The 326,172-nt window shown below is 66.9% G+C and carries 284 protein-coding genes, 9 tRNA genes and 2 pseudogenes; 121 read left to right on the top strand and 174 right to left on the bottom strand.

What is annotated here, in order from left to right; genetic code table 11:
- Positions 1–191: 191 nt before the first annotated feature.
- The 3 genes from AC5P7I_RS13525 to AC5P7I_RS13515 all read right to left on the bottom strand — a co-directional run bounded on the left by AC5P7I_RS13525 (position 192) and on the right by AC5P7I_RS13515 (position 7,215).
- On the bottom strand, positions 192–1,136 hold the full coding sequence (locus AC5P7I_RS13525; RefSeq protein ID WP_005410242.1) for a 5'-nucleotidase: 945 nt from the start codon (positions 1,134–1,136) through the stop codon (positions 192–194).
- Positions 1,137–1,183: 47 nt separating this feature from the next.
- Positions 1,184–1,957, bottom strand: coding sequence for an NAD kinase (locus tag AC5P7I_RS13520; protein ID WP_032962058.1), 774 nt, complete (start codon positions 1,955–1,957; stop codon positions 1,184–1,186).
- A gap of 281 nt (positions 1,958–2,238) precedes the next feature.
- A complete protein-coding gene (locus AC5P7I_RS13515; RefSeq protein ID WP_046431556.1) occupies positions 2,239–7,215 on the bottom strand; it encodes an NAD-glutamate dehydrogenase in 4,977 nt (1,658 codons plus the stop codon).
- A gap of 250 nt (positions 7,216–7,465) precedes the next feature.
- On the opposite strand from AC5P7I_RS13515, the gene AC5P7I_RS13510 reads away from it, so the two are divergent.
- Genes AC5P7I_RS13510 through AC5P7I_RS13500 form a run of 3 tightly spaced genes read left to right on the top strand, consistent with a single transcriptional unit; the run spans position 7,466 to position 12,564 of the window.
- The gene (locus AC5P7I_RS13510) at positions 7,466–8,122 is read left to right on the top strand and encodes a TetR/AcrR family transcriptional regulator (protein WP_046431559.1); all 657 of its coding nucleotides are present in this window, start codon (positions 7,466–7,468) and stop codon (positions 8,120–8,122) included.
- A complete protein-coding gene (locus AC5P7I_RS13505) occupies positions 8,122–9,375 on the top strand; it encodes an efflux RND transporter periplasmic adaptor subunit (protein WP_262087101.1) in 1,254 nt (417 codons plus the stop codon). The genes AC5P7I_RS13510 and AC5P7I_RS13505 overlap by 1 nt, the downstream gene beginning before the upstream one ends.
- A gap of 15 nt (positions 9,376–9,390) precedes the next feature.
- Complete coding sequence (locus AC5P7I_RS13500) at positions 9,391–12,564, top strand: multidrug efflux RND transporter permease subunit (protein ID WP_262087103.1); 3,174 nt, start codon at positions 9,391–9,393, stop codon at positions 12,562–12,564.
- Between the two features lie 151 nt (positions 12,565–12,715).
- Here AC5P7I_RS13500 and AC5P7I_RS13495 read toward each other — a convergent pair whose 3' ends face one another.
- Together AC5P7I_RS13495 and AC5P7I_RS13490 are read right to left on the bottom strand one after the other, a co-directional pair.
- A complete protein-coding gene (locus AC5P7I_RS13495; RefSeq protein WP_262087107.1) occupies positions 12,716–13,003 on the bottom strand; it encodes a hypothetical protein in 288 nt (95 codons plus the stop codon).
- A 130-nt stretch (positions 13,004–13,133) separates the two neighbouring features.
- Positions 13,134–14,282 (bottom strand): acyl-CoA dehydrogenase family protein, encoded by a 1,149-nt coding sequence (locus tag AC5P7I_RS13490; protein WP_014647680.1) that lies wholly within the window; start codon positions 14,280–14,282, stop codon positions 13,134–13,136.
- A gap of 153 nt (positions 14,283–14,435) precedes the next feature.
- Here AC5P7I_RS13490 and AC5P7I_RS13485 point away from each other — a divergent pair, with 153 nt between their 5' ends.
- The 4 genes from AC5P7I_RS13485 (at position 14,436) to AC5P7I_RS13470 (ending at position 20,483) form a co-directional block, all read left to right on the top strand.
- Positions 14,436–15,365: an ArsR/SmtB family transcription factor gene (locus AC5P7I_RS13485; RefSeq protein ID WP_014037755.1), complete on the top strand. Its 930-nt coding sequence runs from the start codon at positions 14,436–14,438 to the stop codon at positions 15,363–15,365.
- Between the two features lie 13 nt (positions 15,366–15,378).
- On the top strand, positions 15,379–16,470 hold the full coding sequence (locus AC5P7I_RS13480; protein ID WP_262087111.1) for a homocysteine S-methyltransferase family protein: 1,092 nt from the start codon (positions 15,379–15,381) through the stop codon (positions 16,468–16,470).
- A gap of 57 nt (positions 16,471–16,527) precedes the next feature.
- Entirely contained in the window at positions 16,528–19,212 is a 2,685-nt protein-coding gene (gene metH, locus AC5P7I_RS13475) for a methionine synthase (protein ID WP_262087113.1), read from the top strand.
- Between the two features lie 86 nt (positions 19,213–19,298).
- Complete coding sequence (locus AC5P7I_RS13470) at positions 19,299–20,483, top strand: MFS transporter (protein ID WP_262087115.1); 1,185 nt, start codon at positions 19,299–19,301, stop codon at positions 20,481–20,483.
- Positions 20,484–20,495: 12 nt separating this feature from the next.
- Here the strand turns inward: AC5P7I_RS13470 and AC5P7I_RS13465 are convergent, their stop codons facing one another.
- The 6 genes from AC5P7I_RS13465 to AC5P7I_RS13440 all read right to left on the bottom strand — a co-directional run bounded on the left by AC5P7I_RS13465 (position 20,496) and on the right by AC5P7I_RS13440 (position 26,577).
- The gene (locus AC5P7I_RS13465) at positions 20,496–22,568 is read right to left on the bottom strand and encodes an acyltransferase family protein (protein ID WP_262087117.1); all 2,073 of its coding nucleotides are present in this window, start codon (positions 22,566–22,568) and stop codon (positions 20,496–20,498) included.
- A gap of 48 nt (positions 22,569–22,616) precedes the next feature.
- Positions 22,617–23,297 (bottom strand): DUF2058 domain-containing protein, encoded by a 681-nt coding sequence (locus AC5P7I_RS13460; protein WP_049408561.1) that lies wholly within the window; start codon positions 23,295–23,297, stop codon positions 22,617–22,619.
- A 10-nt stretch (positions 23,298–23,307) separates the two neighbouring features.
- Entirely contained in the window at positions 23,308–23,550 is a 243-nt protein-coding gene (locus AC5P7I_RS13455) for a SlyX family protein (protein WP_005410256.1), read from the bottom strand.
- Positions 23,543–24,892, bottom strand: coding sequence for a UDP-glucose dehydrogenase family protein (locus tag AC5P7I_RS13450; RefSeq protein WP_032962083.1), 1,350 nt, complete (start codon positions 24,890–24,892; stop codon positions 23,543–23,545). Before AC5P7I_RS13450 ends, AC5P7I_RS13455 begins: the two co-directional genes overlap by 8 nt.
- Positions 24,893–24,915: 23 nt before the next feature.
- The gene (locus AC5P7I_RS13445) at positions 24,916–25,893 is read right to left on the bottom strand and encodes an FKBP-type peptidyl-prolyl cis-trans isomerase (RefSeq protein WP_032962085.1); all 978 of its coding nucleotides are present in this window, start codon (positions 25,891–25,893) and stop codon (positions 24,916–24,918) included.
- A 96-nt stretch (positions 25,894–25,989) separates the two neighbouring features.
- Entirely contained in the window at positions 25,990–26,577 is a 588-nt protein-coding gene (locus AC5P7I_RS13440) for a glutathione peroxidase (protein WP_014647689.1), read from the bottom strand.
- Positions 26,578–26,942: 365 nt separating this feature from the next.
- On the opposite strand from AC5P7I_RS13440, the gene AC5P7I_RS13435 reads away from it, so the two are divergent.
- The 7 genes from AC5P7I_RS13435 to AC5P7I_RS13405 all read left to right on the top strand — a co-directional run bounded on the left by AC5P7I_RS13435 (position 26,943) and on the right by AC5P7I_RS13405 (position 31,522).
- Positions 26,943–27,179 (top strand): hypothetical protein, encoded by a 237-nt coding sequence (locus AC5P7I_RS13435; protein ID WP_049408559.1) that lies wholly within the window; start codon positions 26,943–26,945, stop codon positions 27,177–27,179.
- A gap of 2 nt (positions 27,180–27,181) precedes the next feature.
- Entirely contained in the window at positions 27,182–27,541 is a 360-nt protein-coding gene (locus tag AC5P7I_RS13430) for a GntR family transcriptional regulator (RefSeq protein ID WP_005410261.1), read from the top strand.
- Positions 27,541–28,416 carry an ABC transporter ATP-binding protein gene (locus AC5P7I_RS13425; protein ID WP_014647691.1) on the top strand — a complete coding sequence of 292 codons (876 nt, stop codon included), beginning with the start codon at positions 27,541–27,543 and terminating at the stop codon, positions 28,414–28,416. Before AC5P7I_RS13430 ends, AC5P7I_RS13425 begins: the two co-directional genes overlap by 1 nt.
- Positions 28,413–29,441 (top strand): ABC-2 transporter permease, encoded by a 1,029-nt coding sequence (locus AC5P7I_RS13420; protein ID WP_046431579.1) that lies wholly within the window; start codon positions 28,413–28,415, stop codon positions 29,439–29,441. Before AC5P7I_RS13425 ends, AC5P7I_RS13420 begins: the two co-directional genes overlap by 4 nt.
- Positions 29,442–29,466: 25 nt before the next feature.
- On the top strand, positions 29,467–30,354 hold the full coding sequence (locus AC5P7I_RS13415) for a GIN domain-containing protein (protein WP_014647693.1): 888 nt from the start codon (positions 29,467–29,469) through the stop codon (positions 30,352–30,354).
- Positions 30,355–30,384: 30 nt separating this feature from the next.
- Positions 30,385–30,990, top strand: a complete 606-nt coding sequence (locus tag AC5P7I_RS13410; protein WP_049442450.1) for a YggN family protein — start codon at positions 30,385–30,387, stop codon at positions 30,988–30,990.
- A 106-nt stretch (positions 30,991–31,096) separates the two neighbouring features.
- Entirely contained in the window at positions 31,097–31,522 is a 426-nt protein-coding gene (locus AC5P7I_RS13405; protein WP_014647695.1) for a hypothetical protein, read from the top strand.
- Between the two features lie 104 nt (positions 31,523–31,626).
- On the opposite strand, the gene AC5P7I_RS13400 is transcribed toward AC5P7I_RS13405, so the two are convergent.
- On the bottom strand, positions 31,627–33,054 hold the full coding sequence (locus AC5P7I_RS13400) for a class II fumarate hydratase (protein WP_032962093.1): 1,428 nt from the start codon (positions 33,052–33,054) through the stop codon (positions 31,627–31,629).
- A 292-nt stretch (positions 33,055–33,346) separates the two neighbouring features.
- Between AC5P7I_RS13400 and purB the strand changes: the two genes are divergently transcribed.
- From purB to lpdA, 6 genes are all read left to right on the top strand, one after another.
- Positions 33,347–34,714, top strand: coding sequence for an adenylosuccinate lyase (gene purB / locus AC5P7I_RS13395; protein ID WP_262087122.1), 1,368 nt, complete (start codon positions 33,347–33,349; stop codon positions 34,712–34,714).
- A gap of 752 nt (positions 34,715–35,466) precedes the next feature.
- A complete protein-coding gene (locus tag AC5P7I_RS13390; protein WP_262087975.1) occupies positions 35,467–36,879 on the top strand; it encodes a ribosomal protein uL16 3-hydroxylase in 1,413 nt (470 codons plus the stop codon).
- 9 nt (positions 36,880–36,888) lie between these two features.
- Positions 36,889–37,785, top strand: coding sequence for a GNAT family N-acetyltransferase (locus tag AC5P7I_RS13385; protein ID WP_262087976.1), 897 nt, complete (start codon positions 36,889–36,891; stop codon positions 37,783–37,785).
- Between the two features lie 186 nt (positions 37,786–37,971).
- Positions 37,972–40,803: a 2-oxoglutarate dehydrogenase E1 component gene (locus AC5P7I_RS13380; protein ID WP_014647701.1), complete on the top strand. Its 2,832-nt coding sequence runs from the start codon at positions 37,972–37,974 to the stop codon at positions 40,801–40,803.
- Between the two features lie 40 nt (positions 40,804–40,843).
- Positions 40,844–42,046, top strand: coding sequence for a dihydrolipoyllysine-residue succinyltransferase (gene sucB / locus AC5P7I_RS13375; protein ID WP_014647702.1), 1,203 nt, complete (start codon positions 40,844–40,846; stop codon positions 42,044–42,046).
- A 63-nt stretch (positions 42,047–42,109) separates the two neighbouring features.
- Positions 42,110–43,546: a dihydrolipoyl dehydrogenase gene (lpdA, locus tag AC5P7I_RS13370; protein WP_014647703.1), complete on the top strand. Its 1,437-nt coding sequence runs from the start codon at positions 42,110–42,112 to the stop codon at positions 43,544–43,546.
- A 148-nt stretch (positions 43,547–43,694) separates the two neighbouring features.
- On the opposite strand, the gene AC5P7I_RS13365 is transcribed toward lpdA, so the two are convergent.
- The 11 genes from AC5P7I_RS13365 to AC5P7I_RS13315 all read right to left on the bottom strand — a co-directional run bounded on the left by AC5P7I_RS13365 (position 43,695) and on the right by AC5P7I_RS13315 (position 57,418).
- On the bottom strand, positions 43,695–43,943 hold the full coding sequence (locus tag AC5P7I_RS13365) for a hypothetical protein (protein WP_053495588.1): 249 nt from the start codon (positions 43,941–43,943) through the stop codon (positions 43,695–43,697).
- On the bottom strand, positions 43,940–44,152 hold the full coding sequence (locus AC5P7I_RS13360; protein WP_032958903.1) for a hypothetical protein: 213 nt from the start codon (positions 44,150–44,152) through the stop codon (positions 43,940–43,942). The genes AC5P7I_RS13365 and AC5P7I_RS13360 overlap by 4 nt, the downstream gene beginning before the upstream one ends.
- 210 nt (positions 44,153–44,362) lie before the next feature.
- Positions 44,363–45,955 (bottom strand): alkaline phosphatase D family protein, encoded by a 1,593-nt coding sequence (locus AC5P7I_RS13355; protein ID WP_262087977.1) that lies wholly within the window; start codon positions 45,953–45,955, stop codon positions 44,363–44,365.
- The gene (locus AC5P7I_RS13350) at positions 45,955–48,198 is read right to left on the bottom strand and encodes a TonB-dependent receptor family protein (RefSeq protein ID WP_262087978.1); all 2,244 of its coding nucleotides are present in this window, start codon (positions 48,196–48,198) and stop codon (positions 45,955–45,957) included. Before AC5P7I_RS13350 ends, AC5P7I_RS13355 begins: the two co-directional genes overlap by 1 nt.
- Positions 48,199–48,371: 173 nt before the next feature.
- Positions 48,372–49,802 carry a replicative DNA helicase gene (locus AC5P7I_RS13345; protein WP_014647708.1) on the bottom strand — a complete coding sequence of 477 codons (1,431 nt, stop codon included), beginning with the start codon at positions 49,800–49,802 and terminating at the stop codon, positions 48,372–48,374.
- A gap of 298 nt (positions 49,803–50,100) precedes the next feature.
- Positions 50,101–50,661 (bottom strand): NADPH-dependent FMN reductase, encoded by a 561-nt coding sequence (locus AC5P7I_RS13340; RefSeq protein WP_014647710.1) that lies wholly within the window; start codon positions 50,659–50,661, stop codon positions 50,101–50,103.
- Positions 50,662–50,727: 66 nt separating this feature from the next.
- Positions 50,728–52,671: an asparagine synthase (glutamine-hydrolyzing) gene (gene asnB, locus AC5P7I_RS13335; RefSeq protein ID WP_197557531.1), complete on the bottom strand. Its 1,944-nt coding sequence runs from the start codon at positions 52,669–52,671 to the stop codon at positions 50,728–50,730.
- A gap of 3 nt (positions 52,672–52,674) precedes the next feature.
- Positions 52,675–54,954 carry a thiamine pyrophosphate-dependent enzyme gene (locus tag AC5P7I_RS13330; protein WP_046431612.1) on the bottom strand — a complete coding sequence of 760 codons (2,280 nt, stop codon included), beginning with the start codon at positions 54,952–54,954 and terminating at the stop codon, positions 52,675–52,677.
- 78 nt (positions 54,955–55,032) lie between these two features.
- Positions 55,033–55,689, bottom strand: coding sequence for a glutathione S-transferase family protein (locus tag AC5P7I_RS13325; protein ID WP_262087979.1), 657 nt, complete (start codon positions 55,687–55,689; stop codon positions 55,033–55,035).
- Positions 55,690–55,903: 214 nt separating this feature from the next.
- Positions 55,904–56,446 carry a GNAT family N-acetyltransferase gene (locus AC5P7I_RS13320; protein WP_014647714.1) on the bottom strand — a complete coding sequence of 181 codons (543 nt, stop codon included), beginning with the start codon at positions 56,444–56,446 and terminating at the stop codon, positions 55,904–55,906.
- 126 nt (positions 56,447–56,572) lie between these two features.
- Positions 56,573–57,418 (bottom strand): glycine zipper 2TM domain-containing protein, encoded by an 846-nt coding sequence (locus AC5P7I_RS13315; RefSeq protein WP_197557623.1) that lies wholly within the window; start codon positions 57,416–57,418, stop codon positions 56,573–56,575.
- Positions 57,419–57,581: 163 nt separating this feature from the next.
- Between AC5P7I_RS13315 and AC5P7I_RS13310 the strand changes: the two genes are divergently transcribed.
- Both AC5P7I_RS13310 and AC5P7I_RS13305 read left to right on the top strand, forming a co-directional pair.
- Entirely contained in the window at positions 57,582–57,797 is a 216-nt protein-coding gene (locus AC5P7I_RS13310) for a DUF6116 family protein (RefSeq protein WP_014647716.1), read from the top strand.
- The gene (locus tag AC5P7I_RS13305; protein WP_032958897.1) at positions 57,794–58,567 is read left to right on the top strand and encodes a TatD family hydrolase; all 774 of its coding nucleotides are present in this window, start codon (positions 57,794–57,796) and stop codon (positions 58,565–58,567) included. Before AC5P7I_RS13310 ends, AC5P7I_RS13305 begins: the two co-directional genes overlap by 4 nt.
- 34 nt (positions 58,568–58,601) lie before the next feature.
- On the opposite strand, the gene AC5P7I_RS13300 is transcribed toward AC5P7I_RS13305, so the two are convergent.
- A complete protein-coding gene (locus tag AC5P7I_RS13300) occupies positions 58,602–59,426 on the bottom strand; it encodes a tRNA threonylcarbamoyladenosine dehydratase (protein ID WP_032958896.1) in 825 nt (274 codons plus the stop codon).
- Positions 59,427–59,505: 79 nt separating this feature from the next.
- Here AC5P7I_RS13300 and AC5P7I_RS13295 point away from each other — a divergent pair, with 79 nt between their 5' ends.
- Positions 59,506–59,940 (top strand): hypothetical protein, encoded by a 435-nt coding sequence (locus AC5P7I_RS13295; RefSeq protein ID WP_262087980.1) that lies wholly within the window; start codon positions 59,506–59,508, stop codon positions 59,938–59,940.
- A 136-nt stretch (positions 59,941–60,076) separates the two neighbouring features.
- Positions 60,077–60,571 (top strand): glycine zipper 2TM domain-containing protein, encoded by a 495-nt coding sequence (locus AC5P7I_RS13290; RefSeq protein WP_005417545.1) that lies wholly within the window; start codon positions 60,077–60,079, stop codon positions 60,569–60,571.
- 72 nt (positions 60,572–60,643) lie between these two features.
- Here AC5P7I_RS13290 and AC5P7I_RS13285 read toward each other — a convergent pair whose 3' ends face one another.
- Positions 60,644–60,853: a cold-shock protein gene (locus AC5P7I_RS13285; protein ID WP_014647720.1), complete on the bottom strand. Its 210-nt coding sequence runs from the start codon at positions 60,851–60,853 to the stop codon at positions 60,644–60,646.
- Positions 60,854–61,088: 235 nt separating this feature from the next.
- Between AC5P7I_RS13285 and AC5P7I_RS13280 the strand changes: the two genes are divergently transcribed.
- The 3 genes from AC5P7I_RS13280 to arsC all read left to right on the top strand — a co-directional run bounded on the left by AC5P7I_RS13280 (position 61,089) and on the right by arsC (position 63,188).
- Positions 61,089–61,574 (top strand): DUF456 domain-containing protein, encoded by a 486-nt coding sequence (locus AC5P7I_RS13280; protein WP_075076676.1) that lies wholly within the window; start codon positions 61,089–61,091, stop codon positions 61,572–61,574.
- 118 nt (positions 61,575–61,692) lie between these two features.
- Positions 61,693–62,847: a phospholipase A gene (locus tag AC5P7I_RS13275; protein WP_032958894.1), complete on the top strand. Its 1,155-nt coding sequence runs from the start codon at positions 61,693–61,695 to the stop codon at positions 62,845–62,847.
- Positions 62,847–63,188 (top strand): arsenate reductase (glutaredoxin), encoded by a 342-nt coding sequence (gene arsC / locus AC5P7I_RS13270; protein ID WP_014647723.1) that lies wholly within the window; start codon positions 62,847–62,849, stop codon positions 63,186–63,188. Before AC5P7I_RS13275 ends, arsC begins: the two co-directional genes overlap by 1 nt.
- Before the next feature lie 71 nt (positions 63,189–63,259).
- Here the strand turns inward: arsC and AC5P7I_RS13265 are convergent, their stop codons facing one another.
- From AC5P7I_RS13265 to AC5P7I_RS13255, 3 genes are all read right to left on the bottom strand, one after another.
- Positions 63,260–63,895: a glutathione S-transferase family protein gene (locus tag AC5P7I_RS13265; RefSeq protein ID WP_014647724.1), complete on the bottom strand. Its 636-nt coding sequence runs from the start codon at positions 63,893–63,895 to the stop codon at positions 63,260–63,262.
- A gap of 57 nt (positions 63,896–63,952) precedes the next feature.
- Positions 63,953–64,291 carry a hypothetical protein gene (locus tag AC5P7I_RS13260; RefSeq protein WP_014647725.1) on the bottom strand — a complete coding sequence of 113 codons (339 nt, stop codon included), beginning with the start codon at positions 64,289–64,291 and terminating at the stop codon, positions 63,953–63,955.
- A 125-nt stretch (positions 64,292–64,416) separates the two neighbouring features.
- The gene (locus AC5P7I_RS13255) at positions 64,417–65,934 is read right to left on the bottom strand and encodes a fumarate hydratase (protein WP_014647726.1); all 1,518 of its coding nucleotides are present in this window, start codon (positions 65,932–65,934) and stop codon (positions 64,417–64,419) included.
- Between the two features lie 147 nt (positions 65,935–66,081).
- Here AC5P7I_RS13255 and AC5P7I_RS13250 point away from each other — a divergent pair, with 147 nt between their 5' ends.
- The 4 genes from AC5P7I_RS13250 (at position 66,082) to AC5P7I_RS13235 (ending at position 70,410) form a co-directional block, all read left to right on the top strand.
- Positions 66,082–66,978, top strand: a complete 897-nt coding sequence (locus AC5P7I_RS13250) for an RNA polymerase sigma-70 factor (protein WP_262087982.1) — start codon at positions 66,082–66,084, stop codon at positions 66,976–66,978.
- A gap of 36 nt (positions 66,979–67,014) precedes the next feature.
- A complete protein-coding gene (locus AC5P7I_RS13245; RefSeq protein WP_049398766.1) occupies positions 67,015–67,464 on the top strand; it encodes a carboxymuconolactone decarboxylase family protein in 450 nt (149 codons plus the stop codon).
- A 215-nt stretch (positions 67,465–67,679) separates the two neighbouring features.
- Positions 67,680–69,551 carry an ABC transporter ATP-binding protein gene (locus AC5P7I_RS13240; RefSeq protein WP_262087983.1) on the top strand — a complete coding sequence of 624 codons (1,872 nt, stop codon included), beginning with the start codon at positions 67,680–67,682 and terminating at the stop codon, positions 69,549–69,551.
- A gap of 79 nt (positions 69,552–69,630) precedes the next feature.
- Positions 69,631–70,410, top strand: coding sequence for a ferredoxin--NADP reductase (locus AC5P7I_RS13235; protein ID WP_014647730.1), 780 nt, complete (start codon positions 69,631–69,633; stop codon positions 70,408–70,410).
- 75 nt (positions 70,411–70,485) lie between these two features.
- Here AC5P7I_RS13235 and AC5P7I_RS13230 read toward each other — a convergent pair whose 3' ends face one another.
- Positions 70,486–70,965, bottom strand: coding sequence for a glutathione peroxidase (locus AC5P7I_RS13230; RefSeq protein WP_032958888.1), 480 nt, complete (start codon positions 70,963–70,965; stop codon positions 70,486–70,488).
- A gap of 130 nt (positions 70,966–71,095) precedes the next feature.
- Between AC5P7I_RS13230 and AC5P7I_RS13225 the strand changes: the two genes are divergently transcribed.
- A complete protein-coding gene (locus tag AC5P7I_RS13225) occupies positions 71,096–73,264 on the top strand; it encodes a M3 family metallopeptidase (protein WP_014647732.1) in 2,169 nt (722 codons plus the stop codon).
- A gap of 128 nt (positions 73,265–73,392) precedes the next feature.
- Here AC5P7I_RS13225 and cfa read toward each other — a convergent pair whose 3' ends face one another.
- The 3 genes from cfa to AC5P7I_RS13210 are packed head-to-tail and all read right to left on the bottom strand — an operon-like array spanning position 73,393 to position 75,749.
- A complete protein-coding gene (cfa, locus tag AC5P7I_RS13220) occupies positions 73,393–74,508 on the bottom strand; it encodes a cyclopropane fatty acyl phospholipid synthase (protein WP_049405890.1) in 1,116 nt (371 codons plus the stop codon).
- A gap of 19 nt (positions 74,509–74,527) precedes the next feature.
- Positions 74,528–75,409: a DUF3298 and DUF4163 domain-containing protein gene (locus tag AC5P7I_RS13215; RefSeq protein WP_134809088.1), complete on the bottom strand. Its 882-nt coding sequence runs from the start codon at positions 75,407–75,409 to the stop codon at positions 74,528–74,530.
- 37 nt (positions 75,410–75,446) lie between these two features.
- Positions 75,447–75,749: a GNAT family N-acetyltransferase gene (locus AC5P7I_RS13210; RefSeq protein WP_006455911.1), complete on the bottom strand. Its 303-nt coding sequence runs from the start codon at positions 75,747–75,749 to the stop codon at positions 75,447–75,449.
- A 208-nt stretch (positions 75,750–75,957) separates the two neighbouring features.
- Between AC5P7I_RS13210 and AC5P7I_RS13205 the strand changes: the two genes are divergently transcribed.
- Positions 75,958–76,119 carry a hypothetical protein gene (locus AC5P7I_RS13205; RefSeq protein ID WP_014037806.1) on the top strand — a complete coding sequence of 54 codons (162 nt, stop codon included), beginning with the start codon at positions 75,958–75,960 and terminating at the stop codon, positions 76,117–76,119.
- A gap of 43 nt (positions 76,120–76,162) precedes the next feature.
- On the opposite strand, the gene AC5P7I_RS13200 is transcribed toward AC5P7I_RS13205, so the two are convergent.
- Positions 76,163–76,789: a rhomboid family intramembrane serine protease gene (locus tag AC5P7I_RS13200; RefSeq protein WP_014647735.1), complete on the bottom strand. Its 627-nt coding sequence runs from the start codon at positions 76,787–76,789 to the stop codon at positions 76,163–76,165.
- 7 nt (positions 76,790–76,796) lie between these two features.
- Positions 76,797–78,362 (bottom strand): POT-type proton-dependent oligopeptide transporter, encoded by a 1,566-nt coding sequence (locus AC5P7I_RS13195; protein ID WP_262087984.1) that lies wholly within the window; start codon positions 78,360–78,362, stop codon positions 76,797–76,799.
- A gap of 162 nt (positions 78,363–78,524) precedes the next feature.
- On the opposite strand from AC5P7I_RS13195, the gene AC5P7I_RS13190 reads away from it, so the two are divergent.
- Positions 78,525–79,373 (top strand): endonuclease/exonuclease/phosphatase family protein, encoded by an 849-nt coding sequence (locus tag AC5P7I_RS13190; RefSeq protein WP_262087985.1) that lies wholly within the window; start codon positions 78,525–78,527, stop codon positions 79,371–79,373.
- A gap of 131 nt (positions 79,374–79,504) precedes the next feature.
- On the opposite strand, the gene AC5P7I_RS13185 is transcribed toward AC5P7I_RS13190, so the two are convergent.
- On the bottom strand, positions 79,505–80,116 hold the full coding sequence (locus AC5P7I_RS13185; protein WP_005410310.1) for a superoxide dismutase: 612 nt from the start codon (positions 80,114–80,116) through the stop codon (positions 79,505–79,507).
- 219 nt (positions 80,117–80,335) lie between these two features.
- Here AC5P7I_RS13185 and AC5P7I_RS13180 point away from each other — a divergent pair, with 219 nt between their 5' ends.
- Both AC5P7I_RS13180 and AC5P7I_RS13175 read left to right on the top strand, forming a co-directional pair.
- A complete protein-coding gene (locus AC5P7I_RS13180) occupies positions 80,336–80,788 on the top strand; it encodes a guanyl-specific ribonuclease (protein WP_049405900.1) in 453 nt (150 codons plus the stop codon).
- Complete coding sequence (locus AC5P7I_RS13175) at positions 80,788–81,201, top strand: barstar family protein (protein WP_262087986.1); 414 nt, start codon at positions 80,788–80,790, stop codon at positions 81,199–81,201. Before AC5P7I_RS13180 ends, AC5P7I_RS13175 begins: the two co-directional genes overlap by 1 nt.
- Positions 81,202–81,329: 128 nt before the next feature.
- On the opposite strand, the gene AC5P7I_RS13170 is transcribed toward AC5P7I_RS13175, so the two are convergent.
- Both AC5P7I_RS13170 and AC5P7I_RS13165 read right to left on the bottom strand, forming a co-directional pair.
- Positions 81,330–83,090, bottom strand: coding sequence for a hypothetical protein (locus AC5P7I_RS13170; protein WP_262087987.1), 1,761 nt, complete (start codon positions 83,088–83,090; stop codon positions 81,330–81,332).
- Positions 83,091–83,100: 10 nt separating this feature from the next.
- Complete coding sequence (locus AC5P7I_RS13165) at positions 83,101–83,700, bottom strand: NfuA family Fe-S biogenesis protein (RefSeq protein WP_014037813.1); 600 nt, start codon at positions 83,698–83,700, stop codon at positions 83,101–83,103.
- 90 nt (positions 83,701–83,790) lie between these two features.
- Here AC5P7I_RS13165 and AC5P7I_RS13160 point away from each other — a divergent pair, with 90 nt between their 5' ends.
- The 3 genes from AC5P7I_RS13160 to zupT all read left to right on the top strand — a co-directional run bounded on the left by AC5P7I_RS13160 (position 83,791) and on the right by zupT (position 85,462).
- Complete coding sequence (locus AC5P7I_RS13160; protein ID WP_014647741.1) at positions 83,791–84,141, top strand: 4a-hydroxytetrahydrobiopterin dehydratase; 351 nt, start codon at positions 83,791–83,793, stop codon at positions 84,139–84,141.
- Positions 84,138–84,554 (top strand): energy transducer TonB, encoded by a 417-nt coding sequence (locus AC5P7I_RS13155; protein WP_014647742.1) that lies wholly within the window; start codon positions 84,138–84,140, stop codon positions 84,552–84,554. Before AC5P7I_RS13160 ends, AC5P7I_RS13155 begins: the two co-directional genes overlap by 4 nt.
- A gap of 98 nt (positions 84,555–84,652) precedes the next feature.
- Complete coding sequence (gene zupT, locus AC5P7I_RS13150; RefSeq protein WP_014647743.1) at positions 84,653–85,462, top strand: zinc transporter ZupT; 810 nt, start codon at positions 84,653–84,655, stop codon at positions 85,460–85,462.
- Positions 85,463–85,564: 102 nt separating this feature from the next.
- On the opposite strand, the gene AC5P7I_RS13145 is transcribed toward zupT, so the two are convergent.
- A complete protein-coding gene (locus AC5P7I_RS13145; RefSeq protein ID WP_049403782.1) occupies positions 85,565–86,539 on the bottom strand; it encodes an RluA family pseudouridine synthase in 975 nt (324 codons plus the stop codon).
- Between the two features lie 407 nt (positions 86,540–86,946).
- Between AC5P7I_RS13145 and rne the strand changes: the two genes are divergently transcribed.
- Positions 86,947–90,204: a ribonuclease E gene (gene rne, locus AC5P7I_RS13140; protein WP_262219422.1), complete on the top strand. Its 3,258-nt coding sequence runs from the start codon at positions 86,947–86,949 to the stop codon at positions 90,202–90,204.
- Positions 90,205–90,373: 169 nt separating this feature from the next.
- Here rne and AC5P7I_RS13135 read toward each other — a convergent pair whose 3' ends face one another.
- From AC5P7I_RS13135 to AC5P7I_RS13090, 10 genes are all read right to left on the bottom strand, one after another.
- Entirely contained in the window at positions 90,374–91,261 is an 888-nt protein-coding gene (locus AC5P7I_RS13135; RefSeq protein ID WP_197557121.1) for an endonuclease/exonuclease/phosphatase family protein, read from the bottom strand.
- Between the two features lie 2 nt (positions 91,262–91,263).
- Positions 91,264–94,431 carry a discoidin domain-containing protein gene (locus AC5P7I_RS13130; RefSeq protein WP_053496314.1) on the bottom strand — a complete coding sequence of 1,056 codons (3,168 nt, stop codon included), beginning with the start codon at positions 94,429–94,431 and terminating at the stop codon, positions 91,264–91,266.
- Positions 94,428–95,264 (bottom strand): carbohydrate ABC transporter permease, encoded by an 837-nt coding sequence (locus tag AC5P7I_RS13125; RefSeq protein WP_006456347.1) that lies wholly within the window; start codon positions 95,262–95,264, stop codon positions 94,428–94,430. The genes AC5P7I_RS13130 and AC5P7I_RS13125 overlap by 4 nt, the downstream gene beginning before the upstream one ends.
- Positions 95,261–96,142 (bottom strand): carbohydrate ABC transporter permease, encoded by an 882-nt coding sequence (locus AC5P7I_RS13120; RefSeq protein WP_005410323.1) that lies wholly within the window; start codon positions 96,140–96,142, stop codon positions 95,261–95,263. Before AC5P7I_RS13120 ends, AC5P7I_RS13125 begins: the two co-directional genes overlap by 4 nt.
- Positions 96,139–97,479, bottom strand: a complete 1,341-nt coding sequence (locus AC5P7I_RS13115) for a sugar ABC transporter substrate-binding protein (protein WP_014647749.1) — start codon at positions 97,477–97,479, stop codon at positions 96,139–96,141. Before AC5P7I_RS13115 ends, AC5P7I_RS13120 begins: the two co-directional genes overlap by 4 nt.
- Positions 97,480–97,483: 4 nt before the next feature.
- The gene (locus AC5P7I_RS13110; protein WP_014647750.1) at positions 97,484–99,088 is read right to left on the bottom strand and encodes a glucoamylase family protein; all 1,605 of its coding nucleotides are present in this window, start codon (positions 99,086–99,088) and stop codon (positions 97,484–97,486) included.
- Between the two features lie 243 nt (positions 99,089–99,331).
- Positions 99,332–102,412, bottom strand: coding sequence for a TonB-dependent receptor (locus AC5P7I_RS13105; RefSeq protein ID WP_046431674.1), 3,081 nt, complete (start codon positions 102,410–102,412; stop codon positions 99,332–99,334).
- Between the two features lie 78 nt (positions 102,413–102,490).
- On the bottom strand, positions 102,491–103,528 hold the full coding sequence (locus AC5P7I_RS13100) for a LacI family DNA-binding transcriptional regulator (RefSeq protein WP_262087990.1): 1,038 nt from the start codon (positions 103,526–103,528) through the stop codon (positions 102,491–102,493).
- A 148-nt stretch (positions 103,529–103,676) separates the two neighbouring features.
- Positions 103,677–103,952 carry a BolA family protein gene (locus AC5P7I_RS13095; RefSeq protein ID WP_014647753.1) on the bottom strand — a complete coding sequence of 92 codons (276 nt, stop codon included), beginning with the start codon at positions 103,950–103,952 and terminating at the stop codon, positions 103,677–103,679.
- Positions 103,949–104,248, bottom strand: coding sequence for a YciI family protein (locus tag AC5P7I_RS13090; protein WP_014037825.1), 300 nt, complete (start codon positions 104,246–104,248; stop codon positions 103,949–103,951). Before AC5P7I_RS13090 ends, AC5P7I_RS13095 begins: the two co-directional genes overlap by 4 nt.
- 375 nt (positions 104,249–104,623) lie before the next feature.
- Here AC5P7I_RS13090 and AC5P7I_RS13085 point away from each other — a divergent pair, with 375 nt between their 5' ends.
- The 3 genes from AC5P7I_RS13085 to AC5P7I_RS13075 are packed head-to-tail and all read left to right on the top strand — an operon-like array spanning position 104,624 to position 108,027.
- The gene (locus AC5P7I_RS13085; RefSeq protein WP_014647754.1) at positions 104,624–105,532 is read left to right on the top strand and encodes a segregation and condensation protein A; all 909 of its coding nucleotides are present in this window, start codon (positions 104,624–104,626) and stop codon (positions 105,530–105,532) included.
- A gap of 13 nt (positions 105,533–105,545) precedes the next feature.
- Positions 105,546–106,421 carry an SMC-Scp complex subunit ScpB gene (gene scpB / locus AC5P7I_RS13080; RefSeq protein ID WP_014647755.1) on the top strand — a complete coding sequence of 292 codons (876 nt, stop codon included), beginning with the start codon at positions 105,546–105,548 and terminating at the stop codon, positions 106,419–106,421.
- Entirely contained in the window at positions 106,414–108,027 is a 1,614-nt protein-coding gene (locus tag AC5P7I_RS13075) for a pseudouridine synthase (protein ID WP_262087991.1), read from the top strand. Before scpB ends, AC5P7I_RS13075 begins: the two co-directional genes overlap by 8 nt.
- 115 nt (positions 108,028–108,142) lie before the next feature.
- On the opposite strand, the gene AC5P7I_RS13070 is transcribed toward AC5P7I_RS13075, so the two are convergent.
- Entirely contained in the window at positions 108,143–108,931 is a 789-nt protein-coding gene (locus AC5P7I_RS13070; RefSeq protein WP_241887532.1) for an AraC family transcriptional regulator, read from the bottom strand.
- Between the two features lie 90 nt (positions 108,932–109,021).
- On the opposite strand from AC5P7I_RS13070, the gene AC5P7I_RS13065 reads away from it, so the two are divergent.
- Positions 109,022–110,152 carry an MFS transporter gene (locus tag AC5P7I_RS13065; RefSeq protein ID WP_262087992.1) on the top strand — a complete coding sequence of 377 codons (1,131 nt, stop codon included), beginning with the start codon at positions 109,022–109,024 and terminating at the stop codon, positions 110,150–110,152.
- Here the strand turns inward: AC5P7I_RS13065 and AC5P7I_RS13060 are convergent.
- From AC5P7I_RS13060 to AC5P7I_RS13050, 3 genes are all read right to left on the bottom strand, one after another.
- Entirely contained in the window at positions 110,139–110,573 is a 435-nt protein-coding gene (locus tag AC5P7I_RS13060) for a hypothetical protein (RefSeq protein ID WP_014037831.1), read from the bottom strand. The two genes, AC5P7I_RS13065 and AC5P7I_RS13060, sit on opposite strands and share 14 nt — an antisense overlap.
- 111 nt (positions 110,574–110,684) lie before the next feature.
- Complete coding sequence (locus AC5P7I_RS13055; protein WP_262087993.1) at positions 110,685–111,491, bottom strand: amidohydrolase; 807 nt, start codon at positions 111,489–111,491, stop codon at positions 110,685–110,687.
- A gap of 14 nt (positions 111,492–111,505) precedes the next feature.
- The gene (locus tag AC5P7I_RS13050; RefSeq protein WP_262087994.1) at positions 111,506–112,654 is read right to left on the bottom strand and encodes a pyridoxal phosphate-dependent aminotransferase; all 1,149 of its coding nucleotides are present in this window, start codon (positions 112,652–112,654) and stop codon (positions 111,506–111,508) included.
- A gap of 179 nt (positions 112,655–112,833) precedes the next feature.
- Here AC5P7I_RS13050 and ccmA point away from each other — a divergent pair, with 179 nt between their 5' ends.
- The 11 genes from ccmA (at position 112,834) to AC5P7I_RS12995 (ending at position 121,233) form a co-directional block, all read left to right on the top strand.
- Positions 112,834–113,463, top strand: a complete 630-nt coding sequence (gene ccmA / locus AC5P7I_RS13045; protein ID WP_014037834.1) for a heme ABC exporter ATP-binding protein CcmA — start codon at positions 112,834–112,836, stop codon at positions 113,461–113,463.
- The gene (gene ccmB, locus AC5P7I_RS13040) at positions 113,460–114,155 is read left to right on the top strand and encodes a heme exporter protein CcmB (RefSeq protein WP_014647762.1); all 696 of its coding nucleotides are present in this window, start codon (positions 113,460–113,462) and stop codon (positions 114,153–114,155) included. Before ccmA ends, ccmB begins: the two co-directional genes overlap by 4 nt.
- 43 nt (positions 114,156–114,198) lie before the next feature.
- A complete protein-coding gene (ccmC, locus tag AC5P7I_RS13035; RefSeq protein ID WP_032960090.1) occupies positions 114,199–114,969 on the top strand; it encodes a heme ABC transporter permease CcmC in 771 nt (256 codons plus the stop codon).
- Complete coding sequence (gene ccmD, locus AC5P7I_RS13030; protein WP_005410342.1) at positions 114,966–115,154, top strand: heme exporter protein CcmD; 189 nt, start codon at positions 114,966–114,968, stop codon at positions 115,152–115,154. Before ccmC ends, ccmD begins: the two co-directional genes overlap by 4 nt.
- Entirely contained in the window at positions 115,151–115,612 is a 462-nt protein-coding gene (gene ccmE, locus AC5P7I_RS13025; RefSeq protein ID WP_262087995.1) for a cytochrome c maturation protein CcmE, read from the top strand. The genes ccmD and ccmE overlap by 4 nt, the downstream gene beginning before the upstream one ends.
- Positions 115,613–117,532 carry a heme lyase CcmF/NrfE family subunit gene (locus AC5P7I_RS13020; protein ID WP_262087996.1) on the top strand — a complete coding sequence of 640 codons (1,920 nt, stop codon included), beginning with the start codon at positions 115,613–115,615 and terminating at the stop codon, positions 117,530–117,532.
- Between the two features lie 8 nt (positions 117,533–117,540).
- Positions 117,541–118,158, top strand: a complete 618-nt coding sequence (locus tag AC5P7I_RS13015) for a DsbE family thiol:disulfide interchange protein (protein WP_014647766.1) — start codon at positions 117,541–117,543, stop codon at positions 118,156–118,158.
- A gap of 4 nt (positions 118,159–118,162) precedes the next feature.
- Entirely contained in the window at positions 118,163–118,612 is a 450-nt protein-coding gene (locus AC5P7I_RS13010; protein WP_180834974.1) for a cytochrome c-type biogenesis protein, read from the top strand.
- A complete protein-coding gene (locus AC5P7I_RS13005; protein ID WP_169410942.1) occupies positions 118,606–119,595 on the top strand; it encodes a tetratricopeptide repeat protein in 990 nt (329 codons plus the stop codon). Before AC5P7I_RS13010 ends, AC5P7I_RS13005 begins: the two co-directional genes overlap by 7 nt.
- 180 nt (positions 119,596–119,775) lie before the next feature.
- Complete coding sequence (gene metX, locus AC5P7I_RS13000; RefSeq protein ID WP_032958152.1) at positions 119,776–120,888, top strand: homoserine O-acetyltransferase MetX; 1,113 nt, start codon at positions 119,776–119,778, stop codon at positions 120,886–120,888.
- Entirely contained in the window at positions 120,889–121,233 is a 345-nt protein-coding gene (locus tag AC5P7I_RS12995) for a DUF1294 domain-containing protein (protein WP_180834973.1), read from the top strand.
- A gap of 112 nt (positions 121,234–121,345) precedes the next feature.
- Here AC5P7I_RS12995 and cydC read toward each other — a convergent pair whose 3' ends face one another.
- Together cydC and cydD are read right to left on the bottom strand one after the other, a co-directional pair.
- Entirely contained in the window at positions 121,346–123,025 is a 1,680-nt protein-coding gene (cydC, locus tag AC5P7I_RS12990) for a thiol reductant ABC exporter subunit CydC (protein ID WP_169410946.1), read from the bottom strand.
- The gene (cydD, locus tag AC5P7I_RS12985; RefSeq protein WP_262087997.1) at positions 123,022–124,767 is read right to left on the bottom strand and encodes a thiol reductant ABC exporter subunit CydD; all 1,746 of its coding nucleotides are present in this window, start codon (positions 124,765–124,767) and stop codon (positions 123,022–123,024) included. The genes cydC and cydD overlap by 4 nt, the downstream gene beginning before the upstream one ends.
- 228 nt (positions 124,768–124,995) lie before the next feature.
- Between cydD and AC5P7I_RS12980 the strand changes: the two genes are divergently transcribed.
- The 10 genes from AC5P7I_RS12980 to pgaD all read left to right on the top strand — a co-directional run bounded on the left by AC5P7I_RS12980 (position 124,996) and on the right by pgaD (position 135,686).
- Positions 124,996–126,585: a cytochrome ubiquinol oxidase subunit I gene (locus AC5P7I_RS12980; RefSeq protein WP_005410352.1), complete on the top strand. Its 1,590-nt coding sequence runs from the start codon at positions 124,996–124,998 to the stop codon at positions 126,583–126,585.
- A 15-nt stretch (positions 126,586–126,600) separates the two neighbouring features.
- Entirely contained in the window at positions 126,601–127,752 is a 1,152-nt protein-coding gene (gene cydB, locus AC5P7I_RS12975) for a cytochrome d ubiquinol oxidase subunit II (RefSeq protein WP_014647773.1), read from the top strand.
- Between the two features lie 58 nt (positions 127,753–127,810).
- Positions 127,811–127,927: a cytochrome bd-I oxidase subunit CydX gene (gene cydX, locus AC5P7I_RS12970; protein WP_005410354.1), complete on the top strand. Its 117-nt coding sequence runs from the start codon at positions 127,811–127,813 to the stop codon at positions 127,925–127,927.
- 55 nt (positions 127,928–127,982) lie between these two features.
- Positions 127,983–128,059: transfer RNA gene (locus tag AC5P7I_RS12965), tRNA-Pro, on the top strand.
- A 140-nt stretch (positions 128,060–128,199) separates the two neighbouring features.
- Positions 128,200–128,276, top strand: a tRNA-Pro gene (locus AC5P7I_RS12960).
- Positions 128,277–128,497: 221 nt separating this feature from the next.
- Positions 128,498–129,703 (top strand): CynX/NimT family MFS transporter, encoded by a 1,206-nt coding sequence (locus tag AC5P7I_RS12955; RefSeq protein ID WP_049406960.1) that lies wholly within the window; start codon positions 128,498–128,500, stop codon positions 129,701–129,703.
- Between the two features lie 342 nt (positions 129,704–130,045).
- A complete protein-coding gene (gene pgaA / locus AC5P7I_RS12950) occupies positions 130,046–132,073 on the top strand; it encodes a poly-beta-1,6 N-acetyl-D-glucosamine export porin PgaA (protein WP_164077496.1) in 2,028 nt (675 codons plus the stop codon).
- A gap of 1 nt (position 132,074) precedes the next feature.
- Positions 132,075–133,961, top strand: coding sequence for a poly-beta-1,6-N-acetyl-D-glucosamine N-deacetylase PgaB (gene pgaB / locus AC5P7I_RS12945; protein WP_262087998.1), 1,887 nt, complete (start codon positions 132,075–132,077; stop codon positions 133,959–133,961).
- 7 nt (positions 133,962–133,968) lie between these two features.
- The gene (gene pgaC, locus AC5P7I_RS12940; protein WP_172412062.1) at positions 133,969–135,219 is read left to right on the top strand and encodes a poly-beta-1,6-N-acetyl-D-glucosamine synthase; all 1,251 of its coding nucleotides are present in this window, start codon (positions 133,969–133,971) and stop codon (positions 135,217–135,219) included.
- Positions 135,216–135,686, top strand: a complete 471-nt coding sequence (gene pgaD / locus AC5P7I_RS12935; protein ID WP_014647778.1) for a poly-beta-1,6-N-acetyl-D-glucosamine biosynthesis protein PgaD — start codon at positions 135,216–135,218, stop codon at positions 135,684–135,686. The genes pgaC and pgaD overlap by 4 nt, the downstream gene beginning before the upstream one ends.
- Positions 135,687–135,798: 112 nt before the next feature.
- Here pgaD and AC5P7I_RS12930 read toward each other — a convergent pair whose 3' ends face one another.
- The 11 genes from AC5P7I_RS12930 to AC5P7I_RS12880 form a co-directional block, all read right to left on the bottom strand.
- Positions 135,799–137,070 carry a glutamate-5-semialdehyde dehydrogenase gene (locus AC5P7I_RS12930; RefSeq protein ID WP_046431726.1) on the bottom strand — a complete coding sequence of 424 codons (1,272 nt, stop codon included), beginning with the start codon at positions 137,068–137,070 and terminating at the stop codon, positions 135,799–135,801.
- Positions 137,067–138,224 carry a glutamate 5-kinase gene (gene proB / locus AC5P7I_RS12925; protein WP_014647780.1) on the bottom strand — a complete coding sequence of 386 codons (1,158 nt, stop codon included), beginning with the start codon at positions 138,222–138,224 and terminating at the stop codon, positions 137,067–137,069. Before proB ends, AC5P7I_RS12930 begins: the two co-directional genes overlap by 4 nt.
- A gap of 11 nt (positions 138,225–138,235) precedes the next feature.
- Entirely contained in the window at positions 138,236–138,499 is a 264-nt protein-coding gene (locus AC5P7I_RS12920) for a YciI family protein (RefSeq protein ID WP_014647781.1), read from the bottom strand.
- A complete protein-coding gene (argH, locus tag AC5P7I_RS12915) occupies positions 138,499–139,794 on the bottom strand; it encodes an argininosuccinate lyase (protein WP_014647782.1) in 1,296 nt (431 codons plus the stop codon). The genes AC5P7I_RS12920 and argH overlap by 1 nt, the downstream gene beginning before the upstream one ends.
- 20 nt (positions 139,795–139,814) lie before the next feature.
- Positions 139,815–140,768: an N-acetyl-gamma-glutamyl-phosphate reductase gene (gene argC / locus AC5P7I_RS12910; protein WP_014647783.1), complete on the bottom strand. Its 954-nt coding sequence runs from the start codon at positions 140,766–140,768 to the stop codon at positions 139,815–139,817.
- Complete coding sequence (locus tag AC5P7I_RS12905) at positions 140,765–141,364, bottom strand: GNAT family N-acetyltransferase (RefSeq protein WP_014647784.1); 600 nt, start codon at positions 141,362–141,364, stop codon at positions 140,765–140,767. Before AC5P7I_RS12905 ends, argC begins: the two co-directional genes overlap by 4 nt.
- 4 nt (positions 141,365–141,368) lie before the next feature.
- Entirely contained in the window at positions 141,369–142,697 is a 1,329-nt protein-coding gene (locus tag AC5P7I_RS12900; protein WP_046431735.1) for an acetylglutamate kinase, read from the bottom strand.
- A gap of 75 nt (positions 142,698–142,772) precedes the next feature.
- A complete protein-coding gene (locus AC5P7I_RS12895) occupies positions 142,773–143,861 on the bottom strand; it encodes an acetylornithine deacetylase (RefSeq protein ID WP_262087999.1) in 1,089 nt (362 codons plus the stop codon).
- 151 nt (positions 143,862–144,012) lie between these two features.
- A complete protein-coding gene (locus AC5P7I_RS12890) occupies positions 144,013–145,209 on the bottom strand; it encodes an argininosuccinate synthase (RefSeq protein ID WP_262088000.1) in 1,197 nt (398 codons plus the stop codon).
- 119 nt (positions 145,210–145,328) lie between these two features.
- Complete coding sequence (locus tag AC5P7I_RS12885) at positions 145,329–146,339, bottom strand: N-acetylornithine carbamoyltransferase (protein ID WP_014647788.1); 1,011 nt, start codon at positions 146,337–146,339, stop codon at positions 145,329–145,331.
- Positions 146,340–146,670: 331 nt separating this feature from the next.
- Positions 146,671–147,234, bottom strand: a complete 564-nt coding sequence (locus tag AC5P7I_RS12880) for a glycine zipper 2TM domain-containing protein (RefSeq protein ID WP_014647790.1) — start codon at positions 147,232–147,234, stop codon at positions 146,671–146,673.
- A 188-nt stretch (positions 147,235–147,422) separates the two neighbouring features.
- On the opposite strand from AC5P7I_RS12880, the pseudogene cysS reads away from it, so the two are divergent.
- The 3 genes and pseudogenes from cysS to AC5P7I_RS12865 form a co-directional block, all read left to right on the top strand.
- Positions 147,423–148,895: pseudogene (cysS, locus tag AC5P7I_RS12875) on the top strand (cysteine--tRNA ligase); the annotation flags it as partial.
- A gap of 168 nt (positions 148,896–149,063) precedes the next feature.
- Complete coding sequence (locus tag AC5P7I_RS12870) at positions 149,064–149,516, top strand: SufE family protein (protein WP_032956126.1); 453 nt, start codon at positions 149,064–149,066, stop codon at positions 149,514–149,516.
- A complete protein-coding gene (locus tag AC5P7I_RS12865) occupies positions 149,513–150,760 on the top strand; it encodes an MFS transporter (protein WP_032956128.1) in 1,248 nt (415 codons plus the stop codon). The genes AC5P7I_RS12870 and AC5P7I_RS12865 overlap by 4 nt, the downstream gene beginning before the upstream one ends.
- A 597-nt stretch (positions 150,761–151,357) precedes the next feature.
- On the opposite strand, the gene dksA is transcribed toward AC5P7I_RS12865, so the two are convergent.
- A complete protein-coding gene (gene dksA / locus AC5P7I_RS12860; RefSeq protein ID WP_075076325.1) occupies positions 151,358–152,584 on the bottom strand; it encodes an RNA polymerase-binding protein DksA in 1,227 nt (408 codons plus the stop codon).
- 271 nt (positions 152,585–152,855) lie between these two features.
- Here dksA and yidD point away from each other — a divergent pair, with 271 nt between their 5' ends.
- The 3 genes from yidD to AC5P7I_RS12845 are packed head-to-tail and all read left to right on the top strand — an operon-like array spanning position 152,856 to position 155,309.
- Complete coding sequence (gene yidD / locus AC5P7I_RS12855; RefSeq protein ID WP_014037867.1) at positions 152,856–153,110, top strand: membrane protein insertion efficiency factor YidD; 255 nt, start codon at positions 152,856–152,858, stop codon at positions 153,108–153,110.
- A gap of 1 nt (position 153,111) precedes the next feature.
- Complete coding sequence (locus AC5P7I_RS12850; RefSeq protein ID WP_164077498.1) at positions 153,112–154,458, top strand: dihydroorotase; 1,347 nt, start codon at positions 153,112–153,114, stop codon at positions 154,456–154,458.
- On the top strand, positions 154,458–155,309 hold the full coding sequence (locus tag AC5P7I_RS12845; RefSeq protein WP_262088001.1) for a M23 family metallopeptidase: 852 nt from the start codon (positions 154,458–154,460) through the stop codon (positions 155,307–155,309). Before AC5P7I_RS12850 ends, AC5P7I_RS12845 begins: the two co-directional genes overlap by 1 nt.
- An 89-nt stretch (positions 155,310–155,398) precedes the next feature.
- Here AC5P7I_RS12845 and AC5P7I_RS12840 read toward each other — a convergent pair whose 3' ends face one another.
- From AC5P7I_RS12840 to efp, 5 genes are all read right to left on the bottom strand, one after another.
- Positions 155,399–156,103 (bottom strand): squalene/phytoene synthase family protein, encoded by a 705-nt coding sequence (locus tag AC5P7I_RS12840; protein WP_014647798.1) that lies wholly within the window; start codon positions 156,101–156,103, stop codon positions 155,399–155,401.
- 11 nt (positions 156,104–156,114) lie between these two features.
- Positions 156,115–156,810, bottom strand: a complete 696-nt coding sequence (locus AC5P7I_RS12835; RefSeq protein ID WP_014647799.1) for a phosphoglycolate phosphatase — start codon at positions 156,808–156,810, stop codon at positions 156,115–156,117.
- A complete protein-coding gene (ubiG, locus tag AC5P7I_RS12830) occupies positions 156,807–157,523 on the bottom strand; it encodes a bifunctional 2-polyprenyl-6-hydroxyphenol methylase/3-demethylubiquinol 3-O-methyltransferase UbiG (protein ID WP_014647800.1) in 717 nt (238 codons plus the stop codon). Before ubiG ends, AC5P7I_RS12835 begins: the two co-directional genes overlap by 4 nt.
- A gap of 26 nt (positions 157,524–157,549) precedes the next feature.
- Positions 157,550–158,893, bottom strand: a complete 1,344-nt coding sequence (locus tag AC5P7I_RS12825) for a TRZ/ATZ family hydrolase (protein WP_014647801.1) — start codon at positions 158,891–158,893, stop codon at positions 157,550–157,552.
- A 206-nt stretch (positions 158,894–159,099) separates the two neighbouring features.
- On the bottom strand, positions 159,100–159,666 hold the full coding sequence (efp, locus tag AC5P7I_RS12820; RefSeq protein WP_005410381.1) for an elongation factor P: 567 nt from the start codon (positions 159,664–159,666) through the stop codon (positions 159,100–159,102).
- A 96-nt stretch (positions 159,667–159,762) separates the two neighbouring features.
- Here efp and epmB point away from each other — a divergent pair, with 96 nt between their 5' ends.
- A complete protein-coding gene (gene epmB / locus AC5P7I_RS12815; protein ID WP_180834965.1) occupies positions 159,763–160,803 on the top strand; it encodes an EF-P beta-lysylation protein EpmB in 1,041 nt (346 codons plus the stop codon).
- Between the two features lie 66 nt (positions 160,804–160,869).
- Here the strand turns inward: epmB and AC5P7I_RS12810 are convergent, their stop codons facing one another.
- From AC5P7I_RS12810 to AC5P7I_RS12800, 3 genes are all read right to left on the bottom strand, one after another.
- Positions 160,870–162,996, bottom strand: a complete 2,127-nt coding sequence (locus tag AC5P7I_RS12810) for a putative bifunctional diguanylate cyclase/phosphodiesterase (protein WP_495222161.1) — start codon at positions 162,994–162,996, stop codon at positions 160,870–160,872.
- Entirely contained in the window at positions 162,993–163,868 is an 876-nt protein-coding gene (locus AC5P7I_RS12805; RefSeq protein ID WP_227864238.1) for a phosphate/phosphite/phosphonate ABC transporter substrate-binding protein, read from the bottom strand. Before AC5P7I_RS12805 ends, AC5P7I_RS12810 begins: the two co-directional genes overlap by 4 nt.
- Before the next feature lie 104 nt (positions 163,869–163,972).
- On the bottom strand, positions 163,973–164,743 hold the full coding sequence (locus AC5P7I_RS12800; protein WP_164077501.1) for a TrmJ/YjtD family RNA methyltransferase: 771 nt from the start codon (positions 164,741–164,743) through the stop codon (positions 163,973–163,975).
- A 120-nt stretch (positions 164,744–164,863) separates the two neighbouring features.
- Here AC5P7I_RS12800 and AC5P7I_RS12795 point away from each other — a divergent pair, with 120 nt between their 5' ends.
- Positions 164,864–165,691: an inositol monophosphatase family protein gene (locus tag AC5P7I_RS12795; protein ID WP_005417749.1), complete on the top strand. Its 828-nt coding sequence runs from the start codon at positions 164,864–164,866 to the stop codon at positions 165,689–165,691.
- Positions 165,692–166,362: 671 nt separating this feature from the next.
- On the opposite strand, the gene htpX is transcribed toward AC5P7I_RS12795, so the two are convergent.
- Positions 166,363–167,229: a protease HtpX gene (gene htpX, locus AC5P7I_RS12790; RefSeq protein ID WP_014647806.1), complete on the bottom strand. Its 867-nt coding sequence runs from the start codon at positions 167,227–167,229 to the stop codon at positions 166,363–166,365.
- 93 nt (positions 167,230–167,322) lie between these two features.
- Between htpX and gluQRS the strand changes: the two genes are divergently transcribed.
- The 3 genes from gluQRS (at position 167,323) to phaR (ending at position 169,718) form a co-directional block, all read left to right on the top strand.
- Entirely contained in the window at positions 167,323–168,243 is a 921-nt protein-coding gene (gluQRS, locus tag AC5P7I_RS12785; protein WP_134809106.1) for a tRNA glutamyl-Q(34) synthetase GluQRS, read from the top strand.
- Between the two features lie 17 nt (positions 168,244–168,260).
- Entirely contained in the window at positions 168,261–169,001 is a 741-nt protein-coding gene (locus tag AC5P7I_RS12780; RefSeq protein WP_014647808.1) for a beta-ketoacyl-ACP reductase, read from the top strand.
- Positions 169,002–169,184: 183 nt separating this feature from the next.
- Entirely contained in the window at positions 169,185–169,718 is a 534-nt protein-coding gene (gene phaR, locus AC5P7I_RS12775; protein ID WP_041864232.1) for a polyhydroxyalkanoate synthesis repressor PhaR, read from the top strand.
- Between the two features lie 74 nt (positions 169,719–169,792).
- On the opposite strand, the gene AC5P7I_RS12770 is transcribed toward phaR, so the two are convergent.
- From AC5P7I_RS12770 to AC5P7I_RS12745, 6 genes are all read right to left on the bottom strand, one after another.
- Entirely contained in the window at positions 169,793–170,755 is a 963-nt protein-coding gene (locus tag AC5P7I_RS12770; RefSeq protein WP_049405938.1) for a TraB/GumN family protein, read from the bottom strand.
- Positions 170,756–170,757: 2 nt separating this feature from the next.
- Positions 170,758–171,687: a DUF1684 domain-containing protein gene (locus tag AC5P7I_RS12765; protein ID WP_014647811.1), complete on the bottom strand. Its 930-nt coding sequence runs from the start codon at positions 171,685–171,687 to the stop codon at positions 170,758–170,760.
- Positions 171,688–171,698: 11 nt separating this feature from the next.
- Complete coding sequence (gene mutL / locus AC5P7I_RS12760) at positions 171,699–173,603, bottom strand: DNA mismatch repair endonuclease MutL (protein ID WP_046431747.1); 1,905 nt, start codon at positions 173,601–173,603, stop codon at positions 171,699–171,701.
- Positions 173,604–173,749: 146 nt separating this feature from the next.
- Entirely contained in the window at positions 173,750–175,318 is a 1,569-nt protein-coding gene (locus AC5P7I_RS12755; protein ID WP_262088002.1) for an N-acetylmuramoyl-L-alanine amidase, read from the bottom strand.
- A gap of 82 nt (positions 175,319–175,400) precedes the next feature.
- The gene (gene tsaE / locus AC5P7I_RS12750) at positions 175,401–175,883 is read right to left on the bottom strand and encodes a tRNA (adenosine(37)-N6)-threonylcarbamoyltransferase complex ATPase subunit type 1 TsaE (protein WP_014647814.1); all 483 of its coding nucleotides are present in this window, start codon (positions 175,881–175,883) and stop codon (positions 175,401–175,403) included.
- A complete protein-coding gene (locus tag AC5P7I_RS12745; RefSeq protein ID WP_262088003.1) occupies positions 175,880–177,364 on the bottom strand; it encodes an NAD(P)H-hydrate dehydratase in 1,485 nt (494 codons plus the stop codon). The genes tsaE and AC5P7I_RS12745 overlap by 4 nt, the downstream gene beginning before the upstream one ends.
- Before the next feature lie 23 nt (positions 177,365–177,387).
- Between AC5P7I_RS12745 and queG the strand changes: the two genes are divergently transcribed.
- The gene (gene queG / locus AC5P7I_RS12740; protein WP_032956157.1) at positions 177,388–178,458 is read left to right on the top strand and encodes a tRNA epoxyqueuosine(34) reductase QueG; all 1,071 of its coding nucleotides are present in this window, start codon (positions 177,388–177,390) and stop codon (positions 178,456–178,458) included.
- Between the two features lie 44 nt (positions 178,459–178,502).
- A complete protein-coding gene (gene xseA, locus AC5P7I_RS12735) occupies positions 178,503–179,834 on the top strand; it encodes an exodeoxyribonuclease VII large subunit (RefSeq protein WP_262088004.1) in 1,332 nt (443 codons plus the stop codon).
- A 650-nt stretch (positions 179,835–180,484) separates the two neighbouring features.
- Here xseA and AC5P7I_RS12730 read toward each other — a convergent pair.
- Both AC5P7I_RS12730 and AC5P7I_RS12725 read right to left on the bottom strand, forming a co-directional pair.
- Positions 180,485–181,381, bottom strand: a complete 897-nt coding sequence (locus AC5P7I_RS12730; RefSeq protein WP_005417787.1) for a M48 family metallopeptidase — start codon at positions 181,379–181,381, stop codon at positions 180,485–180,487.
- An 84-nt stretch (positions 181,382–181,465) separates the two neighbouring features.
- Positions 181,466–183,352 (bottom strand): SUMF1/EgtB/PvdO family nonheme iron enzyme, encoded by a 1,887-nt coding sequence (locus AC5P7I_RS12725; RefSeq protein ID WP_164077952.1) that lies wholly within the window; start codon positions 183,350–183,352, stop codon positions 181,466–181,468.
- An 84-nt stretch (positions 183,353–183,436) separates the two neighbouring features.
- Here AC5P7I_RS12725 and rnd point away from each other — a divergent pair, with 84 nt between their 5' ends.
- Positions 183,437–184,516: a ribonuclease D gene (gene rnd, locus AC5P7I_RS12720; protein WP_046431761.1), complete on the top strand. Its 1,080-nt coding sequence runs from the start codon at positions 183,437–183,439 to the stop codon at positions 184,514–184,516.
- Positions 184,517–184,647: 131 nt separating this feature from the next.
- Here rnd and AC5P7I_RS12715 read toward each other — a convergent pair whose 3' ends face one another.
- The gene (locus AC5P7I_RS12715) at positions 184,648–186,978 is read right to left on the bottom strand and encodes a TonB-dependent receptor (protein ID WP_046431763.1); all 2,331 of its coding nucleotides are present in this window, start codon (positions 186,976–186,978) and stop codon (positions 184,648–184,650) included.
- Positions 186,979–187,209: 231 nt separating this feature from the next.
- Here AC5P7I_RS12715 and AC5P7I_RS12710 point away from each other — a divergent pair.
- Positions 187,210–187,285 (top strand) — tRNA-Ala (locus AC5P7I_RS12710).
- 61 nt (positions 187,286–187,346) lie between these two features.
- On the opposite strand, the gene AC5P7I_RS12705 is transcribed toward AC5P7I_RS12710, so the two are convergent.
- On the bottom strand, positions 187,347–187,520 hold the full coding sequence (locus tag AC5P7I_RS12705; RefSeq protein ID WP_180834959.1) for a hypothetical protein: 174 nt from the start codon (positions 187,518–187,520) through the stop codon (positions 187,347–187,349).
- 158 nt (positions 187,521–187,678) lie between these two features.
- On the opposite strand from AC5P7I_RS12705, the gene AC5P7I_RS12700 reads away from it, so the two are divergent.
- Positions 187,679–188,164: a hypothetical protein gene (locus AC5P7I_RS12700; RefSeq protein ID WP_262088156.1), complete on the top strand. Its 486-nt coding sequence runs from the start codon at positions 187,679–187,681 to the stop codon at positions 188,162–188,164.
- A gap of 6 nt (positions 188,165–188,170) precedes the next feature.
- On the opposite strand, the gene AC5P7I_RS12695 is transcribed toward AC5P7I_RS12700, so the two are convergent.
- Positions 188,171–188,932 carry an SDR family oxidoreductase gene (locus tag AC5P7I_RS12695; protein WP_014647822.1) on the bottom strand — a complete coding sequence of 254 codons (762 nt, stop codon included), beginning with the start codon at positions 188,930–188,932 and terminating at the stop codon, positions 188,171–188,173.
- 132 nt (positions 188,933–189,064) lie between these two features.
- Here AC5P7I_RS12695 and AC5P7I_RS12690 point away from each other — a divergent pair, with 132 nt between their 5' ends.
- A complete protein-coding gene (locus AC5P7I_RS12690; protein ID WP_049408320.1) occupies positions 189,065–189,907 on the top strand; it encodes a bifunctional transcriptional activator/DNA repair enzyme AdaA in 843 nt (280 codons plus the stop codon).
- A 46-nt stretch (positions 189,908–189,953) separates the two neighbouring features.
- On the opposite strand, the gene curA is transcribed toward AC5P7I_RS12690, so the two are convergent.
- Entirely contained in the window at positions 189,954–190,979 is a 1,026-nt protein-coding gene (curA, locus tag AC5P7I_RS12685) for an NADPH-dependent curcumin/dihydrocurcumin reductase (protein WP_262088005.1), read from the bottom strand.
- Between the two features lie 334 nt (positions 190,980–191,313).
- Here curA and AC5P7I_RS12680 point away from each other — a divergent pair.
- The 7 genes from AC5P7I_RS12680 to dxs all read left to right on the top strand — a co-directional run bounded on the left by AC5P7I_RS12680 (position 191,314) and on the right by dxs (position 197,823).
- A tRNA-Phe gene (locus AC5P7I_RS12680) sits at positions 191,314–191,389 on the top strand.
- A 72-nt stretch (positions 191,390–191,461) separates the two neighbouring features.
- Positions 191,462–191,537: transfer RNA gene (locus AC5P7I_RS12675), tRNA-Phe, on the top strand.
- 141 nt (positions 191,538–191,678) lie between these two features.
- Positions 191,679–192,230: a lipocalin family protein gene (locus AC5P7I_RS12670; protein ID WP_049405026.1), complete on the top strand. Its 552-nt coding sequence runs from the start codon at positions 191,679–191,681 to the stop codon at positions 192,228–192,230.
- Positions 192,231–192,395: 165 nt separating this feature from the next.
- Entirely contained in the window at positions 192,396–192,872 is a 477-nt protein-coding gene (locus AC5P7I_RS12665) for an LEA/WHy family protein (protein WP_014647826.1), read from the top strand.
- A gap of 64 nt (positions 192,873–192,936) precedes the next feature.
- Complete coding sequence (locus AC5P7I_RS12660) at positions 192,937–194,727, top strand: acyl-CoA dehydrogenase C-terminal domain-containing protein (protein WP_262088006.1); 1,791 nt, start codon at positions 192,937–192,939, stop codon at positions 194,725–194,727.
- Between the two features lie 417 nt (positions 194,728–195,144).
- Positions 195,145–195,810 (top strand): HNH endonuclease, encoded by a 666-nt coding sequence (locus AC5P7I_RS12655; RefSeq protein ID WP_032956174.1) that lies wholly within the window; start codon positions 195,145–195,147, stop codon positions 195,808–195,810.
- A gap of 105 nt (positions 195,811–195,915) precedes the next feature.
- Positions 195,916–197,823, top strand: coding sequence for a 1-deoxy-D-xylulose-5-phosphate synthase (gene dxs, locus AC5P7I_RS12650; protein ID WP_032956193.1), 1,908 nt, complete (start codon positions 195,916–195,918; stop codon positions 197,821–197,823).
- Between the two features lie 139 nt (positions 197,824–197,962).
- On the opposite strand, the gene AC5P7I_RS12645 is transcribed toward dxs, so the two are convergent.
- From AC5P7I_RS12645 to AC5P7I_RS12635, 3 genes are all read right to left on the bottom strand, one after another.
- Positions 197,963–198,166: a hypothetical protein gene (locus AC5P7I_RS12645; RefSeq protein ID WP_005417823.1), complete on the bottom strand. Its 204-nt coding sequence runs from the start codon at positions 198,164–198,166 to the stop codon at positions 197,963–197,965.
- A gap of 174 nt (positions 198,167–198,340) precedes the next feature.
- Positions 198,341–198,904, bottom strand: coding sequence for a DUF3011 domain-containing protein (locus AC5P7I_RS12640; RefSeq protein ID WP_014647830.1), 564 nt, complete (start codon positions 198,902–198,904; stop codon positions 198,341–198,343).
- A gap of 131 nt (positions 198,905–199,035) precedes the next feature.
- On the bottom strand, positions 199,036–199,242 hold the full coding sequence (locus AC5P7I_RS12635) for a hypothetical protein (protein ID WP_032956178.1): 207 nt from the start codon (positions 199,240–199,242) through the stop codon (positions 199,036–199,038).
- A gap of 402 nt (positions 199,243–199,644) precedes the next feature.
- On the opposite strand from AC5P7I_RS12635, the gene AC5P7I_RS12630 reads away from it, so the two are divergent.
- The 4 genes from AC5P7I_RS12630 (at position 199,645) to AC5P7I_RS12615 (ending at position 201,182) form a co-directional block, all read left to right on the top strand.
- A complete protein-coding gene (locus tag AC5P7I_RS12630) occupies positions 199,645–199,926 on the top strand; it encodes a hypothetical protein (protein ID WP_014647838.1) in 282 nt (93 codons plus the stop codon).
- Positions 199,927–199,938: 12 nt separating this feature from the next.
- Complete coding sequence (locus tag AC5P7I_RS12625; protein ID WP_014647839.1) at positions 199,939–200,172, top strand: DUF1653 domain-containing protein; 234 nt, start codon at positions 199,939–199,941, stop codon at positions 200,170–200,172.
- Between the two features lie 91 nt (positions 200,173–200,263).
- On the top strand, positions 200,264–200,836 hold the full coding sequence (locus AC5P7I_RS12620) for a TetR/AcrR family transcriptional regulator (protein ID WP_262088007.1): 573 nt from the start codon (positions 200,264–200,266) through the stop codon (positions 200,834–200,836).
- A gap of 13 nt (positions 200,837–200,849) precedes the next feature.
- Entirely contained in the window at positions 200,850–201,182 is a 333-nt protein-coding gene (locus tag AC5P7I_RS12615) for an SMR family transporter (protein WP_262088008.1), read from the top strand.
- 22 nt (positions 201,183–201,204) lie between these two features.
- Here AC5P7I_RS12615 and AC5P7I_RS12610 read toward each other — a convergent pair whose 3' ends face one another.
- Together AC5P7I_RS12610 and AC5P7I_RS12605 are read right to left on the bottom strand one after the other, a co-directional pair.
- The gene (locus AC5P7I_RS12610; protein WP_005417836.1) at positions 201,205–201,378 is read right to left on the bottom strand and encodes a DUF1328 domain-containing protein; all 174 of its coding nucleotides are present in this window, start codon (positions 201,376–201,378) and stop codon (positions 201,205–201,207) included.
- 94 nt (positions 201,379–201,472) lie between these two features.
- Positions 201,473–202,114 carry a LysE family translocator gene (locus AC5P7I_RS12605; protein ID WP_014647842.1) on the bottom strand — a complete coding sequence of 214 codons (642 nt, stop codon included), beginning with the start codon at positions 202,112–202,114 and terminating at the stop codon, positions 201,473–201,475.
- A 162-nt stretch (positions 202,115–202,276) separates the two neighbouring features.
- Between AC5P7I_RS12605 and AC5P7I_RS12600 the strand changes: the two genes are divergently transcribed.
- Positions 202,277–202,969 (top strand): aspartate/glutamate racemase family protein, encoded by a 693-nt coding sequence (locus AC5P7I_RS12600; protein ID WP_262088009.1) that lies wholly within the window; start codon positions 202,277–202,279, stop codon positions 202,967–202,969.
- 12 nt (positions 202,970–202,981) lie between these two features.
- On the opposite strand, the gene AC5P7I_RS12595 is transcribed toward AC5P7I_RS12600, so the two are convergent.
- Positions 202,982–203,377 carry a hypothetical protein gene (locus tag AC5P7I_RS12595; RefSeq protein ID WP_032956187.1) on the bottom strand — a complete coding sequence of 132 codons (396 nt, stop codon included), beginning with the start codon at positions 203,375–203,377 and terminating at the stop codon, positions 202,982–202,984.
- Positions 203,378–203,618: 241 nt separating this feature from the next.
- Here AC5P7I_RS12595 and AC5P7I_RS12590 point away from each other — a divergent pair, with 241 nt between their 5' ends.
- Complete coding sequence (locus tag AC5P7I_RS12590) at positions 203,619–204,140, top strand: DUF3011 domain-containing protein (RefSeq protein ID WP_014647845.1); 522 nt, start codon at positions 203,619–203,621, stop codon at positions 204,138–204,140.
- An 86-nt stretch (positions 204,141–204,226) separates the two neighbouring features.
- Entirely contained in the window at positions 204,227–204,676 is a 450-nt protein-coding gene (locus tag AC5P7I_RS12585) for a GNAT family N-acetyltransferase (protein WP_032957620.1), read from the top strand.
- On the opposite strand, the gene AC5P7I_RS12580 is transcribed toward AC5P7I_RS12585, so the two are convergent.
- From AC5P7I_RS12580 to thrS, 11 genes are all read right to left on the bottom strand, one after another.
- Positions 204,655–204,996, bottom strand: a complete 342-nt coding sequence (locus tag AC5P7I_RS12580; RefSeq protein WP_049405016.1) for a low molecular weight protein tyrosine phosphatase family protein — start codon at positions 204,994–204,996, stop codon at positions 204,655–204,657. The two genes, AC5P7I_RS12585 and AC5P7I_RS12580, sit on opposite strands and share 22 nt — an antisense overlap.
- Positions 204,993–205,193, bottom strand: coding sequence for a hypothetical protein (locus AC5P7I_RS12575; RefSeq protein WP_014647847.1), 201 nt, complete (start codon positions 205,191–205,193; stop codon positions 204,993–204,995). Before AC5P7I_RS12575 ends, AC5P7I_RS12580 begins: the two co-directional genes overlap by 4 nt.
- A gap of 117 nt (positions 205,194–205,310) precedes the next feature.
- Positions 205,311–205,387: transfer RNA gene (locus tag AC5P7I_RS12570), tRNA-Pro, on the bottom strand.
- Between the two features lie 68 nt (positions 205,388–205,455).
- Complete coding sequence (locus tag AC5P7I_RS12565; RefSeq protein WP_005410431.1) at positions 205,456–205,812, bottom strand: MerR family transcriptional regulator; 357 nt, start codon at positions 205,810–205,812, stop codon at positions 205,456–205,458.
- On the bottom strand, positions 205,793–206,092 hold the full coding sequence (locus AC5P7I_RS12560; protein WP_005410432.1) for an integration host factor subunit alpha: 300 nt from the start codon (positions 206,090–206,092) through the stop codon (positions 205,793–205,795). Before AC5P7I_RS12560 ends, AC5P7I_RS12565 begins: the two co-directional genes overlap by 20 nt.
- 27 nt (positions 206,093–206,119) lie before the next feature.
- Positions 206,120–208,501, bottom strand: coding sequence for a phenylalanine--tRNA ligase subunit beta (gene pheT / locus AC5P7I_RS12555; protein WP_262088010.1), 2,382 nt, complete (start codon positions 208,499–208,501; stop codon positions 206,120–206,122).
- Positions 208,502–208,588: 87 nt separating this feature from the next.
- Positions 208,589–209,584, bottom strand: a complete 996-nt coding sequence (locus AC5P7I_RS12550) for a phenylalanine--tRNA ligase subunit alpha (protein ID WP_005417865.1) — start codon at positions 209,582–209,584, stop codon at positions 208,589–208,591.
- A 193-nt stretch (positions 209,585–209,777) separates the two neighbouring features.
- Complete coding sequence (gene rplT, locus AC5P7I_RS12545) at positions 209,778–210,137, bottom strand: 50S ribosomal protein L20 (RefSeq protein WP_005410435.1); 360 nt, start codon at positions 210,135–210,137, stop codon at positions 209,778–209,780.
- An 11-nt stretch (positions 210,138–210,148) separates the two neighbouring features.
- Entirely contained in the window at positions 210,149–210,346 is a 198-nt protein-coding gene (gene rpmI / locus AC5P7I_RS12540) for a 50S ribosomal protein L35 (RefSeq protein WP_005410436.1), read from the bottom strand.
- 266 nt (positions 210,347–210,612) lie between these two features.
- On the bottom strand, positions 210,613–211,155 hold the full coding sequence (gene infC / locus AC5P7I_RS12535) for a translation initiation factor IF-3 (protein WP_079222586.1): 543 nt from the start codon (positions 211,153–211,155) through the stop codon (positions 210,613–210,615).
- Between the two features lie 48 nt (positions 211,156–211,203).
- A complete protein-coding gene (gene thrS, locus AC5P7I_RS12530; protein WP_032957627.1) occupies positions 211,204–213,105 on the bottom strand; it encodes a threonine--tRNA ligase in 1,902 nt (633 codons plus the stop codon).
- Positions 213,106–213,534: 429 nt separating this feature from the next.
- Here thrS and AC5P7I_RS12525 point away from each other — a divergent pair, with 429 nt between their 5' ends.
- Genes AC5P7I_RS12525 through AC5P7I_RS12515 form a run of 3 tightly spaced genes read left to right on the top strand, consistent with a single transcriptional unit; the run spans position 213,535 to position 215,664 of the window.
- Entirely contained in the window at positions 213,535–213,831 is a 297-nt protein-coding gene (locus tag AC5P7I_RS12525; RefSeq protein WP_005410439.1) for a hypothetical protein, read from the top strand.
- On the top strand, positions 213,831–214,094 hold the full coding sequence (locus tag AC5P7I_RS12520; RefSeq protein WP_032957460.1) for a hypothetical protein: 264 nt from the start codon (positions 213,831–213,833) through the stop codon (positions 214,092–214,094). Before AC5P7I_RS12525 ends, AC5P7I_RS12520 begins: the two co-directional genes overlap by 1 nt.
- 10 nt (positions 214,095–214,104) lie before the next feature.
- The gene (locus tag AC5P7I_RS12515; RefSeq protein ID WP_069116130.1) at positions 214,105–215,664 is read left to right on the top strand and encodes a PepSY-associated TM helix domain-containing protein; all 1,560 of its coding nucleotides are present in this window, start codon (positions 214,105–214,107) and stop codon (positions 215,662–215,664) included.
- 24 nt (positions 215,665–215,688) lie between these two features.
- Here the strand turns inward: AC5P7I_RS12515 and AC5P7I_RS12510 are convergent, their stop codons facing one another.
- From AC5P7I_RS12510 to AC5P7I_RS12370, 29 genes are all read right to left on the bottom strand, one after another.
- The gene (locus tag AC5P7I_RS12510; protein WP_197556718.1) at positions 215,689–216,093 is read right to left on the bottom strand and encodes a VOC family protein; all 405 of its coding nucleotides are present in this window, start codon (positions 216,091–216,093) and stop codon (positions 215,689–215,691) included.
- Positions 216,094–216,190: 97 nt separating this feature from the next.
- Positions 216,191–217,381 carry a glycoside hydrolase family 18 protein gene (locus tag AC5P7I_RS12505; RefSeq protein WP_262088011.1) on the bottom strand — a complete coding sequence of 397 codons (1,191 nt, stop codon included), beginning with the start codon at positions 217,379–217,381 and terminating at the stop codon, positions 216,191–216,193.
- Positions 217,382–217,661: 280 nt separating this feature from the next.
- A complete protein-coding gene (pnp, locus tag AC5P7I_RS12500; RefSeq protein ID WP_046431803.1) occupies positions 217,662–219,770 on the bottom strand; it encodes a polyribonucleotide nucleotidyltransferase in 2,109 nt (702 codons plus the stop codon).
- Between the two features lie 151 nt (positions 219,771–219,921).
- Entirely contained in the window at positions 219,922–220,182 is a 261-nt protein-coding gene (gene rpsO, locus AC5P7I_RS12495; RefSeq protein WP_005417886.1) for a 30S ribosomal protein S15, read from the bottom strand.
- A 173-nt stretch (positions 220,183–220,355) separates the two neighbouring features.
- Positions 220,356–221,264, bottom strand: a complete 909-nt coding sequence (truB, locus tag AC5P7I_RS12490) for a tRNA pseudouridine(55) synthase TruB (protein ID WP_014647857.1) — start codon at positions 221,262–221,264, stop codon at positions 220,356–220,358.
- 107 nt (positions 221,265–221,371) lie between these two features.
- Positions 221,372–221,755: a 30S ribosome-binding factor RbfA gene (rbfA, locus tag AC5P7I_RS12485; RefSeq protein ID WP_005410447.1), complete on the bottom strand. Its 384-nt coding sequence runs from the start codon at positions 221,753–221,755 to the stop codon at positions 221,372–221,374.
- Between the two features lie 132 nt (positions 221,756–221,887).
- A complete protein-coding gene (gene infB / locus AC5P7I_RS12480; protein ID WP_014647858.1) occupies positions 221,888–224,533 on the bottom strand; it encodes a translation initiation factor IF-2 in 2,646 nt (881 codons plus the stop codon).
- Positions 224,534–224,625: 92 nt separating this feature from the next.
- Entirely contained in the window at positions 224,626–226,137 is a 1,512-nt protein-coding gene (gene nusA, locus AC5P7I_RS12475; RefSeq protein ID WP_014647859.1) for a transcription termination factor NusA, read from the bottom strand.
- 4 nt (positions 226,138–226,141) lie between these two features.
- A complete protein-coding gene (gene rimP / locus AC5P7I_RS12470; RefSeq protein ID WP_014647860.1) occupies positions 226,142–226,732 on the bottom strand; it encodes a ribosome maturation factor RimP in 591 nt (196 codons plus the stop codon).
- 366 nt (positions 226,733–227,098) lie between these two features.
- A tRNA-Met gene (locus AC5P7I_RS12465) sits at positions 227,099–227,175 on the bottom strand.
- Positions 227,176–227,257: 82 nt separating this feature from the next.
- Positions 227,258–227,334, bottom strand: a tRNA-Met gene (locus AC5P7I_RS12460).
- Positions 227,335–227,461: 127 nt separating this feature from the next.
- On the bottom strand, positions 227,462–228,922 hold the full coding sequence (gene nuoN, locus AC5P7I_RS12455) for an NADH-quinone oxidoreductase subunit NuoN (RefSeq protein WP_032957446.1): 1,461 nt from the start codon (positions 228,920–228,922) through the stop codon (positions 227,462–227,464).
- Positions 228,923–228,937: 15 nt separating this feature from the next.
- The gene (locus tag AC5P7I_RS12450; RefSeq protein WP_019660580.1) at positions 228,938–230,446 is read right to left on the bottom strand and encodes an NADH-quinone oxidoreductase subunit M; all 1,509 of its coding nucleotides are present in this window, start codon (positions 230,444–230,446) and stop codon (positions 228,938–228,940) included.
- 23 nt (positions 230,447–230,469) lie between these two features.
- Entirely contained in the window at positions 230,470–232,644 is a 2,175-nt protein-coding gene (nuoL, locus tag AC5P7I_RS12445) for an NADH-quinone oxidoreductase subunit L (RefSeq protein ID WP_046431809.1), read from the bottom strand.
- A 7-nt stretch (positions 232,645–232,651) separates the two neighbouring features.
- A complete protein-coding gene (gene nuoK / locus AC5P7I_RS12440) occupies positions 232,652–232,957 on the bottom strand; it encodes an NADH-quinone oxidoreductase subunit NuoK (protein WP_005417921.1) in 306 nt (101 codons plus the stop codon).
- Entirely contained in the window at positions 232,954–233,610 is a 657-nt protein-coding gene (locus AC5P7I_RS12435; protein ID WP_014647864.1) for an NADH-quinone oxidoreductase subunit J, read from the bottom strand. Before AC5P7I_RS12435 ends, nuoK begins: the two co-directional genes overlap by 4 nt.
- 9 nt (positions 233,611–233,619) lie before the next feature.
- Positions 233,620–234,108, bottom strand: coding sequence for an NADH-quinone oxidoreductase subunit NuoI (gene nuoI, locus AC5P7I_RS12430; protein ID WP_005410456.1), 489 nt, complete (start codon positions 234,106–234,108; stop codon positions 233,620–233,622).
- A gap of 4 nt (positions 234,109–234,112) precedes the next feature.
- Positions 234,113–235,207 carry an NADH-quinone oxidoreductase subunit NuoH gene (nuoH, locus tag AC5P7I_RS12425; protein ID WP_014037948.1) on the bottom strand — a complete coding sequence of 365 codons (1,095 nt, stop codon included), beginning with the start codon at positions 235,205–235,207 and terminating at the stop codon, positions 234,113–234,115.
- Entirely contained in the window at positions 235,204–237,438 is a 2,235-nt protein-coding gene (gene nuoG / locus AC5P7I_RS12420) for an NADH-quinone oxidoreductase subunit NuoG (protein ID WP_262088012.1), read from the bottom strand. The genes nuoH and nuoG overlap by 4 nt, the downstream gene beginning before the upstream one ends.
- On the bottom strand, positions 237,435–238,775 hold the full coding sequence (gene nuoF, locus AC5P7I_RS12415) for an NADH-quinone oxidoreductase subunit NuoF (RefSeq protein ID WP_014647866.1): 1,341 nt from the start codon (positions 238,773–238,775) through the stop codon (positions 237,435–237,437). Before nuoF ends, nuoG begins: the two co-directional genes overlap by 4 nt.
- Positions 238,776–238,779: 4 nt before the next feature.
- On the bottom strand, positions 238,780–239,307 hold the full coding sequence (nuoE, locus tag AC5P7I_RS12410) for an NADH-quinone oxidoreductase subunit NuoE (RefSeq protein WP_014647867.1): 528 nt from the start codon (positions 239,305–239,307) through the stop codon (positions 238,780–238,782).
- 97 nt (positions 239,308–239,404) lie between these two features.
- Complete coding sequence (locus AC5P7I_RS12405; protein WP_014647868.1) at positions 239,405–240,712, bottom strand: NADH-quinone oxidoreductase subunit D; 1,308 nt, start codon at positions 240,710–240,712, stop codon at positions 239,405–239,407.
- Positions 240,709–241,458: an NADH-quinone oxidoreductase subunit C gene (locus AC5P7I_RS12400; RefSeq protein ID WP_014647869.1), complete on the bottom strand. Its 750-nt coding sequence runs from the start codon at positions 241,456–241,458 to the stop codon at positions 240,709–240,711. The genes AC5P7I_RS12405 and AC5P7I_RS12400 overlap by 4 nt, the downstream gene beginning before the upstream one ends.
- A gap of 33 nt (positions 241,459–241,491) precedes the next feature.
- Positions 241,492–242,046: a NuoB/complex I 20 kDa subunit family protein gene (locus AC5P7I_RS12395; RefSeq protein WP_005417936.1), complete on the bottom strand. Its 555-nt coding sequence runs from the start codon at positions 242,044–242,046 to the stop codon at positions 241,492–241,494.
- Positions 242,037–242,393, bottom strand: coding sequence for an NADH-quinone oxidoreductase subunit A (locus tag AC5P7I_RS12390; protein ID WP_008265012.1), 357 nt, complete (start codon positions 242,391–242,393; stop codon positions 242,037–242,039). The genes AC5P7I_RS12395 and AC5P7I_RS12390 overlap by 10 nt, the downstream gene beginning before the upstream one ends.
- A 111-nt stretch (positions 242,394–242,504) precedes the next feature.
- Positions 242,505–242,589: transfer RNA gene (locus AC5P7I_RS12385), tRNA-Leu, on the bottom strand.
- 51 nt (positions 242,590–242,640) lie between these two features.
- Complete coding sequence (gene secG / locus AC5P7I_RS12380; RefSeq protein WP_014647871.1) at positions 242,641–243,078, bottom strand: preprotein translocase subunit SecG; 438 nt, start codon at positions 243,076–243,078, stop codon at positions 242,641–242,643.
- 31 nt (positions 243,079–243,109) lie between these two features.
- On the bottom strand, positions 243,110–243,865 hold the full coding sequence (gene tpiA / locus AC5P7I_RS12375; protein ID WP_053495921.1) for a triose-phosphate isomerase: 756 nt from the start codon (positions 243,863–243,865) through the stop codon (positions 243,110–243,112).
- A gap of 669 nt (positions 243,866–244,534) precedes the next feature.
- The gene (locus AC5P7I_RS12370; RefSeq protein ID WP_014647873.1) at positions 244,535–245,470 is read right to left on the bottom strand and encodes an isopenicillin N synthase family dioxygenase; all 936 of its coding nucleotides are present in this window, start codon (positions 245,468–245,470) and stop codon (positions 244,535–244,537) included.
- A gap of 194 nt (positions 245,471–245,664) precedes the next feature.
- Between AC5P7I_RS12370 and AC5P7I_RS12365 the strand changes: the two genes are divergently transcribed.
- The 3 genes from AC5P7I_RS12365 to AC5P7I_RS12355 are packed head-to-tail and all read left to right on the top strand — an operon-like array spanning position 245,665 to position 249,558.
- Positions 245,665–247,542 carry a DUF3413 domain-containing protein gene (locus tag AC5P7I_RS12365; RefSeq protein ID WP_075076295.1) on the top strand — a complete coding sequence of 626 codons (1,878 nt, stop codon included), beginning with the start codon at positions 245,665–245,667 and terminating at the stop codon, positions 247,540–247,542.
- 20 nt (positions 247,543–247,562) lie between these two features.
- Positions 247,563–248,708: a glycosyltransferase family 4 protein gene (locus AC5P7I_RS12360; RefSeq protein WP_075076294.1), complete on the top strand. Its 1,146-nt coding sequence runs from the start codon at positions 247,563–247,565 to the stop codon at positions 248,706–248,708.
- Positions 248,701–249,558, top strand: coding sequence for a polysaccharide deacetylase family protein (locus AC5P7I_RS12355; protein ID WP_049407821.1), 858 nt, complete (start codon positions 248,701–248,703; stop codon positions 249,556–249,558). Before AC5P7I_RS12360 ends, AC5P7I_RS12355 begins: the two co-directional genes overlap by 8 nt.
- 78 nt (positions 249,559–249,636) lie before the next feature.
- On the opposite strand, the gene glmM is transcribed toward AC5P7I_RS12355, so the two are convergent.
- From glmM to trpB, 5 genes are all read right to left on the bottom strand, one after another.
- Positions 249,637–250,998: a phosphoglucosamine mutase gene (gene glmM / locus AC5P7I_RS12350; protein ID WP_053495739.1), complete on the bottom strand. Its 1,362-nt coding sequence runs from the start codon at positions 250,996–250,998 to the stop codon at positions 249,637–249,639.
- Entirely contained in the window at positions 250,998–251,873 is an 876-nt protein-coding gene (gene accD / locus AC5P7I_RS12345; protein WP_005410473.1) for an acetyl-CoA carboxylase, carboxyltransferase subunit beta, read from the bottom strand. Before accD ends, glmM begins: the two co-directional genes overlap by 1 nt.
- Before the next feature lie 306 nt (positions 251,874–252,179).
- On the bottom strand, positions 252,180–252,989 hold the full coding sequence (trpA, locus tag AC5P7I_RS12340; protein WP_014647878.1) for a tryptophan synthase subunit alpha: 810 nt from the start codon (positions 252,987–252,989) through the stop codon (positions 252,180–252,182).
- A gap of 1 nt (position 252,990) precedes the next feature.
- Positions 252,991–253,671 (bottom strand): hypothetical protein, encoded by a 681-nt coding sequence (locus AC5P7I_RS12335; RefSeq protein WP_262088015.1) that lies wholly within the window; start codon positions 253,669–253,671, stop codon positions 252,991–252,993.
- Positions 253,668–254,885, bottom strand: coding sequence for a tryptophan synthase subunit beta (gene trpB, locus AC5P7I_RS12330; protein WP_032957499.1), 1,218 nt, complete (start codon positions 254,883–254,885; stop codon positions 253,668–253,670). Before trpB ends, AC5P7I_RS12335 begins: the two co-directional genes overlap by 4 nt.
- A gap of 97 nt (positions 254,886–254,982) precedes the next feature.
- Here trpB and AC5P7I_RS12325 point away from each other — a divergent pair, with 97 nt between their 5' ends.
- Entirely contained in the window at positions 254,983–255,870 is an 888-nt protein-coding gene (locus tag AC5P7I_RS12325; RefSeq protein ID WP_032957497.1) for a LysR family transcriptional regulator, read from the top strand.
- 71 nt (positions 255,871–255,941) lie between these two features.
- Here the strand turns inward: AC5P7I_RS12325 and AC5P7I_RS12320 are convergent, their stop codons facing one another.
- The 13 genes from AC5P7I_RS12320 to prmB all read right to left on the bottom strand — a co-directional run bounded on the left by AC5P7I_RS12320 (position 255,942) and on the right by prmB (position 274,312).
- A complete protein-coding gene (locus tag AC5P7I_RS12320; protein ID WP_262088016.1) occupies positions 255,942–257,051 on the bottom strand; it encodes a toxic anion resistance protein in 1,110 nt (369 codons plus the stop codon).
- A gap of 44 nt (positions 257,052–257,095) precedes the next feature.
- Positions 257,096–257,797, bottom strand: a complete 702-nt coding sequence (locus tag AC5P7I_RS12315) for a hypothetical protein (protein WP_014647883.1) — start codon at positions 257,795–257,797, stop codon at positions 257,096–257,098.
- A gap of 2 nt (positions 257,798–257,799) precedes the next feature.
- Positions 257,800–263,187 carry a DNA repair ATPase gene (locus tag AC5P7I_RS12310; protein WP_262088018.1) on the bottom strand — a complete coding sequence of 1,796 codons (5,388 nt, stop codon included), beginning with the start codon at positions 263,185–263,187 and terminating at the stop codon, positions 257,800–257,802.
- 85 nt (positions 263,188–263,272) lie between these two features.
- The gene (locus tag AC5P7I_RS12305) at positions 263,273–265,291 is read right to left on the bottom strand and encodes a hypothetical protein (RefSeq protein WP_014647885.1); all 2,019 of its coding nucleotides are present in this window, start codon (positions 265,289–265,291) and stop codon (positions 263,273–263,275) included.
- Positions 265,288–265,962, bottom strand: coding sequence for a DUF1449 family protein (locus AC5P7I_RS12300; RefSeq protein WP_164077423.1), 675 nt, complete (start codon positions 265,960–265,962; stop codon positions 265,288–265,290). The genes AC5P7I_RS12305 and AC5P7I_RS12300 overlap by 4 nt, the downstream gene beginning before the upstream one ends.
- A gap of 168 nt (positions 265,963–266,130) precedes the next feature.
- Positions 266,131–266,787 carry a phosphoribosylanthranilate isomerase gene (locus AC5P7I_RS12295; RefSeq protein WP_014647887.1) on the bottom strand — a complete coding sequence of 219 codons (657 nt, stop codon included), beginning with the start codon at positions 266,785–266,787 and terminating at the stop codon, positions 266,131–266,133.
- A complete protein-coding gene (truA, locus tag AC5P7I_RS12290; RefSeq protein ID WP_014647888.1) occupies positions 266,784–267,554 on the bottom strand; it encodes a tRNA pseudouridine(38-40) synthase TruA in 771 nt (256 codons plus the stop codon). Before truA ends, AC5P7I_RS12295 begins: the two co-directional genes overlap by 4 nt.
- Positions 267,555–267,586: 32 nt before the next feature.
- Positions 267,587–267,949, bottom strand: coding sequence for a VOC family protein (locus tag AC5P7I_RS12285; RefSeq protein ID WP_014647889.1), 363 nt, complete (start codon positions 267,947–267,949; stop codon positions 267,587–267,589).
- A 26-nt stretch (positions 267,950–267,975) separates the two neighbouring features.
- The gene (locus AC5P7I_RS12280) at positions 267,976–269,988 is read right to left on the bottom strand and encodes a FimV/HubP family polar landmark protein (protein ID WP_164077424.1); all 2,013 of its coding nucleotides are present in this window, start codon (positions 269,986–269,988) and stop codon (positions 267,976–267,978) included.
- 145 nt (positions 269,989–270,133) lie between these two features.
- Entirely contained in the window at positions 270,134–271,162 is a 1,029-nt protein-coding gene (locus AC5P7I_RS12275; protein WP_014647891.1) for an aspartate-semialdehyde dehydrogenase, read from the bottom strand.
- A 90-nt stretch (positions 271,163–271,252) separates the two neighbouring features.
- Complete coding sequence (locus AC5P7I_RS12270; RefSeq protein WP_262088019.1) at positions 271,253–272,290, bottom strand: 2-hydroxyacid dehydrogenase; 1,038 nt, start codon at positions 272,288–272,290, stop codon at positions 271,253–271,255.
- Positions 272,283–273,386: a chorismate synthase gene (gene aroC, locus AC5P7I_RS12265; protein WP_014647893.1), complete on the bottom strand. Its 1,104-nt coding sequence runs from the start codon at positions 273,384–273,386 to the stop codon at positions 272,283–272,285. The genes AC5P7I_RS12270 and aroC overlap by 8 nt, the downstream gene beginning before the upstream one ends.
- A complete protein-coding gene (gene prmB / locus AC5P7I_RS12260) occupies positions 273,383–274,312 on the bottom strand; it encodes a 50S ribosomal protein L3 N(5)-glutamine methyltransferase (RefSeq protein ID WP_014647894.1) in 930 nt (309 codons plus the stop codon). The genes aroC and prmB overlap by 4 nt, the downstream gene beginning before the upstream one ends.
- Positions 274,313–274,435: 123 nt before the next feature.
- On the opposite strand from prmB, the gene AC5P7I_RS12255 reads away from it, so the two are divergent.
- Positions 274,436–275,086: an SCO family protein gene (locus AC5P7I_RS12255; protein ID WP_014647895.1), complete on the top strand. Its 651-nt coding sequence runs from the start codon at positions 274,436–274,438 to the stop codon at positions 275,084–275,086.
- Positions 275,083–275,925 (top strand): archaetidylserine decarboxylase, encoded by an 843-nt coding sequence (gene asd, locus AC5P7I_RS12250; RefSeq protein ID WP_075076287.1) that lies wholly within the window; start codon positions 275,083–275,085, stop codon positions 275,923–275,925. Before AC5P7I_RS12255 ends, asd begins: the two co-directional genes overlap by 4 nt.
- Positions 275,926–276,036: 111 nt before the next feature.
- Here the strand turns inward: asd and AC5P7I_RS12245 are convergent, their stop codons facing one another.
- Together AC5P7I_RS12245 and AC5P7I_RS12240 are read right to left on the bottom strand one after the other, a co-directional pair.
- On the bottom strand, positions 276,037–276,384 hold the full coding sequence (locus tag AC5P7I_RS12245) for a ribonuclease E inhibitor RraB (protein WP_046431838.1): 348 nt from the start codon (positions 276,382–276,384) through the stop codon (positions 276,037–276,039).
- A 23-nt stretch (positions 276,385–276,407) separates the two neighbouring features.
- Positions 276,408–278,018, bottom strand: coding sequence for a transglycosylase SLT domain-containing protein (locus tag AC5P7I_RS12240; RefSeq protein ID WP_014647898.1), 1,611 nt, complete (start codon positions 278,016–278,018; stop codon positions 276,408–276,410).
- Positions 278,019–278,140: 122 nt separating this feature from the next.
- Between AC5P7I_RS12240 and AC5P7I_RS12235 the strand changes: the two genes are divergently transcribed.
- Positions 278,141–279,646: a helicase HerA-like domain-containing protein gene (locus AC5P7I_RS12235; RefSeq protein ID WP_046431840.1), complete on the top strand. Its 1,506-nt coding sequence runs from the start codon at positions 278,141–278,143 to the stop codon at positions 279,644–279,646.
- Between the two features lie 126 nt (positions 279,647–279,772).
- The gene (gene greB / locus AC5P7I_RS12230; protein ID WP_014647900.1) at positions 279,773–280,279 is read left to right on the top strand and encodes a transcription elongation factor GreB; all 507 of its coding nucleotides are present in this window, start codon (positions 279,773–279,775) and stop codon (positions 280,277–280,279) included.
- A gap of 87 nt (positions 280,280–280,366) precedes the next feature.
- Here greB and AC5P7I_RS12225 read toward each other — a convergent pair whose 3' ends face one another.
- The 11 genes from AC5P7I_RS12225 to AC5P7I_RS12175 all read right to left on the bottom strand — a co-directional run bounded on the left by AC5P7I_RS12225 (position 280,367) and on the right by AC5P7I_RS12175 (position 296,046).
- Positions 280,367–281,191, bottom strand: a complete 825-nt coding sequence (locus AC5P7I_RS12225) for a DUF3025 domain-containing protein (RefSeq protein WP_164077426.1) — start codon at positions 281,189–281,191, stop codon at positions 280,367–280,369.
- Positions 281,188–282,549, bottom strand: coding sequence for a 30S ribosomal protein S12 methylthiotransferase RimO (gene rimO, locus AC5P7I_RS12220; protein WP_049442367.1), 1,362 nt, complete (start codon positions 282,547–282,549; stop codon positions 281,188–281,190). The genes AC5P7I_RS12225 and rimO overlap by 4 nt, the downstream gene beginning before the upstream one ends.
- 188 nt (positions 282,550–282,737) lie before the next feature.
- Positions 282,738–282,953: a hypothetical protein gene (locus tag AC5P7I_RS12215; protein WP_069116148.1), complete on the bottom strand. Its 216-nt coding sequence runs from the start codon at positions 282,951–282,953 to the stop codon at positions 282,738–282,740.
- Between the two features lie 87 nt (positions 282,954–283,040).
- Positions 283,041–291,317 carry a host specificity factor TipJ family phage tail protein gene (locus tag AC5P7I_RS12210; RefSeq protein WP_262088020.1) on the bottom strand — a complete coding sequence of 2,759 codons (8,277 nt, stop codon included), beginning with the start codon at positions 291,315–291,317 and terminating at the stop codon, positions 283,041–283,043.
- A complete protein-coding gene (locus AC5P7I_RS12205; protein WP_014647904.1) occupies positions 291,308–291,703 on the bottom strand; it encodes a hypothetical protein in 396 nt (131 codons plus the stop codon). Before AC5P7I_RS12205 ends, AC5P7I_RS12210 begins: the two co-directional genes overlap by 10 nt.
- Positions 291,703–292,164, bottom strand: a complete 462-nt coding sequence (locus AC5P7I_RS12200; RefSeq protein WP_014647905.1) for a DUF1833 family protein — start codon at positions 292,162–292,164, stop codon at positions 291,703–291,705. Before AC5P7I_RS12200 ends, AC5P7I_RS12205 begins: the two co-directional genes overlap by 1 nt.
- Positions 292,161–292,514 carry a hypothetical protein gene (locus tag AC5P7I_RS12195; protein ID WP_014647906.1) on the bottom strand — a complete coding sequence of 118 codons (354 nt, stop codon included), beginning with the start codon at positions 292,512–292,514 and terminating at the stop codon, positions 292,161–292,163. Before AC5P7I_RS12195 ends, AC5P7I_RS12200 begins: the two co-directional genes overlap by 4 nt.
- On the bottom strand, positions 292,511–294,826 hold the full coding sequence (locus tag AC5P7I_RS12190) for a phage tail tape measure protein (RefSeq protein ID WP_329767653.1): 2,316 nt from the start codon (positions 294,824–294,826) through the stop codon (positions 292,511–292,513). The genes AC5P7I_RS12195 and AC5P7I_RS12190 overlap by 4 nt, the downstream gene beginning before the upstream one ends.
- Before the next feature lie 94 nt (positions 294,827–294,920).
- Positions 294,921–295,163: a phage tail assembly protein T gene (locus AC5P7I_RS12185; protein ID WP_227864145.1), complete on the bottom strand. Its 243-nt coding sequence runs from the start codon at positions 295,161–295,163 to the stop codon at positions 294,921–294,923.
- Between the two features lie 80 nt (positions 295,164–295,243).
- Positions 295,244–295,588, bottom strand: coding sequence for a hypothetical protein (locus AC5P7I_RS12180; protein WP_014647908.1), 345 nt, complete (start codon positions 295,586–295,588; stop codon positions 295,244–295,246).
- Positions 295,588–296,046 carry a hypothetical protein gene (locus tag AC5P7I_RS12175; RefSeq protein WP_014037992.1) on the bottom strand — a complete coding sequence of 153 codons (459 nt, stop codon included), beginning with the start codon at positions 296,044–296,046 and terminating at the stop codon, positions 295,588–295,590. Before AC5P7I_RS12175 ends, AC5P7I_RS12180 begins: the two co-directional genes overlap by 1 nt.
- 365 nt (positions 296,047–296,411) lie before the next feature.
- Here AC5P7I_RS12175 and AC5P7I_RS12170 point away from each other — a divergent pair, with 365 nt between their 5' ends.
- From AC5P7I_RS12170 to AC5P7I_RS12160, 3 genes are read left to right on the top strand one after another with little or no spacing between them, the layout of a single operon-like run.
- Positions 296,412–297,083, top strand: coding sequence for a dienelactone hydrolase family protein (locus AC5P7I_RS12170; protein ID WP_014647909.1), 672 nt, complete (start codon positions 296,412–296,414; stop codon positions 297,081–297,083).
- The gene (locus AC5P7I_RS12165) at positions 297,080–297,502 is read left to right on the top strand and encodes an HIT domain-containing protein (RefSeq protein WP_014647910.1); all 423 of its coding nucleotides are present in this window, start codon (positions 297,080–297,082) and stop codon (positions 297,500–297,502) included. The genes AC5P7I_RS12170 and AC5P7I_RS12165 overlap by 4 nt, the downstream gene beginning before the upstream one ends.
- 15 nt (positions 297,503–297,517) lie before the next feature.
- Positions 297,518–297,685: a LiaI-LiaF-like domain-containing protein gene (locus tag AC5P7I_RS12160; RefSeq protein ID WP_005418011.1), complete on the top strand. Its 168-nt coding sequence runs from the start codon at positions 297,518–297,520 to the stop codon at positions 297,683–297,685.
- A gap of 106 nt (positions 297,686–297,791) precedes the next feature.
- On the opposite strand, the gene dcd is transcribed toward AC5P7I_RS12160, so the two are convergent.
- Together dcd and apbC are read right to left on the bottom strand one after the other, a co-directional pair.
- Complete coding sequence (gene dcd / locus AC5P7I_RS12155; RefSeq protein WP_014037995.1) at positions 297,792–298,364, bottom strand: dCTP deaminase; 573 nt, start codon at positions 298,362–298,364, stop codon at positions 297,792–297,794.
- Positions 298,365–298,442: 78 nt separating this feature from the next.
- The gene (gene apbC, locus AC5P7I_RS12150; protein ID WP_014647911.1) at positions 298,443–299,297 is read right to left on the bottom strand and encodes an iron-sulfur cluster carrier protein ApbC; all 855 of its coding nucleotides are present in this window, start codon (positions 299,295–299,297) and stop codon (positions 298,443–298,445) included.
- Positions 299,298–299,510: 213 nt separating this feature from the next.
- On the opposite strand from apbC, the gene AC5P7I_RS12145 reads away from it, so the two are divergent.
- From AC5P7I_RS12145 to AC5P7I_RS12115, 7 genes are all read left to right on the top strand, one after another.
- On the top strand, positions 299,511–302,300 hold the full coding sequence (locus AC5P7I_RS12145; protein ID WP_014647912.1) for a TonB-dependent receptor plug domain-containing protein: 2,790 nt from the start codon (positions 299,511–299,513) through the stop codon (positions 302,298–302,300).
- A 389-nt stretch (positions 302,301–302,689) separates the two neighbouring features.
- Positions 302,690–305,668: a TonB-dependent receptor plug domain-containing protein gene (locus AC5P7I_RS12140; protein WP_014647913.1), complete on the top strand. Its 2,979-nt coding sequence runs from the start codon at positions 302,690–302,692 to the stop codon at positions 305,666–305,668.
- A gap of 94 nt (positions 305,669–305,762) precedes the next feature.
- Positions 305,763–307,790 carry an alpha/beta hydrolase family protein gene (locus AC5P7I_RS12135; RefSeq protein ID WP_262088022.1) on the top strand — a complete coding sequence of 676 codons (2,028 nt, stop codon included), beginning with the start codon at positions 305,763–305,765 and terminating at the stop codon, positions 307,788–307,790.
- Between the two features lie 172 nt (positions 307,791–307,962).
- Entirely contained in the window at positions 307,963–310,065 is a 2,103-nt protein-coding gene (locus AC5P7I_RS12130) for a M13 family metallopeptidase (RefSeq protein ID WP_262088023.1), read from the top strand.
- 215 nt (positions 310,066–310,280) lie between these two features.
- Positions 310,281–312,287, top strand: a complete 2,007-nt coding sequence (locus tag AC5P7I_RS12125) for a M13 family metallopeptidase (RefSeq protein ID WP_069116157.1) — start codon at positions 310,281–310,283, stop codon at positions 312,285–312,287.
- A 123-nt stretch (positions 312,288–312,410) separates the two neighbouring features.
- Entirely contained in the window at positions 312,411–312,905 is a 495-nt protein-coding gene (locus AC5P7I_RS12120) for a VOC family protein (RefSeq protein WP_014647917.1), read from the top strand.
- A gap of 76 nt (positions 312,906–312,981) precedes the next feature.
- The gene (locus AC5P7I_RS12115) at positions 312,982–314,565 is read left to right on the top strand and encodes a phytoene desaturase family protein (protein ID WP_014647918.1); all 1,584 of its coding nucleotides are present in this window, start codon (positions 312,982–312,984) and stop codon (positions 314,563–314,565) included.
- A 140-nt stretch (positions 314,566–314,705) separates the two neighbouring features.
- On the opposite strand, the gene AC5P7I_RS12110 is transcribed toward AC5P7I_RS12115, so the two are convergent.
- The 7 genes and pseudogenes from AC5P7I_RS12110 to AC5P7I_RS12080 form a co-directional block, all read right to left on the bottom strand.
- A complete protein-coding gene (locus AC5P7I_RS12110) occupies positions 314,706–315,377 on the bottom strand; it encodes a rhomboid family intramembrane serine protease (RefSeq protein ID WP_014647919.1) in 672 nt (223 codons plus the stop codon).
- A gap of 93 nt (positions 315,378–315,470) precedes the next feature.
- Positions 315,471–315,899 (bottom strand): MGMT family protein, encoded by a 429-nt coding sequence (locus tag AC5P7I_RS12105; RefSeq protein ID WP_401730001.1) that lies wholly within the window; start codon positions 315,897–315,899, stop codon positions 315,471–315,473.
- Positions 315,806–316,726, bottom strand: a complete 921-nt coding sequence (locus AC5P7I_RS12100) for a DMT family transporter (RefSeq protein WP_019660628.1) — start codon at positions 316,724–316,726, stop codon at positions 315,806–315,808. The genes AC5P7I_RS12105 and AC5P7I_RS12100 overlap by 94 nt, the downstream gene beginning before the upstream one ends.
- A 160-nt stretch (positions 316,727–316,886) precedes the next feature.
- Positions 316,887–318,245 carry a glutathione-disulfide reductase gene (gorA, locus tag AC5P7I_RS12095; protein ID WP_049442360.1) on the bottom strand — a complete coding sequence of 453 codons (1,359 nt, stop codon included), beginning with the start codon at positions 318,243–318,245 and terminating at the stop codon, positions 316,887–316,889.
- Positions 318,242–318,403: pseudogene (locus AC5P7I_RS12090) on the bottom strand (amino acid dehydrogenase); the annotation flags it as partial. The pseudogene AC5P7I_RS12090 and the gene gorA, both read right to left, overlap by 4 nt.
- A 26-nt stretch (positions 318,404–318,429) precedes the next feature.
- Entirely contained in the window at positions 318,430–319,674 is a 1,245-nt protein-coding gene (locus tag AC5P7I_RS12085) for a DUF418 domain-containing protein (RefSeq protein ID WP_041863671.1), read from the bottom strand.
- Between the two features lie 99 nt (positions 319,675–319,773).
- Positions 319,774–320,256: an FKBP-type peptidyl-prolyl cis-trans isomerase gene (locus AC5P7I_RS12080; RefSeq protein ID WP_014647924.1), complete on the bottom strand. Its 483-nt coding sequence runs from the start codon at positions 320,254–320,256 to the stop codon at positions 319,774–319,776.
- A 111-nt stretch (positions 320,257–320,367) separates the two neighbouring features.
- Between AC5P7I_RS12080 and AC5P7I_RS12075 the strand changes: the two genes are divergently transcribed.
- Together AC5P7I_RS12075 and AC5P7I_RS12070 are read left to right on the top strand one after the other, a co-directional pair.
- A complete protein-coding gene (locus AC5P7I_RS12075; protein ID WP_026347086.1) occupies positions 320,368–320,907 on the top strand; it encodes a C40 family peptidase in 540 nt (179 codons plus the stop codon).
- Positions 320,908–321,038: 131 nt separating this feature from the next.
- Positions 321,039–321,812, top strand: coding sequence for a C40 family peptidase (locus AC5P7I_RS12070; RefSeq protein ID WP_005414115.1), 774 nt, complete (start codon positions 321,039–321,041; stop codon positions 321,810–321,812).
- A 213-nt stretch (positions 321,813–322,025) separates the two neighbouring features.
- Here AC5P7I_RS12070 and AC5P7I_RS12065 read toward each other — a convergent pair whose 3' ends face one another.
- Positions 322,026–323,360: a dicarboxylate/amino acid:cation symporter gene (locus AC5P7I_RS12065; protein ID WP_262088024.1), complete on the bottom strand. Its 1,335-nt coding sequence runs from the start codon at positions 323,358–323,360 to the stop codon at positions 322,026–322,028.
- Between the two features lie 154 nt (positions 323,361–323,514).
- Between AC5P7I_RS12065 and AC5P7I_RS12060 the strand changes: the two genes are divergently transcribed.
- Together AC5P7I_RS12060 and AC5P7I_RS12055 are read left to right on the top strand one after the other, a co-directional pair.
- Positions 323,515–325,221: an alkaline phosphatase gene (locus AC5P7I_RS12060; RefSeq protein WP_046431863.1), complete on the top strand. Its 1,707-nt coding sequence runs from the start codon at positions 323,515–323,517 to the stop codon at positions 325,219–325,221.
- Complete coding sequence (locus tag AC5P7I_RS12055; RefSeq protein ID WP_032960809.1) at positions 325,218–325,757, top strand: WG repeat-containing protein; 540 nt, start codon at positions 325,218–325,220, stop codon at positions 325,755–325,757. Before AC5P7I_RS12060 ends, AC5P7I_RS12055 begins: the two co-directional genes overlap by 4 nt.
- The last annotated feature ends 415 nt before the right edge of the window (positions 325,758–326,172 follow it).

Below are 326,172 nucleotides of genomic sequence, written 5' to 3'. Positions count from 1 at the left end.
GTGGGCATGTGGCTCTGGTAGATGCCCACCTTGGTGGGCATGTGGCTCTGGTAGATGCCCACCTTGGTGGGCATGTGGCTCTGGTAGATGCCCACCTTGGTGGGCATGTGGCTCTGGTAGATGCCCACCTTGGTGGGCATGGGTCCTAGGCAGTGCCAACCAACGGTTGGCACCTACCGGTCGAGTCCGCCCTACCCCTCGTTGGCGACGCCGTGCGGCACGTGGCCGGCGGCCACATGCTCGCGGGCGCTGTCGATGTTGTGCTGCGAATCGTCGAAGAAGATGTCGGCACCGAAGGCCTGCAGGAACGGGCCCTTGTGACGGCCGCCCAGGAACAGTGCCTCGTCCAGGCGCACGCCCCACTCGCGCAGGGTGCGGATCACCCGCTCATGCGCCGGTGCCGAACGCGCGGTGACGAGCGCGGTACGGATCGGCGCGCTCTCGCCGGCCGGGAACACTTCCTGCAGCGTATGCAGGGCCGACAGGAAGCCACGGAAGGGACCGCCACTGAGCGGCTCGCGGGCGCGCTCGCGCTCGTGGCGGCCAAACGCTTCCACGCCCTGCTCGCGCGAGATGCGCTCGCTCTCGTCACCGAAGATCACCGCGTCACCATCGAAGGCGATGCGCAGCTGGCCGGCCGGGCGACCAGTATCGATCTGGTCGGCGGCTGCCGCAGCGGTCTCGCCCGGCGGCTTGGGCAGGATGGTTGCCGCCGCGATGCCATGACGCAGCGCGCTGCGCACCGATTCGGGGTTGGCCGACAGGAACAGGTCGGTACCGAACGGCTTCACGTACGGCCAGGTCGGCTCGCCGGCGGTGAAGGTCGCGCGGATGATGCCCAGCCCATAGTGCTGGATCGAATTGAAGATGCGCAGGCCGGTATCGGCCGAGTTGCGCGACAGCAGGATCACCTCGACCCGCGGGTTCTCCGGGCTGGCGCCCTGGTTCAGCGCCAGCAGCTTGCGCACCACCGGGAAGGCCACGCCGGGGCCGAGGATATCGTCCTCGTGCTGGCGCTGGAATTCGGCGTAGGCCGCCACGCCATCACTTTCGAACAGCGCATGGCTTTCCTCGAGGTCGAACAGCGCGCGCGAGGTCACCGCGACGGTCAGCAAGCGGGGGGAGTTGTCGCCCATCGGTGGGGGTCCTTCAAGCGGTCGGCGGGGCCGGCCGCCCATTGTCCTCAAAAAACGAACTGTTCGCTCAGGATCCTGTCTTCCAGGTTGTGCTCCGGGTCGAACAGCAGGGTCACGCGGCGGTCCTTCGACTCGCGGATGGTCACCTCGACCACGTCGCGGGTCTCGTGCGAATCCGCCGTGACGCTGACCGGGCGCTTGTACGGATCGAGCACGCGGAAGCGCACCTCGGTATCGGCCTTGAGGATCGCCCCGCGCCAGCGACGCGGCCGGTACGGGGCCAACGGCGTCAGCGCGATGGTGTGCGAGCCCAGCGGCAATACCGGGCCATGCGCGGAATAGTTGTAGGCGGTGCTGCCCGCCGGGGTGGCCACCAGCACGCCGTCACCGATCAGCTCGGCCACGCGTTCCTGGCCGTTGAGGTCGATGCCGATATGCGCGGCCTGCCGGGTCTGGCGCAGCAGCGAGACATCGTTGTAGGCCAGCGAACCGGTACTGGTGCCCGACTCGGTCAGCGCCACCATTTCCAGCGGGCGCAGGTTGGCCGGTTCGGCACGCGCAATGCGGGCCTGCACGTCGTCGTCGCCGCGGTACTGGTTCATCAGGAAGCCGACGGTGCCCAGCTTCATGCCGAACACCGGCTTGCCCAGGTGCCCATGCCGATGCAGGGTCTGCAGCATGAAGCCGTCGCCCCCCAGCGGACACAGCACGTCGGCCTGCTCCGGCGCGTGATCGCCATAACGCGAGACCATCGCGGCGCGGGCCATCTGTGCAGGTTCGGTGGCGCTGGCCAGGAAAGCGATGCGGGGGGTGTCGCTCATCGGTGGATCCGGGTGGGTGTGCCAGCAAGAGCATACCCGGTAGTGCCGGCCGCTGGCCGGCAGCTGCACCCGATTGTGGTCCATGCGGTTGCCGGCCAGCGGCCGGCACTACCCGGCAATGCAGAACGGCCCCGCTTTCGCGGGGCCGTTCCTCCAACTGCTGCAGATCAGGAGCCCCCCTGAGTCAGGGGGGCGCGCCAACGGCGCGGGGGTCTGGGAGCATGGTTGGCATGGGGCCCACGGTTTGCAGAGCAAACCGTGGGGCGTCAGCGCGAATGCGCTTACGCACCATGCGCGGCCAGCTGACCCAGGCGCTGCACCGCGACCGAAACGGTCGGGTAGTCCAGGGTCTTCTGCTCGGCCAGTTCGGCCAGCATCGCCAGGGTGAAGCGCAGGCTGCTGTCGTCGCGACCCATCCAGGCCGCCACCTTTGCTTCGGCACTGCTGCCCTTGGTACCCAGCACCTGGCCCGCCAGATTGCGGTGGTTGGCGGCCAGCTCGTCACGCAGCACGCCACGTGCCACCGCGTGCCAACGGCCATTGACCTCCAGCGCATCGACCTGCTCGAACAGCCACGGCAGCTGCAGGGCATCGCCCAGGCGGAAGTGGACCTTGGACACGTCCACCGGCTTCAGCTTGCGGGTACGGGCCAGTTCGATGATGTCGAACGCCGGCTCCAGGAAGTGCAGTTCGGCCAGCTGCTGCGCCAGCGCGGACGGCAGGCCCTTTTCCTTCCACTCGGCCACCAGGGCTTCGTAGGTCGGACGCTGCGAATCCGGCAGCACACCCGAGGCAACGCGGATGTCGTTGAACGGGCCCTGGTAGCGGTTGACCGCTTCGGTGATGCCGGGCATCGCGCCGGGGCGCGACAGCAGCCAGCGCACGAACGAGCGCTGCAGCTTCCAGATCACTTCCAGGGCGTCGATCTGCACCGACTCCGGCACCTTGCCGTCGAGGGCATCGATCTGCGCCCACAGCGCGCGTGCATCCAGCGTTTCACGGCTGATGGTGTAGGCCTTGGCGACCTCGGCGATGGAACGGCCGGTGTCTTCCTGCATGCGCATCAGGAAGGTGGCGCCCATGCGGTTGATGGTCTGGTTGGTCACGGCCGTGGCGATGATTTCGCGCTTCAGGCGGTGACGCTCCATTGCGTCGGCATACTTCTTCTGCAGCGGGGTCGGGAAGTAGCGCTGCAGTTCCTTGGACAGGTACGGATCTTCCGGGATGTCCGAATCCAGCAGCTGGGCGAACGCCACCAGCTTGGAGTAGGACAGCAGCACCGACAGCTCCGGACGGGTCAGGCCCTGGCCGCGCGCCTTGCGCTGCGAGAGCTCGGCATCGGACGGCAGGAACTCGATCTGGCGATCAAGCAGGCCCTGCTGTTCCAGGGTACGGATGAAGTGCTGCTTGGAACCCAGGCGCTTGACCGCCATCCGCTCCATCAGGCTCAGCGCCTGGTTCTGGCGGTAGTTGTCGTTGAGCACCAGCTCGGCGACTTCATCGGTCATCGAGGCCAGCAGCTTGTTGCGCTGCTCGACGGTCAGCTTCTTGGCCCGCACCACATCGTTGAGCAGGATCTTGATGTTGACTTCATGGTCGGAGGTGTCGACACCGGCCGAGTTGTCGATGAAGTCGGTGTTGAGCAGCACGCCGGCCTGCGCGGCTTCGATGCGGCCCAGCTGGGTCATGCCCAGGTTGCCGCCCTCGCCCACCACCTTGCAGCGCAGCTCGCCACCGTTCACGCGCAGCGCGTTGTTGGCACGGTCGCCGACATCGCTGTGCTGCTCGCTGGCGGCCTTGACGTAGGTACCGATGCCGCCGTTCCACAGCAGGTCGACCGGTGCCTTCAGGATCGCGCTCATCAGCTCGTTCGGCGACAGCGCCTTGACGTTCTCGTCCAGGCCCAGCGCTTCACGCACCTGCGGGGTGATCTCGATCGACTTCAGGCTGCGCGGGTACACGCCGCCGCCCTTGCTGATCAGCTTGGCATCGTAGTCCGCCCAGCTCGAACGCGGCACGGTGAACAGGCGCTCACGTTCGACGAACGTGGTGGCCGCGTCCGGGTTCGGGTCCAGGAAGATGTGGCGGTGATCGAACGCAGCCACCAGGCGGATGTGGCGCGACAGCAGCATGCCGTTGCCGAACACGTCGCCGGACATGTCGCCGACGCCGACCGCGGTGAAGTCCTGGCTCTGGCTGTCACGGCCCAGCGCACGGAAGTGGCGCTTGACCGACTCCCACGCACCGCGTGCGGTGATGCCCATGCCCTTGTGGTCGTAACCGACCGAACCACCGGAGGCGAACGCATCCCCCATCCAGAAGCCGTGCGCGATGGCCAGGCCGTTGGCGATGTCGGAGAACGTCGCAGTGCCCTTGTCGGCGGCCACCACCAGGTACGGATCGTCCATGTCGTGGCGCACGACATCCACCGGCGGCACGATCTTGTTGTTGACGATGTTGTCGGTGATGTCCAGCAGGCCCTGGATGAACAGCTTGTAGCAGGCCACGCCGTTGGCGAAGATCGCATCACGGTCGCCGTTCACCGGCGGGGTCTTGGCGAAGAAGCCGCCCTTCGCGCCGACCGGCACGATGACGGTGTTCTTGACCATCTGTGCCTTGACCAGGCCCAGCACTTCGGTACGGAAGTCTTCGCGACGGTCCGACCAGCGCAGGCCACCACGGGCGACCGCGCCGAAGCGCAGGTGGGTACCTTCCACGCGCGGGCCGTAGACGAAGATCTCGCGGTACGGGCGCGGCTTCGGCAGGTCCGGCACCAGCGCCGAATCGAACTTGAAGCTGATGACATGGCCGTGCTGGCCGTTGGCATCGGTCTGGTAGTAGCTGGTACGCAGGGTCGCGTCGATCACGCCCATGAACGAGCGCAGGATGCGGTCCTCGTCCAGGCTGGACACGCGGTCCATCAGCTTCAGCAGCGCATCGCGCGCGGCCTGCATCTGCGCGTCGCGGTCACCCTTGCGGGCGTCGACCACGGTCTTGAGCACCTTCAGGGTGGCATCGTCACCGGCAGCCAGCACGTCGAAGTGGGCCTTCAGCTGGGCCTGGCCGGCGGCGATGTCGTCCTTGCTCTCGTGGCCGGTGGCCGGATCGAAGCGGGCTTCGAACAGCTCGACCAGCAGGCGGGCCAGCAGCGGGTAGCGCGCGAAGGTGCCTTCCACGTAGGCCTGGGAGAACGGCACGCCGGTCTGCAGCAGGTACTTGCAGTAGCCGCGCAGCATGGCGACCTGGCGCCAGTGCAGGCCGGCAGCCAGCACCAGGCGGTTGAAGCCGTCGTTCTCGGCATCGCCGTGCCAGACGCGGGCGAAGGTCTCGCCGAAGGCTTCATCGACACTGGCGGCATCGATCGCGCCGGCGGTCGACTCGACCTCGAAGTCCTGCACGTACACCGGGGCGTTGTCGACCGACAGGCGGTACGGACGCTCGGCGATCACGCGCAGGCCCATGTTTTCCATCATCGGCAGCGCGTCCGACAGCGGAATGTCGTCCAGCTGGCGATACAGCTTCAGGCGCAGGCCATCACCGCTTTCGCGCGGCACGGCCTGCAGGCTCAGGCGCAGGTCGTCCGGGCCGGTCAGGGCGTCGAGCTGGCTGACATCGTTGGCGGCAACCGCGGTGCTGTTGTCTTCGATGTAGCCGGCCGGCAGCGCCTTGCCGATACGGGCGGCGATGCGCAGGCCTTCGGTCTCGCCGTGGCGGGCCACCAGCGCTTCGCGCAGGTCGTCCTGCCAGTTGCGCAGCACCTGGGCCAGCTTCTGCTCCAGTTCGGCGGTATCGACGTCGAGCATCTCACCCGGCTTCGGGCGCACGATCAGGTGCACCTGGGCCAGCGGCGATTCGCCCAGCACCACCGAGCTGTCGACGTACTCGCCGTGCAGCGCGTCCTTCAGCATCGCTTCGATGCGCAGGCGCACGTCGGTGTTGAAGCGCTCACGCGGCAGGTAGACCAGCGCGGAGATGAAACGGCTGTACTTGTCGCGGCGCAGGAACAGGCGGCTGCGCACGCGCTCCTGCAGGCCCAGCACGCCCATCGCGGTGCGGAACAGTTCGTCCTCGCTGGACTGGAACAGTTCTTCGCGCGGCAGGGTTTCCAGGATGTGGCGCAGGGCCTTGCCACTGTGGCTGGCCGGGGCCAGGCCCGACTGCTTCATCACGTGCTCGTGGCGCTGGCGCACCAGCGGGATTTCCCACGGGCGGCGGTTGTAGGCGCTGGAGGTGAACAGGCCGAGGAAGCGCTGCTCGCCGATGATCTTGCCTTTGGCGTCGAATTCCAGCACGCCGATGTAATCCATGTAGCCAGCGCGATGCACGCGCGAACGGGCATTGGTCTTGGTCAGGATCAGCGCATCCTTCAGACCGGACGTGGTGTTCAGGCCCTGCGCCGCCAGGGTCTTGACCGGACGGGCGGCGGACTTGTCCTTGCCGCGCATCAGGCCCAGGCCGGTGTCGTTCAGCGGCGCCAGCACCTCTTCCTTGCCCTGCTTCTCGACGCGGTATTCGCGGTAGCCGAAGAAGGTGAAGTGGTTGTCGGCGGCCCAGCGCAGGAACTCCTGTGCTTCCTTGCGCGATGCGTCGTCGACCGGCAGCTGGCGGCTGCCGAGGTCGTCGGCCAGCGCCAGTGCCTTGTCCTTCATCGGCTGCCAGTCGCGCACGATCGCACGCACTTCGTCCAGCGCCTTGTTGATGGCCTGTTCGATGGCAGCCATGGCGTCGGCCGGCTGGCGGTCGATCTCCAGCAGCATCACCGACTCGGCATCGCCCTCGCCGACCTTGACCAGCTTGCCGGCCTTGTCGCGGGTGAAGCGCAGCACCGGGTGGCCCAGCACGTGGACACCCACGCCCTGCTCAGCCAGCGACATGGTGACGGTATCCACCAGGAACGGCATGTCGTCGTTGACGATCTGCAGCACGGTGTGCGGCGATTCCCAACCGTTGGCCTTCGCAGTCGGATTGAACACGCGGACGTTGGCCTTGCCGGCCTTGCGGGCACGGGCGAATTCCAGCGTCTCAGCCGCGAGCGCGGCCCACTCTTCAGCGCTGTGGTGCGGGAACTCGTCCGATTCCATGCGCTTGTAGAAGTCAGTGGCGAAGGCCACCGCTTCGGCCTGTGCGGCCGCGGGGTAGCGCTTGCGCAAGGCCGTGTACACCGGCTCCAGGGAGAAACCAGCGGTCACTGCGACCTCCGACTCTGCTGGTTTCGTCTTGTTTTTCACGGTCTTGGCTGCGGTTTTTTGCGGTTTCATGGCAGAGCGATGCGCTTGCTCAGTTGGGAAAATGAAATTGTAGCCCTACCGCACGAAAAGGCCTTGCTGCAGGACGGAATAAGCAGATTCGGGTTTGCTGCGGTTTAGACGCCTATTCAGTTCGCTCCGGTATGGAGCTGGCGCCTGCTTCAGCACTGCCGACAGGATCGGCAAAGCGTGTTACCGGAAGACACACGCGGCGACGCCGAATCGATTCCACAATCCTGAACTGGACGGTATAGTCCACCGCGTGAACCCGGCCTACCTCCCCGTTGCCCTCGACGCGCGCGATGAGCGCGTGTTCGATGCCGTGCGCAGACTGCTGGCCGAGCAGGGCATGCAGATGAGCATGGACGCAGTGGCCCAGCATGCCGGCTGCTCCAAGCAGACCCTGTACTCGCGCTACGGCAGCAAGCAGGAACTGCTGCGCCGGGTGATGCAGCGCCACGTCGGCCACGCCACCGGGGCCATGCTGCGTGCACTCCGCGGTGACGACCTGCGTGCCAGCCTTCTCCAGTTCGCCACCGACTTCCTGGAGCATTTCAACCAACCGCACGTAGGACAGGCCTGCCGGCTGATTGCAGCCGAGGCAGCCCAGTTTCCCGAAGAGGCGCGTACGCTGTACCGGCACGGTGCCGGCGCGCTGACGCTTCATCTTGCTGAATGGATTGAAACCGTTTGCATGCAAGGCCAGCTCCGGCATGACGACCCGCACTTCATGGCCGAACTGCTGCTGAGCATGATCGCCGGTCAGGATTTCGACAAACAGCGCTTCCATACCCCCCATCGTGATGACGCGCTCCTGCGTCGGCGCTGGGCAGAGTTCTCCGTCGACAGCTTCCTGCGCGCGTTCGCGCCACAGCCGTCGCCGGCCCCGTCTACAAACCAACCCCGGAGTTCCTCCTGATGACCGCCCCACTCCGCACCCTTGCCTTGACGTGCGCCGTTGCTGTCGCGCTGGCTGCCTGCAAGAAGCCGGAACAGCAGACGCCCCCGCCGCCGGAGGTGGGCGTGATCGACGCCAAGCCGCAGACTCTGCCGCTGCAGCGCGAGCTGGTCGGCCGCCTGTCGCCGTTCCGCAGCGCCGACGTCCGCGCACGCGTACCCGGCGTGCTGCTCAAGCGCGTTTACCAGGAAGGTTCGCAGGTCAAGCAGGGCCAGACCCTGTTCCTGATCGACCCGGCGCCGTTGCGTGCCTCGCTCAACGCCTCCGAGGCCCAGCTGGCTTCGGCCCGCGCCACCTACGCCAATGCCAAGGTCGCCGCCGATCGCGCGCGCTCGCTGGCGCCGCAGCAGTTCGTCTCCAAGTCCGACCTGGACAACGCCGAATCGGCCGAGCGCACCGCCCTGGCCGCCGTCAAGCAGGCCGAAGCGGCAGTGACCTCTTCGCGGATCAACCTGGGCTACGCCGAAGTGACCGCGCCGATCAGTGGCGTGGCCAACAAGCAGCAGGTCACCGAGGGCGCGCTGGTCGGCCAGGGCGATGTGACCCTGCTGACCACCGTTGACCAGCTCGACCCGCTGTATGTGAACTTCTCGCTGAGCGTGGATGAGCTGACCCAGCTTCGCGCGCAGCAGGCCAAGGGCTCGCTGGCGCTGTCCGGCGACGGCAAGGCCACGGTCAACGTCAAGCTGGCCGACGGCAGCACCTATGGTGAGCCGGGCACGCTGGACTTCTCCTCGACCACGGTCGACCCGGCCACCGGTGCGGTGTCGCTGCGTGCGCTGCTGCCGAACCCCCAGCAGATCCTGCTGCCGGGCGCCTTCGTCAGCTTCCAGGCCAACCTGGGCGAGCGCAACAATGCCTACCTGGTGCCGCAGCAGGCGCTGCTGCGTGACACCACCGGCGGCTACGTGATGGTGGTCGGTGCCGACGGAAAGGTGGTGCGCAAGAACGTGAAGACCGATGGCGCGCAGAACGGCAACTGGCTGGTCAGCGACGGTCTGGCCGCCGGTGACAAGGTGATCGTGGCCGGCGTGCAGAAGGTCAAGGAAGGTGCACCGGCGGTGGCCAAGCCGTGGACCCCGGGGCAGGACGCCAACGGCAAGCCTGCCGCAGGCGGCGCCGCTCCGGCGGCAGGCAAGGCACCGGCCGACGCGGCCAAGCCGGAACAGGCCGATGCGGCCAAGCCGGCCGCCACCGATTCGAACAAGCAGTAACGGGAACCTTCCGTCATGCCTAAATTTTTCATCGAACATCCAGTCTTCGCCTGGGTGGTTGCGATCCTGATCTCGCTCAGCGGCGTGATCGCGATCCTCAACCTGGGCGTGGAGTCCTATCCCAACATCGCCCCGCCGCAGGTCACCGTCTCGGCGACCTACCCGGGCGCCAGCGCGGACACCACCGAGAAATCGGTCACCCAGGTGATCGAGCAGCAGCTGACCGGTATCGATCACCTGCTGTACTTCAGCTCCTCGTCGGCCTCCAACGGCCGCGCGCAGATCACCCTGACCTTCGAGACCGGTACCGATCCGGACATCGCCCAGGTGCAGGTGCAGAACAAGGTGTCGCTGGCCACGCCACGACTGCCTTCGGAAGTGACCCAGCAGGGCGTGGTGGTGGCCAAGGCCAATGCCGGCTTCCTGATGGTGGTGGCGCTGCAGTCCGATACCCCGACCATCAACCGTGACGCCCTGAACGACATCGTCGGCTCGCGCGTGCTCGACCAGGTCTCGCGTATCCCCGGCGTCGGCAGCACCCAGCAGTTCGGTTCCGAGTACGCCATGAACATCTGGCTGAACCCGGAGAAGATGCAGGGCTATGGCCTGTCGGCCAGCCAGGTACTGGCCGCGGTACGTGCGCAGAACGTGCAGTTCGCCGCCGGTGCGCTGGGTTCGGACCCGTCGCCGGAAGGCCAGCACTTCACCGCCACGGTCTCGGCCGAAGGCCGCTTCAGCTCGCCGCAGGAATTCGAGAACATCATCCTGCGCGCCAACGCCGATGGCTCGCGCGTGCTGCTCAAGGACATCGCCCGCGTCGCCTTCGGTGCCAACAACTACGGCTTCGACACCCAGTACAACGGCAAGCCGACCGGCGCCTTCGCCATCCAGCTGCTGCCGGGCGCCAACGCCCTGAACGTGGCCGAAGCGGTGCGCGCCAAGATGGACGAGCTGCAGCCCAGTTTCCCGTCCGGGGTGACCTGGTTCTCGCCGTACGACAGCACCACCTTCGTCAAGATCTCGATCCAGGAAGTGGTCAAGACCCTGTTCGAAGCAGTGTTCCTGGTGTTCCTGGTGATGCTGATCTTCCTGCAGAACTTCCGCGCCACACTGATCCCGACCCTGGTCATCCCGGTGGCGCTGCTCGGCACCTTCCTGGGCATGTGGATGATCGGCTTCACGATCAACCAGCTGACCCTGTTCGCGATGGTGCTGGCGATCGGCATCGTGGTCGACGATGCGATCGTGGTGATCGAGAACGTCGAACGCATCATGACCGAGGAAGGCCTGGCGCCGAAGCCGGCCACGCAGAAGGCGATGACCCAGATCACCGGCGCGGTGGTGGCGATCACCGTCGTGCTGGCGGCGGTGTTCATCCCGTCCGCCCTGCAGGGCGGCGCCGCCGGTGAGATCTACAAGCAGTTCGCCCTGACCATCGCCATCTCGATGGCGTTTTCGGCGTTCCTGGCACTGGGCTTCACCCCGGCGCTGTGCGCGACCTTCCTCAAGCCGACGCACAACGACAACCCGAACATCGTCTACCGCACCTTCAACAAGTACTACGACAAGATCAGCCACACCTACGTGGGCCACATCACCTCGGCGGTGCGCCATGCGCCGCGCTGGATGATCCTGTTCGTGGTGCTGACCGCGCTGTGCGGCTTCCTGTTCACCCGCATGCCGGGCAGCTTCCTGCCGGAAGAAGACCAGGGCTATGCGCTGGCGATCGTGCAGCTGCCGCCGGGCTCGACCAAGGGCCAGACCAACGAAGTGTTCGCGCAGATGCGTGGCATCCTGGAAAAGCAGGATGGCTATGAAGGCATGCTGCAGGTGGCCGGCTTCAGCTTCGTCGGTTCCGGCGAGAACGTGGGCATGGGCTTCATCCGCCTGAAGTCGTGGGAGGAACGCAAGTTCACCGCGCCCGAGTTCATCCAGAACATGAACGGCGCGTTCTACGGCATCAAGGAAGCGCAGATCTTCGTGGTCAACCTGCCCACCGTGCAGGGCCTCGGCCAGTTCGGCGGCTTCGACATGTGGCTGCAGGACCGCAGTGGTGCCGGCTACGAACAGCTGACCCAGGCGCGCAACATCCTGCTGGGCAAGGCCGCGCAGAAGCCCGAAGCCCTGGTCGGCGTGCGTCCGAACGGGCTGGAGAACGCCCCGCAGCTGCAGCTGCACGTGGACCGCGTGCAGGCGCAGTCGATGGGCATGTCGGTGTCGGACGTGTACAGCACCATCCAGCTGATGCTGGCCCCGGTCTATGTCAACGACTTCTTCTACGAAGGCCGCATCAAGCGCGTGACCATGCAGGCCGATGGCCCGTACCGCACCGGCCAGGAGTCGCTGAAGAGCTTCTACAGCCCCTCCACCCTGACCCAGAACGCCGATGGCACCAACGCGATGATCCCGCTCAACACGGTGGTCAAGTCCGAATGGGTGTCGGCACCGCCGTCGCTGAGCCGCTACAACGGCTACTCGGCGATCAACATCGTCGGCTCGCAGGCCCCGGGCACCAGCTCGGGCGAAGCGATGCAGACCATGGAGAGCATCGTCAACGACGACCTGCCGGCCGGCTTCGGCTACGACTGGTCCGGCATGTCCTACCAGGAAATCCTGGCCGGCAATGCCGCCACGCTGCTGCTGGTGCTGTCCATCGTGGTGGTGTTCCTGTGCCTGGCCGCCCTGTATGAAAGCTGGTCGATCCCGGTGGCGGTGCTGCTGGTGGTGCCGCTGGGCGTGCTGGGCGCACTGGGCCTGTCGATGCTGCGCGGCCTGCCCAACGATCTGTTCTTCAAGATCGGCCTGATCACCGTGATCGGCCTGGCCGCGAAGAACGCGATCCTGATCGTGGAGTTCGCGGTGGAGCAGCGCGCAGCCGGCAAGAACCTGCGCGATGCCACCATCGAAGCGGCCCGCCTGCGCTTCCGCCCGATCCTGATGACCTCGTTCGCGTTCATCATGGGCGTGATCCCGATGGCGATCTCCACCGGCGCCGGCGCCAATTCCCGCCACGCCATCGGTACCGGCGTGATCGGCGGCATGCTGTTCGCCACCCTGCTCGGCCTGCTGATGATCCCGGTGTTCTTCGTGGTCGTGCGCCGCATGCTGGGCGACAAGCTGGATGAACCGTCCAAGGAGTTCATGGAACGCCAGCGCGACGCGGATGCTGCACACCGCCCGGATCGTTGATCCGGCAGTGCGCTGAAACGAAAAGGCCCCGGAGCGATCCGGGGCCTTTTTCTTGCCGCCTTTGAATTCATGCCAACCAAGGTTGGCATCTACCAGGGCAACGGCATGCCCGGTAGCCGCCAACCTTGGTGGGCGCCGTTCGAGTCACGTTTCAGCGCAACAGCGCGACCACCACGCACACTGCCACGATTGCCAGTGCAGCCCACTGCATCGGCACAAAGAAGAAATGATGGGGCGCCACTTCGCCCTTCTGCCGGGGTGCCCGGTTGAGCCACAGGCCCAGCAGCACATTCACCGCCGCGCCAATGCTGGCACCCAGCAACACCTGCGAGAGCGGGATGTTGCCCTTGGGGCCTTCGTGCGGGAAGAAATACGCCAGCAGCAGGATCGCTGCGATCGGCGTGATCAGTGTCAGGATTCCCCAACCACGATAGATCATCTGTGCAGACCGTATGGAAACGGCCTGCATTGGAACAGATCCGGCATCGTTCGGCCAAGAGCACAGCGCATCCACGCGTGGCGTGGATCGACCGGCCGCGCCGCCCTTGCAGCGGCGCGGCCGTTGCGTCTCAGCGCAGCCCGGTTTCGTTGCGGGCGATCACCAGGCGCTGGATTTCCGAGGTGCCTTCATAGATCTCGGTGATCTTGGCATCACGGAAGTAACGCTCCAGCGGCATCTCCTTCGAATACCCCATGCCGCCGTGGATCTGCACCGCCTGGTGGGTGATCCACATCGCCGCTTCCGAGGCGGTGAGCTTGGCGATGGCGGCTTCGTTGCTGAAGCGCTTGCCCTGGCCCTTCACCCAAGCCGCGCGCAACGTCAGCAGCAGCGCTGCATCCAGCTTGCACTTCATGTCGGCAATCTTGGCCTGGGTCATCTGGAAGGTGCCGATGGCGGCACCGAAGGCCTTGCGCTCCTTCACGTACTCCAGGGTCGCTTCATAGGCGGCACGGGCGATGCCGATGGCCTGCGAGGCGATACCGATGCGGCCGGCATCGAGCACGCTCATGGCGATCTTGAAGCCCTCGCCCTCCTGGCCCAGCACGTCCTCGGCCTGCGCCACGTAATCGTTGAACTCGATCTCGCAGGTGGCCGAGGCGCGGATGCCCAGCTTGGGCTCGGTCTTGCCACGACCGAAACCGGCCTTGTCGGTATCGATGATGAAGGCGGTGATGCCGCGCGCGCCCTTGTCCGGCTCGCTCATCGCGAACAGCACGATGTACTTGGCCACCGGGCCGGAGGTGATCCAGCTCTTCTTGCCATTGATGACGAAGGTGCCGTCGGCCTGTTTCACCGCGCGGCAGCGCATGGCAGTGGCATCGGAACCGGACTGCGGCTCGGTCAGCGCGAACGCGCCGATGGCGGTGCCTTCGGCGATGGCACGCACGTAGGTCTGCTTCTGCTGCTCGGTACCGTGGGTGAGGATGCCGTTGCAGAACAGCGAGTTGTTGACCGACATGATGGTCGAGTGAGCGGCGTCGGCGGCGGCGACCTCCACCATCGCCAGCACGTACGCAACCGGGTCCATGCCCGCACCGCCGTACTCGGTCGGCACTTCGATGCCCATCAGGCCGTTCTCGCCCAGCAGGCGGATGTTGTCCAGCGGGAACTCGCCGGTGCGGTCATGGTGCTCCGCGCTGGGGGCGATCTTTTCCTGCGCGATGCGCCGCGCCACGTCCTGCAGCATCAACTGCTCTTCGGTAAAGCTGAAATCCACAACACCCTCCCGGGTACATGAAGTTATGGGCCGCATACGGCGCGCCCAGGTGCTCCGATTGTACCGGGGGCCGGCTGTTTCCGTACGCTGGCGACTTGACCGCGGCAGGTCTTCTCGGCGAATATATCTCTATATCGCGATAGGTAGATATTTATGGATCTGGAAGACTGGTCGACCCGCCTGAAGGTGTTCGCCGATGCCACCCGCGTGCGCCTGCTGGCGCTGCTGGAGCAGGAGGAACTGACCGTGGCCGAACTGTCGGCAATCACCCGGCTGGCGCAGCCGCGCGTGTCCACCCACCTGGCGCGCCTGAAGGAAGCCGGCCTGGTCCGCGACCGCCGTGCCGGCGTGTCGGCCTACTACCGTTTCGACGAAGCCCAGCTGGACCCGGCGCAGCGTGCATTGTGGCATGCCTTGAGCAACGGAAGCGACGACCCGTTGCTGCGCCAGGATGCCGAGCGCGTGGCTGCAGTGCTGGCCCACCGCGCCTCTGACCAGAACTGGGCCGACAGCGTGGCCGGCGACATGGAGCGCCACTACTCTCCGGGCCGTACCTGGGAGGCGCTGGCGCGCACCGCCTTGCCGTTGCTGGAGACCGGCGACGTGCTGGACATCGCCTCCGGTGACGGCGTGCTGGCCGAACTGGTCGCCCCCCACGCCAAGCGCTACATCTGCATCGATACCAGCGCGCGCGTGGTCGCCGCTGCCAGCGAGCGCCTGCGCCGGCTGCCCAATGTGGAAGTCCGCGAGGGTGACATGCATGCCCTGCCGTTCAAGGACGGCAGCTTCGACCTGGTGGTGCTGATGCACGCGCTGACCTACGCCAGCAAGCCGGCGCAGGCCGTAACCGAAGCCGCACGCGTGCTGCGCCCGGGCGGCCGCCTGCTGCTGTGCAGCCTGGCCCGTCACGAGCACAAGGCGGCGGTGGAGGCCTATGGCCACGTCAACCTCGGCTTCAGCGACAAGGAGCTGCGCAAGTTCGTCGACAAGGCCGGCCTGCAGGTGTCCAGCCTGGAAACGGTCACCCGCGAGAAGCGTCCGCCGCACTTCGAAGTGATTTCGCTGATCGCCAACAAGCCCTGAGCCCGAGACCACCATGCCCGCCCTGCCCTGGTTGCATCCTGACCGTGCCAACGCCCTGCTCGACGCCCTGCGCGAGCGGATCCTGATCATCGACGGCGCGATGGGCACGATGATCCAGCGCCATGGTCTGCAGGAAGACGACTACCGCGGCGAGCGATTCGCCGGTGGCTATGACCATGCGCACGGTCGCGGCTGCGACCACGGCACGCCTGAAGGCCATGACCTGAAGGGCAACAACGACCTGCTGCTGCTGACCCGGCCGCAGGTCATCGCCGACATCCATACCGCATACCTGGACGCCGGGGCGGATCTGGTCGAGACCAACACCTTCAACGCCACTTCGGTCAGCCAGGCCGACTACCACCTCGAACACCTGGTGTACGAGCTGAACAAGGCCGGCGCCGCCGTTGCACGCGCCTGCTGCGATGCGGTGGCTGCGGCCACGCCGGGCAAGCCGCGCTTCGTGATCGGGGTGATCGGTCCCACCAGCCGCACCGCTTCGATCAGTCCCGACGTCAACGATCCGGGCTTCCGCAACACCAGCTTCGACGAGTTGCGCGACACCTATCGCGAAGCCATCGAGGGCCTGATCGATGGCGGCGCCGACACCCTGATGGTCGAGACCATCTTCGACACGCTCAATGCCAAGGCCGCGCTGTATGCGCTGGAGGAGGCCTTCGACGCGCGTGGTGCACGCCTGCCGGTGATGATCTCCGGCACCATCACCGACGCCTCCGGGCGCACCCTGTCCGGGCAGACCGCCGAGGCCTTCCATGCGTCACTGGCGCATGCGCGCCCGCTGTCGATCGGCTTGAACTGCGCGCTGGGCGCCGAGGCGATGCGCCCGCACGTGGAAACCCTCTCGCAGGTCGCCGACTGTTACGTCAGCGCACATCCCAACGCCGGCCTGCCCAACGCCTTCGGCGAGTACGACGAAACGCCTGAAGAGATGGCCACCACCCTGCGCGGCTTCGCCGAGGATGGCCTGTTGAACCTGGTCGGCGGCTGCTGCGGCTCCACCCCCGACCACATCCGTGCGATCGCCCGCGCCGTGGCCGGGCTGCCGCCGCGCGCCCTGCCCGGTGTCCAGGAGCAGGCCGCATGAATGTCGCCGCCACCGTTCCACACTTCCCGCCCTCCTGCTGTTGAGCCGACGCCTGCCATGACGCCTGTCCGCCCTACCCGCCTGTCCGGCCTGGAACCCCTGGTCATCACTCCGGACCTGCTGTTCATCAACGTCGGCGAACGCACCAACGTCACCGGCAGTGCGCAGTTCCGCAAGCTCATCAAGGAAGGCCGCTACGAAGAAGCGGTGGACGTGGCCCGCCAGCAGGTCGCCAGCGGCGCGCAGATCCTCGACGTCAACATGGACGAGGGCCTGATCGATTCGGAAGCGGCGATGACCCGCTACCTCAACCTGATCATGTCCGAGCCGGACATCGCCCGCATCCCGGTCATGGTCGACTCCTCCAAGTGGAGCGTGATCGAGGCCGGGCTGAAGTGCCTGCAGGGCAAGAGCGTGGTCAATTCGATCTCGCTGAAGGAAGGCGAGGCGCTGTTCCGCGAACACGCGCGCAAGGTCCTGCGCTATGGCGCCGCCGCGGTGGTCATGGCCTTCGATGAAAGCGGGCAGGCCGATACCTGCGCGCGCAAGGTCGAGATCTGCACCCGCGCCTACCGCATCCTGGTCGACGAGATCGGCTTCCCGCCGCAGGACATCATCTTCGACCCGAACATCTTCGCCGTCGCCACCGGCATCGAAGAGCACGACAACTATGCGGTGGACTTCATCGAAGCCACCCGCATCATCAAGCAGACCCTGCCGCACTGCCACGTCTCCGGCGGCGTCTCCAACGTCTCGTTCTCGTTCCGCGGCAACGAAACGGTGCGCCAGGCCATCCACTCGGTGTTCCTCTACCACGCCATCGCCGCCGGCATGGACATGGGCATCGTCAACGTCGGCGCCATGCCGATCTACGACGAGCTGGAGCCTGAGCTGCGCGAGCGCGTCGAGGACGTGATCCTCAACCGCCGCAGCGATGCCACCGAGCGCCTGCTGGAGATCGCCGAGCGCTACAAGGGCAGCAAGGGCGCGGCGAAGACCGAGGACCTGGCCTGGCGCGGGAAGCCGGTGGCGCAGCGCCTGGCACATGCGCTGGTGCACGGCCTGGATGCCTTTGTCGAGGAAGACACCGAGCTGGCCCGGCAGGCCTCCAGCCGCCCGCTGGACGTGATCGAGGGCCCGCTGATGGACGGCATGAACATCGTGGGCGACCTGTTCGGTGCCGGCAAGATGTTCCTGCCGCAGGTGGTGAAATCCGCACGCGTGATGAAGAAGGCGGTGGCCTACCTGCTGCCGTACATCGAGGCGGAGAAGGCGCGCAGCGGTGATACCGCCAAGAGCAATGGCAAGATCATCATGGCCACGGTGAAGGGCGATGTGCATGACATCGGCAAGAACATCGTCGGCGTGGTCCTGGCCTGCAACAACTTCGAGGTGGTCGACCTGGGCGTGATGGTGCCAGCGCAGAAGATCCTCGATGCCGCCCGCGAGCACAACGCCGACCTGGTCGGCCTGTCCGGACTGATCACCCCGTCGCTGGAGGAGATGAGCCACGTCGCCCGCGAGATGGAGCGCCAGGGCTTCGACCTGCCACTGCTGATCGGCGGCGCCACCACCTCGCGCGCGCACACCGCGCTGAAGATCGACCCGCACTACAAAGCGCCTACGGTGTGGGTGAAGGACGCCTCGCGCGCGGTGGGCGTGGCCCAGTCGCTGATCTCACGCGACCTGCGCGAAGCCTTCGTCGCGGCCAACGAGGCCGACTATGCCGAGATCCGCGCCCGCCACCGCAACCGTGGCGACGCCAAGCGCCTGGTGACGCTGGAACATGCGCGCGCGCAGAAATTCCAGGGCGGCTGGGACAGCTACACGCCACCGGCACCGGAACAACCCGGCCTGCACGTGTTCGATGACTACCCGCTGGACGAACTGGTCGACTACATCGACTGGACACCGTTCTTCCAGGCCTGGGAGCTGGCCGGCAAGTTCCCGGCCATCCTCACCGACGAGATCGTCGGCACCCAGGCCAGCGAGCTGTACCGCGATGCGCGCGCGATGCTCGAGCGCATCGTCGGCGAGAAGTGGCTGACGGCCAAGGCCGTGTTCGGCCTGTGGCCGGCCAACAGCATCGGCGACGACGTCCGCGTGCAGCACCCGCAGGGCGAAACCACCCTGCACTTCCTGCGCCAGCAGGTAGACAAGCCTGCCGAGCGCCCGGACTTCTGCCTGGCCGATTTCATCGCGCCCCTCGACAGTGGCAAGCAGGACTGGATCGGCGCGTTCGCAGTCACTGCCGGTATCGGCATCGACGCGCACGTCGCGCGCTTCGAGGCCGAGCATGACGACTACAACGCGATCCTGCTGAAAGCACTGGCCGACCGCCTCGCCGAGGCGCTGGCCGAGCGCCTGCACCAGCGCGTGCGTACCGAATTCTGGGGCCATGAGCGCGCCGAGGCGCTGGACAACGACGCCCTGATCGACGAGCAGTACCGCGGCATCCGGCCGGCGCCTGGCTATCCGGCCTGCCCGGAACACAGCGAGAAACGGCGCCTGTTCGACCTGCTGCAGGCCGAAGCAAACGCCGGCATGGAATTGACCGAGAGCTTCGCGATGCTGCCCACGGCCGCTGTCTCGGGCTACTACTTCAGCCATCCGCAGAGCCAGTACTTCGTGGTCGGCCGGCTCAGCCGCGAACAGGTCAGCGACTACGCCCGCCGCAAGGGCGTGGACCGCGCCCAGGCCGAACGCTGGCTGGCCTCCAACCTCGACTACGACCCCGAATGACACAAAAAGGGGACGGAGGGGATTAAGTCGTTTATGCATTCGCGACTTAATTCCCTCCGTCCCCTTTTTTGCCTCATCATTCCGCGATGACCGTTCCCGTTGCACGCCTCTCCAGCTTCTACCTGTTCTACTACGCGGCGCTGGGCGCGTTCACTCCGTACTGGAGCCTATTCCTGAGCGCGCGCGGCATGAGCGTGACGGCCATCAGCGTGATGATGGGCCTGTGGTACGCCACCCGCGTGATCGCGCCCAGCACCTGGACCTCGCTGGCGGCCGCATCGCCACGACCGATCCGCCTGCTGCGCGCGGGCTGCGTGCTGACCCTGCTCAGCTTCGCGGTATTCCTGCTGCCGCTGCCACAGCCGTGGATGTACCCGGCGATGGTGGTGTTCTGCTTCTTCTACAACGCGGTGATGCCGCAGTTCGAGTCGATCACCCTCACCCATCTGGGCAACGACAGCCATCGCTACGGGTTGATCCGGGTCTGGGGCTCGCTCGGCTTCATCGCCGTCGTGACCCTGTTCGGCTGGCTGATCGAAGAAGACGGCACGGCCAGCCACGCCGGGCTGCTGCCGTGGATGATGCTGCCACTGTTCGCGCTGCTGGTCGCCTCGGCCTTCAGCAACCACTACGCGCGCGGCGTCGGCAAGACCGGCGGCGACGCCAGCGGCTTCTGGCAGATCGTGCGCCGACCGCCGGTGCTGGCGTTCTTCCTGGCCGCCTTCATGGAGCAACTGTCTTTCGGCCCGTACTACACGTTCTTTTCGGTCTACATGGACCATCACGGCTACCGCACCTCCACCCTGGGCCTGTTTTGGACCATCGGTGTGGTCTTCGAAGTGGGCGTGTTCTTCACCATCGGCCGCTTCTTCCGCCGCTATGACGCCAGCTGGATGCTGTTGATCGCGCTGGTCAGTTCCTGCCTGCGCTGGGCCGTGACCGCACTGTTCCCGGAAAACCTGCCGGTGATGCTGCTGGCGCAGAGCGCGCACGCGCTGGGCTTTGCGGCGTTCTTCGCAGCAGCGATGCAGATGCTGGCGACCTACTTCCCCGGTCGCCTCAATGGGCATGGCCAGGGGCTGCTGTACGGATTCTCGTCCGGTGTCGGCGGTGTGCTCGGCGCACTCATTGCCGGCCAACTGTGGAAGATCGACGATGGTCGCACCGCGTTCCTGGCCGGCAGCGGCTTCGCCCTGATTGGTGCCCTGCTCTGTTTCTTCGCACTGAGCCTGCCGCTCATACGTGCGCGACGGAACAGCCACGCGCGCTGACCCCTGCCCGGCTCAGCGCTGCAACAGAACCTGTTGCAGCGAGGGCAGCAGCACCCGATTGCCATGCGCACTGAGATGATCGCCATCGAAGAACAGCGGCCGCCCATCGCGCTGGGCTGGACATAACGCGTCGTCGCACAGCACCGGCATCGGGTCCCACAGCACGCCACCTGGCAGTCCATCGACCACCTGCTGCAGGCTGCCCAGCATGGGTGCCCGCAACGTTTCCATCGCGACGCGCGTGCTGTCCAGGCCGTTGCGGCAGACCTCGTTGCGGGCATTGAAGCGGTCCGAGCAGCGATAAGGAGGCGCTGGCAGCACTGGCTTGGGCGCCTCCAGCACGATGCGCACGCCACGCTCGGCCAGGGGTCTCCACTGCGCGACCGCCTCGGCCACTTCGGCGTCGCGTCCTGCCGCGGCCTCTGCCGTCAGTTCGCCCGCCAGCTGCGCCTGCGCGTCGAACAGCACGAACTGATCGGAAAGGCGTGGCACGCGCAACGACACCAGCACCACGGCATCCCCCGGCTGCGCACGCCGCGCGATATCGGCGAACACCGCGGCGTCGAAATCAGCGCAACCGGCACCGGCACCGCGCCACTTCTGCAGGCTCACCTGCGGGCATCCGCCGCGGCCATAGAGGGAGACCGCCGAGCCGGTTTCCAGGGCCAGTCGCTGCAGCAGCTCGATGTAGGCCATCGCATGCGAATCACCAGCAACGAACACCCGCTTCGGCGCGCCAACCGGTAGCGGGCGGTCGCAGTCTCCACGCGCAAAGGTGCGCGCACTACCGCCTTCGAAACGATGCTTGGCGACCACCAGTGCGCACTCGGGATAGTCACCGGCCACGCTCTTGCCATTGGGGTACCAATCGGCCGGATGCCGGCTGACCGTACTCAACGACAGCCGCGGCGCCTGCAGGTAGAGCACTGTCTGGATGCCGGCGGCGCACAGCAGTACGACCGCGCCGGCCAGCACCCAACGCCCGGGACGCAGGCGCTGCGCCAACGTGCCGCGGAACGGCTGTTCCACCCAGCGCCACGACAGCCATGACAGCAGCAGCACCAACGCCATCGCGGCGGTCATCTGCAAGGGTGTCTGCAGGCCCACGGTCCAGCGCATCAGCACGAACACCGGCCAGTGCCACAGGTACAGCGAGTACGACAGCTGGCCGATACGGCGCATCGGGGCGCTGGCCAACAGGCGCGCCACCCATGCCTGCGGATGATGATGCAGCGCCCACAGCAGGCCCGCGGTGGCGAAGGCCGGCAGCACGCCGTCAGGCCACGGTGACCGCCCGGCACGCGCGGACCACAACGCCCACCCCAGCAGGCCCAGCGCCACCATGGCCAGCAGGGAGAACACCGGCGCGGCGCGCTTCAGTGTCTGGCCGGTTGCCGGGTCCAGCGATTCGCGCACATGCAGCAGCTGGAACAGCAGCACGCCCACCCCCAGTTGCCAGAGGCGGGTGCTGGTGGCATAGAACGCCCACGATGGCGGCGCCTCGCGCAGACCCAGCACCGCCGCATGCAGCAGCGACGCCATGCTGACCAGGGCGAACAGGCCCAGGCTGATCCAGCGCCCGCGTGCACCGCGCGCCCAAGCCAGGAACAGCAGCGGGAACAGCAGGTAGAACTGCTCTTCCACGCCCAGCGACCAGGTATGGGTGTAGGGATTGAATTCGGCCCTGGGTGCGAAATAGTCGTTGCCGATCGCTGCCAGCACCCAGTTGCTGAAGCCGAAGAACGCCATCAGTCCGGTCCTGTCACTGGCTTCGCTGAGCCAGGACTCGGGAATGAACAGCACGCTTGCCACGGCAGTCAGCAACAGGCAAGTCAACAGCGCCGGCGCGATGCGACGGATGCGGCGCGCATAGAAGCGCAGCATCGACTGCCCCAGCGACAGCGGCGGCAGCCGGTGTACCGACGCGCTGACCACGAAACCGGAGATGACGAAGAACACATCCACGCCGGTGAACCCGCCTGGCAACCAGGCCGGGTCCAGGTGAAACACGATGACGGCCAGCACAGCGATCGCGCGCAGGCCGTCAATGTGCGGCACGTAGCCACGGCTTGGATCAGCGGTCATCCCTTCCCCCACGGCCGCGACGGCAGCGCGCCCGCGGCGGTCACGCGTTTACCAGACCAGGTCGTCCGGCACCTGGTACTGCGGGTCCGCGTACGGATCTTCCTCGGCCGGCGCATTCGGATCGACCTTCAGCGCCACCGATGCGGCGAACACCGCCTCGCACTGCGCCAGCACCTCGGCGGTCACCAGCAGGTAGCGGCCATTGAGCTGGACCACACCCAGCTCACCGGCGTTGAGCGCGGTCAGCTGTTCGGCGGTTACATAGATGCGCTTGATCTTGCCGCCGTAGGGGAAGTGGCGGGCAATGTCCGCCGCTTCGGCATTCAGGCCCTTGTCCTTCAGCAGTTCTTCCAGCTTGGCCTTGGCCTCGCGGCGCACACGCGCCTCTTCCTGCTTCAGGCGCTCGGTTTCGATGCGCTCTTCCTTTTCCTTCTGCGCGCGGATGGCGTAGGCCTTGGCCAGGTCCATCTCTTCTGCGCTGCGCGGCTTGCGCGGGCCCTGCTGGCCCGGGCCACGCGACTGGCCGGGCTTGCCCGGGCCGCCATGGCCAGGACCACGACGCTGGCCGGGCTTGTGCTCGCCCTTGCCAGCGCCCTGCGGCTTTCCATTGCCGTTGCCACCCTTGCCCTGCGGGCGGCCGTCACGGCGGGGGCCATCATTCTTGCGCTCTGGCTTGGGCGCAGGCTTGAAGCCCAGGCCCATCAGCTGGTCGCGGAGGGTATCGCTCATAGGATTCGGATCAGTAGTGCGGCGGCGGCGGTTCGCTCGCCGGATCGGAAGAATTCAGCGCGTTGCGGACCTTGCCCAGATCTTCCAGCAGCACACGCAGCACGTCGGCGTTGCGCATGCCCTGCATGCGGGCATCGGCCAGCGCATCGCTCAGTTCGGCCAGCGCCTGTTCCTGGAAGGACACGCGCATTTCCAGTTCGACCAGGCGCGCTTCCAGCGCCTGCTCGCGTTCGGTTGGCAGCAGATCAGACATGCAGCGAGCGCCCCCGGCCAATGCCGTAATACGCCAGGCCCGCTGCTTCCACGTCCGCCGGCTCGTACAGGTTGCGGCCGTCGAACACCACCGCGTCCTTCAACTGCTCGCGCAGCGTCTGGAAATCGGGGCTGCGGAACTGCTTCCACTCGGTCACCACGACCAGTGCATCGGCGCCCTGCAGCGCCTCGTTGGCATTGCTGCAGAACACCAGGTCATCGCGTTCACCGAAGATGCGCTGCGCCTCATGCATCGCTTCCGGATCGTAGGCACGCACCGTCGCACCGCCTTCCCACAGTTGCGCCAGCAGGCGTCGGCTGGAGGCTTCGCGCATGTCGTCGGTGTTTGGCTTGAACGCCAGGCCCCAGACGGCAAAGGTCTTGCCACGCACGCCTTCGTCCTCGCCCTTGTCGTAATGGCGCTGGACCAGGGCGAACAGATGGCCCTTCTGCGCATCGTTGACCGCTTCCACGGCGTTCAGCAGTTTAGGCTCCAGGCCGGCCTGCTGCGCGGTGCGGGCCAGCGCCTGCACATCCTTGGGGAAGCACGAGCCACCATAGCCGGCGCCCGGGTAGATGAAATGCCAGCCGATGCGCGGATCCGAGCCGATGCCCTGGCGGACCTGCTCCACATCGGCGCCGACACGTTCGGCGATGTTGGCGATTTCGTTCATGAACGAGATCTTGGTCGCCAGCATCGCGTTGGCGGCGTACTTGGTCAGCTCGGCCGAGCGCACGTCCATTTCCACCACGCGGTCGTGGTTGCGGTTGAACGGTGCATACAGGCGCCGCATCACCGCCACCGACTCGGCGCTGGTCGCACCGATGATGATGCGATCCGGACGCATGCAGTCGGCAACGGCGTCGCCTTCCTTCAGGAATTCCGGGTTGGACACCACGTCGAAGGCGATGTCGGCGCCACGTGCCGCCAGCTCTGCGGCAATGGCGGCACGGACCTTGTCGGCGGTGCCCACCGGCACCGTCGACTTGTTGACCACCACGGTCGGCACGCTCATGTGCTGGCCGATGGTGCGGGCCACGGCCAGCACGTACTGCAGATCAGCGCTGCCATCCTCGTCCGGCGGCGTGCCGACAGCGATGAACACGACCTGGCCGTGGCCGATCGCGGCTGCGGCATCGGTGGTGAACGTCAGCCGCGACGCGGCGTGATTGGCCTTCACCATCGGTTCCAGGCCCGGCTCATAGATCGGGATGATGCCCTGGTTGAGGCCATCGACCTTGGCCTGGTCGATATCGACGCAGACCACCTGGTGGCCGACATCGGCCAGGCAGGTACCGGTCACCAGCCCTACGTAACCGGTACCGAAAATCGCAACGCGCATGTCCGTGCTGGCTCCGTGGTCGCTTACGGCAGGACGCCCAGCAGCTCGACGTCGAACGTCAGAGTCGCGTTCGGGCCGATCGGGCCACCCGGGGTGCCGTTCTCACCGTAGGCGAGCTCGCCCGGGATCCAGAAGCGGTACTTCGAACCGACCGGCATCAGCGCGACGCCTTCGGTCCAGCCCTTGATCACCTGGTCCAGGCCGAACTCGGCCGGCTGACGACCATAGGAGCTGTCGAACACGGTGCCGTTGAGCAGCTTGCCTTCGTAGTTCACGCGCACCTTGCTGCTCGGCAGCGGACGCTCGCCGCTGCCCGGGCGGATGACCTGGTACTGCAGGCCCGACGGGGTGGTTACCACGCCCGGCTGGGTCTTGTTCTTGGCCAGGAACGCATTGCCTTCCTCGCGGTTGGTCTGCGCGGCAGCGGCGGCCTTGGCCTGCATTTCGGCCTGCTTGCTGCCCATGAACGCCTGGATGGTGGCGGTCGCGTCAGCTTCCGTCATCTTCGGCTGACCCTTGCTCAGGCCGGTGCTGATCGCGTCAAACAGCGAGGCGACATCGATGTCGTCCTTCAGCTGTGCCAGCGACGGGCCGACCGAGTAGGAACCGATCATCTGCGACACCTTGACGCGGTCGACCTTCGGCGGCTGCGAACCCGGCGCCATGCCCGGCACCTGCTGCCCGCTGCGGGCCATCACGACCTGGCGCAGTGCGGCATCGGTGGCCTTGGCCTGTTCCTGGGTGATCTGCGGCTGCAGGCCTTCGAACGAACGTTCCACGGCGGTGCGCAGCGCGGCCACATCGATCTCATCGGCGATCGGGGTGAACGACTTGGCGACGTCCAGGCCGATGGCGTAGCCGAGCTTCTGCTTGGGGGAATTCAAGGTTGCGGTCTCCTTGGCGGCTGCGGGGGCAGCCGGTTGTTGCGACAGAGCGACACCCGAAGTGCCCATCGCCAGAATCAGAACCGACGCCGCGGCGCCGCGCATTCCCATCTTCATTCGCTGCATTCCTGGAAGTGTCTGGGCGCCGACGTCGGCGCGAAAAGAAGCATTGTCGCACGCATGCCGTCGATGTCGAGGCATCCGTGCCGGATATCAATGCGTAGGAGCGACGGCCAGCGCCTTGTCGATGGCGGCGGTCAGCTGTGGATCGTCCGGCGTCACCTTGCTGGCGAACTGGGCGATGACCTTGCCATCGCGGCCGACCAGATATTTGTGGAAGTTCCAGCCCGGCGCCACGCCGGTGGCTGCGGTCAACCGCTGGTACAGCGGCGTGGCCTCCGCACCGACGACGTGCACCTTCTCGAACATCGGGAACTTGACGCCATAGGTAAGCGTGCAGAAATCCTGGATCTGCTTCTCGTCACCCGGTTCCTGGCCCTTGAAATCGTTGGACGGGAAACCCAGCACGGCAAAGCCGCGGCCGGCATAACGCTTCTGCAGCGCCTCCAGGCCTTCGTACTGGGGGGTATAGCCGCACTTGCTTGCGGTATTGACCACCAGCAGCACCTGCCCGTGGTAGCGCTGCTGCAGGTTGACCTGCTGCTTGCTGGCCAGCGGGCGATAGTCCAGGTCCAGCAGATCGGCCGCCAGCACATGGGCGGAACCGGCCAGGCCGGCCACCAGCAGGGTCAACAGGGACAGGCCGCGCAGTCGGCGCGGGACAACGGTCGGCAGGGGCATCGAGAGCAGTCCGCGGTAGCCATTCACAGGGCCGGCCGATAGCGGCCGGGAATCGGCCGAACTATAGCACCGGGCTCCGTTGCCCCTTGTTGCGGCGGGTGCCGGCGGCTTTGCGTGGCGTGGCCTTTCCCGGGAGGACCCACCCTCAACGGCGCAGGGATGACATAGCATGGACAACGCTGAATGGAAGGCAGGGCGTGATCGCCCCGCGCGACAATTCCATTTCCCTTTTCAATCAAGGGGATAAGGGGATATTTCAGCGGCTTGACCACCCCTGCCATCAGTTGGGCACGGCAAGGGGTTGCACGTAGGCGTGCCGGTGTTATAGTTGCATACAACACCAGTCACCTGAGACAGGGGGAGCCATGAACGCCCGGATCCGTCGCAACCTCACCGCACCCGCGGCCGCTGCCGTTTCGACCCTGATCGTGCTGGCCTGGCTGGCCATGCCAACCGCCCCCGCCTCCGCCGACAGTGCGCAGGATGCATCCGTTTCGCCGGCCGGGAACGCCGATTCCTCCCCCCCTCCCCCGCGTCGGCTGCACAGCTCCCTGTCCATGCCGTATTTCTCGTTCGCACAGCCGCTGACCCCACGGAGCTGAATATGAGCGACATCCAGTGGAGCGACGGCGCTCCCATCTACCGTCAGTTGAAGGAGCGCGTGATCGCCATGATGCTCGACGGAATCCTCAAGCCGGGCGATGCCCTGCCTTCGGTGCGCCAGGTGGCCGCCGACTACCAGCTCAACCCCATCACCGTTTCGCGCGCTTACCAGGAACTGGCCGATGAAGGCCTGGTCGAGAAGCGCCGCGGCCTGGGCATGTTCATGACCGAGCAGGCGGCCACGCAGCTGCGCAGCAGCGAGCGCGAGCGCTTTCTCAATGAAGAATGGCCGGCGGTGCTGGAGCGCATCCAGCGCCTGGGCCTGAGCCTCGACGAATTGCTGCCCCAGGGGAAAGTCTGATGAATAGCACTGCAAGTGAACCGGTCATCACCGCCCGAGGCCTGCGCAAGGCCTACAAGACCACCGTGGCCCTCGACAATGCCAGCTTCAGCATTCCGAGCGGGCGCATCGTCGGCCTGATCGGGCCCAACGGCGCCGGCAAGACCACCGCGCTGAAGGCCATCCTCGGCCTGACCTCGGTGGAAGGTGAGTTGAGCGTGCTCGGCCGCGACCCGCGGCAGCACCGCGACGCGCTGATGAACGACATCTGCTTCATTGCCGACGTCGCCGTGCTGCCGCGCTGGCTGAAGGTCCGTGAAGCGATCGATTTCGTCGCCGGTGTCCATCCGCGCTTCGACCGTGCCCGCTGCGAGCGTTTCCTGGCCAACACCAAGCTGCAGCCGAAGCAGCGCGTGCGCGAACTGTCCAAGGGCATGATCGTGCAGCTGCACCTGGCGCTGGTGATGGCCATCGATGCGCGCATCCTGGTGCTGGACGAGCCCACCCTGGGCCTGGACATCCTGTACCGCAAGGAGTTCTACCAGCGCCTGCTGGAAGATTATTTCGACGAACAGAAGACCATCATCGTCACCACCCACCAGGTGGAGGAGATCGAGCACATCCTCAGCGACGTCATGTTCATCCGTGATGGTCGCATCGTGCTCGATGCAGAAATGGACGATGTCGGCCAGCGCTACACCGAGCTTCTGGTCAACGCCGACCAGCTGGAGACCGCGCGTGCGCTGAAGCCGATCGACGAGCGCAGCCTGACGTTCGGCAAGACCGTAATGCTGTTCGACGGTGTGCCGCGCACCCAGCTCTCCACCCTTGGCGAGACCCGCAGCCCGGGCCTGGCCGATCTGTTCGTCGCCATCATGAAGGGGACCTACGCATGACTGCCGTCAACCACCCCGTCAGCCCGATGGGCACCCTGCGCTGGCTGCTCAAGCGCGAGTACTGGGAGAACCGTGGCGGTTTCCTGTATGCGCCGCTGATCGCCGGCCTGATCTCGCTGGTGATGAGCACCGTCGGCATCGCCTTCGGCCTGTTTGCACTGAACCGTGCAGCACGCAACGGCGCACTGCATGTCGACGGCGAGAGCGTGAACATCAACGGCCTGGACCTGGCCCTGCTGACCCGCGACATCAGCGCCAAGGACCTGGCCGACCTCGGCAACGGCCTCGACCTGACCCTGGTGCTCAGCTCGGCCTGGCCGTTCCTGGTGCTGGCCTTCGTGGTGTTCTTCTACTGCCTGGGCGCCCTGTACGACGACCGTCGCGACCGCAGCATCCTGTTCTGGAAGTCGCTGCCGCTGTCGGACACCCAGACCGTGCTGTCCAAGGTGATCAGCGCACTGGTCGTGGCCCCGCTGATCGCGGTGATCGCCGGCATCATCACCATGTTCGGCTTCATGCTGGTGATCAGCATCGTCGCGCTGATGCACGGTGGCAGCCCGATGACCCTGATCTGGGGCCCGGCCAGCCCGTTGACCCTGGCCGCCGGTCACCTGGCCTGGATTCCGGTCTACGCCCTGTGGGCCCTGCCCACCGCCGGCTGGCTGCTGCTGTGCTCGGCCTGGGCCCGCACCAAACCGTTCCTGTGGGCGGTGATGCTGCCGCTGTTCGCCGGCGTCATTGTCAGCACCACCAAGGTGATGCCGTTGATCGGCCTGACCACCGGCTGGTTCTGGCAGAACATCGTTGGCCGCCTGCTGCTGGGTGGCGTGCCGGGCACCGACCTGGTGTATCGCCTCAGCGCCGAGGAAGGCACGCGTCGCGATCTCGAATCGGTGGTCAGCCTGATGTCCCCGGCCTCGCAGCTGAAGTCGCTGGCGATGCCGGAACTATGGATCGGTGCCGCCGTCGGTGTCGTGTTCATCGTCCTCGCCATCCGCCTGCGCAAGCGCGCCGGCGAGATCTGATTCCATCCACCCGGAGGCACCACCCATGCGTTCCCTGCTCGCCTGTTCTGCGTTGTTGCTGTTGCCTCTGTCGGCGCTGGCCGCCGATGCTCCGAACTGCAAGTTCACCGCCGCCCGCACGCTGAAGCTGGATGTGGCCGGCGCCAAGGCGGTGGTGCTGGAGGTGAACCAGCATGACCTGAAGGTCGTCGCCAGCAAGGGCGGTGGCCAGCTCGATGGCCGCGCCTGCGCCTCCAGCCAGGAATGGCTGGACCAGCTGGTACTGGAGCAGCGCAGGGAAGGCGACAAGCTGGTCGTCAGCCTGCGCCGCGACGGCCGCCACAGCGGCATCAGCCTGGGCAACAGCTATGCCTGGCTGGACATCCGCGGCAGCGTGCCCGACAACCTGCCCCTGCAGCTCAAGGTCGGCTCCGGCGATGCCAGCGTGGACAACGCCCAATCGCTGAGCGTGGACGTCGGCTCGGGCGACGCGATCGTTCGCGGCACCCGCGGCAGCATCCACGCAGCGGTGGGTTCGGGTGACCTGGACATCGACGGTGGCGGCTCGCTGAACCTGCTGTCGCTCGGCTCCGGCGACGTCAAGGCGCGCAACATCGGCGGCGATGCGGTCACCGGCACCGTCGGCTCCGGTGACCTGAAGATCAGCGATGTCCGCGGCAACGCCCGGCTGGACACGGTCGGTTCCGGCGACATCGGGTTCAAGCGCGTGCAAGGCAACGTCGAGGTCGGCGTGGTCGGCTCGGGCGATGTCGACCTGTCCGACATCGGCGGCAACGTGCACGTGCGCAGCCATGGTTCGGGTGACATCCAGGTCGACGGCGTGCGCGGCAGCCTGACCGTCGACCACAGCGGCAGCGGCGATGTCGGCCACCGCAACGTCGGCGGCACGGTCACCCTGCCCCGCAACAAGTAACCGCCACCGGACCAATTCGAGGGAGTTGCCATGAACCTGCTGCGCCTGCTGCCTGCCACCCTGCTGTGCCTGCCGCTGATCGCCTGCGGCGGCACTTCTTCCACGCCCGACAAGACCGTCGGCAAAAGCGTCGCCGAAGCCACCAGCGGCGTCGGCCAGACGGTCAAGGAGGCCATGGTTGATGCCCGGAAGGACATTACCCAGGGCAACATCAACATCTCCGCCGACAAGCAGCCGCGTGCGGAGATCACGCCGGATGGCCACCTGCTGATCGACGGCAAGGACGTGCCGGCCAACGAGGCCCAGCGCCAGCGGTTGCTGGAGTACCGCGGCCACGTCGTCGCCATTGCGATGGACGGCATGGATGTCGGCTTGGCCGGCGCCAAGCTCGGCGCCAGCGCTGCCGGGGAGGCACTGAAGGGCATCTTCAGCGGCGACAGCGAAGGCATCGAGAAGCGGATCAATGCCGAGGCGGAGAAGATCGAAGCCCAGGCCAAGCGCATCTGCAACCGCTTGCCGGCGATGCTGGCCAGCCAGCAGGCACTGGCGCGCGAGCTGCCGGCGTTCAAGCCCTACGCAACGATGGACCAGAGTGACGTCGACGACTGCGGTAAGGACACCGTGGTCCAACGCTAGGCCTGTGACAGATCAGCGCACCCGGCCGGCAGCGGCGCCCCGCTGCCGGCCGTCGTGCGCCGGCCGGCTTACAATGGCGGCCCCGGAGGCCCCCGAACCGAATGCCATGAAGAAGTTGTTCCTGCTGCTGGCCGCCCTGCTCTGCCTGGGCCTGGTCGGCTGTGACAAGGATTACCGCAACCACCGTGCCGAGCGCGGCAAGCCAAAGATCTCCGTCAGCGAAGGCATGGTCACTGTGCGTCGCCCGCCGGCGCCGAACATCATCATCCTCGGCGATGGTTCGATGAAGGTGGACGAGATCCAGATTCCGCTGGACGAGGCACAGAAGCAGATGCTGCAGACCATGTTCGGCAAGCTGCAGGTGCTGCGCCAGAACACCCTGGTCGCCGCCCCGGCCGATCCCAACATGCAGCCGGTGAAGATCCAGCCGCCGGAAGGCATGGAAGTGATCCCGGCCGACCTGGTCCAGCGCATCCCCGAGTTCAAGGACTACACCGACACCTTCGGCAACATCGTCGCCGACCGTCGCTGAAAAAACGCCGCCCCTGGGCGGCGTTTCCTCTTGTAGAACCGAGCCCATGCTCGGCCCAGGTCCAGGAAGCAGCCGAGCATGGGCTCGGCCCTACGACCGGCAGATCAACCGCCGCCGCCACCGCCCCCCGCGTGGATGCCACCGGCAGTCAGTGCGGCCGGGTCCAGCAGGCGGCGCAGCTCGGCTTCATCCAGGCCGCTGTCCTCCAGCGCGACATCCAGCACCGGACGCTGCTCCTTGTAGGCACGCTTGGCAATCGCCGCCGCCTTCTCGTAGCCGATGATCGGGTTCAGCGCGGTGACCAGGATCGGGTTGCGCGCCAATGCTTCGGCAACGCGATCCTCACGCACCTTCAGCCCGGCAATCGCGCTGTCGGCCAGCAGGCGAGACACATTGGCCAGCAGGCCAATGCCATCCAGCAGGTTCACCGCGATCAGCGGCAGGGTGACATTGAGCTGGAAGTTGCCGGTCTGCCCGGCCACGGTGATCGCGGTGTGGTGGCCGATCACCTGCGCGCAGGCCATCACCGTCGCTTCCGGAATCACCGGGTTGACCTTGCCCGGCATGATCGAGCTGCCCGGCTGCAGCGCCGGCAGTTCGATCTCGCCCAGCCCGGCCAGCGGACCGGCGTTCATCCAGCGAAGATCGTTGGCGATCTTGATCAGCGCCACCGCCAGTGCATTGAGCTGGCCCGACAGTTCCACCGCGTCATCCTGCGCGGCCAGGCCCTCGAACTTGTTCTCGGCGCTGTCGAACTTGAACCCGGTCTGCTGCTTCAACGCCTTGGCCACCTGCGCGCCGAAGCGCGGGTCGGCATTGATGCCGGTACCGATGGCGGTGCCGCCCAGCGGCAGCCGGCGCACACGCTTGAGGCTGTCTTCGATGCGTTCCTGTGCCGAGGCCAGCTGTGCCGACCATGCGCCGAACTCCTGCTCGAAGGTCAGCGGCATCGCATCCATCAGGTGCGTGCGGCCGGTCTTGACCACCTTGCGCAGGCTGCGGCCCTTCTTGTCGAGGGTCTTGCGCAGGTGCACCAGCGCCGGCAGCAGCTGCTCATGTGCCGCCAGTACCGCCGATACGCGCAACGCGGTCGGGATCACGTCATTGGAGCTCTGCCCCTGGTTGACGTGGTCATTGGGGTGCACCGCGGTCTTGCCCGCCTTGCCGGCACGGTTGGCCAGGGTGGCGATGACCTCGTTGGCATTCATGTTCGAGGACGTGCCAGAACCGGTCTGGTAGACGTCGATCGGGAACTGCGCGTCCCAGGTGCCGGCGGCCACTTCGGCGGCAGCGGTCTGGATGGCCTTGGCCACGTTCTTGGGCAGATGGCCCAGCTCGGCGTTGACGCCAGCGGCAGCGCCCTTGACCAGGCCCAGGGCACGGATGAAACCGCGCGGCATGCGCTGGCCCGACACCGGGAAATTCTGCACGGCACGCTGGGTCTGCGCGCCCCACAGGGCGTCGGCAGGCACCTGCAGTTCGCCCATGCTGTCGTGTTCGATTCTGAAACCCTTGCTTGCAGCTCTGCTCATTGCATCAACTCCGCACTACTTCAGTTGGGGAAAGGGAAGCGGCGGCTGGCAGGGTGTCGCTTCCCGGGCTGGCGGCTGCGCCAACGATACTCCCTTGCCCGCAGCGTGGGATGACGAGGACGGGCCAGATCGTTCCGTCCGCAGGGCCGTGTTGTAGAGCCGAGCCCATGCTCGGCTGCCCGCGGGGCGCCGGATTTTCCGAAGCAGCCGAGCGTGGGCTCGGCTCTACAGGGCACGCCCCGCCGGCACGTCGTAGAATATCGGCCCCGCCGCTCGTCCCAGCCCTGCCGACATGTCCGATTCCGCCCTGCTCGCCCTGTCCCCGCTCGATGGCCGCTATGCCGGCAAGGTCGACGCCCTGCGCCCGATCTTCTCCGAGTACGGCCTGATCAAGGCCCGCATCACGGTCGAGGTGGAATGGCTGCTGGCCCTGGCCGCCGAGCCGGGCATCGTCGAACTGGCCCCGTTCTCCGACGCTGCCATCGCCCGCCTGCGCGGGCTGGCCGCCAGCTTCAGCCCGGCCCAGGCCGCGCGCGTGAAGGAGATCGAGCGCACCACCAACCATGACGTCAAGGCGGTGGAGTACTTCATCAAGGAACAGCTGAAGGACGACGCCGAGCTGGCGCCGGCGCTGGAATTCGTGCATTTCGCCTGCACCAGCGAAGACATCAACAACCTCAGCTACGGCCTGATGCTGGAACAGGCGCGCCGCGAGGTGCTGTTGCCGACCCTGGACGGCATCGCCAGCACCCTGCGCACCCTGGCCCACGCCGAGGCTGGCCAGCCGATGCTGTCGCGCACCCACGGCCAGACCGCCTCGCCGACCACCCTGGGCAAGGAACTGGCCAACGTGGTCGCGCGCCTGGAGCGCCAGCGCCGGCAGATTGCCGCGGTCGAACTGACCGGCAAGATCAACGGCGCGGTGGGCAACTACAACGCCCACATCGCCAGCTACCCGGACGTGGACTGGCCAGCCTTCGCCGAGCGCTTCGTGACCGGCCTGGGCCTGGTGTTCAACCCGTACACCACGCAGATCGAGCCGCACGACAACATCGCCGAGATCGGTGATGCCGCACGCCGCGCCAACATCATCCTGATCGACCTGGCCCGTGACATCTGGGGCTACGTTTCGCTGGGCTACTTCAAGCAGCGCCTGAAGGAAGGCGAAGTTGGTTCGTCGACGATGCCGCACAAGGTCAACCCGATCGATTTCGAGAATGCGGAAGGCAACTTCGGCATCGCCAACGCGCTGTTCGAGCACTTCAGCGCGAAGCTGCCGATCAGCCGCTGGCAGCGTGACCTGACCGATTCCACCGTGCTGCGTGCGCTGGGCACCGCGTTCGGCCACAGCCAGGTGGCACTGGATTCGCTGGCCAAGGGCCTGGGCAAGCTGGAAGTGAACCCGCAGCGCCTGGATGCCGATCTGGACGCAGCCTGGGAAGTGCTGGCCGAGGCCGTGCAGACGGTGATGCGCCGCCACGGCCTGCCGAACCCGTACGAGCAGCTGAAGGCGCTGACCCGCGGCCAGGGCATCACCGCCGAGTCGATGCGTGCGTTCGTGCAGGGGCTGGAGCTGCCGACGGATGCGAAGCAGCGCCTGCTGGAGATGACCCCGGGCAGCTACACCGGCCTGGCTGAGTCGCTGGCGAAGAAGATTTAAGGGGATTCCTTTGCGGCGGCGGCCGCGGGCGCTGCCTGCGGCAGGCAACGGCAACGGCAACGGCAATAGCAACGTCAAGAGCGGCTCTGGATTGCTGCTAGCTGGGTGGGGCGGGAGGGGCCAGCGGGACACGCCGTGAACCCATCCATGGGGGCTCGATGGCGCCATCCATGGCGCCAACGGTCCCGCTGGCCCCTCCCGCCCCACCTCTGGCAGATTCCCGGTGACGGATCGAAGAGCATTGGGTTGTCGGGACGGAATTTGAAAGAGGGACGCGGCTTCGCCGCGTCCGTCTTTGTTTGAGGGTCTTTTGTAGAGCCGAGCCCGTGCTCGGCTGCTTTTGGGCGTGGGCAACAGCAAGCCGAGCGTGGGCTCGGCTCTACAAGGGCATGAGCAAGCGCAGCGCGCGACCCGCTGTTGCCTTTGATCTTCTTCTTCCATTCCGTGGCGGGCCGCGCAGGAAACTGTCAGGGGCCGGGCGGGTGGGCTGCGCGGGGGTGTCCGCCGCATGGATGCGGCGGCCAAGCTTACAGGGACGTACTTGCAGCGTCCCCCGCGCAGCCCACCCGCCCGGCCAAACCCGGCTTTTGCTTTCAGCGACCAACCCAGACCCCGCCACGAGGGGCTCCGCCGTTGGCCGGACACCCCGCGACAAACCACCGCACGTGCGCAATCCCGACGAACGGCGGACAATGGAACCCTTGGCGGCTCGCCACGCCGCCCCTCCCGCTTTCCGCTGCAAGGATTCCCCCATGGCCGCCCGCAAGTCCTCCGCCCCCCTGATCGAAGTCACCGCCCACCCTGGCCAGCCGCTCGGCATGGCGCCGGCCACCTTCCTGCGCGACTTCTGGCAGAAGCGCCCGCTGCTGATCCGCAATGCCTTCCCGGATTTCCAGACCCCGGTACAGCCGGAAGACCTGGCCGGGCTGGCCTGCGAGGAAGGTGTGCTGGCGCGCCTGATCGAGCACGACAAGGCCCAGGACGGCTGGCGCGTGCGCACCGGCCCGTTCCAGGAAGACGTGTTCCCCGCCCTGCCCGACCACGACTGGACCCTGCTGGTGCAGGACGTGGACAAGTGGGACCCGGACGTGCGCGCCCTGATCCAACACTTCAGCTTCCTGCCGCGCTGGCGCATGGATGACGTGATGATCAGCTTCGCCGCCACCGGCGGCTCGGTCGGCGCCCATGTCGATCAGTACGACGTGTTCCTGCTGCAGGCCCACGGCCACCGTCGCTGGCAGATCGATGCGAGCGAATCGATCAAGGGCAGGCAGCCGCCGCTGGGCTTCCGCCCGGACGTGGAGCTGAAGCTGCTGAAGGTGTTCAAGCCCACCCACGACTGGGTGCTGGCGCCGGGCGACATGCTGTACCTGCCGCCGAACGTGCCGCACCACGGCGTCGCCGAAGACCCCTGCCTGACCTTCTCGTTCGGCATGCGTGCGCCGTCTTCTGCCGAGCTGATCAGCGACTATCTGGACACCCTGATCGCCGATGCCGATGAGAACATCCGCTACCAGGATGCCGACCTGAAGGTGCCGGCCGACCCGAACGAAATCGACACGGTGGCGATGGCGCGGGTGATCACCGCCCTCAACGCCATCCGCATGAACGACCCGGACAAGCTGGGCGACTGGTTCGGCCGTTTCATCACCACCTACCGTGCAGCGGGCGAAGTGATGGCCCACCAGGCCGCGCCGGCCCCGGAGGAAGTGGTCCAGGCCCTGGCCTCGGGCATGCTGCTGCAGCGCCACCCGTGGGCCCGCCTGGCCTGGCGCCGGGCCAAGCGTGGCGCCAGCCTGTATGTCAGCGGCCAGGACTTCGCGCTGCCGGTGAAGGACGCGCAGCGCCTGACCGGCGCCGAGCAGCTCGCCGCCGCCGCCTATCGCGGCCTGTCCGACAAGGGCCGTGCCGTGGTCCAGCAGCTGCTGGTCGGTGGTGTGTTCCAGCTGATCGACCCGAATGAGGTGTACGAGGCCGAAGACGAGGAAGACAGCGAGGATGCCGTGGTGCTCGGCGAGGTCGTCGAAGGCCGCGACCGCGTCGAGGCGATCGACGCCGACGCGGTGTCCGACGATGTCCACTCCGTGACCGTGCACGACGACGGTATCGAGGTCATCGTCAACTTCGAGGACGACGACGAAGACGACAGCACCGGCCGAGCCTGAGCCATCGTCATGATCCGGGTCCAGCAGGTCAGCCACGCCGACGCCCACGTTGCCATCCACGACGTGCGCCAACGCGTGTTCGTGCAGGAACAGGGCATCGCCGCCGAGCTGGAACGCGATGCGCTGGACCCGGTCAGTGCCCATGTGCTGGCACTGGACAGTGACGACCAGCCGGTCGGCACCGGCAGGCTGGCTCCGGACGGCCGCATCGGCCGCATGGCCGTGCTGGCCACCCATCGCAGCAACGGGGTCGGCGAGGCCCTGCTGGAGGCACTGGTCGAAGCCGGGCGCCGGCTCGGCCTGGCCGAACTGCACCTGCACGCCCAGCTGCCCGCGCGCGATTTCTATGCACGCCAGGGCTTCCTGCCCGAGGGCGAGGTGTTCGAGGAAGCCGGCATCGGACACCAGCAGATGCGCCGCCGGCTGGGCGTGGCCAGCGCCATCGACAGCCGCGCCGAGGCGGTGGCGATCACCACGGCCATCATCCACCGCGCCCGTCGCCAGCTGTGGCTGCACAGCCGCCAACTGGACCCGGGGCTGCTCGACGCGCCCCCGGTACAGTCCGCCCTGCGCCGCTTCGTCACCGCCCGCCACGACAAGCAGCTGCGGGTGATCGTGCACGACGCCGCCGCGATCGCGTCTGCCGGGTCGCCGCTGCTGGCGCTGGCCCAGCGCCTGCCCAGCGTGATCCAGTTCCGCGAGGTCAGCGATCCGGTCGACCGCGCGCTGGCCTCGGCCTGCCTGCTCAACGATGCGGGCGACTTCTACTTTCGTCTGATCGGCCATCGCCTCGACGGCGAGGCCGGCATCGCGCTGCCAGCACGTTCGCAGCCGTTCGAGCAGCAATTGCAGCGTGTCTGGGACCGTTCGCGCGTCTGCAGCGAACTGCGTGCGCTCGGCATCTGAGTCGGCACAGCCGACCGAACCTGTCTGGAACCGGCATCGGCGGACGCGGGATACCTGTGGTGGTGCCCCTTCGTGTCCGGTTGGGGGTACAATTTGGCTGTTTGAACGCGCCCGCGCAGGGCTATTCATCTTCCTGCCGGGTCCTTCTGAAGCCATACCCCACAAAGCGAATCAACACCCTCCATCGTGGACAATCAACTGAAGCAGTTTGCGCAATCTTCGCAACTCGCCGGCGGCAACGCCTCCTATGTCGAGGACCTGTACGAGCAGTACCTGGTCTCCCCGGATAGTGTCGATCCCAAATGGAAAACCTACTTCGACGGCTTCAAGGGCCGCGAAGCAGGTGACATTCCGCACTCGGCCGTCATCTCCCACATTGCGGACGCGGCCAAGGATGCGCTGAAGGCCGGTACCGGTAACGGTGCAGGCGACGAGCGCGAGCGCAATGTCGGTCGTCTGATCACCGCCTACCGTTCGCGCGGCCACCTGGACGCCCGCCTCGATCCGCTGGGCCTGGCCGCACCGGTCAACACCCCGGATCTGGGCCTGCCGTTCCACAGCCTGTCCGATGCCGACCTCAACAGCGAGTTCAGCACTGGCGGCGTCGGCGGCCAGCCGCGCATGAAGCTGCGCGACCTGCTGGCACGCCTGAAGGCGACCTACACCGGCTCGATCGGTGCGGAGTTCATGCACATCTCCGAGGTCGAGCAGCGCCAGTGGATCTACAAGAAGCTGGAAGCGGCCGGTGGCAACTACCAGCTGGACGCTGACACCCAGCGCCGCACCCTGGAGCGCCTGACTGCGGCCGAAGGCCTGGAGCGCTACCTGCACACCAAGTACGTCGGCCAGAAGCGGTTCTCGCTGGAAGGCGGCGATTCGCTGATCCCGATGATGGACACCATCATCCGCAACGCCGGCAAGGATGGCGTCAAGGATGTGGTGATCGGCATGGCCCACCGTGGCCGCCTGAACGTGCTGGTCAACACCCTGGGCAAGAACCCGCGCAAGCTGTTCGACGAGTTCGAAGGCAAGTTCGAGCACGACGAGCACGCCTCGGCCGGCGACGTGAAGTACCACATGGGCTTCTCCGCCGACGTCGCCACCGATGGCGGCCCGGTGCACCTGGCGCTGGCGTTCAACCCGTCGCACCTGGAAATCGCCGACCCGGTCGTGGCCGGTTCCGTGCGTTCGCGCCAGGAGCGCCGCAAGGACACCGCGCGCAAGCAGGTCATGCCGATCCTGATCCACGGCGACGCGGCCTTCTCCGGCCAGGGCGTGGTCATGGAACTGTTCCAGATGTCACAGGCCCGCGGCTTCGCCGTCGGCGGCACCGTGCACATCGTGGTCAACAACCAGGTCGGCTTCACCACCTCCAACCCGCTGGATACGCGTTCCACGCGCTATGCCACCGACGTGGCGAAGATGATCGCCGCGCCGGTGCTGCACGTGAACGGCGATGACCCGGAAGCAGTGGTGTTCGCCGCACAGCTGGCCTTCGAATTCCGCCAGACGTTCGCCAAGGACGTGGTCATCGACCTGATGTGCTACCGCCGCTGGGGCCACAACGAGGCCGACGAACCGGCGATCACCCAGCCGCTGATGTACCAGGTGATCCGCAAGCACCCGACCACCCGCGAGATGTACGCCGAGCAGCTGGAAAAGGCGGGCGTGATCGCCGCCGGCGCCGGCAAGGCGATGGTCGATGCCTACCGCGAGAAGCTGGACGCCGGTGAAGTGACCACCGAGCTGGCCAAGGTCGAGAAGACCCCGCCGAGCAGCCCGCTGTTCGTCGATTGGCCGAAGCTGCTGGAAGGCAAGCTGTCCGACCCGGTCTCGACCAAGGTCGAGAAGAACAAGCTGGTCGAGCTGGCCAAGCTGATCAACACCATTCCCGATGAAGTGCAGCTGCACTCGCGCGTGGCCAAGGTCTATGACGACCGCCGCAAGATGGCCGCCGGCGAGATCCCGGGCGACTGGGGCTTTGCCGAGAACCTGGCCTACGCCACCCTGCTCGACGAAGGCCATGCACTGCGCCTGGTCGGCCAGGACGTGGGCCGCGGTACGTTCACGCATCGCCACGCGATCCTGCACGACCAGAAGACCGACAACTACTACATGCCGCTGCGGCAGCTGGTGGATTCGCCGGAGAAGGCCACCGTCATCGATTCGCTGCTGAGCGAAGAAGCGGTGATGGCCTACGAGTACGGCTTCTCCACCACCGATCCGAACACGCTGTGCATCTGGGAAGGCCAGTTCGGCGACTTCGCCAACGGTGCCCAGGTGGTGATCGACCAGTTCATCGCCGCCGGTGAAGCCAAGTGGGGCCGCATTTCCGGCCTGACCCTGCTGCTGCCGCATGGCTATGAAGGGCAAGGCCCGGAACACAGCTCGGCGCGCCTGGAGCGCTTCCTGCAGCTGTGCGCGCTGGAGAACATGCTGGTGGTCGTGCCGTCGACCCCGGCCCAGGCCTTCCACATGCTGCGTCGCCAGCTGCACATGACCACCCGCAAGCCGCTGGTGGTGATGTCGCCGAAGTCGCTGCTGCGCCACAAGCTGGCCGTGTCGACCCTGGACGAGCTGGCCAACGGCGAGTTCCAGCACCTGATCGGCGACGCCAACGCAGACGCCAAGAAGGTCAAGCGCGTGGTGCTGTGCTCGGGCAAGGTCTATTACGACCTGCTGGAGGACCAGATCAAGCGTGGCCAGGACGACGTGGCGATCATCCGCGTGGAGCAGCTGTATCCGTTCCCGCGTGCGCTGCTGGCGGCCGAACTGAAGAAGTACGGCAAGGCCACCGACGTGGTGTGGACGCAGGAAGAACCGCAGAACCAGGGCGCGTGGTACCAGATCCGCCACCATCTGCAGTTCTGCCTGGCCGATGGCCAGAACCTGCACTACGCCGGTCGCGCACGTTCGGCCTCGCCGGCTGCCGGTCACATGGCTGACCACGTCCGCGAGCAGCAGCAGCTGATCGCCGACGCACTGGTCAACCCGTTCAACGACACGTTCGCTGAATAATCCTCCCCCTATTTAGAAGACAAACCAGGAAGCTCCCGCAATGGCCACCGAAGTCAAAGCCCCGGTACTGCCCGAATCCGTCGCCGACGGCACCATCGCCACCTGGCACAAGAAGGTGGGCGACGCTGTCAAGCGCGACGAAAACCTGCTTGACCTGGAAACCGACAAGGTCGTCCTGGAAGTGCCGTCGCCGGTCGACGGCGTGCTGAAGGAAATCAAGTTCGCCGAAGGCTCGACCGTGACCTCCAGCCAGGTCGTGGCGATCATCGAGGAAGGCGCCGTTGCAGCTGCTCCGGCACCGACCGCCGAGGCCGCTCCGGCCGCTGCTCCGGCCGCCGCCGCTCCGGCTCCGGCCGCTGCCGCTGCGCCGGCCCCGGCCGCCAAGTCGGCCGCCGATGCGCTGCCGCCGGGCGCCCGCTTCACCGCCATCACTGAAGGCGTGAACCCGGCCGATGTCGACGGCACCGGCCGTCGCGGCGCGGTCACCAAGGAAGACATCGTCAACTTCGCCCGCAACGGCGGCGCCGGCAAGGCCGGTGGCGCACGCCCGGAAGAGCGCGTGCCGATGACCCGCATCCGCAAGCGCATCGCCGAGCGCCTGATGGAGTCGAAGAACTCCACCGCGATGCTGACCACCTTCAACGAAGTCGACCTGTCCAAGGTGTCGGCGGCGCGCAAGGAACTGCAGGACGAGTTCGTCAAGGCACACGGCATCAAGCTGGGCTTCATGAGCTTCTTCGTGAAGGCCGCCGCCAACGCGCTGCAGCGCTTCCCGCTGGTCAACGCTTCGATCGACGGCGACGACATCATCTATCACGGCTACTCGGACATCTCGATCGCCGTCTCGACCGAGAAGGGCCTGGTCACGCCGGTGCTGCGCAACGTCGAGCGCATGTCGTTCGCCGACATCGAGAAGACCATCGCCGACTACGCCAAGAAGGCCCGTGACGGCAAGCTGGGCCTGGAAGAGCTGCAGGGCGGCACCTTCACCGTGACCAACGGCGGCACCTTCGGTTCGCTGCTGTCGACCCCGATCATCAACCCGCCGCAGAGCGCCATCCTGGGCATGCACGCCATCAAGGAGCGTCCGATCGCCCAGAACGGCCAGGTCGTGATCGCGCCGATGATGTACCTGGCGCTGTCGTACGACCACCGCATCATCGACGGCAAGGACTCGGTGCAGTTCCTGGTGGACATCAAGAACCAGCTGGAAAACCCGGGCCGCATGCTGTTCGGCCTGTAAGACACCTCCCGCCCCTCCGCGCCTGCGCGGAGGGGTTCTGGTAATGCATCAAGGAATAATTCAATGGCTGAACAATTCGACGTCGTCGTCATCGGTGCCGGCCCGGCCGGTTACCACGCTGCCATCCGCGCGGCCCAGCTGGGCCTGAAGACCGCCTGCATCGATGCAGCGCTGGGCAAGGACGGCAAGCCGGCCCTCGGCGGCACCTGCCTGCGCGTGGGCTGCATCCCGTCCAAGGCGCTGCTGGATTCCTCGCGCCAGTTCTGGAACATGGGCCACATCTTTGGCGACCACGGCATCAGCTTCAAGGATGCCAAGATCGACGTCGAGGCGATGGTTGGCCGCAAGGACAAGATCGTCAAGCAGTTCACCGGCGGCATCGGCATGCTGTTCAAGGCCAACAAGGTCGCCGCCTACTACGGCTTCGGTGAACTGCAGCCGGGCAACGTGGTCAAGGTCACCCAGCATGACGGTTCCATCGTCGAGCTGAAGGGCACCAACGTCATCATCGCGGCCGGTTCGGATTCGATCGAACTGCCGTTCGCCAAGTTCGACGGCGAGACCATCGTCGACAACGTTGGCGGCCTGGACTTCACCGAAGTGCCGAACCGCCTGGCCGTGATCGGCGCCGGCGTGATCGGCCTGGAACTGGGCAGCGTGTGGAAGCGCCTGGGCGCTGAAGTCACCATCCTGGAAGCCATGCCGGAGTTCCTGGCGGCTGCCGATGCCGAAGTGGCCAAGGCGGCTGCCAAGGAATTCAAGAAGCAGGGCCTGGACATCAAGCTCAATGCCAAGGTCTCCAAGACCGAGATCACCGGCAAGGGCAAGAAGAAGGAAGTCATCGTCACCTACACCGACGCGGAAGGCGAAAAGACCCTGACCGTGGACAAGCTGCTGGTGGCCGTTGGCCGTCGCGCCGCCACCAAGGGCCTGCTGGCCGAAGGCACCGGCGTCAAGATCAACGAGCGCGGCCAGATCGAAGTCGATGCGCACTGCCACACCGGCGTCAACGGTGTGTGGGCAGTCGGCGACTGCGTGCGCGGCCCGATGCTGGCGCACAAGGGCTTCGAGGAAGGCATCGCGGTGGCTGAGCTGATCGCCGGCCTGCCGGGCCACGTCAACTTCGACACCATCCCGTGGGTCATCTACACCGAACCGGAACTGGCCTGGGTCGGCAAGACCGAAGCGCAGCTGAAGGCCGAAGGCATTCCGTACAAGGCCGGCAGCTTCCCGTTCGCCGCCAACGGCCGTGCCGTGGCGATGATCGAGCCGGCAGGCTTCGTGAAGATCCTGGCCCATGCCGAAACCGATCGCATCCTCGGCATGCACCTGGTCGGCGCCAACGTCTCCGAGCTGGTGCACGAAGGCGTGCTGACCATGGAGTTCAGCGGTTCGGCCGATGACCTGGCCCGCATCTGCCACGCCCACCCGTCGCTGTCGGAAGTGGTCCACGACGCGGCGATGGCGGTCAGCAAGCGCGCCATCCACAAGGCGAACTGATCGGCATCATGGTAGGTGCCGACCGTTGGTCGGCACTCACCTGCAGACGAAAAACCCCGCCCCGGCGGGGTTTTTTGTTGCCCGTTTCCCTGTAGCGCCGAGCCCACGCTCGGCTGCCCTGCAAAGGCCGCCGAGCATGGGCTCGGCGCTACACCTTTCCAGCCGGCTTCTTCGGTGGATCCTCACAGACCCTGTGCTGTACCACCGTATCGCCGGCCTTCCATTGCTTGACCACCCGGCAGCGCGCCTCGGCTTTCGGCGCAGGGACCGCCGCTGCATTGGCTTCGTCAGCCGCAGCGCTCTGCTCGCGCTCCAGCCACGCCGACGGGGGTACCGGGGGTGCGGCCAGCACCGGGCCTGGCAACAGGACCAGACCGGCCAGCAGCACCCTCCTCATGCGGGAACCGCCCGGCCGCCAAGCAACCGCGCCGGCAGCATGAACAGCGCGCGCAGGAAGGCGAACAACGCCGAGAAGGTGATGCCGACCAGGCGGAACGGCAGGCTCAGCAGCCACACGAGCGGCCAGGCGATCAGGGCGAGGATCGCCAGCGGCCAGCACAGCACGAACAGCAGGCACCACACACCGAGCGCGAACAGGGTCTTCATCACGGTCTCCTTGGGGCGGCACCCTGCCGCCTGCGGACACCTTGGCGCCCTGCCCTCGCCGCCGGCAAACGGTTTGCGACGAAACCCGGGCTGGGGGCGATGAAATCCGGTGCAGGGCCGTCGTTGTAGAGCCGAGCCCGCGCTCGGCTGCTCTTCGTTGCGATCACAGAAAACCCGCGCTGCGCGCGACAGCCGAGCGTGGGCTCGGCTCTACAGGAGCTGCACCGCGCCCGGGCGGCCATGGGTCACCTGGAATCGCGCCGCGGTACGCACTGCGGCATCCGGGCGCAGCACGCTGTCGGCGAAGCGGAGCTCGGCGTCCACGGTCTGCCGGTTCAGCTGCAGCTCCCACCAGCCGCGGCGGTCGCCGTCGAAATAGCGGATATGCGGGTTCTGCGGAATCGTTGGCCCGTAGTACGGCCCGTACGGCGTGTCGTCGCCGCCACTGCTGATCGCCGGGGCGATGAATTCGGTGGCCACGACCGGCGCGCTGGCCGCGTCGAAATCCAGCTTCAGGTCGTTGACGAAGGTGGAATGCCAGTCGCCGCCCAGCACGATGGCATTGCCCTGCCCGCCCGCCTGCATCGCCTGCAGCAGACGCCTGCGTGCGGCGGGATAGCCATCCCAGGCGTCGTTCCAGAAGCGCTCGCGTGGCGTGCCGCCGTCCAGCCGCAGCTGCGACATCAGCAGCTGCTGCACCACCACGTTCCAGCGCGTGCCCTGCGCGGCGGCCATCGACTGCGTGAACCACGCTTCCTGCCCCGTGCCGAGCATGCTCATGCGCGGATCCAGCGCCGCTTCGCAGCGCGGTGACTCGCCCACACCGCAGGGATTGGCCGGGCGGAACTGGCGGCAGTCGAGCAGGGTCAGCTGTGCCAGATCGCCGTAACGCAGGCGCCGGTGCACGCGCAGGCCGCCATTGCCCGCAGGCGTGCTGCGCATCGGCAGGTGTTCGTAGAACGCGCGGTAGGCCACCGCGCGGCGAACGATGAAGTCCTCGATCGACACGCCGGGCTTCTCCGGATGGATGCCCGAGTAGTCGTTCTGCACCTCGTGATCGTCCCAGATCACCGCGAAGGCGTGTGCGGCATGGGCCGCCTGCAGATCCGGGTCGAGCTTGTACAGCGCGTACTGGTCACGGTAGCGCTCCAGGCTCACCGTCTCGCCACTGAAACGCGCCGCGTCCAGCATGGTGCCACGCACGTTCTGCAGCGGGCTGTATTCATACAGGTAGTCGCCGGCATGCAGCACGAGGTCGACATCGCTCCGTGCGATATCGCGCAGCACCGGATAGTAGCCACTGTTCCAGGCCTGGCAGGTGCACAGGGCCAGCCGCAGCTGCTGCAGCTGCGTGTCCGGTAGCGACGCGGTGCGAAAGTGGCCGACCGCGCTTTCCTCATCGCCATCGCAGGCGAAGCGGTAGTAGTAGTCGCGGCCCGGGCGCAGGCCATTGACCTCCACGTGCACCGAATGGGCCAGCTCCGGCACCGCGGCTGCAGTACCCCGCTGTACCAGCCGGCGCATGCCGGCGTCTTCGGCCACGAACCAGCGCACCGGCACCGCCCGCGACGGCATGCCGCCGCCGTTGAGCGGGTCCGGCGCCAGCCGCGTCCACAACACGGCCCCCTGTGGATCCGGATCACCGGCGGCGACACCAAGGGTGAACGGATCACGCCCCAGCCGCGGCCGTGGGCCGGCCGTGGCCAGCCCCGGCATCGCCGCCAGCGCGATCGCCGCCCCCGTGCCCTGCCACGCCATGCGCAGCAGGCGACGACGGCGTTCCGGATCCACAGGCCCGCGCATCAGAAGCGCACGGTGGCGGTGGCCATCACCTGGCGCGGCGCGCCGACCTGCATGGTCGCCAGGCTGCGGGTCGGGTCGGCGGCGTAGGTGCCGTTGGTGTTGATCGAAGACAGGTAGCGCTTGTCGGTCAGGTTGGTCAGGTTCAGCGCCATGGTCAGGTTCTGCGCCGGGCCCAGCGCGCCGAAGTCATAGGCCACGGAGGCATTGACCAGCCAGTAGCTCGGCACCGACTCGTCGTTGGTATAGGTCACGTAGCGCTTGCCGACGTGGTTGGCCGACAGGCGCATGTCCCAGGGGCCCGGGGTCCAGGCCAGGGTGCTGGCGAACATCCATTCGGGGGTGTCGACGGTCTTCTTGCCGCGGGTCGGCACCACGCCATTGTTCACGTAGTCGTTGTCGTAGGTGCTGTCATTCCAGGACAGCGCGTTGGACCAGGCCAGGTCCTGCATCGGCTTCAGCTGCAGTGTCGCCTCGGCGCCGCGGCTGGTCACCGAACCGACGTTGGAGAACAGCGCCGGGCAGCCGAGGATGCCCACGCACTGGGCGATCGCCAGCAGGCGGTTGTCGAACTTGACGTCGTACACCGCAACCGAGGCTTCATAGCCCTTCCCGTAGCCGCGCCAGCCCAGTTCCAGGGTGCGTGACTGTTCCGGCTTCAGGTCCTGCGCGCTGGCATCGAACGCCGCCTGCGGCACGTTGAACGGGCTGCCCACGCCCAACGCGTAGGCGGCGATGTTCCTGGCGAACGAACCGAAGATCTCGTTGCCTTCGTTGAGCTTGAAGTTGAATCCCGCCTGAGGCAGCAGGCCCTTCTTCGAAGTCAGGCTGCTGTTGTTGGCATAGCTGCCCAGTGGCGTGCGCACGCGGGTGCGGGTGTGCGGCGACTTCACACCGATGTCGATGGTCAGCCGGTCATCGAACAGGCGGAAGCGGTCCTGCACGTAGAACTGGCGGGTAATGGTGGTGTAGCGCTGGTGCCACACGCGCTGGTCCGGGTTGCGCAGGAAGAAGTCGTCGGTGACCGGGCCGTCGATGTAGTAGAAGTTGCGCTGCACGCTGTGGCCGTTGTCCTCGTACCAGAGGCCGGCTTCCAGGTCGTGGCCGCCGACGTTCCAGGTGAACGCCGAGGTCACGCCGGTACGGTCGATCGCGTACTCGGTGGTGCGGATCGAGATCGGAATCTCGCGACCGGTGCCCGGGTTGGACGGATTGGACGGGCTGAACCAGTGGCCCTGGCCACGGTTGCTGTGGTTGTAGACGTTGACCTTCAGCCGCATCGACTCGTTCAGGCCGAAATCGCCGGCGATGCTGGACAGGTCATCGTTGCGCAGGCCGTGGCCGGAGTAGTACGCATCCCAGGGGCTGTTGACGCCGCCCGTGAACCTGCCGCGCGCGGCGGCGACGGCACGATCCCAGTCCGGCGCGTAGTTGTCCCAGTCCCAGCCAAGGCGATCGATCATCTCCAGCGACAGGTCCTGGTAGTCCGCCTCGACGCGGCGCGAGGCGTTGAACAGCGCGGTGATCCTGCTGTCCGTTCCGAAATTGTAGGTGGCCTTGCCGTTGAACTGTTTCAGCTCCTGCGAGCCCTTGCCCTTCCACTTGTCGCCTTCGGAGTACACGCCGGACAGATAGGCCGCAAAGCCCTGGTGCTCACCGGTCTCCAGGCGCGCATAGCTGCGCCGCGCGCTGTCGCTGCCGAAGCCCTGCGCCAGCACCACGCCGTACTCGGTGGACGGATCGATCGAATAGAACTGGAACACGCCACCGAGGTTGCTGGTGGACGGCGTACCCAGCGCGCCGATGCCGGTGGACACTTCGGCTCCGCCCAGGTTCTCGCTGATCACGGCACGGCTGATGTGCAGGCCGTTGCTGTTGCCATAGGCCATGTTGCCCAGCGGGATGCCATCGAGCGTGTAGCCCAGGCGGCTCTGGTTGAAGCCACGCAGGCTGATGGTGGTGGACCATTCGTAGGCGCCGGTGGCATCGGCCGACTCGAAGTGAACGCCCGGCTTGCTGGCCAGCAGCTTCAGGGGGTTCGCACCGGGCGGCAGGATCTTCATGTCCTCGGCGGTCACGCGCTGCACCTGGCGGGCTTCGCCGCGGCCGATCACCGAGATCGAATCGAGGGTGGTCGCCGACGGCGCGTCGGGGGCGGGGGCGGGTTCAGCGGCAGCGAGCGACGGCAGCGAAGCACAGACCAGCAGGGCCAGCAGATTGCGGCGATGCGAAGCGTGGGACGACATGGAGGTGGATTCCTTGGGCACGCTGGACGCCGAAGGGCGGCGTCGAAGGGCAGCAGCGGCGGAATCGTAGAAGCGGCGCGTTACATGTCATTTACACGCCACATGCGGAATCCTTGCGTTCCGAATGGTTTACCGTCCGGAAGGCGATTGCCGGCCAGCGGCCGGCATGGCCGTTATTCGAACGAGCCGACCGAATCGTGGGCCAGGTTGTCGAAGCGGGTGTACTCGCCGAAGAACTTCAGCTTGCACGAGCCGGTCGGACCACCACGGTGCTTGCCGATGATGATCTCGGCCAGGCCCTTGTCCGGCGAGTTTTCCTTGTTGTAGTAGTCGTCGCGGTAGATGAACACGATCATGTCCGCGTCCTGCTCGATTGCGCCCGACTCGCGAAGGTCGGCCATCACCGGGCGCTTGTCGGTACGCGTTTCCAGCGAGCGGTTGAGCTGTGACAGCGCGATCACCGGCACATTCAATTCCTTGGCCAGGCCCTTCAACGAACGCGAGATCTCCGAGATTTCGGTCGCGCGGTTTTCGCTGTTGCCGGGCACGCTCATCAGCTGCAGGTAGTCGATCACGATCAGGCCGAGGTCATGCTCGCGCTTGAGGCGGCGGCACTTGGAGCGCAGCACTTCCGGCGACACGCCCGGCGTATCGTCGATGAAGATCTTGGTTTCCTTCAGCATCTTGATCGCGCTGGTGACGCGGCTCCAGTCCTCGTCTTCCAGCTGGCCGGTACGCAGGCGCTGCGCGTTGATGCGGCCATTGGAGGAAATCAGGCGCATCGCCAGCTGCGATGCCGACATTTCCATCGAGAACACCGCCACGCCCTTCTTCGACTTGATCGCCGCGTACTCGGCGATGTTCAGCGCGAAGGTGGTTTTGCCCATGGCCGGGCGCGCCGCGAGGATGATCAGATCGGTCGGCTGCAGGCCGGCGGTCATCGCATCGAAATCGGTGTACCCGGTCGGCAGGCCGGTGATGTTGCCGCCGTTCTCGAAGCGGTTGCGCAGCTCCTCGAATGCATCCTTCAGCGCACCGGGCATGGCCACGAAATCGGTGCGACCACGTGCGCCCTGTTCGGCAATGGCGAACACGCTCTTTTCCGCCGAGGCCAGCAGCTCGCTGCTGTCGCGGCCTTCGGGCTGGAAACCGTCGTTGACGATGTCGGTGCCCACCTGGATCAGCTGGCGCAACACTGCCTTGTCACGCACGATCTCGGCGTAGGCCACGATGTTGGCAGCCGACGGCGTGGTACTGGCCAGTTCGATCAGATAGGCACCATCGCCCACCAGTTCCATCTTGCCCTGCGACTCGAACCACTCGCCCAGGGTCACCGCATCGAACGGACGCTCGCGCTCGGACAGCTCGCGGATCGCCCGATAGATCATCTGGTGGTCGCGACGGTAGAAGTCGCCTTCGGTCAGCTGGTCATTGACCCGGTCATACGCTTCGGGCGCCAGCATCAGCCCCCCCAGCACCGCCTGCTCGGCTTCCACCGAATGCGGCGGTACCCGCAACTGGTCGATGCGCGACTCGTCGCGATCGCGATCGAAGCCATCACCGCGCTCTCTGCGGTTGGAACGGAAGCCGGGACGAGCGGACATGCTGCGGTGTTTCCTGCAAAAGTGGGCCAGACGAGTGTAGGCATGCGCCGACCCCGGCGACCATGGACAAGCCTGTGGATAAGCCGTGGAGAAACGGGGGATATCCGCCGGCGCCTGGCCAGACTGGCGTGGGGGCGTCGCACTGCCTGCGACAGGCGCCATTGCGGCACCCGAGCGGAGCATTATCGCAGATCAGGCGCCACGGGTCGGAGCCCGTCGCTGCGCGTCAGGATCCGACCCCGGGGCGTGGTTGGGGTCGGATCCCTCTGCGACGCAGGGAACTCCGACCCCGCAGGCGTCAATCGCCCTTGACGTGCACCGCGATCAGCGCCAGGAACCGGTCCACGTAGCCCTGCAGGAACTTCTGCGTGCCCTCGTTGTGGATCGTGCCGTCGGCATCGATCAGGCCCTCCTTGAAGTGGATGAACGCCTCGGGCTGCCCAAGCACATGCATGTCCAGGAAGGCCAGGGTGTTGCGCAGGTGCTGCTGGGCCACGGCGGTACCGATCTGCCCGATGGAGGCGCCGATCACCGCCGCCGGCTTGCCGGCAAACGCGCTGTCACCGTAGGGACGCGAGCCGATATCGATGGCGTTCTTGAGCACGCCCGGCACCGACCGGTTGTATTCGGGGGTGACGAACAGCACCGCGTCGGCGGCGCGCACCTGGTCCTTCAGCCGGGTACCCTGCGCCGGGTACTGCGCGTCGAAGTCCTGGTCATACAACGGCAGGTCGCCGATCTGCACGTACTGGAAGCGTGCGCGATCACCGGCGATCTTCTCCAGCGCATGGGCCAGCTTGCGGTTGCACGAGTCCTTGCGCAGGCTGCCGACGAACACGGCGATGGTGGGGACGGACATCGGGACATACTCCTCATGGTGCGGGAGGCCCAGCCTAGTCGCCGGGCCCGTGCAGGCCGGTGAAGATCAGCCGCCCACAATGCCTGCGCGCACCTGCCGCCAATGCGCCTGCCAGGCCTGGAACATCAGCACGTTCCACAGATGGGTATGCCACTTGCGCTGCCCTCCCAGGAACTGCTGCCACAGCGGCTGCACCGCCGCCGCCGACAGCACGCCCTCACGCTCCAGCCGCGCCGGCTGCAGCAGGTCCTCGGCCCAGGGCCGCAGGTCGCCTTTCAGCCAGTCACTGACCGGCGCGCCGAAACCGCGCTTGGGACGGTGCACCATCGAATGCGGCACGTAACGGCCCAGCACGCGCTTGAGCAGCACCTTGCTGGTGGTCTCGCTGCGCTTGAAGCCCAACGGCAGCGACCAGGCGAACTCGGCCACCCGCCAGTCCAGCAGCGGTGCGCGCGCCTCCAGGCTGACCGCCATCGAGGTGCGGTCGACCTTGCACAACAGATCGTCCGGCAGGTAGGTCACGAAATCGGCCAGCATCATCGCGTCGGCCGGCGTACCCGCGCCGTGCAGCGGATCGGCCAGGTCGTAGAAGCTGCCGGCGGCCCGCGCGCCGGTCACCGCCGCGGCCGGGTCGCGCCAGCGCGAGATGCGGTTGCGGTAGACGTCGCCGATGCCACGCGCACCGGTCTCGGCCAGTAGCGCGGCCAGGCCGCCGGTGCGCGAGGCTTCGCCCTGCTGCTGCGCACGCGCGCCCATCCAGCGCCGCAGCGGCCCCGGCACGCGGCCGAGCATCTGCCAGTTGCGCAGCGCGCGTACATACCGGGTATAGCCGAAGAACAGCTCATCGCCACCGTCACCAGACAGCGCCACGGTCACGCCCTGCCGCGCCAGCCGGGCGACCAGCGCGGTCGGCACCTGCGATGCGTCGGCAAAAGGCTCATCGAACATCGCCGGCAACTGCGGCACCACCGCCAGCGCGTCGGCGCCGCTGACGTACAACTCGGTGTGATCACAGCCCAGGTGGGCCGCCAGCTCCCGGGCCAGCGGCGCCTCGTCATGTCCCGAATCGGTGAAGCCGATGCTGAAGCTGTGCACCGGCTGCCCGCTCTGGGCCTGCATCAGCGACGCCACCAGTGAGGAATCGGTGCCACCAGACAGGAATACGCCGACCGGCACGTCGGCCACCATGCGTAGCGCCACCGCGTCGCGCAGCAGCGTGTCCAGCTGTTCCTCGGCGTCCTCGATGCGGCCCTGGAAGGGTGCGGCCAGCGCCGCCTGCATGCGCGCGCGCGCATCCCAGTACAGCCGCTGTGCCTGTTCCGGACGATGCGCGGATGCGCCGGCAGCGACGGCCGCCGCGTCCAGGCGCAACACCCGGCCCGGCATCAGCTTGTAGCAGCGCTGGTGGATGCTGTGCGGCGCCGGGATGTAATCCAGCCGCAGCAGCAAGGTGAGCGCATCGCGGTCGATGTCGTTGTCGAACGCCGGGTGCTGCCAGAGCGCCTTCAGTTCCGAACCGAACACCAGCGTGTCGCCGGCCCAGCCGTAGTACAGCGGCTTCTTGCCGACGCGATCGCGGGCCAGCCACAGGCAGCGCTCCTGGCGGTCCCACAGCGCGATGGCGAACATGCCGTTGCAGCGCTGCAGGGTGTCTTCCACGCCCCATTGCAGGATCGCCGCCAGCAGTACTTCGGTGTCGGAATGGCCGCGGAAGGCATGCCCCAGCGGCTCCAGTTCCTCGCGCAGGGCCGCGAAGTTGTAGACCTCGCCGTTGTAGGCCATCACGTAGCGGCCGTCGGCCGAGGCCATCGGCTGGTGGCCCAGCGGGGACAGGTCGAGGATGCTCAGGCGGCGATGCGCCAGCGCGATGCCCGCCTCGGCATCGACCCAGCTGCCGCCATCATCGGGCCCGCGGTGGTGCAGCGCCTGGCCCATGGCCAGGGCCTGCGCCTGCAGCGCCTCGGCCGACGCCAGCGGCGCCGGCAACAACATTCCCGCCAATCCACACATGCATCAGGGTTCCTGCGCCAGGTCGAGGGCGGCGCCAATCACCGCATTGTCGCTTGGAAGCCCGAACATTGCTGCCCCCGCCAGTGGCGTGTAGGTGTCGGCACCACAGACCCGGCGCAACGGCAGATGGCCGAACCCGGCCTCGACCAGCGCGGTGACCACGCCCTCGCCCACCCCGCCGCTGTGGCGGCCTTCATCCAGCACCAGCACCCGCCGTGCGCTGGCGGCCTGGGCAGCGATGAAACCGGCGTCCAGCGGTACCAGCCAGCGCAGGTCGACCACCCGCACCTGCCAGCCCAGCTGCTGCTCGATCGCCCGCGATGCGCGCAATGCCATCGGCACGCCGTTGCCATAGGTATAGATCACCAGATCGCCGGCCTCCGGCGCATAGACCCGGCCCTCCCCCGGCACCAGCGACTGGCCCTGTGCGGGGAAGTCGAACAGCCACTGGCCATCGCCGGCTTCGTGCAGGTCCTTGCTCATGTACAACGCGATCGGCTCCAGGAACACCGCCACGCGCCCATCCACCCGCGCCAGTGCGGCCAGCGTGCGCAGCATCATCACCGCATCGTCGCCACGCGACGGGCAGCCCACCACCAGCCCCGGGATATCGCGCAACGCGGTGATCGAGTTGTCGTTGTGGAAGTGGCCACCGAAGCCCTTCTGGTACCCCAGCCCGGCCACCCGCACCAGCATCGGGTTGCGGTACTGGTCGTTGGAGAAGAACTGCAGCGAACACGCTTCGCCGCGCACCTGGTCGATGGCGTTGTGCAGATAGGCCAGGTACTGGATCTCCGGAATCGGCAGCATGCCCAGGTTGGCCAGGCCCTGAGCCATGCCCAGGATCATGGTCTCGTCCAGCAAGGTGTTGAACACCCGGCGTGGGCCGAAGCGGCGCAGCAGATCCTTGGTGACGGTGTAGACACCGCCCTTCTGTGCGACGTCCTCACCGAACAGCAGGCTCTGCGGATACTTCGCCAGAAGTTCCTGCAGGGCATGGTTGATCTGGATCGCGAGGTGGCGTGGCGCCTGCCGTTCGGGCAACGCCTCCGCACCGCCATACAGGGCTTCACGCGTTCCGGCGGGCACCTCGCGCCGTGCTTCGGCCTGCACCGCAGCCGGCGTATAGGGCGCAAGCGGCTCCATCACTTCCCGCAGCGACTGCAGCTTCGGCCGTCCTTCGGCATCGGCGGCGGCGGCCATGCAGCGCGCGCGCATCGTCTCGTAGGCCACCTCGATGGCGGCCGCATCCATCCAGCCCGATTCCATCGCGATCTGTGCCGAGCGCAGCAGCGGATCCTGCGCCTCGGCCGCGCACAGCTCGGGCAACGCGCGCCATTCCACCTCGAAGTCGGTGCCGGCGTGCCCCATCAGGCGCGTGGTGCGCAGATGCAGGAAGGTCGGCCGCCGCGTACGCCGGCAGTGCTCCACCGCCGCCTGCACCTGCGCATGGCCGGTGGCCAGGTCGAGGCCATCGGCGTAGAAATAGTCCAGCCCGGGCTGACCGCTGAAGCGTTCGGCGATCCAGCCTTCAGGCGTTTTCACCGAGATGCCCAGGCCATTGTCCTCGCAGACGAACAGGACCGGTGCCGGCAGCTTCTGGTAGGCCGACCACATCGCGGTGTTGAACGCGGTCTGCGCGGTGGCATGGTTGGCCGAGGCGTCGCCGAACGAGCACAGTACGATGCTGTCGGCCGGAATGGGCAGTTCGTGGCCCAGCCGCTTGCCGCTTTCGAGGGCCAGCGCGGTGCCCAGCGCTTTCGGAAGATGCGAGGCGATGGTCGAGGTCTGCGGCAGCACCCACAAAGGTTTGCTGCCCCACACCTTGTGCCGCCCCCCGCTGGCCGGGTCATCGGCGCTGGCAGCAAAGGACAGCGCGGCATCGCGCAGCGGGTCGATCCCCGGCACCTGGCGTGAGCGCTCGGCCATGAAGGCACCGGAGCGATAGTGCAGGAATGCAGGATCCGTATGCCGGCAGGCCCGCGCCAGCAGCGCGTTGCCTTCGTGGCCGGATGAACCGATGGTGTAGAAGACCTTGTTCTGCACGCGCAGCACGCGCGCCATCAGGTCCAGCTGGCGGCTGGCCAGCTGCGAATCGAACAGCTCGCCAAACGCGGCGGCGGTAAGCGTGCTGCCCGGCAGGATCGGCGCATCCGGCGCCGGGCGCGGGCGCGGGGTACCGCGCCAGCCACGCACCGCGTCGAGGAAATTGGCGTCGCACACGTCGGCGCGGTTGAGCACGCGCATGCGTGCGGGAATCGGATCTGGAACCACAGCGAACATCGAACACCCTCCGTGTCGTTGTTGCATTCCGCCCGGGGTTGGCCAGGCGCTACCCTGTGGGGATCACCTTGGTGAGAGTCATGCGGCCTCGAAGCGGGCGCGCACCTCGGCGGTCACCGTCGGCATCGGCAGGAAGCGCGGCTGCCCGCGCACGCGCTGCAACCAGGCGCGAACTTCCGGGAACGGCTGCAGGCTGATTCCACCCTCGCCTGCGACGTCGGTGTAGGCGAACAGCGCGATGTCGGCGATGCCGTACCCACTGCCGGTGAACCATTGCGCATCACGCAGGTGCTGCTCCATCACCGCCAGTGCAGCGGCGGCGCGCTCGTGCAGGCGTGGCAGTTCGGCGCGGCGCGGCGACCCAGGCGGGGTCCAGCCGCGGATGAAGCGCGCGACCGCTACGCACGGCTCGTGCGTGTACTGCTCGAAGAACATCCAGCTCAGTGCCTGCGCGCGCTCCCATCCATCGCTGGGCAGGTACGGCGTGCCTTCGGCCAGCCAGAACAGGATCGCATTGGACTCGGTCAACACACGTCCATCGTCGCGGACGATCAGCGGCACCTTGGCATTGGGATTGAGCGCGAGGAACTCGGGGGTGTGGGTCTGGCCGTGGGCACTGTCCACTTCCACCCAGCGGTAGCGGCTGCCGAGCTGCTCCAGCAGCAGGCGGACCTTGTGGCAATTGCCTGACACCGACATGCCGTGCACCGTCAACGGGACGCGCTCTTCCACCATTGCCTGCTCCCTCGGATCCGGCCGGCGGCCGGCTGCGTGCAGTCTGGCAAGCACGCCAGTGAATGCCAAGCGCGGGTGCAGCATGACTACACGGTAGTGCCGGCCGCTGGCCGGCATCCTCGATGCAGCTGGTAGTGCCGGCCGCTGGCCGGCATCCTCGATGCAGCTGGATCCAAGCGATTGCCGGCCAGCGGCCGGCACTACCAAGCCACGCTCAGCGCGCGCGTTGCCGCCACTGTTCGCGCGACTGGCCCCAGATCTGCATGGGCTTGCCGTTATATGGCGCCGGCAACTCCCCCATGCGCAGCAGGGTGCTTCCCAGCTTGCGTGCCACGGCCCGCGAGTTGTCGTTGTCCTCGGCGATGGTATGGATCACCTCAGCCCAGCCCAGCGTATCGAACGCCCAGTCGATCGCCGCGACCGCCGCCTCCGGCGCATAGCCCCGGCCCCAGCTGGCATGGCGGATGCCCCAACCAACCTCGGTACCCGGCCAGTCCTGCGGCTGCCACGGTCCCATCCGCCCGATCCAGTCGCCGCTGGATTTCTCGATCACGCTGAACATTGAGAAGCCGAACAGCTGCCAGGCGCCAGCCAGGCTGCAGAAACCGCGCCAGGCTACCGAGGGTGGCTGCACGCCGCCCAGGGTACGCATCGTGGCCTCGTCGGCGCAGAACGCCAGGTACGGCTCGTAGTCCTCGCGAAGCAGCGGGCGCAGGATCAGCCGCTCGGTTTCGATGCGCAGGTCGAAGATGCTCATGCCGGCTCCATGTCGAAGGGAGCACCCATGATGGAGGATGGCTTCCCTGCGCGGATGAATATCGCCGGTCGCAATGAAACGGGCCGGCATGAGCCGGCCCGTCAGGTACTGCATGCTGCGCCGGGATTACTGGCGCGTCGCTGCGGCGGTGGCACCGGCTGCGGCGGTCTGCGTGACCAGCTGACCATCGACCACCGGCAGGCGATCGCTGGCCGGCTTGTTGTCCATGCGCACGGTCTTCTCGGCGCCGTCGTAGCGATAGGTCACGTTGTAGCCCTTCACCACATCATTGGTGCCCATGGCGATGCGGCTGCCCGGCTTGCTGGCCATGCGCATGGTGCCGGTGGTGCCGTCCTCGTTGCGATAGGTCACGTTGTAACCGGTGACACGGCTCGACTCGGAGGTTGCGGTCTCGGTGTGGCACTGGCGCTCGGTGCGATTGACCACGCGGCCGCCCACGTGGCGCTTGTCGATCTGGTTGCCGATGAAGCCACCGGCCACCGCACCGGCTGCGGTCGCGGCCTTCTTGCCGTTGCCGCCACCGACCTGGTTGCCGAGCAGGCCACCGACCACCGCGCCGACCACGGTGCCGCCGACGTTGCCATCACGTTCCGGCAGGCGTTCCTGCACCGTCACGTCCTGGCAGACTTCATGAGGAGTCTGGGTCGTGGACGTTTCGCGCACCGCATCGGTGCCGATCACGGTGGCGTAGGCCTTCTGTTTCTCGGTGATCGGGTCAACCTTCAGCACATCGGCATATTCAAGCCCGCGCGGCGCGGACGGGTCCAGCTTGTCACCACGTGCGCCGTCGTCAGAAGCGTTACCTTCAACGAGGCGCGATTCACCATTGGGGGTTCCGGCGCTGATGGAATCGGGCGACTTGTCACCACTCTTCATGAAGGCGGCGGTGGCGATGCCACCGACCAGCAGCGCGCCCGCTGCGACCAGGACAGTTGTAGTTGTGCTTTTCATGACCTGCTCCTTGCGGACCATCCGCAACGTTCTCGGGGCAGATTGCAGCATGCGCTGCCTGAACGGAATCTCCACATTTCCTGCTCATTCCGATAACCCATTCAGCATCGGGAAATGCTGGGCCCGTGGTAGCGTTTGCATATTCCCCACGAGGCTCCCCGCCATGGCCAACCCGATGCTGCTGCCGGTACTGCAATGGGCCCGCCGGCTGCGCTACCCCACCCTGTTCAAGCTCACCGCCGGCCTGTTCGTGCTGACCTTGTTCATCCCGGACCCGATCCCGTTCGTCGATGAGCTGGTGCTGGGCTTCGGCACGCTGCTGCTGGCCAACTGGAAGAGCCGCAACGCCGCAACACCTCCGCCGCTGGAACAGCGTTGAGCATCCTGGTTGACAGCCACTGCCATCTGGATGCCAGCGGGTTCGACCGTGACCGCGCTGCGGTGATCGAGCGTGCGCAGGCCGCGGGGGTGCGCCAGCAGGTGGTACCGGCGGTGACCGCGGCCAGCTGGCCGAAGCTGCGTGAGGTCTGCCAGCAGGCGCCGGGGCTGTACCCGGCCTACGGCCTGCATCCGATGTTCCTGGCCGATCACCAGCCCGGGCACCTGCCACTGCTGCGCGAGTGGATCGAGCGCGAACGCCCCTGCGCGATCGGCGAATGCGGCCTGGACTTCTTTGTCGAAGGGCTGGACGCCGACGCCCAGCAGGCGTATTTCATCGGCCAGCTGGAACTGGCCCGCGAATTCGAGTTGCCGGTGATCGTGCACGCGCGACGCGCGGTGGATGCGGTGATCGCCGCCATCCGCCGCGTCGGCGGCCTGCGCGGCGTGGTGCACAGCTTTTCCGGCAGCCCGGAACAGGCCGCGCAACTGCACAGGCAGGGCTTCCTGCTCGGCCTCGGTGGCCCACTGACCTACGATCGCGCGCAACGGCTGCAGCGGCTGGTGCGCGAGATGCCGCTGGAACAGTTGCTGCTGGAAACCGACGCGCCCGACCAGCCCGACGCCGGCATCCGCGGCCAGCGCAACGAGCCAGCGCGGCTGGCGACCATTGCCCGGCACGTGGCCGCACTGCGCGGGATGGAGCTGGATGCCGTGGCACAGGCCACGACGGAGAATGCGCGGCGATTGTTCGCGCTGCCGGCAATGTAACGGGCAGGTGCCGGCCGCTGGCCGGCACGATCCATCACACCTCGCTGGCCTCGACCGCTTCCACCTTCACCTTCTTCGGCTCCAGCAGCATCTCCAGCGCCTTGCCAACCGCCGCGAAGGCGAACGCGCCGGTAATGTGGGTTGCCGCGCCCAGGCCGGCGCCACAGTCCAGCTTCAACGCCGCATCGGCGCCCAGGTTCGGACGGATGCCGCAGACGCTGCCATCGGCCTGCGGGTACTTCACATTCTCCAGCGAATACACCGCCGGTACGCCGAAATAGCGCTTGGCGTTCTTCGGGAAGTTGAATTCGCTGCGCAGCTTCTTGCGGATCAGCGCCAGCATGGCGTCGTGCTCGGTGCGAGAGACATCGCGGATGCGCACCAGGGTCGGGTCGGTACGGCCACCGGCGGCACCGACGGTCAGCAACGGCAGCTTGCGGCGGCGGCACCATGCGATCGTCTCGACCTTGACCCGGAAGCTGTCGCAGGCATCGATCACCAGATCGAACCCCCGGTCCAGCAGCTCGGCCATGTTGGACACGGTCAGGAATGCCTGCACCGCGTCGACCCCGATGTCCGGATTGATCGCACGGCAACGCTCGGCCATAGCCTCGGCCTTGTTGCGGCCGTAGTTGCCTTCCATCGCCGGCAGCTGCCGGTTGGTGTTGGACACGCAGATATCGTCGGCATCGATCAGGGTCAGATGGCCGACGGCCGAACGGGCCAGCGCCTCCACCACCCACGAGCCGACGCCGCCCATGCCGACCACCGCCACGCGGCTGCCCTGCAGGCGCTCGAGTGCACCCACGCCGTACAGCCGTTCGATGCCGGCGAAGCGTTGTTTGACCTGTTCGTTCATCGGGCTATTTTAACGTGCAGGTGCTGGCGCCCGCAGTACGCCGGCGTCGAACCCACCGTTGCACGCCCGGAGTGCCCGCATGAATGCCAGCCCGCCCCGCCGCCTGTCCAGCGCCCATCGCTACCTGTTCGTGCTCTGCCTGGGCCTGCTGATCGGCCTGATCGCCACGGTAATGGTCGGCCGCGCCCTGCAGGCGCGTCGCGATCCGTTCCCGGGCAGCCTGATGCAGGTGATGCAGCGGCAGTCACAGCTGCTGCAGCAGGCCCAGCTGCAGAACCGCTGCAGCCTGGCTGACAGCGTGCCGCGGCTGCAGGCGCTGCGCCTGCTGTCCAATGACCTGGACCAGGCGTTTCCCGGGCTGAAGGACAGTGCGCAGTTCCAGCAGCACGCCAGCCAGCTGCGCGGCAACCTCAACACGGCACTGGCCTCACCGCCGGGCGACTGCAGGGCCCTCGCCCAGCTGGTGGAAACACTGCAGGCGGACTGCCGCGCCTGCCACCAGGATTTCCGCTGAGCCGCATTCATCCTGCAGCCGGGCAGCACGCACACGGTTGGCGCGTTGTTCACGTTCGAAAGGAGAGGATTCGTCCACCCTGCTGCACGACGCAGTACCACCCAACCCACCCGCCTTCACGGCCAGGAGACGCCCCATGAAGATCCAGCTCATCGCCGCCAGCGCCATCGCTACCCTCGCGCTGGCTGGCTGTGCCACCTCGCCCGGTTACAGCGGCGGTGGTTACAACAACGGCTACAACAACGGCGGCTACGGCAACAATGGCGGCTACAACCAGGGCCGTTGCGCTGACTGTGGCATCGTCACCCGCATCAACACCGTGCCCTCGGGCCGCACCGCGCCCAGCGCGACCGGCGCGATCCTCGGCGGCATCGTCGGCGCCGTGGCCGGCCATGAAATCTCCGACCACACCGGTGGTAGCCGTGGCAACAAGAACATCGCCGCCGCCGCAGGCGCGGTCGGTGGTGCCCTGGCCGGCAACCAGATCCAGAAGAACGTCACCAGCGATACCTATGACATCAGCGTGCGCATGGATGATGGCCGCACCATCGTGGTCAACCAGCGCGATCTCGGCGGCATCCGCGAGAACACCTACGTGCGCGTCGTCAATGGCAAGGTCATCCTGCGCTGACCTGCACCGGGCCAACGGCAAAGAAAAAGGCCCGCTTGCGCGGGCCTTTTTCATGCCGACGGGCGGCGGGTATTACACCGGCTGCACCTTGTCAGCCTGCAGGCCCTTCTGGCCCTGCACGACTTCGAAGCTCACAGTCTGGCCTTCCTTGAGGCTCTTGAAGCCCTGGGTCTCGATGGCGCGGAAGTGCACGAACACGTCCTCGCCATTCTGCCGGCTGATGAAGCCGAAGCCCTTCGCATCATTGAACCACTTTACGGTACCGGTCTCGCGCTCAGCCATCTCACTAACTCCCTTTGACTCTCTCTTGTTGTTGGAAACGCCCGGTGGGCGGCTGACAAGCAAGGGGGAAGCGAGGTGCATCGATGCAGCGGATCGGAAAGATCTTGCTTCATCAGGCCACGATCCACGGTGACCTTGCCAAGCTCAGCGACTGCAACTTAACCCGCCCAAAACGAAAAAGCAACTGGCAAAATCTTTCACTGTCAACCCCAAAACGGCCACCATACGGGACAGCATGGGACTCTCATTCATCTTATATCTGCTAGCGGTCATTTTTGTCCTGATCGGCATCGCTGGCATCATCCTGCCGGCCCTCCCGGGCATCCCGCTGGTGTTCATCGGGCTGCTGCTGGCGGCCTGGGCCGACGGCTTCGCCCACGTCGGCTGGCCCACCCTGGTCGCGCTGGGCGTGCTGACCCTGCTTTCACTGTTGGTGGACGTGCTCGCCACCGTAGTTGGCGCGCAGCGCGTCGGCGCCAGCCGCAAGGCCCTGTGGGGCACCTTCGTCGGCAGCATCGTCGGCCTGTTCTTCATGCCCATCGGCCTGTTTGCCGGACCGCTGATCGGCGCCCTGCTCGGCGAGTACTGGCACACCCGCGAACTCGGCCGCTCGACCAAGGTGGGCCTGGCGACCTGGCTCGGCATCCTGCTCGGCCTGGCACTGAAACTGGCGGTGGTGATCGCGATGCTGGGCCTGTTCGCGTTCGCCTGGTTCTTCTGAGCCACCTAGCCTTCACGCCACGCGCACGCCGTGGCCGTGCATAAACGGTGGGGCTGGCCGCGATCCGGTGCAGCCGCCACACTGTGCGATTCCCGTATCCATCGAAGGGCCTGCTGCAATGACCCTCCCCACGCTGCTTCCCCGTCTGGCGCCGCTGGCGCTTGCCTTGGCCAGTGCACCGTTGGCTGCGCAGGAGTTCGCGCCCAGCGCCGACACCTCGCCGGCCGCCTGCGCGGCGATCACCACCGACGCGGCCCGCCTGGCCTGCTATGACCGCCTCTTCGGGCATACCCCGGAGGCCACCGCCGCCGCCGATGCCGCCGCCGAATCGGCTGCGCAGGCGCGCCGCGAGGAACGACAGACCGCGCGCGTGAGCCAGGGCGAGGAAAAGCTGCGCGAGCGGGTCAGCGACCTGTTCCGTCCGGCGGCACCGGACAGCGCGCTGGCCAATGCTGGCCGCGGTTCGCTGCTGGATAGCCGCTGGGAGCTGGCCGAGGACTCCAAGCTGGGGCCCTTCCAGCTGCGTGCCTACAAGCCGGTGTACCTGCTGCCGGCGTTCTGGACCAGCGACCGCAACACCACGCCGCATTCGCCGAACCCGGCCAACAGCGTGACGACCCCGCAGGTACTCGACAGTACCGAGCTGAAGTTCCAGATCAGCTTCAAGACCAAGATCGCCGAGAACCTGTTCGGCGACAACGGCGACATCTGGGCTGGCTACACCCAGAGTTCGCGTTGGCAGGCCTACAACAGCGAGGATTCGCGCCCGTTCCGCGAAACCAACTACGAACCCGAAGTGATGATGGTGTTCCGCAACGGCTACTCGATCGGTGGCTGGCGCGGGCGCATGACCGGTATCAGCCTCAACCACCAGTCCAACGGACGGGCCGATCCGCTCTCGCGCAGCTGGAACCGGGTCATGCTCAACATCGGCCTGGATCGCGAGAACTGGGCGCTGGTGCTGCGCCCGTGGTACCGCATCCCGGAAAGCCGCAGCGAAGACAATAATCCGGACATCGAGGATTACATGGGCCGGGGTGACGCGACCCTGATCTGGAACCGCAACGGGCATGAAGTCGCGCTGATGGCGCGTCATTCGCTGCGCACCGGCAGCCGCTCCCACGGTGCACTGCAGCTGGATTACGGCTTTCCGATCAGCAATCTGCTGCGTGGCCATGTGCAGGTCTTCGACGGCTATGGCGAGAGCATGATCGACTACAACCACAAGGCCACCTATGTGGGCGTGGGCGTGTCGCTGCTGGAGTGGTTCTGATGGACGTGACGATCTGGCACAACCCGGCCTGCAGCAACTCGCGCGGCGCACTGAAGCTGATCCGCGATGCGGGCTTCGACCCGGTGGTGATCGAGTACCTGGGCACCCCACCCGACGCGGCCACGCTGCGCCAGGTGCTGGCCGAGTCGGCCCTGAGCGCGCGCGACCTGGTGCGCAGCAAGGAGACCCAGTTCGCCGAACTCGGGCTGGAAGATGCCGACGATGCCACCCTGCTGGCTGCGATGGCCGAACACCCGCGCCTGATCAACCGCCCCGTGGTGCGCACGCCCAAGGGCACACGGCTGTGCCGCCCGCCGGAAACGGTGCTGGAGATCCTGTAACGGAAAAGGGGACGGAGGGGATTAAGTCGTTTGTGCACAAACGACTTAATCCCCTCCGTCCCCTTTTCTGGTTACCGCCAGTCGGTGATGCCTTCGCGGCGGTAGGCCTCGGCGAACGCCGGGCGCGCCTTCATCGAGGTGGCATGTGCCTTGAGCGACGGCCAGGTGTCACTGGGCCTGGGCATGTTGCGCGACCAGCGCATCAGCATCACCAGCATGTAGTCGACCACGCAGGGCGTGGCGCCCAGCAGGTAGGGCCCATGCGCCAGCAGGTGCGTGGCCACATGCTGCCAGGCCGCTTCCAGGCGCTGTCGCGCCATCTCGCGACTGGCCTCCACGTTTGCCTCGCCCGCCACCTCGTGCGGATAGAACCAAGCGCGATAGGCCGGCTGCAACGTATTGGCACACCAGAACATCCAGCGGTAGGCATCGGCGCGCTGCGGCGTGCCCAGTGCCGGCAACAAACCGGCGTCCGGATGGCGGTCGGCCAGGTACAGGGCGATCGCCGCCGCTTCAGTCAGTACCAGGCCATCGATCAGCAGCGTCGGCACCACGCCGGCCGGATTCAGTGCCAGGTACTCCGCCGACTTGTGCTCGCGCGCGTCGAAATCCAGCAGCACCAACTCGTGCTCGATGCCGAGCTCGATCAGCAGCCAGTGCACCACCAGCGCGGCGGTGCTTGTCGAACCATACAGCGTGGTGCTCATGCGGCGGATCCTGTGCAGGTGGGCCGGCCGATTATGCGCCCGTGCGGGAGCCGTCGCTCAGCCGCAGCTGCTCATGCAGGTATCGCGGCGCTCGCCACAGGACATCATCGGCGCGCGCAGCGTGCAGTCATGCGTCTTCAGTTCGCAGGCACGGCGCAGGTCCGGGTTGTCCACGTCCTTGCAGCGCTTGTCCGGCGCCGGCACCATCCGCTGCTCGCAATTGCTCTGGCGGCTGCCGAGAGAGTCATTCTGCGCCATGCAGCTGCGGTAGCTGGCCTGGCACTGCATGCGGCATTGCGCCGATGCAGGGAAATCCGCGCCTTCGTACGACGCCGGGGTGCTGCAGCCGGCCAGGGCCAGCAGCACGCCGGCCACGATGAAGCGATGCAGGGCCATGGACACGTCCTGTGCGAGGGTGTGCCAACCGTAGCAGAGCCAGGGCTACAGGCGCGTTAATCCTGCCTCCAGATACAGCAACGGCGCCACACGGGCGCCGTTGTCTGGACCGAAGCGTGCGGGAATTACTCCACCACCACCGGAATCTTGCCGATGCGGGCCTGCCACTCGCGCGGGCCGGTCTTGTGCACCGATTCGCCGGCGGAGTCGACGGCCACGGTCACTGGCATGTCCTGCACGGTGAACTCGTAGATCGCCTCCATGCCCAGGTCAGCGAAACCGACCACCTTGGCCGCCTTGATCGCCTTGGACACCAGGTAGGCCGAGCCACCGACGGCCATCAGGTAGGCCGACTTGTGCTTCTTGATCGCCTCGATCGCGGCCGGGCCGCGCTCGGCCTTGCCGACCATGCCCAGCAGGCCGGTCTGCGCCAGCACCTGCTCGGTGAACTTGTCCATGCGGGTCGCCGTGGTCGGGCCGGCCGGGCCCACCACTTCGTCACGCACCGGATCGACCGGGCCGACGTAGTAGATGAAGCGGCCCTTCAGATCGACCGGCAGCTGCTCGCCCTTGTTGAGCATGTCGACCATGCGCTTGTGCGCGGCGTCGCGGCCGGTGAGCAGCTTGCCGTTGAGCAGCAGGGTCTGGCCCGGCTTCCAGCTGGCCACGTCTTCCGGGGTGATCGTATCCAGGTCCACCCGGGTGCCCTTGGATGCGTCGTAGGTCAGCTTCGGCCAGTCTTCCAGCGACGGCGGGTCCAGCATCACCGGGCCGCTGCCATCCAGGGTGAAGTGCGCATGGCGGGTGGCCGCGCAGTTCGGGATCATCGCCACCGGCAGGTTGGCCGCGTGGGTCGGGTAGTCGTTGATCTTGATGTCGAGCACGGTGGTCAGGCCACCCAGGCCCTGCGCACCGATGCCCAGCGCGTTGACCTTCTCGTACAGCTCCAGGCGCAGCTCCTCGATGCGGTTGGACGCACCACGGGCCTGCAGCTCGGTGATGTCGATCGGCTCCATCAGCGCTTCCTTGGCCAGCAGCATCGCCTTCTCGGCGGTGCCACCGATGCCGATGCCCAGCATGCCCGGCGGGCACCAGCCGGCGCCCATGGTCGGCACGGTCTTCAGCACCCAGTCGACAATCGAGTCGGACGGATTGAGCATGGCGAACTTGGTCTTCGCTTCCGAACCACCGCCCTTGGCGGCGACGATCACGTCGACTTTGTTGCCCGGCACCACCTTGACGTTGACCACGCCCGGGGTGTTGTCCCTGGTGTTGATGCGCTTGCCTGCCGGATCGGCCAGCACCGAGGCGCGCAGCTTGTTGTCCGGGTGCATGTAGGCGCGGCGCACGCCTTCATTGGCCATGTCTTCCACGCCCATGGTGGCGTCATCCCAACGCACGTCCATGCCGATTTCCAGGAACACGGTGACGATGCCGGTGTCCTGGCAGATCGGGCGGTGGCCCTCGGCGCACATGCGCGAATTGATCAGGATCTGCGCCATCGCTTCCTTCGCGGCCGGCGACTCCTCGCGCTCGTAGGCGGCGGCAAGGTTCTTGATGTAGTCGACCGGGTGGTAGTACGAGATGTACTGCAGCGCGTCGGCGATGGACTGGATGAGGTCTTCCTGCTTGATCGATGTCACGTCTTGCTCGCTTGCTCGAGGCTGGCGGGGGTAATCCACCCATTTTACCCCCTCCCCCCGGCCCCAGGGTGGTAGTGCCGGCCGCTGGCCGGCAAGATTCCCCCGACGCTCTGTCACGCCACGCGCCACTGCGGCGTCCTTGCCCACATGAACGCCGAAACCGCTTTCCAGACCCTCCGCCCGCGCCTGATGGCGCTGGCCTACCGCCTGCTCGGCAGCCGCACCGACGCCGAAGACGTGGTCCAGGACGCCTGGCTGCGATGGTCCGGCGCCGATCCTGCGGCCGTCCGCGATGCCGAGGCCTGGCTGGTCACCACCACCACCCGGCTCGGCCTGGACCGGCTGCGTGCGGCCAAGCGCGAGCGCGTCCACTACGTCGGCCCATGGCTGGCCGAACCGCTGGCGGTCACCCTGGAGCCGGACCCGGCGCCCGGTCCGGCCCAGCTGCATGCGCTGGCCGACGACGTCTCGGTCGCTTTCCTGACCCTGCTCGAACAGCTCGGCCCCGAGGAACGCGCCGCCTTCCTGCTGAAGGAGGCGTTCGACCACGACTACCGTCAGATCGCCGAGCTGATCGGCCACAGCGAGGCCAACTGCCGGCAGCTGGTGCACCGTGCCCGGCAACGCCTGCAGGCCGGACGACCGCGCTTCAATGCCGATGCCAGCCAGCACCGGCAGCTGCTGGCGCGCTTCATGGAGGCCTCGCAGCGCGGCGACAGCGACGCGATCCAGGCCCTGCTGCACGCCAACGCGGTGCTGGTTTCCGACGGCGGTGGCGTGGTCACTGCGGCGGTGCGGCCGCTGCTGGGCGCCGAACGCATCGGCCGCCTGTTCTGGGCCATCGCCCGCCGCGGCGCGGTGCATCCCGCCCAGCTGGGCTACGTCAACGGCGAGCCGGCGATCCTGCGCTTCCAGGGTGAGCGCCTGCATTCGGTCACCACCATCGAAGTGGTCGATGGCCGCATCGCCAACGTGTACAGCGTGTTGAATCCGGAAAAGCTGCCGGGTGTTGTCACGCGCGATGACGGTACGGCGTCCTGGTAGTGAAAGGCGGCCACCGTGGCCGCCGTGGAGCCGAAAATGTCCGATCACGCCTCTCCCCGCGTCCCCTACACCCGCCTGGCCGCCGAGGCCTTCAAGGGCCTGCTGGCCACCAGCCAGGCCGTGCATGACAGCTCGATCGATCCGACCCTGATGGAACTGGTGTTCCTGCGCGTGTCGCAGCTCAACGGCTGCGGCTACTGCATGGACATGCACGGCACCGCGCTGCGCAAGGGCGGCATCGAGCCGCGCAAGCTGGACACGCTGCCGGCATGGCACGAAAGCCGCTTCTTCGATGCCCGCGAGCGCGCGGCACTGGGCTGGGCCGAGGCGCTGACCCGGCTGACCGACGGCGCGCCGTCGCAGGCCGCGTTCGATGCACTGGCACCGCACTTCGATGAGAAGGGCATCAGTGACCTGAGCATGGGCATCGCGGTGATCAATGCCTGGAACCGCCTCGGTGCGGGGTTGCTGCCGCCGCTGCCGTAAAGGGGGGCTGGCCGGGCTGCCGCCCGGCACCCGCAGAGGCAACAACCAGAGCAACATCAAAAACCGGCACTACTGTGAGTTGGCGGGGTGGGTCCACGCAATGCGTGGATGCAGGAGGGTCAGATCCCTTCGCTTCGCGAAGGGATCTGACCCCGGTGCCGGCAACACGGCTGCACTGACTCCCCCTGCACGTATCACGCGCGCACAATACGCGCATGCCTGCCATCCCCCCCGTTGGCGCTGCCGCCGCGAAGAAACCCAGCCTGCGCCAGCGCTTCAAGGCGATGCGCAACCTGCCGCCGTTCCTGCGCATGGTCTGGCAGACCAGCCCCGCGCTGACCCTGGCCAGCCTGGGGCTGCGCCTGATCCGTGCGCTGCTGCCGGTGGCGATGCTGTACGTCGGCAAGCTGATCATCGACAGCGCCCTGCACCTGAGCCAGCACGACGCCGGTTTCCCGCCGCTGGGCGAGGCGCTGTCCAGCGGCATGCTCAATCCGCTGCTGGGCCTGCTGGCGCTGGAATTCGGCCTGGCCATCGCCTCGGACCTGCTCGGCCGGCTGGTCAGCTACGCCGATGCCCTGCTCTCCGAGCTGTTCGCCAACGTCACCAGCATCCGGCTGATGGAACACGCGGCGACGCTGGATCTGGAGGACTTCGAGGACCCGGACCTGCAGGACAAGCTGGACCGTGCGCGGCGCCAGACCATGGGCCGGATGAACCTGATGAGCCAGCTGTTCGGCCAGGTGCAGGACGCGATCACCGTGGCCAGCCTCGCCGTCGGCCTGCTGGTCTACGCGCCGTGGCTGATCCTGCTGCTGGCGCTGGCACTGGTGCCGGCCTTCATCGGCGAATCGCACTTCAACGCGGCCGGCTACAGCCTCAACTTCCAGTGGACGCCCGAGCGCCGCCAGCTCGACTACCTGCGCCAGCTCGGTGCCAGCGTGGAAACGGCCAAGGAAGTGAAGATCTACAACCTGCACCGCTTCCTGGTCGAGCGCTATCGGCGCCTGTCGGTGGCGCTGTTCCAGGCCAACCGTGCCCTGGCACGGCGCCGCGCGTTCTGGGGCACGCTGCTGGCTGCGCTGGGCACGCTGGGGTATTACACCGCCTACGCCTACATTGCCTGGCGCACGGTGCGCGGCGACTTCTCGATCGGCGACCTGACCTTCCTCGCCGGCAGCTTCCTGCGCCTGCGCCAGCTGCTGGAAGGCCTGCTGATCGGCTTCTCGCAGGTGGCCAGCCAGGCGCTGTACCTGGATGACCTGTTCTCGTTCTTCCAGATCGAACCGGAAATCCACTCGCGCGAAGGCGCCGTACGCGTGCCGCAGCCGATCCGCCAGGGCTTCGTGTTCGAGAACGTCGGTTTCCGCTATCCCGATGCCGAACAGTGGGCGGTGCGCCACCTCGATTTCCAGCTGCAGGCCGGCGAAGTGCTGGCCCTGGTCGGCGAGAACGGCGCGGGCAAGACCACCCTGGTGAAACTGCTGGCACGCCTGTACGAACCGGACGAGGGCCGCATCCTGCTCGATGGCCGCGACCTGCGCGACTACGACCTGGACGACCTGCGCGCCAACCTCGGGGTGATCTTCCAGGACTTCGTGCGCTACAACCTCAGCGCCGGCGAGAACATCGGCGTCGGCCAGGTCGAGGCGATGGACGACCAGGCACGCATCGCCGATGCCGCGCGCCGCGGCATGGCCGAGGAAGTGATCGAGGAGCTGCCCGGTGGCTACGACCAGCTGATCGGCCGCCGTTTCAAGCAGGGCGTGGACCTGTCCGGTGGCCAGTGGCAGAAGATCGCCATTGCCCGCGCGTGGATGCGCAATGCGCAGGTGATGATCCTGGATGAGCCAACGGCAGCGCTGGATGCGCGCAGTGAGTTCGAAGTGTTCCAGCGGTTCAGGGAACTGGCGGATAATCGCACCGCCGTATTGATCTCCCACCGTTTTTCCTCGGTCCGCATGGCCGATCGCATCCTGGTGCTGGCCGATGGCCGGATCGAGGCCAGTGGCACCCACGCCCAGCTGATGGCACAGGGCGGCCGCTATGCCGAGCTGTTCGAGCTGCAGGCGGCGGGTTACCGCTGAGAACGCCTCTCGTTCCGCCCAATGAGAACCCGTCTCATTTGAGATAGAATTCCCCCGACGACTTTTGACAGATACGCCCATGTCCTCCGCTTTTGGCGCCGAAACGGTGCTTGAGGTCCGTCACTGGACCGACGCCTACTTCAGTTTCACCACCACCCGCGACAGCGGCTTCCGCTTCGAGAACGGCCAGTTCGTGATGATCGGCCTGGAAACCGAGGCACGGCCGCTGCTGCGTGCGTACTCCATCGCCAGCGCCAACTGGGAAGAGCATCTGGAGTTCTTCAGCATCAAGGTGCAGGACGGCCCGCTGACCTCGCGCCTGCAGCACATCAAGCCAGGCGACAAGGTGCTGGTCGGCAAGAAGCCCACCGGCACCCTGCTGATCAGCGACCTGCACCCGGGCAAGAACCTGTACCTGCTGGGCACGGGCACCGGCATGGCGCCGTGGCTGTCGGTCATCAAGGACCCGGAGACCTACGAGCGCTTCGAGAAGGTGATCCTCTGCCACGGCGTGCGCTACGAAAAGGATCTGGCCTACCGCGATTACTTCGAGAGGGAGCTGCGTGAGCACGAGTTCCTGGGCGAGATGATCGGCGACAAGCTGCTGTACTACCCGGCCGTCACCCGCGAGCCGTTCGCCAACCAGGGCCGCCTGACCTCGCTGATGGAAAGCGGCCAGATGCAGCGCACCCTCGGCCTGCCGGAGCTGAGCCCGGAAAACGACCGCGCGATGATCTGCGGCAGCCCGCAGATGCTGGCCGACCTGCGTGCTGTGCTCGATGCCCGTGGTTTCCAGGTTTCGCCGCGCATCGGCCAGCCGGGCCACTACGTGTTCGAGCGCGCGTTCGTCGAGAAATGATGCCGCAACGGTAGTGCCGGCCGCTGGCCGGCTCTTCCTGGCCCACGGGGTTGCCGGCCAGCGGCCGGCACGACCTCACAGCAGCGCTTCGATCTCGCCGCGCAGCTGCTCCGGCCGGGTGGTGGGCGCATGCCGCGACACCACCCGGCCCTGGCGATCGACCAGGAACTTGCTGAAATTCCACTTGATGCGGGCACTGCCGAGCACGCCGCGCTTCTCCCGCGCGAGCCACCTCCAGAGCGGGTCGGCCCCCTCGCCGTTGACCTCGATCTTTTCCGACAGCGGGAAGCTGACCGGATAGTCCAGCGAACAGAATTGGCGGATCTGCGCGGCATCACCGGGCTCCTGCGCGCCAAACTGGTTGCACGGGAAGCCGATCACCACCAGGCCGCGTTCGCGGTACGCCTGCCACAGCTGCTCCAGCCCGGTGTACTGAGGCGTGAAGCCACAACGGCTGGCGACATTGACCAGCAGCAACGGATGGCCCTGGTACCGGGCCAGCGCCTGCAGCTGGCCATCGAGGTCGCGGAAGCTGAAATCGTAGGCGGTCGTCATGGCAGTGGGCCGTGGGCGGTGAATGCATGGTACCCGCGCCCGGCCCCGGCAACATGCCTTTTGACACAAGTGCAGTCGCCGCCGGCCGGGTTACCCTCGGGCCCTTGTTTGCCTTACCGGAGCTTCTACCTTGACCACTCGACTTGCCCTTGCCGTGGCCATGTCCCTCGGCCTTGCCCTGCCCGCCTTCTCGGCCGGCGCCGCCACCCCGGCTGCCAGCACCAATGCCCAGCAGGCCAACCCGTTCTTCGCCGAAAGCCCGCTGCCGCTGCACTTCCCGCAGTTCGACAAGATCAAGGACAGCGACTTCGCCCCGGCCTTCGACGCCGGCATGGCGCAGCAGCTGAAGGAAGTGGAGGCGATCGCCAACAACAAGGCCAAGCCGACCTTCGACAACACCATCATCGCGCTGGAAAAGAGCGGTGACATCCTCGACCGTGCGACCACCGTGTTCTTCAGCCTGGTCGGCGCCGATACCAACGACACCCGCAAGAAGCTGCAGGCCGACTACTCGGCGAAGTTCGCCGCGCACAGCGATGCGATCGCGCTGAACGGCAAGCTGTTCGCCCGCATCCAGGCGCTGTACGACACCCGCAGCCAGCTGGGCCTGGACGCCGAAGGCGTGCGCCTGGTCGAGAAGTACTACGACAACTACGTGCGCGCCGGCGCCAAGCTGTCCGAGGCCGACAAGGCCACGCTGAAGGACATGAATGCCGAACTGGCCAATCTGGGCACCAAGTTCAGCCAGAACGTGCAGTCGGAAGTGAACGCTTCGGCAATCACTGTCGACGACGTCAAGGAGCTGGCTGGCCTGTCCAAGGAGCAGATCGCCGCCGCCGCCGAAGCCGCCAAGGCCCGTGGCCTGGAAGGCAAGTACGTGATCACCCTGCTCAACACCACCGGCCAGCCGCCGCTGACCAACCTGGCCAACCGCGCCCTGCGCCAGAAGATCTACGAAGCCTCGACCACCCGCGGCAGCCGCGGCGGTGAGTTCGACAACACCGCGCTGGTCTCGCGCATCATGCAGCTGCGTGCCGACAAGGCCAAGCTGATGGGCTTCCCGAACTTCGCCGCCTACAACCTGACCAACCAGACCGCCAAGACCCCCGAAGCGGTCAACGCGATGCTCGGCAAGCTGGCTCCGGCCGCGGTGGCCAATGCCAAGCGCGAAGCCGCCGACCTGCAGGCGATGATCGACAAGGAGCAGAAGGCCGCGCGCAAGCCGACCTTCCAGCTGGAACCGTGGGACTGGGCCTTCTACAGCGAGAAGGTGCGCCAGGCCAAGTACAACTTCGACGAGTCGCAGCTGAAGCCGTACTTCGAACTGAAGAACGTGCTGGAGAACGGCGTCTTCTACGCCGCCGGCCAGGAATTCGGCCTGACCTTCAAGCAGCGCACCGACCTGCCGGTCTACCACGATGACGTCACCGTCTACGACGTGTTCGACGCCGATGGCAGCCAGCTGGCGATCTTCATCTTCGATCCGTATGCGCGCGCCTCCAAGCGCGGCGGTGCGTGGATGAACTCCTACGTCTCGCAGTCCAAGCTGACCGGCTTCAAGCCGGTGGTCGCCAATCACCTGAACATCCCGAAGCCGCCGGCCGGCCAGCCGACCCTGCTGACCTGGGATGAGGTGAACACCACCTTCCACGAGTTCGGCCACGCCCTGCACGGCATGTTCTCCAACGTGAAGTACCCCTACTTCTCGGGCACCTCGGTGCCGCGCGACTTCGTCGAGTTCCCCTCGCAGGTCAACGAGATGTGGGCCGACAACCCGGTCATCCTGAAGAACTACGCCAAGCACTACCAGAATGGTTCGGCGATGCCGCAGGCCCTGCTGGACAAGGTGATTGCCGCATCGAAGTTCAACCAGGGCTTTGCCACCACCGAATACCTGGGGGCGGCGATGCTGGACCAGAACTGGCACCAGATCGGCCCGGACCAGGTGCCGGCGGCCAAGGACGTGATGGCCTTCGAGCGCGCCGCGCTGGAGAAGGACGGCATCTACTACGCGCCGGTTCCGCCGCGCTACAAGACCCCGTACTTCAGCCACATCATGGGCGGCTACTCGGCCGGCTACTACGCCTACATCTGGTCGGAAGTGCTCGACGCCAACACCCAGAAGTGGTTCAAGGACAACGGCGGCCTGAGCCGCAAGAACGGCGACCACTTCCGCGCCACCCTGCTGTCCAAGGGCGGCAGCGTCGACGCGATGCAGCTGTTCCGCGATTTCGCCGGCCACGAGCCGCAGATCGAACCGCTGCTGGAAAAGCGTGGCCTGACCGGCGCCGGCAACTGATCGCCCGCGTACCGGCCTGAAACGGAAACCGCCCGGGAGACCGGGCGGTTTTTTTTGTTGTGATTGGGGTCAGAGCCCTTTTCTGCGAAAAGGGCTCTGACCCCGGGGTCTCCGACCCCGCGCTGGCTTCATCGCGGCGCCACGTACCCACCCGGCACGCCTTCCGGCGACAGCACCAGCTGCCACAGCTGCGCGTGCCGGCAGCGGAAGGTGGCCATCGACCCGGCCAGGTAGAAGCGCCACATGCGCCGGAAGTGCTCGTCGTAGTGCGCATCCAGCCGCGGCCACGCTGCTTCCACGTTGCGCCGCCATGCCTGCAGGGTCAGGTCGTAGTCGGTGCCGAAGTTGTGCCAGTCCTCCAGCACGAAACGGCCTTCGAACGCCTTGGTGATCTGCACCGCCGACGGCAGCATCGAGTTGGGGAAGATGTAGCGTGCAATCCATGGATCGGTGCGATGCCGTGAGACATTGGTGCCGATGGTATGCAACAGCAGCAACCCGCGCGGCGACAGGCAGCGCTTGGCCACTTCGAAGAAACTGGCGTAGTTCTTGTCACCGACGTGCTCGAACATGCCGATCGAGAAGATCGCATCGAATGGTTCGTCCAGTTCACGGTAATCCTGCAGGCGGATCTCGATCGGCAGGCCAGCGCACAACTGCCGCGCGAACTCGGCCTGCTCCTGCGATATGGTCACGCCGACGCCGCTGACACCGTAGCGCTCGGCGGCGAACTTCAGGGCTTCGCCCCAACCGCAGCCAATGTCCAGCACGCGCTGACCCGGGCGCAGGCCCAGCTTGCGGCAGACCAGGTCGAGCTTGGCCTCCTGCGCTGCATCAAGGTCATCGGCGTTGCGCCAATAGCCACAGCTGTAGACCAGGCGCTGGCCGAGCATCGCCTGGTAGAGATCATTGCCGAGGTCGTAATGGCGGCGGCCGACTTCGTAGCTGCCCTGCCCCGCCTGCAGGTTGAACAGGCGGGCCTTCAGCGCGTCTGCCACTTCGCGCCAGCCGTGCACCCGTTCATCCAGGTGCGCCTGCATCAGGTGGACGAGGAATTCATCCAGGACGTTGGCATCCCACCACCCCTCCATGTAGCTCTCGCCCAGGCCGAGCGAGCCGTGGCCCATGACCCGCGCGAAAAAGCGCGGGTCATGTACCTGGATGTCCTGTGGCTGGGTGCCGCCGATGCGGACCCCGGCTTCGTGGAGCAGGCCGGCGACCCGCTCCTGCAACCCTGTATCCACGCCGCCTCCTCGACTGCGGTCAACCGCGTGCGAACAGCTCCACGTAGTCCTTGGCCACGTGCGGCAACAGCACCGCTGCCGGTACATCGGCGGTCTGGGTGCCGTCCGAGTATGGACCCACCTGGTACGGCGGGAAAACAAAGCGCAGCGCGGTGATCTGCCCCTTGTCGTCGGTCAGTGGCTGGAACTGGCTGAAATTGTCGGCCTGCGGGCCGGTTCCGTCGGCGATCATGCGCGATGCGTTGCGCAGCGATTCCTGCAGCTGGGCCGGGTCCATGTCCTCGCCACTGAGGCGGGTGGCCACGCGTTCGCGCAACTGGTCGGCGACGAAATCGCTGATCGCCTTCCAGCCCTTGGCATCGGCCACAAGCTTTTCGGCGCTGAGCATCTGCTGCTGCTGCGGCAGCCACACGAAGCGCGCCACCAGCGGTTCGCCGTGGGCGCCACCCGTGTAGCGGCTGCCGTCGGCACTGACCACCACCAGCTGCGGGGTTTCAAGCAGCTTCTCGAAGCTCAGCGACAGCTCGTAGGGCATGGTCGGCTTGTCGTTGCCCAGCCCGTCCAGCGCCTGCTGCAGGTCGCTGCGCGCACTCGTGGCATAGCTCTGCAGCGCGCGGGCCAGGCCCGGATAACGGTCGATACCGGCCGGGTAGCTGATGCCCACCACTTCGCGCTCGTTGTTCTCGATCACGTCGCGCAGATCCAGCGGCGCTTCCGTGGCCGGCGTTTCGCCCGCGGCCGTCGCCTCGGCGGCGGGCGCCGCGTCGGTCGCCGGTGCCGGCTCGCTTTCACGCTGGCAACCGGCCAGCAACAGCACGCCCACCACGCCGGCCAACACGCTGCCGTGCAATGGCCGGTTGTTTCCAATCTTCATCGGGATCCCCTGTTCATGTTTGTACATCATCGCCTGCCATGGCTGAAGCGTGACCCGCTGGCGTTCAGCCAACGAGCAGGTCGTGGTACTCCTCGTGGCGCTGCAGGAAGGCTTCGGCGTAGGAACATGCCGGCACCACCTTGTATTTCTGCTCGCGCGCGAAACGCAGTGCCACGCGGGTCAGCTCACCGGCGATGCCACGGCCGGCGATCGGCTCGGGCACCTCGGTATGGGTGATGACCATGCGCCTGCGCTTGATCTGGTAATCGAGCACCGCCAGCTGTCCGCGCACACGTGCGGTGAAGCGGTGGTTGGCCAGGTCGTGCTCGACCTCATAGGCCAGACCGGGGGGCGTGACCGAAGCCATGGAACTGTCTCCTGCGGCGACTGCGTGGATGGTGCGCAGCCGGGCGCCATGATCGCGTGAAGCCTGAACAAGGGCAAGTCCAGTCCATTCACGTCAGTTTTCGCCCTCAAGCTGGAGGCGGGCCGGCCGCTATCGCCTATGGAGGGGTACGGCCAGGCTGGCACGACCCTTGCGACCGTTGACCATGCGCACCACCGTGGAGGCTCCCATGCACGCCAGCAATTCCCATTCCGATACCGACCGCGCCCTGCTGGAGGGCCTGCTGCAACTGGCGGTGGAAGGGCAGACCGAGGATCAGGATTTCCAGCGCATCGGCGAGGAAGTGTTCGCCCGCCTGCTGGATACCTACGGCCAGCAGACCGCAGCCTGACCCGGCCGGGGCGGATCGGACCCGATCCGCCCCGCTACCCGCATCAACCGCCGCCGAGGCGGAAGGTCGGGTTGGAGAGTTCGCGCAGGAAGTGGGTGAAGATGCTCGGCTGCATGGCCAGCATGAAGATCACGCCAAACGCCGCACCTGCCAGGTGCGCGCTGTGGTTGATGCGGTCGCCACCGCGCCTGTCCATCCAGATGCTGTAGCCGACGTAGAACGCGGCATAGATGATCGCCGGTGCCGGGATGAAGAACACCAGGATGATCGACCACGGCTTGATCAGGATGAAGGCGAACAGCACCGCCGATACCGCCCCAGACGCCCCGAGGCTGAGGTAGTTCGGGTTCTTCTGGTTCTTCAGGTAGCTGGGCAGGATCGAGACCAGCAGCGCGCCGATGTAGAACGCCGGGTAGGTCAGGTAGCTGCCGGTCAGCTGCACCATCACGCTCTCGATGAATCCCCCGAAGAAGAACAGGGTGATCATGTTGAAGATCAGGTGCGACCAGTCGGCGTGGATGAAGCCATAGGTCACCAGCCGGTCGTACTGGCGGTGACGGTCGATGGCCGGCGGCCACAGGATCAGGCGGTCGGCCAGCTTGCGGTTGTTGAACGCCATCCACGACAGGATGGCGGTGATGGCGATCAACAGCAGATTGACGGGGGTCATGTCAGGCTCAGGCGGTACGGTAGTTGTCGACCATACGATAGCGTTTCGCGTACCAACCGAAGGCCAACGCCGCGACGAAGGCGAAGCCGGCGAAGAAGAACATCAGGAACGCCGCCTCGCTCAGGCCCGTGCCCGCGATCTGGTGGGTGACCGTGTCGTTGCGCACCGCCGCGTTGGACAGCAGCACCCACAGGTTGCCGATGGTGGTGGTCAGGTTCCAGAAGCTCATCACCACGCCCTTCATCGCCTGCGGTGCCTGGCTGTAGGCGAACTCCAGGCCGGTGGCCGAGACCAGCACCTCACCGAAGGTCAGCAGCGCGTACGGCAGCATCTGCCAGAAGATCGACATGGCGTTGCCGCCGTCCATCACCACCTGGATGCCACCCACCACGATCCAGGCCAGGCCACTGAAGGCGATGCCGGCGGTCATGCGGCGCAGCGCGGTCGGTTCGAAGCCGAAGCGGCGCAGGGCCGGATACAGCACCAGGTTGTTGAACGGAATCAGGATCATCACCAGCAGCGGGTTCAGCGCCTGCATCTGCGAGGCGGTGAACCAGCTTGGCATCTGCATCTGCTGGCCCTGCAGGACCCAGGTCGAGGCCTTCTGGTCGAACAGCGAGAAGAACGGCGTGGTCAGCGCGAAGATCACCAGCACGCGCAGTACCGAGCGCACGCCTTCCACGGCTTCGGCCGGATGCTGGCCACGGGCGCGGTCCAGCTGCAGCCAGGTGCCGCCACCGATGCCGGCAAGGATGGCCACCAGCGCCAGGCACAGGCAGATCACGATGCCCAGCGAACCGACCAGGCCGAACGAGGCCACCGCCAGCGCCAGGCCAAGCACGGCGATCACCAGGCCCGGACGGCCCTGGCCAGCCACGCGCGTGGTCAGCGCGGTACGCACCACGTTGGCGAACGAATGCGGGTCCTTCGGCGGCAGCGGCACCAGCACGTAGCGCCTGCGGCCCAGCCAGAACACGAAGGTAGCGATGAACATCAGGATGCCCGGGATGCCGAACGCCCACTGCGGGCCCCAGTTCTTCAGCACCAGCGGGATCAGCAGCGAGGCGAACAGCGAGCCGAAGTTGATGATCCAGTAGAAGGCGTCGAAGACGATCTTGGCCAGGTGCTTGTTGCTCTGGTCGAACTGGTCGCCCATGAACGAGGCCACCAGCGGCTTGATGCCGCCGGCACCGAGCGCGATCAGGCCCAGGCCGAGGAAGAAGCCCTCACGGCTGTTCTCGAACAGCGCCAGGCACAGGTGGCCGGCGCAGTAGACCAGGCTGAACCAGAGGATGGTGTGGTACTTGCCGAAGAACCTGTCGGCCAGCCAGCCACCGAGCAGCGGGAAGAAATACACGCCGATCATGAAGCTGTGCATGATGTCCTTGGCTTCACTGGCACGGCCTTCGGCAGTGATTTCCTGCAGCAGCAGCGAGGTGATCAGGAACTGCACCAGGATGTTGCGCATCCCGTAGAAACTGAACCGCTCGCAGGCCTCATTGCCGATGATGTACGGAATCTGGCGCGGCATCTTTCCCTGGCCGGCGATGGGGGCGACTGCGTCGTGGCTCATCCTGTAAGGCATTCCTGCAAAGCGAAAGGCGCAAGGTTACCGGAACCGGGGCTTGCGAAGCACGCTGCAGGGCTGCATGACAACGGTGCCAATCCATGGCAGGCAGTGCAGGCCCTGCCGGAAGTCACGGCACCTGCACGACAAAAGCGTAAACTTATCGTTATGCGCCCCCTCGCCCACGCCCGCCTCCTGCTCAGCTGCCTTGCGCTGTTGCTGGCGTTGCAGGCGCAGGCACGACCACAGGCGCCGGCCGTCGTTGCCAGCGAGAGCGACCCCAGGCAGCTGACGGTCGCCGCGCTGGAGCTGCCCAGCCGCGATGACGCGCAATGGAAGCAGCGCCGCGAGCAGGTCGCACAGTTGCTGACCGAGCTGCAGCCGGACGTGATCTCGGTGCAGCAGGTGCTGCAGCAGCAGGGCCGCAACCCGGCCTGCTGGCTGGCCAGCCGGCTGCGCTACAGCTGCGACTTCGTTACCGCCGATCCGCCCAGCCAGCCGCTGCGGCATGGCAACGCCATGCTGACCCGGCTGCCGGTCAGCGAGGACGGCGTGACCCTGCTGCATCCTCCCGGCACCTTCAGCGCGGCCGGCATGATGCGGCTGAGGCTGGGCGAGGCGCTGGTCAACATCTATGTGGCGCGGCTGCGCCCGGACCCGGACGAGGCCAGCGCCCGCCAGCACCAGACCAGCGACCTGATGACCTGGATCGGCGCCACCGCCGAAGGCATGCCGAGCCTGATTGCCGGCGATTTCTCGGCCAGCACGGTGGAACTGGTGCGCAGCACGCCGGGGTTCCAGCCGGCCCGGCGCAATCCCGGCGGCCGTGCCGAGGCGCCGGCGGCCAGTGGGGGCGGCAGCAGCGGCCACGGCCTGGATGTGCTGTTCCAGGTCAAGCATTTCGGCGGCATCCGCCAGCAGCCGATCCTGCTGCCGGCCGACGGCGACCTGCCCGGCCTGCGTCTGGGTGTGATGGCGACCCTGCGCTTGCAGGGCGATACGGCCACTGCGGAATAGGTAGTGCCGGCCGCTGGCCGGCTCCCCCGGTACTGCACGGTTGCCGGCCTGCGGCCGGCACTATCGAACGACTGCTGCAACAGAAAAGGCCGGGGTCTCCCCCGGCCTTCTCATGTCATCCCGTCACGCGATCAGGCGATCGCTTCCTGGTAACGGCGCTCGACTTCGTTCCAGTCGATGACGTTGAAGAACGCGCCGATGTATTCCGGGCGGCGGTTCTGGTACTTCAGGTAGTACGCGTGTTCCCACACGTCCAGGCCGAGGATGGGGGTGTTGCCTTCCATCAGCGGGCTGTCCTGGTTGCCGGTGCTCTCGACCACGACCTTCTTGTCCGGGGTCACGCTCAGCCACGCCCAGCCACTGCCGAAACGGGTCAGCGCGGCCTTGGTGAAGGCATCCTTGAACTTGTCGAAACCGCCCAGGTCCTTGTCGATGGCCTTGGCCACGTCGCCCACCGGGTTGCCGCCGGCATTGGGGGCCATCACGGTCCAGAACAGCGAGTGGTTGGCATGGCCACCACCGTTGTTGCGCACCGGGCCCTGCAGGTTCTCCGGCAGCGACTTGAGCTTCTTCACCAGCTCTTCGACCGGCAGGTCAGCGTACTCGGTGCCTTCCAGCGCCGCGTTGACGTTGTTGATGTAGGTCTGGTGATGCTTGGTGTGATGGATTTCCATCGTCGCCGCATCGATATGCGGTTCCAGCGCGTCGTAGGCGTAGGACAGCTTGGGCAGGGTGTAGGCCATGATGCATCTCCTGATTGCGAGGGCACCCGACGATGTCGGGCGGTGCGCGGTGAATGATGGGGACAGACCGCCAGATTACCAAGGGGGATGTAAAGGAAATTGCGTCCTGCCAGTGAGCACGACGGCAATTGTTACGCAGCAGTGACGCAGCGCGCTCCTCATGCACCGTGCAGCGCACAGGCGCTACAGTGCGTGTACTACCCTCGCCCGCCCCTGCCCATGCGCAACCCCCGGCTGCTGATCACCGCCATCGCCCTGCTGCTGCTCGGCCTGGTCGCCAACCATTTCCTGCAAAGGCCGCCAGCGCCGCAGTTCGCGCCCGACCTGCAGGGCACGCCTGTCGCGCGCGCGCCGGCCACCGCCTCGCCCGGCAAGGACAGCGGACTTCCCGCGTTCCTGCCCGCCGAAGCGCGCGCGACCATCGCCCTGATCCAGCGTGGCGGTCCATTCCCGCACCGCCAGGACGGCAGTACCTTCGGCAACCGCGAGCAGCAACTGCCGCAGCGCGCGCGCGGCTACTACCGCGAATACACCGTCGACACCCCTGGCGCGCCTACGCGTGGCACGCGTCGCATCGTCACCGGCGGCGATCCGCCGGAAGCGTGGTACTACACCGACGACCATTACGCGTCATTCCGCAGCTTCACCGTACCGGCCCAGGGAGCGCAGTGATGAGCCACGATGATTTCGGCCTTGGCCTGCATGACATCAACAACGCCGGCGTCTACGCCATCGACAGCGACGACATCGGCGCACTGGCCGCGGCGATGCGCGATGCCGGCCTGAAAGTGATCCGCATCGATCTGGAGGGCGTCGCGGACAAGCGCACCCTGCTCGCCCGTTTGGCCGCACAGCTGGATTTCCCGGCCGGTTTCGGCGGCAACTGGGATGCGCTGTCGGACAACCTGCGCGACCTGCAATGGCTGCCGGCCAATGGCTACGCGCTGTTCCTGGCCGACGTGGACGCGCTGCGCGCCGGTCCGCAGAAGGACTTCGACACCCTGCTGGACGTGATGGACGAGGCCAGCCGTGACTGGGTCGGCCGCGACGTACCGTTCTGGGTGTTCCTGTCGCAGAGCGCGTAAGGTCACTGCCTTGGCCGGCATGCACTGACGCCTTGGCAGAGGCCGATCTTGGTCGGCGCTTCTGTGCCAACCAAGGTCGGCATCTACCAAAGCGCGGGCCGGCCAGCGCATCGGGCGCGGCCGAAGCTTTAGCGGCTCCCGTTGTCTTCCTGCAGTTCCTTCTTGAACGGGATGTCCGGCGGCGGTCGTGCCACGGCCGGCTGGTCCTGCATGTTGGGGTTGGTCAGGCCACAGCCGCCACCGGCCTGCAGGATCGAAATGACGCAGGAGATCCTTGTGTTGGTGCCCGGCAATGGAATCTCCATCGCCTTGACGCCCTTGCGCACCCATTCGGCCAGCAGCGATTCCTGCGGCACCCAGTACTTGTCGAACGAGGTCGGCGTGTAGTCGTACGGCGGGCGCTTCAGCCAGGTGCCGGACTGCGCAATGCGCTCCTTGCTCCAGCCGTCGTTGGCACCGCCGGGCGCACCGCGCGCGGCATGGCCATCGCCCTCCTGGCCAGGCACGCGCACGCTGCCATCGGCATTGAACAGGCCGCTGCCCTTGCCGGCGGTACTGGCCTGGCGGGTACCGTTGCTGCTGCCGTCGCGGTTGCGGCTGGAAGACCCCCAGTCATCGCCCTTGGCAGGCGTCGCCCAGTTGCCTGGATCAGGCGCCGGGCGCGCTCCCGCGTTTGCGGGTGTGCTGCTGGATGCTGACGGACGCGCGCTGCTGCTCGCCTGCGTCGCGCTGCCCTGGGCCGCAGTCGCGGGCGTCGCCGTGGCACTGCCACTGGAGGATGCCGGCGCTGCCACCGGTGCCGAGGCCACTTCACGTTCCCGCACCTGCACGTCGCGGCCAGTGGGCGCGCGTACGGCGGGCTCACGCCCGGCCACCGCCGCCATCCGCACCTGCGGATCGGCCACGGCCTGCACTTCACGTTCGCGCACCTGCACGTCCTGCTGCGGCACGCGCACCTGCACTTCCGCGCTGCGCAGCGGTTGGGGAGAGACCGGCGCGTCGACCGTACTGACTTCGCGTTCGCGCACCTGGATGTCACGCACCTGCGGCGTGCGCACGGCCAGTTCCGGGGTACGCACCGGGCTTGGTGTCGGCGGCGCCTGCACCGGCTGCACGCTGCGCTCGCGCACGGCGGGCGTGCTGTCACGCGGTACGACGCTGACTTCGGTGCGCGGCACACTGACCGGCGGCACCACGAAATCCGTGCTGGCCTGCGCCACTTCGGTGGCCTGGACGGGCGAAGGCGGCGGCGCGGCCGCCGGCGCCGGCTCGGCGTCGGCCGGCGGTGGTGGAACGCTGGCGGTCGGCGCGGATGCCGGGGATGAGGCGGTGGTTTCGGCAGCCACCGGACGTGGCGCAGGGGCCGAGGCAGCGCCCGCCTCCTGGCCCGGCGCAACCCGACCTGCCGCCGCAGCCGCAGCCGCTTCGGCGCCCGGCTGATCGCCACCGCCCTCCTGCGATGCGCGGCCGACGAACTCCACCTGCACGCGCTCGCCCTCGGTGCCCTCTTCGTCCGGCGCGCTGGTACGGATCACCGCCACCCACAGCAACAGCACGAAGAACAGCAGGTGCAGCAGTGCACTGACCAGTGCCGAGGTCCAGCGCATCCAGCGCTGGTCGCGCGGCGCGGCGTCCCAGTCCTGCCAGAACAGTCGGCGCAGTGCCTGCCACGGCGACAGCCGCGGCGACTGGCCTGGCGGGCCCGGCAGCGGGCGCGGCAGGAAAACTGCGATCACCTCGCGGGCATGGAACGGCCGCGGCAGTGGCCCCAGCGAGCGCAGCCACAGCGCCCAGCCATAGGGCAGGCGCGTGGACTTCTCGAGGACGGCGCGGGGCTGCTGGCGCGCCAGCAGCAGATCAATGAGTTGCTCGGCCCGGGTCAGAGGCACGCGTCAGCGATCAGGCGACGTTGCCGCGCGGAATGTAAGGCGCGTGGCCGCTGTCATGATCGGTCGCGTCACGCACGGCGGTCACGCCCGGCACGCGGCCCATCAGGGTTTTTTCGATGCCCTGCTTGAGCGTCACATCGGCCATGCCGCAGCCCTGGCAGCCACCACCGAAGCGCAGCAGCACCACGCCGTCGGACGAGACTTCCTGAACGGCCACCTTGCCGCCATGCGAGGCCAGCTGCGGATTGACTTCGTTCTCCACCACCCAGTGCACGCGTTCGACCAGCGAGGCCGCATCACCCGGCGCTTCGCCCTTGATGCGCGGCGCCTTGATGGTCAGCTGCTGGGCACCGGCGGTGCCGGCGACGATGTCGATCTCGGCGCCATCGAGCCAGCCAACGCTGCCGGCGTCGACATAGAGGGTGAAACCATCGCAGTCCACCGCCCACTCGTCACCGAGCAGGTCGGTCGGTTCGGCGAATTCCAGCCGGGCGTCGGCGCGCGGCGTACCGGGGTCGACCGCGCTCAGGCGCACGCCCATGCCGGGCACGCCCTCGCGTTCGATCAACTTGCGGAAATGGGTCTGGGCAGTGTCGGAGATCTGGATCATCAGGCTATTCTAGCCAAGTAAGCGTCAGCCGCTCATTCGGTTTATACACCGTCCGGCGCATTGTTCAGTCAACACGAGGTGGAGATTCCCATGGCCGACCTGATTCCACTGGCCCAGGCCCGTTGCGTGCCGCGCAAAGGCAGCGACCACAAGCTCGGCGAGGCCCGCCTGGCCGAACTGCTGCCGCAGGTTCCCGGCTGGGAGCTGAGCGAGGGTGACCAGGCCCTGTCGCGTACCTTCCGCTTCAAGGATTACTACGCCACCATGGCCTTCGTGAACGCACTGGCCTGGATCGCCCACCGCGAGGACCACCACCCGGACCTGGGCGTGCACTACGACCGCGCGGTCGTGCGCTTCTCCACCCACGATGTGGGCGGGCTGAGCGAGAACGACTTCATCTGCGCGGCCAAGACTTCGGCCCTGACGGAGCAACTGCCATGAACGTACGTTTGCTGAGCCTGTCCCTGATCGCTGCGACCGGCCTGGCCGGCTGTGGCGCGTCCGAACCGCCGTCACCGCCACCGCCGCCGCCGACCGAAGTGGCCGCGGTGAAGACGCCGCCGCCGCAGTACCCGCTGGAACTGGCCTGCATGGGCGTGGGTGGCACCAGCACCTTCAAGGTGACCATCGGCACCGACGGCAAGCCGAGCGAGGTTGCGCTGTTGACCGGGGCCGGCAACCCGCAGCTGGACGAACTGGCCAAGACCGCCGTGCAGGGCTGGCAGTTCAAGGCCGCCACCCGTAACGGCCAACCGGTGCCGGCCACCATCCAGGTTCCTGTCAGCTTCAACCCGCCACAGCCGAAGCCGGACCAGTGCTTCGCCATCGAAGAACGCCTGCGCCGCGGCGGCTGATCGCGCGCACCCCGACGGGGCCTGCCGACGCCCGCCTCGCCCTCGCCGCCCCGGCCCTGCCCGGGGCGGCTGTCTGTTGACCAGGATCGCGTGGGTTGATGCTGCAGATTCCCCCTGAAAACATCTGGATCGCACTGGCGGTCACGCTTGCCGCAGGCCTGGCCACCGCGATCGGCAGCCTGCTGGTGCTGTTCTCGCGCCGCCCCAGCCCGCGCCTGCTGGCGTTCGGCCTGGCCTTTGCCGGTGGCGCGATGGTCTATGTGTCGCTGTCGGAGATCCTCAACAAGTCCATTGCGTCGTTTGCACTGGCGTATGGCGAGCGCACCGGCTTCACCTACGGCACCCTGGCCTTCCTGCTGGGCGTGATCGTGATCGTACTGATCGACCACTTCATTCCCAATCCGCATGACAGCCTGGACAAACAGGACCCTGCGTTCCGCGAGAACAGCCGCGAGTACCTGAAGCGGGTCGCGCTGCTGACCTCGGTTGCGATCACCGCACACAATTTCCCGGAAGGGCTGGCGACCTTCTTTGCCACGCTGGAAAGCCCATCGGTGGGCATGCCACTGGCCTTCGCCATCGCCATCCACAACATTCCCGAGGGCATCGCGATCGCGGTGCCGGTGTACTTCGCCACCCAGAACAAGTTCTACGCGTTCAGTGCCAGCCTGCTGTCCGGCCTGGCCGAGCCCGTGGGCGCGGCGCTTGGCTACTGGCTGCTGTCAGGATCGCTGTCGCACGCCACGTTCGGCTGGGTGTTCGGCCTGATCGCCGGCGTGATGGTGTTCCTGGCGCTGGATGAGCTGCTGCCGGCGGCCAAGCGCTATGCCAAGGGCCACGAGACGGTTTATGGACTGGTGGCCGGCATGGGCACGCTGGCGATCAGCCTGGTGCTGTTCAAGTGGTGAGGGGTTCCCGGCTCGCCCTGTAGAGTCCAGCCATGCTCGACTGGCTTTCCGCGCGGCCCGACCGAGGCGCAGTCGAGCGTGACTCGACGCTACAGGAGATCCTTACTTCAGCCGGTCCAGCGCCTCGACCAGCTCATCCGCCAGCGGCGCGTTCAATACGTATGGGCTCTTGCCGTCATCCAGCGCGAACTCCAGCGAGGCCGCATGCAGGAACAAGCGCTTCAGCCCGATCTGCTCACGAAGCCGCTTGTTGACCGCTGGATCGCCGTATTTGTCGTCACCGGCCACCGGATGCCCTAGATGCTGGGCGTGCACGCGGATCTGGTGGGTACGGCCGGTCTCGATGCGGACTTCGCAGTACGAATGGCCACCGCGGCGTTCCAGCACCCGGAAGTGGCTGATCGATTCCTTGCCGATCGCATTGACCTGCACATGGCGCTCGCCGCCCTGGCGCAGGCCCACGTGCAGCGGTGCGTCGACCGTCATCACGCCGTCGGGCATGCGCCCGGCCAGCAGGGTCAGGTAGCGCTTGCGGATGCCGGCGCCGTGGTCTTCACGCAGCAAGGCCTGCAGTTCGCTCAGCGCCGAACGCTTCTTGGCCACGATCAGCAGGCCCGAGGTGTCGCGATCCAACCGGTGGACCAGCTCCAGGGTCTGCCCCGGGCGCAGCGCGCGCAGGGTCTCGATGGCGCCGAAGCTGATGCCGCTGCCGCCGTGGCTGGCCACGCCGGTCGGCTTGTTCAGGGCCAGCAGGCGGGCGTCCTCGAAGACGATGGCCTGCTCCAGGCGGCGCATGAACGCCTCCGGCGGACCGGCCTTGTCTCCTTCCTCAGTGAGACGGACCGGCGGCACGCGCACCTCGTCACCGGCCTCGAGCTTGCGTTCGGCCTTGGCGCGGCCACCGTTCACCCGAACCTGGCCACTGCGCACCAGCTTGTAGACCAGGCTGCGCGGGGCGCCCTTCAGCTGGCCGAGCAGGAAGTTGTCCAGGCGCTGGCCGGCGCGGTCGGCGGGAACGGTGATCATGCGCACGGAAGGCTTGTCGCCAGCGGGTTTGGTGGGGTCTTGGGCGGTCATCAGGCTGTTTATTCTGTTACACTCGGGGGGCGAGATAAGGGATTGATTTCGTTGGAAGTTACTCAGGGCCAGAAGCCCAGCTTCCGACGAATCCGGCACAGTGCGCGACCACCGCCCGCGGGGCGGCCATGTTAGCGGCTCACCGGCCTTCCCGGCCATCGCCGGATGCCTGACACGCAACCGTGCTGAACATGTCCCGCGTGGCGCTCCAGCCTGGCTGACAGCTGCCTGCGGCCTGTAACACCCCAAAACCCATAAGAGTGAAGCGCTCCCGCGGCCTGCCGTGGTGTCGTAGCGCTGGAAACCCAAGCCGCCCTCCCCGCGCTTGCGCGAATGGGCGGCGAACCGTGTCCAGAGGCGAAACCCCATGGCGTTCCGCGCGGTAGCCGCTTGCGAGGAACGCAACAATGAAGCGAATGCTGATCAACGCCACGCAGGCTGAAGAGCTGCGTGTTGCCATCGTGGATGGCCAGTCGTTGTATGACATCGACATCGAACAGCCGTCGAAGGAACAGAAGAAGTCCAACATCTACAAGGGCCGGATCTTCCGCATCGAGCCCTCGCTGGAAGCCGCCTTCGTCGAGTACGGCGGTGGCCGCCATGGCTTCCTGCCGCTGAAGGAAATCTCCCGCGACTACTTCCAGGCCGGTGTCGACCACAACAAGGCCGGCATCCGCGAGCTGCTGAAGGAAGGACAGGAGATCGTCGTCCAGGTCGACAAGGAAGAGCGTGGCAACAAGGGCGCCGCCCTGACCACGTTCATCTCGCTGGCCGGCCGCTACATGGTGCTGATGCCGAACTCGCCCAGCGCCGGCGGCGTTTCCCGACGCATCGAGGGCGAAGACCGGGCCGCGCTGAAGGACGCCCTGGACAAGCTGAACATTCCCGACGACATGGGCGTGATCATCCGTACCGCCGGCGTCGGCCGCGATGCGGAAGAGCTGCAGTGGGACCTGGACTACCTGCTCAATGTCTGGCGCGCCATCGCCGAAGCCGCACTGAGCAAGCCGGCTCCGTTCCTGATCTACCAGGAATCGCGCCTGATCGTGCGCGCCCTGCGTGACTACCTGCGCGCCGACATCGGCGAGATCCTGGTGGACACCGAGGAGATGTACGAGCACGCCCGCGAGTTCATGCAGCAGGTGATGCCGCAGACCCTGCGCAAGCTCAAGCATTACAAGGACGACATCCCGCTGTTCAACCGCTTCCAGATCGAGTCGCAGATCGAGGGCGCCTACGAGCGCAACGTGCGCCTGCCGTCGGGCGGCTCGATCGTGGTCGACCAGACCGAAGCGCTGACCGCGGTCGACGTCAATTCCTCGCGCGCCACCAAGGGCAGCGACATCGAGGACACCGCGTTCCAGACCAACCTGGAAGCGGCCGAGGAAGTGGCCCGCCAGCTGCGCCTGCGCGACCTGGGCGGCCTGGTGGTGATCGACTTCATCGACATGGCCTCCAACAAGCACCAGCGCGAGGTCGAGAACCGCCTGGCCAACGCGCTGAAGTACGACCGTGCGCGCGTCCAGGTTGGCCGCATCTCGCGCTTCGGCCTGCTGGAAATGAGCCGCCAGCGCCTGCGCCCGAGCCTGGGTGAATCCAGCCAGATCGTCTGCCCGCGTTGCGACGGCCACGGCCGCATGCGCAGCGTCGAGTCGCTGTCGCTGTCGATCATCCGCGTTGCCGAAGAGCATGCGATGAAGGAAAACACCGGGCAGGTGCTGGTCCAGGCGCCGGTGGAGATCGCCAATTACCTGCTGAACGAAAAGCGCAGTGCCCTGCGCGAGATCGAGCAGCGCCACGAGGCGCCGATCGTGATCGTCGCCGACGAGCAGCTGCACACCCCGCACTACACCGTCACCCGCCTGCGCGAGAACGAGCTGGGTGAAGAGAGCAACAAGCCCAGTTACCAGCGCGGCACCCCGCGCAAGCTGCCGGTGCATGCCCTGACCAAGGGCCAGCTGAACATCCCGCCGCCGGCGGTGACCCAGGTCAAGCACACCTCCCCCGCCCCGGTGCGCGAGGAAGTGGAGCCGGCCGCAGCGACACCGGCCCCGGTCGTGGCAGCGCCGGTTGCAGCGGCCCCGAGCGGCGGCGTGATCGGTTGGCTCAAGCGCGTGTTCGGTGGCGAACCGGCGCCGGCGCCGGCACCGGCGGCTCCTGTTGCCCGCCAGCAGCAGGACGGCGGCCGCAAGGACCGCAACAAGGATCGCAACAAGGACCGCAAGGATCGCCGCGACGACAACCGTGGCAACGGCAACGCTCAGCAGCAGAAGGATGGCGGCAACCGCAAGGAGCGCGGTGAGCAGCGCAAGGACGGCCGCAACGGCAACAACGGCAATGCCCAGCAGCAGCCGCAGCAGGGCAGGCAGAAGGAGCCTCAGCAGAAGGACGGCCAGCAGCCGCATCAGCAGAACAAGCCGCGCAACGAGCAGCAGGGCCAGAACCAGAACCAGAACCAGCAGCAGCCGAAGCTGAAGCAGCCCAAGCAGCCGCGCCAGCCGCAGGACGGTGACAAGCCGGCCGAGAAGCCGCAGCGCAGCACCGCCGAGGCACCGGTCGAGGCCGTGACCGCGGCTGCCGCCGTGGCCGCCACGGCGGTCGCCGCCAATGGGGTGACCGCTCAGGAAGCCACTGCGCCGGTGGCGCCGGTTGCGCCGGCCGCCTCCGCTCCGGCGGAAGCCACTGCACCGGCCGACACCACTGCCAACGCCGGCAACGAGGCCGAGGCGATTGCCGTGACCGGTGAAGAGGCTGCTGTCGACGCCAACGGCGAGCAGGCCGGTGAAGGCGCGACCCGCCGCCGCCGTGGCCGTCGTGGTGGCCGTCGCCGCCGTCGTGGTGGCGCCGAGAACGCTGCCGGCAGCGATGGCCTGGGCGATGATCAGGACGACGCGGACGACAGTGATGACACCGATGCCGCTGATGTCGCCGAGCAGAGCAACGACAGCGTCGCCGGGACCACTCCGGTCGCCGCTGCGCAGCCGGCCCGTTCGCAACCGGAATTCGATTTCGATGACGAAGTCGAACCGACCGCTGCCGAATCCGAAAAGCCGGTCCGTGCCGCCGCCGCTGTTGTCGCCGCGCCGGTCGCGGTGGTGAGCAGCGCCGTGGTCGATGCCGCTGCACCGGTGGTGGCCGAAGTACAGGCGCCGATCGATACCGTGGCCAAGGCCGAACCGGCATCTTCGCCGGTGCAGACCAGCATGCTCGATGCCATCGACGCGGCGACCCCGGCCCAGCCGGTGGTGGCTGCAGCACCGGCGGTCGAAGCCAAGCCGGTCGTGGTCGAGGCTGCCCCGGCCGTTGAAGCCACTCCGGTGGTCGAAGTGAAGCCGGTCGTGGAATCGAAGCCAGAGATCGCTGAAGCCGCTCCGGCGGTCGAAGCCAAGCCGCTGGCCGTTGAGGCCGCCCCGGTGGTGGAGGCCGCTCCCGCGGTTGAAGCCAAGCCGGTTGTCGAGACCGCACCGGTCGCCGAACAGCCGGTCACTCCGGTGGCGGTTGAAGCCGCACCGGTGGAAGCTGCGGCCCCGGTCGCCGATGCGGTGGTGACGCCGTCGATCGATCCGGTCGCCGATGGTCACGCCGATGCCGCCGCCCAGGCGGCCGAAGCCAAGGCCGACGAAGAAGATGAAGACGCCGCCAAGCGCACGCCGCCGGCGAACTGATCGCGATCTGGTCGCGTGAAAAAGAACGGCGGGGATCGATGATCCCCGCCGTTTCTGTTTGTGCGTCGGGCGCGTGCAGCGCTCTGGTAGAGGCCAACCTTGGTTGGCGCCGTTGTTCGAGCGAACGCGGACACGTCCGTGCCAACCAAGGTTGGCACCTACCAGGACATCAGCGCGTCGGCGCGAACTGCAACCGGGTCCACACGCCGTAGTGGTCCGAGGCCCAGCGACCGCTGTCATCGGGCTGGTCGAACAGGAGCTTCGCTTCGCGCGCGACCATCCGGTCCTGCTGGAAGAAGATGTGGTCGATACGCGAAGGTGCCTGGTAATAGTGCCGGTTCAAGGTGCTGACCCCGGCCAGGTCGGTGTTGACGTGCACGCTGCCATAGCTGTCGCCGTAATGGCTGCGCAGCTCGCTCAGGTCACCTGCGTCCACCAGCGCATTGAAGTCGCCCGCGATCACCACCGGCGCGCCGGCCGAGGTAGCGGTGATGAAGCGCAGCAGGTCCTCGACCTGGGTACGACGGATGCGCTGACCACTCTCGTCGTTGCGCTCGTTGAGATGCGTGGCGTAGACGTTCACCGGTGTGCCGTCGACGTCGATGCGCAGGTGGGCCACCGTGCGGTAGTCGTCCAATGGCAGCAGCAGATGATCCCCCTGGGCGAGGATCGGCCGCCGGGTCAGCAACGCATTGCCGTAACGCTTCGGCGCGCCCACCGGATCGGTGGACACGAATACGTACTTGTAGCCGAGTTGGCTGGCCAGCCACTGCGCCTGGTTGCGCACGTTGCGGCGCTGGATCACCTCCTGCAGCGCGATGGCATCGGGCTGCAGGCGCTTGAGTTCGGCCAGGATGGTACGGCGGCGGCTTGGCCAGTCTTCGCGGTCATGATGGAGGTTGAAGGTGACCATGCTCATGCCTGGCGCGCTGGCGATGTCCACCGCTGGCGATGCGACCTGCGGCACCGCTGCCAGCGTCAGCCCTGGCAATGCCAATGCAATGGCCAGCCCCAGGGCGCGCACCGTCGCGCGCACTCCCTCCCCTTGTTGCTTCATCGTTACTGCCCCTTGCGCTCGGCGCGGCGCACCGCGCCCGGTACATCGATCTCGACCCGTGCCGGCAGCTGGTGCACGTGCAGTTCCTTGTTGATCCATTCGGCCGCTTCGCCGTTGATGGTCGCCTCGCCCGGATCACCGGCGTACGGCCAAGGCAACACCACGCCACCGACCGGTGGCACCAGGCCCGGCTGCACCTCCAGCACCAGCTGCTTGTCGCTGCGCTGCAGGCGGTAATTGAGCTGGCCCTGCGGCGTGCGAAGGCCCTGCACGGCGATGCCCTCGCCCTGCAGCCAGGCCGTCGGGATGCCGGCGGCCAACACCAGCGCATCGTCCATGTCACGACTGTAGGCGAACATGTCCAGGGCCGAGCGCACGAAGTCCGAGGCGACCCAGGCATGCGGCAGGTCACCGACGAAGAACGGCTTGCGCGGCGTGCGCGAGACCACTTCGGCCCACTGGTTCCAGGCCTGCGGCGCACGGTCCTTGAAGAAGAACTCGGTCGCCTGCCAGGCGCGATCGCGCCAGCCCAGGCGAACGAAGGCGGCCACGTTGCGCCATTCGTACGGCGTGTAGTCCTTCCACTCGCGCTTGCCATCGCGGCGGGCCACGAATTCCTTCCAGTAGCGCTCGAAGGTCGCCTCCAACGCCTGCTGCGGCAGCCGGCCCTGCTCGCCGCCCGGCGCCAGCGCGATGGTGGTCGAGGTCGCGTCGAAATCGCCCAGCTCGGCCGAGCCCGGCAGGTAGTCGATGTTGTGCTGCTGCATCGCCGACAGCAGTGACGCCTGCAGGTCATCACGGAACTGGTCACGCGACTCGGCGATCTGCATCGCTTCGACCTTGCCCAGCTGGGCCGCCAGCGATGCCGCGTCCTTGTAGCCGCGCAACGCCCAGAAATTATCCCAGTACGAATGCATCGGCTTGGCCGAATAGCCTTCGTGGCTGATCGAGGCCGGCATCATCCCGTAGAACGCCGGATTGCGCGCACGGTTCTCTTCGGTACGCTCGCTGGCACGCAGCTGCTCCATGTAGCTGTAGGCGCCCTGCACGTGCGGCCACATCAGCTCGGCGAAGGTGCTGTCGCCGGTATAGCGCCCATATTCGGCGATGCTGTAGATCAGCTCACCGTGGCTGTCGTTCTCCGGCACCGGGTCGCTGCCGCGCGCATCGACACAGCACGGTACCTTGCCGTTCTCGAACTGGTAAGGCGCATACCAGTTGATGTAGTCACGCACGGCATCGCTGCGCCCCATGCGCAGCAGGCCTTCGGAAATCATCGCGCCGTCGCGGATCCAGCTGCGCGCGTACGAGCGCGTGCCCGGCTGCAGGCGCGGGCCGACCCGCGAGATCAGCATGTGCGCCACGGCGGTGCGCAGGGTGTCGACCAGGGCCTGGCCTGCCGCCGGCACCTGCAGCGAGACCACGCCCAGCGCGTGCCGCCACTGTTCGGCCACCTGCGCCTGCGCCTTGGCCACGTCCAGCGCCTGCGGCGCCCAGCTCCCGGTCTGCGGCAGCACCACTGCCACTTCGCGGCTCTGCCCGGGTTCCAGCTTGATCGTATACAGCAGCGCACCGGACGCCATGCCGGTACTGTCCTTCACTGCCGTAGTGGCCGGATACTTTCCGGACGCAAGATGCATCGCATCGAGCTTGCCATCGAACGTGCTGGCGAAACGGGCATCGGGCACCTGCAGTGGATAGATGCGCGGCTCGCCGTTGATGCGTACCAGCTGTTCGCCCACGTCCAGCGCATCGATGCGGCTGAAGCCGCCGACGGTGTTGAGGAACTGGGTCGGCGGGTTGACCTGCCAGGGGCGGATCGCCAGCGCCAGGGTGTACTCGTGCGCCACCTTGTCCGGATTGCTCAGCCGATAGCGGCCGATCAACTGCGCGCGCTCCGGCGTGCCCTGCACGAAGCTGGTCACCGCCAGGCCGGCCTTCTCGTGCACCCAGTCGACGTTGGCGATCGGAAGATAGTGGTCCTGCAGCGACTGGGTAGTGGCCACCTTCGACCAGTCCAGCAGCTTGCCGTCGAGGCGGATGAACGGCTCGATGCTGAAGCTGCCCTTGGCCGGCTCCAGCGCACCGTCCTCGCTGATCAGCGCCTGTTCCTGGCCGCCATCGAGGCCGAGCAGGGTCCAGTACGGCTGTTCGCCCACATACGCACGCGGCAGCGAACCGCGCGGCAGGTCGGCCGCCACCGAGGACAGGAAGGCGTTCGGCGTGGCGGCGAACGCCAGCGGCTTGAGCGTGATGTCACGGATGCCATAGCGCCAGTTCGGGCCATCGAGCAGATCGAAACGCACGTAGCGTGCGTCGGTGTCCGGCAGCGCCAGCCAGTCGCGGCCACCCGCACCGCCGGTCACCTCGCGCACAGTGCGCCAGTCCCGGCCATCTTCGGACGTCCGCACGGTGTAACGATTGGCTTCCAGGTTCGGCAGCCAGTCGATCACCGCACCGCCGATCTCGCGGCTCTTGTGCAGGTCCAGGCTGATGGTCTGCTGCTTGACCCCGCCGCTGATCCAGAACGTATCGCCCTTGCCATCGATCATGCGGTCCTGCAGCGCGGTGGCGGTATCGGCGATGACCGATGGCACCAGTGCCGAATCATCCTGCGGTGGCAGGCCCTGCAGGGTCAGCTTGTCGAAGCACACCGTGCCGCGGCCACCGACCTTGCTGTAGATCGTGAACTCGACCGCGGCGCTGCGCGCCATCTCCTTCTCGGGCGACGGCCCCCACGCCTTGTCGATCTGGCGACGCCGGTATTCGACCGGTGTCCACGCCTTGGGGAAGCTGTAGCCCGGGCGGTTGACCCACCAGACGTTGTCGCCGCTGGCATCGATCAGCTTGAACTGCAGGTCGTTGGCCGGCGAATCACCACGCAGCTGGAAGCCGAAACGGTAGTTGACCGGGTAGTCGATGTTCAGCGCGCGGCGGATGCCGACGTAGCCGGAGACCTTGTGGAAATCATAGTCCAGGCACAGGGCACGGCCGCCGCCGGCGCCGCTGACCGGCCGCAGCGAACCACTGACCTGGTCGGACAGCACCAGTTTCCAGGCGCCGATATCGTCGAAGTCGTCCAGCACCTTCGGCGCCGGCAGTGCCGGTGGTGCGGCGATCGCCAGGGAGGTCCACAACAGTCCCAGTCCAACGGCGATCGCTCGCTTCATCCCTTGACGCTCCCCAGCAACAGACCTTGGATGTAGTACCGCTGCAGCACCAGGAACAGCGCCAGCACCGGAACCACGGTGACCACCGCGCCAGCCATCATCATTTCCACGTCCATGATGTGTTCGCGCGAGAGGGTGGCCAGCGCCACCGGCAAAGTGTAGTGCTCCTGGTCGGTCAACACGATCAGCGGCCACATGAAATCGTTCCATGCGCCCATGAAGGTGAAGATCGCCAGGGTCACCAGCACCGGCTTGAGCATCGGCAGCACGATCTGGAAGAAGATGCGCAGCTCCCCTGCCCCGTCGATGCGCGCCGCTTCCAGCAGTTCGTCCGGGATCGAACGTGCGTACTGGCGTACCAGGAAGATGCCGAACACGCTGGCCAGCGCCGGCACGATCACGCCGCCGAAGCTGTTGACCAGCCCCAGCTGCTTCATCAGCAGGAACAGTGGCAGCATCGCCACCTGCGCTGGAATCACCAGCGCCGCCATCAGTACCTGGAACAGGCGCTCGCGGCCGACGAAGTTGAGCTTGGCGAAAGCGTAACCGGCCATGGTGTTGAGCAGCAGCGAGCCGATCGTGATGCCCAGCGACACCAGCAGGCTGTTGGCGAAGTTGCCGCCCATGCCGGTGCGCGCGAACAGTTCATGGTAGTTGTGCGTGGTGATGCTCGAAGGCAGCAGCGGCGGCGGGAAATGGCTGGCCTCGCCCTGCGGCATGAACGAGACCGAGACCATCCACAGCAGCGGTGCCAGGCTGACCAGGGCCAGCACCAGCAACGCACCATTGATCATCCACGGGTACCAGCGCGACTGGCCGATTTCACGACTCATACCAACTGCCTCTTGCGGCCGAAACGCAGCATCACGGTGGTCACCGCCAGGATGATCAGGAACAGCAGGAACGCCACGGCGGAGGCGCGTCCCAGGTTCCACCACTTGAAGCCTTCCTCGAACATGAAATACAGCACGCTGACGGTGCTCTGCAGTGGGTCGCCGCGGGTCATCACGTAGGGTTCGGCGAACAGCTGGAAGTAGCCGGACACGGTAATCACCCCGACCACCAGCAGCACCGGGCCGAGCATCGGCAGGGTGATGTGCAGGAACTGCTTCCAGCGCGAGGCACCATCGATGCGCGCCGCTTCGTACAGGTCATGCGGGATCGCCTGCAGGCCGGCCAGGAAGATCACCATGTTGTAGCCGAAGTTCTTCCACACCGCGAACAGCATGATGGTCGGCATCGCCCAGTTGGGATCACCCAGCCAGTCGATCGGGCTGATGCCCAGATGGCCCAGGCCGTAGTTCACCAGGCCATAGCTGGTATGGAACAGGTAGCGCCAGATCACCGCCACCGCCACCAGCGTGGTCACCACCGGCGCGAACAGGGCCGTGCGGAACAGGGCCTTGAAGCGCGCGGCCGGTGCATTGAGCAGCATCGCCGCGCCCAGCGACACGCCGATCGACAACGGCACGCCGATCAGCACGAAGTAGGTGGTGTTCCACAGCGACTTCCAGAACATCGGCGTCTGCAGCAGGTCGATGTAGTTGCCCAGGCCGACGAAGCGCAGGTTGCTGCTATCGGCCAGTGCATAGAGGTCGAAGTCGGTCACGCTCAGTGCAAGCGCCGAGGCGACCGGCAGGCCGAAGAACACGCCCAGCACGATCAGCGAGGGGCCGGCGAAGATCCAGCCGGCCAGCGAAGTACGTTTCATTGCGCGCTCCCGGCGGCCACGGCGCTGCTCGATTGCGGCGACGGCGCGCGCTCCTGCAGGCGTTGTTGTTCATGCATCCAGCGGCGCTTGGCCAGCACCTTGTCCACGCGCTGGTCCAGCTCTTCCACGGCCTTGTCCTGCGGCAGGCCACCGCGCACCACCTTCTCGGTGACGATGCGCATTTCCTGCACGATGCGCTCCCATTCGAGCACCTTCGGCGTCGGCCTGACCCGCTCCAGCTGATCGCGGAACGCGGCCGCCAGCGGGTCATTGGCCAGCGACGGCGTGTTCCACGCACTGCGGCGCGGCGGCAGGTCGCCAATGATCGAATGGAAGCGTGCCTGGATTTCCGGCCGCGACAGGAATTCGATCAGCTTCCAGGACGCCTCCTTCTGCTGCGACTTGCGGAAGATCACCAGGCTGGTACCACCGGCGATGCCCGCGCCCGGACCGTCCGGCCCCGGCAGCGCGGCGGTGCCCCACTGCCCTTCCAGTTCCTTCGGCTGCAGCTTCTTGAACTCGCGGATGTTCCAGGGGCCGGAGATGTAGAACACGTTGAAGCCGCGGAAGAATTCGTCCCAGACATTGGAGATCTGCGTCTCGGACATCTTCGGCGCCCAGCCCTGCTCGAACATGTTGGCGTAGAAGCCCAGCGTGCGGCGGAACCCCGGGCTGGAGAAATTGCCCCGGGTGTCGTCGTCACGCAGCAGCGGGTCGGGCTGCTGCAAGGCCAGCGACAGCTGCTGCTCGAACTCGTTGATCGGCATCAGCACCGCGTAGCGGCTCGGGCCCTGCATGCGCTTGATCGCCGCCATCTGCTCTTCCCATTCCTGCCACGTACGCGGCGGGTGGTCGTAACCGGCCTTGGCCAGCAGGTCCTTGCGGTAGTAGATCAGGCGCGTATCGACGTACCACGGCACGCCGACCAGCCCGCCGTGGATCACGTTGGTATCCCAGATGCCCTGGAAGTAGTCCTTCGGGTCGACCACGGTGGAGCGCTGCACGAACGGCTGCAGCGGGGTCAGCGCGTCGAGTTCGGCGAACTCCGGCACCCAGGTGTTGCCAAGCTGGCACACGTCCGGCAGGCCGTCGGCGGCGAACGCGGTCAGCAGCTTCTCATGCGCGGCGGTCCACGGGATGTTCTGCACATCCACCTTGATGCCGGGGTTTTCGGCCTCGAATTCGTGGATCAGCTCGCTGACCACCTCGGCTTCGCGGCCCATCGCCCAGAAGCGCACGGTGGTGGTGCCCGGTTCGGTACGGGCGCAGCCGGCCACGGCCAACGCGGCCAGGGCAGGCAGCGCCCAGCGGCGCAGGCGGTCGATCCAGTTCGGCATCGGGCTACTTGCCCTGGCCTGTGGTGCGGTTGGCATTGTTCTTCTGTTCCTGCGCGGCAGCCGCGCGTGATTCGGCGATACCCACCGCGCGTGCTGCCGCGGCCTTTTCGTCTTTCTGCAGTTCCAGCGGCTGGAACGAGCCTTCCGGCGCCAGCCAGCCACCGCTGAACCCGGCCCGCTCCAGGCCCTTGCGGATGTACGGGTTCTTCTTCATCACTTCCCAGACGAAGTCATCGCGGTAGTTGGCGATCATGGTCAGGATCGGGCCCTGGTCGATGGCGATGTAGTCGCTGGCGACCCAGCCGCGATCGGGAACCAGGCGACCGGTCTTGATCGGGATGTCGTAGTTGAAGCTGGGGTTGAACGAATCCAGGAAGCCGTAGCTGGAATAGATGTAGTCGCCAAAGCGCTTGTGCATCTCCAGCGTGGCCGGGATCACCTGCTCGGGGGCGAACACCACCGAGGCGATCGCAGCGGTCGGGGCGATGGTGCCGTCATCGAAGTTCTCGCGCAGGCCGGCGCCGCGCGAGGAGTAGTGGCGGAACTGGCGCTGCTCGCCGCGGTACTCCTGCGTGGTGTTCTGCGGACCATCGCTGGCGGTCAGGCCCCACACGTTCTCGCCATACTCCTTCCACTGCATCGGGTTGGCGATGGCATATTCGCGCTGGGCCAGCGCGGCCGACCGGCTGTTGAGGAAATAGGTGCTGCCGCGCTCGCGCATGTAAGCGTCCTGGATGTCGCGGAAGTCGATCCAGACGTGGCTGTACTGGTGGCCGAACAGCGGGCCGAAGGACAGGTATTCCTGGCCCTGGTAGACGCCCCAGTCGTTGTCGTAGGTACGCGTCCACACCGTCCACGCGTCCGGGCTGACCGGGTGCGTCGGCGAGCCCAGGGCGAGGATGTACACCATCATCGCCTCGTTGTAGCCCATCCAGTCGTGGTCGATGAAACCGCTCTCCGGGAACCAGCCCATCGAGATCAGCGGTGCACGCTGCTGCAGCCACGGCCAGTCGACCTTCTTGTACAACGTATCGGCGATCTGGCGGATTTCCTTCTCGCGCGGATCATCACCGTCGTAGTACGACTGCGCGAACAGCACGCCCATCATCAGCAGCGCGGTATCCACCGATGACAGCTCGACCCAGCTGTCGTAGCGACGGCCTTCCTGCATGTCCAGGAAGTGGTAGTAGAAGCCCTTGTAACCGGCCTTGCCGGTGCGCTGCGGGCCCATCGGCACGTCGCGGAAGAACTTCAGCGTGGTCAGCGTGCGGTCGATCGCCTGGTTGCGGCTGACCCAGCCGTTCTCGATGCCGATCGGATAGGCGGTCAGCGCGAAGCCGACCGAGGCGATGCTGGCGAACGGCCGCGACGGGTAGCGGTCCGGGGTCAGCCCGTTGACCTCGTTGGTGGTATCCCAGAAGAACTGGAAGGTGCGGCGCTCGATGTCATCGAACAGCGGCGGCAGCTCAGGCTTCATGGGCCGAGGCGGTGCATCGGCCTCGATCAGGATCACCGGCGGGCGCGGTTTGGCAGGTTCCTGCTGGGCCGGCTGGCAGGCGGCCACGGCCAGGCTCAGCGCTGCGGCGGACAACAGATGGCGTGCCTGCATGGCGCGGTTCCTCCGGTGGTCTGATCGATGGGAAAGCATACCGTCCAATGATCTGAAATCGTTTACAAGGTGTGTGCTTAAAAAACCACGAAAAACGTGGCCTGACACCGCGATCATTGCCCACGCCGCTGCCCCCTGGCCGGCAGCGGCGTGGGCAATGGACCGGCACGGGGCCGGCCATTGCCGTTTTCACCGATGCCGCCAGCGAGCCGGCGGCATCGGGTCATGCATCACCGCCCGGGCTTAGAAGCGGAAGCCCACTTCGGCCTTGACCTGGCGCGGCGTACCGACGATGTCGCCGGTCTCGTTGTAGCTCACCAGCAGCTTGCCGTCGCTCTTCACGTAGTTCAGGTTGGAGAAGTTGTCGAAGTTGAGCACGTTGATGATGTCGATACGCGCATACAACTCGGTATCGCCGGCCAGCTTGAAGGTCTTGGTCGCCTGCAGGTCAAGCGACCGGTAGCCGAAGATCTTGCCGCCGAGCAGGAAGCGGCCGTTGCCCCCCGGGTAGCCGGCGGCCGGGGTCGGCAGGCAGTTCGGGTTGCCGGCCTGTGCCACGCAGGACCAGTCGTTGCCCGCCACCGGGGTGGCCAAGGTCAGCTTGCCACCGAAGGTGATGCCCCAGAAGCCATCGTAGGAGCCCGTGACCACCAGACGGTGGCGCGGCGCGCCGTTGGACTTGATGTATGGGTATTCGCCGATGGTGCCGCGATCGAACGAGTAGTGCTCGTCGATGTTGCGGTTGTGGCGCGCAGTGGTCCAGGTATAGGCGATCGAGGTACCCCAGCCACTTTCCTTGGTGTACGGCTTCTGCGCAGACAGGAGGATCTGGGTAGCGCGGGTCTTGATGCCCTGCTGGCCAATGATCAGGCTGCCGAAGCCGGGGATGTTGCAACCCCACGGTTGGCCGTAGGTTGGCTTTTCGGCACCACACAGCATCTGGTTGTCGAAGAAGTTGCCGTTGCGGAAGCGATTGCCCAAGGTGTAGGCGAAGCCATCATAGGTCAGCGTGCGCGAGATGGTGGCGTCGGTCAGCCACTCCCCGATCTGGTTGCTCATGCCCAGGCTGAACTGGTCCGCGTAGGGCACCTTCAAGTTGTTGTTGAGCAGGTCCACTTCCAGGCCTTCGTTGCTGGTACTGCCCAGCAGGGCCTGCACGTTGCCGATGCCATTGAGCAGGTTCGGGTTCCAATCGAAGCACGGGTTCTGCCCGTACAGGCAGGCTCCGCTGCGCGGGTCGCGGAAGTACACGGTCGGCTGCGGCAGGGCCAGCTTGGTGGTTTCCAACGCCAGGTAGTCGAAAAGATCACGGTCGTAGGAACGACCGGCGCCACCATGGATCACATGCTGCTCGTCGGCATTGATGTCATACGAGAAGCCCAGCCGCGGCTGCCAGGCATCCTTGAATGCCTTGCGGTTGTGGCCGTTGCTGATGTAGTCGTTGATGTTCAGGCCGCTCAACGCGAGCGTCTGCGCGTAGCTCTGCCCGGCCGGGCCATGCGGATCCTGCGCATTGAGCGCGCTGACCACTTCCGGCGGGGTCACGAAGTCCAGGTAGGTCGGGTTCTTCTCGTAGTCCCAACGCAGGCCAAGGTTCAACTGCAGGTGGTCGTTGACCTGCCAATCGTCCTGAATGAACAAGCCAATCTGCGTGGTCTTCGAGCGTACTTCCGGCAACACGCCACTGACACCAGTAATCGGCTTGGTGAACTGCGCCTTGTACGGCGTATCAATGCCAAATTCCGGGTTGCCCACGGTGTAGTAGAACTGCGGGTTGATCTGCTGCGCGTCGGAGGCGTACAGATTGATCTTCTTGTACTTGGCGCCCATCTTGATGGTGTGGTCGCCAGCCCACTCCAAGCCGTCCAGGGTCAGGTTGTCTTCGATCGACCAGCCCTTCTGGCCCTTCACCTGCGAGGCGAAGGCGCTGGCACCACCGATTTCCACAATGGTGCGTTCCTGCGGGGTGTTGCCGTCGATGTCACGGCCGTCCGGCGCGGTGTACACGTAGCCGTTGCCCAGGGTCAGCGGCAGCGGGTTGTTGAACGACTTCTCGTGGGTGACCATCAGCTCGTTGTAGAAGCGCTCACCGCTGTGATTCCAGCGCAGCGCGAAACGACGGTCTGTGTTGTCAGTGACCTTGCCATGCTCCTTGGAGGTCTGGTCACTGAACTGCTGCTGATTCTCGTCACGATCCTGGACTGTGAACTCGATGCGGTCGTTGTCGGTCGGCTCGACGTCGATCTTGGCGAAGATCAGGTCCTGCTTGAACGGCTGGCTGGCCGGGCCCAGGCCGGCGGCGGCCGCCGCCGGCAGCTGCGAGGCAGCACTGGTTACCGCGCCATTCGGGGCAATGGTCACTGGCAGATCGAAACGCTTGGCTTCGTAGGTCACGAAGAAGTGGGCCTTGTCCTTGATGATCGGACCGCCCAGCGCGAAGCCGTATTCCTTCTCCGCCGATTCTTCCTTGCTCTTTCCCGGCTGGCGTTCGGCCGGGGTCATCGCACGCATACTGTCGTTGGTGTAACGATAGAAGGTCTCGCCCTTGAACTCGTTTGTACCCGACTTGGTCGCAGCGGTGATCGCGGCGCTGGACACCTGGCCGTACTCGGCCTTGTAGTTGCCGCTGATGACCTTGTATTCACCGATGGCGAGCTGCGGGAACGGGTTGCCTGCGCTGCCGGACTGGCCGGCCACGCCGCCGCCCTTGACGTAGCTCTTCTGGCCCACACCGTCAATGTACACGTTGGTGCCGTCGGCGTTGGTCGCACCGCCGCGCAGCGAGGTGTTGCCCTTGGCGTCACGGGTGAAGATCATGCCCGGCACCGCGTCGGCGAACTCCAGGAAGTTGCGCGACACCTGCGGGGTGGTCTGGATCTGCTGCAGGCTGACGGTCTTGCCGACTTCGGAGGTGCGCACTTCCTGCAGCAGGGTCGGCGCGACGACGTTGACGGTGTCCAGGTTGGTGGCCGCGGTCGAACCGGGGGTGCTGCTGGCGGCACCGGCAAAGTTCAGCGTCGCGGTCGAGGCCACGGTGACGGTGACCTTCTGGGTCTGGCCGTTGGCGACCACGTCATAGGTACCCGGGTCCAGGCCCATCAGCGAGTAGCTGCCGTCGGCGCGGATGGTGCCACGGCGGACGGTACCGGTGGCCACGTTGGTGGCGGTCACTTCGGTACCTGCCTGGGCGCCGGCAACCTGGCCGCGCAGGCTGGCGTTGGCCGACTGCGCCATGACGTTGGGGGCGGCGGCCAGCATCAGGCAGCTGACCAGTGCGGTGCTCAGCAGCCGGCGCGCCGGCATGCGGAAGGTGGTATGCATCATCAACTCAATCTCCGGGTGGCGGTAACCGCTTGCGCGGTCCCTGCGATCAGTCAAAAAAAAGAAGGAACGCCTCTGGCTTCAATGGCCGGATGGCGGAGTGGTGGAATCGCGAACTATCAAGCGGGGAACCAGGGTCTGCTTGTCCCCTGTCCCATCCGTGGAGGTGCCGTCCATCAACTGCATCAGACGCGTCATGGCCCGGTCGCCGAGCTCGGCGATGCTGACCTGCATGGTGGTCAGCGACGGGTGGACGAAACGCGCCAGTGGAATGTCATCGAAACCTGCCAGGGCAACATCGGCCGGCACATGGACACCAGCCTGCGTGAACGCATACAGGCAGCCCAGGGCCATCATGTCGTTGGCGGCGAACACGGCATCGGGCAGCGCTCCGGCTGCCAGCAACTCCTGACCGGCGCGATGGCCGGAAGCTTCGTCGAAATCACCGGGCAGCTCGATGCCCTCGGCGCCACTGCCAAACGCTACCAGCGCGTCACGGAAGCCGCGCAGGCGCTCGCGCGCGTCGAAGTTGAGGTCCGGGCCAGAAATGAAGGCAATGCGGCGGTGGCCGGCGTCCAGCAGGTGGCGGGTCATCGCCATCGCACCGGCGTGGTCGTCGATGCTGAGCACCGGATGGTCCTGCCCGGGCAGATAGGTGTTGATCAACACCGTCGGCAGCGACTGCGGCAGGTTGTCGGTCAGGAAGCCCGGGCTCTCGGCATAGGGCGAGAGCACCAGCAGGCCGTCGACGCGGCCGCGCATGGCACGCAGGGCGGCGCCCTGCTGTTCCTGGTCGCCGTGGTAGCTGGACACCAGCAGGTGCTGGCGGCGGTTGCGGGCCACGCCGTCGATGCCGCGCATCAGTTCGGAGAAGAATTCGCCGTACAGGTCAGGCAGCACCACGCCCACCGTATTGGTGCGGCGGCTGCTCAGGCTGCGAGCGGCGGCATGCGGGGTGTAACGCAGCCGTGCGGCCACCTCCAGCACAAGCTGGCGGACCGGTTCGGCGACATTTTCATGCCCGTTGAGCGCGCGGGAAACCGTGGCCACGGAGACCCGGGCTTCGCGTGCGACGTCTTTGATTGTGATAGCTGCCTTGTTCACGAAGCCGCCCTCCACGGCTTGGACCTACCAGCATTGGCGCGGAATGTAAGCGTTTCCATCTGGGCTTGTAAACAGTCCGTTAGGCGAATGTCCCGAAATGGACATGAAAACCTGTCCGTGGCCAGGCCCTTGCGGACCCGCCAGGACAGTGCGGGACAAGGGCTCAGCCCTGTTCTGACGGGGTATGTGCGCGGATGGACAGCGCGTGGATATCGGTGTCCATCATCGACCCCAGCGCGGCATAGACCGCGCGATGCCGGGCCAACGGAGCCAGTCCGGCGAAGCGTTCACTCACCACATGGACGTTGAAATGGCCGCGCCCGTCGCGCGCGCCGGCATGGCCAGCATGGCGATGGCTGTCATCCTCGATCTCGAGCACGCTGGGTGCCAGCGCCTGCTGCAGCGCATCACGGATCCGCTCGATCCGTTCCGCGTTCACGGCAGGACCTTGCGGAACGGGCGTACCTGCACGCGGGTGTAGACGCCGGCAGCCACGTACGGGTCGGCATCGGCCCAGGCCTGGGCCTGCGGCAACGACTCGAACTGCGCGATCACCACCGAGCCGCTGAAACCGGCCGGGCCCGGGTCTTCACTGTCCACCGCCGGGCACGGGCCGGCCAGCAGCAGGCGTCCCTCGTCGCGCAGCGCGTGCAGCCGCGCCAGGTGTTCCGGCCGCGCCTGCAGCCGCTGCGCCAGCACATCCTGGCCGTCATACCCTTCGATCACATACCACACCGGCATTTCCTCGCTTGCGTTGTCGGGTCCGCAGATTCTAGCCAATGCAGCCCCCGCCCCGGTCCGGCTGGACACTGGCGCGGCAAAGGCTTACTCTAGACTCCATTGCACGTGGCTGGATGCAGCGGCCCGTCGGTTTTTGCGGCCAACGCAGCCCCCGACGACCGTCCCGCTGCTTCAAACCGGACCACCCGGCCGGGCCACGTAGACGACCTCCCCGTAGTTCTGTCGCTGCCGTTTACCGCGGCGCGTCCCGCTGTTTGATATGTGTGGAATCGCGCCGATCCCGGCGTGTCTGGCGCCTTGGGGCTCCGTGGCGTTGGCCCGGCGAACCCGGTGCCGCGACTGGTCCGTTGCAATCCTGATCTCCATTAGATGACTTCCGAACTCGCGCTCGACGCGAACCCGCCAACCCGGCCGCCCGCCCCCCAGCAGCAGGAAATGCCGCTGGCCGTGGTGCATGGGCAACCGGTCCTGCAGATTCCGCAGGACCTGTACATCCCGCCGGACGCGCTGGAAGTCATCCTGGATGCCTTTGAAGGCCCGCTGGACCTGCTGCTGTACCTGATCCGCCGCCAGAACCTGGATGTACTGGACATTCCCGTTGCCGAGATCACCCGGCAGTACGTGGAGTACATCACCGTGATGCGCGAGCTGCGCTTCGAGCTGGCGGCCGAATACCTGGTGATGGCCGCGATCCTGGCCGAGGTGAAGTCGCGGATGCTGCTGCCGCGCCCGGTCAGCGAGGAAGGCGATGAAGCCGACCCGCGCGCCGAACTGGTGCGCCGGCTGCAGGAGTACGAACGCTTCAAGCAGGCCGCCGAGAACATCGACGCCCTGCCCCGCCAGGACCGCGATACCACCGTGGCACATGCCTTCATGCCCGAACGTGCCACGGTGAAGCTGCCGCCGCCGGTGGACCTGAAGGAAATGCTGCTGGCCCTGCACGACGTGCTCAAGCGTGCCGAGCTGTTCAGCGGCCACGCCATCAAGCGTGAGGCACTGAGCGTGCGGCAACGCATGGGCGAAGTGCTGGGACGCCTGGAAGATGGCAAGTTCTATCGTTTTGAAGGGCTGTTCACCGCCGAAGAAGGCAAGCTGGGCGTGCTGGTCACGTTCCTGGCGGTGCTGGAGCTGGCCAAGGAACAGCTGCTGGACATCGTCCAGGAAGAACCGCTGGCGCCGATCTACGTGAAGTCGCTGGCGGCTGGCAACACCAATGCCCCGCTGCAGTTCAGCAGCGAGTTCGACGACAACGACGACGACGCCAATGCAGACGAGTGAGCGCTGACTGCCGATGGATCAATCGCTGATCAACCGCATTGTCGAGGGTGCCCTGCTGGCTTCCAGCCAGCCGCTCACCCTGGCCCAGCTGAAGGACCTGTTCCCGGAAGAGGAACCGGCACCGCCGGGCAGCATCGAACGTGCGCTGGAACGCCTGCGCGAGGCCTGCGAAGGCCGCGGCGTGGAACTGGTCGAGGTCGCCTCCGGCTTCCGCTACCAGGTCACCGGCGAAGTGCATGGCTGGATCAGCCGGCTGTGGACCGAACGCAAGACCCGCTACACCCGTGCCACCCTGGAAACCCTGGCGCTGATCGCCTACCGGCAGCCGATCACCCGCGGCGAGATCGAACAGGTGCGCGGCGTGGCGGTCAGCAGCAACATCATCCAGGCGCTGGAAGAACGCGAGTGGATCCGCGTGGTCGGCCACCGCGACGTGCCCGGCAAACCGGCGCTGTTCGGCACCACCAAGGGCTTCCTGGACTACTTCGGGCTGAAGCGGCTGGACGAACTGCCGCCGCTGTCGGAGCTGAAGGACCTGGGCGAGCTGGAACCGCAGCTTGCCCTGGACCGCGATGCGCCGGCCGTCGCCGGTGCCGAGGGTCCGGACATCTCGGCCGGCGCCGATGGCGCTGCCGCGAACGATGATGCCAGCCTGGCCGGCAGTGACACCCCCGATTCCGCCGATGCAGCCCCTGCGTCGGCCACCGATGAGCAAGCACCTTCGCCCCTCGATGATGGGCACCCCGATTCCGCGCCGGGCGAGCGCGCGGTGCCCCTGAACGAACGCGAAGACAACGCCGTCGCGATGACGACCGTGGCTGTTGACCAAGCCGATTCCGAACCAGAGGCCGACCTCGAAACCGTCGGCCGGAGCAAAACTGATGAGTGACACCCCCCGTAACAAGCTCTCGCTGAAGCGCGAAGCCACCTCCGAACAGTTCAAGCTGGAAGAACGCCTGCACAAGGTGCTCGCCCAGGCCGGCCTCGGCTCGCGCCGCGCGCTGGAACAGCGCATCGCCGAAGGCCTGGTCAAGGTCAACGGCGAAGTCGCGCAGACCGGCATGTCGGTCAAGAGCGGCGACAAGATCGAACTGGATGGCCGCGGCTTCGTCGCCACCGCCCTGGCCGAGCCGTCGCGCGTGCTGGTCTACAACAAGCCGGAAGGCGAAGTGACCACCCGCGATGATCCGGAAGGCCGCCCGACCGTGTTCGAGTCGCTGCCGCCGCTGAAGGGCGCGCGCTGGATCGCCATCGGCCGCCTGGACATCAACACCACCGGCCTGCTGCTGGCCACCACCGACGGTGAGCTGGCCAACGCCATGATGCACCCGTCGTTCGAGGTCGAGCGCGAGTACGTGGTGCGCGTGCGTGCGCCGGAAGGCGAGGAAAAGGTCTCTGACGCCATCGTCGACCGCCTCACCCGTGGCGTCGCGCTGGAAGACGGCCCGGCCAAGTTCGATGAGATCGAACGCATCGGCGGCACCGATTCGCACGACTGGTTCCGCGTCGTGGTAAAGGAAGGCCGCAACCGCGAAGTGCGCCGGCTGTGGGAGTCGCAGGGCTGCCAGGTCAGCCGCCTGAAGCGCACCCGCTATGGCAAGGTGAGCCTGCCGCGCGAACTGGCCCGTGGCCATTCGGTGGAACTGGGCACCACGCAGGTTGAAGCCCTGCGCGCCCAGCTGAAGCTGGAAGAAGGCGCACCGTCGGCACTGACGCTGCAGCCGGTGATCGGCCAGCGCCGCGCGGCCAAGACCACCGTGCGCGTGCGCGAAGGTGGCCGTGGCAACGCCTACGTCAACGGCCACAACACCGCCGACGAAGGCCGCGAGCTGCGTCGTTTCGACAACGTCCGCGAAGACCGCGGCCGTGGTCGCGGCGGCAAGGGTGGCGGCTTCAAGGGCGGCCTGACGGTCAGCGGTGAAGCGGCAGCCAAGCAGTCGCAGAAGCCGTTCAAGCAGCGCGCCCAGAAGAATGATCGTTCGCTGCCGGAAGGCAATCCGGCCGCGTTCCGCACCTGGTACGTGCCGGATGGCGTGAGCACCGGCCCGAGCGGCCATCGCAACGCCGGCCCGGGCGCACGCGGCCCCGGTGCCCGTGGTCCGGGTGCAGGCGGCCAGGGCCGTCCGTACGGCAAGCCGAAGGGCCCGGGCGCAGGCGCCGGTGGCGGCCAGGGCCGTGGCGGCGCAGGCGGCCAGGGTCGTCCGGCCGGTGCGGGCAACCGCTCGCAGGGCCAGGGCAACAAGCACCCGTACGGTCATCCGGGCAACGCGCCGAGCTTCCCGTCCGACCACGCCACGCCGGGCTTCAACCCGTATGGCAGCCCGAAGCCGGCACAGGGCGCACGTTCGGGCGGTCGCGGTCCGGGCGGTGGCAACCACCGTGGCCCGGGTGGTAACCGTGGCCCCGGTGGTCCGGGTGGCAACCGAGGCCCGGGCGGCCCCGGTGGCAACCGCGGTCCCGGCGGCCCGCGCCGCAGCGGCCCGCGCGGCGGCTGATCGGCAGCCACGTTGAAATGCAGAACCCCGGCTCCGGCCGGGGTTTTTCTTTGAAAAGGGGACGGAGGGGATTAAGTCGTTTTCGCCACGCTGTGCGTCGAAGGGCGAAAGCGACTTAATCCCCTCCGTCCCCTTTTGCGTGGCGCTGGAAAGCGGCGGGCGTGGTACCGGTCATGCTGCGGAAAAAGGCGATGAACGGACTCTCGGCGGAAAAACCAGTGTCCTGCGCAACGTGCCCGATGCGATGGCCAAGCAGCAGCAGCTCCATGGCGCGCATCAGGCGCCATTGCTGGCGCCAGGCCTGGTAGCCCATGCCGGTGTCGCGTTGCATCAACCGGCCGACCGTGCGCACGCTCAGGCCCGCACGCGCAGCGAGCTCACCCAGTTCAGGCGGCAACTGCTCGGCCAGCGGCAGGCAGCGCGCGATGCGTGGATCGCGTGGCAGCGGCAGGTCCATCGGCGCCACCGGTGCGGCGGCGATCTCCAGCACGCACAACGCCAATTGATGGTGCGCGCGCGGCGCCCGCCAGTCACGGTCGAACGGCGCCTGCGCGATCGGTTCCAGCAATGCCTGCAGCAGGGGACCGACGCCGATGATCGCCGGCTGCTGCGGCAGCCGTGCCGACAACGTGGCATCGAAATACAGCGAGCGGTAGTCCACGGCCTGGCGCATCTGTGCGCGATGGCGCAGGCCGCCGGGAATCCATGCCGCGCGCGAGGGCGGCAGCAGGCTGATGCGGTCGCCGAAGGTCAGCCGCGTGCAGCCCTGCCGGGTGTACAGCAACTGCGCGCGCGCGTGCTGGTGCCAACCCGAATCATGATCGGCCAGCGACGACGCGATGCCCAGCACCGGTGCGCTCCAGGCATCCGCATCGAAGTGCGCATCCGGTTGCAGCCACGCCATGTCCGATTTCATCCATTTCCTGGCCGGACCGACAGAGTGCGCCACTACGCCGGCCACCACAATACGCGGCCCTGTTTGCGGAGCACCCGCATGTCGCGTCGCCTGTTGTTGCTCACCATCGCGCTGCTGATGTTCCCCCAGTTGGCGCAGACCCTGTACAGCCCGGCCCTGGCCGACCTCGCCGGGCGCTTCGCACTGCCCCCCGGCGCCGCCAGCCAGGCCATGAGCCTGTACCTGTTCGGTTTTGCCGCCGGTGTCCTGCTATGGGGGCGGCTGGCCGACCATGTCGGTCGTCGCCCTGCCCTGCTCTGCGGCCTGGCCGTGTTCGTACTGGCCGCCTGCGGCGGCCTGCTGGCCAGCACGTTCGGCCAGGTCCTGCTGGCGCAGGCACTGGCCGCACTGGGTGCGGCGGCGGCCTCGGTGGTAACCCAGACCGTACTGCGCGATCACCTGAAGGGTCCGGCGTTGGCGCAGGCGTTCTCGTGGATCGGCATGGCGCTGGCCTTGAGCCCGGCGATCGGGCTGGCACTGGGTGTGCTGCTGGTGGACAGCCATGGCTATGCCGGCGTGCAGGCCGGCCTGCTGCTGATGGTCAGCCTGCTGATGCTCGGATGCGCAACGGGCCTGCGCGAGAGCCGCCCTGCGGAAGTCGCGCACACCCCCATGCTTCCACTGTTGTGGCAACTGCTGCGTGATCGCTGGATCTGGTCACAGGCGCTGCTGGTGATGGCGTTCAACGTGGCGATGTACAGCTGGTACGCGCTGGGCCCGTTCGTATTCGAACGCCTGCACTGGCCGCTGGCCTGGTTCGGTGCCAGCGGCGCGCTGCTGGCGCTCGGCTCGGCGCTGGGTGCATGGGGCAATGCTCGCCTGCTGCGCGCAGGCGTTGCCTCCGCCACGCGCATCCGGCTCGCCGCAGGGCTGGTGCTGGCCGGTGGGCTGTTGGCTGCCTTGCTGCACAATCAGCCGGCACTGGTCGCGACGATGGTACCGGTGGTGGCCGGGTTCGGCCTGGCCATTCCCAATGTGCTGGGCCAGGCCCTCCGCGGATACCCGCACTGCCTGGGCAGCGCCGGCGCCCTGTTCGGCCTGCTCTACTACCTGTTGATCGGCGTGGCGATGGCCGTGGTCGGCGCACTGCAACTGCTGGCGCCGACACTCATCGTGTGCGGCGTGCTTGCCCTGTGGCTGCAGCGGCCGGCACGGCTCAGCGCCGGCTGATGGTGAAGGCGGCGCCGTCCACGCCCAGATCCCAGCCCTTGCCGGTGCCGGACAGGGCCAGCGAGATGTCGCCCTTGGTCATCACCTGCGCGTTGCTGGACTTCACGGCACCCGCATGCGCGCCAACCGAGGCGTAGGTGCCCAGCAGCTCGTTGACGCTGACGGCGCCGGTGAAGCTGCCACGGCCATTGGTGATCTTCGACTTGCCCACGGTCAGGCCGCCGCCCTTCACTTCGATACGCACCGGCAGGCTGGTGCCGTTGCTGCAGCTGACCGTGCCGTTGCCGGAAGCGGTCTTGTAGATCAGTGACCAGCCGGACAGGTTGTAGCGCAGCTGGCAATCGAGGTTGCCGGCGGCGTGCGCGGCCGGGGCCAGCGTAGCAGCGGACAGGGCCAGCAGCAGGGCGAAGGGCTTGTTCATGGCAGGACTTCCAGTTCGGTCGGACTGCCGGCGAATCTAGCAGCGCGCGCGTGCACGCTGGATGCAGGCGCGCGCGCTGCGTGGCAGGCATTCAGCCGCCGTCGTGCTGTTTCAGGCCTGCTCGTCCAGGTGGAAGGCATCAGCATCGAGCATCGCCGGGAAACGCGCGCGATGTGCAGCCAGTGCTTCGGCCGAAATGGTGGTGGTCACCACCTGTTCGCGTTCGCGGATCTCCACCTGCGGCTGGCCGAGGAAGTCGATCACCGCGCTGTCGCCGGCGTAGTGCAGCTGGTTGCCGTCCACGCCGACGCGGTTCACCGCCGCCACGAAGCACAGGTTCTCGATCGCCCGCGCACGCAGCAGAGTCTTCCATGCATAGGCGCGCGCCGACGGCCAGTTGGCGACGAAGATCTGCAGGTCGAAATCCAGCTGCTGCGGACGCTCCACATTGAAGCGGTTGCGGCAGAACACCGGGAAACGCAGGTCGTAGCAGACCTGCGGATTGATCCGCCAGCCCTTCCATTCGACGCTCAGGCGCTCACGGCCGGCGGCATAGCGCTCGTGCTCGCCGCCGTAGCGGAACAGGTGGCGCTTGTCGTAGTACTGCAGGCCGCCCTCTGGCGTTGCGAACAGCAGGCGGTTGTAGACGCCGTCGCCCGCGCGCAGCTGCACGCTGCCGATCACTGCCGCGTTCAAGACCCTGGCCTGTTCGCGCACCCAGGCCACGGTCGGCCCGTCCATGCCTTCGGCCTGGGCGATGGCGTCGTTGGAGAAGCCACTGGTGAAGGTCTCCGGCAGGATCACCAGGTCGGTACTGCCGGCCAGCGGTGCCAGCAACGCACCGTAGTAGGCGCGGTTGCCGGCCGGGTCATGCCAGCGGGTGTCGCCCTGGACGAGGGAAATGCGCAGGTCCTGCATGTCCGTGTCTCCGCTCACAGCAGGCGCAGGCGTTCGATCGCCGCGTCCATGGTCGCTTCGTTCTTGGCAAAGCACAGGCGCACCAGGCGCTGGCCGGCCGGCGGAGTCTCATAGAACGGCGACAGCGGAATGGCGGTGACGCCCTTCTCGATGGTCAGCCACTTCACGAACTCATGGTCCGGCAGGTCGCTGATCGCCGAATAGTCGACCAGCTGGAAGTAGCCGCCCGGCACCGGCAGCGCCTTCAGGCGGGTACCGGCCAGCTGCTCGCGGAAGCGGTCGCGCTTGGCCTGATAGAACGCGCCCAGTTCCAGGTGGTGTTCGGGTTCGTCGCGGATCATCGCGGCGAAGCCATGCTGCGCCGGGCCGAAGCTGGTGAAGGTGTTGTACTGGTGCACCTTGCGGAACTCGGCGGTCAGCGCCGGCGGGGCGATCGCATAGCCGATCTTCCAGCCGGTGCAGTGGTAGGTCTTGCCGAAGCTGGAGATGACGAGCGCGCGCTCGCGCAGTTCCGGGTAGCGCAGCGCCGATTCATGGCGACGGCCGTCGTAGATGATGTGTTCGTACACCTCATCGGAGATCAGGTAGATCTGCGTGCCGCGCAGCAGTTCGGCCAGCGCCTGCATGTCCTGCGCCGACAGCATCGCGCCGGACGGATTGTGCGGGGTGTTGACGATCAGCATGCGGGTGCGCGGGGTGATCGCTGCGCGCACGCGGTCCCAATCGACCGCGAACGTCTGCGGATCCAGCGACACATGTACGGCCCTGGCACCGGCCAGGTCGATCGCCGGTTCGTAGCAGTCATACGCCGGGTCCAGCACGATCACTTCCTCGCCGGCACGCACCACGGCGTGGATGGCGTTGAAGATGGCCTCGGTGCCACCGCTGGTGACGGTGATCTCGCTGTCCGCATCGACCTGCGCGCCGTAGCAGTCCAGCACCTTCTGTGCGATGGCCTGGCGCAGCGGCGCCACGCCGGTCATCGGCGGGTACTGGTTCAGCCCGGCGGCCATCGCCTTGGCGGTCTCGTCGATCAGGCGCTGCGGCGCCGAAAAGTCCGGGAAACCCTGGCCCAGGTTGACCGCGCCGTGTTCGGCGGCGAGCTGGGACATCACGGTGAAGATCGTGGTACCGACCTTGGGCAGCTTGGTGGTGGGTTGCATCGGCCTGGGCTGTGGGGGAACAAGGGATCCGAGTTTACGCAATCCGCGCGTCGGTAGCGCCGGCCGCCGGCCGGCAACCTCGGCTGGCAGGTGGCGAAATTGCCGGCCAGCGGCCGGCACTACCCTGTGAATTCACCGCTACAATTGCCGCCGCACTCCGGCATGAAGACCTTTGCCCCTTGAACACCCCTGCATTGCTGGCTGCCAGCGGCCTGAGCTTCTCCCGCAATGACGAGCCGGTGTTCGGCCCGCTGGACTTCCATGTGGACGCCGGCGAAGCCCTGCTGGTGCAGGGCGGCAATGGCGCCGGCAAGACCACCCTGCTGCGCGTGCTGGCCGGCCTGGCCCGGCCCGGTGCCGGCCAGGTGCGGATCGACGGCAAGCCGGCCAGCAATGCCGAGCGCGCGCGCTATGTCGCCTACCTCAGCCACCTGCCAGCGCTGAAACCGGACCTCGGCACGCTGGAAAACCTGCATTTCCTGTGCGGCCTGCACGGACGGCGTGCGCGGCAGATGCCCGGCAACGCGCTGGCCATCGTCGGCCTGGCCGGTTATGAGGACACCCTAGTACGGCATCTGTCGGCCGGACAGAAGCGGCGGCTGGCACTGGCGCGCATCTGGCTGTCGCCGGCGCCGTTGTGGCTGCTGGACGAACCCTATGCCAACCTCGACCTGGAGGGCATCACCCTGGTCAACCGGATGATCTCGGCGCACCTGCGCGCCGGTGGCGCTGCGCTGGTCACCACCCACGGTGCCTATGCCGCACCGCCGGTGCGCACCCGCCAGCTCGACCTCGGCGGTGCCGCGTGATCGCGCCGGGCACCGAACCGGGCCTGTGGCAGACCGCAGGCGCCCTGCTCAGGCGCGACCTGCGCCTGCTCTGGCGCCGCCGCGGCGATGCGCTGCAACCGCTGCTGTTCGCGGTGCTGGTGGTGGTGCTGTTCGCCCTGGCCCAGGGCCGCGAACCTCAACTGCTGGCCGCCACTGCCGGCGCCGTGCTGTGGCTGGCCGTGCTGCTGGCCGGACAGCTGTCGCTGGATTCGCTGTTCCGCTCCGACGCCGAGGATGGCTCGCTGGAACAATGGCTGCTGGCGCCGGTACCGCTGGCCTGGCTGGTGCTGGTGCGCGTGCTGCTGCATTGGGCCACCACTGCGCTGCCGCTGATCGTGGTCAGCCCGCTGCTGGCCGAAATGCTGCATCTGCCGCATGACCAGCTGCCGATGTTGCTGGCATCGTTGCTGCTGGGCACGCCGTTGCTGAGCCTGATCGGTGGCGTGGTCGCCGCGCTGACCGTAGGCATCCGACGCTCTGGTATTCTCGTGGCGCTGCTGTCGTTGCCGCTGTACGTGCCGGTGCTGGTGTTCGGTGCAGGCAGCCTGGCGGCAGCCGGACGCGGACAGGATCCGGTCGGTGCGCTGCTGATGCTGGGCGCCGGCCTGCTGGTCGCGCTGGTGCTGGCGCCGCTGGCCACTGCCGCTGCAATACGTATTTCTCTGAGTTGACCGAGCTGAGAGCCAATCCACCCCTGCTGGATAGCCGCCACGCATGAATCCGATTGTCCGCTGGTTCCACCAACTCGGTTCGCCCCCCACGTTCGACCGTTTCGCTGCCCGCTGGTCGCGGGTGTTCTACCTCGCGGCGGTGCCGGTGCTGCTGGTCGGCATGTGGCAGGCGCTGCTGGTGGTGCCACCGGAAGCCAAGCAGCTGGATAGCTTCCGCATCCTCTACATCCACGTACCCAGTGCCTGGATGAGCCTGTTCGTCTTCGCGCTGATGGCGTTGTATGCGGCCATCGCACTGGTCTGGCGGATCAAGGTCTGCGAGATCCTGGCCATGGCCTGCGCGCCGATGGGTGCCGGCTTCACCCTGATCACCCTGTTGACCGGCAGCATCTGGGGCAAGGGCACCTGGGGCACCTGGTGGGACTGGGACCCGCGCATGACCAGCGAGCTGGTGCTGCTGTTCCTGTACCTGGGCGTGATCGGCCTGTACCACGCCATCGAGGACCGCCGCAGCGCCGCACGTGCGGCCGGCCTGCTGGCCATCGTCGGTGTCAGCCTGCTGCCGGTGATCCGCTACTCGGTGGACTGGTGGGGCGGCCTGCACCAGCGCCAGTCGATCAACGTATTCGGTGAATCGGCGATCAGCAGCGCGATGATCGCGCCGCTGTGGTGGATGGTGATCGGCACCAAGTTCTGGTTCGCCGGTTCGGTGCTGGCCAAGGCCCGCGCCGACAATCTCGACCGCGAGGCCGGCAAGGCCTGGGTCGGCGGCCGCGTCGATGCCGGACGCCCGGCCCGGGAGGCCCAGCCATGACCCACCTGCCCTATGTGATCGGTGCCTACGCGGTGTTCGTGCTGGTGCTCGGCGCCGATGCCATCGGTTCGTGGCTGCGCCTGCGCGTGGCGCGCCGGCTGGCACTGGCCCGCCAGCAGCGCCAGCAGACCCGCGCCGGCAGGCAGGACGCAGCGGCGCCGTTGTCGACGGAGCTGGAACGATGACCCCGGTACAGCGCCGCCGCCTGGTGTGGGTGCTGCTGGCCCTGCTCGCCTCCGGCCTGGCCACCGCACTGGTGGCGATGGCACTGGAGCGCAACATCGCCTACCTGTACACGCCGTCGGAAGTGCTGCGCGGCGATGTCGATGCACAGTCGCGCTTCCGCCTCGGTGGCATGGTGGTGAAAGGTTCCTTCAACCGACCGGTCGGCTCGCTGGAGGCGCGCTTCGAGGTGACCGACGGCGACGCGCAGCTGGCGGTGACCACGTCGCGGATCCTGCCGGACATGTTCGCCGAAGGCACGGCGGTGGTCGCCAGCGGCCGCCTGCAGGACGGCACCTTCGTCGCCGACGAGGTGCTGGCCAAGCACGATGAGAAGTACGTGCCGAAGGAAGTGGCCGACAAGATGGGCGACGCCCATCGCAAGCACGACGTGCCGGTGTCGGCACCCGAGGTGCGCTGAGTGCTGCCCGAACTGGGTCAGATCCTGCTGCTGTGCGCGTTGCTGGCCTCGCTGCTGCAGGTTGGCCTGCCGCTGGTGGGTGCGCAGCGCAACAATACGGCGTGGATGGCGGTGGCACGACCTGCCGCGTTCGCGCAGCTGCTGCTGGTCGCCGGCGCGTTCGCGGTACTGACCGCCGCGTTCGTGCAGCAGGACTTCTCGGTGCGCTACGTGGCCGAGAACTCCAATTCGCTGCTGCCGATGGTCTACCGCTACTCGGCGGTCTGGGGCGCGCACGAGGGCTCGCTGCTGATGTGGGCGCTGGTGCTGGCGCTGTGGACCGGCGCGGTGGCGCTGTTCTCGCGGCACTTGCCCGCACCGGTGCAGGCGCGCGTGCTGGCGGTGATGGGCGTGGTCAGCGTCGGCTTCCTCGCCTTCCTGATCTTCACCTCCAACCCGTTCCTGCGCCTGAACCCGGCACCGCTGGAAGGCCGCGACCTCAATCCGCTGCTGCAGGACCCGGGGCTGATCATCCATCCGCCCATGCTGTACCTGGGCTATGTCGGCTTCGCGGTGCCGTTCGCCTTCGCGGTTGCCGCACTGCTGGAAGGCCGCGTCGACGCACGCTGGCTGCGCTGGACGCGGCCGTGGACCAACGTCGCCTGGGGCTTCCTGACCCTTGGCATCGCGCTGGGCAGCTGGTGGGCCTATTACGAGCTGGGCTGGGGCGGCTGGTGGTTCTGGGACCCGGTGGAGAACGCCAGCTTCATGCCGTGGCTGGTCGGTGCGGCATTGATCCATTCGCAGGCCGTCACTGAAAAGCGCGGCACCTTCGGCAGCTGGACCCTGCTGCTGGCGATCGCCGCCTTCGCGCTGTCGCTGCTGGGCACGTTCCTGGTGCGCTCCGGCGTGCTGACCAGCGTGCATTCGTTCGCCGCCGATCCCTCGCGCGGCTTGTTCATCCTGGTGTTCCTGTCGGTGCTGGTCGGTGGCAGCCTGCTGCTGTACGCGCTGCGTGCCAGCCAGCTGAGCGTGGACGCCGAGGACCCACGCCGTGGCTTCACCGCCACCTCGCGCGAGACCCTGCTGCTGGCCAACAACCTGCTGCTGGCCACCGCCTGTGCGATGGTACTGCTCGGCACGCTGTACCCGCTGCTGGCCGATGCGCTGTCGCTGGGCAAGATCTCGGTCGGCCCGCCCTACTTCGGCAGCCTGTTCCTGCTGCTGATGGCGCCGATGATCCTGCTGCTGCCGTTCGGCCCGCTGGTGAAATGGCAGCGTGACCAGCCCTCGCGCGCCTTCGCGCTGCTGGCACCGTGGCTGGGCCTGGCGCTGCTGCTGGGCGCGCTGGCCTGGTGGCAGGCGCCGCAGAACGGGTGGAAGGCCGGCATCGGCGTGGCCGCTGCGGCCTGGATCGCGCTCGGCACCGCACGCTTCGTCTGGCAGCGCCTGCGCGGCAATGGCCGCTTCACCGCCGAAATGCTCGGCATGATCGTCGCCCACGCCGGCATTGCCGTGTTCCTGGCCGGCGCGCTGCTGGTGGAGGCGCTGAACGTGCAGCGCGAAGTGGCGCTGGCACCGGGCCAGCAGCTGGTGGTCGGTCGCCACGAAGTGCGCTTCGAAGGCGTGGACCATCGCGAAGGCCCCAACTTCATCGCCGACCGCGGCCACCTGCGCGTGTTCCGCGACGGCCGCGAGCTGGCCCTGCTGCACCCGGAGAAGCGCCAGTACGCCAGCGGCGGCCAGGTGATGACCGAGGCCGGCATCGATGCACGCTTCAATGGTGATGTCTACGTGGCATTGGGCGAGCCGCTGGGCAACAATGCATGGGCGGTCCGGGTGCACATCAAGCCGTACGTGCGCTGGATCTGGCTGGGCGCGCTGTTGATGGCCCTGGGCGGATTCATCACCGCCGCCGATCGCCGTTTCCGTCGTCCGTAGGAGTTCCCATGTCCGAGTCCCCCACCCCGCGTCCCTCCCGCCCGCTGCCGCCGGTAGCCATCGTGATCGGCGTGCTGTTCTTCTTCGGCCTGCTCGGGCTGATGATCTACGGGGTGATGAAATCAGGCGATCCGCAGCGCGACGTACTGCCGTCGGCACTGATCGACAAACCGGCGCCGGCATTCGCGCTGCCGGTGCTGCACGACCCGGAAATGATCGTGCACAGCGACGACCTGCGCGGCGCGCCCTACCTGCTGAACGTGTGGGGCAGCTGGTGCGCGGCCTGCCGCGAGGAACACCCGGTGCTGACCCGCTTCGCGGAAAGCAAGCGTGTGCGCGTGATCGGCTACAACTGGAAGGACGACCCGACCGACGCGCTGCACTGGCTGGAACAGCTGGGCAACCCGTTCATGGTCGTGCTCAGCGATGTCGAGGGCCGCACCGCGATCGACTGGGGCGTGACCGCCGCACCGGAAACCTTCCTGGTCGATGGCAGCGGCATCGTGCGCTGGAAGTACAGCGGTGCGATGACCCAGCGCGTGGTCGACGAGAAGCTGATCCCGGCGCTGCAGAAGATCGAGAAGGCCCAGGGCAGTGCCGGCAACACCCTGCATACGGCGCCCTGAGCCCATGCGCTGGGTGCTGGCGTTGCTGCTTCTGACGCTGCCGCTGGCCGCGCTGGCCCAGCAGCCGCTGCACGATCCGCAGCCGCTGCAGTTCCGCGATGACGCCGAGGAACGCCGCTTCCATGACCTGGCCGCGCAGCTGCGCTGCGTGCAGTGCCAGAACCAGTCGCTGGCCGATTCGAACGCGCAGATCGCCCAGGACCTGCGCCGCGAGGTGCTGCAGCTGATGCAGCAGGGGCACGACGACGCACAGATCAAGCAGTTCCTGGTCGCGCGCTACGGTGAGTTCGTGCTCTATCAACCACCGTTGCAGCCGGGCACCTGGCTGCTGTGGGGTGGCCCCCTGCTGGTGCTCGGCGCCGGTGCACTGGTAGTGCTGGGCATCGTCCGCCGACGTGGACGCACCGTCGGCGCGGCGCCGGCCGGCAAGGCCGATGAAGGAGACGAATGGTGAACCATTGGCTGCCGATGCTGGCCGGGCTGGTCGCCGCGCTGATGGCAGCGCTGGTGTTGTGGCCACTGCGCCAGCGCGGTCGGCGCGGTTTCGTGGTCGGCGTGCTCGCGCTGGGCGTGGCCGGTGCCTGCCTGTATCTGCTGGTCGGTGACCCAAGGGCGGCACAGGTACAACCGACCCCGTCGGCAGCCACCCTGCGCGATGGCGTGCAGGCACTGCAGGACGCACTGGAGCGCGACCCGCAGCGTGCCGACGGCTGGGCATTGCTCGGCCGTTCGCAGGCCGAACTGGGCAACGCCGCAGCCGCGGCGGATGCCTTCGCGAGGGCCGCCGCATTGGCACCGGAAGATCCGGGCGTGCTGGTGGAAGCCGCGCAGGCGCGCGCGCAGGCTGATGCCGGCAAGCAGTTCGATGACACCGCAATGGCCTGGTTGCAGCAGGCGCGCGCACAGGCTCCCGATGCCGAGCGCGCCAGCTGGCTGCTGGGCATCGCCCTGCGCCAGCGCGGAAAGAACGCCGAGGCCGCGGATGTGTGGAGCGGCCTGCTGCCACGACTGGAGCCGGGCGCCGCGCAGGCGCTGCAGGCACAGATCGCCCTCGCGCGCGAGGCCGCTGGCCAGGCGCCCGATGCTGGCGCTGCGGCGCCACCGGCGCTGCTGCAGGTGCGCGTGCAGCTGCCGGCACTGAAGAACGCCGAGTGGCCAGCCAGCACCCAGGTGTTCGTGCTGGCCCGTGCCGTCGGCGGCCCGCCGATGCCGGTGGCCGCTCGCAAGCTGCCGCTGAGCGGATTCCCGGACACGGTCGGGCTGGGCGACGGTGACAGCCCGATGCCGACCGCACCGCTGTCGGCCCATCGCGAAGTGGAAGTGGTGGCACGCATCTCGCGCAGCGGCAGCGCCAACCGCAGCGAGGACGACCTGCAGAGCGTTCCGGTGAAGGTAAGCCTGCCCCACGACGGTGTTGTGGAGCTGCGCTTCCCTTGACCTGTAGAGCCGAGCCCATGCTCGGCTGCCCGGCGCCGGCAACTCAACCGCAGCCGAGCATGGGCTCGGCTCTACAGTAGATCCACGCCATGCGTGGATGCGACGGTCCGGTCCGCGTCCATCCATCCATGGAAACCAGCGTGTCGCCAGCTCCACATGCAGCCCCGCTAGAATGACTGCATGACCGAATTCATCCCGCCCGGCACCCGCTTCCACGCCCTGCCATCGCCGTTCCCGTTCAAGCGCGGTGGCGCCCTGCATGGCGCACGGGTGGCTTACGAGACCTGGGGAACGCTGGCCGCTGACGCCGGCAATGCGATCCTGATCGTGACCGGCCTGTCGCCGGATGCGCATGCGGCGGCCAACGAGGCCAATCCTGCGCCGGGCTGGTGGGAAGCGATGGTTGGCCCCGGCAAACCCATCGATACCCGCCGCTGGTTCGTGGTCTGCGTGAATTCGCTGGGCAGCTGCAAGGGATCGACCGGCCCCGCCTCGATCAACCCGGCCAGCGCTGAGCCCTACCGCCTGGACTTCCCCGAGCTGTCGATCGAAGACGGCGCTCGCGCCGCGATCGAAGTCGTGCGTGCGCTGGGCATCGCGCAGCTGGCCTGCGTGGTCGGCAATTCCATGGGCGGGATGACCGCGCTGGCCGTGCTGATGCTGCACCCGGGCATCGCGCGCAGCCACGTCAACATTTCCGGCAGTGCGCAGGCGCTGCCGTTCTCGATCGCGATCCGCTCGCTGCAGCGCGAGGCCATCCGTCTCGACCCGCGCTGGAATGGCGGCCACTACGACGATGCCGAGTACCCCGAGTCCGGCATGCGCATGGCGCGCAAGCTGGGCGTGATCACCTACCGCTCGGCACTGGAATGGGATGGCCGCTTCGGCCGCGTGCGGCTGGATTCGGACCAGGCCGACGACGATCCGTTCGGGCTGGAATTCCAGGTGGAAAGCTATCTGGAAGGCCACGCACGGCGCTTCGTGCGTTTCTTCGATCCCAACTGCTATCTGTACCTGAGCCGTTCGATGGACTGGTTCGACCTGGCCGAGTACGCCGACGGCGACGTGCTGGCCGGGCTGGCGAAGATCCGGGTGGAGAAGGCACTGGCGATCGGCGCCAACACCGACATCCTGTTCCCGGTGCAGCAGCAGCAACAGGTCGCCGACGGCCTGCGTGCCGGCGGTGCCGATGCGCGCTTCATCGGCCTGGAATCGCCACAGGGCCATGATGCCTTCCTCGTCGATTTCGAGCGTTTCGGCCCGGCCGTGCGCGGCTTCCTCGACGCGCTGTAAGTGGCGTGGCGGCGTAACCTCGCGCTGGCCGCCTTCGGCGCGCTGACCGCCTTGATGATCAGCGGTGTGCTGCCGTTGTGGCTGGGTGGCTGGTGCCTGCTGGCCAGTGCGGTGTCGTTCGGCCTCTATGGCCATGACAAGCGCGCGGCGCAGCGAAAGCGATGGCGCATTCCCGAGCGCACCCTGCAGCTGCTGGCCTTCGCCGGAGGCTGGCCCGGCGCGCTGCTGGGCCAGGCGCTGTTCCGCCACAAGCATCGCAAAGCCGCATTCCAGTGGATGTTCTGGCTGTGCGTGCTGGCCAACGTGGCCTCGATCGCGGTGATGCTGCGCGAGTTCTCCCATTGACCGGCCTGTAGAGCCGAGCCCATGCTCGGCTGGCTTGCTTCCGGAGCCGAGCATGGGCTCGGCTCTACAGTAGATCCACGCCATGCGTGGATGTGCCGACCAAGGTCGGCATCTACCGAAGCACTTCGCGCTCCAACACCCCATCGCGCAACCGGTACTGCGCATCGACCACGCCTTCGGGCAGGTCGTCGTGGGTGATCATCAGCAGGCTGCGCCCGTCCAGCAACCCGGAAAGGTCCTGCAACAGCGCACGTGCGGTATCCACGTCCAGGCCTTCGGTGGGTTCGTCCAGCAGCAGGATCGGCGCATTGCGCAGCAGCGCGCGCGCCAGCGCCAGGCGTCGTGCCTGGCCCGCCGACATCGTCGCGCCGTTCTCGCCCACCCAGGCCTGCAGGCCACCGTTGCGCTCGGCCCAGTCGCCCAGGCGCACGCGACGCAGGACCGCCCACAACGCGGCATCACGGGCGTCGGGATCCCCCAGCCGCAGGTTCTCGGCCACGGTACCGGCAAACACCGGTGCGTTCTGCGGAAGCCAGGCCAGCTGGCGGTGCCACTCGGCCTGGGCGACGTCGCGCAGGTCGCGTCCGCCATAGGTGATTCGCCCCTGTTGCGGATCCCACAACCGCAGCAGCAGGCTGGACAGCGTGGTCTTGCCACTGCCGCTGTCGCCACGGATCGCGATGCGTTCTCCCGGCGCCAGGGTCAGCTGCAGGCCGGACAACACCGGCCGCGCGGCACCTGGCCACTGGAAGTGCACGTCATCCCAATGCACGCGCGCCGCCTGGGGTACCGGCTGCGGCGTCTGCGGATCCTCCACCGTCGGCGGTTGTTCGACGATGGCCTGCAGGCGGTCAGCAGCAATGCGCCCGGACTGCAGCGACTGCCAGGCCAGGCCCATGCCGGCCCAAAGTTCGATCAGCGCCACGGTCAGGAAGACGAGGCCCGCGGCCATTTCCGGCGCGATGTGCTGCTGTTCGGCGGCGTGCAGGGCCAACGCCAGCATCGCCACCAGGCCCAGCCCCGCCACCAGGCCGTGCAGGGTCGAGGCCGCGATCAGGCGCCAACGCCGACGACGATCACGCGAGGCCAGCTGCTTGGCGGCCACGCGTACCTTCAGCTGCCAAGCCGCATCGGCATGCAGCGCGGCCAGGTCACCGGCCCCCTCCAGACCTTCGAATGCAGCGGTGCGCAACGCCGCGCGGTGCGCGGCACGATCGGCCTCTTCGTCGTCATGGCCACGCACGCCCAGCCACGGCACGCCGAAGGCGATCAGCAGCGCCAGCACCGCCAGCAGTACCGCCGCCGAGGGCAGGATCAGCGCTGCCGAGGCAACCGCCACCAGCGACAGCGCGCCCAGCGCCACCAGCGGCCCGATCGCACGCACCAGCAGCCCATCCACTTCGCCGATGTCCCCCAGCAGCCGCGCCAGCAGCTCGCCGGTGCGCGTGGCGCCCAATCGTGCCGGCGCCAGTGGCAGCGCGCGGCGGAAGAACCACACGCGCAGGTCGCGGGCAATGCGCAGCGTGGCATCGTGGCCGACCAGCTTTTCGAAGTAGCGCGACACGATGCGCGCCATGGTCAGGCCACGGATGCCGGCCGAGGGTGAGAAGAAATTGAAGCCCTGGCCGAGGCCGGCCGCACCGGCCAGCGCGGCCGCCGTGAGGAAACCACCGGACAGGCCCAGCAGCGCCGTGCCGGCCAGCATCGTGGTCCACAGCAGCAGCAGGGTCAGCAACAGGCGCGGCCGGTGCCGCAGGAACACGGCGCGCAGCGAATCGGGCGAACGGCTCACGCGCGCACCGCCTGTGCCGGTTCCACCAGCCGGCCTTCCGGCAACAGCAGGCAACGGTCGGCCCACGCGATCACGGCCGGGCTGTGGGTGGCGACAACCACGCTGCGGCCACGTGCATAGGCGGCCAGGCTGCGCAGCAACGCCGCTTCGGTATCGGCATCGAGGAACGCGGTCGGTTCATCCAGCAGCAGCACCTGCGGGTCGCGCAGCAGCAGGCGGGCCAGGCCAATGCGGCGGGCTTCACCACCGGACAGGCCGAAGCCGCGTTCGCCGATCACCGTGTCCAGCCCCTGCGGCAGGCGCTGGGCAAACTGCAGGACCTGCGAAGCCTCGGCCACCGCGCGCAACCGCGCGTCGCTGGCTGCGGGATCGGCCAGGCGCAGATTGTCGGCGATGCTGCCATGGAACAGGTACGGTCGCTGGCTGGCATAGGCCACCTGCACGCCGGGGCGCAGCTGCAGCTTGCCGGCACGCGGCGGCAACCAACCGGCCAGCGCCTCCAGCAGCGTGCTTTTGCCGGACCCGCTGGGACCGACCAGGGCCAGGCGCTGGCCCGGCTCCAGCAGCAGGTCCAGATCCCGCAGCACATCCTGCGGCGCCCCCAACGGGCGCAGTACCAGTCCTTGCGCCTGCAGTGGCGGCAAGGCGGCCTCGGCCGGCTCCACCGCCAGCGGCGCAACCTCGTTCTCGATCAGGCCCTGCTCGTCCGGCAGCGACTGCAGCAGGCGCTCCACTTCGGCGGCGGCGGCCAGTGCATTGGCGCGATCATGGTAGTGCGCAGCCAGCCGTCGCAGCGGCGCATAGAACTCCGGCGCCAGCAGCAGGCAGAACAGGCCCGCACCCAGCGTCGGCACCGCTGCATGCAGCGACATCATGCCCAGATAGCTCAGGCCCAGGTACAGCGCCACGATCGCCACGCTCACCGAGGCGAAGAATTCCAGCACGGTGGACGACAGGAAGGCGATGCGCAGCACCTTCAGGGTGCGCACGCGCACGCCTTCGGCGGCGGCCTCGATGCCGGCCAGTTCGGCTTCGCCACGGCCATACAGGCGCAGCAGGCCCAGGCCCTTGATGCGGTCGGCGAAATGGCCGCTCATGCGCGCCAGTTCGCCCAGCTGCGCGCGCCCGGCGGCTTCAGCGCCCCAGCCCACCAGCATCATGAAGAACGGCACCAGCGGCGCGGTGAACAGCAGGATCAGCGCCACCACCCAGTCCACCCAGGCGACAGCGGCCAGGATCAGCAGCGGCACCACCACCACTTCGGTGCGCACCGGCAGGAAGCCGCTGTAATAGCTCTCGATCGCATCACCGTGATGCAGCATCAGTTCGCCCAGTTCACCGGTGCGGCGCTGCCGCAGCCAGAGCGGGCCCTGGCCCAGCAGGCGCGCGAACACGCGTTCGCGCAGTGCCAGCCGGGCGGCGTCGGCCACGTCACCGGCGGCGGCCTGGGTGGCGCTGCCCAGCAGGGTGCGCAGTACCAGGATCACCGCCAATCCCGCCAGCACCGGCAGGCCAGAGGCCAGCGGCACGCGCTCCACCAGCACCTGCTGCACCAGCCAGGCGATGGCGGCAGCCTGCCCGATCAACAGCGCGCCGGACAGGCTGATGCACAGCGCGGCCAGGCGCTGGCGGCCCCGGGCGGAGCGTGCCAGGTCGGCCAGCCAGGCCGTGCGCACACGCCGCTGGCGGGCGGTTTCAGCTTCCGGGGACAGGCCGTCAGGGGTCGTTTCGGCAGCGCTCAAGAGGTCTTCACGGGCAGCGGGGGAGACACGGCATTGTAGGCGCAGGCAATAGCCCGCCCCTGCGGCCGGCGGTCGCAGTCTTCATCAGGTTGGCATACGATCAACCGGGGCACCTGTTCATACATTGATCTGGATCAAGGCTGTTTGAAGTAGTCGGTCACATCATTCACGTCGTAGACCACCCTTCCCGCCACCTGCAACGGCACTATCCAACGAGGTAGCCAGGCCATGATTGATCAGACAGTCGTAGAACTGTCGCGGCTGCAATTCGCGCTGACCGCGATGTACCACTTCCTATTCGTACCGCTCACCCTCGGCCTGTCCTTCATGGTGGCCATCATGGAGAGCGTGTACGTGATGACCGGCAAGGAGATCTGGCGCAGGATGACCCTGTTCTGGGGCGTCCTGTTCGGCATCAACTTCGCCATGGGCGTTGCCACCGGCATCGTCATGGAATTCCAGTTCGGCATGAACTGGTCCTACTACAGCCACTACGTGGGTGACATCTTCGGTGCGCCACTGGCGATCGAAGGCCTGATGGCGTTCTTCCTGGAAGCGACCTTCGTCGGCCTGTTCTTCTTCGGCTGGAACCGCCTGAGCAAGGTCAAGCACCTGATGGTGACCTGGCTGATGGCGCTGGGGACCAACCTGTCGGCGATCTGGATCCTGGTGGCCAATGGCTGGATGCAGAACCCGACCGGTGCGGTGTTCAACCCGGAAACCATGCGCATGGAAGTGGTCGACTTCATGGCGGTGGTGTTCAACCCGGTGGCGCAGGCCAAGTTCGTGCACACCGTCAGCGCCGGCTACGTGACCGGTGCGGTGTTCGTGATGGCGATCAGCGCCCTGTTCCTGCTGCGCAACAAGCACAAGGACCTGGCCCGTCGTTCGTTTGCGGTGGCCGCGGCGTTCGGCCTGCTGTCATCGCTGTCGGTGGTCGTGCTGGGTGACGAGAGCGGTTACGCCGCCAGCGAACACCAGAAGATGAAGCTGGCCGCGATCGAGGCGATGTGGGAGACCGAGCGTGCGCCGGCCGACTTCACCGCCTTCGGCATCCCCAACCAGGAGACTCACCAGAACGACTACGCGGTGAAGATCCCCTACCTGATGGGCCTGATCGCCACCCGCTCGTTGAACCAGCCGATTCCCGGCATCCTGGAACTGGTCGAGCGCGCCGAACACCGCGTGCGTGGCGGCCAGCTGGCCTACGGTGCATTGGAACGCCTGCGCGCCAACAAGAACGACGTTGAAGCGCGCGAGATGTTCGACCGCCACTGGCAGGACCTGGGCCACGGCCTGCTGCTCAAGCGCTATCGCGATGACATCCTCAACGCCACCCCGCAGGAGATCTCGCAGGCGGCGATGGACACGGTGCCGCGCGTGATGCCGTTGTTCTGGACCTTCCGCGTGATGGCCGGCCTGGGCTTCTACCTGATCGCCTTCTTCGCACTGGCCTTCTACTACTCGTGCCGCAACAACTTCCAGGACAAGCGCTGGTTCCTCAAGCTGGCCCTGTGGACGCTGCCGGCACCGTGGATCGCGATCGAGTGCGGCTGGTTCGTGGCCGAGTATGGTCGCCAGCCGTGGGCGGTCGATGGCGTGCTGCCGACCTTCTATGCGGCGTCGGGCCTGGCCCTGCATGAAATCGTGCTGACCCTGGCCGGCTTCACTGCCATCTACACCGCGCTGATCGTGGTCGAGATCAAGCTGATGCTCAAGGCGATCCGCAAGGGTCCGGACGAGGTGCTGCCGTCGCTGCAGTCGCCCCAGCCGCATGCTTCCCACAATGCCTCGGCGCCGGCCGCCGGCCAGGCCTGAGGCAGGAGAACCAAGATGGATTTCATTCTTCTGGACTACACCACGCTGCGCGTGATCTGGTGGCTGCTGCTCGGCATCCTGCTGATCGGTTTCGCCGTGATGGATGGTTTCGACCTGGGCGTGGGCACCCTGCTGCCCTTCGTCGCCCGCAACGACGCTGAGCGCCGGCTGGTGATCAATACCATTGGTCCGGTCTGGGAAGGCAACCAGGTGTGGCTGATCCTGGGCGGCGGCGCGATCTTCGCCGCCTGGCCGCCGCTCTACGCGGTCAGCTTCTCCGGGTTCTACCTGGCGATGTTCGTGATCCTGTTCGCCCTGATCCTGCGTCCGGTCGGCTTCAAGTTCCGCAGCAAGATGCCCAGCGAGCGCTGGCGCAACACCTGGGACTGGGCGCTGTTCATCGGTGGCTTCATACCGGCGCTGATCATGGGCGTGGCGGTGGGCAACGTGGTGCTGGGCGTGCCGTTCCACTTCGATGACAGCATGCGCATCTTCTACACCGGCTCGTTCTTCGGCCTGCTGATGCCCTTCGCACTGCTGGCCGGCCTGCTCAGCGTGTCGATGCTGGTCGCCCACGGTGCCGCCATGCTGGTGCTGAAGACCGACGGCCCGGTGGCCGAGCGTGCGGCCCGCTTCGGCAGCATCGCCGCGATCATCGCTTTCGTGCTCTTTGCGGTCGGCGGCGCCTGGGTGGCCTTCGGCCTGCCGGGTTACCAGATCACCTCGCAGGTGGTCACCGACGGCGCCACCAATCCGTTGCTGAAGACCGCCGAACTCGGCGCCGCCGGTGGCTGGATGCGCAACTACAGCACGATGCCGGCCACGATCCTGGCCCCGCTGCTCGGCCTGGCCGGCCTGCTCGCCAGTGCGGTGCTGCTGCGTGCCCGCCGCGGCGGCCTGGCCTTCATTGCCTCCGGTGCGGCCATCGCCGGCATCATCCTGACCGTCGGCTTCGCCATCTTCCCGTTCCTGCTGCCGTCCTCGAGCCAGCCCACCTCCAGCCTGACCGTGTGGGATGCCTCGTCCAGCCACCTGACCCTGTGGATCATGCTGCTGGCCACGGCGGTGTTCCTGCCGATCATCCTCGCCTACACCACCTGGGTGTACCGCGTGCTGAAGGGCAAGACCACCACCGAAGAGATGGGCAACAACCCGAACGCGTATTGATTGCTTGCACGTGTGCCGACCAACGGTCGGCACCTACCCGGAATGAAGGAGACTGATCATGTGGTATTTCGCCTGGATTCTCGGTGCCGGCCTCGCCTCGACGGTGGCCATCCTCAACGGCATGTGGTTCGAAGCCCGCGAGCAGAACCGCATCGAGAAAGAAAATCGTCGCTGAGCTGTAAAAAAACCTTGCCGCCTTGGCCTTCACACGGTATCTTAGGCGGCTCCTTCGGGGTGTAGCTCAGTCTGGTAGAGCGCTACGTTCGGGACGTAGAGGTCGCAGGTTCGAATCCTGTCTCCCCGACCACTTCGGTGGTCGCATTGAAGCCTGGTGAAGTCGTCCAGGCTTTTTTGTTCCCTGAAGTGGCACTGCTTCGGCAGTGTGAAGAAAACAGCATTCACCCCTTGCCGCCATCGGGGTGAATCGCTAGAATAGGCGGCTCCCTTCGGGGTGTAGCTCAGTCTGGTAGAGCGCTACGTTCGGGACGTAGAGGTCGCAGGTTCGAATCCTGTCTCCCCGACCACTTCGGTGGTCACCAAGAAGCCTGGAAGACATCACTGTCCTCCGGGTTTTTTTGTATCAGGCACCTGGCCGCCCGCATGACGGGACCTTGCCGGAGCCCGCACGTACAATGGCCGCGCTGCCGGCCCGCCAGCAGCCCCTCCCCCACCTGCCGCTTCGGCGTAGACCGATGCCGGCGCTGCATGCCATTGCCCCGGCGTGCGACACCTGCAAGGACCACCGATGAGTTCCTCCCCTTCCGATTCGCCGTCGCTGCTGCACGGCCGCGTCCTCGCATTCGCCGCGATCCTGCTGGCAGCGATCAACCTGCGCACCGCGGTCACCTCGATCACCCCGCTGCTGGACGTGCTCGGCCAGCAGTTCGGTTTCGGTACCACCATGACCGGCGTGCTGGGGATGCTGCCGACCGCGTCGTTCGCACTGTTCGGCGTGGCCACGCCGGCACTGGCGCGGCGCCTCGGGCTGGAGCGCACCACGCTGCTGGCGATGGTGATGGCGATGGCCGGCCTGCTGCTGCGTTCCAGCGCCGGCAACGTCGGCACGCTGCTGTTGGGTTCGGTGGTGGCACTGGCCGGCATGGGCATCGGCAACGTGGTGGTGCCGCCGCTGGTGAAGCGCTACTTCGCCAACAAGGTCGGCACCATGAGCACGCTCTACATCAGCGTGCTGCAGCTGGGCACGATGCTGCCGGCACTGCTGGCGGTGCCGGTGGCCAACGCCGCAGGCTGGCGCGTGTCGCTGGGCATGTGGGCGCTGCTGGCGCTGGCTGCCGCACTGCCGTGGCTGGTGCTGGCCACGCGCGCGCCGAAGCCCCAGTCCGACGCATCCGATCCGACCGCGCAGCCGCACGGCAAGGTCTGGCGCACGTCACTGGGCTGGAGCATGACGCTGATGTTCGGCATGACCTCGCTGATGACCTACTCGATGTTCACCTGGCTGCCGCGCATCGTGGTCGAGGCCGGTGGCACGCCCGCGTTCGGTGGCGTGATGGTCGCCGTGTTCTCGGCGCTGGGCCTGCTGCCATCGCTGGTCATTCCGTCGATGGCGGTGCGCATGCAGAACCCGTTCCCGCTGGTGCTGATTGGCTTCTTCTCGTTCGTGATCGCCTTCACCGGCCTGCTGCTGGCACCGATGAAGGCCCCCCTGCTGTGGGCCTGCCTGCTCGGCGTCGGCCCATCCACCTTCCCGCTGGCACTGACCCTGATCAACCTGCGCACCCGCACCCCGACCGGCTCGGCGGCGCTGTCCGGCTTCATGCAGGGCGTGGGCTACAGCTTCAGCTGCCTGGGCCCGTTCCTGGTCGGCTGGCTGCACACGGTCAGCGACGGCTGGACCCTCCCGTTCAGCTTCCTGTTCGGCTGCGCCGCCCTGATGCTGTGCGCTTCGTGGGTGGCCTGCAAGCCGCGCAAGCTGGAAGATCTCTGGTAAGCCACGTGGGGCCCGCAACCGGGCCCACCTACCATTCGTCAGCCCGTCTGCGCATTTTGACGCCGGGCTGACAATTCCGGGCGGATAGTGCCCACGAATGCCCATCCTTGCCGCGTGCCGGCATCGGGCATGGGGGCGGCAGCGCCGCCCGGGCCACCACTCGGTGTGCGGGGGACTTTCGTTTCAGACAAGACATCGCAGGTCGCTGTCCGGGTTGTATCCGTCTTCGCTGGGCGGGAATGCACGAAGGGAGTGACGCGGGCCACGGCCACGCCAAAAGCTGGCATGTGATGTGCGTCACATTTTTCAGGTTGTCTGGTTCGGAAGCCAAGGGGGTCCCCAATGGTTGTCCACCGCCGGCTGGCGCTCTGCGTCGGCCTCGCCTGCACCGCCCTGGCCTGGGCCAGCAGCGCTGCACCGCCCGACCGCGAAGCAGCGTTGGCCGAGATCGGCCGCTATCGAGACCAGGCGCGTTGGCTGGACGCCCTGGGCGCGATCGAGCGCGCCAGCCAGCAGCAACCCAACGACGACCTGCTGTTCAAGCTACGCGTATTGACGCTGGGCGACATCGGCAACGCCTGGCGTGCGTGGGAGCTGTACCAGCAGCGCCCGCAACTGTTCGACGCTGCGCAGAAACAGCGCCTGGAAGGCGACTACCTGGCCAAGCTGGTGGTCTGGAGCCTGGCCTACAGCAGCAGCGAGGACAGCCGCCTGGAAGAAGCCGAATCGACCCTGGCCCGCATGCAGCGCTACCTCGGCGGCGAAGGCACGCCGCCCTCGCAGGCACCACTGCGGATCCGCATGGACCGGCTGGTCCTGCTCAACCGGCTGGGCCGCCATGCACAGGTCCGCGAGGAAGCGCGGGCACTGCAGGCCGAAGGCCACACCCTGCCCGACTACGTGCTGCCCGCAGTGGGCGATTCGTTGATGGGCACCCTGCACCCTGAAGAAGCCATCCCGGTGCTGCAGGCGGCCGTCGCTGGCGACCCGACGCGCGACGCCTCGCATTCGGAACTGGCTTACGCCTACCTGGAAAGCGAGCAGCAGGAAAAGGCCATCGACCTGCTGCAGGCATGGCGCGACAAGGAGCCGGCGTGGCGCTGGAGCAACGGCAAGTCGCCGTACGCGAACTGGTCGCGCTACGAGGCCGATCTCAACCTGGCGATGGTGCGCGCCTACAGCGGCGACCTGCACACCGCGCAGCACGACCTGGAGTCGATGGTCGAGATCGCACCCGGCAACGGCGGGCTGCAGAGTGCGCTGGGCAGCGTCTACATGATGCGCGGCTGGCCACGCCGGGCGCTGCAGCGCCAGCAGATGGCACACGCGCTCGATCCGCGGGACATCGAACCGCGGCTGGGCATGGAAGAGGCCTATGTCGCCCTGCAGCGCGACGACCTGGCGCGGCCGCTGCACGATGACCTGGTCGCACGCTACCCCACCCAGCCGGCAGTCGAACGCATGGACCAGGCCTGGCGCGCGCATCGCGGCTGGCAGCTGAAGGCATGGACCGACATCGGCCGCAGCTCCGGGGGCGGTGGTACTTCGCCCCTGGGCAACAACGACCGCCACTACGGCGTGGACGTGGAGACGCCGGTCCTTGATGACCGCTGGCGGTTGTTCGCCCTCGCCGACCGTCGCGTGACCGACTTCCAGGACCAGCGCATCGATCCCCTGTGGCTGGGTGCGGGCGTGCGTTACCGCTTCGGGCAACTGGATGCGGAAGCGGCGGTCCTGCGCGCCAACGATCACATCGGCGACACCGGCCTGCGCGTCGGCGTCGGCTGGCAGTTCAACGATTCCTGGCACGCCGGCGTGGTGGTCGCACGCAATGACCCGGAGGCCTCGATGCAGGCGCGCGCGGCCGGCATCACCGCCGACAGCGTGAGCGCACAGGTGGACTACCGGCGCAGCGAGCTCACCCACTGGACGTTCGGCGCGAGCCGCTTCCGCTATGACGACGGCAACCACCGCGAGCTGTTCGGCACCAGCGTCCAACAGCGCCTGCTGACCCGCCCACGCTGGCTGGTCGATGGCCTGGCCAGTGCCTACACCAGTCGCGGCAGCCGCGATGATGCGCCCTACTTCAACCCGAAGCGCGACCGCATGGTCGAGATCGGCCTGCGCATCGACCAGCAGCTGTGGCGGCACTACGAGCGCCACTTCCGGCACCGGCTGACCGTCTCGCTGGGTGACTACTGGCAGGACGGCTTCGGCAGCGCGTTGGTGCCGTCGGTGTCCTACATGCACGAGTGGCAGCTGGGCCCTGGCCGCGTGTTCGAGTATGGCGTGCGGTGGTCACGACCGGTCTACGACGGCCATCGCGAGCGCCATATCGGCTTCGAAGCCGCATTGCGCTGGGGAGACTGACATGGCCCGCTTCCTGCGACTGATCGTGCTCCTGCTGCTGGCCTGCGTGCCACCGGCGTTCGCGCAGCAGCCCCTGCATCTTGATGCGATCGACAACGGCCTGCTGATCCTCAGCTACCACGACATCCGCGACAAGGTGGCCGCCAAGGGTGATGCCGATTCCTATGCGGTGAGCACGCAGAACTTCGCCGCGCACCTGGACTGGCTGGGCGCGCACGGCTACCACCCGGTTTCGCTGTCGCAGCTGATCGAGGCCTCGCAGGGCCGCGCCACGCTGCCTCCCAAGCCGGTGCTGCTGACCTTCGACGATGGCCTGCGCAGCGTCTACGACAAGGCGTTCCCGCTGCTGCAGGCCTACCACTACCCGGCCCTGGTGGCGGTGATCACCGATTACGTGGACATGGCACCGGGCCGCACCATCGACTACGGCTACCGCCCGTTCGGCCATGATGACTTCGTGACCTGGGCGCAGCTGAAGCAGATGCACGACAGTGGCCTGATCGAAGTGGCCAGCCATACCGACGACCTGCACCACGGCGTGCTTGCCAATCCGCAGGGAAACTCCACGCCCGCCGTGGTCACCCGCATCTACACCCCGGCCACGTGCAGCTACGAGAGCGGGACACAGTATGAGCAGCGCCTGCGCACTGATCTTTCGCGCAGCGTGCAGCGCATCCAGCAGCACCTGGGCGTGCGCCCGCGCGCCATCGTCTGGCCATATGCCGCGTACAACCAGTTGAGCAACGACATCGCCGAGCAGCTGGGCATGCCGGTTTCGTTCGACCTGGAAGGCCGTAGCACGCCAGTGGCCAGCGACCTGCACGGGCTGGCACGATTGCTGGTGAGCAACAACCCGACCGTGGAAGGCCTGGCCTACGAACTGCGCCGAGACGTGGCGCTCGATGGCATCCGCGCCCTGCAGATCGATCTGGATGACATGTATGACCCGGATCCAGCGCAGCAGGCACGCAATCTCGATGCATTGATCGAGCGGGTCAAGCGCATCGCGCCGACCCATGTCTATCTGCAGGCCTTTGCCGACCCGGACGGCAACAACACCGCCGATGCGCTGTATTTCCCGAACCGGCACATGCCGATGCGGGCGGACCTGTTCAGCCGCGTCGCCTGGCAGCTGAAATCCCGCGCGGGCGTGAAGGTCTACGCGTGGTTGCCAGTGCTCGGCTTCGAACTGCCCGACCCGGAGCAGCGCAAGGTGCTGGCGATCCGCAATGGGGATGCCGACGGCATGTACCGGTTGGATTTCACCAACCCGAAGGCCAGGCAGATCATGCTCGACATCTACGAGGACCTGGCGGTCAATTCCTACTTCGAGGGCCTGCTGTTCCATGACGACGGCTACCTGCGCGACACCGAGCTGCCCGCCCTGGCGGCCGGCGAAGATGGCAGCGCACGTACCCAGGCACTGATCGACTTCACCCTGGCCCTGCGCAACAGCGCGCAGCGCTGGCGGCCGAAACTGGCAACGGTGCGCAACCTGTATGCCGAGCCGGTACTCCGCCCGCAGAGCGAAGCCTGGTTCGCGCAGCGCCTGGACCTGTTCAACAAGGCCTACGACCAGACGGCGCTGATGGCGATGCCGTGGATGGAAGGCAGCAGGCACCCCGAGCGCTGGCTCGACCAGTTGCTGGCCGCGGTACGTGCGCACGACCCGCAGCTTCAGCACACGCTGTTCGAGCTGCAGACCGTCGATTGGCGCAGCGGGCAGCCGATTCCCGCCGGGCGCCTGCGTGCGCAGATCCGCCAGTTGCAGGCGCAGGGCGTGCACCACTTCGCCTGGTACCCCGATGACTTCATCGCCGACCAGCCCTCCACCCGCGATGCCCGCGCGGCAATGTCCGCCGGCAACTTCCCGTACCCGGAGAAGTGACGTGGACATGCATCCGCTGCTGCAGGTCCTGTTCCAGTTCGCCTTCTACTACCCGATGGTGATGGCGTTCTTCTGGATGTCCGGTGGCCTGTACTACTACTTCCGGCGCGAGCGTCACTCACGTCCGCGCAACGATCCGCCCTTGATGATCGCCCCTCCCTTCGCGACCTTGCTGGTGCCCTGCCACAACGAAGCAGAAAACCTGGACGACACGCTCACTGCGGCGCTGGCCCAGCGCTACCCCGCCGATTACGAAGTGATCGCCATCGACGATGGCAGCAGCGATGACACCGGCGCACGGCTGGATGCGCTGGCGGCAAGGCATCCACGGCTTCGCGTGCTGCACCTGGACCGCAACCTGGGCAAGGCCAATGCGCTGCGCATGGGCGCACTGGCCGCACGCTCGGAGTACCTGGTGTGCATCGATGGCGATGCGATGCTGGAAGAGCATGCACTGCACTGGATGGTCTGGCACCTGGTCAGTGGCAACCGGGTCGGTGCGGTCACCGGCAACCCGCGCATCCGCAACCGCTCCACCCTGCTCGGACGCCTGCAGGTGGCGGAATTCTCCTCGATCATCGGCATGATCAAGCGGGCACAGCGCGTGTATGGCCGCATCTTCACCATCTCCGGCGTGATCGCCGGCTTCCGCCGCACTGCCCTGCACCAGGTCGGCTGGTGGTCGGATGACATGGTGACCGAGGACATCGACATCAGCTGGCGCCTGCAGCGCGCGCACTGGGACATCCGCTACGAACCCAATGCGCTGTGCTTCATCCTGATGCCGGAGACGCTCAAGGGCCTCTGGCGGCAGCGCCTGCGCTGGGCCCAGGGCGGCGTGGAAGTGATGCTGCGCCACGCGCGCTCGCTGCTGCACTGGAAAGAGCGGCGCATGTGGGGCGTGCTGCTGGAGTACGTGTTGAGCGTGGTCTGGGCCTACACGATGCTGTTCATCGTGCTGCTGTGGGCACTGGGCAAGTTCATCGAGCTGCCGCCGCAGCTGCATATCGCCAGCCTGCTGCCGGAGTGGCATGGCGTGATCCTGGCGCTGGTCTGCCTGCTGCAGTTCGCCAGCAGCCTGATCATCGACCGGCGTTACGAAACACAGATTGGACGCAATTACTTCTGGGTCATCTGGTACCCGATGGCGTACTGGCTGATCAGCCTTTCCACCACCCTGGTGGCGCTGCCCAAGACGCTGCTGCGCCGTCGCAGCAAGCGCGCCACCTGGACCAGCCCTGACCGGGGGATCCGATGAACGCGCAACGCCCGTCCAACCGCTTCGACTCGCGGATGATCCGCAAGCCGCATCGCCAGCCACACTTCCAGCGCACGGCCTGGGGCTTCGTCACCCTGGCGTTCTGGGGCTTCTACTTCTATCTGTGGGCCCCCCTGGTGACCCTGCTCTCGTGGCTGATCGGTGGCCAGCTGGCCTGGCGGCAGCTCTACGAACGGCAGAACCAGTTCGACCCGTACGTGCTGGTCGCGCTGCCATTGATGCTGCTGTGCGCCAGCGTGCTGCTGATCGCCTGGGCCGAGTACAACCGCGCCCGCTTCCGTGGCCGCGAACGCCGCCTGCCGCGGCCCCTGGCCAGCCTCAACGAAGTGGCCGCCGATCTGGGCGCCAGCACCGGGCTGGCCGAACGCCTGATGGGCTGCAAGGCCGCCACGCTGCACATGGATGATCACGCACGGCCGGTCGGCATCCGCCGCGAGGTGGTGTAACCCGACGACCTGGTAGCTGCCGACCTTGGTCGGCGCTTGGGCCTGGTGGGTGCCGGCCTTGGTCGGCACCGGGGTTTGCCGCGAAGAGCATCTACGCGCCGCGTGGATCCACTTATGTACGCGTCTGCCCTTCGCCGCGCACGACAAATCGTTCAACGGTGAGGGCTTCCAAGCCCATCGGGCCGTAGGCGTGCAGGCGCGTGGTGGAAATACCGATCTCACTGCCCAGGCCCAGCTGGCCACCATCGGAGAAGCGCGACGAAGCGTTGACCATCACCACCGCCGAGCGCAGCGCGTTGACGAAGCGCTCGGCGTGGCCGGTGTCCTCGGTGGCGATCACTTCGGTGTGGTCGGAGGTATAGGTGCGGATGTGCGCGATGGCTGCATCAAGATCATCGACCACGCGCACCGCCAGCACCAGATCGAGGAACTCGGCGGCGTAATCCTCCTCGGTCGCCGCCGTGCTGCCCGGCAGCAACGGCTGCGCCTGCGCATCGGCGCGCAGCTGCACCCCACGCTCACCCAGCGCCTGCGCCACGCGCGGCAGGAACGCGTCAGCCACGGCGCGGTGCACCAGCAGCGTCTCCAGCGAATTGCACGCCGCCGGCCGGCTGCACTTGCCGTCCACCAGCAGGTCGATGGCCTTGCCGAGGTCGGCGCTGGCGTCCACGAACAGGTGGCACACCCCCTTGTAATGCTTGATCACCGGCACGCGCGCGTGCTCGGCCACGAAACGGATCAGGCCTTCGCCGCCACGCGGAATGGCCAAGTCGATCAGCTCATGCAGCTGCAGCAGTTCCAGCATCGCCTCGCGGCGCAGGTCGGTGAGCACGGTCACCGCCGCCGGCGGTACGCCGTTGGCCTTCAATGCACCGGCCAGCGCCTGGGCGATGGCGGTATTGGAGTGGATCGCTTCGGAACCACCGCGCAGGATCACGCCATTGCCGGCCTTCAGGCACAGCGCGGCGGCTTCGGCCGTCACGTTCGGGCGCGCCTCATAGATCATCGCGATCACGCCCAGCGGCACGCGCACCTTCTGCACGCGGATGCCGTTGGGACGTACGTCGTCGCGCGTCACCTGGCCGACCGGGTCAGGCAGCGCGGCCACCTCGCGCACCGCCTCGGCCATCGCGAACAGCCGCGGCGGGTCCAGTGCGAGGCGGTCGAGCATGGCACTGCCAACGCCCTTGTCGCGCGCGGCGGCGAGGTCGCGTGCGTTGCCGGCCAGGATCAGTCCGGCATTTACTTCCAGGGCCTGCGCCATCGCCAGCAGCAGCATGCGTCGCGCCGCACTGTCCAGGCCGGCAACGATCTGCGCTGCATCACGGCAGGCGCGCGCCTGGGCTTCGATTTCGCTCATCGGGGTGTCCTTCAAACCGGTCATGGCAGCACCAGGTCGTCACGATGGACGACGCTACCACCGTAGTTGTAGCCCAGCACGGCCTGGATGTCGCGCGAATGATGGCCGGCGATCCGGCGCACGTCGTCGGCCGCGTACTGGCTGACGCCGCGGGCGACACAGACACGCCCCTGCGGTGCGATCCAGCACACCTGCACCATGTCGCCGCGGCGGAATGCCCCCTCGGCAGCGGTGATGCCGCCGGGCAGCAGCGAGGCGCCCTTCTCCCGCATCGCCTGTGCCGCACCGGCATCGACGACGATCGCGCCCTCGGCCAGCGGCGCGTGCCGCAGCCAGTGCTTGCGGGCAGCCTCGCGGCTGCGTGCGGCGTGGATGCGGGTGCCGAACAGGCGGTCCTGCGCCAGCGCGCGCACCACATCGCTGCTGCGGCCGTTGAACAGGTAGGTTTCGATGCCGAGGCGGCCCGCCTTGGCCGCCGCCTCCAGCTTGGTACGCATGCCGCCGGTGCCGGCGCGCGAGCCGGCGCCGCCGGCCATCGCCAGCACATCGTCACTCAGTTCCGGCACGTCGTGCAGTGGCCGCGCGTCGGCCACGGTGCGCGGATCTGCGCTGTACAGGCCGTCGATGTCGGTGGCGATGAACAGTGCATCGGCATCGACCAGCGCGGCCACGGTCGCGGCCAGGTTGTCGTTGTCACCGAGCTTGAGCTCGTCCACCGATACGGTGTCGTTCTCGTTGACCACCGGCAGCGCACCCAGCCGCAGCAGTTCGCTCAGCGTGGCGCGTGCATTGAGGTAGCGGCGGCGGTTGCGCAGGTCGTCGTGGGTCAGCAGCACCTGCGCCACCGGGCGCTCGAAGAAGCGCTGCCAGAGCCCGATCAGCTGCGCCTGGCCGAGCGCGGCCAGGGCCTGCCGCGCCGCCATCGCCGCACCGGGTTCATCGGCCCGCGGCAGGATCGCGCGCCCCGCCGCAACCGCGCCGGAGGAGACGATCACCACCTCGCGCCCAGCCAGTACGTTGGCGGATACAAACTGGGCCAGGCCCAGCGCGTGGCGTGGCGACAGGCCGCCACCATCGGCCGCCAGCAGGCTGCTGCCAACCTTCAGCACCGCACGCCGCCATGGCGGCAGCGCCTGTTGCGGGAACGGCGAAGCGACGGTGGCGGCGTGCAGGGTCATCGGTCAGGGCCTCAGCGGGTATTCCATTCGTGCACGGTCAGCTCGGAAGCGTGCATCGTCACCAGCGGATCGGTGGCGACGATGGCCCGCGCCTGTTCCAGGCTCTCGACATTGCACAGCACATAGGCGCCACCGCTGCCATCGGCGAAACCACCGGTCAGCTGCAGCTTTCCCTGTGCCTGCAACGCCTCGAGGAAATCGCGGTGCGGCTGCACCGCCGCATCGTTGAAGTCCGGCCGGCGCATCGCCATCACCAGATAGACAGTGCCCGCCATCAGGACAGCGCCTGCCAGCGTGCGCGCAGTTCGTCCAGGCGCAGATCGGCAGCCGAGCCCGGCGATACACGCGCAGCCAGGCTGCCTTCCGGGGTACGTCCCTGCCCTGCGCTGTCGGCACCGGCTGCAGCGGCCTTGTAGGCCTCGCGGAACGGCACACCGGCCACCGCCGCTTCCACGGCGACGTCGGTGGCATACATGCCCGAATCGATCGCTGCGCGCAGCCTGTCGTCACGCCACTCCAGATTGGCCAGCAGCGCCGGCAGCAGTTCCAGCGCGGCCAGGCCACGGCCGAAGCCGTGGAAGATGGCGCCCTTGGACGACTGCAGGTCACGGTGATAACCCGAAGGCAGCGACAGCAGCTGCTCGATCTCGGTGCGCGCGGCGGCGACGCTGGCGTGGGTCGCACGCATCAGCTCGATCACGTCCGGGTTGCGCTTGTTGGGCATGATCGAACTGCCGGTGGTGTACTGCGCCGGCAGCGCGACGAAGCCGAACTCGGCGCTGGTGAACAGCGACAGGTCCCAGGCGATGCGGCGCAGGTCCAGCGTAGCGCCACCGAGTGCTTCCAGCGCGGCCAGCTCGAACTTGCCGCGCGACAGCTGTGCGTAGATCGGCGAGATCTGCATACGCGCGAAACCGAGCGCGGCCGTGGTGTGCTCGCGGTCCAGCGGCAGGTTCACCCCGTAGCCGGCGGCGGTGCCGAGCGGATTGGCGTCGACCAGCGCATGGGTGTCACGGGCGCGGATGGCGTTGTCGATGAAGGCCTCGGCCCATCCGGCCCACCACATGCCGGCCGAAGAGACCACGGCGCGCTGGATATGGGTATAGCCGGGAATCGGCAGGTCCTTCTCGGCCTGCGCACGGTCCAGCGCGATCTTGGCCACGTCGGTGCTGAGCCCGGCCACGCGCAGCAGCTTCTCCTTCAGCCACAGGCGGGTGGCGACCAGGATCTGGTCATTGCGGCTGCGGCCGGTGTGGATCTTGCGGCCAGCGTCGCCGAGGCGTTCGGTCAAACGCGCTTCGATTGCTGAGTGACCGTCTTCGTACTGCGTATCCAGCACGAAGCGGCCTTCACGGAAATCCTGCGCCAGCACGTCGAGCTCGCGCAGCAGGCCTGCCAGCTCGTCGGCGCTGAGGATGCCGATGTGCTGCAGGCCCTGCGCATGCGCGGCGCTGGCAGCGATGTCATGCAGGAAGAACTCGCGGTCGAGGATCACGTCGTCGCCGGCGAGGAAGGTCTGGATCTGGGCGTCGACAGCGACGCCGGGCTTCTGCCAAAGAAGGTCTGCCATGGGGGCTCCGGAAGGCGTGTTCAGTGCGGGATCGACGTCAGTTCGTCGATGCCCAGCGCAAGGTTGAGGTTCTGCATGGCCTGGGTGGCCGCGCCCTTGAGCAGGTTGTCCAAGGTCGCCACCACCACCACCCGCTTGCCGCCCGGGGCCAGGGTGAAGCCACCGACCTGGGCACCGTGGCGGCCGGCGATGCGGCTGACCCACGGCGCTTCATCCACCACTTCGATCAGGGGTTCGCCGGCATAGGCCTGCTGGAAGCGCTCGACGATCTGTTCGCGGGTCTGCACGCGGTTCAGCCACAGGTTGGCGGTCAGCGTGATGCCGCGGAAATGCGGCGCGACGTGCGGCATGAACTCGACGGCCACGCCCAGCTGCACCGACACCTCGCGCTCGTGCACGTGGTTGGTCAGCGCATACGGCATCAGGTTGTCGGCCAGCAGTTCGACGTTGTTCTTGTCCGACGGCGTGGTACCGGCACCGGAGTAGCCGGAGACACCGAAGCACTGCGGCGGGCCGGCCAGCAGGTCCAGCAGCGGATGCACCGCCAGCTGCATCGCCGTGGCATAGCAGCCCGGGTTGCTGATGTGCTTCTGGCCGTTGTAGCGGCCGCGGGTCAGCTCCGGCAGGCCGTAATACCAGCTGTTGTCGAAGCGGTAGTCGGCCGAGAGATCGACGATGACGGTGTCCGGCTTGGCGGCTTCAAGCGCGGCCACGAACGGTGCGGCCAGGCCGTTGGGCAGGGCCAGGATCACCGCGTCCACGCCTTTGGCGGCCACCGCGTCGGCATCCAGGTTCTCGTACTGCAGCTCGCCCTGGAACTCCGGGTGGTGGTCGGACAGGCGCTGCCCGGCGCGCTCGCGCGAGGAGACAAAGGCCAGTTCCAGGCGCGGATGGGCGGCCACCAGCTTGATCAGCTCGGCGCCGGTATGGCCGCGGGCCCCGACGATGCCCAGGGTGAAAGTCGAATCGTTCATGCGTGGCTGTCCAGGCGGTACTGCAGGTGGCGCTTCACGCCCTGCCATTCCGCATCGATGATGGAGAAGATGACGGTGTCGCGCGGCGTGCCGTCGGCGTGCCGCTTGTGGTTGCGCAGCACGCCATCCTGCTTGGCGCCGAGGCGTGCGATGGCGGTGCGCGAGGTGAAGTTGAACCAGCTGGTCTCGAACACGACGCTCAGGCACTGCAACCGCTCGAACGCGTGGCTGAGCAGCATCAGCTTGGTCTCGGTGTTGACCCCGGTGCGTTGCGCAGACTCGCCATACCAGGTGTAACCGATACTCAGGCGCGGCACGTCCGCTTGCAGATCGTAGTAGCGGGTGGTGCCGACAATCTGGTCGTTGGCATCGAACACCACGAACGGCAGCACCCTGCCTTCGGCCTGCGCCTGCAGCGCTGCCTGCACGTAGCCGGCCATGGTCTTCGCATCGGGCACCTGGGTGTACCAGAGCCTGGACAACGCGCCATCGCCAAGCGCGCCGCGCAGGCCATCGATATGCCCCATCTGCAGCGGCTCCAGCCGCGCATGGGTGCCCGCCAGCGTAGGGACCTTGGTCCAGTCGGCATGGTTCATGTGTTCAGCCCTGCAGGCTCGGCGCGCGCCGGGCGCAATGGTCGACATAGGTCTTGATCCGGTCGATGCCGTCGGCGCCGAACCAGAACACCTTCCAGTGGTCCTGCTTGTAGCAGCCGTCGGATTCAGCGTAATAGAAGTGGTTGATCGGATTGCCATGGCGCGAACGCCAGAACAGCTGCGGGGTTTCCTCCAGCATCACGTTCCAGACCGCGCGGCCCAGGCCCTCGCCCTGCGCATCGTCGAGCACGGCGAACTTGTCCAGGTACACGCCCTCGGCCTCGTCGGTGAGGATCACCGCGGTGCGGTAGTTCTCGCTGACGTAGGCGCGCAGCAGCTTCGTCTTTTCGAAGTACTCCGGCACCAGGGTGCGGCCGAAGCTGGATTCGATCAGGCCCTTCAGGCGCGGCAGGTCCAGCGCGTTCCAGGCGGTGGCGCGCAGCACCTTCTCGCCCTTGCGCACCAGCGTGCCCGAACCCTTGTGGGTGAACAGTTCCTTGGCCAGGTCGGCCGGGCGCGTGATCGACACCGACGATTCCAGCGGCAGGCGATCGAGCAGATCCTTGATCTGTTCGATCTTCACCTTCATGCCGCCGTGGATCCACGGCTGCGCGATCAGGTGGTCGTACTCGGTGGACAGGTTGATCGAATCGATTACGTTGCCCTGCTCGTCCAGCAGGCCGCCAGTGCCGGTCAGGAAGATGATCTTGTATGGCTGCAGTTCCTGCACCAGCTCGTTGGCGGCGAAGTCGGCGTTGACGTTGAGGATCTGGCCGCCAGCGGTCTCGCCCAGGCTGGTGATGACCGGGATCGACCCGGCACGCAGGCTGGCCTCGATCGGTGCCAGGTTGACCTTCTTCACCTCGCCGACCAGGCCGTAGGTGTCCACGTCCAGGTACTGGGCCTCGAACACGCCGCCGGTGATCGAGGTGGCGCGCGCGCCGTTCTGCTGCAGCGCCTCGACCAGGCGCAGGTTGGACTGCTGGAACACCCGGCGCACGATCGCCAGCGCTTCCGGCGACGTCACGCGCAGGCCGTTGACGGTCTGCTTCTCGATGCCGGCGGCCGACAGTTCGGCATCCAGCTGCGGGCCGGCACCGTGCAGTACGATCGGGGTCAGCCCGACTTCCTGCAGGAACGACAGCGAAGAGGTCAGCGCGTCGAGGTCGTCGCGCAGCACCGCGCCGCCGACCTTGACCACGGCGAAGCGCTTGGCGTCCAGCTGCGAGAAGCGCTTGAGGTACTGGCTGATCTCCTTCGCGCTGGCCATGCTGGAAAGCAGGCGCACGATGGTCTGGCGGGTCTGGCGGTGGGGCTGGAGGGCAGGAGACATTTCGGTTTCGTCACAGGCGGCGGTCGCCGCGTTGCAGTTCCACCCGGCCAGGGCCGGGCGGCGTTGTAGGGTCGATCAGCCGCCGGCGGCGATGATGCGATGCACGGCGTCGGTGTAGCGCTGCAGCTGCTCCAGCGTCACGAACTCATCGGCGGTGTGGGCCTGGGCGATGTCGCCCGGGCCGAACACCAGCGTGGTGTAGCCACCGGCGGAGAACAGCGAGGCCTCGGTCCAGAAGTCCACCGCGTTGCCGATCGGCAGCTCCAGCGCATCGGCCACATCGCGCGCCAGCAGGCGGCGGTTCTCGGCCTCGGCGATGTCACCGGCCGGCAGGCTGGGGCCACGGAACGTTTCGGTGAACACGGCGGCTTCTGGTTCGGCGAAACCGGCGAAGGTCGCCAGCAGGCCATCGATGTCCATCGACGGCAGCGGGCGGAACCCGAAGCGCACCTCAGCAGCCGGTGCGATCATGTTGGCCTTGATCCCGCCTTCGACGCGACCGATGTTGAAGCGCAGCCCGGTCAGCCCGCCGAAGCGGGCCGAGGCCAGCGATTCCACATGGTCCAGTGCACGGTTGCCCCAGCGCATGGCCTGGTGCAGCGCGCTGGCGGCCGCGTCCTGCTTGCCGGACGCATGGCCGGCGCGGCCGGCGAACTGCATCAGCACCGAGCTGATGCCACGATGCGCCAGCACCGCTTCACTCATGGTCGGCTCGGCCACCAGCACCGCTTCATACGGCAGGCCACGGGCCAGGAACGCGGCGATACAGCGCGGATCGTTGGCTTCCTCGTCGCTGGAGAACAGGAAGGCGGCATCGCCATCGCTGGCATTGGCCGCCGCCACCAGCGCAGCGGCGGCGCCCTTGATGTCACACACGCCCAGGCCGACCACGCGGTCGTCCAGGCGGCGCATCACATGCGGGTCGGCACTCCAGTGCGGCGAGTCCGGCACGGTGTCCAGGTGCACGTTGAACAGGTACTTCGGCGTCCCGCGCACGGCGTACAGGCTGACTGCGCCCGCGCCATGGTCGATCACCTCGACGTTGAAGCCGGGCAGGTTGTCGCGCAGGTAATCGAAGATGCCACCGGTGGTGATCGCACGCGGCGGGTTGCGGGTGTCGAAGGACACCAGGGCCTGCAGGTGATCGAGCGTCTGTTCAAGCATGTGTCTGAATATCCGTAGGGTTCGAAATCGGTAGTGCCGGCCGCTGGCCGGCTCCGCAATGATCCAGCCGTGCCACGAGCCGGCCAGCGGCCGGCACTACCCTCCATCGACGTTGCGAGGCGCCGGCCAGCGGCCGGCACCCCGTCACAGGTCAACCGCGATTGACCTGCGCATAGACAGTGGAGCTCATCCCCAACAGCTTGATGAAGCCTTCAGCCTCCTCCACGCCCCAGTCGGCCGACTGCGCGTAGGTGGCGCCCTTGGTGTTGAGCAGGTGCGGCGACTTCACGGCCACCGCATCGACGCGGCCACCACGGGTTTCCAGCACCACTTCGCCGTTGACCTTGGCCTGCGAGGACTTCAGGAAGGCTTCGATGTCGGTCTTCAGCGGGTCGTGGTAGAAGCCTTCGTACACCAGCTCCACCCACTTGCGCGCCACGTCCGGCTTGAAGCGGTTCTGCTGCTTGGTCAGCACCGCATCTTCCAGCGCACGGTGTGCGGCCAGCAGCGAAACCAGGCCCGGGGCCTCGAACACGATGCGGCCCTTCAGGCCGATCACGGTGTCGCCGGTGTAGACGCCGCGGCCCACGCCGTACGGGGCGAACAGCTTGTTGAGCTGGGCCAGGATCTGGTCGCCCGGCAGCGCCTTGCCGTCCAGTTCGACGGCTTCGCCTTCAACGAACTTCAGGGTCACGGTCAGGGCCTGCTCCGGCCACTCGCTGCGCGGTGCGCACCAACCACGCGCGCCCTCGCCCGGAGCTTCCCACCGGTCGATCTCGCCGCCGGACATGGTCAGGCCCAGCAGGTTCTCGTTGATGGTGTAGGCCTGCTGCTTGGCGCGCACGCCGAAGCCACGCTCTTCCAGGTACTTCTGCTCGTAGGCGCGGGTCTGGGTGTGTTCCTTCTGGATCTCGCGGATCGGCGCGATGATCTGGTAGTCGCCCAGCGCCTTCACGGCCAGGTCGAAGCGGACCTGGTCGTTGCCCATGCCGGTGCAACCGTGGGCGATGATGTTGGTGCCCAGCTCGGCAGCACGCTTCAGCGCGGCATCGACGATCAGGTAGCGGTCCGAGACCAGCAGCGGGTACTGGCCCTGGTAGCCTTCGCCGGCCCACACAAACGGCTTGACGAAGCCTTCCCAGATGGCCGGGCCACCGTTGACGGTAAGGTGGCTCGCCACGCCCAGTTCGGCGGCGCGCTTCTCGATGAAGTCACGCTCTTCATCATCGACGCCGCCGGTGTCGGCGAACACGGTGTGCACGTTGTAGCCGCGCTCCTGCAGGTACGGCACGCAGAAGCTGGTATCCAGGCCGCCGGAGAAGGCGAGAACGACGTCTTTGTTGCTCATGGGGGTCAGGTCCACTTGGGGGATGGGAATTCGGTAGAGCCGACCGTTGGTCGGCTGGAATATTGGATGCGACGCTGCGGGAGCAGCCGACCAACGGTCGGCTCTACCCCTTGTTCGATCTAGCGCCCGGCAACCGCCGCCATGATCGCCTTCTGCACGTGCAGGCGGTTCTCGGCTTCGTTGATGGCGATGCACTGCGGCGAATCCATCACCGCGTCGGTGGCCTTCACGTTGCGGCGCAGCGGCAGGCAGTGGCTGAACACACCATTGTTGGTCAGCGCCATCTTCCGCTCGTCCACGATGAAGTGCTTGAACTGGTCGCGGATCGGCTTCTCCGGTTCCCAGTTGCCGAAGAACGGCAGCGCGCCCCAGCTCTTGGCGTAGACCACGTCGGCGCCGGCGTAGGCGCTGTCGATGTCATGGCTGATCTTCAGCGAGCCGCCGCTCTCGGCCACGTTCTGCTCGGCCCAGCCCATGTAACGCTCGTCGAGGATGTAGTCGGCGGTCGGGCACAGCAGGGTCACGTCCATGCCCATGCGGGTGGCGATGGTCAGCGCCGAATTGGCAACGGCGGTGTTCAGCGGCTTGGGGTGGTAGGTCCAGGTCAGCACGTACTTCTTGCCACGCAGGTCCTGGGTGCCGAAGTGCTCCTGCAGGGCCATGATGTGGGCCAGCTCCTGGCACGGGTGGGTGATGGTCTCCATGTTGATGACCGGCACCGGCGAGTACCTGGCGAAGCTGTTGAGGACGATGTCCTGGCGGTCGTAGGCCCAGTCGATGAACTTGGGGAACGCACGCACGGCGATGATGTCGCAGTAGCGACCCAGCACCTTGGCCACTTCAGCGATGTGCTCTTCGGTATCGCCGTCCATCACCGTGCCGAGGTTGAACTCGATCGGCCACGCATCCTTGCCCGGCTGCAGCACCACCGCGTGGGCACCGAGCTGGAACGCGCCCAGTTCGAAGCTGGTGCGGGTGCGCATGGACGGGTTGAAGAACACCAGCGCGATCGACTTGCCCTTGAGCTGGTCGCCGAGCTTGTTGCGCTTGAACAGCGCCGCCTGGGTCAACAGCGCGTCGAGATCGCTGCGGCTCCAGTCCTGGGTGTTCAGGAAGTGCTTGGGGGACATCATCTTTCCTTGCGTGGCGGCGCCGGTTTCGACGCGGTGGAAGGGAAAACAGGAATCAAAGGTGGAGCGGGAAGATTGCAGTTGCAGCTTTCAGAAGATGCATTTTCGAAGCGCGGAAACGAAAAAACCCAGCCGGCGGGCTGGGTTTTTTCGGACGAACAGCAAAAAGCTCCGGTTACCCAGCGAGAATGTGGGGTTCCGGTCGACGCGCACGCGAGGTCATGCCCGACGCCTGTCGGGCTGCGCTGCTGTCGTGCTGGAAGTCGGTGAGCTTCATGGTCAGCCATCTTTGCATGCGGCCGGGGCCGGCGCAAGGGCCGGGGTCCCAGAATCAGGGATTGCTGGCCGTGCCCTGCTCCGGGCCGACCCAGGGCGTGATCGACACCCGGATCTTGAGCCGGTTGCCGGGGTCTTCCGGCAGCCGCGAACGGTACTTGGTGCCCTTGTAGACGTAATCCACGTCGTAGGCGATGGGCCGGCGGAATTCACGCCCCACCGGCACGATGCGGCAGTCGCGGGTCAGCATCGGGCCAGTGTTGGCCGGTGCCGGGGCCGGCGTCTCGGCTCCGGGCTCCTCAACGGCCTCTTCGTCGCTGCGCTTGAACATCGAGCGCACCGAGTCCCAGAAGCGGCTGATCCGGCCCTTGTCCTCGACCGGCTCCTCGCCGGTCACGTTCACCGGGGCCAGGGTCCGGGTCGACACCGGCTCGCAGTGCTCCTCGGTGCGGGTCGCGCGCAGGGTCTGGAACACCGGCTCCACGTTCAGCACCTGGGCGTAGTCGAACTTCACGTTCTCAACGATCACCACCCGGTTGCGGGGCTCGGCCTCCTGCGCCAGCACCACGGCGGGCAGCGCCGACAGGCAGGCCAGGGTCAGCAACGCGGTGGATTTCATTGGCGACGGGAGCAAGGACACGGCAATAGTGTAGGCAGTGGCGAGCGCAAGGGGCTGAACATTACCCGTCCACGCCGCTCCTGCCCACCCCACCCCGGGCGGCCCCGGCGTCCACCGGTGGCAACGGGTGCCCCCAAAGGGGGCCGACACGTTCTAAAATCACAGGCTTGTCCCCCAGCCACAGCCCCATGACCCTGCGCCTGCACAACAACCTGACTCGCCAGCTCGAACCGTTCACCCCGCTCGATCCGGCCTGTCCGACCCTGTATGTGTGCGGCCCGACGGTCTACAACTACGTGCACATCGGCAACGCCCGTGGCCCGGTGGTGTTCGGGGTGCTGGCCGACCTGCTGCGGCGCCGTTTCGGTGGCCTGCGCTACGCGCGCAACATCACCGACGTGGACGACAAGATCAACACCGCCGCGCGCGAGCAGGGCGTACCGATCAGCACCATCACCGACAGGTTCGCCGCCGCCTACCGTGAGGACATGGCCGCGCTGGGCGTGGTGCCGCCGGACATCGAGCCGGAGGTGACCGCGCACATTCCGCAGATCATCACCATGATCGAGCAGCTGATCGCCAACGGGCATGCCTACGCTGCCGAAGGCCACGTGCTGTTCGCGGTGGCCAGCTTCGATGGCTACGGCAAGCTCTCGCGCCGCGATCCGGACGAAATGCTGGCCGGCGCCCGTGTCGACGTGGCCCCGTACAAGCGTGATCCGGGTGATTTCGTGCTGTGGAAGCCGTCCAGCGACGACCTGCCCGGCTGGGCGTCGCCCTGGGGCCGTGGCCGCCCGGGCTGGCACATCGAGTGCTCGGCAATGGCCGCCGCCCACCTGGGCGAGACCATCGACATCCATGCCGGCGGCGTCGACCTGCAGTTCCCGCACCACGAGAACGAGCTTGCGCAGAGCGAGTGCGCCCACGGCGGCAAGATCTTCGCCCGCTTCTGGCTGCACAACGGCATGCTCAACTTCGGCGGCGCCAAGATGAGCAAGTCGCTGGGCAACATCGAGCGCGTGCACGACCTGGTGCGCCAGCACCCGCCGGAAGCACTGCGCCTGGCCCTGCTGTCGGCCCACTACCGGCAACCGCTGGACTGGTCCGATGGCCTGATCGAACAGTCGGTGCGCACCCTGGACCGCCTGTACGGCACCTTGCGCGAGCTAGGCGACGTTGAGGCCCCTGCTGAGATTCCAGCGATCATCGAGGAAATTCTAGACGATGATCTAAATACCCCGCAGGCGCTAGCCGAGCTCTACGCATACGCGGACAGCGCTTCCAGACTGCAGCACCAGCGCAGCTGGATAATCCAGCATTTGAGCTCAGTAAGTAAATTCTCGGCGCTGACGCGCGTCGATGCACGAACAAATGTTGGCCTGCTGGTCAAAGTCGGAGCCATTACCGAAGATCACCGTGAGCTTTTTGAGCAACAGTCGGCCGGGCTGAGCAACGCTGAAATCGCTCAGCTCCTTAAGCAGTCTCTAAAGGACTGGCAGCCACCGGCACGAGCACTGCGCTTGGCCAAATCGCGCCTCCTCGGCGCCGGCCTGGCCTTGGGCCTGCTGCAGGCCGATCCGGCGCAATGGTTCGGTACCGCCGCCGGCGATGATGGTGACGATGCGCGCATCCAGGGCCTGATCGATGAGCGTGCCGCTGCCAAGAAGGCGCGCGACTTCGCCCGTTCCGACGCCATCCGCGACCAGCTGGCCGCCGAAGGCATCGTGCTGGAAGACACCCCGCAGGGCGTGCGCTGGTCGCGCAAGCGCGGCTGACCCGCCCTGCCCCGTGGCCGGTACGCCGGCCACGCCCCCACCGTAGAGACTGTTGTGATCGACTCCCCGTTCCCGCTTGAACCCACCGCCGCCGAGGCACAGGCCGCCATCGCCGAGGAATTCGGCTTCTTCGGCGACTGGTCCGAGCGTTACCAGTACCTGATCGACCTCGGCCGCAAGCTGCCGGCCTTCCCGGAAGAATGGAAGACCGAAGAGCATCGCCTGCTCGGCTGCCAGTCGATGGTCTGGATCGTGCCCGAAGGCAACGCGCAGTCGCTGCGCTTCCATGCCATCAGTGATTCGGCGATTGTCTCCGGCCTGATCTTCCTGGCCCTGCGTGTGTACTCCGGGCGCTCGGCGCAGGAGATCCTGGCTACCGAGCCGAGCTACATCCAGGACATCGGCCTGGCCCGCCACCTCTCGCCGACCCGCAGCAACGGCGTGGCGGCGATGCTGGCCTTCATCCGCGAGACCGCGCAGGCCCAGCTGCAGCGCGACCCGTCGTGAGCGAGCCTGCCACAGCCGAAGACAGCGCGCTGGGCCTGCTGTCCCGGCCCGGTTTCGCCAGGCTGCTGGCGTACCGCATCTTCGCGATGCTGTCCTACCAGGTGGTCGCGGTCACCGTCGGCTGGCACATCTACGAAGTCACCCGCAATCCGTTCTCGCTGGGCCTGATCGGCCTGGCCGAGGTGCTGCCGTTCTTCTGCGTGGCGCCGTTCGCCGGTTACCTGGTGGATCACCTGCCGCGCCGCCGCCTGGGCATGGTCGCCTGTTGCGGACTGATCGCCACCGCACTGGTATTGACCAGCGTGGCCATGGGCTGGCTGCCGATCGACGGCGTGTGGCCGATCTACGCAGCCATTGCGCTGACCGGCATGGTCCGCGCCTTCCTGTCGCCGATCTACAACGCCCTGTTCGCCCGCGTACTGGCCCGTGACCAGTTCGCGCGTGGCGCCGGCCTGGGCGCGGTGGTATTCCAGGCCGGCATGATCGCCGGCCCGGCACTGGGCGGCGTGCTGGTCGGCTTCGGTGGCAAGGGCCTGTCCTACGCGGTGGCCACCGCCTTCGCGCTGGTGGCGATGGCCTGTCTGGCCACGCTGAAGGTGGAGGAGCCGGTGCACACCGGCCCTGCCGCGCCGATCTTCAAGAGCATCGCCGAAGGCGCGCGCTTCGTGGTCGGCAACCGGATCATGGTCGGCGCGATGGCGCTGGACATGTTCTCGGTGCTGCTGGGCGGCGTGGTGGCGATGCTGCCGGCGTTCCTGCACGAAATCCTGCACCACGGCCCGGAAGGCCTGGGCATCCTGCGCGCGATGCCGGCGCTGGGCTCGGTGTGCGTGGGCCTGTGGCTGGCCCGCCACCCGCTGCACCGCAATGCCGGCCGCGTGCTGCTGTTCGCGGTGGCCGGCTTCGGCCTGTGCGTGATCAGCTTCGGGCTGTCGCAGCACTTCTGGCTGTCGGCGCTGATCCTGCTGTTCTACGGCGCCTTCGATGGCGTCTCGGTGGTGATCCGCTCGACCATCCTGCAGCTGGCCACGCCGGAAGAAATGCGCGGTCGCGTATCGTCGATCAACGGCATCTTCATCAGTTCGTCCAACGAGCTGGGCGCGTTCTATGCCGGCACGATGGCGAAGCTGCTCGGCCTGGTACCGGCCGTGGTGCTGGGCGGGTTCGCGGTGCTGAGCGTGGCCGGGATCACCGCGTGGAAGAACCCGACGCTGCGGAAGTTGAATCTTCGCGACCTGCAGTGAGCCTGTAGAGCCGAGCCCATGCTCGGCTGCGTATTTCCGTGCGCCCACGCGCCGGGCCATGCCCGGCGGGCTCTTTCCGCGACCGCGGTGGGGTGTCACGTTTCTTTTCGCGCGAAAAGAAAAGTAACCAAAGAAACACGCCGCCATCCGCGAGCCGGCGCTGCGCGCCGGTGCCCTGTGCTCCTCGGTGAATCAGGGGACGACGCGGAGAGCCAGCCGACCAGCAGTCGGCTCTACAGGATAGAGCCGCCTCTTCGCCCCTGATTCCCCTGCGGTGCTCGGCTCGCTACAAGGCGGACTCAACAGCCGCGAGCGCACGCAAGACCGCTCCTGTCGGCCTGAGCCGAGCGTGGGCTCGGCTCTACATCGGCCGCGCACGCAGGAAACCGTCGAGAGCCTGCGGGTGGGTCCGGGCAGGACCGTCCGCGGCATGGATGCCGCGGCCGAGCTTACAGGGATGTACTTGCATCGTGTCCTGCCCGGACCCACCCGCAGGCTCCACCCGATACCCGGAAGGCGCTCTACACAGCCAACTCGAACCCAACAAAAAACCCGGCCGAAGCCGGGTTTTCTGCATGACCAGACAACGATCAGGAATCAGTCGCCCTGCTGCTTCTGCAGATGCTCCCAACGCTCCTGGGCATCGATGGTGCGCTCGGCGGTCAGGCGCGCCTCCAGGCGCTCCAGGCCGATTTCTTCGCCGGTGTCGACGCAGTAACCGTAGTCGCCCGCTTCCAGGCGCTTCAGGGTGCTGTCGATCTTGCCGATCAGCTTGCGGTAGCGGTCGCGGGTACGCAGTTCCAGCGAGTTCTCGGTTTCGCGGGTCGCGCGCTCGGCTTCGTCGCCGATGTCACGCACTTCCTCGCGCAGGTTCTCGATGGTCTGCTTGGACTCTTCCACCAGGTCCGCGCGCCAGTTCTGCAGGCGCTGGCGGAAATACTCCTGCTGCAGCGGGCTCATGTATTCCTCTTCCGAGGACGGCTTGTAGCCAGCCGGCAGGATCGGGCGGCCGGTGGCCTCGTCGGTCTTGTATTCGACCACCTTGTACTTGCTGCGCGGGGCCGGTGCTGCCGAGCGGGCGGCGACGGCCACGGCAACCTTGCCGACAGGGCGCGACACGGTCTTCGGGGCGGAATCGGATTTCACGGCGGTTTTGGCAGGCGATTTCGAAACGGGCACGGGATTCTTGGATTGCGGGGCCTTCGAAGCGGCAGGAGCGGCGGCCGGGGCCGGCTTGGAGGCCGGTTGGGCTGCTGCCACTGCCACGGTCTTGGCCGGGACAGGCTTGGCCGGAGCCGGCTTGGCAGCAGGCTTCGGTGCGGACTTCACTACTGGGGCCGGGGCCGGCTTTACGGCCGGTGCGGCAACATTCTTGGCAACCTTCTTTGCAGCGGCAGGCGTGGCGACCGGCTTGGCCGCAGCGACCTTCTTTGCCGCCGGCTTGGCGACCGGCTTGGCTGCAGCCTTCTTCACCACCGCCTTCGGCGCCGGCTTGGCTGCTGCCTTCTTGACCACCGGCTTGGCGACGGTCTTCTTCACCGGCGCAGCCTTGCTGACGGCCTTTTTCACCGGCGCCTTCTTGCTGGCAGCGGCTGGCTTGGCCTTGGCGGGCGCAGCGGCCTTCTTCGCCACCGGCTTGGTTGCCTTGACCGGCGTTTTCTTTGCGGTGGCCTTCCTGGCCGCCGGTTGCGAGGACGCTGCCTTGGTCGCCGGCTTGCTCGCCGGCTTCTTGGCAACGGGCTTTGCCGCCAACTTCTTCACAACAGGCTTGGCGGTTTTCTTGGCGGCCGTTGCGGCCTTCTTTGCAGTTTTTTTAGCAGCCACGAAACGCTCTTCCTTGGATTCCCCGGGGCCCGGGAAAGCGGGCCTTTATAGCCTACCCGACCCGCAGCAGCAACCTCGGCACCCTGCTCCATTCAGTCCTGGAGCCAAGGCGCCCAATGGGCAGTCCGACGAACACGGACCGCCTTGCGCGGTACGGAACCTGGCCAGCACCCGACGGTGCTGGTACCGGTCGCAGGCCATCGGCGACATGCGACCAACGGCCCATCCTGCACAAATGCGGCCTTCATGCCAACTGGCATAAGATGACTGGGTGATCTCGCGCCTGCTCATCGCCCTGCTGCGCTTCTACAAGCGCTTCATCAGCCCCTTGCTGGGGCCCCGCTGCCGTTTCGTGCCGAGCTGTTCTGAATACGCGATGGACGCGATCTCGCGGCACGGCCCGCTGCGCGGCAGCTGGCTGGCTGCGCGCAGGCTGGGCCGCTGCCACCCGTTCCATCCCGGCGGCTTCGACCCCGTGCCCGAGTCCCCCAACGCCCCCTCTTGCCGTTGCACAGGAAAACATTGACATGTCCTCCACCCTCATCACCAATGCCCGCATGGTCAACGAAGGCCGCACCTTCGACGGCGACCTGCGCATCGAGAACGGCCGCATCGCGCAGATCGGCAACGGGCTGGCGCCGCGCGACGGCGAGCAGGTGGTGGACGCGGCCGGGCGCTGGCTGCTCCCGGGCATGATCGATGACCAGGTGCACTTCCGCGAACCGGGCCTGACCCACAAGGGCGACATCGCCAGCGAATCGGCGGCGGCCGTGGCCGGTGGCCTGACCAGCTTCATGGACATGCCCAACACCAACCCGCCGACGCTGGATTCGACCATCCTGGAAGCCAAGTACGAGCTCGCGCGCGGCCGCGCCTGGGCCAACTACGGCTTCTACCACGGCGCCAGCAATGACAACCTGGACGCCATCCGTGCGCTGGACCCGAAGAAGGCGCCGGGCGTGAAGGTGTTCATGGGTGCTTCGACCGGCAACATGCTGGTCGACAATCCCGAAACGCTGGACGCGATCTTCCGCGAATGCCCGACCCCGATCATCACGCACTGCGAAGACACGCCGATGATCGATGCCAACCTGAAGGCCTTCCAGGAAAAGTACGGCGATGCGCTGACCCCGGACATGCACCCGGACATCCGCTCGCGCGAAGCCTGCATCAAGTCGACCCGCCTGGCGATGTCGCTGGCGCGCAAACACGGCACCCGCCTGCACGTGCTGCACATCTCCACCGCCGATGAACTGGCGCTGTTCGAGAAGGGCCCGCTGATCCGCGCCGATGGCAGCCGCAAGCAGATCACCGCTGAAACCTGCGTGCACTTCCTGCACTTCGCGCGCCCGGACTATGCGACCAAGGGCAACCTGATCAAGTGCAACCCGGCCATCAAGGAAGTGTCCGACCGCGAGGCGATCACCGCTGCGCTGGCCGACGACGTGCTGGACGTGCTGGCTACCGACCACGCGCCGCACACCTGGGAAGAGAAGCAGAAGCCCTACGCGCAGGCCCCCTCCGGCCTGCCACTGGTGCAGTACGCGCTGGTGGCCGCGCTGGAGCGCGTGCACGAAGGCAAGCTGACCCGCGAGCAGGTGGTGCAGAAGTTCGCCCACGCCCCGGCGCAGCTGTTCGACGTGGAAGAACGTGGTTTCCTGCGCGAAGGCTACTTCGCCGATCTGGTCCTGGTCGAAGACGTGCCGTTCACGATCAAGCGCGAGGACGTGCTGTCCAAGTGCGGCTGGTCGCCGTTTGAGGGCACCACCTTCCGTTCGCGCGTCGCCTCCACCTGGGTCAACGGCCAGCTGGTGTGGGACGGCAGCAACCTGGTGGGCGAACCCGCCGGCCAGCGCATGACCTACGACCGCTGATGCGCTCGGCACTTCTGATCGGGTCGCTGCTGGCCGCGCCCCTGTTTTCCGTACCCGCGGCGCAGGCGCAGGCGCAGGATGGCATTGGCAGCCTGATCGACAGCCGCGTGGTGTTCCCGGCCAGTGCGTCGCAGGGCGCACTGGTGATCGGCAAGGTTCCCGCCGGCAGCCGCGTGCAGTACGCCGGTCGCCAGCTGCGGGTGAGCGGCTACGGCAGCGTGGTGTTCGGCATCGGCCGTGACGAGAAGGGCCCGCTGCGCGTGCAGGTGCAGCGCCCCGATGGTGGCAGCGAGACCGCGACCATTGCGGTGACGCCGCGCGACTGGCCCACAGAGCGGGTCAATGGCGTGCCGCCGAAGACGGTCAACCCGCCGCCGGCGATTGCCGAGCGGATCAAGCGCGAACAGGCGCAGGTGACCTCCGCACGCGCCCGCGATGACGACCGCACCGACTTCACCCAGACCTTCATCTGGCCGGTGCAGGGCCGCATCAGCGGCCGCTTCGGCAATGCCCGCGTGTACAACGGCCAGCCCGGTGCCGGTCATTCCGGCATGGACATCGCGGTGCCGACCGGCACGCCGGTGAAAGCACCGGCCGCCGGCATCGTCACCTTCGCCGGCCCGGACCTGTACCTGACCGGCGGCACGTTGCTGCTCGACCACGGCTTCGGGGTCAGCTCCAACTTCCTGCACCTCTCGCGCATCGACGTAAAGGTCGGCGACCGGGTTGAACAGGGCCAGGTGATCGCTGCGGTCGGCGCCACCGGCCGCGCCACCGGCCCGCACCTGCACTGGGGCATGAACTGGTTCGAGACCCGTATCGACCCGCTGCTGGTGCTGGAGCGCAAGTAACGGTAGTGCCGGCCGCTGGCCGGCAACCTCATCCTCTTCCGCGCCCTGCTGGATGCCGGCCAGCGGCCGGCACTACCAGGTACGTTGGATCAACCGCGCGCGGCCCACCACACGCGCAGCAGGGTGCGCACCGGGGTGGCCTCGATCGGCTTGCCTGCGGCCTGTGCCGCCACCCGCGCACGCGCCAGGCTGGACCACACACGGCGCGGGCGCGGGCCGGGCACGCGGGTGCCCCACCCCTTCAACAGATGCTGCGCCCAGCGCTGTGCGGCATTGCTGGCGTCCTCGTCCAGCAGGCTGCGCGGCACACCCGCCACGCCAGCGTCCTGCAGGCGCTGCGCCAAGGTCTGCAGCTGCACCGCACGACCGGCGCCGGTGCGCGGCTTGTCAGCGAACAAGGCCGCCTCCACCGCGGCTACGGCCTCGGCGTAGTTCGCCAGCGCGCGCCCGGCGCCGGCCGCATCCAGCGCGACCGTGCGCGCTTCAACCAGATCCGGAAGTGCTTCGGCCAACTGGGCCCACGGTGCACGCACCGGCTCCAGCAGCCTGCCCAGCGGATGGCGCGAGCGATGTCCCGCCCAGCTGCGCAGCTCCTCGCCCCACCACGCCAGCTTGGCGTCGGCCGGCAGCGGATCGCCGCTGGTGTTGAGCATGTCGTCGAACTCCTGCAGCAGCGCGAACCACGCCACTGCAAGCTCGCGTTGCGATTCGGCCACGAACGGGGCGGCCACCGACCATTCCGGCCAACGGCTGCGCCACTTGTCGAGGAAACTGTCCAGCGCGGTACTGCTCACTACACCATTCCTTACGGCTGGGCCGGGGCTGCCGGCCGGGTCGGCCAGAGACTGGCCAGTTGCAGAAGTTCAGCGTTCTCGACCAGCACGTCGGCCTGCCAGGCCAGCGGATCGTCGCTGTGCAGGCGGTAGCCCCACAGGGCTGCCACCGACGGCATGGCCGCGGCCCGCGCGGCGATGATGTCGCGCTCGTCGTCACCCACGTACACACAGTCTTCGGCGGCAACGCCAATGGCCTGCGCAGCGTGCAGCAGCGGCAGCGGGTGAGGTTTGCGCTCGGCCAGGCTGTCACCGCCGACCAGCACTGCACAGCGCTGCTGCCAGCCGTGCTGCGGCAGGATCAGCCGCGCCAGGTACTCGGGCTTGTTGGTGACGATGCCCCACACGGTGCCGGCGTCATCCAGCGCGGCAAGCATGCCGGCCACGCCATCGAACAGCACCGCGTGCTGGCCGATCAGCGCTTCGTAGCGCTGCAGGAATTCCGGAATCAGTGCATCTCGCGCAGCGGCATCCAGGTCCGGGAAAGCGGCCCCGACCATCGCGCGCGAGCCCTTGGATACCACCGGGCGCAGCACCGCCGGATCGATCGGCGCACGACCACGCTCGGCCAGCATCGCGTTGCAGGTAGCGACGAAGTCCGGCGCGCTGTCCAGCAGGGTGCCGTCCAGGTCGAACAGCACCGCACGCGGGAAGCGGGCGGCGGTCATGCCGGCTTGACCGCGTAGGCCAGGTAGTTGATGTCGGTGCGGCTGCTCAGGCGGGCATGGTTGCGCCACGGCTCGTAGGCCATGCCGCTGACATCCACCAGTTGCAGGTCGGCCTCGCGCAGCCAGCGCGCCAGCTCGGCCGGCTTGATGAATTCCTGGTAGTGGTGCGTGCCCTTGGGCAGCAGGCGCGCCACGTACTCGGCGCCGACGATCGCCACCGCGAACGCGGCGGCGGTGCGGTTGATGGTCGACAGGAACAGGTGGCCGCCCGGCTTCAGCAGGCGCTTGCAGGCCTCGATGATCGCGCCCGGGTCCGGCACGTGCTCCAGCATTTCCATGCAGGTGACCACGTCGAAGCTGCCCGGCTGCTCGGCGGCCAGATCCTCGGCCGCCTGCACCCGGTAATCGACCTGGGCGCCGCTTTCCAGCGCATGCAGGCGCGCGACCTTGACCAGCTCCGGGGCCAGGTCGATGGCGGTGACGTCAGCACCGGCCTGGGCCAGCGCTTCGCTCAACAGGCCGCCACCGCAGCCGATGTCGAGCACGCGGGCGCCGCGCAGCGGCACGCGGTCAGCCACGTACTGCAGGCGCACCGGATTCAGCGCATGCAGCGGCTTCTGCGGGCCGTCAGCGTCCCACCAGCGGTTGGCCAGCGCAGCGAACTTGTCCAGCTCGGCCTGATCGAAATTTGAGGAAGCGTGGGGGGCAGTCATGGGGGATGTCCTTGCGGCGCCAGGGTTCAGGCGCGGATATGGCGGATGCGCTCGCGCCACTGGCGCGCGTTGGCGATGATGCCCGGCAGGTCCATGCCGACCAGCTCGCGCTGCACCAGCTTCGGCTTGCCGGCGATCCAGACATCGCTGACCTGCTGGCGGCCGGTGGCGTACACCAGCTGCGACAGCACGTTGTGCAGCGGCTGTGTTTCCAGCGCGGACAGATCAACGCAGACCAGGTCGGCCTGCTTGCCGACTTCGATCGAGCCGATGCGGTCGCCGAAGCCGAGCGCGCGTGCGCCACCCAGCGTGGACGCGCGCAGCGTGGTTGCCGCGTCCAGTGCAGTGGCGTCGTCGGCCACGGCCTTGGCCAGGATCGCCGCGGTGCGGTTCTCGCTGAACATGTCCAGGTCGTTGTTGCTGGCGCAGCCATCGGTACCGATCGCCAGGTTCACGCCTGCGCGCTGCAGGGCGCAGGCCGGGCAGAAACCGGAGGCCAGCTTCAGGTTGGATTCCGGGCAATGCACCACGCTGACGCCACGTTCGGCGCACAGGTGGATTTCCGCATCGGTCAGCTGGGTCATGTGCACCGCGATCAGGCGGTCGTTGACCAGGCCGAGCCGATCCAGCCGCGCCAGCGGGCGCTGGCCGTGCAGCCTGATCGAATCGTTGATTTCCTGCGCGGTCTCGTGGGTGTGCAGGTGCACCTGCATGTCGAGCTGGTCGGACAGCATCCGCACCCGCTCGAAGTTGGCATCATTGACCGTGTAAGGCGCATGCGGCGCGAACGCGGTGCCGATCAGCGGATCGGTGCGCCACTGGTCGTGCAGTTCACCGGCCTTGGCGAAGTACTCGTCGTCGGTCTTGGCCCAGGCGGTGGGGAAATCGATGATGACCGCGCCCACCAGCGCGCGGAAACCGTGTTTCTTGTAGACCGCGGCCTGCACGTCGCCGAAGAAGTAGTTCTCGTTGGCGCAGGTGGTGCCGCCGCGCAGCATCTCGGCGATGGCCAGGGTGGTACCGTCGGCAACGAATTCGGGGCCGATCACCGCCGCTTCCACCGGCCAGATGTGCTGCTGCAGCCAGGTCATCAGCGGCAGGTCGTCGGCAACGCCGCGCAGCAGGGTCATCGGGTTGTGCGTGTGCGCGTTGACCAGGCCCGGCATCAGCGCAGCCTCGGGTCGGCTCACCACCTGGGTGGCGCGGAAGCGTGCGCGCGCCTCGGCACGCGGCAGGATGGCCACGATCTCGCTGCCACGCACGGCAACGGCATGGTCTTCCAGCACCACCGCATGCGGCTCGATCGGAACGACGTAACCGGCTTCGATGAGCAGGTCGCAGGCTTCGGGGAGGTGCGGGCTATCGCTCATGCGGGCTCACTGGCTGTGGGGGCGGCGAGATACTTCTGGGGACACGCCCCTGAGTAAGGGGCTGCCGCGAAGCGGCGGGGTCTGGAGACCCGTGAAGCGGGGCCCATGATCTGCCGAAGCAGATCATGGGAGCGCCAGCGCGAATGTGCTGGCGCGTACCCGGCCAGCGGCCGGCACTACCGCAAGGTCGGCCTATGGCCGGAACCTTACTTGACGCGTGCGGAGTATTCGCCCGAACGGGTGTCGACGCGGATCACTTCGTCCTGGTTGACGAACAGCGGCACGCGGACCACGGCGCCGGTTTCCAGGGTGGCCGGCTTGCCGCCGCCGCCCGAGGTGTCGCCACGGACGCCCGGATCGGTTTCGGTGATCTTCAGTTCGACGAAGTTCGGCGGCTGCACGAAGATCGGCTCACCGTTCCACAGGGTGACCACGCAGGACTCTTCGCCCTTCAGCCACTTTTCGGCGCCGCCCATGCCGGCCTTGGTGGCCTGGACCTGCTCGAAGGATTCCGGGTCCATGAAGTGCCAGTACTCACCGTCGCTGTACATGAAGTTCATGTCGGTATCGACGACGTCGGCTGCATCCAGCGAGTCGGTCGACTTCATGGTTACTTCCTGGGTACGGCCGTCCTTGATCAGGCGGTACTTCACGCGGGTGAAGGCCTGGCCCTTGCCCGGCTTGACGTATTCGGTGTCGATGATGACGGCCGGTTGGTTGTTGACCAGGATCTTCATCCCGTTCTTGACGTCGTTCATGCCGTAGCTGGCCATGCGTAAACTCCTGAGTGGCAAAAACGCCGCGGGTGCGGCGAGCCGTTAGAATGGAAAGCCCACCGGGTGCCGGTGGGCGACTGTTTTTCTGCCCCCATGATAACCGCAGGCCCCCTCTCCATGCAGCTTTCCGCCTTCCCCCGGCCCCAGTCGCCAGGCGCGCCCGCGCGCTGGCAGCAGCTCTGGCGCCAGGCGCTGCGCGACCCGCACGCCCTGCTGGCCCGGCTGCAGCTAGACCCGGCCGCGCTGGGTGTCTCGGAGGCGGCCATTGCCCAGTTCGCGCTGCGCGTGCCGGAGGGCTTCGTGGCGCGCATGCGCGTGGGCGACGCGGCCGACCCGCTGCTGCGCCAGGTGCTGCCCGTCGACGAGGAAATGCGCCCGGCACCCGGGTTCAGTTTCGATGCGGTGGGTGATGGTGCCGCCAGGAAGGCCACCGGCGTCATCCAGAAGTACCGTGGACGCGCCCTGCTGGTCGCCACCGGCAGTTGCGCGATCAACTGCCGCTACTGCTTCCGCCGCCACTTCGACTATGCCGCGGAAAACGCCGCCAAGGGCGGCTGGCAGGAGGCCGTAGCGGCCATCGCGGCCGACCCGGACATCGACGAGGTCATCCTGTCCGGCGGCGACCCGCTGTCACTGGCCACGCACAAGCTGGCCGAGCTGACCGATGCGCTGCGCGCGATCCCGCACATCCGCCGCCTGCGCATCCACACCCGGCTGCCGATCGTGCTGCCGGAGCGCGTGGACGAGGAGCTGCTGGCCTGGCTGGGCAGCCTGCCGTGGCCGCTGGCGATCGTGGTCCACGCCAACCATGCCAATGAGTTCGACGCCAGCGTGGACGCTGCGATGAGCCGCCTGCGCGGCGTCGGCGCCCAGCTGCTGAACCAGGCCGTCCTGCTGCGCGGGGTCAACGACAGCGTGCAGGCCCTGCAGGACCTGAGCGAGCGCAGCTTCGCCGCCGGCGTGCTGCCCTATTACCTGCACCAGCTGGACCGGGTCGAGGGCGTGGCCCACTTCGAAGTGGACGACAGCCAGGCCAAGGCGCTGATTGCCGGCCTGACCGCACGCCTGTCCGGCTACCTGATCCCCAAGCTGGTGCGCGAACTGCCCGGCGACCCGAGCAAGCGCCCGGTGTAATTCCGCAGGGGGTCAGATCCCTTTTCCTGCGGAAAAGGGATCTGACCCCGACACAACAACCGTCGGTCAGAGACCCGATTCGATCATCCGCACCACTTCGGTGGCAGTCACCGGGTGGCTCAGCCAGTAGCCCTGGCCAAGATCGCAGCCGCGCTGCACCAGCAGTTCGAACTGCGCCTGCTGCTCGATGCCCTCGGCCACCACCGTGATGCCCAGTGCGTGGGCCATGGCGATGATGGCCGTGGTCAGTGCCAGATCGTCGGGATCGCGCTGCATGTCGGCCACGAAACTCTTGTCGATCTTCACGCCGTCCACCGGCACCTGGCGCAGGTGGCTGAGACCGGAGAAGCCCGTTCCGAAATCATCCAGCCAGACCTTCACGCCGGTGCGGTGCAGCTTGTCCAGCAGCTGCGCGGCAACCATCTCGTCGCCGATCACTGCGGTTTCGGTCAGCTCCAGGTGCAGGCGCGAGGCCGGTAGCCCGGACTCATGCAGGCACTGTGCAACCAGCGCCGGCAGCTCGCCGCCGCGCAGCTGCCGCGGTGATACGTTCACCGACACGAACAGATCGTCGCCGCCCGCCCCCCGTGGCCACTGCGAGGCTTCCATGCAGGCCGCACGCAGCACCTTCGGGCCGATGATCTCGATCAGTCCACTCTGCTCGGCCACTTCGATGAACACCGACGGCGGAATCGTGCCCAGGGTCGGATGCTGCCAGCGCAGCAGCACTTCGACGCCGACCATGCGCCGGTCGCGCATGCGGAAGATCGGCTGGTAGGCCAGGCGCAGCTCGCCGCGCTCCCAGGCCCCGCGCAGCTCCTGCTCCATGTGCACGCGGCGCTCGACCGCATGGTCCATCGCCCGGCTGTAATGGCGGTAGCAGTTCTTGCCGGCCATCTTCGCCTGGTACATGGCGATGTCGCCGTTCTTCAGCAGCGTGGTCGCATCGGCGGCATCGTCCGGGAACAGGGTCACGCCGATCGAGGTCCCCAGGAACAGCTCCCTGCCCTGTACCACCAGCGGCTTGCCCAGTTCGCGCACCAGCACCTCGGCCAGCAGCCGGGCGTTCGCGGCCACGTCGCCATCGCCGACCAGGATCACGAACTCGACGCCGCCGAAGCGGGCCAGCAGCGCCTCATCGCCTCCCGCTTCGGCAACCGCGCGCCCGATGCGCTGTGCGAACTGCAACAGCGCTTCGTCACCGGCCTCGTGGCCGAGGGTATCGTTGACGCGCTTGAAGTCGTCGATATCGGCGAACAGCAGGCCCAGCCGATGATTGGATGCGCGCGCCGCCATCAGGCGATGGTCCAGTGCTTCCCGGAACGCCAGCCGGTTGGTCAACCCGGTCAGCGCATCGGTATAGGCCATGCGCCGCACCTCGCGGTCATGGCGGGCGATGGAATCGCGCATCCGGGCAAAGCCGCGCACCAGCTCGCCGACCTCGTCATTGCGGGTGTTCTCGGCCAGCGGCGCCTGGTAGTCGCCAGCCTCGATGCGGCGTGCCGCAGCGGCCAGGTCCCGGATCGGCGCCACCAGGGTGCGCTGCACGTACAGGATCACCACCACGCCGATCACCACCAGCAGGCCCAGCATCAGCAGCAGCCAGCCCAGGTGGCGGCTGCCGACCTGCTGCAGGCGCTCGCCGAGCGTGGCATTGGCTGCCTGTTCGCGCTGCTGCACCTCGTCCAGCGCCATGCCGACGCGGACGCCGCCGATGCGCTGGTTGCCGACCATGATCGGCATGGTGTTGTCGAGCACCTTGGGCGATTCCTGCACCACCAGCGCCTGCGCCACCGCGGCCTTGGGAGCGAGCGGGTCGGCCATCGGCTGGCCGAAGCCGGGCACCTCGATCGAGCCGTCATGCACCAGCCGGCCACGGTCGTCGAACACCAGCACATAGCGCACGACCGGCTGCCGTGCGGTGCTGCGCACCAGCGCACCGACCTGGTCCAGGTCGCGGTAGTACAACGGGTTGGCCAGCGCGTCGGACAGCTCGCGCGCCATCGCTTCGCCGCGGCTGCGCACGCTGCGGTCGAACAGTTCATGGATGACGCCACCACTGAGGTTGCGCACCTCGCCCTGCATCGCCGCCTGCCGCCCCAGCAACACTGCCAGGATCGCCACCACCACGACCATCGCCCCGCCCATCGCGAGCAGGAACCGGGCCTGCATTCCCGAGCCGAGCCACTTCATTCCACTTCCATCCGCACGCGCGTCAATCCTTGTTTCAATTCATCCAGCCGCTGCTGCGCATGCGCATCGACGCGGTGGAAACCGGAAGTACCGAAAAACCGATGCAACGCCCCCTGCGCCTGCGGGTCACTGGCCGCCTGCAGCAGGACGTCCTGCAGCCGGTCACGCACCCGCGGGTCGAGGTCGGCGCGCACCATCTCCACCGCCCGCGGGTAGGGCCTGGTGCGCAGCAGCTCGCGGAAGTCGCGCCGGAATGCCGCCGGCATCCGTCGCTCGTCGTTCCAGTCCACGCTGCTCACCGCCCCCACGTCAACCACGCCCTTGTGCACGAACGTAGCGATGTTCAACTCGCTGCGCGCGAACACATACCCCACACTGTCCCGGCCCGGCATGTCCCACACGCCGGCCAGGATCTGCGGCGCCAGCCCCTCCTGCAGCAGCGTCATCACCGGCACCAGGTAGGCACTGGTGGACGCCGTGTTCTGCAACGCCAGGCGATGCCCACGCATATCCTGGATGCGCTGGACCGGACTGTCGCGGCGCACGAAGAACACGGTCTGGTACTCACGCACGCCATTGCGCTCGGTCAGCAACAACGGCCGCGCGCCACTGCGCTGGCCGAGTGCCACCGCCGTACCCGACGTTTCCGTGACCCAGTCGACCCGCCCCCGCCGCAGATAGCTGGCCATCTGCTGCGGGTCGCGCGCCATCAGGATCCGCCCCTCCTTGATGCCGACGTCATGCATGCGTGCCACCACATAGTCCAGCAACGGCTGCAGCTGCTCGTAATGGGCCTTGGGATCATCGCTGATCCGGCCCAGCACCAGCACCGGGTCCGGTGCTGCATGCACCGTCCCGGCCAGCAGGATCATGACCAGGCTCAGCAGTCCCCTCTGCACTGCCCTTCGCAGACCCGACACAGGCTTCATCCCCCCCTGGGTATCCGGACAGACTACCCGAAAAAATGAGAACGTCGTCAGCTGTCCTTGTTGCCCGCTTGTGCCAGTCGCGCCATGCGCTGGGTGTCGGCCAGGATGCCGCGCAACAGGCGCACTTCCTGCTCGCTCGGCTCGCTGCGCAGGAACAGGCGGCGCAGCTTGCGCATCGCTGATTCCGGTGCGCGGCCCTTGTGGAAATCGATCTCGTCCAAGGTGTCGCCGAGCTGGGCGAAGAAGCTCTCCATCTGCTCATGGCTGGCGGCCTGTTCGCGGAAACCCGGCTCGGCGTCGGCGGCCGGCTGCGCGCCCAGCAGCTGCATGCGCGTTTCATAGGCCAGCACCTGTACCGCAGCTGCCAGGTTGAGCGAGCTGAACGCCGGGTCGGATGGAATATGCACCGCCGCATGGCAGAGCTGCAGTTCCTCGTTGGTCAGCCCGGTGCGCTCGCGACCGAACACCAGCGCCACCTCGGCGCCCTCGCCCACCTTGGCCACCGCACGGGCGGCGGCATCGGCCGGCAGGTACTCCTCCAGCTGGACGCGGCGGGCACGGGCGGTGCAGCCCAGCACCAGTCGGCAATCGGCCACGGCCTCGGCCAGGGTGGCCACCACCGGGGCGTCCCCCAGCACGTCTTCGGCACCGGCCGAGCGGCGGAAAGCCTCCTCGTCCAGCGGTTTTTCGGGGGCGACCAGCACCAGGCGGGCCAGGCCCATGGTCTTCAGGGCACGGGCGGCAGCGCCCATGTTGCCGGGGTGCTGGGTACCGACCAGGACGAATCGGAGGCGGGTGGCGGCGGGAAACTGGGACATGAACAGGGAAAAGGTCGAGCTGGACGATGACCAATGGTAAACTGTGCGGCCGGCCACTGCGCCGGACCCGCTCTTTTCCCCCGCCAGTCCATCTCTTCTGCCTTTCCGGGAGCCCACGCCATGCAGAAACCCGCCGTCACCGTCATGGTCAAGGCCGCCCGCCTCGCCGGCAACGTCCTGTTGCGCAACATCAACAAGCTCGAGGCACTGAACGTGGTGCAGAAGGGCCGGATGGACTACGCCAGCGAAGTGGATGCGGACGCGGAAAAGGTCATCGTCAAGGAACTCAAGCGCGCTTACCCGGACTACGGCATCTTCGGCGAAGAAGGTGGCGTGCAGGGCGAGCGCCGCCAGATGTGGGTCATCGACCCGCTGGACGGCACCAGCAATTACCTGCGCGGCGTGCCGCACTACTGCGTGTCGATCGCTCTGGTCGAGAATGGCGAACCGACCGATGCGGTCATCTTCGACCCGCTGCGCAATGAACTGTTCACCGCAAGCCGTGGCGCTGGCGCCGTGCTGAACGACCGCCGCATCCGCGTGGCCGATCGCAAGGACCTGGAAGGCACGATGATCCACACCGGCTTCGCGCCGCGCGAGCGCAGCCGTGCCAGCGCCCAGCTGAAGGCGGTTGACGCCCTGCTGGTGCACGGCGAGGACATCCGCCGCACCGGCTCGGCCGCACTGGACCTGGCCTACGTGGCCTGCGGCCGCGCCGACGCCTACTTCGAAGCCGGCGTGAAGGCGTGGGACATCGCCGCCGGCCTGCTGCTGGTCCGCGAGGCGGGTGGCAAGGTCTGCGACTTCAAGGGCGCGACCCTGGGCCGCATGGACAACCGTGGCCCGGAGACCCACCAGATCGTGGCCGGCAACCTGAAGGTGGCCGAGTCGCTGCAGAAGGTGCTGGTCAACACCGGTTATGCGGCGGAGTTCGACGCGAAATTCTGAGGTTTCGCGTAATGCGGTTCATGGAGACGGCACCTGCGAGGGTGCCGTTTTCGTTTGTGCGCACGGAGAGTCGTTTCCGCGACCGCGGAGGGGTGTCGCTTTCTTTGCTCGTGCAAAGAAAGTAACCAAAGAAACACGCCGCCAGGGCGCGAGCCGATGCTACGCATCGGTACCCTGCGCTCCTCGGCCCGTCGAGGGACGGTGCGGGAACTCGCTGCGCTCAGACACCCGCACCTCTTCGCCCTCGCCGGACCTGCGGTGCTCGGCTCGCTCAAGGCGGACCCAAGGTCAAATGCCACAGCTGAACCCAGTAAATCCACGCCACGTGTGGATGCTGTTGTTCTTGATCTTGATCTTGATCTTCCAGTCCGCCTTGAGCGAGCCGAGCATCGCAGGGGAATCAGGGGCGAAGAGGCGCCGGTGTCTGAGCGCAGCGAGTTCGGCGCCGTCCCCTGATTCGCCGAGAAGCACAGGGAACCGTCGCGCAGCGACGGCTCGCGCCCCGGCGGCGTGTTTCTTTGATTACTTTCTTTGCACGAGCAAAGAAAGTGACACCTCCCCGCAGGCGCGGAAACGATCCGCCGGGCACGATCCGGCATCAGCAATGCATCGCGCAAACAAAAACGCCCGGCGCGAAGCCAGGCGTTCCTGCACTACCGTGGAGCGGTGGCTTACGCCGCCGTCGACGCCCGCAGCGCGGCGATGCGCTCTTCCAGCGGCGGGTGGCTCATGAACAGCTTCTTGGCCGTCGAACCGGAAATGCCGAAGGCGGCAATCTGGGTCGGCAGCGTGCTCTGGCCGTGGTTGAGCTGCAGGCGCTCCAGCGCGGCGATCATCTTCTGGCGGCCCGCCAGCGAGGCACCACCCGCATCGGCACGGAACTCGCGATGGCGCGAGAACCACATCGAGATCATCGTGGCGAACAGGCCGAACACCATCTCCAGCACGAACACGATGATGTAGTAGGCGAAGCCGCGGCCGCCGCCTTCGCGGTTGCCCGACAGCGCGCTGTCGATGATGCCGCCGACCACGCGGGCCAGCACGATCACGAAGGTGTTCAACACGCCCTGCAGCAGTGCCATGGTGATCATGTCACCGTTGGCGACGTGGGCGATCTCGTGGCCCAGCACCGCTTCGGCCTCGTCTTCACTCATGTTGTGCAGCAGGCCGGTGGACACCGCCACCAGCGCGTTGTTGCGGTTGGCACCGGTGGCGAAGGCATTGATCTCCGGGCCGTCATAGACCGCCACCTCGGGCATGCCGATGCCGGCCGCCTTGGCCTGCCGCTCGACGGTGGCCAGCAGCCAGCGCTCAGTCTGGTTGCGCGGCTCGGTGATCACCACCGCACCGGTGGAGCGCTTGGCCATCCACTTGGACAGCAGCAGCGAGATGAAGGAGCCACCGAAGCCGAAGATCGCGGCCATGACCAGCAGGCCACTCATCTGGCTCGGATTGACCCCCAGCAACGACATCACGATGCTGGCGAGGATCAGGACCGCGAAGTTGGTCGCCAGGAACAGGGCAATGCGGGTAAACATGGGAAAATCCGGCTCGGAAGGGGTCGATACCAGTCAATTTGCGGTGTGGTCAGCTTGAATTCAAGCGCCAACCTGACCGACGATTCAGCCAGCATGACCTCCCCCATTTCCTGCGGCCGCTTCGCGCCCTCGCCGACCGGCCTGCTCCACCCCGGATCCCTGCTTGCCGCCTTCGGCAGCTGGCTGCTCGCCCGCCATCACGGCGGCCTGTGGCGGCTGCGCATTGAAGACGTCGATCCGCCGCGCACGGTGCCTGGCGCCGCGGAGGCACAACTGCAGGCGCTGGCCGCCTTCGGCCTCACCCATGACGGCCCGGTCCTGTGGCAGAGCGCGCGCGGGGAGGCCTACCAGGCCGCGCTCGACGTGCTGCTGGCCAGCGATCTGGCCTTTGTCTGCCACTGCAGCCGCAGCGAACTGGCCGCCAGCGGCGGCATCCACCACCGCTGCGTTGCGCGACAGCCACGACCGGACCCTGCCGTCCGCTTCCGCGTGCCACGCGGCAGCATCGTGCACTTCAATGATGGCCTGCGCGGGCCGCAGCACCAGGACGTGCATGCCGAGGTTGGCGACTTCGTGCTGCGCCGTGCAGATGGCTGCTGGGCCTACCAGTTGGCCGTGGTGGTCGATGACGCCGCACAGGGCGTGACCGAAGTGGTGCGCGGCGCCGACCTGCTCGATTCCACCGCGCGGCAGATCCTGCTGCAGCAGGCACTGGGCCTGGCCGTGCCACGCTACTGGCACCTGCCGCTGCTGCTCGATGCACCGGGGCACAAACTGTCCAAGTCGCTGGCGTCGCTGCCGGTGGACAGCACGCGGCCGGTGCCGGTATTGCGCGCGCTCTGGCGGCTGCTGGGCCAGGCGCCTGCCGCACTGGACGGCGCCGATGACCGGGATGCGCTGCTGGAGGCTGCGCAACGGGCGTTCGACCCGGCGCGGCTGCCGCGGACCGACATCCTGTTGCCGGCCGGCGCACTTTCCGCGCCGATGTTGCAGAATCCCCCTTCCCCCACCTGATACCCGGACAGCACTCCATGACATCTCGCGTCGCACTGGTCACCGGCGGAACCGGCGGCATCGGTACCGCCATCTGCCAACGCCTGGCCGACCAGGGCCACCGGGTCGCCACCAACTACCGCGACGAGGCCAAGGCCCGCGCCTGGCAGCAGGCGATGACCGAGCGCGGCTACCACGTGGCGATCTTCCCGGGCGATGTCTCCGATCCGGACAGCGCCGAAGCACTCGTGCGCGCCGTCGAGGCCGAGCTGGGCCCGGTCGAGATCCTGGTCAACAACGCCGGCATCACCCGTGACACCACCTTCCACCGCATGCGCGCGGACCAGTGGCACGATGTGATCAACACCAATCTCAACTCGGTGTTCAACGTCACCCGGCCGGTCATCGAGGGCATGCGCCGCCGCGGCTGGGGCCGGGTCATCCAGATCAGCTCGATCAACGGCCTGAAGGGCCAGTACGGCCAGGCCAACTACGCTGCGGCCAAGGCCGGCATGCACGGCTTCACCATCTCGCTGGCCCGCGAGAACGCCGGCTTCGGCATCACTGTCAACACCATTTCGCCCGGCTACGTCGCCACCGACATGGTGATGGCGGTTCCGGAGGACGTGCGCGCCAAGATCATCGCCGACATCCCGACCGGACGCCTCGGCAAGCCGGAAGAAATCGCCTATGGCGTGTCCTTCCTTGTGGCCGAGGAAGCCTCGTGGATCACCGGCAGCAACCTGGACATCAACGGCGGCCACCACATGGGCTGGTGAGCCGCGCAGGGGGGCGCCGCGGCATGCACCGGCGGCCCCTGCCGATGGTCATGCTGCGCAGCACGCAAACCCTTGTTGCGCAACATGATCGCCCCTGAAAGCCAAGCCTGGCGGGGGCTGGAGCGGTTGCAACCGCTGCTGCACTGCGCCATGCTGCGCGTCTACTGTGACGAGTACCGCTTCATGGCTGCGACCCGCATCATCAAGAAGTATCCGAACCGCCGTCTCTACGACACCGAGATCTCCAGCTACATCACCATCGAGGACGTGCGCCAGCTGATCCTGGACGGTGAAGACTTCGAAGTCCGCGACGCCAAGAGCGGCGACGACCTCACTCGATCGGTCCTGCTGCAGATCATCGCCGACCAGGAACAGGACGGCGAACCGATGCTGTCCACCCAGCTGCTGAGCCAGCTGATCCGCTTCTACGGCGATTCCCTGCAGGGCTTCATGGGCAACTATCTGGAGCGCAGCATGCAGGTCTTCCTCGACCAGCAGCAGCAGTTCCGCCAGCAGATGGGCAACCTGCTGGGCCAGACCCCGTGGGCGATGATGAATCAGCTGACCGAGCGCAACCTGGAGTTGTGGCAGGAATTCCAGCGCAGCATGGGCAGCGGTTTCGGTGGCCCGCGCCCCGGCGGTACCGGAACGGGAACCGGCACCGGCAACAAGCCCGGCGAACCGGGCACCGGCACCGGCGGCAAGACCCGCCGCTGAACGGCAGCTACGGCTGATACGAAAACGGCGCGCCCCTGGCGCGCCGTTCTGTTTGGCATCGCGCCAACGATGCGTCAGCGTTTCGCCTTGCACCCCGTGCACACGCGCTCGACCTTGTAGCCCTTGGCCTTCAGCTTCTCGACCACGCCATCACTGCCCAGCAGGTGCAGCGTGCCGACCACCACCAGCGTACCGCCCTGCCCGGCCTGCAGGTACGGCTGCAGCTTCGGCACCCAGGCATCGTTGCGCCCGGTGTTGATGCGCTGGTACAGCTGCGGATACTGCTGGCGCATCTCCGCCGCCATCTTGGTCCACAGCAGGCGCTCGTCGCCGCGACGCCATGCATCATGCAGCAGCCGCGCCTGCTCATCGGCCTTGCCGGCCTGGTCCAGCGCTTCGGCCAGCATCTGCCGCTGCTCCTGCACCGTCATCCCGTCAAGCATGCCGATCTGGGTATCGATGTCCTCCAGGCCCGCCGTCTTGCGGCCGGTCTTCTGCGCACGCTCCATGAAGTGGCGGTCCAGGCCCAGCGCCGGGTCCAGGCCCAGTTTCTGCATCTGCCCGACCGAAATGCTCAGGCCGACAAACCAGGCCTTCATGCCCTGCATCTGCGCCAGCGGCAGCTGGTTCTGGGCAGCAAAGGCCTGCAGCTTCTGCCAGGTCGGCGCATCCAGATCACGCTTCAGCTCGCTGCCATCGGTGCGGGTCGCGGCCTGCACCATGCGGCTGGCCAGCTGCGGCGACTGCATGTCTTCCGGCGACAGCTCGAACACCACCCGCTGCGAGGCCTCGAACGCCTGCTCGACATCGGGCGACAGCGGGTAGTCCTGCGGCTTCAGCAGGTGGAACGACCCCAGCAGGTAGACGCGTGCATCGCCCGGGCCGGTGACTTTCCACAACAGCGGTACGGGCGGCTTGGCCGCCGCGGCGGTCGCGGCCGCAGCCGTGGTGCCCGGCGCATCGCGGGCAGTGGCCAGGGGTGCCATCGCGCACGCCGCCATCAGCAGCGCGGCACGGAACAGGTGTTTGATCGGCATGGTCAGCCTTCTCCTTCAGGCAGGTGGTACGCCTTCTCGCCCGCTTCCACGCGCAGGTCCAGCCGGTTTTCCGGTGGCGCCAGCGGACAGGTGGCGTAGGCGGTGAACGCGCACGGCGGGTTGTAGGCATGGTTGAAATCGATGCGCACGGTGCCGTCTGCGGCGGGCGCATCGGTATCCAGGTAGCGACCGGCCGGATAGCTGCCGCGGCCGCTGGTGCGGTCGGCGAAGATCAGGAACAGCGGCTGCCCGGGCGCACCGATCGCTTCCAGCCGCCAGCTGCGGCCATCGCGTTCGAACTCGACCGCGCCGGCATTGGGCATCTCGGTGGTCAGGCCGGTGATGTCGACGATCGGCAGGGTCTTGCCCGGCGGGTGCGCGATGAAGCGCGCCTGCACCTGCCAGTCCACGCCGCCCGGCCAGTACTGCAGGCCGGCGAAGTCACGCCGCGCAGGCGCATCGGCATGCTTGACCCGCAACGCGTCCCGCGGCCCCCGGCGGATGATGCTGAGCTGGCCCTTGCCGCCATCGAAGGCCAGCAGCGTCGGTTGCGCGTCCTTGTCTGTGTCAACGCGGATGCGGCCGCGCACCGGCAGGCCATCATGACTGACATCGACACCGGCTTCAGGCGTGAACCACCACTGCGTCCCTTCGCGACGCAGCAGGCCCAGCTTGTCCGGGCCAACCGTCAGGCGGATGCCGTTGGTAGCGCCGCTGCCAACGAAATGCGATTTGTTCTGCAGCCAGTGCAGGCCCACCAGCGCCGTCCAGCCATCGGGCCGGGTCAGGTCCTGGTAGCGCGCTACACGCCATTGCTGCTGCGCGGCCGCGTAGGCCGGATCTTCAGCGGCCGTCGGCACCGGCGGTGTTGCCGGGCTGCAGGCGGCCAACACCACGGCGGCCAGCAGGCCCGCCATTCCCCGATAACGCATCGATGCTCCCCTCAACGTCCGCGCAGGAACCAGCGGTCGATCTCCGCCAGCGAAAAACGGGCCCAGGTCGGTCGGCCGTGGTTGCACTGGCCGGACCGTTCGGTGATTTCCATGTCGCGCAGCAGCGCGTTCATTTCCGGCAGGGTCAAGCGCCGGTTGGCACGCACCGCGCCGTGGCAGGCCATGGTCGACAGCAGTTCGTCGCGTGCACTGGCCACGCGGCGGCTCTGGCCATGCTCGCGCAGGTCGGTCAGCACGTCGCGCAGCAGCCCTTCCGGTTCGGCATGCGCCAACAATGCCGGAATACTCCGCACGTGCAGCGAACCGGGGCCGGCACGGGTCACCTCGAAGCCGAGCACCGCCAGGGTTTCAGCTTCGCTCTCGGCGGTGTCGGCCTCGCGCTCGCCCACTGCCAGCGTGATCGGCACCAGCAACGGCTGCGACTGCAGGCCGATGCCATCGTGCGCGTTCTTCAGGCGCTCGTAGCCGATGCGTTCGTGGGCCGCATGCATGTCGACCACGATCAGGCCTTCGGCGTTCTCGGCCAGGATGTAGATGCCATGCAGCTGCGCGATCGCATAGCCCAGCGGCGGCACGCCTGCGTCGGCACTGGTGACCGGCAGTCCGTTCTCGGTCGGCATCGGCGGCAGCGCAGCACCGCGCTCGGCGCCGGCCGGTGCGGCATACAGCGCGGCATAGGCAGCCGGTGCATCGGCCACCTGCAGGCCCAGCGGCTGCTGCGGGCGCCATCCGGAGAATCCGCCACCACCACCTCCCGAGCCGGCACCCGGCGCGGGCCCACGCACCAGCCCGAATCCCGACGCGCCTGCGCTCGATGCCATCGGCATGGCCGTGGCATCCACCGGCTGCGCAGCACCGGCACCGATCTCCTGCGCCGACATGCCGGCGCGGGTATCGGCCAGCGCATCCTTCAGCGTGCGGTAGACGAAATCATGGACCAGCCGCGAATCACGGAAGCGCACTTCGTGCTTGGCAGGGTGCACGTTGACGTCGACGCGGGTCGGATCCAGTTCCAGGAACAGCACATAGGCCGGCTGGCGGCCGTGGTACAGCACATCGCCGTAGGCCATCTTCACTGCGTGGGCGACGCTGCGGTCACGCACCGAGCGACCGTTGACGTACAGGTACTGCTGGTCGGCGCTCGCGCGCGAATAATGCGGCTGCGCGATCCAGCCATGCAGGCGCAGTCCGGCACCGCTGTGGTCCACGCGCACGGCCTGGTTGGCGAAATCCTCGCCCAGCGTTTCGGCAAGGCGTGTGTCGGAATACAGATCGCCCGGCTTGTAACGACGCGAGGCCTTGCCGTTGTGCGACACGCGCAGCTCGACATCCGGCCGTGCCAGCGCCAGCGAACGCAGCCACTCTTCGATATGGCCCAGTTCGGTGCGCTCGGCGCGCAGGAACTTGCGCCGCGCCGGCACGTTGTAGAACAGCTCGCGCACTTCCACCGTGGTGCCCGGCGCGTGCGCGCGCGGGGTCACCTCGCCGATCTTGCCGCCTTCGATCTGCAACGCCGAACCGTGCTCGTCATGCGCGCGGCGCGAGGCCAGGGTGAAGCGGCTGACCGAGGCGATCGAAGGCAGCGCTTCACCGCGGAACCCCAGCGTTGCCACCGATTCCAGATCGTCCAGGTCGGCGATCTTGCTGGTGGCGTGGCGCGATACCGCCAGCGGCAGCTGCTCCGGTGCGATGCCGCTGCCATTGTCACGGATGCGGATCAGGCGCACACCGCCCTCTTCCAGATCGATGTCGACACGGTTGGCGCCGGCATCGATCGCGTTCTCGACCAGTTCCTTGACCACCGACGCGGGCCGTTCGACCACTTCGCCAGCGGCGATCTGGTTGATGAGGATCTCCGGCAACGGCCGGATCGGGCGCGGACCGGGCGCGCTCATGGGAGGTGATGGGCAGCAGACTTCATGGGTCGATGATAGCGGAGCTGCCGAGGATAGAGTCGAGCCATGCTCGACTGCGGGCTACCGACAAGGCCCAGTCGAGCGCGGCTCGACTCTACGGAAAGCAGTAACCCGCCTTCGGCGGCTTACTTGCTGCCGCCGGCCATGGTGCCGGCCGCGTCGATCTCGGCCTGGGCGCGGGCCGCATACAACGTCCCCGGCGGCGGCTGGCGGCTGAAGAAGGTGTGCACGCCATCCAGCACGGCGCCAGCGATCTTGCGCTGGTACGCCGGGTCCATCAGGCGGCGCTCTTCATCCGGATTGGAGATGAACGCGGTTTCCACCAGCATCGCCGGCATGTCCGAGGTGCGCAGCACCGCGAAGTTGGCGCGCTCGATGTTCGGCTTGTGGTTGTTGCCGATCCGCTTCAGGCCGCCCAGCACGTGGCCGGCCGCGTCTTCGGACGCCTTCATGTAGCCGCTCTGCGCCAGGTCCAGCAGCACGTTGGCCAGGGTGCCTTCGGTCTGCTGCAGGCGCACGCCACCGACCAGGTCGGCCGCGTTTTCCTTGTCCGCCAGCCAGCGGGCGCGCTGCGAAGAGGCGCCCTTGGTCGACAGCACGTAGACCGATGAGCCCGTGGCCGAGCGGTTTTCGGCCGCGTCGGCATGGATCGAGATGAAGATGTCCGCCTTGTTCGCGCGCGCCTTCTGCGCACGCATCGGCAGCGGAATGAACACGTCGCTGTCGCGCGTCAGGTAGGCCTTCAGGCCTGGCGTGGCGTTGACCTGGCGGGCCAGCTCGCGCGCCACTGCCAGAGTGACATCCTTCTCGCGCTTGCCGGTCGGGCCGATCGCACCCGGGTCCTGGCCGCCGTGGCCGGGATCGATCGCCACCACCAGGTGGCGCATGCCGGCCTGCATGCGGATACGCGACGCATCGCTGGGCATGACAGGACGCGGCGGTTCCACCGGCGTCGGTGCCGGTGTAGGCACGGTGGCCGGCGGCGTGGTCACCACCGCTGCGGTGCGCTGGCCGGCGAGGATCGCGGCCGGCGAGGACGACGGCGTGCTGCTGGCGGTGACACCGGCCGCAGCAACCTGGGCCGGCGCGGTGGTCGGTGCCGGGGTCGGCGTGGCCGGTGCGGCGGCAGTGGCGCTGGCCTGCTGCTGTACCTGTGCGGTCAGCAGGGCCGTGGCACGCGCGGCATCGGTGCGCGACTGCGCGCTCTCGGCCAGAGTCGGTACTGGTGCAGCTCCCGCCGCGGGCGCCTGCGGCTGCACGGCTGGCGTCGCCGCCGGGCGGCTGCTGGCCACGGCCGGGCCATCGCCCGGCCATTCGATCACCAGCTTGGATTCATTGCCCTCGCGCTGCATCTGCGGGCGGAACGGCGCCACCGATTCGGCGAGGTCGAAAACGACGCGGAACGTGCCCGGGACCGGCTGTCCGGTACGCACCGCCGTGACCACGCCCTGCGCGGCCGGCATCTTCAGGTTGCGTATGGCGCTGGAGTCGGGGAAATCGACCACCAGGCGGTTCGGGCCGGCCAGCGACAGGGTCTTGTAGCCGCCACTGCCGACCAGCGAGATCTCGGCACGGGTGCCGGTAGCGCCGGTGTTCAGCAGGACCTGTCGGACTTCACCCGCCCACGCACTGACGCTCGCCAGACCCAGTCCGACGGCGGCACAGATGGCGATGAGACGGTTCCCCGGGCGCATGGCTCAGGATTCAATCACCGCGCTGAACGGAATGCAACACCTTTTTCCTTAATAATCCGTAACCTGCCGGTCTTTGTTCTCGTCAGCCGACAGAAATGGCCTGCAAGTCGCCCCCTTGCGGCAGCCGTTCCAGCCATTCACGTCCTACGTCGCTGGCCCCAGTGAGACGGACGCGTCGTCCCTGCCCGTCGATCTCCAGCGCCACCACCAGGTCGGTCGGCGGCAGCGCGCCGGCGCCCCGTTCCGGCCATTCGACCAGCCACAGCACCGCGCTGCCCTCGTCCAGGCCGAGGAAATCCAGCTCACCGGCCTGGCCGATGCGATACAGGTCCAGGTGCCACGCCTCACCGCCACTGGCCAGCGGATAGCGCTCGACCAGGGTGTAGGTGGGGCTGCGGATCGCGCCCTGCACGCCCAGCGCGCGCAGCAGCGCGCGGGCCGTGGTGGACTTGCCGGCACCCAGGTCGCCGCGCAGTTCGATCAGCGCCTGCGGCGGCCGGGTGGCCGCCAGCCACTGCCCGAGCAGTTCGGTGGCGTCGCTGTCGGCAAGGAAGAATTCGGTCATGGGGAGAGGTCCGGGTTGGCCAGTCGCCGCAGCGGCGCCAGCAGATCAGTAGGAAGCAGGCCGCGCGCGCCATCGGCGGCAGCTGCATCGCCCGCCAGCGTATGCAGCAGCGCGCCCGCGGCCGCGGCATCGAAGGCCGCAAGGCCCTGCGCGCGCAGGCTGGCGATGATGCCGGTGAGCAGGTCGCCCATGCCTCCCACGGCCATCCCTGGGTTACCGGCAGCGATCAACCGGGGCGTTTGCCCAGGCGCTGCCACGATGCTGCCAGCGCCCTTCAGCACCACCACGGCGTGGAAGCGCTCGGCCAACATGTGCGCACAGGTGTAGCGGTCGGCCTGGATTTCAGCCGTGCTGCAGCCGAGCAGGCGCGCGGCCTCGCCCGGGTGCGGTGTGAGAATGGCATCGGGCAACGCGCGCGGATCCTGCGCCAGCAGGTTCAGGGCATCGGCATCGACCACCAATGGCTTGTTGCTGGCCAGCACCCGCGCAAACAAGGCGCGTGCCCATTCGTCCTGGCCCAGACCGGGCCCGATCGCCACCACCTTCGCCTTGTCCAGCAGCGCCGGCAGCACATCGCCGTCTTCCAGTGCATGGGTCATGGCCTCGGGCAACCGGGCCAGCAGTGGACCGACGTGGTCGCGGCGGGTGCCCAGGCTCAACAGCCCCGCACCCGCGCGCAAGGCGGCTTCGGCCGCCATCGCGATGGCACCGCCGCTGCCATGGTTGCCGCCGACGCACAGCACGTGCCCGGATTCGCCCTTGTGGGTATTGGCGCGGCGCGGTGGCAACAGGGCCCGCAACCGCACCTGCGTCCAGTGCTCCGCAGCGGGTACCACGCCTTGCCAGGCCGCCGCGGGCAACAGCAGGGGCGCCAGGACCTTCTGCCCGCAATGATCCAGCGCATCGCCGGAATACAGCCCGCGATGCGCCACGATGAACTGCAGGGTCAGTGCAGCGCGCACTGCTACGCCCGGCACCGCCCCACGGTCGGCATCGACGCCACTGGGAACATCCAGCGCCAGCACCGGCGCAGTCTGCGCGTTGAGCGCGGTAATCAACGCCTGCGCCGTACCCTCCGGCGCGCGATCAAAGCCCAGCCCGAACAGGGCATCGACCCAGACGTCGGCCTCGGGCAGCATGCCGTCGAAATCGGTGATGGTGCCGCCGCCGGACCTGAATTCAGATGCTGCACGCTGTGCCAGCGCGGTCGAGGGCGGCCTGCCCGGCAGGGCGATCACTGTCACCTCGCGCCCGGCCTGCAGCGCGTGACGGGCCAGCACATGGCCATCGCCCCCATTGTTGCCAGCGCCGACCACCACGCCGATCCGCCGCGCCTGCGGCCAATGCTGCAGCAGGCACTGCCAGGCGGCCTGGCCGGCCTGCGCCATCAGGCCCCAGCCGCCGTCGGCGGCCAACGCCGAGGCCTGCGCATCAAGCGCACGCGCGGCAGCGGAATCGAACAGATCGGCAAGGTTGGCCATGCAGGGATTTTATACTGGTGCACATGTCCCCCGCCCCCACCCCTGTCGATCCGGTCCAGGCCGTGCAGCGCATCCGCGAACTGGCGCGTGCGCATGGCTTCCAGCGCTGCGGCATCGCTGGTATCGAACTGGGCGAGGATGAAGCGCACCTGGCCGACTGGCTGGGCCAGGGCCTGTACGGCACGATGGACTGGATGGCGCGCCACGGCACCTTGCGCGCGCGACCGGCCGAGCTGCTGCCCGGCACCGTGCGCGTGATTTCAGTGGGCATGGACTACAGCCACAAGGACGACACCGAAGCCTGGGCGACCCTGGCCGACCCGGGCCGCGCCTACGTGGCGCGCTACGCGCTGGGCCGCGACTATCACAAGCTGATGCGCAACCGCCTGCAGAAGCTGGCGACGCAGATCAACGATGAAGTAGCGCCACTGGGCTACCGCGTGTTCGTCGATTCCGCCCCCGTGCTGGAACGCGCACTGGCGCGCAACGCCGGCCTCGGCTGGATCGGCAAGCACACCTGCCTGATCGACCGCCATGGCGGTTCATGGTTCTTCATCGGCGAGATCTACATCGACATCCCGTTGCCGATCGACACGCCGGCCACGGCGCACTGCGGCACCTGCACGCGTTGCATCGATGTCTGCCCGACCCAGGCCATCACCGGCCCGCAGCGGCTGGACGCGCGGCGCTGCATTTCCTACCTCACCATCGAGCACGACGGCGCCATTCCCGAAGACATGCGTCCGTTGATCGGCAACCGCATCTACGGCTGCGACGACTGCCAGCTGGTCTGCCCCTGGAACAAGTTCGCCAAGCGCACCGACGAAGCCGATTTCCGCGCGCGCAACAACCTCGATACCGCGCGCCTGGACCAGCTGTTCGCCTGGGACGAGGCCGAGTTCCTGCGCCGCACCGAGGGCAGCCCGATCCGCCGCAGCGGGCACGAGCGCTGGCTACGCAACATCGCCGTGGCACTGGGCAACGCACCGTCCTCGGCCGAAGCATTGGCCGCGTTGCAGACCCGCGTCGATGATCCCTCGCCGCTGGTGCGTGAACACGTGCAGTGGGCGCTGGGCCAGCACACGGCGCGCTGACGTGCGATCCTGAGCCCCCGCTCCACCCGCAGCACGCCGTTCCCATGCAGCCACGCAACAACGACATTTTCACCCCCAGCCAGCTCAACACCCTGGCCCGCGACCTGCTGGAAGGCAGTTTCCCGGCGATCTGGGTCGAGGCCGAACTGGGCAGCGTGGCGCGTCCTGCCTCCGGTCACCTGTATTTCACCCTGAAGGACGCGCGTGCGCAGCTGCGTGCCGCAATGTTCCGGATGAAGGCGCAGTACCTGAAGTTCGTGCCGCGCGAAGGCATGCGCGTGCTGGTGCGCGGCAAGGTGACCCTGTACGACGCCCGTGGCGAGTACCAGATGGTGCTGGACCACATGGAAGAGGCGGGCGAAGGCGCACTGCGCCGCGCCTTCGAGGAACTGAAGGCACGGCTGGAGGCCGAGGGCCTGTTCGACCCGGCGCGCAAACGGCCACTGCCGGCGCATGTACAACGTCTGGCAGTGATCACCTCGCCGACCGGCGCCGCCGTGCGCGATGTGCTGAGCGTGCTCGGCCGCCGTTTCCCGCTGCTGGAAGTCGACCTGCTGCCGACCCTGGTGCAGGGCAGCAGCGCCGCCACGCAGATCACCCGCCTGCTGCAGGCGGCCGATGCCAGTGGTCGCTACGACGTGATCCTGCTGACCCGCGGCGGCGGTTCGCTGGAAGACCTGTGGGCCTTCAATGACGAAGCCCTGGCCCGTGCGATCGCCGCCAGCCACACCCCAGTGGTTTCGGCGGTCGGCCACGAAACCGACTTCAGCCTCAGCGACTTCGCCGCCGACCTGCGTGCGCCGACGCCTTCGGTGGCAGCTGAACTGCTGGTACCCGACCAGCGCGAACTGGCCCTGCGCCTGCGCCGCACGGCCGCGCGCATGGTGCAGCTGCAACGGCATGCGATGCAGCAGGCGATGCAGCGCGCCGACCGCGCCCTGCTGCGCCTGAACGCCCAGAGCCCGCAGGCGCGGCTGGACTTGTTGCGCCGACGCCAGCTGGATCTGGGCCGGCGCCTGCATGCGGCGTTCAACCAGCAGCAGGAGCGCCGCGCCGCGCGCCTGCGTCATGCGGCGGCAGTGCTGCGCGGGCACCATCCGCAGCGCCAGCTCGATGCGATGCAGCGCCGCCTGGCTGCCCTGCGCGGGCGGCCGCAGGCCGCGATGCAGCGCCTGCTGGAGCGCGATGCACTGCGACTGCGCGGACTGGCGCGTTCACTTGAAGCGGTCAGCCCGCTGGCGACCGTGGCGCGTGGCTACAGCATCCTCACCCGCAGCGACGATGGCACCCTGGTACGCCAGATCGATCAGGTAAAGCCAGGTGACGCACTGCAGGCCCGCGTCGGCGACGGTGTGATCGACGTACAGGTCAAGTAAGGGGTGTTCGGCAGGGCTGCGCCCTGCACCTGCGGTAGTGCCGGCCGCTGGCCGGCAACCTCAACAGCAACAGCAAAAGCGGCTCTGGATTGCTGATGGTTTGGCGGGGCGGTGTGGCTGTGCAGGACACGCCGTAAACCCCGCTGCACGGTCCGGCCCAGCCGCCGGCGGCTGTGCGTTCGGGCGCTTGCGAAGCAGTGCTTCGCAAGCAAAGCGCCCTCACCCTTGGGGGCTCGATGGCGCCAACGGTCCTGCACAGCCACACCGCCCCACCTCTGACAGATTCCGATGACTGTTGGTAGGTGTCGAGCTTGGTCGACACGGTAGATCCACGCCATGCGTGAATGCATCTCTGCCAGATGGCGAATCAATTCGGGGTCAGATCCGATTTCCTACGGAAAACGGATCTGACCCCAAGAGCATTTCCGACAGACCGCAGCAAACTGTCGAAGGCGGGGTGGGTCCGGTTGCGGGAGTGTCCGCGGCATGGATGCCGCGGCCAAGCCCCCATGGAAGGGTTTACGGCGTCTCTTGCAACCGGACCCACCCCGCCATCCCTCAGGAAACCCGCTTCCGCTGTTGCTGCTGCCGGCCAGCGGCCGGCACTACCTACCGCGGGTGCAGGGCTGCAAGCCCTGCCGCCCCTCCCCCTACTTTGCCTGCTCGCAGAACTTCTGCCGGTACTCGAGCGCCTTCGGCATCAGCGCCTGCAGGTTCTGGATGCGGGTACCCGGGTTCGGGTGGGTGGAGGCGAACTCCGGCGGCGCCTGGCCGCCACTGGCCTGGCCCATGCGCTGCCACAGCGGCACCGCCTCGCGGGGATCGAAGCAGGCCGCTGCGGCCAGCATCAGCCCCACTTCATCGGCCTGCGTCTCGTGGCTGCGCGCATAGGGCAGCAGGTAGCCGTAGCCCATCGCCGACATCATCATCTGTTGCTGCTGCGCATCCATGCCGCTGGCGGCACCAGCCATCTGCCCGATCTGGGTCAGCTTCTGCTGCGCCATCCGCTGTGCACCATGGCGTAGAAGCGCATGGGCGATCTCATGGCCCATCACCACCGCCATCGCGTCACGCGTACGCGCCACCGGCACCAGGCCGGTGTAGACCGCCATCTTGCCACCCGGCAGGCAGAACGCATTGGCCTGCTCGGACGGGATCACATTCACTTCCCACTGGAAATCCCGCGCGAAATGCGCCGGCTGCACGCCGTGCTCCTGTGCCAGCGCGGTCTCCACCACGTCCACCTTGGCGATCAGGCGCTGGGCGATGTCGCGCACATCACGCGCGATCGGCGCATTCGGATCCATCGGCCGTTCCTGCGACAGGATCTGCTGGTAGGCCTGCAGCCCGAGCGCGGTCTCCTGGCGCGCATCCAGGCTGCTGTCGATCATCACCTTCTCGCCAGTGTAGGGATCGACCGTGCGATTGGAGAACCAGTAGAACACCGCATAGCCCGCCGCCAGCAGCAGCACCCACCAGCGGATGTTGCCGAACAGGCCGCGCCGCTGCGGGCCTTGCGGCGAACGGGAAAAGGGATCGTTGCGCATCGGTGTCTTCCAGCAGGCCCCGCCGGCCGGCGGGCACGGCGCAATCTTAGTGCGCGGACGCCAGCAGCGGGTGAAGCCCGATGCTCAGATGCCCCGCACCAGACGGAAGCCGATGCGCGCGTTGGTGGTGTCCGAGTCCTGCGATTGCCGCCAGGCCGCACGGGTCTGCTCGGGCGCATTGGCCCAGTTGCCGCCCCGGATCACCCGCGACCGGCAGCCCGGGTTGAACCAGGCGACACCATCGGACGGCGCACGCCGGTAGCTGGCATGCCAGCAGTCGGCCACCCACTCGCTGAGATTGCCGGCCATGTCGTGCAGGCCGAAGGCATTGGCCTGGAAACTGGCCACCGGCGCGGGCCCCCACCAGCCATCGCCATAGCCGACGAAGGCGTTGTGCCAGTGCCGTCCCGAGGGCGAGACATCCTTGCTGCCGGTGAAGTTGCCAGCGCCGGGCGGCGGCGTGCCGGCGTCGCCCCACGGATAACGGCCACTGCTGCCGGCACGCAGCGCGTACTCGAATTCGGCCTCGCTGGGCAGCCGGTAGCTGCGTCCTGTCTGCTCGGACAGCCACGCCGCGTAGTTTTCGGCATCACGCACGCTCACATGCATCACCGGCGAATTGCCCAGTGCGCGCGCGCCATCGTAATCGGAACGCCAGTCCACACCGCTGCGGCGGATGAAATTGCCGCTGCGCTCGTCATAGACCACCGAGTGGCCGCGCCGGGTCGCACGCGGCCGCGCATTGGTCGACTTCACATAGCGCTCGAAATCACTGACCGTGATCTCGGTGATCGCCATCGCAAACCCGCGGTCGAAGCGCACATAATGCGAGGGCCGCTCGGCATCGCTGGCACCGGGCTCGGCATCACCCGCGCCCATCTGGAAGCCACCATGCGGCACCACGATCATTTGCGGGCCGCGCCCGCCATCGCGCATGGCGTCGCTGAACACCTGCCCGGGACGGAAGCTGCCGTAATGGGTGGCCAGGTCGATGCGTTCGCGCAACTGGGCCACCACCGCATCCCCTGGCAAGGCGATGCGCAGGGCCTCGGCCAGCTTCTCGCGCGCCGGCTTCAGGCCCTGTGGCGTCGCCAGTTCGCGAAGGCCATCATCGCGCAGCTGCAGCAGTGCCGCCGCGCGTATCTGTTCGATACGTTCGAAGGCATCGGCAATGGCCGGTGACGAATCACGGACCTTGCTGGCTTCGGCCAGCCAGGTGCCGGCGCTGGCAAAGTCACGCACCCGCGCCGCGTCCTCGGCACGGCGGATCAGGCCACTCTCGGCCGCCGCCAGGCCCTGCCGTGCCCGGCTGTTGTGTTCATCCAGGGCCAGCGCTTCACGGAAGTTGCCGATCGCGCCGTCACCGTCCTCACCGATCCGCCCCGAACGCAGGTCTTCCTCGCCGGCACGGTTGTAGGCCACCACGCGCTGGGCGAGCTCCACCCGTCCCTGCAGCGCGCGAACCTTCTCATCCTTCGGCGCCAGGGTCAGCAGCACCAGTGCCTGGCGGCTGGCCTCGGCCAGCGCCTCGCGCTGCTGCAGCGGCCGGACCAGCAGGGCATCGGCCTGCTGCTGAAGGCGCTGGCGGGCGCGCTGCAGGCCGTTGCGGGCCTGGTGGTCATCCGGGTCTTCTTCCTGCACCGCCAGCCACAGCGGAACCGCCGCGTCGGCGTCCTCGTACAGGCGCCCTTCGGCGAACGCCTTCTCGGCCGCGCGACGCAGCTGGGCCAGGCTGCGCCCCTGCCGATCGACCCGCGGTGGCGTCCACCGCTGCACATCCTCGGCGGCATCCTCACCGGCGATGGTGACGCTGCCCTGCGCCGCCTCCGGCGTCGCGTCCGCCTGCATGCCTTGCTGCGGCCGTGCGTCTTCGCCAGCAGCCGGTCCCGGCTCCGGCGTCGCCGAGGGCGACGGCGTGCAGCCGGCCAGGGCCAGGGCGGTGCACAGCACGGACGACAGCGGAAAACGCAAGCAGGATCTCCTTCGGCACGGATGCGGACCGACGTTAGGCTATTCTCCCCTGCCTGAGCAAACCCGAGTAGTAGGCCCTGACCCGTGGCAATCTGGATCACCACCCCCGCCGAGCTGGATCCGTACTTCCAGCAGCGTCCGGCCCGCATCGGCCTGGACACCGAATTCATCCGTGAACGCACCTTCTGGCCGCAGTTGGCCCTGGTGCAGATGGCGGTCGGGCAGGACATCCTGCTGATCGACCCCCTGATTCCCGGCATGACCGAGGCGCTGGCGCCGTGGCTGGCCGATGAATCGATCGTCAAGGTGATGCACAGCGCCAGCGAAGACCTGGTCGCCTTCAAGTGGGCCTGCGGCGTGTTGCCACGTCCGCTGTTCGACACCCAGATCGGCGCCTCGCTGGCCGGCATCGGTGGCGGTATGGGCTACCAGAAGCTGGTCGCGGAAATCACCGGCGTGGCGCTGGCCAAGGGCGAAACCCGTTCGGACTGGATGCGCCGCCCGTTGTCCGACTCGCAGCTGCAGTACGCCGCCGACGATGTCGAGCACCTGTTCGCGCTGCATGACGCCATCGATGCCAGGTTGCAGGCGCTGGGCCGCCAGCAGTGGCTGCACGACGACGGCGAGCGCCTGCTGGCCAGCGTCGCCAATGACGAAGACCGTTGGCCGCACCTGGCGATGCGCTCGGCGCAGTTCCTCGACACGGCCGCACAGCATCGGCTGCTGCGTCTGCTGCGCTGGCGCGATGTGCAGGCACGCAGCAGCGACCGCCCGCGCAGCTGGATCCTGGACAACGAACTGGCCGCCACGCTGGCACGCACGCCACCGGCCGATGCCGCCGCACTGGGCAAGCTGTTCGAACAGTTCCCGAAGGCACCGCGCAAGCTCGCGGGCGCTGTGTGGCAGGCGCTGGATACGCCGCTGGCCGATGAGGCCGAAGCACCGCTGGCGCTGCCGGCCAACGACAGCAACAAGCAGGCACTGAAGAAGCTGCAGGACGCGGTTGCCGAGCGCAGCCGCGAACTGGGCCTGCCGGATGGAGTATTGGCCTCACGCAAGCACCTGGAAAGCTATCTGGAACGCCGCCAGTGGCCGGCCGCACTGGCCGGCTGGCGCCAGCAGGAACTGGAATCGCAGCTCCAGGCGCTGCTGCCGGCACGCTGAAGCACCTGTCGCGGCGCCGGATTGCATTCCCGCCGCCGTCGAACGCAACAAGAAGGGCGACCCGGATCACCGGGCCGCCCTGCGCACTCCAGCAGTGCGAGGGTGGGACCGCCCACCCTCGCGGCAACGCCTTACCAGTTCATGTTCAACGAGACACCGACGGTGCGCGGTTCGTTGTAGACCGCGGCCATGTAGTTCTCGATCACACCCTTGAGGTTCTTCTCGTTGGTGATGTTGCGCGCGAACAGCGCCACTTCATAGGCACCGTAGTTGCCCGAGTAGCCGATCTTCAGGCCGCCCTCGAAATCACCCTTGGAGTTGAACTCCTTGCTGTCGTACAGCACGAAGCTGGTGTAGCCCTGCTTGTTCCAGTCGGTGGACACGAACATGGTGCCCGCGTCGCTGACCGGGAAGTCGTAGCGGGCGGCCAGGTTGACGTTGTACTTCGGCGCGTTCGGCAGCGGGTTGCCGTCGATCTGCGCGAAGGTGTTGGCACCGACCTTGATGGTCGGGTCATTCACCGTGCACACCACCTTGCCGTTGAGGCCGCAGACCTGCGCGTAGACGCGCTTGTCCTTGATCTCGCTGTGCAGCAGGCTGACGCCGGCGCTCAGGGTCAGGTTCGGGATCGGGCGCAGCTCCATGTCCGCTTCGAAACCGTAGGCCTTGGCCTTGTCGGCATTGAACAGCACGCCGTTGCCGTCCGAATCGTTGCCGTTGAGCTGGATGTCATTGACGGTGTAGGTGAACGCGGTGGCGTTCAGGCGCAGGCGGTTGTCCCACAGGCTGCTCTTCACGCCGGCTTCCCAGGACAGGATGGTCTCGGAATCGGCGGTGGTGAAGTCGGCATTGAACACCGCCGAACGGCCCTGGATGGTCGGGCCGCGGAAGCCGCGTGCGACCTTCGCATAGACGCTCACGTCCGGCGTGATCTGGTACATCGCGCTCAGATCCCAGCTCGGGGTGGTGTCGGACATCTTGACGTCGGTGCGGCCCTTGTAGGTCACCACGCCGGCGGCGGTGTCAGCGGTCTTCAGCAGGCGGGTGTGCTTCTCGTCCTTGGTCTGGCGCAGGCCGGCCGTGACGGTGAACTTGTCGGTGAAGGCGTAGCTCAGCTGGCCGAAACCGGCCCACGAGGTGTTCTTGTTGCGCAGTCGCACCCAGTTGTTCGGGTTGCGGGCCGCACCCTGCAGGAACCACGCACGCTGGTAGAAGTCGGTGGTGTCGCTGCCGTTGAAGTAGAACGCACCGGCCTGCCACTGCAGGGCGCTGTCGTCATGGCTGGCCAGGCGGAATTCCTGGGTCCACTGGTCCAGGTCGCGGATGCGGCCCATCGACTGGCCGTAGCCGTTCGGCACACCGTTCACCGGGAAGTTCACCGCCGCGCCGCCGTCGGTGTCACCACGGCTGTAGCCGGAGGTGGTCTCATAGGCGGTGATCGAGGTGAAGTCGATCGCGCCGAAGTCGTAGCGTGCCTTCACCGAGCCGCCGTAGGTCTTGTAGGCCTGCGGGTTGTTGTCGGCTTCGTCGTAGGCGACCTGGTCGCGCGGCACGTCGGTCTTGTTCGAGCCCTTGGTCAGCGCACCACGCAGGAACAGGGTCGAGGTGCCTTCGTAATCACGGGCGTGGGCCGAGGCCAGGATCGAGAACTGGTCGCTCGGGGTCAGCAGCAACTGCGCGCGCACGTTGCGGTCATCGAAGCCGCCCATGGCGTTCTTCTTCGGGCTGACCGTGCCGTCAGCGCTCGGGCCCTTGTAGGTGTTGTCGACGTAGTCGTCGCGGTGCTGGTACAGCGCCGACACGCGGAACGAGGCGATGTCGTTGATCGGGCCGCCAAAGCCGCCGTCGATCGACACGCTGTTGTAGGTCGCATAGCTGGCGCTGACGCGGCCGGTGTAGTCCTGGGTCGGCTTCAGCGTGTCGAACTTGATGATGCCGGCGGTGGTGTTGCGGCCGAACAGCGAGCCCTGCGGGCCGCGCAGCACTTCCACCTGGTCCACGTCATAGACCGGGTTGGACTTCAGCACCACGTGCTCCAGCACCACGTCGTCCTGGATGATCGACACCGGCTGCGAGGCACCCAGGTAGAAGTCGATGTTGCCCAGGCCGCGGATATAGAAGCGCGGGAAGATGCGGCCGGTGGTGGTTTCCGCATACAGGCTCGGCACGCGGCCGGACAGCGCCAGCAGGGTGTCGTCGCCGCCGGCGGTGAAGTCGCGCATGCGCTCGCCCTGCACCACGCCCACCGAGACCGGCACTTCCTGCAGGTTCTGCTCGCGGTGCTCGGCGGTCACGGTGATCGTGTCCAGGCCCGTCGGGGTCGGCGCGCTGTCCTGCGCGGCGGCACCAAAGCTGCCGACCAGGGCCAGGCCGGCACAGGCCAGGGCCAGCGGATGGCGGCGGAAGGAAACGAAGGAAGACGACATACCCGACAGGCGGCGGGAATCGGAATGGGAGGGCATGGAATGCTCTGAGGAGGCGTCCGTGCGGCCTGCGCGAGCCGGGCGGCAAAAAGGAGGAGAACTGCGCAAGCCGCCATTATCCCCCAAATTGTTACGATTTCGTTGCGCGGCATCCGGCCCCGACAAACCGGACGGTTTCGGCACAGTGCACGCCTTCATGCCACGCCGTCCGGCACATCCCGGGTCGGCTTGGCAAGGCGCAGCCAGTTGGCTACACTGAAGCCCTGCCGTGGGGCCATAGCTCAGCTGGGAGAGCGCGTCGTTCGCAATGACGAGGTCAGGAGTTCGATCCTCCTTGGCTCCACCACTCATAAAGAAGACCCGCCGATCATCGCGATCTGCGGGTTTTTTCTTGCATCGATCACGAGTCAGGCAGGTTCCTGATCCCCGTCCTTGCGGCGTGGACCACGCGAATGCGTATCACGCACCTGCTGATCGCGCTGCCCCGGCCGCTGCTTTGCCACGTCCTCCTGCGCCCTGTCCTGACGGCTTTCCTGTACGCCCTGTTCCGGATCGCCAGGGTCTTTGTCGCGCTCGCTCATCGAAGTCTCCTGTGCCGGCGAAGGCCGATCAGGACTTCACGCTAGAGGCTGCGCAGTGATCCGCAGGTCAGGCCCGCGCGAACAGCGTGTGCAGTTCCGCTTGCCGCCGCAGCTCACGGCTCTGCAGAATCCGGACCAACATGCCCAGCCAGTCCGCGATGTCACCTCCCGCCCAGCACGCCGCGCGTACGCTGCCAATGCGCCTCGATCCAGCGGACGGCAGCATCCAGCTCGGCCACCTGACGACGTTGATCTGCCCCACCCTGTCACTGGAGGAGGCGCGCATCGCCTTCGCCACGCTGATGCATGGCGAGCGCGATGCCGGCACCGGCTATCACTGGCTCAGCCTGCACCGGGTCAGTCTGGGCGGTGCGCCCGTCGGCATCAGCCTGTGCTTCCACGGGCAACAGCTCGACATGGTGACGATCGGCGTCGATCTGCCGGGTGCGACACTGGAAGACGGCTGGCCGACCCAGGTCGCAATCGATGCCGAAGTCGCTTTCATGCGTCGCACCTTGGCCACGGCTCTGGGGCGCAAACTGGCAGGTGGCCGCGCCCGGTTCGAGTGGGGCGAGGCATGGGCCCGGTTCGACCCGAAAGGCTTCATGGCCAGCAGCGGTATCCGCTACACGCCGCGCTCGTGACGCCGCTCAGGTACGGGTGATCGACACTCCACCTTCAACACGCATCGCGGTACCGGTAACGAAACTGCTTTCATCGCTGGCCAGGAACAGCGCCGCGTTGGCGATCTCCTCCGGCTCGGCCATGCGCTTGAGTGCGTGCAGCGAGCGCACGAAGTCGCGGGCATCGCCGGTGGGTGCGGCCTGCCGGCCCATCTCGGTATCGGTACCGCCAGGCAGCAGCACGTTGCTGCGTACGCCACGCGCGCCGTACTCGGCGGCGATCACCTGGCTCAGGCCGATCAGTCCGGCCTTGCTCGACGCGTAGGCGGCCATACCCGGGAAGCCCACGGTATGGCCGACAAAGGTACCGACAAACACCAGCGAGCCACCCCCGCGTGCCAGCAATGCCGGCAACTGCGCGCGTGCGGCATGGAAGGCGGCGTCGAGATTGGTGGCCATCACCTCGCGCCACGCATCCGCCGGGAACTCTGCTGCCGGCACGCCGGGGCCGAGCATCCCGGCATTGTTGAGCGCGATGTCCAGGCCTCCGAATGACTGCTGGGCCAGATCGACCAACGCCTGCGCCGTGCCCGGATCAGCCACATCGGCGGCATGCATCACCACCTCGCCGCCGGCGCCACGGATCTGCTCGGCCAGTGCGTGCAGCGGTTGCGGCCGCCGCGCATTGAGCACCAGTTTTGCCCCTTCGGCAGCAAAGCGCAGGGCGCTGGCACGACCAATGCCAGCGCTGGCACCGGTGATGAGGGCGATCTTGTTGTTCAGGCGCATGAGGGTGGTACCGGTTGTGGAGTGGCCGCCACGATGCCGCGCCTCCGGCCCACCAACACTCCGTTTCCGGGCCTCGCGGCCAGGTGCAGGAAACGGAGTTTCCGCAGAACCGGCACGTGCCAGAATCCGCCCATGGACAGCACCGCCACCACCGCCCTCGACGCCCGCGTCGAACGGGTCTGCCGCCATCTGCAGGCCAGCCTCGACGAGCCCTCGCTGCAGGAGCTGGCCGACATCGCCGGCTGCAGCCCGACGCGCCTGCATCGCCTGTTCAAACAGGCCACCGGGCTGACCCCCAAGCAGTACGCTGCCGCGCTGCGCGCCGACCGCCTGCGCACCGGGCTCGAACAGCAGGAGCGCATCACCGATGCCTTCCACGATGCCGGCTTCGGCTCCAGCGGGCGCTTCTACGAGAACGCACCGAAGTTGCTGGGCATGACTCCCAAGCAATGGCGCGCAGGTGGTCGCGGCGAAGTCATCCACTTCGCGCTGGCCGAAAGCTCACTGGGCAGCGTGCTGGTGGCCAGCAGCGGGACCGGCGTGGTCGCGATCCTGCTCGGCGACGATCCGGAGGCGCTGCTGCAGTCACTGCAGCAACGCTTCCGCCAGGCCGAACTGGTCGGTGCCGACCACGGCTATGAGCAACTGGTGGCACAGGTGGTGGGCCTGGTCGAGGATCCCTCGCGAGGCGCCACACTGCCGCTGGATATCCGCGGCACCGCCTTCCAGCAGCGGGTATGGCAGGCACTGCAGCAGATTCCGCGCGGCCAGACCGCGTCGTATGCGGATATTGCCGCGCATATCGGTGCACCACGCTCGAGTCGTGCGGTGGCACGTGCCTGCGCGAGCAATCCATTGGCGGTAGCCGTGCCCTGCCACCGCGTGGTGCGCCGCGACGGTGACCTGTCCGGCTATGCCTGGGGCGTTGCGCGCAAGCGCGAACTGCTGCGCCGGGAAAAGGTCGCCAACGGCTGACGCCACCCGATAGCCGCCGACCTTGGTCGGCACACCCACCAAGCACTCAATCCAGCTTCACCACCAGCTTGCCGAAGTTGCGCCCCTGCAACAGCCCGAAGAACGCCTCCGGCGCCTTCTCCAGACCTTCCACCACATCCTCGCGGTACTGGATGCGACCCTCGCGCAGCCACTGCAGCATCTCGCGTTCGAAGTCCGGCCACAGGTGGTTGAAGTCGTGCACGATGAAACCACGCACGGTCAGGCGCTGGCGCAGGATCTGGCTGAACAGTGACGGCAGCCGATCCGGGCCAGGCTGCTCGACGCCCCGCTCGTTGTAGGTAGCGATGGTGCCGCAGACCGGAATGCGGGCGAAGTCGTTGAGCAGCGGCAGCACCGCATCCAGCACATGGCCGCCGACATTCTCGAAGTACACGTCGATGCCCGCAGGCACTGCCGCGCGCAGCTGGTCCGCAAAATCAGCCACGCGATGATCCAGCGCCACGTCCACGCCCAGCGTCTGCAGATAGGCACGCTTGGCCTCGCCACCGGCGATGGCGACCACGCGCGCGCCCTGCAGCTTGGCCAGCTGCGCCACGGTCGCGCCCACCGGCCCGGTCGCGGCGGCTACCACCAACGTCTCGCCCGGCTTCAGACGGGCGATTTCATGCAGGCTGGAATAGGCGGTGAAGCCGGGCATGCCATATACCCCCAGCGCCGTACTGAGCGGCAGCCCGGCTGGATCCAGACGACGCCCCAGCGCCTTGGCCGGCAGCACCGCGTGGGTCTGCCAGCCACCCGGCGCCAGCACCAGCTCGCCTGCGGTTACGCCCTCGGCCTTGGATTGCAGCACCTCGGCCACGGTCTGGCCTTCCATCACCGCCCCTACCGCCACCGGCGCGGCATACGACGGGCCCTCGTCCATGCGTCCTCGCATGTACGGGTCCAACGAGAGGTAGCGGTTGCGCAGCAGCACTTCGCCATCGGCCAGTGCCGGCAGCGCAACCTGTTCCAGGCGGAAATTGGCTGCACTTGGCGCCCCCTGCGGACGCGAGGCAAGCACGATGCGGGACGCGGTGGAGGAATCGAACATGGCCAGGTCTCTGCTGTTGCCAGCATCGGGAAAGGACTGCCGACACTACGCTGCGGCGATCCCCGATGGCGGCCACGAAAACAGCGTTCCACTGCCCGGACCCGCGCGGGTCCGGCGCACCCCTTGCCCTTGCAGCTTTGGCGAACGCGGCGACCTGCAGATTTCCACCGCAGACGACAATCGATGGGCCACGCCCCGCTCCACAACGGAGGATCAAGCACTTGCGAGCGCGCAGAGGGCAATGTGAAGAAATCTTGGCAAAACGCTTGCCGAAGGCAGCCGACCTCCGTAATATACGCGTCCTTGGCAGCGACCTCGCTGCAACGAAACATGTGGCCGAGTAGCTCAGTTGGTAGAGCAGGGGATTGAAAATCCCCGTGTCGGCGGTTCGATTCCGTCTTCGGCCACCACTTTCGAAGGCCTGCAGAAATGCGGGTCTTTTTTTTCCGGAAACCGCACTCACCGCGGTAGCCACACAATTTGGCCGAGTAGCTCAGTTGGTAGAGCAGGGGATTGAAAATCCCCGTGTCGGCGGTTCGATTCCGTCTTCGGCCACCATCTTCAGAGACCTGCAGAAATGCAGGTCTCTTTTTATTCGCGCTTCGCGCAAGCGGCGACCACCGTGGCTCGGTTGACGAAACATTTACACCGGCACGGGCCGCGGCACCTACGCTCCAGACTCCTGCCTGGAGCCTGCCGATGCATCTGCGCCCCGCCCTGCTCGCCTGCCTGCTGCTGGCCGCCTTCCCGGTGATCGCCACTGAACCGGTGCGCGCTGTCGAGCACCTGGACATTGATCGCTACGCGGGCCAATGGCACGAGATCGCGCATCTTCCAGTCTCGTTCCAGAAGCAGTGCGTGGGCGACATCACCGCCAACTATGGCCTGCGCCGCGACGGCCGCATCAGCGTCACCAATGCCTGCCGCAAGGGTGACGGCGAGCGCGTGGTCGCCGAAGGCGTGGCACGCCCGGTGGCCGGCCATCCCGGGCAACTGCAGGTGCGCTTCGTCCCCGACTGGCTGAGCTGGGCGCCCCTGGTCTGGGCCGACTACTGGGTGCTGGCGCTGGACCCGGACTATCAATGGGCCCTGGTCGGCGAACCCGGCCGCAAGTATCTGTGGATCCTCTCGCGCCTGCCGGAGATGGAGCGCGATCGGTTCGAACAGTTGAAAGCCAAGGCCGAGTCGATGGGGTACGACCTCGGGCCACTGCGCCTGATGGCCCCGCTGCGCGATCCCGCGGCCGACTGAACCGCTTCGCATCCGGCGCATCGTGCGCGCGCCATCCGGCGTTGTGCATGCCCGACCGCCATCTTCACGCGCTACCCTCTGCGGACGGGTCGCCCCGGGCGATCCATAAAACCATACGCCGTAGTATGCTTACCCCAACGCACCCCCTCCAGAGGACTTGCGCCCATGCTCCACCGCTTCCGTACCGCCTTGATCGTCCTGTGCACCCTCGCCCTTGTTGCCTGCAGCAACGGCATCGTCAAGCGTGTTTCGGAACCGGCGGCCAGCCTGCAGCAGCTGACCGTGCGTGCCGACGGCAACTGGACCGTGGCCCTGCGCCTGCAGAACTTCAGCTCGATGCCGATGACCTTCGATGATGTCTCGCTGGCGCTGACCGTCGGCGACAGCGATGCCGGCACCCTGCAGGTCAAGCCCGGCATCTCCATCGGCGGCACCTCCGCCGACGTCATCAATGTCGACCTCGTGCCCAGCTCGACCGCGCGCCTGGTGGTGGCCGACGCGCTGGCCAGCAACCGTACCCTGGCCTACGCCCTGAAGGGAACGGTGGCGGCCACGCCGCAGGAAAAGAAGCAGCGCAGCTTCGACATCAGCAGCCGCAGCACCCTCAACCAGGCCCCCGGCCTGCCCGGCGTGCTGCGCTGAACCCGCCTTTCGTCGCGGCGCCCGGCGCCGCTCCCCTCTGCCCTGATCAAATCGAGACGTACCGATGAGCAGCTACACCGCCCCGCTTTCCGACCTCCGTTTCGCCCTGCACGACGTGCTCAAGGTCGAACCCCTGTTCGCCCGCCTGGGCTTCAGCGACGCCACCGCCGACGTGGTCGATGCCGTGCTGGAGGAAGCCGGCCGCTTCAGCGCCACCGTGCTGGCCCCGCTCAACAGCGTCGGCGACGAGATCGGCTGCGTACTCGACCAGGCCACCGGTGAAGTGACCACCCCGCCCGGCTTCAAGCAGGCCTACGACCAGTTCGTCGATGGCGGCTGGACCGGCCTGACCGCCTCGCCGGAGCTGGGCGGCCAGGGCCTGCCGCACACCCTGGGGGTGCCGCTCAACGAAATGATCAACGCCGCCAACCTGGCGTGGGGCAACTTCCCGCTGCTCTCGCACGGCGCCATTGAAGCGCTGAAGCAGCACGGCGAGGCGTGGCAGCACGACGCCTTCCTCAAGCCGCTGATCGAAGGCCGCTGGACCGGCACGATGTGCCTGACCGAGCCGCACTGCGGCACCGACCTGGGCCTGCTCAAGACCAAGGCCGAGCCGAACGCCGACGGCAGCTACTCGATCACCGGCACCAAGATCTTCATCACCGCCGGGGAGCACGACCTGACCGGGAACATCGTGCACCTGGTGCTGGCCAAGCTGCCCGACGCCCCTCCGGGCGCCAAGGGCATCTCGCTGTTCGTCACCCCGAAGTTCAAGGTCGACCGCGATGGCAACGTCGGCGAGCGCAATGCACTGCGCTGTGGCTCGATCGAACACAAGATGGGCATCAAGGGGTCGGTCACCTGCGTGATGAACTTCGATGGTGCGCAGGGTTACCTGGTCGGCCAGCCGCACAAGGGCCTGCAGGCCATGTTCACCATGATGAACACCGCGCGCCTGGGCGTCGGCCTGCAGGGCATCGGCCTGTCCGAGCGCGCCTACCAGAACGCACTGAAGTACAGCCGTGAGCGCCTGCAGTCGCGCGCCCTGAGCGGCGCCAGGTTCCCGGACAAGCCGGCCGACCCGATCCTGGTCCACCCGGACGTGCGTCGCATGCTGCTGACCGTGAAGTCGCTGGTCGAAGGCAGCCGCCTGCTGGCGCTGCACGCCGCCACCCTGATCGACATCGCCCACCACGCCCAGGATGCCGCCGAGCGCGAGCGCGCCGACACCCTGGTGAGCTTCCTGACCCCGATCTCCAAGGCCTGCCAGACCGAATGGGGCATCGAGAACACCTACAACGCCCTGCAGTGCTTCGGTGGCCACGGCTACATCCGCGAGCACGGCATGGAGCAGCTGGCCCGCGATGCACGCATCACCACGCTGTATGAAGGCACCACCGGCATCCAGGCGCTGGACCTGATCGGCCGCAAGACCGCATCAAGCCAGGGCGCCGGCCTGAAGCTGATGCTGGCCGAGATCGAAGCCTTCGCCAAGGAACACGAGGGCAACGAAGCGCTGGCCGAGTTCATCGGCCCGCTGCGCGCCAAGGCCGCCGAATGGGGCAAGCTGACGATGGACGTGCTGCAGCGCGCGGCCGCCAATCCCGACGAACTGGGCGCGGCCAGCTACGACTACCTGTTCTATTCGGGTTACGTCGTGCTGGCCTACTGGTGGGCCCGCAGCGTGGCCGCCGCCGATGCCAGCGCGCACGGCGCCGCCTTCGCCCAGGGCAAGCGCGAGACCGCACGGTTCTACTTCGCCCGCGTGCTGCCGCGCACCCTCAGCCACGCCGCCGCGATCCAGGCCGGCGCCGCGCCGCTGATGGCCATGGACGACGAGCGCTTCGGCGCCTGAGCCGGGCTTCGCCCGGCACCCGCGGTAGTGCCGGCCGCTGGCCGGCAACCGCAACAGCCGGCTTCCTGCGGGATGGCGAGGTGGGTCCAATTGCGGGGGACGGCGCACGCCACCGGACCCACCCCGCCTTCGACAGATTTCCGCTGCTGTAGATCCACGCCACGCGTGGATGAGAACCCCTGAAATCCTTCTGGAGAAGAGCCCCCTTTTGTTAAAGGGGGCGCGCCGACAGGCGCGGGGATTAGGAAGAATGCGCGGGCAACCCAGCGCGCCGACGGCGGGCTGGGTTGCTAAAGGGGGGCGCACCGACAGGTGCGGGGGATAGGAGGAATGCGCGGACCTGAATCATTGCGATTTGGGTTTCGCCCTCCGGGCGATACCCAAATCGCAATGATTCAGGTATAAGCTGTTCTCCCGATGGAGACAGACACTACACGCTTGGGTCTGATCGAAGCCGGAGCTCCGTTTTCTGCTCCGGGCGCCGAAGCATCGCCCAACGCCACGACGCTGCATCGCCCCGGTTCGGTCCGGCTGCTCTCGCTTGATGCCCACGGACGCGTACTGGACTGGATCACCTGGCAGGATGCGGCCTGCCTCTACGCCCGCGAGGCGGTGGCCTGGACGCTCGGCGACCCCTGCCTGCACATCCACGGCGGCACCAACCGCTTCAGCGGCCTGCAGAGCGGCATGGACCTGCACCCGATCATCGCCGCCCGCGGCCACGCCCGCTCCCGTGCGATCGACCCGACGCCGAACCTGACCAACCAGGCCCTTTTCGCCCGCGACGCCCATCTGTGCATGTACTGCGGCCAGCAGTTCAGCCGCCCCACGCTCACCCGCGACCACGTCATGCCGCTGTCCAAGGGCGGCCTGGACTGCTGGGAAAACGTGGTCACCGCCTGCTTCCACTGCAATTCGCGCAAGAGCGACCGCACCCCGCAGCAGGCCGGCATGCCCCTGCTGGCAGTGCCCTACCGGCCCAGCTGGATCGAGCACCTGATCCTGTCCAACCGCAACATCCTGGCCGACCAGATGGCCTTCCTGAAGGCGCAATTGCCCAAGCGCTCGAAACTGAGCACCTGAACGCCTGAAAATGCAACCCTCACCGTCCTGTCACGGACGGCGGCGTTTGCTTGCCCCACCCCCGTTTGAGGGCGAAAATGGGCGTTCAGAAAAAGTGCGAACATGATGATCGACTCTGCCCGCTATCCCCGCCTCGCGCGCATCCAGACGCCGGATGACCTGCGCACGTTCGACGAATCCGAATTGAGGGCGGTTGCCGACGAACTGCGCGCCTACCTCATTGAATCGGTGGGCAAGAGTGGCGGCCACTTCGCCGCCGGCCTGGGCGTGATCGAGCTCACCGTGGCCCTGCACTACCTGTACCAGACACCGCACGACCAGCTGGTCTGGGACGTCGGCCATCAGACTTACCCGCACAAGATCCTGACCGGCCGCCGCGACGAGATCCACACCGTCAAGCAGAAGGACGGCATCGCGCCGTTCCCGAAGCGCGAGGAAAGCGAGTACGACACTTTTGGTGTCGGCCACTCCTCGACCTCGATCTCGGCCGCACTGGGCATGGCCATCGCCCGCCAGTCCGAAGGCGACGACCGCAAGATCGTGGCGGTGATCGGTGACGGCGCGATGACCGCCGGCATGGCGTTCGAAGCGCTGATGCACGCTGGCGGCATGGAGCCGGAGCCGAACCTGCTGGTGATCCTCAACGACAACAACATGTCGATCTCCGAGGCCGTGGGCGGCCTGACCAAGATGCTGGGCCGCGCCACCGGCAGCCGCACGCTCAACGCGCTGCGCGAAGGCGGCAAGAAGATTCTCGGTGACAAGAAGAACAATCCGGCACGCTTCGTGAAACGCTGGGAAGAACACTGGAAGGGCATGTTCGTGCCTTCCACGATGTTCGAGGAAATGGGCTTCCACTACACCGGCCCGATCGACGGCCACGACATGCCCGCCCTGCTGTCCACGCTGAAGACGCTGCGCGCCTCCAAGGGCCCGAAGCTGCTGCATGTGATGACCACCAAGGGCAAGGGTTACGAGCCGGCCGAGGGCGACCAGATCGGTTACCACGCCGTGGGCCCGTTCGATCCGGACAAGGGCCTGGTGGCCAAGGCCGGGGCCAAGAAGCCGACCTACACCGATGTATTCAGCGACTGGCTGTGCGATGCCGCCGCCGCCGAGCCGCGCCTGTACGGCATCACCCCGGCGATGCGCGAAGGCTCCGGCCTGGTGCGTTTCAGCAAGGAATACCCGCAGCGCTATTTCGACGTGGCGATTGCCGAACAGCATGCGGTCACCCTCGCCGCCGGCATGGCCACACAGGGTGGCAAGCCGGTGGTGGCGATCTACTCGACCTTCCTGCAGCGCGCGTACGACCAGCTGGTACATGACGTGGCCATCCAGGACCTGGACGTGCTGTTCGCGATTGACCGCGCCGGCGTGGTCGGCCCGGACGGTGCGACCCATGCCGGCAACCTCGACCTGAGCTTCCTGCGCTGCGTGCCGAACCTGGTGGTGATGGCACCGTCCAACGAAGCCGAGTGCCGGCAGATGCTCAGCACCGGCCTGCAGCACCCGGGCCCGGCCGCCGTGCGCTACCCGCGCGGTACCGGCACCGGCGTTGCAGCCGGCACCGACCTGTCGACCCTGCCGATCGGCAAGGGCGAACTGCGCCTGCAGGGCAGCCGCATTGCCCTGCTCGCCTTCGGCAGCACCGTGGCCGCCGCCGAGCAGGTCGGCCGCGAACTGGGCCTGAGCGTGGTCAACATGCGTTTCATCAAGCCGCTGGACCGCGAGCTGGTGCTGGCTGTCGCCGCCCAGCACGAGGGCCTGGTGACGATCGAAGACAACGTGGTGGCCGGTGGCGCCGGCTCCGGTGTTGGTGAGCTGCTCAATGCCGAAGGCGTGCTGCGTCCGATCCTGCACCTGGGGCTGCCCGACAGCTACCAGCACCATGCCAGCCGCGAAGACCTGCTGGCCGAAGCCGGCATCGACGCCGCCGGCATCCGCGCTGCTGTGCTCAAGCGCTGGCCGCAGCTCGCCGCAGGTACCCCGCCGCTCAGCGCGGCAGGCTGAGGCCGATCACCACCCGGTAGATCCACACAGGGCGCAATGGGTGCGGACAGCGTCCGCACCCTCCAGGCTCGAAACGCGTAGATCCACGCCATGCGTGGATGATGGAATTCCGGGTGCCTGCCTTGGCAGGCACCCGCGCTCAGCCGTAACTGACCGCTTCGACGAATGCGCCGCTGGCTTCCACGCGCACGGCCGCACGCTGACCGGTGTCGACAAAGTGCAGGCGGGCCAGGGTCTCGGCGAAGTCGTAGGCGCGGGCGCCATCGCGGAACTCGATCGGCTCCGGCCGGTCCGGATGCAGCACGCGCCACTGGCGCTGTTCGCATTGCAGGCGGATCAACATGCAGCTCACTCCTTGAGACAGCGTATCGACGGCGGAGGGATGCCCATGCCGGTTATGGCACACGGCACCGCTGGAATTCAGGGCATGCAACATGCCCTGATCGCAGACAATACGGCGTTCAAAATGTGAGCTGTATCAGATTATTCTGATTTTCATGGGCTGAACCCGTAAAGCTCAGTTCACCTGGAACTGCGCCCGGCAGCCATCACTCACCCAGATGCCGCGGCGATCCCAGCCCCAGCTCTGGCCTTCGATGCAGGCGCTGCGTGAGTCCTGGCGGATCAGGCGCACACCCCGGCGGATGCGCGCATCGCAGTACTCCTGCCGATGTCCATTGGAATGGCAGGTGACCACATCGCCGCCGCCCCATCCGTTGCCATTGCCATTGCCCCAGCCGCCACCATTGCCACCCCAGCCGCCACCGCGGCGGTATTCACCGACGAATTCGGCACGGCACCCCTGTGTGACCCAGACGCCGTTGCGCGACTGGCCCCAGGTCTCACCTTCCACACAGGGCGAACCGGACAACTGGCGGATCAACCGCGCGCGGCCGTCCAGGCGGCACTCATTGCTGCGGTTCTTGACCGACTCGCAGCGCACGATGCCGCTGCCATCGCGGCCACCATAGCGGTCGTCGTCATAGCCGTAGCCATAGCTCTGCGCCTGGGCGCCGCCGGCCGCCGCCAGCATCGGCAACAGGGTGCAGGCCAGGGTGCGCCAAGTGAGTGCGTTGCCCATCGAGATCTCCAGATGAATACGATGGCGCAAGCATCCGGGATTCACGGCCCGGCGCACAGAGGGGAGCGCAACGGCAGTTTTTCCCCATTCAAACAACGCAACCGGACCTGACTGCGTCACGGTTGCTGGCGTCACTCTCCGACGTGAAGCGCGTCTACCGTGTTGCCAAGCGCCGCGACCCGCACCGTGCTGCGCTGGCCGGTGCGGCGGTGATGCTCCAGGGCCAGCGCGGCGGCGGCGTCAAAGGCGTCGGCGCCACGTGCGTAGCGGGTGGCCTCGCGTGCCTGCGGGTGCAGTACGGACCAGCGCTGGGCAGTGCATTGGACGGTGATGACCATGGGGAGGCTCCTACGGATAGAGGGTGCGGTGGCAGGCAGACGTGCCGCTCGCCGTTACACCATCAGGCTAGCGACCGCCTCCGGAATGGCCTATCAGATTTGTACGAAAAGTCCGCGCCAGTGCGTCAGAACCCCGCCCTCATCACATCCCTGAGTCCGTTTAGCTCGTTCATTCCGTGATCCTTGTCACGGAGTCAGCTGGGCTTCACACTACCATCATCAACAGGGGCCCCTTCCACATGCGCACCTTCTTCTCGCACCAGCGTTCGACGTTGCTGAAGTTCTATTTCGTGGCCAGCTATCTGATTCTGATCGAAGAGTTGGTCCGCGCCGCCGTGCATTGAGCGCTTGCTGACGGGCTATTTGCGACAGAATATGTTGCTTTACGCACGGAGCTCGCGCATGAAGGTGCTTCTTCTGATTCCAGCGCTGCTGGTTCTGGCCGCATGCGCGAGCCCGGACAATGCAGCCCCGCGTGCCGACGGCAAGCCTTCGACCACCATGCCCAAGGTAGGCGGCGATCGCGACGCGCACGGCTGCATCGGCTCGGCCGGCTACCAGTGGTGCGAACACAGCCAGCGCTGCGAGCGGCCCTGGGAGCTGGCACAGGCACACGGCCTGGCCAACAGCGCCGAGGCCATCGACGCGTACTGCGCCACGCCCGCCAGCCCGGCGCGCAAGTGAGCACGACCCGTCATGGCTGAGCTGAGTCCCCTGCCCGACCTCGCCCGTGGCCGGTATCGCCACTTCAAGGGCGGCGAATACGAAGTGATCGACATCGTCCGCAGCAGCGAGACGCTGGAACCATTGGTGCTGTACCGCGCACTCTACGGCGAAGGTGGCCTGTGGGTACGCCCCTACCCGATGTTCGTCGAGCAGGTCCCAGGCAAACACGGCCCGCAGGCGCGTTTCGCACGCATCGACGATTGATCCGGCTCCCACCGGGCGGTGGCCGATGGTCGCGCCGGTGACGCGATCCGGCTGCGCTACAATCATACCGTCCAGTCGGTTTCTTCCCATCATGTCCTCGCCCCCTCCCCGCTCGCGGCGCAAAGCGCCCGACAGCGTGCGCCAGTCATTGCTGCACGCCACCATTGCCGTGATTGGCCAGCACGGGCTGGCGGCACTGACCGTGCAGGATGTCGCGCGCGTGGCCGGGGTCAGCAAGGGCGCGTTGTTCCACCATTTCAGCAGCAAGCAGGCACTGGTCGATGAAGCCATCGGCGCACTCATCGGCGAATTCGAGGCGCGTGTGCGCGCGCTCCTGCAGGACGGCACGCCCGGCCACGGCTGCTTCAGCCGCGCCTATGTGCGGGCCAACTTCGAGCACCTGCTGCAGCAGGAACAGGACAACGACATCGGCCTGACCCTGGGCAACCTGATGGAGCCGGCCCTGCTGGCGCACTGGCGCGACTGGAAGCGCGCGATGCTGGCCGAGTTCCCCGGCGAAGCCGGCGATCCGCGCCTGTACGCGGCACGCTGCGCGGCCGATGGCTATTGGGCCGCCGCCTATGGTCGGCCGCTGGACGAAGCAGAGCGCCTCAATGCGCTGGCGATGGCCGAGCAGGCCCTCAAGCTGTGCGACCCGCAGTGACCCGGAGCCCGCGATGAACCCCTATATCTACCTGGCCGCCGCCATCGTGCTGGAAGTGATTGCCACGTCGCTGCTGAAGGCCTCGGACGGCATGAGCCGGCTGTGGCCGACACTGGGCGCGCTGGTCGGCTACGGGCTGTGCTTCTACCTGCTGTCGGTCACCATGAAGTCGGTGCCGACCGGCATCGCCTATGCGATCTGGTCCGGCGTCGGCATCTTGCTGATCTCGCTGATCGGCCTGGTGGTGTTCAAGCAGCGGCTGGATGCAGCTGCGCTGGCCGGCATCGCGCTGATCTGCGCCGGCGTGCTGGTGATCAACCTGTTCTCGCGCAGCAGCGCGCACTGAACACGCTGCTGCGCGACAGGTGCTAGCTGACCTTCTTCGCCACGCTCATGCCGATCAGGAACAGCACCACGGCAATGATGATGCCGGCCCAGAACAGGAACTTGGCGATGCCCACAGCGGCACCGGCGATGCCGCCGAAGCCCAGCACGCCGGCGATGATGCCGATGATGGCGAAAATGATGGCCCACTTGATCATGTCAGTCCTTACCCCGCAGGGAACGCAAACGGTGTGATCAGGCTAGGCCGCAGCCGATGCGGCAGTCGTGAAAAGGCCGCGTGTGCGGCGTGAATCAGCGCGGCCGGAAGCGCAGCAGCGCCACCGCGAAGGCCAGGAACACGCTTCCCACCAGCCGCTCGAACCAGCGCCGTGCGAATGGCTTTGCAAGCCAACGACGCAGGCCGTGGCCACCGGCGGCGTACATCACGTACCAGAACAGTTCGCAGGCCGCGAAGGTCGCCACCAGCACGCTGTACTGCACGGCCTGGCTACGCGACGGATCAACGAACTGCGGCAGGAACGCCGCGGCGAACAACAACAGTTTGGGGTTGCTCAAGCCAACCCACAGGCCGCCACGGAATACCGTCGCTGCGCCATGTACCGGCGCCAGTGTGACCTCGGCAGCATCGGCCACCGCGGGTGCCGGACGGCAACTGTCACGCCACGCCTTGATGCCAAGCCAGGCCAGGTAGGCCACACCGAGATAGCGCAGCACTTCGAACAGCATCGGCGAGGAGTGCAGCAACGCGCTCAGGCCCGCAGCGGATGCGGCCAGCACCAGCAGCATCGCCAGCAGGCAGCCGGCCATGGCCGGCACGCTGCCACGGAACCCCAGCCCGACGCTGCGCCCGAGGATGTGCAGCATGTTCGGCCCGGGCGTCCCGCACAGCACGAAGACCGTGGCCAGGAACCACCACCAGGTATGCAGGGCCATTGCCGGTTTCCACTTCAGAAGACGGCACCAGCATAGGGCACCCATGCAGGACGCGGCACATACAGCGGGCGGTGGATGCGACGGTTACAGATGCCGGCGCCCGTGCACGGCAGCGCCACTGCCATCTGTGCTGCAATGGCCGTCTCTGGCTTGGAGCAGTGCATGAAGACCCTTGGCCTGATCGGCGGCATGAGCTGGGAAAGCTCGGCGCAGTACTACCGGCTCATCAACGAGGCGGTGCGGCATCGCCTCGGTGGCGCGCATTCGGCGCAACTGCTGCTGTGGTCGGTGGATTTCGCCGGCATCAAGCAGCTGCAGCACGACGGCCAATGGGATCTGCTGGGCAACCACATGCTTGATGCTGCACGGCGGCTGCAGGCCGGTGGCGCCGAGCTGCTGGTGATCTGCACCAACACCATGCACACGCTGGCCGGCCGGATCGAAGCCGGATGCCCGCTGCCCCTGCTGCATATCGCCGACCCGACCGCCGCGGCGATCCTGCAGGCCGGCATCCGCAAGGTGGGACTGCTCGGCACCGCCTTCACCATGGAGCAGGCGTTCTACCGCGACCGGCTGCAGGACCGCTTCGGGCTGGAGGTACTGGTTCCGGAGGCCGATGATCGCCGCAGCGTGCACGACATCATCTACCAGGAGCTGATCTGCGGCCTGGTCAGCGAGCATTCGCGGCAGGCATACGCCGGCGTGATCGCGCGCCTGGTTGCACGCGGCGCCGAAGCGATCATCCTCGGCTGTACCGAAATCATGTTGCTGGTCCGCGCCGAGGACAGCCCGGTGCCGCTGTTCGACACCACCACCCTGCACGCCCTGGCGGCGGTGGATGCGGCACTGGCCTGACCCTGCGCGCTGTCAGTCTTCGCCCTGCACTTCCAGTGCGGTGATCAACCAGTCGACCACGGCCTGCGAATCACACAGGAAGAAGATGGCATCGCCCGAACGCGCCTCGGTCAGCAGCCGATAGACGGTAATCGCCACTGCCGACTGGTTGGCGATGAACACCTCCGGGCTGCGCGGTCCCTCGCTGTGGCCGGCCACGGCATGCAGCGCCTTGCGCGCAGCCACGGTGGCGGGCGGGTCCGCGCTGCGGGCCAGTTCCGGCCCGCGCAGGCCCCACGCAATGAACACATGCTTGCCCTTGAACGTGGTGTCCAGGACACGCACCTGCCCGGCCTCTGCGCCAGCCGAGCGATGAATGACGGTACTGCTGATCAACGCAACCCCCTGTGGTCGTCGTGGTCCGCGCATCCTCCTCCACACGCCGGCTGCACGCCAGTGACGGCAGCCACAGGCTGGGCCGGCAAGCGTGGGAGAGATGTAAGAAGGTGTAAGCCGATGCGATCGGATGTGCCGCGATGATAAGGGATGTAAGGCTCTGCATGGGCCGGTGCACACTACTAAATCCCCACTGAGCCAACGCCGGAACGATCCGTTCCGATGGCCCCGGGCTGGTCCATTCTTGCGGCCCGTTCCCCTGCCGAGGCCCCCCATGACCCATCGCCTGCTGCTGCCGATTGCCCTCCCCACCCTGGCCCTGCTGCTGGCCGCCACCACGGTGGCCGCCCAGGATTACGACAGCGATCCCATTGCGCCGCTGCGCTGCGAATCGCAGTTCAACAAGACCCAGCAGTGCCCGATCGAAGGCCGCATGCGCCTGGCCAGGCAGCTGTCGGTCACCCGCTGCGTAGAGGACCAGAACTGGGGCCAGAGCCGCCGCATGCTCTGGGTCACCGACGGCTGTCGCGCCGAGTTCGTGGCCGACGGACAGGGACGCGGCCGCTGGCCGGGGCGCGGCCGGGACCGTGACCGTGACCGCGATGACGATGGCGAGCGCCTGGTCTGCGAGTCCTACGAGCAGAAGGACAAGGAATGCCGCATCCGTGTGCGCCACGAGGTACGCCTGGTCAAGCAGAAGTCGGTGACACCGTGCGTCGAGGATCGCAACTGGGGCTGGGACCGCCGCGGCGTGTGGGTCAGCGACGGCTGCCGTGCCGAGTTCCGTGTGTATTGACTGCCGACCACACGCTGGCTGTGGCGGATGCGCAGACACGGCCGACGCGATCGATAGACTGGGCGCACCCAGCCCAGGAGCCTTCGATGGTGCCGCCCGATCCCTCCTCGACGATGTTGCACATCCGCGAGGCAATGCCTGCCGACGTTTCCGCGTTGATCGCGCTCGACAGCGTTGCGGTCCACGATCCGCAACGCGCACGGCAGATCAGCGACTGGCAGGCCCGTGGTGGCATGCACGTGGCCGAATGGGCCGGCCAGCTGGCCGGTTACCTGGTCATCCACCATCACTTCTTCGGCGAAGCCTTCGTCGAGATGCTGATGGTGGCGCGCGAACAACGCAGCCAGGGCGTCGGCGCCGCCCTGCTGCGCCATGCCATCGCGCTGCACGGCCACGGCAGGCTGTTCACTTCGACCAATGCTTCCAATACCGGCATGCAACGCCTGCTCGCCGCTTCGGGTTTCATCGACAGCGGCATCGTGCACGGATTGGACGAAGGCGATCCGGAGCTGCTCTACCGCTTTGCCGGCAGCTGATCGAGATACGTGGCCACCTTGGCGTCCAGCAGGTCCATCAACAGCGGATCCATGCAGCGATAGTCGTCGGGGATATCCAGGCAATGCAGGCGCTTGTATTCCAGCAGGCGCGCATAGGCGGCCTGCAGGCGATGCTGGTGCTTGGCCTCCATCACGAAAATGACATCGGCCCAGCGGATATCCGCCGGGCCGATGAGGCGTCGTGCATGCGGGCTGGTGCCGGCCGACAGCGCAGCGAAGCCGGGTCGCCGTCGCCACATGGCTTCGGCGGTCGGGCTGCGCAGCTGGTTGCGGCTGCAGACGAACAGCAGGTTGATCATTCCTGTTCCTGCAGTTGGCGGGCGCTGAGGACCGGATAGGTGAAGCCCAGCTGGCGTGCGCGCGCGAGCTTGGCATCGCGCGTATACAGCAGCTTCCAGTTCTTCTCGGGCTTGTAGCTGTAGGCGGTCGTGGCGCGGTCGCCACCACGGTTGCGAGCCTGGCTGCGACGCCAGGCACGGTTTCTTGCAGAATCCATGATGTGTTCTCGTGAGTACCGGGTTCAGCAGCCGCGGTAGTACGAGTGGCGCGCAGCATACACCGCACGCACAAAAAAGCCCACGCATCGCTGCGCGGGCTTCTTGATTCATCACAGTGGTCGGGACGGCCGGATTCGAACCGACGACCCTCTGCCCCCCAGGCAGATGCGCTACCAGGCTGCGCTACGCCCCGACTGATGCTGCGATGTGCCCGCCACTGCGGCGGGCCGTGAAGTATAGCGGATTACGATGGAAATGGGATCAGCGGCGCAGCAACTGCAGCACTTCTTCCAGCTCCATGCGCACCTGCTTGATGATCTGATTGCTCAGCGCCGATTCCTCGCGGGCATCGGGGCCGTCCAGACGCAGGCGTGCACCACCGATCGTGTAGCCCTGTTCGTACAGCAGGCTGCGGATCTGCCGCACCATCAGCACGTCGTGGCGCTGGTAGTAGCGGCGGTTGCCTCGGCGCTTGGCCGGCTCAAGGCTGGGAAACTCGGTTTCCCAGTAGCGCAGGACATGCGGCTTGACGTCGCACAGCTCACTGACTTCACCAATGGTGAAGTAGCGCTTGGCCGGGATCGGCGGTAGTTCGCGGTTACTGCCCGGATCCAGCATAAGCTTCCACCCTCTCCTTGAGCTTCTGGCCCGGACGGAAGGTGACCACCGTACGGGCGGAAATCGGAATTTCCTCGCCGGTCTTGGGGTTGCGACCCGGGCGCTGGTTCTTGCGCCGCAGATCGAAATTACCGAAGCCCGACAGCTTCACCTGACGTCCCTGTTCCAATGCTTCACGCAGCACATCGAAAAACGCGTCGACGAATTCCTTGGCTTCCCGCTTGTTCAGACCGACTTCGTCGAACAGCTTTTCCGCCATCTCCGCCTTGGTCAATGCCATTGCCTGCTACCCCCGAGTGCTGCCCGCTCAGCCGCGGATCCGGGCGTGGTGTTCACGCTCGATGGCAGTGACCGCCTCGGCCACCACCGCATCCACGTCGCGGTCCGTCAGAGTGCGCGACTTGTCCTGCAAAATCAAGCCCATAGCGAGACTCTTGAATCCCGGCTCGACGCCCTGGCCGACGTAACGGTCGAACAGGTTCAGGTCGCGCAGCAGCGGGCCGGCGGCCTGGCGGACGGTGGCCGCCAGATCGGCCCAGGCCACCTGTTCAGGCACCAGGAACGCCAGGTCGCGACGCACCGCCGGGAAGCGCGACAGCTCGCCGGCGCGCGGCAGTCGGCGGGCGGTCAGCGGCTCCAGGTCCAGCTCGAAGGCGTAGACGTCGGCTTCGATATCCATCGCCCGGGTCAGTCGCGGGTGGATCTGGCCGATCCAGCCGATCGCCACGCCATCGCGGAACACCTCGGCCGAACGCGCCGGGTGGCCGTAGGCGCGGACGGACGGGCGGAACTCCAGTTGCGCGCCACTGGCGGCCGCCAGCGATTCCAGGTCGCCCTTCAGGTCATGGAAGTCGACCTTGCGGGTCGGCAGGCCCCACTGCACCGCCTGCGCCTCACCGCAGACCGCAGCGGCCACGCGCGGGGTTTCCAGCGGTGCCGGCTGGCCGTCTCCGGCCTGCTGGGCGAACACGCGGCCGAGCTCGAACAGGCGCACGCGGCCCAACTGGCGGGCGGCGTTGCGGCCCAACGTGGCGACCAGGCCCGGCAGCAGCGACGGGCGCATCACCGCCAGTTCGGCCGACAGCGGGTTGGCCAGCGGCACCAGGCCGTCGCGCAGCTGCCACTGGGTCAGCAGCGCGTCGTCGACGAAGGCGAAATTGACGGTTTCCTGCTGGTCACGGGCGATCAGCTGGCGGCGCACGCTCAGCGCGTCCAGCTGGGTCTCGCTCGGCATCGCCACGCGCGAGGCACCGCCCGGCAGCGTGGTCGGGATCTGCTCGTAACCGTGGATGCGGGCCAGCTCTTCGATCAGGTCTTCTTCGATGGCGATGTCGAAGCGGCGGCTCGGCGCGACCACCTGCCAGCCGTCGGCGGCGGCGACCACGTCCATGCCCAGCGCGCGCAGGATGCGCTCGACTTCCGCATCGTCGATGGTGATGCCGAGCACGCGGGTGATGCGGGCGCGGCGCAGCACGATGGTCGCTGGCTGCGGCAGATCGGCTTCACGCACGGCCTCGGTGACCGGTGCCGGGGTACCGCCGGCCAGGTCCAGCACCAGGCGGGTGGCGTACTCGATCGCGGTGCGCGGCAGCGCCGGATCGACGCCGCGCTCGAAGCGATGGCCGGCATCGGTGTGCAGGCCAAGCTTGCGGCCACGACCCATGATCGCGGCCGGCGCGAAGTGCGCGGCTTCCAGGAACACGGCGGTGGTCGCGTCGGTGACGCGGGTGTCGAAGCCGCCCATCAGGCCGGCCAGGCCGACCGCGCGGTCAGCGTCGGTAACCACCAGGAAGCTGTCGTCCAGCGCAGCATCGCGGCCGTCCAGCAGCTTCAGCGTCTCGCCCGCGCGCGAACGCCGCACGGCGATGCTGCCCTGCAGGGTGCCCAGGTCGTAGGCGTGCATCGGCTGGCCCAGCTCCAGCATCACATACTGGGTGATGTCGACCAGCAGCGAGACCGGACGCACGCCACTGCGGCGCAGGCGCTCGGCCATCCACAACGGGGTCTTGGCGGCAGCATTGACGCCTTCGATGACACGGCCCAGGTAACGCGGCGCTTCGGCGCCGGCGTCGAGCTGGATGCTCAGCTCACGGCTGCCGACTGCCGGAATGGCGTCGGCAGCGAAGTCCAGCACTTCACTGCGGGTGGCGGCGGCGACGTCGTAGGCGATGCCGCGCAGGCTGAAGCAGTCGGCGCGGTTCGGGGTCAGCTTGATCTCGATGCTGGCATCCGGCAGGCCCAGGTACTCGACCAGGGTCTGGCCGACCGGTGCGTCGTCGGGCAGTTCCAGCAGGCCGGAAGCATCGTTGTCCAGGCCCAGTTCCTTGGCCGAGCACAGCATGCCGTTGGACTCGACGCCACGCAGCTTGGCCGGCTTGATCTTCAGCTCGCCGATCTGCGCACCGACCATCGCCAGCGGCGCGACCAGGCCCGGGCGCGCGTTCGGGGCGCCGCACACGATCTGCAGCAGTTCGCCCTGCCCGGCATCAACCCTGCACACCTGCAGGCGATCCGCTTCCGGATGGCGCACCGCGTCGACGATGCGTGCCACGACCACGTGGTCGAGGCCTTCGCCCAGCGCGGTCACGTCTTCCACTTCCAGGCCGATGGCGGTCAGCACTGCACTCAGTTCATCGCGCGAAGCGCCGGTCGGGACGTGGCTGCGCAGCCAGTTTTCGGAGAATTTCATGGTGTCATCCTGGTGGGCCCGGCGCATGCGCCTGGGCCTGCGAATTTGGGAGCAGCCGAGCATGGCTCGGCCCTACACGGTTGCGGCTTACGCGAACTGTTTCAGGAACCGCACGTCGTTCTCGAAGAACGCACGCAGGTCGTTGACGCCGTAGCGCAGCATTGCAAAGCGCTCCACGCCCATGCCGAAGGCGAAGCCGGTGTAGCGCTCCGGGTCGATGCCGACGTTGCGCAGCACGTTCGGATGGACCATGCCGCAGCCGAGCACTTCCAGCCAGCGGGTGCTGCCATCGGGCTGCTGCCAGGCGATGTCCACTTCCGCGCCCGGCTCAACGAACGGGAAATAGCTGGGGCGGAAGCGCATTTCGAAATCGCGCTCGAAGAAGGCGCGCACGAACTCGGCCAGCGTGCCCTTCAGGTCGGCGAAGGTCGAATGCTCGTCCACCAGTAGGCCTTCCACCTGATGGAACATCGGCGAATGGGTCTGGTCGCTGTCGCTGCGGTACACCTTCCCGGCGGCGATCATGCGCAGCGGCGGCGCGTGGTCACCCATGTAGCGCACCTGCACGCCGGAGGTGTGCGTGCGCAGCAGGCGGCCGTCGCCGAAGTAGAAGGTGTCGTGCATGGCGCGCGCCGGATGGTGCGGCGGGAAGTTCAGCGCCTCGAAGTTGTGCCAGTCGTCCTCGATCTCCGGCCCTTCCGACAGCTCGTAGCCCAGCCGGCCGAAGATGCCGGTGATGCGCTCCAGGGTGCGGGTGATCGGATGCAGGCCGGCGCGGTCGCCGTTGCGACCCGGCAGGGTGATGTCGATGGCTTCGGCGGCCAGGCGTGCATCCAGTGCCGCATCTTCCAGCAGCGCCTTGCGCTCGCCGAGCGCGCGGGTCAGCGCGTCGCGGGCCTGGTTGATCGCTTCACCGGCGGCCTTGCGCTCGTCGGCCGGCAGGGCGCCGAGCTGCTTGAGCTGCGAGGTGATGCTGCCACTCTTGCCAAGCAGGGCCACGCGCAGCTGTTCCAGCACGTCGGGGCTCTGTGCGGCGGCCACATCGGCCAGCGCCTGGGTGGTGAGGGATTGGATGTCGCTCATGGGGGGCCGGAACTCCAGTCGATCTGCCATCGCGATGCGCGAAGGGCCGACCCCTGTCGCCACCGCCGTCCCCGCGCTGCCGCCATGGCCTCGCCGGGACCCAAAAAAGAATGGGGAAGGACTTGCGCCCTTCCCCATGCATTGCCTTGACCTGACACCGTTCCGGATGAACGGTTACGGCATCGGGAAGGACTTATGCCGCCAGCGCGCCCTTGGCCTTTTCGGCCAGCGCAGCAAAACCGGCTGCGTCGTGCACGGCGATGTCAGCCAGGACCTTGCGGTCCAGGGTGATGCCGGCCTTCAGCAGACCGTTCATGAAGCGGCTGTAGCTCAGGCCGTTGATGCGGGCAGCCGCATTGATACGGGTGATCCACAGCGAACGGAAGTTGCGCTTCTTCTGCTTACGGCCGATGTAGGCGTACTGCTGTGCCTTGATGACCGCCTGCTTGGCGACGCGGAAGACCTTGCGGCGGGCGTTGTAATAGCCCTTGGCGAGATCCAGAATCTTCTTGTGGCGGCGACGCGCCTGTACGCCACGCTTAACTCGTGCCATTTTTCAGTTCCTCAGAGGTAAGGGAGCATGCGGTCCAGACGGCCTGCGTCTTCTGCACGGACATGGCCCGTCTGACGCAGATTACGCTTACGCTTGGTCGCTTTCTTCGTGAGGATGTGGCTACGGTTGGCGTGGCCGCACTTGTACTTGCCCGAGGCGGTCTTGCGGAAACGCTTGGCCGCTGCCCGGTTGGTCTTGATCTTGGGCATTGCAATGTCCTTGATGGGATTTGACCCTGGTTTCTGACTGATCTGGCGGCGGCCTGGGCCGCTCTTTCCGTCCTGCCATGATCGGCGTACGACCCGTCCTGGGTGGGTCGAGCCGGGCATGATACAGGCAAAACCGCCCTGCCACCAGCCCCAGCACCTCTTGCGCCGGCATTTCACCGGCATCCTGCAAAAGCAAAGGGACGCCAGTGGCGTCCCCTTATCCTGAACCATTCAGCCAGGCGCCCCGGAAGGCGGCCCGTCAGGCCTCAGGTCTTCTTCTTCGGCGCGATCATCATGACCATCTGACGCCCTTCCAGGCGCGGACGGGATTCAATGACGATGTCCTCGCCCAGATCGGTCTCGATCCGGTTGGCCATTTCGCGACCCAGTTCCTGGTGGCTCATTTCACGGCCACGGAAACGGATGTTGACCTTGATCTTGTCGCCTTCTTCAAGGAACCCGCGCATCTTGCGCAGCTTGATCTGGTAGTCGCCCTCGTCCGTGACCGGACGGAACTTCACTTCCTTGATCTCGACCTGCTTGGTCTTCTTCTTGGCCTCGCTGGCCTTCTTCTGCGCTTCGAACTTGAACTTGCCGAAGTCCATGATCTTGCAGACCGGCGGATCGGCCTGCGGCTGGATTTCGACCAGGTCCAGGCCTTCATCTTCGGCCATGGACAGCGCTTCGTCGCGCGACAACACGCCGATCATTTCTCCGTCACTGCCGATCACGCGGACGCGCGGCACACGGATTTCCTGATTCTTGCGGTTCTGTTTGTTGTCAGGGGTGCTGATATTACGTTCTCCCAAGGGTATCGAACCGGTCCGGGTGCCTGTGCCCCCGGACCGGACCTTTGCTTACGCGCCCTCGGCCTGGAGCCGCTCGATGAAGGCCTGCAGGCTCATGCTGCCCAGGTCTTCGCCAGAACGCGTACGCACCGCCACAGCCCCATTTTCCTTCTCGCGGTCACCAATGACCAGCAGGTAGGGCACGCGCTGCAACGTATGCTCGCGGATTTTATAGCCGATCTTCTCGTTACGCAAATCCGAGCTGACGCGGAAGCCTTGCTCCGCAAGGGTTTTGGTCACGCCCGAGACGTAGTCGGCCTGGGCGTCGGTGATGTTGGCCACCACCACCTGGGTCGGCGCCAGCCAGGCCGGGAACTGGCCGGCATGGTGCTCGATCAGGATGCCCAGGAAGCGCTCCATCGAGCCGACGATGGCGCGATGCAGCATGACCGGGTGCTTCTTCTGGCTGTTCTCGTCCACGTACTCGGCGCCCAGGCGGCCCGGCATCATGAAGTCGACCTGCATGGTGCCCAGCTGCCAGGTACGGCCGATGGCGTCCTTCAGGTGGTACTCGATCTTCGGGCCGTAGAAGGCGCCCTCGCCCGGCAGCTCCTGCCATTCCACGCCACAGGCGGACAGCGCCGAACGCAGTGCGCCCTCGGCCTTGTCCCAGGTGGCGTCGTCGCCCAGGCGCGATTCCGGACGCAGCGCGATCTTGATCTGGATCTCGTCGAAGCCGAAGTGCTGGTAGACCGCCAGCGCCTGCTGGTGGAACGCGGTCACTTCCGATTCGATCTGGCTCTCGGTGCAGAACACATGGCCGTCGTCCTGGGTGAAACCACGCACGCGCAGGATGCCGTGCAGCGCGCCGGACGGCTCGTTGCGGTGGCAGGAACCGAACTCACCGTAGCGGATCGGCAGGTCGCGGTAGCTGTGCAGGCCCTGGTTGAACACCTGGATGTGGCCCGGGCAGTTCATCGGCTTGACCGCGTAGGTGCGCTTCTCCGACTCGGTGAAGAACATGTTGTCCTGGTAGTTGTCCCAGTGGCCGGACTTCTTCCACAGGCTCACGTCCAGGATCTGCGGGCAGCGCACTTCGCCGTAGCCGCTGCTGCGGTAGACCTTGCGCATGTACTGCTCGACCACCTGCCACAACGCCCAGCCCTTCGGGTGCCAGAACACCAGGCCCGGCGCCTCTTCCTGCAGGTGGAACAGGTCCTGCTGCTTGCCGATGCGGCGGTGGTCGCGCATCTCGGCTTCCTCGATGCGCTTGATGTACGCCTCGAGCTGCTTCTTGTCGGCCCAGGCGGTGCCGTAGATGCGCTGCAGCTGTTCGTTCTGCGCATCGCCGCGCCAGTAGGCGCCGGAGATGCGGGTCAGCTTGAAGGCCTTCAGGAAGCGCGTGTTCGGCACGTGCGGGCCGCGGCACATGTCCACGTATTCCTGGTGGTAGTACATGCCCATCGCCTGGATGTCGTCGGACATGTCCTCGATCAGGCGCAGCTTGTAGTCCTCGCCACGGGCCTTGAAGATCTCGATCACTTCGGCGCGCGGCGTCATCTTCTTGATGACGTCGTAATCCTGGGCGATCAGCTCACCCATGCGCTTCTCGATCGCGGCCATGTCGTCCGGGGTGAACGGGCGCTCGGAATAGATGTCGTAGTAGAAGCCCTCGGCGATCACCGGGCCGATCACCATCTTCACGTCCGGGTACAGCTGCTTGACGGCGTGGCCGACCAGATGGGCGCAGGAGTGGCGGATGATCTCCACGCCCTCCTCGTCCTTGGCGGTGATGATGCGCAGGCTGGCATCGTGGTCGATGACGTCACTGGCATCGACCAGCACGCCATCGACCGAGCCGGCGATGGTGGCCTTGGCCAGGCCGGCACCGATCGACTGGGCGACGTCCATGACGCTGACGGGGTTTTCGAACTCGCGGCGGCTGCCGTCGGGAAGGGTAATGTTGATCATCGCATTGGCTTCGTGCGGGGCCCGCTGGGCGGGCTGGAAAGCGTTCCCGGGCCATTGCCCGGGCAATAAAAAAGCGCCGCGAGGGCGCCTGGAACACAGGGCCTTCGGGGGCAGGTCAACAGTGGGCGGTGGTAGTGCTCATGTCGCACGCTCGGCCGGCGCTGGGCGCGGGCCACCTTGTTCCAGTCAGGGTTCTGCGACGATCTTAAACCAGCACACCGGAAAGCCCAAGGCCTACCGTACGGTCCGCTGAATGGTCCTCGCTGGCGGCGTGAAAACGCAATGATTACCATGTCCGCGCAGCCCGCCCCGTGCCAGCCTGCCCGCTTCCCCCCAGGACCTCGTGATGCGCCACCCGCTCCGACCGGCTCCCGCCGGCCCCGCCCGTGCCCCGCGTTCGCTGGCCCGCTGCCATGGCGGCCGCCCGCGATGATCACCGTCGGCCTTTCCACGCTGGGCTTCTGCAGCCTGGGCATGCTGGCAGCGATGTTCTCGGCACTGGCCTTCTATGCCGCCTCGCCGCACTGCCGCTGGCCCCGCCTGCGCCGCGCCGGCCGCCTCGGCCGCCAGATCGGCCTGGTCGCCGCCGCGGCCGCATTGTGGCTGTGGATGGCCGAACTCGGCTTTGCCGCTGGCCTGGTGGCGATGCTGTGCACCTGGATGCTGGCCGCGATGCTGCTGCCGGCACTGGCCGCCTGGCATCGCCCGGGCACGGAGTCGCCCTGATGTGGCCGCGCGCCTTCGCCGGCATCGTGGCCGGCTTCTTGCTGGCCGCGGCCGCGACCGGGCTGGTGACGTGGTTGCCGCCGGGCCCCTGGCAGAACGCGCTGGTGCCCAGCCTGATCACGTTCATCCCGCTGTGGATGCTGGCTGCCCTGTGGGCGTTCAGCTTCCGCAGCGCGCTGCGCGCCTGGGTGACACTGGCCGGCAGCGCTGCGGCCGGCTTCGCCGTGCTGACGCTGCTGCGCCTGACCGGCGCGGTGCAATGAGACTCCCCCCATGAAGTTCAGCTCGCAGACCCTGCGTACGTTCACCACCCTGCACACCTGGGTCGGCCTGGTTGCCGGCTTCGGCCTGTTCGTGGCCTTCTACGCGGGTGCGCTGACCCTGTTCCACCACGACCTGCCGCTGTGGCAGACGCCCGGTGCAGCCACCGCGTTGCCGGCGGGCCTGGACGACGCACAGTACCTGCTGGAAGACGTGCTGGCGGCACACCCGGAGGCCCGCCGCCACGTCGGCATGACGTTCCCCGGCGCCGAACATCCGCAACCCCTGGCCTACTGGCAGGCCGACGACGGCAGCTGGCGCTATGCCTGGCCGGGCCAGATCGCCGGCAGCCCGACGCCGCCACAGACCGGGCTGGCCGAACTGGTCAACGAACTGCACTACAGCCTCGGCCTGCCGGTGGCCGGCATCTACGTGATGGGCATCGTCAGCCTGCTGTATGGCATGGCGCTGCTGAGCGGCCTGGTGATCCACCTGCCGAAGCTGTTCGGCGACCTGTTCGCGCTGCGGCCGGGCCGCAACCTGAAGCAGCTGTGGCAGGACGCGCACAACGTGATCGGGGTGCTCAGCCTGCCCTTCCACCTGATGTTCGCGGTCACGGGCGCCCTGCTGTGCCTGGTGTTCGTGCAGATGGCCCTGCTCAATCCACTGATCTACGACGGCAAGGCCCTGCAGGCGGTACCGACTGCAATGGACACCGCGCCGGTGCGCGACGCCAGTGGCATCCCGGCACCGCCGGGCAGCCTGCGCCTGCTGCATGCGCGCGCGCTTGAAGTAGCACGCGCACAGGGCGTGGCCAACTTCGAGCCGGCCTACCTGAAGCTGGCCAACGCCGGCGATGCCAGCGCCACGATCGAGATCACGGGCGAATCCACCGGCACACTCGGGCCGCTCGGTTCGGTGGCCTTGGACGTGGCCACCGGCAACGTCCTGGCCTCCCAGCTGCCGGGCCAGCGCGATGCCAACCACGCCACGCTCAGCGCCGCCTATGCCCTGCACTTCGGCGAGTTCGGCAACGGCGTGGTGGTCTGGCTGTACTTCCTGCTCGGCCTCGGCGGTGCGTTCCTGTTCTACTCCGGTAACCTGTTGTGGATCGAGTCGCGGCGCAAGCGTCGCCAGCCGCAACAGCCGCGTGCCGGGGTGAACATGGCACGGGCCACGGTTGGCGTGTGCATCGGCCTGTGCGTGGCGATCTCGGTCGCTTTCATCACCGCGCTGGTGCTGGAGCGGTTGGCACCGTCGGCGGTCGACCATGGCATCCGCTGGGCCTGCTTCGGCAGCTGGGCAGCCTGTGCGCTGTGGGCTGCACTGCGCCGCCCCGCGCAGGCGGCGCGCGAGCTGCTGTGGGCCGCAGCGCTCAGCACTGCACTGGTGCCGGTCCTGCACGGCGCACTCAATGGTGACTGGCTGTGGCGCGCCGCCGCGCGTGGCCATTGGCCGCTGTTCTGGGTCGATGCCATCGCGCTGGCCATGGCCTTCGGCTTCGCTCGCCTGGCCGTCGCCAGCCAGCGCCGCGCCCGCAACGGCGACCCCAACAGCGTCTGGGCCAACTAAGCCTTCACCGGGCATGGCCCGGCGCTACCGCTGCGGGTGTTCTTCGCCCGGGTAACGACTCACTTCGATCAGGTTGCCATCCGGGTCGCGGAAGTACACCGATTCGATCGGTCCCAGCGCACCGGTACGTATGGCCGGCCCCTCCTCCACCGCGATGGCCTGCGCCTGCAGGTGCGCCAGCACATCGACCATTGCCGTATGCGTGACCAGGCACAGATCGGCACTGCCCGGCGTGGGTCGCAGCGCATGCGGCTGCAGTGGCGCGCTGGCCGGATGCAGGTTGATCTTCTGCTGGCCGAACTGCAGCGCGGTACGGCCAGCGCCGAAGCGCACGACCTGCATGCCGAGCACGCGCTGGTAGAAGTCACAGCTGCGTTCGATGTCGGCGACGGTGAGGACCAGGTGGTCCAGGCGTTCGAGATGGATCATGCCCAAAGCGTAGCGCCGCCGGCGTCGTCGCAATGTGCGGTGTCGGGTCGATGGCGTTGCCGCCTGGCGCCGGGCATGGCCCGGCGCCACCAGTGACTCAATCGCCGATGCGCGCCTTCTGCCACGGGCCGAGCATCGCGTTGAGCAGGCTGGCCTGCTCGTCGTCGCCGGTCAGCTCCCACATGAACACCCCGGCCAGGCCCTGCTCACGGGCGAACCGGGCACGCAGGCCGATCGAGCGCGGGTCTTCATAGCTGATGAAGATCTTCTGCACGGCGTTGTACAGCCACGGGCTCTGCGCCTGCGTCTGCCAGTGCTTCACCCAACCCGGCTGGTCGAGATAGCGCGCCTTGATCACCCGCCAGTCGCCGGCGTCGGCCGGTGCGCTGTAGGGCTGATACAGGCCATCCGGCGCATCGCCGGTGACCTTGAAGCCGCGCCCATAGAACGGCACGCCCAGCACCAGCTTGTCGGCCGGCACACCGTGCTCGCGGTAGTACTGCACCGCGCCGGCCACGTTGTTCCAGCGCCGCAGCTCCGGCGCCAGCGGATCGGCCGGCACTTCATGCAGGGGCGCATTGAAGGTCGACACCGATGAGAAGCCGGTGCCCATGTCATAGCTCATCAGGTTGATGAAATCGAACACCTTGGCCAGCGCCGGCAGGTCGTAGCTCGCCGCCGGATCATAGGGGCCATCGGTCTGCAGGCGACCGGCGGCCAGCGCGGCGCTCAGCAGCATTGGCTGCCCCACCTTGCGCCCGTGCGCGTCGAGTGCCACGCGGAACGCCTGCGCGAGCCTGGTCAGGTTGGCGCGATCCTGCGGGCGATGCGCCAGCTCCTTCGGCCCGCCACTGACCGGGAACTCCCAGTCGATATCCACGCCATCGAAGCTGCCGGCATGGTGATCGAAGAACAGTGCCATGCATGAGTCCACCAGGCGCTTGCGGCTGGCCTCGGTCAACGCTGCATCGGAGAACCCACCCGCACCCCAGCCACCGATCGAAATCAGCGTGCGCAGGTGCGGATGCGCCTTCTTGAGCTCGGCCAGCGCGGCGAAGTTCTTCGGCGCTTCCGCGCCGACCGCGCAGCGGCCGTCCTCGATGGTGGAGAACGCATAGAACAGATGGGTCAGGCGCTCGGCGGGAATGCTCGACACCGGATAGCGCTCGGCCGAGCCGCCGGGGTAGTAGGCACCGAAGATCGGCGGCGGCGCCGGCGCGGCGCGCGCAGCGATGGGCACGGCACCGGCAATCAGCACGGCAAGGACGGCCACGGTCTGGCGGAACATGGGATCTCCCGGTTCGAAGGCGCCGCCACGTTAGCAAACCGATGTGGCTGCGGGACGGTTGTCGCGGCATGTCGTCCCGTGGACAGGCGTGATCCGCGCAACCGTGACAGAACGATGGCCACGTGGCGGCGCTCACGCACTGCAGCAGGACATGCAGCGACCTGGATGAGCGGCACTGCATGACATCAAGGCAAAGAAAAAGCGGGCCGAAGCCCGCTTTTTCATTTGCGGAAGCGTGAGGACCGACGGTCCTCACCCACCGCACAATCAGCAGTACCGATTACTCGGCGCTGACGGCGTCGCCTTCTTCCACGGCCTTCATCGACAGGCGGATACGGCCCTGCTTGTCGACTTCCAGCACCTTGACCTTGACCACATCGCCTTCCTTCAGCACGTCGCCGACCTTCTCGACGCGATCGCTGGAGATCTGCGACACGTGGACCAGACCGTCCTTGCCCGGCAGGATCGTGACGAACGCACCGAAGTCCATGATCTTGGCGACCTTGCCTTCGTAGATGCGGCCCGGCTCGACGTCCGAGGTGATCTGCTCGATGCGGGCCTTGGCGGCCTGGGCAGCGATGGCATTGACCGAAGCGATGACGATGGTGCCGTCATCCTGGATGTCGATCTGGGTGCCGGTTTCCTTGGTGATGGCCTGGATGGTCGAGCCACCCTTGCCGATCACTTCGCGGATCTTGTCCGGGTGGATCTTGATGGTCAGCAGGCGCGGCGCGTAGTCCGACAGCTCTTCACGCGGAGCGGTCAGGCCGTGGGCCATTTCGCCCAGGATGTGCAGACGACCAGCCTTGGCCTGCTGCAGAGCCTGCTTCATGATCTCTTCGGTGATGCCTTCGATCTTGATGTCCATCTGCAGGGCGGAAATGCCCTCAGCGGTACCGGCCACCTTGAAGTCCATGTCGCCCAGGTGATCTTCGTCACCCAGGATGTCGGACAGGACGACGAAGCGCTCGCCTTCCTTGACCAGGCCCATGGCGATACCGGCCACCGGCGCCTTCACCGGCACGCCGGCGTCCATCAGGGCCAGCGACGAGCCGCAGACCGATGCCATCGACGAGGAACCGTTCGACTCGGTGATTTCCGAGACGACGCGGATGGTGTACGGGAAGGATTCCAGCGACGGCATGACAGCCAGCACGCCGCGCTTGGCCAGGCGACCGTGGCCGATTTCGCGGCGCTTCGGGCCCATCATGCGGCCGCACTCACCCACCGAGAACGGAGGGAAGTTGTAGTGGAACAGGAAGTTTTCCTTGTACTCACCGGCAACGGCGTCAATGACCTGGCCGTCACGGGCGGTGCCCAGGGTGATGGTCACGATGGCCTGGGTTTCGCCACGGGTGAACAGCGAGGAACCGTGGGTACGCGGCAGCACGCCGGTCTTCACCGTGATCGGGCGGACGGTGTCCAGCGCACGGCCGTCGATACGGACCTTGGTGTCCAGCACCGAGTCACGCATGGTGCGGTACTCCAGTTCGCCGAATTCCTTCGACAGCTCGGCCGGGTTCCAGCCTTCAGCGGCCACGCGACCAGCCAGGGCTTCGAACACGTCCTTCTTGATCGCCGAGATGGCGTCGCGGCGCTGCAGCTTGTCACGCACCTGGAAGGCTTCGCCCAGGCGCGGGCCGATGGCTTCCTTCAGGGCGGAGATCAGCGCTTCGTTCTTGGCCGGGGCTTCCCAGGTCGACGGCTTGGTGCCGGCTTCGACGGTCAGCTCGTTGATCGCGTTGATGACCTTCTGCATTTCGCGGTGACCGAAGGTCACGGCGCCCAGCATCACTTCTTCGGACAGCAGCGCGGCTTCGGATTCAACCATCAGCACGGCGTTGGAGGTACCGGCGACGACCAGCTCCAGCTGCGAGTCAGCCAGTTCGCTGACGGTCGGGTTCAGGATGTACTCGCCGTTCTTGTAACCGACCTTGGCCGCGCCGATCGGACCCATGAACGGGGTGCCAGCCAGGGCCAGGGCAGCCGAAGCACCGATCAGGGCCGGGATGTCACCGTCCACGTCCGGGTTGAGCGACATCACCGTGGCGATGATCTGCACTTCGTTCTTGTAGTCTTCCGGGAACAGCGGGCGGATCGGACGGTCGATCAGACGCGAGATCAGGGTTTCCTTCTCGGTCGCACGGCCTTCGCGCTTGAAGAAACCACCCGGGATACGGCCGCCGGCGTAGAACTTTTCCTGATAATCGACGGTCAGCGGGAAGAAGTCCTGGCCTTCGCGCGCGCTCTTGGCGGCGACGGCGGTGACCAGCAGTACGGTGTCGTCCATCTTGACGATGACGGCGCCGCTGGCCTGACGGGCGACTTCGCCGGTCTCAAGCGTGACGGTGTGCTTGCCGTACTGGAAGGTTTTGGTGATTTTTGCCACGGAGGGTGTCCTTGGGGATGCTGTCTGCGAATTTGGACCGTCGGCGACCCTTGCCGCCAGCGGGTGGCCGGATCGTTCCGGCCTGAATCGGGGATTGCGGTACTACAAAACAAAACCGCGGCGCATCGCTGCGCCGCGGGGGATTCGTTGCTTAGCGACGCAGGCCAAGCTTCTCGATCAGGGCCTTGTAGCGCTCGACGTCCTTCTTCTTCAGGTAGTCGAGCAGGCTGCGACGGCGGTTGACCATCTGCAGCAGGCCGCGGCGGCTGTGGTGGTCCTTCTTGTGGGTCTTGAAGTGGCCGGTCAGCAGTTCGATGCGGGCGGTCAGCAGTGCAACCTGGACTTCCGGGGAGCCGGTGTCAGCCGCGCTGCGCTTGTTGTCTTCAATGACCTTCTGGGTGTCGATCGACATTTCTTTTTTCTCTGTGATGCGTGGCCGGCAGGAACGCGCTTCGCGCACCGCCAGGCTCGCCGTGGACTACGAGGATGAAACCTGCGCGAGGCAGGTTGCCGGAAAACGGCCGCGAAATTGTAACGGCCGGGGGCGTCCGGGACAAGGACCGGGGCTGAACCGGCAGGCCCCGGTCAGAGGTTGAAACGGCGCTGCGGGGCCAGCAGGCCACTCTCGTCGACCTGGCCCAGGCCCTGGACAGCATCGTCCGGACCGAACACGGCCACCAGGCCGCGCGGCCAGGACAGGTCGCGCTGGCGCTGGCCCACGCAGAACCGGTGGGCCTGGTCGGCGTCCAGGTCGACCCTCGGGTATTCAGCCAGGCCGGCCGCCAGCGGCAGCAGCAACGCGTCCATGCCAGCCTCGTCACCGGCCTCGACCATCGCCCGCAGCTGGTCCAGGGTGACCATGGCAGGCTCGCGGAACGGCTCGACCCAGAGCCGGCGCAGCGCGCTGATGTGGGCGCCACAGCCCAGGCGTTCGCCGAGGTCGCGGGCCAGGCTGCGGATATAGGTGCCGGAACCACAGGTCACGCGCAGCCGCAGCCGTTCCGGCTGCTGCTCCAGCACCTCGATGGCGTGTACCTGCACCTCGCGTTCGGGCGCTTCGATGACGTCACCGCGGCGGGCCTTCACATACAGCGGTTCACCGCCCTGCTTCAGCGCCGAATAGATCGGGGCACGCTGGCGGATGGTGCCGGTCAGCGGCGCCAGCGCAGCCTGCAGGGCCTGGGCACTGATCGCCGGCACCGGGCGCTGCAGCAGTACCTGGCCTTCGGCATCGTCGGTATCGGTGGTCTGGCCGAGCACGATCTCGGCGTCGTAGGCCTTGGCCGAACCCAGCAGCAGGCCGGCGATCTTGGTCGCCTCGCCGAAACACAGCGGCAGCAGGCCGGTGGCCAGCGGGTCGAGGCTGCCGGTATGGCCGCCCTTCTCGGCGCGGAACAGGCGGCGCGCCACCTGCAGGGCGGCGTTGGAGCTCATGCCGGTCGACTTGTCGAGCAGCAGGATGCCATCCAGGCGACGGAACTGAATTCGGGTCATGACAGGAAAGTGTTGGGACGGGCCATGCTCGGCTGCCGCAGCGCGGCCTGCATCAGACATCGCGCAGCCGGAATGCAGCAACGCCGGGCATGCCCGGCGTCGCGCGGTTATTCTTCGTCGCTCTCGCGACGCTTCTCGGCGGCCAGCGTGTCGGGCAGGTCGCGCAGGATGTTGTCGATGTGCTCACCACGGTCGACCGAGTCATCGTAGTGGAAATGCAGCTCCGGCACGTGGCGCAGCTTCATCGCGCGGGCCAGGTCCATGCGCAGGCGGTAGCCCAGTTCCTTCAGGCCGGCCACGGCTTCAGCCGAACGTTCCGGCATCAGCGCGGTGACGAACACCTTGGCATGGGCCATGTCGCGGGTGATTTCCACGTCGGACACGCTCACCGAGGGCAACCCGTGCTCGCGCACGGCGTTGTGCACCAGGGTGCCGAGTTCACGGCGCAGCTGGGCGGAGACACGGTCGGTTCGATGGAAAGTCTTGGGCACGAGGAGCTCTTGGTTCAGTTGTCGCCCGACCAACGGTCGGGCACTACCTTTGATTCGATTGTCGCCCGACCAACGGTCGGGCGCTACAGGTACATGGTGGGGCCCGACCATTGGCCGGGCCACCTTGCAGCATTACAGGGTGCGCGGCACTTCGATACGTTCGAAGCACTCGATCTGGTCACCCGGCTTGACGTCGTTGTAGGCCTTCACCGCGATACCGCATTCGGTACCGTTGCGGACTTCCTCGACGTTCTCCTTGAAGCGACGCAGCGATTCCAGCTCGCCCTCGAAGATCACTACGCTGTCGCGCAGGACGCGGATCGGCTTGTTGCGCTTGACCACACCCTCGATGACCATGCAGCCGGCGACGGCACCCAGCTTCGAGCTGCGGAAGACGTCGCGGACCTCGGCGATACCGATGATCTCTTCGCGGATCTCCACGCCCAGCAGACCGGAGGCCACCTGCTTCACCTGGTCGATCACGTCATAGATGATCGAGAAGTAACGCAGGTCGACACCATTGGATTCGATGATGCGACGGGCCGAAGCGTCCGCACGCACGTTGAAGCCGATGACGGTGGCCTTCGAAGCGGCGGCCGAGTTGGCGTCCGACTCGGTGATGCCACCCACGCCGGAGTGGATCACGTTGATGCGGATGTCTTCGTTGGACAGCGCGACCAGTGCCTGGCTCAGCGCCTGCACCGAACCCTGCACGTCGGCCTTGATGACCAGGTTGAGGACCTGCTGGCCCTCGCCCTTGCCCAGGGTCGCCATGATGTCTTCCATGCGGCTGCCAGCGGTGGCCACCAGGCGCGATTCACGGCGCTTGGTCTCGCGCTGCTGGGCAACGTCCTTGGCCAGGCGCTCGTCCTCGACGACCACGAAGTCGTCACCAGCTTCCGGCACGCCGGACAGGCCCAGGACCTGCACCGGGATGGACGGGCCGGCGAACTCCGGCTGCTTGCCGGTTTCGTCGAACAGCGCACGCACGCGGCCGTACTGGATGCCGCACACCAGGTAGTCGCCCTTCTTCAGGCGGCCCTGCTGCACCAGCACCGTCGCGACCGGGCCGCGGCCCTTGTCCAGCGACGATTCGATCACCACGCCCGAGGCGCGGCCTTCATCGACCGCCTTCAGTTCCAGCAGTTCGGCCTGGATCGAGATGGCGTCCAGCAGGTCGTCGATGCCCAGGCCGGTCTTGGCCGAGATCTCCACCATCTGGGTGTCACCACCGAAGTCTTCGGCCACGACCTGCTCGGACAGCAGTTCGTTCTTGACCCGCATCGGATCCGCGTCGGACTTGTCGATCTTGTTGATCGCCACGATCAGCGGCACACCCGCCGAACGGGCGTGCTGGATCGCTTCCTTGGTCTGCGGCATGACGCCGTCATCGGCGGCCACGACCAGCACCACGATGTCGGTCAGCTTGGCGCCGCGCGCACGCATCGAGGTGAAGGCGGCGTGGCCCGGGGTGTCCAGGAAGCTGATCACGCCCTTCGGCGTATCGACGTGGTAAGCGCCGATGTGCTGGGTGATGCCACCCGCTTCGCCGGTGGCGACCTTGGTGCGGCGGATGTAATCCAGCAGCGAGGTCTTGCCGTGGTCGACGTGGCCCATGATGGTGACCACCGGCGGACGCTGGGTGGCTTCGCCCTGGTTTTCACCGGTCGAGGCCAGCAGTGCGTCTTCGGCGTCGTTGTCGTTGGCGCGGATCGCCTTGTGGCCGAGTTCTTCGGTCACCAGCGCGGCGGTGTCGTGGTCGATGGACTGGGTGATGGTCGCCATCACGCCCATCTTGAACAGCGCCTTGACCACCTCGCCGCCCTTCAGCGCCAGCTTCTGCGCCAGGTCGGCCACGGTGATGGTGTCGCCGATCGCCACTTCACGCACCACCGGTGCAGTCGGACGCTCGAAGGCGTGCGGGCCGGCATTGTTGCCACCGCGCGACATGTCGCGACGGCCACCGGCCTGGTTGCGCCCGCCCGGACGACCCCGGGTGTTGCTGTTGTTGCTGTTGCCACGACGCGCACGGTCGGCGGCCGACAGGTGCATCTGGCCAGCGAAACGGTCACCCGGGCCACGCTCGTTGCGCGGCGCGCTGCGGTTGTTGCGGTCGTCGTTGCGCGGCGGCGGCGGTGCACCACGCGGCGCAGCCGGGGCTGCGGCCGGGGTGCGCGGCGGGCGCGGCGCGGTTTCGTCGATCGGAGCACGCTTGGGCTTGCTGGCAGCCAGCGTCTCGGCCGCCTTGGCGGCAGCCGCAGCTTCCTCGGCAGCCTTCTTCTCGGCCTCGGCGCGTTCCTTGGCGGCGGCCTCTTCCTCACGGGCACGGACGATGGCTTCGTCGCGCAGACGATCCTTCTCGGCCAGGGCCTGCTGTTCGGCAAGGTTGCGGGCACGCGACTCTTCCAGCTTGCGCAGGATGTCGGCGCGCTCTTCGTCCGGGGTCATGGCGCGAGCACCATCCTTGACGTAGGTACGCTTCTGGCGCACCTCGACATTCACGGTCGTCTTGCTGCGACCGGAATTGACCGTCACTTCCTGCTGCTTCCGGCGGTTGAGCGTGATCTTCTTCGCAGACTGATCGGTCTCTTCCGGGGCCTGCTCGGGCTTGCCGTGCGAACGACGAAGGAAGCCCAGGAGCTTCACCTTCTCGGAGCTGGTCACGACCTGGTCGGGACCGCTGAACTTCATGCCGGCACCGGCCAGCTGTTCCAGCAGTTTTTCGACCGGCGTGTTGACCAGTTCGGCAAGCTTGCGGATGGTGGTTTGCTGCGACATTCGGATCCTATGATCTTGTGGGCGCCCCCCCGCATGTGGAGGTGGCGCGGATTCTACGCCCTGAGCGGCTCAGGGCCCTGTTCATTGCCGGCTCATTCGCCGCGTTCCAGTCGGGCGATCTCCTCGGCACGGGCGGCCAGGATCAGCGCAGCGGCGCGCGCCTGATCCAGTCCTTCGATGCCGAAGTCCATGACCTCGTCGGCGGCCAGGTCGGACAGATCCTCGCTGGTACGCACGCCGTGGCCGGCCAGCGCGTATGCGGTGGCTTCGTCCATGCCCTTCAGGGACAGCAGGTCCTGCGCCGGCTGGCCGTCTTCAAGGCCTTCCTCGACTGCCAGGGCCTCATTGAGCAGCGCATCGCGGGCACGAGCGCGCAGCTCTTCGACGATGTCCTCGTCGAAACCTTCCACGGCCAGCAGTTCGCCGACCGGGACATATGCGATTTCCTCGACGGTGCCGAAGCCTTCGCTGACCAGGATGCCGGCGATTTCCTCGTCCACTTCCAGCTTGTCCATGAACAGCTGGCGGGCCGCAGCCTGCTCGGCTTCCGACTTGGCGGTGACCTGGTCCTGGGTCATCACGTTGAGCTGCCAGCCGGTCAGGCGGCTGGCCAGGCGCACGTTCTGGCCGCCCTTGCCGATCGCCTGGGCCAGGCGGTCTTCGGCAACGGCCAGGTCCATCGAGTGCTTGTCTTCATCGACGATGATCGACTGCACTTCGGCCGGCGCCATCGCGTTGATGACGAAGTTGGCCGGGTTGTCGTTCCACAGCACGATGTCCACGCGCTCGCCATTGAGCTCGTTGGACACGGCCTGCACGCGCGAACCGCGCATGCCGATGCAGGCGCCGATCGGATCGGTGCGCTGGTCGTGGGCCAGCACGGCGATCTTGGCGCGGTCGCCCGGGTCACGTGCACAGGCCTTGATTTCCACCAGGCCCTGGCCGACTTCCGGCACTTCCAGCTTGAACAGCTCGATCATGAATTCCGGGGCGGCACGGCTGATGAACAGCTGCGGGCCACGCGGCTCCGAGCGCACTTCGGCCAGGTAGCCGCGCACGCGGTCACCGGCGCGCAGCACGTCGCGCGGGATGCCCTTGTCCTTCGGGATGAAGCCTTCGGCGTTGCCGCCGAGGTCGACATAGATGTTGCCGCGCTCGGCGCGCTTGACCACGCCGGTGATCAGCTCACCCACGCGATCCTTCCACGCATCCACGACCTGCTGGCGCTCGGCTTCGCGCACGCGCTGGACGATGACCTGCTTGGCGGCCTGGGCAGCGATGCGGCCGAAATCCGGGTTCTCGATCTGCTCTTCGATGTAGTCACCGACCTCGACGCCTTCGGCTTCATCGACGGCGTCCATCAGGCGGATCTGGCGGTCCGGCGATTCCATGACCACGTCATCGGCCACCACTTCCCAGCGGCGGAAGGTTTCGTAGCTGCCGTCCTTGTGGTCGATGACCACGCGGGTCAGTACTTCCTCGTCGGGATAGCGCTTCTTCGCTGCCGAGGCCAGGGCGGCCTCGATGGCATCGAAGATCACTTCACGCGGCACGCCCTTCTCGTTGGCGACTGCGTCGACTACCAGCAACAGTTCCTTGCTCATTGGCTCACTCCGCGCGCGGCTTCTTTGCCGCCGGCTCGTTGGAAGAAGAATTCGTGTTCGGCTTCGGACGCTTCGGTGCCGGACCGGTCGGCTTGCTCGGGGCCAGCCCCAGCGCCACCCAGTCGGGCATGATCCGTGCCTTGTCGATGTTGTCGGCCGACACGACCACTTCGGCCTTGTCGACGATGAAAGTGATGGTCCCCGCCGCCTCGTCGGTCGCCTCGATACGACCCTGCAGGCGACGACGGTTGTCCTGCGGCAGCTTCAGCGTGACCTTGGCCGATTCGCCGAGGTGACGGCCGAACTGCTCCAGGCTGAACAGCGGACGGTCGACGCCCGGCGAGGACACTTCCAGCGTGTAATTGCCGCTGATCGGGTCCTCGACGTCCAGCTGCGCCGACACTTCGCGGCTGACCCGCTCGCAGTCGTCGACATTGATGATGCGCTCGGGCTGTTCAGCCAGCGGCACGTCGATGTAAAGGCGCAGGGTCGCACCGCCGGGGGCCGGCAGATACTCAACGCCCAGCAGCTCCAGGCCCAGCGACACAACGGTCGGGGCGAGCAGATTCGCGATGTCGGTTGCCTTGTCGCTCACAGCCTGCCTTGATCTCTATGGTTGGGTGCCGGCCTTGGCCGGCGTGGAAACGTGACGCCCCGGAAACGACAAAGGGCCCGTTGGGCCCCTTTTCCGGAAAGACTCCGGTGACTGGATTCCGGTTGCAACCTGCATTGCCTGCCGGTTGCGGCCCTCCTTCCGGGTCCGGACTCCCGCTGGGAGGCCGCCTTCAGGGGTACTGCTAGGCCGCTGATGATAGCGACTGCACCGCGCTGGTGCAAGGTGCGGACCCGGGTCAGATCCCTTTTCCCGTGGATAAGGGATCTGACCCCGATCACGCAGAAACAACGCAGACCCCAAAGAAAAACGCCCTCGAAGCAGGACTTCGAAGGCGATCTCTCTACTTGGTAGCGGGGGCAGGATTTGAACCTGCGACCTTCGGGTTATGAGCCCGACGAGCTGCCAGACTGCTCCACCCCGCATCAGAAGCGGAATCATGAGGCATTGCTGCGAAAAATGCAAGCTTTCCCTCATTCATCGAACCGGTTGGCGCCGATCCGACGTTGGTAGCGGGGGCAGGATTTGAACCTGCGACCTTCGGGTTATGAGCCCGACGAGCTGCCAGACTGCTCCACCCCGCACCGGAAGTGTTTGAACTGTTGCCCTGCTCTTTCGAGGAGGGCTACCGCAACGATGTTCTGGCTGAACCGCTGCAGTGACAACTCAGGCTGCGCATATTACACGAATCGCGCAGCTTTGTGTCAACTTTTATGCAAGATGCGCAAATGCCTGCTGGCACCAGACCATGATCGGGTTCCAGGCCAGGCCCAGCGCGAGCAGCGCCAGGGCATTCACGCCCAGCACCACGCCCAGCACGCGGTCGTTGCTGCGCGGCATGGCCTCGCCCACCGGCTCATCGAAGTACATGACCTTGATGACGCGCAGGTAGTAGAAGCAGCCGACCACGGCGCACAGCACGCCGAGGATGGCCAGCCACAGCAGGCCGCCGTTGACGGCCGCGCCCAGCACCGCCAGCTTGGTCCAGAAGCCCAGGAACGGCGGGATGCCGGCCAGCGACGCCATGATGCACAGCACCAGGCCGGCCATCCACGGGTTGCGGGCGTTCAGGCCCTTGAAGTCCTCGATGTTCTCGGCTTCAAAGCCGGCACGCGACAGCGCGATGATCGCGCCGAAGGCGGCGGTGGACATGATCGCGTAGGCCAGTGCGTAGAACAGCGCGGCGGCGTAGCCCTGCGAACCGCCACCGGCGATGCCCATCAGCAGGAAGCCGATGTGCGAGACGGTGGAGAACGCCAGCATGCGCTTGAGGTTGCTCTGCGCGATGGCCATCAGGTTGCCGATGACCAGCGATACCGCGGCCAGGCCGGCGATCAGCAGCTGCAGTTCGGTCGACAGCGGACCCACGCCCATTTCCAGCAGGCGGTAGGCCATGCCGAACGCGGCCAGCTTCGGCGCCGAGCTGATGAACAGTGCGATCGGTGCCGGGGCACCCTGGTACACGTCCGGCAGCCACATGTGGAACGGCGCGGCACCCAGCTTGAAGGCGACGCCGGCGATCATGAACACCGCACCGGTGATCAGCAGCACGCGCTCTTCCGAGTGCGGGATGGCCTCGCGGATCACATCCAGGTGCAGGCTGCCGGTGGCGCCGTAGATCAGCGACATGCCGTAGAGCAGCAGGCCCGAGGCCAGCGAACCCAGCACGATGTACTTCATCGCCGCTTCCGACGCCAGGCCGCTTTCGCGGTTGCTGGCGACCAGGGCGTAGGAGCACAGCGCCAGCAGTTCCAGGCCCAGGTAGACCATCAGCAGGCTGCCGGCCGAGACCAGGATCATCATGCCGGCGGTGCCGAACAGGATCAGCACCGGGATCTCGCCCTGGAACAGGTCGCGATCACGCAGGTAGCGCCAGCCGTAGACCAGGGTCAGGCCGCTGAGCAGCACGATTCCGGTCTTCATCACGTCCGCGGCGGTATCGCGCACGAACATGCCATGGAAGACCTCCCCCTGCCCGCCCACGCCGGTGGCCAGCATGAACAGCACCACGGCCAGCGCAGCGAGCGAGAACAGGTGGGTGACGATCTTGTTCCGGTTGCTGACGAACAGGTCGAGGATCATCAGGGCGAAGGCGCTGCCGATCAGCACCAGCTCGGGAGCGAGCGGTGGCAGGTCAGCGGCGGTCAATGGCAGCAGCGGCGAGGTGGTCATCATCAAATCCTGGAATTACAGCAGCTTGCTGGATGCGATCTGCATCGCCAGCTTCGCGATCGAGGGCTCCATCAGGTCGGTCAGCGGCTTGGGGTAGATGCCCAGGGCCAGCACGCCGATGGCGAACACGCCCAGCACCAGCCATTCGCGGCCGTTGATGTCCTTCAGTTCGGCAACATGGCTGTTGGCCACTTCACCGAAGAAGATGCGCTTGTACAGCCACAGGGTGTAGGCGGCGCCGATGATCAGGGTGGTGGCCGCGCCCAGGGCGATCCACGGATTACGCTGGAAGGCCGAGAGGATGACCATGAACTCGCCAACGAAACCGCTGGTACCCGGCAGGCCCGCGTTGGCCATGAAGAACAGCATCGCGAAGGTGGCGAACCACGGCATCACGTTGACCACGCCGCCGTAATCGGCGATGCGGCGGCTGTGCATGCGGTCGTACAGCACGCCGACGCAGGAGAACATCGCGCCGGACACGAAGCCGTGCGAGATCATCTGCACCATGGCGCCCTGCAGGCCCAGGCGCGCGGCGTCGGCGTTGCCGGCTTCGCGCACCAGCCACAGGGCGATGAAGGTGCCCAGGGTGACAAAGCCCATGTGCGCGATCGACGAATAGGCGATCAGCTTCTTCATGTCGTCCTGCACCAGGGCGACCAGGCCGACGTAGATCACCGCGATCAGCGACAGTGCGATCACCAGCCAGGCCCACTCCTGCGACGCGTCCGGGACGATCGGCAGGTTGAAGCGCAGGAAGCCGTAGCCACCGATCTTCAGGGCGATCGCGGCCAGGATCACCGAACCGGCGGTCGGCGCTTCCACGTGGGCGTCCGGCAGCCAGGTGTGGACCGGGAACATCGGCACCTTGACCGCGAAGGCGATCAGGAAGGCGAAGAAGATCCAGGTCTGCTCCTTGGCCGACAGCGGCAGCGCGTACAGGTCGGCCAGCTGGAAGCTGCCGCCCTTCATGTACAGGTAGATCAGCGCCACCAGCATCAGCACCGAGCCGAGGAAGGTGTACAGGAAGAACTTCAGCGCGGCGTAGATGCGGCGCGGACCGCCCCAGACACCGATGATCAGGAACATCGGGATCAGCATCGCTTCGAAGAACACGTAGAACAGCATCGCGTCCGTCGCGGCGAAGATGCCGACGGTGACACCTTCCAGGATCAGGAAGGCCGCCACGTACTGGTTCACGCGCTTGTCGATGGCGCTCCAGGCGCCGATCAGGGCAAGCACGCTGACCAGGGTGGTCAGCAGGATCAGCGCCACGGCAATGCCGTCCACGCCCAGGTTGTAGCCGATCTTGTACGCCGGGATCCAGGCATGGGTCTCGACGAACTGCAGACCATCGACGCCTGCGTTGTAGCCGCTCAGCAGCGAGAGGCTCGCCACGAAGGTCAGCACCGCTACGCCCAGCGACGCCCAGCGGGCGGTCTGCGCATCACGGATCGCAAGGATCAGGGCACCACCGATGATCGGCAGCCAGATGAGGACACTGAGTAGAGGCCAGTTCGACACGTCTTCTTATTCCGTACAGGTCATCAACGCAGGTAATGCATCAGCACGCCCAGCAGGGCAATCAGGCCGATGATCATCGCGAAGGCGTAGTGATAGAGGAAACCGGATTGGGTACGACGCAGCACGCCGGCTGCGACGTCCACAACACGTGCCGAGAGATTGACCACGCCGTCGACGATGTTGCTGTCGATCCAGCGCGAGACCTTGCCCAGCTTGACGCTGCCACCGGCAAAGCCATCGATCCACAGCTTGTCGAAGCCGTACTTGTTTTCAAGCACCGACACCAGCGGAGCAAAGGTCTTGCGGGCCTTGCCCGACAGGTCCGGCTTCCACAGGTAGAACAGTGCGGCCAGCAGGAAGCCCGCAACGGTCAGCATGAACGCCGGAGCCATCATGCCATGCAGCGCGAAGGCGACCGGGCCATGGAACTCCTCACCCAGGAAGCCGATGGTGTTCTTGGCCGGATCGTAGAAGTCGACGATGCCGGTGAAGAACGTGTGCGCCTGGCCCTTGATGGCATCGTGCGCGTGGTTGCCGGCCCAGTCGGTGCCGTACAGCATCGGGCCGATGCTGAAGAAACCGATGGCGATCGACGGGATGGCCAGCAGGATCAGCGGCAGGGTCACCACCCACGGGGTTTCGTGCGGCTCGTGCGGACCGTGGCCATGGCCGTGGTCGTCGTGGCCATCACCATGGTGTGCATCGCCGTGGTGGGCGTCGGCGGCGTGGTGATCGTCATGGCCGTGGCCGTGATCGTCATGCGCGTCGCGGAAACGCTCCTTGCCGTGGAAGGTCAGGAACAGCAGGCGGAAGCTGTAGAAGCTGGTGACGATCACGCCACCCAGCACCGCCCAGTAGCCATAGGTGGCCACCCAGCTGTTGGACAGGTGCGCGTGCAGCTCGGCCGCCTCGATGATGGTGTCCTTCGAGTAGAAGCCGGAGAAGAACGGCGTGCCGACCAGCGCCAGGGTACCGATCCACATGGTGATGAAGGTGATCGGCATGTACTTGCGCAGGCCGCCCATCTTGCGCATGTCCTGCTCGTGGTGCATCGCGATGATGACCGAGCCGGCGCCCAGGAACAGCAGGGCCTTGAAGAAGGCGTGGGTCATCAGGTGGAACACGGCAGCCGAATAGGCCGACACGCCCAGTGCAACCGTCATGTAGCCCAGCTGCGACAGGGTCGAGTACGCGACCACGCGCTTGATGTCGTTCTGCACGATGCCGATCAGGCCAGTGAAGAACGCGGTGGTGGCGCCGATGAACAGCACGAAGTTCAGCGCGGTCTGCGACAGCTCGAACAGCGGCGACATGCGGGTGACCATGAAGATACCGGCGGTCACCATCGTCGCGGCGTGGATCAGTGCCGAGATCGGGGTCGGGCCTTCCATCGAGTCCGGCAGCCACACGTGCAGCGGGACCTGGGCCGACTTGCCCATGGCACCGATGAACAGGCAGATGCAGATGACGGTGGCGATCGACCAGATCACCGGCTCGTTCAGCAGCTGCATGCCCAGCAGCGTGCCGTCCCAGATCTGCAGCTGGGCGCGCGGGTCGGCCAGCATGCCGGCCTGCGAGAACACCTGCGAGTAATCCAGGGTGCCGAACACCCACAGCACGCCGGCGATGCCCAGCAGGAAGCCGAAGTCACCGACGCGGTTGACCAGGAACGCCTTCATGTTGGCGAAGATCGCGGTCGGGCGCTTGAACCAGAAGCCGATCAGCAGGTACGACACCAGGCCCACCGCTTCCCAGCCGAAGAACAGCTGCAGGAAGTTGTTGCTCATCACCAGGGTGAGCATCGAGAAGGTGAACAGCGAGATGTAGCTGAAGAACCGCTGGTAGCCCGGATCGTCCTGCATGTAGCCGATCGTGTAGATGTGGACCAGCAGCGACACGAAGGTCACCACCACCATCATCATCGCGGTCAGCTTGTCGACCATGAAGCCGACGTGGGCCGAGTACTGGCCGACTTCGAAGAACGTGTAGATGTTCTGGTTGAACGGCTGCGCCCCGCCCCACAGCAGCTGGTAGAGCGTATACATCGACAGGCCGCAGGCCACCGCGACGCCGAGGATGGTGATGGTCTGCGCGCCGAAGCGCTTGACCTGGCGACCGAACAGGCCGGCGATGATGCTGCCGAACAGCGGTGCGAGCACCACTGCGATCAACAGACTCTTGGAGAGAGTGATTTCCATCTGTGGATCAGCCCTTCAACGAATCGACTTCGCCGACATTGATCGTGCGGCGTGTACGGAACAGGGTCACCAGGATCGCCAGGCCGATGGCGGCTTCCGCGGCGGCGACGGTCAGGATGAAGAACACGAACAGCTGGCCGGACGGATCGCCCAGCTGACGCGAGAAGCCGACGAAGTTGATGTTCACCGACAGCAGCATCAGCTCAATCGACATCAGCAGGACGATGACGTTCTTCCGGTTGAGGAAGATACCGGCCAGGCTGATGGCGAACAGCACCGCGCCCAGCGCGAGGATATGGCCAAGGGTGATCACGGCTGGGTCTCCTCGCCGGCGACCGGCTTGCTGTTGCTGTGCACGACCGGTGCTTCGGCACCCATCTTGACCATGCGCAGGCGCTGGCCGGCCTTGACCATGGTCTGCTGGCCCGGGTTCTGGCTCTTCACGCCGGTACGGCGACGCAGGGTCAGCATCACGGCGGCTACCACGGCCACGGTCAGGATGACGGCGGCGAACTCGAACGGCAGCAGGTACTCGGTGAACAGCGTGCGTGCCAGCCAGGTGATGTTGGAGCTGTCGGCGGCGACCGCAGCGGCGTTGTCGGCCGGGAACGGCGTGACCGAACGCGCCTTGACCCCGATCAGGATCAGCATCTGCGCCAGCATCGCGACCGCGACAATCAGGCCGACCGGCAGGTAGCGCACCCAGCCCTCACGCAGCTTGGTGGGGTCGATGTCCAGCATCATCACCACGAACAGGAACAGCACCATCACCGCACCGACGTAGACCAGCACCAGCGCCACACCGAGGAACTCGGCGCCCACCAGCAGCCACACGCAGGCGATGGAGAAGAAGGTCAGCACCAGGCAGAGCACGGCGTGAACCGGGTTGCGCACGCTGATCACCGCACCGGCCGAAACCGTTGCCGCGATGGCGAACACCCAGAAAGCGATATTTACCCAATCCATCTCTCGACCTCAGCGGTAAGCGGCATCGGCGGCGCGACGCTCGGCGATCTCGTTTTCGAGACGGTCGCCCAGGGCCAGCAGCTGCGGCTTGGTAACGATGTTTTCGCCACGATTCTCGAAGTGGTACTCGAGGATGTGGGTTTCGACGATCGAGTCCACCGGGCAGCTTTCCTCACAGAAGCCACAGAAGATGCACTTGAACAGGTCGATGTCATAACGCGTGGTGCGGCGGGTGCCGTCCTCGCGCTTGGCCGAGTCGATGGTGATGGCCAGCGCCGGGCACACCGCTTCGCACAGCTTGCAGGCGATGCAGCGCTCTTCGCCGTTGGGATAACGGCGCAGCGCATGCAGGCCACGGAAGCGCGGCGACTGCGGGAACTTCTCCATCGGGTACATCATCGTGTACTTCGGCTTGAAGCTGTACTTCAGCGTCAGCCAGAGGCCCGCCAGCAGTTCGAGCAGCAGCAGGCTCTTGAAGTAATGGGTAATCCTGTTCATCACTTTAGACGCCCTTTTGAATCACGCCGAAGAACACCATGACGGCGGTAACCGCGATCCACAGAATGGCCAGCGGGATGAAGACCTTCCAGCCCAGGCGCATGATCTGGTCGTAGCGGAAGCGCGGGAAGCTGGCACGGAACCAGATGTAGGCACTGGCGAAGAAGAACACCTTGACGAACAGCCACGGCGCGCCCCCCTTCCAGATCCAGTCGACCAGCGGCGAGACATCGCCGAAGTTGACCCAGCCCTGGACCGGGCTCAGCCAGCCGCCGAGGAAGAAGATCGAGATCAGGAAGCTGATCAGGATCATGTTCGCGTATTCGGCCAGGAAGAACAGGGCGAAGGCACCGCCGGAGTATTCGACCATGTGGCCGGCGACGATTTCCGATTCGCCTTCCACCACGTCGAACGGCGCGCGGTTGGTTTCAGCCACGCCCGAGACCCAGTAGATGACGAACAGCGGGAACAGCGGCAGCAGGAACCAGTCGAAGAAGCCGGAACTGCCGGCCTGCGCCATCACGATGTTGCTCAGGTTCAGGCTGCCCGAGGCGATCATCACGCCGACCAGGGCGAAGCCCATGGCGATTTCGTAGCTGATCATCTGCGCCGAGGCGCGCATCGCACCCAGGAACGCATACTTCGAGTTGGACGCCCAACCGGCCAGGATGATGCCGTAGATGCCCAGCGAGGTCATCGCCAGCAGGTACAGCAGGCCGGCATTGGCATTGGACAGCACGATCTGCGAATCGAAGGGCACCACCGACCAGGCCGCGAAGGCCGGCGCCAGGGTGATCAGCGGGGCCAGCAGATAGATCGCCTTGTTGGCGCTGCTCGGCTGGACCACTTCCTTGAACAGCAGCTTGAAGACGTCGGCGAAGGCCTGGAAGATGCCCATGCCCACGTACATCGGGCCGTGGCGGACGTGCATCCAGCCGATCAGCTTGCGTTCCCAGACCACGTAGAAGGCCACCGAGATGATCACCGGAACGGCGATCACCAGGATCTTCAGGATGATCCAGATCAGCGCGCCGATGTCACCGAGGCCCAGCAGCCACTGGTGCAGCGGGTCGACCGCGTTCAACAGCAATTCGTTCATGCAGCCACCACCGATACGCGAGCGGCACCCAGCGGCGCGGTCGCGCCGTGGCCCGATTCAATCCAGACCGAACCCGCAGCGACGCGGGCGTCGACCACCACCGGCAGGGTGGCCTTGCCGGCATCGGTGCCGACCTTGGCCATCTGCCCTTCCTGCAGCTGCAGGCGAGCGGCATCTTCAGCGTTCAGCACGATGCGCGGGGCGTTGTTGAGCGGATGCGACTGCAGCGCCGGGGCGCGACGGACCACCGCATCGGTGCGGTAGATCGCGGCGGTCGAAGCCACTTCCAGGCCTTCGCCGGCAACCACCGGCTGCGCCGAAGCGGCAACGGTGACCGATACCGGGGCCAGGCTGGCGCGCAGGCCGGCCAGATCGGTGAAGTCGAAACCGGCCACGGCCAGCTCGCCGCCCAGGGCGCGCAGCACGCGCCAGCCTTCACGGGCCTCGCCCGGCAGCTTGCCGCCGGCACGGGCCGACTGCTCGCGACCATCAAGGTTGGTCAGGGTGGCGTCGATTTCCGGCAGCGCACCGATCGGCAGGATCACGTCGGCGACGTCGCGGGTCGAGGCACAGGCGAACTGGCTGAAAGCCACCACCTGGGCACCGGCCAGCGCCTTGCGCGCGGCAGGTGCATCGGCGAAGTCCAGGCCCGGCTCAAGGCCGTACACCACATAGGCCTGGCGCGGCTGCGCCAGCATCGCGGCGACGTCCTTGCCAGCCGGCAGCACACCGGCGCGGGTCAGGCCAACGGCGTTGGCGCCCTGCGGGATGCGGCACAGCTTGGCACCGGTGGCGGCGGCGAACTCACGCGCAGCAGCGCGGATCGCGGCAGCCTGCGGGTGGTTTTCGGCGATGCCACCGACGATCAGCACGGTGTTGTTGCCGCCCTGCACTGCCGAACGCAGCTCGGCGTTGGCCAGCGCGTCGACGAACTTGGACGGTGCGACGATCTGCTTGCCGGCGATGCTGAAGGCGAAGTCAAAGTCCACCGGGTTGACGACATGGATCTTCGCGCCCTTGGTGGTCTGCGCCTTGCGCAGGCGGGCGTGCAGCAGCGGCAGTTCGTGGCGGATGTTGCTGCCCAGAACGACGATGCGGTCAGCGCCTTCGATTTCGGCCAGCGGCAGGCCGAACACTTCGGCGGTTGCGGCGTCGGAGAAATCGCGGTTGTTGATGCGGTGGTCGATGTTGCCCGTGCCCAGGCCCTTGGCCAGGCGGGCCAGCAACGCGCCTTCCTCGTTGGAGGTGGACGGGTGCACCAGCACGCCCAGGTTGTCGCCCTGGTTCGCCTTGAGGATCTCGGCGGCCGCGGCCAGGCCTTCGGCCCAGCTCACTTCCTTCCACTCGCCATTGACCTTGCGCAGCGGCTTGACCGCACGGTCTTCGCTGTACAGGCCCTGGTGCGAGTAGCGATCACGGTCGGACAGCCAGCACTCGTTCACGGCTTCGTTGTCGCGCGGCACGGTGCGCAGCACTTCACCGCGACGCACGTGCAGGAACAGGTTCGAACCCATCGCGTCGTGGTAGCCCAGCGATTCGCGCGCGGTCAGTTCCCACGGACGGGCGCGGAACTGGAACACCTTGTTGGTCAGCGCGCCGACCGGGCAGACGTCGACGACGTTGCCGGACAGCTCGGTGGTCAGCGGCTTGCCGTCAAAGGTACCGATCTGCAGGTTCTCACCGCGGTACATGCCACCCAGTTCGTAGGTACCGGCAACGTCGGCGGTGAAGCGGACGCAGCGGGTGCACTGGATGCAGCGGGTCATCTCGGTAGCGACCAGCGGGCCCATGTCCTCGTCCGGCACCACGCGCTTGCGCTCGTTGAAGCGGCTGACCGAACGGCCATAGCCCAGCGACACGTCCTGCAGCTCGCACTCGCCGCCCTGATCGCAGATCGGGCAGTCCAGCGGGTGGTTGATGAGCAGGAACTCCATCACCGAGCGCTGGAACTTCAGTGCCTTCTCGCTGCGGGTGGCGACCTTCATGCCGTCCATCACCGGGGTGGCGCAGGCCGGCGCCGGCTTCGGCGACTTCTCCACGTCCACCAGGCACATGCGGCAGTTGGCGGCGATCGGCAGCTTCTCGTGGTAGCAGAAGCGCGGAATCGGAATACCGGCCTTGTCGGCCGCCTGGATGATCATCGAACCCTTGGGCACGACCAGCGACTTGCCATCGATCTCGATGGTCACGTGATCCGGTGGCACGTTCGGGTTTACGGGTTGCGCGCTCATGCGGCGGCTGCCTCCACCTTCTTGCCGTCAACCATCGAATGACCGTTGACGATGTAGTACTCGAATTCGTCCCAGAACTGGCGCAGGAAGCCCTGGATGGGCCATGCAGCCGCTTCACCGAACGCACAGATGGTGTGGCCTTCGATCTGCCCGGCCACCGCCTTCAGCTGGTGCAGGTCTTCCATCGTGGCCTTGCCGGCGACGATGCGCTCCAGCACGCGGTGCATCCAGCCGGTACCTTCACGGCACGGGGTGCACTGGCCGCAGGATTCCTTGTGGAAGAACTGGCTGATGCGGCAGGCGAACTTGACGCAGCAGACGCTGTCGTCGAGCACCACGATCGCGCCCGAACCCAGGCCGGAGCCCAGTGCACGGATGGTGTCGTAGTCCATCGGCAGGTCCTCCAGCTCGGCCGCGGTCAGCACCGGCATCGACACGCCGCCCGGGATCGCGCCCTTCAGCGTGCGGCCCGGACGCAGGCCACCGGCCATTTCCAGCAGGTCGTGGAATTTGGTGCCGAGCGGCACTTCGAAGTTGCCGCCGTTCTGCACGCAGCCGGACACCGAGAAGCACTTCGGACCGCCGTTGGCGGTCAGGCTCAGGCCCTTGAACCACTCCGGACCGTTGCGGATGATCGCCGGCACCGAACCGTAGGTTTCGGTGTTGTTGATCGTCGACGGCTTGCCATACAGGCCGAAATTGGCCGGGAACGGCGGCTTGTAGCGCGGCTGGCCCTTCTTGCCCTCCAGCGATTCCATCAGCGCGGTTTCTTCGCCGCAGATGTACGCGCCGGCGCCCAGCGCACCGTAGATGTCGATGTCCACGCCGCTGCCGAGGATGTTCTTGCCCAGCCAGCCGTTCGCATAGGCGTCGGCCAGGGCCTGCTCGAAGTGCTCGAACGGCTCGTGGTGGAACTCACCGCGCAGGTAGTTGTAACCCACGGTCGAACCGGTGGCGTAGCAGGCGATCGCCATGCCTTCCACCACCGAATGCGGGTTGTAACGCAGGATGTCGCGGTCCTTGCAGGTGCCCGGCTCGGATTCGTCCGAGTTGCAGAGGATGTACTTCTGCATGTTGCCCTTGGGCATGAAGGACCACTTCAGGCCGGTCGGGAAGCCGGCGCCACCGCGGCCGCGCAGGCCCGAGGCCTTGACCATCTCGATGACCTGCTCCGGCGGGATCTTCTCTTCGAGGATCTTGCGCAGGGCGGCGTAGCCACCGGTCTTCAGGTAGCTTTCGTACGACCACGGGGTGTCGTAATGCAGGGTGGTGTAGACCACCTGGTGCGGCAGCGGCGCGGGGCCGACCGGACCCTTGGATTCGTGGTGATGTGCCATGCCCTTACTCCAGCCCGTCCAGCAGCTCGTCGACCTTTTCCAGGGTCAGACGCTCATGGTAGTGACCGTTGATGACCATCATCGGCGCGCCGCCACAACCGGCCAGGCACTCTTCCTCGCGCTTGAGGTAGACGCGGCCGTCCGGGGTCGATTCACCGTGCTTGATGCCCAGCTTCTTCTCGCAATGGCGGACGATGTCCTCGGCGCCATTGAGCCAGCAGCTGATGTTGGTGCAGATGGCCACGTTGTTGCGGCCCACCTTCTCGGTCTCGAACATCGAGTAGAAGCTGGCGACCTCGTAGGCCCACACCGGCGGCAGGTCGAGGTACTTGGCGACGGCGGCGATCAGCTCGTCGGTCAGCCAGCCCTGGTTCTGCTCCTGGGCCGCATGCAGGCCCTGCAGCACGGCAGAGCGCTTGCGGTCCGGCGGGAACTTGGACAGCCAGTGATCGATGTGAGCGCGGGTCTTGTCGCTCAGCACCACCATCGGGTCGACGTCGCGCGCCGCCTCGAAATTACCTGTCGCCTTCATCGGCCGACCTCAGCGAAATGCATAACGTGAAATTCCAGAAACTGCGGCGCCGGCTTGCGCCGGCTGCCTGCAGCGGGCGTTGGCGTGGCGGACGGCATTACCGGTCAACCTCGCCGAACACCAGGTCATAGGTACCGATCATCGCCACCACGTCGGCCAGCATGTGGCCGCGCACGATCGAATCGATCGAGGACAGGTGGGCGAAGCCCGGTGCGCGCAGGTGCACGCGGAAGGGCTTGTTGGCGCCATCGGAGACCAGGTAGCAGCCGAATTCGCCCTTGGGCGCTTCCACGGCCGCATAGGTTTCACCCGCCGGTACGCAATAGCCTTCGCTGAACAGCTTGAAGTGGTGGATCAGCGCTTCCATGTCGTCCTTCATGTCCTCGCGCTTGGGCGGAGCGACCTTGAAGTTCTTGACCATGACCGGGCCGGGGTTGGCCTTCAGCCACGCCACGCACTGCTTGATGATGCGGTTGGATTCGCGCATTTCGGCGACGCGGACCAGGTAGCGGTCGTAGCAGTCGCCTTCCTTGCCCAGCGGGATGTCGAAATCGACAGCATCGTACTTGGCGTACGGGCGCTTCTTGCGCAGGTCCCAGGCCACGCCCGAGCCACGCAGCATCACGCCGGTCATGCCCCACTGGTGCGCCAGTTCCGGAGTGACCACGCCGATGCCGACGGTACGCTGCTTCCAGATGCGGTTGTCGGTCAGCAGGGTTTCGTATTCGTCGACGCGCTTGGGGAACTCGACGGTGAAGTTCTCCAGGAAGTCCAGCAGCGAGCCTTCGCGTGAAGCATTGAGCTGCTTCAGCGCCTTGCCCTTGTGCCAGCGCGATTCCTTGTACTTCGGCATGTGGTCCGGCAGGTCGCGGTAGACACCGCCCGGGCGGTAGTACGCCGCGTGCATGCGCGCGCCGGAGACCGCTTCATAGCAGTCCATCAGCTCTTCGCGCTCACGGAAGGCATACAGCATCACGGCCATCGCACCCAGGTCGAGCGCGTTGGAGCCCAGCCACATCAGGTGGTTGAGGATGCGGGTGATCTCGTCGTACATGGTGCGGATGTACTGCGCACGCTCCGGCGCCTCGATGCCCATCAGGGTCTCGATCGCGCGCACGTAGGCGTGCTCGTTGCACATCATCGACACGTAGTCGAGGCGATCCATGTAGCCGATCGACTGGTTGAACGGCTTGGACTCGGCCAGCTTCTCGGTGCCACGGTGCAGCAGACCCACGTGCGGGTCGGCACGCATGATGGTTTCGCCGTCCATTTCCAGGATCAGGCGCAGCACACCGTGAGCGGCCGGATGCTGCGGGCCGAAGTTCATGGTGTAGTTGCGGATTTCCTGCCGGCTTTCGGCGGCGTTGCTGGCGAACGCTTCGCCGGCCTGGTGTACGTGGCTCACTTCACTGCCTCCTGCGCGCGCTCACCGGCTGCGGTCTGCAGACGGGCGTCGTCACGGATCACGCGCGGCACGCCGACACGCGGCTCCACCGAGGTGACCGGTTCGTAGATCACGCGCTTCTTTTCTTCGTCGTAGCGGACTTCGACATTGCCGATCAGCGGGAAGTCCTTGCGGAACGGATGGCCGACGAAACCGTAGTCGGTCAGGATCCGGCGCAGGTCCGGGTGGCCTTCGAAGATCACGCCGTACAGGTCGAACGCTTCGCGCTCGAACCAGTTCAGGCCCGGCCACACGCTGGTCAGCGAGGACACCACCGGCAGCGCTTCGTCAGGGGCGAAGCAGCGCAGGTGCATCATCAGGTTGTGCTGGTACGAACGCAGCTGGGCGACCACGGCGAAACGCTGGGTCGGCATGTGCTGCGGGCGGGCACCGTCGGCACCGTTTTCCTCGGTGGGGAACTCGCCCCACGCGAAGCGGCCCTGGGCCTTGCCTTCGACGCCACGGCTGAAGCCCTGCGAGGACACGTCGGCGGTGTCCCATTCGTCGGAGCCATAACCGAGGTAGTCGACGCCGCACAGATCCACGGCCTGCTCGAAACCAAACTCGTCACGCAGCGCCAGGGCGGTGGCGTGCCACTCGGCGGCAGGCACTTCCAGCGTCACTTCGCCGCGGGGTTCGACCACGATGACCTTCGCACCAGCGAAACGTGCGGAGAGTCGGTCGATGAAGGATGCTTGCTCTGCCATGGGGGCTTGGCGCGCTCTTGTCAGGTGAAGGGGTCAGCGGGCGATGGTCTGTGTACGCCAGATCTTCTTCTGCAGCTGCAGGATCCCGTACACCAGCGCCTCGGCGGTCGGCGGGCAGCCCGGGACGTAGACGTCCACCGGCACCACGCGATCACAGCCGCGCACGACAGAATAGGAGTAGTGGTAATAGCCACCACCGTTGGCGCAGCTACCCATCGAGATGACCCACTTCGGGTCCGGCATCTGGTCGTAGACCTTGCGCAGCGCCGGGGCCATCTTGTTGACCAGGGTACCGGCCACGATCATCACGTCGGACTGACGCGGCGACGGGCGGAACACCACGCCGTAACGGTCAAGGTCCAGGCGCGCGGCGCCGGCGTGCATCATCTCGACCGCGCAGCAGGCCAGGCCGAAGGTCATCGGCCACATCGAGCCGGTGCGCGCCCAGTTCAGCAGTGCGTCGACGCTGGTGGTGACGAAGCCCTTTTCCAGCAGCGGGTTGTCGCCTTCCGGCCGCAGGATGTCATCAACCCGGCCTTCCGGCGACGGGTTGTTCATGAGGCCATCGAGAGTCTGAATCACTCCCATTCCAGCGCTCCCTTCTTCCAGACGTAAATGAAACCGAGGAACAGCATGCCGACGAACAGGCCCATGGTGATGAGCGAACGGGCGCCCAGCTCCATGAAGACCTGGGTCCACGGCACGATGAAGATGATTTCCAGGTCGAAGACGATGAACTGGATCGCGATCAGGTAGTAGCGCACGTCGAACTTCATGCGCGCGTCTTCGAAGGCCTCGAAGCCGCACTCGTACGGCGACAGCTTTTCCAGATCGGGGCGGCGGGGACCGAGGAATCGACCAACCAGCATCAGCGTAATGCCGATACCGGTGGCAACGATCAGAAACAGCAGAGAAGGCAAATATTCGGCCAGCACAGCGATTCTCTCTTGCCTCTGCCGCCGCGCCTGCAGGCGCTTTGGCATGGGGGAGTGGACGGGAACCTGCCTGGCGCCTTGCGCGCCAGACGAACCCGCTTTACTTACAAATGGTGCCCAAGAGGGGACTCGAACCCCTACGACTTGCGTCGCTACCACCTCAAGGTAGTGCGTCTACCAATTCCGCCACCTGGGCAAACGATCACATCAGACTATCTTCCCGATGCGCCGCGTATTGTAACCGGCTTCAGTGTTTCTGGGAGCCTTCCGAAGGCTTTTCTTCACCAGAAACCGAAGATTCCGCCTGAGCCGGCACATTCGCCGCCGGAACCGGGGCGGCCGGGACCGGATCGGCCTTCGGAACGGCCGGCAGTTCGCCCGCCGGAGCCGCCGGCGCACTGGCCGCCGGGGCGGACATCAGGCCCAGGTCCTGGTCGGCCGCCGGACGGGTGCCGTGACCGGCATACCAGGCCATGAAGAGACTGATGCCGAAGAACACGACGGCCAGCCACTTGGTCGACTTGGACAGGAAGTTCGAGGCGCCACGCGCACCGAACACCGTACCCGAGGCGCCGGCGCCAAAGCCCGAACCCGCCGCCGCACCCGAGCCACGCTGCATCAGGATCAGCGCGATCATGGCCACAGCGACCAGCACGTAGACGACATTGAGGATCAACATCAGCATTGGAAACCGCCCTCGGACAATACTTCTAGGATTAGTTCGCGGCCGCCGCCCGTGCGATGGCCAGGAAGTCCGCGGCCACCAGGGAGGCGCCGCCGACCAGCCCACCATCGACATCCGGCTGCGCGAACAGTTCCCCGGCATTGTCGGGCTTCACGCTACCGCCGTAAACAATGGGCAGTGAATCAGCAATTCTAGCATCGAAGCGCGCAACTTCGCCACGGATGAACGCGTGCACCTGCTGTGCCTGCTCCTTTGTAGCGGTACGGCCGGTACCGATGGCCCAGACCGGCTCGTAGGCGACCACGGCCTTGGCAAAGCCGGCCGCGCCGACCAGTTCCAGCACCGGCGCCAGCTGGCTGGCGATGACCGCTTCGGTCTGCCCGGCCTCGCGCTGCTCCAGGGTCTCGCCCACGCACAGCACCGGCACCAGGCCGGCATGCTGGGCGGCGGCGAACTTGCGCGCGACCAGCTCGCTGCTTTCATGGTGGTACTGGCGGCGCTCGGAATGCCCGACCAGGCCATAGCGGGCCCCGACCTCGACCAGCATGGCCGCGCAGACCTCGCCGGTATAGGCGCCCTTCTCGTTGCTGCTCACGTCCTGCGCGCCGAAGGCCAGGCCGGTCTCGCCGAAGTCCTCGACCAGCTCGCCCAGGTACGGCAGCGGCGGCAGGATCACCACGTCCACCCCCTCCAGCGGCAGCCCGGCGGCCACCTGCCCCAGCAGTTCATTGGCGAATTGACGGCTGCCATGCAGCTTCCAGTTTCCGGCGACGATCTTGCGGCGCATGAGCGGGTGGCTCCTGTGTGAAGTCAGCCGGTCATGATACCCGTTGCGGCAAAAATCCGTTTCCTTGTAAGCGGTTACATGGATTTTCAGCCAACGGCGCAGCCCCTCGTGGCGGGAGTTTGTTTGGGTTGGTCGCGGAAAGCCCGGTTGGATTGGTGGGCTTGGCCGGGCGGGTGGGGACGGCGGGGGACGCCGTAAACCCGTCCGTGGGGGCTTGGCCGCGGCATCCATGCCGCGGACACCCCCGTCATCCCCACCCGCCCGGCCTCCGACACATTCCGGCGGTTCCGCCCGCCACGGAAAGAAAAAAGAAGAGCAAGAGCAAAAGCGGCATACCACGTGCCCTGCCCCACTTCGATCTGACAGATCTCATCCACGCATGGCGTGGATCTACCGTGTCGAGCAAGGTCGACACCCACCAACCGTCACCGGGAAACTGTCGGAGGCGGGGAGGTGTCGGATGGCGGGGTGTCCGCGGCATGGATGCCGTGGCCAAGCCCCCAGGGATGGGTTTACGGCGTCCCCGCCATCCGACACCTCCCCGCCTCCCCACGGAACACCCCAGAGCCGCTTTGGCTTTGGACTTGCCGGCCAGCGGCCGGCACTACCGCGGGTGCAGGGTGCAACCCTGCAAAGAAAAAGGCCGCCTTTCGGCGGCCTCACTTTTCCTTACTTCAGCTTGATCTCGCGCAGGCGTTCCTCGAGGAAGCCGTGGGCGGTGATCGCCTCCGGATACCGGCTCGGGTTCTCCGGGGTGATGCACGAGGGCAGCACGTCGATCAGGTAGTCGGGGTTCGGGTGCAGGAAGAACGGCACCGAATAGCGCGGCTGGCGCGCCAGGTCACCCGGGGGGTTGACCACGCGGTGGATGGTCGACGGATACACGTGGTTGGTCAGGCGCTGCAGCATGTCGCCGATGTTGACCACGATCGTGTCCGCATCTGACGTAAATGGCACCCACTCGCCGTCATGCGACTGCACTTCCAGGCCTGCGGCACTGGCGCCGACCAGCAGGGTGATGAAGTTGATGTCGCCATGGGCACCGGCACGCACGTTCGGGATGTCGTCAGTGGTGATCGGCGGGTAGTGGATCGGGCGCAGGATCGAGTTGCCGAAGTTGGTCTTGTCGGCGAAGAAGTCTTCCGGCAGGCCAATGTGCAGGGCCAATGCGGACAACACGCGCGACCCCAGGTTGTCCAGCGCCTGATACAGGCCGTAACCGCGCTCACGGAAACCTTCGACCTCGGCCGGCCACAGGTTCGGCGCCATCACGTCCCGGTACTTGGAATCGTCGGCGATCTCGCGGCCGATGTGCCAGAACTCCTTCAGGTCGAAATGCTTGGAGCCCTTGGCGGTTTCCACGCCGAACGGGGTGTAGCCGCGGGCGCCGCCGCTGCCGGCCACGTGGTACTTGCGCTTGACCTCTTCCGGCAGGGCGAAGAAAGCCTTGAAGGCATCGTAGGCCGCGTCGATGTCGGCCTGCGGGATGCCGTGGTTACGGATGCCCGCGAATCCCCATTGGCGGTAGGCCGCGCCCAGCTCGGCCACGAAGGCCTCGCGGTCGCTGTCGAAACGGGTGATGTCGAGGGTGGGGATCTGGCTCACAGCGGTTCCTGGCTTGTCGTTGGGTCTGAGGGGGCCAACGCATTCATGGCCCGCCTGAACATTGTGACAGATCGCCCGGGGGACGCCACTCGATACACGGAAACAAACCGATACAATGCGCGACCCGCGCGCGGAGCAACGCTTCCGTCACGTTGGCCCCGCCCCTCTCCTGCACCCCCTGAACCTGCCCCACCATGCCCGCAGCTGCCCCTGCCGCCCCTGCCATTGAAGGTTCCGCCCGGCGCTGGCGGCGGCTGGCCTGGTGGTCGCTGTTCATCGCCGGCAATGCGGTACTGGCCGCGGCGATTGCGCTGGGCAATGTACCGCTGCGTGACAATCCGGGCGGCGGCGCCGGCCTGGCCTATCTGGCGGTCGCCCTGCCCGGCCACCTGCTCGCGTTCGGTGCGCTGGCCGGCCTGCTGCCGCTGCTGCTGGGCCTGTGGCCACGCAGCGCGCGTACGCTGAGCATCAGCGCGGCCGTGCTGCAGGGCCTGTGGCTGTGCCTGCTGCTGGTCGACGCCAAGGTCTTCACCCTGTACCGCTTCCACCTCAATGCCATGGTTGTGAACATGGTGTTCGGCGGCGCCCTGCAGGACCAGGTTGCCCTGTCCTGGAAGACCTGGCTGCAGGTCGGCCTGCTGGTTGCCGCGGTCTTCACCGCCGAGGGCCTGCTGGCCTGGGCGTGCTGGAAACTGCTGCCGGCCGCGCCGCGCCGTCGACGGGTGCTGCAGGCCTGGGCGGTGGTCGCGCTGCTGATGGCCGGCGGCCAGGTCGCCACGGCCTACTACGACGCCCGCGGCGACCGTGATGTGATCGCGCAGTGGAACTACCTGCCGTGGGCGCAGCCGATCACGGCCAAGAGCTTCATGCGGCGCCTGGGCGTGGTCAGCCAACAGCACGCCGGCCTGCCCGACCCGCGCCATGCGCAGCTGCTGTACCCGCTGCATCCGCTGCGCTGCCAGAGCCCACATCGTCCCAACGTACTGATGGTGGTACTGGAGTCGCTGCGCCACGATGTGCTGACACCGCAGCTGATGCCCAACACGTCGACGCTGGCGCAGGATGCGCGCGTCTTCGACCACCATTTCAGCACCGGCAATGCCACCCGCTACGGCCTGTTCGGACTGCTCTACGGCCTGCCCGGCGGCTATTGGCCGAGCATGCTTGACGAGCAGCGTGGCTCGCAGCTGTTCCAGGTGCTGGGCCAGCAGGGCTACGACCTGCACCTGTACGGCAGTGCGCCGTTGTACAGCCCGGAGTTCGATCGCACGGTGTTCGCCGATGTCCGCGACCAGCTGCACCAGGGGCCGGCAGCGCTGAAGTCAGACGGCCGCGACCGCGCGATCATCAGTGCGCTGCAGCAGGACATCCGCGCCAGCCAGGCCGCGCAGCGACCGTGGTTCGGCTTCGTGTTCCTCGACTCCACCCATGCGCCCTACCACATGCCCGAGGGCTATCCGGCGGTGGCCACACCGATGGCCGCCGATATCGATTTCCTCAAATTCGGCCCGGAGCATGACCCGACGCCGGAACTCAACCGCTACCGCACCGCCGTGCACTATGCCGACAGCCTGATCGGCTCGCTGCTGGACGACCTGCGCGCACAGGGCCTGGCCGAGGACACCATCGTGCTGGTCACCGGTGACCATGCCGAAGAGTTCAACGACCTCAAGCTGAACTACTGGGGCCACAACGGCAACTTCTCCGACTATCAGCTGCAGGTCCCGTTCGTGCTGCATTGGCCGGGCAAGGCCGCTGGCCACGACGCACGCACCAGCTCGCACGAAGACTGGGTGCCGACACTGATGCGCCACGCACTGGGTTGCGAGAACGCACCGGCCGATTACAGCACCGGCCAGGACCTGCTGGCCGAGCCGCAGGGCACGCGTGCGCTGGTGGTCGAAAGCTGGTCGCAGCGCGCGGTGCGCCATGGCGATGCCATCTATGTGTTCGACAAGTTCGGCAACGCCACCGCCCTGGACCTGCGCTACCGGCCGCTGCCACAGCAGGCGCCCGATGCGGCCGCCGTACGCACTGCATGGGAAGCGCTGACCCGCTTCCGCAACCGCTGACCCTCAAGGATCGATCCTGCATGAACCGTCCGCTGCGCATCCTGCACACTGAAGCCGCCAAGGGAATGGGCGGGCAGGAGATCTACATCTTCCGCCACATGCAGGTGATGCGCGCGCGTGGCCACGAGGTGGCGCTGCTGTGCCAGCCCGAAGCGCGACTGGCCCAGCTGGCACGCGATGATGGTTTCACCGTGCATACCCTGCGCATGGGTGGCCTGCTGCGCCTGCTGCGCGGCATCTGGTCGGTCTCGCGCCTGGTGCGCCGCGAACGCTATGACGTGGTCAACACCACCAGCCGCCGTGACGCACTGATCGCCGCCGCCGGTGCACGCCTGGGCGGCACGCCGCTGGTGGTGCGCTCGCGCCACCTGATGAGCCCGGTCAACTCGCTGCTGACCTATACCGGCCTGCCGCACCGGGTGCTGACCGTCAGCAGCTTCGTCAAGCAGTTGCTGGCCGCGCGCGGCATTCCGGCCGAACACATCGGTATCGTGCCGCCCATCGCGGTCCCGCCGCGCTGGAGCGAAATCCGCAAGGACGACCCCTGGCAATGCCTGCAGGAGGTACGCGCGGACGTGCGCGCCGAACTCGGCTTCGGCGAACAGGACATCGTGGTCGGTTGCGTGGCGGTGCTGCGCGAACCCAAGGGTCATGCCGACCTGCTGCAAGCGATGGTACCGCTGTGCAAGACGCACCCGAACCTGCACCTGGTGGTGGTCGGCGATGGCCAGCCGGTCATGGACCGGCTGCAGGCGCTGCGCGACGAGCACGGGCTGCAGCAGCAGGTCCATCTGCTCGGCTATCGCGATGGCGCATGCCGGCTGATGGCTGGCTTCGACATCTTCGCGCTGGCATCGCACAAGGAAGCGGCCGGTACCGTCTTCCTGGAGGCCGCCTATGTCGGGGTGCCGATCGTGGCCACGCGGGTGGGTGGCGTGCCGGAGATGGTGATGGATGGCAGCAATGCGATCCTCACCCGGCTGGGCGACAATGCAGCCCTGACAGGCGCCCTGCGCCTGCTGGTGGACGATCCGGAACGGCGGCGGCAGATGGGCCGCGCCGGGTGGGACTGGATGCGCAGCGCGCACCGGTTCACTCCCGACGGCCACGGTGAGACCACCGAACACTATTACCACCAGTGGCTGAAGGAGCTGGGACATGGCTGATGCCCGAACCGTACCGGTGCTGATGCACCACCACGTCAGTCCGTCGCCGGGCATGATCACCGTGTCACCGGAGAATTTCGAAAGCCAGATCGCGTGGCTGGCCGGCAACGGCTGGACGTCGCTGACACTGGACCAGTACGCCGGCTTCCTGGCCGGCAAGCCGGTGCCGCGCAAGTCGATCGTGATCACCTTCGACGATGGCTACCTGGACAACTGGGTGTATGCGCACCCGATCCTGCAGAAGTACGGCATGCACGCGGTGGTGTTCGTGGTCACCGGCTGGATGGGCGAAGGCCCGGAGCGGCCCCACGCCGGGCTTGCCGGGGCAACGTTGCCTGCCACGCCGGACCATCGCGGCTGCGAAGCGGCGATCTACGAGCAGAACCGCAGCGACGACGTGATGATGCGCTGGAGCGAAGCGCGCGCGGCCATCGCCGCCGGCACCTTCGAAGTGCATTGCCACACCCATACCCACACCCGCTGGCTGCGCCGCGACGACCTGGACCGCGCACAGCGCCGTGCCGGCCTGAGCCACGACCTGGCAGTCTCGCGCGACGTCCTGCAGGACAAGCTTGGCGAGGTGTCCGATACGCTGTGCTGGCCCTACGGCGATTTCGACCAGGACCACATCGAGGTGGCGCGCGAGCACGGCTTCCGCTACCTGCATACCACCCACCCGTTCGGACGCAATGTGGTGGGCGGCGACCCGGAGCGCATCTATCGTTTCGCGATCCGCAACCGCCCGGCCAGCTGGCTGCGAAAACGCATCGCACAGAGCTACAACCCGCTGATCGCACCGCTGTTCAATGGCTTCAAGGCACGCCAGAAGAAGATGGTGCCGGGGCCGTAGGCAACCCACCGCCCTGCCCCTTCAACGAAAACGCCCCGGCATTCCGGGGCGTTTTCGTTGGGCGGATGTGCAGCGGCCTCAGGCGGCGGCTTCACGTACCGCCGCGGACAGTCGATCCAGCGTGTCCTGCATCAGCGTCGCATCATCGGCCTCGACCGTGACCCGCACCACCGGCTCGGTACCGGACGGGCGCAGGAACGCACGGCCACGGCCGGCCACCGACTGCTGCGCGACAGCCAGCGCGGCCTGCACGCTGCCGGCCTGCACCGTGGCCTTGGCCGAGACATTGCCCAGCCGCACGTTGACCGTCTTCTGCGGCACCCGCACCAGTCCTTTCAGCGCCTGGCGCAGGGTCTGCCCGCTGTTGCGCAATGCCACCAGCACCTGCAGCGCGCTGACGATGCCGTCGCCGGTGGTGGCCCGATCCAGGCACAGCAGGTGGCCGGAGGCTTCACCGCCGAGCACGCCGCCGCCTTCCATCAGCGCCTGGTGCACGTAGCGATCGCCGACATTGCTGCGCACGAACGGAATCTGCAGGTCGGCAAATGCCTTCTCGACGCCGTAGTTGCTCATCAGCGTGCCGACCACCGGGCCGCGCAGGCGGCCTTCGGCTTTCCATGCACGGGCCAGGATATACAGCAGGTCATCGCCGTCGACCGGGTTGCCCTGGTCGTCGGCCATCAGCACGCGGTCGCCATCCCCATCGAAGGCGATGCCGAGATCGGCGCGGGTTTCGCGGACCTTGGCCGCCAGGTTGTCGATGTGGGTGGAACCCACGCCGGCGTTGATGTTGACGCCGTTGGGCTCGGCACCAATGCCGATCACCTCGGCGCCCAGTTCACGGAACAGCAGCGGCGCGATCTGGTAGGTGGCGCCGTGCGCGCAGTCCAGCACCAGGCGCACGCCACGCAGGTCGAACGCGCGCGGCACGCTGGCCTTGCAGAACTCGATGTAGCGGCCGACCGCTTCGCGCGCACGCGACGCCTTGCCCAGCTTTTCCGATTCGGCGGTGGTGAACGGGATGTCCAGCGCCGCTTCCAGGGCCAGCTCGGTGGCATCGTCGAGCTTCTCGCCCTGGGCGGAGAAGAACTTGATGCCGTTGTCGTAGTGCGGGTTGTGCGAGGCGCTGATGACGATGCCAGCGTCCACGCCAAGCGTACGGGTCAGGAACGCCACCGCCGGGGTCGGCATCGGCCCCAGCAACTGCACGTCCGCACCGGCGGCGACCAGGCCGGCTTCCAGTGCCGCTTCGAACATGTAACCGGAGATGCGGGTGTCCTTGCCGATCACCACGATCGGCCGGCGCCCATCCTGGCCGCGCTGGTCGACCAGGACACGGCCCAGGGCGTTGCCCAGGCGCAGCACGAAGTCGGCCGAGATCACGCCCTGGCCGACCCGTCCACGGATGCCATCAGTACCGAAGTACTTGCGGCCTCCCATCAAGCCACCTCCGGCGCCGGCTGACGGCCCAGCATTGCCAGCAGATCGGACAGGCGGTCGCGCATTTCGCGACGGTCGCAGATCTGGTCGATGGCGCCGTGCTCCAGCAGGAATTCCGAGCGCTGGAAGCCTTCCGGCAGCTTCTCGCGCACGGTCTGCTCGATCACGCGCGGGCCGGCGAAGCCGATCAGCGCCTGCGGCTCGGCGATGTTGATGTCACCCAGCATCGCGAAGGAGGCCGACACGCCGCCGGTGGTCGGATGGGTCAGCACCGAGATGTACGGCAGGCCGGCTTCACGCAGCTTGCCCAGCGCGGCCGAGGTCTTGGCCATCTGCATCAGCGAGAACAGGCCTTCCTGCATGCGGGCGCCACCGCTCTGCGAGAAGCACACGTAGGGCGCACCGATCTCGACCGCGGTTTCCGCGGCCAGTGCGAAACGCTCGCCGACCACCGAGCCCATCGAGCCGCCCATGAAGGCGAAGTCGAACGACGATGCCACCAGCGCACGGCCCTTGAGCAGGCCGCGCATGGCGATCAGCGCGTCGTACTCGCCGGTGTTCTTCTGCGCGATCTTGATGCGCTCGCTGTACTTCTTCTGGTCCTTGAACTTGAGCAGGTCGGTCGGCCCCAGGCGCGCACCGATCTCGGTGGTGCTGTCGGCATCGAACAGGGCAGCCAGGCGCGCACGCGCACGGATCGCCATGTGATGGCCGCACTTCGGGCAGACTTCCAGGTTCTCTTCCAGTTCCGGACGGTACAACGCGCTGCCGCAGTTGCTGCACTTTTCCCACAGGCCCTCGGGGACACTGCGCTTCTTGCTGGGGGTGTTGTCGGTGCGGATGCCGGACGGCATCAACTTGCTGAGCCAACTCATGCGGGAGGACACTTCCGTTCAGGGCGGCCCGGGGGCCGCAAAGGCGGACAGTCTAGCTCCGCTTTCCCCGCCCGTGCACCCCCTTGCCAGCCACGGGGCAGCCGGAAAAAACCATGCTGGGACGTACGTTTAGGTGCTGGGGCGGTGCCCGCCGCTGGCCGGCAGCCCTTGCGTGCAGACCGATGGGTAGTGCCGGCCGCTGGCCGGCAGCCCTTGCGTGCAGACCGATGGGTAGTGCCGGCCGCTGGCCGGCAGCCCTTGCACGCGAGCCCTCAGGAGGATGCCGGCCAGCGGCCGGCACTACCGTTACGCGTCCAGCGCCTGCCGCAGCGGGGCGAGGAAGGCCCGGGCGTGCTGCGCGGCCTCTTCCGCCGAGCCCGCTTCGGCCAGCGCCGCCACCAACGCGCTGCCCACCACCACGCCGTCGGCCTGGCGGGCCATGGCCGCGGCACTGGCGGCATCCTTGATGCCGAAGCCCGCCACCACCGGCACCGACGCACGCGCGCGCAACGCCTGCAGGCGGGCACTGGCGGCATCGCTGTCCAGGCGCTCGGACGCGCCGGTGACACCGGCAAAGCTGACGTAGTAGAGATAGCCACGGGCCAGCGCCAACAGCTTGTCGGCTCGCGCCTCACTGGTGGTCGGCGACGCCAGCAGTACCAGCGCAAGGCCGGCTGCGTCGAACGCCTGCTGGGCGTCGCCCGCTTCTTCCGGCGGCAGGTCGACCAGCAGCACGCCGTCCACGCCGGCGTCGACGGCGGCCTTGGCGAAGGCCGCGTAACCGTGGATCTCCACCGGGTTCAGGTAGCCCATCAGCACCACGGGGGTCTGCGCATCGCGCTCGCGGAACTGCGCCACGGCCTGCAGGACGTAGCGGCTGCCGGCGCCGCGCGCCAGCGCGCGCTCGGAGCTGCGCTGGATGGTCGGGCCATCGGCCATCGGGTCGGAGAACGGCACGCCCAGTTCAATCACGTCGGCGCCGGCGTCGACCAGTGCGTGCATGACCGGCACGGTGGCCTCCAGCGAGGGATCACCGGCCGTGACGAAGGGGATCAGCGCCTTGCGCTGCTGTTCGCGCAGACGCTGGAAACAGGCATCGAGTCGGGATACGGACATTTCAGGCACATCCTTCAATCAGTTCAATCGCATCGCTGGTTCCCCAGTACATCTGGGTGACCCGCCCTTCAAACAGTTCCACGCGGATACCCAGGTCCGAACCCGGGTCCTGCCAGGTGAGGTACTCGCCCTGGTCACCGTCGTAGGCATGCGGGCTGGATACCGGCGGCTTCGGGAACTGGGCCATGGCCTGGGCGCGGGTCATGCCGACACGCAGGCCGAACGGACCGGGCTGCTGGGTCGGCGCCCCGCTGTCCGGATCCAGGCCGAGATCGAAACGGACGACGCGATCTTCATCGGTCATCATCGACACGCCGGGCGGCAGCCCCTTGCCGTCGTAGTACTCGCAACTGCCGCCGATGGCTTCGACCGCCCCTTGCGCGGTCCACGGCCCGAGTGCCTTCAGATCGCCCATGTGCTGGCCGATCAGCACCTCGCCGGCATGGTCCAGCGCCACCGAGACCACCGCGGGCGCGCCATCGCTGTCCATATCTTCCATGGACGGCGGATCGACGATCGGCGCACGTGCCATCGGGTCGAGGTCATCATTCGCGGCCGCCTGCTGTGCCGGCTGCGTGGTGGCCTTGGCGGCCGGTGCCAGCAGAGGCGGCTCCGGCGGCTGGCACGCGGCCAACCCCAGCGCCAGCAGCAGCACGCCACTGTTGCGCAGCAGCGCGCTCACAGCACCAGCCCTTCGCGCGCGGCGATGGTATGCACATCCTTGTCGCCACGGCCGGACAGATTGCACAGCACGATCTGGTCACGCGGACGCTCACGCGCCAGCTTGATCGCCTGCGCCAGCGCATGGCTGGACTCCAGCGCCGGCAGGATGCCCTCGGTATGCGCCAGCAGGTGGAAGGCCTGCAGTGCTTCGTCATCGGTGATGCCGAGGTAGCGCGCGCGGCCGGTATCGGCCAGGAATGCGTGTTCGGGGCCGACGCCCGGATAGTCCAGGCCGGCCGACACCGAATGGGTCTCGATGATCTGGCCGTCGTCGTCGCACAGTACATAGGTGCGGTTGCCATGCAGCACGCCCGGGCGACCGGCGGCGATCGATGCAGCATGGCGACCGGTGCTGATGCCATCACCTGCGGCCTCGGCGCCGACGATCTCGACCTGGCGGTCGTTGAGGAAGGCATGGAACAGGCCGATGGCATTGCTGCCGCCGCCGACGCAGGCAGTGATCGCATCGGGCAGGCGGCCGTACTCGGCCAGCATCTGCTCGCGTGCCTCGCGGCCGACGATGGCGTTGAAGTCGCGCACCATGCGCGGGTAGGGATCCGGACCGGCGACCGTACCGATGATGTAGAAGGTGTCCTGCACATTGGTCACCCAGTCGCGCATCGCTTCGTTGAGCGCGTCCTTCAAAGTGGCCGAACCGGAGGTGACCGGCACCACCGTCGCGCCGAGCAGCTTCATGCGGTAGACGTTGATCTTCTGCCGCTCGATGTCGGTGGCGCCCATGTACACCACGCATTCCAGGCCCAACCGCGCGGCAACCGTGGCGCTGGCCACGCCGTGCTGGCCGGCACCGGTCTCGGCGATGATGCGCTTCTTGCCCATCCGCGCCGCCAGCAGCGCCTGGCCGATGGTGTTGTTGATCTTGTGCGCACCGGTGTGGTTCAGGTCTTCGCGCTTGAGCAGGATCTGCGCGCCGCCGACATGGTCGCTCAGCCGCTGGGCGTGGTAGATCGGGCTCGGCCGGCCCACGTAGTGGGCCAGGTCGCGGTCGTAGGCGGCCTGGAATGCCGGATCCTGGCGGGCCTGGTCATAGGCCTGGGCGAGTTCCTGCAGCGGGCCGACCAGGGTTTCGGCAACGAAGCTGCCACCGTAGCGGCCGAAATGGCCCTGGGCATCCGGGAAGGCGTGGTAGTCGGCAATGGGGGAGGCAGACATGGAAGCGACCGCTGGTTCGAGACAGGTGGATACTCTAGCGCACGGGTCGTGACCGGAAAATGGATATTATCTGGCATATACCGTCAGGAAATCTCACATGAGCCGTTCGCTGTTGCCACCGCTCAATGCGCTGCGCGCGTTCGAGGCCACCGCCCGCCTGGGCGGGGTTGGCCGCGCCGCGCAGGACCTGCACGTGACCCACGGCGCGGTCAGCCGCCAGCTGAAGCTGCTGGAAGACCACCTCGGCCTGGCGCTGTTCCAGCGGGCCGGTCGCGGCCTGCGCCTGACCGCTGCGGGCACGCGCCTGCAGGCAGCGTGCAGCGAGGCCTTCAGCGGCATCGAAGACTGCGTGCGCGAACTGCGCCGGCCGACGGCGGCCCCGGCGCTGGTGCTGGGCTGCAGCGGCAGCGTGCTGGCGCGCTGGATGATTCCGCGCCTGCCCGCACTGCAGGCCGCCCTGCCCGGCGTACGCCTGCAGTGGTCGGCGCTGGATGGCAGCTTCACCGAGGCGCAGGCCGCACTGGACGCGGTGCTGCTGCTGGCGCAGGGGCCGTGGCCCCGGGGCTGGCAGGTGCGTGAGCTGGCGCCGGAACGGGTCGGCGTGGTGGTGGCCCCCTCGCATCCGGCCGCGCAGCGCCTGCGGCATGTGCCGCCCTCGGCGCTGCTGCAGGAGACGCTGCTGCACACCAGCTCACGGCCGCAGGCATGGCCGGCGTGGGCGCAAGCGCACGATCTGGACACCTCGAAGCTGCAGCTGGGTACTGCCTTCGAACACCTGTACTACCTGCTGGAGGCAGCGGTGGCCGGGCTGGGCCCGGCGATCGCACCCGAGCCACTGGTGGCCGAGGACCTGGCCGCCGGGCGACTGGTCGCGCCGTGGGGATTTGCCGCCACCGGTGGCTTCTGGGTGCTGGCGCGACCGGATGGACCGGCAGATGGGCGCGTGGATGCGCTGGCCGACTGGCTGGGCCAGCAACTGCGCTGACAACAAAAAGGGGACGGAGGGGATTAAGTCGCAAGTGGCACAAACGACTTAATCCCCTCCGTCCCCTTTTTTCAGCTGGCAGTCGGGGTGGCCAGTCGCTGCTGCAGGTCTTCGCGCAGGCGCGACAGCTCGACTTCGGCCTGCTGCCGCTGCTGCATTCCTTCGCGATGGATGCTGCGCACTTCCTCGACCGTGGCGATCAACTGGTCGTGCACGTGGCGCAGCGTCGCCACGTCGATCACGCCGCGCTGGTTGCTGCGCGCGGTATCCACCGAGGCCTGGCGCAGCAGGTCGGCGTTGCGGCGCATCAGCTCGTTGGTGGCATCGTCGATGGCGGTGGACAGCTCGACCGCGGCCTTCTGCTCACCCAGCGAAAGCTGGATGGCGAACTGGCGCTTCCACGACGGGATGGTGATCTCGCGCACCGTGTTGAACTTCTCGATCAGCTGCAGCGCGTTGGCCTGGATCAGGCGGATCATCGGCAGCGACTGGTCGGCCGCATGCTGCATCAGCTGCAGGTCGGACACGCGCTTTTCGAGGAGGCGGATCGCGTTGTCGACTTCGCTCTGGCGGATGCGCTGCTGCGGATCCTCACTGCCCTGCCCGGCCTGCTGCTCGGCCTGCAGTTCGGCCAGGCGCTGCTTGCCGGCCGCAGCATACAGGCCCAGCGCATGGCGTTCTTCGCGGACGATGTCATGCATGCGGTCGAACTCGCCCACGCGCTTGCCCATCAACGCCTGCTGCACACCGACATCACCCAGCAGCTGCTCGATCTGCGCATTGGTGTCGCTTAACTTCTGCACCAGCTCGCCCTTGGATACGCGCAGGCGGTCGATCAGGCCACCGATCACCGGCACCTTCGACCGCTGCGCGAAGCCGTCCAGCTTCAGGCTGCGTGCGATGCGCACCACTTCGCCCAGTTTCTCGCCGCTGGCATCGAGGTCACGATTGCGCACCTGGTCCAGCAACTGGCTGGAAAACGCTGCGGTGCGCGTGGCCGCTTCGCGACCGAAGACCTGCAGGTTGCCCGGGCGCAGGTCTTCCAGCTCCAGACGGATCTCGGCGATGCGCGGCAGATCCTCGCGGACCAGGCCAAGCGCCTGCAATGCGCCTTCATCGAGCGGAACGGCGGTAGTCGTGCCGGGCACGAGGGCACCGGGGGTCTGGCTGTCCTGGGTCATCGGGCAGTCTCCTTGCAGTTGGGTAAGCGGCAGCGGCGGCCGGCTCAAGGCAGTCTAGCCTGAGCCGCCGCGACCTCGTCATCGATCTGTGCGTGCAGCGTGGCGGCCTTCGCCGCCAATGTGGCGCCGGCCGCGGCCTGGCCCGCCGCGGCGGCCTGCCGCCAGGCTGGCAACAGGACGTCATGGATGCGCGCGAAGCGTTGCAGCAGCACGTTGTCCTGGTCCTGCAGGAGCTGCCACTGGCCGGCCTCGAGACGGCGCAGCGTGGCCAGCCGGCGCAGGTGATCGAGCCGTTGCGACAGCGCGGCCTGGCCGGCGGTATCCAGCGACGCCAGCCGCACCGCTGCCAGCTCGACCCAGGCGTCCAGCGCTGCGGCCGCCGCTGAATGTCCGGCGATGGCCATGGCCCGCAGCTGCAGCTGCTGCTGCAGCTGCTGGGCCTGCTCGCGCGCCTGCAGGGCCAGCACGCCCAGCTGCGACTGCAGCGCACGTCCTTCCGCCTCGCGATCGACATCGCGCCCCAGCAGGCGGCCCCACCAGCCCGCCTGCTGCCGGATCTGCGCCGGGTTATCGGCCTGCAGGGCCAGCGCGATGCGTGCCAGTGCGGCCACCAGCCCTGCGCCCGCGCCCGGCGGCAACGGTGTTTCGCGCCGCGCCAGCGCCTGCAGCAACGGCGCACCATAGTCGGCCAGCGCGGCGACATCGGCCGTGTCCGGCAAGCTCGGTGGCGGCAGTGGCGCCTGCATGGTCACGGCAGCGGCGGCGGCTTCGGTGTCGTCGCTGGAATCTCCTCACCGTCGTCCGGCGGCAACGACTCGCCGTAGAAGTGACGCATCAGCGCCTCATCCAGCGCGCGCTCCTCCGGCGTCGTGGCACGGCGCACACGCGCACGCTGCGCCACCGCACTGTTCGGCACCCCACGCTCGACCTGCTGCCGCGCCCAGCCGGCGAACGCGGCCAGGGTCTGCGACACCTGTGCCTGCTGCGCCTGCGATGCCGCCAACAGTTCCACCAACGGTGCCAGGCCAGCCTGCAGGTCGTCGGCCAGGACCGTCGTCGGCACACTGGCGGCTGCCGCGACCGGCACCGGCGCGGCGGCCGGACGTGTTTCAGAAAGACGATGCAGGGCCTCCAGCAACGCCGGCCACGGTGCCGGGTCGGCAACGGCAATCGCTTCCGGCGCCGGCGGTGGAAGCTGCAGGGCGGTGGCGATGTCGGCCAGCTGCGCGACCACGCGCCCACCGACATCGCTGTCGTCGGCCCCCATGGCCTTGTTGCGCAGGAAGTCGCGCTTGATCTGCGTCCAGCGTTGCGCCTGCGTGTCGTCCAGCACGCCGCGCAGCTCGGCCAGCTTCAACAGGTTTTCTTCGGCGCCGGTGGTCAGCAGCTGTGCCTCGCCCAGGTAGTGGTCGGAGATCAACTGCTCCAGCTCATCCTCGTTCATCACCGGCGAGATCTTCTCGGCGAGCTTGTTCATGTTGCGGTAGCTACCCTGCAGCCGGAACGGCGGCTCGGTGCGGTAGCGGTCGTCCTGCGCGGCACTGGCGATGTACTGCTGGTTGACGCGGTAGACCACGTCGCGCACGCGCAGCATGCGCTGCAGGGTGGCGGTGATTTCGTTGATCTCCGCGCTGCTGTAGGCGTGGCTCAGGCCGTTGGTCGAGACCTCCTTGCCCATCGCCCGGTCGACCAGCGTGTACAGGTCAGCCATGTCGCGCGTAGCCAGCGGCGCCAGCACCGGGTTGGAAGTCAGGCTGTTCTCGATGTAGCTGAGGGTAAAGGCCGCCTCCATGCCACCGAGCACATCACCCAGGTTGTAGATGTCGGCACGGTTGGCCAGCATGTCCGGAATCTTGAACACCTCGCCAGACTCGGTGTACGGATTGCCGGCCATCACCACGCAGAATTTCTTGCCGCGCATGTCGTAGGTGCGGGTGCGACCGCGCCACACACCTTCGATACGGCGGGTGCCATCGCACAGCGAGATGAACTTCTGCAGGAACTCCGGATGGGTGTGCTGGATGTCGTCCACATACAGCATGGTGTTGTTGCCCATTTCCAGCGCCAGGTTGAGCTTCTCCAGCTCCTGCCGCGAGGTCGCGTCCGGTGCCTGGGCCGGGTCCAGCGACCGCACCTCGTGACCCAGCGCCGGGCCGTTGATCTTCATGAAGACCAGGCCCAGGCGGTGCGCCACGTATTCCATCAGCGTGGTCTTGCCGTAGCCGGGCGGCGAAATCATCATCAGCAGGCCCATCAGGTCGCTGCGCTTGTTCTCGCCGACCGTGCCCATCTGCTTGGCCAGGTTGTCACCGATCACGCCCAGGTAGACATCATTGATCAGCTTGTTGCGTACGAACGAGGACAGCGGCCGCGCCTTGAACTCGGAAAGCCGCAAGGTCTCGCGCTCGCGGCCGATGATGCCCTGGCGCAGCGCCTGGTAGGCATGGAACGCTGGCACGAAATGACGCAGGTGCTGCTTCAGGCGCGCCAGGAAATCATCCAGCGATACCACCAGCGTGCCGTTGCTGATGCGTGCGTGTTCACCCAGCAGGCCACTGACCTCCGCCTGCAGCGCGGCGTCGCTGGCACGGGTACGCAGCTGGCGCTGCACCAGCAGCAGTGCTGCAGCCTCGTCGACGTAGCCGGCATGCGGGGCATGCGCCGGCATCCGCGCCAGCGCCCGCAGCCACTGACCGGCCAGCGCCCAGCGCGTGGCCAGCGGATCCTGGCTGCGCTGCAGGGCGCGTTCGACCGCCTCGCGTTGCCCGGCCTGTTCCAGCTGCCGAGCCAGTGCCTCCAGCAGCGCTACCGCATGGCGGCTGCTGCTGAACACCGGTTCGCCGGCCGCCAGTTCCTCGCCCAGATAAGCGGCCGCGGCCTCTGCGGCATCGGCATCGAACGGCAACGCGTGGGATTGCGCATACGCCAGCAGTGCCTCGGCCATTTCCGCACGCAACGCCAGGCGCCCTTCGTCGGACCCCAGCAGGCGTGCCAGCGCTTCAGCACCCATCTGGCGGGCCGGCCATTGCGCCACCGCTTCGCGCCGCTGCTCGGCAGCCCAGAACAGCACCGCCAGCGCACGCACCCGCGGTGCATGCCGCAGGCTGCCGGCCGCCTGCTGCAAGGGCAGCAACGCACGCAGGATCAGCGCGGCATCATGGTCATGGATGCCGCGCTCGTAGCCTTCGCGGTAGCGCGGTGCGGCAAACGCACGCACGCGCTGGTCCAGTGCTTCGGGCGTGGCGACGTCGTGCTGCAGCGTGGCCAGGTCAAGCCCGTCGCTCCCCTCCTGCGCGGCCATCAACAGGCTGCCGGCAAGATACTCGCCGCGATACAGTGCAGGTGATTCGGAGTCCAGGGTGACCGGCCAGAACGGCTTCAGCGCATCCAGCTCCGGATCGTGCAGGGTCTCCAGGAAGTCGGTGCCGGTCAGATGGATCGCCAGCGTGTCACCACGCGGCAGCAGGGTCAGGTCCAGCGCCTGGGTGTTGACGCTGAAGCGATGGCGCGGCCCCAGCCGCACCACGTTGCCGCCCGCTTCGTACAGATCACTGCGGTCACGCAGCTGGCGCACCGCCTGGTCACGCACGCCCTTCAGGCGCGCTTCGATGTCGTCGGCCTTGACGTTGTCATGCAACGCGCGCAGGCGTTCGGCCAGCTCACGCAGCTTGAGGATCAGCGGATCGCCGGCAAAGAACGCATTGAGCTCATCGGCGGTGGCGAAGCGCTCGGTGCGCTTGGCCAGGCCATCGAGGATGCGGCTGGCCGCATCCAGCACCGAACGTGCCTTGCGCTGGCGGTCATCCAGCAGCGCCTGCTTGTGCGTTTCGAAGGCTTCAACCAGCTCTTCGCGCTTGCTCAGGATGTCGCCGAGGAACTGCTCGTGTTCGCCGAACTGGCTCTCCAGCTCCTCCAGCTGCACCAGCAGGCGCGACAGCTGCTCGTCGGCACGCTCCGGGTCCGTGGCCAGCGCCAGCGCGCTGGTGATCGACTGCGAGAACAGCGCGAACTGCGCGGCGAACTGCGCCACGGCCTCGGCTGAGCCGAGCGACCTGCGGCGCTGATCGGCACGCGCGCGGGCCTGGTTGAGGCGGCCGTACAGCACCGAAATGGACTCGACCACGCGGGTGCGGGCGGTGGCATCGTCCACCTTCAGGCCGGCCATCAGTTCAGACAGCATATCCAGATCGGCCGCCATCCCGCGCAGCCCCTCCAGCTGCTCATCCAGCTGGCGGGCACTCTGCGCCTGCTGCGCAGCTTCATCCAGCGCCTGCAGGCGCGTGGTCAGCGGCACCAGCGCGGCATCGCCGGCGAGGAAGTCACCCGTGGCGGCGCCGACATGATCCTGCGCCTCCACCAGCTCGGCCGTCATCGTCTCGATGCGCGCGGTGTCGATGTAGCGCAGCTCGCGGATGGTCAGCAGCCGTCCACGCAATGCGGTGATCGCATTGAGGGCCTCGACGAAGGCCTGCACCTCGTTCCAGTTCTGCGGCTGCAGCCGGCCCAGCAGCGCCTTGTGCGCGGCCTCTGCCTCGACCATCGCCTGCGCCGACTGCTGGCGGATCGACTGCACCTTCTCGTACTCGTCCAGCACCGATTCGCCGGTGGCGCTGATCTGCCGCAGCAGCGCCTCGGCGCCATCGCAGGCCGCGTCGCCCAGCCAGTGGTGGGCATCGAACAGGCGCCGGGTGTCGGCCACCAGGCGCTGGTAGCGCTGCACCGACACGTCCTGGCCATCGATCTCGCGCGCCAGGTTGAACAGGTTGGAGATGCCCCGCACCAGTTCGGCGTTGCCGATGCGTCCCATGAAGGTGTTGCCGGGTGGCCGGCTTGCAGCAAACTCGTCACTGCTGAACGGGGTCTGCCAGACCTGCATCGGATGGATGCGGGTCGGTTCGCTGCCTTCGGCATGGAACAGCACCATGCGCCCGTCCTGCATCAAGGCGTAGCCATGGCCGAACACCGGGTTCTGCAGCACGCGCTGGATGGTGTTGTAGACGAACAGCGCCGAGCGCCCGCCTTCGCGCTCGTAGAAGATGTACAGCACGTCCTCGCCGTTGGGCGAACGGATGCTGCGCTTGAACTGCATGCCGGCCATCGAGGCGTCGAACGCCTTGTGCTCGCCGCCCTGCAGGTAATAGCCACCCGGGAAGATCACGCCGTGGTCTTCGGGCAGCTGCACGCAGGCCTGCACGATCGCATCGTTGCGCACGATGCCGCCGGTCAGCGTGTTGTAGATCAGCCCGCGCCACTCCGTCTCGCGGTACGGCAGCACTTTCAGCAGCACCAGCGAGCCGACCCGGGCGAACTCGAACTGGGCGTCGTCCAGCGACTGCGTGCTGTCCTCCACCGGTTCGCTGTAGATGCCCTGCCCGGTCTCGGTGTTGTTCTCGACCTTGATCGTGAGGTCGCCGCCGGTGGTCTCCACGAACAGGGTATCGAGGATGTTCAGGTGCGAATGGCGGCCATTGACCGCCAGGTCGCGGGTCGCCCGGGTCCATTCGAAGTCGAACGGCGGCGGCAGTGCGATATCGCGCTCACCGCGCGCATCCAGATAGGTCAGTTCGCCATCGCGCGACAGCGCCCAGCGGAACACGCGCACGTCGCTGCTGCGCTCACCGATCTGGAACGACGCCAGCAGCTTGTCGCCCACCACGATCAGCTGCAGCAGGCGCGCGTGCTTGTAGTAGGCGTACAGTTCGTTGAAGTCGTGCACGAAGCCGGGCTGGTCGAGGAAGCTGCCCTTCAGCTCCAGCGCCGCCACGTCGTAGCCGTCGCTGCCCTGCACCAGCCGGTACAGGCCGAACACGTCCTCGATGCGGGTCTGGGTCTTCAGCCCGATGAACACGTTGTAGCCGAACAGCAGGCGGTCCGGCCCGACCTGCACGATGTCACGGCCGACGCAGTTGTTTTCGCTGCGGATGCGGAAGCGCCCGACTACCTCCAGGCGGCTGTCGCCGAACTCGGCCAGGCGCTGGCGGTTGAGCGTTTCGGCCAGGCCCTGCAGGCGCTGGCCCTGCTCGGCCAGGCGGCGGCGCAGGACTTCATAGGCACCGCCCTGGGCAACGGCCTGGTCGACGGTAGTGCCGCCGGCCTCCGGTGCAGTGGATTCGGCGGACGGATGGGTATCAGACATCAGCAGGCTTCCGGCTCACGGGCGGACGGCCGCGGTTGCGGCCGGCGCGGGCGGGCGATGGCCGCAGCAGCCATCGCCCGATGCATCAACGGGCGCTGTCGACCACGGTGGCCGACACGGTCGGCACCGCTTCGGCATCCTCGGCGATCTGGCGCGGCGCCGGTTCGGCCACGGCCACGCCCAGGTAGCGCTGCATCAGCTCCTGCACGATCGGGCTCTTGCCGGCAAAGCCTTCGATCGACTTGCCCAGCGACACCGCCTTGACCAGGTTCTCGAACATGCCGCCGTCGCCACCGACCAGGTCGATATCGGCGTTGCGCAACGCGCTGGCGATGACGTTGGCGTTCTCGCGCGAGACTTCCTTGCCGGCTTCGATCGAGGCCAGCGCCTGCTTCAGGCTGTTGTCCAGCATCATGCGGAACTCTTCGTGGCCACGTGCCTGGTCGCTCAGCGAAGCGATCGCTTCGAACTTGCGCACCAGGCCTTCGGCTTCGGCCAGCAGCTTCTTCTGCACCACGCCGGCTTCGGCGTTGCCCAGCGATTCGGTGGCGGTGGCACGGGCCAGGCCCATCTTCTCCTCACCCTGCGCCTGCGCCTGCAGGGTCTCGGCCAGCACGCGGGCTTCGTTGCTGCCCTGCTTCAGGCTGGCTTCGGCCTTGGCTTCGATCACGCGGGCCTCGGCGATGCCGACCTTCTCGATGGCCAGTGCCGAAGCTTCACGCACCTGCGCTTCGGCCAGGCCCGGTGCGGCCTGCTCGGCGCGCAGCGCGTCGGCCAGCAGGCGCTTGGCTTCGGCCTGCTTGCCGGCTGCTTCGTGTTCGGCCTGGGCCAGCGTGGTCAGTTCCACTGCGCGATGCTTGGAAGCGGTCTCGCGTGCCTGCGCTTCCTTTACCTCGCGCACCAGCGATTCCTGTGCCTTGGCCTCGGCTTCCAGGATCAGCACCTGCTTCTGGCGGTCGGCCTCGGAGACCTCGCGCACTTCCTTGATGCGCTCTTCCTCCTGCGCCACGGTCTTGTCGATGGAGATGCGTTCGCGGGTGATGTTGGCCACGTCCATCTTGCCCTGCTCGACCACCTTGTCGCGCTCCACGCCCTGCAGCTGCACTTCGCGGTCGGTGGTGACCTGCTCAAGCTGGCGTGCGCGCTCCACGCGCTCGGCCTCGATGGCCACGGCGCGCTGGCGGTTCTGCTCGGCCACTTCCACTTCGCGCAGGCGGTTCTGGTCGCGGATCTCGATCAGCTGCTGTGCTTCGATGCGGGCGTTCTCGGACAGCTGGCGCTGCTCTTCCTGCACCTTGGCGGTCTCGGCCTCCTCGCGCGCGCGGATGGTCTCGATCTCGCGCTTCTGGCGTGCTTCGGCTTCGGCCTGCTGGCGTTCCAGCGCCAGCAGCGCTTCACGCGCTTCCACGTTCTTCTTGGTGATGGCGAGCTTCTCGTTCTGCTCCAGCTCGTTGGTCACCACGTTCTGCGCGGCGGTCAGCTCGGTGATCTTGCGGATACCCTGCGCGTCAAGGATGTTGAACTGGTCCAGCAGCGCCTTCGGGGTCTGCTCCAGGTAATCGATCGCCACGTCTTCCAGCACATAGCCGTTGAGGTCGTTGCCGATCACCGCGATGATCTCGTCGCGGAACTCCTGGCGCTTCTCGAACAGTTCGGTGAAGTCGAACTTCTTGCCGACCGTCTTCAACGCTTCGGAGAACTTGGCGTTGAACAGCTCATCGACGGCATGCTTGTCCGACGCACGGTCGGCACCGATGGCCTTGGCCACGCGCAGCACGTCGGCCTGGGTCTCGTTCACCCGCAGGTAGAAGGCCACGGCGATGTCGGCACGCATGTTGTCGCGGCAGATCAGGCCTTCCTTGCCACGGCGGTCGATCTGCAGGGTGATCAGGCTGATCCGCATCAGCTCGGCGCGGTACAGCACCGGGATGATCAGCGCACCGGTGAAGTGCACCTTGGGCGTGGAGCTCATGTCGTTGACGATCAGGGCCACGCCCTGGTCGACCTTGCGGTAGAAGGCCTTGAACAGCCCGGCCACGCCCAGCAGCAGGACGAGCAGGCCGCCGGCGACGGCCAGGAACGGTAAGAGGGATGCCAACGTCATTGATGAGTCTCCTTGTTGCCCGGAAGCAGGTTGTCCTGGAAATCGAGGGCGATCGCATCGGCGCGGACCACCCGGTAATAGTGTTGTTCGGCCATGTGCTCGACCAGCACGATGCGCTCGCCACGCTGCAGTTCGATGTCGCTGCGGATCTGCAGCACCAGCCCGGCGCCGCCATCATCGACCGTGGCATGACCGCTGCGTGCGTCCACCTTCGGCGATGCGACCACGCCGGCCCGGCCGAGCAGCGATGCCTGCGGCACCGGCCGCAGGCGCAGCAGGAAGCGCCGGACCGGGCGCAGGATCAGCGCGATGAGCGGTACCGCTGGCAGCGGTGCCAGCACCGCCACGAGCGTACCCAGGCCCCAGCGCAGCAGGTCCGGCAGCGGCAGCAGTACGAACAGATGGATGAAATAGGTGATGAGCCAGCCGAACAGGCTCAGCAGGGTGACCACCACCATGATCGGGACGCCACCCAGGCCCCAGCGCGCCAGCATGGCCGACAGGCCACTGAGGTCGGTCCCCGCCTCGATCGCGCCATCGGCGCCGAGATTGCCAAAACCGTCATCGACCAGGCCGAACGCCGCAACCGCCCAATACATCACCGACACCAACAGCAGAATGCTGTACGGCAGCGTCGGGTAACCGAGTACGACGGTGAGAAACTCCTGCATCGCTTGCCTTCCTGGGCTGTGGGCGGCGGCCGCCCGTTCGGGGCGCGCCGCGCGCGTCCCGTCGATCCCCGCGCCAGCCCTCATGGCAGGCGCGCTTGGGACCATCCTATGTGAAGAATGCGTGCAGGCTCAAATCCAGGTCCAAATCACGGCAAATAGTGACGCCAATCACTCGAGAACCGTGCAATCGGCGCGGCGCACTTCCTCGACGAAGGTGCGCATCTTGTAGCCGTCCTTGATGCCCGGCTCCAGTTCGATGCCACTGGAGACATCCACGCCCCACGGCAGGGTACCCAGCACCGCGTCGTAGACGTTTTCCGGGTTCAGGCCGCCGGCCAGCAGGAACGGGCGATGCAGGCCGGTCGGGATCCGGCCCCAGTCAAAGGCCACGCCGGTGCCGCCACCGCCGCCCGGCGCGTGGCTGTCGAACAGGAAGCCGGCGGCGCTGGGATAGCGCAGCTGCAGGGTGCGGGCGTTGATCTCTTCACGGCCGCCCATGGCAATCGCCTTCAGGTACGGCATGTTGAAGCTGCGGCAGAAGCTCTCGTCTTCCTCGCCGTGGAACTGCAGCAGGGTCGGTCGTACCGTGCGCAGCACCTCGCGCACTTCTTCCTTGCTGTTGTTGCGGAACAGCGCCACCACGTCGACCATCGGCGCGATCGCCTGGCGCATCGCGCGTGCCTCGGCTGGAGCGACCCGGCGGCTGCTTTCACGGGCGAAGATGAAACCCACCGCGTCCACGCCCAGCTCACCGGCCAGGCGGACGTCGCCGGCCCGGGTCATGCCACAGAACTTGATGCGCGTGCGGTAGTAGGAGCGGCTCATAGCGTGACCTCGGCGGGCAGATGCCAGTTGTCGGGGTACAGGGGCCCAAGGAACACCAGGCCCTGCGGCGGTGCGGTGGGACCGGCTACGGTGCGATCGCGCCCGGCCAGCAGTTCGGCGATCCATTCCACCGGCTTCTCGCCACTGCCCACCAGGATCAGCGATCCGACGATATTGCGGACCATGTGATGAAGGAATGCATTGCCCTGCACGGCGACCTCGATCACCTCGCCCTGGCGGCTGACCTGCAGTGACTGCAGTTCACGCCGTGCATGCAGCGCCTGGCACTGCACCGAGCGGAACGCGCTGAAGTCGTTCTCGCCTAGCAGGGCCTGGCCGGCGGCATGCATCAGGCCCGCGTCCAGCGCACGGCGCTCCCAGCTGAGGGTCTGCCGCTGCAGCGCCGGCCGCACTTCGCGGTTGAGCAGGCGATAACGGTAACGGCGTGCCCGCGCCGAGAAGCGGGCGTGGAAATCATCGGCCACGGGCACGCACCAGCGCACCGCGATCGAGCGCGGCAGGCGGGTGGTGGTGCCCAGCATCCAGGCGCGCGGATCGCGCACCACGTCGGTGTCGAAATGCACGACCTGGCACTGGCCGTGCACGCCGGCATCGGTGCGACCGGCACAGACCACCTGCAGCGGCGCATCGGCCACCGACGACAGGGCCTGCTCAAGGCTGGCCTGCACGCTGGGACCACCCTCGCCCAGGTTCTGCCAGCCCCTGAAATCGCTGCCGTCGTACTCGACGCCAAGCGCGTAACGCATGTGCTACCTCGATGTTGCGGGAGGGGCGGCGCTCAGGCCGGATCGCGTTCGGACCAGACCGCCAGTTCGTTGCCACCGGGCTCGACGAACTGGAAGCGGCTGCCACCGGGGAAAGAAAACACCGGCCGTACGATCTCACCGCCAGCGTCGCGCACCGCCGCCTCGATGGGCGCCAGCTGGTCGGCATACAGCACCAGCAGCGGCGCGCCGCTGTCACTGGCCCGTTGCGGCTGGCCGCGGAAGAAGCCGCCCTGCAGGCGGCCATCGTCGAAGGCGGTGTAGTCGCTGCCATAGTCGACGAACGACCACCCGAACACCTTTTCGAAGAAGGCGCGGCTGTCGGCCGGGTCACTGGAGGCGAATTCAACGTAGTCGATACGGCGCTCGCGGCTCATGGCACGGTCCTTGTCGGCGGGTTCGGTCACGGCAGGCGGGCCAGCAGTTCGCGAGCCTGGGCCTGGCAGTGCAGGTCGCCGCCCTCGGCCACTTCCAGCAGCAACGTCCGTGCGGTCTGCGCATCGCCCAGGTCGAGGTAGGCGATGGCCAGTTCCAGGCGTTCCTGCCCGGCGCGCGGCGCCCAGCCGGCATCGCTGGCCGGCGCGGCAGTACCGTCTTCATGCGCGGCCGCGGCCAGCGCGTCGTGCGGCGCCGCGCTCGAATCCCCGCCGTCATGATGCTCGGCCGGCAGGTCGAACACGCCGCGGAACTGCGGCTGCTGTTCGGCGTGCAGCGCGTAGTCCGGTACTGCGATCTCGTCAGGGACGGCTTGCGCGGGCGGCTCATCCTGCACGGGGGTGTCCTGCATGGCCACCGGCTCGTCCCAGCGCGGCAGGTCGGTCACGGCCCCGGGCAGCTCCACCACTTCGTCATCGCGCAGCGTCTGCGCCTGCCAGTCAGTCTGGGCGGCGACGTCGGCGACCGCTTCGGCAGCCACGTCATCCTGCACCTCGGCTTCGGTCGCCCAGGCAGGCATCGCCGGTTCCTGGCGGCCACTGTCGGACACCGCCGTCGACCACGAAGACTGCTCGGCCAGCGTATCCAGCGCCGCGCCGGCCGGTACCGCAGCGGCCAGGCCGGCGGCGTCGCCTTCCTCGCGCAGCGGCGGCAGTGGCGACGGCTTGCGACGACGCAGCAGCCAGGCCGCGCCGGCCGCCAGCAACAGCACCGGCAGACCCAGCCAGTACCACGGCGTTGCCGCATCGCGGGCATCCGGTGCCTGCGCCAGGCGCTGCTGCGCCGCGGCCAGGTCGTTGTCCTTCATCGCGATCAGCGACTGCTGCTGTTCCTTGAGTTTTTCCAGGTCGGCCACCCGCTGCTTCAGCTCGCCGATCTCGGCATCGCGGGTCGCGATGTCCTCGCGTGCCTGGCGCAGTTGTTCGTTGCCCAGCATGTCACCCTCGCTGCCGGCTGCAGTGCCGGTGGTTGTGCCCGCGTGCGCGGCGTCGGAGGCCAGCGCCGGAGCGATTTCAAGTCGTGCCCCAGTGGCCGCAGCCGGGGAAGAAGCGTTCGTGGTTCCCGCCGTGGCGACCGGGGCGACAGTACCCGCCGGTTGCGGCACGGTGCGCGCCTGACGCCACTGTGCGGCATGCTCGCGCACCAGCGCGGCGGCCTCGGCGGCATCGACCGCCGCCAGTGCATCGCTGCCGGGCATGCGCAGCACGGCGCCCTGCCTGAGCAGGTTGACGTTGCCACGGATGAAGGCCTCCGGGTTGGCCCGCAGCAGCGCAATCATTACGCGGTCGCGGCTGACCTGGTTGCCGCGGGCCACCACGCTGGCGATCTGCGACAAGGTCTGCCCACGCTGGACGGTAACGCTGCCATCGGCTGCCGGTGCGGCAGCGGGTGCAGCCACTGCACGCGGGCGAGCCGGTGCGGGTGCCGGCGTGGTGGCGGTGGACGGCGCAGGCGCGCTCACGCTCTCCGCGGCGGCGGGCGCCGGGGCGGCCTCACGGGCGATGGTGTTGGAGAGCGTACCTGCGGGTGCAACGATTTCCGGCTCGGCCACGGCCAGTGCGCTGGACGGTGCATCGACCAGCGCCGAGTACTCGCGCACCAGGCGGCCCTGGCCCCAGTCCGCCTCGATCAGGAAGCTCAGCGACGGGGTCTCGACCGGCGTCTGCGAGGTCACCCGCACCACTGCCCTGCCCTGCGCATTGCGGGTCAGTTCGAACTGCAGTTCGCCCACCAGCCCGGTCGGCCGCTGCAGGCCGACGCGCTCGAAGGTGACCGGTGAGGCCAACGCGACACGCAGGTTCTCCAGCTCGGACGGATCGGCCGAGACCACCGGGATTTCGGCCAGCAGGGGCTGGCCCGGCTTGGACAGGACACGGATGTCGCCCAAGCCCAGGGCAAGCGCCGAACTGCTGGCCAGGGCCAGCAGCGCGGTGGAAAGATAGAGGAGGGGGCGCTTTGCGCCCCTGGCCCGTTTATTCATGGCGACACTATAAAGCGTGCGGACCGCGGTCCGCACCCACCGATGGGAACCTTCGGTAGTGCCGGCCGCTGGCCGGCAGACACGCACGTGCCATCACGGCAATGCCGGCCAGCGGCCGGCACTACCGGTGAGGCAACCGCTGTGATCAGCGCTGCTCGGCGGCGACCAGCTCGGCCAGCTGCACGGCATTCAGGGCGGCGCCCTTGCGCACGTTGTCCGATACGATCCACAGGTTCAGGCCGCGCGGGTGCGACAGGTCCTCACGGATGCGGCCGACGTACACCGCGTCGGTGCCCGAGGCGTGGGTGACCGGGGTCGGGTAGCCACCGGCCTCGTGACGGTCCACCACTTCGATGCCCGGCGACTGCTCCAGCAGCGCACGTGCTTCGGCCACGGTGACCTTGTCGCGGGTTTCGATCGCCACCGACTCGGAATGGCCGTAGAACACCGGCACGCGCACTGCGGTCGGGTTCACCAGGATGCTGTCGTCGCCGAGGATCTTGCGGGTCTCCCAGATCAGCTTCATTTCTTCCTTGGTGAAGCCGTTGTCCTGGAAGTCGTCGATGTGCGGGATCAGGTTGAAGGCGATCTGCACCGGGAAGCGCTGCGGATCGATCTCCTGGAAGCTCAGCAGCTGGCCGGTCTGCTTGCCCAGCTCCTCGGTGGCCGAACGACCACCGCCGGACACCGACTGGTAGGTGGAGACGTTGATGCGCTCGATGCCGTACTTGCGGTGCAGCGGCGCCAGCGCCACCAGCATCTGCATGGTCGAGCAGTTCGGATTGGCGATGATGCCGCGCGGACGGTTGGCGACCTGTTCCGGGTTGACTTCGGACACCACCAGCGGCACGTCATCGTCGTAACGGAAGGCCGAGGAGTTGTCGATCACCACCGCACCTGCGGCGGCGAACTTCGGTGCGTATTCCTTGGACACGCTGCCACCGGCCGAGAACAGCGCGATCTCGACGCCGGCCGGATCGAAGGTGGCCAGGTCCTGGACCGTGACCTTCTGGCCGTTGAACTCGATCTCGCCACCGGCCGAACGCTCGGAGGCCAGGACGCTCAGGGTACCGACCGGGAAATCACGCTCGGCCAGGATCGACAACATGGTCTCGCCGACGGCGCCGGTGGCACCGACGACGGCGACGTGGAAACTGCGCTGTGCATTGCTCATGGGGGAACTCTCACGAAAACGGGAATGGGGAAAAACACGCACGACAGCTGGGTTCGGGGAACCTCCTCAAGCGGGGCGCGCGGAGGTTCCCTATCGTTTCCCGGTTTTTTTGCCCAGCGTCACGCGCGCGGCCATCGCCGCGTCAGCGTTGATCGCGCTCGGCATCCGCGACGGGCCGCCGTCCAGGCCGAGCCCGGCAAGCAGATTATCCACGGCCAGCTGTACCATCGCCGTGCGCGTGGCCAGCGAGGCGCTGCCGATATGCGGAGTGAGCACGACGTTGCGCAGCGCCAGCAGTTCCGGGCGTACCGTTGGCTCGCCTTCGTACACATCCAGACCCGCCGCAGCCAGGCGACCGTTGGCCAGCGCATCGGCCAGCGCGATCTCATCGACCAGGCCACCACGGGCGATATTCACCAGCGTCGCCGACGGATTCATCTTCGCCAGTGCGGCGGCATCGATCAGATGATGCGAGGCCGGCGTGTACGGCAGCACCAGCAGCAGGTGGTCGGACTGTGCCAGCAGCGTATCCAGGTCCACATAGGTCGCGCCCACTTCCGCCTCGGTCGCCGCCGGCAGCTGCGAACGGTTGTGGTACAGCACCTTCATGCCGAAACCGTGCGCGCCGCGACGGGCGATGCCCTGGCCGATGCGGCCCATGCCAAGGATGCCCAGCGTGCTGCCATGGATATCGGCACCGAGCATGGTCTGGAACGACCACTGCTGCCACTGCCCTTCGCGCAGCCAGCGCTCGGACTCGGTGATGCGGCGCGCGGTGGCCATCAGCAGGGCGAAACCGAGATCGGCGGTGGTTTCGGTCAGGACGTCCGGTGTGTTGCTGGCCAGGATGCCGGCCGCGCTGAGCGCGTCGACGTCCAGGTTGTTGTAGCCCACCCCGACATTGGCGATCACCTGCAGCTGAGCGGCGCCGGCCACCTGGGCCGCACCGATGCGCTCGTTGAGCGTGATGATCGCGCCGTCGGCGCTGGCCAGTTGTCCGGCGATCTGGTCCGGCGCCCAGGCGGTGACGGTGTCGGTGCTGCGCAGCTGCACGCGATCGCGCAGCGGCGCGATGGCCGCGTCGATCAGCGGCTGGCTCACCCACACGGTCGGCCGCGTGTCAGCCATCGATCTGCCCGGGAATGCGCGGGGTGATCGTGCCCACATCGCCGCACTGCGCGCGGTGGCGCAGCGCCTGGTCCATCAGCACCATCGCTACCATCGCCTCGGCGATCGGGGTGGCGCGGATGCCGACGCAGGGGTCGTGGCGGCCGGTGGTGACCACCTCGACCACGTTGCCGGACGTATCCAGCGACGGGCCCGGCAGGCGCAGGCTGGAGGTCGGCTTCAACGCGATCGAGGCGACCACCGGCTGGCCGGTGGAAATGCCACCGAGGATGCCACCCGCGTGATTGCTGGCGAAGCCCTGCGGGGTCAGCAGGTCGCGGTGTTCGGTGCCCTTCTGCGCGGCGCTGGCGAAACCGTCGCCGATCTCCACGCCCTTCACCGCGTTGATGCTCATCAGCGCGGCAGCCAGTTCACCGTCGAGTTTGCCGTAGATCGGCTCACCCCAGCCCGGCGGCACATTGTCGGCGACCACGTCCACGCGCGCGCCGACCGAATCTCCGGACTTGCGCAGCGCGTCCATGTACGCCTCCAGTTCGGGCACCTGTGCAGCGTGCGGCCAGAAGAACGGGTTGTCTTCCACCGCCGACCAGTCGAAACCGGCCGGGGTGATGTCGCCCAGCTGCGACAGGTAGCCACGCACGGTGACGCCGAAGCGCTCGGCCAGCCACTTCTTGGCGACCACGCCAGCGGCCACGCGCATGGTGGTCTCGCGTGCCGAGGAACGGCCGCCACCGCGCGGGTCGCGGATGCCGTACTTGTGCCAGTAGCTGTAGTCGGCATGGCCCGGCCGGAACTGCTGGCCGATGTTGGCGTAATCCTTGCTGCGCTGGTCGGTGTTGCGGATCAGCAGCGCGATCGGGGTGCCGGTGGTCAGGCCCTCGTACACGCCGGACAGGATCTCGACCTCGTCGGCCTCGCGCCGCGCCGAAGTATGCCGGCTCTTGCCGGTGGCGCGGCGCTGCAGGTCGTGGGCGAATTCGGCCGCGTCCAGCGCCAGCCCCGGCGGGCAGCCATCGATCACGCAGCCGATGGCCGGCCCGTGCGACTCGCCGAACGTGGTGACGGTGAACAGCTTGCCGAACGAATTGGAGCTCACGGGCGCTGCGCCGCCAGTTCGGTGATGCGTGCGCTGTGGGCGATCAGCTCGCGGCATTCAACCGCGAAGATACCCATCTGGCCGACCTTGAATTCGATCCAGGCGAAATCGACTTCCGGCAGCAGCTTGACCAGATGCTGCTCGGACTCGCCCACTTCACAGATCAGCAGGCCGTCCTCGCTCAGGTGCAGCGGGGCATCGCGCAGGATCTTCAGCACCAGGTCCAGGCCGTCGTCGCCGGCACGCAGGCCCATCTCCGGCTCGTAGGAGTATTCCTGCGGCAGGGCATCGGTCTCGTCGTTGGTGACGTATGGCGGATTGGTGACGATCAGGTCGTAGTGGCGGCCGGACAGGCCGTTGAACAGGTCCGACTTGATCAGGGTGACGTTGTGCGCCTGCAGGCGCTCCTTGTTTTCTTCGGCCAGCGACAGTGCATCGTCGCTCAGGTCGACGCCGTCCACCTGCCAGTTCGGGTAGTAGTGGCCCATGGCGATGGCGATGCAGCCCGAACCGGTGCACAGATCCAGTGCACGGTACACGTCGCGGCCGGCCAGCCACGGCTCGAAGCCGCATTCGATCAGTTCGGCGATCGGCGAGCGCGGTACCAGGGCGCGCTTGTCGCTCTTGAAGCTCAATCCTGCAAACCAGGCCTCACCGGTCAGGTAGGCGGCCGGGATGCGTTCATCGATGCGGCGCTGGAACAGCTCCAGCACGCGCAGCTTTTCGGCCTGCAGCAGGCGCGCCTGGCCGTAGGCCGGGCCGAGGTCGTGCGGCAGGTGCAGGCTGTGCAGCACCAGCTGGGTGGCCTCGTCCAGCGCGTTGTCGTAGCTGTGCCCGAAGGTCAGCCCGGCTTCGTTGAAACGGCTGGTGCCGTAGCGGATCAGATCGATGATCGTGTGGAGTTCGGCGGCCGTTTCAGCGGTCATGGCGGTACTGCGGGCAAAGTGGCCCCCGATTATAGGGGCTGGCGCCCGTGGCGGCATCCGTTGCGGCGGAAACGATTCGGGCCACAGCCGGTATGATGGGGCCCACTTCGCGCGGGAGCCCCCATGTTCAATCGCAACGCCGGCATCATCCTGCTGATCGCCCTGGCGGCGGGTCTCGGCCTGCTGGCCGCCCAGCAGGTGTTCGCGCCGAAGCCGCCGGCCAATGCCCCGGCCACCGAAGCGATCACGCTGTACCCGCAGCCGCGCGAACTGCCTGACTTCAACCTGGCCCAGTCCGACGGCACCCGCCTGATCCCGGGCGAACTGAAGGGCCACTGGACCCTGGTGTTCCTGGGCTTCACCTTCTGCCCGGACGTCTGCCCGACCACGCTGGCCGCGCTGGCCGGCGCGCAGAACCAGTGGGAAGCCCTGCCCGACAGCCTGCGCCCACGCGTGCTGTTCATCTCGGTCGACCCCGACCGCGACAGCGCCACCCGCCTGGGCGAGTACGTGCACGGCTTCCACAAGGACACCCTGGCCGCCACCGCTGACGTTCCCTCGCTGGAGCGCTTCGCCACCTCGTTGGGCTTCGTGTTCCAGAAGGTGCCGGGCAAGCATTTCGACGAGAACCCCGAGGATTACACCGTCGAGCATTCGGCCAGCCTGGCCGTGCTCGACCCGCAGGGCCGCCTCGCCGGCCTGGTACGCCCCCCGTTCAACGCGCCGGCGATCGCCCGCGACCTGCAGAAGCTGACCGAGAAAACCGCCCCATGAGCCTCACCACCGCCCTGACGTATGCCCTGCCCCACCGCCTGCTGTCCTCGATGGCGCGTTCGCTGGCGTACTCGGACGATCCGCGCGTGTCGCGCTGGCTGATCGACACGGTCACCCGCAAGTTCAACGTCAACCTGGACGAAGCGGCCAACCCGGACCCGCGCAGCTATTCGACCTTCAACCAGTTCTTCACCCGTGCGCTGAAGCCGGGCGCACGCGTGGCCGATGCCGATCCGCGCAGCCTGGTGATGCCGGCCGACGGCCGCATCAGCCAGCTCGGCAGGATCGAGGCCGGCCGCATTTTCCAGGCCAAGGGCCAGTCATTCACCGCTGCCGAACTGCTGGGCAGTGACGAGGACGCCAAGCCATACAACGATGGCCTCTACGCCACGGTGTACCTGTCGCCGCGCGATTACCACCGCGTGCACATGCCGTGGACCGGCACCCTGCGTGAGACCGTGCACGTGCCGGGGCGCCTGTTCAGCGTTGGTCCGGCGGCAGTGAACGGCGTACCGCGCCTGTTCGCCCGCAACGAGCGCCTGGTCTGCCACTTCGACACCAGCTTCGGCCCGATGGTCAGCGTGATGGTCGGTGCACTGCTGGTGTCCGGCGTGGAAACCGTGTGGAGCGGCGAGGAGATTCCGCACTACGGCGACCGCATCACCCGCAAGGACTACCGCGGCCAGGGCATCAGGCTGGAGCGTTTCGCCGAGATGGCACGCTTCAACTACGGCTCGACCGTGATCGTGCTGCTGCCGCCGGGCGTGGCCGAATTCGCCCCGCAGCTGGGCGCCGAAAGCCCGGTACAGCTGGGCCAGGCCCTGGCGAAGCTGCGCTGATAAAAAGGGGACGGAGGGGATTAAGTCGTTTATGCATAAACGACTTAATCCCCTCCGTCCCCTTTTCCACAACGGGATGCCGGCCAGCGGCCGGCACTACCGGTACGCGCGTTACTGCAGGGCCGGGGCCGGGCCGACGTCCATGCCGTCGTAGTCTTCCACGCCCTTCTCCGCGGCCAGCGCTGCGAATTCCTGGTTGCGACGGTCCAGCGAGGCTTCGTCGTGGATCTCCACGCGCTCCACATGCAGCACGTGGAACGGCGCGTCACCCTCTTCCGGATCTTGTTCGAACAGTTCCACGAAGGTGTAGCCCTGCGCCTGCAGGTGCTCTGCCAGTGCCTGCAACGGCTCAGCAGTGGAGTGCACGAAGAAGTACCCCCACAGCAACGGGCCGTTGATGTCCCAGTCGGTGTTTTCGCGGAGGTTGGCGAACAGGTTGCGGGTGTCTTCGAGATCCATGTGGGTTCCAGGGGTCGGGGGAATTACTTGTCGCAGCCCTGCAGCTTCAGCGTCTGGCCGTGACGCAGGCTGTAGGCCGGGGCCTTCAGGCCGTTGGCGCGGGCCAGGGTCGGCACGTCGCACTGGAACTTCGCCGCGATGGCGCCCAGGGTCTCGCCCTTGCCCACCTTGTGGCTGCGCACCGGCTTCGGGCGCGCGGCCGGCGCCGGGCGAGGCGTCGCCACCGCCGCCACCGGCGTGGTCGGCACACTGGTGGAGGCCGCAGCGTCGGCCACCGGCACCACGCCGCCCACGGCGACGCTGCCGGTGTAGCTGGCCGCGGTCGGGCGCTTGATCGCCGCGTTCAGATCGGCGGTGATCAGGGTGCGGGCCAGGTCGGCACGCGGGCCACTGACGCAGTTGCGCTGGTACAGCCCGGCGATGCGGGTGGTGGCGTTGATCAGGGTGCCGGCCGGAATCCAGCCATCGGCTTCATAGCGCGGGTTGAGGTTGCGCAGCGCGCGCATGTAGCCATCACGGGTGCCGTGGCTGCCCAGGCAGATGGTCAGTTCATAGATGGTGGTGGACTTGGCCAGGCGCAGCGTGGCCGGCTGCGCGCTGATCTTCGGGAACTCCACGCCATACTGCTGCGGGTGCAGGAAGATCCAGGCCGCGGCAATCACCATCGGCACATAGTCCTTGGTCTCGCCCGGGAACTGGTTGTAGACACTGTCGGTCCAGAAGCTCTGGCCGGCGCTCTGCTTGAACACGCGTGCGGCACGGCCTTCGCCACCGTTGTAGGCGGCCACCGACATTTCCACGTTGTTGTTCAGTTCGCGCAGGCGTTCGTTGAGGTAGCTGGCGCTGGCCTCGGCGGCGCTGCGCGCATCGAAGCGCGTGTCGAAGCCGGTGCCATCCGGGCCGAGGCCGAAGCGACGGCCAGTGGCCGGCATGAACTGCATCAGGCCGGCGGCGCCGGCACGCGAGGAGGCGTGCACGCGGCCGTTGGATTCCTTGGCCATGATGCCGAACAGCAGCGCCTCGGGCAGGCCACGCTTCTCCCACTCCGGCCACATCACCGCGCGCAGGTTCTGGTAGTTCTCGTAGCTGGTCAGCAGCGCCGGACGCATGTCGGTCAGCCAGCGACGGATGCCGGCCTGCACCGCCGGGTTGTACTCGACCATGCTGTCGAAGGCGTGCCGCTTGTCGTTCAGCAGCGCGGCAGCGCGCGCGGCCTCGGGCACATCCGCGGTCAGCGGGCCGATGTGATCCGGGTCGGCTTCCAGGCGGTCCCCCCCCTCGTCGGCCACGTCATCGCTGGCAGCGGCATCGGCGTCGTGCTTGAGCAGGCGCTTGTAGCTGGCCAGCAGGGTGCCCATCTGGCAGCCCTTCTGCTTCACGCAGTCGTTGAGGACATCTTCCATGTCCTCCAGCGCGGCGTCGGCCTCGTTGCTGCCCTTGGGGTCGGCATTGGCGACCAGCAGCAGGGCGTCGCTGTAGCGCTTTTCGGCGACGGTCATGCGCTGCTGCAGCGCATCCACCTTCACCTTGTCCCGGGCCGAAACCCGCTGCGCATGGGCGTCGGGCGCCAGGGAAACCAGGCCGGCCAGGGCCAGCAGCGGCCAACCGCGGGAAATCAGGACAGGAACGGGCATTGATGGCACTGTGTGCGAAACAGGCAGGCAGAGTAGCGGCGCCGCCAAGGTCCGGGCAAGCCGACCTTCGGACCGTCACTGCCGGCGGTTAACATTGGGCTATTCATCACAAGGGCTGGACCATGGATCCGATTCTGCTCGGCAAAGGCATTACCGACGATATTGCCGTCACCCTGCTGCCGAAACTCGGCAACCGCCACGGCCTGGTGGCCGGCGCCACCGGTACCGGCAAGACCGTGACCCTGATGACGCTGGCCGAGGGCTTCTCGCGACTGGGCGTGCCGGTGTTCCTGGCCGATGTGAAGGGCGATGTCTCCGGCCTGGCCGTGCCCGGCAGCGGCGCCGAGAACCTGCTCCAGCGTGCCGCCGAGATCGGCGTGGCCGACTATGCGCCGGCCGCCAGCCCCACCCTCTTCTGGGACCTGTACGGCAAGCTGGGCCACCCGGTGCGCACCACCGTCAGCGAAATGGGCCCGACCCTGCTGGCGCGCATCCTCGAGTTGAACGACACCCAGTCCGGCGTGCTCGACATCGTGTTCAAGCTGGCCGACGACCGCGGCCTGCTGCTGCTGGACATGGACGACCTGCGCGCCCTGCTCGGCCTCGTCGCCGAGGAGCGCAAGGACATCTCCACAGAGTACGGCCTGGTCAGCGCGCAGTCGATCGCCGCGATCCAGCGTTCGGTGCTGCGCCTGGCGCAGGACGGTGGCGAGCACTTCTTCGGCGAACCTGCGCTGGAGCTGGCCGACATCATGCGGGTCAACCACGACGGCCGCGGCATGATCGGCATCCTCGCCGCCGACCAGCTGGTACTCAAGCCCAAGCTGTACTCCACCTTCCTGCTGTGGCTGCTGTCGGAGCTGTTCGAGCAGCTGCCGGAAGTGGGCGACCTGGACAAGCCGAAGCTGGTCTTCATCTTCGACGAGGCGCACCTGCTGTTCGACGATGCGCCGCCATCGCTGGTGCAGCGCATCGAGCAGGTGGTGCGCCTGATCCGCTCCAAGGGCGTGGGCGTGTATTTCTGCTCGCAGTTCCCCGACGACGTGCCAGGCAACATCCTCGGCCAGCTCGGCAACCGCGTGCAGCACGCACTGCGCGCGTTCACCCCGCGCGACCAGAAGGCGGTGAAGACCGCGGCCGAAACCTTCGTGCCGAACCCGAAGCTGGACGTGGCCAAGGTACTGAGCCAGCTCGGCACTGGTGAGGCCCTGGTCTCCACGCTGCAGGACAAGGGCATCCCGATGCCGGTGCAGCAGACCATGATCGCGCCGCCACGCTGCCGGATGGGGCCGATCACCGAAGCCGAACGCGCCCAGGTGCGTGCCGGCAGCCCGGTCGGCAGTCGCTACGACACCGCGATCAACCGCGAATCGGCCGCCGAACTGCTGGCCCAGCGTGCACAGAAGACTGTCGAACAGGCGCAGGCGCCGGCCGCGCGCAGCCGCGAACAGGACGAAGCGCAGGAAGGCGGTTTCGGCCAGGCGATCAAGGATGCGATCTTCGGCACCAAGCGCCGCCAGGGCATGATCGAGACGATGGCCAAGCAGACCACGCGCACCGTCGGCACCAAGCTGGGCAACCAGATCGTGCGCGGCATCCTGGGTGGCATCTTCGGCGGAAAGCGTTGATCTGCCACGGCCGGGGTCAGAGCCCTTTCCGCTGGAAAGGGATCTGACCCCAGGGTCGGATCCCCCCCGCCAGGGAGGGCTCCGACCCCGCTCCCCGTTCGTCATCCAGAAAAGAAGTCGTATTGCATGTCGCGTTGGCGTCCCCCCGCAGAAAAAAGCACGGCCCTGATCACCGCCTCCGGGCATGCCCGGCTGAAGGCCGAACTGGATGAGCTGTGGCGCGTGCGCCGCCCGGAGGTGGTGAAGGCACTGGCCGCGGCCGCCGCGGAAGGTGACCGCTCCGAGAACGCCGAATACACCTATCGCAAGAAGCAGCTGGGCGAGATCGACCGTCGCGTGCGCTACCTGACCAAGCGGCTGGAATCACTGCGCGTGGTCGACACCACGCCGACCGACCCGCTGGCGGTGTTCTTCGGCGCATGGGTGGAACTGGAGAATGTGGACAGTGGCGAGACCAGCCGCTATCGCATTGTCGGGCCGGATGAGACCGATGCCGGGCTGGGCTGGATCAGCATCGATTCGCCGTTGGCGCGGGCGCTGCTGAAGAAGCGACTGGATGATGAATTCTCGGTGGAGCTGCCCGGCGGGCAATTCACCTTTGCGGTGATCGGGGTGGAGTACGCGCCGTTGTAGAGTCGAGTCATGCCCGACCTCGCTGCCGTTGTAGAGCCGAGCCCATGCTCGGCTGGTGGGCAAACACAGCCGAGCATGGGCTCGGCTCTACAACGGCGGCGGGTATGTGCGCCCTGCACGCAACGGGCGGAAATAATCGGCATTGCGATAGAAGGCGGAATCCTGCACGCCGTGCCAGCCAGGAATACCCGCCAACGGCAGGGGCCGCAGCTGCAGCGGATCGGTCACTGCCCTGCCTTCGGCAATGGCCGCAGTCACCGCGTCAACGCAGGCAGCATCGGCATCACCCTGCACCACCACGCACTTGCCCACCAGCAATCGCCCCGGCAGCAGTGCCTGTTCCATCAACGCGTGCCCGAATACCGCGGCAATGGCGATGTCACCGCTCTGCCAGCGCGTTGGCTCGAACAACGCAGGCCAGTCATGCCCATCCCACGCGCGCAGCAGCGTGACATCACCCACACGCACGATCACGCCGGTTTCGTCGAACTGGGTCAAGGCGGCCTGCGCGCGGTTGCGCTGGCCGGGTGGCATGGCTTCGATATGCCGGCACTGCTGCACGTTGAGTGCCCGCTTGAGCTTTGGGTGGGAGGCCCACACCAGCGCGTTGAACAGGTCGTGCCAGTTGTCGGCACGGGTGGCAATGCGCCCCTGCGCGATGCGGGCCTCGTAGTGCAGGCCATCGGCCAGCAACGCGGCATCCTGTTCGACCAGCTGCCAACCCGGCAGGGACAGGCGTGCGTCAAGCGCCGCGATGGACGGCCAGTGGGGGCCATCCAGCAGATCACGGAAATCCTGCAGCCCGGCAAACAGCGGCTGCGCGAACACCTGCGGATCGATCGCTGCACGTGGCGGCGGTACGAAGCGCCGGACGCCGCCCCCGTCATTGGCGGCGGTCGTCGCTGCGGTCACAGCATCTTGAGGTCGAATGCCGGGCGGGGAGCGGCGGGCAGCGCGTCACCGTACAGGTCGTGCTCGTCGCTCTCGGTGATTTCCACGTCGACGAAGTCGCCCACGCGCAGCGGCACCTGGTCGGCGTTCTGGATGTGCACCAGTCCGTCGATCTCCGGCGCATCGGCCCTGGAACGGGCCACGGCGATATCGCCTTCGATGGCGTCGACCAGGCACTGCTGCACGGTGCCGATCTTGGCCTCCAGGCGTGCGGCGGAGATCTGCGCCTGCTTCTCCATGAAGCGGGCCAGACGCTCCTGCTTCACTTCCTCCGGCACAGCATCGGGCAGATCGTTGGCGGTGGCCCCCTCGACCGGCGAATAGGCGAACGCGCCCACGCGATCCAGCTGCGCTTCGTCGAGGAACGACAGCAGTTCTTCGAACTCGGACTCGGTCTCGCCCGGGAAGCCGACGATGAAGGTCGAACGCACGGTGATGTCCGGCGCGATACGGCGCCAGTTCTGCACGCGCTCCAGGGTCTTCTCGACCGCACCGGGGCGCTTCATCAGGCGCAGGATGCGCGGACTCGCATGCTGGAACGGGATGTCCAGGTACGGCAGGATGCGGTTCTCGGCCATCAGCGGCACCACTTCGTCCACGTGCGGATACGGGTAGACGTAGTGCATGCGCACCCACGCATCCAGCTCGGACAGGCCTTCGCACAGCGCCTTCAGGCGGGTCTGGTAGGCCTTGTCGCGCCACATCTTCTCGGCGTACTTCACGTCCACGCCGTAGGCAGAGGTGTCCTGCGAAACCACCAGCAGCTCACGCACGCCACCACGCACCAGGCGCTCGGCTTCGCGCAGCACCTCATCCACCGGGCGCGAGACCAGCTTGCCGCGCATCGACGGAATGATGCAGAAGCTGCACTTGTGGTTGCAGCCTTCGGAAATCTTCAGGTAGGCGTAATGGCGCGGGGTCAGCTTGATGCCGTAGTCGGGCACCAGATCCACGAACGGATCGTGCTTGGGCGGCAGTGCTTCATGCACCGCTTCCATCACGCTCTGGTAATCCTGCGGGCCGGACACCGCCAGCACGTTGGGGTACGCCTCGCGGATCTGCTCAGGGCGCTTGCCCAGGCAGCCGGTGACGATGACCTTGCCGTTCTGGTTCATCGCCTCGCCAATGGCATCCAGCGACTCGGTCACCGCCGAATCGATGAAGCCACAGGTGTTGACCACCACCACGTCGGCCGAATCGTAGGACGGGACGATGTCGTAGCCTTCCGAGCGGAGCTGGGTGAGGATGCGCTCGGAATCGACGAGGGCCTTCGGGCAGCCAAGGCTGACGAAGCCGACTTTGGGGTTCAGCTGGGACATGGAATCGCGGGACTCTGGGGGCCTGGGCCCCTGCCGGCATGGCAGGGGTTCCTGGGGGCCGGGGCCTGAAAGGGCGCCAGTATACCGGGCTTCGGGCCAGCGCCCTGAATCGCCGCTGCCGCCTGCGGCGCCTGGCCCGTGAAGGGTCAGTACCCGGTCATATCCAGCACCACTGCAACCGCCCGGTCTCAGCCAGCGGCTGTTTCAATGGGCAGCGCTTCTTCCACCTCGATCGCCTCGAACCGGTACAGTGCCCCGAACTTCAAGGCATACGCATCCAGCGGCGATACCGGGATCACCATCTGCGGAAGAAGGTTCTCGCCCTCCGGCCGGAAATGCAGATTGACCACCCCCGACTGCTCCACTGCGCGGGTCAGCAGGACAAGACGTGCGTTGAACTTCATGTTGGATCTCCAAAAAAAGGGCCGCATCCACCGGCGGCCCGAACGGTTTTCATGCAGGGCACCCACCGCGACGGGCAGGTGCACGGGTCACCACACGCCCATGCGCACGCGCAGGCGTCCGGCTTCGTCATAGACCCGCCAGTTGCCATCGCTGTACTCGGTACGACGCCCGCCACCGGGGGCACTGACACTGAACGCGTCGGCCACCACATCGAAACGCGAGACCTGGCCGCTGGACGCCAGTTGCACGCCCCCTACCCGGCCATCTGCACGGACGTTGACCGACCACTGCGCGGAAGACTCGGTGCCTCCGGCCGACCAGGTGGGCGGGGCGGTTGCTGCCGCGTCCACCTGGCTGAGCATCGGGCGGAACATCCAGAAATAGGGCGTGTTTCCACCGGTGCCGATCACGATCACGCGAAAGCGAGCGAAGGTCGCCGTGGCGGGCGCCTTGTTGATCAGGAACGTGCGCGTCAAGCGGTCGAGCGTGATCGGGGTTCCGGTATCGCTCCTCACGCCAGGGCTGTGCACCAGCCCCAGGTGATTGCCGGCCGCATCGAAGAACGTCATCTCCAGCTTGGCTTCCACGCGATGGGTATTGATCCAGGCGGACGCGCAATAGGTCTTGCCGCCTTCGATGGCGATGTCGTACTCGGTTCCCCACCATGCCATTTCGCCTGCTGCGACGACGCCGGGCGTCACCGCGCCCAGCCCGAAGATCCCCTGCGGATGCCAGTTGTCATCGCCGGTGGGGTTGCCCAGTTCGGTCCACCGCCCGTTCGGATTACTGCCCCAGCCCCACCCCGAGCGCTGCCAGAAGGGGAACGTGGTGTTCATCAGCAGGTTGCCACCGGCGCCCAGATTCTTGACCTGCGCCTGCATGCTGGTGACCACGGCTGCATCCGCCTTGCCACCCAGTGAGGCCTGCACGCCATCGATCCGCCCGGACAGCGCAGTCAGTTGCGTACCCTGCTGGCTGACCTGGCTGTTCAGCTGCGAGAAGCCGCTGGCCGATACATCGCCCACCTGGGTCTTGAGCTGGGTCAGGTCACGCGCGGTGGTGTCCAGCTTGGTGCCCTGCTGGCTTACCGAGGTGCTCAGCCCCGTGATGGCCGAGGCATTGGCATCGTTGGCCACCTGGTCGGTGATGTCATAGACCTGGACGCTGTCCACCCGCACCTGACCGTTGTCGGGATGAACATAGAGGTTCAAGCGCCAGGCATCGATGCCGCTGTTGAAGGCATCGAAGTCGAACGATCGGGTCTCGAACGCCTCCACCGCGAACACGGCACGCAGATCCTGGTAGGACTGCTGGCCTGCCGCATTCTTGCGATACATCCGCACCAGCAGATTGTTGGCGCCGCCAGCACCGCAGGCGCGGACGATCACCCGCAGGCGGCGCGCGCCGTTGATCGGCACCCATTTGCCACCGTTGGCCTGCAGGGTCGGATTCACGTTCGTGTAGCGGTTGAGCAGCACACCTGGGCGTCCGTCGCCGTTGACCGTACTCCACACCGCCCCATTGGCCGCCGCCGATGCCGTCCACCCCCCCAGCCCTTCGGCGAAGTCGGGATTGGGCAGCAGGCCGCTTCCGGTGTTGAGCACGCCCTTCAGCCCGCTGGACAGGTCGGTGAGCTGCTGCGCCTGCGCGTCGACCTTCGTGCCCTGCTGATCGACTTTGGTGGTCAGCGCGGTCACCGCGGTGGCCGTGGCAGCGGCGCTCTGCTGCGCGGCGTAGGCGTCGGTGACATCGATCATGCGGATGTCGTCCACCTGCACGCGCACGCCCACTTCGCGCGCACCACTTCCTCCCGGAATGCTGACCAGCATCCGCCACTTCGCCGCAGACGCGGCGGTGTCCAGGTAACCGCTGACCTTGGTCCAGCCATCCTTGCGCAGCGAGGCCAGTGCGTAAGCCTGCAAGGGCCACGAATTCTCCGCGTTGGCTTCGTTGGTGGTCTGCCAGCCCACCCGGATGGAACCACCGGTCGGCTGGATACTGTCCGGATGCAGGCGGGCGTAGTACTCCACATAGATGCGGCGATTGCCGGTGATGGGGGTCCACTGCCCGAAGTACAGGTCCGCATTGGTGTTCGGGCTGGTGTTGGCCGCAACGTTCACGTCCAGACCGCGCTCACCGGTCCGGCGAGCATCGGCGCGGGCGGTGTAGATCGTGCCCGCCGCACTGCCCAGCAGTTGGCCATCCTGGAACGTTTCGAACGCACCCAGCGGGAACAGGCTGTCGCTGCCATTGAGGACCGACTGCACGTCCGACTGCAGCTTGAGCACACTGGACGCACTGCTGGTGACACGATCGCCCAGCTGCACCACGTCGCTGCGCAGGTTGGCGATGGCCGTCGCGTTGCCGGCGATGTCCTGCGCATCGGTGATGTCGTAGAACTCGATCCGGTCGAACAGCACCTTGCCGCCGGCGTTGGTCAGATGCACCTGCGGCATGATCTCGTTGCGATCCTGCGCGGCAGACCATTCGGCCGTGTAGGTTTTCCAGGACGCATCGGACAGGTTCAGCGTCACGTCGGCATGGCTTTCACTCACCCCGCTGGTCCGCACGCGCAGCCGGCAGACCAGGGTCGCCGTCGCATCGTCGAAGGCGCGGGCGACCATCACCAGGCGGTACCGCCGCGACCTGCCGGCAACAACGGGCAGCCACCGCGCGTCATTGGCCGTGATGGCCGGATTCTGCCCGGCCTGCGGCCCATGCGTCATCAGCAACGCATCACCACTCTGGCCCGATGCCTTCACCCACTCCACGGTGTTGGCCGACACGGTACGGGTCAGCGTCCACCAGGCGGCACTGCCAGCAAAGTTACTGTTGCGCAGCACGTTGTCGCTGCTGGTCACCGAGGTGTCGACCCGCGCGGCCAGGCTGGTCAGGCTGTCGGCGGCGGACACCAGGTCGGTACCGAGCTTGCTGACGTCGGTGCGCAGCCCGGTCAATGCGTCCGCATTGCTCCGCGCCGTACGATCGAGCATCGACGAATCCTGCGATCCGGTCGGCACGCCATTGAGCACGGTGACGGTCATTTCCACCCACATGCCAGTACGGCCGGTCTCCGGCAAGGGCGACAGGATCTGCCTGCCACCGCCGGCACCACTCCTGCGCCGCCCGATCATCACCAGCATCCGCGACCCCGACAGGGCCGCCAGGTTTTCCTGTGACAGGCCCGCGTCCAGCAGGCGGGTGCGCAGGCCACTGGTGTCGCTGTTGCTGGCACTACTGATCGCCCCCACTGCATCGGACGTATAGGCAATGAAGTACTGGTTGTCCTTCAGCGTCTGGTCGTACCAGGTGTTGAAGCGGGCCGACTCGGTCTGCAGATTGCCATGGGTATCGAACACCGCCGTATCGGTGATGCTGTTGTCCGCATTGATGATGCCCACCCGCAGCCCCCGGTTGGCGCCCATGCCCGGCACGATGCTGCCATTGGCACGGTACACACCCGATGCACGGGGGCCACCGGTGGGCCAGGCGAGGATATGTGCGTTGGCGATGATGTTGTAGGCCACCATGTTGCCGATGCCCGAGGCCAGCCGGGTGACGTCCTCGGCGGCACTGCTCAGCTTGCCATCGATCTGTTCCACCCTGGTCGACAGGCCACTGACCGCCGCAGCGTTCGCGTCGACATCGGTCACATCCTCCACCCACAGATCGTCCAGCCACAACGTGCCGGCCGTGCCATTGCGGTTGATCGTGACCTTGATGCCCTGCACCGTGCCGGTAGGCGGCAACTTCACGAAGGTCTCGGTCTTGACCCAGTCCGCCGATTTCGGGAACGACTGCGTGGCGCCGCCCATCAGGTTGCCGTTGTGGTCGGCGACGCGCAGCTTGGTATTGTCGGCGGTGCCGTCGAAGTCCTCGCTGGTCCGCGTCCAGCACGACACCCGATAGCGACGGCCGGCGGTCAGGGTGATGACGCGCCCCTCATTGACCGCGGCGCTGACCACCGTATTGCTTCCGCCCGCATAGGGCTCCGCCTTCCAGCACAGGCTGTTGCCGCGGCCCTCGCGCACCACCGATGCTGCGGTGGTGTTGAAGAACGTCCAGCCGGTGCCAGCGCCCAGGTTGAAGTCGCCATTGAGCGCGAGGTTGCTGCCCGCGCCCATCACCGCTTCCATGCGACTCTTCAGCTGCACCAGGTCCTGGCTGCTGCTGGTAACCCGGCCATCGAGCTGCCCGACTTCGGTCTTCAACGCATTGAAGGCGCTGGATCCGATCTTGTCACCCATCGTGGCATCGAGGCTGTCCACGCGCCGCCCCAGCGCGGTGTCAGCGGTCACCATCGCCTGCTGCAGGCTGCTGACACTGGCACCGGTGGCCAGCGCGCCGGTGCCTGCCGGCATCCGTGCCTGGAGTGCCTGGATCGACTGCGCGTTGACCTGGTCGCCACTCAGCCGTGCGGTCTTCTCGGCCGCGATCAGGCCCTGGCTGACCCCTGCCAGGTCACCGCCCTCGTAGCTGCCGCGCAACTGCACGGCCAGCGACTCGCGCCGGCCCGCTTCGCTGCTGTCTGCTGCGACGCGTGCAGTGGCTTCGTCCTGCAACATGGCCACCGACGCACCCGGCGTCGGGCGACCGATCGCCACCCAGTCCAGCAGGAAGTAGTCGGCATCGGTCTGCGCTTTGGACAGATCCAGGCGGATCTGGTCGACGATGGTCCCGTTCCATGGAATGTTGTCCACGTCCAGCGTCGCGATGCCGTTGCTGTCATAGCTTGGCTCCGCGAACTGCACCATGCGTGCGTTGTCCCACGACTGGCCGGGACCATTCCACAGCAGGCGCCCGTCCCAGGCAGGACTGCCCACCTTGCGGATGCGCAGCTTGACGAAGCGGTGCGCCGCGCCCTGGACATCCTGGCCGCGCGGGCTCGTCACGAAGGCGTCGCTGGCATGGTTGGCCGGGCGCAGCCAGCCCTCCACCAGCGTTGGACTGCCGCCATTCGCGCCCCAACCTTCCACGCTGCTGTCGAAGTACCAGATGCGCTTGCTGTCGAACTGCACGCCACTGCCTGCCGACAGCTGGCTCACCATGCGGGTCAGGTTCTCCACATCCGACCGGCGCTCGCTGGTTTCGCGGGTCACCGCCGTGGTCAGCTCGGTGCGGGTATTCAGATCGCCGGCAGCACGGTCCAGCACTTCGCGCGCCAGGCCATCGGTGTTCGCCTTGAGCGCCTGCGCCTGCTGGTCCAGCCGTTCGGCCTGGCCGGCAAGTCGTTGGGCGCTGGCGGTGATCTGGTCCTGCAGGCGCAGCGATTCGCTACGCAGCGCCTCGGCTGCACGGGTGGCGGCGGCCAGGTCGCTGTCGATGCGGGCGTTGATTTCCTTGCCCAGGTCCTGCTTGACCGATTCGACCACACCGCCGATTCCCTCCAGCGTCTGCCCGGTATTGCGCCCCAGCGAGCGTCGCAGGTAGCGGGCACCGACGGACAGCACGCCAGCGGTGTTGCGACTGCGGCACGCAAACGTCCAGCTGCCCGCCTCTGGCAATACGGCTTCGATTGCGGAGGTGAAGAAGCCACCGGCATCGCCCAGCGGGGTCATGTGCTCCCACAGCGGGTTGTCGATACTGCCGGCGGTATAGCGGATTTCCACGCCGGCGAAATCAGCCGACTGCACGGTGTCGCCGGAGAAGCCCCACACATACCGGCGCACGCCACCGCTGAGCTCTTCGATGTCGAACAGATCGACCAGGACCGGCGGCGCATCGGCACCCAGCGTGGTGTACTGGGTGGACACGGCAACGCCGGCACGGCCATCGGGGCTGTACGGACGAACGACCACCGGATAGGTACCCGCTCCAGGAATCGCCCAGCTCGCTGATCGCGTGGTGGTGCGTGCCACTTCCTCCAGCGCGGCATTGCCGTCTGGATCGGACAGGACCCGCGTTTCGCCGGTGGGTCCACTGATATCGAAGCTGGCCTGCAGTTCGGTATGCACGCTGCCACCCCGGCTGACCTGGCGCTCGACCACCTTCAGATTGCTGGCCACCGGCCGGATCTGCAGCGAGGATTCATTCGACGGCGGCACATACTGCCCGGTCCGCACGTAGTGCCAGAACTCGGGCCCCTCCTGCACCACCTCCACAGCGGCGCCCTTCAGGTCACCTTCCGGGCGGATGCCGGTCACGCGCACGCGGGTACCCGGCGTCTGCTTGAAGTCGTAGATCCAGATCGTGTCGTGTGCAGGATTGCCGTCGTTGTGGCCCGGCAGCGGTGCATCTGCCGGCCACGGATCGGCCAGCACCAGCCTGTCACTTGGCTCAGCGCCCGGAACCACGCGCAGTACGCGGTAGACACGCTCGCCTGGAATACGCAGGCCGATGAACGCACTGCCCAGCGAAGGTGCCGGGACCGTCTCGTCCAGTTGCAGCGTGGTAACGCCTGCAGCGTCGACGGCGGCATCGATCAGGCGGCCACCGAAGCCCCACTGGGTCAGGTCGTGCTGCAACGCCAGTACCGACAACCGCGAGTAGGCCAGGTGCTCGATGTCGGTGCTGTAGCTGATCGACTTGTATTGATAGACGCTCTGCGCCAGATGCCAACGCGCCAGCATCGCGGCATGGGCTTCGGAGCTGACGCCCTCACCGGTGATCTTGGCCGGATTGAGCATCACCTCCACGCCCGGCGCCGGCACGCGCAGCGTCGCCGCCTTCCAGGTGCGGCGGTCCAGGTAGCTGTACTCGATGCCGTCGGCAGCGTTGGCCAGGGTGTAATCGACCTGAAACTGGCCCTTCTTGATCGTGGCCATGTTGACCACGCCGGACAGGGGCTGCTCATCGGCCGCCCAGGCCACGCCCAGCCGGCCCTTGGCCCAGGTCACCTGGCCGAAGCCGGCCAGCGCGATGGCGTCGAGCACTGCCTGGTGGCTGCGCAACTCGGTCAGCCAGTAGTCGTAGCCCAGCGCGTTGTCCGCGCAGTGCAGCATGAAGGCTTTCAGGCTTTCGATATCGATGCGCCGGTCGGCCATGCCCAGGCCGGCGATGCGCTTGCCGTTCTCATCATGGATGCCACGCGCGTAGGCCAGGATCTGTGCGCCCGGGTTGCTGGTTTCCTCGGTCACCCAGCCGGCCGCTTCACCCTTCCACACCGGAATCGGTCGCGCATGAGCCACGCAGCGGATCTCATCCGGGGTGCCATTGAGCTGGCCGGACGCCTTCATCTGCAGGCCGATGGCAGGAATGCCGGCATGGCTGGCGTCGTCGCGCTGCACGCTGACCAGCGTGGTCCAGGTGAAATTCGCCTGCGCGCCACTGCCATCGGTGTTCTGCCCGGCCACGCGTACGCGCACGTCGTACTGGCCCAGCTCCACGTCGCGGCCGTAGCTGACGCGGCGCGCCTTCTGCGTACGTCCCACGACGCTGTAATTGCCGAACGACTGCCAGGCATCGGAGCCGACCGGCCGGTACTGGATCTGGATCTGCTCGCGGTTGTCCTTGTCCTTGCCCTTGGACGTGGTATCCCACAGCCGGAACTCGATGTTCACCTGCAGGCGCAGAGAGTCAGCGGAGCTGGTGCGTTCCACCCACGGGCTGGCCACGTGCTTGGCATCGCTGCCGGTATCGAGCAGCTGCGCGCCTTCAATCACATCCGCGTTGCTGTACAGCGGAATCGCTTCGTCGGGCATCTGCGGGAAGCCGCGGAACCAGGTGCGCACGCCTTCGTAGCTGGACAGCGCCGAATCACCGTTCTGCAGGGCCTCCACCCGGCCAACGTTGATGCCCGGGCTGAGGGTCAGGCCGACATACTGCTCATCGCCCTCGAACCAGGTATAGGGGCGGCTGATCAGGTCCGGAGCGAGGCGCGTGGAACCGAACAGCAGGCCCAGCGGTTCATAGGCGCGCACACGGTTGCGCGGCGCTGCCAGGGAATACGCCGTGTCGGCGACACCGCCACCACCGGGCTTGGGCGGCTTCGGCGTGAGAACCTTGTTGATCAGCACGCTGCCGGCCACGTAGACCGCGGATGCAGCCAGCGTGCCGTACGTGCCTGCGATGGCGCCTGCGCCCCACGCGGAACCGGCCACCAGCGTGCCGATGCCGAAGGTGAAATAGGTCAGCGCGATCATCGCCACCAGCGGAATCACCGCCTTGCCCACCACGCTGCGCACTTCGATCAACTGGCCATGGCGCGGTCGCGTGTGCATCCACTGCTCGCGCGGCACCTCCAGCCCGTCAACGCAGACCTGCCATGCGCGGCCATCGAGCCCGTCTACATGGCGCATGAGGATTGCGTACAGGCTTTCACCCGGGCGCAGTTCGACCGGCACGTTGCGCTGGCCATCCAGCAGCACCGGGTGCGGGGTGATGATGAGGCGGCCGTCGACCGCCGGTTGTGGTGTCAGTTCCATGCGTAGTATCCCTCGATCCTCAGCCCAAATCCGGGCAGGTCACGAACGCGGTGCAGCACGCTGCAGCCGTTCGTTTCGTTGCTGTGCAAGACCCAGCCCTCATGAGCCAGGAAAAAGAAAACCCCGGCGTGGCCGGGGTTGTGTTGTCCGCGTTCGATCATCAGTACCAGGTCGCCGTCCTGTGGAGGGCCCTCGCGAGGTACCGCCTGCGCGCGCGACAATGCGCCCAGCTCGGCCGAGCCGCGCCGCCCGCGCGGCCGGCGTCCGGGCAGTGCCACTTCACGGGCGAACAGCGCCCGCTGCACCTGCATCACCAGGTCGGCGCAGTCGCACGCTGCTTCGTCATAGGGGATGCCCACCCATCGCTCGACGTCGACCAGGCGCATCAGAAGATTCCCGGCAGCGTGAACGGATTGGCATGCAGCAGCACGGCCTGCTGGCGCATCAGGAAGTCGACACCACACTGGGCACTGACCGTGCGCGTGTTGACCGACACCTGGGTCATCGGCAGGTCGTACTCGGCCTCGATGGCATCCGGATCGGCGCGATCGGTCAGCATCAACCGTGCGGTCACCATCTCTCCGGGGGCAAGCCCTTCCAGGTCCTCGGTGAGTGCGCGGCCGATGTTGTCGATCACCAGCTGTGCGCGCGGTGCCTGTCCACTGACATCGTCGGGAAGCTGGAAGCCGAACGGTGCGGCAATGAACTCCTTGCCGTTGCTGGTCCAGTTGACGTTGTCGTTGACGATCCGCAACACCTCCGGCATCGACGGCGCCGACACTTCCAACAGCATCAGCGGTCCCTGGGTGTCGGCCAGGCGCTGGCGGCGCTCATGGAAGGAACTCATCGCATGTACTCCAGTACAAGATCGCGCTTGGAGAAGCGGAACCGGGTGTTCAGTGGCACCAGGCGGCCGATGCCCTGCGGGAAGCGGGCGCTGATCGGCTGCCCGGTCCGCGGGTGCTCCATCGTGAACCAGCCGACGCGACCGACATCGTGCAGGTACCACGCTTCGAATGCCTCGGCGTCAGCCGCGGTGCGGAACTGCACCGAGGCGTACACGTTCTTCATCACCCGGCTGTTGAGCGCGCGCATCTTGCTGGGGCCGCGCTCCATCTCGGTCCGCTCTTCCGAAGCGACGATCTCCTCGCCGTAATCCGCAAAGCGGATTTCTGCATATTCTGGCCAACTGCTCATCCCACTGCCTCCGTCCATCCGTATCGGGCCCGTCCAATGGCGCCCAGCTCACCACCGTTGAGGCTGTCGCCCACGATGTCGATCACCAGCCGCCGTACTTCGCTGCCATCGGGCATGCGCTGCCGCTCTTCCCGGGTGTTGACCCGGCTTTCGCCGTAGTTGTTGATTTCCACATTCATCCCACCCTCGCCGGCACGGGCAATCGGTACCTGCACATAACCCCCGCTATCACCACCGGACAGGCCATTGCCGGTTCGCAGCGAAGTGCGCAGGGCGAAGAATGCCGATGGGCCGCCGAGCGCAGCCATGTCTTCCTGGCTGAGCACGCCCTCGCCCTTGTGGACGATGCCGGCCGGCTCGTACTTGCCCCCTGGGCCCGTGTACCCGCCGATGGAAAAGCCGGTGATCTTCGGCCCGAACATCTGCCCGATCGAACTGATCAGCCCACTGACCATCTGTTTGGCTGCCACGCGCGCCAGATCGGCGATGATCGAGTCGGCGAGGTCGGAGAAGGACAGCTTTCCGGTCTGGGCAAACTTGACCAGACTGTCTTCCAACCCGCCCAGTGCATTACTGAAGACGCCGTGGCTCAACTCGGCGGCATTGGCCGCGGCATCGGCATAGTCCTCGAACGCCCGCATTGCGCCGTTCTTCCAATCGGACTGGTATGCCTTCTTGTTCTCCTGGAACTCTGCCTCGCGTTGCAGTGACTGTTCATGGAATGCATCGAGCTCGGCCAGCCGGGCTCTGTAGCGCTCCGACTCGATGACCTTGCCGTCCTCGCCACGCGACTCGTCGTCCAGCGCGCGCTTTCGATTGTCCCGATCCTCATCCAGAGCGGAACGGCGTTGCATGCGATCCACGCTCGCTGCGCCATGGCCGATGCCGAACAGCGCCTGGTCGTTGCCGCGCTGCTGTGCATGCGCCGCCTGCTGGAGCTCCCGCTGCAGCTTCAGCAGATCCTGCTGGGCCTTCTTCGACGCTTCAGCGGCTGCCGCTTCCTTGGCCAGGGCCACCGCGGCGTCCAGCGAGGCCTTCACCCGCAGTTGCATCTGCTCGCTGAGCTTCTTCTCGGCATGCTCCATCTCGTCAAGGAGGGTGACCTGCAGCTTTTCCGCCTCTGTCATCCCCTCCTTCAGCTTCTGCCGCACCCGGTCCTGGGCGATCTGCTTCTCGATGCGATCCATCAGCCCGGCGTACGCATCAGCCTGCTCGTGCACGCCCCTGACCGACTGCTGGGCGGCCTGCTGCTGTTCGCGGAACTGGGCCTTGCGTTCGATGTCGGCCTTCTTGCGCGCGGCATCCCTGTTGAACTCTGCGCGCTGGGCCGGGTCCATCTTGTCCGGGCCGCCCCTTGCGTTGATCTCCGCGCCGCGTTCAGCCATCCAGGCCGCGTACTCGCCACGGGTCAGCCGGATCCACTCGACCTCGTCCCGCCACGCCTCTCCGCGCATGGCGCCCAGCATGCCGTTGAAGGCATCGGTCGCCTTCAATGCGTTCCATTGCGTCGCACCCAGAGACGCGATGAGCTGGTCAAGCGTCTGGTTGTCCACGTTCTGGATGGCCGCGGCAATCGCATTGAACAGCTTCTCGTCGAGGGCGCCCCTGATCGTTTCTTTCAGGCCCCGGAACTTCTCCTGGACCGGCGCGACCTCCGCCTGGAACGCTTCCAGGTTCGCCCTGGCCTTCTCCAGCTCGGCGTAGTCCGAGGCTGCACTCAGGCCCGCCCCTTCCCGTCCCGATCGCTGGCCATGACTCACTCGGCCTTCCCAATGGACGACCGAGCCCTGCAGCGCCTTCTCGCGTGCCTCCAGCTCGCGCAGCGCCCTGGCCTGCTCATGCAGCGTGGCGACCGCCTGCTCCAGGGGCAGCGTGCCCGCGCCCATGCCCAGGCCGGCCTGGTCCATCGAGAACGACATCTGCTGCAGCGACTGCATCTGCTCCTTGTACTCGCTGCGCGCACGTTCGGACGCCTTGACCATGTCCAGGTACGCTTCGCCCAGCTTCTGCACCGACGCGATGGCGATGCCCCATGGGCCACCGGCGGCCGTCAGCAGGCCGCTACCAAGCTCCTTCAAGCCGCTGCCGAGCACATCGCCGCCGACGTTGGCCTTTGCCTTTGTCGCGGCCTTGCCCGTTGCGCCCTCCGGTGCCGCATGCACGCGCGCCAGCGCGGCGGCCGTCCGCTCGGCCTCCGCGCGCAGTGTCTTGAGATTCTGCGTTGCCAGGCGGCTGGCCTCCGCCATTGCGGTACGGAAGCCCGTCGTGTTGACCCGCAGTACTACGTCTAGATTCTGGTTAGTGGACGCCATACGCGTTCCTCCAAGAATGATGAGGGGCCCCGCAGGGCCCCAGGTTCGATTGCATGCCACGCATCGGAGAAGCAATGCCCTGCCCCGCCCGGAATCACGCCGCAGCGTTGCGCCGCGATGCGCTGCCGAACAGTTCCAGCAGCTGCTGCGAGCGCTCCTTTGCCGCCCTCTCCGGCGACGCACGCGGTCGCACCAGCAGGAAGTCGTCGGCAGTGGTCGTATTGCCGTGCACCTGCGCCAGCACACTGGTCAGCTGGGCGAGCATCCCCTGCAGGGGCTGGTCCAACGGCTCCAGGCGTGCGAACGCATACATCTCCGAGAGCTGGCGGGAGGTCACTCCCGCCAGCAGGTGGTCCGGATGCGGGAGGCCCAGCCTCCACGCGATCCGGAACTGAAGCCGGCGCTCAGGCCGGCGGATCAGTTTTTTTCCAGCTCTCCCACGGCCGCATCGCCGAGCGCATTGAGCGTCTGCGCGACACGGAACACGCGATCCAGCGCCGCGGCCGATTTCGTGCCCAGCTGGGCCACCTCGTGGTCGGAGAACAGGCGCTCGCCCATTTCATCGACCAGGCACAGGCCGACGAATCGCGCGCGGAAGTCATCCACCTTGGGCGTGTCACCGCCATAGGTCTCCTGCTCCCAGCGATCACGGTCACGCGCCGACATCATCGCCACGCGCACGCTGCCGCCCCATTCGGGTACGGCGACGTCCTCGTGCCGGCGATCCTGCGCGTCCAGGATCTGCTGCTTGCCCAGCAGCATCACGGGGTGCCGCCAGCGGCCACGGTTACCAGCGCGAACTCACGCGGCAGCAGGTCCGCAGTGAACGTCAGCACCTGGTTGGTGCCCGGGGCCACGTTGAAGGCGGCGACCTTGGCGACGAAGGTAGCGGCATCGCCGGTGGGCAGCACCATCAGGAAGTGCAGGTCGGCATCCGGATCGGCGTCGCGCAGGATCTCCTGGCCTGCCGAGCTGCCGACCGGCCAGCGGTGGCCGGACACCTGCACGGCCTGGCCGCCGGACAGACCCGCGATGTTCTCCATCTGCTTCGAACGCAGGTTGGTGGCATCAAGGGTGTTGGCCTGGCCGCGGCCGAACGGGAAGGCGGTCAGGCCGTCGATTTCGGTATAGCCGGCCGGATTGTTCGGCGCGGTCGGGGCGGTACCGGCCTTCACGTACAGCGCGGAGTCCTGGGCGGAAATGGCTTGATTGATGGACATGGTGTTGAATCTCCTGGAAATGAAAAAGCCGCCTTGCGGCGGCTGGGGTTCGGGGTGATCAGGCTCGGGGCTGCCTGCAGTGGGTCATCGTGGCTGGCCCGTCACAGCCACCGGTTGCGCGTTGCGACCCGCAACACGCGGACAACAAAAAAGCCCCCGGCTCGCGCCGGAGGCTTGTATGTCATCGTGGCTGAAAGCTTAGGCTGCGGGTGTGCACCGGTCAATGCAGAAACAGCCCTCTGCACCGCCTTGGGAACGCACTGCCGCAAACCCGCAGCCGCCCGATCCGGCACAGCCGCTGACGCCGCGCTAACCGGCGCAGCGCCGACAATGCAGCTCTGTTCCCAGCAACGAGGAAGATGACGATGGCCGAGTGGATCACCCTGGATACGCATCACGGCCCGGTACGGGCCTGGCAGGCCCTGCCGGAAGGCACCGCGCGCGGCGGACTGGTGGTGGTGCAGGAAATCTTCGGCGCCAACCCGCACATCCGCAGCGTGGCCGAGCGCTTCGCAGCCGAAGGCTATGCGGTGCTGGCGCCCTCGTTCTTCGACCTGGTCGACGGCCCCGACGCCGACCCGGATGCGCTGCCCTACGACGCCGAGGGCGTGAAGCAGGGCCTGGAACGGGTCGGCGCGCTGGGCATGGAACGGGCGCTGGAGGTCGTGCGCGCGGCGGCCACCCGACTGGCGCCCTACGGCAAGGTCGGCACCGTCGGCTACTGCTGGGGCGGCACGGTGGCGATGCTGTCCGCACTGCGCCTGGGGCTGCCGTCGGTCAGCTACTACGGTGCGCGCAACGTGCAGTTCCTCGACGAGGCGCCCAAGGCCCCGGTGATCTTCCACTTCGGCGCCCAGGACCGCAGCATCCCGCCGGAAGCGGTCCAGGCCCACCGCGAGAAGCTGCCGCAGATGGCGACCTACGTCTATCCGGCCGATCACGCCTTCAACCGGGAGGTCGGACATGCGTATGATCCAGACAGCGCCGCCCTGGCGCTGCAACGCACCCTGGACTTCTTCTCGGAGCATCTTGGATGAGCGAATTCGAACTCGATTCACGCCTGGCCACCGATAGCGTGCTGGTGGCGGAAGGACCGTTGTCGCAAGTGCGGCTGATGAACGACGAACGATTCCCCTGGCTGGTGCTGGTACCGCGCCTGGCCGGGGTGACCGAGTGGATCGAGCTGGACGGCGAGCAGCAGGACAAGCTGCGCACCGAGCTCAACCGCGCCTGCAAGGCCCTGAAGGGTGCCGACGGGGTGGAGAAGATCAACATCGGGGCGCTGGGCAACATCGTGCGCCAGCTGCACTTCCATGTCATCGGCCGCCATGACGGTGATCCGGCCTGGCCGGGCCCGGTCTGGGGCAGTGGCCCGGCACACCGCTACGAGCCGGCGGCGCTGGACCAGCATGTCGCCTACTGGAAGGAACGGCTAGGATATCCGGCCCAGTCCTGAGCCTTCGCCGACCCGATGCGATTCAACCTCGTTGCCGCCGTCCTGCTGATCCTGATCGGCCTGTTCATGCTCGCCAGCAATCTCGGCTGGACGCACCTGAACCTGTCCAAGCTGCTGTTGACCTGGTGGCCGGTGGCCCTGGTTGGTGTCGGCATCGCGATGCTGTTCGGTCGCGGCAAATAAGGAAGGCGGCGCATTGCGCCGCCTTCCTTCATGTAGAGCCGAGCCATGCTCGGCTTCAATGCAGGGCAGCCGAGCATGGCTCGGCTCTACAAATCGCCTGCAATCGTCAGGTCCGCGGCAGGGTCACGCCGGTCTGGCCCTGGTACTTGCCGCCACGGTCGCGGTAGGACGTCTCGCAGACGTCATCGGCGGCCGCCTGGAAGAACAGCATCTGTGCCACGCCTTCGTTGGCGTAGATGCGCGCCGGCAGCGGCGTGGTGTTGCTGAATTCCAGGGTGACGTGGCCTTCCCATTCCGGCTCCAGCGGCGTCACGTTGACGATGATGCCGCAGCGCGCGTAGGTGCTCTTGCCCAGGCACACCACCAGGGTATCGCGCGGGATGCGGAAGTACTCGACGGTACGCGCCAGCGCGAAGCTGTTCGGCGGGATGATGCATTCGTCGGCGGTGATGTCGACGAAGCTGCCCGAGTCGAAGTGCTTGGGATCGACGATCGTCGAGTTGATGTTGGTGAACACCTTGAACTCGCGCGAGCAGCGCACGTCATAGCCATAGCTGGACGTGCCATAGCTGACGATGCGCTGGCCGTTGGCCTGCTTCACCTGCCCGGCCTCGAACGGCTCGATCATGCCGTGCTGCTCGGACATGCGGCGGATCCAACGGTCACTCTTGATGCTCATGCTTTGTCCTGGGGGTACGAGGGGGCGCGAGGATTCTAGCAGGGGCCCGGCCTCGGCCGGCGGCCCCTGCCCCGGCCCTTACAGCAGCGACGACAGGATCGGGATCGAAGCCCGCGGGCGCCTGCCCACTTCCTCGATCAGGCGCTGTGCGGCATGTCGGTAGGCCTGGGCCGGCGCCGAATCCGGCTGGGCGACGGTGATCGGCGTGCCTGCATCGCCCTGTTCACGGATGCCGATCTGCAGGGGCAGAGAGCCCAGCAGCGGCACGCCGTACTGCGCGGCCATGCGCTCGCCGCCGCCCTCGCCGAACAGGTGCTCGATGTGCCCGCAACTGCTGCAGGTGTGCACCGCCATGTTCTCGACGATGCCCAGCACCGGCACCTCGACCTTCTCGAACATCTTCAGCGCTTTCTTCGCGTCCAGCGTGGCGATGTCCTGCGGCGTGGTGACGATCACCGCACCGGCCAGCGGAATCTTCTGGGTCAGGGTCAGCTGGATGTCACCGGTGCCCGGCGGCAGGTCGATCAGCAGGAAATCCAGGTCGTCCCACAGGGTGTCGTTGAACAGCTGGGTCATCGCCGAGGTGGCCATCGGGCCCCGCCAGATCATCGGCGTGTCCTCTTCGATCAGGTAGCCGATCGACATGGTGTCCACGCCAAAGGCACGCAACGGCTCGATGCTCTTGTTGTCCGGGCTTTCCGGGCGACCGGACAGGCCCAGCATGGCCGGCACGCTCGGCCCGTAGATGTCCGCATCGAGCACGCCCACGCGCGCACCGAGCTGCTGCAGCGCCACGGCCAGGTTCACCGAGGTGGTGGACTTGCCGACGCCGCCCTTGCCCGAACCGACCGCGATCACGTTGCGGATGCGGGCATGCGGCGTAAGTCCCTTCTGGACCTGGCTGACATGGGGACGGCGGGGAGAACTGTTCACAACGGGCACCGGCGGGGTCAGGGGGATAACCCGACATCATACAAGCTGGATGCAAGCTGACTGAAATTCAGGAATGCGACAGATTCGTGCACAGATTGTTAAGTTCATGTTACGTTCGATGAGCACTGTTTTGAGCTGCGGAGCCGGATATTCCAGCCCGCGCGATGGCGCATGCGCAGTGCCGTTTTTGTTTTTGCTCTCCAATGGAATTACATGAAACACGTCAGCAATACCGCACGTCGCAACACGCTCGCCGTCGCCCTGATGTCCGCTCTGATGGCCGCCGCCCCGGCAATGGCCCAGGACAAGGCGACCAACCTGGACAAGATCACCGTCACCGGTTCGCTGATCCCGCAGACCCAGGTCGAAACCCAGACCCCGGTGATGTCCATCACCGCCGAAGACATCCAGACCCGCGGCTTCAGCAGCGTTGCTGAAGTTCTGCAGCAGTCGTCGCTGACCACCGGCGGCCTGCAGGGTGGACAGACCTCGGGTGCGTTCACCCAGGGCGCCGAAGCCGCCGGCATGTTCGGCCTGAACCCGGGCTACACCAAGTACCTGATCAACGGCCGCCCGATGCTCTCGTATCCGGCGCTGTACAACGGCAGCGAGTCGTTCAACAACATCAGCGGCATTCCGATCGACATCGTCGAGCGCATCGAGGTCCTGCCGGGCGGCCAGTCGTCGCTGTACGGCTCGGACGCGATCGCCGGCGTGGTCAACATCATCCTGAAGGAACGCATGGACGGCGGCACGATGTCGATCCGTGGCGGCACCTACACCGAAGGTGGTGGCAGCAACATCCGCTTCAGCGCCGCCAAGGGCTTCAACGCATTCGACGACCGCTTCCACGCGCTGGTCAACGTGCAGATCGAAAACGGCAGCCCGATCTGGGGCTACCAGCGTGACATCACCAAGCAGAACAACCCGGTCGGTTACACCGCACAGCTGCCGTCGAACGACTTTGCCGTCATCGGCAACGCCGACAACAAGCTGTACATGATGGACCCGACCCGCTGCGCCAACGTCGCAGGCCTGTACGACGGCACCACCACCGTCGGCAAGCGTGCATCGGGCGAATCGTGCGGCTCGGTGTACAGCGCCGGCTACAAGACCCTGAAGAACGGCAAGAACAGCGGCCAGTTCTACTCGTCGATGACCTTCGACGTGAACGACAACTTCCAGCTGTTCGCCGATGTGCTGTACAGCAAGGAAAAGACCGAGTTCACCTCCGGCTCCAGCGCCCTGTGGTGGGGCACCAAGTCGGTGATGGGCGGCTTCTACGACCAGGGCCTGGGCAAGGTCGTGAACCTGCAGCGCGCCTTCGCACCGGAAGAAATCGGCCCGGGCCACTACAACAACATCCTGAACTCCGATGAGAGCCGTTCCTACCAGGTTACCTTGGGTGGCAAGGGCATGGTCGGCGACTGGGACTACAGCGCCAGCTTCACCCGCGGCGAATACCGCCTGGACCAGAACCGCTTCGCGCGCTGGAAGGACAAGATCGAAGGCTTCTTCGGCGACACCGTGCTGGGCCCGCGCCTGGGTACCACCGCTGATGGCTTCGGCATCTACAACCCGGACTACGCTGCGTTCTACTCGCCGATCACCCCGGACCAGTTCGCCAGCTTCACCGGCTATGGCACCCACCGCAGCAAGACCTGGCAGAACCTGGGTCGCGTGCAGGTGACCAACGGGTCGCTGTTCTCCCTGCCGGGCGGCGACGCCGGCCTGGCCGTGGTGCTGGAAGGTGGCAGCGAAGGTTGGGATTACTCGCCCGACCAGGCCTTCGTCGATGGTAACGCCTGGGGCGCCACCGCCGTGGCCGGTGCCGGCCACCGCAGCAACTACGCGGTGACCAGCGAACTGCGCATGCCGGTGTTCGAGTCGCTGACCATCAGCGCCTCGGGCCGCTACGACGCCTTCAAGATCGCCGACAAGACCGTTGACAAGGCCACCTACAGCATCGGCCTGGAATACCGCCCGGTTGAGAGCCTGCTGCTGCGCGGCAAGTACGGCACCGCATTCCGTGCGCCGACCCTGTCCGATGCCTTCCAGGGCATGAGCGGCTCGTTCGCCTCCGGCCAGAACGACTACTACCGCTGCAGCCAGATGGGCTACGCGCTGCGTGACGAAGCCTGCTCGTTCTACAAGACCACCTCGGTGTACAGCGAAAAGTCCGGCAACCCGGACCTGAAGCCGATCACCGCCGACGTGTGGAGCGCGGGCGTGGTGTGGGCCCCGGTGAGCAACTTCTCGCTGTCGGTCGACTACTACAACTGGAAGATCAAGAACGAGGTCAAGACCCTGAGCACCGACCAGCTGCTGCTGGCCGAGTACCAGTGCCGCAACGGCCTGCCGAACAACACCTCGGCCAGCTGCCAGAACGTGACCGACTGGGTGTCCCGCGACGCCGGTGGCAACCTGGCCCGCGTGTACACCCCGAAGCTCAACGTGGCCAGCCAGAACCTGGAAGCGGTGACCGTCGGCGCCAAGTACCAGCAGGACCTGGGCCGCTTCGGTTCGCTGATGTTCTCGGGCAACTACACCAACATGCTGAAGCGTGAAGTGGTGCCGCTGCCGGGCGCACAGAAGCTGGATCTGCTGAGCGATCCGTACAACATGTGGTACTACGACAACTTCGCCAAGGTGCGCGGCGATGTGTCGGTGGGCTGGGCCATCTCCAAGTTCACCACCACCCTGTACGCCAACTACGTCGGCAGCACCCCGAACTACCTGGCCTACACCGGCCGCAGCTATGACTACGTCCACTCCTCCGGCGCCAAGGCCGGCAAGTGGGGCTCGTACACCACCTACAACATGAGCCTGAACTACCAGGCGCAGGACGATCTGACCCTGTCGCTGATGGTCAACAACGTGTTCAACAAGCTGCCGGAAGGCCAGCGCTACAACTACCCGGGCAACGAATCGACCCCGTTCAACGACGGCTTCTACAGCGTCTACGGCCGTCAGATCTCGGCCCAGGTCAAGTACGACTTCTGATCCCCGTCGTATTCCGGACTGCGTGTCTGGACCAGGCCCCGCTTCGGCGGGGCCTTTTTTTTGTCCGTCGCACAACACGGCCACATCCCGTTCACGGTTCAGACACCTTTGACATGAACCGAAACAAATCAATACATATCAATGAGATGAGGTAGAAATGGGCGCTCCTGTCACCGCAAGGCGCGCACATCACCCACAGCTTCATGACTCCCTCGTGAACGTTTGACAGGCTCGGTTAATGTCGTGTTAATCTCGGGTCATCGGCGCGTGAAGCCGGTACCAGCGCCGGGTGGCAGCACGCTGCCGACCCCGGGCAAGGGGCACACGGAGACGCCGACAAGGACCTGTCCCGGTGTACGACGCAATCATTCGATTCAAGGGGATTTCAGATGATCAATCGCAAGTCGCTCAGCAAGCATCCGCTGAGCTTCGCCCTCGCCTCCGCCGTGCTGCTCGCTGCGGCCGCCCCGGCGATCGCACAGGACGCCTCGGGCTCGACGCAGACCACCGAAGAGGCATCCAAGTCCAAGGCCACCAATCTGGATACGGTGACCGTCACCGGCTCGCGCATCAGCCGCGACGTGTTCAACTCGGTCTCGCCGGTGCAGGTCGTCACCCGTGAAGAAACCACCCTGGCCGGCTTCAACTCGACCACGGCGGCCCTGCAGAGCACCGCGGTCACCGCCGGTGCGGCGCAGATCAACAACGCCTATGGCGGCTACGTCACCGACGGTGGCCCGGGCGCCAACACCCTGGGCCTGCGCGGCCTCGGCCCGACCCGCACGCTGATCCTGCTCAATGGCCGCCGCGTGTCGCCGGCCGGTACCCGCGGCTCGGTGGGCTCGACCGACCTGAACGTGCTGCCGAACTCGATCGTCGACCGCGTCGAAATCCTGAAGGACGGTGCGTCCTCGATCTACGGCTCCGACGCCGTTGCCGGCGTAATCAACATCATCACCAAGAAGAAGGTCGATGGCGTCAGCTTCGAAGCACAGCACAACGCCACCGATGGCGGCGGCGGTGAAGAGCGCCGTTACTCCATCATGTTCGGTGCCACCGGCGAGCGCTCGCACTTCTCCGGCTCCTATGAGTACTACACCCGCAACGAGCTGACCCTGGCCGACCGCAGCTGGGCCGGTGGCTGCCCGACCGACATGTACCGCGACATCGACGCGGGCGACTATTGGGGCAGCGGCGACTTCATCGACCCGCTGACCGGCAAGCCGAAGTGCTGGTCGCTCGATGCCGGCGGCACCACGCTGAACACCATCGGCACCAACACCCGTACCGGTGTTGCGGCCCCGGGCGGCGCCGGCACCCGCTTCAACCGCTGGCGCCCGAATGCGGCCATCACCACCGGCCTGGTGGGCTACGAAGGCGTGGACCTGAACACCCGCGACACCTTCGATCCGGCCATGCGCAACCAGTCGCTGATCTCGCCGACCAAGACCCACACCCTGTACCTGCAGGGTGGCTTCGACCTCAACGCACTGGGCGATGCCGAGCTGTACTACGAGTTCCTGGGCAACAAGCGCAAGTCGACCCAGACCGGCTATCGCCAGCTGACCCTGGACTATGCCGTGGGCAGCCCGCTGATCCCGGCCAACCTGCGTGACAGCGTTGCCGGTGCTCCGACCGACCAGACCAGCGGCAAGAACCTGGGCGTGCGTGCGTTCATCGGTTTCGGCAACGACACCAACAAGCAGAACGTCGACTTCCTGCGCTTCAATGCCGGCCTGCGTGGCCACCTGAGCTCGGAGTGGAACTATGACTTCAACGTCATGCACTCGCGCAGCGACGCCGACTACACCTTCGAGAGCTTCCTGACCAGCCGCCTGCGCCAGAGCCTGGACGTGGTCTCCAACGGTGCCGGTGGCTATGTCTGCCGCGACGGCTCCAACGGCTGCATCGCCGCGCCGGCGCTGAACACCAACACCATCGGTGGCAAGCTGCCGCAGGACTGGAAGGACTGGGTGTTCGTGCCGGTCACCGGCAACACGCTGTACAAGGAAACCACGGTCAACTTCAACGTCAACGGCCCGCTGTTCGACATGCCGTACGGCTCGGCCGGTGGTGCGTTCGGCGTCGAGTACCGCAAGGCACGCATCGACGACACCCCGTCGCCGTACTCGATCAATGCCGACCTGTACAACCTGACCAACGCCACCCCGACCCGCGGTTCGGACTCGGTGTTCGAAGCCTACGGCGAACTGGAACTGCCGCTGCTGTCCGGCGTCACCGCTGCCGAGGAACTGACGGTCAACCTGTCCGGCCGCTACACCGACTACAAGTCCTACGGCTCGGACGAGACCTACAAGATCGGCGCGCTGTGGACCCCGGTGAAGTGGCTGTCGTTCCGTGCGTCGTACGGCACCTCCTACCGCGCACCGGCGCTGTTCGAACAGTTCCTGGGCGGCACCACCGGCTTCCTGAGCAGCAGTGCCGACCCCTGCAACGAGTATGGTGATCGCAACCCGAGCTCGCCGCGTTACCAGAACTGCGCATCGCTGGGCCTGGCACCGGACTACCTGGCCACCCAGGGCGTGACCGTGGTCACCCAGGGTGGTGCCGAGGCCGGCCTGGAAGCCGAAACCTCCAAGGCCAAGACCCTGGGCGTGGTGATCCAGCCGGAATTCGGCAGCGGCTTCGGTGACCTGTCCTTCGCCGCCGACTACTTCGACATCGAAGTGAAGAACGGCGTCGACAGCGCGGGCGGCGCGAACATCCTGTCGCGCTGCTACGACAGCGGCAGTGCCGACTTCTCCTCCGGTTCGGGTCTGTGCCGCCTGGTGGCCCGCAACCCGGTCAACAACCAACTGGTGGTGACCAACGGCTTCATCAACCTGTCCACCGACAAGGTCCGTGGCCTGGACTTCACCACCCGCTATGTCCGCGAAATCGGCCCGGGCACCCTGCGCACCACGCTGCAGTTCACCCACTACCTGGAACAGGCCAGCAAGGTCTTCTCCGACGATCCGCTGGTGGACTACAACGGCATGCTGTCGCGTCCGGAAAACACCGCCTCGCTGGACCTGAGCTACAAGTGGAAGAACTGGCAGGTGCGTTACGGCCTGGACTGGATCGACAAGATGGACAGCTACGCGTACTACGAGGAGCGCAACCCGGGTGACTTCGATCCGGCCACCTCGGCGTACAAGCTGTACACCCCGAACTACTTCCTGCAGGCCATCTCGGTGAAGTATGAAGCGGACAAGTGGTCGGTCACCGGTGGCGTGCGCAACTTCGCCGACCGCAAGCCGCCGACCATCTCGCAGGGTGTCTACAGCACCGTCGGCAACGCGCTGCTGTACAGCGGCTTCGACTACTTCGGTCGCAGCTACTTCCTGAACATCACGCGTTCGTTCTGATCCTGCTCCCTGCAACCGCCGCCCTTCGGGGCGGCGGTTCCATTTCAGGCACCGGATTCTCCGCAGGCCGGTGCCAACGCATTCCGAGGTTGCAATGAAGCGAGCCCTGCTGCTGGCGGCCCTGGCCAGCCTTTCACCGTTGCTGCACGCCAAGCCTGTGGCGCCCACCATCGAACAGATGGCCGCCTTCCCGGCCATCTCCAGCCTGTCGTTGTCACCAGACGGAAAACACATCGCCGGCCTTCGCGCCGATGGCGAGGAGCGCGTGATCGTGGTTTGGCGGACCGATGCACTGGACAAGCCACCCACGGTGATCGGCGCCAACCGCATGAAGTTCCACAGCGTGTCGTTCATCAAGAACGGACAGCTGGCCGTCGTGCTGTGGCAACCCTACGACCTGCGCGCCGACCGGGTGACCAAGACCTTCGTCAGCAAGTTCTTCATCACCGACATCGAAGGCAAGCAGTGGAAGGAGCCGATCACGCCGCCGCGCGCCTCCAGTCGCAATGAAGAGCTCGAGCAGGCACTGGCCAACGCCACGGTGCTCGACACCCTGCCCAACGATCCCGACCACATCCTGGTGGTCAACGGTTCGGGCAGCAGTTCCGGTGACGTCTACAAGGTCGACCTGCGCAACTTCACCTCCCAGCGCATCCAGAAGACCGAAGAGCGCGTGGCGGGCTATATCACCGACCTGGACAGTGAACTGCGGGCACGCCTGCGGCAGGACGTCGACGGTACCGGCGCCTACGTCGCCACCGAGTTCCGCTCGCCTGCCAACGGTGCCTGGGAGGAGCATTTCCGCTCCTACGTGAAGAACCGCGACGTCAACCAGGTGATCGGCTTTGCCGATGATCCGAACATCGCGTTCGTACTCAGCAATGTCGGCCGCGACAAATCAATCGTCTACGAGTACGACATCACGGCCCGCAAGCAGAAGGAAGTGCTGTTCGAGCACAAACTGTTCAACGCCGGCTCGATGCTGATCAACCGCCACCGGAGCGGTGCGGTACCCTTCGGCGAGATCATGGGAATCGGCTACGCCGGTCCGCGCGGCGACGACATCCAGTGGACCTCTCCGCGCATGAAGGCCCTGGACCAGGGGCTGCGCCAGGCGCTTGGCATCCGCCAGGAGCCGCTGGCGATGGTCGATACCGCGAACGGCCAGCGCTACACCGCCAACTACGATACAGGCCTGAGCTACCGCATCGTCGACTACACCGCCGATCTTTCCAATGTGCTGGTGGCTACCTCCGGCCCTTCCAACCCGCCCGAGTATCACCTGCTGCACGACGGCAAGCTGACCCTGCTGGCCAAGACCTATCCGCAGATCCAGCCAGCCGCGCTGGGCACCACCCGGCTGGTCTACTACAAGGCACGCGACGGGCTGGACATTCCGGCATTCCTGACCACGCCCAGCACCGAGCTGTGCGGTGCCGGCCCGTGGAAAGCCGTGGTGCATCCGCACGGCGGCCCGTGGGCACGCGATGGCATGGACTTCGACGGCTCGATGTGGGTACCGCTGATGGCATCACGCTGCATGGCGGTACTGCGCCCGCAGTTCCGCGGCTCGGCCGACTGGGGCCGCAAGCTGTGGATGGCCGGTGATGCCGAATGGGGCCAGAAGATGCAGGACGACAAGGACGATGGCGCGCAGTGGATGATCGACCAGAAGATCGCCCAGCCCGGCCACATCGCCATGTTCGGCTTCTCCTATGGCGGCTACTCGGCGTTCGCGGCTTCGGTGCGTCCCAATGGCCTGTACAAGTGCGCCATCGCCGGTGCCGGCGTTTCGGACATCAAGAAGATCTGGTCGCGCTTCTATACCAACCCGTTCTTCCGCCAGGCCCAGGCGCCGACCGTGGCCGGCCTCAACCCGGTCGACAAGGCCGGTGAAATGAAGATTCCATTGATGGTCTACCACGGTGACCGCGACCGCACGGTGCCGATCGAGCAGTCGGAGTGGTTCGTGAACAAGGCCAGGGGTTCGGGGCAGCCGGTCGAGTTCCACGCCATCGCCGACTACGCGCATGGTCCCGCCTGGACCCGCGCGATCATGGGTGACCAGCTCAGGCTGATCGACGACTACCTGGGCAAGGGCTGCGGCGGCGGCGGCCTGTAAGCCGCACCGCTTCCTGCGAGGGCGCCCACGGGGCGCCCTTGCACGTTCTAGCCCTTGCGCCCGGACATGACCTTCGACACCCTTGCAGGCCAGGCCGGCGGCGTATCGTTCGGCCCACGGCCGTACCTGCGGCTTCTCCCTGACTCACTCGGCCTGGAGGCCAAGAATAGTGATGACGCGCACTCCCAAGATCGTCCTGCTCAGCCTGGCCGTGTCGGCCGTGCTGGCCGGCTGCGGCAAGAACGAAACCCCGGCCAAGGATGCCGCGCCCCCCGCCCCGGCCACCGCCGAAGCCACCACCTACAAGCTGGACGACAGCAAGCTGCCGGCCTACAACGCCTTCCAGCCGAGCGACCTGGACACCACCAAGGACGCGTGCACCGCCTTCGGCGACTACGTCAACAGCAAGTGGCTGGCCGCCAATGAAATCCCGGGCGACCGCACCAGCTGGGGCGCGTTCACCATCCTCGACGAGCGTTCGGTGGCCGTGCAGCACCAGCTGGCCGAACAGGTTGCGCAGGTCAAGAACCCGAACCACATCGAGAAGATCGTCGGCGACCTGTGGGCCACCGGCATGGACGAAGCCAAGATCAACGCCCAGGGCATCGAGCCGCTGAAGGCCGACCTGGCTGCGATCGACGGCCTGCAGGACAAGGCGGCCATCGCCAACTACCTGCGCACCAGCGCCGCCAAGGGTGACAACCTCCTGTTCGGCTTCGGCGCTGAAGCCGACTTCAAGAACTCCGGCGTGAACATGGCCTATGCCAGCCAGGGCGGCCTGGGCCTGCCGGATACCACCTACTACACCGATGCCAAGAACGCCGACAAGCTGAAGGCCTATCAGGCGCATGTCGCCAAGGTGCTGGAGCTGTCCGGCGTGGCCGCGGCCGATGCAGCCAAGCAGGCCGAGGACGTGGTCAAGTTCGAAACCCGCCTGGCCAAGGCCTCCAAGTCGCGCGTGGAGCTGTCGCGCAACGTCGAGCTGTACTACAACCCGGTCACCCTGGCCGACGCCGACAAGCTGACCCCGAATTTCAGCTGGACCGAGTTCTTCAAGTCGCAGGGCGTGGCCGCGCCGGAGAAATTCTCGCTGGCCATGCCGGCCTTCCATGAGGAAGTGAGCAAGTCGCTGGCCGACACCGATCCGTCGGTGTGGCGCGCCTACCTGCGCTTCCACACCGTGGACAGCGCCTCGCCGTACCTGGCCGATGCCTTCGTGCAGGAGAACTACGAGTTCTACGGCAAGACCCTCAACGGCCAGAAGGAGCAGAAGCCGCGCTGGAAGCGTGTGCTGGGCACCATCGAAAACGATGCCGGTGAAGCCTTCGGCCAGCTGTACGTGAAGGTTGCCTTCTCGCCGGAAGCGAAGGCGAAGATGGAAGAACTGGTGAAGAACCTGGCCGCCTCGCTGAAGGACCGCATCCAGGGCCTGAGCTGGATGAGCGAGGAAACCAAGGCCAAGGCCATCGCCAAGTGGGAAACCTTCACCCCGAAGATCGGTTACCCGGACAAGTGGCGCGACTGGTCGGGCCTGCAGACCCAGCGCGACAGCTACCTGGGCAACGTGCGCGCGGCCAACGAGTTCAACTACAAGTTCAACCTGTCCAAGATCGGCAAGCCGGTGGACAAGACCGAGTGGGGCATGACCCCGCAGACCGTCAACGCCTACTACAACCCGCTGCAGAACGAGATCGTGTTCCCGGCCGCCATCCTGCAGCCGCCGTTCTTCGATCCGAAGGCCGACGACGCGCTGAACTACGGCGGCATCGGTGCGGTGATCGGCCATGAGATGACCCACGGTTACGACGACCAGGGCGCACGCTTCGGGCCGACCGGCAACATGGAAGACTGGTGGACCCCGGCCGACAAGAAGAACTTCGAAGGCCTCACCGGCAAGCTGGTCAAGCAGTTCGACCAGTACAAGGTCGACGGCCAGGCAGTGAACGGCCACCTGACCCTGGGCGAGAACATCGCCGACCTGGGCGGCCTGGCCACCGCCTACGACGCCCTGCAGAAGGCGACCGCCGGCAAGGAAGATGCGAAGGTCGACGGCTTCACCCGCGACCAGCGCTTCTTCTTCAACTGGGCCACCGTGTGGCGCACCAAGTACACCCCGGAAAACGCCAAGGTCCGCCTGGCCACCGACCCGCACGCCCCGGCGCAGTTCCGTGCCATGGGTGCGCCGTCGAACCTGCCGACCTTCGCTGCCGCGTTCCAGTGCAAGGCCGGTTCGCCGATGGCCCGCACCGGCGAGCAGCAGGTGGTGATCTGGTAAGCCACGGCTGACGCTGCGGCAGACCTGCAAAGGCCCGGGAATCCCGGGCCTTTGTTTTTCACAGCGCCCGTCATCCATGCATGGCTCAGGCCGTTGGTAGATGCCGACCCTGGTCGGCGCACGGCCCAGCGGCGCCACCGTGACGCGTGCATGCCGCGCCCATGCACGGCTTGCTATAGTGCGCGCGCCCTCAATCCATCACGGATTCGTTCCACATGCCCAATTTCCGTCCGCTTGCCATCGCCCTGGGCATCAGCCTGGCGACGCTGGTCCCGACCCACGATGCGTTCGCCGCCAAGAAGAAGGCCGCGCGCGCCCCGGCCGTCAGCGCCCAGTGCAGCGACTTCTACGACGCCACCAACGCAGGCTGGCTGAAGGCCAACCCGGTGCCGCAGACCGGTGCCACCACCGCGCTCGGCCAGCTGGTCGAGCGCAGCCGCCAGCAGCAGCGTGAACTGCTCGACGCCGCGATGAAGTCGCCGCAGGGCAACGTGCAGAAGCTGCTGGGCGACTTCTGGGCCAGCGGCCTGGACGAAGCCGCCGTGGAAGCGGACGGCTCCAACCCGATCGCGCCGCTACTGACCCGCATCAACGCCATCAAGAAGGCCAAGGATGTGCCGGCCTCGATCGCCGCGCTGCACCAGGTGGGCATCCCGGTGGCCTTCAACTTCGGCCCGGACGTCGACCTGAAGGCACTGGACCGCCACATCGGTTACTTCATGCAGGGCGGCATGGGCCTGCCGGACCCGGCGTTCTATACCCGCACCGACGCCGATACCGTGGCGCTGATGGGGCGCTACCGCAACTACGTCAAGCAGATCCTGGCGCTGACCGGCACCCCGGCGGCCAGGCTCGATGCCGAATCGCAGTCGGTGATCGCGCTGGAGACCGAGCTGGCGCGCAATGCGCAATCGCTGGCCGGCATCAACAACCCGTTCAACAACTACGCGCCGATCTCCACCAAGGAGCTCAACAGCCGTTACCGCAACCTGCAGCTGGACGCGTTCCTGAAGGCACAGGGCGTGGACGACGACCTGGTCTCGCTGGCCGACCCGGGCCTGTTCAAGCAGCTCGATGGCATGGTCACCAAGCTCAAGCCGGACCAGTGGAAGGCCTACCTGCGCTGGCGCGTGGGCGACTCGATGGCACCGTACCTGTCCAAGGCCTACCGCGACGCGGAGTTTGAATTCCGTGGCCGCGTGCTGCGTGGCGAAACGCTGCCGCCGCAGCGCTGGGAAGACGTGCTGGAGGCGATCAACGTGGCCGCCGGCCCGATGGTCGGCCGCGAATATGCGGCCCGTTACCTGTCGGCCGAAGACCGTCGCCAGGCGGCGTGGATCGTCGACAAGCTGCGCGAAGTGCAGATCGAGGCGGTCAAGAACAACAGCTGGATGAGCGCCGAAGCCAAGACCGAAGCGCAGGCCAAGCTGGCTGCGCTGAAGATCGAGATCGGCACCCCGTTGCGCGACCTCGACTACAGCGTGCAGCCGATGGGCCGCGGTTCGTTCGGCGGCAACATGCTGATCGCGTCGACCTGGCGCCACCGCGAGGAAATGAAGCGCATCGGCAAGGGCAACGCCGACCGCCGCTGGGACGTGCTGCCGCAGCAGCCGTCGCTGGCCTACGACCTGGCACAGAACCGCCTGATCGTTACCGCGGCGATCCTGCAGGGCCCGGTGTTCAATGCCAAGGCCGACGCCGCCGACAAGTTCGGCAGCTTCGGTGGCCTGGTCGGCCATGAGCTGACCCGTGCGATCGACGCCAAGGGTGCACTGGTCGACGCCAAGGGCGAACTGCGCAGCTGGTGGACCCCGGCCGACAAGACCGCCTGGACCCTGCTTGGCAACCGCGTGGCCGCGCAGTACAGCGCCTACGATTTCCCGGGCGTGAAGGGTGCCAAGGTCAACGGCACGCTCACCCAGGAAGAGAACCTGGCCGACATCGCCGGTCTGGAACTGGCCTGGGCGGCCTATACCGCGCAGGAGCCGAAGGCCAAGCCGGCACAGCAGCAGGGCTTCTTCCGCGCCTGGTCGGCGTTGTGGGCACAGCAGCTGTCGCCGAACGAGGCCGTGCGCCGCCTGACCGCCGACATCCGCGCGCCGGGCCTGTGGCGCAGCAACGGCACGCTGGCCAACCTGCCGGCATTCGGTGCCACCTTCAGCTGCAAGGCCGGCCAGCCGATGCAGCGCAGCGAAGCCGACCAGATCAAGGTCTGGCGCTGAGCCACGCGCACTACCCGTAGTACAGGGGGCGCCTTCGGGCGCCCTTTTTTGCGGGTGCAGCACGATCCCGGGTTAACACCGCGCGTGCTATCGCTGCGGCTTCGTCCATCGCGGAGCCCCGACATGGCACACAAGAACACGATCTGCCTCTGGTACGACAACGGCGCGCTCGAGGCCGCCACCTTCTACGCCAGCATCCTGCCCGACAGCGCGGTGATCGCCGTGCATCACGCCCCCGGCGACTTTCCGGATGGCAAGGAAGGCAACGTGCTGACGGTCGAGTTCACGGTCTGCGGCATTCCCTGCGTCGGCCTCAACGGCGGCACCGCGTTCAAGCACAGCGAAGCGTTTTCCTTCCAGATCCAGACCGAGGACCAGGCCGAGACCGACCGCCTGTGGGATGCGATCGTCGGCAACGGTGGACAGGAGAGCCAATGCGGCTGGTGCAAGGATCGCTGGGGCATCTCCTGGCAGATCAGCCCGCGCATGTTGATCGAAGCCGTGACCAGCAAGGACAAGGCATTGGCCAAGCGCGCCTTCAACGCGATGATGCCGATGAAGAAGATCGACATCGCCACCATCGAAGCGGCAATCAAAAAAGGGGACGGAGGGGATTAAGTCGTTTCTCCCCATGCCCCGTGTGCAGATGCAGATTGCGACTTAATCCCCTCCGTCCCCTTTTTGCGAGGTGTTGATGTCCTGGGATGCGATCGTCGTTGGTGGCGGCCACAACGGCCTGGTCTGCGCGGCCTATCTGGCGCGCGCTGGAAAGAAGGTGCTGGTGCTGGAACGTCGTGGCGTTCTCGGCGGTGCCGCAGTCACCGAGGAATTCCATCCCGGCTTCCGCAACTCGGTGGCGTCGTACACGGTGTCCCTGCTGCAGCCGAAGGTGATCGACGACCTGCAACTGCATGCGCATGGGCTGCGCATCATCAATCGCCCGGTCAACAACTTCCTGCCGATGGAGGATGGTCGTTATCTGCTGTCGGCACCGGGCCGCACCCAGGCAGAGGTCGCGAAGTTCTCCGAGCGGGATGCGCAGCGGCTACCCGAATACGAAGCGCGCCTGGAGATCTTCGCCGATGTGCTGCGCGCGTGGGCCCTGCGCGCGCCACCGGATGCCGGCGTTGCCGGTGGTTGGCGCGCGTTGCCTGCGCTGTGGCAGATGGGCCGTCTTGGTCGTGAACTGGCCACGCTGGATGCCTCGCTGCGGCAGGAGCTGCTGGACCTGTTCACGCTGTCGGCAGCCGAGTATCTGGATCGCTGGTTCGAAAGCGAACCGATCAAGGCGCTGTTCGGCTTCGATGGCATCGTCGGCAACTACGCAAGCCCCTATACACCGGGCAGTGCCTACGTACTGCTGCACCACGTATTCGGCCAGTGCAATGGCGTGAAGGGTGCGTGGGGCCATGCGATCGGCGGCATGGGCGCGATCAGCCAGGCGATTGCAGCCTCGGCACGCGAGGCCGGAGCGGAACTGCGCGTGGAGGCCGGCGTGCAGCGCGTGCGAATCGAACAGGGCCGCGCGGTGGGCGTCGAACTGGCCAACGGCGAGATCCTGCGCGCACGCACGGTGGTTGCCAACGTCAATCCGAAACTGCTGTACGAACAATTGCTGGAACCGGCACAGGTACCCAACGCGACACGCGAACGCATGGCGAACTGGCGCTGCGGTTCCGGCACGTTCCGGATGAACGTGGCGCTGTCGCGGCTGCCGGAGTTCCGCGCCCTGCCCGGGCCCGGCGATCACCTCAGCGCCGGCATCATCATGGCACCCAGCCTGGATTACATGGACCGCGCCTGGCTGGATGCGCGCCGCGACGGTTGGGCGCGCGAACCGATCGTGGAAATGCTGATTCCGAGCACGCTGGACGATTCGCTGGCGCCGCCCGGGCAGCACGTGGCCAGCCTGTTCTGCCAGCATGTGGCGCCGGTGTTGCCTGAAGGCCGCCATTGGGACGATCACCGGGAGACCGTGGCCGACCTGATGATCGCCACCGTCGAACGGCATGCGCCCGGCTTCACCGCCAGCGTGCTCGGTCGGCAGGTGCTGTCGCCGCTGGATCTGGAACGCACCTTCGGCCTGGTCGGCGGCGACATCTTCCACGGCGCACTGAGCGCCAACCAGCTGTTCTCGGCACGGCCGATGGTCGGCCAGGCCGGCTATCGTGGCGCCCTGCCCGGGCTGTACCTGTGCGGTTCGGGCACACACCCCGGCGGTGGCGTCACCGGTGCACCGGGGCACAACGCGGCGCAGGTGGTGTTGCAGGATCTGTAGAGGCGTGCCCACCAACGGTCGGCACCTGCAGCGTCAAATGATCCCATTCAAAGCGTGCCAACCAGGGTTGGCACCTGCCCGCGTGGGAGAAGGCGTGCCCACCAACGGTCGGCACCTGCAGCGTCAAATGATCCTTCGGATCATTTGACGCTGCGCAGATGGTTCGGGCGCTTCGGTGGGCCGGGCGGGCGGCGCTTGAACGGCGGCTGCCCGCGCCAGTAGCGGATCAGCAACCAGCCGAACAGCATGCCGCCGAGGTGCGCGAAGTGGGCCACGCCCGGCTGCCAGCCGGTCATGCCCAGCACCAGCTCGCCCACACCGAACAGGATCACGAAAGTGCGCGCCTTCATCGGGATCGGCGGGAACAGCAGCATCACCCGCTGGTTCGGGAACAGCATGCCGTAGGCCAGCAGCAGGCCGAACACGCCGCCGGAGGCGCCCAGCACCGTGGCAGGGTTTTCCAGCAGCGTACCCACCAGCAGCTGGCAGACACCGGCACCGGCCACGCACACCAGGTAGTACAGCAGGAAGCGCTTCTCGCCCCAGGTCTGCTCCAGCGGCGCGCCGAACATGAAGACCGCCAGCATGTTGAAGAACAGATGGCCGAAGCTGCCATGCAGGAAACCGTAGGTCAGCAGCTGCCAAGGCTGGAAGTTGCCACCCGGCGAGAACGCGTCGAAGCCCTGCTGCAACGGTTGCAGCATGAACGGCTCGAAGGTCTGCATGCCGAGCAGGAACGGCTGCTGCAGCAGGAACAGGATCGCGTTGGCGATCAGCAGGGCCTTGGTGACGGTTGGCAGTCGCGGGAACATGGGAGCACCGGCATGGAACGGCCTCCATCATAGCCGCAGCATCGTGTCTTGTTGGCGACCCGCAGGTCCGGCCTGTTCAGTCGCCAGCGGTGCTCAGCCCGGGCCCCACACCGCTGCGTCCAGCGCCGCCGCCGGATCGGTCGCCGGCATCCGCACCCGGCCGTTCTCCACCCGCACACCCTCGGCGCGCAACCGTTGTGACTGCTCGCGCCAGCCGGCCGACCCTTCTTCCATGGCAATGCGCCCGTCCGAGCGCAGCACGCGGTGCCAGGGCAGGTCCGGGTCGTCGTTCTGGCCCAGGATGCGTGCGGTCAGGCGTGCACGCCCGGGCAGGCCCGCGCGCATCGCCACCTGGCCGTAGCCCATCACCTGCCCCGCCGGGATTGCGCGGATCACCGCCAGGATGCGCGCACGCGCCTGCTCCGGCGTCAGCGCCGCAGGCGGGTCACCAGCAGAACGCCGATCAGCACCAGCACGGTGCCGGCGATCTGCGCCGGCCCCATCGGTTCGTCGAGCAGCCATAGGCTCATCACGATGGTGGAAACAGGGCCCAGCATACCGACCTGCGCGGCCAGCGACGAACCCACGCGCTGCACCGCCAGCATGATCGCCAGCACCGGCAGCACCGTGCACACGGTGGCATTGACCAACGACAGCCACTGCACCGGCGCCGGTGCCTGCCACAGCAGCGGCAGCGGATGGGTCACCGCGAAATGCAGCAGCACCAGCACGCTGGCCACGCAGCTGGCATAGGCGGTCAGCCGCACCGCACCGATGCGCGCGACCACCTGCCCACTGCCGAACAGGTACAGCGCATAGCTGAGGGCACTGCCCAGCACCAGCAGGCTGCCGACGATGATCTGCCCACCCTCGCGCTGCAGATCGTGGCCGAAGGCCAGCAGCACGCCGAGGTAGCTCAGCACCAGCGCACCGATCTGCCAGCGGCCCGGCCGCTGGCGCGCCAGCAGCACGTTGATCAGCAGTACCAGGGTCGGGTTCAAGTACAGGATCAGCCGCTCCAGGGTCACGCTGATGTACTGCAGTCCCTGGAAGTCGAGCAGGCTGGACAGGTAGTAGCCGGTGAAACCCAGCCACAGCACGCGGGCACGGTCGGCCCAGGACAACGGCTCGGCCCGGCGCGCGGCCCACAGTGCCATCAGTACGAACAGGGGCAGCGCCATCAGCATGCGCAGGGCGAGCAGCGTGGTGGCATCGACGCCGTGGCGCAGGCCGAGCTTGACGATGATCGCCTTGCCCGACGCGGCGATGGCGCCGATCGCGGCCAGGCCGATGCCGCCCAGCGCAATGCGTGGGGAAGCAGTGGCGATGCGGGAAGCGGGAGTGGACATCAGGACGACGGCGGGCCGCGCAGAGCGGCCCGGTAAGGCGTGGGGGACGCTCATTGTCGCATGGGGGCGCCCGCTACCCTGTAGAGCCGAGCCTGCGCTCGGCGTCGCCAGGCCGGTGCGAAAGGCTGCCGAGCAGGGCTCGGCCCCACAACATCCCGGCTCAGCGCATCAGCACCACTTCTTCGGCCGAGGTCGGGTGGATCGCCACGGTGTCGTCGAACTGGGCCTTGGTCGCGCCCATCTTCACCGCCACCGCAAAGCCCTGCAGGATCTCGTCGGCCGCTTCGCCCAGCAGGTGGATGCCTACCACGCGTTCTTCCGGACCGGCACAGACCATCTTGAACAGGCTGCGCTGGGTACCATTGGCCAGGGCCTGCAGCATCGGGCGGAAGCGGCTGTGGTAGACGCTCACCTGGTCGAAACGCCGGCGCGCTTCTTCCTCGCTCATGCCCACCGCGCCCAGCGGCGGATGCGAGAACACCACGCTGGCCACGTTCTCGTAATCCATTTTGGACTGCGGGCGCCCCCCGAACAGGCGGTCCATCAGCCGCCGCGAAGCGGCCACCGCCACCGGGGTCAGGCCGACCTTGCCGGCGATGTCACCGACCGCGTGCACGCTCGGCACGCGGGTGGTCTGCCACTCGTCCACCTGCACCTGGTCGTGCTCGCCGATGTCGATGCCGAGCGCTTCCAGACCCAGGCCACGGCTGTTGCCGCGGCGGCCGGCAGCGAAGAACACCGCATCGAACACACTGTCGATCGGGCCGTCATGGCCGAACGCCCGCACGCGCTCGCCATCGCGCTGCAGTTCGCGCAGGCGATAGTCGAAATGGATCCGCACGCCCTGCTGTTTCAGGTTCTCGGCCAGCTGATCGGTCAGCTCGTAATCGAAGCGCTCCAGCAGGCGCTTGCCGCGCACCAGCAGGCTCACGCGGCTGCCGAGCGCCTGCAGCAGGCCAGCCAGCTCCACCGCGATGTAACCACCACCGATGATCGCCACCTCGGCCGGCGCCGCACGCAGGTCGAAGAAATCGTCGGAGACCAGGCCCAGCTCCGCGCCGGGAATATCCGGACGCAGTGGATGCGCGCCAGTGGCGATCAGGATGTGTTCGGCGCTGTAGTGCACGCCATCACTGCAGGCCACGGTGTGCGCATCAAGCAGATGGCCACGTGCCGGAATGCGCACCACGCCGGTTTCGTCCAGGCGCTTGTGGTAGCTGGTGTGGATGTTGCTGATGTAGGCCTGGCGATGGATCACCAGTTCCTTCCACGACAGCGCCGGGCGTGCCTCGACATCGAAGCCCATCGCATTGGCCAGGCCGATGCGCTCGTGCAGGTCGGCCGCCAGCCACATCGCCTTCTTCGGCACGCAGCCGACATTGACACAGGTTCCGCCCAGTTCGCCGGGTTCCAGCATTGCCACGCGCTTGCCATGCTGCGCGGCGCGGATCGCACCGGCCAGGCCGGCGGAGCCGCCGCCAAGGACGATCAGGTCGTAATCATAGGATGCAGTGCTCATCGGAATCGCTCGGGTCGGTAAGGGGCAGGATCGATCGCTGGCGTGTGGCCGCAGACGAGATCGGCGATCCGCTGGCCGATGCCGGCGCTCATGCTGACGCCGAGCATGCCATGCCCCGCTGCAGGCCAGACGTGAGGATGCGCGGGCGCGCGGCCGATCGGCACAGCGCGTGCGCGCTCATCGCTCACCCCTGCTTCGTCCTGCGCCGCATCGGTGGCCACTGCCGGTAGGTCATTGCACGCCACAGCCATTCCATCGGACCAAAGCGGAAGCGCGCCAGCCACGCGTGCGAAACAGCCACCTGCACGGCAAACAACAGCAGCGCGAACAGCAGCTGCACGCTGCGCGGCATCATCTCGAACCTGCCCAGGCCGTAGTGGTAGAAGGTCCAGGTACACAGCAGCGACTGGCCAAGATAGTGGGTCAACGCCATGCGCCCCACCGGCGCCAGCCACGCCAGCCGCGTGCGCCAGTGCACGATCCACGCCAGGTAGCCCAGGCACATCGGCAGCCCGCCAACCGTGACCAGGGCCATCGCCGCGGTCACCGGCAGGTTGTAGGCGCCGGGTGCAAGGTAGGGTTTCCAGGCAACCCCCAGCAGCGTGACCAGCAGCCCCAGCGGCAGTGCGATCCAGCGCAGCGACGCGTACAGCCGCGGGAAGCGCTCCGGCGTCGCCAGCGCGCCACTGCCGGCGAACCAGCTGCCGAGCAGGAACATGCCCAGCACTTCCGGGCCGCTGATCAGCAACGCGCCCATCGAGGTGCCGAACTCGCTCAGGCGCTGCACAGTGGCCTGCGCCCAGCTGCCCTGCCCGTACACCTGCCGCTGCAGGTCGATGCTCTGCTGCGCCTCGGCAAGCATGCCCTGCACCTCTTCGGCCGACGCCATCGACACCATCGCACCCACCAGCAGCATCATCGCTACACCGCCGAGGTAGACGATCACGCCCATCCACGGCAGCCAGCTGCGCGGCGCCTCGCGGCAGGCCAGCAAGGGCAACGAGACCAGCGCATACATCACCAGGATGTCGCCGGACCAGACCAGCAGTGCATGGCACAGGCCGATCAGCAGCAGGCCGGCGCTGCGGCGCAGGTAGAACGGGGTGAAGTCGCGCCCGGCCACCTCGGCGCGTTGCGCCATCACCGCAAAGCCGGCACCGAACAGCAGCGAGAACAGGGTGAAGAACTTGCCCTGCACGAACACATAGACGAAGGCGTCGGCCCAGTAATCGATGCCCCGCCAGTGCACGTCAATGCCGGTGAAGGCCAGGTCCAGCGGGCCGCTGAAAGCCTCGATGTTCATCAGCAGGATGCCCAGCAGCGCAGCACCACGCAGCACGTCCAGCACGGCGATGCGTTCGCCGGAAGCCACCGGCTGCAGGGAAGGAGAAGCGGCGTTCACGGGGCGTCCGTCAGGCAGGTCCGCCATTATGCCGCCGGCCCGTGCACCATGGATGGCCGCGGCGTGTTCCAGAAACGCAACGGCCCGCCGAAGCGGGCCATTGCTGCCATCACGATCGCGCTGCGATCAGTGCTGGTGACCGCCGTCGCCGTGGACGTGGCCGTGGTCCAGCTCTTCCTTGCCGGCTTCGCGCACGTCGACGATTTCGACGTCGAAGTGCAGGTCCTTGCCAGCCATCGGATGGTTCAGGTCAACGTCGACGACGCTCATGCCGACCTTCTGCACGGTCACCGCACGCGGGCCGAAGTTGGTCTGCAGCACGACCTGCTGGCCCGGCGCCAGCTTGGTATTGCCGAAGTGCTTCTTCGGCACGCGCTGGGACAGGCCCTCACGACGCTCGCCGTAGGCATCGGCCGCCTTGACGTCGACGTTGAAGGTCGCGCCGGCTTCCTTGTCCATCATGGCGTTTTCCAGGCCCGGGATGATGTTGCCGTGACCGATCAGGATCGCCAGCGGCTCGCCGCGGTCCTTGGACGATTCGATCGGCTCCTGGCCGACTTCGGAAACGGTGTAGTGGAAGCGGACAACGCGGTCTTTTTCGATCTTCATGCGCAACTCTGTCTGGATCTGCCGGAGGCAGGCGGGTTGGGGCGGGTTGTCGCCCGGCGGGGACGCCGCCATCATGACGGCCAATCCAAGGTGGCGCATTATCCGGAGATCATGCACATCACGCCAGTTTCGTCCGGCCAGCGCCGGTTTCTCGCCCCGGCCCTGCTGCTGGCCCTGCCCCTGTTGATGACCGCCTGTGGCGGTGGCAAGGCCACCCGCCCGGCCCCGCCCCCGCCCACGGCGAACTGGCCAAAGACCGTGCCGGACAACCCCGAGGCTGCCAACTCGGTGCTGATGCGCGCCATCAGCCTGGTCGGCACGCCCTACCGCTATGGCGGCAACACCCCGGATTCGGGCTTCGACTGCAGCGGCCTGGTCGCTTATGTCTATCGCGAGATGCTGGACCTGCGGCTGCCGCGCACCTCCCGCGACCTGGCGGCGGTGCAGGGCCCGAAGATCGACCCGCAGCGCCTGGCCACCGGCGACCTGGTGTTCTTCGGCAGCCGCGGCAGCGTCACCCACGTCGGTATTTATGTAGGTGAAGGGCGTTTCGTGCATGCGCCGAGCACCGGCGGCACCGTGCGCCTGGACTCGCTCAGCGGTCCCTACTGGAAGGACCACTACACAGGGGCGAAACGCGTCCTTCGCTAAAATGAACAGGCGATATATTCAAAACTGTGACGAACATCACTGTGTAACTAACGAATTACTAACGGAATTTTTAACTTATCCGCGCTTTTACAGGGCATGATGCCCCATCGTTTTTTTCCTGTGACCGACGCGTGACGACTGACGACCTGAAAAGCGAAGGCCAGACTTCCGTATCTTCACGTAGTGCCCGCCCGCTGTTGCTTGGCCTGGCGTTGTGTCTGACCAGCCTTCCGGCCTGGTCGCAGACTGCTCCGAACCGTTCCGATGTGACCCCGGCCCCGGTGGCCGAGAGCACCGCCCGACCGGCCGCCAAGGCCGAGGCTGCCGCTCCGCAGCGCAGCCGCGTCGATGCCGCCGCCAGTGCCACGCTGGCCGCCCTGCTGCCGCACCTGGCCGCCAACGACACCATTCCGCTGATGGACCGCTCGGCCGTGGTGGCCGGCGACCTCAGCCGCCTGCTCGCCAACTACGACACCAGCAGCGCCGCCAATGGCAGCGTCGTCGGCACCGCCGCCGACAACGGCAAGGTGCAGTCGCTGCTGCGCCGCGCGATGACCCTGCTGGGCACCCCGTACCGTTGGGGTGGCAGCAACCCGGACAGCGGTTTCGACTGCAGCGGCCTGGTCGGTTATGTGTTCCGTTCGGCCCTGGGCATCGAACTTCCGCGCGTCTCGCGCGAGATGGCCCACGATGACAATGCCGAACTGATCAACGACCGCACCGCGCTGGCCGCGGGTGATCTGGTGTTCTTCGGCCGCAAGGGCCGCGTCGACCACGTCGGCATCTACGTCGGCGATGGCCGTTTCCTGCACGCGCCGAGCTCGGGCAAGGACGTCCGCGTGGACACCCTGCTCAGTGGCTACTGGGGCAACAAGTTCATGCAGGCCCGCCGGGTCGACCTCTGACCGGCTGGCGTCACAGCGCCGTCTGACACGAGAAAGCCGCTGCCCTGCAGCGGCTTTTTTGTTGGGGCCCGCGTAATGGTGGGTAGCTGCCGACCTTGGTCGGCACCGCCTCCATCCACGCATGGCGTGGATCTACCACGGCCGGCAGCGCGTCAGCCATCTCCCAAACGAAAGGCCCGCCGGTCAGGGCGGGCCTTTCATCTCCACGCAACCTCAGCTGCGTGGCGGTGTCGGGTCAGGATCGTCCACGCCCACATTGCTGGACGGATTGTCATACACCGCCTGGTCCAGCAGCCCGGTTTCCTTGGCCACGATCACCGGCACCAGCATCTGGCCGGTCACATTCGTCATCGTGCGCATCATGTCGAGGATGCGGTCGATGGCATACAGATAGCCGATGGTCTCCAGCGGCAGGTTGGCTGCGCTCAGCACCACCGTGGCCATGATCACCGCGGTACCCGGCACGCCGGCCGTACCGAAGCTGCCCAGCACCGAGGCGATCAGCACCACCACGTACTGCTCCGGGGTCAGCGGCACACCGCTGTACTGCGCGATGAACACCGCGCACAGCGCCGGATAGATCGCGCCGCAGCCATCCATCTTGATGCTGGCGCCCAGCGGCACCGCGAATGAACCGTAGTCCTTGTGCACGCCCAGGTTGTGGGTGATCGAACGCAGCGCCACCGGCATCGCGGCGAAGCTGGACGAGCTGACGAAGGCCACCTGCATGCCCGGCGCCGCGCCGCGGAAGAACTTCAGCGGGTTCAGGCCGTGCGCCAGCAGCAGCGCGCTGTAGACCACCACGATGTGCAGGGCGCAGGCCACGTACAGGGCCAGCACGAAATGGCCCAGCGGCAGCAGCTTCTCGAAGCCATAGCTGCCGACCAGGCCGGCGATCAGGCCGAAGGTACCGATCGGGGTGACTTCCAGCACGAAGCGGGTCACCTGGATCATGATGTCGCTCATCTGGCCGACCAGCTTGCGCGCCTCGGTCACCTTCTCGCCCAGCTTGACGATGGCAAAGCCCACCAGGCCGGCGAAGAAGATCACCGGCAGGATCGAGCCGCGACCGGCCGCCAGCACGGTCTCACCGGCCGCATTGACCTTGGTACCGATGCCGGACAGCGCGTAGAAGACATTGGCCGGCACCACGTCCAGCAGCACCTGCACCACACTGGGCACTTCGCGCGGCACGTAGTTGCTGGCCATGGTCAGCTGCAGCCCGCCGGCACCGGGCTGCAGCACCGTCCCCACGCCCAGCCCAACGCATACCGCCAGCGCCGCGGTGATCACGAACCACAGGAAGGTGCGGCCACTGAGCGCGGCGACCGACTTCTGCCCGTGCAGCGACGAGATCGCGTTGATGACCGCGAAGAACACCAGCGGCACGGCGATCATCTTGATCAGGGTGACGTACAGCTCACCGAGCGGGCCGAACCACGTTTCCGCGGCCGGGCCAAGCGCCCAGCCGGCCAGCGCGCCGAGCACGAAGCCACCGACCACGCGCTGCCAGAATGGAATCCGCAGCCAGGCAGAGACCAGCTTCATAGGCAATCCAGAGGGGAAGGAAGGGATGCTGGCACGATAGCCCAAGGCGGCCCGCAGAACGACCGCCCGGCCGGCAAATCAGTGTGTCATCGGCGTGCCTTGCAGGGGCGGGCATAATGAACGTCCCGTTACAGTTTGTGAGATCCCAGCGTCCATGCGCCGTTCCGTCTCCCTGTTGGCCGCCTGCGCCACCACCCTGCTGCTGGGCGCCTGCGCCAGCACCACCCCCGCCTCTGCCCCGGCCGGCCTGAAGGTCGCCGTCGACCCGGTCGCCCATCCGGCCGGCGAGACCCCGCAATGGTGGTACCGCAGTGGCGCCGCCCAGGCCGCCGCCAACGGCGCGATGTCCGGCAAGGCGAAGAACGTCATCCTGTTCCTCGGCGACGGCATGAGCCTGACCACCGTGGCCGCCTCGCGCATCTACGAAGGCCAGCAGAAGGGTGGCTCGGGCGAGGAGAACCTGCTGTCCTGGGAGCGCTTCCCGGCCACGGCGTTCAGCAAGACCTACAACACCGATTCGCAGACGCCGGACTCGGCCGGCACCATGACCGCCATCACCACCGGCGTGAAGACCCACATGGGCGCGATCGGTGTCAGCGCCGGCAGCCGCACCGACTGCGCCGACAGCCTGTCCAAGGGTCTGCTGACCTGGCTGCAGCTGGCCGACAGCGCCGGCCTGGCCACCGGTGTGGTGTCCACCGCGCGCCTGACCCATGCCACCCCTGCTGCCACCTATGCGCACTCGCCCGAGCGCAACTGGGAAAACGACACCGACCTGACTGAAGCGGCCAAGGCTGCAGGCTGCAAGGACATCGCACAGCAGCTGCTGTCGACCTCGCGTTATGGGCGCGGCCCGCTGGTCGCTCTCGGCGGCGGTCGCGGTGAATTCACCACCGTGGAAGAGCGCGATCCGGAATACGACGACAAGGTCGGCCAGCGCCTGGATGGCCGCAGCCTGGTGCAGGAATGGCAGCAGGCGCACCCGCAGGGTGCCTACGTGTGGAACAGCAAGCAGCTGGCGGCGGCCGCCAATGCGCCGGCCATCCTCGGCCTGTTCGAACCGGACCACATGCGCTACGAATACGAGCGCCCGCAGGATCCGGGCGGTGAGCCGAGCCTGGCCGAACTGACGGCTGCAGCGATCAGGAATCTGGCCAGGCACCAGGAAGGCTACGTGCTGATGATCGAAGGCGCGCGCATCGACCACGCCAACCACAGCGGCAACGCCTTCCGTGCACTGACCGAGACCGTGGCGCTGTCCGACGCGGTGCGCGTGGCCAACGAGCTGACCTCGGCCGACGACACCCTGATCATCGTCACCGCCGACCACTCGCATACGCTGAACTTCGTCGGCTACCCGGCACGTGGCAATCCGATCCTGGGCAAGGTGAAGGACAAGGGCGGCGAAGATGGTGCCGGCAAGCTGGACTACGCGCTGGACGGCACCGGCCAGCCGTACACCACGCTGAGCTATGCCAACGGCCCGGGCCATACCGGCAGCAGCAACCAGCAGCCGGCCGGCCCGAAGCGTTACCCGCACAACCCGAGCAGCTTCGAACCGGCCAACGGCCGCCCGAACCTGCGCGAGGTCGACACCGAGCATCCGGACTACATGCAGGAAGCACTGGTGCCGATGAAGTCCGAATCGCACGGTGGTGAGGATGTCGGCATCTGGGCGCGTGGCCCGGGCAGCAAGGCGATCCGCGGCACGCTGGAACAGAACGCGATCTACCACATGATCGTGCAGGCCACCCCGGCCCTGCGCGAGCGCCTGTGCCAGGCCGGCACCTGCGATGACAAGGGCGTGCCGGTGCAGCTGCCGGCACCGACGGCCTTCGAGCGCAAGGCCGAGGCCAAGTGATCGTGCGGCAGGCCCGCCTCGACCGCGGCCGCTTCGCGCGGTCGCTGGTCCTGCTCGGCGTACTGGCCGGTTCCAGCGCGCTGGCGCAGGCGCCGGCCTGCAAGCTGCTGACCGACGAACACGGGTTGTGGCCGCTGCCCAACTGCGAGGTGGTCGATCACCGGCCGAAGATCAGCGCCGATGCGCTGAAGGACCTGAACTACGACGACCACGGCCTGGCCGTGGTGTATGCCGACCAGGGCTTCCACTACGTCGACCGCAAGGGCCGCAGCCTGCCTGTGCTGACCTGGGACAACGGCCCGGAAACACCGCAGGAAGGCCTGCTGCGCGGCCGCGTCGGCAACCGTGTCGGCTACTTCGACCTGACGTTCCGCCAGGTGGTGCCCGGCACCTACGATTTCGGGTGGCCGTTCCAGGATGGCGTGGCCGAGGTCTGCAACGGCTGTCGGCGCGGCACGCCGGATGCCGATGGCCACACGCCGATGGAAGGCGGGGAGTGGTTCCGCATCGACCGCGCGGGCCGTCGGGTGAAGTAGGTTTTTCGGCAGGGCTGCGCCCTGCACCTGCCGATGCAACGGCAACGGCCGAAGCAACAGCAACAGCAACAGCAACAGCGTGCATTCCGTGGGATGGCGGGGCGGCCGGCAACCACGGCGGTTGCTGTTGCTCCTGGTAGGTGTCGAGCTTGGTCGACACGATTTTTCTCTCAGATATCGAATTGAATCCGGGGTCAGATCCGTTTTCCGCAGGAAAACGGATCTGACCCCAAGAGCCATTCCGACAGTTCGCAGGAAACTGTCAAAGGCGGGATGGGTCCGGTTGCGGGAGTGTCCGCGGCATGGATGCCGCGGCCAAGCCCCCATGGGTGAGGGCGCTTTGCTTGCGAAGCACTGCTTCGCAAGCGCCCGAACGCACAGCCGCCAGCGGCTGGGCCGGCCTGGGGGTTTACGG

The organism is Stenotrophomonas sp. YJH_SMC_138 (assembly GCF_059369855.1).
Note: the sequence above shows the minus strand (reverse complement) of the source record. Positions and strands in the feature narration are given on the sequence as shown.

Excerpts from the sequence above, each read along its gene's own strand:
- AC5P7I_RS13330 (WP_046431612.1), bottom strand. The coding sequence starts at position 54,954 with ATGTTCGCTGTGGTTCCAGATCCGATTCCCGCACGCATGCGCGTGCTC.
- AC5P7I_RS12295 (WP_014647887.1), bottom strand. The coding sequence starts at position 266,787 with ATGAGCCGCTCCTACTACCGCACGCGCATCAAGTTCTGTGGCATGACC.
- AC5P7I_RS13125 (WP_006456347.1), bottom strand. The coding sequence starts at position 95,264 with ATGAGTCGTGAAATCGGCCAGTCGCGCTGGTACCCGTGGATGATCAAT.
- AC5P7I_RS13105 (WP_046431674.1), bottom strand. The coding sequence starts at position 102,412 with ATGATGCATACCACCTTCCGCATGCCGGCGCGCCGGCTGCTGAGCACC.
- AC5P7I_RS12400 (WP_014647869.1), bottom strand. The coding sequence starts at position 241,458 with ATGGCAGAGCAAGCATCCTTCATCGACCGACTCTCCGCACGTTTCGCT.
- rimO (WP_049442367.1), bottom strand. The coding sequence starts at position 282,549 with ATGTCCCAGCTGAACCCCAAAGTCGGCTTCGTCAGCCTTGGCTGCCCG.
- AC5P7I_RS13365 (WP_053495588.1), bottom strand. The coding sequence starts at position 43,943 with ATGAGGAGGGTGCTGCTGGCCGGTCTGGTCCTGTTGCCAGGCCCGGTG.
- AC5P7I_RS13050 (WP_262087994.1), bottom strand. The coding sequence starts at position 112,654 with ATGCAACCCACCACCAAGCTGCCCAAGGTCGGTACCACGATCTTCACC.
- lpdA (WP_014647703.1), top strand. The coding sequence starts at position 42,110 with ATGGCTGAACAATTCGACGTCGTCGTCATCGGTGCCGGCCCGGCCGGT.
- AC5P7I_RS12255 (WP_014647895.1), top strand. The coding sequence starts at position 274,436 with ATGTTCAATCGCAACGCCGGCATCATCCTGCTGATCGCCCTGGCGGCG.
- trpA (WP_014647878.1), bottom strand. The coding sequence starts at position 252,989 with ATGTCCGTATCCCGACTCGATGCCTGTTTCCAGCGTCTGCGCGAACAG.
- tpiA (WP_053495921.1), bottom strand. The coding sequence starts at position 243,865 with ATGCGCCGCAAGATCGTCGCCGGAAACTGGAAGCTGCATGGCAGCCGT.
- AC5P7I_RS12245 (WP_046431838.1), bottom strand. The coding sequence starts at position 276,384 with ATGGATCTCGAAGACACCCGCAACCTGTTCGCCAACCTCCGCGAAAAC.
- AC5P7I_RS13065 (WP_262087992.1), top strand. The coding sequence starts at position 109,022 with ATGTCGCGTCGCCTGTTGTTGCTCACCATCGCGCTGCTGATGTTCCCC.
- asd (WP_075076287.1), top strand. The coding sequence starts at position 275,083 with ATGAGCCTCACCACCGCCCTGACGTATGCCCTGCCCCACCGCCTGCTG.
- proB (WP_014647780.1), bottom strand. The coding sequence starts at position 138,224 with ATGACCCTGCACGCCGCCACCGTCGCTTCGCCGTTCCCGCAACAGGCG.
- AC5P7I_RS12605 (WP_014647842.1), bottom strand. The coding sequence starts at position 202,114 with ATGGCCCTGCATACCTGGTGGTGGTTCCTGGCCACGGTCTTCGTGCTG.
- AC5P7I_RS13445 (WP_032962085.1), bottom strand. The coding sequence starts at position 25,893 with ATGAAGATGGGAATGCGCGGCGCCGCGGCGTCGGTTCTGATTCTGGCG.
- AC5P7I_RS13355 (WP_262087977.1), bottom strand. The coding sequence starts at position 45,955 with ATGCGCGGGCCTGTGGATCCGGAACGCCGTCGTCGCCTGCTGCGCATG.
- AC5P7I_RS13350 (WP_262087978.1), bottom strand. The coding sequence starts at position 48,198 with ATGTCGTCCCACGCTTCGCATCGCCGCAATCTGCTGGCCCTGCTGGTC.
- AC5P7I_RS12510 (WP_197556718.1), bottom strand. The coding sequence starts at position 216,093 with ATGATCCATCTCGAACGCCTGGACCACCTGGTCCTCACCGTCGCCGAC.
- AC5P7I_RS13280 (WP_075076676.1), top strand. The coding sequence starts at position 61,089 with ATGGGACTCTCATTCATCTTATATCTGCTAGCGGTCATTTTTGTCCTG.
- AC5P7I_RS12280 (WP_164077424.1), bottom strand. The coding sequence starts at position 269,988 with ATGAATAAACGGGCCAGGGGCGCAAAGCGCCCCCTCCTCTATCTTTCC.
- asnB (WP_197557531.1), bottom strand. The coding sequence starts at position 52,671 with ATGTGTGGATTGGCGGGAATGTTGTTGCCGGCGCCGCTGGCGTCGGCC.
- AC5P7I_RS12160 (WP_005418011.1), top strand. The coding sequence starts at position 297,518 with ATGCGATTCAACCTCGTTGCCGCCGTCCTGCTGATCCTGATCGGCCTG.
- AC5P7I_RS12560 (WP_005410432.1), bottom strand. The coding sequence starts at position 206,092 with ATGGCATTGACCAAGGCGGAGATGGCGGAAAAGCTGTTCGACGAAGTC.
- AC5P7I_RS12610 (WP_005417836.1), bottom strand. The coding sequence starts at position 201,378 with ATGATCAAGTGGGCCATCATTTTCGCCATCATCGGCATCATCGCCGGC.
- AC5P7I_RS12505 (WP_262088011.1), bottom strand. The coding sequence starts at position 217,381 with ATGTTCCGCCAGACCGTGGCCGTCCTTGCCGTGCTGATTGCCGGTGCC.
- AC5P7I_RS13185 (WP_005410310.1), bottom strand. The coding sequence starts at position 80,116 with ATGGCCTACACCCTGCCCAAGCTGTCCTACGCCTACGACGCGCTGGAA.
- AC5P7I_RS13310 (WP_014647716.1), top strand. The coding sequence starts at position 57,582 with ATGGCCAACCCGATGCTGCTGCCGGTACTGCAATGGGCCCGCCGGCTG.
- AC5P7I_RS12395 (WP_005417936.1), bottom strand. The coding sequence starts at position 242,046 with ATGGGAGTGATTCAGACTCTCGATGGCCTCATGAACAACCCGTCGCCG.
- AC5P7I_RS13190 (WP_262087985.1), top strand. The coding sequence starts at position 78,525 with ATGCGCCCCCTCGCCCACGCCCGCCTCCTGCTCAGCTGCCTTGCGCTG.
- AC5P7I_RS12435 (WP_014647864.1), bottom strand. The coding sequence starts at position 233,610 with ATGGATTGGGTAAATATCGCTTTCTGGGTGTTCGCCATCGCGGCAACG.
- argC (WP_014647783.1), bottom strand. The coding sequence starts at position 140,768 with ATGAACGATTCGACTTTCACCCTGGGCATCGTCGGGGCCCGCGGCCAT.
- nusA (WP_014647859.1), bottom strand. The coding sequence starts at position 226,137 with ATGAGCAAGGAACTGTTGCTGGTAGTCGACGCAGTCGCCAACGAGAAG.
- AC5P7I_RS13300 (WP_032958896.1), bottom strand. The coding sequence starts at position 59,426 with ATGAACGAACAGGTCAAACAACGCTTCGCCGGCATCGAACGGCTGTAC.
- AC5P7I_RS13180 (WP_049405900.1), top strand. The coding sequence starts at position 80,336 with ATGCGCAACCCCCGGCTGCTGATCACCGCCATCGCCCTGCTGCTGCTC.
- AC5P7I_RS13325 (WP_262087979.1), bottom strand. The coding sequence starts at position 55,689 with ATGGTGGAAGAGCGCGTCCCGTTGACGGTGCACGGCATGTCGGTGTCA.
- AC5P7I_RS13135 (WP_197557121.1), bottom strand. The coding sequence starts at position 91,261 with ATGAAGCAACAAGGGGAGGGAGTGCGCGCGACGGTGCGCGCCCTGGGG.
- AC5P7I_RS12305 (WP_014647885.1), bottom strand. The coding sequence starts at position 265,291 with ATGACGTTGGCATCCCTCTTACCGTTCCTGGCCGTCGCCGGCGGCCTG.
- AC5P7I_RS13145 (WP_049403782.1), bottom strand. The coding sequence starts at position 86,539 with ATGACCGCCCAAGACCCCACCAAACCCGCTGGCGACAAGCCTTCCGTG.
- AC5P7I_RS12060 (WP_046431863.1), top strand. The coding sequence starts at position 323,515 with ATGCGCCGTTCCGTCTCCCTGTTGGCCGCCTGCGCCACCACCCTGCTG.
- dxs (WP_032956193.1), top strand. The coding sequence starts at position 195,916 with ATGATCGACTCTGCCCGCTATCCCCGCCTCGCGCGCATCCAGACGCCG.
- nuoL (WP_046431809.1), bottom strand. The coding sequence starts at position 232,644 with ATGGAAATCACTCTCTCCAAGAGTCTGTTGATCGCAGTGGTGCTCGCA.
- AC5P7I_RS12215 (WP_069116148.1), bottom strand. The coding sequence starts at position 282,953 with ATGAAGTTCAACGCACGTCTTGTCCTGCTGACCCGCGCAGTGGAGCAG.
- pgaA (WP_164077496.1), top strand. The coding sequence starts at position 130,046 with ATGGTTGTCCACCGCCGGCTGGCGCTCTGCGTCGGCCTCGCCTGCACC.
- gorA (WP_049442360.1), bottom strand. The coding sequence starts at position 318,245 with ATGAGCACTGCATCCTATGATTACGACCTGATCGTCCTTGGCGGCGGC.
- AC5P7I_RS13420 (WP_046431579.1), top strand. The coding sequence starts at position 28,413 with ATGACTGCCGTCAACCACCCCGTCAGCCCGATGGGCACCCTGCGCTGG.
- dcd (WP_014037995.1), bottom strand. The coding sequence starts at position 298,364 with ATGAGCATCAAGAGTGACCGTTGGATCCGCCGCATGTCCGAGCAGCAC.
- AC5P7I_RS12715 (WP_046431763.1), bottom strand. The coding sequence starts at position 186,978 with ATGCCCTCCCATTCCGATTCCCGCCGCCTGTCGGGTATGTCGTCTTCC.
- AC5P7I_RS13265 (WP_014647724.1), bottom strand. The coding sequence starts at position 63,895 with ATGAGCACCACGCTGTATGGTTCGACAAGCACCGCCGCGCTGGTGGTG.
- AC5P7I_RS12640 (WP_014647830.1), bottom strand. The coding sequence starts at position 198,904 with ATGGGCAACGCACTCACTTGGCGCACCCTGGCCTGCACCCTGTTGCCG.
- AC5P7I_RS12625 (WP_014647839.1), top strand. The coding sequence starts at position 199,939 with ATGGCTGAGCTGAGTCCCCTGCCCGACCTCGCCCGTGGCCGGTATCGC.
- AC5P7I_RS13085 (WP_014647754.1), top strand. The coding sequence starts at position 104,624 with ATGACTTCCGAACTCGCGCTCGACGCGAACCCGCCAACCCGGCCGCCC.
- AC5P7I_RS12755 (WP_262088002.1), bottom strand. The coding sequence starts at position 175,318 with ATGCGCCCGGGGAACCGTCTCATCGCCATCTGTGCCGCCGTCGGACTG.
- AC5P7I_RS13360 (WP_032958903.1), bottom strand. The coding sequence starts at position 44,152 with ATGAAGACCCTGTTCGCGCTCGGTGTGTGGTGCCTGCTGTTCGTGCTG.
- AC5P7I_RS13060 (WP_014037831.1), bottom strand. The coding sequence starts at position 110,573 with ATGAACAAGCCCTTCGCCCTGCTGCTGGCCCTGTCCGCTGCTACGCTG.
- scpB (WP_014647755.1), top strand. The coding sequence starts at position 105,546 with ATGGATCAATCGCTGATCAACCGCATTGTCGAGGGTGCCCTGCTGGCT.
- AC5P7I_RS13455 (WP_005410256.1), bottom strand. The coding sequence starts at position 23,550 with ATGTCTGATCTGCTGCCAACCGAACGCGAGCAGGCGCTGGAAGCGCGC.
- pgaC (WP_172412062.1), top strand. The coding sequence starts at position 133,969 with ATGCATCCGCTGCTGCAGGTCCTGTTCCAGTTCGCCTTCTACTACCCG.
- AC5P7I_RS13425 (WP_014647691.1), top strand. The coding sequence starts at position 27,541 with ATGAATAGCACTGCAAGTGAACCGGTCATCACCGCCCGAGGCCTGCGC.
- ubiG (WP_014647800.1), bottom strand. The coding sequence starts at position 157,523 with ATGACTGCCCCCCACGCTTCCTCAAATTTCGATCAGGCCGAGCTGGAC.
- sucB (WP_014647702.1), top strand. The coding sequence starts at position 40,844 with ATGGCCACCGAAGTCAAAGCCCCGGTACTGCCCGAATCCGTCGCCGAC.
- metX (WP_032958152.1), top strand. The coding sequence starts at position 119,776 with ATGACCGAATTCATCCCGCCCGGCACCCGCTTCCACGCCCTGCCATCG.
- AC5P7I_RS13295 (WP_262087980.1), top strand. The coding sequence starts at position 59,506 with ATGAATGCCAGCCCGCCCCGCCGCCTGTCCAGCGCCCATCGCTACCTG.
- AC5P7I_RS12240 (WP_014647898.1), bottom strand. The coding sequence starts at position 278,018 with ATGCCCGTTCCTGTCCTGATTTCCCGCGGTTGGCCGCTGCTGGCCCTG.
- AC5P7I_RS13465 (WP_262087117.1), bottom strand. The coding sequence starts at position 22,568 with ATGACCGCTGATCCAAGCCGTGGCTACGTGCCGCACATTGACGGCCTG.
- AC5P7I_RS12595 (WP_032956187.1), bottom strand. The coding sequence starts at position 203,377 with ATGCGCGGACCACGACGACCACAGGGGGTTGCGTTGATCAGCAGTACC.
- AC5P7I_RS12520 (WP_032957460.1), top strand. The coding sequence starts at position 213,831 with ATGTGGCCGCGCGCCTTCGCCGGCATCGTGGCCGGCTTCTTGCTGGCC.
- AC5P7I_RS12205 (WP_014647904.1), bottom strand. The coding sequence starts at position 291,703 with ATGCGCCTGGTCGACGTCGAGCGATGGGTGGGCATCCCCTATGACGAA.
- AC5P7I_RS13315 (WP_197557623.1), bottom strand. The coding sequence starts at position 57,418 with ATGAAAAGCACAACTACAACTGTCCTGGTCGCAGCGGGCGCGCTGCTG.
- AC5P7I_RS13290 (WP_005417545.1), top strand. The coding sequence starts at position 60,077 with ATGAAGATCCAGCTCATCGCCGCCAGCGCCATCGCTACCCTCGCGCTG.
- AC5P7I_RS12325 (WP_032957497.1), top strand. The coding sequence starts at position 254,983 with ATGAGCCGTTCGCTGTTGCCACCGCTCAATGCGCTGCGCGCGTTCGAG.
- AC5P7I_RS12110 (WP_014647919.1), bottom strand. The coding sequence starts at position 315,377 with ATGTTCCCGCGACTGCCAACCGTCACCAAGGCCCTGCTGATCGCCAAC.
- AC5P7I_RS12770 (WP_049405938.1), bottom strand. The coding sequence starts at position 170,755 with ATGCCGATCAAACACCTGTTCCGTGCCGCGCTGCTGATGGCGGCGTGC.
- AC5P7I_RS12705 (WP_180834959.1), bottom strand. The coding sequence starts at position 187,520 with ATGAGCGAGCGCGACAAAGACCCTGGCGATCCGGAACAGGGCGTACAG.
- AC5P7I_RS13235 (WP_014647730.1), top strand. The coding sequence starts at position 69,631 with ATGTCCTCCGCTTTTGGCGCCGAAACGGTGCTTGAGGTCCGTCACTGG.
- AC5P7I_RS13405 (WP_014647695.1), top strand. The coding sequence starts at position 31,097 with ATGAAGAAGTTGTTCCTGCTGCTGGCCGCCCTGCTCTGCCTGGGCCTG.
- AC5P7I_RS12140 (WP_014647913.1), top strand. The coding sequence starts at position 302,690 with ATGATCAATCGCAAGTCGCTCAGCAAGCATCCGCTGAGCTTCGCCCTC.
- AC5P7I_RS12200 (WP_014647905.1), bottom strand. The coding sequence starts at position 292,164 with ATGAGTTCCTTCCATGAGCGCCGCCAGCGCCTGGCCGACACCCAGGGA.
- AC5P7I_RS12745 (WP_262088003.1), bottom strand. The coding sequence starts at position 177,364 with ATGGCCAACCTTGCCGATCTGTTCGATTCCGCTGCCGCGCGTGCGCTT.
- AC5P7I_RS12235 (WP_046431840.1), top strand. The coding sequence starts at position 278,141 with ATGGATCCGATTCTGCTCGGCAAAGGCATTACCGACGATATTGCCGTC.
- AC5P7I_RS13120 (WP_005410323.1), bottom strand. The coding sequence starts at position 96,142 with ATGAAACGTACTTCGCTGGCCGGCTGGATCTTCGCCGGCCCCTCGCTG.
- AC5P7I_RS13165 (WP_014037813.1), bottom strand. The coding sequence starts at position 83,700 with ATGATCCAGATCTCCGACACTGCCCAGACCCATTTCCGCAAGTTGATC.
- AC5P7I_RS12885 (WP_014647788.1), bottom strand. The coding sequence starts at position 146,339 with ATGTCCCCCAAGCACTTCCTGAACACCCAGGACTGGAGCCGCAGCGAT.
- AC5P7I_RS13055 (WP_262087993.1), bottom strand. The coding sequence starts at position 111,491 with ATGCAGGACCTGCGCATTTCCCTCGTCCAGGGCGACACCCGCTGGCAT.
- zupT (WP_014647743.1), top strand. The coding sequence starts at position 84,653 with ATGCTGCAGATTCCCCCTGAAAACATCTGGATCGCACTGGCGGTCACG.
- AC5P7I_RS12515 (WP_069116130.1), top strand. The coding sequence starts at position 214,105 with ATGAAGTTCAGCTCGCAGACCCTGCGTACGTTCACCACCCTGCACACC.
- AC5P7I_RS12175 (WP_014037992.1), bottom strand. The coding sequence starts at position 296,046 with ATGTCCATCAATCAAGCCATTTCCGCCCAGGACTCCGCGCTGTACGTG.
- AC5P7I_RS12825 (WP_014647801.1), bottom strand. The coding sequence starts at position 158,893 with ATGAGCGATAGCCCGCACCTCCCCGAAGCCTGCGACCTGCTCATCGAA.
- ccmC (WP_032960090.1), top strand. The coding sequence starts at position 114,199 with ATGAATCCGATTGTCCGCTGGTTCCACCAACTCGGTTCGCCCCCCACG.
- efp (WP_005410381.1), bottom strand. The coding sequence starts at position 159,666 with ATGGCCAGCTACGGCATGAACGACGTCAAGAACGGGATGAAGATCCTG.
- mutL (WP_046431747.1), bottom strand. The coding sequence starts at position 173,603 with ATGAGCGCGCCCGGTCCGCGCCCGATCCGGCCGTTGCCGGAGATCCTC.
- AC5P7I_RS13520 (WP_032962058.1), bottom strand. The coding sequence starts at position 1,957 with ATGAGCGACACCCCCCGCATCGCTTTCCTGGCCAGCGCCACCGAACCT.
- truB (WP_014647857.1), bottom strand. The coding sequence starts at position 221,264 with ATGACCCGAATTCAGTTCCGTCGCCTGGATGGCATCCTGCTGCTCGAC.
- AC5P7I_RS13450 (WP_032962083.1), bottom strand. The coding sequence starts at position 24,892 with ATGCGCGTTGCGATTTTCGGTACCGGTTACGTAGGGCTGGTGACCGGT.
- AC5P7I_RS13205 (WP_014037806.1), top strand. The coding sequence starts at position 75,958 with ATGCACGCCAGCAATTCCCATTCCGATACCGACCGCGCCCTGCTGGAG.
- truA (WP_014647888.1), bottom strand. The coding sequence starts at position 267,554 with ATGCGTTACGCGCTTGGCGTCGAGTACGACGGCAGCGATTTCAGGGGC.
- greB (WP_014647900.1), top strand. The coding sequence starts at position 279,773 with ATGTCGCGTTGGCGTCCCCCCGCAGAAAAAAGCACGGCCCTGATCACC.
- AC5P7I_RS13495 (WP_262087107.1), bottom strand. The coding sequence starts at position 13,003 with ATGATCTATCGTGGTTGGGGAATCCTGACACTGATCACGCCGATCGCA.
- AC5P7I_RS12835 (WP_014647799.1), bottom strand. The coding sequence starts at position 156,810 with ATGACCGCCGCCCGCTTCCCGCGTGCGGTGCTGTTCGACCTGGACGGC.
- arsC (WP_014647723.1), top strand. The coding sequence starts at position 62,847 with ATGGACGTGACGATCTGGCACAACCCGGCCTGCAGCAACTCGCGCGGC.
- AC5P7I_RS13480 (WP_262087111.1), top strand. The coding sequence starts at position 15,379 with ATGCCCGCCCTGCCCTGGTTGCATCCTGACCGTGCCAACGCCCTGCTC.
- nuoN (WP_032957446.1), bottom strand. The coding sequence starts at position 228,922 with ATGACCACCTCGCCGCTGCTGCCATTGACCGCCGCTGACCTGCCACCG.
- AC5P7I_RS12270 (WP_262088019.1), bottom strand. The coding sequence starts at position 272,290 with ATGGCTGACACGCGGCCGACCGTGTGGGTGAGCCAGCCGCTGATCGAC.
- AC5P7I_RS13275 (WP_032958894.1), top strand. The coding sequence starts at position 61,693 with ATGACCCTCCCCACGCTGCTTCCCCGTCTGGCGCCGCTGGCGCTTGCC.
- AC5P7I_RS12565 (WP_005410431.1), bottom strand. The coding sequence starts at position 205,812 with ATGCTGGATCCGGGCAGTAACCGCGAACTACCGCCGATCCCGGCCAAG.
- nuoE (WP_014647867.1), bottom strand. The coding sequence starts at position 239,307 with ATGAAGGCGACAGGTAATTTCGAGGCGGCGCGCGACGTCGACCCGATG.
- htpX (WP_014647806.1), bottom strand. The coding sequence starts at position 167,229 with ATGTTTACCCGCATTGCCCTGTTCCTGGCGACCAACTTCGCGGTCCTG.
- AC5P7I_RS12355 (WP_049407821.1), top strand. The coding sequence starts at position 248,701 with ATGGCTGATGCCCGAACCGTACCGGTGCTGATGCACCACCACGTCAGT.
- rpmI (WP_005410436.1), bottom strand. The coding sequence starts at position 210,346 with ATGCCCAAGATCAAGACCAACCGGGCAGCGGCCAAGCGTTTCCGCAAG.
- trpB (WP_032957499.1), bottom strand. The coding sequence starts at position 254,885 with ATGTCTGCCTCCCCCATTGCCGACTACCACGCCTTCCCGGATGCCCAG.
- AC5P7I_RS12780 (WP_014647808.1), top strand. The coding sequence starts at position 168,261 with ATGACATCTCGCGTCGCACTGGTCACCGGCGGAACCGGCGGCATCGGT.
- AC5P7I_RS13415 (WP_014647693.1), top strand. The coding sequence starts at position 29,467 with ATGCGTTCCCTGCTCGCCTGTTCTGCGTTGTTGCTGTTGCCTCTGTCG.
- AC5P7I_RS12660 (WP_262088006.1), top strand. The coding sequence starts at position 192,937 with ATGAGCAGCTACACCGCCCCGCTTTCCGACCTCCGTTTCGCCCTGCAC.
- AC5P7I_RS12600 (WP_262088009.1), top strand. The coding sequence starts at position 202,277 with ATGAAGACCCTTGGCCTGATCGGCGGCATGAGCTGGGAAAGCTCGGCG.
- AC5P7I_RS13130 (WP_053496314.1), bottom strand. The coding sequence starts at position 94,431 with ATGAAGCGAGCGATCGCCGTTGGACTGGGACTGTTGTGGACCTCCCTG.
- AC5P7I_RS13245 (WP_049398766.1), top strand. The coding sequence starts at position 67,015 with ATGTCCGATCACGCCTCTCCCCGCGTCCCCTACACCCGCCTGGCCGCC.
- queG (WP_032956157.1), top strand. The coding sequence starts at position 177,388 with ATGTCCCCCGCCCCCACCCCTGTCGATCCGGTCCAGGCCGTGCAGCGC.
- metH (WP_262087113.1), top strand. The coding sequence starts at position 16,528 with ATGACGCCTGTCCGCCCTACCCGCCTGTCCGGCCTGGAACCCCTGGTC.
- AC5P7I_RS12165 (WP_014647910.1), top strand. The coding sequence starts at position 297,080 with ATGAGCGAATTCGAACTCGATTCACGCCTGGCCACCGATAGCGTGCTG.
- AC5P7I_RS13410 (WP_049442450.1), top strand. The coding sequence starts at position 30,385 with ATGAACCTGCTGCGCCTGCTGCCTGCCACCCTGCTGTGCCTGCCGCTG.
- xseA (WP_262088004.1), top strand. The coding sequence starts at position 178,503 with ATGCAGCCACGCAACAACGACATTTTCACCCCCAGCCAGCTCAACACC.
- rpsO (WP_005417886.1), bottom strand. The coding sequence starts at position 220,182 with ATGTCGATCGACACCCAGAAGGTCATTGAAGACAACAAGCGCAGCGCG.
- AC5P7I_RS13500 (WP_262087103.1), top strand. The coding sequence starts at position 9,391 with ATGCCTAAATTTTTCATCGAACATCCAGTCTTCGCCTGGGTGGTTGCG.
- AC5P7I_RS12085 (WP_041863671.1), bottom strand. The coding sequence starts at position 319,674 with ATGGCGGACCTGCCTGACGGACGCCCCGTGAACGCCGCTTCTCCTTCC.
- AC5P7I_RS12805 (WP_227864238.1), bottom strand. The coding sequence starts at position 163,868 with ATGATCCTGCTGGCCGGGACGGTGCATGCAGCACCGGACCCGGTGCTG.
- secG (WP_014647871.1), bottom strand. The coding sequence starts at position 243,078 with ATGCTGATGTTGATCCTCAATGTCGTCTACGTGCTGGTCGCTGTGGCC.
- AC5P7I_RS13435 (WP_049408559.1), top strand. The coding sequence starts at position 26,943 with ATGAACGCCCGGATCCGTCGCAACCTCACCGCACCCGCGGCCGCTGCC.
- AC5P7I_RS13385 (WP_262087976.1), top strand. The coding sequence starts at position 36,889 with ATGATCCGGGTCCAGCAGGTCAGCCACGCCGACGCCCACGTTGCCATC.
- AC5P7I_RS12690 (WP_049408320.1), top strand. The coding sequence starts at position 189,065 with ATGGACAGCACCGCCACCACCGCCCTCGACGCCCGCGTCGAACGGGTC.
- curA (WP_262088005.1), bottom strand. The coding sequence starts at position 190,979 with ATGTTCGATTCCTCCACCGCGTCCCGCATCGTGCTTGCCTCGCGTCCG.
- AC5P7I_RS12310 (WP_262088018.1), bottom strand. The coding sequence starts at position 263,187 with ATGTCTGATACCCATCCGTCCGCCGAATCCACTGCACCGGAGGCCGGC.
- nuoF (WP_014647866.1), bottom strand. The coding sequence starts at position 238,775 with ATGGCACATCACCACGAATCCAAGGGTCCGGTCGGCCCCGCGCCGCTG.
- AC5P7I_RS12120 (WP_014647917.1), top strand. The coding sequence starts at position 312,411 with ATGGCACACAAGAACACGATCTGCCTCTGGTACGACAACGGCGCGCTC.
- AC5P7I_RS13345 (WP_014647708.1), bottom strand. The coding sequence starts at position 49,802 with ATGTCCGCTCGTCCCGGCTTCCGTTCCAACCGCAGAGAGCGCGGTGAT.
- nuoI (WP_005410456.1), bottom strand. The coding sequence starts at position 234,108 with ATGAACAGGATTACCCATTACTTCAAGAGCCTGCTGCTGCTCGAACTG.
- AC5P7I_RS13010 (WP_180834974.1), top strand. The coding sequence starts at position 118,163 with ATGCGCTGGGTGCTGGCGTTGCTGCTTCTGACGCTGCCGCTGGCCGCG.
- AC5P7I_RS12590 (WP_014647845.1), top strand. The coding sequence starts at position 203,619 with ATGACCCATCGCCTGCTGCTGCCGATTGCCCTCCCCACCCTGGCCCTG.
- AC5P7I_RS12895 (WP_262087999.1), bottom strand. The coding sequence starts at position 143,861 with ATGCTTGAACAGACGCTCGATCACCTGCAGGCCCTGGTGTCCTTCGAC.
- AC5P7I_RS13175 (WP_262087986.1), top strand. The coding sequence starts at position 80,788 with ATGAGCCACGATGATTTCGGCCTTGGCCTGCATGACATCAACAACGCC.
- gluQRS (WP_134809106.1), top strand. The coding sequence starts at position 167,323 with ATGACCTCCCCCATTTCCTGCGGCCGCTTCGCGCCCTCGCCGACCGGC.
- AC5P7I_RS12125 (WP_069116157.1), top strand. The coding sequence starts at position 310,281 with ATGCCCAATTTCCGTCCGCTTGCCATCGCCCTGGGCATCAGCCTGGCG.
- AC5P7I_RS12850 (WP_164077498.1), top strand. The coding sequence starts at position 153,112 with ATGTCCTCCACCCTCATCACCAATGCCCGCATGGTCAACGAAGGCCGC.
- AC5P7I_RS12315 (WP_014647883.1), bottom strand. The coding sequence starts at position 257,797 with ATGCAGGCGCCACTGCCGCCACCGAGCTTGCCGGACACGGCCGATGTC.
- AC5P7I_RS12195 (WP_014647906.1), bottom strand. The coding sequence starts at position 292,514 with ATGAGCAGTTGGCCAGAATATGCAGAAATCCGCTTTGCGGATTACGGC.
- prmB (WP_014647894.1), bottom strand. The coding sequence starts at position 274,312 with ATGACCGCTGAAACGGCCGCCGAACTCCACACGATCATCGATCTGATC.
- AC5P7I_RS13460 (WP_049408561.1), bottom strand. The coding sequence starts at position 23,297 with ATGAGCGATACCCTCCGCGACCAGCTGATGGGCCTGGGCTTCAAGCCT.
- AC5P7I_RS12615 (WP_262088008.1), top strand. The coding sequence starts at position 200,850 with ATGAACCCCTATATCTACCTGGCCGCCGCCATCGTGCTGGAAGTGATT.
- ccmE (WP_262087995.1), top strand. The coding sequence starts at position 115,151 with ATGACCCCGGTACAGCGCCGCCGCCTGGTGTGGGTGCTGCTGGCCCTG.
- AC5P7I_RS12930 (WP_046431726.1), bottom strand. The coding sequence starts at position 137,070 with ATGACCGGTTTGAAGGACACCCCGATGAGCGAAATCGAAGCCCAGGCG.
- AC5P7I_RS12550 (WP_005417865.1), bottom strand. The coding sequence starts at position 209,584 with ATGAGCGACATCCAATCCCTCACCACCCAGGCGCTGGCCGATGTGGCC.
- AC5P7I_RS12115 (WP_014647918.1), top strand. The coding sequence starts at position 312,982 with ATGTCCTGGGATGCGATCGTCGTTGGTGGCGGCCACAACGGCCTGGTC.
- AC5P7I_RS12210 (WP_262088020.1), bottom strand. The coding sequence starts at position 291,317 with ATGGAACTGACACCACAACCGGCGGTCGACGGCCGCCTCATCATCACC.
- AC5P7I_RS13075 (WP_262087991.1), top strand. The coding sequence starts at position 106,414 with ATGAGTGACACCCCCCGTAACAAGCTCTCGCTGAAGCGCGAAGCCACC.
- AC5P7I_RS13440 (WP_014647689.1), bottom strand. The coding sequence starts at position 26,577 with ATGCCCCTGCCGACCGTTGTCCCGCGCCGACTGCGCGGCCTGTCCCTG.
- AC5P7I_RS12920 (WP_014647781.1), bottom strand. The coding sequence starts at position 138,499 with ATGGCGGGCACTGTCTATCTGGTGATGGCGATGCGCCGGCCGGACTTC.
- argH (WP_014647782.1), bottom strand. The coding sequence starts at position 139,794 with ATGGCAGACCTTCTTTGGCAGAAGCCCGGCGTCGCTGTCGACGCCCAG.
- AC5P7I_RS12905 (WP_014647784.1), bottom strand. The coding sequence starts at position 141,364 with ATGAACCATGCCGACTGGACCAAGGTCCCTACGCTGGCGGGCACCCAT.
- AC5P7I_RS13215 (WP_134809088.1), bottom strand. The coding sequence starts at position 75,409 with ATGTACAAACATGAACAGGGGATCCCGATGAAGATTGGAAACAACCGG.
- AC5P7I_RS12635 (WP_032956178.1), bottom strand. The coding sequence starts at position 199,242 with ATGGTCATCACCGTCCAATGCACTGCCCAGCGCTGGTCCGTACTGCAC.
- AC5P7I_RS12695 (WP_014647822.1), bottom strand. The coding sequence starts at position 188,932 with ATGCGCCTGAACAACAAGATCGCCCTCATCACCGGTGCCAGCGCTGGC.
- AC5P7I_RS12655 (WP_032956174.1), top strand. The coding sequence starts at position 195,145 with ATGGAGACAGACACTACACGCTTGGGTCTGATCGAAGCCGGAGCTCCG.
- AC5P7I_RS12135 (WP_262088022.1), top strand. The coding sequence starts at position 305,763 with ATGAAGCGAGCCCTGCTGCTGGCGGCCCTGGCCAGCCTTTCACCGTTG.
- AC5P7I_RS13320 (WP_014647714.1), bottom strand. The coding sequence starts at position 56,446 with ATGAGCATCTTCGACCTGCGCATCGAAACCGAGCGGCTGATCCTGCGC.
- AC5P7I_RS13525 (WP_005410242.1), bottom strand. The coding sequence starts at position 1,136 with ATGGGCGACAACTCCCCCCGCTTGCTGACCGTCGCGGTGACCTCGCGC.
- AC5P7I_RS12575 (WP_014647847.1), bottom strand. The coding sequence starts at position 205,193 with ATGGATTCTGCAAGAAACCGTGCCTGGCGTCGCAGCCAGGCTCGCAAC.
- AC5P7I_RS13260 (WP_014647725.1), bottom strand. The coding sequence starts at position 64,291 with ATGGCCCTGCATCGCTTCATCGTGGCCGGCGTGCTGCTGGCCCTGGCC.
- AC5P7I_RS13505 (WP_262087101.1), top strand. The coding sequence starts at position 8,122 with ATGACCGCCCCACTCCGCACCCTTGCCTTGACGTGCGCCGTTGCTGTC.
- purB (WP_262087122.1), top strand. The coding sequence starts at position 33,347 with ATGTCCGATTCCGCCCTGCTCGCCCTGTCCCCGCTCGATGGCCGCTAT.
- AC5P7I_RS12665 (WP_014647826.1), top strand. The coding sequence starts at position 192,396 with ATGCTCCACCGCTTCCGTACCGCCTTGATCGTCCTGTGCACCCTCGCC.
- AC5P7I_RS13070 (WP_241887532.1), bottom strand. The coding sequence starts at position 108,931 with ATGGCGTGGCTGCAACCGGATGCGCACTTCGATGCGGATGCCTGGAGC.
- cydX (WP_005410354.1), top strand. The coding sequence starts at position 127,811 with ATGTGGTATTTCGCCTGGATTCTCGGTGCCGGCCTCGCCTCGACGGTG.
- AC5P7I_RS13515 (WP_046431556.1), bottom strand. The coding sequence starts at position 7,215 with ATGAAACCGCAAAAAACCGCAGCCAAGACCGTGAAAAACAAGACGAAA.
- AC5P7I_RS13015 (WP_014647766.1), top strand. The coding sequence starts at position 117,541 with ATGTCCGAGTCCCCCACCCCGCGTCCCTCCCGCCCGCTGCCGCCGGTA.
- AC5P7I_RS13200 (WP_014647735.1), bottom strand. The coding sequence starts at position 76,789 with ATGACCCCCGTCAATCTGCTGTTGATCGCCATCACCGCCATCCTGTCG.
- AC5P7I_RS12275 (WP_014647891.1), bottom strand. The coding sequence starts at position 271,162 with ATGAGCAATGCACAGCGCAGTTTCCACGTCGCCGTCGTCGGTGCCACC.
- AC5P7I_RS13115 (WP_014647749.1), bottom strand. The coding sequence starts at position 97,479 with ATGCCGAACTGGATCGACCGCCTGCGCCGCTGGGCGCTGCCTGCCCTG.
- AC5P7I_RS12065 (WP_262088024.1), bottom strand. The coding sequence starts at position 323,360 with ATGAAGCTGGTCTCTGCCTGGCTGCGGATTCCATTCTGGCAGCGCGTG.
- phaR (WP_041864232.1), top strand. The coding sequence starts at position 169,185 with ATGGCTGCGACCCGCATCATCAAGAAGTATCCGAACCGCCGTCTCTAC.
- rne (WP_262219422.1), top strand. The coding sequence starts at position 86,947 with ATGAAGCGAATGCTGATCAACGCCACGCAGGCTGAAGAGCTGCGTGTT.
- AC5P7I_RS12670 (WP_049405026.1), top strand. The coding sequence starts at position 191,679 with ATGCATCTGCGCCCCGCCCTGCTCGCCTGCCTGCTGCTGGCCGCCTTC.
- ccmD (WP_005410342.1), top strand. The coding sequence starts at position 114,966 with ATGACCCACCTGCCCTATGTGATCGGTGCCTACGCGGTGTTCGTGCTG.
- thrS (WP_032957627.1), bottom strand. The coding sequence starts at position 213,105 with ATGATCAACATTACCCTTCCCGACGGCAGCCGCCGCGAGTTCGAAAAC.
- glmM (WP_053495739.1), bottom strand. The coding sequence starts at position 250,998 with ATGGGAGGCCGCAAGTACTTCGGTACTGATGGCATCCGTGGACGGGTC.
- AC5P7I_RS13240 (WP_262087983.1), top strand. The coding sequence starts at position 67,680 with ATGCCTGCCATCCCCCCCGTTGGCGCTGCCGCCGCGAAGAAACCCAGC.
- tsaE (WP_014647814.1), bottom strand. The coding sequence starts at position 175,883 with ATGACCGAATTCTTCCTTGCCGACAGCGACGCCACCGAACTGCTCGGG.
- AC5P7I_RS12320 (WP_262088016.1), bottom strand. The coding sequence starts at position 257,051 with ATGACCCAGGACAGCCAGACCCCCGGTGCCCTCGTGCCCGGCACGACT.
- AC5P7I_RS12795 (WP_005417749.1), top strand. The coding sequence starts at position 164,864 with ATGCAGAAACCCGCCGTCACCGTCATGGTCAAGGCCGCCCGCCTCGCC.
- AC5P7I_RS12955 (WP_049406960.1), top strand. The coding sequence starts at position 128,498 with ATGAGTTCCTCCCCTTCCGATTCGCCGTCGCTGCTGCACGGCCGCGTC.
- infB (WP_014647858.1), bottom strand. The coding sequence starts at position 224,533 with ATGTCGCAGCAAACCACCATCCGCAAGCTTGCCGAACTGGTCAACACG.
- AC5P7I_RS12170 (WP_014647909.1), top strand. The coding sequence starts at position 296,412 with ATGGCCGAGTGGATCACCCTGGATACGCATCACGGCCCGGTACGGGCC.
- AC5P7I_RS13340 (WP_014647710.1), bottom strand. The coding sequence starts at position 50,661 with ATGTCCGTCCCCACCATCGCCGTGTTCGTCGGCAGCCTGCGCAAGGAC.
- AC5P7I_RS12145 (WP_014647912.1), top strand. The coding sequence starts at position 299,511 with ATGAAACACGTCAGCAATACCGCACGTCGCAACACGCTCGCCGTCGCC.
- AC5P7I_RS12300 (WP_164077423.1), bottom strand. The coding sequence starts at position 265,962 with ATGCAGGAGTTTCTCACCGTCGTACTCGGTTACCCGACGCTGCCGTAC.
- AC5P7I_RS12765 (WP_014647811.1), bottom strand. The coding sequence starts at position 171,687 with ATGCGTTATCGGGGAATGGCGGGCCTGCTGGCCGCCGTGGTGTTGGCC.
- AC5P7I_RS12900 (WP_046431735.1), bottom strand. The coding sequence starts at position 142,697 with ATGTCTCCTGCCCTCCAGCCCCACCGCCAGACCCGCCAGACCATCGTG.
- AC5P7I_RS12730 (WP_005417787.1), bottom strand. The coding sequence starts at position 181,381 with ATGCGCAACGATCCCTTTTCCCGTTCGCCGCAAGGCCCGCAGCGGCGC.
- pheT (WP_262088010.1), bottom strand. The coding sequence starts at position 208,501 with ATGAAATTCTCCGAAAACTGGCTGCGCAGCCACGTCCCGACCGGCGCT.
- nuoG (WP_262088012.1), bottom strand. The coding sequence starts at position 237,438 with ATGAGCGCGCAACCCGTAAACCCGAACGTGCCACCGGATCACGTGACC.
- AC5P7I_RS12810 (WP_495222161.1), bottom strand. The coding sequence starts at position 162,996 with ATGAAGTGGCTCGGCTCGGGAATGCAGGCCCGGTTCCTGCTCGCGATG.
- AC5P7I_RS12365 (WP_075076295.1), top strand. The coding sequence starts at position 245,665 with ATGCCCGCAGCTGCCCCTGCCGCCCCTGCCATTGAAGGTTCCGCCCGG.
- AC5P7I_RS12630 (WP_014647838.1), top strand. The coding sequence starts at position 199,645 with ATGAAGGTGCTTCTTCTGATTCCAGCGCTGCTGGTTCTGGCCGCATGC.
- AC5P7I_RS13195 (WP_262087984.1), bottom strand. The coding sequence starts at position 78,362 with ATGAGCCACGACGCAGTCGCCCCCATCGCCGGCCAGGGAAAGATGCCG.
- AC5P7I_RS12100 (WP_019660628.1), bottom strand. The coding sequence starts at position 316,726 with ATGTCCACTCCCGCTTCCCGCATCGCCACTGCTTCCCCACGCATTGCG.
- AC5P7I_RS12890 (WP_262088000.1), bottom strand. The coding sequence starts at position 145,209 with ATGAGCAACAAAGACGTCGTTCTCGCCTTCTCCGGCGGCCTGGATACC.
- rplT (WP_005410435.1), bottom strand. The coding sequence starts at position 210,137 with ATGGCACGAGTTAAGCGTGGCGTACAGGCGCGTCGCCGCCACAAGAAG.
- AC5P7I_RS12360 (WP_075076294.1), top strand. The coding sequence starts at position 247,563 with ATGAACCGTCCGCTGCGCATCCTGCACACTGAAGCCGCCAAGGGAATG.
- cydB (WP_014647773.1), top strand. The coding sequence starts at position 126,601 with ATGGATTTCATTCTTCTGGACTACACCACGCTGCGCGTGATCTGGTGG.
- AC5P7I_RS13285 (WP_014647720.1), bottom strand. The coding sequence starts at position 60,853 with ATGGCTGAGCGCGAGACCGGTACCGTAAAGTGGTTCAATGATGCGAAG.
- AC5P7I_RS12585 (WP_032957620.1), top strand. The coding sequence starts at position 204,227 with ATGGTGCCGCCCGATCCCTCCTCGACGATGTTGCACATCCGCGAGGCA.
- AC5P7I_RS13250 (WP_262087982.1), top strand. The coding sequence starts at position 66,082 with ATGAACGCCGAAACCGCTTTCCAGACCCTCCGCCCGCGCCTGATGGCG.
- pgaD (WP_014647778.1), top strand. The coding sequence starts at position 135,216 with ATGAACGCGCAACGCCCGTCCAACCGCTTCGACTCGCGGATGATCCGC.
- AC5P7I_RS13485 (WP_014037755.1), top strand. The coding sequence starts at position 14,436 with ATGGATCTGGAAGACTGGTCGACCCGCCTGAAGGTGTTCGCCGATGCC.
- AC5P7I_RS12190 (WP_329767653.1), bottom strand. The coding sequence starts at position 294,826 with ATGGCGTCCACTAACCAGAATCTAGACGTAGTACTGCGGGTCAACACG.
- AC5P7I_RS13430 (WP_005410261.1), top strand. The coding sequence starts at position 27,182 with ATGAGCGACATCCAGTGGAGCGACGGCGCTCCCATCTACCGTCAGTTG.
- AC5P7I_RS12075 (WP_026347086.1), top strand. The coding sequence starts at position 320,368 with ATGCACATCACGCCAGTTTCGTCCGGCCAGCGCCGGTTTCTCGCCCCG.
- AC5P7I_RS13005 (WP_169410942.1), top strand. The coding sequence starts at position 118,606 with ATGGTGAACCATTGGCTGCCGATGCTGGCCGGGCTGGTCGCCGCGCTG.
- AC5P7I_RS12525 (WP_005410439.1), top strand. The coding sequence starts at position 213,535 with ATGATCACCGTCGGCCTTTCCACGCTGGGCTTCTGCAGCCTGGGCATG.
- AC5P7I_RS12880 (WP_014647790.1), bottom strand. The coding sequence starts at position 147,234 with ATGAAATCCACCGCGTTGCTGACCCTGGCCTGCCTGTCGGCGCTGCCC.
- AC5P7I_RS12845 (WP_262088001.1), top strand. The coding sequence starts at position 154,458 with ATGCGCTCGGCACTTCTGATCGGGTCGCTGCTGGCCGCGCCCCTGTTT.
- AC5P7I_RS13155 (WP_014647742.1), top strand. The coding sequence starts at position 84,138 with ATGAACGTACGTTTGCTGAGCCTGTCCCTGATCGCTGCGACCGGCCTG.
- AC5P7I_RS12130 (WP_262088023.1), top strand. The coding sequence starts at position 307,963 with ATGACGCGCACTCCCAAGATCGTCCTGCTCAGCCTGGCCGTGTCGGCC.
- AC5P7I_RS13160 (WP_014647741.1), top strand. The coding sequence starts at position 83,791 with ATGGCCGACCTGATTCCACTGGCCCAGGCCCGTTGCGTGCCGCGCAAA.
- AC5P7I_RS12580 (WP_049405016.1), bottom strand. The coding sequence starts at position 204,996 with ATGATCAACCTGCTGTTCGTCTGCAGCCGCAACCAGCTGCGCAGCCCG.
- AC5P7I_RS13400 (WP_032962093.1), bottom strand. The coding sequence starts at position 33,054 with ATGAGCAGAGCTGCAAGCAAGGGTTTCAGAATCGAACACGACAGCATG.
- accD (WP_005410473.1), bottom strand. The coding sequence starts at position 251,873 with ATGAGTTGGCTCAGCAAGTTGATGCCGTCCGGCATCCGCACCGACAAC.
- AC5P7I_RS12980 (WP_005410352.1), top strand. The coding sequence starts at position 124,996 with ATGATTGATCAGACAGTCGTAGAACTGTCGCGGCTGCAATTCGCGCTG.
- AC5P7I_RS12800 (WP_164077501.1), bottom strand. The coding sequence starts at position 164,743 with ATGTCCCAGTTTCCCGCCGCCACCCGCCTCCGATTCGTCCTGGTCGGT.
- AC5P7I_RS12620 (WP_262088007.1), top strand. The coding sequence starts at position 200,264 with ATGTCCTCGCCCCCTCCCCGCTCGCGGCGCAAAGCGCCCGACAGCGTG.
- AC5P7I_RS12700 (WP_262088156.1), top strand. The coding sequence starts at position 187,679 with ATGTCACCTCCCGCCCAGCACGCCGCGCGTACGCTGCCAATGCGCCTC.
- AC5P7I_RS13390 (WP_262087975.1), top strand. The coding sequence starts at position 35,467 with ATGGCCGCCCGCAAGTCCTCCGCCCCCCTGATCGAAGTCACCGCCCAC.
- AC5P7I_RS13210 (WP_006455911.1), bottom strand. The coding sequence starts at position 75,749 with ATGGCTTCGGTCACGCCCCCCGGTCTGGCCTATGAGGTCGAGCACGAC.
- AC5P7I_RS12080 (WP_014647924.1), bottom strand. The coding sequence starts at position 320,256 with ATGAAGATCGAAAAAGACCGCGTTGTCCGCTTCCACTACACCGTTTCC.
- AC5P7I_RS12105 (WP_401730001.1), bottom strand. The coding sequence starts at position 315,899 with ATGGCTGCTCGACGAACCGATGGGGCCGGCGCAGATCGCCGGCACCGT.
- AC5P7I_RS13470 (WP_262087115.1), top strand. The coding sequence starts at position 19,299 with ATGACCGTTCCCGTTGCACGCCTCTCCAGCTTCTACCTGTTCTACTAC.
- pgaB (WP_262087998.1), top strand. The coding sequence starts at position 132,075 with ATGGCCCGCTTCCTGCGACTGATCGTGCTCCTGCTGCTGGCCTGCGTG.
- AC5P7I_RS12180 (WP_014647908.1), bottom strand. The coding sequence starts at position 295,588 with ATGCTGCTGGGCAAGCAGCAGATCCTGGACGCGCAGGATCGCCGGCAC.
- epmB (WP_180834965.1), top strand. The coding sequence starts at position 159,763 with ATGATAACCGCAGGCCCCCTCTCCATGCAGCTTTCCGCCTTCCCCCGG.
- nuoH (WP_014037948.1), bottom strand. The coding sequence starts at position 235,207 with ATGAACGAATTGCTGTTGAACGCGGTCGACCCGCTGCACCAGTGGCTG.
- AC5P7I_RS12645 (WP_005417823.1), bottom strand. The coding sequence starts at position 198,166 with ATGTTGATCCGCCTGCAATGCGAACAGCGCCAGTGGCGCGTGCTGCAT.
- AC5P7I_RS12285 (WP_014647889.1), bottom strand. The coding sequence starts at position 267,949 with ATGAGCCGCGAGCGCCGTATCGACTACGTTGAATTCGCCTCCAGTGAC.
- AC5P7I_RS13110 (WP_014647750.1), bottom strand. The coding sequence starts at position 99,088 with ATGCAGGCACGCCATCTGTTGTCCGCCGCAGCGCTGAGCCTGGCCGTG.
- AC5P7I_RS13230 (WP_032958888.1), bottom strand. The coding sequence starts at position 70,965 with ATGACGACCGCCTACGATTTCAGCTTCCGCGACCTCGATGGCCAGCTG.